The organism is Tunicatimonas pelagia (assembly GCF_030506325.1).
GTDB classification, from domain to species: domain Bacteria; phylum Bacteroidota; class Bacteroidia; order Cytophagales; family Cyclobacteriaceae; genus Tunicatimonas; species Tunicatimonas pelagia.
Window position 1 is genome coordinate 1,441,788 of sequence record NZ_CP120683.1, and the last position, 461,373, is coordinate 1,903,160.

General features: G+C 46.4%; 380 protein-coding genes, 3 tRNA genes and 3 pseudogenes (2 of these 386 running past the window's edge). 173 read left to right on the forward strand and 213 right to left on the reverse strand.

The annotated features are described in order from the left end of the window. Positions 1–241 carry the 3' portion of a large-conductance mechanosensitive channel protein MscL gene (mscL, locus tag P0M28_RS06015; protein ID WP_302208742.1) on the forward strand. It extends 194 nt beyond the left edge of the window, so only the last 241 of its 435 coding nucleotides appear in the window; its start codon lies beyond the left edge, outside the window; its stop codon occupies positions 239–241. Positions 242–261: 20 nt separating this feature from the next. On the opposite strand, the gene pgi is transcribed toward mscL, so the two are convergent. Continuing rightward, on the reverse strand, positions 262–1,911 hold the full coding sequence (gene pgi, locus P0M28_RS06020) for a glucose-6-phosphate isomerase (RefSeq protein ID WP_302208743.1): 1,650 nt from the start codon (positions 1,909–1,911) through the stop codon (positions 262–264). A 53-nt stretch (positions 1,912–1,964) separates the two neighbouring features. Between pgi and P0M28_RS06025 the strand changes: the two genes are divergently transcribed. Together P0M28_RS06025 and P0M28_RS06030 are read left to right on the forward strand one after the other, a co-directional pair. Next, positions 1,965–2,321 carry a YraN family protein gene (locus P0M28_RS06025; protein WP_302208744.1) on the forward strand — a complete coding sequence of 119 codons (357 nt, stop codon included), beginning with the start codon at positions 1,965–1,967 and terminating at the stop codon, positions 2,319–2,321. A 95-nt stretch (positions 2,322–2,416) separates the two neighbouring features. Continuing rightward, positions 2,417–2,824 carry a GxxExxY protein gene (locus P0M28_RS06030; RefSeq protein WP_302208745.1) on the forward strand — a complete coding sequence of 136 codons (408 nt, stop codon included), beginning with the start codon at positions 2,417–2,419 and terminating at the stop codon, positions 2,822–2,824. Between the two features lie 55 nt (positions 2,825–2,879). Here the strand turns inward: P0M28_RS06030 and P0M28_RS06035 are convergent, their stop codons facing one another. After that, on the reverse strand, positions 2,880–4,271 hold the full coding sequence (locus tag P0M28_RS06035; protein WP_302208746.1) for an NCS2 family permease: 1,392 nt from the start codon (positions 4,269–4,271) through the stop codon (positions 2,880–2,882). Between the two features lie 278 nt (positions 4,272–4,549). Here P0M28_RS06035 and P0M28_RS06040 point away from each other — a divergent pair, with 278 nt between their 5' ends. After that, a complete protein-coding gene (locus P0M28_RS06040; protein ID WP_302208747.1) occupies positions 4,550–6,199 on the forward strand; it encodes an OmpA family protein in 1,650 nt (549 codons plus the stop codon). A 45-nt stretch (positions 6,200–6,244) separates the two neighbouring features. Further along, positions 6,245–7,048, forward strand: a complete 804-nt coding sequence (locus P0M28_RS06045) for an FRG domain-containing protein (protein WP_302208748.1) — start codon at positions 6,245–6,247, stop codon at positions 7,046–7,048. 130 nt (positions 7,049–7,178) lie between these two features. Here the strand turns inward: P0M28_RS06045 and gap are convergent, their stop codons facing one another. Next, entirely contained in the window at positions 7,179–8,171 is a 993-nt protein-coding gene (gene gap, locus P0M28_RS06050) for a type I glyceraldehyde-3-phosphate dehydrogenase (RefSeq protein ID WP_302208749.1), read from the reverse strand. Between the two features lie 235 nt (positions 8,172–8,406). On the opposite strand from gap, the gene P0M28_RS06055 reads away from it, so the two are divergent. From P0M28_RS06055 to ypfJ, 4 genes are all read left to right on the forward strand, one after another. Continuing rightward, a tRNA-Glu gene (locus P0M28_RS06055) sits at positions 8,407–8,478 on the forward strand. 40 nt (positions 8,479–8,518) lie between these two features. After that, a tRNA-Glu gene (locus P0M28_RS06060) sits at positions 8,519–8,590 on the forward strand. Positions 8,591–8,813: 223 nt separating this feature from the next. Beyond that, positions 8,814–10,901, forward strand: a complete 2,088-nt coding sequence (locus tag P0M28_RS06065; RefSeq protein WP_302208750.1) for a sensor histidine kinase — start codon at positions 8,814–8,816, stop codon at positions 10,899–10,901. Between the two features lie 140 nt (positions 10,902–11,041). Then, positions 11,042–11,899 (forward strand): KPN_02809 family neutral zinc metallopeptidase, encoded by an 858-nt coding sequence (ypfJ, locus tag P0M28_RS06070; RefSeq protein ID WP_302208751.1) that lies wholly within the window; start codon positions 11,042–11,044, stop codon positions 11,897–11,899. A 15-nt stretch (positions 11,900–11,914) separates the two neighbouring features. On the opposite strand, the gene P0M28_RS06075 is transcribed toward ypfJ, so the two are convergent. Then, positions 11,915–12,301, reverse strand: coding sequence for a response regulator (locus P0M28_RS06075; protein WP_302208752.1), 387 nt, complete (start codon positions 12,299–12,301; stop codon positions 11,915–11,917). 330 nt (positions 12,302–12,631) lie between these two features. On the opposite strand from P0M28_RS06075, the gene P0M28_RS06080 reads away from it, so the two are divergent. The 4 genes from P0M28_RS06080 (at position 12,632) to P0M28_RS06095 (ending at position 15,510) form a co-directional block, all read left to right on the forward strand. Next, a complete protein-coding gene (locus tag P0M28_RS06080) occupies positions 12,632–13,999 on the forward strand; it encodes a TrpB-like pyridoxal phosphate-dependent enzyme (protein WP_302208753.1) in 1,368 nt (455 codons plus the stop codon). A 69-nt stretch (positions 14,000–14,068) separates the two neighbouring features. Continuing rightward, positions 14,069–14,509 (forward strand): MarR family winged helix-turn-helix transcriptional regulator, encoded by a 441-nt coding sequence (locus P0M28_RS06085; protein ID WP_302208754.1) that lies wholly within the window; start codon positions 14,069–14,071, stop codon positions 14,507–14,509. A gap of 54 nt (positions 14,510–14,563) precedes the next feature. Next, a complete protein-coding gene (locus P0M28_RS06090; RefSeq protein ID WP_302208755.1) occupies positions 14,564–14,995 on the forward strand; it encodes a nuclear transport factor 2 family protein in 432 nt (143 codons plus the stop codon). A gap of 8 nt (positions 14,996–15,003) precedes the next feature. After that, positions 15,004–15,510: a DOMON domain-containing protein gene (locus tag P0M28_RS06095; protein WP_302208756.1), complete on the forward strand. Its 507-nt coding sequence runs from the start codon at positions 15,004–15,006 to the stop codon at positions 15,508–15,510. Between the two features lie 5 nt (positions 15,511–15,515). On the opposite strand, the gene P0M28_RS06100 is transcribed toward P0M28_RS06095, so the two are convergent. The 6 genes from P0M28_RS06100 to P0M28_RS06125 form a co-directional block, all read right to left on the reverse strand. Beyond that, on the reverse strand, positions 15,516–16,106 hold the full coding sequence (locus P0M28_RS06100; protein ID WP_302208758.1) for a hypothetical protein: 591 nt from the start codon (positions 16,104–16,106) through the stop codon (positions 15,516–15,518). A 122-nt stretch (positions 16,107–16,228) separates the two neighbouring features. Then, a complete protein-coding gene (locus tag P0M28_RS06105; protein ID WP_302208759.1) occupies positions 16,229–17,083 on the reverse strand; it encodes a polysaccharide deacetylase family protein in 855 nt (284 codons plus the stop codon). A 234-nt stretch (positions 17,084–17,317) separates the two neighbouring features. Next, a complete protein-coding gene (locus P0M28_RS06110) occupies positions 17,318–18,910 on the reverse strand; it encodes a RagB/SusD family nutrient uptake outer membrane protein (protein WP_302208760.1) in 1,593 nt (530 codons plus the stop codon). An 11-nt stretch (positions 18,911–18,921) separates the two neighbouring features. Then, the gene (locus tag P0M28_RS06115; protein ID WP_302208762.1) at positions 18,922–22,497 is read right to left on the reverse strand and encodes a SusC/RagA family TonB-linked outer membrane protein; all 3,576 of its coding nucleotides are present in this window, start codon (positions 22,495–22,497) and stop codon (positions 18,922–18,924) included. 50 nt (positions 22,498–22,547) lie between these two features. Continuing rightward, positions 22,548–23,570: a FecR family protein gene (locus tag P0M28_RS06120; protein ID WP_302208763.1), complete on the reverse strand. Its 1,023-nt coding sequence runs from the start codon at positions 23,568–23,570 to the stop codon at positions 22,548–22,550. A 116-nt stretch (positions 23,571–23,686) separates the two neighbouring features. Then, positions 23,687–24,313 (reverse strand): RNA polymerase sigma factor, encoded by a 627-nt coding sequence (locus P0M28_RS06125; RefSeq protein ID WP_302208764.1) that lies wholly within the window; start codon positions 24,311–24,313, stop codon positions 23,687–23,689. A 207-nt stretch (positions 24,314–24,520) separates the two neighbouring features. Between P0M28_RS06125 and P0M28_RS06130 the strand changes: the two genes are divergently transcribed. Then, positions 24,521–26,716 carry a metallophosphoesterase family protein gene (locus P0M28_RS06130; RefSeq protein ID WP_302208766.1) on the forward strand — a complete coding sequence of 732 codons (2,196 nt, stop codon included), beginning with the start codon at positions 24,521–24,523 and terminating at the stop codon, positions 26,714–26,716. Positions 26,717–26,759: 43 nt separating this feature from the next. Here P0M28_RS06130 and P0M28_RS06135 read toward each other — a convergent pair whose 3' ends face one another. The 5 genes from P0M28_RS06135 to P0M28_RS06155 form a co-directional block, all read right to left on the reverse strand. After that, a complete protein-coding gene (locus tag P0M28_RS06135) occupies positions 26,760–27,524 on the reverse strand; it encodes a hypothetical protein (protein ID WP_302208767.1) in 765 nt (254 codons plus the stop codon). Between the two features lie 141 nt (positions 27,525–27,665). Beyond that, a complete protein-coding gene (locus P0M28_RS06140) occupies positions 27,666–28,691 on the reverse strand; it encodes a GntR family transcriptional regulator (protein ID WP_302208768.1) in 1,026 nt (341 codons plus the stop codon). Between the two features lie 87 nt (positions 28,692–28,778). Then, positions 28,779–30,338: an Rne/Rng family ribonuclease gene (locus P0M28_RS06145; protein WP_302208769.1), complete on the reverse strand. Its 1,560-nt coding sequence runs from the start codon at positions 30,336–30,338 to the stop codon at positions 28,779–28,781. A gap of 392 nt (positions 30,339–30,730) precedes the next feature. After that, entirely contained in the window at positions 30,731–31,543 is an 813-nt protein-coding gene (locus tag P0M28_RS06150) for a tetratricopeptide repeat protein (RefSeq protein WP_302208770.1), read from the reverse strand. A gap of 49 nt (positions 31,544–31,592) precedes the next feature. Beyond that, positions 31,593–31,910, reverse strand: coding sequence for an HU family DNA-binding protein (locus P0M28_RS06155; protein ID WP_302208771.1), 318 nt, complete (start codon positions 31,908–31,910; stop codon positions 31,593–31,595). Positions 31,911–32,072: 162 nt separating this feature from the next. Here P0M28_RS06155 and mutY point away from each other — a divergent pair, with 162 nt between their 5' ends. The 5 genes from mutY to P0M28_RS31040 all read left to right on the forward strand — a co-directional run bounded on the left by mutY (position 32,073) and on the right by P0M28_RS31040 (position 36,350). After that, positions 32,073–33,131: an A/G-specific adenine glycosylase gene (mutY, locus tag P0M28_RS06160; RefSeq protein ID WP_302208773.1), complete on the forward strand. Its 1,059-nt coding sequence runs from the start codon at positions 32,073–32,075 to the stop codon at positions 33,129–33,131. A gap of 129 nt (positions 33,132–33,260) precedes the next feature. Beyond that, positions 33,261–33,761, forward strand: a complete 501-nt coding sequence (locus P0M28_RS06165; RefSeq protein WP_302208774.1) for a single-stranded DNA-binding protein — start codon at positions 33,261–33,263, stop codon at positions 33,759–33,761. A gap of 118 nt (positions 33,762–33,879) precedes the next feature. Further along, positions 33,880–35,205 carry a gliding motility-associated protein GldE gene (gene gldE / locus P0M28_RS06170; RefSeq protein WP_302210858.1) on the forward strand — a complete coding sequence of 442 codons (1,326 nt, stop codon included), beginning with the start codon at positions 33,880–33,882 and terminating at the stop codon, positions 35,203–35,205. 1 nt (position 35,206) lies between these two features. Next, positions 35,207–35,968, forward strand: a complete 762-nt coding sequence (locus P0M28_RS06175; RefSeq protein WP_302208776.1) for an alpha/beta fold hydrolase — start codon at positions 35,207–35,209, stop codon at positions 35,966–35,968. A 28-nt stretch (positions 35,969–35,996) separates the two neighbouring features. Further along, complete coding sequence (locus P0M28_RS31040; RefSeq protein ID WP_367281898.1) at positions 35,997–36,350, forward strand: DUF6713 family protein; 354 nt, start codon at positions 35,997–35,999, stop codon at positions 36,348–36,350. Positions 36,351–36,373: 23 nt separating this feature from the next. Here P0M28_RS31040 and P0M28_RS06180 read toward each other — a convergent pair whose 3' ends face one another. After that, entirely contained in the window at positions 36,374–36,583 is a 210-nt protein-coding gene (locus P0M28_RS06180) for a DUF2905 domain-containing protein (RefSeq protein WP_302208778.1), read from the reverse strand. 26 nt (positions 36,584–36,609) lie between these two features. Here P0M28_RS06180 and P0M28_RS06185 point away from each other — a divergent pair, with 26 nt between their 5' ends. Continuing rightward, entirely contained in the window at positions 36,610–37,335 is a 726-nt protein-coding gene (locus tag P0M28_RS06185) for an SAM-dependent methyltransferase (RefSeq protein ID WP_302208780.1), read from the forward strand. A gap of 82 nt (positions 37,336–37,417) precedes the next feature. Here the strand turns inward: P0M28_RS06185 and P0M28_RS06190 are convergent, their stop codons facing one another. Next, positions 37,418–38,011: a Uma2 family endonuclease gene (locus P0M28_RS06190; protein ID WP_302208782.1), complete on the reverse strand. Its 594-nt coding sequence runs from the start codon at positions 38,009–38,011 to the stop codon at positions 37,418–37,420. Between the two features lie 206 nt (positions 38,012–38,217). Here P0M28_RS06190 and metK point away from each other — a divergent pair, with 206 nt between their 5' ends. Beyond that, positions 38,218–39,522, forward strand: a complete 1,305-nt coding sequence (gene metK / locus P0M28_RS06195; protein ID WP_302208783.1) for a methionine adenosyltransferase — start codon at positions 38,218–38,220, stop codon at positions 39,520–39,522. Positions 39,523–39,637: 115 nt separating this feature from the next. On the opposite strand, the gene hpf is transcribed toward metK, so the two are convergent. The 3 genes from hpf to rpsU all read right to left on the reverse strand — a co-directional run bounded on the left by hpf (position 39,638) and on the right by rpsU (position 41,159). Beyond that, positions 39,638–39,937: a ribosome hibernation-promoting factor, HPF/YfiA family gene (gene hpf / locus P0M28_RS06200; protein WP_302208784.1), complete on the reverse strand. Its 300-nt coding sequence runs from the start codon at positions 39,935–39,937 to the stop codon at positions 39,638–39,640. Between the two features lie 86 nt (positions 39,938–40,023). Then, positions 40,024–40,908, reverse strand: coding sequence for a tyrosine-type recombinase/integrase (locus tag P0M28_RS06205; RefSeq protein WP_302208786.1), 885 nt, complete (start codon positions 40,906–40,908; stop codon positions 40,024–40,026). Positions 40,909–40,964: 56 nt separating this feature from the next. Then, positions 40,965–41,159, reverse strand: coding sequence for a 30S ribosomal protein S21 (gene rpsU / locus P0M28_RS06210; RefSeq protein ID WP_302208788.1), 195 nt, complete (start codon positions 41,157–41,159; stop codon positions 40,965–40,967). Between the two features lie 263 nt (positions 41,160–41,422). Between rpsU and P0M28_RS06215 the strand changes: the two genes are divergently transcribed. Then, the gene (locus tag P0M28_RS06215) at positions 41,423–42,736 is read left to right on the forward strand and encodes a UDP-glucose dehydrogenase family protein (protein ID WP_302208790.1); all 1,314 of its coding nucleotides are present in this window, start codon (positions 41,423–41,425) and stop codon (positions 42,734–42,736) included. Next, positions 42,729–43,667, forward strand: coding sequence for a UDP-glucuronic acid decarboxylase family protein (locus P0M28_RS06220; RefSeq protein WP_302208791.1), 939 nt, complete (start codon positions 42,729–42,731; stop codon positions 43,665–43,667). Before P0M28_RS06215 ends, P0M28_RS06220 begins: the two co-directional genes overlap by 8 nt. A 20-nt stretch (positions 43,668–43,687) precedes the next feature. Here the strand turns inward: P0M28_RS06220 and P0M28_RS06225 are convergent, their stop codons facing one another. Beyond that, positions 43,688–44,401, reverse strand: a complete 714-nt coding sequence (locus tag P0M28_RS06225) for a pyridoxine 5'-phosphate synthase (RefSeq protein WP_302208793.1) — start codon at positions 44,399–44,401, stop codon at positions 43,688–43,690. Positions 44,402–44,572: 171 nt separating this feature from the next. Between P0M28_RS06225 and P0M28_RS06230 the strand changes: the two genes are divergently transcribed. The 7 genes from P0M28_RS06230 to porG all read left to right on the forward strand — a co-directional run bounded on the left by P0M28_RS06230 (position 44,573) and on the right by porG (position 49,947). Then, positions 44,573–45,022, forward strand: coding sequence for a GatB/YqeY domain-containing protein (locus P0M28_RS06230; RefSeq protein WP_302208795.1), 450 nt, complete (start codon positions 44,573–44,575; stop codon positions 45,020–45,022). Positions 45,023–45,027: 5 nt separating this feature from the next. Continuing rightward, complete coding sequence (locus tag P0M28_RS06235; RefSeq protein ID WP_302208796.1) at positions 45,028–45,567, forward strand: CvpA family protein; 540 nt, start codon at positions 45,028–45,030, stop codon at positions 45,565–45,567. A 73-nt stretch (positions 45,568–45,640) separates the two neighbouring features. Continuing rightward, a complete protein-coding gene (locus tag P0M28_RS06240; protein WP_302208797.1) occupies positions 45,641–46,405 on the forward strand; it encodes an alpha/beta fold hydrolase in 765 nt (254 codons plus the stop codon). Beyond that, positions 46,402–47,067, forward strand: coding sequence for a CBS domain-containing protein (locus tag P0M28_RS06245; protein WP_302208798.1), 666 nt, complete (start codon positions 46,402–46,404; stop codon positions 47,065–47,067). Before P0M28_RS06240 ends, P0M28_RS06245 begins: the two co-directional genes overlap by 4 nt. 10 nt (positions 47,068–47,077) lie before the next feature. Continuing rightward, complete coding sequence (locus P0M28_RS06250) at positions 47,078–47,953, forward strand: NAD kinase (protein WP_302208799.1); 876 nt, start codon at positions 47,078–47,080, stop codon at positions 47,951–47,953. 133 nt (positions 47,954–48,086) lie between these two features. Beyond that, the gene (locus tag P0M28_RS06255; RefSeq protein WP_302208800.1) at positions 48,087–49,148 is read left to right on the forward strand and encodes a DUF6089 family protein; all 1,062 of its coding nucleotides are present in this window, start codon (positions 48,087–48,089) and stop codon (positions 49,146–49,148) included. Continuing rightward, positions 49,120–49,947: a type IX secretion system protein PorG gene (porG, locus tag P0M28_RS06260; protein WP_302208802.1), complete on the forward strand. Its 828-nt coding sequence runs from the start codon at positions 49,120–49,122 to the stop codon at positions 49,945–49,947. Before P0M28_RS06255 ends, porG begins: the two co-directional genes overlap by 29 nt. Positions 49,948–50,063: 116 nt before the next feature. On the opposite strand, the gene P0M28_RS06265 is transcribed toward porG, so the two are convergent. Together P0M28_RS06265 and P0M28_RS06270 are read right to left on the reverse strand one after the other, a co-directional pair. Further along, the gene (locus tag P0M28_RS06265) at positions 50,064–50,312 is read right to left on the reverse strand and encodes a GlsB/YeaQ/YmgE family stress response membrane protein (RefSeq protein ID WP_302208804.1); all 249 of its coding nucleotides are present in this window, start codon (positions 50,310–50,312) and stop codon (positions 50,064–50,066) included. 115 nt (positions 50,313–50,427) lie between these two features. Beyond that, a complete protein-coding gene (locus P0M28_RS06270; protein WP_302208806.1) occupies positions 50,428–53,529 on the reverse strand; it encodes a PVC-type heme-binding CxxCH protein in 3,102 nt (1,033 codons plus the stop codon). A 293-nt stretch (positions 53,530–53,822) separates the two neighbouring features. Between P0M28_RS06270 and P0M28_RS06275 the strand changes: the two genes are divergently transcribed. Continuing rightward, positions 53,823–54,983 (forward strand): FG-GAP repeat domain-containing protein, encoded by a 1,161-nt coding sequence (locus P0M28_RS06275; RefSeq protein WP_302208807.1) that lies wholly within the window; start codon positions 53,823–53,825, stop codon positions 54,981–54,983. A 37-nt stretch (positions 54,984–55,020) separates the two neighbouring features. On the opposite strand, the gene P0M28_RS06280 is transcribed toward P0M28_RS06275, so the two are convergent. The 5 genes from P0M28_RS06280 to P0M28_RS06300 all read right to left on the reverse strand — a co-directional run bounded on the left by P0M28_RS06280 (position 55,021) and on the right by P0M28_RS06300 (position 62,674). Further along, positions 55,021–57,462: a TonB-dependent receptor gene (locus tag P0M28_RS06280; RefSeq protein WP_302208808.1), complete on the reverse strand. Its 2,442-nt coding sequence runs from the start codon at positions 57,460–57,462 to the stop codon at positions 55,021–55,023. Further along, positions 57,462–58,142 (reverse strand): porin family protein, encoded by a 681-nt coding sequence (locus P0M28_RS06285; protein ID WP_302208809.1) that lies wholly within the window; start codon positions 58,140–58,142, stop codon positions 57,462–57,464. The genes P0M28_RS06280 and P0M28_RS06285 overlap by 1 nt, the downstream gene beginning before the upstream one ends. A 31-nt stretch (positions 58,143–58,173) precedes the next feature. Further along, entirely contained in the window at positions 58,174–59,106 is a 933-nt protein-coding gene (locus P0M28_RS06290; RefSeq protein ID WP_302208811.1) for a DUF4249 family protein, read from the reverse strand. A 146-nt stretch (positions 59,107–59,252) separates the two neighbouring features. Beyond that, positions 59,253–60,383: a hypothetical protein gene (locus P0M28_RS06295; RefSeq protein WP_302208813.1), complete on the reverse strand. Its 1,131-nt coding sequence runs from the start codon at positions 60,381–60,383 to the stop codon at positions 59,253–59,255. A 518-nt stretch (positions 60,384–60,901) separates the two neighbouring features. Further along, positions 60,902–62,674: an esterase-like activity of phytase family protein gene (locus P0M28_RS06300; RefSeq protein WP_302208814.1), complete on the reverse strand. Its 1,773-nt coding sequence runs from the start codon at positions 62,672–62,674 to the stop codon at positions 60,902–60,904. Between the two features lie 30 nt (positions 62,675–62,704). On the opposite strand from P0M28_RS06300, the gene P0M28_RS06305 reads away from it, so the two are divergent. Then, complete coding sequence (locus P0M28_RS06305; protein ID WP_302205191.1) at positions 62,705–63,145, forward strand: helix-turn-helix domain-containing protein; 441 nt, start codon at positions 62,705–62,707, stop codon at positions 63,143–63,145. After that, positions 63,106–63,723, forward strand: a complete 618-nt coding sequence (locus P0M28_RS06310) for an IS630 family transposase (protein WP_302210860.1) — start codon at positions 63,106–63,108, stop codon at positions 63,721–63,723. The genes P0M28_RS06305 and P0M28_RS06310 overlap by 40 nt, the downstream gene beginning before the upstream one ends. Before the next feature lie 15 nt (positions 63,724–63,738). Here P0M28_RS06310 and P0M28_RS06315 read toward each other — a convergent pair whose 3' ends face one another. Continuing rightward, on the reverse strand, positions 63,739–65,775 hold the full coding sequence (locus tag P0M28_RS06315; protein ID WP_302208815.1) for a glycerophosphodiester phosphodiesterase family protein: 2,037 nt from the start codon (positions 65,773–65,775) through the stop codon (positions 63,739–63,741). Positions 65,776–66,080: 305 nt separating this feature from the next. On the opposite strand from P0M28_RS06315, the gene P0M28_RS06320 reads away from it, so the two are divergent. Next, positions 66,081–68,675: a T9SS type A sorting domain-containing protein gene (locus P0M28_RS06320; protein ID WP_302208816.1), complete on the forward strand. Its 2,595-nt coding sequence runs from the start codon at positions 66,081–66,083 to the stop codon at positions 68,673–68,675. A 48-nt stretch (positions 68,676–68,723) separates the two neighbouring features. Here P0M28_RS06320 and P0M28_RS06325 read toward each other — a convergent pair whose 3' ends face one another. From P0M28_RS06325 to P0M28_RS06365, 9 genes are all read right to left on the reverse strand, one after another. Beyond that, positions 68,724–69,536, reverse strand: coding sequence for a DNA/RNA non-specific endonuclease (locus P0M28_RS06325; RefSeq protein WP_302208817.1), 813 nt, complete (start codon positions 69,534–69,536; stop codon positions 68,724–68,726). 5 nt (positions 69,537–69,541) lie between these two features. Beyond that, on the reverse strand, positions 69,542–70,462 hold the full coding sequence (locus P0M28_RS06330; protein ID WP_302208818.1) for an alpha/beta hydrolase family protein: 921 nt from the start codon (positions 70,460–70,462) through the stop codon (positions 69,542–69,544). After that, on the reverse strand, positions 70,413–73,796 hold the full coding sequence (gene secA / locus P0M28_RS06335) for a preprotein translocase subunit SecA (RefSeq protein ID WP_302208819.1): 3,384 nt from the start codon (positions 73,794–73,796) through the stop codon (positions 70,413–70,415). Before secA ends, P0M28_RS06330 begins: the two co-directional genes overlap by 50 nt. A 111-nt stretch (positions 73,797–73,907) precedes the next feature. Continuing rightward, on the reverse strand, positions 73,908–74,693 hold the full coding sequence (gene dapF, locus P0M28_RS06340) for a diaminopimelate epimerase (protein ID WP_302208820.1): 786 nt from the start codon (positions 74,691–74,693) through the stop codon (positions 73,908–73,910). A 209-nt stretch (positions 74,694–74,902) separates the two neighbouring features. Further along, the gene (locus tag P0M28_RS06345) at positions 74,903–75,556 is read right to left on the reverse strand and encodes a response regulator transcription factor (protein ID WP_302208821.1); all 654 of its coding nucleotides are present in this window, start codon (positions 75,554–75,556) and stop codon (positions 74,903–74,905) included. Next, complete coding sequence (locus tag P0M28_RS06350) at positions 75,546–76,352, reverse strand: sensor histidine kinase (protein WP_302208822.1); 807 nt, start codon at positions 76,350–76,352, stop codon at positions 75,546–75,548. Before P0M28_RS06350 ends, P0M28_RS06345 begins: the two co-directional genes overlap by 11 nt. Continuing rightward, positions 76,313–76,684 carry a hypothetical protein gene (locus tag P0M28_RS06355; protein ID WP_302208823.1) on the reverse strand — a complete coding sequence of 124 codons (372 nt, stop codon included), beginning with the start codon at positions 76,682–76,684 and terminating at the stop codon, positions 76,313–76,315. The genes P0M28_RS06350 and P0M28_RS06355 overlap by 40 nt, the downstream gene beginning before the upstream one ends. A gap of 289 nt (positions 76,685–76,973) precedes the next feature. Beyond that, positions 76,974–77,738, reverse strand: coding sequence for a hypothetical protein (locus tag P0M28_RS06360; RefSeq protein WP_302208824.1), 765 nt, complete (start codon positions 77,736–77,738; stop codon positions 76,974–76,976). A 272-nt stretch (positions 77,739–78,010) separates the two neighbouring features. Then, positions 78,011–78,652, reverse strand: coding sequence for a response regulator transcription factor (locus P0M28_RS06365; RefSeq protein WP_302208825.1), 642 nt, complete (start codon positions 78,650–78,652; stop codon positions 78,011–78,013). An 825-nt stretch (positions 78,653–79,477) separates the two neighbouring features. On the opposite strand from P0M28_RS06365, the gene P0M28_RS06370 reads away from it, so the two are divergent. From P0M28_RS06370 to P0M28_RS06395, 6 genes are all read left to right on the forward strand, one after another. Then, entirely contained in the window at positions 79,478–80,179 is a 702-nt protein-coding gene (locus P0M28_RS06370) for a hypothetical protein (RefSeq protein ID WP_302208826.1), read from the forward strand. Between the two features lie 895 nt (positions 80,180–81,074). Beyond that, positions 81,075–82,214, forward strand: a complete 1,140-nt coding sequence (locus P0M28_RS06375) for a hybrid sensor histidine kinase/response regulator (RefSeq protein WP_302208827.1) — start codon at positions 81,075–81,077, stop codon at positions 82,212–82,214. A gap of 38 nt (positions 82,215–82,252) precedes the next feature. Further along, positions 82,253–85,003 carry a PAS domain-containing protein gene (locus tag P0M28_RS06380; protein ID WP_302208828.1) on the forward strand — a complete coding sequence of 917 codons (2,751 nt, stop codon included), beginning with the start codon at positions 82,253–82,255 and terminating at the stop codon, positions 85,001–85,003. Next, entirely contained in the window at positions 84,969–85,385 is a 417-nt protein-coding gene (locus tag P0M28_RS06385; protein WP_302208829.1) for a response regulator, read from the forward strand. Before P0M28_RS06380 ends, P0M28_RS06385 begins: the two co-directional genes overlap by 35 nt. A 68-nt stretch (positions 85,386–85,453) precedes the next feature. After that, entirely contained in the window at positions 85,454–86,578 is a 1,125-nt protein-coding gene (locus tag P0M28_RS06390; protein WP_302208830.1) for a hybrid sensor histidine kinase/response regulator, read from the forward strand. A gap of 380 nt (positions 86,579–86,958) precedes the next feature. After that, complete coding sequence (locus P0M28_RS06395) at positions 86,959–88,728, forward strand: PQQ-dependent sugar dehydrogenase (RefSeq protein ID WP_302208831.1); 1,770 nt, start codon at positions 86,959–86,961, stop codon at positions 88,726–88,728. A gap of 59 nt (positions 88,729–88,787) precedes the next feature. Here the strand turns inward: P0M28_RS06395 and P0M28_RS06400 are convergent, their stop codons facing one another. Together P0M28_RS06400 and kynU are read right to left on the reverse strand one after the other, a co-directional pair. Beyond that, on the reverse strand, positions 88,788–90,128 hold the full coding sequence (locus tag P0M28_RS06400) for an FAD-dependent oxidoreductase (RefSeq protein WP_302208832.1): 1,341 nt from the start codon (positions 90,126–90,128) through the stop codon (positions 88,788–88,790). A gap of 192 nt (positions 90,129–90,320) precedes the next feature. Continuing rightward, positions 90,321–91,580 (reverse strand): kynureninase, encoded by a 1,260-nt coding sequence (gene kynU, locus P0M28_RS06405; protein WP_302208833.1) that lies wholly within the window; start codon positions 91,578–91,580, stop codon positions 90,321–90,323. A 190-nt stretch (positions 91,581–91,770) separates the two neighbouring features. Here kynU and P0M28_RS06410 point away from each other — a divergent pair, with 190 nt between their 5' ends. Next, positions 91,771–92,559, forward strand: a complete 789-nt coding sequence (locus tag P0M28_RS06410) for an SDR family oxidoreductase (protein ID WP_302208834.1) — start codon at positions 91,771–91,773, stop codon at positions 92,557–92,559. 79 nt (positions 92,560–92,638) lie between these two features. Here the strand turns inward: P0M28_RS06410 and P0M28_RS06415 are convergent, their stop codons facing one another. Further along, complete coding sequence (locus P0M28_RS06415) at positions 92,639–93,379, reverse strand: hypothetical protein (protein WP_302208835.1); 741 nt, start codon at positions 93,377–93,379, stop codon at positions 92,639–92,641. Positions 93,380–93,735: 356 nt separating this feature from the next. On the opposite strand from P0M28_RS06415, the gene P0M28_RS06420 reads away from it, so the two are divergent. From P0M28_RS06420 to P0M28_RS06435, 4 genes are all read left to right on the forward strand, one after another. Further along, positions 93,736–94,128, forward strand: a complete 393-nt coding sequence (locus P0M28_RS06420) for a 6-pyruvoyl trahydropterin synthase family protein (RefSeq protein ID WP_302208836.1) — start codon at positions 93,736–93,738, stop codon at positions 94,126–94,128. 129 nt (positions 94,129–94,257) lie between these two features. Continuing rightward, on the forward strand, positions 94,258–94,776 hold the full coding sequence (locus P0M28_RS06425; protein ID WP_302208837.1) for a nuclear transport factor 2 family protein: 519 nt from the start codon (positions 94,258–94,260) through the stop codon (positions 94,774–94,776). A gap of 64 nt (positions 94,777–94,840) precedes the next feature. Further along, positions 94,841–95,854: a glycosyltransferase family 4 protein gene (locus P0M28_RS06430; protein ID WP_302208838.1), complete on the forward strand. Its 1,014-nt coding sequence runs from the start codon at positions 94,841–94,843 to the stop codon at positions 95,852–95,854. Between the two features lie 2 nt (positions 95,855–95,856). After that, entirely contained in the window at positions 95,857–96,735 is an 879-nt protein-coding gene (locus P0M28_RS06435; protein WP_302208839.1) for a class I SAM-dependent methyltransferase, read from the forward strand. On the opposite strand, the gene P0M28_RS06440 is transcribed toward P0M28_RS06435, so the two are convergent. Beyond that, the gene (locus tag P0M28_RS06440) at positions 96,725–97,420 is read right to left on the reverse strand and encodes a CDP-alcohol phosphatidyltransferase family protein (RefSeq protein WP_302208841.1); all 696 of its coding nucleotides are present in this window, start codon (positions 97,418–97,420) and stop codon (positions 96,725–96,727) included. The two genes, P0M28_RS06435 and P0M28_RS06440, sit on opposite strands and share 11 nt — an antisense overlap. Positions 97,421–97,634: 214 nt before the next feature. Between P0M28_RS06440 and P0M28_RS06445 the strand changes: the two genes are divergently transcribed. After that, positions 97,635–97,973, forward strand: a complete 339-nt coding sequence (locus tag P0M28_RS06445; RefSeq protein ID WP_302208842.1) for a hypothetical protein — start codon at positions 97,635–97,637, stop codon at positions 97,971–97,973. Positions 97,974–98,013: 40 nt separating this feature from the next. On the opposite strand, the gene P0M28_RS06450 is transcribed toward P0M28_RS06445, so the two are convergent. The 6 genes from P0M28_RS06450 to P0M28_RS06470 form a co-directional block, all read right to left on the reverse strand. Further along, on the reverse strand, positions 98,014–100,542 hold the full coding sequence (locus P0M28_RS06450; RefSeq protein WP_302208843.1) for an ABC transporter permease: 2,529 nt from the start codon (positions 100,540–100,542) through the stop codon (positions 98,014–98,016). Between the two features lie 101 nt (positions 100,543–100,643). Next, a complete protein-coding gene (locus tag P0M28_RS06455; protein WP_302208844.1) occupies positions 100,644–101,105 on the reverse strand; it encodes a type II toxin-antitoxin system VapC family toxin in 462 nt (153 codons plus the stop codon). Beyond that, positions 101,102–101,320 carry a hypothetical protein gene (locus P0M28_RS06460; RefSeq protein ID WP_302208845.1) on the reverse strand — a complete coding sequence of 73 codons (219 nt, stop codon included), beginning with the start codon at positions 101,318–101,320 and terminating at the stop codon, positions 101,102–101,104. The genes P0M28_RS06455 and P0M28_RS06460 overlap by 4 nt, the downstream gene beginning before the upstream one ends. Positions 101,321–101,338: 18 nt before the next feature. Continuing rightward, positions 101,339–102,046 carry an ABC transporter ATP-binding protein gene (locus P0M28_RS06465; protein ID WP_302208846.1) on the reverse strand — a complete coding sequence of 236 codons (708 nt, stop codon included), beginning with the start codon at positions 102,044–102,046 and terminating at the stop codon, positions 101,339–101,341. Beyond that, positions 102,046–102,306, reverse strand: a complete 261-nt coding sequence (locus P0M28_RS31045; RefSeq protein ID WP_367281899.1) for a type II toxin-antitoxin system RelE family toxin — start codon at positions 102,304–102,306, stop codon at positions 102,046–102,048. Before P0M28_RS31045 ends, P0M28_RS06465 begins: the two co-directional genes overlap by 1 nt. Next, positions 102,281–102,490 carry a hypothetical protein gene (locus P0M28_RS06470; protein WP_302208847.1) on the reverse strand — a complete coding sequence of 70 codons (210 nt, stop codon included), beginning with the start codon at positions 102,488–102,490 and terminating at the stop codon, positions 102,281–102,283. Before P0M28_RS06470 ends, P0M28_RS31045 begins: the two co-directional genes overlap by 26 nt. 81 nt (positions 102,491–102,571) lie before the next feature. On the opposite strand from P0M28_RS06470, the gene P0M28_RS06475 reads away from it, so the two are divergent. After that, positions 102,572–103,273, forward strand: coding sequence for an arylesterase (locus tag P0M28_RS06475; protein WP_302208849.1), 702 nt, complete (start codon positions 102,572–102,574; stop codon positions 103,271–103,273). A gap of 93 nt (positions 103,274–103,366) precedes the next feature. On the opposite strand, the gene P0M28_RS06480 is transcribed toward P0M28_RS06475, so the two are convergent. Continuing rightward, on the reverse strand, positions 103,367–104,158 hold the full coding sequence (locus P0M28_RS06480; protein ID WP_302208850.1) for a YwqG family protein: 792 nt from the start codon (positions 104,156–104,158) through the stop codon (positions 103,367–103,369). Between the two features lie 160 nt (positions 104,159–104,318). On the opposite strand from P0M28_RS06480, the gene P0M28_RS06485 reads away from it, so the two are divergent. Further along, a complete protein-coding gene (locus tag P0M28_RS06485; protein ID WP_302208851.1) occupies positions 104,319–105,395 on the forward strand; it encodes an aminotransferase class V-fold PLP-dependent enzyme in 1,077 nt (358 codons plus the stop codon). Between the two features lie 136 nt (positions 105,396–105,531). Beyond that, positions 105,532–106,524 (forward strand): universal stress protein, encoded by a 993-nt coding sequence (locus P0M28_RS06490; protein WP_302208852.1) that lies wholly within the window; start codon positions 105,532–105,534, stop codon positions 106,522–106,524. A gap of 41 nt (positions 106,525–106,565) precedes the next feature. Here the strand turns inward: P0M28_RS06490 and P0M28_RS06495 are convergent, their stop codons facing one another. Then, positions 106,566–107,693 carry a glycerate kinase family protein gene (locus P0M28_RS06495; protein ID WP_302208854.1) on the reverse strand — a complete coding sequence of 376 codons (1,128 nt, stop codon included), beginning with the start codon at positions 107,691–107,693 and terminating at the stop codon, positions 106,566–106,568. A 109-nt stretch (positions 107,694–107,802) separates the two neighbouring features. Here P0M28_RS06495 and P0M28_RS06500 point away from each other — a divergent pair, with 109 nt between their 5' ends. After that, positions 107,803–109,698 carry a TonB-dependent receptor plug domain-containing protein gene (locus P0M28_RS06500; protein WP_302208856.1) on the forward strand — a complete coding sequence of 632 codons (1,896 nt, stop codon included), beginning with the start codon at positions 107,803–107,805 and terminating at the stop codon, positions 109,696–109,698. Here P0M28_RS06500 and P0M28_RS06505 read toward each other — a convergent pair. After that, positions 109,682–110,170: a hypothetical protein gene (locus tag P0M28_RS06505; protein WP_302208858.1), complete on the reverse strand. Its 489-nt coding sequence runs from the start codon at positions 110,168–110,170 to the stop codon at positions 109,682–109,684. The two genes, P0M28_RS06500 and P0M28_RS06505, sit on opposite strands and share 17 nt — an antisense overlap. A gap of 109 nt (positions 110,171–110,279) precedes the next feature. Here P0M28_RS06505 and P0M28_RS06510 point away from each other — a divergent pair, with 109 nt between their 5' ends. Next, on the forward strand, positions 110,280–110,660 hold the full coding sequence (locus P0M28_RS06510; protein WP_302208859.1) for a hypothetical protein: 381 nt from the start codon (positions 110,280–110,282) through the stop codon (positions 110,658–110,660). A 64-nt stretch (positions 110,661–110,724) separates the two neighbouring features. Next, positions 110,725–111,468 (forward strand): sulfite exporter TauE/SafE family protein, encoded by a 744-nt coding sequence (locus P0M28_RS06515; protein ID WP_302208860.1) that lies wholly within the window; start codon positions 110,725–110,727, stop codon positions 111,466–111,468. A 21-nt stretch (positions 111,469–111,489) separates the two neighbouring features. On the opposite strand, the gene P0M28_RS06520 is transcribed toward P0M28_RS06515, so the two are convergent. From P0M28_RS06520 to P0M28_RS06550, 7 genes are all read right to left on the reverse strand, one after another. After that, entirely contained in the window at positions 111,490–111,708 is a 219-nt protein-coding gene (locus P0M28_RS06520; protein ID WP_302208861.1) for a hypothetical protein, read from the reverse strand. Between the two features lies 1 nt (position 111,709). Further along, the gene (locus tag P0M28_RS06525; protein ID WP_302208862.1) at positions 111,710–112,999 is read right to left on the reverse strand and encodes a S8 family serine peptidase; all 1,290 of its coding nucleotides are present in this window, start codon (positions 112,997–112,999) and stop codon (positions 111,710–111,712) included. A 12-nt stretch (positions 113,000–113,011) separates the two neighbouring features. Then, on the reverse strand, positions 113,012–113,587 hold the full coding sequence (locus P0M28_RS06530) for a hypothetical protein (protein WP_302208863.1): 576 nt from the start codon (positions 113,585–113,587) through the stop codon (positions 113,012–113,014). Next, the gene (locus tag P0M28_RS06535; protein WP_302208865.1) at positions 113,587–114,270 is read right to left on the reverse strand and encodes a hypothetical protein; all 684 of its coding nucleotides are present in this window, start codon (positions 114,268–114,270) and stop codon (positions 113,587–113,589) included. The genes P0M28_RS06530 and P0M28_RS06535 overlap by 1 nt, the downstream gene beginning before the upstream one ends. Further along, on the reverse strand, positions 114,270–115,091 hold the full coding sequence (locus P0M28_RS06540) for a DUF2589 domain-containing protein (protein WP_302208866.1): 822 nt from the start codon (positions 115,089–115,091) through the stop codon (positions 114,270–114,272). The genes P0M28_RS06535 and P0M28_RS06540 overlap by 1 nt, the downstream gene beginning before the upstream one ends. 140 nt (positions 115,092–115,231) lie before the next feature. Further along, the gene (locus tag P0M28_RS06545) at positions 115,232–115,951 is read right to left on the reverse strand and encodes a DUF6503 family protein (protein ID WP_302208868.1); all 720 of its coding nucleotides are present in this window, start codon (positions 115,949–115,951) and stop codon (positions 115,232–115,234) included. A 182-nt stretch (positions 115,952–116,133) separates the two neighbouring features. Then, positions 116,134–116,580, reverse strand: a complete 447-nt coding sequence (locus P0M28_RS06550; protein WP_302208870.1) for a DUF937 domain-containing protein — start codon at positions 116,578–116,580, stop codon at positions 116,134–116,136. A gap of 101 nt (positions 116,581–116,681) precedes the next feature. Between P0M28_RS06550 and lysM the strand changes: the two genes are divergently transcribed. Continuing rightward, positions 116,682–117,143 (forward strand): peptidoglycan-binding protein LysM, encoded by a 462-nt coding sequence (gene lysM / locus P0M28_RS06555; protein ID WP_302208871.1) that lies wholly within the window; start codon positions 116,682–116,684, stop codon positions 117,141–117,143. Positions 117,144–117,383: 240 nt separating this feature from the next. On the opposite strand, the gene P0M28_RS06560 is transcribed toward lysM, so the two are convergent. From P0M28_RS06560 to P0M28_RS06570, 3 genes are read right to left on the reverse strand one after another with little or no spacing between them, the layout of a single operon-like run. Next, on the reverse strand, positions 117,384–117,782 hold the full coding sequence (locus P0M28_RS06560) for a hypothetical protein (RefSeq protein WP_302208872.1): 399 nt from the start codon (positions 117,780–117,782) through the stop codon (positions 117,384–117,386). A gap of 3 nt (positions 117,783–117,785) precedes the next feature. After that, complete coding sequence (locus P0M28_RS06565) at positions 117,786–118,610, reverse strand: hypothetical protein (RefSeq protein ID WP_302208873.1); 825 nt, start codon at positions 118,608–118,610, stop codon at positions 117,786–117,788. A 3-nt stretch (positions 118,611–118,613) separates the two neighbouring features. Next, complete coding sequence (locus tag P0M28_RS06570; protein ID WP_302208874.1) at positions 118,614–119,333, reverse strand: head GIN domain-containing protein; 720 nt, start codon at positions 119,331–119,333, stop codon at positions 118,614–118,616. Between the two features lie 33 nt (positions 119,334–119,366). Between P0M28_RS06570 and P0M28_RS06575 the strand changes: the two genes are divergently transcribed. Continuing rightward, positions 119,367–120,152 carry a DUF1223 domain-containing protein gene (locus tag P0M28_RS06575; RefSeq protein ID WP_302208875.1) on the forward strand — a complete coding sequence of 262 codons (786 nt, stop codon included), beginning with the start codon at positions 119,367–119,369 and terminating at the stop codon, positions 120,150–120,152. Here the strand turns inward: P0M28_RS06575 and P0M28_RS06580 are convergent. Beyond that, complete coding sequence (locus P0M28_RS06580) at positions 120,124–120,432, reverse strand: hypothetical protein (RefSeq protein ID WP_302208877.1); 309 nt, start codon at positions 120,430–120,432, stop codon at positions 120,124–120,126. The two genes, P0M28_RS06575 and P0M28_RS06580, sit on opposite strands and share 29 nt — an antisense overlap. An 87-nt stretch (positions 120,433–120,519) precedes the next feature. Continuing rightward, entirely contained in the window at positions 120,520–120,714 is a 195-nt protein-coding gene (locus tag P0M28_RS06585; RefSeq protein WP_302208878.1) for a hypothetical protein, read from the reverse strand. A 134-nt stretch (positions 120,715–120,848) separates the two neighbouring features. Between P0M28_RS06585 and P0M28_RS06590 the strand changes: the two genes are divergently transcribed. Then, complete coding sequence (locus tag P0M28_RS06590; RefSeq protein WP_302208880.1) at positions 120,849–121,517, forward strand: XRE family transcriptional regulator; 669 nt, start codon at positions 120,849–120,851, stop codon at positions 121,515–121,517. Between the two features lie 30 nt (positions 121,518–121,547). Then, positions 121,548–123,443 (forward strand): hypothetical protein, encoded by a 1,896-nt coding sequence (locus P0M28_RS06595; RefSeq protein WP_302208882.1) that lies wholly within the window; start codon positions 121,548–121,550, stop codon positions 123,441–123,443. 31 nt (positions 123,444–123,474) lie between these two features. Here P0M28_RS06595 and P0M28_RS06600 read toward each other — a convergent pair whose 3' ends face one another. The 3 genes from P0M28_RS06600 to P0M28_RS06610 form a co-directional block, all read right to left on the reverse strand. Further along, positions 123,475–126,864 carry a VCBS repeat-containing protein gene (locus tag P0M28_RS06600; RefSeq protein ID WP_302208884.1) on the reverse strand — a complete coding sequence of 1,130 codons (3,390 nt, stop codon included), beginning with the start codon at positions 126,862–126,864 and terminating at the stop codon, positions 123,475–123,477. A gap of 93 nt (positions 126,865–126,957) precedes the next feature. Further along, positions 126,958–128,550: a RagB/SusD family nutrient uptake outer membrane protein gene (locus P0M28_RS06605; protein ID WP_302208885.1), complete on the reverse strand. Its 1,593-nt coding sequence runs from the start codon at positions 128,548–128,550 to the stop codon at positions 126,958–126,960. Positions 128,551–128,562: 12 nt separating this feature from the next. Further along, complete coding sequence (locus P0M28_RS06610) at positions 128,563–131,811, reverse strand: SusC/RagA family TonB-linked outer membrane protein (RefSeq protein ID WP_302208886.1); 3,249 nt, start codon at positions 131,809–131,811, stop codon at positions 128,563–128,565. A gap of 422 nt (positions 131,812–132,233) precedes the next feature. Between P0M28_RS06610 and P0M28_RS06615 the strand changes: the two genes are divergently transcribed. After that, positions 132,234–133,259 (forward strand): LacI family DNA-binding transcriptional regulator, encoded by a 1,026-nt coding sequence (locus P0M28_RS06615; protein WP_302208887.1) that lies wholly within the window; start codon positions 132,234–132,236, stop codon positions 133,257–133,259. A 276-nt stretch (positions 133,260–133,535) separates the two neighbouring features. Here P0M28_RS06615 and nspC read toward each other — a convergent pair whose 3' ends face one another. The 9 genes from nspC to P0M28_RS06660 all read right to left on the reverse strand — a co-directional run bounded on the left by nspC (position 133,536) and on the right by P0M28_RS06660 (position 143,335). Then, on the reverse strand, positions 133,536–134,675 hold the full coding sequence (nspC, locus tag P0M28_RS06620; protein WP_302208888.1) for a carboxynorspermidine decarboxylase: 1,140 nt from the start codon (positions 134,673–134,675) through the stop codon (positions 133,536–133,538). Positions 134,676–134,700: 25 nt separating this feature from the next. Next, positions 134,701–135,687 (reverse strand): glycosyltransferase family 2 protein, encoded by a 987-nt coding sequence (locus P0M28_RS06625; protein WP_302208889.1) that lies wholly within the window; start codon positions 135,685–135,687, stop codon positions 134,701–134,703. Between the two features lie 2 nt (positions 135,688–135,689). Continuing rightward, positions 135,690–137,141 (reverse strand): lipopolysaccharide biosynthesis protein, encoded by a 1,452-nt coding sequence (locus P0M28_RS06630; RefSeq protein ID WP_302208890.1) that lies wholly within the window; start codon positions 137,139–137,141, stop codon positions 135,690–135,692. A 188-nt stretch (positions 137,142–137,329) separates the two neighbouring features. Further along, complete coding sequence (locus P0M28_RS06635; protein ID WP_302208892.1) at positions 137,330–137,539, reverse strand: hypothetical protein; 210 nt, start codon at positions 137,537–137,539, stop codon at positions 137,330–137,332. A gap of 55 nt (positions 137,540–137,594) precedes the next feature. Continuing rightward, positions 137,595–139,982 carry a TonB-dependent receptor gene (locus tag P0M28_RS06640; RefSeq protein ID WP_302208893.1) on the reverse strand — a complete coding sequence of 796 codons (2,388 nt, stop codon included), beginning with the start codon at positions 139,980–139,982 and terminating at the stop codon, positions 137,595–137,597. Continuing rightward, the gene (gene rpe, locus P0M28_RS06645) at positions 139,979–140,635 is read right to left on the reverse strand and encodes a ribulose-phosphate 3-epimerase (RefSeq protein WP_302208894.1); all 657 of its coding nucleotides are present in this window, start codon (positions 140,633–140,635) and stop codon (positions 139,979–139,981) included. The genes P0M28_RS06640 and rpe overlap by 4 nt, the downstream gene beginning before the upstream one ends. A gap of 4 nt (positions 140,636–140,639) precedes the next feature. Continuing rightward, entirely contained in the window at positions 140,640–142,307 is a 1,668-nt protein-coding gene (locus tag P0M28_RS06650; protein WP_302208895.1) for a S8 family serine peptidase, read from the reverse strand. After that, positions 142,291–142,998, reverse strand: coding sequence for a hypothetical protein (locus tag P0M28_RS06655; RefSeq protein ID WP_302208896.1), 708 nt, complete (start codon positions 142,996–142,998; stop codon positions 142,291–142,293). Before P0M28_RS06655 ends, P0M28_RS06650 begins: the two co-directional genes overlap by 17 nt. A gap of 97 nt (positions 142,999–143,095) precedes the next feature. After that, positions 143,096–143,335, reverse strand: a complete 240-nt coding sequence (locus tag P0M28_RS06660) for a DUF6952 family protein (protein WP_302208898.1) — start codon at positions 143,333–143,335, stop codon at positions 143,096–143,098. Positions 143,336–143,532: 197 nt separating this feature from the next. Here P0M28_RS06660 and P0M28_RS06665 point away from each other — a divergent pair, with 197 nt between their 5' ends. Further along, entirely contained in the window at positions 143,533–144,162 is a 630-nt protein-coding gene (locus P0M28_RS06665) for a beta/alpha barrel domain-containing protein (RefSeq protein WP_302208900.1), read from the forward strand. On the opposite strand, the gene P0M28_RS06670 is transcribed toward P0M28_RS06665, so the two are convergent. Continuing rightward, positions 144,156–144,530, reverse strand: a complete 375-nt coding sequence (locus tag P0M28_RS06670) for a hypothetical protein (protein WP_302208901.1) — start codon at positions 144,528–144,530, stop codon at positions 144,156–144,158. The genes P0M28_RS06665 and P0M28_RS06670 overlap by 7 nt on opposite strands. A gap of 3 nt (positions 144,531–144,533) precedes the next feature. Further along, on the reverse strand, positions 144,534–146,234 hold the full coding sequence (locus P0M28_RS06675) for a sodium:solute symporter family transporter (RefSeq protein ID WP_302208902.1): 1,701 nt from the start codon (positions 146,232–146,234) through the stop codon (positions 144,534–144,536). A gap of 237 nt (positions 146,235–146,471) precedes the next feature. Here P0M28_RS06675 and bla point away from each other — a divergent pair, with 237 nt between their 5' ends. After that, a complete protein-coding gene (bla, locus tag P0M28_RS06680) occupies positions 146,472–147,374 on the forward strand; it encodes a class A beta-lactamase (RefSeq protein WP_302208903.1) in 903 nt (300 codons plus the stop codon). A 16-nt stretch (positions 147,375–147,390) separates the two neighbouring features. Here the strand turns inward: bla and P0M28_RS06685 are convergent, their stop codons facing one another. Continuing rightward, on the reverse strand, positions 147,391–147,771 hold the full coding sequence (locus P0M28_RS06685; protein ID WP_302208904.1) for a type II toxin-antitoxin system death-on-curing family toxin: 381 nt from the start codon (positions 147,769–147,771) through the stop codon (positions 147,391–147,393). 313 nt (positions 147,772–148,084) lie between these two features. Here P0M28_RS06685 and P0M28_RS06690 point away from each other — a divergent pair, with 313 nt between their 5' ends. Beyond that, a complete protein-coding gene (locus P0M28_RS06690) occupies positions 148,085–149,134 on the forward strand; it encodes a glycoside hydrolase family 43 protein (protein WP_302208905.1) in 1,050 nt (349 codons plus the stop codon). Positions 149,135–149,148: 14 nt separating this feature from the next. Here the strand turns inward: P0M28_RS06690 and P0M28_RS06695 are convergent, their stop codons facing one another. Continuing rightward, positions 149,149–150,429 (reverse strand): BamA/TamA family outer membrane protein, encoded by a 1,281-nt coding sequence (locus tag P0M28_RS06695; RefSeq protein WP_302208906.1) that lies wholly within the window; start codon positions 150,427–150,429, stop codon positions 149,149–149,151. A 213-nt stretch (positions 150,430–150,642) separates the two neighbouring features. Between P0M28_RS06695 and P0M28_RS06700 the strand changes: the two genes are divergently transcribed. The 4 genes from P0M28_RS06700 (at position 150,643) to P0M28_RS06715 (ending at position 156,697) form a co-directional block, all read left to right on the forward strand. Continuing rightward, positions 150,643–151,800, forward strand: coding sequence for an aldose epimerase family protein (locus P0M28_RS06700; protein ID WP_302208907.1), 1,158 nt, complete (start codon positions 150,643–150,645; stop codon positions 151,798–151,800). 98 nt (positions 151,801–151,898) lie between these two features. Beyond that, on the forward strand, positions 151,899–153,050 hold the full coding sequence (locus P0M28_RS06705) for a sensor histidine kinase (protein ID WP_302208909.1): 1,152 nt from the start codon (positions 151,899–151,901) through the stop codon (positions 153,048–153,050). A 72-nt stretch (positions 153,051–153,122) separates the two neighbouring features. After that, a complete protein-coding gene (locus tag P0M28_RS06710) occupies positions 153,123–154,217 on the forward strand; it encodes a PAS domain-containing sensor histidine kinase (RefSeq protein WP_302208911.1) in 1,095 nt (364 codons plus the stop codon). A 125-nt stretch (positions 154,218–154,342) separates the two neighbouring features. Then, on the forward strand, positions 154,343–156,697 hold the full coding sequence (locus P0M28_RS06715; RefSeq protein WP_302208912.1) for a GH92 family glycosyl hydrolase: 2,355 nt from the start codon (positions 154,343–154,345) through the stop codon (positions 156,695–156,697). Between the two features lie 369 nt (positions 156,698–157,066). Here the strand turns inward: P0M28_RS06715 and P0M28_RS06720 are convergent, their stop codons facing one another. The 5 genes from P0M28_RS06720 to P0M28_RS06740 all read right to left on the reverse strand — a co-directional run bounded on the left by P0M28_RS06720 (position 157,067) and on the right by P0M28_RS06740 (position 162,793). Next, positions 157,067–158,791: an alpha/beta hydrolase-fold protein gene (locus tag P0M28_RS06720; RefSeq protein WP_302208913.1), complete on the reverse strand. Its 1,725-nt coding sequence runs from the start codon at positions 158,789–158,791 to the stop codon at positions 157,067–157,069. A 134-nt stretch (positions 158,792–158,925) separates the two neighbouring features. Further along, positions 158,926–159,402, reverse strand: a complete 477-nt coding sequence (locus P0M28_RS06725) for an SRPBCC family protein (RefSeq protein ID WP_302208914.1) — start codon at positions 159,400–159,402, stop codon at positions 158,926–158,928. An 82-nt stretch (positions 159,403–159,484) separates the two neighbouring features. Further along, positions 159,485–160,078, reverse strand: a complete 594-nt coding sequence (locus P0M28_RS06730; protein ID WP_302208915.1) for a Uma2 family endonuclease — start codon at positions 160,076–160,078, stop codon at positions 159,485–159,487. A 112-nt stretch (positions 160,079–160,190) separates the two neighbouring features. Next, positions 160,191–161,711, reverse strand: coding sequence for a DUF7133 domain-containing protein (locus P0M28_RS06735; RefSeq protein ID WP_302208916.1), 1,521 nt, complete (start codon positions 161,709–161,711; stop codon positions 160,191–160,193). Then, entirely contained in the window at positions 161,708–162,793 is a 1,086-nt protein-coding gene (locus tag P0M28_RS06740) for a plastocyanin/azurin family copper-binding protein (protein WP_302208917.1), read from the reverse strand. Before P0M28_RS06740 ends, P0M28_RS06735 begins: the two co-directional genes overlap by 4 nt. A gap of 243 nt (positions 162,794–163,036) precedes the next feature. On the opposite strand from P0M28_RS06740, the gene P0M28_RS06745 reads away from it, so the two are divergent. From P0M28_RS06745 to P0M28_RS06775, 7 genes are all read left to right on the forward strand, one after another. After that, a complete protein-coding gene (locus tag P0M28_RS06745) occupies positions 163,037–166,330 on the forward strand; it encodes a DUF1553 domain-containing protein (protein ID WP_302208918.1) in 3,294 nt (1,097 codons plus the stop codon). Positions 166,331–166,356: 26 nt separating this feature from the next. Further along, positions 166,357–167,793, forward strand: coding sequence for a DUF1501 domain-containing protein (locus P0M28_RS06750; RefSeq protein WP_302208919.1), 1,437 nt, complete (start codon positions 166,357–166,359; stop codon positions 167,791–167,793). Between the two features lie 274 nt (positions 167,794–168,067). Beyond that, positions 168,068–168,718 (forward strand): RNA polymerase sigma factor, encoded by a 651-nt coding sequence (locus P0M28_RS06755; protein WP_302208920.1) that lies wholly within the window; start codon positions 168,068–168,070, stop codon positions 168,716–168,718. Between the two features lie 164 nt (positions 168,719–168,882). Next, entirely contained in the window at positions 168,883–169,884 is a 1,002-nt protein-coding gene (locus P0M28_RS06760; protein ID WP_302208921.1) for a FecR family protein, read from the forward strand. Between the two features lie 40 nt (positions 169,885–169,924). Then, a complete protein-coding gene (locus P0M28_RS06765; RefSeq protein WP_302208923.1) occupies positions 169,925–173,347 on the forward strand; it encodes a SusC/RagA family TonB-linked outer membrane protein in 3,423 nt (1,140 codons plus the stop codon). An 11-nt stretch (positions 173,348–173,358) separates the two neighbouring features. Further along, positions 173,359–174,894 (forward strand): RagB/SusD family nutrient uptake outer membrane protein, encoded by a 1,536-nt coding sequence (locus tag P0M28_RS06770; RefSeq protein WP_302208925.1) that lies wholly within the window; start codon positions 173,359–173,361, stop codon positions 174,892–174,894. Positions 174,895–174,972: 78 nt separating this feature from the next. Next, positions 174,973–176,397: a sulfatase gene (locus P0M28_RS06775; RefSeq protein WP_302208927.1), complete on the forward strand. Its 1,425-nt coding sequence runs from the start codon at positions 174,973–174,975 to the stop codon at positions 176,395–176,397. A gap of 4 nt (positions 176,398–176,401) precedes the next feature. Here the strand turns inward: P0M28_RS06775 and P0M28_RS06780 are convergent, their stop codons facing one another. The 8 genes from P0M28_RS06780 to P0M28_RS06815 form a co-directional block, all read right to left on the reverse strand. Then, complete coding sequence (locus tag P0M28_RS06780) at positions 176,402–177,883, reverse strand: arylsulfatase (protein ID WP_302208928.1); 1,482 nt, start codon at positions 177,881–177,883, stop codon at positions 176,402–176,404. A gap of 5 nt (positions 177,884–177,888) precedes the next feature. Next, positions 177,889–179,532, reverse strand: coding sequence for a sulfatase family protein (locus P0M28_RS06785; RefSeq protein WP_302208929.1), 1,644 nt, complete (start codon positions 179,530–179,532; stop codon positions 177,889–177,891). A 143-nt stretch (positions 179,533–179,675) separates the two neighbouring features. Then, a complete protein-coding gene (gene rplT / locus P0M28_RS06790; RefSeq protein WP_302208931.1) occupies positions 179,676–180,020 on the reverse strand; it encodes a 50S ribosomal protein L20 in 345 nt (114 codons plus the stop codon). 182 nt (positions 180,021–180,202) lie between these two features. After that, a complete protein-coding gene (rpmI, locus tag P0M28_RS06795; protein WP_302208932.1) occupies positions 180,203–180,397 on the reverse strand; it encodes a 50S ribosomal protein L35 in 195 nt (64 codons plus the stop codon). A gap of 100 nt (positions 180,398–180,497) precedes the next feature. Then, on the reverse strand, positions 180,498–181,049 hold the full coding sequence (gene infC, locus P0M28_RS06800; RefSeq protein WP_302210861.1) for a translation initiation factor IF-3: 552 nt from the start codon (positions 181,047–181,049) through the stop codon (positions 180,498–180,500). Positions 181,050–181,293: 244 nt separating this feature from the next. Further along, positions 181,294–183,222, reverse strand: a complete 1,929-nt coding sequence (gene thrS / locus P0M28_RS06805) for a threonine--tRNA ligase (RefSeq protein WP_302208933.1) — start codon at positions 183,220–183,222, stop codon at positions 181,294–181,296. A gap of 2 nt (positions 183,223–183,224) precedes the next feature. After that, the gene (locus P0M28_RS06810; RefSeq protein WP_302208935.1) at positions 183,225–184,379 is read right to left on the reverse strand and encodes a tetratricopeptide repeat protein; all 1,155 of its coding nucleotides are present in this window, start codon (positions 184,377–184,379) and stop codon (positions 183,225–183,227) included. A gap of 165 nt (positions 184,380–184,544) precedes the next feature. Beyond that, positions 184,545–185,513, reverse strand: a complete 969-nt coding sequence (locus P0M28_RS06815; protein ID WP_302208936.1) for an isoaspartyl peptidase/L-asparaginase family protein — start codon at positions 185,511–185,513, stop codon at positions 184,545–184,547. Positions 185,514–185,625: 112 nt separating this feature from the next. On the opposite strand from P0M28_RS06815, the gene P0M28_RS06820 reads away from it, so the two are divergent. Next, positions 185,626–187,620 carry an OmpA family protein gene (locus tag P0M28_RS06820; protein ID WP_302208937.1) on the forward strand — a complete coding sequence of 665 codons (1,995 nt, stop codon included), beginning with the start codon at positions 185,626–185,628 and terminating at the stop codon, positions 187,618–187,620. 81 nt (positions 187,621–187,701) lie between these two features. Then, complete coding sequence (locus P0M28_RS06825; protein WP_302208938.1) at positions 187,702–188,310, forward strand: CDP-alcohol phosphatidyltransferase family protein; 609 nt, start codon at positions 187,702–187,704, stop codon at positions 188,308–188,310. 119 nt (positions 188,311–188,429) lie between these two features. On the opposite strand, the gene P0M28_RS06830 is transcribed toward P0M28_RS06825, so the two are convergent. After that, positions 188,430–189,116 carry an SDR family oxidoreductase gene (locus P0M28_RS06830; protein WP_302208939.1) on the reverse strand — a complete coding sequence of 229 codons (687 nt, stop codon included), beginning with the start codon at positions 189,114–189,116 and terminating at the stop codon, positions 188,430–188,432. A 272-nt stretch (positions 189,117–189,388) separates the two neighbouring features. Between P0M28_RS06830 and P0M28_RS06835 the strand changes: the two genes are divergently transcribed. Next, a complete protein-coding gene (locus P0M28_RS06835) occupies positions 189,389–189,811 on the forward strand; it encodes a GNAT family N-acetyltransferase (protein WP_302208940.1) in 423 nt (140 codons plus the stop codon). 14 nt (positions 189,812–189,825) lie between these two features. Here P0M28_RS06835 and P0M28_RS06840 read toward each other — a convergent pair whose 3' ends face one another. Then, on the reverse strand, positions 189,826–191,202 hold the full coding sequence (locus P0M28_RS06840) for an HTTM domain-containing protein (protein ID WP_302208941.1): 1,377 nt from the start codon (positions 191,200–191,202) through the stop codon (positions 189,826–189,828). Between the two features lie 116 nt (positions 191,203–191,318). Between P0M28_RS06840 and P0M28_RS06845 the strand changes: the two genes are divergently transcribed. Further along, positions 191,319–191,561 (forward strand): hypothetical protein, encoded by a 243-nt coding sequence (locus P0M28_RS06845; RefSeq protein ID WP_302208942.1) that lies wholly within the window; start codon positions 191,319–191,321, stop codon positions 191,559–191,561. 5 nt (positions 191,562–191,566) lie between these two features. Here the strand turns inward: P0M28_RS06845 and P0M28_RS06850 are convergent, their stop codons facing one another. Beyond that, positions 191,567–192,118: a hypothetical protein gene (locus tag P0M28_RS06850; protein ID WP_302208943.1), complete on the reverse strand. Its 552-nt coding sequence runs from the start codon at positions 192,116–192,118 to the stop codon at positions 191,567–191,569. A 104-nt stretch (positions 192,119–192,222) separates the two neighbouring features. Between P0M28_RS06850 and mnmA the strand changes: the two genes are divergently transcribed. Next, complete coding sequence (gene mnmA, locus P0M28_RS06855; RefSeq protein WP_302208945.1) at positions 192,223–193,425, forward strand: tRNA 2-thiouridine(34) synthase MnmA; 1,203 nt, start codon at positions 192,223–192,225, stop codon at positions 193,423–193,425. Here the strand turns inward: mnmA and P0M28_RS06860 are convergent. From P0M28_RS06860 to P0M28_RS06880, 5 genes are all read right to left on the reverse strand, one after another. Beyond that, positions 193,408–193,596, reverse strand: a complete 189-nt coding sequence (locus tag P0M28_RS06860) for a hypothetical protein (RefSeq protein WP_302208946.1) — start codon at positions 193,594–193,596, stop codon at positions 193,408–193,410. The two genes, mnmA and P0M28_RS06860, sit on opposite strands and share 18 nt — an antisense overlap. Before the next feature lie 89 nt (positions 193,597–193,685). After that, on the reverse strand, positions 193,686–194,531 hold the full coding sequence (locus P0M28_RS06865) for an oxygenase MpaB family protein (protein WP_302208947.1): 846 nt from the start codon (positions 194,529–194,531) through the stop codon (positions 193,686–193,688). Next, positions 194,528–194,743: a hypothetical protein gene (locus tag P0M28_RS06870; protein WP_302208948.1), complete on the reverse strand. Its 216-nt coding sequence runs from the start codon at positions 194,741–194,743 to the stop codon at positions 194,528–194,530. The genes P0M28_RS06865 and P0M28_RS06870 overlap by 4 nt, the downstream gene beginning before the upstream one ends. Positions 194,744–194,858: 115 nt before the next feature. Further along, positions 194,859–196,565: a 2-succinyl-5-enolpyruvyl-6-hydroxy-3-cyclohexene-1-carboxylic-acid synthase gene (gene menD, locus P0M28_RS06875; protein ID WP_302208949.1), complete on the reverse strand. Its 1,707-nt coding sequence runs from the start codon at positions 196,563–196,565 to the stop codon at positions 194,859–194,861. A 64-nt stretch (positions 196,566–196,629) separates the two neighbouring features. After that, complete coding sequence (locus tag P0M28_RS06880; protein WP_302208950.1) at positions 196,630–198,585, reverse strand: AMP-binding protein; 1,956 nt, start codon at positions 198,583–198,585, stop codon at positions 196,630–196,632. 133 nt (positions 198,586–198,718) lie between these two features. Here P0M28_RS06880 and P0M28_RS06885 point away from each other — a divergent pair, with 133 nt between their 5' ends. Further along, positions 198,719–199,384 carry an SGNH/GDSL hydrolase family protein gene (locus P0M28_RS06885; protein WP_302208952.1) on the forward strand — a complete coding sequence of 222 codons (666 nt, stop codon included), beginning with the start codon at positions 198,719–198,721 and terminating at the stop codon, positions 199,382–199,384. A gap of 35 nt (positions 199,385–199,419) precedes the next feature. Here P0M28_RS06885 and P0M28_RS06890 read toward each other — a convergent pair whose 3' ends face one another. The 6 genes from P0M28_RS06890 to rfaD form a co-directional block, all read right to left on the reverse strand. Next, entirely contained in the window at positions 199,420–200,310 is an 891-nt protein-coding gene (locus tag P0M28_RS06890; protein WP_302208954.1) for a hypothetical protein, read from the reverse strand. 92 nt (positions 200,311–200,402) lie between these two features. Beyond that, on the reverse strand, positions 200,403–201,983 hold the full coding sequence (locus P0M28_RS06895; protein ID WP_302208955.1) for an arylsulfatase: 1,581 nt from the start codon (positions 201,981–201,983) through the stop codon (positions 200,403–200,405). Positions 201,984–202,005: 22 nt separating this feature from the next. Further along, the gene (locus tag P0M28_RS06900; protein ID WP_302208957.1) at positions 202,006–202,887 is read right to left on the reverse strand and encodes a hypothetical protein; all 882 of its coding nucleotides are present in this window, start codon (positions 202,885–202,887) and stop codon (positions 202,006–202,008) included. 45 nt (positions 202,888–202,932) lie between these two features. Next, a complete protein-coding gene (locus tag P0M28_RS06905; protein WP_302208959.1) occupies positions 202,933–203,709 on the reverse strand; it encodes a S1/P1 nuclease in 777 nt (258 codons plus the stop codon). Between the two features lie 211 nt (positions 203,710–203,920). Continuing rightward, positions 203,921–204,565, reverse strand: coding sequence for a hypothetical protein (locus P0M28_RS06910; protein ID WP_302208961.1), 645 nt, complete (start codon positions 204,563–204,565; stop codon positions 203,921–203,923). A 243-nt stretch (positions 204,566–204,808) separates the two neighbouring features. Beyond that, on the reverse strand, positions 204,809–205,783 hold the full coding sequence (gene rfaD, locus P0M28_RS06915; protein WP_302208962.1) for an ADP-glyceromanno-heptose 6-epimerase: 975 nt from the start codon (positions 205,781–205,783) through the stop codon (positions 204,809–204,811). Positions 205,784–205,989: 206 nt separating this feature from the next. Between rfaD and P0M28_RS06920 the strand changes: the two genes are divergently transcribed. The 4 genes from P0M28_RS06920 to P0M28_RS06935 are packed head-to-tail and all read left to right on the forward strand — an operon-like array spanning position 205,990 to position 210,947. Beyond that, positions 205,990–208,818, forward strand: coding sequence for a PSD1 and planctomycete cytochrome C domain-containing protein (locus P0M28_RS06920; RefSeq protein ID WP_302208964.1), 2,829 nt, complete (start codon positions 205,990–205,992; stop codon positions 208,816–208,818). A gap of 37 nt (positions 208,819–208,855) precedes the next feature. Next, positions 208,856–209,035 (forward strand): type II toxin-antitoxin system VapB family antitoxin, encoded by a 180-nt coding sequence (locus P0M28_RS06925; RefSeq protein WP_302208965.1) that lies wholly within the window; start codon positions 208,856–208,858, stop codon positions 209,033–209,035. A 3-nt stretch (positions 209,036–209,038) separates the two neighbouring features. Continuing rightward, positions 209,039–209,443, forward strand: a complete 405-nt coding sequence (vapC, locus tag P0M28_RS06930; RefSeq protein WP_302208966.1) for a type II toxin-antitoxin system VapC family toxin — start codon at positions 209,039–209,041, stop codon at positions 209,441–209,443. Positions 209,444–209,474: 31 nt separating this feature from the next. Further along, positions 209,475–210,947 (forward strand): DUF1501 domain-containing protein, encoded by a 1,473-nt coding sequence (locus P0M28_RS06935; protein WP_302208968.1) that lies wholly within the window; start codon positions 209,475–209,477, stop codon positions 210,945–210,947. Positions 210,948–211,119: 172 nt separating this feature from the next. Here the strand turns inward: P0M28_RS06935 and P0M28_RS06940 are convergent, their stop codons facing one another. From P0M28_RS06940 to P0M28_RS06960, 5 genes are all read right to left on the reverse strand, one after another. Further along, positions 211,120–213,069 (reverse strand): DUF3858 domain-containing protein, encoded by a 1,950-nt coding sequence (locus P0M28_RS06940; protein WP_302208969.1) that lies wholly within the window; start codon positions 213,067–213,069, stop codon positions 211,120–211,122. 153 nt (positions 213,070–213,222) lie between these two features. Continuing rightward, positions 213,223–214,668 carry a RagB/SusD family nutrient uptake outer membrane protein gene (locus P0M28_RS06945; protein WP_302208971.1) on the reverse strand — a complete coding sequence of 482 codons (1,446 nt, stop codon included), beginning with the start codon at positions 214,666–214,668 and terminating at the stop codon, positions 213,223–213,225. A gap of 13 nt (positions 214,669–214,681) precedes the next feature. Next, complete coding sequence (locus P0M28_RS06950) at positions 214,682–218,176, reverse strand: SusC/RagA family TonB-linked outer membrane protein (protein WP_302208972.1); 3,495 nt, start codon at positions 218,174–218,176, stop codon at positions 214,682–214,684. 30 nt (positions 218,177–218,206) lie between these two features. Next, positions 218,207–219,160, reverse strand: coding sequence for a FecR domain-containing protein (locus P0M28_RS06955; RefSeq protein WP_302208973.1), 954 nt, complete (start codon positions 219,158–219,160; stop codon positions 218,207–218,209). A gap of 104 nt (positions 219,161–219,264) precedes the next feature. Next, entirely contained in the window at positions 219,265–219,849 is a 585-nt protein-coding gene (locus P0M28_RS06960; RefSeq protein ID WP_302208975.1) for an RNA polymerase sigma factor, read from the reverse strand. Positions 219,850–220,092: 243 nt separating this feature from the next. On the opposite strand from P0M28_RS06960, the gene P0M28_RS06965 reads away from it, so the two are divergent. After that, positions 220,093–222,963, forward strand: a complete 2,871-nt coding sequence (locus tag P0M28_RS06965) for a WG repeat-containing protein (RefSeq protein WP_302208976.1) — start codon at positions 220,093–220,095, stop codon at positions 222,961–222,963. A 6-nt stretch (positions 222,964–222,969) separates the two neighbouring features. Here P0M28_RS06965 and P0M28_RS06970 read toward each other — a convergent pair whose 3' ends face one another. Next, complete coding sequence (locus tag P0M28_RS06970) at positions 222,970–224,487, reverse strand: alanine/glycine:cation symporter family protein (protein WP_302208977.1); 1,518 nt, start codon at positions 224,485–224,487, stop codon at positions 222,970–222,972. Between the two features lie 926 nt (positions 224,488–225,413). Between P0M28_RS06970 and P0M28_RS06975 the strand changes: the two genes are divergently transcribed. Further along, entirely contained in the window at positions 225,414–226,148 is a 735-nt protein-coding gene (locus tag P0M28_RS06975; RefSeq protein WP_302208979.1) for a glycosyltransferase, read from the forward strand. On the opposite strand, the gene P0M28_RS06980 is transcribed toward P0M28_RS06975, so the two are convergent. The 11 genes from P0M28_RS06980 to folD form a co-directional block, all read right to left on the reverse strand. Continuing rightward, on the reverse strand, positions 226,145–227,056 hold the full coding sequence (locus P0M28_RS06980; protein ID WP_302208981.1) for an SDR family oxidoreductase: 912 nt from the start codon (positions 227,054–227,056) through the stop codon (positions 226,145–226,147). The two genes, P0M28_RS06975 and P0M28_RS06980, sit on opposite strands and share 4 nt — an antisense overlap. Positions 227,057–227,106: 50 nt before the next feature. After that, entirely contained in the window at positions 227,107–227,877 is a 771-nt protein-coding gene (locus P0M28_RS06985; RefSeq protein ID WP_302208984.1) for a peptidylprolyl isomerase, read from the reverse strand. Between the two features lie 140 nt (positions 227,878–228,017). Next, entirely contained in the window at positions 228,018–228,935 is a 918-nt protein-coding gene (gene hemC / locus P0M28_RS06990) for a hydroxymethylbilane synthase (RefSeq protein ID WP_302208986.1), read from the reverse strand. Then, positions 228,932–230,119: a DNA polymerase III subunit gene (locus P0M28_RS06995; protein ID WP_302208987.1), complete on the reverse strand. Its 1,188-nt coding sequence runs from the start codon at positions 230,117–230,119 to the stop codon at positions 228,932–228,934. The genes hemC and P0M28_RS06995 overlap by 4 nt, the downstream gene beginning before the upstream one ends. 92 nt (positions 230,120–230,211) lie before the next feature. Then, positions 230,212–230,457: a type B 50S ribosomal protein L31 gene (locus P0M28_RS07000; RefSeq protein ID WP_302208989.1), complete on the reverse strand. Its 246-nt coding sequence runs from the start codon at positions 230,455–230,457 to the stop codon at positions 230,212–230,214. Between the two features lie 104 nt (positions 230,458–230,561). Continuing rightward, positions 230,562–231,470 carry a hypothetical protein gene (locus P0M28_RS07005; protein WP_302208991.1) on the reverse strand — a complete coding sequence of 303 codons (909 nt, stop codon included), beginning with the start codon at positions 231,468–231,470 and terminating at the stop codon, positions 230,562–230,564. Positions 231,471–231,559: 89 nt separating this feature from the next. Next, complete coding sequence (locus P0M28_RS07010; RefSeq protein ID WP_302210862.1) at positions 231,560–232,141, reverse strand: 7-carboxy-7-deazaguanine synthase QueE; 582 nt, start codon at positions 232,139–232,141, stop codon at positions 231,560–231,562. A gap of 79 nt (positions 232,142–232,220) precedes the next feature. Continuing rightward, entirely contained in the window at positions 232,221–232,610 is a 390-nt protein-coding gene (locus P0M28_RS07015; protein WP_302208992.1) for a four helix bundle protein, read from the reverse strand. Positions 232,611–232,690: 80 nt separating this feature from the next. Further along, complete coding sequence (locus P0M28_RS07020; protein ID WP_302208994.1) at positions 232,691–232,957, reverse strand: Txe/YoeB family addiction module toxin; 267 nt, start codon at positions 232,955–232,957, stop codon at positions 232,691–232,693. Further along, complete coding sequence (locus tag P0M28_RS07025) at positions 232,950–233,204, reverse strand: type II toxin-antitoxin system Phd/YefM family antitoxin (RefSeq protein ID WP_302208995.1); 255 nt, start codon at positions 233,202–233,204, stop codon at positions 232,950–232,952. The genes P0M28_RS07020 and P0M28_RS07025 overlap by 8 nt, the downstream gene beginning before the upstream one ends. A gap of 55 nt (positions 233,205–233,259) precedes the next feature. Then, the gene (gene folD, locus P0M28_RS07030; RefSeq protein ID WP_302208996.1) at positions 233,260–234,141 is read right to left on the reverse strand and encodes a bifunctional methylenetetrahydrofolate dehydrogenase/methenyltetrahydrofolate cyclohydrolase FolD; all 882 of its coding nucleotides are present in this window, start codon (positions 234,139–234,141) and stop codon (positions 233,260–233,262) included. A gap of 391 nt (positions 234,142–234,532) precedes the next feature. Here folD and P0M28_RS07035 point away from each other — a divergent pair, with 391 nt between their 5' ends. After that, positions 234,533–235,660, forward strand: a complete 1,128-nt coding sequence (locus P0M28_RS07035) for a Fic family protein (RefSeq protein WP_302208997.1) — start codon at positions 234,533–234,535, stop codon at positions 235,658–235,660. A gap of 33 nt (positions 235,661–235,693) precedes the next feature. On the opposite strand, the gene P0M28_RS07040 is transcribed toward P0M28_RS07035, so the two are convergent. Together P0M28_RS07040 and lepA are read right to left on the reverse strand one after the other, a co-directional pair. Next, a complete protein-coding gene (locus P0M28_RS07040; RefSeq protein ID WP_302208999.1) occupies positions 235,694–235,894 on the reverse strand; it encodes a hypothetical protein in 201 nt (66 codons plus the stop codon). Positions 235,895–235,906: 12 nt separating this feature from the next. Then, a complete protein-coding gene (gene lepA / locus P0M28_RS07045; protein ID WP_302209001.1) occupies positions 235,907–237,709 on the reverse strand; it encodes a translation elongation factor 4 in 1,803 nt (600 codons plus the stop codon). A gap of 206 nt (positions 237,710–237,915) precedes the next feature. On the opposite strand from lepA, the gene P0M28_RS07050 reads away from it, so the two are divergent. The 6 genes from P0M28_RS07050 to P0M28_RS07075 all read left to right on the forward strand — a co-directional run bounded on the left by P0M28_RS07050 (position 237,916) and on the right by P0M28_RS07075 (position 243,082). Next, complete coding sequence (locus P0M28_RS07050) at positions 237,916–238,107, forward strand: hypothetical protein (RefSeq protein ID WP_302203706.1); 192 nt, start codon at positions 237,916–237,918, stop codon at positions 238,105–238,107. A 68-nt stretch (positions 238,108–238,175) separates the two neighbouring features. Next, entirely contained in the window at positions 238,176–239,114 is a 939-nt protein-coding gene (locus P0M28_RS07055; protein WP_302203705.1) for a hypothetical protein, read from the forward strand. Between the two features lie 46 nt (positions 239,115–239,160). Then, complete coding sequence (locus tag P0M28_RS07060; RefSeq protein WP_302209003.1) at positions 239,161–239,541, forward strand: DUF2237 family protein; 381 nt, start codon at positions 239,161–239,163, stop codon at positions 239,539–239,541. A gap of 490 nt (positions 239,542–240,031) precedes the next feature. Beyond that, a complete protein-coding gene (locus P0M28_RS07065; protein ID WP_302209006.1) occupies positions 240,032–240,541 on the forward strand; it encodes an RNA polymerase sigma factor in 510 nt (169 codons plus the stop codon). Further along, complete coding sequence (locus tag P0M28_RS07070; protein WP_302209007.1) at positions 240,514–241,140, forward strand: hypothetical protein; 627 nt, start codon at positions 240,514–240,516, stop codon at positions 241,138–241,140. Before P0M28_RS07065 ends, P0M28_RS07070 begins: the two co-directional genes overlap by 28 nt. Before the next feature lie 223 nt (positions 241,141–241,363). Beyond that, positions 241,364–243,082 carry a glutamine--tRNA ligase/YqeY domain fusion protein gene (locus tag P0M28_RS07075; protein WP_302209009.1) on the forward strand — a complete coding sequence of 573 codons (1,719 nt, stop codon included), beginning with the start codon at positions 241,364–241,366 and terminating at the stop codon, positions 243,080–243,082. On the opposite strand, the gene P0M28_RS07080 is transcribed toward P0M28_RS07075, so the two are convergent. Further along, positions 243,083–243,400, reverse strand: a complete 318-nt coding sequence (locus P0M28_RS07080; protein ID WP_302209011.1) for a hypothetical protein — start codon at positions 243,398–243,400, stop codon at positions 243,083–243,085. A gap of 564 nt (positions 243,401–243,964) precedes the next feature. Continuing rightward, positions 243,965–244,282, reverse strand: coding sequence for a hypothetical protein (locus tag P0M28_RS07085; RefSeq protein WP_302209012.1), 318 nt, complete (start codon positions 244,280–244,282; stop codon positions 243,965–243,967). A gap of 1,277 nt (positions 244,283–245,559) precedes the next feature. Here P0M28_RS07085 and P0M28_RS07090 point away from each other — a divergent pair. From P0M28_RS07090 to P0M28_RS07130, 9 genes are all read left to right on the forward strand, one after another. Then, entirely contained in the window at positions 245,560–246,111 is a 552-nt protein-coding gene (locus P0M28_RS07090) for a hypothetical protein (RefSeq protein ID WP_302209013.1), read from the forward strand. Then, complete coding sequence (locus P0M28_RS07095; protein WP_302209014.1) at positions 246,080–246,685, forward strand: LytR/AlgR family response regulator transcription factor; 606 nt, start codon at positions 246,080–246,082, stop codon at positions 246,683–246,685. The genes P0M28_RS07090 and P0M28_RS07095 overlap by 32 nt, the downstream gene beginning before the upstream one ends. Next, on the forward strand, positions 246,682–247,425 hold the full coding sequence (locus P0M28_RS07100) for a LytR/AlgR family response regulator transcription factor (RefSeq protein ID WP_302209015.1): 744 nt from the start codon (positions 246,682–246,684) through the stop codon (positions 247,423–247,425). Before P0M28_RS07095 ends, P0M28_RS07100 begins: the two co-directional genes overlap by 4 nt. A gap of 121 nt (positions 247,426–247,546) precedes the next feature. Next, positions 247,547–247,969: a hypothetical protein gene (locus tag P0M28_RS07105; protein ID WP_302209016.1), complete on the forward strand. Its 423-nt coding sequence runs from the start codon at positions 247,547–247,549 to the stop codon at positions 247,967–247,969. A gap of 405 nt (positions 247,970–248,374) precedes the next feature. Continuing rightward, the gene (locus P0M28_RS07110) at positions 248,375–248,509 is read left to right on the forward strand and encodes a hypothetical protein (RefSeq protein ID WP_302209017.1); all 135 of its coding nucleotides are present in this window, start codon (positions 248,375–248,377) and stop codon (positions 248,507–248,509) included. 57 nt (positions 248,510–248,566) lie between these two features. Further along, positions 248,567–249,421: a hypothetical protein gene (locus P0M28_RS07115; protein WP_302209018.1), complete on the forward strand. Its 855-nt coding sequence runs from the start codon at positions 248,567–248,569 to the stop codon at positions 249,419–249,421. A gap of 82 nt (positions 249,422–249,503) precedes the next feature. Continuing rightward, complete coding sequence (locus P0M28_RS07120; RefSeq protein WP_302209019.1) at positions 249,504–250,508, forward strand: DUF4249 domain-containing protein; 1,005 nt, start codon at positions 249,504–249,506, stop codon at positions 250,506–250,508. A 30-nt stretch (positions 250,509–250,538) separates the two neighbouring features. Next, on the forward strand, positions 250,539–251,192 hold the full coding sequence (locus tag P0M28_RS07125) for a porin family protein (protein ID WP_302209020.1): 654 nt from the start codon (positions 250,539–250,541) through the stop codon (positions 251,190–251,192). Positions 251,193–251,203: 11 nt separating this feature from the next. Beyond that, on the forward strand, positions 251,204–253,627 hold the full coding sequence (locus tag P0M28_RS07130) for a TonB-dependent receptor (protein WP_302209021.1): 2,424 nt from the start codon (positions 251,204–251,206) through the stop codon (positions 253,625–253,627). 96 nt (positions 253,628–253,723) lie between these two features. Here the strand turns inward: P0M28_RS07130 and P0M28_RS07135 are convergent, their stop codons facing one another. Beyond that, entirely contained in the window at positions 253,724–253,921 is a 198-nt protein-coding gene (locus P0M28_RS07135) for a hypothetical protein (protein ID WP_302210863.1), read from the reverse strand. Between the two features lie 117 nt (positions 253,922–254,038). On the opposite strand from P0M28_RS07135, the gene P0M28_RS07140 reads away from it, so the two are divergent. Together P0M28_RS07140 and P0M28_RS07145 are read left to right on the forward strand one after the other, a co-directional pair. Next, positions 254,039–254,284 (forward strand): hypothetical protein, encoded by a 246-nt coding sequence (locus P0M28_RS07140; RefSeq protein WP_302209022.1) that lies wholly within the window; start codon positions 254,039–254,041, stop codon positions 254,282–254,284. Continuing rightward, positions 254,285–254,686: a type II toxin-antitoxin system VapC family toxin gene (locus P0M28_RS07145; RefSeq protein ID WP_302209023.1), complete on the forward strand. Its 402-nt coding sequence runs from the start codon at positions 254,285–254,287 to the stop codon at positions 254,684–254,686. 68 nt (positions 254,687–254,754) lie between these two features. Here P0M28_RS07145 and aroF read toward each other — a convergent pair whose 3' ends face one another. Next, complete coding sequence (gene aroF / locus P0M28_RS07150) at positions 254,755–255,789, reverse strand: 3-deoxy-7-phosphoheptulonate synthase (protein WP_302209024.1); 1,035 nt, start codon at positions 255,787–255,789, stop codon at positions 254,755–254,757. Between the two features lie 115 nt (positions 255,790–255,904). Here aroF and P0M28_RS07155 point away from each other — a divergent pair, with 115 nt between their 5' ends. After that, positions 255,905–257,041 carry a hydroxymethylglutaryl-CoA reductase gene (locus P0M28_RS07155; protein ID WP_302209025.1) on the forward strand — a complete coding sequence of 379 codons (1,137 nt, stop codon included), beginning with the start codon at positions 255,905–255,907 and terminating at the stop codon, positions 257,039–257,041. A 194-nt stretch (positions 257,042–257,235) separates the two neighbouring features. Here P0M28_RS07155 and P0M28_RS07160 read toward each other — a convergent pair whose 3' ends face one another. The 9 genes from P0M28_RS07160 to P0M28_RS07200 all read right to left on the reverse strand — a co-directional run bounded on the left by P0M28_RS07160 (position 257,236) and on the right by P0M28_RS07200 (position 265,804). After that, positions 257,236–257,847 (reverse strand): SRPBCC family protein, encoded by a 612-nt coding sequence (locus tag P0M28_RS07160; RefSeq protein WP_302209026.1) that lies wholly within the window; start codon positions 257,845–257,847, stop codon positions 257,236–257,238. Between the two features lie 60 nt (positions 257,848–257,907). Then, entirely contained in the window at positions 257,908–258,081 is a 174-nt protein-coding gene (locus P0M28_RS07165; RefSeq protein ID WP_302209027.1) for a hypothetical protein, read from the reverse strand. A 6-nt stretch (positions 258,082–258,087) separates the two neighbouring features. Continuing rightward, complete coding sequence (locus P0M28_RS07170; protein ID WP_302209028.1) at positions 258,088–258,591, reverse strand: SRPBCC family protein; 504 nt, start codon at positions 258,589–258,591, stop codon at positions 258,088–258,090. Positions 258,592–258,742: 151 nt separating this feature from the next. Continuing rightward, complete coding sequence (locus P0M28_RS07175; RefSeq protein WP_302209029.1) at positions 258,743–259,612, reverse strand: RNA polymerase sigma factor; 870 nt, start codon at positions 259,610–259,612, stop codon at positions 258,743–258,745. A gap of 76 nt (positions 259,613–259,688) precedes the next feature. Then, positions 259,689–260,345 carry an ATP-binding cassette domain-containing protein gene (locus P0M28_RS07180; protein WP_302209030.1) on the reverse strand — a complete coding sequence of 219 codons (657 nt, stop codon included), beginning with the start codon at positions 260,343–260,345 and terminating at the stop codon, positions 259,689–259,691. Further along, positions 260,342–260,644: a hypothetical protein gene (locus P0M28_RS07185; protein WP_302209031.1), complete on the reverse strand. Its 303-nt coding sequence runs from the start codon at positions 260,642–260,644 to the stop codon at positions 260,342–260,344. The genes P0M28_RS07180 and P0M28_RS07185 overlap by 4 nt, the downstream gene beginning before the upstream one ends. Beyond that, positions 260,637–261,986 (reverse strand): amidohydrolase family protein, encoded by a 1,350-nt coding sequence (locus tag P0M28_RS07190; protein ID WP_302209032.1) that lies wholly within the window; start codon positions 261,984–261,986, stop codon positions 260,637–260,639. The genes P0M28_RS07185 and P0M28_RS07190 overlap by 8 nt, the downstream gene beginning before the upstream one ends. 57 nt (positions 261,987–262,043) lie before the next feature. Continuing rightward, positions 262,044–262,772 (reverse strand): SIMPL domain-containing protein, encoded by a 729-nt coding sequence (locus P0M28_RS07195; protein ID WP_302209033.1) that lies wholly within the window; start codon positions 262,770–262,772, stop codon positions 262,044–262,046. Beyond that, positions 262,772–265,804 carry an amidohydrolase family protein gene (locus P0M28_RS07200; RefSeq protein WP_302209034.1) on the reverse strand — a complete coding sequence of 1,011 codons (3,033 nt, stop codon included), beginning with the start codon at positions 265,802–265,804 and terminating at the stop codon, positions 262,772–262,774. Before P0M28_RS07200 ends, P0M28_RS07195 begins: the two co-directional genes overlap by 1 nt. A gap of 338 nt (positions 265,805–266,142) precedes the next feature. Here P0M28_RS07200 and P0M28_RS07205 point away from each other — a divergent pair, with 338 nt between their 5' ends. Both P0M28_RS07205 and P0M28_RS07210 read left to right on the forward strand, forming a co-directional pair. Beyond that, positions 266,143–266,907: an RDD family protein gene (locus P0M28_RS07205; RefSeq protein ID WP_302209035.1), complete on the forward strand. Its 765-nt coding sequence runs from the start codon at positions 266,143–266,145 to the stop codon at positions 266,905–266,907. A gap of 487 nt (positions 266,908–267,394) precedes the next feature. Continuing rightward, positions 267,395–267,994 carry a response regulator transcription factor gene (locus P0M28_RS07210; RefSeq protein ID WP_302209036.1) on the forward strand — a complete coding sequence of 200 codons (600 nt, stop codon included), beginning with the start codon at positions 267,395–267,397 and terminating at the stop codon, positions 267,992–267,994. A gap of 64 nt (positions 267,995–268,058) precedes the next feature. Here the strand turns inward: P0M28_RS07210 and P0M28_RS07215 are convergent, their stop codons facing one another. The 10 genes from P0M28_RS07215 to P0M28_RS07260 all read right to left on the reverse strand — a co-directional run bounded on the left by P0M28_RS07215 (position 268,059) and on the right by P0M28_RS07260 (position 278,920). Next, positions 268,059–270,119, reverse strand: coding sequence for a hypothetical protein (locus P0M28_RS07215; protein ID WP_302209037.1), 2,061 nt, complete (start codon positions 270,117–270,119; stop codon positions 268,059–268,061). 43 nt (positions 270,120–270,162) lie between these two features. After that, positions 270,163–271,674 carry a BspA family leucine-rich repeat surface protein gene (locus P0M28_RS07220; protein WP_302209038.1) on the reverse strand — a complete coding sequence of 504 codons (1,512 nt, stop codon included), beginning with the start codon at positions 271,672–271,674 and terminating at the stop codon, positions 270,163–270,165. Positions 271,675–271,763: 89 nt separating this feature from the next. Next, a complete protein-coding gene (locus tag P0M28_RS07225) occupies positions 271,764–272,348 on the reverse strand; it encodes a hypothetical protein (protein ID WP_302209039.1) in 585 nt (194 codons plus the stop codon). Between the two features lie 325 nt (positions 272,349–272,673). Beyond that, entirely contained in the window at positions 272,674–273,624 is a 951-nt protein-coding gene (metF, locus tag P0M28_RS07230; RefSeq protein WP_302209040.1) for a methylenetetrahydrofolate reductase [NAD(P)H], read from the reverse strand. Positions 273,625–273,799: 175 nt separating this feature from the next. Next, on the reverse strand, positions 273,800–274,516 hold the full coding sequence (locus P0M28_RS07235; RefSeq protein ID WP_302209042.1) for a LytR/AlgR family response regulator transcription factor: 717 nt from the start codon (positions 274,514–274,516) through the stop codon (positions 273,800–273,802). A 54-nt stretch (positions 274,517–274,570) separates the two neighbouring features. Then, complete coding sequence (locus P0M28_RS07240) at positions 274,571–276,496, reverse strand: hybrid sensor histidine kinase/response regulator (protein ID WP_302209043.1); 1,926 nt, start codon at positions 276,494–276,496, stop codon at positions 274,571–274,573. Then, positions 276,493–276,978: a Rab family GTPase gene (locus tag P0M28_RS07245; RefSeq protein WP_302209044.1), complete on the reverse strand. Its 486-nt coding sequence runs from the start codon at positions 276,976–276,978 to the stop codon at positions 276,493–276,495. Before P0M28_RS07245 ends, P0M28_RS07240 begins: the two co-directional genes overlap by 4 nt. Continuing rightward, positions 276,975–277,820 carry a hypothetical protein gene (locus tag P0M28_RS07250; RefSeq protein ID WP_302209046.1) on the reverse strand — a complete coding sequence of 282 codons (846 nt, stop codon included), beginning with the start codon at positions 277,818–277,820 and terminating at the stop codon, positions 276,975–276,977. Before P0M28_RS07250 ends, P0M28_RS07245 begins: the two co-directional genes overlap by 4 nt. A gap of 85 nt (positions 277,821–277,905) precedes the next feature. Then, positions 277,906–278,250: a hypothetical protein gene (locus P0M28_RS07255; RefSeq protein ID WP_302209047.1), complete on the reverse strand. Its 345-nt coding sequence runs from the start codon at positions 278,248–278,250 to the stop codon at positions 277,906–277,908. 37 nt (positions 278,251–278,287) lie between these two features. Continuing rightward, the gene (locus P0M28_RS07260) at positions 278,288–278,920 is read right to left on the reverse strand and encodes a peptidoglycan-binding domain-containing protein (protein ID WP_302209048.1); all 633 of its coding nucleotides are present in this window, start codon (positions 278,918–278,920) and stop codon (positions 278,288–278,290) included. 219 nt (positions 278,921–279,139) lie between these two features. Here P0M28_RS07260 and P0M28_RS07265 point away from each other — a divergent pair, with 219 nt between their 5' ends. Then, a complete protein-coding gene (locus P0M28_RS07265; protein WP_302209049.1) occupies positions 279,140–280,165 on the forward strand; it encodes a sensor histidine kinase in 1,026 nt (341 codons plus the stop codon). Here the strand turns inward: P0M28_RS07265 and ppk1 are convergent. Next, positions 280,157–282,271 carry a polyphosphate kinase 1 gene (gene ppk1, locus P0M28_RS07270; RefSeq protein ID WP_302209051.1) on the reverse strand — a complete coding sequence of 705 codons (2,115 nt, stop codon included), beginning with the start codon at positions 282,269–282,271 and terminating at the stop codon, positions 280,157–280,159. The genes P0M28_RS07265 and ppk1 overlap by 9 nt on opposite strands. A 445-nt stretch (positions 282,272–282,716) precedes the next feature. Between ppk1 and P0M28_RS07275 the strand changes: the two genes are divergently transcribed. The 6 genes from P0M28_RS07275 (at position 282,717) to P0M28_RS07300 (ending at position 289,702) form a co-directional block, all read left to right on the forward strand. After that, positions 282,717–283,319, forward strand: coding sequence for a MiaE family protein (locus P0M28_RS07275; RefSeq protein ID WP_302209052.1), 603 nt, complete (start codon positions 282,717–282,719; stop codon positions 283,317–283,319). 116 nt (positions 283,320–283,435) lie between these two features. Beyond that, on the forward strand, positions 283,436–285,331 hold the full coding sequence (locus tag P0M28_RS07280; RefSeq protein WP_302209054.1) for a toxin-antitoxin system YwqK family antitoxin: 1,896 nt from the start codon (positions 283,436–283,438) through the stop codon (positions 285,329–285,331). A 290-nt stretch (positions 285,332–285,621) separates the two neighbouring features. Beyond that, on the forward strand, positions 285,622–285,996 hold the full coding sequence (locus tag P0M28_RS07285; protein WP_302209055.1) for a CoA-binding protein: 375 nt from the start codon (positions 285,622–285,624) through the stop codon (positions 285,994–285,996). Positions 285,997–286,141: 145 nt separating this feature from the next. Continuing rightward, positions 286,142–288,118 (forward strand): DNA topoisomerase (ATP-hydrolyzing) subunit B, encoded by a 1,977-nt coding sequence (gene gyrB / locus P0M28_RS07290; protein WP_302209056.1) that lies wholly within the window; start codon positions 286,142–286,144, stop codon positions 288,116–288,118. Positions 288,119–288,319: 201 nt separating this feature from the next. Beyond that, positions 288,320–288,943, forward strand: a complete 624-nt coding sequence (locus tag P0M28_RS07295) for an HD domain-containing protein (protein WP_302209057.1) — start codon at positions 288,320–288,322, stop codon at positions 288,941–288,943. A 75-nt stretch (positions 288,944–289,018) separates the two neighbouring features. Then, complete coding sequence (locus P0M28_RS07300; RefSeq protein WP_302209058.1) at positions 289,019–289,702, forward strand: NAD-dependent epimerase/dehydratase family protein; 684 nt, start codon at positions 289,019–289,021, stop codon at positions 289,700–289,702. A 21-nt stretch (positions 289,703–289,723) separates the two neighbouring features. Here the strand turns inward: P0M28_RS07300 and P0M28_RS07305 are convergent, their stop codons facing one another. From P0M28_RS07305 to P0M28_RS07320, 4 genes are read right to left on the reverse strand one after another with little or no spacing between them, the layout of a single operon-like run. Then, on the reverse strand, positions 289,724–290,659 hold the full coding sequence (locus tag P0M28_RS07305; RefSeq protein ID WP_302209059.1) for an endonuclease/exonuclease/phosphatase family protein: 936 nt from the start codon (positions 290,657–290,659) through the stop codon (positions 289,724–289,726). Between the two features lie 40 nt (positions 290,660–290,699). Next, entirely contained in the window at positions 290,700–292,127 is a 1,428-nt protein-coding gene (locus P0M28_RS07310; RefSeq protein WP_302209060.1) for a DUF4153 domain-containing protein, read from the reverse strand. 43 nt (positions 292,128–292,170) lie between these two features. After that, the gene (locus tag P0M28_RS07315; protein ID WP_302209061.1) at positions 292,171–292,479 is read right to left on the reverse strand and encodes a winged helix-turn-helix domain-containing protein; all 309 of its coding nucleotides are present in this window, start codon (positions 292,477–292,479) and stop codon (positions 292,171–292,173) included. Then, complete coding sequence (locus tag P0M28_RS07320) at positions 292,476–293,081, reverse strand: hypothetical protein (RefSeq protein ID WP_302209062.1); 606 nt, start codon at positions 293,079–293,081, stop codon at positions 292,476–292,478. Before P0M28_RS07320 ends, P0M28_RS07315 begins: the two co-directional genes overlap by 4 nt. 149 nt (positions 293,082–293,230) lie before the next feature. On the opposite strand from P0M28_RS07320, the gene P0M28_RS07325 reads away from it, so the two are divergent. Together P0M28_RS07325 and P0M28_RS07330 are read left to right on the forward strand one after the other, a co-directional pair. Further along, positions 293,231–293,572 (forward strand): DUF1801 domain-containing protein, encoded by a 342-nt coding sequence (locus P0M28_RS07325; RefSeq protein WP_302209063.1) that lies wholly within the window; start codon positions 293,231–293,233, stop codon positions 293,570–293,572. Positions 293,573–293,665: 93 nt separating this feature from the next. Continuing rightward, complete coding sequence (locus P0M28_RS07330; protein WP_302204760.1) at positions 293,666–295,126, forward strand: ISKra4 family transposase; 1,461 nt, start codon at positions 293,666–293,668, stop codon at positions 295,124–295,126. A 114-nt stretch (positions 295,127–295,240) separates the two neighbouring features. On the opposite strand, the gene P0M28_RS07335 is transcribed toward P0M28_RS07330, so the two are convergent. From P0M28_RS07335 to P0M28_RS07365, 7 genes are all read right to left on the reverse strand, one after another. Next, positions 295,241–296,785 carry a RagB/SusD family nutrient uptake outer membrane protein gene (locus tag P0M28_RS07335; RefSeq protein WP_302209064.1) on the reverse strand — a complete coding sequence of 515 codons (1,545 nt, stop codon included), beginning with the start codon at positions 296,783–296,785 and terminating at the stop codon, positions 295,241–295,243. 27 nt (positions 296,786–296,812) lie between these two features. Next, entirely contained in the window at positions 296,813–299,983 is a 3,171-nt protein-coding gene (locus P0M28_RS07340; protein ID WP_302209066.1) for a SusC/RagA family TonB-linked outer membrane protein, read from the reverse strand. Positions 299,984–300,670: 687 nt separating this feature from the next. Beyond that, the gene (gene nuoK / locus P0M28_RS07345; protein WP_302209067.1) at positions 300,671–300,976 is read right to left on the reverse strand and encodes an NADH-quinone oxidoreductase subunit NuoK; all 306 of its coding nucleotides are present in this window, start codon (positions 300,974–300,976) and stop codon (positions 300,671–300,673) included. A gap of 87 nt (positions 300,977–301,063) precedes the next feature. Beyond that, positions 301,064–301,672, reverse strand: coding sequence for an outer membrane beta-barrel protein (locus P0M28_RS07350; protein ID WP_302209069.1), 609 nt, complete (start codon positions 301,670–301,672; stop codon positions 301,064–301,066). Positions 301,673–301,824: 152 nt separating this feature from the next. Continuing rightward, positions 301,825–304,197, reverse strand: a complete 2,373-nt coding sequence (locus tag P0M28_RS07355; RefSeq protein ID WP_302209070.1) for a TonB-dependent receptor — start codon at positions 304,195–304,197, stop codon at positions 301,825–301,827. 27 nt (positions 304,198–304,224) lie between these two features. Then, positions 304,225–305,373, reverse strand: a complete 1,149-nt coding sequence (locus P0M28_RS07360; RefSeq protein ID WP_302209072.1) for an acyltransferase family protein — start codon at positions 305,371–305,373, stop codon at positions 304,225–304,227. Positions 305,374–305,450: 77 nt separating this feature from the next. Further along, positions 305,451–307,757, reverse strand: a complete 2,307-nt coding sequence (locus P0M28_RS07365) for a CehA/McbA family metallohydrolase domain-containing protein (RefSeq protein ID WP_302209073.1) — start codon at positions 307,755–307,757, stop codon at positions 305,451–305,453. 149 nt (positions 307,758–307,906) lie between these two features. On the opposite strand from P0M28_RS07365, the gene P0M28_RS07370 reads away from it, so the two are divergent. After that, a complete protein-coding gene (locus tag P0M28_RS07370) occupies positions 307,907–310,333 on the forward strand; it encodes an ABC transporter permease (protein ID WP_302209074.1) in 2,427 nt (808 codons plus the stop codon). An 18-nt stretch (positions 310,334–310,351) separates the two neighbouring features. Then, the gene (locus P0M28_RS07375) at positions 310,352–311,998 is read left to right on the forward strand and encodes an FAD-dependent oxidoreductase (RefSeq protein WP_302209076.1); all 1,647 of its coding nucleotides are present in this window, start codon (positions 310,352–310,354) and stop codon (positions 311,996–311,998) included. Positions 311,999–312,020: 22 nt separating this feature from the next. On the opposite strand, the gene P0M28_RS07380 is transcribed toward P0M28_RS07375, so the two are convergent. The 11 genes from P0M28_RS07380 to P0M28_RS07430 all read right to left on the reverse strand — a co-directional run bounded on the left by P0M28_RS07380 (position 312,021) and on the right by P0M28_RS07430 (position 330,387). Continuing rightward, a complete protein-coding gene (locus tag P0M28_RS07380) occupies positions 312,021–313,583 on the reverse strand; it encodes an FG-GAP repeat domain-containing protein (protein ID WP_302209077.1) in 1,563 nt (520 codons plus the stop codon). Between the two features lie 17 nt (positions 313,584–313,600). Further along, on the reverse strand, positions 313,601–317,164 hold the full coding sequence (locus P0M28_RS07385; RefSeq protein ID WP_302209079.1) for a VCBS repeat-containing protein: 3,564 nt from the start codon (positions 317,162–317,164) through the stop codon (positions 313,601–313,603). Between the two features lie 109 nt (positions 317,165–317,273). Then, the gene (locus P0M28_RS07390; protein ID WP_302209080.1) at positions 317,274–318,992 is read right to left on the reverse strand and encodes a RagB/SusD family nutrient uptake outer membrane protein; all 1,719 of its coding nucleotides are present in this window, start codon (positions 318,990–318,992) and stop codon (positions 317,274–317,276) included. Between the two features lie 23 nt (positions 318,993–319,015). Continuing rightward, positions 319,016–322,315 (reverse strand): SusC/RagA family TonB-linked outer membrane protein, encoded by a 3,300-nt coding sequence (locus tag P0M28_RS07395; protein ID WP_302209081.1) that lies wholly within the window; start codon positions 322,313–322,315, stop codon positions 319,016–319,018. 422 nt (positions 322,316–322,737) lie between these two features. Continuing rightward, the gene (locus tag P0M28_RS07400; protein ID WP_302209083.1) at positions 322,738–324,021 is read right to left on the reverse strand and encodes an MFS transporter; all 1,284 of its coding nucleotides are present in this window, start codon (positions 324,019–324,021) and stop codon (positions 322,738–322,740) included. A gap of 215 nt (positions 324,022–324,236) precedes the next feature. Further along, on the reverse strand, positions 324,237–324,791 hold the full coding sequence (locus P0M28_RS07405; RefSeq protein ID WP_302209085.1) for an OmpH/Skp family outer membrane protein: 555 nt from the start codon (positions 324,789–324,791) through the stop codon (positions 324,237–324,239). Positions 324,792–324,814: 23 nt separating this feature from the next. Further along, positions 324,815–325,378, reverse strand: a complete 564-nt coding sequence (locus P0M28_RS07410) for an OmpH/Skp family outer membrane protein (protein ID WP_302209086.1) — start codon at positions 325,376–325,378, stop codon at positions 324,815–324,817. A gap of 32 nt (positions 325,379–325,410) precedes the next feature. Next, positions 325,411–328,176: a BamA/OMP85 family outer membrane protein gene (locus P0M28_RS07415; protein WP_302209087.1), complete on the reverse strand. Its 2,766-nt coding sequence runs from the start codon at positions 328,174–328,176 to the stop codon at positions 325,411–325,413. After that, positions 328,176–328,913 carry an undecaprenyl pyrophosphate synthase gene (gene uppS / locus P0M28_RS07420; RefSeq protein WP_302209088.1) on the reverse strand — a complete coding sequence of 246 codons (738 nt, stop codon included), beginning with the start codon at positions 328,911–328,913 and terminating at the stop codon, positions 328,176–328,178. Before uppS ends, P0M28_RS07415 begins: the two co-directional genes overlap by 1 nt. A 173-nt stretch (positions 328,914–329,086) precedes the next feature. After that, positions 329,087–329,665 (reverse strand): ribonuclease HII, encoded by a 579-nt coding sequence (gene rnhB, locus P0M28_RS07425; RefSeq protein ID WP_302209090.1) that lies wholly within the window; start codon positions 329,663–329,665, stop codon positions 329,087–329,089. A 104-nt stretch (positions 329,666–329,769) separates the two neighbouring features. After that, positions 329,770–330,387: a DUF1684 domain-containing protein gene (locus tag P0M28_RS07430; protein WP_302209091.1), complete on the reverse strand. Its 618-nt coding sequence runs from the start codon at positions 330,385–330,387 to the stop codon at positions 329,770–329,772. 96 nt (positions 330,388–330,483) lie between these two features. Between P0M28_RS07430 and P0M28_RS07435 the strand changes: the two genes are divergently transcribed. The 9 genes from P0M28_RS07435 (at position 330,484) to P0M28_RS07475 (ending at position 340,585) form a co-directional block, all read left to right on the forward strand. Further along, a complete protein-coding gene (locus P0M28_RS07435) occupies positions 330,484–330,927 on the forward strand; it encodes a cold-shock protein (RefSeq protein ID WP_302209093.1) in 444 nt (147 codons plus the stop codon). A 223-nt stretch (positions 330,928–331,150) separates the two neighbouring features. Further along, positions 331,151–332,428 (forward strand): DEAD/DEAH box helicase, encoded by a 1,278-nt coding sequence (locus P0M28_RS07440; RefSeq protein ID WP_302209094.1) that lies wholly within the window; start codon positions 331,151–331,153, stop codon positions 332,426–332,428. Between the two features lie 74 nt (positions 332,429–332,502). After that, positions 332,503–333,117, forward strand: coding sequence for a Crp/Fnr family transcriptional regulator (locus tag P0M28_RS07445; RefSeq protein ID WP_302209095.1), 615 nt, complete (start codon positions 332,503–332,505; stop codon positions 333,115–333,117). Positions 333,118–333,217: 100 nt separating this feature from the next. After that, on the forward strand, positions 333,218–336,400 hold the full coding sequence (locus P0M28_RS07450) for a TonB-dependent receptor (RefSeq protein ID WP_302209096.1): 3,183 nt from the start codon (positions 333,218–333,220) through the stop codon (positions 336,398–336,400). A 224-nt stretch (positions 336,401–336,624) separates the two neighbouring features. Next, entirely contained in the window at positions 336,625–337,533 is a 909-nt protein-coding gene (locus P0M28_RS07455; RefSeq protein ID WP_302209097.1) for an SDR family oxidoreductase, read from the forward strand. A gap of 161 nt (positions 337,534–337,694) precedes the next feature. Then, positions 337,695–338,132 carry an HYC_CC_PP family protein gene (locus tag P0M28_RS07460; protein WP_302209099.1) on the forward strand — a complete coding sequence of 146 codons (438 nt, stop codon included), beginning with the start codon at positions 337,695–337,697 and terminating at the stop codon, positions 338,130–338,132. A 36-nt stretch (positions 338,133–338,168) separates the two neighbouring features. Further along, complete coding sequence (locus P0M28_RS07465) at positions 338,169–339,059, forward strand: hypothetical protein (protein WP_302209100.1); 891 nt, start codon at positions 338,169–338,171, stop codon at positions 339,057–339,059. 18 nt (positions 339,060–339,077) lie between these two features. Further along, positions 339,078–339,704, forward strand: coding sequence for a heavy-metal-associated domain-containing protein (locus tag P0M28_RS07470; RefSeq protein ID WP_302209101.1), 627 nt, complete (start codon positions 339,078–339,080; stop codon positions 339,702–339,704). 8 nt (positions 339,705–339,712) lie between these two features. Further along, the gene (locus tag P0M28_RS07475) at positions 339,713–340,585 is read left to right on the forward strand and encodes an NHL repeat-containing protein (RefSeq protein WP_302209103.1); all 873 of its coding nucleotides are present in this window, start codon (positions 339,713–339,715) and stop codon (positions 340,583–340,585) included. Between the two features lie 36 nt (positions 340,586–340,621). On the opposite strand, the gene P0M28_RS07480 is transcribed toward P0M28_RS07475, so the two are convergent. After that, entirely contained in the window at positions 340,622–341,944 is a 1,323-nt protein-coding gene (locus P0M28_RS07480; RefSeq protein WP_302209104.1) for a TrkH family potassium uptake protein, read from the reverse strand. A gap of 174 nt (positions 341,945–342,118) precedes the next feature. Between P0M28_RS07480 and P0M28_RS07485 the strand changes: the two genes are divergently transcribed. Both P0M28_RS07485 and P0M28_RS07490 read left to right on the forward strand, forming a co-directional pair. Then, positions 342,119–343,036 (forward strand): DUF697 domain-containing protein, encoded by a 918-nt coding sequence (locus P0M28_RS07485; RefSeq protein ID WP_302209105.1) that lies wholly within the window; start codon positions 342,119–342,121, stop codon positions 343,034–343,036. Between the two features lie 463 nt (positions 343,037–343,499). Continuing rightward, the gene (locus P0M28_RS07490; protein WP_302209106.1) at positions 343,500–344,216 is read left to right on the forward strand and encodes an endonuclease/exonuclease/phosphatase family protein; all 717 of its coding nucleotides are present in this window, start codon (positions 343,500–343,502) and stop codon (positions 344,214–344,216) included. Positions 344,217–344,327: 111 nt separating this feature from the next. Here P0M28_RS07490 and P0M28_RS07495 read toward each other — a convergent pair whose 3' ends face one another. The 4 genes from P0M28_RS07495 to P0M28_RS07510 all read right to left on the reverse strand — a co-directional run bounded on the left by P0M28_RS07495 (position 344,328) and on the right by P0M28_RS07510 (position 351,968). Continuing rightward, positions 344,328–347,240 carry a PAS domain S-box protein gene (locus tag P0M28_RS07495; protein ID WP_302209107.1) on the reverse strand — a complete coding sequence of 971 codons (2,913 nt, stop codon included), beginning with the start codon at positions 347,238–347,240 and terminating at the stop codon, positions 344,328–344,330. A 417-nt stretch (positions 347,241–347,657) separates the two neighbouring features. Then, the gene (locus tag P0M28_RS07500) at positions 347,658–349,085 is read right to left on the reverse strand and encodes an FGGY-family carbohydrate kinase (RefSeq protein ID WP_302209109.1); all 1,428 of its coding nucleotides are present in this window, start codon (positions 349,083–349,085) and stop codon (positions 347,658–347,660) included. Between the two features lie 30 nt (positions 349,086–349,115). Then, positions 349,116–350,384, reverse strand: a complete 1,269-nt coding sequence (locus P0M28_RS07505) for a sugar isomerase (RefSeq protein ID WP_302209110.1) — start codon at positions 350,382–350,384, stop codon at positions 349,116–349,118. Between the two features lie 249 nt (positions 350,385–350,633). Further along, complete coding sequence (locus P0M28_RS07510) at positions 350,634–351,968, reverse strand: serine hydrolase domain-containing protein (RefSeq protein ID WP_302209112.1); 1,335 nt, start codon at positions 351,966–351,968, stop codon at positions 350,634–350,636. 442 nt (positions 351,969–352,410) lie between these two features. Here P0M28_RS07510 and P0M28_RS07515 point away from each other — a divergent pair, with 442 nt between their 5' ends. Then, positions 352,411–353,382 carry an aldo/keto reductase gene (locus tag P0M28_RS07515; protein WP_302209114.1) on the forward strand — a complete coding sequence of 324 codons (972 nt, stop codon included), beginning with the start codon at positions 352,411–352,413 and terminating at the stop codon, positions 353,380–353,382. Positions 353,383–353,501: 119 nt separating this feature from the next. Here the strand turns inward: P0M28_RS07515 and P0M28_RS07520 are convergent, their stop codons facing one another. Next, positions 353,502–353,918 (reverse strand): response regulator, encoded by a 417-nt coding sequence (locus P0M28_RS07520; RefSeq protein WP_302209115.1) that lies wholly within the window; start codon positions 353,916–353,918, stop codon positions 353,502–353,504. A gap of 306 nt (positions 353,919–354,224) precedes the next feature. Then, complete coding sequence (locus P0M28_RS07525; RefSeq protein ID WP_302209116.1) at positions 354,225–355,718, reverse strand: Do family serine endopeptidase; 1,494 nt, start codon at positions 355,716–355,718, stop codon at positions 354,225–354,227. Positions 355,719–355,966: 248 nt separating this feature from the next. Here P0M28_RS07525 and P0M28_RS07530 point away from each other — a divergent pair. From P0M28_RS07530 to P0M28_RS31055, 3 genes are all read left to right on the forward strand, one after another. Then, positions 355,967–356,040: transfer RNA gene (locus P0M28_RS07530), tRNA-Asn, on the forward strand. Positions 356,041–356,172: 132 nt separating this feature from the next. After that, positions 356,173–356,487, forward strand: a complete 315-nt coding sequence (locus P0M28_RS31050; protein ID WP_367281900.1) for a site-specific integrase — start codon at positions 356,173–356,175, stop codon at positions 356,485–356,487. Further along, positions 356,466–356,708, forward strand: coding sequence for a tyrosine-type recombinase/integrase (locus P0M28_RS31055; protein ID WP_367281901.1), 243 nt, complete (start codon positions 356,466–356,468; stop codon positions 356,706–356,708). The genes P0M28_RS31050 and P0M28_RS31055 overlap by 22 nt, the downstream gene beginning before the upstream one ends. Before the next feature lie 24 nt (positions 356,709–356,732). Here P0M28_RS31055 and P0M28_RS07540 read toward each other — a convergent pair whose 3' ends face one another. After that, on the reverse strand, positions 356,733–360,986 hold the full coding sequence (locus P0M28_RS07540) for a sigma 54-interacting transcriptional regulator (RefSeq protein ID WP_302209118.1): 4,254 nt from the start codon (positions 360,984–360,986) through the stop codon (positions 356,733–356,735). Positions 360,987–361,210: 224 nt separating this feature from the next. Here P0M28_RS07540 and P0M28_RS07545 point away from each other — a divergent pair, with 224 nt between their 5' ends. The 15 genes from P0M28_RS07545 to P0M28_RS07615 all read left to right on the forward strand — a co-directional run bounded on the left by P0M28_RS07545 (position 361,211) and on the right by P0M28_RS07615 (position 373,748). Then, positions 361,211–362,395, forward strand: coding sequence for a c-type cytochrome (locus P0M28_RS07545; RefSeq protein ID WP_302209120.1), 1,185 nt, complete (start codon positions 361,211–361,213; stop codon positions 362,393–362,395). A gap of 13 nt (positions 362,396–362,408) precedes the next feature. Beyond that, positions 362,409–362,882, forward strand: a complete 474-nt coding sequence (locus P0M28_RS07550) for a Dps family protein (RefSeq protein ID WP_302209121.1) — start codon at positions 362,409–362,411, stop codon at positions 362,880–362,882. Positions 362,883–362,888: 6 nt separating this feature from the next. Next, on the forward strand, positions 362,889–363,470 hold the full coding sequence (locus tag P0M28_RS07555) for an NADPH-dependent FMN reductase (RefSeq protein WP_302209122.1): 582 nt from the start codon (positions 362,889–362,891) through the stop codon (positions 363,468–363,470). A 55-nt stretch (positions 363,471–363,525) separates the two neighbouring features. Then, complete coding sequence (locus P0M28_RS07560; RefSeq protein ID WP_302209123.1) at positions 363,526–364,755, forward strand: alcohol dehydrogenase catalytic domain-containing protein; 1,230 nt, start codon at positions 363,526–363,528, stop codon at positions 364,753–364,755. A gap of 76 nt (positions 364,756–364,831) precedes the next feature. Beyond that, positions 364,832–365,260, forward strand: coding sequence for a nuclear transport factor 2 family protein (locus tag P0M28_RS07565; protein WP_302209124.1), 429 nt, complete (start codon positions 364,832–364,834; stop codon positions 365,258–365,260). A 4-nt stretch (positions 365,261–365,264) separates the two neighbouring features. Continuing rightward, positions 365,265–366,242: an alpha/beta fold hydrolase gene (locus P0M28_RS07570; protein ID WP_302209125.1), complete on the forward strand. Its 978-nt coding sequence runs from the start codon at positions 365,265–365,267 to the stop codon at positions 366,240–366,242. 26 nt (positions 366,243–366,268) lie between these two features. Next, a complete protein-coding gene (locus P0M28_RS07575) occupies positions 366,269–367,210 on the forward strand; it encodes a sugar phosphate isomerase/epimerase family protein (protein ID WP_302209127.1) in 942 nt (313 codons plus the stop codon). Positions 367,211–367,310: 100 nt separating this feature from the next. After that, positions 367,311–367,526: a hypothetical protein gene (locus P0M28_RS07580; RefSeq protein ID WP_302209128.1), complete on the forward strand. Its 216-nt coding sequence runs from the start codon at positions 367,311–367,313 to the stop codon at positions 367,524–367,526. 61 nt (positions 367,527–367,587) lie between these two features. Further along, positions 367,588–368,307: a hypothetical protein gene (locus P0M28_RS07585; protein ID WP_302209130.1), complete on the forward strand. Its 720-nt coding sequence runs from the start codon at positions 367,588–367,590 to the stop codon at positions 368,305–368,307. Positions 368,308–368,374: 67 nt separating this feature from the next. Then, positions 368,375–369,193: an SDR family NAD(P)-dependent oxidoreductase gene (locus P0M28_RS07590; protein WP_302209132.1), complete on the forward strand. Its 819-nt coding sequence runs from the start codon at positions 368,375–368,377 to the stop codon at positions 369,191–369,193. A 108-nt stretch (positions 369,194–369,301) separates the two neighbouring features. Beyond that, positions 369,302–369,553, forward strand: coding sequence for a (4Fe-4S)-binding protein (locus P0M28_RS07595; RefSeq protein ID WP_302209133.1), 252 nt, complete (start codon positions 369,302–369,304; stop codon positions 369,551–369,553). Between the two features lie 144 nt (positions 369,554–369,697). After that, a complete protein-coding gene (locus tag P0M28_RS07600; RefSeq protein WP_302209134.1) occupies positions 369,698–370,675 on the forward strand; it encodes an EthD domain-containing protein in 978 nt (325 codons plus the stop codon). Between the two features lie 142 nt (positions 370,676–370,817). Beyond that, complete coding sequence (locus P0M28_RS07605) at positions 370,818–371,534, forward strand: pirin family protein (protein ID WP_302210864.1); 717 nt, start codon at positions 370,818–370,820, stop codon at positions 371,532–371,534. After that, positions 371,531–372,739 (forward strand): MFS transporter, encoded by a 1,209-nt coding sequence (locus tag P0M28_RS07610; RefSeq protein WP_302209135.1) that lies wholly within the window; start codon positions 371,531–371,533, stop codon positions 372,737–372,739. The genes P0M28_RS07605 and P0M28_RS07610 overlap by 4 nt, the downstream gene beginning before the upstream one ends. Before the next feature lie 52 nt (positions 372,740–372,791). Then, positions 372,792–373,748 (forward strand): bestrophin family protein, encoded by a 957-nt coding sequence (locus P0M28_RS07615; protein ID WP_302209136.1) that lies wholly within the window; start codon positions 372,792–372,794, stop codon positions 373,746–373,748. Between the two features lie 215 nt (positions 373,749–373,963). Here P0M28_RS07615 and P0M28_RS07620 read toward each other — a convergent pair whose 3' ends face one another. Continuing rightward, on the reverse strand, positions 373,964–378,775 hold the full coding sequence (locus P0M28_RS07620; RefSeq protein ID WP_302209138.1) for a sigma 54-interacting transcriptional regulator: 4,812 nt from the start codon (positions 378,773–378,775) through the stop codon (positions 373,964–373,966). 300 nt (positions 378,776–379,075) lie between these two features. Here P0M28_RS07620 and P0M28_RS07625 point away from each other — a divergent pair, with 300 nt between their 5' ends. The 14 genes from P0M28_RS07625 (at position 379,076) to P0M28_RS07690 (ending at position 393,017) form a co-directional block, all read left to right on the forward strand. Beyond that, on the forward strand, positions 379,076–379,843 hold the full coding sequence (locus P0M28_RS07625) for an SDR family NAD(P)-dependent oxidoreductase (protein ID WP_302209139.1): 768 nt from the start codon (positions 379,076–379,078) through the stop codon (positions 379,841–379,843). A gap of 33 nt (positions 379,844–379,876) precedes the next feature. Next, on the forward strand, positions 379,877–380,746 hold the full coding sequence (locus P0M28_RS07630; protein ID WP_302209140.1) for an SDR family oxidoreductase: 870 nt from the start codon (positions 379,877–379,879) through the stop codon (positions 380,744–380,746). Between the two features lie 480 nt (positions 380,747–381,226). Then, a complete protein-coding gene (locus tag P0M28_RS07635; RefSeq protein ID WP_302209141.1) occupies positions 381,227–382,063 on the forward strand; it encodes a universal stress protein in 837 nt (278 codons plus the stop codon). Between the two features lie 87 nt (positions 382,064–382,150). Continuing rightward, on the forward strand, positions 382,151–382,987 hold the full coding sequence (locus P0M28_RS07640; RefSeq protein WP_302209143.1) for a universal stress protein: 837 nt from the start codon (positions 382,151–382,153) through the stop codon (positions 382,985–382,987). A gap of 102 nt (positions 382,988–383,089) precedes the next feature. After that, entirely contained in the window at positions 383,090–384,001 is a 912-nt protein-coding gene (locus tag P0M28_RS07645) for an aldo/keto reductase (protein WP_302209144.1), read from the forward strand. 28 nt (positions 384,002–384,029) lie between these two features. Further along, positions 384,030–384,983, forward strand: coding sequence for an aldo/keto reductase (locus P0M28_RS07650; RefSeq protein ID WP_302209145.1), 954 nt, complete (start codon positions 384,030–384,032; stop codon positions 384,981–384,983). 24 nt (positions 384,984–385,007) lie between these two features. Beyond that, positions 385,008–385,970 carry an SDR family NAD(P)-dependent oxidoreductase gene (locus P0M28_RS07655; protein WP_302209146.1) on the forward strand — a complete coding sequence of 321 codons (963 nt, stop codon included), beginning with the start codon at positions 385,008–385,010 and terminating at the stop codon, positions 385,968–385,970. Positions 385,971–386,016: 46 nt separating this feature from the next. Beyond that, positions 386,017–387,192 (forward strand): PQQ-dependent sugar dehydrogenase, encoded by a 1,176-nt coding sequence (locus P0M28_RS07660; RefSeq protein ID WP_302209147.1) that lies wholly within the window; start codon positions 386,017–386,019, stop codon positions 387,190–387,192. Between the two features lie 57 nt (positions 387,193–387,249). Next, entirely contained in the window at positions 387,250–388,245 is a 996-nt protein-coding gene (locus P0M28_RS07665; protein ID WP_302209148.1) for an adenylate/guanylate cyclase domain-containing protein, read from the forward strand. Positions 388,246–388,386: 141 nt separating this feature from the next. Then, positions 388,387–390,033 carry an FAD-dependent oxidoreductase gene (locus tag P0M28_RS07670; protein ID WP_302209150.1) on the forward strand — a complete coding sequence of 549 codons (1,647 nt, stop codon included), beginning with the start codon at positions 388,387–388,389 and terminating at the stop codon, positions 390,031–390,033. Positions 390,034–390,355: 322 nt separating this feature from the next. Then, entirely contained in the window at positions 390,356–391,252 is an 897-nt protein-coding gene (locus P0M28_RS07675; RefSeq protein ID WP_302209152.1) for an AraC family transcriptional regulator, read from the forward strand. 103 nt (positions 391,253–391,355) lie between these two features. Then, a complete protein-coding gene (locus tag P0M28_RS07680; protein WP_302209153.1) occupies positions 391,356–391,928 on the forward strand; it encodes a hypothetical protein in 573 nt (190 codons plus the stop codon). 104 nt (positions 391,929–392,032) lie between these two features. Next, positions 392,033–392,632 carry an RNA polymerase sigma factor gene (locus P0M28_RS07685; RefSeq protein ID WP_302209154.1) on the forward strand — a complete coding sequence of 200 codons (600 nt, stop codon included), beginning with the start codon at positions 392,033–392,035 and terminating at the stop codon, positions 392,630–392,632. A gap of 130 nt (positions 392,633–392,762) precedes the next feature. Then, complete coding sequence (locus P0M28_RS07690; RefSeq protein ID WP_302209155.1) at positions 392,763–393,017, forward strand: hypothetical protein; 255 nt, start codon at positions 392,763–392,765, stop codon at positions 393,015–393,017. Positions 393,018–393,160: 143 nt separating this feature from the next. Here P0M28_RS07690 and P0M28_RS07695 read toward each other — a convergent pair. Beyond that, positions 393,161–393,409: pseudogene (locus P0M28_RS07695) on the reverse strand (Fic family protein); the annotation flags it as partial. Positions 393,410–393,456: 47 nt separating this feature from the next. Here P0M28_RS07695 and P0M28_RS07700 point away from each other — a divergent pair. After that, positions 393,457–394,395: pseudogene (locus tag P0M28_RS07700) on the forward strand (PepSY-associated TM helix domain-containing protein). Between the two features lie 201 nt (positions 394,396–394,596). Here the strand turns inward: P0M28_RS07700 and P0M28_RS07705 are convergent. After that, complete coding sequence (locus tag P0M28_RS07705; protein WP_302209156.1) at positions 394,597–398,325, reverse strand: sigma-54-dependent Fis family transcriptional regulator; 3,729 nt, start codon at positions 398,323–398,325, stop codon at positions 394,597–394,599. Between the two features lie 197 nt (positions 398,326–398,522). On the opposite strand from P0M28_RS07705, the gene P0M28_RS07710 reads away from it, so the two are divergent. The 12 genes and pseudogenes from P0M28_RS07710 (at position 398,523) to P0M28_RS07765 (ending at position 409,952) form a co-directional block, all read left to right on the forward strand. After that, positions 398,523–399,341 (forward strand): helix-turn-helix transcriptional regulator, encoded by an 819-nt coding sequence (locus tag P0M28_RS07710; RefSeq protein WP_302209157.1) that lies wholly within the window; start codon positions 398,523–398,525, stop codon positions 399,339–399,341. 92 nt (positions 399,342–399,433) lie between these two features. Then, a complete protein-coding gene (locus P0M28_RS07715) occupies positions 399,434–400,237 on the forward strand; it encodes a hydrolase (RefSeq protein ID WP_302209159.1) in 804 nt (267 codons plus the stop codon). Between the two features lie 67 nt (positions 400,238–400,304). Continuing rightward, entirely contained in the window at positions 400,305–402,140 is a 1,836-nt protein-coding gene (locus tag P0M28_RS07720) for an amidohydrolase (RefSeq protein WP_302209160.1), read from the forward strand. 80 nt (positions 402,141–402,220) lie between these two features. Beyond that, the gene (locus tag P0M28_RS07725; RefSeq protein WP_302209161.1) at positions 402,221–404,065 is read left to right on the forward strand and encodes an amidohydrolase; all 1,845 of its coding nucleotides are present in this window, start codon (positions 402,221–402,223) and stop codon (positions 404,063–404,065) included. 168 nt (positions 404,066–404,233) lie between these two features. Further along, on the forward strand, positions 404,234–404,779 hold the full coding sequence (locus P0M28_RS07730) for a YceI family protein (protein WP_302209162.1): 546 nt from the start codon (positions 404,234–404,236) through the stop codon (positions 404,777–404,779). After that, a complete protein-coding gene (locus P0M28_RS07735) occupies positions 404,776–405,249 on the forward strand; it encodes a DoxX family protein (protein WP_302209163.1) in 474 nt (157 codons plus the stop codon). Before P0M28_RS07730 ends, P0M28_RS07735 begins: the two co-directional genes overlap by 4 nt. Before the next feature lie 27 nt (positions 405,250–405,276). Then, positions 405,277–406,665, forward strand: a complete 1,389-nt coding sequence (locus tag P0M28_RS07740; RefSeq protein WP_302209164.1) for an alginate export family protein — start codon at positions 405,277–405,279, stop codon at positions 406,663–406,665. Positions 406,666–406,670: 5 nt separating this feature from the next. Next, a pseudogene (locus tag P0M28_RS31060) lies at positions 406,671–406,919 on the forward strand (2Fe-2S iron-sulfur cluster-binding protein); the annotation flags it as partial. Next, on the forward strand, positions 406,920–407,654 hold the full coding sequence (locus P0M28_RS07750) for an adenylate/guanylate cyclase domain-containing protein (protein ID WP_302209167.1): 735 nt from the start codon (positions 406,920–406,922) through the stop codon (positions 407,652–407,654). Between the two features lie 108 nt (positions 407,655–407,762). Then, a complete protein-coding gene (locus P0M28_RS07755; RefSeq protein WP_302209168.1) occupies positions 407,763–408,464 on the forward strand; it encodes a sensor histidine kinase in 702 nt (233 codons plus the stop codon). A 3-nt stretch (positions 408,465–408,467) separates the two neighbouring features. Beyond that, positions 408,468–409,007, forward strand: a complete 540-nt coding sequence (locus P0M28_RS07760; RefSeq protein ID WP_302209170.1) for a YceI family protein — start codon at positions 408,468–408,470, stop codon at positions 409,005–409,007. A 12-nt stretch (positions 409,008–409,019) separates the two neighbouring features. Next, a complete protein-coding gene (locus tag P0M28_RS07765; protein WP_302209172.1) occupies positions 409,020–409,952 on the forward strand; it encodes a SphA family protein in 933 nt (310 codons plus the stop codon). A gap of 18 nt (positions 409,953–409,970) precedes the next feature. On the opposite strand, the gene P0M28_RS07770 is transcribed toward P0M28_RS07765, so the two are convergent. The 12 genes from P0M28_RS07770 to P0M28_RS07820 all read right to left on the reverse strand — a co-directional run bounded on the left by P0M28_RS07770 (position 409,971) and on the right by P0M28_RS07820 (position 425,202). Further along, positions 409,971–411,329, reverse strand: a complete 1,359-nt coding sequence (locus P0M28_RS07770) for a TolB-like translocation protein (RefSeq protein WP_302209173.1) — start codon at positions 411,327–411,329, stop codon at positions 409,971–409,973. Positions 411,330–411,338: 9 nt separating this feature from the next. Next, positions 411,339–412,796, reverse strand: a complete 1,458-nt coding sequence (locus tag P0M28_RS07775; protein ID WP_302209174.1) for an AGE family epimerase/isomerase — start codon at positions 412,794–412,796, stop codon at positions 411,339–411,341. Between the two features lie 2 nt (positions 412,797–412,798). After that, entirely contained in the window at positions 412,799–413,827 is a 1,029-nt protein-coding gene (locus P0M28_RS07780) for a right-handed parallel beta-helix repeat-containing protein (protein ID WP_436841394.1), read from the reverse strand. Then, a complete protein-coding gene (locus tag P0M28_RS31230; protein WP_436841402.1) occupies positions 413,758–414,024 on the reverse strand; it encodes a hypothetical protein in 267 nt (88 codons plus the stop codon). The genes P0M28_RS07780 and P0M28_RS31230 overlap by 70 nt, the downstream gene beginning before the upstream one ends. Positions 414,025–414,164: 140 nt before the next feature. Further along, positions 414,165–415,043, reverse strand: coding sequence for a sugar phosphate isomerase/epimerase family protein (locus tag P0M28_RS07785; protein ID WP_302209175.1), 879 nt, complete (start codon positions 415,041–415,043; stop codon positions 414,165–414,167). Beyond that, a complete protein-coding gene (locus P0M28_RS07790) occupies positions 415,030–417,168 on the reverse strand; it encodes an outer membrane protein assembly factor BamB family protein (protein WP_302209177.1) in 2,139 nt (712 codons plus the stop codon). The genes P0M28_RS07785 and P0M28_RS07790 overlap by 14 nt, the downstream gene beginning before the upstream one ends. A 97-nt stretch (positions 417,169–417,265) precedes the next feature. Then, positions 417,266–418,009, reverse strand: coding sequence for an enoyl-CoA hydratase/isomerase family protein (locus P0M28_RS07795; protein ID WP_302209178.1), 744 nt, complete (start codon positions 418,007–418,009; stop codon positions 417,266–417,268). Between the two features lie 4 nt (positions 418,010–418,013). Then, positions 418,014–419,537: an acyl CoA:acetate/3-ketoacid CoA transferase gene (locus P0M28_RS07800; protein ID WP_302209180.1), complete on the reverse strand. Its 1,524-nt coding sequence runs from the start codon at positions 419,535–419,537 to the stop codon at positions 418,014–418,016. Between the two features lie 102 nt (positions 419,538–419,639). After that, on the reverse strand, positions 419,640–421,238 hold the full coding sequence (locus P0M28_RS07805) for a sodium:solute symporter family transporter (RefSeq protein WP_302209181.1): 1,599 nt from the start codon (positions 421,236–421,238) through the stop codon (positions 419,640–419,642). Positions 421,239–421,243: 5 nt separating this feature from the next. Beyond that, the gene (locus P0M28_RS07810) at positions 421,244–422,431 is read right to left on the reverse strand and encodes a mandelate racemase/muconate lactonizing enzyme family protein (protein WP_302209182.1); all 1,188 of its coding nucleotides are present in this window, start codon (positions 422,429–422,431) and stop codon (positions 421,244–421,246) included. Then, a complete protein-coding gene (locus P0M28_RS07815; RefSeq protein ID WP_302209184.1) occupies positions 422,428–423,357 on the reverse strand; it encodes an aldo/keto reductase in 930 nt (309 codons plus the stop codon). The genes P0M28_RS07810 and P0M28_RS07815 overlap by 4 nt, the downstream gene beginning before the upstream one ends. 12 nt (positions 423,358–423,369) lie before the next feature. Further along, a complete protein-coding gene (locus tag P0M28_RS07820) occupies positions 423,370–425,202 on the reverse strand; it encodes a right-handed parallel beta-helix repeat-containing protein (protein ID WP_302209185.1) in 1,833 nt (610 codons plus the stop codon). Between the two features lie 190 nt (positions 425,203–425,392). On the opposite strand from P0M28_RS07820, the gene P0M28_RS07825 reads away from it, so the two are divergent. Next, entirely contained in the window at positions 425,393–426,262 is an 870-nt protein-coding gene (locus P0M28_RS07825) for an AraC family transcriptional regulator (protein ID WP_302209186.1), read from the forward strand. Between the two features lie 79 nt (positions 426,263–426,341). Here P0M28_RS07825 and araA read toward each other — a convergent pair whose 3' ends face one another. From araA to P0M28_RS07920, 19 genes are all read right to left on the reverse strand, one after another. Then, positions 426,342–427,850 (reverse strand): L-arabinose isomerase, encoded by a 1,509-nt coding sequence (gene araA, locus P0M28_RS07830; RefSeq protein ID WP_302209187.1) that lies wholly within the window; start codon positions 427,848–427,850, stop codon positions 426,342–426,344. A 139-nt stretch (positions 427,851–427,989) separates the two neighbouring features. Continuing rightward, positions 427,990–428,691, reverse strand: coding sequence for an L-ribulose-5-phosphate 4-epimerase (locus tag P0M28_RS07835; protein WP_302209188.1), 702 nt, complete (start codon positions 428,689–428,691; stop codon positions 427,990–427,992). A gap of 70 nt (positions 428,692–428,761) precedes the next feature. Next, positions 428,762–430,459, reverse strand: a complete 1,698-nt coding sequence (locus P0M28_RS07840) for a ribulokinase (RefSeq protein ID WP_302209189.1) — start codon at positions 430,457–430,459, stop codon at positions 428,762–428,764. Positions 430,460–430,500: 41 nt separating this feature from the next. Next, positions 430,501–432,540 (reverse strand): glycoside hydrolase family 2 protein, encoded by a 2,040-nt coding sequence (locus P0M28_RS07845; protein WP_302209191.1) that lies wholly within the window; start codon positions 432,538–432,540, stop codon positions 430,501–430,503. Between the two features lie 19 nt (positions 432,541–432,559). Continuing rightward, complete coding sequence (locus P0M28_RS07850; RefSeq protein ID WP_302209192.1) at positions 432,560–433,597, reverse strand: nucleoside hydrolase; 1,038 nt, start codon at positions 433,595–433,597, stop codon at positions 432,560–432,562. Next, complete coding sequence (locus P0M28_RS07855; RefSeq protein WP_302209193.1) at positions 433,563–434,933, reverse strand: hypothetical protein; 1,371 nt, start codon at positions 434,931–434,933, stop codon at positions 433,563–433,565. The genes P0M28_RS07850 and P0M28_RS07855 overlap by 35 nt, the downstream gene beginning before the upstream one ends. Before the next feature lie 115 nt (positions 434,934–435,048). Further along, positions 435,049–436,506, reverse strand: a complete 1,458-nt coding sequence (locus P0M28_RS07860; protein WP_302209194.1) for a glycosyl hydrolase family 28 protein — start codon at positions 436,504–436,506, stop codon at positions 435,049–435,051. Between the two features lie 155 nt (positions 436,507–436,661). Further along, positions 436,662–438,317 (reverse strand): sulfatase family protein, encoded by a 1,656-nt coding sequence (locus P0M28_RS07865; protein ID WP_302209195.1) that lies wholly within the window; start codon positions 438,315–438,317, stop codon positions 436,662–436,664. Further along, positions 438,314–440,299, reverse strand: a complete 1,986-nt coding sequence (locus P0M28_RS07870; RefSeq protein WP_302209197.1) for an FAD-dependent oxidoreductase — start codon at positions 440,297–440,299, stop codon at positions 438,314–438,316. The genes P0M28_RS07865 and P0M28_RS07870 overlap by 4 nt, the downstream gene beginning before the upstream one ends. A gap of 137 nt (positions 440,300–440,436) precedes the next feature. Continuing rightward, entirely contained in the window at positions 440,437–443,556 is a 3,120-nt protein-coding gene (locus tag P0M28_RS07875) for a carbohydrate-binding protein (RefSeq protein ID WP_302209199.1), read from the reverse strand. A gap of 97 nt (positions 443,557–443,653) precedes the next feature. Continuing rightward, the gene (locus tag P0M28_RS07880) at positions 443,654–448,711 is read right to left on the reverse strand and encodes a carbohydrate-binding domain-containing protein (RefSeq protein ID WP_302209201.1); all 5,058 of its coding nucleotides are present in this window, start codon (positions 448,709–448,711) and stop codon (positions 443,654–443,656) included. A 73-nt stretch (positions 448,712–448,784) separates the two neighbouring features. Then, positions 448,785–450,332, reverse strand: a complete 1,548-nt coding sequence (locus tag P0M28_RS07885; RefSeq protein WP_302209203.1) for an arylsulfatase — start codon at positions 450,330–450,332, stop codon at positions 448,785–448,787. Continuing rightward, a complete protein-coding gene (locus tag P0M28_RS07890; protein WP_302209204.1) occupies positions 450,329–451,768 on the reverse strand; it encodes an arylsulfatase in 1,440 nt (479 codons plus the stop codon). The genes P0M28_RS07885 and P0M28_RS07890 overlap by 4 nt, the downstream gene beginning before the upstream one ends. A 158-nt stretch (positions 451,769–451,926) precedes the next feature. After that, entirely contained in the window at positions 451,927–453,453 is a 1,527-nt protein-coding gene (locus P0M28_RS07895; RefSeq protein ID WP_302209205.1) for a RagB/SusD family nutrient uptake outer membrane protein, read from the reverse strand. Positions 453,454–453,468: 15 nt separating this feature from the next. Further along, positions 453,469–457,080 (reverse strand): SusC/RagA family TonB-linked outer membrane protein, encoded by a 3,612-nt coding sequence (locus tag P0M28_RS07900; RefSeq protein ID WP_302209206.1) that lies wholly within the window; start codon positions 457,078–457,080, stop codon positions 453,469–453,471. A 17-nt stretch (positions 457,081–457,097) separates the two neighbouring features. Then, entirely contained in the window at positions 457,098–458,123 is a 1,026-nt protein-coding gene (locus P0M28_RS07905; protein ID WP_302209207.1) for a FecR family protein, read from the reverse strand. Between the two features lie 196 nt (positions 458,124–458,319). Next, a complete protein-coding gene (locus P0M28_RS07910; RefSeq protein ID WP_302209208.1) occupies positions 458,320–458,925 on the reverse strand; it encodes an RNA polymerase sigma factor in 606 nt (201 codons plus the stop codon). 178 nt (positions 458,926–459,103) lie between these two features. Further along, a complete protein-coding gene (locus P0M28_RS07915) occupies positions 459,104–460,981 on the reverse strand; it encodes a type IV secretory system conjugative DNA transfer family protein (RefSeq protein ID WP_302209209.1) in 1,878 nt (625 codons plus the stop codon). Between the two features lie 5 nt (positions 460,982–460,986). Further along, positions 460,987–461,373 carry the 3' portion of a DUF5712 family protein gene (locus P0M28_RS07920; RefSeq protein ID WP_302209210.1) on the reverse strand. Its footprint extends 609 nt past the window's final position, so the window shows 387 of its 996 coding nt (coding positions 610–996); the start codon falls outside the window, past its right edge — the gene reads right to left on this strand; it ends in the stop codon at positions 460,987–460,989.

Genomic DNA, 461,373 nt, shown 5'->3' on the forward strand with positions numbered 1-461,373 from the left:
TGAATTGAATCCGAACGGAGATGTAATTCAAGAACAGGTAGCTATTGGCTACGGAGCCTTAGTGCAGGTCACCTTCGATTTTCTGATTATAGCTTTATCTATTTTCGTCGTGATTCGTCTTATCAATTCTCTAAAGCGCAAAGCTGAAGATGAGAACGAAAAAAGCGTACCAACCCCCAAAGACATTCAACTATTAGCTGAGATCCGTGATTTAATGAAAAAACAAGCTGCCGTTGAGTAGAAGATTATTCTAACCCGATACTATCGCATACTTTTAAAGGCACTGATTAAGCCATTGGTAGAAGCATCGTGGGAAGTTACGGTACTGTCGCCCTCCAATTCGGGTAGAATCTTTTTAGCCAGTTGCTTACCAAGCTCTACGCCCCACTGGTCAAAGGAAAATATGTTCCAGATTACCCCCTGCACAAAGATTTTGTGTTCGTACATGGCAAGCAGTGCGCCCAGTGTACGGGGCGTGAGCTTCTCAAACAAGATAGAATTCGTCGGTCTATTGCCCTGAAAGGTTTTGAACGGAGCTAGCTTTCCAATTTCTTCCTCAGATTTCCCTTGGTCACGTAGTTCCTCCGCGGCTTCCTCTTCGGTTTTACCCATCATCAGTGCTTCAGTCTGAGCAAAGAAGTTTGCCAGCAGCTTCGCGTGGTGGTCACCGATGGGATTCTGACTCTTAGCCGGGGCCAGAAAATCACAGGGAATTAGTTTCGTGCCTTGGTGAATTAATTGATAGAATGCATGTTGGCCATTCGTACCCGGTTCGCCCCAAATAACCGGACCTGTCTGATAGCCTACCGGGTCACCGTCACGGTCAACGTACTTACCATTACTCTCCATATTGCCTTGCTGGAAGTAGGCGGCAAAGCGGTGCATGTATTGATCGTAGGGTAGAATTGCTTCGGTTTCCGCCCCGAAGAAGTTATTATACCAAATACCAATCAGAGCCAAAGTTACTGGAATATTCTTCTCAGGAACCGTGTTGCGAAAATGCTGATCCATTGCGTGACCTCCGGCTAATAACTCCTCAAAGTTTTCAAAGCCAATAGAGCAAGCAATCGTCAGACCAATAGCTGACCATAAGGAATACCGTCCGCCGACCCAATCCCAGAAGCCGAACATATTCTCGGGGTCAATCCCAAACCTCTCTACCTCTTCGCGATTAGTAGAAAGTGCTACAAAATGTTTCTTAACCGCTTCTTCATCATTCGCTTGCGCCAAAAACCAATCCTTCGCCGAGTTAGCGTTCGTCATGGTCTCCTGAGTAGTGAATGTCTTGGAAGCGATGACGAACAGCGTTGTTTCCGGGTTTAGCGGCTTGAGTACTTCGCTGATATGCGTACCATCTACGTTAGAAACATAATGTACGTCAATATGCTCTTTCTTGTAGGGTTTCAGCGCTTCGGTAACCATTACTGGCCCTAAGTCGGAGCCACCGATACCAATATTGACAATATCGCGAATGGGTTTACCTCTAAAGCCTTTCCACTCGCCACTAATAATCTTTTCCGAAAAACTTTTCATTCTATCTAGCACTTCATTCACATCGGGCATTACGTCTTCGCCATCAACGTGGATAGGATCGTTAGAATGGTTGCGTAAGGCAACGTGTAGTACTGCTCGGTCTTCAGTTTGATTAATAGCTTTTCCGCTAAACATCGCCTCAATAGCATCCGGTAGTTTACACTCTTCGGCCAAATCCAGCAGCAATTTATGCGTTTCTTCGGTAATCCGGTTTTTGGAAAAATCAACCAGCGTATCTTCAAACTTGAGCGAGAAACGGGAAAATCGTTGAGCATCTTCCTGAAAGAGCGTTCGCATATGTACGTCTTTCATTTGACGAAAATGCTCATTGAGAGCTGACCAAGCCCGGGTAGTGGTGGGATTTATGGTGGGTAGCATAGTGTTTTTATTTTGGGATTGAACCTACTAAAATTGCGAATATAAAAAAACGAATGACGAAAACTTCTCAACAGCAAACCGGACAACGGGGTGAAGACATCGCACTTAATTATCTAAACCAGCAAGGCTTTACTTTAGTTAAGCGAAATTTTCGCTACCGCCGAGCTGAGGTTGATTTGATCGTGCAAAAAGATAAATTACTGGTATTCGTAGAAGTAAAAACCCGCCACGATACCAGCTTTGGCTTTCCCGAAACATTTGTCAAACCCGAACAAACTGAGTTGATCGTCGCTGCGGCTGACCACTATGTTCAAGAGAATAATTGGGAAGGAATGATTCGCTTTGATATTGTAGCAATTACTTTACTGCCTGACTTAGAGATCGAGCACTTTGAGGATGCTTTTTACTAACATATAGATACAGTAGGGCCCATAGGATGTAATTATTAGGGTAAAAGAGATAACCATGTAGGCACACAGGGCATAGTAGTTGGGCTGATGATTGAATGACAAAAGCTGAACTTAAGGAGCATACGTATAACATTCTTAGTGTAGCGATTGAGGTGCATAAACAGTTAGGTCCTGGCTTATTGGAAAGTGTTTATCACCGTTGCATGGAACAGGAAATGATACTTCGCCGCTATCCGTTTCAGAGTGAATTAATTGTTCCGGTTACTTATAAGGGGTTGGATTTACATACCGGGTTACGCTGTGACTTTCTGTTTGCTGACTGTATTGTGATTGAACTGAAATCTGTACAAGCTATGGCTCCCGTTTTCGGTGCTCAGTTGATGACCTACATGAAACTCTTACAAGTACCCAAAGGCATTTTAATCAACTTCAATGTCACCAATATTTTCAAAGAAGGCCAAAAAACTTTCGTAAACGACCTATTTCGCGATTTGCCCAACTAACAGTCTATGTGTCCTACTGTGCCTATGTGGTTATCTCGCTAAGTCACATAGAACCTCACAATACAAATTTCAACACAAAAAGACCCGCTAGTAAATAAAGTACAATCGGTATCTCACTAAACTTTCCTTTCACCACTTTAATCAATACATAAAAGATAATTCCGGCGGCAATCCCGTTGGCAATACTGTAAGTAAAGGGCATCAGCACCATTGTTAAAAAAGCGGGAAGAGCTTCATCAAAATTGTTAAAGTTTATCTTTTGAATGGATTGCATCATGAGCATTCCGACAAGAATCAAGGCCGGAGCAGTAGCTGCTGCTGGAACCATGCCGGCTAAAGGAGCTAGAAAGATAGAAAGTAAAAACAGAATGGCTACTACTAGTGCGGTAAGCCCGGTTCTTCCTCCGGCCACTATTCCGGCATTGCTTTCAATGTAGGTCGTCACAGTAGAGGTACCCAACAACGCTCCGAACGTAGTAGCCAGGGCATCAGCCAGCAATGATCGTTTCATACGAGGTAAGTTGCCCTTTTCATCTAAAAAACCAGCTTTGTCAGCGGTACCAATCAGCGTCCCAATGGTATCGAACAGATCCACCATTGAAAAGGAAATTATTACTACCAGCAGCGTAGCAATTACTTGTCCTAAGCTACGATTCTCAGTACTGAATAATCCGGCAAAATCTAGTTGGAACCAAGTTTTAGAAAGACTGACATCCGCCATACTCATGCTCTCTGGAAGTTGAGTAATCCCAAATAGTAAGCCTACTACTGTAGTAAGAATAATACTAAATAAAATTCCTCCGGGAACTTTCAGTGCGTACAGTATACCAATAATAATCAAACCAATACAGGCGACCAGTACCGACGGCGAACCCAGATTGCCCATCTCCAGAATTTGGGGTGGGGCTTGCTGAATCTGCTCAATGAGTGCGCCCACTTCCAAGGTTTCAGCTCCTAAGATAATGTCAATAATGGGACCCTGATTCATCCGAACAATTCCCGCATTATTTAGCCCAATTAGCGTTATGAACAGGCCAATACCTGCCGGAATAGCGTAGCGCACTGCTGCTGGTAACGCTCGCACAATTGCCGAACGGGCTCCGGTAACTGTCAGAATGATAAAGAACACTCCCGAAATGAAAACAATGGCCAATCCCTGCTGCCAGGTAAAGCCATTTTGCAGCACTACGGTAAAGGCAAAGAAGGCATTCAATCCCATGCCGGGGGCTTGGGCAAATGGGTAGTTCGCAACCAACGCCATCATCAGCGTGCCTACTGCGGCGGCTACACAGGTAGCAATTAATACTCCATTAAAATCCATCCCAGCCTGCTGTAAAATGCTGGGATTCACGAAGATAATATAGGCCATCGTGAAGAAAGTCGTCAGTCCGGCGACTACTTCAGTACGTACGGTGGTTTGGTTTTCCCGTAGCTTAAATAAGTCCATAGTTAGGTAGTAGTAGGCTTGGTTAGGCTGCCAAAAATATCACTTCCTATCCTAATTGCTAGTAACCCGAAGTGAAATGATTTAAGTAAGACTTGGTTGTACGATTATTGTAAACGGTTAACAATGTACAGTTAGCAGTGTACAATGAACAACGAAGGAAACACAAAATGCAGTTGTCTACTGTATTCTATTCTTTGTTGTATTGCTAATTGCCCTCTGCACATTGTTAATTGCTAATTGTTCACTGTACATTGCACATTGTTAATTGCTTGCGACCTATGAGATACACTTTTTTTCTATTTTTGATCTGCTGTTATTTCAATGCCAATTCTCAAAGCGAACACGAAAAGCTAGAGGGTAATCTGAATTCATCGGCTAACGAAGCTGCTCCAGTACTTAGTCCCGATGGGAAAACGCTATATTTCGTTCGGCAGTACCATCCACAAAACGTAGGTGGTGTTACCGACCCCGGTGATATTTGGTACAGCGATTTACAAGCCAATGGTCAGTGGGGAGAAGCTACACACGGAGGAACATCCATTAATAATCGTTTCTACAACGGAATTATTGGTTTTGCTAATGAGCAAACGGCTTACATTCATGGGCACTATCTAGATGGAAATAAGAGGCCGACTACTCAGGGAATTTCTATGACCAGTGGTCAAAAGAATCAGTGGAATACTCCTGAAGCCGTGAAGATTCCGTATTACTACACCAAGTCTAAACACCAGAGTGGTTCGTTACACGCTAGTGGTCAAATTATGCTCTCGACTTTGCAGTCTTATGATTCACGGGGAGCCGAGGACTTATACGTTCTGTTTAGACAAAGTGATGGTTCTTGGTCGGAGCCGAAGAATTTAGGTAACGACGTGAATACGGCGTACCAGGAGATGACTCCCTTTTTAGCACCCGATGGGAAAACCCTATTTTTTGCTAGCAATGGTTACGAGGGCTTTGGCAGCAGGGATATTTTTATGTCAGTTCGGCTAGACGATTCCTGGCGCAGTTGGTCGAACCCTAAGAATCTAGGAGCATCCGTGAATACTCCCGGTACTGAACTGTACTATGGCATTCCCCAAAACAGCGATTATGCCTATTTATCGTCTACTCAAAATAGCGATGGTATGGCTGATGTTGTGAAAGTCAGAGTTAATCCTGAAGACGAAGAAATATTGGCCGAAGCCGATTCTGCACTGGATATTCCCGAAGAAAAACCACTACCTAATCCCCCACTTGTAGCTGAAAATACTGCTGATTCTGAACCAGAAGAAGTAGTTGAGGAAGTTCCAGAAGAGCCCGATGTACCAATGATTACTATTACGGGTAAAGTGATTAACACAAAAGCCCAACAGCCATTAAACGCTGAGCTAGTAGTCCAATCAGTTCGCAACGACACTACTTTAGTCGAGACTGTACAGACCGATGCCCAAGGTGTATTTAGCGTTTCGTTACCATTGGACGATAACTACGAATTATCCGTAGCAGCGGAAGGGTTCATTCGCCAGCGAGATAAAATTTTATTGGCTGCAACTTCAGAAGCAAACACACTGGAACGCAATTACCAGCTTACTCCCATTGAAGTAGGTTCCACGGTTAATTTAGAAAACGTACTATTCGACCGAGGTACCGCCGATATGCTGCCCGGTTCTAGCGAACGACTAGATGAAGTAGTTAACTTTCTAGACGAAAATCCCGAAGTAGCCATTGAAGTAGGTGGCCACACCGACAACCGAGGCCGAGCCGATCTAAATCTAGAGCTATCCAGCCAGCGAGCCGAAGCGGTTCGGGAGTACTTGATTCAACAAGGCGCCGATACTGATCGGGTGACCGCCAAAGGCTACGGAGGCACCCAACCCATCGCCAGCAACGCCATTGAAGAAGAACGCCGCAAAAACCGCCGCGTAGATTTTACGATTGTGAGGAAGTAGAATGCGGATACACATCATATCAGAATTAGAATAGAAAGAACACTTATGGCAACCTGGCCACATACCAAGATTGAGCGTTGGACTGATTTCACAAGATTTATTGATTCTATCAATACTGAGAGCAGCTACTTATCTCACTGGGCCTTTCGCGGCCAATCCAATTCTAGTTGGACCTTAAAACCCTCGATTTCGCGGCTACTCGAGAGTCATTGCATAGAACAAGAACTTGGCAATAAATTTGAACAAACAGTTTTTCGTGAGTTCATCTCAAAGGCACACCTCTACGAAGATTTTGGAGTTCGGCACTTTGAAAGTGGAAATACATTTGTCACCTTCACAATAATGCAACACTATGGTTGCCCAACCAGATTATTAGACTGGACAACTTCACCTTATATTGCATTGTACTTCGCAGTTAATAGCAGCTTTTCAAGTGACGGCGCTGTGTACCTATTTAACCAGACAGCTTTAAACGATGCGAATAAAAATGAAAGATTTGATAATGGAGATGAAATTTTCTCCAATGACGAAGAGAGTGATCATATTCAAACCTTCATGACAGCCTTTGCTACAAAAAGATTAAATTCTCAGCAAGGCATCTTTAGTATTGGTGCAAACATTGATAAAGACCACGAAGAGTTAATCTATAAGTCTCTAATCAACAAAAACACTATCGGACAATCATTTTTTGCTAAGCTAATAATTAACAAAAAGCTAAAAGTTGAATTTCTAGCAAAACTAAGAACTATGAATGTCCGAGCGGATCAATTGTATCCAGATATATACGGGTTCTCATCTTCTTTAAAAGACTTATTAGAAATCAGAGGTTGGGAAAAGAAACTGAGCTAATATTTTTTTTTGATTCTATTGAAGTCTCCAATTCTATCTTTTGCATAATAGCTCAAACCTTTCCACCAAGCAAAAAAATAGCAAGCCAGATTACTCCAGCCTGCTATTACAATTATTTACAAAATCGTTTTTACATCATTCCACCAACTTTGGCAATCAGGTCGGCTGAGCGAGCGGAGTAACCAGCTTCGTTGTCATACCAGCCCAAAATTTTCACCAAACTTCCGTTAGTATTAGTTGAGTCAGCATCAAAGATGCAAGAGTACGGGTTACCGATAATGTCCGAAGAAACTAGTGGGTCTTCAGTGTACTCCAAAATACCTTTCAGTGGGCCTTCCGCCGCTTCCTTCATAGCCGCGTTTACTTCTTCTTTGGTCGTTTCTTTACTTACTAAGCAAGTAAGGTCAGTTAATGAACCCGTAACAGTCGGTACGCGCACCGCGTTTCCATCCAGTTTACCTTTCAAATCAGGTAATACCAACCCTACCGCTTTCGCAGCTCCGGTAGTGGTCGGAACTATGTTGATGGCTGCGGCCCGAGCCCGACGTAAATCGCTGTGGGGCGCATCTTGCAAACGTTGGTCAGCGGTGTAAGCGTGAATAGTGGTAATAAAACCTTTCTCAATGGTAAACTTCTCATGAATGATCTTAGCCATTGGCGCTAAGCAGTTGGTAGTACAAGAAGCATTGGAAAGAATATCCGCTTCTCCTGTCAACGAATCATCATTTACGCCTAGTACTACGGTTTTAATGCCTCCTTTGGCAGGAGCGGAGATAATTACTTTCTTGGCTCCGGCAGTAAGGTGTTTACCTGCTCCGGCTTCGTCGCGGAATATTCCGGTAGACTCCAGTACAATGTCTACTTCATGCTTTGACCAAGGGAGTTTTTCCGGATCGCGCTCAGCGTACACTGAAATTCGCTTTCCATTTACCGTAAGTGATTCACCATCGGCAGTTACTTCACCGGGGAAGCGACCGTGGGCTGAATCGTACTTAAGTAGGTGAGCTAGGGTTTCGTTATCAGTTAGATCATTAATCGCTACCACTTCCACATCTTCGTTGTTCAGTAGGTTGCGGAAGGTTAGGCGTCCTATTCGTCCAAATCCGTTAATAGCAACTTTCATAGTTGATGGTTATTTAAATAAATGAATAATCGGGTAAATAAATTTTTGTGAAGTAACTTCGTTCAGAGCCTACAAAAAATTATACTAAGTTTGGGAAAACTTGTTGTCTCAATTGCGTGTTAGAGAAGCGAAATTAGGAAATAAAGCAGATATATGGCAGCGCATCGCAAATTTTGTCAGTTTTTTTGATAATCTAAGAAGCTCCTTCTATATTTGCACTCTCAAAAAATTAGCTGCTCCGTTCGTCTAGGGGTTAGGACGCCAGGTTTTCATCCTGGTAACAGGGGTTCGATTCCCCTACGGAGTACTATTTTATTGTTTAACTTTCCCACTGCTTGCACAGTGACGCTCCGTTCGTCTAGGGGTTAGGACGCCAGGTTTTCATCCTGGTAACAGGGGTTCGATTCCCCTACGGAGTACCTTTCTTTTTCCCTTCCACCTTCGGGTGGGAGGGTTTTTTATTTTAGAAAAAATCGGCATTTCTTACGTATGTAATAGCTCACCCTATTGCACACCCTCACCTTCTATCAAACCAAATAGTTATTCATAACTTTGTTTACCCCCAATCAGCAACTATGATTAGCTTTGAATAGTAAGGTGCCCTTTAACTGGAGTCTTCTATGGTGGCGAAAGCCAGCGATAATGCTTATTGTAGTATTATCAACAGTATACACTTCTTCAGCCGTTCCTACGCTAGATATTGCTTATTACCGTGATACTACCAATCAGCTAACCCTTCAAGAAATAACGGACACTTCCTTTGCTCCTCATTTTCAGACAGCCTCGTCACCCCAGCTTAATTTTGGCATGTCTCCCGACACTTATTGGATGAGAATTAAAATCAGGAGTAGTGATACAGAGGTAAGATCATGGTACATAACGATAGGTTACCCACTATTAGATACAATATATTTCTATCAATCTACCCCCCAAGGGGTTGAACTGCTATATTCAGCGGGTGATAAGTTAATATCTGACCAGATTATTGATTACCGTCAACCACTGTTTCCGATTACACTCAGTGATTCATTACCAAATACCTATTATCTTAAAGTACGAACCCAAGGCACTACCCAAATCCCTCTTAAAATACACGCTCAAGACGACATGCTCTCTACCATAGTTCGCTCGGAGCTACTTGAGGGCCTCTTCTATGGTGCTATGCTACTGATGGTAATGTACAATTTATTTTTGTTCGCATCTTTACGAGAAAAAAGTTATCTGTTCTATTGCCTATTCGTAGCTGGTAATACCTTCGTTCTAGCAAACCTTCAGGGACAACTAACTATCCACTTTTTTCAACCAAGTGAGTGGTACGATCATTTTTCTGTTTCCAGCTTTTTTTTCACTGTTTTCTGGGCCTTGGTGTTTGGTATATCTTTTTTACAGGTTCGCCGATATGCCCCCCAAATGTATATTGCTTTGCTTGTATCGGTAATTATTAGTGGTATAGGTTTCCTGGCATCCTATATCTTACCGTATTACCTAAGCGCTAGATTAATTGTAGGTTTAGTCGCATTTACCCCATTGGTTTTATGGTGGACGGGCGTAACCGCTTGGAGAAATGGTAATACTTCCGCTCGCTTCTTCGTATTTGCCTGGTCACTGTATCTGCTAGCAGTCATATTTATTAGCTTTAGAAATTTAGGGTTGATTGACGATCAAGTTCACTTAGAAAATATTATTCAAATAGGAGCTGTAACGGAGGCGCTTCTCCTTTCTATAGCTTTAGCCGATAAAATAAACCTATTCCGGGCTGAGAAAATTGATGCCCAGCAAAGAGCACTACAAGTATCGTTAGAAAATGAGCAAATTATACGGAATCAGAATCAGGTACTAGAAGACCGCATTCAGGAGCGTACCAGCGAAATACTAGAACAAAACGAAGAGCTGCACCAGCAACAAGAAGTGATTGAAGAACTAAACCGACAGCTCGTTCTATACAGCGAGAACCTGGAAAATGAAGTATCAGCCCGAACAGTAGAGCTTACCAAAGCGAATAAGCGGTTAGTGCAGCAAAATAGCCGACTTGATCGATTTGCCTATATCGTTTCTCACAACTTACGTGGCCCAATTGCCCGAATACAGGGAATGATAACTATTTTAGATAAAAATAACCTTACTGCTTACAATCTTAACTGCTTCAGCCATTTAGAAAAAACTGCCGATAGGCTCGATGCAGTTATCAAAGACTTGAACCAAATTCTTATTTATAAAAACAGCACTGATTATCAGTCAGCACGCGTTCCACTTAGGGCAACGATAAAGAAAGTGCTGAAAGAGATGCAAGCTACGCTCGTTGAGGAGAAAGTAACGGTTCATAACAACGTAGGCTCAACAATTGCGGTCTTGGCTATTGAGTCATACCTCAAGAAGGTAGTTGAACAACTGCTTAGCAATGCCATACAATACCGCTCAGAAGAAAGGCCGATTGAGATTGAGTTCGATGCTTACCCCCAAGGTAACCAAATTGTATTTTGTATCTCAGATAACGGTATGGGTATCGATTTGGAGAAACACCAAGACAAAGTTTTTGGTTTGTATCAGCAGTTTCACCTTCAGCAAGAAGGACGAGGTGTTGGATTATATCTAGCCAAAACCCAAATTGAAACGATGGGTGGACAAATTGGGGTGAGCAGCACCGTTGGGGAAGGAACTATTTTTAGAATACACCTAGATACATCTACCTCGAACCAGGAGGTAGCTCAGGAAGAACGTTCTGATTTCTGAATCGATAAGACTGCTTCCAGGTTATAACTTTATTGTGTTTACAGAGCTTTTATTGATAGTTTGGCTTAAAAAATAGTCTGTATTACGCTATCTTTAGTCAAACAATACACACTTTACTAACCTACTAAACTTTTTGAACTATGCGCTGGCAAGGCAGAAGACAAAGCACGAATGTTGAAGACCGACGAGGCAGTCGGGGAGCAGGAAAGAGAGTCGCCATCGGTGGTGGTCTGGGGACTGTTATTTTGTTAGTAATCGCTCTGCTCTTCGGCGGCGATTTTACTGATTTACTTCAGGTAGACGCGGGCGGAAGTATGCCCACCTCACAGACTACTACTTCTACCAGTCCGGAAGAAGATCAATTAGCTGAATTTGTAAAGGTGGTGCTAGCCGATACCGAAGATGTCTGGAACAAACTTTTTCAGCAGCAAGGACAGCATTATCAGGAACCTGTACTTGTGTTGTTTACCGGACAAGTGCAGTCTGCTTGCGGCTTTGCCCAAGCCGCAACTGGCCCATTTTATTGTCCAGCGGATAATAAAGTATACATCGATTTAAGTTTTCAGCAAACGCTAAGTCAGCGGCTAGGTGCCCACGGCGATTTTGCCATGGCTTACGTAATTGCTCACGAAGTGGGACATCACATTCAGAACCTGCTGGGTATTAGTCGTCAGGTACAATCGCAGCGAGGTCGGATTAGCCAAGCGGAGTATAATCGCTTGTCAGTGAAACTAGAGTTACAGGCTGATTTTCTGGCCGGAGTTTGGGCGCACCACGCCGACCGTATGTTTGATATTCTTGAGCAAGGCGATATTGAAGAAGCTCTCCGCGCAGCAAATGCGATTGGCGATGATCGCTTGCAAAAACAGTCCCAGGGCTACGTAGTACCCGATGCTTTCACCCACGGTACTTCCGAGCAACGGATGCGCTGGTTCCGCAGGGGCTACGAAACCGGTGACCTGTCGCAGGGCGATACTTTTGAGGCTGAGGTGTTGTGAAAATTTTTCTTTGAACTACGGCTCAGCCGATAGAAAGTCCATTAATTTCTTTCTTGACAGCGGTTTGCTGATAAATTCACTAACACTCGCCCGCTCCAAGGCTTCGCGTTGGTCTTTTTCTCGCACCGAACTGGTAAGTACAACAATTTTTGTGTTTAGTTGACGGTAGTTAATCTCTTTTTCAAAAATTCTCAGAAACTCAATGCCGTTCAGATCAGGCATGTTAAGATCCAGCAAAATGTACCGAGGAAATGAGTCAGGATGAGAAGCTTGCTCTTTTAACCACTGTAACGCTTTGTTTGGGTCATTTTCTGTAACAAACTGATCTACGTAAGGCGTTTTCTCGACCAATAACCGATAGATCTCCAGCGTATCATTATCATCATCGATCATCAGTACCATACTTTAGGTCAGATTAGAGAGCGAATTTAATCGTTAGGTATATAGTGGCATGTTAGCTTTTTTTTGACTATTGTCTCAATTTATTAGTATAATTTTTATCTGAAGAGCTTTCCAGATATTGGCTAACCACCGTGAATAATTATACCAATCGTTAACACAATTGTTCTACATTGCATGTAAAATATCCGCTAGGTAGCTATGTTAGTTACATTCGCTTGGTCTGGCAATGTTTTAGATCCCTCGGCATCCCTACCCTAAATTATAGTGTTTTGGGTTCCTGAAAACTTCGTATTTTAGGGATTCAAGTAATACTGTAAACCATTAATCTACATGACCAAGCAAAGAAAAATCTCTCTATCGGAAGCAGAAATGCCAGAAAGCTGGTACAATATTGTGGCCGATATGCCGAACAAACCGCTGCCTCCACTACATCCTCAGACCCAAGAACCCATTGGCCCGGATGCCTTAGCTCCCCTATTTCCGATGGGGTTAATGCAGCAAGAAGTTACTCCCGAAAAATGGGTAGCCATTCCCGATGAGGTGCGGCATCTGTATTCTTTGTGGCGACCTACTCCTCTTTACCGAGCTTACGGTTTAGAAAAAGTACTAGATACTCCCGCTAAAATTTACTACAAGTACGAAGGAACTAGCCCATCAGGTTCGCATAAGCCAAATACGGCTATTGCCCAAGCGTACTACAATAAGCAGGAAGGGGTAAAGCGTATTACCACTGAAACCGGAGCTGGCCAATGGGGCAGTGCACTTAGCTTTGCCTGTCAACACTTTGGTATTGAGTGCGAAGTGTATATGGTGAAAATAAGTTATCACCAAAAGCCCTATCGCAAGTTGATGATGAATACCTGGGGAGCTAGTGTCATTGCTTCGCCTAGCAATAAAACCCAGGCCGGGCAAAAAGTATTAGCCAATGATCCCGACTCACCAGGTAGCTTAGGTACTGCTATTTCGGAAGCGGTAGAACGCGCCGCTACCGATGAGCATACCAAGTATGCGCTGGGTAGTGTGCTGAACCACGTACTAATGCACCAAACCATTATTGGTCAGGAAGCCGTTCTTCAGATGGAGAAAGCGGGAGATTTGCCCGATGTGGTAGTGGCACCATTTGGCGGCGGTTCTAACTTTGCTGGTATTGCGTTTCCGTTTTTGCGCTATAACCTAGAAGAAGGCAAAAATATCCGCTGTATCGCCAGCGAACCTGCTTCTTGCCCTAAATTAACGAAAGGAATTTTCCGCTACGACTTCGGCGATACCATCGGGATGACTCCGCTCCTACCGATGTATACGCTGGGCCATAATTTTGTACCTGCTCCTATTCACGCGGGTGGTTTGCGCTACCACGGTGCGGGAGTGGTGGTTAGCCAACTACTGAAAGATCAGTTGATTGAAGCGCGATCGCATCAGCAGTTAGAGTGCTTTGAGGCAGGAATTCAGTTCGCTCGAGCCGAAGGCATTATTCCCGCCCCAGAAGCCAATCATGCTATTGCTACCGTTATTGCCGAAGCTGAGCAAGCAAAGAGGGAAGGTAAGTCTAAAATCATATTGTTCAACCTTTGCGGCCACGGTAATTTTGATATGTCTGCCTATGAAGCTTATTTATCGGGCAAATTAACGGAACACGAGCTTACCGATCAGGAAATTCAGCAGGCTATTTCAGGGATTGACACTCCCGAGATTGCTTAAATAATACTAAGCTAGTTACAAGCCACCGTGAGCGGTGGCTTTTTTCTTTAACCAATAACTAACCTAACAATGGAGGATGAATCTCTCGATGAAATCTACTATTTTCTAATGGAGCGATTAATGCGTAAAGCCCGCGAGGTCACTAAGCTTCGGTTTGCCGAATTTGGTAATCCAGTTACGGTGGATCAGTGGATCATTATCAAGAAAATTGCCGAAAAAGAAGGTATTAGTCAACGGGAAGTTTCTGATGAAACTTTTAAAGAACCAGCCGCAATCACTCGTTCATTAGATATTTTGGATAAGAAGGCACTGATTGAAAGAAGAGCGGTAAAAGGCGACCGCCGTAAATACCAGTTGTACCTTACTTCTGGAGGGAAAAAGCTTTACCAGCAACTTCTCCCTGCGGTTATTGACATCCGCCAGACTGGATTACGAGATCTGAGCGAAAATGATAGAACAATGCTAAAAGAATTTCTTCGAAAAATTTATCACAATCTAGAAACTTATTAAAATTTTTACGTATAATTGATATATCAATAGTATATATATCAAATTAAAATCACTATGAATTTACTAATTGCACTAGCACTTGGATTATTAAGCACAACAGAACGCCTCTCACTAATAACTTCCTCCGACCAGGAAGCAGTAGAAGAATGCGTAACCCGATTTGTAAAAGGGGCCGATCAGCAAGATTTGGAAAAGATAGACGCAGCCCTACACAATCACTTTCGGGTAATGCTCCACTCTGACGACAGTGAGGTCCAACTGATTGATAAAAACGCGTATCTAACCCTTATTAAAGAAGAGAAGATTGGTGGTACGCCACGTACATTTAGCATTGAACAAATAGATGTGTACGGCGCAAAGACGGCTAAGATTAAAGCGAAACTTAGCAGTGGAGAAATGAATTTTTACAGCTACTACTCGCTAATTAAAGTGAATGGTAACTGGAAAATAGTTCAAGATTTAGTCCATATAACCACCTCTAACTAGCTTCTATTATGCTCTCATTACTCTTCTTCCTTCAGGGTTTACTTGGTTGGTCAGTCAACCCAGAATTAGCAGCCACTAATAATCCGGTTACAGTAAGCAACATTACTTTTCAGTACCGTTTGCACGCCGACTCGCTGGAAATACAAGTAAGTGCCCCTACTCACGGTTGGGTAGCAGTAGGCTTTCACAATGATGCGAAACTAATTGGCAATGATTTATTGATGTTTTCAGTCATAGATGGAATGGTAGTCTACCAAGAATACATACGCAATTGGAACGATCACCCGGAAGACACAGCCCTCGGGGGAGAAAATAGCATTGATGTTATCGGTTATCTAGAAGATGAGACAAGCACCACGGTAAAATTTAAAATCCCGATTAATTCTGGCGATTCGTTTGATACAATTCACCAACCTAATCGGGATTTTTATCTATTACTAGCCTACTCCGTAGAAGATGACTTCAATCATCATTCTATGGTGCGAAAGCAGATTCCCTATCGATTTATTCCCTAAGAATCTTATTGAGTAGACCGTTTCGGCAGTGGGTTTTCTAATTGAACCGGTTCGGTAGATAAACCGTAGATTTTGGCTACTTCGTAGTAATCGTCGTAGTTAATATCAGTACGCGCATTCGGAGATGCTTCGGAAGGAATCACTACAATTCGCACTACCTCGCCATTGTATACATCCAATTCTGGATCTAAGGTAAATCCTGCCTCAGCGAAAAATAATACGTCGCCCCCCGTAAAATCGTAGCTAATCTGCAGTAAACCCGCATCAGTAAAAAAACTAACGGGCATTGGTCGCCAAACATCAATCAATCCACCATCGGTAGCTTCAGCTTGCTCCCACAGCAGAAACCCTAATACTACATCAGTAGGTAAAATCTCATCCTCAATTGGAAACTCAAAGCCTGCTTGCCAATCGTTCCCGGCATTGAGATCAATAACTCTATCGTAGGTTATCCCCAACAGGCCAGGCTCGCCCGGAGGCCCTTGGGGACCGTCAAATCCACGAGGGCCAACTGGTCCAGGAACATCACTTTCGATACTACAACCGGCTAATAATAGTAATCCTAAAACGTAAGTGAAAATATGATGAGATCGCATAGTATAATTATTTATTGTGATGAATAATTATAACTATGGCAAAAAGAGTGCCTTAATGACCACTCATTTAGGGATTAAAGCAAATATCATCCCTCTTTTGATGCTGTAATCAAAAGATAATACTACTTCTTGAGGTCAGCGTAATCAATAAGTTCAATGCCAAGACGATCAATCGTTTTCTTTACTTCGCTGTTAGTTAGCAGGTCAGTAACCCCCTGACGATCAGCAGCTACATTAGTGTAACCGGTGTGATATACAGCTTGTACTTCGGGGGTATTGTAGGCCGGATGATCTACAAACATATATGTGCCCGATGTTAAGCTTTCCAGCATTGCAATAAAGCTGCTAATTTTTTCTTCGGTCGTTTCTTTTGATCCCTGATAGCGAGCCGGTTTCACCTCCAAATCTTCGGGGAAGATAGCTAATCCGTACTCTTCCGTTAGTTTCCTAACTAATACCTCTACCTGTTCGTCCATGTTGGTGCAACCCATATGCCCGGTTACGTGGGTAAGCTGGGGAATTTCTCGTTTAGCTAGTTCAATTTGAGCTCGGAATTCCTGTTCAATTTCTTCCAGTTTCCAATCTTGGGCGTGAAGTGCCTGATCTTCCCCGTAATTATCATTCGGCCAAATCATCGGATAAAAGTAACCATAGTCATCCGTCAGGCTTGGTGCCAAAGTCAGAGGTTTCCACTTGATATTTTCCCACTCGCTGGTAAGGGTTAAATGAACTCCTACATCCAGGTCAGGGTATTCTTGGAGCATTTTTACCGCCTCGGAAAACCAGGGCGTAGGCACCATCACTTCTACTGAGGTAGTAATACCATTCTTGTAGGTTTTGATAATCGCCTCATTAGCCGCATGGGTAAAGCCCATATCGTCGCTACGAACGATAAGTTGGATTGACTGGGCAGAGCTAGAAAAAGCAAGCAATACAAAGCTCCCTACTATACAAATGGCTTGAGAGAAATAGGTCATACAAATAAGATTGTACCAATATTAACTGATTTGTGCGCTCTCTTAGTAAGACCCTCAGAAAAAATCCCCCTAACTCCCTTTAAAAAAGGGGAATGGATTCAATGCATGTCTATTAGAAGCGCAATACTGACTCGATATTGGTATTAGTCAATAGGTAATGTGTATAGTAAGGTAATTACAAAAAAAGCCACTGCAAAAAATCTACAGCGGCTCTCTATACATCAAATTTTACATCTAATAACCATCGTTTTGGCTTAGATTAGCGTTATTATCAAGTTCCCGTTGGGGAATGGGTTTGAGTAAGTTACGTTCGCCCCAATTCTGATTAGCTAACGCATTACCAAAATCTACGTCGGTAGGAATATTGATAATTCCGGCTCGGTGCCAGCGCACTAAATCATCGTAGCGGTGTACTTCCAGTGCCAATTCTACTCGGCGCTCATGGCGTAGCCACTCGTGCATTTGATCGGCACTGGCCGAAGCCGGACGGTCGGGAAGCAAATCGGCTGGGGCGGTTCCTTCGTAGACAATTTCGTAGTTGTTGCGGGCCCGCTCCCGTACTTGGTTAATCAGTTCAGCCGCCCGGGCTACGTTACCATTGCCCAACAATTCCGCTTCGGCAAGTAAAAGCAGTACATCAGAGTAGCGAATAACCCGCTCGTTATTGGTGGAAATATTAGGCGGAAACCCTTCAGCAGCAAACGGACGAACATATTTAGCGGGAGTAGATCCGGTTACTGACCAAGTAGCCCGGAATACTGTATCAGCATACTGATCACCTTCCTGATAAAAAGTATGAAAGATACGGGGATCATTCGGCTCGAACTCATTCCGTAACGAGCTAGTAATGTGTACTCTACCGTACCCAAACTGGTTACCCCCCGGTGCACACTCTCCTTGATTACAACCCGCCGCCGTAAAGATTTTCCGACCCGTTCCGGCAGCCCCTTCATTAGATACATGGTCGGCTGGTAGCCAAGGGTTAAAGTCGCCCCGGGTCATCTGTATTTCAAAAATGGATTCAGCGTTATTTTCAGCATCCTCACTAAAGTTGTCGCCGTAGTCATCCATTAAGCTATATTGTCCGCCATTTACTACGGCTTGTAAGTTCGTAGCCGCATCCTGATACTTACCGGTTTCACCTAGCCACTGGGCGCGGTAAATTTGGGCTTTTCCCAGCAAAGCCGAAGCAGCGTAGCGAGTGGCTCGCCCGGTGTTATCATCGTTCCAGCTTTCGGGCAGGTTCTCGGCGGCGAAAGCCAAGTCAGCCTCTATGAGATCCCACGCTTCCCTCACCTGGGAGTTTCCTACTCGGGTATCTTCTATGGTAGTAAGCACTTTATCAATTACCGGAACCTCACCAAAATTACGAGCTAGAATAAAATAGAAATAGGCTCGGATAAACCTAGCTTCTCCCTCGAAGCGTGCTTTGTTGGATTCATCAGAAAAGCCATTAGCATTTCCCAACTGATCGATTACCACATTAGCACGCATCACCCCTTTATAACTCTCATCCCACACATTACGGAAGTTGCCATTGGTGGAAAGCCAGTTAAACTCCTCTATATCATTGTTACCTAGCGCATTACGAACATCGTCGTCGGGGTACATAATCGGCTGGAACCATCCTCCCCCATTCTGGTCGTAGTACAGGTTTAAGATGGTAGAATAAGGAGCTAAGGATGCAGCCTCGAAATCTTCTTCGTTATTATAGAAATTTTCGGAGTTGAGTTCACCAATGGGTGATAGATCTAGCTGATCGTTACAGGTAGCGAAGGCTAACATACAAGCTAAGCCAATCGGAATAGACTTTATATACATTCTCATAATCTTATTAATTAAAATCTGGCTTGAACACCTAGTTGGAACATTCTGGTTTGGGGGATATTCCCTCGATCAGTACCCGCCTCAAGTTGACTTCCGGTATTATCCGCCCGGGCATTAAATACTTCAGGATCAGGTCCGGTGTAGGGGGTAATAGTTAATAAATTAGTGGCGGTAACGTAAAAGCGTAAGTTAATTTTATCAGTTACAGTCTCCGGTAAAGTATACCCTAACTGAATATTTCTTAGACGAAGGAAGTCACCATCCTCAATCCACCGATCTGAAAAGCGGTTATTATCATTAGGGTCAGTAGCAACAGCCCGGGGCATGTCGTTACTGGTGTTGGGACCAGTCCAACGGTTCTGGGTAGTGGCTTGCTCAGCGCGAATACCTCCGGTCATTGATTCGGCATCCCTTCTAAACTGGTTGTATAGTTGCACACCTTCTACGCCCTGAAACAGAATTGATAAATCGAAATTTCTGAACCCGGCATTAATATTTAGCCCGTAGAAGAAATCGGGGATTGTTTTACCCAGGTAGGCGCGGTCGTTAGGGTCAATTACACCATCAGATTCGCCCGAGAATAGCTGCCCTTCGGGGGCATCTTCGGAAGCCGGTCCATTAGTATCTACAAAGCGAATATCTCCCGGCTGGGCTCCCTGCGAATTTACATCTTCCAAAGCGTTGGCCGCCTCAGCATCATTTTGGTACAATCCATCCGTTTTGTATCCGTAGAAATAACCAATTGGGAAGCCTACTGCGGTGCGGTAGCCCTCACCTTGAGTGAACTCGCTAATACCGTCGGTTATGCTAACTAACTCATTATTAATAGTAGTTAAGTTACCGCTTACTCCAAGACTAAATCCATTATTAAATACTGTATTGTAGCCTAATTCCAGTTCAATTCCAGTATTTCGTACTTCACCCACGTTGGCTGGGGCATTATTAAACCCAGAAATACGGGGTAAAGGCAAATTAATTAGGAAATCTTTGGTAGTACGCTGATAGTAAGTAGCTAATAAGCTAAGCTTGTCATTGAAGAAGGATACATCAATCCCGGCATCCAAGGTCTCTACCGTTTCCCAAATAATACTTTCATTTACAAAGTTGATTGGTGCCGGGGCCTGAAGGGTATTGTTACCTCCTAAGCCGTAGTCAGGATTAGCCGAAATTCGGAAAATATGCGGGAATGATGTAGTGGCATCATTACCCAGTTGCCCCCAGCTTCCCCGGATTTTAAGGTCAGAAATAAAAGGCACGGTAAAAAAGTCTTCTTCACCTACCCGCCAAGCAGCCGAAAACGAAGGAAATGTACCCCACCGTCGGTTATCTTCCGGGGAGAAGCGGGAAGTACCATCGCGACGAACCGTAGCAGTGAACAAATACTTGTTGCGGAAATCGTAGCTCAATCGGCCAATGTAGCCAACAAACGAGTTTTCACTTGCCCCACCTCCTAAGTCGATAGCATCTTGTCCGTTAGCAACAATTTGGTAGAAGTCGGGGTCGGCACTCAAGAAGTTTTCGGCTCGTCCGCTTAACGATGTGCTGCTAATTTTCTGATACTCGATACCCGCTAAAACATTAATGCTGTGGTCACCGAACGTATTCTCGTAAGTAAGGGTGTTGGTAAAAATTTGACTTACGTTTTCGCTGCGACTATCCCTTCTTTCCTGAGCCCGCTCCAGTCCCATTTCCTGGGCGGTATGGCCTGGGTTCCACTGATCATCTCGTGCCAATATAAGGTCAACGGAAGCCTGGGATTTGAAGGTTAAGCCCGGTATCAGCATAACTTCAGCGAAGACACCGCCTAATAGTCGGGTGTCGCGTTTATAGTAATCCCTGATTTCGTTTAATCCATTCTGGTTACCAATGGTGCCCCCAGCTACATCCAGGTTACCCTCATAACCGTAGCGATTACCAGTTACCGAATTATCAGTATCAAATATTTCGTAAAAGGGAGGCATCTGAGCGGCATTTGCCAGTAGAAAACCATCGCCAGCACTATTCACCCCATGAAAAATATTCTGATGAGAAACGGTAAATGTCTGGCCGAACTTGACGCGGTCGTTTATCCGATAATCACCGTTGGCGCGGAATGAGAAGCGCTCTAAGTCCCACTTATTAACTACCGATTCTTGACCAAAGTAGCCCGCGGATACATAGTAGTTGAGGTTATCGTTCGCTCCGGATACCGATAGATTGTAGTTCTGGATGGGAGCGTTGTTGTTCGTGACATTATCAACCCAAGGGGAATTTATATCACGGTAGCGGCTACCTGGTAGCAAATCGGGGTGCAGCTCCAAAAAGTTTTCGCCTCCGGCCGCAAACCCATTTTGTACATTGTAATTATTCTGGGCGTCTTCTATCAGGGCTATTTGCGCGGCAGTGTTGTTCATGTTGTAGAGTTCGGGTAACTGCTGTACACCGTAGTAGCCATCAAAACTGATGGTAGGTTTACCAAGCTTGCCTCGCTTCGTGGTAATCAGTACAACTCCGTTAGCAGCTCTCACTCCGTATACTGCCGCTGCTGAAGCATCCTTCAGTACCGAAATGCTTTCAATATCATTGGGGTTAATGGTTGAGAGCGGGTTAGTAGTAGGATCACTAGAGTTGCTTCCTACAGGAACTCCGTCGATTACGAATAGCGGCTGGGTATTACCTACGGTACCTATACCACGAATTCGCACGGCAACCCCAGCACCGGGCGTACCGCTAGTGTTGGTAATTTGCACGCCCGATACCCGCCCCTGCAAAGCTTGATCGGCCGAGGCTACGGGCACTTTCTGAATTTCTTCTGCGTCTACCGTACCGATTGATTCAGTGAGTAATTTTCGGCTTTTTTCACCGTAACCAATCACCACAATCTCAGATAGCTGTTCTATACTAGGCGATAAGGCCAAATTGATGACGCTTTGGCCGCCAATGGTTACCTCCTTGGTTTCGTAGCCGATAGAAGAAAAAACTAATATTCGAGCATCGTCAGATATTGACAGGTTATAATTACCTTCGGCATCGGTGATTGTTCCAGTGCTGGTTCCTTTCACTACTATATTGACTCCCGGAATGGGGGAATTATCCGCGAGATCAGTAACACGCCCGGTTATTGGTCTATCCAGAGCGATTGGAGCTACCGCTTGGTTTATGCTTGTTTGGATTTGAAGCATGTTTTTAGTGGGGGAGGTAGAACCTTCCTGTTCGCTAACCTTCCTCCTGTCGAGTTTCTGAAGATCATAAGGCTTATCTTCAGTAATAAAGACCAGTTCTTTGCTGAGCTTTTCGTACTTTAAGCCTAGCGGAGCCAGCAGTTTAGTAAGTGACTCATCTAACGTAGCTGATTGATCCTTTTGATAACGCACATACTTATTACTAATAAGCTTGGCCGCGTAATTAAACCTAACTTGGTACCTCTCTTCGTGTTCTTTAAGCACTACTTTCAGTGCCTGCTGCTTTTCTCCTTGCGAGTAGTAGTTGGAGACGCTAAGAGAATTGTGGTTGAGTGCCACCTTTTGTGCTAACAAAGGGCTTTGTAACAATAGCCAAGTAGCTATCAGCATCAATGTTGGTCTCGGTTGGGATACAATTCTAATCATATTGTTGTTGTTATAGTAAGAATTTTCTACGAATTGATTTTTGACGGTATCTACTTCTTAGCAAAGCTCATTCTTTTGCCTTGCTGCTGTATTGCAAGATCAAACGACCTTTCTAGCATAGGAATTAGCATTTCTATTTCATCGGTCTTAATGTTTCCGGTAAAGCTGTAGTGCTTAATATCTTCCGTTTCAAAAGTGATGGTATAGCCATAGGCATCTTCCAAAATTTGGGCAATTTCCTCTATTGGCATCTCATCAAAAATCAGTTCATGATTTCGCCAAGCCGTGGGTATAGCCGGATTTACCTGCTGAATTTCCCACTCTTGTTTGCTAGCTGAGTAAGCCAGACGGTCACCAGGACTCATGGCAATAGGGGCGGTCTGCTGCTCCAATTGAGGAGTAACACTCACTTTACCAGTGTTCAGCACTACTTCTGAATACTCAGTCCGGTCTTTCACGTTAAATGTAGTGCCCAGCACTTCCACATCCATGTTTTGGCTATGCACTACAAAAGGGAGCCGAACATTACTACTGCTGTTGGCGAGCGGTATATGACGAACATCAAAAAACGCCTCTCCTTCTAACCAAACCTCCCGCACTTCGGTAGTATCCCAGTTTGAGGCAAAGTGAATCGATGAGTTTGCGTTTAAGGTCACCAACGACCCATCCGGTAACACAATCTCTTGGGTTTCTCCGTAAGCAGTACGGTAACTACTATTGGTACTGAAGTAATACCAAGAAAAAAGAACGCTGGCAGCTAGTAAAACTGCCACTGAGGCGGCTACTTTACTTCTAAGCTGATGGCTTAGTACCTTATGTTCTCGAGTGCTCTCTTCCAACACAGGCTTTACTTTTGCCCATACCTGCTGTTGTAATTCCGAAGGAGCAGTATCAGCTTTAAGATGTAAGTTTAGCAGTAGTTGCTTGGCCTGACTAACTGTATGCTTATGTTCCGGGTGGTTTCTAATCCATCGGCTCCAATGCTCATCGGCTTCGGGAGATGGATGCAATACCCAGCGTTGGAAGGATTCGTCGGCAGCTAGACTCTCTACCGATATTTTTTGGTTGGCCATAGTAGGTGCGTTCTACTATTACTAAGGCAGACTATTACATAATCTCGTCGGGTTCAGAAAACTTTTTTCTGTTTTTACAAAATGAGTAACAAAAAGAGGATTACATTACTATTTCTTTAAAAAAAGGAATGAGAATTAACGACAAAAAATAGTACAAGAGCCGAAGATGTTAACTCATTGTAATTGCCACTATCTTTAATATTTTTTCGCAAAGCTTTCAGTGCTTTGTACATATAATCGTACGCCTGAGCCGATGAGATACCCATCACTTCGCTGATTTCGGCGTAGGTTAACCCGTCGTAAAACTTTAGGTAGATCACTTCGCGTTGCTTCTCGGTTAATTGAGCCAAGGCTTGCTCCAGATGATTGAGCTGCTCAGCAGTATGCTGTTGCTGAATAAGGTGAGCTTCGTGCGATAAGCATACTAAGAAGGGAATTTGGATACTTGACTGCTCCGCCTTTTCTTTCTTTGCCAAGTTGCGTAGCAATGCCCGCCGAAAAGATTTATACAAGTAGTTTCTAATCTGATTAGTAGAACCCAACCGCTTTCGTCGCTGCCAAAGTTCGGTGAATAGCTGCTGAAGGGTATCGCCAATTATTGCATCATCACTGCTGAACTTGCGTCCGTAGTTGTAAAGGGGCTGAAAGTACGCTTGATAAATGTAGGCGAAAGCCGCCTGATTTCCACTTTTGAATGCATTCCAGGTTTTTGTATCATCAATATGGAGGAAGCGGCTTTGCAAAGAAAGTAGATTAAGGGTGCGACTTTAGATTAGGCGATCAAATCGAACCTAATAGTAACCATTATTAATAATATAGCAAAATATTCACTAAAAAGACGAATCCTATTTGAAGATATGTATCAGACTTACCCGTAAGTTGCACCAGTTACTAGTCAGAGCAGTACGGCATCTGATATAAACTCCGGTTATCATTTTTATATTCGCGCTATGGCTTTAGATGATTCATCTCGTCGCACCTTTTTACAACAAGTTAGTTTAGGCTCTTCTTTACTTCTTGGGAGTTGGCCTTCTGGTTCTAAACCGCTCTTCTCACCCAATGCTGAGTTGTATCCTACCCTCGCTTCTTTTCAGAACGAAGCCGGTGATTACCTAATTAACGTTAGCGTTCGGTGTAAGCAATTGCTGCCCAACGGTATCGCGGCCTCCCTAGAAGTTAGGAACGGCAGCATTCAGCAAGTCAAATCTTACTTTATGCCGATTCAGAATCAGCAATTTACGTCCAATAAGCTGTCTTGGCAAATACCCGGATTAACTGCTTACCCTTACGTAATGGTCTGCTGGATACGACCTGATGACCAGACTGAGCTACATATTCAAATCGATAGAAAAACGACTATTTCATTGCCCGAACTATTTGCTCAGCAAGGGCTAGAGTACGCTACTGATGCATTGGATGTATCAGTTGGTTTACTGGGGTCGCAGGAGATTGGTACTGTTGACCAGTCTTTTTTCAATGTTTCGCCTGCCAATAACCAGTTTCAATTTGCGGTAATGGCCGACCCGCAGGGAGGAGATGCCCAGGATATGACCAATGGTAGCATTACGCGGATGAAAATTCATAATGCGTTTATCGAGAACAGTGTCTCATTGGTTTCTTTGCTAAATGATCCGGCTTTTTGTCTGGTGCTGGGCGATATTGTAGATAGCCAGGGGCAGGAAACCAACTTTGAGCAGATGCTTACTTACTTTAAACAAGCAGATGTTCCTTGGCTATACAGTGTAGGTAATCACGAAACCAAGTATCGCCTCACCTTCGGAGCAGATTACGACTTATCAGGATTCAGTAGCTACTTAGCCGCCCAAAAGAAAATTAACGGGTTAAACAAATTGTTATACTCCTTTAATCTGGGCAAGTGGCACTTTGTTATTTGGCTCGACCCGCTACGAAAAAAATTTTGGGACACCCATCCTCACTACTTCGCTTGGTTAGAGCAAGATCTGGAGCAGCACCAAGATCGCCCTACTTTCTTTCTTCAGCACATTCCCGTCCATCCTATTGGCATCAATCCACTCATCAATTACGCTGAGTCGGTTGCGGTAAAACGTACTTTGCTAGCTATATTAGCTAAACATGGTAATGTAAAATATGTGCTAAGTGGCCACGTGCATATTCCGCTTAAAGCTTCGCTAAAAACAGCCGTTACTCACCGAGGTATGAATTTAATCAACCTGCCAGCCGCAGGATTTCGCCCTAGAGGGTTTGGTGAGGAAGATGTTACTGGCGGCCCGGTGCAGGGAATTGCTGTAGCAAATATTGATGGCGAAGAGGCTCAGGTAGCGTTCCATACCGTAACAGATGAAGTATACGACTACCCGAATATTTTCCGAAAATTCACCCCTGACAAGTACCCGCTCTGGCTGAACCATAAATGGGAATTAGAAGCAAGTGATAAAATTCAGAACGGTGATTTTTCGGAAGGATTAGAAAGCTGGCACCATCGGTTTGTGTACCAAGAAGATGAAAATCCGTCTAACATCTGTGAAGTCCGCCCCTGGCAAAACCAGTCGGCTTTATACCTGTTCTCCGCTAGTCGGGGCTACCGAGTACCGGGACAAGATCGTCTCCCGCAAACTGTTAACCGAATATGCCAGGCCATTTCATTAGGTATCGATCAGCGGCCAGCTCTATCGTTTCAGTACCAAGTAGATAATGAAAGTTCTAATCCCGAGGAGTGGACGGGGGCTTTTGTTTGGATAGAAGGCTTTGAAAAAGACCTGAAAAAGCTGAATCAGGTATACGCCGTAGGCAAAGCTTACGGTAATTTACGAGACAACCACCGGGAATTGAATCCACCACCTACTAACTATTTTAGTCTGCCGATAGCTTCTGAGACTAAGAGTGCCCAACTCAACATTGCCCAGAATTATGAAGAAAATCAGGAAGGTAGTTTTTCCTCGCTCAATCTGGATAGGCTGGTGATAAACTTAGGTATCTGGACTGCCAACGAAAAGCCCGATCAACGGATGGGTGTATACTTTACTAATTTTCATTTGAGTGAAAGTAGTAATGAGCGCTCTACCACTGCCTTAAACCCTGCGAATATTTGGCGAAAGGGAATTGACCACATTGCCGGAGAGCATATCAACGTAGAAGAACGCTACGTACCACCGGAACGAAGCTAAAGAAGCCGAGAAGGTACTTTGCTCAACGCAGTAGTAGAACAAACTAGTCATAATTATCATAACGGCGACCACAGCGCGCGAAAGAATAGACAAATCTAAGGGCTACGTTAAAACTTTCATTGTTTCTGATTGGGGATAATCCAAGAATGCCAACACCATGTTGATTTTCCCACGATTCTTCTCGTAAATGGTAGATGTAGCCTACTCTGAAACCAATATCAAACCGATTTTTTTTATTCACTACAGCATAGAGTAATTCCAGTGCTGGTTGTACTGTTCGATTACTGGAACGGGCTAAGATAGCTTGCGAGCTATCTAACAAAGGACTTACGTTCCGATCAAAAATTGTTGCTCTGGACATTCGTAAGTCATACCTTGCGGTATTTAGGTCAGCCGATGCCATCAAAGAAAGTCTATTCTTTAAAATGGAAAAAACTGTACCCCTTATCCCGAAACCAATATAGTTTCCGTTCAAAGTGGATGACAGAAAAAGACGGTCTGCCCCAATTATTCTACTAAAACTGTTGGTAGCTAACACTGTAAACGTGTTATAGAGCTCGAAGTGAGTTAATCCAAATCCGACTTGGAAAGTAAAATTGTTAGTATAAGGGTCTAATTGAAGCAAATCGAGCTGATCCAGTTCTTGATTGAGCGTCTCGATATCCAAAAAATTAGACCCAATCTCAAATCCTACGACTACATGGGAAAAAATACTATACCCTTCTGTTGTAGGCTCATCTGGTAGCGGCTGAGCGAGAACGATGTTTAGCGTACAAAGGTATACAAATAGACAGGCAACTTTTTTCATGTGATTTAAAGAACAGATTTTCTTTAAAACGCATGCGTAACTTTTCAATTGTCTACGTATCAAGTAGAAAATGTAGATCATTCCCCTGCTGCTGGTAGTGTTCCATGGGTACACTCGGTCAAGCTTGGAGTCAAGAAGCTGCTAAAGCGATGGGCGGCGAATGAGGTAAAAGGGATTATGCACTTTTTCGCTACGCTTTTCTAAAATGAGTCTAGCAGCAGTTTCACCCATTTTTTCAAAGTCGGTAGAGATTACCGCGATACCATCGTGCAATACCTCCTTCAGCGGAGTATCGTTAAATGAGACAATGCCTACGTCCTGCCCTACTTTCAGCGAGTGGTTTTTGCAGTATTTAATTATATCTACCAGATCATCATCTTCAATAACCAAATATAAATCTTGCGGACGCACCAGCGTAGGGTCAAACACATTGGTAATGCAGTACTCAAAATGATGCTCAGTACAAAACCGCTTGAAACTGGTAATCAATTCGTGCCGATACTGATTTCCATCCGGAAAAACAAAGTATAGCTTTTTGTACTTATTGATTGCATCTAGCGCGGATGTTAGTACCCGGTACGTATCTTCTTCGAAGTTCTCGCAAACGGCTTTGTACTTGTTGGGTAATCCATCTATGTCTTTATCAATTAATACTAGCTTATCACTAGGGATTTTCTCTATGATTTTCTGGGTCTTATCAGAAAAGTCTTTGAAACAAGGGATGATAGCGTAGTAATTAAACTTCCCCAGGTTTTCGCTGATAATTCGCTCTAGCTTATTGGTGCTGTAATGATGCACAAAGGTTTCTACAACAGCATCGTCGCCCAGAGTCTCTACAAAAGCACTAACAATTTTCTTCTTATGAGCACTAATTTTGTTAATAGCAATTAGCACCCGCAGCGGCCCGGTTGGCTGAGTCGTATTCACGTAGTAGCCTTTGCCCGGCACCGAAACCAACACTCCTTCTTCCCGAAGTTTGTTGTAGGCTTTCTCTACCGTATCCCGCGAGAGGTAAAAGTCTTCGCTGGTTTCGTTAATAGAGGGTATCCGTTCGCCCTGTTTGAAAATACCCAGCTCAATATCTGACTTGATTAAATTAATTACTTGCTGATACTTCGGAATACGGGAGTCGCCAAAGATGATGGATTCATCGCCAGAGGAGGTCATGCTAATGTTGCTTTAGTAGGATAGTATGGATCAAAATACGGATTATCGTTGTATTCTCTGCCTAAAAATAAAAAAAGCCTGAATAAATCAGGCTTTTGGTAGTTCAATTTGCTCTCCGACTTTGTTATAGAAATGATATTCCATCATCCCTAAAGAAGAGTCTTTTTCTAGCCGAACCCACTTTTTGTACTTAAAGAACCAATCTACCTGCCTAGAGAACAAGCCATTAGTGAAATAGGCGTGCAAATACGGATGCAACGAAATAGTCAGGCTCTTCTCATTTTGCTTACTCAGCAGGTAGTCCACATCGCGCTCTACCTGATCGGAAATCAATATGGAAGGAGTAACCTTACCGGTACCTCCGCAGGTAGGGCAAATTTCTTTAGTAACAATATTCAGCTCAGGACGCACCCGTTGCCGGGTAATTTGCATGAGGCCAAACTTAGTAAGGGGCAAAATGGTGTGCTTCGCCCGATCGGTTTTCATCACCTCCCGCATTTTCTGGTAAACGGCCTTCTTGTTTTCAGAACTTCGCATATCGATGAAGTCCACTACAATAATGCCTCCCATATCGCGCAGACGAAGTTGACGGGCAATTTCCCCCACGGCCTGCAAATTCACGCTCAGAGCCGTTGTTTCCTGATCTTTCTCAGAGTTAGATTTATTACCACTATTCACGTCAATTACGTGCAGGGCTTCGGTATGCTCAATAATCAGGTAACCACCACCCGGCACCGTCACCGACTGTCCGAATAACGACTTTAGTTGCTTCTCAATACCGTAGTTCTCAAATAACTTGGTTTTGCCGTGGTAGTGCTTAACAATTTTTTCCTTCTTCGGGGCAATTGTCTGAATGTAAGACTTCACCTCTGAAAATATATCATCATCGTCGGTAACAATGCTGTCGAAAGATTCATTAAGGACATCGCGCAGTAGAGAAGATGCTCGCCCTACTTCGCCGATAATCTTCTCCCGAGGCTTGGCGTTTTGCAACTTTTTCATGCCTTCTTGCCAAGTTTCCACCGAATTACGAAGGTCACGGTCTAGTTCGGCTACCTCTTTACCCGAGGCTACGGTTCGGATAATTACGCCAAACCCTTCGGGTTTAATGGAAGATACTAAGCGACTGAGCCGCTTTCGCTCATTCTTATCGGTAATTTTTTTCGATATATTTACTACGCTCGAGAAGGGAACTAAAATAAGATACCTTCCGGCGATAGACAACTCACAGGATAATCGTGGCCCTTTCGTTGAGATGGGTTCCTTTACAATTTGTACCAGTACCGATTGGTTGCGATTCAGCACCTGATTGATTTTTCCTAACTTATCAATATCAGGTTCGGCATCCATCTTACCAAGATGTTGCCCATTATGTTTCTTCGCAAGAACACCCCGAACATATTTATTCAGTGTTCGGATCTGGGGTCCCAAATCCAGGTAGTGCAGAAAAGCATCTTTCTCGTAGCCAACGTCAATAAACGCGGCATTCAATCCTGGCACTACCTTACGGACGGTTCCCAAGTAGATGTCACCAACGGTAAATTTGTTGGTATCAACCTCCTGATGAAATTCTACAAGGCTCTTATCTCGTAAAAGTGCTATACGACATCCTTCTTGAGTTGAATTTATAACCAATTCATTGCTCAAGGGATTATTATTTTAATGATGTGGTGCTACTACTGCTTCAAGGGTAGTTTAGTTAACCCCGTTGATAGTAGAGTTTGAAATAAAAATGAAGGGTAGGTTAGCGCAAGAAAATGTGCAGCTTCCTACCCAATGAAGAGTCTTGTGTTACTTCTTCTTATGACGATTCTTTCTTAAACGCTTCTTACGCTTATGCGTAGCAATTTTGTGTCGTTTTCGTTTTTTTCCACAAGGCATATTCTTAATGTTTTAGTGAAACAAATGATTTTATACTTTTTGGTGTTATGGTATTAAGGTATTCTGTGTTATGATTCCCTGCTTTGTTATAGCTTACGCTTAACCGTATTAAACTTTAACACTCTAACACCATAATACTCAAACACTATATTGCTCAATTAAATTCTCTCCAAATAATTATCTACGTTAGCGATTACCTCAGGGTCGTCGCTAATTGTTTTAACGTATTCAAGCTGCTCACGCGATTTTTCATTCTCCCCAGCCTCCAAATAACTTACTCCCAACAAAAATTGCGCTTGCAAATTGTCAGGATTAATTTCTTTCACTTTTTCAAACCGCTCTACTGCCTTCTGGTATTGCCCCGACTGCATTGACAACAACCCTAAATTATAGGTAGCTAGTTCGTGATTTTCGTTGGTATCTACTATTTCACGCAGCATCCGAATGCCCGCCATTGGATTTGATGAGCCAATGTAGGTCATCGCCGATTTAGCCTTAGCATCTAGGTCGTCGGGGTCTGCTTCTATCACCTTGTCGAAGTAGAAACGAACTTTCTCTCCTAACTGCTGGCGTTGTCCATTGCTAATGGCTCGCATAAAAGCCTCGTAGTACATTTCTCCTGCTTTCTGCTGATCCTCTAGGGCTCCGGTTTGATTTGCTACTACTTCAGCATAATAGGAGGCACTATCATAGCGGTCGGCCCGCGCAAATAGCTCAACCAAAGAATTGGCAAAGATAGCATTTTTTTCGGTACTCTCATTAGCCAGATATAATGTCCGAAGGCTATCGGCTTCTACTTGTACGGCGGGAGCGAGGGGAGGAAGGTGAACGTCTTCTTCAGTTTCGGCCACCGGCGACGATGGTTCGCTTACTGCTTGCTCATCGTTGTCTACCACAATGCGGGGCAAACTGAATAAAGCCACTATCACCAGCACGGCCACCACCACTACAATCAACTGTTTTTTAGCCATAATCTAATAAATCATTGTGCTAGGCAGTAATGCCTGGGAACGGGAGCTATCAGCTAGGCTCAGTGACCTTGAGTTTTCCACTTAGCTTTTCGCTATTCTTAATTTTTTCTACAAAAACCTTAGATGGTTTAAAACTAGGCACGAAGTGTTCTTCAATAACAATGGCCGTGTTTTTAGAGATGTTTCGCCCAATTTTCTGGGCTCGTTTTTTATTTACAAAGCTTCCAAATCCGCGTACGTATATATTCTCCCCTTCGGCCATTGAGTTTTTAACTACAGTAAAGAATGCTTCTACAGTGGTATAAACGTCTGCTTTGTCAATACCGGTCTTGTCAGCAATCTGTTGAACTACTTCTGCTTTGGTCACGTTTTATCTAGGTTTTAGTTAAGTACTGGATTTTTGGCTGCTACCCGAATCTGGGGAGCGTAAATTTAATGGTAAATCATAAATTAGAAAAAAAAAGAGTTAAAATCTCCCCCATCTCTCGTGCATTCTTTAAAGATTCTATCTCATTACTAGCCAATTAGTTTGGAACGAACGCCTTTTGCCCAAGAAATTATTCAGTGGTACCAAAAACATCATCGCGATTTACCCTGGCGCCATACGCTCAATCCCTATCAAATCTGGTTATCGGAAGTTATACTACAGCAAACCCGAGTAGCTCAAGGACTGCCTTACTACCAAAAATTTGTGGAGGCTTTCCCTACGGTGTACGACTTGGCAAGTGCTTCGGAGCAAGAAGTGTTGCGGCTTTGGCAGGGACTGGGCTACTACTCCCGAGCCCGCAATCTACACGCTTGTGCTAAAAGTATTGTAGCCGATTACGATGGCGAATTTCCTAAAACCTACCAAGAGCTACTGAAATTGAAAGGTGTGGGAGTGTATACTGCCGCGGCCATTGCTTCTTTTGCTTTCAATGAAACCGTGCCCGTAGTAGATGGCAATGTGTATCGGGTACTCTCCAGGGTGTTTGGTGTCGAAGATGATATTTTATCCACCACTGGTCAAAAGAATTTTCGGAAGTTAGCGGAGCAATTGGTTCCTGAAGGGAGAGCCAATGTGTACAATCAAGCTATTATGGAATTTGGTGCACTGCAATGCACTCCAGCCAACCCGGCTTGCTTGCTGTGTCCACTATCTACTATGTGCTACGCCTATCAGCATGGTAAGCAAAAAGACCTGCCGGTAAAGATCAAGAAGGGAAAAATTAAAGATCGCTATTTGCACTACTTAGTAATAAAACTGGATGATAAGCTACTAATGAAGCAGCGACCAGCGAAGGGTATTTGGGCCGGGCTGTACGATTTCTATCTGATCGAAACTAACCAGCCGCAAAAGTGGGATGAGTTGGATGATTCCGTGTTGGGCGAACTGATGCAGCAGCAACCCCGCGTAGAAAAATCAGAACTATATCAGCACCAATTGTCGCACCAGCGGTTGCACGTCACTTTTTACACTCTTTCCTTAAATAGCCATCTAGTGCAGGAACCTCGCTATTCAGACGGTAAGTTCTACTCTCGGGAGGAAATAGAAGCATTACCCAAGCCTATTCTGATTGATAACTTTTTGCGAAATAACTACTCCTGACATTAAATAATTTACTAACTTGTTGTAGAGCAAATGACGATTGTTTTCTCAATTTTTGTCAACTTTGCTAATTGTTGGAACATTCACTTCGTTTTTTGAGTACTAAAATATAGATCAACATTAATCATTATGGCCGGAGTCAATAAAGTGATATTAGTAGGTAATTTAGGGGCTGACCCGGAGGTTCGTCATCTGGAGAGTGGCTCGAAGGTGGCTAATATCAGCATTGCTACCTCAGAATCGTATACCAACCGTAACGGTGAGCGAGTAGAGCAAACCGAGTGGCACCGGGTAGAACTGTGGGATCGATTGGCCGACCTCTGCGAAAAATACCTCGCCAAAGGGCGCACGGTGTACATTGAAGGAAAAATTAGAACCAACGAGTATCAGGATAAGGAAGGTATTACCCGCTACGATAAGCGCATTCGAGCTACTAACATGACGTTTGTAGGGGGAAGAAACGAAGAAGGTGGCAATAGCAATTACCAGCCTTCATCTACTAACACCTCCTCACCAAACGCTTCAGAACCCAGCCCGGCACCACCTAGCACTGCACCAGTGGCGAACACTACCAGTACCAGTAGTGCCGGAACAGCAGCCAACAGTGAGATGGATGACCTGCCGTTCTAATTGATCATCTAATCCTAATCTATTGGAACCTCCCTCAGACGACGGGGCTACCTCCCGCCTCTTCTCGCAATCGCCACTTTTTTTATTTACCGAGCCAATTTTAGCTGATCTAATCGCGGTGCTTGATCCTTTTTACTTAGGCATTGGGATACTTGTACTAGTTCTACTATTCTGTTCAGCTATGATTTCTGGTTCGGAGGTAGCTTTCTTTTCGCTATCGCCCGACGAAGTAGATACCTGTAAGGACAGTCAACATCCGGCTGAGCGCCATATCACCGAGCTACTAGCGCGCCCTAAATTACTACTGGCAACCATTCTGATTCTCAACAATCTAATTAATGTTGCTATTGTGACTCTATCGACCTACGCTACCTGGCAGTACTTTGGAAAAGATGCCGACGGCAGTGTGATTGTAGTTCTTACCACATCCATTACGGTTGCTATTTTATTTTTTGGTGAGATTTTGCCCAAGCAGTACGCGGTACATTACTCGCTAATTTTTGCCAAACGCACTGCTGGTGCTTTACATGCTTCCGCCCGATTTTTTAAACCGCTCTCTCTGACACTAATGTCGTTCAGCAGCCTGGTAGAAAAGCGACTAGACAGAAAGGGCTACCAAGTTTCGGTAGATGAACTGAACCAAGCCCTGGAAATTACCACCCGCAATGATAAAACGGCGACCGAGGAAGAAAAAGGTATTCTGAAAGGGATCGTTAACTTCGGCACACTTTCCGTAAAGCAAGTGATGCGGTCTCGTATTGATATTACCGCTATTGATATTGAGATTGACTTTCATGAATTGATGGACATTGTTAATAAAACGGGCTACTCTCGCCTGCCCATCTACCGCGAAACTATCGATAGCATTGAGGGTATTTTGTACGTAAAAGACTTACTCCCCCACCTCGATCAGGAAGACACCTTCACTTGGCAAGATTTACTACACAAAGGTTTTTTTATCCCGGAAAGCAAAAAAATTGACTCTCTGTTAAAAGATTTTCAGGAGAAGCGGGTGCATATGGCCATTGTGGTGGATGAATACGGTGGTACTTCCGGCTTAATTACGCTAGAAGATATTATTGAAGAAATTGTGGGTGAAATCAACGATGAATTTGATGAAAACGACATCCACTACAACAAACTAGACGATAATACCTTTGTGTTTGAAGGGAAAACCTCGCTGAATGATTTCTGTAAGGTTCTGGACGAAGATATTTCCCTGTTCGATAGCGTGAAGGGAGAAAGCGAGTCGCTCGGTGGATTGTTATTGGAGATTCACGCCAAACTGCCCCGAGCCGGAGAGAAAATTCAGCACGATAAGTACGTATTTACGGTGGTAGCGGTAGATAACAAACGAATTAAACGCATTCGGGTGTTCCGGCAATATCCCAACCCAATGCCTTCTCAACCTTCACCAAATATCAAATCATCCGTCAACCGTTAGCATGAAACTGCACTACCGCACCCTGGGCGAAGGCCCACCTGTTATTATTTTACACGGTATTTTTGGCACCTCCGACAATTGGCAAACCTTCGGCAAGCAATTGGCTACCGACTACCAAGTGTTTCTGATCGACCAGCGTAACCACGGGCTTTCTCCGCACAGCAATACCTTTGATTATCCGGCAATGGCGGAAGATCTGCACGAATTCATTCAGCAGCACCAACTAGAGAGTCCTATTATTTTAGGACACTCTATGGGAGGCAAAGCCGCGATGTTTTACGCAACAACGCATCCGAATGAATTTGATAAATTGATTGTGGTAGACATTGCGCCTCGCTCCTACCCGGTTCATCATCAGCATATTTTATCGGCCATGAGCGGGGTTGATTTAGCCTCAGCCAGCAGCCGAAGAGACATAGAAGATCAGCTCAAGCCTCACTTACCTGATTTTGGGGTGCGGCAGTTCATTATGAAAAACTTGAAGCGGGAAGATAATAATTCTTTTTCGTGGAAGCTCAACCTATCGGCTATTCAAGACAATATAGAAAATGTGGGTGTCGCAGTAGATACGGCAGCACCTGTAGAGAAAACTGTTTTGTTTGTCCGAGGAGAAAAGTCAGACTACATTCGACCGGAAGATGAAGCGTTAATCCAGCAGATTTTTCCGCAGGCTTCGGTCATCACAATAGAAAACGCCGGACATTGGGTTCATGCCGAGCAACCAGAAGCACTTTACAAAGCACTGATGAAATTTTTGGGATAGTAGAACAATAAAATTGAGGATTACCCTTATGATCGCTTTTTACCTTAGTATGGCCTTCTTAACGGTTCATGAGTTAGATGCGGTTAGGTGTAAGAAGTGGAGAATATTGCCCGGGCTCTCCTCACTAAATGATGAGTACGGCATGTTAGTATTTAATTTTGCTCATATCCCTTTGTTTATTTGGATTTTCTATAACCTTTCTAGCCTTCAAATCGAGTCAACTAGTTCATTTAGAACAGGCTTTGATATATTTTCAATAATCCATGTAGGACTGCATACGTTGCTGTTACGAAACCCAAATAATGAATTTAAGGATTGGGCATCTTGGGTATTAATTATTGGAGCAGCAGCTTTCGGATTTATCGATTTGTTGTTCAGGTAAAGCTGATTCAAAAGATATGATTTTCAACTAAACCGCCGAATAAAATAAATCACTAACGAGATTACTACACTCAACAGAATACTGGTTGCTAATGGAAAATAGAAAGTAAAGTTCTCACGCTTAATACGAATATCTCCCGGCAATTTCCCGATCATCGGAATACCATCTGAAAAATAGAAGAACAGTCCGAAAAGCACAATCACCATTCCGACTACAATAAGTATTACCCCCATATTCTTGCGTTGACTTCTCATTAACTATGCATGACGCTTCATCAAAAGGTATTATCTACCTAATTCCCACCGTAATCGCAGCGGACACTCAGGCTCAGGTCTTAGCACCACAAATTCGGGAAATTGCTAACCGGCTCACCTATTTCCTGGTAGAAAATGTGCGAACGGCTCGTCGTTTTTTAAGTTCCTTATCCATTCAAACTCCCATTAGCGAACTTCAGTTTGAACTACTTAGCAAAAAAACGGCAGCTACAGATTTACCCGGTCTAATGAAACCCGCTTTATCTGGCCAAGACATTGGCATTATGTCGGAAGCAGGTTGTCCGGGGGTAGCTGATCCGGGAGCGCGAGCGGTGGCTTACGCTCATCAACAAAATTTACGAGTGGTTCCTCTAGTTGGTCCGTCTTCCATCCTACTGGCCTTGATGGCATCTGGCTTTAGCGGGCAATCGTTTACTTTTCAGGGCTATTTACCGATTGATAAAACCCAGCGTATTCAAGCAATTAAACGATTAGAAAAGCAATCGCAACACCATCGGCAAACCCAGATATTTATGGAAACGCCGTACCGAAATAATCAGCTATTAGCCGATGTAGTAAAGCACTGCCAACCCAAAACCTTGATCTGTGTCGCTAAAAACATCAATGGTTCCGACGAGTACATTAAAACACAACCCGTTCACACTTGGCAAAAGAACTTACCAGACTTACATAAAGTACCTACCGTATTTTTGCTGTATTCGGTTAGGTAAGGTGTTATTGTGTTATACGTTAACTCAGTCATGAACACAAGAACACTTCGCACTATAACACATCTTAAACATCACACTAAGTCTAAACTTCCGTACGTGGACCCAGTAAATCATCTACACTTACCGTAGCAGACACATCCGGTACTGGCAAAGATAGTTCGTCGCCAGATTGTAAGATACTAATACTTTTGTAGGTGCCCGGAACCGGATTGCGATGCACCTCTATTTCGTGCTTGTTGACATTAACTAGCCACAATTCGGGGACACCAGCGGTGGCATACAGTGGCCGCTTTATTTCATAGTCTCGATTCCAAGTAGTATCGGCAACTTCTATCATTAAGAACACATCCTCTGGCTGAGCGGGCTGAGTGGCGTAAAAGTCATCACTTGGCTTCAGCAGGGTGATGTCCGATTCGGGTTCGCTATGATCGGGAATTACAATTGGGCTTTGCACTCTCACAATGGCTTGCTCACCTATCAGCCTTGTAATTAGATTACTAATACGATCAACAATAGCAATATGTAATATTCCAATGGGGCTCATTTGAATAATTTCTCCGTGAATAAGTTCTACCCGCAGTGGCGACTGTCGGTCGCGCTCGGTCAAAATACCAGCTTCAATCATCCGGTGGTAGGTATCCACATCAAATGTATGCCGCTCTAATGTTACTTCCATACTGTAGAGTTTTCAATACTGCTTTAATATACAAATTATAGGCATAATATTAAGTTTGAGTTTATCCGCATTTCATTAACTTTGGCTTCTAAATTTTACCGCAAGGTTTGTATCATTTCATTCTTTAGATTGCGTACATATTTCTACTAAATATTGATTCACAACTGTTTATTCATTATCCACTTTTCATTTTCAATTAGCATTATATGCCATATTTATTCACGTCTGAGTCAGTCTCCGAAGGACATCCGGACAAAGTAGCTGACCAAATTTCTGATGCTATCTTGGATGCTATGCTCACCCAAGATCCGAACTCTCGCGTAGCTTGCGAAACATTTGTTACCACTGGTTTGGTGGTAGTAGGCGGTGAAGTAACCACCACTGCCTACGTAGAAATTCCTGATATTGTCCGAAAAACGATTCATAAGATTGGGTATGACTCGGGCAATTACATGTTTGATGCCGATTCTTGCGGAGTAGTCGTTACTTTACACAGCCAGTCGCCCGATATTGCTCGTGGAGTAGATGAAGGCGAAGACAAAGAGCAAGGAGCCGGCGACCAAGGAATGATGTTTGGCTATGCCAATCAGGAAACTCCCGAGTACATGCCAATGGCACTGGCCTTCTCGCATCGGTTGGTGCAGGAGTTGGCGCGTATTCGTCACGAACAGCCAGACTTAATTCCTTACCTACGCCCCGATGCGAAGGCGCAGGTTACCATAGAGTACGATGACAACAAGCAACCTACTCGGGTGCATACGGTAGTAGTTTCTACGCAGCACGATGATTTCATTCAGCCGGAAAACGATAGCACTCAGGCCAAAGACGATGCCGAGAAGCAAATGCTGGCTCGCATTCGCGAAGATGTTATCGCACAGGTGGTAAAAAAAGTAATTCCTGAGAACTTACTACAAGACACCATTTACCATATTAATCCGACCGGAAATTTCGTAATAGGCGGACCGCACGGCGATGCCGGACTGACAGGGCGTAAAATTATTGTGGATACCTACGGAGGACGAGGAGCACACGGAGGTGGAGCTTTTTCTGGTAAAGACTCTAGCAAAGTAGACCGAAGCGCAGCTTACGCAGCCCGACATATTGCCAAGAATTTAGTAGCGGCTGGAGTAGCCAACGAAGTGTTAGTGCAGGTAGCCTACGCTATTGGAGTGGCCGATCCGGTATCGCTGCTGGTAGATACCTACGGTACCGCCCAGATAGATAAATCAGATGCAGAAATTGCTGAGATTACGCGCGAGCTATTTGATATGCGCCCGAAGGCCATTGTAGAACGGTTTGGCTTGAAGCAGCCTATTTTCTCACCTACGGCGGCTTACGGGCACATGGGCCGGGAACCCTACGAGGGCGAAGTAGCCATTGAAGTGATAGAGGTACAGCAAGAAGGAAACGTTAACCGAACGGTTAACACTAAAATTAACAAGAGCGTAAGCTTTTTCGGCTGGGAAAAGCTAGACTATGTGGATAAAATCAAAGCAGCATTTGGTATTTAAGCACTACAGGTTGGTAGCCGCCAACCTTGTTAGGTAGCACCTTGCCTACGCTTCGTTTTTTTTCTCCGTATGAAATAAAAAAGGATTTGGCTTCACCCAAATCCTTTTTTCTGGTTTAATACGCGGATTGTTTCTCTTTATGTTTTTTCAGTTGTCGTTTTAAAACCTCCACTGCATTGTCAGCAGCGGCTTCAAAAGAATCGCTCTGCTCTTTCACAAAAAGCTGGTTGCCCGGAATATTAAGTTTGATTTCCACGATCTTATTATCAACCGCTTCACCATTCTCGAGTTTTAGAAATACCTCTCCGTCTACTATTCGTTCGTAAATAGCTTCTAGCTTATCAACTTTTCGCTGAACGAAATCAATCAATTTAGAGTCAGCGTCGAAATGGACGGCATGCACTTGTAGCTTCATATCAAATAGGGTTAAGTAAAAAATACTTTATCTATCCAACTACTTTTACGTAAGAAGGATTTAAGAAATCTAAATTTCGGAAAAAATTAGGCTTTTGGATGAGCTTGCTTGAATATTTTTTTCAGCTGCTCAGTAGAATTGTGGGTGTACACCTGAGTGGCGGCGAGCGTTGCGTGCCCCAGCAGATCCTTAATGGCGTGCAGGTCAGCACCATTGTCTAGTAAATGGGTAGCAAACGTGTGACGCATTACGTGCGGGCTTCGCTTATCAATGGTAGTATACTGATCCAAATATTTTCGCACCGTGCGGTAGACCATCATGGGGTACAATTGGTCGCCCTTGTTGGTGACCAGCAGAAAATGGCTATTGCTATCGCCAGCAAAAAATTCGCATTTTGCTTTTACGTAATGTTCTATTAACGTAGCTATACTTTTCGGAAAGGGAATAATACGCTCTTTAGCTCCTTTACCACGCACCTTCAAGGTAGCATCAGATAAATTTACCAGATCAGTTTCCAGATTAATCAATTCCGATAGGCGGATACCCGCTCCGTAAAAAAGCTCTAAAATCAGACGGTCGCGGTAACCTGGAAAATCTTTAGTGAATTTACACTGCTCGAGTAGTTCAAACAGATCATTATTCTGCACAAAATGCGGTAGCGGATAGTTTGCTTTTAACGCTCGCACTTTATGCGTGGGGTTCTGTTTAATATACTCCCGCTGCTGAAGAAATTTGTAGTAAGATCGCAGCGTGCTAATTTTTCGATTAATTGAGCGGGCCGTATTTTGCTTGTTAGCCAAATCCACAATCCAGGCTCGAATCTCTTGGTGATCGGCTTTTTCGGTAGGCAAACCAGGTGCGTGATGCTTCAAGAAAGCATGAAACTGTAATAAGTCGGTATGGTAAGACGTAATGGTATGCGGACTGGCTCGCTTCTCGTAGGTCAAAAACTTAACAAACGTATCAATCATAAAAAAAAGGGCTAATGCCCTGAATATAAGAAAAAAACCAGCAAGTACATTACTTCCTAGCCATTTTCCATAGACTGCATACGCTGACGATAAGCGGCTTTGATTCGCTCAGTGCGACGAGATACCGAAGGCTTCTCATAGTGAGTGCGCGAGCGTAGCTCACGAAGTGTACCAGTTTTCTCAAATTTTTTCTTAAATCGCTTGAGCGCGCGATCAATTGATTCGTTTTCTTTTACATTTACAGTAATCATAAAATATTTTTTATTTTCGCGATTCTTTAACAAGTTTGCAAACTTACTAAATGATTCTAAGTCAGACAATGCTTTTACATTAAACTAACTTAGAACCTGGTCTAAATAACACTGTATACCGTAATAAGGTTCTTCGCAGTGGTAGTCACTTGTCAATAAATCGCTTTTTGTTTAATTAAATTATTGAAATAATATAATTTTATTACATTTTTAATATATTTGCAGTATACCATCTTTGTTTATAAACTAAACTATAAAAACTTATGAAGTTAGCAGTAGTAGGAACAGGGTACGTTGGTCTAGTAACCGGAACATGTTTTGCCGAAACGGGCAATACCGTCACCTGTGTTGATATTGATGAGAGAAAAGTAACTAAGCTAAGAAATGGCGAAATTCCGATTTATGAGCCTGGTCTAGATGCCCTTTTTGATCGTAATATTAAGCAAGGCCGCCTTCATTTTACCACCAATCTGAAAGAAGGTATTGAAGGAGCCAAAGTTATTTTCTTAGCACTACCTACTCCTCCCGGTGAAGACGGCTCGGCCGATCTACAGTACGTGCTAAAAGTAGCTTCTGATTTAGGTCCTCTTTTAGAAGACTACACTGTGATTGTAGACAAAAGCACCGTTCCGGTAGGTACTGCCGAGAAAGTACGGGCTAAGATTGCCGAAAAAGCTAAGGTAGACTTCAACGTAGTATCCAATCCTGAATTTTTGCGAGAAGGGGTAGCAGTAGAAGACTTTATGAAGCCTGACCGCGTAGTTGTAGGAACGAATTCGCCTAAAGCGCAGGATGTTATGGATAAGCTCTACGCTCCAATGGTGCGACAAGGTAACCCGGTAATCTTTATGGATGAGGCTTCGGCAGAACTTACTAAGTACGCTGCTAACTCATTCTTGGCTACCAAAATTACGTTCATGAACGAGATTGCCAACCTATGCGAATTGCTAGGGGCTGATGTAGACATGGTACGCAAAGGTATTGGTACCGACACTCGAATTGGGAAGCGATTTTTATTTGCGGGTATTGGCTACGGCGGAAGTTGCTTTCCTAAAGATGTACAAGCACTAGCCAAATCAGCCAAAGATGCCGACTACAACTTCAAAATTTTAAACTCAGTAATGGATATCAACAAAGGCCAAAAGACTCGCCTTATTGATAAAGCTAAGCAGTACTACGGTGGTGATTTAAATGGTAAAACGATCGCTATTTGGGGATTAGCCTTCAAGCCTTACACTGACGATATCCGAGAGGCTCCTGCATTGTACAACATAGAGCAACTGCTAGAAGCCGGAGCAAAAGTAAAGGTATATGACCCCGAGGCTATGAAAAATGTGCGGGAGATTGTAGGCGATAAAATTGAGTACTGTGTAGATGAGTACCATGCGGCCGAGCAAGCCGATACTATCTTCATCATGACTGAGTGGCCCATTTTCCGTACACCAGATTTCGAGAAACTTTCGTCAATTCTGAAAGGAAAGGTTATCTTTGACGGCAGAAACCTTTATGAACCAGATGCTATGAAAGAACTCGGTTTTGTGTACTATAGCATCGGAAGAAAAGACATTCATGAGTAAAAAACGAATATTGATTACAGGGGGAGCCGGATTTCTCGGCTCCCACCTTTGTGAACGTTTCCTGAAAGAGGGCTACTACGTCATTGCGATGGACAACCTGATTACCGGAAACATCAAAAATATTGAACACCTTATGCATTGCTCTGATTTCGAGTACTATCACAGCGATGTTTCTAATTATGTGCATGTCTCGGGCGACCTAGACTATATTTTGCACTTTGCCTCCCCTGCCAGTCCTATCGACTACCTACAGATGCCGATCCAAACGCTGAAGGTAGGTTCGTTGGGAACGCATAACTGTCTGGGACTAGCCCGAGCCAAAAATGCCCGCATTCTGGTGGCTTCCACTTCAGAGGTATACGGCGATCCTAATGTTCATCCTCAGCCCGAAACCTACTGGGGCAACGTGAACCCAATTGGCCCTCGGGGGGTTTATGATGAGGCTAAGCGGTTTCAAGAAGCCATTACAATGGCCTATCATACGTACCATAAGTTGGAAACCCGGATTATCCGAATTTTCAATACCTACGGTCCGCGTATGCGCTTAAATGATGGTCGAGCACTGCCTGCTTTCTTAGGACAAGCTCTACGCGGACAAGATATCACCGTGTTTGGTGATGGTTCCCAGACTCGCTCCTTTTGCTACGTAGACGACTTGGTGGAAGGCATTTATCGTTTGCTTCTGAGCGACTATCCGCACCCTGTAAACATTGGTAATCCTGACGAAATCAGCATCAAAGATTTTGCGGAAGAAATTATCAAATTAACCGGTACCGATCAGAAAATTGTGTACAAACCGCTACCGAAAGATGACCCTATGCAACGTAAGCCGGATATTTCCCGTGCCAAAGAAATCTTAGGCTGGGAACCTAAAGTGTCCCGCGCCGAAGGGCTGAAGATTACCTACGAATATTATAAAGAGCGAGCGTAGCCGAAAGCGGCCGTTATTAGCTACGCTAATTGCTTCCGATACATCTGAATAGTATTCTCTAATCCGTAGTAGAGTGCGTCGCAGACCAATGCGTGACCAATAGAGACCTCATTCATAAAAGGAATTTTCTCTTTTAGATAGGCTAAGTTTTTTAGGTCTAGATCGTGCCCAGCGTTAATTCCTAAACCCAGCTCTTGGGCTCTATTGGCAGCACTTACGTAAGAGCCAACTGCTTTCTCTCGATCTTTGGAATAGTAACTAGCGTAAGGCTCGGTATATAATTCAATGCGGTCGGTGCCTACTGAAGATGCCCCTTCTACAATTTTTACGTCGGGGTCTACGAAAATAGACGTTCTCACCCCCCATTCTTTAATTTGAGCGATAATGTCTTTTAGAAAATCAACTCGCTCCACAGTATCCCAGCCTGCGTTTGATGTGAGCACGTGCGGAGGATCAGGAACTAACGTGGCCTGGGTGGGTCGTACTTTCTCAATAATCTCTAAATACCGCGCATCAGGATAGCCCTCAATATTAAATTCGGTAGTTACTACATCCTTTAGTTGCATCACGTCATCGTAACGGATATGCCGCTCATCAGGTCGGGGATGCACCGTAATTCCCTGAGCACCAAACCGCTCAGCATCTTTGGCTACTTGCGTCACGCTAGGGTTATTTCCTCCGCGGGCATTACGCAACGTAGCAATTTTATTGATGTTTACGCTTAACTTCGTCATTACTTCAAATTTACGTATACTTGAAATCAATAATGAGTAGTGATTGATGAATAATGAATAATGTTCAGTGCTTCGTGGTACAAGCATCTATATTAGTCATCAGTCATCAGTCATCAGTCATCAGTCATCAGTCATCAAAGATCCATAACTTTATCAACTTAGCAAAGAGATATGAGCCTTAAACAGCAAGTAGAAGCCGACCTAAAAGAAGCCATGCGGGCCAAAGACCAAGATACATTGCGAGCCCTGCGAGGCATTAAATCTATGATTCTTCTGGCCGAAACTGAAAAAGGGGCTGAAGGTGAGCTTACCGAAGCTACTGAAATGCAATTACTTACTAAAGCCGCCAAGCAACGGAAAGAATCGTTGGAAACTTTTCAGCAGCAGGGGCGGGATGATCTAGCGGAGAAAGAGCAAGCCGAGCTAGAGGTTATTAACCGTTATTTGCCTCAGCCTATGACCGAAGAAGAAATAAAACAGGCTCTCCAAAAAATTATTCAGGAAGAGGGAGCCTCGGGAATGAAAGACATGGGAAGGGTAATGGGACGCGCTTCTAAGGACCTAGCGGGGCGCGCCGATGGAAAAACAATGTCTACTATTGTCCGACAACTTCTAGCTTAGTAAGTGTGACTGGCTGGGATTGGGCACTGGTTGTTATTCTTTTTTTGGGGGCGTACCGAGGATACAAAAAAGGTATTCTGTTGGAGGTAATTGCCATTATTGGCTTTGTAGTGGCTATCATTGCTGCGTTGCACCTTCTGCCCCAATCTACTGCTTGGCTAACTGACCAGTTTGGTTCGGAAAGCAACGTGCTGCCCATACTAGCGTTTCTGCTAACGTTTATCGTAATTGTTGTGGTAGCTACTATGCTGGGGCGACTGCTTAAAAGCGTTATTCATCTCACTCCCTTTGGTTTTGCTGATGAAATACTTGGTGCCGCTTTGGGAGCTATAAAGTGGGCGTTTATCCTAAGTTTACTTTTAGCCGGTCTGGATTGGGCAGAAATAGAGATAGAATCACTCAACAGTGGTCAGCTTTACGGATTATTGCGCCCGTTCTCTTCAGTAGTAATCGATCAGATTATTCTGTGGTTTCCGGCGGTGGAGGAGATGGTGAAAACTATTGACAACTTTTTTAAAGAAAAACAGTCTTTATCATTACATTAAGCTCACGAAAATCAAGATTGGTAAACGTATTGCCCTACATTTTATGTTTACTTCAAGTAATGACCTTTAATTTATGAATTATCAGATACACGAGAAAAATGGCTATCGGTACGTAGATGAAGGGGAAGGTGAGATTATGTTGCTGCTGCACGGTTTATTTGGTGCGCTGAGCAATTGGGCGGGAGTGGTAGAACGCTTTAAGCATCAGTACCGCGTACTCATTCCGATGCTGCCGGTTTACGACATGCCCGTACGCAAGGCGGGCTTAGGTGGGCTGCATACTTACGTAGAAAAATTTGTTGCTGAGATGAATATTCGCGACCTAACGGTAATGGGAAATTCACTGGGTGGGCATATCGGACTTATTTTTACCATTTCAAACCAAGACTTGGTAAAACAATTAATTCTGACCGGTAGCTCCGGTTTGTTTGAGAATTCTATGGGTGGGTCATTCCCCAAACGAGGGAATTACGAATATATCAAAGAGCGGGTAGAGTATACTTTCTACGACCCAACTACCATCAGTAAAGAATACATTGACGAGATTTTTGAAACCGTAAGTAGCATTCCCAAGTGTATGTCTATTGTGCAAATCGCTAAGTCTGCCCAACGGCATAATATGGCCGACAAACTTCATCTGATTGAAGTACCAACACTGCTTATTTGGGGGTTGAATGACACAATCACTCCACCCATAGCCGCCCATGACTTTAACCGTCTACTCCCCAATTCTACCCTACGCTTTATTGACCACTGTTGCCACGCCCCCATGATGGAACAGCCAGAAAAATTTAATGCTGTGCTATCTGAATTTCTAGAAGAACCCTCCTACGTATGAATACTTTCAACTTTGTTAATCCGCTAATACCAATACTCAAGCCGGAAGATAATATTGCCAAAGCTACTGCTTTGCTAGACGATCAAGTGCTAAACCAACTACCCGTCGTACACGAGGGGCAATTTCAGGGGTTCATCACCAGCGATATGCTATTTGATGATCTATTTGATCACTCTACTGTTGGCGAATATCAACTTAACCCCAACCAATGTATTGTCTATTCCAATCAGCACTTTTATGAGGTAGTAAAAGCATTTTCTGATTGTGACTTTAATATGTTAGCCCTTGTAGACGAGAACCAAGAGTACCTAGGTGCATTTGATGCCCAAGATTTACTGAACGCCTTCTCTAAAACCACAGCCGTTCAATCACCAGGTAGTATTATTGAAATATCTATTAAGCAAATTGACTATTCCCTGGCGGAAATTACTCGTCTGATTGAATCTGATGGAGTTAAAATTATGGGCTGCTTTCTGCAAAGCGATGCTATTGATTCCAATCTTATTCGGCTAACGCTAAAACTAGATCGTAAAGACGCATCGCGCACCGTTGCTACGCTGGAGCGATTTAGTTACAATGTTGTTTCTTTATTTCAGGAAGCTTCGGTAGCTTCGTACGACAAAGAGCGACTTGATGCATTGCTTCGCTACCTAGATATCTAAATGACCATGAATGAGGTTTGCGATTCACGGAAGAAAGATTAATGAAAATAGCCTAAACTGTATTCAACATCTGCTGGAGGAACTCCGCAAGCATCAAGCTGACGTAAAGGTATCTGACACTTTATTTACTCACCTCCAAGATTCTTCAATCAACCATCCGGCGGAGCTAGTGTACTCCGCTCAAACCGGTGTGCCGGACGTAGACTTTGTTGTTAGCATCGGTGGAGATGGTACATTACTCGAGACCGTTACTCACATTCGCAAAAAAGAGATACCCGTGCTGGGTATTAACGTAGGTCGCTTAGGCTTTCTGGCTACTGTACCCCAAAATCAGATCACTACAGCTATTGATGCCTTGTTTCGGGGACAGTATTCGTACGATCATAGAACACTGATAGAAACCCACGGAACGGCCAGCATACCTACTGCGCTTAACTTTGCCCTAAATGAGCTAACCGTTATTAAAAAGGATACATCAACCATGATTGTAGCTCACGCCTATCTGGATGATCGTTATCTAAACTCCTACTGGGCAGACGGACTTATTATCTCCACCCCCACTGGGTCTACTGGCTACTCACTGAGTTGCGGCGGGCCAGTCGTTTCACCACAATCCAGCAACCTAATAATTACCCCTATTAGTCCACATAATCTCACTGTACGTCCCTTGGTAGTTTCTGATCAGAGTCAGATTACTATTCGGGTCGAGAGCCGCAGTGATAGCTACTTAATTGCCCTAGATTCTCGCTCGTACGGGGTCAATAGTGAAGAATCTTTCCAATTACGTAAAGCTCCTTTTCAGGTTAAATTGATAAAGTTTGAAGGAGATGATTTCTTAGAGACATTACGTCAGAAGCTAAATTGGGGACTTGATGTAAGAAATTAGCTTTTAATAAGTTGTTTCACGGTATAAATCCCAGTAAACTTGCCCTGGCTATCTATACCTTATCACCCTTTATATGTTGACTATTTGTTTTCATCCTCGATCAGTTGCTGCACTGGCTCTTCTCGTTATATTCATGGTTATTAATCCGTGGAATAGTGAAGCACAAAATCGTCGAAAAAAGCGACTCTACCGCAATCAGAGCAGTCGGGTAGCTCAGTTCTCGGGGAAGAGATTAGCTTTCGCTAACGCGAAGCAGTATATCACGCTAGAAGTTTCGGTTAATGCCTTAAATTACTTCGGAGATATTGCACCCAAATCAAGCTTTGCCAGTACCGATATTTCTTTTACTCGCCCCGGCATAGGTGTTTCCTCTAGTGTTCGGTTAGGCCAATCTTTATCGGCTCGTTTGGGATTTATGTGGGGACGGCTCAGTAGTAGTGATTTCAGAGTAGCTGACCCTGATGACCAGGATGACGTTTACCGCTACGCTCGGAATTTACAATTTCGCAACAATATCAAGGATTTATCGCTAATGTTGGTATACGATATTTTTTCTAATCCTTACACAGTAACTTTGCGTCAATCGTTCACCCCTTACGTTTTTGCGGGGGTTTCGGTATTTCACCATAGTCCGCAAGGTTTGGTACCATCTGAGGCAGTGCTTTATCCGGATAATACCCTTTCGGCTGAACAGATACCCCAGTCGGGAGAGTGGGTAGCCCTAAAACCTCTCCAGACGGAAGGACAAAACTATTCTAATTTTTCTTTCAGTATACCGGTGGGGGTTGGACTACGGTTTCGCCTTAATCAGCTAATGGATATTGAAGCTGAAGTAAACTATCGCTTCTTATTTACTGACTACCTAGACGATGTGAGTACCGACTACGTAGACAAAGGCACGCTAGACGGTGATTTAGCCAGGATCATGTCAGACCGATCGCTAGAACCAGTAGATGTGATTTCGGGCGATTCCCGAGAGTCCCTATTTACCGATGCTACTAGTGGAATAAATACCAACTTAGCTACTTATACCGGAGCAGATGGCGTGGAGTACGTTCACCTACCGGGCTACGGCCAAGCTGGTGCTCAGCGAGGGAACCCTGGTGATAATGATGTTTTCTTAACAACTACAATCCGATTAGTAATTATGCTAGGCCGTAGCCCATTTGCTAATTCTGGATACCGCCCCCGATAACTACGAGCATTTAGGATATTCTTTCCAGATTTCTTCTGACTGGTTATACCAAAATGGGCGTATTGCAGTTATATTTGCAATGCAAAAGACTTTTCTGCCCTTTTTACCCATGAAATACTTAGGAGCAATACCGCTCATTCTACTACTACTTTGCTTGTCGGAGAGCAAATTGCTCGCTCAGCAAAATGAAATCGGGATTGGTATTGGTGGAACTAATTACACCGGCGATGTAGTTCCGGCTTTCGGAATGAGACATACCCGCCCTGGCGGTTTTATATTGTATCGGCGAAATTTCACTGACTACCTAAGTGTTAGGGGTAATTTTATGTTCGGTGGCCTAGCTGGTTCAGACAACCCACCGTTTGATGCTTTGGCGCAGCAGCGCGATACGGCTTTCAGCACTACCGTAGCAGAATTAACCGCCGTAGTCGAGTATCACTTTCTTGATTATAAAAAGAACATTAATTTACTGCGGTGGTCGCCCTACTTCTTTATTGGTGCCGGAGTCTCATTTTTTGGACCACCTGCTCCCGAAACTCCATCGCATAGCCGCCTTCAACCGATAGTACCAGTAGGCATCGGGTTTAAATACATTCTTTCACCGGAGTTTACTCTATCAGCTGAGGCAGGTATCCGGAAAACGTTCTTCGATTATATTGATAATGTATCGGATAGCAATTCTGTGGTGAAAAATTATGAATACGGTAATCGGTACAATAACGACTGGTACTATTTTATTGGCGTATCACTGAGTTATACCTTCTGGACCATCCCTTGTCCTTATCTCTTCAGCAGCTAATCGTACATTTAGCGATCTGTTTTTTTCTTCCCGATGTTGCGATAATTCTTCCTTCAAATGGAAAAGGCTAATACTCGTTCAGTATTAGCCTCTTCTCGGTTGTATCGTCGGTAATATTATCGCTTAACTAGCCGATAGATAAACAGCAAGAGTACCGCTCCGCCAGTGGCTACCAAAATTGTTGTAACATTGAACCCGCCCGAAGAAATACTTAGCAACTCTCTAGCTAGAAAGCCTCCAACTAGCGCGCCAGCAATACCAATTAAAATAGTGACAATAAAGCCTCCGGGGTCTTTTCCCGGCATAAGAAATTTACCCAGGGCACCAGCAACAAGCCCCACGACGATCCATGCAAGAATACTCATAATTGTATAATTAAGTTTGGTTAAAAAATAATTGTGTAGTCAGTTGTGCTAAAAATATAGATTCAATACAAGCCTAAAACTATTCTCTCCGCTAATTGTTGGACATTATTACCAGTTAATTCATACTAATCGCCGATCCATCTTTCTTCAAAGTAATTAGGTACTCCACCAGTGATACTAAATCCTCCTGACTCATGCTACGTTCCAAATTATCAAACATCAGCGACTGATCCATCTCTTCCATAGTAGCAATTTGGTCGCGAGCGTAGGTTTCGGTGCGTCCACCGTACATACGAAGTTGAACTTCATCTTCCGTTTTGCTTAGCACGTAGCCGGTCACCTGACTTCCGTCGTTAAGTTTCAGATTGTACCCCTCGTAACCAAAACTAATACCTTTACTAGGTTCTAGAATCGCTACGTACATACCATCTTTCCCTAGCTTATCGCCTATTTCTGACAAGCCAGGCCCGTAGTCAACTCCTTGCCCATCCACTACATGGCAATTTTGGCAATACTGAGCAAACACCGTTTGACCATGAGCAATATCTCCCTGCATAGTCACTAGTTGTTTGATGGGTGGTAAATCAGAAGCCTCCTGATCAATACCCAACAGTAAAGCCCCTTCTTCGTAGATTGAGTTTCGCATAGCCATAGAAAACACTTTGGCCGCGGCTGAATCCAGATCAGCGTGCAGGTCGCCGCTGCGTACCATATCCAATAAGCGGTTCTCGCCACCCCAACTACCAGCAAAGGCCATGACTGCCTCGCGCCGCAAACTCAGTGGCCGTTGTTGATTTGCTATAACACCTTGCAGCACATCAATTGATTTCTCACTGTTTACTCGCTTCAAAGCTTGAATCAAATCCATTTGCTCTTCCGTGCTTCCCTCTTCCAGCATATTTGTTATCAGCGATTCACCCTCAAAATCAAGTAGCAGCTTGGCAGCTTCTACCCCCACAGCTTCTTGGGGCTTTTCTAAGGCAAGTGCTAGTAAGGCTGGTTGATACTCCTTCAATTCGTAGCGTTTCACTAATTCTACGTACGTATCGCTTCCGGCTACATTATCTAAAGAAGCTTGCAAAGCAGTTTTCAGTTGGGGTGATTGCTTTACCCGATCAGCATCAATATGGTTCAACGCCAGAATAGTGATTTCCTCCTGATTAGGGTGCTGCTGTACCGCGAGGTTCGCCAGTACTTCCTGCTTAGATTCATCTTGATGAAAATCAAATGCTCGGAAATAGCGCAGGCGATCAGGGTACGTATTTGCTTCTGACTCCTGAATAAGCTCAGCCAGCAGCGGAATGGTTTCTTTGCTACGCATTCGCCAGATGATATCACGGCCCACCGGCGTATCCCAGTCATCACCCACTTCGTTCATCCAAGCTTTAAAGCGGGACTCAGCGTATAAATCAGCTCCAATGCCCAGTGCTTCCAGGTACCAACGATCTTTGCTATCGTGTTGTGTAGCCAGGGTAGCCCATAGTTTATCTGACTCGGGCGAATCAAGGTAGCGTAAGGCCAAAGCCACTTCGCGGCGCACTTGCGGTGATTCATCTTTCACCATTTTTTGTAAGACTGGTGTTATATCGCGGTCTTGCTGGCGAGCCATGCGGATTCCGGCTATTCGTAAGTCAGCATTTTCGCTCTGAAGAGCCTGCTCAACGTACTCTACGCCTTTGCCATCTAGTTTCGATAGCAGCCATAAAGCTCGGGCCTGATTACGAGGGTTTTCAGAGTCGGCCAGTGCTACCAACGCCGTTTCGGCTTGGCTACCCATTTCGTGTAGTGTTTTCCAGGCTAGGTAGCGAACCGATAAGTTAGGGTTTTGTAGCCCCTCGACGGCTCCTTCAACGGAAGACAGATTAATATCGGGGGATTGGTACTTCTGCTCAGAAGAAGAGAAAAGTGATTTTTCCTGCTTCGGAGCTATGCGGTAGATACGTCCCTGCTGAAGGTCACCCACCTGATGTCCACCCACGCCCGGATCGTACCAATCGGCGATAAACAGTGAGCCGTCGGGGGCTACGGTAACGTCAGAGGGACGAAACCACTGGTCTTTTCCGGTGACAATATTCTCCATTTTAGCTGCGTAGCCTGCTCCGCTATTTTCTACTGGGTAAGCCCGCACCACATTCGGCCCGGCATCAGCATGAATCACCTGATTGCGAAAGCGTTTGGGGAGTAGATCACCTTCGTACACTAGAATTCCGGTAGGGGAACCCGCTCCGGTTTGCAGCAGGTTCGGAACCACGCCCGGATCGTTTAGGTGCCAGTGGCGTTTCGGAATTTCGTCGTGCATTCCAGTACGATAAGTGCGCCAGTTTTCACCACTCATTTCATCCCGATAACCGTAGTTACCGTACTCCATTACGTAGTTGATACGTACTCCTTTGTTTCCATCATCGTCATTGTCAGATTGCCACAGCGTACCGTAAGAGTCGACCGCTACTTCGTAGTTATTTCTAAAGTTGTGACCCAACACTTCAAAGTTGCTACCATCCGGATCACAGCGAAATACCATGCCTTCGCGGTAAGGATCACCCTGGGCTGATACCGGAATTCCTGCCTGTTCGGTAATTGGGTTTCCGTCTTTATCTAGAATTTTCTCCCCGGCATTACCAAAATTAAAGTACAGCTTACCATCGGGACCAAATACCACGGCATGAATAGCGTGGTCGTGCTGCTCTCCGCTTAACCCGGTAAACAAAATTTCTTTTTTATCGGCCATATCGTCACCATCCGTATCGGTCAAAATAAAAACATTGGGGCTACAGGAGACAATTGCCTGATTGTCCATCACCCAAATACCCAGCGCGGCATTTACATCGTTACCTTGGTAGAAAACCGTACTCTTATCGGCTCGCCCATCACTGTCCTCATCTTCCAGAATCAAAATACGATCCCCTTCTTTTTTAGTAGGGTTATCGGGGTTGAGCGTAGGCCGGTAGTTGTACCCCTCGCACACCCAAACCCGACCGCGATGGTCAATATCCATATTAGTAGGGTTAGCTACCATCGGTTCGGCAGCAAATAACGTAGCCTCCAAATCATCGGCAACTTCCAGACCGACTACTGCGTACTCTACCGATCGTTTTTCATCATCGGTAAGCGACCCGTAGTCTACTACTGCCTTTTCTTCCTGAGAGGAACACTGCCAAAAGGCCATTGAGATAATCACTACCAACCACACAAACTTTACACAATTGATTCCAGACATCTTTTAATTATTAGGTAGAATGAATAGAAAGCAGCCTAAAATAGTATATTTTTCCTTTTTTTTAAAGTACTAGAGTGATGTCAAAGTACAATAGTGGGCTGTTTTCGGTTTTTTTACTATGAAGAATACGGTTCATTTGGTAATAGAATCAGAAAAAGAGGTAACCTCATTGAAAAGTCTACTAACGGTATTAGTAACTTATCTGACCGCTTTAACTGACCCATTCCCGCAATTTTTCCGTAGATTGGCCTGCTACACATAGCCAAAAAAAATTAGATAAATCCGTTCATTTCATGTCCTCTATCACCTACTTCTTTCTTCAGCTCAGCTTAGTGGCATCTCTCCCCGTTTTCGCTCAAATTAATCAACCTGAATTTACCACCCAGATTTTAGATACTATTGACATCGGATACGGTTTGGCCATTGGCGATGTAAATGGCGATGGACATCCAGATATTTTGCTGGCTGATCAAAAAGAGTTTGTGTGGTATCATAATGGCGATTGGCAGCGATTTGTCATAGCGAAAAACCTAACCGAACGAGATAATGTGTGCCTAGCAGCGACTGATATTAATCAGGACGGAAAAATAGAATTGGCGGTAGGAGCCCAATGGAACCCTGGCGAAACCAGCGACACTACTGCTTCGGGTTCAGTACACTATTTAATCCGTCCGCATGACCCCACTCAGCTGTGGAAACCTATTCAGCTTCACCATGAGCCTACCGTACACCGAATGCAGTGGGTAGCCACAGAAGATGGTTATCGCTTGGTGGTGCTGCCGCTGCACGGCAGGGGAAATAAAAACGGTGAAGGAAAAGGAGTGCGAGTGTTAGCGTACCACCCGCCACAAAATCCCGATCAAGGGTGGAAAACCTCTCTGCTAGACTCTACTATGCACCTTACACACAATTTTGATGTAAGCGATGACTCAACTGTATTTATAGCCGGAAAAGAAGGCGTTAAACAGATTAGCTACCAGAATAATGGCTGGCAAACTAATCCATTACCGCAACTCGCCCAAGGTGCTGGTGAGGTTCGCCGAGGATTTCTAACGGAAGATCACCCGTTTTTAGTAACGGTAGAACCTATGCACGGCAATCAGTTGGTGCTATATCAGGGCGAAAACTATGGCGAACGTTCGGTATTATTTGATGATCTTAAGCAAGGTCATGCGCTGGTCTGTGCCGACCTGCTGGGCTTGGGTCGCGATCAGGTGGTAGTAGGCTGGCGAGAGCCTAATCAACAAGGGAAAGTAGGCATTAAGATTTTTATTCCAGTAGATGAAGAAGGCGACGGCTGGATGCATTTTTGGATTGACGAAGATGATATGGCCTGCGAAGACCTAAAAGTAGCCGACTTAGATCAGGATGGTGACCTAGACATTGTTGCTGCTGGACGAGCGACTAAGAACTTGAAAGTTTATTGGAATCAGAGAATAATGGATAGTGATTGATGATGAGTGAATAATAATGCTCATCAGCCATTACTCATCAAAACTCGAGTCGATAGGTAACGGAAGGAATAATGGGAAATAAGCTGTATTGCTTTAACTGCCCCTTGCTTTCATAAATAAAGTAAGGGTTGCGACGACTGTAGGCATTATAAAGCGAGAAAATCCACGAACGGCGGTTATCTCGTCTGGTATCCTTGTTTTTGCGATAACTGATGTCCAGTCGATGGTAGGAAGGCATACGAAAGTTGTTACGCTCATCGATTTGCGGTCGCTCAAATAGTAACACTCGCGTATCGGAATTATTCGCATAATAACCTACTGCATTCTCCCAACCGGGCGGTGGCACGCTCTGGTAACGAGCGGTAGGTAGCGTGATGGCATTCCCCGTGTTGAAGACGAAAGCTATAGAAAGAGTGCGGTCACGGGGAATCTCATAATTAATTAGTAGAGACAGATCATGGCGACGATCGTATCGGAAAGGAAAAGGTCGGCCACCATTAAGTTCCTCAAACCAGCGGTTGCTCCAGGCGAGAGTATAGCCCAGCCAACCATTGAGTTTGCCGACTTTTTTATGTATAAAAAGCTCCACACCGTAAGCCTCCCCATCACCACTAACTACCTTCTCTTCCCAACTGTCACCGTTCTGAAAAAGGTAATTAGCACCATCCTGATACGTAATGAGTTGCAACATCGCTTTGTAATAGCCTTCCAGGCTTATCTCAAGGCTGTTGTTGGCAAAGCTTCTCACAACGCCTAACGCATACTGCTGGGCGTACTGTGGGGCGATATTTTCGGTAGAAGACACCCACAAATCAGTAGGCACACTGAGGGAAGAGTTCGTCAGCAAATGCAAATACTGAGCCATGTAGGTATAAGAGTTTTTGAAAGACAGACGGTCACTTACTTGGTAAAGTACTGATAATCGAGGCTGTAGATTGCTGTAGGTCTTGTCGTTAACATGAAAGAGCGAACCCCTTAGTCCAGCGTTAATTTTCAATTTGCGACTTAGCAAGATTTCGTCTTCTATATAAGCTTCGGCATTCAGACTGTTGGCAATGGCCTGCTGATTGAGCGTAGTATCAGTCTGCGGATTGACTATCTGTACTACCTCCGGGCTAAAGCGCATTTGCGAGACAAAGCCACCGAAGCGTAAGTGGTGCGACAAGGCTGGCACATAATCGTAATCTATTTGCAGTTTCAGGTCACGAATGCGAGAAAGGTTACGAGAATAATAGTCAGCTTCTTCTTGCTCAACCATATACTCATTAAAGAAATCATACGTACTGTAACTGAAAGAAAGGTTACTGAATATTTGGGGGGTATAAATCTTATTCCAACGAAGTACCGAGGTAGTGTTACCCCACTTGAAGTTAAAGGTACTCTCATCAGTGTCGCTGTCAAACGTATCAAAAAAGCGATCTCGTCCGGTATAAAAACTTAGGTAAAGACGGTTATTCTTATTGATCTTATGATTATACTTAGCATTAATATCGTGAAAGCCAAAGCCGAAGGTGCGATTGTTGTTGAGCGAACCAACCGCCATTAGTGCATCTAGCCAAGTACGACGGGTTGAGATAATGAAAGAGGAAGTATCCTTCTTGATGGGCGATTCGTACGTAAAACGGGCGGCAATAGGACTGATGGCAAACACTCCACCTCGTTCTTTCAGATTTCCCTCTTTCATAGAGATATCTAGTACTGAGGAAAGCCGACCACCGTAACGAGCAGGGATACCTCCTTTGTACAGGTCTACATTATTAATAGCATCAGTATTAAAAACCGAGAGAAAACCAAAAACATGATTGACATTATAGACGGGTACTCCATCTAGTAGAATGAGATTCTGGTCAGGACTGCCTCCTCGAACGTACAAACCTGCCGAGCCTTCGGTACCTCCGCTTACCCCGGGTAGTAGTTGAAGGGTTTTTAAAATATCAGCCTCACCAGCCAGCACTGGCGTTTGGTTGACGGTCTGCATCTCCAGCTTGTGCATACTCATTTGCACCCGCTCTACTCGTGTCTCGTTTGGGCTAGCAATAATCTCTACCTCTTCTAATAAGGTGTTAGAAGAGAGTTCTACATCTAGCCAGGTATCTTTGATTAGGGCTACTGCCTCGGTACGGCGGGCGTAGCCAATGTAGGAGAAGCTGATAGTGGCTGAATCGCCCGACAGGGGTAAACTGTAGAAGCCGTAGAGGTTGGTAGTAGTACCTTTGCCCAACTGCGGTAGGTAGACCGAAGCTCCAATCAACTTCTCGCCGCTTTCAGCATCGGTTACATAACCACTCACCGTGTAGGTTTGGGCAACGGTAGATAGGTTGAAAAGTAATAAAAGAGAGACAACCACTAACCAACGGATCCCATCACTGCGACCTCGGGAAACTGGGGAAAGTAGCCTCCTACCTACGCGCGTAGATAGTCCTAGGCGGAAAGTCGCTTCGCGGAGCCTCGCGGTGATGTAGTGGTTGGTTCGTAGCATCAAAACAACCGATAACCGATGGATAGTTGCAGGCTGCGGTTGTATCTAGGAAAAGAGTATAGTGTAGACTCGACTTCACTGCCGGGTTCGTTTGTGCTTCTGAAAAAAACCTCGAAGTCATCGGTAATATCGCGTAGCCCCATATTGTAGCGTAGGTTGAGTGTCCACCGATCAGAAAAGGCATAACCTACTCCAATGTTAACTGCTATGTCCAAATCTCGGTACGAAGCTTCTAACTGCTCATGAAAGGAGGGGAATTCTGATGAAAATGAGCCAAAACCACTACTATTAATATTTGATCCAGTACCCAGCAGATAACCTAATTCTGGGCCTAACTCTACCGTTAGTCTGTTTACTACCTGATACTGAAGCATGATGGGTATGCTGATATAGTGAAGATGGTAGCGAGGTGTAAAGCTGCCTCTGGGAGTTACCTTACTTTGGTACCCCTTGTTGGCATATAGCACTTCTGACTGCACACTAAGATTACTGGCAAGCGGGACATTTACAAAAAGGCCACCCAAGTAAGTAGGCTTAATGAAATCGCCATCACCCATGCCAATGTCCTCACTAGTGTGACTACTTAAAGCTCCTCCTGCTTTTATCCCAATAGATACCTGAGCTAGTAAATTGGAGCAGACTAGTAAGCTGAGTAAAAAAATAAAAGTTAGCTTCTTCATGATTGGTTGACTAAAAGATTGTGTAAGAGATTTATTCACAAGGATGATCTTCTACCGCGAAGCTTGCAGAATTATAGGAAGCGAAAATACCCGTACCATTTTCCACATTAGAATAGGTTTGAATTACCTCGGAAAAAGGAGTAAAAGCACCATCTTCCTCAAAGCTATAGTTTTCTTGATTGATTGCGTATAGAATACCAGATTTTAAAAAGCGGTCGTAGTGTCGGCTGGCATTATGTACATCAAACTGATAGGTTCGGTCTGAGGGTAGATTATCTGTAACAAAAAAGCTTTCGACGGCAAGAGCTATTACATCACCTTCCAAGCCAGTATCTTCAATTCTTACAAAGAAACGATATTCGGTTATCCCTCCGGAAATCGCATCAATATACGCATTAAACCTATCGGGTAGGCTGGAAAACGATCGAAAATGGGGCTGGTTAACGTTGCAGGTAGTACCGTCTTCGCACACTCTATTTTGGCTGTTAAGCAATGTAGCCCCCAACCAGTAGCTGTTCACTACCGCAGTATCGTCAACAATATTGATGTTGATGGCTGTCCTTAGCACAGGATCGTCCTGATAGCAGAGGTCAGCTATAGGTCTTGCGGGTACTACATCCGAGGCTCGCAGAGTCGGAAAGCCGGATACTTCTACCTCAATGCTATATTTTTTATTGGATTGGGGGTAGTAGTTTAAAGTATACAAACTATCCTGAAAAGTAGGCTCTCCAATCAATATATCATTTTCGTACAAACGCATTTCAGCACTAGATACTACGGGAAAGTTCTGCGTAGTACTGCCTAGAGGTAGGGACTTTGTCAAAGATAACTTAATGAGGCTATCAGGATGTAGAATGCTGTTGAGTACCAACTCTTCTTGGAAAGTAGGAAAAGGCATATTGACTTCTTGCGTACAGGAAGTCGTCAGAAAAAAAATAAGTAGATTTATTAAATCCTTTCGCATAGAAACGAGATGTAATTATGCTTTCCAAGCAAAACATCGCTCTAACTTAAAATTGTAAGAAGATAGCTTATTATCTAAGCAAAACAAAAACAATAAAGCCCCCTTAAATGCGGGGGACTTTGAGGATTATACTTTTATGTATGCAACTAACGCCAAGTACTACTTGAGTTAGTAACATCCCCACAACTAGTGCCCCCTCTGCCATGAACAATTAAACTACCTCTAGCTCTTAGCGAAACGTTGGAGACGTCCTCTTCATGATCATAGGTTCTATCACTAGCCCATATCGTTACATTAAAACGAGTAGTTTGTCTACTCATAGTAGCGTAGACAAATCTATATATTTCTCCCGATTCAAAAGTATAATTTATATACACATTACCTTGCACACGCAATGCAGAAGTTTGCTTCCGGGTCCATCCGCCAAACAATCCATCTTTACCCCAATTGGTGGTATTTACAACGACTCTACCCCAAGTATACCCTGGATAAAAAGGTCCGGATTGATCTGCAAAATTATCGACTAGCAACTCAGCAGTTACCCTATCATCCCCTCGTTTATCTCCAGTCCTATCCTCACAAGTGTTTTTTCTTTGAGAACCGAGCCCAGTAGCTTGCAAAGAAAATGCTCCTTCATCATTGTTTACAACATTATTTAAAACTACTATACCCAACTTTTTATTACTTTTTGTAATCCCCTCAAGCAACTCGAGTTTGCTATCATCCCCGTCAGTAATAACTTTGACCACATTCCTTTTATGCATCTGTATTTCCCCGTTCACTTTAAAGACACCATCCTGATTCAGGATACTCAGCATATCGTAACCTGCGGCTGTAGTATTGAGCTTGTAAAGACCACTATCCTCTAATATAAACGAAGAAGCATGTTCCTTAATATAGTCTGAGTACCAAAAATCCGCATCTCCTTCCATAAGTAATTGTCTGTCTCCTTCAGCCATATTTCCGAGTTCTTCAAACCAGGCTGCTTGCGCTTCTACTGATTGTTCATCAATACTCCGCAAAGAGGTAAATCCTGGAAACTGGCTTTCCCAAGAATCCAGTGTTTTGGGGTCAGCATCTTTCAAAGATTCTTGGATTTCATTAAAAGTAGCTTGGTCTTTAAATTCCAGGTAACCGTTGGTTACCCGCACACTAAAGTCCTCTTCGGTTACGATTGAAGAAGCTTCGGTTAGGTCGTCCTGCGAGCAGGCGTAGCACAAGGCACTAAGGCCGAGGGCAACCACTGCCCAGAGTGAGTGTTTTAAAAAGTGTTGCATAACGTTGAAAAAGGTTATTGGTTAAACATACTGACAATGTAGTGGGGGGGGGGATAGGTTTCCTAGTTAAGTTTATGTTAACCCGGTAGCATTTTCTAGTAGACATTACATTGAGTATTATTGACTAACAGATATACTAAAGAGGGAAAATTGATAGACTTAACATAAGTAAAGAAGCCTACTTGGTAGGTAATATTTATAGTAATACTATCGTTACTATCTATCAAAAAGTACGAAACTGCAAAATAAAGTACATCAATAGTACATGCGCTGCTGCTGACTAGGGATTCTTTTAGGTGAGAATGAAGGAAAAACGGCTAATATTTGCCTTGGCTGTCCGCGATATTTTGCTATGATGTAAGGTTAAGCTAGATAGCATAAAGAAAAGCGACAGGAAACTGCTCCTGTCGCTTTTACTATCCTTCTTGTGGCAGAACTAAATATTAATGATTGATGAGTAATGAATGATGATTGTAGTCGCCACTATTCATTATCAATTTTTACCTTTCACCTTTTCATTATTCTTTGTATAGTCGGTAGATGGCTTTCTCAGCTTTGGGGGAAACCACTTGCATCAAGTATACTCCCTTTTTTACCGAAGATACGTCTAGTTGTACTGAACCGTTAGGTTGCAATACAGGGTGCTCGCCGCTAATCAATTGTCGGCCAAACACATCGACTACCTGAATAGCCACTTTTTCATAGGGGTACTGCTCAAATTCTACCGCTACTGAGTTCTTAGCCGGATTAGGATAATAGCGAAGGTTGGCTACGCTAGAAATACCACACTCTTGGCGGACTACGGCAATAAAGTTCTCCGACAACTCAGCACATCCATCCGATAAATCGCTACCGCTTATGTTGCTCCCAGCCGCAATGGTGAAAGTTCCGGTGTAAGAAACCCCGTATATCCGGCAGGTACCCGTTCCAGCGCCGTCAAAATCCACTTCGTTACTCATCGGTAGAGCTAATACCTCGCCTTTATCATCGGTAACAATATAACCATAAGTAGCTTCTGAATTCGAGTCGTGAGAAAACGTCACTAAGTCGGCTACACTGTCTCCGGCGCAGGTGAAGATGATGGTTTGAGCCTCATCGGTCGCGATGGTTCCACCGTCTACCTCACAGTCTAGAATCTCAAAGGTCACCGAAAGCACTTTACCTGCTGTACCTTCGCCATTCTCTTCAGAATAAGGTGTGGCTTTCACCGTATGCATTCCAATGGGTGGGGTAAAGCCGAAGTAGTCGCCGTTGTTGTCTCCAGCTAGGGCAAACGGGGCACTGTTCTCCGTGCGGAAGCCCATCTGGTCGTTGAAGTCAAATACTACACTACCAATCGTCTCTGAGTCTACATCTGCCCGAATGTTCAAGTTTAGGGTAGGTAAATCCGTTACCGATACTTGGATGCCATCGGTAATGGGGGCGATGTCTTCGTCGGTATCAGCATTCACCAGCGTGAAGCCCGTGACCATACCAGGTACTACTTCTATCACTGACATTACAGGCTTACCCGCTACTCCTTCACCGTTAGCTTGCGAAAATGGAATAGCGGTGATCTCGTAGGTACCCGCAGGTAACATCATTCCCTCATCATAGAGCGTATAAGGAGCGTGGTTGTCCACTTTTTCTTTTTCACCGTCCACGTAGAAGACTACGCTTTTCACTTCTTCGCCGTAAAACTCAGCCCGTACATCAACCAGTTCAGGCAGCATCGGCAACGAAAGCATCACACTATCCGGCAGCCGTTGAATATCTTTATTTTCTTCGGTATCTACCAGAAACAGGCTACCTGACTTATCAATACTGGCCACGCCTAACGGACGACCTAAAGAAAGAATGATAAACTCGGTGTCATCGGGTAAGCCCTGCCCCACGTGACGGCCAATGCTAAATGGATAGTTATTATCATTCAGTACCCCGATGGTTTCATCGTCTAGCACCACTACGCTTTCAATAGTCACGAAGGGAAAAGCAAAGTCTTCGCCAATGCCGATGTCCCCTTCCAGCCCCGGTTCCGAGATAAGATCAGGATCACTAATATCCAGTAAGTCTACGGCGAGACGTTTACCGAAGGGTTCATCTTCGCCGTTGATTTCTACTTCGTAGATAGCTTTGAACCCATTGAGGTTCCCCTGACTACCATCCCGCTCAATCACCAAACCTCGCTTCGGGCTGAACATGATAAAGTCACCAATAGCTCCCGCCCGTTGGTTCATCGGGTACGAATAGTTCACCCCAGTGTACGCCCCGGTTTTCAGATCAAACTCCGATACTAATAAGTAATATGACAAAATTAATTTAACAAGATATATCTTTACACTATGAAAGGTAAGAAAAGATATATTACTTTGGATGAGAAGCAACGCAAAGAATTACTGGCGGGCTTCAAAACTGGCAAAAAACCCGTCTTCAGAATGCGTTGCCATTTGATTCTGCTCAGTGATCAGGGGCATGGTGTCCAGCAGATTGCCGAGCTATATCAACTAAGTCGGCAAAGCGTGGCGAACTGGTTCACACGCTACGAGCAAGGAGGCATTACGGCTTTGCATACAATACAAGGTAGAGGTAGACGGCCTATTTTACGTATTGACAATGCGGTAGAAGTCCAGCAGGTTGAACAGTTGGTTGATCGGCATCCACAAACACTTCGGCCGGTCTTAGTTGCTTTGAGTCAACAAGGGAAGGTGCTATCTAAGCGAACGTTGCAGCGATTTTTAAAAAGATTGGACGGAAATGGAAGCGGTTCCGAAGAAGTCCGTTAGGCCAACCCGATCAGAAAATATATGAACAGAAGTGTCAACAACTCGTGATATTACACACGTTAGCTGCCTTGGGCTATATTGATTTGCGATTTGGCGATGAAACTGGCTTTTCCATGGCTCCCTCCGTTCCTTATGGTTGGCTGCCAGTAGGAAGCCAACGGGCGATCCGTTCCGACAGTGAGCGGGTCACCAATGTGTTTGGTCTGATGAACAGGCGCCAGCAATTGAGCAGCTATCCTACCCAAGGGCATATCAATGCAGAATTTATCATTCAGTGCCTAGACAATTTCTGCACCACAATCCCCCAACTGACAGTTGTGGTACTAGACAACGCTTCATGGCATACGGCCCGAGCTATTCAAGCTAGAAGAGAAGCATGGCAAGAGCAAGGGCTTTTTCTGTTTTATTTGCCTACGTATAGTCCGCACCTGAACCCCATTGAGATACTATGGCGAAAGATCAAGTATGAGTGGCTAAAGCCTGAAGCCTATAGCTCCAAAGAACAGCTACAGCAAGCGATCTTCAATATCCTGAGACAGTTTGGAACCGAGTTTCAAATCAACTTCTCACTCACCTAAATGTTGTTACACTAATTATGTTACACTACTTAGTGAGTTATCCGTATTACCTACCAACGGTCGCTCCAGCATAGGTAGTAATCGTTGGGCAAAGTGGTCGTAGGCCATTCCTTCAAAACCACCGCTACCACGTACTAAAAACGGAGTAGTTAGTGCAGTGCTGCGGTAAGGCCAGTACAAGCCCGCCATCCAAGGGGTATTCTCACCATCCTGATCTTGCATATTGGTACCGTCCCCAAACTCACCCACCTTCGGGAAGTCGCCAAACAAAGCTACGGTACGGATTTCGGGATACTGCTCGTGAACAACCAGCAAGGTACGCCAATCAAAGCTTTGGATATCGGCATCCTCTTGTAAATCGTTAGCCACGATAGCATTGGCTACCGCTTGGGCAAATGGCTCCGGAGCTACGGTACGCTTGGCAAACACATCGCCCCGGTCATCAGCATCAGTACGAGGGTTGATCTTGGTCTCAATATTGTAGCGGATTTGCTCGGCGTTTTTCCAGCGTAGTTCAGCCATCGGATCGCTGCTACCAGCCCCAGTTTTATAGTACTCAATGTAGTACGCTACAAAGTCAAATACCTGCTGAAGTGAAGGCATTACATAGGCATCTACCAAGCCCTCTTGTTGAGCAAAGGCTACTGCTACGGGGGAAAGGTCACGATCATTCTCCTGAGCCGGACGGCCATCCAGTATTTTATCGGCAATAAAGGTGGACTGAATTTCAGCTAGTGTTAAATCCTTTACCAGTACCTCATTCTCGTACTCGTAGGTAGCACCGTCAATACGGCGGGCTTTGGCTGCTTCGATGTGCGGATCGTGATCTAGCACCGGAATACCGTCTTTGGTAATTCCGCAGTCAAATTCTAATGTAGGCATTAGGAAGTCGAGCGCAGCTTCCATAGAAGGCAGGGTGTTTTCGGGGCGGAGGTTTCTTGCCCCCCGATGCCCCTGGGCATCGAACTGTTCAATATCAATCAAACCTTCTTCCGTCATAAAGTCAGGTTGACCGTCACCATCACCATCGTAATTTTGTACTACCTCCAGTAGAATATCCGGTCGGTCGGAGATGATACCGTCTACCCCGAGCTCCAGTAGGTTTGCCATATTCATTGAATCATTCACGGTGTAGACCACCACGGGGAAGCCCTGTCGCTGCAATGAGCGTACATTATGAACCTCGCTGGAAGCTGAGTCTAATCCCTCAGGTGGGTTTTGACGGCTTCCTACGAAGGTGTCCGGATTATCGTCGTCTAGCATCACAAACCAAGGCGACATGATCGGGGTACGGTTGTTACCGTTAATTTGCGCGTGCCGTCGCAGAGCATTCATCACTCGCTGGGCACTAAATTCTTCATTGAAGGGGTTCTGCGGGGCGCGTAATTCTTTATTAGGATTTTCTGGGTCAGGCAACGGAATAGGTGGCTCTAGTACTTTTCCGGTAGCATCGGTATGAATCAGGAAGGGGCCAAATTCTTCACCGAACCAAAACGTGCCATCATCTACTTGCTGGAAGGATTCCAGGTCAAAGTCAGCTCCGGTTAGAATACGCTCTTCGGTGAAGTGGTTGACGATAGCAAAGGGAATGTGCTGATCGGGATCCCGTAGCTCGAAGAAATCATCCACGATAATCTCACCATCGCCACCTTCGACGGTTTCGAAATCGGGGATGATAGTGTACACTCGCAGATTATAATCGGCGGAGTTTTCCAGTCCTCCGAAACCATTATCAGACATTACGTAGTAGGAACCATCTTCGTTAAGTAAGACAGCAGATACTCCTTGCACGGGTTGCTGATCTACAAAAGGAGTTTCCTGTCCATTAACAATGGGACCGCCAATGTACTGACCCGAAGTAGGCCCGGGCGAAAAAGTGGCAGCCGGTAGCACCGCTCGCTTCTGTAAGATATTGGGGTTCGGTCGCAAGCGAGCGTTCTTTTCTGATAAAGTGGATTGCTCTTGAGCGTAGCTAGGGTAAAATGTTACGCTAAAAGCCAATAAGGCGACCCACAAGATCGCCCAATGAAAGTAAACGTGTTTCTTTGGCATGATTAGATGGTTAATAATTGGTTGGAAAAAGGTTGATTAACGCATCCAAGTTGTCAATTCGCCCGGCTGAATTCAATTAGATCGGATTAACGAATTGTGAAGAAAATAACAGTGAGGTAACTATTATTTAATAAAACATAGCTGTTACCGATAGGTTGTTGTTAATTGATCTCGGAATTTGTCACGTAAAGGATTATCTACTAGAGTTATAGCAAAAAGTACGTAAGACAGGTTTTTCTAGTAAAGGTGTGGGCTGATAGTAAGAATTTGAAGTCTTTTGCTGAGTAGCATTAACGCTCCATATCATGGTCTTCAGAACAAACTTTCTTCTTGCTGCTTTAGTACTCCTTCTTACGAATACAGTCCTCATTGCTCAAAATGAGTGGGTAGAGTCTGATATGTTTCCGGGTTCAGGACGGTTCGGGGCTATTTCTTTTGTTATAGATGGAAAAGGGTACATAGGATTAGGTAGTGGCGAATCAGGGTTATTAGTGGACTTTTGGCGGTACGACCCAGCCTCTGGTACTTGGGAACAGGTAGCTGATTTTGCTGGGGCGGGCCGACGAGGTGCAGTAGCGTTTGTGCTGGATGGAAAAGCCTACGTAGGGTTAGGAACTAGCGGGACCTTTCCGAATACAAAGCGGGAGAAAGATTTCTGGGTATACGACCCTACCCTAAATACTTGGAGTGCGACTACCGACTTTGCTGGCACAGCCCGTAGCTATGCTGTTGCCTTCGTACAAGATAACCAAGGTTTTGTGCTGACGGGGCAAGATGACACAGGCTACCCTACTGATGTTTGGGCGTTTGATGCATCTACTCAACAGTGGAAAAGTAAGAACGCCTTTACGAGAGCAGCACGGTCGGGAGCTTTTGTCTTTTCGGTTAATGACACTGTATACATTGGTGGAGGTACTAGTCGATCGGGTTTTACTACCCAACTTCAAAATCACTACTTGTTCTACGAAGCAGCCAGTGATACCTGGAGTACAACTACTATATTACCTAGCGGGATGACCCAGGGTGGCAACCACTCCTACTTTGCCTATCAGAATAAAGGATACGTAGTAACTGGTAATGAAGTATGGCAATTTGACCCAGCTCAGGATGAATGGGATGAAGTTGATAATATTGGCTCTGATATTAGTGGGGAAGCTACTTTCGCTATTGGTGACACCGCTTATCTAGTGACAGGGGATGCTTCTGATTTTTTCTCTAGTGCTGAATACACTCAAAAGTTTTGGAAGTTTGCCAAAGCATTCGTACCTCCGGTGGCTCCTTCTGACCTTAGCGCTCACGTTACCTCAGATACTACAATTACCCTCACTTGGACTGATAACTCGGATTTTGAGGAGGGATTTATCATAACACATGAGGTGGATGACCCTAATATATCCACTGGATCAGGTATCATTAGGACAACGGTAGATACTTTAGAAGCTAACGTAACTGCATATAGTAATCAGGTACTGGAAAAAGGTTATGACCATATATATTCCATTACTGCTATTCATAGTAAAGGTAATTCCGAGGAAACTCTGTTAAGACTTTTAGACTTAACTTTCTTGAATGAAATAGACACCATTAACGCTACTGCAACTAGTGTTCAGTTTACTTTAACGAGCAAAAGTAACAACCCTGCCTTTGAGGTTGAAGTATCTAGCGACAGCCTAAACTTTGAAGCTAATACCCAAGGTGGACTTACCTTTAGTAATTTAGATGAAAGCAGTAGCTACTATTTTCGTGTGTATAAGGTGAGTGAGGGACGCAATCCTTCCTACCGCTCCCCATATTTCCATACCACTGCAAAGACGTTATTACATACCCCTCGAGAGCTATCCTGGAAGAATGTAGACGAAGATATCCAAGTTAGTTGGCAAGATATATCTAAGCAAGAAAGTAGCTATAGCGTAGAACGTTCCATAGGTAATGATACTAGTTTTACAGTTATCCATATAGGATCCGCTAACGATACCCTATTTATTGATTCAGGAACTGAGGAAGGCATGTCGTATTATTATCGGGCAAAAGCGGTCTCAGAAGATAATACATCTGAATACTCGGAAGTCATACACGCCTTCTATTATAAAGAGCCAACCAATCTAACTGCTACCAATATTACCTTTAATTCGGTAACATTAGCCTGGAAGAGTCAGTCAAACGAAGCCGATGTAACAATTGTAGAGCGTCAATCATACAATTATGATAATAGTGAGTACGGGGAATGGTGGCCTCAAAGCAGATATACTGGTGGTGAAACTCATACTGTGACTCTTTCACAGGGAGCAAACGTTCGCTTTCGGATAGTAGCCACTGATAGTGCTAAGAAGTATCAAGCTTATTCAAATACTGTTACAGTATATACTCCACTTATTGCCCTATCAGAATTATCTATAGATGAGATTACGGATAATAGCTTACAACTTATGTGGAAAGGTGACCCCTATATACCTGCTAAAAACTATAGAATAGGAATAGAACTGGCCGACGAATCGAAGGATTTTAGAGAAATAGCTACTATCCCCGGTCCTGCTTACGAATACTGGGTTAATGATATTGATATGGCAAATATCTACTATTTCCGTGTTAGAAAGATAAATGACTACGTAGCTTCTACTTATTCAAATACCGTAGATAACATAATTGCCAGTGTTAGTGATCCTCAACCTAGCAAAGCTACTATAAAAGTAGTGCCTAACCCAGCCGGACAGTGGCTCGAGGTCGAAACGAAAGAAACTATTCAGCAAATTGCCATTACCGATCTTAGCGGAGCGGAGGTGATGTCCCTTACGCCTTCCCCCGAGCATCGGTACGACATTAGTGGTCTGAGGGCTGGAACTTATTTATTGATTGTATCATCCAAGAGCGGCATTTATAAAACGAAGCTAGTGAAACAGTAGGGGGTAGCAGATACAACGCTCTCTACCCGGTGACTTATGCACCCTACATCAGAACCAACTTTCTGTATCAGTATTCCTTTCCAACGCTTCCTCCACTTCATCCGGCAGTTCAGGAAAGAAATCCACTCCAGTGTAGGCTTCTACGTTGTCGATAGATTCTACGAAAGCCTTGGGAGATTTTGATGTGCTTTCGTTGGGAATTAAAAATCCGATGGCTTTTACTTCTGGCTCTTGGTAATCTAGTAAAACTTTGTAATAATAATCCGGCACACTTACTCCGTTTTCACCAATCTTTTTGGGATCAGAACCAAATACTGGCCCAGTCACTATGTACAGACTACCGTAATCCACCGCCCAATCCCGAACATCCTCTTCTAACTCTCTCCACACCCCCCGATTAAGATCACGGTTTTGGGGACTCATGTTCGACATAAAGAAGCTTTCGCTCATAGCTTCGGCCGAGAAACCCATATCTCCGGCAGGTGCCATATGCCCCCGGTCGTAGCCCGAACGACGGTAGTCATTTAATGAGGCTGAACCAGTAATTACGTAAGGGTCTTCCCGAAAATCATCGGAGCGGTCAGCTACGTTAGATCGTACCTCAGCTTCGGTAAGTTTGTAAGCTACCCACTCGGCTTGTTCGTGCTCTTCTACGTACGAAAGCGTGTAGTGCTGGTGCTGCACCAAAAAACCGTTGTTTACAGAAGGTAGATAGCTAAACCCCACAATCTCGGGAGCTGAAGTCTGATTCTGGCGCTTCAGATACATCAGCAGTAAAATAAGTCCGAGTACAATGAGAGCCGTGATTAATAAGGCCCGAGTTGTACTTGGCGAGCGACGTTTTTTAGAGCGATTGGCCATTGGTTCTAGGAGGGAAGATGCTCTCGGGTATGCTTGAGAATAAACTGAATGATAGGTCGGGGGTTGGATAATCCGTGCACGTGCCCCTCCCCTTTTTTAATTATTACTTTAACTTTTCCACCCAGCTTTTCGTACTGCTCCACCATCATCTGAGCATTCTCCGAATAGGGAACTACCTGGTCATCGTCGCCCGAGACTACCAGTAGCGGAATATCGTTCTCAACCAGCGGCTCTACCTTATTAATCGGATTTTGATTGTACTCTCTAGCTTGTTCTTCGGTAAAATCATACGCAGCCAGACACTTTTGCCAATCTTCTTTACTACCCATACCCTCTTTTAATCCGCCCGGCCAGCTTTTTATGTCGCAGACCGGGGCATCCACATAAATGCAGGCCACTTTCCCAGCATTTTCAGCCGCCCAATTAAATACAGATAAACCACCTCGGCTCATTCCTTCCAGCGCTACTTTATCGGCAAATAAGTAGCGAGAATTAAGCAGTTCGTAAAATTCGTTCCAAAGCTGTACCGCTGCCGGACTACCGTAAAGATCGGCCACATCAACATACACTACGTAAAAACCTCGCTCCAGCAGAGCCAGATCTACCTCAGGGCGATGCCCGAAGAAGCGAGCCCGCCACAACCAAGGGTTGCCTTCGGCGGGTTTATTGGGAACAACCACCCGGCACTGCCGCTCCTGAAATAAAAAAGAATACATGGTGTACCCGTGGAACGATCCTAATTCTCCCGAGATAAGCCCATCGGGCACAAAGCGATCTGACTGCTGAATAGGAGTGCATTGTAGCAATGCGATTGACAGCAGCAAGATAATACTACGGTTGTTCTGCTTACGCAACAGTAATGTAGACAAATGGCGATTAATCATTCTCCACGATAACGCAGCGGTTGTTGCGAATATCGTCTTCAACGTTCTTGAATTTTACATCTTTTACGACTCTTCCATCATTATATTGTACGCTCACTCGCTGATTCCGCCCGGCAATTTTCTGGGTTTTAGCCGGTTTCACCGGTTCGGCCGGAGGACGATTGGCAGCGGGTTGACCCTGCCCACGGTTCCCTCCCCCCAATAAGGAGCCGGAATCTTCCTTGGAAGCTTTTACTCCCTGTTCCGACTGCCGACGAGCCGGTCGGCGAGCTTCTCGTACTTCATCTGGCTGCTGAACGGGCAGGTTTGCCTTCATCAGAAATGAAATTGTCTCCTCATTTACTTTTGCCAAAAATTGCTTGAATAGCTCGAAACCCTCGAACTTATAAATAATGAGTGGGTCTTTCTGCTCGTATACAGCATTCTGCACCGACTGCTTTAAGTCATCCATTTCTCGCAGGTGCTCCTTCCAGTTTTGATCGATCAGAGCCAGCACAATGGATTTTTCCATAGATTGAACCAAATCTTCGCACTCAGTCTCTATGCTCTTCTTTAAATCAGCCGATACTGTGAGCTGCATTTTTCCATCGGTGAACGGCACCAGAATATTTTCTACAGTTGCCCCCTTGGTTTCAAATACATTCTTAATGACCGGAAACGCCCTCTGGGCTAACTGCTTATTTTTTCGCTGGTAGTTCTCGTAAGCGAAGTTGTACAGTTCGTCCGTGAGACTTGCTTCACTAACGCTGGTAAAATGATCTTGATCGATGGTGTGGTCGACGCCCAGAGTGCCGAGCACGGTGAGCTTATAGCTTTCGTAATTACTTACACCCTTGGTGCTCATTACAATATCCTCGCAGGTATCGTAGAGCATGTTCATAATATCTAACTGAAGGCGATCTCCGAACAAAGCATGGCGACGGCGTTTGTAAATTACCTCGCGCTGCTGGTTCATCACATTATCATACTCCAACAATCGCTTACGGATAGCAAAGTTGTTTTGCTCTACCTTGCTTTGCGCCCGTTCAATAGAACTGGTTACCATAGAGTGCTGAATCACTTCGCCTTCTTCCAGTCCCATTCGGTCCATCAGCTTCGCAATACGGTCCGAACCGAACAAACGCATTAGATTATCTTCTAAGGAAACAAAGAATTGGGAAGAACCGGGATCCCCTTGCCGACCGGAACGTCCGCGCAACTGCCGATCTACTCGTCGCGACTCATGCCGTTCAGTACCCACAATTGCCAATCCGCCCGCTTCTTTGGATTCAGGCGTAAGTTTGATGTCAGTACCCCGACCGGCCATGTTAGTAGCAATAGTAACCGTCCCGGGTTTTCCGGCATTGGTAACCACTTCAGCTTCACGCTGGTGCTGCTTAGCGTTAAGCACCTGATGCTCAATACCTTTCATCTTCAGCATCCGGCTGAGGATTTCGGAAATATCTACCGAAGTGGTACCGACTAATACCGGACGCCCCTTATCGGTCATGTCTTTAATTTCATCGGCTACCGCGTTAAATTTCTCCCGCACGGTTTTAAAAACCTTATCCTGCCGATCATCCCGAACAATTGGTCTATTGGTTGGAATCACTACTACATCCAACTTATAAATATCCATAAACTCACCCGCCTCAGTTTCGGCGGTACCCGTCATACCAGCCAACTTATGGTACATACGGAAATAGTTCTGTAAAGTAATAGTTGCGTAGGTTTGCGTAGCTTCCTCTACTTTTACGTTCTCTTTGGCTTCAATTGCTTGGTGTAATCCGTCCGAGTAGCGACGACCATCCATTACCCGACCAGTTTGCTCATCCACAATTTTTACTTTCCCGTCGGCAATGATATACTCCTGATCCAACTCAAACATAGCGTACGCCTTCAGCAGTTGGTTAACGGTATGAATACGCTGCGATTTGACCGAATACTCTTTGATGAGTTCGTCCTTTTTTTCCACCTTCTCTTCATCGGGCATCGCTTCATCTTTCTCTAATTGATTAATCTCAGTACCAATGTCGGGCATGATAAAGAACTGCGGATCTTCCCCCTGCTTCGTAATCTGCTCCAGTCCTTTCTCCGTTAGGTTGATATTGTTGGTCTTTTCTTCGATTGTAAAGAATAGCGGTTCGTCTGCCTCCGGCATCGCCTTCTGATTATCCTGCAAGTAAAAGTTTTCAGTCTTTTGCAGAATTTGCCGTATTCCGGTTTCACTTAGGTAGCGGATGAGTGGTTTATGCTTAGGCAACCCTCGGTATGCCCGGAATAAAGATACTCCACCTTCTTTGGTATCACCTGCCTTTATTTTTTTCTTAGCGTCTTGCAGAAACTCGTTCACGGTTTTTTTCTGCATTTCGTAGAGTTTGCCAACCCGGGGTTTAAACTCATAAAACTCGTGCTCATCACCTTTCGGAATAGGTCCGGAGATAATCAACGGAGTTCGCGCTTCGTCAACGAGTACCGAGTCAACCTCATCTACCATCGCAAAGTGATGGCCAGGTTGCACCATATCTTCCGGGTCGCGCGCCATATTATCGCGGAGATAATCAAACCCAAACTCATTGTTAGTACCGTAGGTGATATCGCAGGCGTAAGCAGCTCGCCGCTCATCCGAATTGGGCTGGTAGCGATCAATGCAGTCTACTGACAAATTATGAAATCGGAACAGCGGAGCCATCCACTCGGCATCACGTTTCGCCAGATAATCGTTAACCGTAACAATGTGTACGCCCCGCTTCGCCAGCGCGTTCAGGAAGGCCGGTAAAGTAGCTACCAACGTTTTACCTTCCCCAGTTGCCATCTCGGCAATTTTACCTTGGTGTAGTACAATTCCACCAATGAGCTGCACATCGTAGTGCATCATATCCCAGATGATGGGGGTTCCGGCTGCATCCCATTCGTTATGCCACGTTGCTTGCTCGTCTTCAATAGTGATATTATCGTACTTGGCTGCTAACTGCTTATCGTGCAGTGTAGCGGTTACCACCAATTGCTTATTCTCTTTAAAGCGACGAGCCGTTTCTTTGACTACCGCAAATGCCAACGGCAACACGTCCATTAGTATCTCTTCCAGGTGCTCGTTACGCTTTTCCTCTAGTTGATCAACCTGGGCGAAGATGCTTTCCTTCTCCTGCATATCCAACCCTTCCTCATCCTTCACTCGGTTGTTGAGTGCTTCAATCTGCTGATCGATATCGGCTAAGCCTTGGTTGATCTCTTGCCGTAAGTGCTCAGACTTAGCCCGCAGTTCGTCATCGCTAATAGTGGCCAACTGAGCAAACTCTTGGTTAGCCTGCCCTACCAGTGGCATAATATTTTTGATATCCCGGTCTGACTTAGACCCGAATAGTTTAGCTAATCCTTTGGTAAGCGTATTAATCATGAACTCTAATTAATTTTTTGATGAATAATGAATGATGATTAATGAATGATGACTATAACTACATTATTCATTAATCATCAATCACTAATCATTATTGATAATAAACCTCATTTAGACAAAAACAGTGCCCTCGAACACCATAACGGCGGGGCCTGTCATAAAGACGTGGCTAAACCCTTGGTTCTCTTCTCGTTTAAACGCAATGGTTAGCTGCCCTCCTTTGGCCTGAACCCTGATGGGGCTCACTAAATTATTGGCATGTGCTAACGCTAGCGCAACCGCCGTAATGCCCGTACCGGATGATAGTGTTTCGTTTTCTACCCCTCGTTCGTAAATTCGCATCTGTACCTGACCATTAATCGTTTGCACAAAACTAGCATTAGTGCCCTCGGGCATAAAGCGATCATCGTAGCGTAATTTCCGGCCTTCAGTTATTACATCGTAGCCTGACAGCAATTGATTTTCGGGCAAGACTCTGACAAAATGACGGGTTCCAGTATTCAGAAAGAAGCCATCTTCGTAATCATCTACCTCAGAAACATCTGATAAGTTTACGGTAACTTGCTCCGCTTCAATGGTGGCAGTATGCGCTCCGTCGTGAGCCAGAAAGCTGGTTTCCGCGCCAATGACCCCTAAATAGTTAGCCAGATGTACAGCGCAGCGCGCCCCATTGCCACACATAGCTACTGAACCATCGGCATTGTGGTAAACCATCTCAAAATCGTAGGTAGAATGTTGGTTCAGTAAGATGATTCCATCGCCACCTACTCCAAACCTTCGGTCGCACAGCCAAGCAATAAAGTCCGTATTCTCACTAGGAAATATCGACTCACGATTGTCAAACATCACAAAATCATTTCCGGCTCCGTGGTACTTATAGAAATGAAGCGAATCCATGCAACGATAATTAGATCGGCCAAGATACAAAAATTACCTAGGGCTTATTAAGATGATGGGGAAATTTAGAGCAAAGCAATAGTGAGCAGTATGTGAATTCGCTCAATCTTTATCAGCTGCATACGAATGAGCGTAGTTGTACCAAGCACATCATAATCTGATATGCGCTCACAGCGGTTTTTTATCAGTGGATACTGTAGCGTGCCCGCCTACAATTCAAGTATCTTAGATTTTATAGCGAAGCGGATAAGCCCGATAGAATTTTTTGCCCCGGTTTTTTCCAGCAGGCTTCTTCGGTAGTTTTCTACCGTTCTTACTTTCATATCGATAATTCGGGCAATTTCGCGGGTGGTTTTTTCTTCGCAGAGTAGTTTAAGTACTTGAATCTCTTTCGGATTAAACCGCTCGTACAGCCGAAAGTCGTGCACCATCTGGTAGTCGCGCTGTAGCTTTTGGTGCATAATTTCAGAAATGCCTTGGTTGTAGTAATTGCCCCCTTCACGCACTTTAATAATTGCCTCAGCGATCTCTTTTCTTTCTGCGTCTTTGCTCAGAATACCATTTACGCCAATTTGAAGCAGCTCTTCTATAAACACTGTATCAGTAAAAAATGTAAGCACCAGAATTTTGATGGAGGGAGACGACCGGGTTAGCTGCTTGGCCACTTCTATCCCGTCCATTTCGGGCATGTACAAATCTAAGATAATAAGATCAGGGGTTTGCCTTTCTACCAACCTGAGTAGCTCTTTGCCATCAGCGGCCTCCCGACAGCGGTCATCCGGAAAATGCTGCCTAAAAAGATGCACCATGCCTTCTCGGAAAACCGAATGGTCGTCAGCAATAATTATTTCCTTACTCGCCATGCATCGGAATCTTTATAGAGACGATGTTCTTCTCATCTACGTTGGTTTGATGCAAGGTGCCATTCATGATCGATACTCTAGTCTCGATATTTAGTATTCCTAACCCATTTTGTTGAGATCGCTCTCTTGCTTCCGCCCAATTGTAAGGAGTGCCATTTTCTTCAATATTGATTGCTAACTCACAGACTTGGTCTAACAAATTAACCGAAATAGTTTGAGAATTCCCGTGTTTAATTGCGTTATTAATTATTTCCTGAATCACCCTAAATATCATTAGCGAGGTAGACTCAGGAATATACAATGTACTGGCGTTGGTAGCAAAGTGTATGTCTATTTTATGAGCAACCGCTAGCTTATGGCAGTAGTTGCGTAAGGTATTGATAAGCCCCAATCGTTGGAGGGGTTGGGGCATTAAATCTTGGGAGATAGCTCGCAAATCGCGAATAGAATCGGTGAGCAGCCCCATACTCTCCTGAATAATGTCTTCTGTAGCTGAGCTTAGAGGGTGGGTGCGGAGTTCCGCCAAGTATAATTTTACAGTAGAGAGTTGGGCGCCCAGGCTGTCGTGAATATCCCGACTCAGGCGGCCTCGCTCTTTTTCCTGGCCTTCTATTAGTGCCTGAAGCATTTTTTGCTTCATCTCTACCTGAAGCTCGTGCTCTTTTTGCTTATGTTGGAGCGATTTTCTTTGGTAGGCGTATACAATGGAAATTATGAAAAATAATAATAGTCCCACGAAACCACTGGCAGCAAAAATTAAGAAAGAGATATTGGTTGCGGACGCGGAAGAAGCCATAGACCAATGCTAAAAGCTAGGTATTTAAACAGGCTAAAAAAGTTATGTAGCAACCAGTGAGTAACAAAGTACTCGTAGCCCTGCTTAGCAATGTAGTTGATAAACATAAAAGTAATCAAATTACCTGCAAAATAGCACAGTATTCCCGAATTAATCCAGAACAAAGGGTACCGTTCAATAGCTTCTACCTCCATCCGCTGAAGAATTTGCCAATAAAATAATAGGGATGAACTAGTAAAGAAAAAGGAAGAAACTGTGATAGCTATAGTATCCATCTTGCTAATTCCGGTAATCCACAGTATATCAGCAATCTTAAACAATGTAAATACCATAACAGTGAATACTACACTTTTTTTAATTATTTCATTGTATAGAATGCTTCGATAAAAGAGGGCGAGTATAACATATTCAATCAATGTATAGGTATGCAATATAATTATATTAACCCTCAGTAGATTGTCAAGAAAATATAAGCATAGAACGTCAACACTAAATCCAGATACTATTAGTATGATGATAAAGTTGTATGGCGCAACTATGCTTCTCGACTTATGGATAGCAATGAAAATTGTTATCAGTGGTATGAAAGTAGTTACGTAAGAAGAATAATAGAAAATATTCTCATTCATTAGCTACCAGTAAAGAGTATTCATAACATACAGGCGGACATGGCCAAGACCTATCCGCTACTTTAGCCGGGCCAACTTCGGCAAAGCGCGCACTACTGACATCGAACTCTACGGTGGGGAGTAACTCTAGTTCTTCAATCTCATTAATTCCCATATAAAACCATAGCCCTGGCTCTTCTGCTTCGTCGAGTAGCTCGTGCAGTACCTCCTGCCCGAAGTAGAAAGCCTTCTGGCTTTTGGGGAATAGTTTTTGGTAAAAGTGAGTAAACATTTGCGCTTGATCAATGCTGATGTACGCACCATCTTTGGTGTTTACCGCAATCCCATCAGAACCTTGAGCGTCATCGTGCCACAAAGGTGAAGCTGCGTTGCAGTTAGATGAGCAAGAAGTAGTAGCGTGCACAATAGTTTGGTTAAGTAAATCAGTTCCAGTATCATCTACCCCGGCACCTACTAACTGGTACTGCTGCTCTCCATTAAGCCCTAAGTAAAAACGTACCCCCAAGGCCGACTCTTGGTTGAGCAATTGGTGCAATCGGTCAGCCCCAATAAAGAAAGCACGGGTTTGGTTAGGATACATTCGCTGGTACTTCAACGTCATGGCTTGCCCTTCGGTAAGAGTAATAATTTCTCCTTCTTCACCCGAGAAGTTGAGCAAGGTAGCTGGCGATGGATCTAAGTTAGTCAAATCTTGAGTAGGGTCAGTAGTCTCTTGGCATGCAGCTAAGAATAACAATAATACGGATAAAATTCTCAAATTTAAACATTCCATTTCGGTAAAAATTATTGGTTGTAAATTCTACAGCAACCAACATTTGGTTACTACGAGCAAAGTATTTCCAATAACCTTTAATGGAAAAGCATACTAAAGAATACAGAAAAACAGAATCGTACTAATACGTAAGAAGTGCGTACTATCCCTTACTAGCGAAGATAATACGCTTGGTTATGAGTTTAGCACACCAGGAGCAGGGTAACTCATTAGTTCAGTACCGAATAGTTAAAAGTATGGCTAAATAGAGATAAGACTTAGCGTTCTAGATGGTGGCGTATTGCAAACTTTACCAATCCTACCGTGTTTTTCACCTCGCATTTTTCTAGCAAGCTATTGCGGTGATTATCTACCGTGCGAGGGCTAAGATGTAATGTGGAAGCAATTTCTTTGTTAGTCATTTCTCGACAAATGAGTTTAAGCACTTCAATTTCCCGATCAGTTAACGTTCGTAGTTTAAAAAAATCTCGCTGAAACCTATTCCGTTGAATTAGCTCATCTTGCATTAGTTGTAAAGAAGACTCGCTAAAGAAGTGTTTTCCCTTCATAACCACCTTAATTGCATCACCAATGCACTCTTCATTCTCACCCTTCACCAAAACACCCTGTATTCCCAGCGCAATAACCTCTTGTAAGATTTCCGGATTATCGTGCATAGTAACTACCAATACTTTAGTATCAGTATTGTGGTTGCGTAAATAGCTGATGGTATCTATTCCATCCATTTTGGGCATTTCTAGGTCTATAATAGCAACATCAGGCTGAAAGTGCTTAATGATAGACATCATTTCGATACCATCAGAGGCTTCTTTAATATGTGAATCAGGAAAAAGGCTGGTTAGATACTTGACAACCCCTTGACGGTATAGTAGATGGTCTTCGGCAATTATTATGTTCATGGGTAAGCGTAATCGTTTGTGTAAGTGTGCGGATGCGTAAATTCCGAAAAAATATCTGTAATAGCCAAACTAATTACCGACAAGCTACGCACAAAGATTTGTCTAAGGTATTAGAACCTTTAAACTTATTCTCCACTTCTTTTATTAAAATAAAAATAATATGGCTAAATGGCTAGTTCTTTTTGAATAACCTATACCATAGTGGATAGTATCTTAGTAACTATCATCTGCTTTTTTTGTTTAAGTATTTATATTTATTCATAAACATTATGAGTATCATCGCTAAACTGCCGACTAGGTACATTGTAGCACAACTTATTCTTAGCTATATTCAAGAGTAAAGGCGTTAAAAGCAATACTAACTACCATTAATCATGGTGCTATAACTTACATCTTAGGTGTGTAAGAAATTCTCAGAATACTGCGTAATTACCTCATTCCTTCTGAGTTTTTTAGCTCAAAAGAACGATTAAACCACTCAAAAAATCACCTATTTTCTTCCCAACAAGGTTTTATTACTGCTGATTTAGTACAGCAGCATATATTTCAGCAGCACATTATTTTTTACCTCATGTACGTTTATGACCTCATTTACTGAATTTATATTCTTTGGCTCTGGCTATATTTGAATCGTAGGCAGTTAGCAGAACATTTAATCGTATTGCAGATATTACTCTACAAATATTTCAAGTAAAATTCATAATAGCAACTTGTTTGCTACCTATAAGACCAGTAAAGAAAATGGGCAATTGAGTAGTCACCAATCAGTGCCTCACCTTTAAAGATAAATTAGAATATTGTTTAGTGATGTAAAAGTTTTTCAACATGAAATTTAAAACTATTGTCCTTCTTCTGCTATTTTTGGGGATGTCTACTGCTCTTTCGGTAAGTACACTTCATCAAGTTCAGGCACAGCACATTCAGGCTGATGATATACTACTTAGCGAGAGCAAATTCTACTACCGGATACCGCCTACTTCGGTAAATCATTTTAACATAGGAGATATTGTAGCTGCTCCCTACCAACCAAAACTGAGCATTACTTCGGCTGAAGTAACAGAGGGCAGCCTGCCCAAAGGAATGGCTCTATTTCCTAACGGCTTCATTGTAGTAGAGCAAAGTGACGCAATAGAAGTAGGAAACCACTCACTGACAATTACCACAACTGACGTACAAGAAAACAAGACTACTACTTCTTTATCTATAGAGGTCATTAATTCCAATAATCACACTGATCGTGAAGCTGTTTATCAGATGGAATCGCATTCTATCATTAGCAAATTAGAGGAAGGTGATATACTGGCTCAGCCGATTGATCAAGATGGTAGTATTAAAGCCGCTAAGTGGGTAATGGGTGGCATTCCCCCCGGAACCCGACTTACTGCCAATGGTCAGATTGTAGTCACTGACCCTAAGCTACTGGTGCCTCGTATCTACAATGCGGGCATTGTGACTGTAGATCAATTGGGAGGCGTTACATTTTTTATGGTTACCGTGCCTATTGAAGCTGGCGATGACATACGGTAATAAGATCTGACTACCTTCTCTCGTACATTTGTTCACACAAAATATGTAGTAGAAATATCAATAAGATAAACAATAGAGCTGGTAGTTGAACTACTGCTATTGATGCCCTTCCCACCTATTCCCTGGCAGTTCCTTTCTGCTGATATACCCTTTTATCTCTATATTTCCCTTCTTTTTAGTAAAACACCTTCTAAGGGTGTTTAGCATCGGCAACACGCCCTAGTACTACACACCTGTGTTCCCAAGTTCTGTTCCGTTGTTTCCCACTAAAAATACTGAAGAACCCTGCAAATGTATTGGATACCAGTGGTACACAAGCTGGCATGTAGTTTTCTACCGGCGTGTTGCCTTGCCCACCATTGACCTGTTTTCTGATCTGAAAGTTTAATATGCAATAACCACTGCCAGCAGCTTTCCTAATTTATGTGCCTCTTGGTGCTATCCAGTGGCCAAATTATCATTTACTCAAGATAGCGAAACTCAGAACAGTAAGTATTTTACATTCATCTATCCGATATGATAATAGGAAATAAGTGCATCTCAGCAGTATTGCAAACAAAAACAGCATGTAAAATGTCTTATAATTTTATGCATGTTGTAAATACAAGCAAATATTTATTGTTTATACGATTGAGTAAAAAGACTTAATAATATTATAACATATTTTTGTTTTTTACTTATAGCAATATTCTATAAAGTCAATCTATGTATTTTGTGCCCGGCCTTAGTGCCAAATTATTCCTAATCCTACAGTGCAATTTGCGTATTTTTCCGTTAATTAAGTGAAAATATTACGCTAGTCTTACGCCTCGCATATTCGATTTATTATTAATAAAAATTAAATATGCATATCATTGAAGTGCTTATTTTATCAATGATTCAAACCGCAAGATGTATGCAAAATGTACTGCTCGTAGAGGACAACATGGCCGATGTGCGGCTTTTCCAGGAGTATTTACGAGACCTAAGGCCCTCTTATTCTATTTCTAGTACCGATAGTTTAGAAAAAGCCCGTTGCTTAGATCAAACCCTTTCTTCTAAAGTAGTGGTGGTAGATTTGTCGTTACCTGATACTGCTGGCGAAGAGACCGTAACGTTGGCTACCCAGTATTTTCACGATAAGCCTATCATTATCCTAACCGGATTAGATGATTTAAGTTTAGCGAAAAAGTCAGTGATGAATGGGGTACAAGACTACTTAGTAAAAGGGGAGATTAACCAAACTTCATTACGCCGATCATTACAACACGCCATTGAGCGTCATAAATTGTTGCTAGAAAGCCAACGGCAGCAACAGTCGCTCATGCAGCATAACGAGCATCTTCAGCAGACCAACGAGCGCTTACAGCAATTCACTCATATGCTTTCGCACGATATTCGGGGGCCTATTGCTAATATTTTAGGGTTGGTACAGCTAAGCGAGATGCAGCAAGCCAAAGCAGTTTCTTACACCCCAGAGGTAGAACTAATAGATAGGATTAAGACTACTGCCAGAACATTAGATCGTCATTTAAATGATATTCTATCGCTGTTGCATGAGCAAAATTCCTGGGTAATTCAGTCTTCGCTACAATCATGGGACAATATTGCTGAAGAAATCAGGATATTGTTGAACGAAAAGATTCAGACATCAAAAGCCAAAATCACCACTGATTTTGCCGCCCCTACCATTTTCTACCCCCCGTCGGTACTCAAGAGTATTATGATGAACTTGCTTAGCAATGCTATTAAGTACCGAGAGGTGAACCGACCACTTTCGGTGCATATAGCTACCCAGCAGCTAAGCGACGGAACGTATACTCTTACAGTTAGCGACAACGGAATGGGTATTGATTTAAAAAATCATCGCGAGAAGCTATTCATGCCTTTCCGGCGGTTTCATCCTCACATTGAGGGGAAGGGAGTTGGGTTGTACCTCATCCGTAAAATTGTAGAAGATTTAGGAGGCGAGGTTTCGGTAGAAAGTCAGATTGGTAAAGGCACAACATTTAATTTTCTCTTGCACGATGTACAACTAGATGAAGAAGCTGCGTAATAGCTTCACTAATACATTAAATCCTAATCACCCTGTTCATGGTAGAATCGCCTGATTTTCTCAATCAGATATTATCAAACACACCCAACCTTATTTACATTTTTGATATAGACGCCAACAAAAATATCTATGTAAATCAGGAAATTGGCAATCTTTTAGGGTATTCCCCCGACGAAATAGCAACGATGGGCGATCAGTTGCTCTCTACGCTGATGCATCCGGAAGATTTTCACCGCTATCAGCATAAAAACCTGCCCAACCTGATGGCACTGGAAGATGGACAAACAACGGAGTTCACTTACCGGATAAAAACTAAGCAAGAAAACTACCGGTGGCTTCTTTCCCAAGAAAAAGTGTTTAAACGAAACAAACAGGGTAAACCAATGTGGATATTGGGTAGCACCCAAGACATTTATCGGGATGTAGACATTGGCAGTAAGCTACCTACTTTTCAGCATCACGAAGAGCCCGAGAGTCACTACCTGAAGGAAGAGCTATACGAACTAGTGAAGACCAAACAGCGAATTTTTGATTTCATTCAGAAGTCTTCGCTTGACGGTTTGTGGTACTGGGATTTGGAAAACCCCGAACATCAGTGGATGAATGCTGAATTTTGGACCACTTTAGGATATGAACCGGCTGATATGTCCCATCGAGCCGATGCATGGCAAAATATTATCTTCCCCGAAGACCTGAAGACAGCAACTGAAAATCTTACCAAACATTTGGCCGACCCAGTGCATCCTTACGACCAATTGGTACGCTATCGTCATAAAAATAACGCTACAGTGTGGATTCGCTGTCGGGGAATGGCGATTCGCAATGAAAAAGGTACGCCTACTCGAATGCTAGGTGCCCACGTAGATGTTACCATCTTAAAAGAAAAAGAAGTAGAACTAAACCGAACGAAAGATCTACTAGAGCAAACCAATACCGTTTCTCAGGTGGGCGGATGGGAGGTAGATTTAGTTCAAGATATTGTATATTGGACTGAAACTACCCGGGGAATTCACGAAGTAGCGGCCGATTTTGTTCCGGATCTTACTACCGGAATTGGCTTTTATAAACCGGGCGATAGCCGAGGTACCATAAAACGCGTAATAAAGAAGGCAATAGAAAAAGGTGAGTCCTTCGATGTAGTACTACAGATTGTAACCGCCCGGAATAACGAGCGTTGGGTCAGGGCTATTGGTCGGGCTCACTTTGATGGTGATACTTGTACGCGGCTCTACGGTTCTTTTCAAGATGTTGATCAACAAGTAAAAGCACAGGAGGAATTCAAAGTCTTCAAACGGTTTTTTAAGCAGTCTGGCGATTTGATGGCTGTGTTGGATAGTAATGGTATCGTTCGTGACATCAATCCTGCTTTTGCGGAATCGCTCCGGGCGAAAAATCAAAAGCTGACCGGGCAACCGTTCTTATCATTTATTCATGCCAACGATCGATCAGGAGTAGAAAAGCACCTTCAGCTCGGCGATGACAATGAACAGTTTACTCGGTTTGAAGCTAGTCTAACCTCCAATCAAGTAGTAGACTGGCGCATTACTCCCGATACCTATCAGAAAATTTATTTTATAATAGGTCGGGATATTACCCAAGAGCAAAAGGCTGAGCGTGCCAAAATACAAGCTAGACTAGAGTTAGAAGAAAAAGAACGCTACTTAAAGTTGCTAGCCGATAATATGACTGACATGGTTTGTTTACATGAACCCAACGGTAATTATCTCTACGTGAGTCCGTCGGCATACACTTTAACGGGTTACACTCCCGACGAGCTACGGATGCACCCTCTTGAGTATTACCTTCACCCTGATGATGTGCCAACCACTCCGCCAAAAGAGTTATTCAGAACATTGCTTAGCAACCCTACTGACGCATCGGCGGTAGCTGAATCTGATTATAGGTTTCGTAAGAAGAATGGTGCGTACATCTGGCTAAACACCACCTCAACTGCTATAACAATTGATGGGGACGTTATGGCTCTTACTTCCTCTTCACGAGATATTACGGCCAAGAAAATCGCCGAAAGAACATCGGTTCGTTATCAAAAACAGCTACAGCGCTCTAATGACGAACTAAAAAATTTCGCCTACATTGCTTCGCACGATTTGCAAGAGCCTCTACGTATGATTAGCAGCTACTTACAGCTACTGGAGCATCGCTATAAAGATAAGCTCGATCAAGATGCGCGCGATTTTATTGGCTATTCGGTAGATGGTGCCGAACGAATGAAACGGCTTATTAATGCACTATTGGATTACTCCCGGGTAGAACGCCGCTTCGAGCAACGTTGTGAAATTGACCTGAACCAAGTGGTTCAAGTGGTTCGGCAGAATTTGTCAGTAAGTATGCAAGACAACAATGTACAGCTTCACTGCGAAAACTTACCGATCATTTATGGGAACGATACCCTCATGATTCAACTCTTTCAAAATTTAATTAGTAATAGTATTAAATTTAAATCAGATAACAGTGTAAATATTAGCATCGGTGTCCAAGAAAAAAGCGATTTCTGGCTATTTTCAGTAAAAGATGATGGAATTGGTATAGAAGAAAAGTATCAAACCAAAATTTTTACTATCTTTAAGAAACTTAACTCTCATATCAGTGGTACTGGTATTGGTTTGGCCGTTGTAAAGAAGGTGGTAGAGCTGCACCAAGGTGAAGTTTGGGTTCAGTCCACATTGAATCACGGCACAACAGTATTTTTTACCTTAACTAAAGCGGAGAGCTATGGGAACGATGAACCTAACAGTGAAAACGAAATCAGTCTTGCTGGTGGAGGATAACCCCGGCGATGCTCGATTAGTGCGCGAGGCTCTCAAGGATAGCCCAGATCCCTTGAAGCTTGTTGTAGCCAGCGATGGGCAGGAGGCTCTTGATATGTTAAAAACACTACGGCCTGATATTATCCTTCTAGATTTAAATCTACCCAAAGTAGACGGACGCGATGTACTAAAGTCTATCAAAAGTACACCCCACTTAAGAAGAATTCCGGTGGTGATCTTGTCTACTTCAGAAGCTGAGCTTGATATTAACAATGCTTACGATGCTCATGCTAATTCCTACATTACCAAACCTCTAGACTTTAACCAATTTACCAATATCATTCATGATATTCAGCACTACTGGTTAGGTTCCTGCGTAGTGGGGCCTACCCCTCTAAACTAAGCACACGCTAGCTGATAAAACCTTGACCATCAGCTTCGTGCATTTGTACCCTTACAAAAGCAATGTACATGAAAGGTGGTCCTTATAAACTGCTGGTGATAGAAACGAATGTTGCAGGAAGATCTGACTGGAACACCCAAGAGCTTTATTGGGAAAATCAATTTCAAATCGACTTGTTTGACGACCTCCAGCAAGCTGCTCTTTCTGCCGACCGTCATCCTTACGACGGAGTTATTATCAGTGTAGATTTGCTCGATCCTATTAATAATAAACTGCTGAGCCGAGCTTTATATTTGTTCGCCCGCTTGCCCATCATCATACTGTCTAGTGTAGAATCTCCCCTGATAGAGCAGCGCTTTGTAAAGTTAGGATTTCAAGATTTCTTAGTTAACGGGCAATACGAAATTTCTCAGTTGTGCCGTAGCATTGTGTGTGCTATTGAGCGAAAAAGATTGTTACAATCTTACCAAGCAAACCCGATACTAGAAGGTAAACCTAACACTCCACAGCAAACAGAAACATTAATTGCCGATTTAATGGCTACCCTTCAGCCTTCTGTCAATGAATTGGGGCTAGCGATTGATAAACTCAATGGCAACGAAGTAGTGTCTCCTACTGGCTCCAAAAGCTACTTCCCACTAATAAAGCAATCTAAGGAGAACCTAGAAAAGAGATACATTCGCTTCTTCCATATACAGCAAAGCTTAAAAGCTATTGACAAGGCCATTCAGCCTTTTATGCTAACTCCTACCGCCGACTTGGTGATGCGGAGTTTTTCCTCTACCCTAGATTTTTTGAAGGCTAAAACTCAGCTAAAGATTTCGTGTCATCAATGGTATGGTTCCTACGAGGCATTTTGCGAAATTCTGTATCAGCTTGTGTCTAATGCCATCAAATTTCGCTCTAATCGCCGCCAGCTTCAGTTGCAAATAGGTATGAGAAAGCTACCCAACGGCGACCTGAAACTTACGGTAGCCGATAATGGGTTGGGCATTGACTTGCGTTACGATAAAGGGAAAATTTTTCAACTTTTTTACCAAGAACATTACCGGGATGCTCGTTCGGGCGATGGAGCTGGATTATACATTGTTAAAACGCTGGTTGATTTTTATCGTGGTACCATCAATATTAACAGTCGGGTGAACCAAGGTAGCATAATATCTATCTACTTACCAGATCGCCTTTCCGATTAGAGTTTAAAGCAGCAGCGTACCCTAATGGTTACTGATTTGCTTTTACTTTAATGCGTCTCATCGCACAAATTACGTCTTTCTTACCCTACCAATTACTACTTGTGCTTAGCTTTTCTCGCAGGGAAATTAGTAAGCCGCGTATGTCTCTGGGCCTGAAAATGGGTCAGAATATCACGTGCTAGTCCAGAAAAGAAACGCTCTACAATACCCCTGCACTGTTTGTAAATATAAAAGGTATTCAATAAATAATTCTTTATTATTTGCTATTTCTAAATAATAAAGTACATTATTTTACTCTATTCATTGCCAGATAATTCATGGTGAAGTACCAATATTGCGTTCCCTTTTGTATCTTTATTGTCGCACTATTTAAATGAATTATGCCAAGATACGTCCTACCACTATTAGTTCTAATCACTCTCAGCCTATTCTTTCTAACATCTTGTGGTTCCTCTCAATCGCAAGAAGCCTCTGCTCAAGATTCACCCGAAGTAAGTTTTGTCCGCGATGAACTGTCAGTACAGCACGGTCAGGAATTGTTTAATCAGCACTGCGCGGCTTGCCATAACTTTCAGGAGACTAACATTGGTCCCAACTTAAGTGGAGTTACCTCTTCAGTGGATAAAGATTGGCTCGTCTCTTTTATCAGCAATGCCCCTGAAATGATAGATAGCGGCGATGAGCGGGCTCAGCAACTTTTTAAGAAATACAACCTATACATGCCCGCTTTCACCATGCTAGACAATCAGCAGATTGAGCATATTTTAGGGTTTATTCATAAATTTTCGCAAGGCCAGAAAAAAAGTCAGAATAACCGTCCGGGAGGCATATTGAATCCGGTAAAGGAAAAAATACCAGTAGCCAACCTTCGGTTAGTATTAGAAGAAGTGCTAACATTACCTGCTAGTGACACTGCTTCTCCACTAGCTAGAATCAATAAATTACTGGCAATAGAGAGCAGCCAAGGTGAACGCCTCTTCATTCATGACTTACGAGGTAAACTCTACGAGATCACCGATCGTAGTACCTCGCAAGCATACTTGGATATGAACAGTGAATATCCTGATTTTATTCACGTTCCCGGCTACGGCACCGGTCTCGGTAGTTTCGCCTTCCACCCTGACTTTGAGCAGAATGGCCTACTGTATACTACGCATACTGAACCTGCTAATGCTGCTCCAGCAGATTTTCCCCTGCCCGATAGTATTGATGCTAAGCTTCAGTGGGTACTGGTAGAATGGAAAGCCGATGATCCTAAAACTAAAGGCTTCTCCGGTGCTCAGCGAGAGTTATTACGGGTAGATATGGTATCTCATGTGCATGGTTTTCAGGAAATCACCTTCAACCCACTGGCACAACCCGGCGAGGCAGACTATGGCCTACTCTACCTCGGTATGGGTGATGGTGGAGCTGGTATGCGTTACCCGTTCTTATGCGATACCAAGGAGCAAATCTGGACGAGTGTGATCCGCATCGATCCGCTAGGCGAGAATAGTGCTAACGGCCAGTACGGTATTCCTGATGATAACCCATTTATAAATGAACCTACCGCAGTACACGAAGTTTGGGCTCGGGGTTTTCGCAATGCTCATCGTATCTCGTGGGATAGAACAGGTTCAGGAAAGATGTTTATTTCTAATATTGGCCAGCATAGCGTAGAAGAAGTGAACCTGGGAGTAGCAGGGGGTGACTACGGCTGGCCCAACCGCGAAGGTGTATTACTGTTTGATCCGATGGCCAATCCTGAACTAGTTTACCCGCTTCCAGCCAACGATTCGGGTTACGTATATCCGGTGGCGCAGTACGACCACGACGAAGGCAACGCTATTTCGGGTGGTTTTGCCTACGCTGGCACTGAAGTACCGCTGCTAAAAGGAAAATACATTTTTGGCGACATTCCCCGAGGTAAAATATTCTATTCCGAAGTAGATGCAATGGAACTTGGTCAGCAGGCTCAGGTTTACCAGCTAAGTATTGAGTTTGAAGGCCAGACGACTGATTTACCAACTCTTACCCAAAGCAGGCGGGTTGACCTTCGGTTTGGCCTAGATGGTGCCGGAGAGCTTTATCTCTTTACTAAGGCTAACGGGGCACTGTACAAGGTGATAGACTGCAAAGACACTTCAGCTTTAGCGATGATTGATGATTGATGATTGATGATTGATGATTGATGGAAGTTAATTTTTCAATACTTACTATCCAACAGTCATTAGTCATTAGTCATTAGTGATACGATTCGTTCATAGTCTTGGTCGGTAAGTTCTGAGGCATAGTCGTAGTGCTTCATGACTTTACGCATAATCTGATCTTGCTGCTGCCCGATACGCAGTGCTTCGGAGTAGCGGATATTAGTAAACGTAACCATTGTGTACAGCGGAACCCAACGATCAGGAAAACGACGGTGTAGTTCAGCTTCAATTTTCTTACGCTCTAGAAACTCTCGATCCGCTACCAAATCGCGCATCTCAATAAAATTTTGCAAAGCTAACGTAGCTACGGCATCAGCATCAGGTTTACGTAAACTCTGAAACTGCTGCACCATTTGAGCGTAATCATGGTTACACTCCGCCAGTAAATCCATAAAGATTCGGCAGTCTTCAAACCCGGCGTTCATGCCCTGTCCGTAAAAAGGAACAATGGCGTGAGCCGCATCTCCAATCAGCACGTTTTTACCGTAGCGTGACCACGGAAAGCATTTTATGGTAACCAGATCAGAGGTAGGATTCTGAAAAAAATCTTCGGTAAGCTCAGGCATCACGGCCAATGCATCGGGAAATTGGGTTTCAAAAAAGCGTGTTACATCGGCCGGACTATTTAGCTTGGCAAACGACTCTTTTCCTTCGTAGGCTAAAAATAGTGTACAGGTAAAACTTTTATCGGCATTGGGTAACGCAATTAGCATATAGCCGCCTCGGGGCCAAATGTGTAAAGCGTTGGGCTCAATGGCAAATTCGCCGTTCTTTGCCGGTATACTTAATTCTTTGTAACCATGTTCAATATACGATTGACTGTAGTTATAGCGAGGGGTTTTCTGCATAGCCGTACGTAGCGTGGAATAAGCACCATCGGCTCCAATGAGTAAATCAGGTTGCGTGAGAACATTCGTTTTGTTCTCTAAGCTGTGGATTAAGGCTTCACCTCGATCTAAGTAAATTTCTTCGCAGCGATATTGAAAAAGCAACTCCGCTCCAGCCTTTTCAGCTTCCTCTATCAGTAATTGATTAAGCCCCGAGCGCGATACCGAATAAATTGCCTGTTCTTCTGTGCCGTAAGGCTGAAAGGAAAGTTGGCCCGTCTTGCTATGCATCATCCGGCCTTGCATGGCAATTGCTTGGTCATGAACTTTTTCTCGCAACCCGGCCTGTTCTAGTGCGCTCCAGCCTCGGTGGCTCAACGCAAGGTTAATGGATCTACCCTCTTCCAAACCAGATTTTCGGGGGTCAGATCGCTTCTCGAAAAGTTGTACCTGATAACCTTTCTGAGCTAGTAGAGTACTAAGCAGTGCCCCCGACAGGCCTGCTCCCAAAACGGTCATATGCCCTTTACGCATTAGTTATTGAATTTATAGGCTAGAGTTGGGGATGATATTGAATGGCTCGGCTACTCAATGGTTCGATGGCTAAATTACTCATTCCTGTCGGAAAACGGAGAATGAAGGACAGAAGACGGAAAGTATTAGTACAGTAGTGCATACTGTAAATTTCCTCTCCGTTTTCCCTTCTCCGTTCTTCAACATTATATCTTACATTTCACTCAAAATTTTGCTAAAGTGGTATACTTCGGTAAATGTATTGTACAGAGGTGCGGGAGCTACCCGAATAACGCTGGGTTCCCGCCAGTCGACAATAATACCGGATTGCGTGAGCTTTTCAAAAAACTGCCTTCCTCCGCTAGCAAATACGAGCGATAATTGTGCACCTCGCTCGTCAGGATTACTAGGCGTGATGATGGTAACGTATTTACCTTCAGGATCGATAGAATGAATACACTCTTCCAGGAATCCGGTTAGCTTCAAACTTTTTTGGCGAACCCTGTCCACTCCGGCTTCAGCAACTATTTCTAAAGAAACACTTTGGGCCGCGAGGGGCAGAATGTTAGCGTTACTTAACTGCCAACCATCTACCCCGTACATCGGTTTAAACCCAGGCTTCATCTGAAAGCGATCTTCCTCTTGATGTCCCCACCATCCGGCTAAACGTGGTAGTTCAGCATTATCTGCGTAGCGCTCGTGAACAAAGGCACCTCCGGTATTACCCGGCCCTGAGTTCAAGTATTTATAGCTGCACCATACGGCAAAATCTACATTCCAGTGGTGGAGTTGCATTGGTACATTGCCCACAGCATGTGCCAGATCAAAACCAACGTTAGCTCCTGCTTCCTGCGCTACCTCAGTAATTCTCTTCAGATCAAAAAACTGCCCAGTATAATACTGAATTCCGGGCAAGAGCACCAGCGCTAACGAATCAGCGTGCTGCCCAATGGCTTGCAAAATATCTGCGGTTCGTAATATTTCTTCATTTGGCCGAGGCTGAAGCTCTACCAGTGCTTGCACTGGGTCAAAGCCATGCCAACGAAGTTGACTTTCCACCGCATAGTGATCTGAAGGAAAAGCTCCACCTTCTATCATAATTTTATACCGACTGCTGGTGGGCTGATAAAACGAAGCCATCAGCAAGTGAAGATTGGTCGTCAGATTATTCATCGCCACCACTTCGTGTTCTTTAGCCCCCACAATGTGCGCCAGGGTACTTTTAAGCTGCTTATGATACGTCCACCAGGGTTTAGGTTCAGCAAAGTGCCCTTCTACTCCTTTCGTTCGCCAGTTTTCCAACTCCTTTTCTACGGCGGCAGCCACTGCTTTGGGTTGAAGGCCCAATGAATTACCACAGAAATAAATTTTCTCCCTTCCCTGCTCATCAGCTGGTATATGGTACTTTTGACGGAAATGTTTCAGTTCGTCAGCTTGATCATATTTTGAAGCTTGTTGCTCGAGTTCTTCCATCCCACTTAGTAAATGACATGCTTTGTTTTCTTACTACATTCCTGGTAACTAAATGTTTTGCGTGCTTGTGCAATGGTTAGCTGAGAAGCTAGAACTACCTAATTTTTTCACGGATTAGTAATACGTCTTCCGCTAGGCCGAATCTGTACTTAGTTTTTATACTGCGCCGCTATTTCCTTACATTTGCCCTATGAACCTTGATTTGACTAATAAAAACGCCATAGTGTGCGGTAGTACCGATGGCATTGGTAAAGCTTGTGCGATAGAGCTGGCTACCTTAGGAGCTACCATCACGCTGGTGGCTCGTAATGAAGAGAAACTTAAGCAAACGCGAGACGAACTATCTACTTCTGCTGGACAGACTCATAGTTACTTAACTATAGATTTTCAGCAGCCAGATTATTTAAAAGCAGTATTGCAAGAGTATGCCACCAATCAATCCGAAATACATATTCTAATTAACAATACGGGAGGCCCACCCGCCGGACCTGCTCACGAAGCTAGTTTAGATGCGTTTCGGAAAGGGTTTGAGATGCACGTAATTGGTAATCAAATTTTGGTGCAAGCCCTACTGCCTAAGATGAAAAATACTGGCTACGGACGGATTATCAACATCGTCTCTACCTCGGTGAAGGAACCCATTCCGGGGTTGGGGGTTTCTAATACCATTCGGGGTGCGGTGGGCAATTGGGCTAAGACTTTATCTAAAGAATTGGGCCAATACGGAATTACCGTAAACAATATTTTACCGGGTTCTACTGAGACCGGACGCATCCATGATCTGATTAAAAACCGAGCGGCTAATCAAGGAACGACTCCCGAAGAAGTTGAGCGGAGTATGAAGGAACAGATTCCGGTAGGGCGGTTTGCTGAACCTGCTGAAATTGGTTACGCAGTGGCTTTTTTGGCTTCACCGGCTGCCGCCTACATCAGCGGAGTAAACCTAACCGTAGACGGAGGAAAGATGAGTTGCGCTTAAATAATGATTGATGGTTGATGAATAATGATTATGGCTGTATTTGTCATTAATCACTACTCATCAGCCATTACTCATTGGTTTAGACGGATACTAGGGTTTTTCCGGCTTCTTTGGGGTTTTTCTTTAGCTTGGCAATATTGAACACCTTCTGAGTTTTGTACTTGGTGTAGCTACACTCATAGTGCTTAATTAGCGTCCCTTCCTTGTCTTCGGTAGGGGACTCTATAATCTCTTCACGTACTACCCGCAGAGTGTAATATCCGCAAGTAGGTGATTTTTCGGCGTGCAGGTGCCCTTTGTATTTTTCAATTTGTGTCTCACCGCTGGCTTCATCAATCCATACATCATAGTCCACCGAAAATATATTCTCCTCAGCCTGCTGACCTTCATCTAGATATACATCTTCTTCAGATTCACTAAGTAGCTTCATTTCGTTACCCGCTTTGGAGCGACGAGGTGCGTACCGCAATTTATGTAACCGCCCTTCAATAAAAGTGGGGTAATAATATTCTAGGTAATTGAAGATAACCACACCGACAATCAGTCCAAACATAATGGAGACAAACAGGCCGACAAATACGAACATCCATTCGGTAGATAGAATGGAAGTAACGTAACAAGCTCCTCCCGCAATAAAAGAAATACTGCCGTACCACAACAGTTTCTTTTCACGCTGATTAATAAAATCGTATTTCGTTTTGTAGTTGGTGGTAGTTGCTAGTTTGAATAGCAAGTACAAAATAAATAATATACCTACTCCGATACATACGAAGGTTCCGTAAAACAGGATTTGCCTAAAAAGTGCTAGAAAATTTTCCATGACTTGGCCTTTAATTTAGTAAGCGATGTTTTGTATTGATAGTTGTTGATACCCTTTCCCTTATTTCACAAAAGTAGGTTAAATTTAAATGAAACCGACGTGCAGTACTCCGCTATCTTCAATGATTTCTTACATATTCGGCAATGGATAGTGTTCTAAATACTTAAGTTACTAATTAAACGGCAATAAGTAAACCCTTATTGCTAGTTCATTTGCTGTGAAACTATACATGCTTGGTTAGTGCAGAGCCAAAAGAAGAGTGGTGGTTAGCTTAGAACTGATGACAAGAAACTGTGGGCTATTATGAATAAATGACCTATTTTTAAGCCAGCAAATCACGTAAAAAAGTATACTACATGTACAGCGTTATTATCCGCGATCACATGATGATTGCCCATTCCCTAGATAGTGAAGCCTTCGGGCCTGCCCAGAAACTACACGGAGCCACTTATGTGGTAGATGCCGAATTTAAAAGTGAGCGTTTGGATGAAAACAGCATCGTGATTGATATTGACATTGCTACCAAAGAACTTCAAAAAGCGCTGGCACCGCTTAAATACCAAAACCTAGATGAACTGCAACAGTTTGAAGGAAAACTAACCACTACCGAATTTTTGGCTAAATATGTTCATGATACAATTAGTGGGGCCATGAAAGATCGGTTTAGTGGCAGCCTGAAAATCACGTTAGGTGAATCGCACGTAGCCTGGGCTACCTACGAAGCGCCTATTGAATGGCGCTCCTTCTGAAAAAAAGAAAGCCCTCTCTGATGTAGCAACCATAACTGCTGGGCAGCTTTCTAGAAAAGCCTCTATCACTAAAATACTCAGTATGTTGATACTCAAAAAAAATAAGCACTTTCCCTAACCAATACCACCATGAAAAGATACTGTCTTCTATTTTTTGTTAATCTAGCCTTTGTTTTCTCTGCTGCTGCTCAGTCTTCGATACCATTATCCACGCAAAACATCACGCCTATTGATGTAAAAACGGAAGATGGAAATAAACTGTCTCATCTGAATCAGCCGCCGCCACGACTGCTTTCGTCTGCTAATACACTTCCAACAGAAACCGTAGAAGAAATTGTGCAACGGCAACTCGATGCCTACAATGCCCGCGATATTGATGCTTTTATGGATACCTACGCTGACAGCATTGCGCTGTACTCTTTCCCTAATGAACTTAGAACAAAGGGAAAAGAAGCAATGCGTACTACTTACTCGCAACTATTTGAACGAACACCCAACCTGTACGCCGAAATAAAAAATAGAATTGTGATTGGCAACAAAGTAATCGATCAGGAATACGTTCGGGCTGGCGAACGCTTTATCGATGCGGTGGCTATCTACGAAGTAGCTGATGGAAAGATTGTACGGGTAACCTTTATTCGGGGATAAGATCGGCTAAACACTCGTTCCAAAAGTCACTTGGGTATCATCTCAGCCAAATTTTCATACTCTAATGCAGCCACCCTGGTATTTCGTACTGCCGAAAGAAAGAGATCAGCCTTCGGGCGGGAATATTTATAATGAACGTATTATCCTAGCACTTCAGGAAACTGGGCAGTCAGTAGAGATTATTTTAGCGGATGATTATCGACAGGCAATTTTCCAGAATAAGCCCGGCACCTACTGGGTAGATACGTTGATATTAGAGTCTATTCAGGAAGTATTATCCCAGCACCCGTCTCAGTCTCGTTCGCTGCTGATTGTACATCATCTGGCGAGCTTAGCTCCTCCGGTCGGTCAATCGGCTGAAGAACTGCGGGCAAAAGAAAAGCCTTGGCTTGACTGGTTTCAAGGTTTTTTGGCAACCAGTCACTTTACCAAAGATTACCTTCGACAGCAGCATGTTTCTCAACCCGTTGTGGTAGCCGAACCTGGTATCGATGTTTCGGTTACGAACGTTCCCAAACGTACTACCAAAACAGTGCAAGCACTCATGGTGGCCAACCTGGTAGAGCGAAAGGGCATTTTGCCTTGGTTGCAATGGTTAGCCGAGCATGTGGCAGAGCACGACCAATTCTCTCTGACGATTGTTGGCAGACTCGATATTGAGCGGCATGTTGCCCAAAAATGTATCTCTATGGTTGAAAGCCATACTTCACTGCGTGAGCGTATCACCATAGTGGGAAGTCAGCTCTTTAACCAGATGACAAATTTTTATCAAACGTCCAATCTGTTCATTTCGGTGGCTACTATGGAAACCTTCGGTATGGCTTTGCAAGAAGCCCGAACGCACCAACTACCAATTCTAACACTTGATGGTGGGTACAGTGCCTATCACCTGTTATCCGGGCAAAGCGGATACGTATTTTCCAATCTTACTCAGTTGGGTAGTTTTTTTCTGAATTTGATCCGAAAGCCCGCAGAATTTACTACTTTATATCAACGAACGCAGCAGCACCCGGCTTCCTACGTAAGTTGGGGACAAACTGCTCGTTCGCTCGTTCAGCAATTTGACCCCATTTTTTAACTATGCACCTTGACTATAACGACCCCATCACTTGGTTAGAGCATCGCTACAATTGCGATGTACAGGCTAGAAATGCCAGTGTAGAGCAAAAACTTTTATCTTTTTTCAAACCACACGAATCAGTTCTACACATTACTGATGTAGGAGCAGGTACGGGCACCAATGTGTGTTATTATTTCGATAAGCTGAAACATCAGCAGGAATGGACGCTCATTGAGCGGCATGACTCGCTTTTACAAGCAGCTCGTAAGCGACTCCGAAAATTTGCTAATAAGCAGGGTTACTTGTGGGATGAACAATCTGATCAGGCTCAATTAATTGATAATGAAAAAAGGGCGACAATCCGCTTTGTAACTGGCGATATAAATTACTTAGAAACACTCACAAATTTGGAAAAAGCAGATGTGCTGGTGGCCAATGCTTTTTTTGATCTTATCTCCTTTGATCAATTCGACGCGCTGATTAAGAAACTGGCTCAGCATAACGTTGCTTTTCTATCCACCCTCAATTACTACGAAACTTCGTTTTACCCTTTCTTAGAAGAAGATCACCAGATTACGCGCTGGTACCATATGCACATGAAACGCCCTCAACCTTTCGGCATTGCTATGGGTGCCGACTGCTGCGAAGAAATGCTCGATCTGCTTACCCAGCACCATCTAATGATTGAGCAAGAAAGTAGCCAATGGCACCTAAAGCGGGGCAACACTACGATGCAACACTATATTTTACACTTTATAGAAAATGCCTTAGGCGAGCTGAATTTGACTTCAGAAGAGCAAAAGCTTCTCAGTCAGTGGCTACGTACGCGCCAAGAACAACTGCACGACCGCACACTAGAAATTATCGTTGACCATAATGATATTTTCGCTACTGAATAGAGGTTCTTATCCACGAGCCACGAAGATCTACCGCAAAAGAATACAGAATCATAACAATGGCAGCAACAAGACAGGGAACATACGCCCAAGCGGGAAAGACAAAGGGTGCTAGTAGCGTTCCCATCATCCACATGCCTACCAAGCGACGACGAAATGAATAGCCTACGGGTGCAGGGGGTTTATCAACATAAGCCAGAATGATTACATAACCGTAGCGCAGTAAACCGGGTAGCAAAACCCAACTGCTAGCTAGATTCAGGGCAACAATTATCACCCCGAAAGCCAGAACAAAAAAAGCATCAGCTTCTTTGTCAAACACATCTCCAAACTCGGAAGCAGTCTGATACTTCCGGGCGTAGTACCCGTCCAAACCATCTAACACTAGAACCAAGATGCCCAGCACTAAAACAACGTAAGGATGCAATTGCTGACAGAACCCAACCAACACCGCAATGCCCAGCCAGCGCATTCCTGTCAGCACATTGGCAACTCCGCCCATCAATCCAAATATCTGCCACTGCTCCCGATGCCAAAGTACCCAGCTAATCGCGCTGATTACCGCAACCCCTAGAAACCAGTGTAGAGAATTTGTGAGAACAAATAAAAAAGCAGCGAACATCATTGCCAGCGATAAAAATTTCACGCTCACATCCAGCAAACGCGGGGCAATAGTAGGTTGACTCATCGGGCGTATAGGTGTAAGTTGTGAAGTGTAAAGTACATCAGTTGCGCCTGAAATGCAAAATTTCAGATGCTATGGTGTTATTGTACGATGATGCTTTAGTTATAGGGATTCGCTTTGTCGTGGAATAGTATCCGATCAACCAAGTAACATCTGCTATTCACAGTTTTCAAAACTGTATGAACTTGGCTGGATAATTTGTAGTTTTGTTAAGAAGATGATCGATACATTGACCATAGCCCGCCAGCTTCAAGAATCAGGTTTGCCTCAGCAACAAGCCGAGGCCATTGCTATTCAAATGGGAGAAATTGTAAAAGGCGAACTTGCTACTCAAGAGAACCTCAAGAAAACCGAGTTAGCACTACAAAAAGAGATTGAAGAAGTACGGCTTTCCCTACAAAAAGAGATTGAAGAAGTACGGCTTTCCCTACAAAAAGAGATTAGAGAAGTAGAGCTACGGTTAAGTGATAAGATGAATGTGCAGTTACGGTGGATTCTCGGATTTATCGTTGGGCAAGCAGCCATTACTGTTACTATTCTCCGGTTTCTTACGTAAATGCTGTTTGGGTTTATCTCTTTCCGAGCTCAATATACACTCAGACTTCCCTTCTCAAAATTTCCAGCGGTGGGTTGTTGACAATACTACGACTATTGGCTAGTCCGATAAGTACGGTTAGCCCAGTGATAGCTAAGTATACTAACAGCACCACTAGCAACGACGGGGTGAATGGAGTGTCAAAACTATATTGAGCCAGTAGCCACCCACCAAGAAGAGCGATACCAATTCCAGCCAATGAGGCTAGGCTGCCCAAAAAGAAATATTCCAGCACATTGATGCCAAAAATTTGCTTACGGGTTGCTCCAATCGTTCGTAGCAATACACTTTCCTGAATCCGCTGATACTTACTGATAATAACCGAGCCGATCAGCACAATTATTCCGGTAATGATGCTGAAGAACGCCATAAAGCGAATGACGAAAGCGATTTTATTCAGAATATCGTCTACCGTAGCCAGAATTAGTTTAAGATCAATGACCGAAACATTTGGATACTGCTTTACTACGGCTTGTTGAAAATCGGCGGCGGTTTGATCAGATTCTACTCGGGTAATGATGACGTGGAACTTGGGTGCCCGCTCCAGCACTCCGGTAGGGAAAAGTACCAGAAAATTGGTCTGCACCCGCTGCCAGTCCACCTTCCGAATGCTCCCTACATACGTATCAATCAGTGCTCCCTGCACGTTGAACGTTACTTTGTCGCCAACATCTACCTGCATGGATTCAGCTAAGCCATCTTCCAAAGAAACAAAAACTGAGTCGCCAGTATTATCAGTCACACCATTCCATTCGCCCAGCACAATTTCCTCAGAATCAATCAGACTATCGCGGTACGTAACCCGGTACTCGCGGTTGAGTGTCCATTCACGAATCTGATCGGTAGTATCTTCTTTGATCTCAGCAATGGTTCGCCCTTCCAGTCCTCCCAACCGCATGGTAACCACCGGCACCTGCTGAATGAGTGGTAAATCAAATGACTGGGTTAACTGAGCTAACTCTTCTTCCTGATCGGATTGAATATCGAACAAAACCATATTCGGCTGATGCTCACTTCCGGTCAATGCGACTTTATCAATCAGCACTTGCTGCACGAAAAAGAGCACGCCAATCAGGGCAGTGCCCAGACCAATTGTCACAATCAATACTAAGGTTTGATTATTAGGACGATACAAATTAGCCAAGCTCTGTCGCCACAAATAGCTCCAGCCGGTTGGGAAGAATTTTCTAACCGCCAGCATCAGCAAGCGAGCCATACCACCCAAAATCAGGAAAGCGATGAATGTGCCCCCGGTGAATAGCAGCGCATCCAGCCAGTTATTGAGTTGCAGGTAAGAGAATAAAAAGACAAACACAGCAATCAAGCCGAAAACCAGGAAGCGAAGCGGATCAGGCGACTGATTACTCTCAAACGAAGCTCGCAAAGTTCTTAGTGGTGATACTTTTCGCATCGAAAGTAGTGGTAACAGGGCAAATAATATCGCAATCAGTAGCCCGGTAACAACTCCCTGAAAAATGGCTGACCACGAAAGGGCAATATCTACTTCAACCGGAATAAAGTCAGCAAACAACTCCGGCAGCACAAACTGGATAGCTGTTCCCAGTACCGCTCCCACAATCGCCCCAAGTAGCCCCATTACCGCAATCTGAACTAGAAAAATCCAGACTCCATAAGCCCCTTTTCCACCCAGACAGCGCAGTACTGCCACTGAAAGCACTTTTTCCCGTAGGTAAATATGCACCGCACTAGCTACGCCTAAGCAACCCAGCAGTAAAGCAATGAAGGCTACCAAGTTTAGGAACCCGGTTAGGTTCTGGTAGCTCTCGCCAATTTCCTCTTTGCGCTCGTCTACCGTATCAAAGCGAAGTTCTTCTTTGTCCAGGAATGGCTCAATGGATTCATCCATCAACTGAGCTACGTCGGCTCTCTCAGGAAACTTGAGGTACAGCTTGTAGTTTACCCGACTGCCTTTCTGCATGAGTCTGGTTTCTTCCAAATACGAGAGGGGAATATACACCGGCGGGGCTACCGTGGCGGCAATACCCGGTTGCCCCGGCACTTTATGAATGCTTCCGTCTAGCGTAAAAGTCAGCTCGCCAACTTTAATCGGATCACCCGCCTGAGCATCAAATTGCAACATCAGCGTATTATCGGCTAAGGCTTCTTGCCCGGAGCGAAATGCTCGGCTAGCTTCCACTGGCTGGGTTTCAATGGCACCGTAGTAGGGAAACTCTCCTTCTAACGCCCGAACCTGCACCAAACGGGTTCCACCGCTTTCGGGAAACAGCACCATTGAAGCAAAGCTCACTTCTTCGGATATTTCGGCTTCCAGTGAGTCAAAAAACATTCGCACCGTATCCGTTATCGGAAAGCGGCTTTCCACAACTAAATCAGCGCCCAAAAGCTTTTTTGCCTCACCATCAATCTCCCGTCGCATGTTGTCTCCGAAAGAGTTAATGGCGACTAATGCAGCAATGCCTAACACCATACTACTCATAAATAGTAGCAAGCGCGAGCGATTCTTGCGGCTGTCACGCCACGCCATCGTTAAAAACCAAGAGAAGTTCATTTTATGCTAATTGAAAGGGGATAATTAAAAATTGATAGTGAGTATCCTGCTGGATTGTACCTTTAGTCTTCGTGGCACTTGAGTGCATAATTATTTCATTATCAGTCAGCTAGAAGTTGCTTTGCTTCATCCACACTGCTAATCAATGTAATACCTTCAGCAGTGCAGACGTCGCGAAAGTCGTTTTCGTCGTACGAAGCAAGATACGGCAGCGAATGGTGTAGGCAAGTAGCCAGAATCAAGGCGTCGTTGGGTAGCAGATTGTGCCTTTGCATAAGCTCAGGAGCCCTAGTGACTACACTTGCTAAGTCTTCTAAGAATCCAAATTGTTGCAAAAAGCCGGTATATTCTCCTTGCTTTAAGCAGCTTGCGATCTGCCGGTTTACTTTCAAAGTTAATGGCGACTTTCCACCTCGAATAGCCAGATAGTGAAAGAAAAATTCACTTACTACGGTGCTACTAATATATAAGTCACTTTCGCTTGCTACCAAATACTCTAACAATTCTGTTTTTGTATTCTTAACGTACTCAACTAGCAGTGAAGAATCGATAAATAGTTTCATTGGTAGTACCATTCATCTTCAGTAGGTTCATAGAAGGGAGGTTTCACAATTCCCTTAAATTTTCGTAGCGCTGCCAGTTTTTTTTTCTTTGTTTCGGGCGTAGCTTTATTTCTTTTTGCCACGATTATCTCCACTTCAGCATTCGTAAATTCTTTGGGAAGTTTGACCGTCAAAGTGCGGTCAACTACTTTCTGTTTTGTTTTATAAGCTTCCATATCTTCTTAGATTTTTTATCATACTGCTTTCCGGTTCACCGCATTTTCTACCAACCGATCTTCAATTAACCGCCCACCTTTAATGCGGAGGATGCGCTGGGTTTTCTCAGCTAGTGCCAAATCGTGGGTAACGATGACTAGTGTAGTTCCGGCTTCGCGGTTTAGCTCAAAGATTATAGACTCAATGTGCTGCCCGGTTTCTTCGTCTAGGTTGCCGGTAGGTTCATCCGCAAATAGAATTTTCGGTTGATTAGAAAATGCCCGGGCAATGGATATTCGCTGCTGCTCACCTCCCGAAAGTTGACTAGGATAATGATGCTGCCGATCCGCCAGTCCAACTTTATCCAGTAATTCCAGAGCGTAACGACTTACATTGGTTTTACCCTGTAACTCTAACGGAACCATTACATTCTCCAGAGCGGTAAGTGTGGGCATCAGGTTAAAACTTTGAAAGATAAAACCTACGTGTTTCCCTCGGACCTCCGCCCGTTCGTCTTCACTAAGATTATCCAACGTTACTCCGTTCAAAATTACTGAGCCAGAGGTTGAACGATCCAAGCCCGCACACAGACCTAGCAAAGTAGTTTTTCCACTACCCGATGGCCCCACAATAGAGCAGGTTGCGCCTGCTTCCAGAGAAAATGAAACATCGTGCAGCACGGTAAGCTGCCGACTACCACTTTGGTAGGTTTTACTAAGATTTTGTATTTCTAAGATGCTTGACATTAGCAATATACGTCTTTTCGGTGGCTGATTCTAATTACTATGATAACAAGTATGTCGTCTTGTATTGCATACACAACTCGATAGTTGCCCGAACGAACTCGGTAGAGATTATCTGATTTTACTAACTTTTTGCAACCGTCGGGGCGAGGGTTATCAGCTAACATCCTTACTTTATCTCGAATTGCCTCTACGTCCCTTAAAGGTATTTGGCGGAGAGTCTTTTTCACTTTCTTTTTAACCTTGATTTGATACTTCGCCACTCTTCTTCTTTTCTTGAATAATTTCGCTTATTGTCTCTTCAAAGTCGTATTCCTCTTCATCTTTGCTTTCCTCATAGGCAATTACATCGAGTAAATCCTCTAAGTATTCTCCGTATTTTTCCAGATCAATCACGATGGCTTTTTTGTTTCCATCGTCATCAGTTAAATAATTAATACCTTCCATTATTTTATCGTTTATATAGAAACACTTTGAACAGCGTTATTAGTTAAGTTACGGTAAGTATCAACAAAAGATTTTGCACCTATGCGATTTGCTGCCTTCGTTTTTATTTGGTTAACTGCTTCTATAGGCTTTTCCTGCCAAACTTCTACCGAACAGACTTCAACAGAAACTGATGCACCAACGGTTGAAACCAAAACTGCTACTGAAGAGGAGACGGATAAACCTGTCATTTTATTTTTCGGCAATAGTTTGACAGCCGGTTACGGACTTGACCCTTCCGAAGCATTCTCAGCCGTGATTGAAAGAAAATTAGATTCGTTGGGGTTAACCTACCAAGTAGTCAATGCTGGGTTGAGCGGAGAGACTACTGCCAGTGGCAACACCCGCCTGGACTGGGTACTGGAGCGTCAGCCAGTGGATATTTTTGTATTGGAGCTGGGCGCGAACGATGGTTTACGAGGAATCAGCCCCGAAGAAACTCATAAGAACCTGAACGCCATGATTGATAAGGTGCAGGAAACGTATCCCGAAGCTCAAATTATTCTGTCGGGAATGATGGTTCCGCCTAACATGGGATCGGAGTATGCCGCTGAGTTCCAGAAAATATTTCCTAAAGTAGCCGAAAACCAAGAAGTAGCACTGATACCCTTTCTGCTAGAAGGGGTAGCAGGAGAACCGGAGCTTAATTTGCCCGATGGAATTCATCCTACCGCAGAGGGTCACCAAATTGTTGCCAATATTGTTTGGGAGGTGCTGCATCCTTTGCTTGAAAAAGATAGTTAGAAGTTTCAGGTTAAAAAGTTGCAAGAGATAAATCTACCGGACGAACCTCTTCAATTTTTCCTTGTTAATTGTTCATTGTAAACTGCTAATTGATTAAAGGCTGTCCCAATTGAACATTACATTATCGAAGTTCCGATTACGTAAATCTTCGGGAAGAATAAAAAAGTTAGCAATTCCGGTGTCGCCCCACTCAATATCATTCTTAGAATCTATTTGGAGCAGAAGAATTGCCTCGGCAAAGTCATCAATTTCAAAGCGAGGGTCTTCTTGGGTAAAGTGAGCGTAGCCTCCTATCTTATGACCAGCCCCCTGAGCAAACCGACGATACTCTCGCCGAACCGGATCGGCATCAGCCCCGAACTGATCGAAAAAAGTATGTGGAGCTTCTCCGAAGGCTTCATCGAAGTGGATATCTTCGGGGGAAACTGAGCCAACTTTTTTTTCAAAGGTCAACGAATATTTGTCCTCAAAAGGCATATCCTCAAACACCGGCAAAAAGGCAAAATCCCGCTGGCGATTTTCTTCATCAACTTCTTCAAAATACAGGACCCGGAAGTTTCGCTGATCAGTTGGCTCGTCCAGATCTAGACCGTACATATCATCGTCGGCAATGTAAAACTGCAAAATGCCTTTTTGCGGAAAATCATCTAGTTCAGGTAAATCTTCACAATTTATTTGCGCCAGCAAGAACAGAGGCTCCCCATTTTCAGCAATTGGGTAGTCTACTCCCACTGGCAAATACGGTAATCCACCGAATTTACTTTGAATAATGGCTACATCTTCGTCAATTTGCGCTTGAATTCGGATGTACGGGCGAAGAGATTGTTCAACAACAGAGCGATAGACTGCCAATGAATGGGGCAGCGATGATAGTGGGGAGTTCATAGCCTACAAGTAGACAAAAGATAGTAAGTGGGTAATTGATTTAAAGCAAAGGTAGAAAATCTGTACCGAAAGTTCTATGTTCCAATTAAGTATAAGAAAATTGGTTAACCCAATAGCCGCTTATACGTTAACTACACGTTTAAAGATACATTTTTAACTGATGAAAAACATCTTTTTTACTCCTGGTCCTGCCGAACTATATTTTACCGTAGAGAGCCACATAAAAAAGGCATTGAATGAGCAGGTTCCTTCTATCTCACATCGGAGTGCTCAATTTCAGACAATCTTCCAAGAAGCAGAAGAAAACCTGAGAAATCTACTGGCCTTACCTGATAATTATTATGTATTTTTCACCGGATCGGCTACAGAAATCTGGGAGCGGATCATTCAGAACCTGGTAGCTGAGCGTAGCTATCATTTTGTAAACGGTGCTTTTTCTAACCGCTTCTACAAGATTGCTCAAGAATTGGGTCGCTCACCACTAGCCCAAACCGCGCCCGAAGGTGAATGTGCTCTAGTTGATACGGGCAAAATTCCTACTGATGTTGAACTGATTGCCTTCACTCAGAATGAAACCAGTACCGGTGCTGCCCATCCACTAGAAGATATTTATCAAGTTCGGAACAGTCATCCTGATGCCATCATTGCTGTGGACGCTGTTTCTACTTTACCTTATGTTGATCTGGATTATACTCAGATTGATACTGCGTATTTTTCGGTTCAGAAAGGATTCGGACTACCGGCTGGACTGGGGGTGTGGCTGGTGAATGACCGATGCTTGGCTAAAGCTGAGCAGCTCGTTCAGCAGCAGAGTATCGGCTCCTACCATTCTTTGCCATCTTTATTCGCAAAAGCGCAAAAGCACCAAACTCCCGAGACTCCAAACGTATTAGGCATCTACCTGCTGGCCAAAGTAGCGGGTGATATGCTCACCAAAGGCATGGAGATTATACGCAATGAGACCAAGTTTAAGGCGGGTATGATGTACCAAATGCTATCGGAGCACCCGAATTTCACCCCGTTTGTCAGGAATGAAGCACATCGATCTAAGACTGTCATTGTGGCAGAAACTCAAAGCCCCTCCGCAGAAATTATTGGAACGCTGGAACAGAATCGCTTGCTTATCGGAGATGGTTACGGCACATTTAAAGGCAAACACGTTAGAATCGCTAATTTCCCAACACATTCCAAGGAACACATAATATTGCTAGTCGATAAAATGAGTGCAATTTTGTAACAAAATCGGTATAAAATTTGTACTTATATAGAGGAATAAAAATCACTAAGTAAACAGAACGCGAAACTTTATTACACGTATACCAAAGAGGTGTTTATTAGTTTTTCGCTCTTGAGAAACGTCACGTACTTTACTCATGTTAACCACACAAACCAACCGGTTTGTTAACTTTAAAGGAGGATTGAATTATATGCATCCTGTAAGAAAAATTATGGTAGGGCTAGACACCACCGAAATGGATACTTCGTTGATCCAGTTCGCTTCATTTTTAGCCCGAACCGGGTCGGCCGAATACGTTCACTTTGTGAATGTTATTAAGCGTACCCCACTGCCCTCTCCACTTCGCCAGGAGTTTCCCGATTTACTAGAAAAAGCGCAGGTTGATCGTCGGCGTGAACTAGAAAAGAAAGTAATTGAACATTTTGACCTAACGCTACCGGCCAAAGTAAAAATTTCTATTGAAGAAGGGGCTATGCCTTCTAAGCAAATTCTAAAATTAGCCAATAAGCATAGCGTCGATGCTATTGTTGTAGGCCGGAAAAAAGATTTCAAGAACAATAGCGTAGTTACGCAGCGTTTAGCCCGACGGGCTACTTGCTCGCTACTGATTGTACCGGAGCGCGAGTACACCAGGGTTAGTAAACTACTGGTAGCAGTTGACTTTACCAAAGAGTCAGTGGCTGCTTTGGAAGAAGCTTTGTCCGTAGTGCGTCGGGAGCAGGCAACGGGTAACGAAGTAGAAATTATTTGTCATCATGCTTACCAGGTACCGGTAGGCTACCACTACTCAGGAAAAACTTTTGAAGAGTGTGGCGATGTAATGGGTGATCATGCCCGCAAAAAATACAAGAAGTTCATCAAAAAAGTAGATACTACTGGGGTGAAAATCACTCCGAGCTTTTCGTTAGTGAAAAATGACGATGTAGTAGGTAACATTTACAAAACTGCCCAAAAATGGGACGCTAGTTGTATCGTGATTGGTGGTAAAGGAAAGTCGGCTTCAACAGCCTTGTTTCCTATTGGCACTACTACTGAAAAGCTAGTAGAGAGAGATTCGGAAATTCCGTTGCTCATTGTGCGTCACAAGCACAAAAATGCCGGATTGATTGATATGCTTCAGCGTATTTAGAAAATTTTAGTAACCAATTACCCAACCGTAGGCTGTTTAGTCTACGGTTTTTTTATGGCCAAAAGGTTTCCAATTTGATAGGCGGTTCGTTCCAGATTCTCCGCAGTATGCTTTAGGGCTTTTTCTAATAATTGCGGCCGGGGGCCAATGGGGAAAATGGCATCGTAGTCAGGGTAATTTTGGGGTGCGTAGTCTTTCGGAACGCTACCTACTAGTATGATTACAGGCTTGTGCTGGGTTTGTGCTCGCTGGGCTACGTAAAAGGGTCCTTTTCCGCCCTGCGTTTGCTGATCCAACGCCCCTTCGGTAGTAATCAGTAAATCGGCTTGGTCTAATGCTGCTTGAAACCCAGTTTTTGCCAGCAGAAACGCTGTACCGTTTACCAAATCAGCGTCAAAGAAAGCGTACAGAGCCGCCGCTACGCCTCCGGCAGCCCCTCCTCGGGGCAAATGAGCAATATCTTTTCTTAAGTGTTTCTTAACTAAGTCACTATAGCGCAGAAAATACTGCTCAATTTCTACCACCAGCTCCGGCGAAGCCCCCTTCTGGGGCCCAAATACTTCTGCTGCTCCCACTAGCGTATTGGTCACATCGCAGGGAACCGTAATTCGGCAGTGTTTTAGTCGGTCGTCTAATCCGCTTACATCAATACTCCCCAGAACTGCTAACCCGTCCGAACCCCGAGGAACTTCGTTTCCGCTATCATCCGTCAGCTTCGCTCCCAGTGCCTGAACAATTCCCAATCCACCGTCTACGGTAGCACTTCCGCCTACTCCCAGCACAATTTCACGCACCCCCTGGTTTAGTGCTTCCTGAATGAGTTGTCCGGTGCCGAAGGTGGACGTTTTACACGGGTCGCGTTCGTCGGCAGAAAGCAAACGTAGCCCGGAAGCTTCGGCCATTTCAATTACAGCAGTTTTCCCGCTTTGAATGAGTCCGTAAGCGGCTTTCACCGGGCGACCCAGCGGATCTTCTACCGTAGCGTATTTTTTTGCACCATTCGCCTGTGATAGCATCACTTCCAGCATACCGTCGCCTCCATCAGCAATAGGCTGCAATGTACACATCGGCTGTAAATGGCTTCGTTCTAACCCACGTTGAATCGCTTGAGCAGCCTGCACCGCATCCAAGCTATCTTTAAAAGCATTGGGGGCAATTAAGATTTGCAAGAGTGTTTTATTTTCATTGCTTTCTCATTGCAATCTAGGATTTATCTGTTGAGTGGCAATCCTTTCTCAGACTTTTCCTAATATTGCCCCCACATTAGGTAACTACACGATGAAGAAACATTTACTAGCCGTAACCTTGGTGTTGGTCTACGGTACGCTTACTGCTCAAGAAGATTCTATCCGCACTATCGAAATGGCCAATGTGGTTATTTCCGAAAACCGAATGCAAACCCCATTCTCTGAGTCGGCTCGGAGCATCCATTTGGTAACGCGAGAAATGATTGAAACCACTCCCGCTCAAAGCATCAACGAATTACTGAGCTATGTGCCAGGAGTAGATATTCGGCAGCGAGGTCCCGCCGGAGTTCAGGCCGATTTACGTATTCGGGGTGGAACCTTTGAACAAGTGCTGGTGCTAATCAACGGAGTGAAAGTAAGTGATCCGCAAACCGGACACCACTTGCTCAATCTACCGTTAGACCGAAACAATATTGAGCGCATTGAAGTGCTAAAAGGTCCCGGAGCCCGGGTTTACGGACAAAATGCGTTTGCCGGAGCCATCAACATTGTCACCAAAGTACCCGAACAACGCTCGGTGAATGCGGGAGTGTACGGAGGCGATTTTGCGGGAGGGTATGGCCAGGATGTGGGCTCTTGGGGTGCTAACGCCGGAATTTCACTGCCCGGAGAAAATTATGGTCAATACGTATCAGTGGCGCATGATCGGTCTGATGGCTATCGACCTAATTCAGACTCCCGAATGACTAACCTCTTTTACCAGTCTTACGCTAAAACGCAGTTGGGCACGCTTAACTTTTTGGGTGGTCATACTTTGCGCGACTTTGGAGCCAGTGGATTTTACGTAGAAAACTCAGAAGAGTACGAAGAAACCCGAACTTCTTTAGTTAGCGTTGATCTTGACGCTGAAATTAGTGAGTGGAACGTTCGCCCTCGGCTGTACTGGCGACGCAATCACGACAACTATCTATTTGTCCGTAGCAATCCCGCCGCATTCAATAACATACACACTACGCACGTAGGTGGAGCCGAAGTGAATGCTACTCGGATAAACCAATGGGGGTTGACCGGATTAGGGATAGAATTTCGCAACGAGTACATTAATAGTAACAATATACGGCAAGTACGGGACGATACCGGGGCGGTAGTTGATACAGTTACCGGACCGGCTCTGGGAGAATGGAACCGCAGTATCTTGGGTCTGTTTGCCGAACACCGCTTCTACCTTTTCGATCGGCTGGATGTAACTCCGGGTTTGTACGTAAATTGGTTTTCTGATTTTGGCTGGAACTACTTTCCCGGCTTAGATGCCAGCTACGATATAACCCGGGAGTGGAAACTCTACGGCAACGTAGGTCGCTCCTTCCGCATTCCGACCTACACTGATTTATACTACAATGGTCCCAGCAATGTGGGCAACGACCAACTGGAGCCGGAGAAAGCCTGGACGTACGAGGGAGGTGTAAAATATTTTGGCGAATACGTTTGGGGGCAAGTCAGTTACTTTTACCGCGATGGTTCTCAATTGATAGATTGGGTTCGAACCAGTTCTGAGCAACCTTGGCAACCGCAAAACTTCTACAATGTAGCTACCGATGGTCTGGAAGTGGAAGTAAACGGAAGGTTCGATAACGAGCATTTTGTGCAGGCTGCTTCCTTAAGTTATACCTACCTCAATGCCAACTTAGGTCAAACCGAGGGAGTAGAATCCCGCTACTTGCTCGATCATTTAAACCACCAATTTATTGCTTCACTAACCCACCGCATTTGGAACAATGTGCAGCACAGCGCACGCTTACGCTACTTAGATCGTATGACCCAAGCGGATTATTGGGTGCTGGACAGCCGGGTCTATTATCAGACTGGCACATGGGATGCGTTTGTGGAGGCTACTAACATTACCAATACCGAATACACTGAGGCCGGATTTGTGCAAATGCCCGGACGCTGGCTGCGACTGGGAGTAAACGTTAGGCTTCAGTATTAATTGGCTTGGGGCTGACCAAAATTATAACCAACCAAACCAATACGCCCACAAACAACAGTGGCCCTACCCACATTACCCAGTTGAACTGCCCAATCTGATAATCGCCCTGATTGTTGAAGAGAGAAATGTAACTCACTGTACAAATCAGAAAGATATTAATGACAGTAGTAAAAGCCGCAAACCAGTTTTGGATACGATCTTTGAATAGTTCGGAGCGGTAAAAAACGGAGGAAGAGGCGGGTAAGGCATTTAGCATTCGGAATGAAACCAGACAAATAATATTCACGAACACAAAAGCCCCCAGTGCTAAATAGAAGAACATCTCCCGATCAATCAGCTGATCGGGATTACCATCAGCATCGGCTTGTATTCCTACCTGAACGGGCAAAAATGCATAGCTAAACGAAAGAGCCACCAAAAAGCCCAAAAAGGTAAGTACCCAAGCAAGCTTAACAAATTTATCAGTATACATAGGTGTGCGAAGATACGTCGGATACCTAACCCAAAAAAGCCCAAAAGATGTTTATTCTCCTTAGCTTTTACCCGAACAAAATGAAGTAGCGAATAGTTAGTGAGTTGCTATGTTCAAACTATCCCGCAGTCTGCTGCTTTTATCCTTTATCTTGCTGGCCAGTTACTGTAAACCTACCCCCAAAGATATTCCTGGCTTTGATGAGACCCTCTTTCGGGCCGACCAAATGGGTTGTCAGGGGGAACGCGCCCAGATGAGGGAAATAATCACCCAGATCGATACTGCTTTGAAAGGAATGTCGCAGAAGCAGATACAGGCTACCCTGGGCAAACCCGATCGCCACGAACTAGCTCCCCGCAGTCAGAAGTATTTTGTGTACTACATTGATCCCGCTCCCGAATGCCCCAACGGCGCTGAAAATCCTTTTACTATGCTCATTCGCTTCTCAGCCCTAGATCGCTCTACCGAAGTGAGCTTTCAGAATTACTGATATCAGTGGATAGTGGATACGTGATAATTGAAAATGATTAATTTTCAATTTGTAATTTGCGCCAATGGACTTTACTTCACTCTCGCTGCTCGAATGGGGCTTAGTTATTCTTTGTGCCATGCTGGTGGGTATGTCTAAAACCGGAGTGATGGGAGCTGGACTCATGGTTATTCCAGTGTTGGCGAGCATTTTTGGGGGAAGATCGTCGACCGGCTTTTTACTACCTATGCTTTCAGTGGCCGATATTTTGGCGGTACGCTACTATAATCGGCACGCCCAATGGTCGTATCTGGTTCGACTTTTTCCCTGGACGATGGCTGGAATTGCGCTGGGAGTATGGTTTGGCGACGTGATTTCGGATGAGCAGTTTAAAGCCTCCATTGGAGTTATTATTTTTATCTGCTTGGGACTGCTGCTGGCGCGAGACTTCCGCCAGGAATCGCTGAATGTACCCAACTACTGGTGGATTTCAGCCTTAACAGGCACATTGGGCGGATTTGCTACCATGATTGGCAACGCAGCAGCCCCCATTATGGCGATCTACCTACTCTCTATGCGATTACCCAAGAACGACTACATTGGCACTGCCGCTTGGTTCTTCTTAATTATCAATTTACTAAAAATCCCCCTCCACGTTTTTATTTGGCATACTATCACGCTAGACACAGTAAAGGTGAACGCTATGATGGTTCCGGCTATTGCTCTCGGAGCTATCCTAGGCTTTCGAGTTGTACGAATACTTCCCGAGCGGGCTTATCGTATCTTCCTTATTATTTCTACCGCAGTATCTGCCTTCTTCCTTTTTTAGAGGCAAAAGAACTACTTTTTGCTAATCGTCCGACTGCGCGGTGAAATTGCTGTCGGGCTCAACGTGCGTAACGTACTTTAAGTCTTTGGTATCTAGTGGGTAAGAACATGCTAACTTGATAATACTGAAGTTTGGAATAAACCCTACGATCTCAATATCATGCTCTGCAAAGTGCGCTTTTACCTCATCGTTAAGTTCAAACCCTGGGTCTACAATACCTAAATATACATTCTTCTTCATATCAAATAGCTTGAACCAGCCCCTGCCCCACGTCTCTTATAAGCTGATCCGGCAGTGATTTTACGTTCTTTTCTAACTTCAGCCAAATCTCCGCTGCCGATAGCGAAGGAAACGCCTCGCAGTACAAAGCAGCTATACCGGCAACATGTGGGGTAGCCATACTGGTTCCGCTCAGTCGGACGTAAAGTGCCCCATCCGATGCATTCTCCGAATAAGTGCTAAACACATCTACTCCAGGGGCAGCGATATCTACCTTACCACCATCGCCCGCGTTAATGCCACCGTTGGAGAAACTAGCTACATTGAGTTGACGATCAACCGCCGCTACCGCCATAATAGACTCTGCATTGGCCGGACTACTCACCGGACGGGGCATATTGGGACGACGACTATCGTTACCCGCCGCCGCAATTAGCAAGCAATTATTCTCCAGGGCTTTTCTACCTACCTGTTCAAAAATAGGCGATGGAGCTTGACCCACCCTTACGGGCGAACCTAACGACAAAGATACGATACGGCACTTCTTCTCCAGGGCCCAATCAATGGCATCAACAATACCACTGGTGCTACCACTTCCTCTGTCTGATAGTACTTTACCGATAACCATCGTTGCCTCGTGCGCCATGCCGTAGCGCTTGCCGTCTTGTTGAGTTACCGAACCCAAAGCGGTGCCTACGCAATGAGTACCGTGTCCATTACCATCGGCATCCCAGGCTTCGTTCGGAATGAATGACTTTCCCTCTACCACACGACCCGCAAAATCAGGATGAGCAGCATAAAGACCGGTATCCAGAACAGCCACGTTTACTCCTTTTCCGGTGAATCCATCTTTTTTTAGCGCTACAGCATTCACTCCCCAGGTAGCCGTTTCCCACTGGGTACCGTTTTCGTTTTCACGGACTTTAATCATTTCCTCCAGTTGCTCAATCTGTTGCTGTAGCAACTGCTGAGTTTGCTTAATCTCCCGTAATTGCTCCAGTTCATTTGCTGTGCGAAACTCTCGCTCTTCTTCCCAGTAAAGCACGGCACTGCTTGAAGTTGCCGCTCGCTGAAGTTTGGCTTCTTCTATATTGTCAACTACAGCAATGTTCAAGTGATTAAACAGTAGCCCAGTGTTGCTGTCTAGCACCTGATGGGCTCGTAAGGTATCACTTAACTCTTCGGAAGAGGTAAGTTGTACACCTAGTTCTTTCTGAACCTTCTTAATGGCCTGATTGGAGTGGCTTTTTAGCAAGACCACATAACGGCCGGGTTTGGCTTGATTTTTTATAGCGGTGGGTTGTGCTGGCATAGGATAGTTGGTTTATTGAATTCGGGTAAATATCTTATCTACTAAAATATAAATATCGTGCTCGGTAATCCGAAGCTTTATATTTCTTTCTACTAATTTTAGCGAAGCTTGTTGCATTAACATTTGCCACACTGATTCGATGCGACCAATATCGCCGGCCAACTGTAAGTCTGCCTCGGTAAGCAACTTTGACTGCAAGGCAGATAAAACAACCTGCCCCAAGGTTTCATTCGTTTCTTCTAGTATCTGTTCAACCTTCGTAAGGGCTTGCTGTAAGCTTCCCGTTACGTTAGAAAGGGTATGAAAGGCGGCTATCCAAGTGTTTTCCCGTTTGCCTACGCGTAGCTTCTCTAGCGTTTGCGGATTAACGCCTTTTAGTGCGGTTTCGTAATAAACCCGCTGTCGGCTCATCTCAACCTCGTTACTAGCATCTCCTATCTGCTGAAAAAATTCCTGGCACTCCTCTAGCAAGCTTAGATAGAGAGATTCAAATTCAAACGAGCGAGCAATGTACTGTTCATTTAGCGCGCTGATCCGGTTCAGAAAACCTTCTAGTTGCTGCTTTTTGTAATGAACAAATACTTTCATCACTCAAATATAATCTCCTCAAATTCTCTTCCGTCGGCGTTTCTACCCTTAACAATACGTAACCCTTCTTCTACCATTTCTACGTTCAGCTTTACGAGTATCTTATTCTCATCCGCTTCGTTAGTGTCGGGGTCAATATAGATATTGTTGAGTTTAGCTGAGACCACCTGATAGCGGTTCTGCATAGTGGTTTTTAGCAGCGAAGCCAACTCTTGCTTCTCCTCTTCATTGTTATTGGAAGCTAATGAGTCCGTTTCTTTTACGAAAGAGCCAAAGTCTACCCGGGTCATCAATTCGGTTGGCTTACGAATGAACCGATAATCGCGTTTTTCCAAATCTTTAACAATACCGGTGAATTTATGATCCTTGAGTTGTGCTTTAGCAATCGGACTAATATTTAATTTTTTAGCTTTATTGATTTCGGTAATCTTGGTGTTTAGCTCATCTACGAAGGAGTCTTCGTCCATTTTAAAGTTAAACTTAGTCTCGGCATCTAATTCAGATATTTTAACGGGTATCTCCAGTTTAACGGAGGGCATGGTAAAGCGCGGCACCCTAAAGTAGCGAAGGTATTCGTGTTCGGCGTAAGCTTTCGCCACTTCTACCGACTGCTCATCGGCCAGCTTACGAGCCTGAATTATCTCACTGTGAAGATAATTCAGGTAGTCTGAAAGTTTAATCATTATCCTCCAGCCAGCAGATTAAGCACATTTTCCAAGCCAGCGGGCATTTCGTCGTTCGTGGCTTTCACCTTCACACCCATTGTGTACTGTTTTTCCACTTTTACTCCGGTACTGGCTGAACGCCGGTACGATGCCGAAACCTTAAATTTCACTGGCCCCCAGCCACCTTGACCACTGGCATTGAGACCAAAAGAGTTACTTACATCTTTAGAAAATACTGAATTAAGCTTCACATTAAAGTCAATATCTACGGTTTCGATGCGTAGGCTGGGAATATTCAGTATGGAAATAAAGGGTACATTAATTTTAATATCTTCCGGAGTGCCGTCTTCGCCAGTCTTCTTATAGCTAAAGTCTACCATTCGAATTTGCTCCTGATCGTCAAAGCCAACCTCTTTAATAAAGTTGACGGTTGACATAGATGCATTGGCTTGGGCGTTTACTGCTGCCGTTAGTGGCCCGCTGATAAGTTTTTCAAAATCAATGCTACCTAGTTCGGCGGCAAAATTGGCGTCAGCAGCATTCATCGTTCCAAATGAGCCATCGTCGCCTTCCATCAGATTGAAGACACCACGTAGTACTTCTTGAGGCAAATTTTGCATGCCATTCTCCCACTGAGAATCGTATTTAGCCAGATAATCCTCCAGCACACTAAGCTGCTCGCTCTTTTTTAGGTCACTAAATTCCGAAGGTTCTACACCACTGATGTTGGCCCGCTGATCGGCCGGAATAATGGAGGTAAGATGCGTAAAGATTTGTTCCAGCTCAGACTTGGTCTTCTTGCTAAGATCTTGTTCTAATACTTGCTTCAGGGAGTTCATAAAGTTTGGCTTATCGAGGTGATACAATTGTTTGATAGTAGTGTATGCTGTCTACTCAATTGTCACCTATGATGCACCATCTTTTTGATATCAACCCATGAAACACACTTTTCTTAATGGTTGGCAACCAGTGGTTACTATCAATCAACTAATGTGTCGGTAGCTAAGTATTGATTGTCTTTATTATAATACCAGGCTCGTACTTTAGGCATTTTTATACCGCTGACCGTCGCTTCCTCAGAAAGCAAGATATACTCGCCACTGTCGGGGAGCATTTCACCAGATTCATTAGTTTTATAGAACTGATATACTTGCAGGGCGTAGGTTTCGGGGTGGAAATAGAAGTACCAAACATCGCTGCCCACATCGGCATTGTAGGTGGCTTTTAGTACCAAGTACTGCTTTCCCTGAAACTCCTTTTGCTCTACCGGATGGTTAATGTTGGTTCCAGGGTCTCGCAACTTCATGGGTAGGCCGTACAAGTAGGTGTAGTAGTTTTTGTACATGGCTCCCCGTTCACAACTCATATCTGTTGACTGAGCCACCGTACCATCAATGAGTTCACCCTGATAAAGCATCTGACAATCAGATTGATCGATAATGTATTGAGTGGTGATAGTATCTCGTTCAGCTTCAAGACTAAAGTAATCTTCAGGTAAATTAATGGCAACCCGACTTTCTCGCTTGGGGCTATTTGGCCTCGTCATTACCACCGTAAAAGCATCATTAAAAGTTACCCACTGGCCATCAGGATCGTGATACGCAATTGCTCTTTCTAACAATTCTGAAGCGGTGAGGTCTTGGCTCAGAGCAGCAGCATTAAGTACAAAAGACAGAACAAGGGTGAGGGTATATTTCATAGCACAAGGTAGCCTCAGATTGTAGCAATCGCTATTTTTTCGCGTATTACTGCACCTTCATCTCCTGAAAAAAGGATAAAGACCCCACTCAGCTTCTTGAACTGAGTAATCAATGTGACTTTGCATAGGGACGTACGCAACAATACTACAAGTAGCTACAAAGATGTCGCCAGCCCTATCTACTACTTTCCGAACATTCCGCCTAAACCGCCGAGTAGTCCTCCAATGCCGGAGTCGCCACCGAAGCCTAGCTGCTCAATTAAATCGTTCTTGTCGCTTGCTTGCCCGGTTTCTTTAGCACTGAGTTTATTCATAATAAACGGAATAGCGATGTTTGCAATTTGCTTAGCAATTCCTTCGCCAATGCCCAGCTTACTGGCTAAATTCGTGACCAAACTGCTGGTGATGCTACTCACAATTGGGTTGCTGGTAGTGGTGGGAGCATTTCCGTTGAAAAGATCCATTACACCATCAAAATTTCCCTTCATTAATTCACCTTTCAAACCGTCAACTACAGTATCTTTGGTTACCCCTACGGCTTCGTCAGTTTTTGAAGTGTCTAGCTGCGTTTGTTCCTGAATGAGCTTAGCCATATGCTCTTTGCCCATGTTGATAATGTTGTCTAGCATACTATAAGATTTTAAAGATTTTGGTTGATTACATTCTGTAAACTGACTACCTTCAAACTTAGTTAATCGATTCTTTACGACCAAACCTAAATTTTTTATCTATGGGACTTATTGATTTCTTCAAAAACGCAGGAGAAAAAATCTTCGGTGGCGAGAGCGAAGAGGAAAAAAAAGAGAAACTGGTGAAGCACGTCACTTCTCTAGGGCTACCCGTGGAGGGGCTTTCTATCAGCGTAGACGACGAAACTGTTACAGTGAAGGGAAAAGTTGATAGTGTGGGACATTCGGAAAAAATTGCTTTGGCTGTCGGAAATGTAGAAGGCGTAAGTAAGGTTGATAATCAGCTGACTGTAGAAACTCCTGAACAAGTAGAACCCGAACCACAGGCTACCTACCACACGGTAGAGAAAGGCGATTCGCTTTCTAAAATCTCCAAAGAAGTATACGGTGACCCTATGAAGTACAACGCTATTTTTGAGGCGAACAAACCAATGCTAAAGCATCCGGATAAGATATATCCCGGACAAGTACTGCGGATTCCACCGAAAGAAAGCCTTGCTTAGTTAATGACTGATGAATAATGATTAATGAATAGTGGTTATCACGAATAATTTTGTAAGACGATTTTGCTGTTAGACTTCTTGCTTTCTCCCCCTTGGCGAAGCCGACGCGGCGCGGGAGGGAGGGGATTACTACCATACTGAGCACAAGCCTGGAGAATCCTGACTATTTGTTCATGATAATGTCTAATAGTCCGTATGCATTCATCATCAATCATTATTCATTAGTCATTATTTATCACTTCAGGTTTCAGGATTAACTTCCTGCGTCAGCTCCGATAGGGAAGAAATAATAGCTAATGGGCTTTGGCTGACTACGGCTCCGCCCAACATAACTACTTTGGCGGCAATGCCAATGACCTTTTCTACCCTTTGCGTGTTTTGTAAAGCCTGATGCACTTCATCCGTCACCTGATTCATTTCGGTTAACTCACTATCTACCTCCTTTAGTTTGAGTACCGATGATAAGGCTAGTAAATCATCTGAGTAACTGTAGATAGAGCGTTGCAAGTGGCTCAATTTCTGATGCTGAGACTTGGTTAGGGTTTCCCAATTATCTTCCCGAAACTGCCCCAGCGAGGTAACGATACGGAAAAATTGCTTAGAAAGCTCCTTTACTTGCTCGGCGGTAAGGGCAGGCATACGCTAAAAGTTGAATTTAGACAATAACTGCATTCGTTGCAGTTGGCTAGTGTAGTGCACTACGGCCTCTATTGCCGTCTGCTGTTGTAAGTCACTTCGTTGCTGGTAAACCGCCTCATGTCCTTCACCTACCGTTTGTAAAGCTTCGGCGTACTGCTGCAACCGATACTGCTGAGTTTCGTATTCCAGTACTTGATCCATGTAGGTGGAAATTACCTGCTGCTTTTCTAAGAATGACTGCGCTGAATCTAGCAGCTCACGGGAATAAAAGAAGTGCATTTTCTGCTGCCGATTAATTGATTCTACCAGTAAATCATTCAGCACAAATTGGTACGCTTCTAGCAGCGTTTGTACTGAGCCGTTCGCCCGAGCAATCAGCTCTCGGGCTTTCTTCCGACGACTACGCTCAGTAAACCCGGTTAAACTAAGCTGGGCTAGTTCTTGATATGCCGCAACCAAGTCGCCCTGTTCGGCTAGCCACGGATGCGACTGCAACGCATCACCCAGCGGAGCTAAGGAGGCCGATGATCTTTCTGACGCCACTAGTTGGTGCAGTGCCAGCAAATAGTGCGTAAGTGCCTCACGAATCTGTATCAGAGTAGTATCGGCTTGCTGTTGTAGCTCACAACCTTCCTGAAAATTGCGCGTAAGTTTTCCTTCTTGGAGCAATAGCATTCGCTGCCGTTGTTGGCAAGTTTGGTAGAAGGTTGGCTCCAGTTGCGCCCCTTGAGCCAAAGTTTCGGTAGCTTCAGCGGTAAATTGCTGAACGTGGGTAAGTGAATAGCATCCCGATACTGCTAGGCCAACTACTACTACAAGCAATCGCATTAGCTAGTAGTCGGCTTTAATAGAGGCAAATCCCGATTTATCAAAGTACGTTCTTCGGGGTTCGCCCCGGTACTTTACCGCAGCCCCAAAACCATTAGCTTCAGCGCGTAGGCGTTCGCTAGCATGGACTCGTACCACTCCGGTACCGTTTACTTCCACATCGGCATCCTGGCAAGCCAATTCAAAAGCATCAATCGTACCCGTACCATCGTTGACGATATTAATTTCTTGGGCATTACCCGAGAGGTTCATATTGGCCGTTCCCGCTGACTCAATGTCTAACGAGGCCACATCCAGTGCTAGCTCCACCTTTCCCATTCCTTCTACTTGCAAACGAAACCGATCGGAGTGAATAACGTCTTCGGAAGACACCTGAACTAACCCTACAATTTCCAGGCTACGCAGGGCAGGGTAACCAACGTATGCTTTGATCTTGGGCGCAATGTCTATCCAATCGTTACGATCTTGCTCATAGGTAATACGTAGAGTACGTCCGTGGATCTCCGTTTTAATCTGCCGTAAATCATCTCGCTCCGAGGCCTCTAACTGTAGATGGGGATTATTATCTTGATACAGCACTACTTCGCCCCGACCTACAAATTCAATCTTATCAAAATCAGCTAAATCTTCGTAGGTTTCGTGCTGGGCAGATACCGTAGCCGGATAAAGTAAGCCGACCGACAAAAGTAAAGATAGCAGGAAGAATAATGGACGAGTATACATAAGGTTGCGTTTTTTCTGTTAAAATACGAAAATATGAAATATTCGTTTTCTTTTACTGTGGTGCTCTTGCTGGTGCTAGGATTCACCTTCTTGCTAGTTGCCTGGATTTCTCCTTCCCGTAATCTTACCCCAGCTTACGAATCGCCCGGGTTTGCGGTGGTGGAGCTATTTACTTCTCAGGGTTGCTCTAGTTGCCCTCCCGCAGATGCACTGCTCAGCGATATTGCCCAAAAGGCCGAACAGCAAAATTTACCGATACACGTGCTATCCTTTCACGTGGACTACTGGAACCGCCTGGGGTGGAAAGACCCGTATAGTCAGCCCGACTTTAGCGCACGCCAACGGCAATACACTCAAACTTGGCAAAATACCCAAATGTACACTCCCCAAATGACCATAAACGGTAATTCAGGATTTGTGGGCTCTCGTCAACAACAAGCTTGGCGAGACATCAATAGTACGTTAAAACAACCTGCCCATGCTTCTGTAGTGCTGCAAGCAACTACCACCAAAGAACAAGCTACTGTAGCGTATCAGGTACTCGGTGATTATCAGGGAAAAGATTTACAGATTGCCTTAGTAGAAAAGCATATTCAGACATCGGTGAGGCGAGGAGAAAACGGCGGTAAGATGTTGCATCACACCCACGTAGTTCGGGAGTTTAGCCGTCAGTCATTAAGCAGTTCTGCCCAAGGAAAAGCCAGGCTGCGCTTGCCACCTGACCTTCAACCAGCCAACGCACTAATTATTGCCTACGTACAAGACCGTGCCAACCTAAAGATTAGCGGAGCTACATCGGTGGCCCTGACCAATATTTGAGTTTGTCCTGCAAATTCACGCTTCTTTTATCAGTGCTAAGAAACTTCAACTGCTCTAGCTGCTCACGATCATGCTTAGCCTGTAGTTGTATTAACCGGATATGCTCCTGATACAACTGTTGGTGAGTACTTGCTTCCCGTTGCAGCGTATTTACCTTGTCTTGTAATTTCTTATGATCGCGATACACATCTTTAAGAAAAAAACTAAGGATGCTCACTCCAATGCCTAGTAAGCTTACTAGCAGGGCGTTTACAGTAAGTAATAGTTCTGAATTTTCCATAGGTACAATATATACCGTTCTTCCGTAGTTCTTTCCAATTTTTGTATTATTAAGACAAATTTTGCCTAATAATGCATATATTTAATTTTACTCATCACTATCCACTGGCTCACCTAATATTTCGTAGATAATTTGTACTTGTTTAGGAGTGTACGTATGGCCCTGACGCTTACCAATCCGCTCTTGGTGGGGCGTTAGCCAATTGGTTAGTGTTCGGGAAGTTACTCCATAGGAGTGAGCTAATTCTTGCTTGGTTTGTGGTTTGACTGATTTACGGCTCATGACTGAAAGGATAATAATTGAAACTAAGTAGTGTATAGAAAACGTATTTTAGACATATATTGTTATTAATACGACAATTTAGTATTTTTGATCGTATTTTTTAGTCTTTTTAAGAAAATTTGATTTGTGTACTAATGAATGATGCTCCTCTACTTCCTCTACGCCGTATCCGTAAAGAGCGCAACCTGAGCCAAGAAACGGTGGCTACTTTCTTAAATATCAAAACCACTACATACAGTAAAATTGAGCGGGGTATCATTCAAATTACCTTATCTCGGTTGTACGAACTGGCCGAAGTATTTCGCTTATCGCCCTACGAATTACTTAGCTACGAGGATGCCGATACGCTTTCAACTGCCGTCGATATTTCCAATATCACCTATGTGCCCGTTCACGCTCAAGCTGGTTTTCTGGATCACTTCGTAGATCAGCGTACCCCACCCGAAGGTATCTCGTTCAGCATTCCTACTTTTTCCGAAAAAGATTTGTATATGATTAGTGTGGAGGGCGATAGTATGTACCCTACCCTAATTCCGGGGGCGTACATTATTATCAAAGAGGTGAAAGATCACTATCTGTTGCAGTGGGGCGAGCCTCACCTGATTGTTACCACCGATGGACGGGTAGTAAAACGCGTACTCAAACACTCCGATGCTTCGCTACTCACGCTCTATTCGGATAATGACCTGTATCAGCCCTACGAGATTCAGCGGGAGAGTATTCTTTCGCTGTGGAAAGTAATTGGTATGGTATCCAAATCATTTACCCCCCAACGTAGCTCTCCTTCTCGCTACCCCAATTGATTTTTCAGCAGAATATTGCCAACTTCTGCCATGATTTACCTTCTACCCTTCTGGCAGTATTTTCTAGCAAATCTCCCTGTTAAGCAGCTTATTTTAGGGTTTACCTTGCTTATTAGCTGCCCTCTTTCGGCATTAGCCCAATTTGAACATCCGCGCAGCATTGTTACGCAAAGTCAGATGAAAATTATTCGGGAAAGGCTTAGCAACGAGCCTTACCAAACAATGATAGCAAATGTAATCCGCACCGGTGAGCAACATTTATCAGAAAGTAAAGAAAAGCAGAGCTACGACCCTTACCAAGAAAGTGACCGCCTGGGAGTTTGGGCGTACTTATACCTATTTACTGAAGAGCTACGCTGGGCTGATTTAGCTTGGCAGGCTACTGAAAAAATATTGGCCGATACAGTTTATCTAAAAAACCCGCTGGCTAAAGGCTTAACTCGGGCCCGACTGCTTCAAAAGCTGGCCTATGCCTACGACTTTTGTTACTCCGCTTGGTCAGAACCGCAGCGGCAGTTAGTAAATGATGCCTTATTCGAGGTGCTGTATTCGGTACACACAACAATGGGCTACGCGGCCAACTATAATATTGAAAGTAACTGGATGGGGGTTCGCTACGGTAGTGTTATTCTCGCCTCGCGCGTGTGGGACTGGACTGATACGATCAATTATACACGATCACCGGTGCTGCCACTTCAATGGGATGCCACCAAACGGCTGCAAGATCATATTCAGGCTAATGTTTACCCGAGCGGTTGGAATGTAGAAAGCATGTCGTACCATATTTATAACTGGACATTTGTTGGCCCTGCCCTCATCACGCTGCAAAATCAACTCCGTAGTTTTTCGGTGCTGGACTACGTACCTAATACTGAGCATTCCCTCCAAGCTCTAATGAGCTCCGTAGTTTCCATAAAAAATCGGTACAACCGAGGCTACACGGCTGATTTATCGGATGATGATATGATGTTCAGCACAGGTGGCGTGTTAGCGATGGGATTTTCGCTCTTCCCCGATGAGCAGCAGTCAGCTCTAAAGTGGATGCACGACTATTTGATCGAGCCAGAAAATTATCAGGCAAGCGATGGGCAACTGATGTACAGTCTTTTGTTTTATCCTAGCGATATTACGGCTCAAAACCCTGCTTCTTTACATTGGAACACTTTTGTGGGGGAAGAAACCGGAGTGGCGATCTTTCGCAATCGCTTCCAAGATGAAAATGATATTGTAGCAACTTACCACGCCAAAGCCAACCGTATTCGTGGCCATCAGGGGCCAGATACCAACACCATCCGATTGCTTGGTTTAGGGGTTCCCTGGATTATTGGAGGTGGGCGAACAGGGCTAACTGCCGGGCAGTCAAACCTGTTTCCGAGCGAAACTGAAACGGCAAAAAAAGACGACAAGGGTTTAGGGGAGTTACGCGACTACTCTTTTTTCAATGAAGGTTCGGGGGGATACGTATTCGGATCGGGCAGTGCTATAGGGACTCGTGACCACCGCCGACGCTTTTACGTAAATTTTGACCACCCTTCGGCGGAAGCTGTTTTCGTCGTTCAAGACTCTTCCGCTAACGGTCGCCGCTGGCGCATCAATACTCCGGAGTTCAATCAGTTTTCGGCAGCCGAAGATGGCTACACACTTACCGCGCCTAACGGTTCCAGTCTTAAATTCACAGTACTCAACGCCAACAAGCCGATTAAGCTAGATACTGGCAAGGTGCCCTACGGTGGCAAAACTAAGCAACATAACTTCGGAATTATCTACCAAGGAAAGAGCTATCCATTCAGTCGCTACATTGATGTACTGTGCGACCAAAATATTACGGTAGTAATGACTTTACAGCCAAAAGGTAAAACTCACCCTAAGGTTATATCTAAAGACGAGGAAATCTGGGTTGGAGAAAAAGCAGTAAGTGATGACTGATGACTGATGACTGAAAGTTATTTATTAATCGCTAATCATCAATCATTGCTCGGAATAGCTGCAACGACCCGTTGTTGTTGGCCACCACTAGAATATAGCCCGAAGAAGAACGCAACCATGCCAGTTTGCGAACATCACCCGGAACATAGAAACCACTTTCAGCCGGTGAGAGCGGATCAAAACTACCCTGACCATCGCCCAGCATCACTAGACCAGTACCCGCGTCCAAGCGGGGCGTTCGGGTTTCTACGCTATGAAGGTTACCAGCCAAAATAATATCCAAATGTTTATCCTGATTTACATCAGCGAGTAAAATATCGCGCACCGCAGAAAATTGAGCTTCGCTCGCTAGAGGCTTTATGGTCGTAATCTTACCATCCTGAATAGTTGCCCACGATGAGCTAAACGTTTGTGCCGAGTAATGTTCTGCTTGCTCTAGTTCAGCTTCGCCGATGAGTTGAGATAAAGTGGCTTGGGCGTAAGAATCGTAATTGGTAAACTTCTTTTTTACTTCCGGTAGTTGCTGATACATTCGGTCTCGTTCTTCAGTAGTGTAAAGTTTACCGTTCTGATAATAACCAAACAGCAAATCGGTAGAACCATTGGCATCAAAATCATCAGCATACATCTCGAAAGGTGATTGAGTAGAGGCTGAGTAGCGATAGTTTAAGCCCACATTACCCATCACCAGTTCGTCGGTACCATCCTGATTCCAATCGGAAGCAGCTAAACTAAACCACCAACCAGTAGATGCCAAACTATCAGAACTGAGTAATTTTAGTTGACTATCTTCGTTCGTGAATATTGTGGGTGATATCCACGTTCCTACCACTGCCAAAGCAGGTAATTCGTAGTTATCTAGCTCGATCCACTGAGCGTCTGTAATTAACTCAGCTTGCTTGAGATCGGGTAACCAAGTATCGGTTACACCCCGGAATGTACCTTGATTATTTTCCAGTAAATAGCTGCGAGCAGGTGCCGGATATTTTCCCGGAATTGTGTACCCACCCACAAATAAATCCTGATCGCCATCACTGTCAAAATCACTTGCAGCTACGCAGGTTCCAAAGGAAAGCATATCAGGCAGCGCTTTGTTAGCCCACCGGAAATTTCCTTTGCCATCATTTAGGTACAAATGATCCTGTAAACCTTCATCGTCCACCGCGTATTCGTTGCTTCCATTAACTACGTATAAGTCAGTGTCCTGATCGCCGTCGGCATCGAAGAATAGAGCATCAGTTGCCTCACTAGCAGCGTGTTGCTGCCAGGGTTGGCTACGCGCAGAAGTAAATCCTCCAGAAGCAGTCTGAATAAATAACGAACCAGATTGCCCGCTGGCTCCGCCTACAAAAAAGTCGTCTAGCCCATCGCCATTTACATCCGCCGTTGCTAGTGCTGGCCCAAAATCAGATAGCTTGTGAGGCAACAGAAACTCCCGATCAAAGTCGTCGAATTCTGATTCCTGGTGACGAAATGATAGATTCATTTGCTCAGTAATTTCTTCAAAAAGCGGGGTGCTAGTTACTTTAGAAGTAACCGAAACTGATGTAGCATTTTGGTATGAAAGCGTGAGAGTTTGATTCACTTTAACTTCATTCAAGGTTTGGCTCAAACCATCGGGCCAGATGATTTGTAAGCTATCAACTGGTTCATTGCCTAAACCGAAATGAAGGATAGGTTCTACTGAAGATTGGTAGCCCCGCGTAGGCTGCAACTGTCGCAGTTGAGATTTTTTTGCTTGATATACCATTACCTTCGCTCCAATCCCAAAGGGATTAGCAGCATTACCCCTAAGTTTTATTTTCAAATAAGAGTTACGCTCCGCCGGAGGACGGTTACGATAAATCGTAGCAAAATTGTCTAAATTGTTGATGACCAAATCCAGGTAACCATCATTATTCAGATCGGCGTAGGCTGCCCCGTTAGAGAAAGTTGCTTCTCCTAACCCCCAGGAATTACCGACACTCTCAAATGTTAAATCACCTTGGTTATGATAAAGATAATTCGCGATTTTCTGAGAGGGCATCTGGTTGAGTAGTGATTGAGCGGCTGGTTCGTTTAAATCCACAAAGCGGGCATTCATGGCTTCTAGTTCCTGATCAATACCCGCTACAAAATCGTTGTTAAGCACATCTTTACGCAAGCCGTTGGTGATGAATAAATCCTGCCAACCGTCGTTATCCATGTCGGCAAATAGCGGTGCCCAGCTCCAATCGGTTTGATCTACCCCGGCCAAACGGGCAATATTGCTAAATGCTGCTGATTTTGCGTTAGCATTGGGTGGAAGCGGAGTATTCAGTTGCAAGCTATTGTACATATACTGAAAGTGGTAGCCCTTTTCTACAAAATCCCAAAATTTAGCATCGCTAATACCCGCTAGGTTAGCTTTCTGCCGATACTGATCGGGAGCGGCCATATCTACCACCGCAATATCGAGCCAGAGATCGTTGTTGAAATCTGCCATATCTACGCCCATCCCGAAAAAGGAAATTTGCTGAGTAGCTTGGTGAATTGATTCGGTAAACGTCCCATCTTGGTTATTTAAATAGAGATAATCATGTTCGTAAAAATCGTTAGCTACGTAAATGTCATCCCAACCATCCTGATTAACATCGCCTACGGTGAGCCCCAGCCCGTAGCTATGTTGGGTTCCGATAATTCCGGCCTGTTCGCTAACATCCGTAAATTTTCCACCATCATTTCGGTATAGCTTATCGCCTACGTAGGGATCACGTTGGTTCGATTTAGCAAGCACTCGCCCGGTATAGGTCTCCATGCCGTGGTTAACCAGAAACATATCCAGATCACCGTCGCGGTCGTAATCAAAAAAAGCAGCTTGGATGGAGTAGCCCGGATCGTTAAGACCGTATTCTTCGGCTTGTTCTAAGAAAGCACCGTTTTTCTGATTGATATAGAGCAAGTTCTCTCGGTTTTCCGGCTTAAAGTTACCCGAACGACTTACGTAAATATCCAGCCAACCATCGGCATTTACGTCAGCCATCACTACTCCGGTACACCAGCTATTGCTACCCGATGGCAAAATATTAGCAGCAATGGAAATGTCCTCAAACTGGAACGAAGCCGACCCTCGGTTACCCTGATTACGATAAAGTTTGTTGGAAACCATATTACCCGTGAAGAACAGGTCAGTTTTGCCATCGTTATCAATATCTCCGGCAGCTACACCCCCACCGTTGTAGAAGTATTGGTAGAGTAAAATGTTACGAAAACGGTTTTCAGCCACTTCGTTAATGAAATAGATACCGGTTTGTTCCGACGTCAGCTTTTCAAACGTAGGATTCACGGGAAGAGAAGGCTCTACTTCAGCCTGCTCAGCCAAAGGCGTATTCGTAGATTCGGTGCTGCACGCAGATAGAATAATAGCGGATAAAAAAGTGTAAAGAATAGACTTCAGGCGCATAGGTTAGAGATTCACCACTTAAGCTACGAAAGATAAAACAAAAAAAGGGAAAGAGCCGTCTGCCCCTCCCCTTCTGACAAATCAAAATAGATTCTATTCAAAAGCCTGATTGATATCGGTTTCGTAATCCGGAATTTCGGAATAGAACGGACTGTCCCAAGGAACTGCCGAACCACCTCGGTCACCAGCGGGAATATCCATTCGTAACCCTTGTAGGTAATACAAGCGATCACCTTCAAAAGCCATTTCTTTAAATCGCTCCAGATGAATAGCATTCTCCAGATCGCTACCCGCATAATCGCCGATACCCGCGCGGTTGCGTACAGCGTTTAAATCAGCCGTAGCTCCCGCCACATCGCCACTTTGTGCCCGAATAATAGCTCGGAGCAAATGCATATCTGCTAACCGAAGAATAGGCAAGTTGGTAACTCGATCTCCCGCTCGGTAGTAGCGATTATTCCACACGTAAGCTTCGGTAGTGGCAAAGTTACCGTTGGGTTCAGGGTAAATATTGTCCGCAATGGTATCGGTCTGAGCTGATGAGAGCAACCGTAGGAACAACTGATTGAATCGCTTATCGGTAATTGCCTCGGGAGTTAAATTACCAGCTGCGTCTTCCCACCCAACTTGCTGAAGGAAGCTAGTACTCGCAATTATATGTCGATTTTGGTTAGTTTCCGGTCCACTCGCCTGACGGTTACTAGCATTATAATTCTGGAAGCGATTAGGGTGTTTCCAGTTACTAGAGCCTCCCAAACCGTCTCCGGTCCAAAGAGCGTAGTACCAGATTACTTCACTCCCCCGCTCAATACCCGTTTTGTTAAAGGCTTCAATGGGGTCTTCATCTAACGTATAGTCACCACCGTTTTGGTCAATTACAAAGTTTAGCTCGGCGAGTGCTTCATCACGCATTTCGGGTCCCATATGAAAGAGCACCTTCGCTAGTAAGGCAGCAGCAGCAAACTTATTGGCCCGTCCGTCGGCGTAAGATGGGTTATGTACTCCTTCTTCGTAGCGCTCGGGAAGTAAGTCTTTAGCCGCTCGCAAATCTTCAACGATTAGCCCATACAGGTCATTGGTAGAAGCTAGCTCGGAAGTAATTGCTTCATCAAAATTATCAGCCTGCTCAATACGAAACGGGATTCGTTTTTCATCGCTCGGGTACGGGGGCATATAAATGCGAGTTATCCAGTAGTAAGCGTAGGCACGAACAAAGTGTAGTTCACCGGCAATCCGGTCTACTTCATCTTGCCTTCCTTCACTAGCCAAAGGCCTCCCGTTATTCTCTTCTACAAAGTCGAGGCCGCCGTTGGCTAAACCTACCGCGAAGTAACCGCTGTTAAATACGCCATTGTCAAAGATGCCTATCGGAACATCGGTAACTCGGGCGTACATATCTTCCGAATCTCCGTTGGGTTCAAATCCGGCCGAAGGTGGGGCAATATTTACTCCGTCGGCAAATAACTCGCCCGCCATCCGGCCGTGAGCAAATATAGTTCGATTGCCACCGTTGCCTGATAGTGCGTAATAAGCACCGATAGGCGCTTTTTCAAAGTCAGCCAAGGTCAACCAAGGGTCTTCTACCGGACGCTCTAATTCAAAGAACTCTTCGTTATCGCAAGCTGATGAGAAGATCAGCAGTACGAAAACTGTAAATGATAAACTTATATATTTTGTGTAATTCATAATGACAGATAATTAGAATGAAAATGTTGCTCCAACGTTCCAGCTACGCACCTGGGGTAAGGTAGTACCAACCCAACCCTGTCCTAAGTTCCGGTTCCCCCCAATATTTACTACTTCGGGATCGTAACCGTCAAACTCGGTAATCGTAAACAGATTATTAGCTGATACATACACTCGGATACCGCTCATATTCAATCGCTCCATCAGGCTAGCCGGAAGATTATAAGCCAATTGTAAGGTTCGCATCCGAACAAAATCGCCACGTTTCAAAAATTTATCGTGTACTTGTCCAGATCGCTGATTATCAAAGCGTTGTTCAGCAACTATTTCATTTCCTGCCTCATCAGTTTCTCCAGTTGGCACATCATAGCGATGGTTCCAGGTTAGTTGGGGCCACTCAGCATTGGGGTTACCCTCTGTCCAAGTATTTCCTACAATATCTTGTCTCAGAATACTTCTTCCGTTTCCGATGTAGGATCGGGCTCGCTCGGCATTATCGTAGATATAGTTTCCTCCGGAGAACACCAGTACTGCCGACAGCTCTAGCCCTTTGTAGCGAAAGTTGTTCGTCAGACCACCGAAGAAAGTAGGTAGCCCGGTTTTATCTGTTTGGTCGAAGAGATGATCGCGCAGATTAGCCCGGGTGGCTGGAAGTACATTTCCGGTACGAACCCTTTCGCCCGTTTCCCGGAACTGCTCTAGATCCATTTCGTAGATCAGTTCATATCCACCTGTCGGATCAATTCCGGCATATTCAGCCAACCTGAAGTAACCTAAAGATTCACCTACGGTGGTTACTAAACCATTACTGCGGACATTATAGAGCTCTTCATCTTCACCTCCAGTAAGTTTCAGCACCTCGTTTTGGTTAGTAGTTAAGTTGAAACTACTAGACCACTGAAAACCGCCTCGATCAATGTTAATGGTATTTAGCGTAATTTCTAGTCCCTGATTACGCAGATCACCAATATTATCGAAGACAGTTGGATTGTTGCTCCAAATACCGGAAGACTGAGGTACTTGCACCGCTAACAATAGATCAAAGGCATCTTGTAGATAATAGCCTACCGAACCGCTAATCCGATTCCCATATAACTCGAAATCAAGACCAACATCATAAGCATTAGTTGTTTCCCACAGTAGATCGGGATTTCCAATCCTATTTAGTAGATCACCAGCCCCTACGTCGCCATAACGACCCCAACCAGTGTAACCAGTTTCGGTTGCTAGTTGGTCAATTGCCGAATTTCCGGTTTGCCCGAAGCTAGCTCGCAGTTTCAGAAACTCTACCGGAGTTATATTTTGCATAAAACTTTCGTCAGAAATAATCCATCCGGCTGAAGCAGCTAAGAAGTTGTTCCAGCGATTTTCGGGAGTAAAGAGGGAAGGCGCATCCCGCCGGAAGCTAAAGCCCAGCAGGTAACGATCCATCAGCTTATAATTAAAGCGGCCAAAGAAGCCTCTAAAATATTGCTCGCCACCTAATCCATTAGAAACCCGCTGCACATCACCAGGTGAACCTAAATCTTGGGCTTCGCCAAATAGCTCCTGCGCTTCGGTATTACGACGGCGGGCTTGCTGCTCGGTTGATTCAGCTCCAGCTACCAAGTTGATATTATGGATACTGCCAAAGTCGCGGTTCCAGGTACCGTACAGGTTATAGTTTAACCGTCGAAAAGTATTCGACGCATCAAAAGCGTATTTACTATTTTCTCGGATTACCGTATTTCCCCACTCGATGGTGCTGGTCTGCCGATAGTCAAAGGATAGCTCAGAGCGTAATGATAATCCCTTCACAAATGGAATCTTGTAATCTAGATTCAACCCACCGATAGCTCGGTAGACTTCCGTATCGTTAATATAGTTGTCCCGATTGATGGTAGCTCGCAAGTTCCTACCAGAAAGAGGGTCAAATAAAATAGGATTACCTTCGGGATCACGAATGGTGGGGTGAAATACCGGGAAAATAGGCAGAGCGTTTGAGTTAGCCATATTATAGCCACCTCGAGCGAGGTTAGCGTTGCCTCCGGGTCCACCAGAATTCGGGGCTGTCTGGTTGTTGCTGTAGCTTAGAGCAATACGAGAACCTACTGAAAAACTCTGAGCAGGATAAAAATCTACGTTAGCCCGCGTAGAATATCTTCGCAAACGATGCCCTTCCAAAATACTGTTATCTTCTCGGTAATTACCCGATAGATAATAGTTTGTTTTTTCAGTAGCATTAGAGGTAGATAAGTTTACATCTATAAAGCTACCTTGCCGCAGAGCTTCATCAAACCAGTTGGTATTCGCAATCTGACTACGGTCCAGTATCGCCGTTGGGTCGCGGGCATCATTGAGTAGCGCATTGGGGTCAAATTCTGGCAAACCTCGATTGGCTCGAGCCTCATCTACCAAACTTAACCAAGTCGGTCCATCTACAAAACCAATCTCTTCGGGGCCGCGCACCGGATTAGTAATACCGTAATTTACGCTCAAGTCGGTAGTACCTTTTCCGCCTTTACCAGATTTGGTAGTGACAATGATTACTCCATTGGCACCTCGCGAACCATAAATTGCGGTAGCCGAAGCATCCTTCAGCACCTCAATCGACTCAATATCATTAGGGTTAATAGTAGCGAGTGGGTTCAGATTACCACCATTACCTGCCCCACGACCAAGACCACCAAGACCTTCGCCACCTTGACTGGTTAAAATCATTCCGTCGATAATCCATAGCGGCTCAGTACCAGATGAAATGGAATTTGTCCCCCGAATCAATACCCGAGTTGGAGCACCCGGCACTCCTGAGGTTGAAGATACTTGCACCCCGGCAGCTTGCCCTTGTAACGCTTGGTCTAGCGAAGGTGCAGCTTTAAAGTTACTAAGCTCTTCGGCCTTTACCGTAGAAATAGCCCCGGTCACGTCCCGTTTCATTTGGGTTCCGTAGCCGACTACTACGACTTCAGATAGACTTTTAATATCTGGAGCCAAGCTGATATCAATCGTAGACTGATTGCCTACAGTCACTTCCTCGGTTTCATAGCCCACTGAGCTAAATACCAATACTGCTTCCGGGCCAGGAACCGCAATACTGTAGTTTCCATCAACATCAGTAACTGTACCTTGGTTGGTTCCCTTTACCAGTACGTTCACCCCAGGTAATTGGGTGTCATCACTTAAATCAGTAATCGTACCCGATACGGTTCGGCTCTGCGCCAGTACCATTTGCTGAGGTAGTAGGAAGATACCCAGCAATAGTAAGTAAAAAGTTAATCTCATAGGTTTACATTTTTGTTAATATGAAGTATAGATAGTTAGGTAAAAACTATGTTGAGACGTACCACAGAAAAAGGCATAAACAACCAAGTAGGTAGTTTCTGAAGCCCTGCATGAAAGTATAGGTGCATAGTTTTTAAGTTTGGCTAATGTAGTACTGTCTACTGATTTACCCCCTCGTAATATAAATATGCAGCAAAAAAACCAACCGGAAGGAGCCTTAAATTGTTATAATCAAATCTAATATTCTTAAAAAAAATGGAAAAGGCAATGATAATCTTTTACTATAGATATAAATTTTTACCGGAAACGTATCCGGTATTGCTAATTTTATAATTATCTAAATAATCGCGTTAGTTCATTGCGAACTCATTACTTATCCCTAACTTTAATAAGCACCGTACTTTATCTTTATCTGGGTAATTGTGAAAAGTGAATCTACTACCATCAGGGATATTGCCCATTTTCTAAACATCTCCGCATCTACTGTTTCTCGGGCACTTAATAACCACCACGAGGTTAGTCAAAAAACCAGACAAGCCGTGCTTAAGGCTGCCAAAGAACTAAATTACCAACCCAATGCATTAGCAATTGGACTAGTAAAAAACCGCACCAATACCTTAGGTGTGCTTATGCCCGATATTACTCAACCTTTTTATAGTTCGGCAATTAGCGGTATTGAGTATGTAGCCGTTGAACGAGGTTACTATGTGCTTATTTGTCAATCTGACGAGTCGTACCAAAAAGAGATGAGCCTAATGAGTATGCTAAATAAGCATCGGATTGATGGCCTTATTATTTGCCCTGCCACTACTACTGCCCGTTACCAGCACCTTCGAGCGGTTAGCCAAAATACTCCTTTGGTACAGTTCGACCGGATAGTGGAAAAAATTGAATCACACAAAGTAGTATCTGATGATTATCAAGGTGCCTATGAAGTTGTCAATCACCTAGTTCAGTGTGGTTACCGAAGAATAGCGCATATTGCTGGGCCTAAGCAACTTTCTATTAGCAAAAACCGAATGAGAGGTTATATAGACGCTCTCAGAAATGCCCAGCACCCAGTGCAAGAACAGTATATCCGAACGTGCACTTTAGCCAAAGACCATATGCGCGAGTGTACCGAAAGGTTATTAAACTTGCCTGAACCACCTGATGCTATCTTTGCCGTAAATGACCCTACTGCCTTAGAAGTGATGTACGTAGCTAAACGACGTAAACTCGCCATTCCTGAAGATATTGCCATTGCTGGTTTCGATGACCAGTCTCTAACGGCTTACCTTGATCCATCACTCACCACAGTTGCTCAGCCTTCATTTGCTATGGGCAAGACCGCTGCCGAACTGCTTATTGCCCAGATTGAATCTAATAATAATACTGAGATTCTATTTGAGAAAAAAATATTTAATACCAGCTTGGTTATTCGGGATTCTTCCAAAAAGCAGTGTTAATAAAAAATCTTCCTTGCCCCCTTTTTCTAAGGGGGAGGTAACGAATAGTTATAATTACGCTCAATATGCGAGCCAAATATATTAAAGCATATATTCCCCTTTCGTAAAAGGGATTATGGGGATTTAATGTTCGCTAGCAAGAACGCAATATTGATCTAATGTTAGTAGAGGATATTCCGATAAACTTCTAAGGTTCGTGACGTCATGAACCTCGGGGCAAATAATTATCAGAATAAGGTTTAGTATTAACAGCTAACACTTAATAATTCATGCCACCTAAGACAGCTTGTCTTTGAAGGCTTGATAATCAGGTTGGGCTACTAGCTCAAAAGTATTATCCTCGCGCCAAATGCCGATAGCGGGGTGACGCACTCCATTAAAGAACGTAGTTTTAACCATGGTGTAGTGCATCATATCGTTGAACACAATCCGGTCACCGATTTTTAGCGGTTGGTCAAAGTGGTAGTCGCCCACAAAATCTCCGGCTAGGCAGCTTAATCCGCCCAACCGATAGGCTGGTTGACCAGGTACAGCATCGGTTGCGCCTAACACTGTAGGCGTGTACGGCATTTCAATACAGTCGGGCAAATGCGCCGATATGCTAATATCCAGTACGGCCGCCTTAATACCTTGACTATCAAAAATATCTTCTACCGTAGCAGTTAGGTAACCGGCTTCCCAAGCCACCGCCGAACCAGGTTCCATGATAATTTCCACCTGATACTTCGCTTTAAATTCCTGAATCAGCTCAACCAAATGACTAAGATTGTATCCTTCGCGAGTCATTGAGTGACCACCGCCCCAGTTCAGCCACTTAGCCTGATGCAGTAAGGGTGCAAACCGATTTTCTATCACCCGCAGGGTACGTTCTAAGGCATACGAATCGCTTTCGCACAGCGTATGAAAGTGAATACCTTCTATTCCTTCGGGTAATGCATCGCCCAACTGTTCTGTGCTAATTCCCAAGCGGGTTCCTAAGGCACAAGGGTTATACAATTCAGTTTCTATCTCCGCATACTCAGGGTTGATCCTAAGTCCACACGAGATTTTTTTAGCATGTTTCTGTACTCGTCCCTTAAATTTATGCCACTGGTTAAGCGAGTTAAACGTAAGGTGCGTGCAGTACTTCATCATTTCATCAAACTCATCGCTAAAATAGGCCGGACAGTAGGCGTGTACTTCATCGCCAAACTCTTCGAAACCTAAGCGAGCCTCATTCAACGAAGAAGCCGTGGTGCCGTGCAGATACTGACGTACCAGCGGGAATACCGAAAACATGGAAAATCCCTTAAGTGCTAATATAATTTTTACCCCGGAAGCTTGCTGCACCCGCTGCATAATCGCCAGATTGTGCCGAAGTTTGGTTTCTTCTAATACAAAGCAAGCGGAAGGCACTTGCGTAAAATCAATAGACATGAATAGCTAGAAAGATTACAAACTACTACCGGGCATCAGGCGGAAGCACCTTACTCGTTAGGGTAGATAACATGAGCAGATCGCGAAAATCAGTGAAGTGCTGGCGCGGAACGCCTTCGGCTCGTAGCCGTCCATAAAAGGAAGAAACTACTCCTAGCAACAAAGCCATAAGACTTCCGGCGAAGTAACCTATCCGTAAGTATAACCAGCCCCTAATACCAAAATGCTTATAAAAATAATAATAGTCACTTTGCACGTGAATAATATTCATCAGACTAGCATTCTTCTTGGTACTTGCCCCTTCTTCGTGAGAGACTTTGGCATCTGGCACTAAGTGCCGCTCCCAGCCTCTTTTACGAGCTCGCCAAGCGTAGTCAACCTCATCGGCGTAAATAAATATGTTCGGATCCATAAGCCCAACATCCTCAATACACTTGCTCCGAATCATAAAGCAAACCCCTCGGGGCCACTGAATTACTTGAGGTTCATTGGGCACTATCGCCGGTTTTCGGTTAAAATGATACTCATAATCAGTGTTTCCTTGCAGAAGGGCTTTTAGTTTATTGATCCGAGGAATTACTTCCCAGGTGGCCCGGCCTCTCGGAAAGCGAAAACGATAGTGAGACTTCTGAGGGGCTCCGTCGGGGTAGTACAACTGTGGGCCACATATTCCAGCCTTCGGGTGCTGATCCATGTAGTTGATCATTACCTCAAACGCATTATTAAGCGGTTTTGCATCTGAATTGAACAGCAGAAAGTAACGGGAATCAGCAATAATCATTGCTTGGTTAACCGCCGATGGAAAGCCTACATTTTTTTCGTTCTGAATAACGTTAACTTGCGGAAAATGCTCGTTTAACATAGCGACCGAATCATCTCGCGAAGCATTATCAACAACGATGATCTGAAAACTGACTCCTTTTGTTTGAGAGAAGATAGTAGCTAGGCAGGATTCTAGTAGATCTCTGGTATTGTAGTTAACAATGGCAATAGTCAGGTCATACTTCTCCATAATTATTTCTTGCGCTTAACCATCGCGGTTAGCTTGTTAATTAATTGTTTTTCAAATATCTTCAGATAGATGCCGTACAGCGCTACAATGAAAAACCCTCCGGCAATAAGTACAACCAGGCCATCTAGATCGGTGGAAACACTCCACAAGTAGGCAATTGTTCCCGCCAACGCGCTAGCCAATGCTGGCTTAAAAACCTTTCCTAACAGTTCTATAAATGGCACGCCAATAATTTTTTGAATATAGTGCTGATACACCAGCAGGCCGATTGTTTTATAAATTACTACTCCCCAGGCAGCTCCTACAATACCAAACCAGATAGACCCCAGCGTGATAGCGGGAACTGTTACCAGTAACGTGAGTAACGCATTAATCTTTACAATCAAGTCAGCCCGACCCGTACTTTTAATTACCGTAGATACGGTGCCACTAATTGCGTGGATGATTACCGACAGTGATAATATTCTTAAAGGATTTACTGCTCCCAACCATTCTTCACCAAAACCTACTAAAATAATTGGCTTGGCGAGGGCAATGAATATCACCATAATCGGAATAAGGATATTAGCATTCAGATGCACTACTCCTAAGTAATACTTCTTCAGTTCCTTCCCATCGCTTTGCATGCTAGAGTACGCCGGAAAGAGCACCTTATTAAAGATATTCATTACCTTGGTCCGAAACGTATCGGTGAGAATAAAACTTAGCGTATACACGCCCAAGGCTTTGCTGCCAATGAGTTTTCCAATCAGTAAGTAGTCAATATTATTAGTCAGAAAGTAGAAGATGCGCTCAATAAGTACGTACCCCCCAAAGCTGAACAACCCCATGAAAGCAGGTTTATTAAACGATATAGGCGGAACCCAGCGCACTTGCAGAAAATACAGTATGCCCGAAATAACGGATACGATAATGCTATTAAACGCCAATGCCCATACTCCCCAGCCAACAAAGGCCAGATAGATTGAGACTCCACCCGCAATAACAACCGCTACAATATTGATAATAGCCTGAGAACGAAACTCTAGCTGGCGCGACAGCTTCACCTTAGGGATAAGGTACAGAGCATCAAGCACAATAGAAATGGCAATAACTGGCAGCAAACTGCTCAATACTGGTTCATCGTAAAACCAAACGGCAACGGGTGATAGAACTAGTGCCGTGATTGCGTAACCCACCAATGCCACCCCAATGTTAGTCCAAAAAGCAGTTATGTAATGATCTTCGGTGAGCTCTTCTTCTTTCCGCTGAATAAGGGCCGCCCCCATACCGAACTCACTAATCATCTTAATGAAATTCGTGAAAACAACGGCCATGCCAATAAGCCCGTAGTGTTCAGGCAGCAATAAACGGGCTAGTACCAGCTTTACAACCAAGCGTAGCCCCTGGTTACCCAAGGAAGATACCGCTACCCAACCGACACCACTGGCAATTTTTTTACTGCTTACCTTCAAATGAACAGCTATTTGTATTAAAGTACAAAGCTACAATTTGCTATTGTATTTATTCTGAAAATCCCCTGAATATCTTACTAAAATGTTTTTTTTGCTAAAAAAAACATGTAAAAGTGAATACTACCGTTGTACTATTTTTTGAATATTCTTTTGAATAAAGTGGTTGGTTGTGCGTAGGGTTATCGATTTTAACTACGAACCAATTGGCCAGCCTCGTACTCAATAGCTCGCAAACTGCTGGGTTCTGGGGGCAACCGTTGCTTACACCCTAGTCTAACTGCCTGACCAATCAGGGACTGTACCCAAAGGCGAAATGAAAGTGTAAGAAGAATGGCTGCTGTACCGGCAATTCCTAACACAAGCAGTATTTTTTTAACCCAGGCCGGATGTGCAGCCATTTTAGTAAGAACTTCTGTAGTAATAATACAACCGGTGATTTAACTAAAACGTACGCTAGCGAAGAATGACATTGGCATTAATAAACCGAGCCGAAAGACGGTTGGGTACTCCAAACTGCTGGTCGCGTACATCTTCTACCCACGTAAAAGAAATAACGTTATTGGCCCTTAGCGCATTTAGCACTTCCAACCCAATCCACAACGACCGGAATAGCTTAGTCTCTTTGTCTCGGTTTAACGGAATTTCTTTAGAGAAACCCAAATCTACCCGTCGGTAGTCAGGCCCGTTGAGGGCATTGCGGTTACGATCGTTATTGGGTGGGCCAAACGGTAGACCAGTTCCGTAGAGTAGGCTTAGATACACCCGCATGGTGGGGTCGTTAGGCAAATGATCCTGAAAAAATACGCCCAGATTTACCAGCTGGTCCGACGGGCGACGGATATAGCCCCGGCCATCATCCGCTACATCTTCCCGCGTTCGCAGTATCCCCAAACTGAACCACGACTCGGCTCCCGGGATAAAGTCTCCGTTCAACCGCATGTCTATCCCCGTAGCGTAGGCTCGGGCAGTATTCTCAGCAAAGTACCGAATTCGTACATTATCAATATCGTAGGGGTTTACGTTGTAGAGGTGCTTATAGTAGAGTTCAGTAAGTAGAGTAAACTCTCGCCCCAGCATCGTGAAACGATAGTCGGCTCCCAAAATACCGTGAACCGACGATTGAGCTTTCACATCGGTTTGAAGGTTTCCGACCCGATCGCGTAGCTCCCGATAAAACGGTGGTTGCTGGTACAGTCCGGCCGAGGCTCTTATTACCAAATTTTTGTTAGCCGGAGGCTGAAAAGCGTACTGCACCCGAGGACTAATTAACAACTGCTGATTTACGTTCCAATAATTAAATCGCACCCCGTAGTTGATTGTATGTATTTTACCAATCTCTGTGGTGTTCTGTATGTATCCGAATAACCGTCGCGAGTCTAACGCCAGCTCGTTGCTTACGGCACGTTCTACCGTGGTGAAACCCGCCGAATCGCTGATTAAATACTCAGACAGTTGGTCCTGAAAATCTTCCAGGCTCACCCCTACCCCAAACTCCAGCGTATTGCTTTCGTTGAGAATATAGGCCACTCGGTTTTCCAGATTATAGATATTCGCTTGGAGCTTATTACGGGCATGATCTAAGTTGACCCCCAACCCAATAATTGTCGCGCATTCGTCTATTTGAAAATCTCCCCCAATCTCTACATCACACAGTCGGTATCCGGCAATCAGATCAAAATACTCCCGCTCCTGCGTAGTTACCCACGAGCCGATTAAGCGAGAACTCCACCGATCATTGATACGATAAGTCCACTGTAAGCCAGTTTGGAACGTTTGGTAGGTCAGATTTTCTTGCCCTTCGTAACCAACAAATAGGTTGAAGCTCTCTTGTAACGTTCCAAAGGTAGTGGTGCGGCTCTCGGGTTGCACCCGGTAGTTGTTGTTGGCGTACGCTACCAGTAAGCCCAACTCACTTTTCACCTTATTCTCATCGCCATCTAAATCGTACGTTATGTACGACTGAAGATCGGTAAACTGAGGACGATACTGCCCATCAATTTCCAGGGTGCCTAACAAGTACTGCGCCCGCTTATGACGTACACCTGCAATGTACGAACCTTTCTTGTAGCTACCCTCCACGTGAGCCGCTCCCCCTAGCAACCCCGCCCGCAACGAAGCATCAGTTGTGGTTGGCTTTTTATAGCGCACATTTAGGGTAGACGATAGCTTATCGCCGTACTTGGCTTGCCAGCCACCGGAAGAGAAAGCCACATCGGCCACCAAATCCGGATTGATAAAGCTCAGCCCTTCTTGCTGCCCCGCTCGAATTAAGAAAGGGCGGTACACCGGAATATTATTTACGTACACCAGATTCTCGTCGTAGTTCCCACCGCGTACCGAGTAGTTAGAACTCAATTCGTTATTACTAACTACGCCGGGTAGCGTAACTAAAATCCGGTTAAAATCTTGGAAGGCCGAAGGAATATTCTGGGCGGTTTGCGGATCAAGCCGTACTAAACCTGGTACAAAGCGACTGTCATCATCAGTATTCGCCACTACTTCTACCTGCTCCAGCAAGCGGACATCAGGCCGTAACGTAACAGATAATGTTAGCGTATCGTAGGCACTCAGAGTAACCTGACGCAGAATGTTGGTGTACTCCAAATGCGAGAAAGCCAGATCGTAGGTTCCAGGAGCCAAAGAAAGCTGAAAAAAACCCCGCTCGGTAGTTACGGTTCCCTGGTCACTACCTTGCACCGATATGGCTACGTCGGGAAGCACAGATTGGGTACTATCTCGTACGGTACCATTGACTACCGCCAGTTGAGAAAAGCACGAAAGGCTCAAGCCCAACCAGCACCCCAGGGTGATTATCCCGCACCGCAGTACTAGATGCTTCATACTTGCACGGCCTGCTTCAAATTGGCGATGGTAGTCATTGGATCGGCAGATTTGAACACAAAGCTACCGGCTACAAAGGCATTCACTCCGGCCTGAGAAAGCTGAGTCGCGTTCTGATCGCTTACGCCGCCATCTACTTCTATCAGCACCGAAGTATCGGCTTTTTGCATTAACTGGCGCAGGTCAGTTAGTTTTTGATAGGTCTGCTCAATAAAGCTTTGCCCACCAAACCCTGGGTTCACCGACATAATTAGTACCAGATCAATATCAGTCAGAATATTTTCCAGCAGTTGTACCGAAGTGTGGGGATTGATGGCTACCCCCGCTTTGCAACCCAACTCTTTAATCTGCTGAACCGTGCGGTGCAAATGCGGGCAAGCTTCGTAGTGTACCGTAATTCGATCGGCACCCAGTTTTTGGAATTCAGTCAGATATTGATCGGGGTTAGTAATCATTAAATGCACATCCAGTGGCTTCTGAGTGTGTTGCTGAATAGCTTGCAACACTGGCATTCCGAAGGAGATGTTGGGCACAAACACTCCGTCCATCACATCTACGTGAATCCAATCGGCCTCACTTTGGTTGAGCATCTCTACGGCTGATTGCAGGTTGCCAAAATCGGCCGCTAGTACCGATGGGGCGATGTATTTCATGTATCTAGAATTTTATCACTTTTACGGTGTCAGAAGCAGTAGCACTTAGTACGTGCAACACGTATACTCCTCGCTGCCAAGATGAAGTATCTACGGTAAACGAGTCATCATTGGAAACGGGAACATGCTGGGTGAGTAGCAGTTGCCCGGTACTGTTGTACACGTACACATCGAGAGGTTCACCAACAAAATCAGCCGACTCTACGAATAAGTTACCACTTTCAATCGGATTAGGAAATACTTTATAGCGAGAAACAGCCGTAGGCTTTCGTGTTGACAGCGGGATTTGATCAGCTAGTACTTCAAAATTAGGAATACCGTAACCCAATTCGTTATCCGGGGTCATGGCTTGGCTACCAGCCGACCGAATTCTATCCATAATTTCTAGGTTAGTAGCCTGGGGAAATGCCTGCCAGACCCCCGCAGCAAAACCCGAAATTAGCGGAGCCGAAAAAGAGGTGCCATTGGAACGAGTTATGTTACTTTGGGCATTGACTACCACGGTTTGCAAACCTAGCGCAGAAACATCGGGCTTCACCCGCCCATCGGCGGTAGGTCCAAAAGAGCTAAAGGAAGCCCGGAAGCCACCCGCACCAACTGCTCCTACGGCCAGAATATCCGGTGCATCGGCCGGTGGCGATACGTAACGCCAGCGTCCGCCACCTTCGTTACCCGCACTCACTACGCAAAGTATTCCTTTGGCCGTAGCCATCCGAGCTGCCCGGGTAATAGCTGCCGTTTGTCCGTCCAGGTCACTGTAAGTATAGCTCATCTCAGCGTCATCGAAGGTAGTATACCCTAATGATGTGCTGATAATATCCACCCCGGCACTATCCGCTTTTTCAGCCGCAAACAGCCAGTTGTATTCTTCTATCCGGTACTCTGAACCCGACTCTTCCGTGATGCAGAGCATAACATCGGCTGCGTAGGCTCCCGCCTCCAAAACACCCGGTTGGTAAGCTGCAATGCAAGACAACGCCTCCGTACCATGCTGCCCATACCGATAAACGTTGGGGCTATTGCCGACAAAATCGTAGGTTAGCTTCAGTTGATCATTGCTATACAGGTGCTCAAAGAAAGCAGACTCGTCCACTCCACGAAAACCACCGTCAAATACGGCGACAAAAACTCCTTCACCATTGTAGCCCCGGAGGTGCATCTCGTCAATACCCAGCATTTGGTTTTGTTCCTGATTAAGCAACTGCTCGGCTCGCTCGTACTTTTTCCCTTTTTTCGACTTACCGTAAGAAGCCCCGCCCGAGGAGCTACCTCCCTGCCGGTTGTTACGCCCTTTAGGTTTCACTATTTCGGCACTCAGCACGTATTCTGAAGAAACCAGTTGTTCAATAATATCAACAGAAGCTTCAACCAAGGCAGCGTTAAACCACTTAGAGGTATAAATCACTTCACCTCCCTGAGCGGCCGCTTCCTGAAGATAGTTGGGGTTTACGGGAAAGTCAGAAATATCTACCGAGATATTCTGCTGCTGACGTCGCTCAATAGCGCGTTGGGAAAGATACTCTTCGGGCTGACTCACCAAAAACTGAGCGGTATCTTTATCAGCGAAATAAAGCAGGTACTGCTGTACTTGGGCATAACCGGAGGTAGTAAATAACCATAAACAACCAAGCAGTAAGAAACGTAATGTAGTGGAGTTAATCGATTTTTCCATAGGCGGTTAGGGTCTGCCGATAATCGCGACCAAAGTCAATAATAAATTGTCCCAAACAATCCTCTTCAGCACAGTACGCTATATTTACTGATTTTTTGTAGAAAAGCCCTACGTTATCAACGTAAGTTTCCGAAAAGATGCTATCGCTCACCAGGGAAGACACGTTGCTTTGCACAACTGTAATACTTTGGGTTAATAACGTATCGATTGTGCTTTCTATTTCCTCCAGTAACGCTTCTGGTGTTGTTTGTAGTTCGTAACGATCCGCCGACTTAGCATTTAGTGCATTTCCATCCCACACCAGCTTATTTGTGAAGGGAAAAACCAGTTTAATAAACGGAGTATTATTCTCTACTACCACTGCCCGCTGGGTATTCACTCGAGCCGTCCAAACTGAATCTAGCACCCATGCCTGATCGGGGAAAAATCGGGAAAATCGTTCTAACCGATAAATTAACTCATTGCCTTGCCCTGGGAAAGAATCAGCGACAACTTCTCTCAGAAAGTAACGCTGGGTGTCCGGCTCATTCAGTAGGCTGTACGAAATATCCTGAACCGCATATTCTCGAAAGTTGCCTACTTCGATGGGAAAATAACTGAAGCCCAGCCGAGCGGATGAAGGTTCAATAGTTTCGGATTCGCAGGCGAGCAGCCAGCCAACTAGTGAGATCCACAGAAGTGAACGTAGCATTATCGAGGTAATTTGCGATGTAAGGTAGCAAATACCCTATGAAACTAATCTGACATGTGAGAAAAAACCGAAAAATGATGAGAACTTAGTGCGGTATTCAGATAGATTCCCGAACCTGAAGGGTGTACTGCTGAAAAGCATCATGAAACTCAATGCCTTCTTGCTTTACTCGTTCCAAAACATAAACCGCCGCCAGCAGGTAGGTCAGCTTTTCACCGGCATCCTGCCCTTCTACCTCAAAACTAAGTTCTTCACCTTCTACCAGGGCCTGCTCGGCTTCAACTAGTTGATCTATTGTATAATTCTCAACTAGTTTCCTTACTTTGTTTCTTTTCATCTGACCTTTAACGCTACTTCTGCCAATTAATAACTTATTGTATTCAATTTTTGAACCAATTTGCTTTTCTAGCTAAAAAGTTCTCATTTTTGTTAGGAAGCATACAAATGATGGCATGTATGAATATGGACAACAAAACGCTTTTTTGTTTTGTTTACTATTAATTCTTTAAAAATAAACATAATTTTTATCAGCTTATGGCGCTTAAAACTACGGTAAAAGTAGGAAGCATTAACAATTTAAGCGACGCCCGCTACTGTGCTGGGATAGGAGTGGATATTCTGGGATTTTGTTTTGAATCTACCCACGAAAAATTCATTGAACCTACTGCATTCTTAGCCATTAGCGAGTGGTTATCGGGCGTACAGTACATGGCTGAGTTTCCTACGTATTCTTTCCAGCAGATAGAAGAGTCTCTGGCGTTGTACGAAAAAGTGCAGCATATCCAGACAGATAATTCACCAGAGCTACCCTTCTTGCAGTCAAGAAAAGAATCGGCCTCCCTTAGCCTAGATGCCGGTAAATATAAATCGCTGGGAGAAATTGCTGATACGCTACAGGATTGTCACCAAGAAGTAACGTACTTCGTGCTGGAGAATCCGCATAACTCTGCCAATCTAACCTTGGATGATGCATTGCACCTTGCCGAGCAATATCCCATCTTATTAGGTTTTGGAATCACTCCCGAAAATATTCTCTCGTTGGTAGATAATAGTGCCATTGCGGGCATTGCCCTGAAGGGTAGCGAAGAAATTAAACCGGGCTACAAAGACTTTGATGACCTAGCTGAAATACTGGAAGTGCTGGAAGTAGACGAAGCTTATTGAGCGGCTTCTACCTGCGTTGTCAATTCAGCTGAGCCGAATACTTGTAATTTCAAGTAAGCTGTATCCACTGATACGTTGGATATTACTGCCGCAGAACCCGACAGAAACGACGATTTACGCTTATTTTCGCCGGACAAAAATCCCAGATCAATTTCTTCACCGTGGCTTAGCCGTTCCCAAATCCGCACCGTAGCCCTTCCCTGATTAGCAACTTTTATTTTAAAGCTCTCTTGCTCATTTTCACTAACAACCAACTTTTGTTGAGGTGGAATGACTACTCGCTGCACGCTACCACAACCAACGATTAATAGTCCGAAAGAAATATATAAAAAACCTTGGCTAAGCGACGTGTATTTTGACAAATGCATAAATCAAGAACTGGTAGCGCGGGGCAATATTGCCTGAAAGAGCAGTCCGGTAATCACCATTAGCGCGCAGCCAATAAAGTTATACCAAAGATACCCAATTTGGTCGCGGAAGAAGAGAAACAACAGCAGTACCATACCTTCGGCAACCAGAGCTGCCCAGAAGGTGGCTCGGGACCGAATGTGCCGGATGTAAAATGCGGTGAGAAAAATGCCCAGAATAGTACCATAAAAGAGTGAACCCACCAGATTGACAAACTCAATCAAATTATCGGCCAGCGGAGCCAGCGAAGCAAAAATCATCGCAATGATACCCCAACCTAATATAAACCAACGCGACATTCGCAAATAATGCTCATCGGAAGCATTGGGTCGGATGGTACGGCGATAGAAATCGATAGTGGTGGTAGTACCCAGCGCATTTAGTTCGGAAGCGGTAGAGGACATGGCGGCAGAGAAAATTACGGCGAGTAGTAAGCCCACCATTCCCTGCGGGAAGTAGCGCATGACGAAGGTGAGAAAGACGTAGTCGGCATCTTCGGTTTCGTTATCCGGGTTAGCCTGAGCAACCATCTCCCGAGCCTGAGCTTTCAAAGTTTGTGTTTCTTCTTCTAGCGCTAATATTCGCTGGCGAGTTCCGGCTACGGCTGCTTCATCATCTTGTTCAATCTGGCTAAGTAACGCCTGAATGTTCTCTCGTTTTTCTTCAAAAACCTGCTGATACTGCTGGTCAAGCTGCTCCCACTGCCCAGCGTACTCCGACTGGGTGACACTCTCCTTCCCTTTCTCAATGAAAAATAGCGGGGGTTGATAGAATTGATAGAAGACGAATACTAATATTCCTACCATCAAAATCAGAAATTGCATAGGCACTTTTAGCAAGCCGTTCATTACCAATGCTAAACGACTTTGGGTGATAGATTTTCCAGTTAGATACCGCTGTACCTGCGATTGATCGGTACCAAAGTACGCCAGTTGTAAGAAGAACCCTCCGGCAATGCCCGACCAGATATTGTAGCGATCACTAAGGCTAAATTCCAGATTAATTACATTCAGCTTACCCATGTAACCCGCTATATCAACCGCACGGCCAAAGGAAACTTCTTGGGGCAGCAGATTTAAAACGACAAAAACAGCAGCGATCATTCCGCCCAGCATCACCACCATTTGTTGCTTCTGGGTTTGGCTCACAGCTTTAGTTCCGCCACTCACTGTATAGATGGTCACTACCACACCAATAAGAAGGGTGGTGGCTGATAGGCTCCAACCTAGAATAGCCGAAAGTATGATGGAGGGCGCAAAAATAGTGAGTCCAGCCGCCAAACCTCGCTGCACCAGAAATAGAAAAGCCGCTAGAATACGAGTTTTCAGATCGAAGCGACTCTCGAGAAACTCGTAAGCCGTATAAACCTTTAGCCGGTAGTAAATCGGAATAAAGGTAACCGATAGTACAATCATCGCTATCGGTAGCCCCAAGTAAAACTGAACAAAGCCCATCCCCGACTCAAACGCCTCTCCCGGAACGGACAGAAAAGTAATGGCACTCGCCTGCGTAGCCATGACCGACAGCCCGACCGTCCACCACTTAAAGCTGTAGCCCCCCTTTAGGTAGCTGTCTATATCTTGCTGGCCCCGGGTACGGTAAATACCGTAGGCTACTATGAACAATAACGTACCAATTAAAACAACCCAGTCGAGTAGGCTCATGCGTAAGATTGGGTTAACCAGTAAAAGAAAATAAGCAGTGCAACGAGTACGCCAGCAACTAGGGCGTACCAGCCGTTCCAAGAAGAGAAGAGTGGAGGACGGTTGTCAGTATCCATTAGGGTTGTAGTTTATCGGTTAAATCTACACAATGCTAACCGAAAGCCGGAATATTTAGTATAAAATCCCGTTTTTTAGAATAGTTCATTACTATTTCTTCAGAAAACTTACTGCAATCCAATGAAACTAAGCAACAATACCTTACGCGAAGCCATCGCTATGCTGCTCTTTATTTTGCCGTATTTTTACTCTTTCGGTCAGACAAGTCCTGAGCAAGAAATTGAGCAGTACGCTCAAAACATCAGTGGAAACGTAGGTGTCTATGCTTTACTTATAGAAACTGGTGAAACCGTTTCGTATCAGGCCGACCAAAGATTCCCCATGCAAAGCGTGTACAAGTTTCCGATTGCAATGGCCGTACTCGATCAGGTGGATAAAGGAAAATTAAGTTTAGATCAAGTAATTCAGGTTTTGCCATCAGACTATATTCCTGAGCAAGGTTATAGTCCGATTCGGGAGAAATTTCCCAAGGGGGTTGAGCTTACTATTAGAGAGCTACTTGACTATACCATCCGCAGTGACGGTTCGGCCTCTGACGTATTGCTGAAAACGGTTGGCGGAGCAGAAGCAGCCGATCAGTACGTTAGTAACTTGGGCATAGGGGATGAAGACATGGCGATTGCTTTACCTGAAAAAATTCAAGTGGCGAACGATACTATTCAATACCAAAATTACTCCACTCCCCGAGCCATGACTGAACTGCTAAAAACTTTCTGTGTAGATAGTGTGCTTTCGGAAGCGAGCCAAGCTTTACTTTTTCAAGATATGATAGACTCGAAGACTGGTTTAGGCCGAATAAAAGGTTTATTACCCAAGGGAACGATCGTAGCGCACAAAACCGGAACCTCTGCTACGTATAACGGGCTAACTCGAGCTACCAACGATGCCGGGATTATTGTACTGCCCAACGGAAACCATCTGGCAATCAGCGTATTTGTTTCTGACTCCTATGCTTCGGATAAAGAACGTGACCGGATAATTGCCAACGTTGCTAAAGCTGTGTTTGATTACTGGCGAAATTAATCATTTCGGCTGCTACCTAAGTTTGTTGCTTCGTATTCTTTTCTAGCCATTCCTTGATTTGATCGAAGCTGCGTTCTCCAATAGAAATCGAGATCACAAATTGGTATTTCTCTTCTTGGGTTGCCTGAATTTTAATCCGTTCATTCATTAATAAAAGTCTGGCGAGAACATACCCAGTTCGTTTGTTCCCATCAATAAAAGGATGATTGCTAACGATGCTTTCAATAATTGCAGCCGCCTTGTCGATTGGATTCGGATACAGCTCCTGCCCACCAAAAGTTTGAAAAGGGCGATTTATAGCTGAATTTAAAAGCTCTTTATCCCTAACTCCACTCGAACCACCAAACTGCTCTATCAGAATGGCATGTATCTCGAGAACTTCACGTTCAGAGATCATTGAGCCAATCGTTCAAGGAGCTCTCTATCTTCGGTCAGAATAGTCCTAAGATTGTGAGAAAGCGTTACTGATTTCTCGGATTTGGTATCAACTGACTTTAAATAGATATAAACTTCTTGAAGCACTTGTTCAGACGAACTATTTAATAGTTCGTTAATTGCCGATTTTACTTGTTCTCTACTCATGCTTAAAAGTACGAATTTAGTAGAGAATCTGTTTCTATTTACAAAGTAGGTCGCTAAACACTGAGCTACGGTCATAATAGGACTTTCATAAACTTACCTACTTTTGCTTCAGTAATTTTGACTATCTTTTGATTTTTCAAGATACTGCAATGACCCGCCTCAAGAAAGCGACCTTTATTCACCTTCTAATCAGTTGGTTTAGTTTGCTACCTATTTTACTTCCGGGGCAAACACCAACGCACTATACCAATCCGGTGAGCGATTCTATCTTTTTAGCTGATCCGTTTGTGCTCCAACACGAGCAAACCTACTATCTCTACGGAACCAGTGCCAATGATGGGTTTAAAGCTTGGAAATCATCCAACTTGGTGGATTGGGAGCCAATAGGATACGTTTATCAGCGTCCTGAAAATTCCTGGGCTACCAAGAGCTTTTGGGCCCCGGAGGTTGTCCGTTACCGAGACAAATTTCATCTAATCTTTAGTGCTAAAGGCAATGATCCGGATGGGCTGCGAATCTGTATGGCCATTGGCGATTCTCCCGAAGAGCCGTTTGAAGATTGGCGGGTGCCACTGTTTGATAATGGCTACTCCTGCATTGACGGTCACTTATTTATCTATCAAGATAAGCCTTATCTGTTTTACGAAATGGTAGGCGTAGTGGGCGAACCCTGGGATAATAAAGGCTACTTCAAAGGCACTATACTGGGCTGTGAGTTATCAGATGATCTCACCCAGATTATTAGCGATGACCCTACCGTATGCGTCACTCCCACCCAACCTTGGGAAATCCCAAAAGACGGAAAAGCCATATCGGTAGAAGGAATGACGGTGTTTGAGATTGACAGCACATTGTACATGACCTACTCCGCCAATCACTACGCCGATCCTCGCTACGGTGTAGGTTACGCCACGGCTACTCATCCGCTTGGTCCGTGGACGAAAAGTGAAAGTAATCCTATTTTGGCGCAAGATCCATCCATTGGCGTTTCAGGACCGGGTCACAATAGCATCATCCGCTCACCCGACAGCAAAGAACTGTTTATTGTATATCACAGCCACGCTGACCCCAATAATCCATCGCCCAAAAGGATTCTAAATATTGACCGCCTAATGGTAGAACCTGATGGAAAGTTACGAGTGATTGGCCCCACCCGAACGCCAAAGCCGATACCTTGAGGCGCTGAATATCACTAAAAATACTGCCCTACTCCAATAACAGCTCCTCGCTCTCCGGTATCAAAAACATCAACGCCATAATCAAAGCGGAGAACCGCGCCAAATACTTTTTGATTGATTAACCGCACCCCTAGACCAACAAACTGCCGAATATTTTTACGGCTGACTATATCTTCTAATTCCCCACCCGGTTTTCGCCAGGTTCCCGTATCGGCAAAGCCCACCACCTGCCCGGCAAAGTGAGAAATTTGAAACACCGTTTGCCGAAACTCAGCGTTGACCACTGCCTGAGCGGTGCCCCGATCTACCCGGTTGCCCGATCCTCGAATATTGACCTGACTATCCAGCACAAAAGGTGCAAAGGGAGAATCGTTGTTGGTAGCAATACCGGCTTTTACACGAACCGCAATATTGGCCGTCTGGTAAGGTCGCCAGTACTGAATACGCTCCAGAAAGAGACTAAAGAATTGAGAATTGTCATCGAAGGTATAGACTGATTGCCCAATCGCCCGCCAGTACGAGCCATTTCGGTAAAAATAATCGTACTGCAAGTGATTGGTCTCAAAACTCAGTCTGGTAAGCAATTTATCTTGGCGCACTTGATCTGGGCCGGGCAGTGGCGGAAACTCTTCCTCCTCATCTTTCTCATATTCTTCTATAAAAAAGTTAACCCCTAGTTCTATTTTTCGGTTAAATCCGATATGACGAATACCAGTGATGCCCGTACTGGTGTTGGTATATTCATAGTTAACTGTAGCCTCAGGAAAAAATAGTGGCTCGGGTGTGCCTATTCGCCGAATATCAATGGCGTAGCCCCAAGGCTGTCCCCTGACCCGCTCATTACGAAAGAAAATTTGCCCGTTTGGGATTCCATTATTACTTAGAAAATAGCCCAACAGTGTCTGCCCTTTACCCAAAAAGTTATATTCGGCCAAACCTAGCTGAAACCAGAAATTATCAGTAACACCGCCCAGGCCAGCAATGGGCAAAAGTGTACGCTGCTCCTCAACCGCAAACTCAATTCTCACCTGTTTATCTTCCACCGTATCGACTAACACCGTTACATTACCTATGCCAGGAACACGAATCAGTTGTTGTCGATCTTCTTCAGCTTGCAACTGACGATACGATTGCCCCACAGTAGTCTTGATGAAATTACGCAGATAATCTTCATTGCTCTTCTTAAGCCCCGAAAGCTGAATATTGGTAACAACAAGACCCTGTTCTTGCCCCAGAACCGGATACCAGAAAAGTAAGAAATCAAAGAGGAGGAAAAACCAATAATACCGCCTCATGCGTTTTGGGGTGAGGTAACTAACTGCTGAATTATACTAAAAGTTGCCATTAATAGCGAATCGCTTCTAAAAAGAATTTTCAAGACGGGAGGGCTGAAACCCGAAGTCCGTACAATCTTCAGTCTTCGGTCTTCCGACTTCCCTCTACTATTTGTTGCAATTGTGCTCAGGTCTCTTGTATTTTACAACCTAACTTAATACAACCTTTCGTTTATGAGAGCACTATTTTTAATCTGGCTCTTGGGTTTAGCTGCTTGCCAAAGCAACCCTACTCAACAACAAAAAACTACTGAAACTATGCCTACCTCTTCTATCTCGAAAAAGTCGTTTGGTACTACCGAGAGTGGTGCCACAGTTGATCTTTACACTTTAACCAATGGAGACACTGAAGTAGACATTACCAACTACGGCGGAATTATCACCGCCTGGCGAGTGCCCGATGCCCAAGGTACCGTAGCGGATGTAGTACTTGGCTACAGCGATATGGAGGGCTACCGAACTGAACCTTCTTACTTCGGAGCACTGATAGGCCGCTACGGTAATCGTATTGCCAACGGTAAGTTTACGCTAGACGGCGAAACGTACTCTCTGGCTACCAACAATGGCCCCAACCATTTACACGGAGGTATTAAAGGCTTCGATAAAGTAGTGTGGCAAGCCGATACCGCTACTTCCGACGAGAGCCCTCAACTTATTTTGCGTTACACTAGCCCTGATGGAGAAGAAGGCTACCCCGGCACCCTAGATACCCAAGTAACTTACACCCTGCAAACCGATAACACCCTGCGGATTGATTACGAAGCCACAACTGATAAACCCACCGTCGTCAATCTGACAAATCACTCCTACTTCAATCTGTCGGGCGATCCAGCCACTACCATTTTAGATCACGAGCTGATGATTAGTGCCGACCGCTACGTACCGATTAGTGAGGCTCTAATTCCTACTGGCGAGCTAGAGCCGGTGGATGGGACACCCTTTGACTTTACTCAGCCCACCGTCATTGGGAACCGTATTGATGCCGATCATCCGCAAATAAAAAATGGACTAGGGTACGATCACTGCTGGGTACTGAATAACGCGAACGATGGCCCCACTCGGGCCGCCACTGTATTTGACCCCAAGTCCAAACGCTTTCTGGAAGTATTTACCACAGAACCCGGTATCCAGTTTTATTCCGGCAATTTCCTGGATGGTGCTGCCGTCGGAAAAGGTGGTGTTAGCTACGAAAAACGATCTGCTCTTTGCCTGGAAACCGAGCACTTTCCCGACTCGCCCAATCAACCTGATTTCCCCTCGGTAGTACTGCGCCCGGGCGAAACTTACCGTACTACTACTGCCTACAAGTTTTCGGTGAAAGAAGGAGTTTAGGTGGATCGCTGTTTATCAAAATCAGGTATTATCTTTCAAACAATTAGTGTTATAGACCGTACAATAACGCAAACAGCCAACCATTCACCACCTACGGTATGAGCACCAACAGCGCCGCTGAGATTATTCGAGTTAGAAAACAAGAAATTCTTGATCGATGGATTGGCCGGGTACTAAATCAAATACCCGATGCGCGAAAAAGAACCCTTCCTATTATCAGAAACAGTGTCCCTGATTTGTTAGATGCGTTGGCTGATGCCTTAGCTTCGGACGATAATCGTGATATTGTTTACGAAAGCGACCGCCACGGCCAAGAGCGAGCCAATTATACCGAATACACCGTTGACCAGATTATACGAGAATATCGTTTGCTGAAGGAAACCATTTTTGCCGTTACTGACGAAGAGGAAGGGCGATTAGAAGCTCGGGAGCGCGATGGTATTATGTACGCCATTGATCAAGCGGTGGAGCAGGCTTCATCCGTGTTCTCCCGTATTCATATTGAAAAGAATCAGCAGGCTATTGAAAAAGCGGAAGAACTCATTAACGAACTGGAAGAGCGAGATGATTTACGCGACCAGTTTATTGCTACCCTCTCACACGATATTCGCACTCCTTTGGGTAATACTAAACAACTGGTAGAGCTTCTGGAAAAAAGATTGGCCTCCCCGGCAGACTCATTCATTTCAAAGGCTTTGCAAGGAATAAAACTGAGTGCCGAGCAAGGAAACAATCTGATTAACACGTTAATGGATGTCAATCTTATTCAATCCGGTAATCCGATACCACTCCAAAAAGTTGAAAGCGATTTACTCCAGGAGGTGAAAAATTCTCTTCAAGGACTAAAGCCCGCTACGCGTAATCTGATTAAGATCGAAAGCTCTCAAGAACAGATAGTAGGTTACTGGGATGCCCCCACGCTAAGTCGGGCAATTAATAACTTAATTTCTAACGCAGTTAAATATGGTTCTCAGGGCGGGGTGGTCACTTTATCGTTTAATCAAACCGAACAAAAAACCGTAGTTCAGGTTCACAACCTAGGAAATCCAATACCCCTCGAAAAACTAGACAAACTGTTCGATCTTTACTACCGCACCGAAGACATAAACGCCCAAGGATGGGGGTTGGGCCTTACCTTAGTAAAAGGTATTATAGAGATGCATAACGGTAGTGTAGAGGTTGATAGTGATGCCAATCGGGGTACTACTTTTTCGCTATATATTCCGAGCACCAGCAATTCGGCTACGTGATAGACTCTTGGCAGCGTGGCGCGCTCAGGTAGGCTACATCATGCTGATTTACTTTCTATTTGATCCCTTTTTATGGAAAACCTGTACGAAAAGATCGTTAACACCATTCCGGTCTTTTTCTTTCTTTGGAGTCGCGACCAGAAGGAAACTATTTTTATTAGTGAGCAATTTTATGACGAGAAGTCTAACGACTATTACGCTCCCGAAGAAGCTCGGGAAGACCTTCGCCAGTATATTCACCCCGAAAGTCAGCAAGATTACGACCAGTTTTTTGCCAACCTCTCTCAAGAAAACGATTACAATGATGAAATTGAGGTGCGGGCTGGTGATAGTTTGCCGAATATTACCTGGGTAAAAATCAGCACTTTTCCGGTTATTGAGCAGGAGAACGAGATAAAGTATATTGCCGGACACATTAGCGATGTATCAAATTCTATAGAGAGCAGCCGATTGTTGCAAGAACAGGTAGAAAGCTTAGATACAGTCACCTTTATGCTGGCTCACGAACTTTCGGCACCTATTACTAATATTATGGGGCTATCCGAACTGCTGAAGTCAAAAGCTGCCGGAGCGGGGCTAGATCAGCACCTTCATCTTTACGACACAATCTACAACTTTGGGGGCGAAATACTAACGTTAGCTCACGGATTGGTTAATCTACTGCACCTTCAATCCAGCAAAGTGCAGTTTACATTGGAGGAAACCCAGCTAAAGCCTTTCGTTGAAAAACGACTACATAACTTCTACCTGAAGCCCAATACCCGAAAAACTGAGCTATCGTACTCAGATATTGATGAAAGCATAATCGTTCAGGTTGAGCCTGTCAATTTTGCTAAGGCTATCGAAGAATCACTGGTATATCTTATCAAGCATATTGAACTAAACAGCCAAATATCTATTACAACCCCTCCTTCCTACAATCCAAACCAAGTTACAATTTGTATTACTTCTACTGGGGTTAAGTTGTCCAAAGAATCGGTAGAACGGGTACTCGACCGCTCGTCCCGCTTAGGAATGCTCGATGTAACTGGGCTAAAAATACGGGGGATGCTCGAACTGGTGATTGCCAAAGAGGTTTGTGAGTTGCATCAGGGAAGGCTAGAGATGATAGATAGAGACGGAGAACAGGGTCTGATGATTACGCTACCTCGCAACCCTACTCTCTAACCTTAATTCTCTCTTGTAAGGATAAAAGCGTAGTTTCAAAATTAGCAACCAGTTTCACTCGCTAAACTTTTTTCCAGAATGATGGCAACGTAGATAAGATAGCCTCGTTAGGCCTCTCTCTTAAAATGTTATACCTTCGTGCCCTACCTTACCTATTTGCTGACCTAATGGCTAATTCTAATACACGTAGCTACTGGCTACTTTGGCTAGTATCACTCACCCTTGTTACCCACTCTTTTGCCCAACCAACTCCATTAACCAACTACGTGAATCCGCTGATGGGCACTGATTCGGAATTCTCGCTGTCCAACGGAAATACCTATCCGGCTATTGCCCGTCCTTGGGGTATGAATTTCTGGTCACCCCAAACCGCTCCGAATGGTGATGGCTGGATGTACGCCTACGATGCCAACAAAATCCGAGGGATCAAGCAAACGCATCAACCCAGCCCCTGGCTAAACGATTACGCCGCTTTTTCCCTCTTTGCCATGACGGGTACTCCGGTGTTCGACGAAGAAAAGCGGGCTTCCTGGTTTTCGCACAAAGCCGAAACCGCTAAGCCCCATTACTATCAGGTATATCTGGCCGATTATAACGTAAATACCGAAGTAACGCCTACCGAACGAGCTGCCTTTTTTCGCTTTACTTTTCCTAAAACCGATTCAGCATTTATTTTACTAGATGCTTACAACAAAGGCTCACAGGTGCAAATTCTTCCTGAAGAACGTAAGATTGTAGGCTACTGCCGTAACAACCATGGTGGGGTACCTGATAACTTTCATAACTACTTTGTATTGGAGTTTGACCACGATTTTACCGTGACCTACACCTGGCAAGACTCGGTGATGCGGGAAGGTACGGAAGCTACGGGTAACCATACGGGAGCACTGATTGGTTTCTCAACTGCTAAGGGTGAAGTAGTACAGGTAAAGGTTGCCTCCTCTTTCATTAGCTCCGAACAAGCCCAGCTTAACCTAAATCGGGAGATTGGTGACCGCACCTTCGATGAAGTGCGTAGCGAGAGCCAGCAAGTTTGGGAGAATGAATTAGGCAAAGTACAGATAGAAGGTGGTACCGACGACCAGCGTAAAACTTTTTACTCTTGTCTCTACCGCACCTTGCTGTTTCCTCGCCCACTGCACGAAATTACTGCCGAGCAGGATACGGTACACTACAGTCCCTACAATGGTGAAGTGCTACCGGGCTATTTGTATACTGACAATGGTTTCTGGGATACCTTCCGAGCGGTATTTCCCTTCTTTTCCTTGATGTACCCGGAGCTAGATGCTAAGGTTATGCAGGGTTTGGTGAACACCTACAAAGAAAGTGGCTGGCTACCCGAGTGGGCGAGTCCGGGGCACCGCAGCGTAATGATCGGTTCTAATTCGGCCTCACTGATTGCTGATGCTTACCTCAAAGGAATTCGCGGTTACGATATCGAAACGCTGTACGAAGCGATTATTAAAAACACTACCGGAGTTGGCCCGGTAAAATCGGTAGGACGCTACGGTTACGAATATTACAATGAGTTAGGCTATGTGCCTTACGATGTGGACATTAACGAAAATGCGGCTCGCTCACTAGAGTACGCCTACGCTGACTACTGCATTGCCGAATTAGCCGAAGTCCTCGGCAAGCCAGAAAGTGAAGTAAATCTGTATCGCCAACGAGCGCAGAACTACCGTGAATTGTTTGACGATGAAACCAAGCTAATGCGAGGCAAACTGGAAAACGGAGAGTTTCAGTCACCCTTCAACCCCTTTAAGTGGGGCGATGCTTTTACCGAAGGCAATAGCTGGCACTACACCTGGTCAGTCTTTCAGGATATACACGGCTTAGCCGAGCTGATGGGTGGCCAAGAATCTTTCGCAGCCATGCTAGATTCGGTTTTCGTGATGCCCCCGGTCTACGATGATTCCTACTACGGCTTCACTATTCACGAGATTCGGGAGATGCAGATTGTGAACACCGGGCAGTACGCCCACGGCAACCAACCCATCCAGCACATGCCTTATCTCTACGCTTACGCAGCTCAGCCCTGGAAAACCCAGCAACACGTCCGCATGATTATGGACAAGCTCTACACTCCGCAAGCCGATGGCTATTGCGGCGACGAAGATAACGGACAAACCTCCGCTTGGTACGTATTTTCCGCATTGGGAATCTACCCGGTTTGCCCCGGAAGTAATCAATATGTGCTCGGCAGCCCGCTGTTTGAAAAGGTTACGTTACAATTGCCCAACGGTAACACTTGGATTATTTCCGCTGAAGATAATCAAGCCAATACTCCCTACATTCAGGAAGCCGAGCTAAACGGACAAACCTACATCAAAAACTATCTCACGCACGAAGCTATTCTGCAAGGTGGAACCCTAGAGCTAACCATGAGCGATACGCCTAACCGATCCCGAGGCACTCAACCCGAAGATGCTCCTTACTCTATGTCTACTGACTCTGAATTATCTACAGGTAAAAATTAGCATCTTTTCCCTGTCTAATTTCGCATCACCGGACAAGTGATAGCACATTCCGGTGTTTCTTGCTTAGTAGCCCAGTATTATTCTCCTTTAAGGTTACCCTGTATGAGGTGGTTCAATAAATCCAGACAAATTTTTAAGAACGAACGCACACTACATCCGGGTTTATTAACACATCTCAGTATGCTAGCGGAGTTGGCTAAGCTGGAGGAAGCACTGTCTACGGTGACTGACACTTTATCGGAGTAGTTACATTAGTGCCGGATGAGGCTCTGCGCCCGGCGAATTCCGGCATCTCCCCTTTAAAATGAAGGAGCCCCCGGCATTTGCTATCGCTCAGCTGGGAAGAACGTATTGGATTATTTCTTCTTATCAATAACGCCAGCTAGTCAAATCAGCACCGGAAGGGGCGCTCTCTTTGATTCGGTCGAGGATTTTGGGGACATACATGGTGTTGTATCGGAGGCGGGAGATGGCGTTAGGCTGTTCGGGGTCGCCATTCCAGCAGTGTTCGGCACCGTCGCCGTAGGCTACTTCACCATCGTAGTGGGGGTTTTCGGTGTTTACCAGAAACTCTTCCATCAGCATCACGGCATTGTTGAGATAATAATTATCCATATCTCCGCAGTAGATGTGAATCTTTCCTTGCAATTCGGGGCCGAGTTTGCTCCAGTCTCGTTCCAGAATGTGGCGCAGATCGTAATTCTCCCGCCAGTAAGCCGCTACGGTGGGGTCAATGGTGCCGGTCTTTTTATTCCAAATGGGCTTAGGATAACCATTCTCACTCGCCGGGGAATACACCGCCTGCCAAATGTCCCACTGCTGTCCTGAACGACTGTTGGTTCCCAACGCCAGTTCGCGGTGGTTCATATCTTCCAGTGTAGAGCTTACGTGTCCCAAGTAATCTCGCTTACCAGGGCGAGGGGTCTTTTTGTATTTGCTGGGTAGATAGTAGGCGTTGGTATCCTGATAAATATCCACTACCGTATATGCTCTAAAGTCAATCGGATCAGGACAGGCCGCAAAACAGCCGTTATATTCTTCAGGATACAGTACTTGAGCGGCTAAGGCTTCCCACCCGCCGGTAGAACCGCCGTACAGAAAACGCGCCCAGCCCTCGCCAATTCCGCGGAACTGCTCCTCGATGTAGGGAATCAGCTCGTGCGTAATCGCATCACCGTAAGGACCGAGGTTGGCCGAGTTTACCGCATAGGAATCATCGTAGTACGGGTTCTGGTGCTGAATCTCAATAATAATCATCCGAGGGAAATCTGGCTCCGTCCAGGTCTGATAAAAATTATGAGCTTCCTGCTGCTGAATGCGGTTGTAACCTTCCATCTGAAAACGCTCGCTATAGTCCGGCACCAAATCCGGGTCAGGTGGGTCTTCCCGAAAACCCCGAAAGGTATAGGGGAAATGTCCGTGGAAAATACATATCGGGTACTTGGCTTCAGGATGCTCGTCAAAGCCTTCGGGCAACAGTACATTAGCTCCCAAATACATGGGTCGCCCCCAAAACTCCGTGAGCAAATCGCTCTGCATGGTCACATGCTTGATATACTTCGTATCTTCCGGCTTCTCAATTGGTGGTATTTCCTGGTCTAGCGTGATATAGAAAGTTTCATCATTTTCAGGATCAAAGGTAATCTTCTGTGGGGTGCTATATAGGTTGCCGGGCGATCGGTTCCAGACCTGCCCTTCGCCCTGATCCATCGGTAGCTTAACGGTGTGGCCACTTGCCAGATTGAAAGTTTCATACTTATGTAACAGAGCTTGCACGTAGTATTCCCCCGCCGGAATATTCGCCATACTTTCTAGCGGATAGCCAAAGACTGTATCACTAAAATAGGTCTCTTTACCCGGTTTTAATTCGTTGACATCAATTCCGTATGCCAACTGAGTATTCGGTCCATCATTCACCTGAAAGCGGGGCTCATCTTCGGTGTTATCTGATATTAAAAGTAGTAACCGTCCGTCGAGTGGTTCTTCGCTGAGAGATTCAGAGAATGAGACGGCAAATCGCCCTTCATCGCCACAAGAAGAAAGAAAGAAAAGCAAAGCGATGCATACACTGAGGTGGGTTAAGGAATACTTCATAAAATAGGTAGTGATTGTAGATAGTGCGACATTGCATACTTAAAGACGCCAGAATTAATGAGCTATGTTACGCTATTTTTCTCACAAACTCGAGGGTTAGTAAGCAAAAACCATCTTTTTAAACCAGTTGTAGACTAACTGGGCAGGACTTCTTGCCAGCGATTGGTTTCGGCAAAGGTTTTAATCGCCTCGTTGCGGGTAAACAATAGCTCAGTTAGGTGTTTTTTCAGTACAGTAGCGTTTGCCAAACGACCGAGTACTCCTAGCGGAGAAACAAAGCGAAACTTATCGATCATCAGCGTACCTTCGTTTAGCTCTTCAAAGTAATGCTGATGCGCCATTGATTGAAATGGTCCCGACACCATTTCATCACAAAAATAGTAAGGCCGCTCATAATCAGTCATCCGAACAGTCATGACAAACCATACCCCCAAGTGCTTCGCCCGCCAGGTTACTTCTTCATTGAGTTGCATCAGTCCATTGGTTCGACCACTAACCACTTCCTCTTGCGTATGTTCTACGGATTTCTTATGTAGATCAATACTAGTCGACAGATCAAAGCAGCGTTCTACCGGAGCCTGTATTTTAGTTTTGAGGGTGATTAAGGGCATGAATTAATGAATAATGACGAATGAATAGTGAGTAATGACTGACGAGCAGTGAAAAACAAAATTAATCATTACTCATCATTCATTATTCATCAGTAAGTAAGGAAAGGTCTAAAGAGAAACTGGGCAATGTATCTTCTCCAGAAAGAGTTTGATCAAAACCTTCTACTGATTCAACTGCCCGATCCGGCCTGTATACATAGGCTTTCTCTTCATCTGGATCAATCAGCCAAGCTAATCGACAACCGTTAGTTAGCCACATCTGCATTTTCTTCTTCAAATCTTCTACATCATCCGTGTCTGATTTTAGTTCAATAACAAATTCGGGGCACAGCGGGGCAAATTTGCGCTTTTCGGCTTCACTTAATCGGTTCCAGGCTTCGTTAGATACCCAGGCAGCGTCCGGCGAGCGGTTAGAGCCATCGGGCAATTTGAATCCGGTGGATGAATCAAAGGTTTTACCTAGCTTCGTAGCTTGATTCCAATTGGCTAATTGCCGTAAGATTTCGGTATTTAGGTACCCTAACAGTGATCCAGTAGGTGACATAATAATGATTTCTTGGTATTCATTACGTTCAATGCGTAAGTCGCGGTTATCCTGACAGAAGCGGTAGAACTCTTCGTCAGTCATCTGATGCATTTGGCGACCTCGCAGTACGAGATAATGTTCCATTTCCATAGAATTCGATGGTTGAATTGTTAAATCATCATTAGTCCTTTGCCATCATTCATTTTCCCTTGTCCATTATCACTTTTCAATTAATAAAGTATACGAGATTACGAGTATTAGTTTACCGACTACTAAGTGCAGTCTGATTAGTAGGCACCTCGTTCAACGTATAGAACAATCGTCTGTTTTTTAGAGCAACTCCCTTCATACTGTTTAGCTGATCTATTTGCAGGTCGTATACGTAACCAGGATTCATTTCAGCTAGGGTTAGTAGCACTTCTTTACCATCTTCTGAAACCTGAACTTCCTTTACCGCTACTGACTGTTCATCCATTCGGGGTGAACCGTATTTTTGATGGTAGGCGTAGTAGTAGCGGCTGAATTGATAATTATCTGGCTTTTCAGCCATTTTTCGGTCTACTGGACGAGTAAATGTTAACTTAAAACCCTGGGGAGTTACGTTCATCTGAAGCACATCCATCGGCATTCCGCCATTGTAGCGAATACGCTGAATACCCTGGTCGCCCACCCAAACATAAGCCGATTTACCTACCCACAGATTACCTTCCGGGTCAAAAACCATTCGGTGATTACCAATGGATAGTCCGGCAGAATCTATAAACGAGGTGCAAGCTCCCTGAAACTTTCCGTTTACCTTCTCCAGCATTACCCGCATAATCCGAGGAAAATCCATTTCCCCTACCAGCAGTTGCCCGGCGAACGGCTCAAAGTTACTATTCTCGGGGATAACCAATGGCTGGGTAGGAGAATTTGACATGATATTGTGGGGAAACAGTACGGCGGCTCTCGTTCGCATACTATCCAAGGTAGATACTGGAGTTGCTTCGGGGTCGCCATTCCAGTCTTCGCGCCAGACTAAGCTGGAAATCTGGCCGTAAAAATTTCCCTCCTCAATATGGTACAACTTACTAGTCCCTAGCCAATCTCCCTGATTATCCGTCACAAACAAATTTCCTTCCAAGTCAAAGCCGATACCGTCGGGCGAACGAAAGCCGCTGGCGACTGGCTCGAGCACTCCGTCCTCCCGTAGTTTCATCACCCAGCCCCGGTACTCTACCGCTGAATACATCCCAGCAACTTCTCCCAGCATATTGGTCTCACCCCGCACCTCATCCCAGATTCCTGCGTTTTTGGAAGCACAATTCAGGGCGATATAAAGGTCTTTACCGTTGTAAGCAGGTCCGTAGGCAAACTCATGGTAGTTACCCGATATACCAAAATCATCGGTGGCTACGAGATATTCCTCAGCTTCCCCATCGTTATCATTATCAACTAATCGGGTGAGTTCAGGGCGTTGCATCACCAGTACTTCCCAATTGTTCAGAGCTAGTATTCCTAGCGGGTCGTGCAACCCTTCAGCAAATAGTTCCCAGGTTTTTTCCCGGGGATCGTAAGTCATCACTTCACCCCGATGGAAGCAGACGATCATCCGTCCATCCGGCATAAAATCCATACCACCTATCTCGGCGGTTAATCCTTCCGGCAATGGCACATCTTCCACTGAATAGAAATTATCGATACGCTGATCGTCAATAACACCTACTTCCTGTTCTACTGGCTGAAGGGTACATCCAGCTACGATCCAGATCGTAACAATAATTACCAAACTGTATCTTCTCATATCTCGCTCATATTTTCGGTGATCGTTATTATAAACTCCTGGGCTTCCTCTGGGCTGAGACGCAGGGTTTTCTCATCTTCCCACTCACCCTGATTGCTATAGTACAACACATCATCCTGGCCTTTTATAAACCACAGGGGCTGGTCTAGCCCCGAGAAGGTAAGCATTCGCTTGATGCCCGGAGTTTCAAAAGCAGGCACAATACGTTCGGTAACTTCCACATCATTCAGGCGGTACTTAAATGTAGGATAACGATTCTTCATCTCGTAACCCAAAAACTCTACGGTAGGAATTTCTTGATCTTCTCCTACTCGAAACGGGAATTCAGTGCTGTCGCGATAAAAGACCATTCCTACAATTTCTGCTAGCTCCTTTCCTTTACCCGACCAATGCTGTTCTAAATCAATGAAGCCTCCCTTCCAGACGTAGCGAAGTCGGCACTGCCCAGCATCCCAACAGTAGCTGATATCACCCAGCAAGCCTACCGCAATACCCGCTGGGCCACAATTGGGCATAAAGGTGCGGTACATGGCCGGAAGAATATCGGGATAAGGATGCTTAGGTGGTTTTTCCTCAGCCACGTTTTCGTCATCTCGGCGACTAGCGGGCACATTCTCATCAGTCGCTAAAGGAGGTAACTGATTATTAGTCACGTACATGGCACCGTACATCACGGCTCCGTGTCCCGGATAAGTGCATACGTAAGGATAAATTCCTTCCTGCTGAGGTGCCTGGAATGAAATGGTATATTTCTCCTCCGGTAATATCAACGGAATCGCTTGTAGTACCTTATCAGATTCCGGAACATAATCGGTGCTGCCTTGCTTGGCAAGTTCCAGTGACATACCCACTACATCTTCCCGCGTACCGGGCTGAGTCATGATCCAGTTGTGAGGCATCTCGTCCGTATTCATCAGGGTAAGCTCTACCCAGACGGCGGGAGGCACACTCAGCCGCACCTGATCGTACTGTAATCCTGATATTGCCTTTAGAGTAATCCGAACCGTATCAGTTTGAGCAAAAGCGGTTAGAAGAGTACTGAAGAAGATTACCAGAAAGGACAGGATAGCTCGTAGCAACATAATGTGTAGATTTACTATCGCTCAATATAATAAGTTCTGGTCGCAATGAACAATGTACAATGAGCAGTGAACAATTGATAAGTGATATTGTAAAACGGGTGAATTGCTAATTTTCAATATTCCATAGTCCGCTACTTACCATTCTCTACACATTGTTCATTGCACACTGTTCACTGCTAATTGTTTACCTGTTTCCATTCTGCGCTAATTTTAATATCTTTCCCATTAGCGATTCTCATGACTATGATTTACCCCCGATATATTCGAACGCTTATCTACTGTTGTATTATCGGCAGCTTATGGTGCTGCCAGCAAAAGCTTCCTGAAGAAGTGGCTCAGGCTTATGAGACCCTACCCGAGACGGTTGATTATAATTACCACGTAAAGCCCATTCTGTCAGATCGCTGCTTTGCCTGCCACGGTCAAGACAACAATACTCGAGAAGCCGACCTTCGACTCGATACGGAAGAAGGGGCTTACACTGCTTTAGAAAGCGGTAAAAAAGCGTTTGTGCCGGGTAGTTGGAACAAAAGTCACGCTTTACAGCGTATGTTATCCGATGATCCCGAATTGGTTATGCCCCCGCCTGAGTCCAACTTAAGTTTAACCGACGAAGAAATAGCTACGATTGCCAAGTGGGTTGAGCAAGGAGCCGAGTACAAACCCCACTGGGCGTTTATTCCCCCCTCAACGCCCGAAGTACCGGAAAGCAAGCAATTTGCCGAGTTTATAAAAAATCCTATTGACAACTTTGTAGCGGCTACTCTCGAGAGCCGAGGGCTTTCTCCTTCCAAACCTGCTAACAAGCAACGCCTGTTACGCCGGGTAACCCTTGACTTAACTGGACTCCCGCCCACTATTGAGGAAATGGATGCCTTTCTCGCTGATGATTCGGAGGGGGCTTACGAGAAAGTAGTTGATCGACTGCTGGCATCATCCGCCTACGGCGAACGGATGGCGATGGAGTGGATGGATGTTTCCCGCTACGCCGACTCTCACGGAATGCACGCTGATGGAGCACGAACCATGTGGCCCTGGCGTGACTGGGTTATTAAAGCCTTCAATGAAAATTTGCCCTACGATCAGTTTGCTACTTGGCAGCTAGCGGGCGACTTATTGCCGGATGCTAATAGAGAGCAAAAACTGGCAACGGCTTTTCACCGCAACCACCCCATGACCGGAGAAGGCGGAGTGGTTGATGAAGAGTTCCGGCTGAAGTACGTGTTTGACCGATCTAGTACCACAGCTACTGTATTCTTAGGATTAACGCTGGAATGTGCTCAGTGTCACGATCATAAATTTGATCCGCTTTCTCAGAAGGATTACTACAGCATGGCGGCTTTTTTCAATAATGTGCGAGAATTGGGTATGACCGGGGATGATGGTGACTACGGGCCAATGCTACTTTTGCCTTCTGACCCACAAAAGCAAACTATAGATTCGCTCGACGACCTGACCGAACAGTTGAAGGGTGATCTAGCTGAGATTGCTCAACATAAAGAATCGCTCGTTCAGTATCTCGATCAATTGTCAGGCAAAAATACCGTAGCTGTACCCCAACCTGTCGGTTATTTTCCGGTAGAGCAAATGTCTTCCACCAAAGATGCTAAAGGGAATTCCTACCGAACGATTGACCACAACCCCAAAACCCGAATATCTAGTGAGCCACAGTTAGTAAATGGCACTAAAGGGCAGGCACTTCATTTTGATGATGGCTACGAAACGCTTGCGTTGAAGGAAATTGGACAGTTTGAAATAAACGAGCCGTTTACGGCATCCGTTTGGGTAAAGCCCGATGTAGATCAAAAGATTCAGACCATCATGGCCACTGCTGGAGATAAAAATAATTTCTGGCGGGGCTGGGAATTTTATCTCGATAGCACCAATCACCCGGCGGTAAAGCTCATCCATTCCCTGCCCCATAATATGGTTCATACTAAAAGTCTGGCAAATATTCCGGTAGGTGAATGGTCGCATCTGGCGTTTACCTACGACGGTGGAGGAAAAGCAGCTAACGTAAACATCTACGTGAATGGTCGATCCGTAGCCACCAATGCGCTTTACGACCGATTGTACAAATCAATCAGAACGATTAGTAGTGGCAATCACCAGCCAACGAATCAGCCTATTCAATTGGGTAAATCGTATCGGGCATTTACGGGTGAGTTTGGCATTTACAAAGGCGCGGTAGACGAAATCCACGTCTTCCATCAGGATTTAACTCCATTAGAGATTGCTCAACTATACAACCGAGTGTCTGACAAGAAAATAGCCCAAGACGAACTCCCGGAAGAAGCTAAAATTACGCACGTACTAAAACGAAAGCACCAACCGTATCAGAAGAAGCAACAGCAGTTACGTGACTTAGTTCAGCAACGAATGGAGGTAGTAGATGACGTTACTGAAATCATGGTAATGGAAGAAGAGCCGGAGCCCCGCCCCATGTTTGTGCTGGACAGGGGAGCTTACGACGCGCCTACCGAACAAGTACCACCAGCTACTCCCGGAAGCGTACTACAGTTTCCCGAGGATCTCTCCCGCGACCGTCTAGGGTTAGCAAAATGGTTATTCAGTGAAGAAAATCCGCTGACGGCCCGAGTGACCGTCAACCGCTACTGGCAGCTTATCTTCGGACGGGGAATTGTGGATACGCCCCACGATTTTGGCTTTCAGGGTAGCCTTCCCTCCCATCCGGAATTGTTAGACTGGCTGGCAGTTACCTTCCGCGAATCGGGTGACCGGCAATCCGGTGGCCGACAATCCGGTGGCCGGCAATCCGGCTGGGATGTGAAGGGACTGATAAAAACGATGGTAATGTCCGGCACGTACCGACAGGCTTCGGTACAGGACGAAAATCAGGTGAAGGATGATCCAGACAATATTTGGCTAGCTCGGGGGCCTTCCCAGCGGCTTCCGGCAGAAATAATTCGGGATAATGCCTTAGCTGCTAGTGGGCTGCTAGTTGAGAAAATAGGCGGGGCTAGTGTGAAACCTTATCAACCCGAAGGTCTCTGGATTGAGAAAGGCAGCTTTTCCCACGAACTACTTCATTACAAAGAGGATGAGGGAGATAGTCTTTATCGACGTAGCCTGTATACGTTTATCCGACGAACCAGCCCCCACCCCGCTATGGTTGCCTTCGATGCACCTAACCGGGATGTTTGCACAGTGAAACGAGAAAGTACCAATACTCCGCTACAGGCATTAGTACTACTGAACGACCCTCAGTTTGTAGAAGCCGCCCGGGTGATGGGTCAGCGAGTACTGGCTAAGGGTGGTGAAACGACCGATGAGAAAATCAACTATGGCTTCCGTTTAGCCACCGGACGCAAGCCCACTACGCAGGAGGTAGATATTCTGGAGGGATTATTCACCGAGGCTAAGGAGAAGTTTTCCTCATCGCCCGCTCAGGCTGATTCGTTATTGGCGATCGGCGAATACCCCGTTGATCAACAGTTGGATAGAACCGAAAGTGCGGCTTGGGCTATGATCGCCAGTACTTTATTGAACCACGATGAATTTTATACGAAAAGGTAATTACCCTCTTGAAAAGTACGCTGAATATGGATCACTGCAATAATTACGAACAACAATATTCTCGTCGGGATTTTCTCACCAAAACCTCGCTAGGGTTAGGGGCGGTTAGTCTGGCTTCCTTGATTAATCCGCTCAAGTCGCTGGCAAAGGAACAAGGTGGCGTGGGATCGCCTTATTTTACCCCCAAAGTAAAACGGGTAATTTACCTATTTCAAAGTGGTGGCCCTTCTCAGCTAGAACTGTTTGATCCTAAACCACTACTGCGAGAAATGAATGGTAAAGATTTACCTGCATCCGTTCGGGGCGAACAACGCCTTACCGGTATGAGTGCGGGTCAGTCGTCCTTCCCTCTGGCGGGTTCCCAGTTCGACTTTGCCCACTACGGAAGCTCAAACGCCCCAGTCAGTGAGCTGATGCCACATACTGCTAAAGTTGTGGATGAGTTGTGCTTCGTAAAATCTATGTACACCGAAGCGATTAATCACGATCCGGCCATTACCTTCATTCAAACAGGTTCTCAGTTTTCCGGTAGGCCGAGTATTGGTTCGTGGTTGAGTTACGGGTTAGGTAGCGAGAATGAGAACTTACCAGGCTTTGTGGTGCTGGTCACCAAAAATAAACGCGGTCAGCCGCTGTACGCTCGCTTGTGGGGCAATGGATTTTTACCTTCCCAGCACCAGGGTGTACAGTTTCGGGCGGGAAAAGATGCGGTACTGTACTTAAATAATCCTGCGGGGGTTGATCCTAATGACCGCCGGATGCAACTTGATTATCTGAATCAACTTCAGGAAGCCCAGCACCAGAGCTTGGGTGACCCGGAGATCAATGCCCGAGTAGCCCAGTACGAGATGGCCTATCGGATGCAAGCCTCCGTACCGGAAATCATGGATACCTCAAGTGAACCCGATTACATCTACGATATGTACGGTGAAGATGCCCGCGAACCAGGAACCTTTGCCGCCAACTGCTTACTGGCTCGTCGCCTCGCCGAACGTGATGTTCGCTTTATTCAGCTCTACCACCAGGGCTGGGATCAGCACGGTAATTTACCGAACGCCATTCAAGCCCAAGCGAAAGAAACCGATCAGGCCTCAGCCGCTTTGGTGATGGACTTGAAACAACGGGGACTGCTGGAAGACACACTAGTGATCTGGGGTGGGGAATTCGGACGAACGAATTATTCGCAAGGCAAACTAACAAAAACCAACTACGGGCGTGACCATCACCCCCGCTGCTTTACCATCTGGATGGCCGGGGGCGGAGTGAAAAAAGGCTTCACCTACGGAGCTACCGATGAGTTTGGATACAATATTACTGATAAGCCCGTACACGTACACGATTTCCAGGCGACTTTGCTTCATCTGCTGGGCATTGACCATGAGAAACTCACCTTCAAATTTCAGGGACGTCGCTTCCGCCTAACTGATGTTCATGGACACGTAGTGAAGGATATTCTTACTTAAGTACCCCAGCAAACAAAGTTCTGTTAGTTATAGTGAATGGCCCGAATTTAAAAGCCAACAGATGCTCGCCATCAAGCTCACTAAAACTTTAAGCAAGTGGGGTGAATAAAGTATCTGTAGAAGGGCAGTGTAATTCTTACCACTCTTAACGGGTATTACAAATTCGTTAGAATTAAAACCTTTTATCATCTAGCAATATGCAAATGAATAATTTCATACTATCTTTTTCAAAAAAGTAATTATTAAGTATAATAGCTTCACGACAGACTGAAAGATGAAGCAACAGCCTAAGAATGTAGTTCAGCATACGGAAGATTTTGTGCTCTGGCAAGCGTTTAAACAAGGTGATCGTGAGGCGTACGCAACTATTTACCACCAGCATGTCCAGCCTCTCTTTCAGTACGGTTGTCGCTTATGTTCAGATCGCGAACTGGTGAAAGATACGATCCAGGACGTATTCTACTATCTCTGGGAACACCGCTCAGGGTTAAGTGACGTACGCCACATACAATACTATCTTGCTACTGCCCTCCGGCGAAAGATTATAGAGCAAAGAGAGACATTCCCTTTCAGCGAAATAGATAATGATACTATTACCATACCTTCCTTTGAAAGCGAACAAATAGTTGAGCAAAGTAAGTTTGACAATCAACGCTACCTGAACCGAGGGTTGGAACAACTGACTGAACGTCAGCGGGAAGCAATTTTTTTACGGTACTATCAGAATGTACCAATTCAGGAAATCGCTCAGATTATGAATATTCAGCGGCGAGCTGTGTACCAGTTATTGAAGAACGCTATCGATGCACTGGCAAATCACTGGCCGGAGAAAATGCAACGACTGGTCAGCATAGTAGGAGTGGGAATACTATTTAAATTTTTCAAAATAATCGTCATGTTTTTAGAAGAAATCTTGTATTTCTAACGTTCCTTTGTGAAAAGTATAAATAAGTAAAAACAGTTTCGTTGGTACGTGCACAAAAACACGCTTCACCCCTCTTATTAATGAAGGCTCTGCAAAAGAAGTGCCTGCCACTAGACACTAAAAGAATGAATGCGACTTTTTGTCGAGTTGCCACTGGATAATCTATGTACGAACGCGACCAAATGCGGGAGAAGCTCCTGCTAAACGATAAGTTTATCACTTGGGTGCTTCATCCAACCCCAGCTCTTGATCAGTACTGGCTTGAGTGGCAGAATGAAAGCCCCGAACGGGAAGCAATCTTGTCCGAAGCCCGGCAATTGGTACAACAAATGAAAGCAGTAGAGCCACAGGAAGTCTTACCCGAACGAGAAGTTCAGCAAATGTGGCAGGTTCTGCAAGCACGACATGGAGCAAACCAGAAAGCTAAAAGTACTCATCGGATAATAGATTGGTACTGGGTAGCAGCCAGTGTAGTGGTGCTGCTTACTTCTAGCGTATTTCTGTACTTAAGAATAAACGAACCTGCTTTAATAACTCATCAGACTACCTACGGCGAGACACGTTACGTTACTCTGCCCGACAGCTCTTCAGTATACCTCAACTCCAACTCATCCATAACCTACCAAGAAGCCTGGCTGGAATCTTCGGAAAGAAAATTGACTCTTAGCGGTGAAGCTTTTTTCAAAGTGCATCACACGAAAGATCATCGACCGTTCTTAGTGCATGCCAATGCCGTAACTGTTAAGGTATTAGGAACATCCTTTAATGTTTTAAATCGGCGAGATCGCACCCAAATTGTTTTACAGGAGGGCGAGGTTGCATTGCAAACAAAGGAAGCAGAAGTATTACCAAATGATATTATCATGCAGCCGGGAGAACTAGTAGAGATAGAGGCGGGCGATTATATTCAGCATCCGGTAAACGTTCAAAAATACACAGCCTGGATACAAAATGAACATATTTTTGATGGAACCACCATTGCCGAAATCGCCCAATTACTGGAAGATACCTACGGATTGAACGTCAGTATTGAGAATAATTCTACAGCCGACAAAAAGTTTACCGGTAGAATAAATAGAGGTAATCTAACCAGTCTGTTCGGCCAGATGGAAAAAGTATTTCAGATTAAGATAGAACAGCATCAAGATCGGGTAACCATACGATAATCATCAGTCTTCAATCTAATTTTCATTTAATACAATAGTTATGCACAAATTACTACTATGGCTCGGGCTAATCTTTTTAGCCTCTCCTAGCGTAGGGCAAGCTCGGCTAGCCGAAGCTTATCAGCACGCGTTAGCTTCCCAGCAGAAGGTGCAACATGCCCTTATTCCGACACTAAACGAACTGGAACAGCAGTACGACACCCGTTTCAGTTACGACCAGGACTTGCTCCAGAACAAGAAAGTAGACAATGCCATTGCCGGTCAGGCAAAACAAGGACAAAAAACACTGGAAGAAATTCTGCGTCAACTGCTTACCCCGTTGGAGCTAACCTTTGAGCAGTTTGATGAAAAAACCTACGTGATTTATCCGGACAATGATCGGGTCTCATTTGAAAAAGTAAAACAGGAAAATCCGAGCGAAACAAGCCTGGTTATGCCATCAGCCCCAAAAATCATTAGCCCTACCGTCCCGATTGAGTTGCCTGCTGAACAGACCGTATCGGGAAAAGTGACTGACCTGTCTACCGACGAACCGCTACCCGGAGTAAATATTTTAGCCAAAGGCACCTCTACTGGTACGGTGACGGATGTGGAGGGTAATTATCGCCTAACCGTTGCCGACGATGTAACCACATTAGTATTTTCGTCAATCGGCTTTGAGACTTTAGAAGAAGAAATTAACGGTCGTTCGATGATCAATATTGCATTATCTCCTGACATCCAGTCTCTCTCCGAAGTAGTCGTCGTGGGATACGGTGCGGTAGAAAAGCGGGATTTGACGGGCGCCGTTTCCAAGATTGAAGGCGATGAGCTAACTAACCTACCTGCTCCTCGGGTAGACCAGCTCCTTCAGGGTCGGGCACCCGGTGTGAATGTTACTTCAGTGAATGGGGCTCCCGGAGCGCGAGCCTCCATTCGCATCCGGGGCGGTAACTCGGTACAAGGCGACAACGAGCCACTCTACGTGATTGATGGATTTATTGCGGGAACAGACTTCAACCTCAATAATTTGAATGTTAACGATATTGAATCGATTGATATTCTTAAAGATGCTTCGGCCATCTCTATTTACGGTACGCGGGGAGCGAACGGGGTGATTTTGATTACGACCAAAGACGGCTCCGGGGCAACAGGAGGTAAGCCCAATATTTCTTTCAACGCCTATACCGGCACGCAGTCGTTGCTGCGGGAGGTCGATTTTCTGAACGGTATAGAACGAGCCGCTTACGGTAGCGAATACGCCGAGTTTAGCGGGGAGTCTAACCCCTTTGTCGACGAAAGCCTCATTGCCGATACCGACTGGCAAGATCTCATCACTCGCACCGCTCCCATCAACAACATTGACCTTTCGGTGAGTGGAAACACCGAGAATGTGAACTACTATATTTCGGGCAACTACCTCAACCAGCGTGGTATCATCGAAAATTCTGGGTTCAGTCGCTACAATGTTCGTACTAACCTAGATTTCAAATTAGCCAAGTGGGCGAAGTTAGGGGCTCGGGTAAACGCTACCTACACTGATACCGACAATAGTTTGGTCAATCTTTGGAATGCTCGCCTGGCCCTAACCTCTTTTCCTGCTTTTCAGGAAGATGGTAGCTTTTGGGACGAGAACTATGTACAAGGTGGCCCCTTCGACAACCCCTTGGCTAGTCTGGCACTGAATGCCGACCAAGAGATCGGGACTAACTTATTAGGTAATTTCTACTTGGAGATAGAACCCATTGAGGGGCTAACGATTCGCTCTACCATTGGTCCCCAGCTTAACTGGGAAAAGCGGAATGTTTTTGAGTCTAGCCGACTACCCTCTCGAGCGGCTTCCCAAATTGGTGGACGGGCGGAGCTCCGCAACCTCTTCAATGTGGAAATTCTGCAAGAAAATACGATTACTTATAATAAGGAGATCAACGAGAACCATCGCTTCAACGTTTTGGGTGGTTTCACCTGGCAAACGTCAAAAACTGAGTTCTTCTCAGCATTTACCGATGGCTTGCCCAACGACGGGGTATCCTTTGACGTACTGGAGGTCGGTAATCCGGAAACTTTTCGGGTAAACTCTGATTTTAGAAACCCGTTTCAAATTGTCTCCTGGCTGGGCCGGGTGAATTATACGCTGAAGGACAAATATCTATTTACCGTAGCAGGACGGGTGGATGGCTCTTCCCGTTTCTCGGGGGCCAACAACCAGTATGCATTCTTCCCATCCGCAGCCTTTGCTTGGCGGTTAGGCGACGAACAATTTATCCAAAACCTGGGGGTATTTGATGATCTGAAGTTCCGGGCGAGCTACGGAGTATCGGGTAGCCAAGCGATTAATGCCTTCAGTACCCGAGCCATTCTCGACCCTAGCGTGGTGATATTTAATAATACCCAGAATATTAACGTGCGAAGAGACCGCCCCGATAACCCCGAACTACGGTGGGAAACCACCCGGCAGTTTGATATTGGGCTGGAGGCAGGCTTCTTCAACAACCGCCTCACCTTTGAGCTGGACTATTACCGAAAAACCACTGTAGACCTACTTCTCAACCGAGAGATTCCTCGCCAAACCGGATTCGATCGGCGATTGGAGAATATTGGCTCACTGCGAAACCAGGGCATGGAACTAATGGTCAACTCAGTAAACGTGGATAACGACTTCTTTAAGTGGTCAACCACGCTGACGTTAGCTGGCAACCGGAGTGAAGTGCTGGACTTGGGCGGGGTAGACGAAATTATCATTTACAACTTAGAGCAGGGTGGCCCCGGAGCTCAACTAATTGTAGGCGAACCTGTGGGCGTATTCACCGGATTAAATTACCTGGGTACTTGGCGGTCGCAAGCGGAGATTGACGAATTTGGGTACGATGGACTGCGAACCGTTGTAGGTGGTCCTCGGTTCCGGGATACCAGCGACGATGGTACCATCAGCTTTCTTGATGATTTCTCTATTATTGGTGATCCCGAACCTACTGTGTTTGGCGGAATTAATAACTCCTTCCAGTACAAAAACTTCACGCTGGATGTCTTCTTTCAGGGAACCTTCGGCAATAATGTGTACAATGAATTTGCCCAGCGAGGCTTCTTCGGTAGAAGTGATCAGAATATTTATCGATTCGCTCTGAACCGCTGGACGGAAGAAAATCCCAACTCGGACATCCCCCGAGCGGGTAGTGTCATCAGTATTGCCGATGTGCCTTCTAATGATGAACTGGTAGAAGATGGAACTCATCTGCGACTGAGAAACGTCCGGCTAGCCTACCAAGTCCCTACCGAAAATGTGAGCTGGTTGCGAAACCTCAGCGTATACGTCACGGGAAATAACTTGCTCCTTTTCTCTAATTTCCGAGGCTACGACCCGGAAGCTACCCGAATTGGGCCTGACAATACTAATAATCAATTTCGGAATGTGGTACGGGGAGTGATTCGAGCGGAATATCCTACAGCTCGTTCATTTACCATCGGTCTTAATGCAAACTTTTAATGTCAACTGCCATGAAGAATATTATCATTACTTTACTATCACTTTCCCTACTAGGCACCTTCGGTTGTCAGGATTTTCTGGAAGAAGATACCCGTGGTATTATTAGCCCTGATAATTTTTATACCTCCGACGAAGAAGCTATACTGGCGGTGAACGGCCTTTATAAGGGATTTTCTGGGCAAGGAGGTTTTAGCGGCCGCAGTCTGTACGCTAACTGGGGAAATATCCAGTCTTTCACACTTTACGGAGCCGATGAGGTAGGGCCTAACCGACAGTTTGGTGGTGTGGAACCCATACAAAACTACACGCTCTCCCCAAGTAACTACGGTAACGCCCGTAATATTTGGCAAAACCTCTACCGCATTATTGGTGATGCTAACTCGGTGATTAATAATGTGACCGATAACCCGAGTTTATCTCCGACCATTATCGGACGGGTAACCGGAGAAGCCTTATTTCTGCGGTCGTTTGCTTACTACCATCTTACTAATATTTGGGGAGCAGTGCCCTACTACGATGAGGATTTGCCGCTCAGCGAAGTAGCTCAGTTGGGCCGTACCGACGTCAGTACCGTTCGTCAAAATGTAATCAATGATTTAAACCGGGTGGAAGCCGAAGAATTACTACCCTCATCGTTTAACGGTAGTGATGTAGGTAGAGCCACGGTTTGGGCTACCAAGATGCTGAAAGCCAAGATGATGATGTGGGAAGAAGACTGGTCGGGAGCGCTGACCGAAACAACGGACATCATTAACAACTCACCCCATCGGCTACTCGCTAACTACGCCGATGTATTCAATCTAAACGCCCCTAATCCGTTTCACGATGAGGTGATTTGGGGATTAGATTATTCCAAAGATGTAGACCAGAATATTACGAGCCGCACCGATGCGTTTAATCCCCGTATCCGGGATGAACCGGCTAATTCGGAAGAGCGAGGAGCACTTTCGGAAGCCCTGAATGTCCGCAATGAGGAATTTAACGGGTTCGGACTCACCGTAGCCTTACCTAGCTTTGCCGAAGCATTTCCGATGGATGACCTTAGACGACCACTCAATGTACTTAACGAGTACCTCGGGTTTGAACTACAGTTTACATACCTACCCAAGCACTGGAATTTAGACTTTATCAATTCCCCGCGGGCCAACCACGGTGAGTTGTACATTATCTTCCGACTGGCGGATACCTACCTGATGGCAGCTGAGGCCGCTAACGAACTGGGCGACCCGACTGCATTTCAGTACATCAACCAGGTACGCGAACGCGCCTACGAACCTGACCAACCCTACGCTGGTTTAGGCCAAGAAGCCTTTCGGCAAGTATTACAAGATGAAAGAAAATGGGAGCTAGCTGCCGAAGGCTTCCGCCGTTATGACCTCATCCGCTGGGGCATTCTGGTAGAAATCGTACAAAACGCTACCTACTTGTCATTCAACGGGCCAGATAATATTTTACCGATACATGTAAGAGCTCCCATCCCAGAAGAAGAGATTATATTAAACCCGAATCTGCTCGAGTTTGATCCGACGAATAATGGCTATCAATAGCGATCCTTTCTAAATAAATGGTAGCTGGGTGAGTTTTCGCATCTGGCTACTTTTTTCTATTTTCCTGCCTAAAAACGGATGATGTTTCGATTATTACTTCTGGTGCTGTGGAGTTGGGTAGTTTCTGAAACGGCTGCTCAATCGCCCAATGTAGTTTTTATCAACGTGGATGATCTAGGCTACCGTGATTTGGGATACATGGGTAGTAGCTACTACGAAACTCCCAATATTGACCGATTAGCCCAGGAAGGTATGGTATTTACTCAGGCTTACGCCGGAGCAGCTAACTGTGCCCCCAGCCGAGCCTGCCTGCTCTCGGGAATGAATACTCCGCGACACGGAATTTACACAGTGGGTAACTCCGATCGAGGCGATACTCGGACTAGAAAAGTTATTCCCGCGAGTAACCAGACCGTTTTAGCCGACTCTATTTACACCCTAGCGGAACTATTTCGTGGCCAAGGATACGTTACGGGTACCTTCGGAAAGTGGCACCTGGGTGATAATCCCACTACGCAGGGCTTTGATGTGAATGCAGGTGGCAGCCACCGGGGAAACCCTGGTAAGAATGGATACTTTAGTCCCTACAATGTTGATCATCTGCCCGACGGTCCAGAAGGCGAATATCTAACTGATCGGCTCACTTCCGAAGCAATCGGTTTTTTGCAGGCAAACCAAGAAAAACCTTTTTTCCTGTATCTGCCCTATTACACGGTTCATACTCCTATCATTGGAAAGAAAGAGTTGGTCGAGCGGTTTGACAAGAAAGAAACTACTCATGGCCAAGACAATCCGATTTATGCGGCAATGACTGCTTCGCTAGACGAAAATGTAGGTCGACTGCTTACAGAAATTGATCGTTTGCAATTACGGAGTAATACTATTGTTGTGTTTACTTCCGACAACGGAGGAATTCGGGACATATCGTACCAAGATCCGCTACGAGCGGGTAAGGGTTCGTACTACGAAGGTGGTATCCGGGTGCCACTAATCATTCACTGGCCTGAAAAAATTACTCCTCAAACCATATGCACCACTCCTGTCAGTAATCTGGATTTTTACCCAACTTTTCAAAGTATTCTCAATGTTCAGTCTGAAGAGGAGCAGCCACTGGATGGAGTTGATATTACACCGCTGCTGTTAGGAAAAGAGATAACCGAACGGCCACTTTTCTGGCATTTCCCTATTTATTTACAGGCTTATCATCCGACGGAAGACGGGGGTCGTGATCCGCTATTCCGCACCCGTCCCGGTTCAGTAGTCCGGCTCGGTGAATGGAAATTACACCACTACTACGAAGATGATTCGCTAGAACTTTACAATTTGAACAAAGACTTAGGTGAAACTACCAACGTAGCTAATGACTATCCAGATGTCAGGAATAAACTGTACCAGCTATTAACCAACTGGTTCAAAAGCCACCAACTTGATCTATCATTCCCTAAAAACCCAGACTACGACTCTGAGTTTGAGCAACAGCAAAAAACCAAGGTATTACGATAATTACCTACTGAGCACCGAGGTACGTCCCCTGATCGAAGGTGAAAACTGGGGAGGGAGTACGAGCATTCTTTAGTACTTCTTCCATTTCGGCTACTACCTCAGGATGTTCGGAAGCCACATTGTTCTCTTCGCCAATATCCTGGGAAAGATCGTACAGCTCTAGCGGGCTATCTGGATTCTCTAGCACATTGTAGCGAACCGCTTTCCAGTCGCCTTGCCGCACCGCTAGTCGCCCGCCTTTTTCATGGAATTCCCAGTAGAGATAATCATGCTGAGGCTGACTACCTGAGTCTAACAGAGTAGGAACAAAAGAAACACCATCCCCTTCAGGAGATTCCGTGTTGGCTAACTCAGCTAGGGTCGGGTAGACGTCCCAAAATGCCGAAACGTGGTCACTCTCGCTACCCGCTGCAATTTTACCCAGCCAACGGGCAATCATTGGCACTCGGATACCACCTTCGTAAAGATCACGCTTGTAGCCTTTCAGCGGGCCGTTGCTATCAAAATAGTCCGGGTCAGCCCCACCCTCTTGATGGGGGCCATTGTCGGAAGTAAAGATAATCAGTGTATTATCGGCCAAGCCTAATGAATCTACTTTCGCCACAATCTCGCCTACTTGCTGATCAAGCAGTGAAATCATAGCCACAAAAGTCGCGTGGGGTTCTTCCTGAGATTCGTAGGGCCCGGTTCGATAGTTCTCACCTTCATCTACTCCCTCGTAGGGGGTTTCCGGTGGATATTTTCCTTGATATTGCGCCATTATTTCCGGTGGGGCGACTAATTCGGCATGAGGAATTACGCTAGGTACGTAAAGGAAAAAAGGTTCCTCCTGATGGTCTTCAATAAAGCCCAGCACCTCCCGATGAATCAAAGAAGGTGCGTAACTGCCTTTCTGCTTTCCAGCATTTTCTTCCAGCACAATCGAATCCTGATTATGCCAGAGGTGCCTCGGATAGTAATGGTGCCCGTACCGCTGACAATTGTAGCCAAAGAATTCATCGAAGCCCTGCTGATTAGGATCACCTTCTGAACCAGGATAGCCCAGCCCCCACTTGCCAAAGGCTCCGGTAGCGTAACCTGCTTCCCGCAATGATTCCGCTAAAGTCTGTACACTATCGGGCAAGGGGTGCTGCCCTTCGGGCCGAACCTCTTTATTGCCCCGAATGGGAGTATGCCCCGTGTGAAGTCCCGTCATTAACGCTGAACGGGATGGAGCACATACGGTGTTGCCTGAATAGTGCTGAGTGAACCGCATACCTTCCTGGGCTAGTTTATCAATGTTGGGAGTAGAAAACTTAGTTTGTCCGTAGCAGCTCAAATCGCCGTAGCCCAAATCATCGGCTAGAATATAGATGATATTGGGTGGATTAGAAGATTCACTTTCCAGTTCGGTTGCTGTTTCGGGCTGAGGCGAGCAGTTGACAATAAGCAGTGAAAGAAAAAACCAGGTAAACTGATTTTTGACGTATTGATAAGGTAAAATCATTGCTATCACTTATTATTTCGCGCTTCCACTACTTCCAGATATTCTTCTAAAAACCGCTGGTTATTTTCGTCGCTATCTCCGTATTGGTCGCGTAGTTCAGTTAAGCGGGTGTGGAGTTGCTCCTGCACTTCAGCGTACTCAGGATCGTCGTATACATTCTGCATTTCGTTGGGGTCTTTCTCCAGATCGTACATTTCCCACTCATCGATATCGTAGTAAAAGTGCATGAGTTTATAGCGATCGGTAGCCACGCCGTAGTGTCGCTTCACCATGTGTACTGAGGGATATTCGTAGTAGGTATAGTAGACCGCATCGCGCCACTCGTCAGTTTCACCACCTACTAACTTGCGGAAGGATTCACCCTGCATTGGCTCAGGAATATCGATTCCGGCGTAGTCTAAGAACGTAGGGGCAATATCCAGATTCTGTACCAAAGCATCACTTTCCATTCCAGCTTCAATCTCCTTGGGATAACGCACCAGCAGCGGAGTGCGGAACGATTGCTCGTACATAAACCGCTTATCAAACCAACCGTGCTCGCCCAAATAAAAACCTTGATCTGAAGTATAAACCACAATCGTATTATCGGCCAACCCATTTTCATCTAAATAATCTAACACTTCGCCTACTCCATCGTCTACCGATTTAATAGTTCGCAGATAATCCTTAATGTAGCGGTTAAACTTCCAGAGGGCAATCTCTTTCTCTCGATCTTCATCAAATTCTAGTTCCTCTTCGGCGTAGTACGTTTTTAAAAATTCCTGATTTTTAGGTTCGTAGGCAGCGTGCCACTGCTTTCGTTGTTCTTCGCTAAACCGCTCTAGTGTACGAGCAAGTCCAGTACTATCACCACTCGGATCAACTATCAGTTTAAAGTCATGGCCCCAGCGAGCGTGCCCATCTACCTCCATCTCCTGTTCTTTGGCTGCCTTACCTCTTCCTTCATAATCATCAAAGTAGTTCGATGGTGGATCAAAAGTTTTATCATCGTAAAGAGTAAGGTACTTGGGTGCTGGCTTCCAATTACGATGTGGTGCTTTTTGATGGTACATCAGCAGAAAGGGTTTATCCGGATCGCGCTGTTCTTTCAGCCACTTCAGAGTATGCTCCGTTGTGATCTCAGTAACGTAGCCTTCAAATCGCTGGCGTTCACCATTCACTAGAAAGTCGGGATTGTAATAATGCCCCTGTCCCGGTAGCACCATTGAGTGGTCAAACCCCTGCGGTAACCCATCCAGGTGGATTTTACCAATCAGAGCGGTTTGGTAGCCGTTAGCCTGTAGCAGCTTAGGAAAATTATCCTGATCCCAATCGAAAGGCTGAATATTATCTACTTTACCGTTCTTGAAACTATGCTTCCCAGTAAGCACCACCGCCCGGCTGGGCGCACAAATAGAGTTGGTGACCGTAGCCCGGGTAAAAATAGCTCCCTCGTTAGCAATCCGATCAATGTTGGGCGTTTCGTTCAAACCATGTCCGTAGGCACTCACTGCCTGGTAGGCATGATCATCGCTCATAATGAAGATAATATTGGGTGAGCGATCTTCTGACACTTTCTCCGCTGGCTGGTTACAGGCTGAAAAAAGTGAAGCTGTAACGATGAGCAGAATGTAGTAAGGAGATAGATTCATTGTAAAAGGTCGTGACATTTATAGTAAAGCTGGTTGAAGATAGGAGCTTTACTATGAGCTTACAAATTCACCGTGCAAAAACTCTTCCTCTAGTATTTCTTCCATAAAAAAAGCCCTCCGAATGAAGGGCTTTATAACTAATCTGTCGAGGCAGATAATGTCTACTTAACTTTTTCTACGATGGCCTTAAATGCTGTCGGGTGGTTCATGGCTAAATCGGCCAGCACCTTTCGGTTCAGGTCAATTCCAGTAGTTTTTATTGCTCCCATAAATTTAGAGTAGGATATTCCATGCTCGCGGGTTCCGGCATTGATTCGCTGAATCCAGAGGCGGCGAATTTCGCGTTTCTTTTGTCGGCGGTCGCGGTAGGAATAGACCATTCCTTTTTCAACCGCATTCTTAGCAACCGTCCATACATTGCTTCTTCGTCCCCAGTAGCCTTTGGCTTGCTTGAGAACTCTTTTTCGGCGGGCGCGTGACGCCACATTGTTTACTGATCTTGGCATGTTTGTTTTGTTTTTTTGATGTTTGGCGACTTTTCGTACTTACTAGCCAAACCTCGGGTGAAATTAATAAACCAAAAATAAATGTAGCGTTATAGTGTTTTAGTGCTAGAGATTTAAGACTACAAAGAGGCTAATAAACCATAACACATTAACACCAGGCGGCGGTCGCTTTAACACTAAACTTAGATATTGAGCATTTTCTTTACTCGGTCTTTGTCTGACGGATGAACCAGGGTCATCTTGGTAAGATTGCGCTTCTGCTTGGTTTCCTTTTTGGTAAGGATGTGGCTTTTGAAGGCATGCTTACGCTTGATCTTACCCGTCCCGGTCAGCTTAAAACGCTTTTTTGCGCCTGACTTGGTCTTTGCTTTCGGCATCGTTACTGAATTTTAAGTTATGTTAGACATAAGAAATCCTGCTAGTGGGAAAGATAGTTCCCTCACTGGCAGGATCCCTGAAAATTTATGGAATCAAATTTTATTTCTTTACAGCCTTAGGGGCCAACATGAGAAACATTCGCTTACCCATGAGTTTGGGCATCTCTTCTACCTTGGCTTCTTCTTCCAAAGCCTGGGCAAATCGAAGCAACAGCATTTCTCCTCGTTCTTTAAATACAATTGATCTTCCCACGAAGTGTACGTAGGCTTTCACTTTCGCTCCATCTTGCAAGAACCCTTGGGCGTGTTTCAGCTTGAAATTGAAATCGTGGTCATCAGTATTGGGACCAAAACGAATTTCCTTCACCACGGTCTTCTGCGACTTCGCCTTAATCTCTTTCTGCTTCTTCTTCTGTTCGTACTTGAACTTAGAATAATCTATAATCTTACAAACGGGTGGATCAGCCGACGGTGAAATTTCCACCAGATCTAACCCCTGATCCTGCGCCATTTGTAGTGCTTCTTTTACATCGTGGATTTCATTATCGGCGTTTTCGCCAACTACCCGTACATAAGGGGCGCGAATACGCTGATTGACCTTATAAGGTTCTTCCCGCTTAATAGGCCCTCTTCTTCTTTTAAATTTGCTAATAGTTACCTCCCGGTTTAGTGAATATTTTGAACCTGCAAATATCGGTAATTAATCATTCTATCCAATAATTGCCTACTATTTATACCGAAGTATTCAGGAAAAAGTTTTGGTAATTCTGACATATCGTTCTTTCACAAGTAAACACATAGCTTGGGCTGTAGTTGTAAACTTTGACTACGCCAACTCATAATCAGCGATGCTGATGGAACTTACCATCGTATTGCTGATAAACATCAATTACAACCTACAATTGCTCTGAAAAGTAGCTGATAAAATCAGGTAAACTATACGTTCCTACATCACCCTGCCCGTGGCGACGCACGGAAACCGATTGGCTCTCGGCTTCTTTTTCGCCTACAATCAGCATAAACGGGATTTTAGTAACTTCCGCATCCCGTATTTTTCTGCCAATTTTCTCATCCCGATGATCTATCATACCACGAATGTCCTGTTCTTCTAGCATTGCCAATACTTCATCGGCGTAGTCAGCATATTTTTCGGAAATGGGAAGAATGGCAAACTGCTCGGGGGCGAGCCACAATGGTAAGTTTCCACCGGTGTGTTCCAGTAAAATAGCCACAAAGCGTTCCATGGAACCAAACGGAGCCCGATGGATCATGACCGGACGATGTTTCTGGTTATCAGCACCGATGTAGGTCAGTTCAAATCGCTCGGGCAAATTATAATCTACCTGAATGGTTCCTAACTGCCACTGTCGCCCGAGCGCATCGTTTACCATAAAGTCTAGCTTGGGTCCGTAAAAAGCCGCTTCGCCGTATTCAGTAACCGTTTTTAGACCTTTTTCTTCAGCAGCTTCCACAATTGCCTGTTCGGATATTTCCCAGTTTTCGTCAGTACCGATGTATTTTGATCGGTCTTCCTGATCGCGCAGCGAAATTTGAGTAGTAAAGTCCTCAAAACCCATGGAGCCAAAAACGTAAAGCACCAAGTCAATTACTTTCTTAAACTCATCCTTTACCTGATCAGGGCGGCAGAAAATATGAGCATCATCCTGGGTAAAGCCTCGCACCCGGGTGAGTCCGTGCAATTCCCCGCTTTGCTCGTAGCGATAAACGGTCCCGAACTCGGCGTAGCGAATGGGTAATTCTTTATACGAATGCGGTCGGCTCTGATAAATCTCGCAGTGGTGCGGGCAGTTCATCGGTTTCAGTAGAAACTCTTCTCCCTCGTGCGGAGTGCTGATGGGTTGGAACGAATCTTTACCGTACTTCTCATAGTGACCGGAAGTAACATATAAATCTTTGTGCCCAATGTGGGGAGAGATTACGGGCTGGTACCCGGCTTTCTGTTGGGCTTTCTTCAGGAAGTTCTCCAGTCGCTCCCGCATAAGTACGCCCTTGGGCAACCACAGTGGTAATCCTTGACCTACTCTTTCCGAAAAAGTGAAGAGTTCCAGTTCTTTCCCCAGCTTGCGGTGGTCGCGCTTCTTGGCTTCTTCCAGTAACTCTAAGTATTCCTTTAGTTCTTTTTGCTTCGGAAAGGTGATTCCATAGATACGGGTAAGCTGCTTATTCTTCTCGTCGCCCCGCCAGTAGGCTCCCGCCACGTTCATCAGCTTAATCGCCTTAATAAATCCGGTATTAGGAATGTGTGGCCCGCGGCATAAATCCACAAAATTGCCTTGCTGATAAAAAGTGATTTGTCCGTCTTCTAAGCCATCGATCAACTCCAACTTGTATTCGTCACCCTTTTTAGTAAAGTAGTCAATTGCATCGGCTTTGCTGACATCGCTGCGCTCATACGTATTTTTCTGCCGAGCCAGTTCCTGCATTTTAGCCTCAACCTTAGGCAAATCATCTTCACCTAGCGAACGGTCGCCCAAGTCTACATCGTAGTAAAAACCATTGGCAATGGGGGGACCAATACCAAACTTTACATTGGGGTACAATTCTTCTAAAGCTTCTGCTAACAAATGAGCCGAAGAGTGCCAGAAGGCTGACTTTCCTTCCAGATCGTTCCAGGTGAGCAACTGCAAATCAGAATCTTGTGTAATACTTCGGGTAGCATCCCAAACTTCGCCGTCTACTTTAGCGGCTAGCACATTACGGGCTAAACCTTCGCTAATGCTTTGGGCAACTTCTAATCCAGTTACTCCGGCGGGGTAGGCTCGCTGGCTTCCGTCAGGTAGAGTAATTTGTATTTCTTCGGTCATTATTACGGGTTAGGTTCGTCAGGGGTGATCGATTGAATTGACGGCACCCCCTGTTTCATTCGCTGAAATTCTTCTTCCTGCTTTTTACGGTACAAATATGCAACTTTTCCTCGTAGATCATCAAGCTCTTGAGTGGCTATCTGATGAATACTGTACTGCTGCATAGAATCCAGTTCCAGAATGGCTTCGTACTGCTCAATGGCTCGCGAATAGTTATAGCGCTTATTCTGCACCCGGGCCAACGTTAGCATCGCCTGCTTGTCATCTGACTGAATAGCCAATAGCTGACGAGAATAATGAGCGGCAGAATCGTAACGACGGTCTTTATAGTATAGATTCTGCAACTCGCGTAATACTAATACTACTGGAGTGCGAGTCTGTGTTTTGATTTGATACAAAATTACTCGGGCACTATCTTCGTAACCGGTTTTTCGTAAAATTCGGGCTTGTTGCAGTAGCAATCGGCTATCAGTAGCATTTTTAGGCTGCTCAAGAATCTTTTCCATATACGATTTAGCCCGCTTATAGTCGCCGGTGTTCATGTAAAAATCCACCAATACTCCGTACACGGCTACGGCCTCAGCTCCTAGCTCCAGGCTTTTAAGCAAGTTTTGCTCCGCAGCCAGCGTATCTCCTAGCATGACTAATGCTTTTCCTTTCCGAAAATAGTTTTGCGGGTTTTTAGGGGCGTACCTCAGGGCACTATCGCTGTAGTGCAGTGCCTCTTCAAAATAGTTACTGTTGATATTAGCTTCAGCGAGAATATCGTAGATATCGATCCGTTCGCCTCCTTTGCTACGCGCTAATTGAGCTGCTCGCACCGCTTCCCGGTTTTGCCCTTTCAGCAGCAACGCCCGCGCACTAGCAAGATGATAAGCTGGTTCATCGCCATTTATCTCCAGAGCTTTTCGGATACTGGCCAGAGCATTATTAGCTTTGTTCTGCTGGAGCAGTAGTTCGGCTCGATGATAGTAGGCATCGGCATTCTCCGGTTCATCCTGAATAATTTCGTCTACCGAAGCCAAAGCATACGAATAGTATTCTTCGTCGAAGGTGGGTACTTCCGGAATGTCATAAGCCTCCTGCGAAGTACAAGCTACCGAAATAATTTGAATAGCGGCTAAATACGCAATTGTGGCTCTCAATGAAGTTCTCATTTGTGGTCGACTATGGTGCTATAGTGCGAAGTGTTATAGTGTTATCGTTTTAGGTTCAGAATGAACTCGGTACCAAAAAACTTCACGCTCATTACCATAGCACACTAACACCATAATACTTTAACACTACTTTAGAACGCAATTTTCTGAAAAATTATTGACAAATTAAGAGTAAAAACTCTCTACATCTTTCATCTGATTGGTTCCTTGAGCATATTGAGCAAAATTGAAGCCAGGCTGCAAACTATATGCCCCTACTTCTCCTTGTTTGCTGACGGCCAAAAACCCAATCTGAATGTCTTTGGCATTTTTTTGTTTGGCAATTCGGCGCACCGCTTTTTCGCAGGCTTGCTGAGGTGAGTTACCTTGCCGCATCAGTTCTACGATCAGATGCGCTCCACATACTTTTATAACGGCTTCGCCCATACCGGTGGCGGTAGCAGCTCCTACTTCATTATCGACGAATAAGCCCGCCCCAATAATGGGTGAATCTCCTACCCGACCGTGCATCTTGTAGGCTAAGCCACTGGTCGTACAGGCTCCCGATAGGTTTCCGTCGGCATCTAGGGCAACCATACCGATAGTATCGTGGTTCTCTACGTTGATAATGGGTTTGTATTCGGCTTCCTTTAGCCATTCTTGCCAGGCTTTCTCGGCCCGTTCGGTGAGCAAGTTCTCCTGTTCAAATCCTTGATCCATCGCAAATTGTAAGGCTCCTTCGCCTACCAGCATCACGTGAGGGGTTTCTTCCATTACCTGCCGAGCCACCGAAATTGGGTGCTTAATTCCTTCTAAACACGCTACGGCACCGCACTCGCCGTTTTCATCCATAATGCAGGCATCTAGGGTCACTCGACCGTCCCGATCGGGTAAACCGCCGTAGCCTACACTTAAATTATCTTCGGCCTCAGTGATCCGCACCCCGGCTTCCACTGCATCTAGGGCGGTTCCTCCTTGATTCAGAATTTTCCAGGCCGCCGCATTGGCATTAATACCGTGCTCCCAGGTAGAAACTACCACTGGTTTGGCAGTTGGTTTTGCCAATGCCTGAGAGGGACTAGCGGTAGCCGTTGCTGCGGCAGTGGCTGCTACTCCCGCACTTACTTTTTTAAGGAAATTTCTTCGTCGGATCATGATGTGTAGTTACTTATTATGGCAATAAAGTAACGAACTTGCTCGATAACCTACAAGGGGGCACTGTTTTTACTAAAAAGGTGTTGCCGACTCAAAGCCTGATACCAATTGCATGAAATCTCGTTTTTTCGCCATTCTTATCTTCCTTTTTTCCAGCATTTTATGCACCAATGAGGTAACTGCCCAGCGGGGTGCTAGCCAAAGAAAAAAACAGCAAGAGCCACCCCGCCGGAATACCACTTCCTATACATCTAAGTCTAAAAAAGCTATTGAGTACTACGAGGATGCTTTTTCTTTCTTCTTACGACGGCAATACGGTCAGGCTCTAGAATTATTAGACTATTGCCTGAAAAAAGACCCCGCTTTTTCTGAAGCTCATTTACAAGCTGCCAAAATCTACGAAGTACTACTGGATGCCGCTCGAGCCGAATATCACTATAAAAAAGTAGCGAAACAGCAGCCAGGAAACGCGAAATTCGTGGAAGCCCCCTACCAATTAGCCAAAATGTATTTTCAGCAAGGAAAATATGCCGATGCCCGCTCACTCGCTACCTCCGCAATAGAAACTCCCAAAGTAGCGCAAGTAATTAGGGATGAAGCGCAGATGCTGCTAGCAAACATTAATTTTACCGAAGAAGCTATTCAGCAACCGGTAGATTTTCAGCCCCGACGAGTGGAAGGACAACTTCATCAGTTTCCGCTCCAGTATTTTCCGGTACTTACGGTAGATCAGCAAACGATGATCTTCACCGGAAGGCGCGGAGTTAGCCCGCGTTACGATGAAGATATCTACGTAAGTCATAAAAACGCCCAGGGTGAGTGGCAAGCTCCTGAACTCCTTTCCGAGAATATTACCACCATGCATAATGAAGGCACCTGTGCTATTTCAGCCGACGGACGCACGCTGATCTTCACGGCTTGCGAAGGCCGAAAGGGCTACGGTAGCTGCGATTTGTTTGTGAGCTACCGAACAGGCGATACCTGGTCGGTTCCGAAGAACTTAGGGGCGGAAGTAAACTCATCGTCCTGGGAGTCACAGCCCACATTATCAGCCGACGGCAACACGCTATACTTTGTTTCCGACCGATCGGGCGGACTAGGAAAACGGGATATTTATCTGACCCGGCGCAATTCGCAGGGCGAGTGGAGCAATGCCCAGAATGCTGGAAAAACAATTAATACTCCTCGGGATGAAGTATCACCCTTCATCCATGTGAACGGGCAAACTCTGTATTTTGCTTCCAATGGCCGGCCGGGCTTTGGTGGGTTTGATTTGTACGTAACCGAGCAAACCGAAAAACAGTGGAGTGAGCCTAAAAACTTGGGTTATCCAATCAATACCTACGAAGATCAGGCTTCCCTATTTATCACTGCCGACGGACAAGATGCTTACTACTCCAACGAAGAGCAGCGACAAGGACAGTACATCCGCAGCGAAATCTACACCTTTGCTATTCCCGCCCAGATTCAGGTGCAAAATCGCAGCAATTACGTATTCGGAAAGGTCTACCACGCATTGACAAAGGAACCGCTGGAAGCTACCATTGAGTTAGTGGATTTACGCCAGCAACAACCCATCTCTGCCGTAACTTCTGACCCAGCAAACGGGGAGTATTTAATGGTACTTACCGAAGGCTCAGAATATGCTTTGTACGTCAACAAAGACAATTTCCTTTTCAGAAGCCTTACCTTTAACTACTTAGCACCATCTGAGGCTTATATTCAGCAACCCATTGAAATCGATGTTTACTTAGACCCGGTAGAAAAAGGACGGGAAACAGTGCTGAATAACGTTTTTTTTGATACCGATAAATACGTTATCCAAGAGAAGTCTAAGCCCGAGCTCGATAAAATCGCGTCCTTTCTGCAAGAGAACCCAACTATTTCCGTTTCTATTAATGGGCACACTGATAACGTAGGCTCCGATTCGTATAACAAAACGCTCTCTACACAACGAGCCAAAGCTGTTTATGATTATTTACTTCAGGCTGGAGTGCCTGCCGAACGACTAGCGTACCAAGGCTACGGTGCCGAAAAACCTATCGCTGATAACAATACCGCCGAAGGCCGTCAAAAAAATCGGCGGATCGCGTTTGAAATCTTATAGGAATCCTGTACCTTTTCCGGTAGAATGCATAGGTTGTGGCATAGTATTTTGTCGCTAATTTTTAACTGATACTATTACATTGTGAAGCCATTGTTTAAGGTGCAAGACTATAATCTTGCGGAGTGGATACCCTTCTTACGCTTAGTGTCAGTGCCTTTCGTCTTGGTGTTAATTGGCCTGGAAATCAGGCTTTTGGTCGCTTTCATCTACTTTGTTAGTTTTTGTACTGATGCATTGGATGGTTTTGTAGCGCGCACCTTCCGTATGGAAACCGATCGGCGAGGCCGACTAGATTCTATTGCTGATGAGTTCTTGTTAGCAGCGGGGGTTATCGGACTTTACATTTTTGAACCAGTCTTTTTCGCCGAGAATTCTTCCTGGATTTTTACAGTCATTGGGCTGTATATTTTTCAATTGCTATTTGCCCTTATTCGCTACGGCACTTATTCCAGCTTTCATACCATCTCCGCCCGAGCAGCTACGGTAGTGCAGGCCGTTTTTTTCATGAGTATGTTTTTCTTTGGACCCCAACCTTGGCTATTTACCGCGATGATTGGTCTATCATTACTAGATTCTCTGGAAGAAGTGGCATTAATTGCACGTTTACCCCAGTGGCAAGCGCACGTAAACGGTATTTTCTGGCTCAGGAAAGCCCAACGAGCCGGCAATCAAGAGGAGATTCATCACTGAAGGAGATGTGAGATGTGAGATGTGAGATGTGAGATGTGAGATGTGAAAAATAACACGGTAACACCTGAACACTCTAGCAACACCCAACGACTGTCAACCGTGGGCTATGGACTAAAAAACTACCACTCAATCCGCTTACCGTCGCGGAAGAAACCACCAGTTGGCCCGTCCTTAGGAAGGGTTGCGGCCCAGACAATGCCCTCCGCTCCCTCGGCCACACTACGCGGTGCTTCTTTTCCACCCATATCGGTACGAACCCAACCTGGACCTACTGAATTCACCAAAATACCAGTTCCTTTTAGGTCGGCAGCAAGTTTGATGGTGAGCACATTTAGCGATGCTTTAGAAATGCTGTAAGCCGGAGTGCCTCCGCTCATACCATTTAGTGCTCCCGCTCCGCTAGAAACATTGACAATTCGTCCGTAGCTATGCTCGCGCATCATCGGAATAAAGGCTTGGCTCACTCGCCAAGGCCCCAGCAGATTAGCATCAAAAGCTTCTTGAGCAATTTTCAAATCTGCTTGCTCGGCGTTCTGCCAAGAGTCGTAGTGAATACCCGCATTATTAATCAGCATATCCAGTCGTCCGTACTGCTCTTCCACGTAGCTTCGTATCTTGGCTATACTAGCGTCGTTGGTCACATCTAGCGGATGATAGGATATTTGGTCACTACCTAGCTCTGCCACTGCCTTCTTTCCTTTTTCTTCATTCCGGCTAGTTAAAATTACTTGGTGTCCTGCCTCGGCTAACTGCCGACAAACTTCTTGGCCAATTCCTCGGTTGGCTCCGGTTACTAGTGCAATCATCAATTATAGGTGTTCAGGTGTTCAGGTGTTCAGGTGTTCAGGTGTTCAGGTGTTCAGGTGTTCAAAGTTATCCACGAACACCTAAATACACAAGAACACATCGCTATACTACTGCATTTTTGATTTTTTCTACGGCAGTTACTACTGTTTCTGAAAACTATCCACTGTAGACCCCTTTCTGTTTTTAGTTAAATAGATAAGTGATTCAGGAGGCGGATAACTTTGAGAAAAATTGTAGTATTGAACCAGTCTACCAGCTCAATACTTAAGCAATGGAAGAGACCTTCTTGGTATCTACTGACCGTAATAAACTGGATATAGATATGATTCATGCCTACCTGAGCAGTCAGGCGTATTGGTCTAAAGGCAGAAGCCGTTCGGTAGTAGAAAAATCCATTGCAAATTCATTGTGCTTTGGAGTGTACCACCCGAGCGGTAAACAGGTAGGGTTTGCCCGCGTAGTGACTGACTACGCGGTGTTTGCTTGGCTCATGGATGTTTTTATTGTAGAGGATTACCGAGGCCGAGGGTTGAGTAAACAAATGCTTAGGAGTATCATGAACCATGCTGATTTACAGAATCTACAGCGCTGGGGGCTACTCACTGCCGATGCTCACGCACTTTATCAGCAGTACGGATTTTCATCAGTTGATTCACCCGAATGGTTTATGGAGTTAGTGAAGTCTCCTTCGTAACGAATTGCGAAACACTATTCTGGCAGATTTCTATCGGGATAAATCCAGGTAGCATGGCGGAAGGGCTGCCAAGATACATCGGCCAAATCTACCGAACTGTCTACTAAAGGAGCCCGTTTGTGGCCGTTGAGACTTACTTTACCGTGAGCGTAGATCGCCACATCGGCGTAGCCCTTTTCTTGGTACGTTTTCTCCAAATACTGGCTAAACTGCCAGATCATATCCGGGTGGGTCGCCAACTTGCGGGATTGTTTGGAAGTAAGATGATCGCGAGGTTCCTCCCACCAAATTTCCCCAGTTGCTTTATCCTCTACCATAAACCGAACTGAACCAGCCTTAGTACGCAGCATCATGCGCCACGATAACCGGTGCCCTTCTTCCGTCCAGAATACATTTCCTTCGTACAAATAATGCCGTAGTGGTAGATACACCTGCCAAGCAAAGTATATAATTCCCAGAGCCATTATCCAAGTTGGTAAGCTATAATTAGTTTGAGTCACTACTTCAGAAGTAACCGATGGTTTACGCTTAAAAAACACTTGGCGAACCTGTGTGGGCGGGAAGAAAAATACGCAAAGCGCGATAGCGAGATAAGGAAAAATACCAATATGAAAAACGGCTGAGTTAAATCCGTGAAAGAACACGCCTATTGCAAATGCCCACGGACGAGTCTTGCGCCACAACAAGGCTGGAATGATTAAGCCATCAAACGCAATACCACCGTACACCACCATTGTTTGTAACCACTCTTGCTGTAGCAACGGCCCAATGAGCCAGAAGTCAGCCTTGCCGCCAAACCATAAGCCAACAGGAATACCCGCCAGCCAATCTGGATATATTTTAGCTAGCGAAGCAAATGTGTACACAATAAACAGTTGCACCACAAAAACCACCGTACACCAACGTGGGCATGTAAGCGACTTTGCTACCCTGTTTTGCTGCACATCGAGTGAGTAGTAGCGATGAGCCGGCATCAACGCCATAACCCAGCATAGTAGCATCAGTAAGTAATAGTGATTATTATAGCTGGTTTTCTGCAAAAGATAGCTCGCCGACCATAGTACCGCATAGGTTAGCATCGCCAACCGATAGCGATAGCCCAACATCACCATTACTCCGGCTACTCCCATTAGTCCGTAGACTGCGTACATCGTTTCACCCAATAGTATTTGCAGAAAATCGAGGCCAATGAAGTTAAAGGTGAAAGCTGGCTCAACGTATGTTCGACCCACCCAGCCGGTTAGAATGGCTCCAAAGCCCTCGGCAGCAATCAGAAAGCCGAAGGCTACTCGAAATAAAATTAACGAACTATTATCTATGGGGGTGGTCAGCCAGTTAGATAAGTTTACCACTCGATCACTGGAGGGTGGAGTATGGGTTAGGGTATCCATAGCAGTGAAGTTACTAGAACTTTTGGGCAAATCTGTCGCAAGTAAGCTATCGTTGAGTTTGGCAAAGAAAAAGTACTACTTATCATATTTATTTGTTGCTGTAACCCTCGCTTATTATGACGCATCAGGATTTCAAGAAGTATTCAGTTAGACAGCAAATTTATACAATTCATCAGTACGCTCATTTTTTAACGCTTACTACTATCGGAGATTGTATTACTCGCTTATACGCACTAGATGATTTCTATGTGGAGTACAGGTACAATATCACTACGCTGCAAGTAAGCGTAGATGCCTTTAAGGACACTGACCGGCTTTCTTCATTTCTGAGCGAAGTAGATCTGTCTGTTTTTTCCTGAACTGGTTACAGGGCAGCTGGTAAGTAGCCTTTTTGCATCAACAGTGGCCTTAACTTCCGCCGGAAGTTCAACTGTTGGCCAGAGTTAGGAAACTCAATCATTTCGTTGTGAATTACCCGGAACCCGCTCTTTCTTAGCGGTTCGGCTACTCCCCGAAAAATCACGGCTGAGATTAAGACGATAGGTACATTGGGACTAGCTACCAATAGAATTTTCTGAATAAGTTCAGGCACATTCTCGCGATACACATTGGTGCGAGCGGTAGCAGTAGTATTAGGCAATGGCGAATCGTGACCATGCATGAGGAAAAAACCTTCTTCCTGAAAGCGTTCCAGAAAATAGCTTTTCTCGGCTCGTAGTTGCCTTACGGTTTCAAAGGCTGCTACCTCTTCGGCAAATAGCACCTTCATCATTTCCAAAAATAAGCTATCGCCCCGGCGTACCTTTTCGAAATAAAAGTAACGATTTCGCTCTTCCGGTGGCGGTGCCTCGGTAACGAACAGTAATTTAACCTTGCTAGGACGATATTTCTCTCGAGCTTCAATAAACTTAGTCATTTGTCGCTAACTTCTATTCATTGCACATTGTTAACTGTTCATTGCTAATTGTTTAAGCTGAACCATTTTTCCCAGATTGCAGTATACTTAGCAAATCTTATGTTATGAAGAAGAGAGTGGTAGTCGGCATGTCGGGGGGAGTAGACTCCAGTGTAGCAGCACATTTACTAGTAGAACAAGGCTACGAGGTGATTGGTCTGTTCATGAAAAACTGGCACGACGACAGCGTAGTCATCAGTCGGGAATGCCCTTGGGTGGAAGACAGTCAGGATGCCTTGATCGTTGCCCAGAAGTTAGGCGTACCGTTCCAGACGATTGACCTAAGCGCAGCATATAAAGAGCGGATTGTAGACTATATGTTCCACGAATACGAGCAGGGTAGAACCCCCAACCCCGATGTGCTATGTAACCGCGAGATTAAGTTTGATATTTTTCTTAAAACGGCTCTACGATTGGGAGCAGACTTCGTGGCGACGGGTCACTATTGCCGTAAAGCCGAAAGTACTAACGCAGAAGGCAGCGAAACTTACCACCTACTAGCGGGAAAAGACCATAACAAAGATCAAAGCTACTTTCTCTGTCAGCTCAATCAGGAGCAGTTAAGTAAAGCATTGTTTCCGATCGGGGAAATGGAAAAATCGGAAGTGCGCCAACTGGCTCGTGAGCTGGATCTAGTAACAGCAGAAAAGAAAGACTCTCAGGGATTATGTTTTATAGGTAAAGTGCGCCTACCGGAGTTTTTACAGCAAAAACTGCTTCCCAAGAAGGGAAGAATTATAGAAATACCGAAAGATGCTTCGGTCTTCGAACGCCAACTAGTCACCACTTCCGGCGAAGAAACTGCTGCCAATAGTTTAACTGAATTGGCTGCGCCTTATGCATACCAACCTGATTTGGGCAAAGTGGTGGGCGAACACCAGGGTGCTCATTATTTTACTATTGGTCAGCGAAAAGGGTTAAACGTAGGCGGTAGTCCCGAGCCCCTGTTTGTATTAGCCACCGACACTACCGAAAACATAGTATACGTCGGACAAAGTGACCAACACTCCGGCTTATACCGCCCGGCGTTATTTGTAACCAAAGAGGAAACTCATTGGCTGCGAGAAGATTTACGGCTGGAAGATGGCGAAGAAGCTCGTTATCAGGCACGTATTCGCTACCGCCAAAACCTGGAAGAAGCTACGCTGTACCAAACCGCCGAGGGGCTCTACATCGTCTTTGATCGTCCCCAGAAAAGCATTGCTGCCGGACAGTTCGTTGCTTGGTACAGCGGAGAAGAACTTATTGGTTCAGGGGTCATTAACTAGGGCGTGTTGACTCAACTCCTCAACCGCCTGATCTATCCATAATTTTCTTTGCCATTGGGTGTAATCGAACGGTTCTCGCATAATTAAGCTGATAAAGCGCTCAGCCCGAACTTCCCCTAAGCTCGCTACTAAAACTTCTAGCCCTTGCAATTTTATCTCGGTATCAGTCATTTCCTATCTAAGGTTTTAATTACGTCTATCGGATTAATTGCCTCACAATATTCTCATTTCTAGATTAGTAAAACTAAAACAGCTATGAATTAAAACGTACCCAATTCTTCAATTTTGTATCCATCAGGATAAGTAGGTCGATTTCGCTCACTTCCCAAAACTGGCTTGCTACGCTCAGGCCAGTAGCGCATAAGTTTGGCGCGTAGCTTCAATCCACCTGTGGTAACTTTTCTCATCAATACTGAAGGGTGCGGAAAACCGAATGCATTGAGCAAATTTTCGTCCATCATGGCGTAAAGCAATGGGCGACCGAGAGGCCACAGTTGCTTAGGTAGGTAGAAACTTAGAAATAAATCGCAGGTGGCCTCTCCTACCGCACGGTTCGATGGTGCGTACTTGAAATATTTGCGCTCGTAGTCAATATTGAACTGTTCCAATTCGTGATAGTTATCAGGAATATCCTTAATGTTCATTCGCTTTCCCACTTCCCGATAAAAATAGAAAGTAGCTAACTCTTCTTTTTGGGTCGGTTTACGCCAGCCGTAGCGTTTTAACCAACGATTAGGTTCGTAAATGAACGTAGTTAGCACGTATAGCATATCTTCGTTGGTAATTGAAAAGCGTCCGTGCATCTGGTTCATGCGGCGCAACGCTTTTCTCCCTCGCTCGCTATCGTAGCCGTGCTCGGCCAGCGTATACATAATGATTTCGGTATCGTCGTAGCGTTTTTGGGGTCGCTTGGTTAGCTCTCCAGTTTGGGCGAGTAGCTTGGAGATAGAGGGAACGGCGTAAGTACGAAACAGCGCAAATTCTAACGCCCGCTCAAGATCCCACGGGAATACGTGGCAAGTCAGCAGATACGCAATTTCCTGATGATCGCGCCAAGCATCTAACTGGCTAATCCGCTGAGTAATATGTTTTCGGGATCTTCTCAAAGGCTGGATTCTCTTATTTCCTCAATCTCAAAATCATCTGAAGTACCGTATTTGATTAGATCGCTTAGCTCGTAAGTATCTAGCGAAAGTAAATCTTTCACCCGGTAATTTTTGTCCTCCAACCTTTCCAACACCTCAAAGCGAGATTCTTCCCCGTAGTTATAGAGGTAATACTTCTTCCCTATCCGAAGATTATCTAGCGACATGGTCATAGTTGCTAATTGTTTAATTATTGTTAATGGTGTTTGGAATTGGGTGTTAGGTTTTGGAAACGCCTATAATTACCTCTACCTATGTTTATGCTTTCCAATTCCTAAAACCTGTCACCTAATCCCCAGATTTAAATTGACGAAAAATATCGGTATTGGTTTGACTATCCGAAACAATTTCTAGCAACTTGGCGTGCTGGCGGTGATCGGTAAAAAAACCAGGTAGTAATTGTTCTAGTTCGAGATGCGCTTCATTCTGATTTATATCCAATCGATGGTATTCTAAACCAAAATCACTTGCCGTATTTTTTGCTTCCAATTTTTGTTGAGTTACAAAATACTCTTCCAGTTCAGGCTGACGGCTTGGCCCATCAATCATCCGGAAGATTCCACCACCGTGATTGTTTAAAACAATTATTCTAAGGTTAGGAACTAGATAGTTATGCCAGAAAGCATTGCGGTCGTAGAAAAATGCCAGATCGCCCGTAATCAGAATATGCAGTCGATTGGGAGAAGCTAAGGCAGCACCTACGGCAGTGCTGCTGCTTCCATCAATGCCACTGGTACCCCGATTGGCGATTACTTCTACATCAGTATAGTCATTCGGTAAACTAATCAGATTAGCATAACGAACTGCCATGCTATTCGCCAAATGTAAGCTACTTGGCTGAGGAAGGTTCTTTAGCACCGTCACCACGGCATAAAACTCACTCGCCTTCGTCTCATCAGATTCAAAAAACGTAGTAACCTTCTGAGTAGCCTGTTCTTCCTGCTCTTGCCAGGCTTGATAGTAATCGCTCGGGGATTTTCCCAACCAATCTTTCGCTATCTGAAAAAAAGTAGTCGAGCGGGTATAAATGACTTTGGTTAGAGACTGAAAAGTATCAGCCGTTACCCCGCTCGGCTGAATGTGCCAATGAGCTTGTGGGCGATGTTTCCGTAAGAAGAGTTTTAAATTTTTGGAAATAACCGAAAGCCCAAAAGTAAGTAGCAAGTCGGGTTGTAGCGACCCTGATGCGTTTTTCCCGAGAAAAACATCAGGATGCCTAACAGTAGAGTCCGCCAAATGAAAATTTGAGATTATATCCGCTACCACCGGAACCTGCTGATATTCACTATACTCCGCTATTTGCCGACACACATTCTGATCTAGATTGCCCTGCCCAACCACGATTAGCTTACGCTCATACTGCTGCCACTCGGCTTGCAACTGCTGTTGTAATGCTAAGGACAACTGCATGTCTCCTTCATGATACTGAATTACTTTTACCGAATCATCAAAAGAAATTTCTTTGCCTTCTTCTGGGTAGAACGGCTCACGAATGGGAATATTTACGTGAACTGGTCCTGGCGGATATCTTTGGGTTTGATTTATCGCTTCTGAAACCTGACGATGGGCGTACCACTGGTCGGCTTCGGCCTGACCGACAGGTAATTCATAACTTGCCTTTACGTGCTTACCATAAATGTTGCGCTGCCGAATAGTTTGCCCATCCAGTTGGTCGATCCACTCGGGTGGACGGTCAGCTGTCAGGATGAGTAAAGGAATTTGCTGGAAGTAGGCTTCGGCTACGGCGGGAGCGTAATTATACGCGGCACTCCCCGAAGTACAAATCAAGGCTACCGGATTATGAGTTTGCCGAGCCATGCCTAACCCAATAAACGCTGCCGACCGTTCATCACTCACGGTGTAGGTTTCAATAGTTGGATGACGGACAAAAGCAATTGTCAGCGGAGCATTACGGGATCCAGGAGAAATAATCGCTTGGCGAACTCCAAGTTCGGCGCAGATTTGCGCGGTAGCGATGACAGAAGATAGAATCAAGCTTTTTCAAACAAACTTATTCTCTTTGGGAAAGTTTTCCAACCCTGCTTTTAGCTTAACTTCTTTATGAAGAATACCCATCGCGCAATGTTCGGCGCATCAACTTATTAGAGGCTGTTCTCGGCAAGCTGTCTTTCTGAACTACGTCAGCAATGCGGAACAACGGATTCAACTGCTGGGAAAGCAGTTTTTGAAGTTCTTTTTTCAGGGGTTCTTTCTCTACCGTTCGATCCGTCAGATAAAAAACCACCAATTGTTCTGGACCACCCTCGGGTGGAGAAATGGCTACTGCCGCCGATTCTGTAATTACCCCGTGTTGGTTAAGTACTTTCTCAATTTCTACAGCACTCACTTTTATTCCTCCCAGATTCATCACATCATCGGCTCGACCTTGACTGCGGTAAAATACGGTCTGATTGAGTTCACCTAAAACCTGGTAATTGTCGCCGTGCTTGCGGAGCGGACGACCATCTTCCAACGTAGGGCTACCCGCGTAGTAAGCTTCATGATGATCGCGGTTTAGCAACTTTTGTGATAATCCGATAGCGGGAGGCACGATGAATACTTCCCCAGCTTGAGATGGATCAAGTTCCCCTGTTTCATGATTTCTGAACCGAATTTCTAACCCTAAAGCGGGAGTGGTGAAGGTAGCCGGAATAGCGGGTTGCACCACCGTTCCGGTGAGGTAACCACCGCCAATCTCGGTTCCACCACAGTACTCGATGATCGGGGCTTTAAAGTTATTCAGCCACATCAGGTACAGATAATCCTCGGCATTAGAGGGCTCTCCGGTAGAGCTGAACACCCGTACTGACCACCGATAATCTTCCATAGCTTTACTAGCCCGCCAAACCTTCACCAGTGAAGGAATCGTGCCCAGAATACTGATCTTAGTTTCTTCTACAAATTTTCCAAATGCTGCCGAAGCCGCTGAACCTGTAAATAGCGCGATGGTTGCCTGATTCATTAGCGTAGCGTAAATCAGCCAGGGCCCCATCATCCAGCCCATGCTCGTTGTCCAAGTCACTACATCATTCGGGTGAATATCGTGGTGAAAGTGTCCGTCCATCGCACACTTAATCGGAGTCAGTTGGTTCCAGGGAATGGCTTTAGGTTCGGAAGTAGTGCCTGATGAGAATAGTATACTGATTGTATCATCCGGCTGACCGATATGGGTTTCAGCCGTGGTTTCCCCTAAAAAATCATCCCAGATAATATCGTCTGATCTTAATTGCGTATCCGGTTGGTTTTGTACAACGACAGCTAACGGAGTATTAGCTTCTTTTACTCGTGAATAGACATTGAGCAATTTTTGATTATAAGCGTAAGCATCTACCGTGATAACCGCTTTTGCCTTGGCGATCTTCAGTCGGCTACTTAACTCTTGGGACGAAAAGCTATCGGCAATCAGTACTGCTGCCATTCCCGCTTTTATAATTCCTAAGTAAGCGGCTACGGCTTCTTTTCCGAGTGGCATATACAAGGCTACTGCATCGCCGGGCTTAAAATTTAAATTCTTTAAACCGGAAGCTACCCGGTTTACGAGTTCTTCTAACTGCCCGTAGGATAGTGTTTCAGTCTGCCCGGACTCATCCGCTAGGGTTAACGCGGGTTTATCAGCCGGAGCCTGGAAGCAGCTTTCCGCAATATTCAGTTGCGCTCCCCTGAGCCAATTCACCTGTTCGTTTCCCTGGCTATCGTCCAGTATCTGCTGATAAGGTTTATCCAGTTGAATATTCAACCGTCTAACTACCGCCTCCCAAAACACAGCTCGATTTTGTATTGACCATTGGTATAAATCGGCGTATGATTCTACCTCGACTTGCGCCATTAGCTCAGAGATGTTAGCACTTTGAACGGTAGATTCATCCGGGTGCCAGGCTACTTTGAGTGGTTCGTTCTCGTAGATATTCTGATAAGTCTTCCAGGTCTGCTCAAAGCTAAGTTTACCTCGAGCATTACTAGCTACGGACTGCCATTGCTGGATCTTTTGGGCTAAATTGTTAGTTTCTGCTTCCATACTTTTAGGAAAATACGATCTTTTCGCTTACTTAGAACGAACTTATTACCAGGATGATTGGGATAACGATAGATGACCAGTATAATAATCGATTGCTACCCGAACAATACACACGTAAAACTAATAAATACTTATGCCGGTATCTCAGTTACTATCGCTTTGTTTTCTGATTTTATTAATAGGTATTGTTGCTTGCCAGCCGGAGAAGAAACGGATTGTGTTCTTTGGCGATTCTATTACTCAAGCGGGTAACGAACCCGGTGGCTACATTGACCTGCTGCGCCAACAGATGGACACGTCTCGCTACGAACTTATTGGGGCGGGTATCAGTGGTAATAAAGTTCCTGACCTTCAAGGGCGCGTGCAGGAGGATGTGCTGAGTCATAAGCCGGATGTAGTCTTGATCTACATCGGTATTAATGATGTGTGGCACTTCTACAAGTTTGAGGGGACTACTGGAACGGAAAAATCGGTGTACGAAGCCGGGCTGAAAGATTTGATTCAAACCATTACTGCTACGGGTAGCGAAGTAATTTTAGCCACTCCTACCGTGATTGGCGAAGACCCCGATAGCCAAGATGAAACCAACCAGCGATTGGTAGAGTATGCCGAAGTAGTACGGCAGGTGGCTAATGAAACAAATACTCCGCTGTGCGATCTTCGAACGAATATTAGCGAGTACCTCCGGGCAAATAATCTATCCAAGCAATACGAGGGAATACTGACAGGCGATGGCGTACACATGAACCGGAAAGGCAACCAGTTTCTGGCTGACCAGTTTAAATCTTGTATTCTATAGACAGGCTTTATTAGGTCGGTAAGGGTGCTACTTTTTTATATTTCTTCCTCTTCCTGAAATACAACCGAGCCCCGATTGTAAATAGCTTGCATAATCAGCCCAAACAGCACTCCAAACACAATAATGATAATATTGATTAAACCTTCGGCGCTGAACGACATCCGGATAAGTACAGTAGATAAGATAAATCCGGTATTTCTGATGAGTTGGTTATAATCTTTAATATGCTTAAAGGAAACAATTAATACTAGTACGTCGATCAGGATGAGCAGTATGAAAAACTCATGATAAAATATCCAATTGACATCAGTTACTTCACTAATCTGCTCAGTTAGGTACCAGTACGTTTCTAGCAACCACTTTACAAAGCTAAATATTGTAAGTCCGACAAAGGCAGCGAACAACAACACACTAACTCGCCGTTTAAACCTTAGGAATGGCACGATGCGCTCAGAGAAACCTATTTTGGGGCTTGATTTTGCCTGCCGATTAAATTGCTGGATAATTAGAAATAATGCAATTAGACCGACAAAATCTGCTAACAACTGAATGTTATAATCGTATGCAAACCAGTCAAGCGATAAGGTAGCATTAGAGACATCCTTAAAAATACGTCGCACTACAATTAGTGAAATAATCTCGTACTGCTTACTCACAAAGGTGGTGAACGAGGAAGGCAGGTAGTAGATTAGTAAGTAGACCTCAAATACTAAAATAAAGGTAAAGGGAGTATATAGTGTGGCAATAGGGTTGGTCAGCAAGCTTCCCTTTAACAACTCGACAGGCAGTACGTGCAGCCAATGTAAAAAGACTAAAAAAACATGAATAAGAAAACCAACAATACTTAAATTGATTATTAACTGATCAAAGCGTTCCTTAAAGTGATCACTCAGGATTTTATTGGCAATGGAATCTAGCCCTTTCATACAAGTGAGGTCTACAACTGTGAGTGGACTCGAGATGATACCCGCTGACGCCAGAAGATAATACGGTTATAACCTAGCTATCTCAGTTTAGTTTACTCACCCCGTTTTTGCACTCCAACCTCCTCACTCCACTGCTCGTAGGTTAGGCTCATTTGTTCTAGTACTTTGGGGAATTCGGTGCTAACATCATTGAGTTCGGTGGGATCTTGCTGCATATCGTAAAGAGACCATTGGTACGCCGGGGCTTGACTTACAATTTTCCACTTTCCCTGTCGCATGGCCTGATGACCGATATGCTCCCAAAAGAGCGGTCGCTCCGAAGGTGCTGAGTCATTTTCGATGATAGATAACAGATTTTTTCCCCTTAACGCCCGAACACTATCTGGGTACGTAGCTTGAGCTAAGTTGGCAATAGTTGGGTAAACATCTACTACGTGGGCGTAGCTATCTACCCGTTCCGTTGGTTCTATTCCATTGGGCCAGTGGATAATGAGCGGAGAAGCAATTCCACCTTCTTCTACGTGGCGTTTGTAGCGACGAAATGGAGTGTTAGATGCGATAGACCAGGGCTTGCGATAGGCCGCGTAAGAACCGGGCAGGCCAATTTCTACGGCAGGATCATTCAGCTTTCGCCCAGTGATATCTTCCGGCGAGCCACCATTATCTGATAAAAAGATCACTAACGTATTTTCCCAAGCATTATTGGTTTGTAATGTCTCAAACACCTGGCCTAAACCCTGATCCATGCGGTCAATCATGGCAGCGTACACTTCCATTCGTCGCTCCCAATGAAGTGAGGTATCGCGCTGACTCCACTCGGGTATATCTTCCTCCCAGAGTGGCAATTGAAAGCTAGTATCGATCACTCCCTCTTTTTGCATTCGTAAGTAGCGTTCCTGGCGCAAAGCTTCCCAACCACTATCGTAGCGACCTTTATAGCGAGCAATATCTTCAGGTAGGGCGTGTAGCGGCCAGTGGGGAGCAGTATATGCCAAATACAAAAAGAAAGGCTGACTATTTTCTTGAGAAAAGTGCTGCGTTAAGAAAGAAGCTGCCGAATCTGACAGAGCATCCGTCATATAAAACTCCTCTTTGGGTGGAGTCCAGGGCTGACCATTGTAGGCCATTTGCCGTACCCGAGGTTGGTCGGTAATCACTTCATAGTAGCTACTTGCTCCGCTAATTAGGCCAAAGTACTTATCAAAACCTCGTTTGGTAGGCCAGTATTCCGGTTTTTCACCCACATGCCATTTGCCCGACATGTAGGTAGCGTACCCGGTAGGTTTTAAAAGTTCGGCCAGTGTGAGGCATTGATCGTTCAAATAACCTTGATATGGTCCCGGTTCAGGATTGCTATCTGCCCCACTAACCATTGCTCCCATTCCGGCTTCATGCGGATACAACCCCGTGAGCAGAGAAGCCCGAGTCGGGCAACAACGCGCCGTATTGTAAAAATGACGAAACGCCACTCCTGATTTCGCTAGCTTATCTAAGTTTGGAGTACGAATTTCACTACCGTAGCAACCCAAATCCGAATAGCCCATATCATCGGCCATAATTAGTAGAATATTCGGACGTTCATCCTGTACCTGGGCATCGGGGGAAGATACTGGTTGGCACGACCATAAGCACCAACTGATGCATACTACAGATAGAGTGGGGAGTAGTTTCATAGAATGATAGCTGCTAATAGGTTTAGTTGGTAACTGGCTTGGATTTTTTCTTCCAAACCCACTGCCAGTAAAAGTAAGGAAATATAGGTACTACTGAGGCTAATTCTTCCTGAGCATCGGGAAAATACATGTAAAAGCCAATCAGCTCGGTGCGAAAGTACCTCAAAAAAGCGTATCGGGAAGCATAGAACGGTGCCAGACGAAACCCGTAGGATAGCTGATACTTACGGGGAATATTATCCAGATAGGTGAAGGTGGTACCGTAAGAACTAGTGCCGTGTACCGAGAGCCAGGGCTTAGGTCGCCAATCCACACTAAGTGATACATCGGGATTGATAGTTCTATCAAAAAATCTACCTACGTACCGAGCAGTATCTCGATTCTCAATTAATAGGTTTTCAGTATAGGTTACTCCTACCGAAAAGTGAAGGTACGTATTTTCACCAGTCTGCCAACTGGCATTCAGATGATTATACCAGCTATTTCCGCCCTGCCGTTCAATAGTTAAGTTATCCTGATCAGCCTGATTTTGCGTTCTCCACAAGTGCTGATACATCGTTTCGAACGCTAGAGCTGGCCAGATTCCTTGCTGATCGGCTAACCTGAACCGAAAGTTAAAGCTGGGAACGGGCAGGTAGGGCTCCTGAAAAAGACCGCCGATCAATGGTAGCAAATCAATTTCTGCGGTAATATTATCAGTAATGCCCCACCAAGCCCAGCTTGGGATGGGCAGTGTAAACGGTGACTGATTATAAATAACCTCTCGCTTTTTAAGAGTATAAGCGGTGAATCCATCGGCTGGATGCAGGAAGATATCGGCTTGTAACCCCTGCCGTTGCTTATCCTGACCTAGTAGGGAAGTGAAAGACGACAGAACAACGATTAATAGCAGTGTTACTTTCATCTCAGACAATTACCTGATACCCTATTAAACACTATCCGTAGTAGACTAGCCATAAATATCATTTAGAATACTCGCCAGCCTCAGTCCGGCGAGTAGTAACCGTTGCTCCACAATCGGCCAGTTGTGGTACATATATTCGTAACCGAGACGTTTATCATCCGGCACATCGTATACCGCACCGCGCAGTTCCACTGCTTCATCTAGCCATTGTTCCATGTAAACGGATTGGGTTTCACTCACTAGTTCAGGCGTAACGTAGCGGTTGAGGTGGGTTGCTAACTCGGTGTAACTTAGTTGCTTGGCATTAAGCATATCGCTATCCCAAACCCGGTGCAGGTTCGATGAATCAGGTTCATACATCCAGCGTACTCGCACATCGTTACCACCCCGGTCATCTCCTTTACCTATGTGCAACGGCTGGTGTAAATCCCCAACTAGATGAACTAATATTTTTAGATACTCTTGTTCTTGCTGTAATGGTAGGGTGTCACTCTTCAGAGCAGCAATTATACGCTGGGTAGCTTCGTAAGCATCACCCGTCGGCTCCTGAATTTCAGGGTTATAGCTGGTTCCGGTGGGTACGGTAACCCAGTGCCAAGTGTTGGTGTAATCGTAAGCCGAGTCGGAACGGATTTCGTCCATCCAAGTACTGGCCATTGCCAAGTCTACTGGCCCCAGAATCTGGGTTATACGCGCTTCGGCAGCTCGGCTCAGATGCCATTGGGCCAATTGCCCAATAGCCCGATGTCCAGTTTGCCCCCAGCCCCAGCTAAGCTGGTTAGTCACCGCAATCAGAAGTAAGGTAGTCAGCAGTCTTTTCATGGTATAGGTTTTTGCGGTGAAGATAAGGTATTCTAAAAAAGAACGAAGTGGGGTAAGCATTAAATCCTACTTTCCTCCTTCACAAACTACTTGCAAAAACTTGTCTAACTACACCCTCCTAGGCTCAACAGGTCAGAGCAGGGTTCTTTCCTACCAATAATAAACGACAGTAGCCTTACAAAATGCTCCTATCGGCGACGGCGAATAGAATTTATCGCCTAGCAATAGATCTACGGCTTATGTAGTGGTCAATAAGCCGAATAATGTCAGACTGCCTACTGAAGTCAATATTGTTCTTGGTAACAAAGCGGTCTACCTGTTTAGCTTCACTTTCCTTTAGCGAGAACAATTTGGCCAGATTACTACGACCAGCTTTAAATCTTTGGAAGTTGCCATCCGGTAAAAACACAAAGTAGTCTTGAGCAAAGGCTTGCCCCTCCTTATGCGGATGAAGGCGAGTTGGATAGCGGTGAGTGGCCGTAGCACTCGCCGGAACCTTCCTTTCTCTCACAAACAAAGAAAATGCCCCATTAAATACTAACTGGAAAAACATAAGACGAGGACGCTTTTCAGCATCAGAATACGGTAATGTAAAAAAGGTTTGTATGAAGCCAGTAGTAGTATCTATGGCAATAAAAGATTCTACCGAGTAAGCACTAAACGCTAGCATTTTAGAGCCCGATTGTAATACAACGATATTGTTTTTCAAATCATACTTTAAATGACCTTCAAACTGTTGGCCACTATTTAGCACAATGCTACCGTGTTTCCATTCCTCATCAGATTTTAACTGTTCTGCTAATACTGTTTCAATAAGGCATACTACTCCCAGTAGCATTCCAATGAAATACCTCATAGTGATCATTCTTTACAGGTTTAACAATGTGGTTTTAAACGAACTTACTTTTTGCTGAGGTTGCTATATTAGCATATGGTCTTTTACTTCTTCGCAGTAAATATATTTCAAAGAAAAGCAATTTATACAACTTCTGTTGCAATGAAATACCCAATAACTTGTAACGTATTTAATGTAAATACCAAATTTTTGAAAACTCAATAAGCGAAAGGTAAGCTATATTTTACCAACTACTAGGTGTATTTACTCGGAAGCTACCCCCAATTGAAAAGAAGTTGTGAAAAATCCCTGATGGGATTGTAGTCTTTGGTAGTACCGTTTTACGCCTTCTTCTAAAGAGACAAAAGGCTTGGTGTAGCCAGAATTTCTGAGCGCTTGTAAGTTTGCCTGCGTAAACGTTTGATATTTTCCTTTTAGGTAGTCAGGAAAAGGAATGAATTCAATCTCAGTTTTTTCGGTTTCTAATTGCTGAATGATGTGGGCAATATCCAGAAAACTTCGGGCTTCGCCAGTACCACAATTGTATATTCCTGACTGGGCTTGCTGAAAAAAGTGAAGATTAACCCGTACTACATCTTCCACAAAAATAAAATCCCGCCGGAAGTCTTGGCTACCTTCAAACAGGCGCATTTTTCCTCCTTCCCGTAGCTGATTGAAGAAATGAAAAGCTACGGAAGCCATGCTACCTTTATGACTTTCTTGATAGCCGTACACATTAAAGTAGCGTAGCCCTACCACCGGGGAGCTTACCGCATTTGCTTTCAAATAGCGAAGTACGTACTGATCGAACATAAACTTAGAGAAGGCATATACATTAAGCGGATACTCGCACGCTCGCTCTTCAGTAAAGCCATTATCACCGTTACCGTATACTGAGGCACTGGAAGCGTAGTAGAATGGTATTTTACGGTCGATACAATGGTGAAACAGCACTTTGGAAAACTGATAATTGTTCCGCATCATGTATTCGCCGTCGGTCTCGGTAGTAGAAGAACAGGCTCCCTGATGAAAAATCGCAGTAATATTCTGAAGTGAGGGTAAAACATCGAGGAACTTCTGCTTATCTAAAAAATCAGCCATGAATAACCCGTTTAGGTTGAGGTGTTTCTGAGCGTTAGCCAGATTGTCAACCACCAAAATATCTTCGTGCCCCAATTCATTTAATCCTTTAATAAGATTACTGCCGATAAATCCGGCTCCGCCCGTTACAATTATCATAGCTCTGCTAGTTTTAATAAACCCAAAAATAGCTTCTGTTCCCTAACAATGCTAACATCAATTAAGAATTGATAGTGGAGAACAAGAATCGGTTAAGCATCTAAACACTTGGTAACATGCTAACCCTGAATTTGAACGAGCGCACCTATTTTGCTTACGTGGTCTACCAATAGGCTATTTGAATTGGCTGGTGTTTTTAGTAACTTTTGCTTTCACCGCTAACCGAAGAATACGTAGCAGTAATGACAACCCCACAACGCTTCGCCTACTTTCTGTTCAGCACTGCTGTCATCTCATTGTTAAGTTGCCAACCCAAGGGTAAACTAACTGAGGAAGAAGCCGAACTACTGTTTGCCCACGAGGTTTATCCGATTTTACAAGAAAAGTGCTTTGCCTGCCACGGCGATAAACCCAGCAAAATTGAAGGTGACTTTAATATTCATACCCTGGAAGGAGCTCTGGCCGGAGGCGAGTCCGGGCGCATAACTCTTACCCCCGGTAATGCCGAAAAAAGCTTGATCTACGAAGCCGTCACCTGGCAGAACAGCGATTTTGAAATGCCTCCCAAAGAAAATGACCGGCTAACAGACGCTCAGGTAAGCTTAGTGAAAAATTGGATCAACGCCGGTGCCCCCTGGCCCAATGACGAACGCCGCGCTTACTTGGTAGAAAATACCGAGTGGCATTACTCCGATGGCATAAAAGTTAAAACGAGTGAAGCTTTATCCGCTACCTGGCAGAACCGTCGCTACCGGCCCGAAGACCTTTGGGGATTTCAGCCAGTGCAAGACTACGCCGTGCCGAAAGATTATTTGACCGAATCAGGACATCCGGTTGATGCTTTTATTCAGCGCAAGCTAGGGGAATATGCTATCGAACCCGCCCCACCGGCCGATAAGCCGACACTAATTCGCCGGGCTACCTTCGATCTGACCGGGCTACCTCCTACTCCCGAAGAAGTGAATGCTTTCGTAAACGATTCCTCTCCCGATGCTTACGAGAAGCTAATTGATCGTCTGCTGGCTTCTCCGCACTACGGCGAACGCTGGGGTCGCCACTGGTTAGACGTGGTTCGCTACGCGGATACCGATGGCTACTCCAATGATTTCGAACGTCCCAATGCTTGGCGCTACCGCGACTACGTGATCCGCTCGTTCAACGATGATAAACCTTACAATCAATTTATTCGGGAGCAGATTGCGGGAGATGAGATTGATCCTACTAATCCGGAAATGCTCGTTGCCGTCGGCTACCTAAGAATGGGACCTTGGGAACACACAGCGATGAGCGTAGCCGCCGAAACCCGGCAGTTATTTTTAGATGATGTAACCAACAGTGTGGGTGAAACCTTTATGGCGATTCCACTACGTTGCGCCAGTTGCCACGATCATAAGTTTGATCCCATTCCTACCCGCGACTACTACCGTATTCAGGCCAGCTTTGCCCCGGTGCAGTTTGCCGAGCGGGAAGCCGATTATCTACCTTCGGAAAATCAGACCGGATTTGAAGCGGGTAAAGTCCGGCTAGAACGGTTGATTGCTGAAGCGGAACAAGCCCAATGGGCTATTTACGAGAAAGAAGAAAACGCGGCTCGTCGTTGGATGACTCAGCAGGGATTGAAGTATCTTCCTCCCAAACAGAGAAAGGCGTTACCGGAAAATCAGCAACCGCCTCGCTTCTACGGATTGACCGACCACGATCTGGGTTACCGCAAAGTACTACAAAAACGCCTACAAGTGCTTCGCCACCAATTAAAACGCTACGATCCTTTGGCGTACTCGGTCTATAACGGTGCAGTGGTTGACAATCCGCATAGCGGTCGCCCAATGAAGGTACCCGATAGTGTCAGCTCGAATATTCAATCCACTTTTATCCTCAGTGGTGGGTCAGTACACGCTCCTGACCAGGAAGTTACGCCGGGCGTGCTGAGTGCCATTCGCACGTTTACCGAATCAGTAGAATCGCCTATCCAGGATTCTGTTCCCGATTCCCGCGACGGTCGCCGGATTGCGCTGGCCAAGTGGTTAGCCAGTGCGGATAATCCGTTGACTACCCGATCTATCGTAAACCGTATTTGGCAGTACCATTTTGGGCAAGGTTTGGCGGGTAACGCCAATAACTTCGGAGTGATGGGTAAGAAACCGACTCACCCGGAGCTGCTCGACTGGCTTACCACCTATTTTATTGAACACGGCTGGTCATTCAAAGAAATGCACCGTTTGATTATGACTTCCGAAACCTACCAACGATCCAGCACTCATCCTGACACCAAGCAGGTAAACGAAGTCGATCCTAACAATCACTGGTTAGCCTACTATTCTCCTCGTCGCCTCACTGCCGAAGAGCTACGCGATGCCATGCTGGTGGTTTCCGGCGAATTAAATACTGAGATGGGCGGCTTACCGATCAAACCAGAAATCAATCGGGAGGTAGCCATGCAACCTCGGCATATTATGGGTTCTATTGCTCCGGCTTACCAACCGTCTCGCACTCCGCAAGAACGTAATCGCCGTACGATCTACACCTATCACTACCGAGGAATGCCCAACCCAATGCTAGAGGTTTTCAATCAGCCTAACTCCGATTTGTCTTGCGAAGCAAGAATCGCTTCTACAGTTACCCCGCAGGTATTTACGCTGTTCAATGGTCAGAATAGTTATAACCGAGCGTTGGCGATGGCTCATCAACTAGAACAGAGAGACCAGTCGTTAGAAAGTCAAATTAAGCGCGCTATTAATCTGGCTTGGAATCGCTCGGCAGAACCGCAGGAAGTGCAAACCTCGGCTGATTTCGTAGAGAAAATGGTAGCGTACCATCAAGAAAATGAACCTATTGATCCGGAATATCCGGTAGAAGTGGAGCGAACGATGTTTGAAGAAATGACGGGGGAAGAATTTTCCTATACTGAACGACTGGATATGTATGAGGACTACGTAGCCGATATTGCCCCTTCTGAAGTTCCTTCCGAAACCCGGGCGTTAGCCGATCTGTGCCGGGTACTATTCAATGCCAACGAATTTGTTTACGTGTACTAATTACCAACTATGTGTATAAATTTTCGTATTATTGTGTATGCGAACAAACATTGAGATAAACGACGAATTGATGGCCTCCGCTATGAAAGCGATGAAGGCTCGAACAAAACGTGAGGTTGTCGAGGAGGGATTACGGCTAGTAGCCGAACGAGCCGCTCGTCAGCGGATTATGCGTAAAAAGGGCGAGGTTGAGTTATGGGAGGGTTATACAGGTTAAGGTATGCTGATCGATACCTCCGCTTGGTTAGATTATCTGTTTTTCAGAAAAGATGATCGGCTCGAGACCTTCATGGATAACTATTTGGCCAATCCTGCTAACATCATCTCTATAGTGCCAATTATTTATCAGGAGGTATTACAAGGAATGCGATACGAAAAAGATTATCGCCAGTTTCAAGAGGATTTTCAATTCTTTCAGTTTCATTATTACTCCAACCAAGAAGAAGCTGCCAAGAGAGCTGCTACCTTGTATCGGAAATGCCGAAGAAAAGGAGTAACAGTTCGGAAGCCTAATGATTGTATGATTGCGCTGTTTGCGATAGATTTAAACATACCACTCTTAGCCATTGATCGGGATTTTAAAGAAATAGCGAAAGTGCATCCTTTACAACTAGTTGCCTATTAGATATTAAACAGATGTATTACGATGGTAAATAATGGCACGAAAACCTACTAAAACAAGTTCTCCAAGCCATATCCAGCGACTACTCAATCAGCAAGCAGCTACCACGCTTAACCGCCGCGATTTTCTTTACGGCTTGGGCTCCAGTGTAGGTGCCGTAGCCCTGAGTAGTTTGCTAGGCACTCCAGCGTTGGCGAAGAGAAAACCGGGTGGACCGCTGGCTCCTCAGCAACCGATGCTTCCGGCGAAGGCTAAAGCCTGTATTTTTCTGATGATGGAAGGTGGCCCCAGTCATATCGATACGTTTGACCCCAAACCTAAACTGCATGATTTACACATGCAGAAGTTCACTCGGCAGGGCGAGAACCTTTCGGCGATGTCGTCGGGTAACCGTTACTACGTAGAAAGTCCGTTCAAAACCCGGAAGGTAGGGCAGGCGGGAGCGGATATGAGTGAGCATTTTGTGCATTTGGCCGATGTGGCCGATGATATTTGCTTCTACCGGGGTGCTCAGGCCGAATCAGTGAACCACCCTACGGCCATGTACCATATTAATACCGGAAACAAATTTGGGGGCGAGCCAGGTATTGGAGCTTGGGTCACTTACGGCTTAGGTACCGAAAATGAGAATCTGCCCGCCTTCATTGTGCTTCCCGAAGTGGCCTATCCGCAGGGCGGAGCTTCCAACTGGTCGAACGGATTTCTTCCGGCCTACTATCAGGGCACCCCGCTGCGCTCGGTAGGTTCACCCATTCTGGACATTAAACCCCCGCCCGGGGTGAGTCGCTACCACCAACGGGAAAGTCTAGATTTACTGAACACTTTTAACGAAAGTCACGGGGAACGCCACCCGGCACACGATGACCTGGCCGCTCGGATGGAAAGCTACGAACTGGCTTTTCGGATGCAGATGGAAGTACCCGATATTATTGAAATTGAACAGGAAGACGAAAAAACCAAAGAACTCTACGGCGTGGGTGAAGAGACGACTGATGCCTTCGGACGAAAATGCCTGCTAGCCCGGCGGTTGATTGAGCAGGGAGTACGCTTCGTCCAAGTTTACTCCGGCGGTTGGGATTCGCACGATTATCTGGCTCGAGCTCACGGCAGCCTGATTAGAAGCATTGATAAACCAGTAGCCGGACTGATTAAAGACCTGAAGCGGCGCGGTATGCTGGATGAAACCCTCATCGTCTGGTGCGGCGAGTTTGGACGTAGCCCCGATAACGGTGTTCGCGGAGGCGGAATGGCCTACGGACGCGACCATAACCCGAATGCGATGGCCATGTGGTTTGCCGGGGGAGGCGTAAAAGCCGGACATACTATCGGGGCTACCGATGAAACCGGTGAGAGTGCCGTGGATGTAGTTCATCCATTGCAAGATGTACACGTTACGCTACTCCGTTTGCTCGGCTTAGACGATAACAAGCTAACGTATTTTCACGGTGGTCGCTACAAACAACTTTCTCAAACCGGAGGAAAGGTAATTAAGGAGCTATTGGCTTAGCCAGGAGACCGGAATTTAAAATCACCTTTTTCCAAAATCAATAAGATGCACCTTTTAATGATCAATTTTTCTTGCTCAATGCCTAATGCCCGTAGACTATGGACTATTGACCGTGGACTAATAACCAACTAGCCATTTAGCAATCAGCAATTGAACACAAATCAAATATTACCTATTCTGATTTTATTTTTCGCAGTACGATCTTTTCTTGATGCTTGGTTAGCATTTCCTGATATAGCGTACGTAGCTCCTGATACTGCTCGGAGGCAATCAGTGAGCGATCAATGCGAAGCAAACTTAGCACTTGTACTGCTACTGTGGTCTGCTGAACCTGAAAAATAAACTGCACCGTATTCCCTTCTAATGAAACAGATTGGGAGCTGGGAAGCTCCTCAGCTTCGTACCCCGGCGGCAACTGTAAACTGAGCGTTTGCTTGTATACCTGCCGATAGCTATAGTCAATTGGGTGCTGACGGTCAGTAACTTTAAACGGATTTTCGGCAACGGGCGATTGAGGAAAAGTTTCCAGATAAATATAGTCCCCTAGCTGCTCAATACCAGATTGGCGGGTATAGCTCATCCGAAGGTCTTTACTCAATTTATCTTCATTGATTACTTTAAAATCTTCGTACTGGTATCCAGTAATTTCTTCCGGCTTATCACGTAATTGCTGTCGCATGGTTAATGCTCCGTAGCCTCGGTATATCTGACTAACAATATTGTAAAATTGATCTTCCGATGCTTCGTATTTCACATTGTAATAATTTTCTACTTGGTAAATCTGCCCTCGCTCTAATGGAATCCATTTCTCTTCTTTTGCATCTACCAGTAGTCCCTGATTATTCAAACAGTAAATGGGAATCATCCCGAAGGGCTGCGCCGGATCAGTAATATCCAGTAAATATTCTTTACCCTCAATCTGCGTATGCACTATTGCATTGTTAAACTGGCTAACTTTAGGATACTTAGTTTGAATTCTTCCGTGCGCCCGAGTGCTAAGCAATACCGGTTTTGCCTCTACTCCGGCCAAGTTAAGCCAGTTATTTAATAGAATATTCAGATCAGTGCTATTACCGATTTGGGTTATGAGTAGGTTCTTGGGCGACGTATCCGGGTAAAGGCTAATTTCTCCGTTCCAGCGTAGTTGCTGTTTCAGATAATTGTAGACCGCTTGTGCTTTTTCCAAATTAGTAGATAGGCCAGTGGTCAGTTGCTTTACGGTTTCTTTACCATCTTTCCGTTTGAGGTAGCGGCCAAAATCGGTTAACTTCAGCAGATCATCGGTTAGTTGAGGCCAAGTTTCCATATAATCCCGAACAGCTCTTCCCGGAAAATTTTCTTTGGTAAGTTGAAAAGTAAGCTTGGCCAAGTAATCATCTTTGTTGCTGATAAACGATTCGTCGGTGAAGGCGGGGACATTCTCTACGGCCCAAACATACTTAGCATTGTTATAAGTATACTGCCCTAACCGCTGTTCCAGTTTATTTAATTTGGCTTCATTCTTAACCATCGGCACGTAGCCCTGATATAGAATCTGATACTCGTAAAAAGCAGGAATTTCAGCCGTAAACTCGCTCCATTTCACCGGAATTTCGTACTGAAACTCCCAATCACGTAGTTGAAAAATGTAGGGGGAAGTTAACGTGTACTTATACTCAATAATAGAGCCCTCTCGTACGTTGGGAAAAGCAAACTTTTTGAGAGAATAAGCATCAGTGGCTTTCTCGGTGAAAACATCTTTCTTATCCAACCCAGTCTTCTGAATAAGGTCGCCACTGAGGGTATAGCTGAACCCTTCAACGCCGCGAATTATTTCAGCTTTATATTTATCCTTTACGTAGTAGGGCAGCACCACATCAGCCCACTGAAAACCAGCAGAGCGATAAATCTTGATTTTCACCTCTTGTGTGTAGTGCGCCCGAAAGCCTATATTTTCTTCGTAGCTGAAATGTACTTCCCCATTGTTACGCAACATTACTGCATTGGCTGTAGAATCTAGTGGATAGTAAGTACTGGCTAACTCAGCTCTAGTAACCTGCCCAAAGGGCGAGGTAGTATCTTCAGCGTATGCTACAGTAACTAACAAGCACAGCACTAACCACCCAAATTTTAGTTTACCCATAATTTTTTCCATCACCCATTTAAAACTGATGAAGAATTAACCACTAAGCAAGGTAATATAAGAAGATCAGTACCGGTGTATTATTTGTAGTAAAATAAAAAAGACTTCCTTACTTAGGAAGCCTTTCTCAGTACACTACTAAGTACAGGGCTTTTAATACCCTGTGTTCTGGGTCAGGTTCGGATTGGTATCAATCTCCCGCTGCGGAATTGGCATCAGTACGTTATAGGCTTGTACACTGGTACCCCCATTTTCGTCGTGGTTCTGCATTACTTCTACAAAACGTCCGGTACGTACCAAGTCAAACCATCGGTGAGTTTCCATCACTAATTCTAGGCGACGCTCTAAATAAACCGCATCTCTAAAGTCTGCTTGGCTCAAACCAGTCAGATTGTGGTCAGTATCATTATGCGCCCGGCGACGCACTCGGTTAATTGCTTCGTAGGCTTCCGGCGTAGGCCCACCCTGTTCATTGAGTGCCTCCGCATACATAAGTAGTACATCAGCGTAGCGCAAAATATGAATATTAGCATTCGATTGATTGGTGGCATTTGCCTGGGAAGGGTCAAAGTACTTGTAGAATAGAGGCCAGGGAAATTCGTACATCTCACCGTCTTGCTCGTAGGAGGTATAGAAAGTAACCGCTCGTCGCTCATCTTCTTCTTCAAATAAGTCATAAACTTCTTGCGTAGGAATATCGGCTTCCCAGCCTACTAATCCGGGAACCCGGCTACGAGGCACGGTAGAGCGCATCAGTATATTTCCGTTACCCGGATCTTGCATAAACTGCGCGGAAAAGATTGCTTCCATACCATTTTCAGTAATTGGGTTCCAGTTATCCGCAAAGTTTTCGTGCAATCCGTAACCATAAGCGGCTTCATTGTTGACTATTTCTCCCAACGTTTGCCCTGCGTTAGCCCAATCTTGTTGGGTTAAGTATACTTTTCCAAGCAGTGCTTTAGCCGCTCCCTGGGTAGCCCGCCCGGTTTGATTATCCAAGTAGCTAATGGGCAGGTTATCCGTCGCAAACATCAAATCAGAAATAAGCTGTTGGTAGACCTGATCGGCGGGGTCTCTGGTAACGTTCAAATTATCTAAAGACTGGGTATCTTCCAGTATTATGGGAACATCGCCGTAAAAGCGAACTAAATTAAAGTAGAACAGCCCCCGTAGGAAACGCGCCTCAGCAATTAGCCGATTTTTCAATTCTTCATCCATATCAATATCCGGGGCGCGATTAATTAACGTATTAGCCCGATTGATTCCGTCGTAGTGGTCTTGCCAGATTTGCGCCACAAACTGGTTTTCAGTTGTAATTCGTAAAAACTCCAGATCAATCAGAAAGGGATTGTTCATGCCCTGACCATTTTTATAGTCATCGGTAGGCAGATCTACCATCAGTTGCATACTGCGCTCGTACATGCGAGTATACATGCGGTTATAAATGGTGTTTACCGCAGCTACGGCATCTCCTTCAGATTGATAAAAGTTATCAGTAACCAGCAGGTGCTCCGGGTCTTCTTCCAGAATATTGCAGGCATTAACCCCAAGTAATAGGATTAATATCAGCGTTAGTGTATGAATATAGTGTGTCTTCATTGTTCTCATTTTTTTAGTTCAGTGTGAGGCTTAATCCCAGCATGTACGTTTTGGCGACCGGATAAACTCCGTAGTCTTCCCCCAAATTTAAGTTGGTGGCTCCGTAGCGGCTCACTTCCGGATCGAAGCCAGTGTATTCGGTAAAAGTGAGGAGATTCTGAGCAGTGAAGTACAACCGCAGACCACCAATTCGCTCCGACTGCAAACCGGGGAAATTATAGGCAAAGGTGAGTGTTTTAATTCGTAAGAAGGAGCCATCTTCTAACTGGCGGTCAGAAAACAGAATCGCTCGCTGCCGGGTAGCCCGGGGAAACTCAGTGCTAGGATTCTGTGGCGTCCATCGGTTTACCATATCAGCCGATATGTTTTGCCCTCCGGTGGGAAGCTCCAGTTCAAACCGATTATAGTTCAGAATATCGTTGCCGTAGTTCCACTGGGTAAATACGTTGAGTTCAAAGCCATTCCATTGGAAATTATTAGTCCAGCCACCGAAGAAATCTGGCTGGGCTAATCCAATTATCGTGCGGTCGCCTTCGGCAGTAATCTGACCGTCGTTGTTCAGATCGCGGTAGCGTCGGTCGCCCGGTTGAGCGTTGGGCTGAGCACTGCTGGCTACCTCGCCCTCATTCTGGAAGATACCGTCCGATAGGTAGCCAAAGAAGGAGCCAATCGGTTCGCCCACGGCTACTTTAGAAACGTTGTTCACTTTTAAGTGACCACTGCTGCCTCCCGCAAAGAAAAAGTCCACTTCGCCCAAATCCAGCACTTTGTTTCGGTTAAAAGCGATGTTGAAGCTAGATGTCCAGATGAGAGGACCGGTTAAAATATCCGCCCCTAAAGTAAGTTCAACCCCTTGGTTCTGCACGCTACCAATGTTTTGCAGGGCATCGTTGAAACCACTCGTCCAAGGGATATTGGCACTAAACAGCAGATTAGTCGTTTTCTTGTGGTAGTAGTCAGCCGTAACCCGAAATCGGTTCTGCACAAACCCCATGTCCAAACCAACGTCAAACTGAGCGGTTCTCTCCCACTGCAATGCGGGATTGGGTACCCGATTAGGCCGGAAGCCCGTCACTAGATTTCCGCCGAATACATAATTGTTGGAAGCAAGCGTTGCTAGTGAATTATAAAGACCAATCTCCTGGTTACCCGTAATACCGTAACTCGCCCGTAGCTTCAAATCGTCAAACACTCCCAAGTCCTGAATGAAGTTTTCTTCAGCCGCTCGCCAGGCTATCGCTCCCGATGGGAAGAACCCGTATTTATTTCCTTCACCAAAGCGCGATGAACCATCCAGCCGTCCGGTGAAAGTGAATAGATATTTTCCCATGAGGTTGTAGTTAACCCGACCCAGATACGATAGCAGTCCCCACTCGGGAGTGCGCGTATTCGGTTGATTGTAAATTGCTCCACTCTGTAAGTTGCTCTGCTCCAATGCATCAGTAACAAAGCCCTGCGAACTGGCACTCACAAACTCCGTTCGGTTGCCCTGAAAGGTGATTCCCGCCAGTAAGTTAATGGAATGGTCTTCGTTTAGCTGCTTGTTGTACGATAGCGTATTTTCATTAAGCCAGGTGGTGCTCTGGAGGTAACTCACACGTCCGCGTCCGCCATTTCCACTTCCCTGATAAATGAACGACGGTTCGTAGTAGTCGCCCTTGTTCGCCAGAATATCCGCTCCCAACGAAACTTTAGCCGTGAGACCTTCAATAATTTCGTATTCGCCGTAAATGTCTCCCAAAAAGCGGGTAGTGGTAGAAATATTATCAATCTCCCGAGCCGTAGCCACCGGATTGGGTAATAGAATGCCGCTATTCGTTTGGGTGTAGCGAGTTTGCGCTTCATCTTCGTAGATGCCCAGCGTGGGCGACATCATAATGGCTCCTAACACTACGCCGGTATTTCCACCGCCGTCGGTAGAGGTTTGCAGTACATTAGACTTTCCCCGATTTACGGTGAGGTGGGTTCCCATCGTTAGCTTTTCGTTAATTTTTCGGCTAAGATTGGCTCGGGCTGATAAACGGGTAAAGTAAGAGTTCGTAATGATTCCGTCTTGGGAAAAATATCCTCCCGAAACTGAGTACGTCGTTTTTTCGTCACCCCCGGAGAACGTAAGCTGGTAATTTTGAATAGGAGCGGTACGGAAAATTTCGTCCTGCCAATTAGTACCTTCACCCAATGAGGCAATCTCTTCTTGAGAAAAAATAGGATCGAGCCCATCGTTGGTATATGCCTCATTCGCCATTTCCGCAAACTGAGTAGCGTTCATCACATCAATCGTTTTTCGTACTTCTTGTACTCCGTAGTATGTTTCAAAGCTAATCTGGTCTTTACCGCGCTTACCACTTTTGGTGGTGATCAGCACTACTCCGTTGGCACCCCGCGAGCCGTAGATTGCGGTAGCCGAGGCATCCTTCAATATTTCCATCGACTCAATGTCACTAGGATTAAGCATCGCTAGCGGGTTAACTTCGGGTCCATTATTGGCATTATTTCCTTGATTTTGACCTCGGGCATTAGCGATACCATTTCCGTTGTAGATTGGAAATCCATCGATAACGTACAGCGGTTCGTTTCCCCCTTGTAAGGAGTTCCCCCCTCGTATCCGTACCGTGGCTACGGCTCCGGGCTGACCAGATGCTTGTACTACTTGTACCCCAGCCGCTTGCCCTTGTAACCCTTGATCGAGAGAAGTAAGGGGCATCTCCCGAATGGCCTCGCCATCTACCGACGCTACCGAACCTGTGAGGTCGCTCTTTCTTACCGTACCGTAGCCAACTACAACCACCTCCGATAAACTTTGTACATCAGCCGATAGGGTGACATTCAGTTCGCTACGTCCGTTAATTGCCACTTCTTGCGTGGTGTAGCCAATAGAAGAAAAAACCAAGGTACTTACCTCATCAGGAGCCGTGAGTCGATACGCTCCGTCAATATCAGTGACGGTACCTACGGTCGTTCCTTTGGCTAAAATATTAACTCCGGGTAAGGGTTCATTATTTTCACTATCGTACACCTTACCACTAATGGTCTGCTCCACCAATCGGCCCTGAACAATTGATTGGCGAGCTAATCTTGAGAGACTATTATCCCGCTTTTTTCCTTCACTGTCGGAATGGATTTCTTCTTTTTCTATTCGGGGAATTATATCTTTTTGGGGCTGGTATATCACGTAGTAGCCCGGCTTTAGTTTCTCATACTTTAAGTCTAGTGGAGCGAGAAGCTGCTCCAGCCGTCTCTCCAAGTTTTGATGAGCCCCATTGCTGGTGAGGTACTTAGCACTGACCTTTCGGTTAGCAACTACTTCTATCTCGTAATTGAGAAAAATGTCATACTGCTGCTGTAGGCGATCAAATACTTGCTTGAGAGCTATTTGGGTCTCATTTTGAACCAACGCCCGCTCGGATAATGGCGGACTCCAGACGGCCACCGCCTCCTGAGCCAATGTGGCAGAACCAAGCAAAAAGCTCAGCCACACGATACTAATTAGTAAGGTAAAGTGCTTCATAAGTTGTTATATTGTAGTTTTAGTAAATAATTAATGCTTGGTTGAGAGGTATAAAGTTTTTTCTTCGTAGCGAACGTTGACCGATTTCTCCAGTGTTTTTAGCAGGATACTAATATCATTTACCGGGAAAGTTCCCTGGAAGGCTTTCTCGGCGACGGCATCATCTTCGAAAATAATTTGGTAATCGTAGTTGTCTTCCAGAAGTTGAGCAATTGCTCGGAGAGAAGTCTGTTCAAAAATCAGTAAGTTATTCCGCCAGCTAGTGTAGGGAGCTAGCTCAATTGACTGCTTGGTAAGCTGCGTTTCGCCCTTCTTCAGCTCTATTCTTTCCCCGGGATCGAGCATCAGCTCTTGAGACTCGTTAGAAACCTTTACCTTACCTTCTTCTAAAACGACCTCCGTACCTCCGTGGCGATGCAGCACATTAAACGCCGTTCCTAATACTTCTACTTCTAAGTTATTGGTATGCACCGCAAACGCTACCGCGACTCCACTAGCCGTTAGAGGTTTAACTTGGAAAAAAGCCTCGCCCTGAAGAGATACTTCCCGAGCACCCTGCTCTTTTTGGTAAGAATAGGCTAACACCGAATTGGCATTCAACGTCACCAAGCTGCTATCGGGCAACATAATCGTTTTAGTTTCTCCGTAGGTGGTTCGGTACACAAACTGAGGACGGGATAGCCACCAAGTGACTAACCCAGCCATGATAAGAAGTGAGATAGTAGCAGCGTAGCGCAGCCAGCGTCGTTTGGTTTGAGGTACTGGACTACGCTCAGCCCGTATTTGCTGTACTACTCGTTCGGCAAGGTCGTATCGGTTGGCAAAAGGCGGTGGAGTATCTTGCTGTAATTTCTTCCAGGCGCGAAGCATGGTTTCATCAAAGTGCGAAGCGGGAAGGGATTTGAAATAACTAAGTAACTGTTGAGCTTCTGCCGGGGTGCAGTCGCCATCTAAATACTTTTGCAGCAGGTTATTATAGTCCATAAGTAGACAGTTTCTTCTACTACAGACTCACCAATTCTATTAGAGGACTAGTCGGAAAGAAAAAAATTAGAAAAAAATAGATAATCTACTTCGGCCCGAAGCGCTTATTGAAATAATCGCCAGAGTACCAATAGAAACCCCAAGTTACCGTATACCTTCAGGTACCGACGAATGGCTTTTTTGGCTTGTACAATATGCTCCTTCACCGTGTTGGGAGAAATATTTAGCTCTGCTGCTATTTCAGCGTGGGTTAGTCCGTCTAAACGACTCATCATAAAGGCACGACGACGGCGCTGGGGTAATGCCTGAATGGCTCGCTGAATTTGAGATAACCAATGGTGATTACTAGGCTCATCTGAGGTTACCTGAGAAGAAAAATGCTGAAACACCTCTTGCCTTAGCTGTTGTTCCTTCGCCACTCGTTGCATAAAACGTAAGGCCGCATTTTTAGACACCTGGTACAAGTAACTATCCCAAGACTCGACCTGGGTAAGTTGGTGACGATATGTCCACAAGCGAATAAAAACTTCTTGGGTGAGTTCTTCAGCATAATATGCCTGCTTGGTAAACGTAAGACAGTAAGCGTATACTTGGTCGGAGTACTGGGCAACCAGAGAGCCATAAGCCCGCTCATCTCCTTGAGCTACCCGATTAAATAGTAGGTCTGTATCTAGCTCTCTTCTTACCATTATAACAATAGTAGCTATAATTTAAATAATAAATTTGAAGATGACCAATGTAGTTGCCGTATGTTTTAAGAAAATGGTGATTTTTGGTAGATTTATGCTCAGAAGGTTGCTACAAATACCCGAGCTATACTGTGAGCAATTTTCTTTTTCAGAGGTATTTAGAGATTAATTCTTGCTAAGAACAGTTAGCTTTCCTGGCGATTCATTTTTAGCACTATCTTTGTCCGTTATCGCTTATTTGTTATGAAGCTGAATTGCGTCACTACTTTCTTTTCTCCCTTTCTAACGATATGCTTACGAGCCTCTCTTAGCTTTTTACTATTAGGAAATATCGGGTGTCAGAGTACCCGAAGCGCACTGAAGGCCATGCAAGAGCAGCAGTGGGAGAAAGCTCAAACTACGTTAGAAAAACAGCTGGCTAACCCGAAGGATAGTTTACACGCCGATGTCTACTATGCCTACTCTCTACTCTACACCGATTCGTTGTTCACTGGCTACTCCGTTGATTCAGCGTATCAGTATATCTTGCTATCCAGTCAAGACTATCGAAATACTCCTCCTAAGGAACAAACCAAGCTGGCTCAGGCCATTCCCCTAACCGATTCGCTGCTACTGCAACAGAAGCGCCGAATAGATAGTCTGGCGTTTGCAGAAGCAAAAGAAGAATTAACGGTGCAAGCGTACCAGTCATTTTTAGATCAGCACACTGATGCCCCGCAGCGAATTGAAGCCGTTCGTTTGAGAAATCAGTTAGCTTTTGAGGCAACCCAGCAACTAGATACGTACCAAGCCTACCGGGAATTTATGAATACCTATCCAGAGGCCGAACAGTATAGTCAGGCGGAAGAGCGGTTTAATACCTTGGCATTTCAGGCTCAAACCAAAACCGGGAACCTAGCGAGCTACTACCAATTTTTAGAAGCTTTTCCTCAGTCGCCGTATCGCTTACAGGCCGAGCAGTCGATCTTTTCTATCACTACTGCTAACAATAGTTTGGTAAGTTACGCTAGTTTTACTCGCGATTTTCCGCAAAGCAAGCTCGCCCGGAAGGCGGTTAATTGGTTGTACCATCTGTATCAAGAATCTCACCCGGCTGATTCCTTTTTTATCACGCTAGCTGATTTACCTTTTCTCGACTCGCTGCAACAGGCTGAGAAGTCTGAATCAAGATTCTTGCTTCCTTATTTGGATGATGAATTTGGATTTATTGATGCGTCGGGGCAGACGGCAATCGCTCCGCGTTTCACTTCGGTATTACCCGCGTACTTGTGTAGTGGCGTGCAGACTTCGCTGGTTTTCGGAGTTAATAATGAAGAACTGCACCTGCTTACTAAAGACGGAAAAATAGTTCGCTCACTGCCAATTGAGAGTAACGAATTGGAATCAGTTCAAGAATTGGGTGGTGGCCTGCTTTGGGTATCAATGGGTGGTTCGGGCGTATTGCTTCATGCCTCAGGGGAAGTCGTAATTCCGCTTTCAGAAAATGTAACTGAAGTAGAATTACTACCCGGTACCGACTTACCCTATCAGTTTATCAAGTACCAAGCTTCCGGTCAGTGGGGACTGAAAACATTTACGGGCACCACCTTGCTATCGCCGACTTACGATGATATTACTGAGTACGGAGAGTTTATAGCGGTGGAAAAAGAAGGAAAGTTAGCGGTTACTAATCGGGTAACCTTGATTGAACAAGCGGAAAACCCCACCTTCCGGGCAGAATTTCGGTACGAAGATGTAGCTCTTCTTGACCAAAACTACTTGCTGGCCTTCACTAGTGAATTTGAAACTGTGTTGGATACTGCCCTGACTGAAGTAGTGCCGCTGAAAAAGCATACGGTGTTGCATAGAGCGTCACTCAACAATAAAGATATTTTTCTACTCCGCACCAGCGAAGAAAAAACGAGGGTAGAGAACGACAGCCTAATTACGGAGCAGACTTTACGTTATTCACTTTATCCTCCAGAAAATGCCGGATTGCCCAGCACTTTTTCCCAAGCTTACTACAACGACCAGTGGTTGGCTCTAAAGCACGATCAGCAGTATTGGCTTCTTAGTAGTGACTCAACCCAGTTTTCATCAACAACCTACGATTCAGTTAAAATATTAAGCGAGCATTTCGCATTCACTGTTCCCAAAGACAGCAAGCCCACCGATAGTGTTACCTTACTCATTGCTGATGAGCAACCAATCCTGATTCCGCTCCCCAAAAGAAATAACGAAAATATTACGTTTCGTTTATTACGCACGCAGGGTGTTGCACCTACCGGTTTAGTAGAAGAATCTTTATTAGTCAGTCAGCCTGAGCAGCCAGCACTGTTGCTTACGCAAGCGGGAGATACCGTACTATCCGCCAATGTCGATAGAGCATTATCATACCCCGACGGGATATACGTAATTGAGCAGAAAGGCAAACGGGGAGTTATTGACCGCCTGGGCAATGAATTGGTGCCAGTTCGCTACCAACGTATTGGTAATTATCAACCCGAAGGGCTGCTTAGCCTATTCAATCGGAAGAAGTTTGGGGTATACCATCCGCGCACCGGAGTCATTATTGAGCCAGCTTACGAAAGTGTTCTGAAGTATTATTCGGTGGTAATTCAAGATTCGGTTCCTACTCCGCTCTACATCGCGCAAAAAGACGGGAAATTCGGAGTGATTGATGCTAAACAAAAGCTACTGCTTCCCTTTGCGTTCCAGGCAGTTCATTATTGGAACGAGCAAACAGCACTGGTTCAGTACGAAGACCAGTGGCACCTTTATGCGTTAGCCGAGTCTCCTCAACGCCGACTGTCTTTTGATGAGCAAAATCTACAGTACAACGGCATTATTGAGTTTTCAGAACTATCAACTACTGCTTCTGAAAAGTTGCTGAAAATCTATCAACAGCAAGGCTACGGAGTACTGAACAACCGGCAAGGAGAAGTGCTACGCGCCAGCTTTGATGATATTCGGCTGCTGCCTCACCCCCAAACGCAAGAACCCGTTTACCTAACGGAGAAATACGTATCGGAAGCGAAACTGCATATTGTTATTTACATGGATACTCAGGGAGAGATAATCTTCCGCCAAGCCTACGAGCCTGATGCTTACGATCAACTTTACTGTGACCAGTAACAAGCCTTAATCGTAAACTTCTATTTTTCCGCTTTTGATTCTAGTTAAAAACGATTGCATATCTTTCTTCACCAGTGGGGCTAGAATATAGCAACCTAGAATATTAGGAAGCGACATGGCAAATAGCATTCCATCGCTAAAACCAATTACTGGGGTTAAGTTTACTGAAGCTCCAATCACAATAAACCCACAGAATATCACTTTATAGGCGATAACCGAAATAGGAGAGTCACCAAAAATATATGTCCAGGCTTTTACTCCGTAGTACGACCAGGAAATCATAGTAGAGAATGCGAAGAGAAGTACGGCTATAGCTAATACGTAGGGAAACCAGCTAATTACGGTAGCAAAAGCATTGGATGTTAAAGAGATACCATCAGTTTCTCCTTCGTACAATCCAGATATTACAATGACCAGTGCGGTCATGGTACATACCACTACCGTATCAACAAAAGGCTCTAATGAAGCTACAAACCCCTCGGTAACCGGCTCACTGGTTTTTACGGCTGAGTGGGCGATGGCCGCCGAGCCTACCCCGGCTTCGTTTGAGAAAGTGGCTCGTTGCATTCCAACAATCAATGTACCGATTAGTCCTCCGGCCATTGCATTCCCGCCTATTGCCCCTTCTACGATTTTAGCAAAAGCCTCGGGTATCTGTTCAATATTTACTAAAATAACGGCAATGGCAGCAATAATATAGACGCCACACATAAACGGAACGATCTTTTCCGTAACTCGGGCAATACTTTGGATACCACCGATTATCACAATTCCGACCAGTACGGCAATGATTAAACCAAACGCCCAGGTTTGCTGCCCAATAAAAGTGTCTTGTCCGCCCGTAATACCAATGACCTGTTCAGCCGCTTGATTGACCTGGAACATGTTACCACCAGCAAAAGATGCCCCAATTGCCATAACAGCGAAGAAACCCGCTAAGAAAACTCCCAACCGACCCATTCCTTTCTGGGCTAAACCTTTGCGTAGGTAGTACATTGCCCCACCGGAAACCGTACCGTCGGCATGTTCATCCCGAAACTTAACCCCCAAAGCGCATTCTACAAACTTAGATGACATACTGAACAGACCAAAGATGATCATCCAAAAGGTAGCTCCCGGACCACCCATAGAAATTGCCACGGCCACTCCGGCAATATTCCCCAAACCTACAGTGCCCGAAAGAGCCGTTGCCAGTGCCTGAAAGTGCGTTACCTCGCCCGGATCATCGGCGTTGGTATACTTACCTTTTACAATATCGATGGCTGTTTTGAACCCCCGAATATTGATGAAATTGAGGTAAAATGTGAAGAATACTGCTCCAATAATTAGCCAGAGCAGTATAAAAGGAATCTCTACACCACGGATAGTCAGCAGCGGATAAAAGATAATGGATGTAGCAAAATTTGATATGGGCGTAAATAAGGAGTCAATCGTCTCATCAATACTTTTCTCTTCGGTGGCTTGTCCGAAAGAATATAGTTGAATGAATAATAGGCTAATGGTTAGTAGTAGGGGTTTCCTCATGGGACTCTTTAATTTCAGTAAAAACGAAACGGGAATATACGCAATCTCCCCTGTTTTCCGATAAAACCGATGTATTAATCGGAGTAGCTTCTCCCTTTCCCATTTTTTTATCGATCTATTGATTACTTTTTCGCGCCCATGAATACTAATATACGATGATAAAATAAAATAAAATTAATGTAGAAAATTACTTGGATATTACATCGCTGTTATTTACTTTAGATACGTATATTTAATTATTTTAATAAATAATATAATTATATATAAATTTTCAGTGAAAATGATTTTAAATAATATTTATAAACTCAATTATCAGCTTCACCTACCTACTAACAGGTAGAAAATTTGTCATTTGGAAACATTAGGTTCATCATACTTTCAGGTGGTTGAGGGGTTCGCCAGTTAGGGGTAAAACCATGTAAAGCTAGTCTACAAGCTACCTAAGATGATGAAGTGATTTGAAGTATTAATTTATATCCATTTATAGATAACTAACTGCTATTGATAAGTATGAAGAGATTTAGCTGGCTAGTCATCTAACCTACACTGAGAAAACATATTTTTTAACTATTTAAAATTTAAAACCAGCAATGAAAAGCTATGTTATTCGCTTAGACCAAGGAATGTACCCCCCTCACGTAAACTTTCTTAAAGAAGAGTTAGGCTTCCATGAGTTAGTTAAGTTCCAGAAAAAAAGTAAAAGGTTGGTAAGTAAGAGACTCACTATACTTGAATGCTTTTCTTTTATACTCTTTCTACTTCAGAATCTTCGGCAAATCAGAAACACCCAAACCATTGTTAGTATAGGTTGGGCATCTCTTTTTCTCAAACTACTGATAAAGCTAAGAATTATACGCTGCCAGCAGTTTTTCTGGTTAGGTTTTTTTATTCACGATTGCCGCTTCTTTCCTTTATTACGACAAATTATGGCCTGGACGGCTATCAGCAGAGAGTACTATGTCATTAATTCTGAGGCCGACCGCTCTATCTATCACCAGCATTTAGGTATTCCTAATCATAAGTTGGTATCCTTGCCCTACGGTGATTTTTCTTCAGCAGATATTGAAGATGAAGAAGTTAGAGCGCAGGTAGGCTCTTACTATTTTGCCGGAGGGTTTACCAACCGCGATTATGCTTCTCTGATTGATGCCTTCCGAGAACTAAATCAGAAATTAGTGATTGTTGGCTCTCATTTAAATAGAGATTTACAGGTAGAATTACCGTCAAATGTGCAAGTACTTCGCGATATACCTAAAAAGCAATTTAATACGTTGATAAAAAATGCGAAAGCCTGCATTTTACCGCTAAAAGAAGAAACTGGTGCTTCGGGCCAAATGGTACTTTTAAGCTACATGAAGCAAGCCAAAGCAGTTATTGTACCCCATATGCAAATTACCCACGAATATTTGGACGAAGGCACTTCCGCACTCTTCTACAGTAATGCCCAAAAAGAAATACCCAGTATTATACGCTATCTAGATCAAGATGAAAGAAAGATCGTAGACTTGGGAATTGCCGCCAATAAGCAATACAACCGCGATTTGGGCGGGGATACCATCAAAGAAAAGTTGTACAAAATAGTAACGGATAACCTACCCCAATCTGCCATTGAAATCAAGACAGAAGAGAAAGCTTTGGGGAAGGAAGATTATGTGTACTAAGAAGCGGTAGAAAACTGCTTTGCTAGGGTAACAACCCCTTCCTCAAATGTGTGAGGGGTAAACCCTAGTTCGGCTCTCGCCTTTTCAACAATTAGTCCCGTTTCGGGCGGTCGGTTAGCAGTTTGCTTAAATTTAGAAGAATCAGTTTTGGTTATCAGAGAAGCATCTAACCCAAATGCTTTAGCTACCTCTAAAGCCATTTGGTAGGGAGTAAGCACTTCTCCACCAGAAATATTGTAAACTCCTTCAGCGCGCTGCTTAGTAACTAAATAGCATCCCATTGCCAGGTCCTCAACCAACGTAGGGGTGCGGTACTGATCGTCAACCACACTGATAGGTTTTCGTGTTTCTAGACTATTTTTCACCCAAAGCACAATATTAGAACGGCTCATGTTAGGAACTAATCCATAAACTAGAGCAGTACGCAAAATTGCGCTCTTCACCCGGCTCTGCTTGATGAGTGCTTCAGCCTGAAGCTTCGCCTGTCCGTAAAAGTTTATTGGCTGAGGAGTATCTTCCTCGGTCAAATGACGTTTATCGCCTGCGAATATGAAGTCAGTAGAAAGATGTACAAAAAAGCTGTTATGCACTTCAGCGGCTCGCAGCAGGTGGGCAACTCCTTGTACGTTGATCTCCCAGCACTCGTTCTGGTGTTGCTCACAATAGTCAACATCTGTCATGGCTGCAGTGTGGATCACCACATCGGGCTGCACTAGATGAAAAACATTAAAAACCTGATCACGATCAGTAATATCCAGATCAAAATATTGATAATTCTGATAGGGCTCAGCAAATCGGGCTTTTCCCCGAGAAGTTATGATCGTATGAATCTCATCATCAGATAGTAATAGCGGAATTAGTTTCTGACCCAGTAAACCATTCCCACCAGTTAGCAGTACTTTCACCATATTCTTTCTATTTCTCTCTCTACAAAAATTCACGTATATAATTAACAGTGTTATTGAACTGGAAATTCGTATCCGAATTGTTGGGTGATCTTCTTTTTAGAAACCTCTTCTACATCAACCACCATATAAATATCCTGGTTAGGCTTTTCTATTGCCCTTGCACCAGTAGGTTGAGCAGCAATAGAATCTATTACGTCAAACCCGTCAATCACTTCTCCGAACACCGTGTAGGTGTCGTCTAAATGCGGTGCTCCTCCTTTAGTAGTGTAAGCTTCCAACCGTTCAGGGGCGTAGCTTTTCTCAACTTTTATTCCCAACTTTTCCTCTAATTCGGGCTTCAACGACATGAGCTTTTGCGTGTATGCGTCGAACTGCTGACTGTTATATAAGCTCAGTAGTTCTTCTCTTACACTATCGTAATTATCCCGTTGTAGTAATTGCCCAACACCGTCGTTCAGCTTTCGCATATCAATAGTTAATTCTTCTCGCGACAGCACGGTTCCCTGCACAATATAAAACTGACTACCACTGGATGCTCGCTTCGGATTGATTTGGTCGCCCTGTCGAGCTGCCGCTAGTGCTCCTTTCTTATGAAACAGCGTATCCACAAATTCAGCCTCAATTGTATAATCTACAGCATCTTCTTGGGTTGATCCGGGTCGAGTTGCTAAATCACCGGTCTGAATCATAAAATCCTCGATCACTCGGTGAAAAGTTACGCTATCGTACTTTCCACTTTGCGCTAGCTCAATAAAATTCTTTTTGTGCTTGGGAGTGGTATCGTATAAAATAGCGCGCATGTCACCGTATTCCGTACTCATCGTTACCAAGAACTCTTTCTCAGAAGAACAACTACTGATTATAAGTACCAGAAAAAGGCACCAGATATTGCTTAAATATTTTATTTTATACATATCGCAACTTCAAATATACTATTTTTAAATAATAAATTAATAAGGTTCTACTTTCTGGCTAGCTCGAGTATCTGATTACCACCCTGAGAAATTATTTTTTCGGCTAGTATTTCCCCTACTTCTTCCGGAAGTTCCTTACTGCCTGTCGCCTGATCTTTCAGTAAGGTTCTGCCGTCTAAGCTCACTACTCCACCCCGAAGCAACAACCTATTATCAGTGATAGTTGCCAGGGCAAATACTGGCACACTACACCCACCCCGTAAGGCCTTTAGGTACGCCCGCTCCGCCCGAAGCTGCTGCTCAGTTATTTCGTGATTGATAAGCTCCCGGATTACTTTCTTTTTCTCGCTAGACAAACTCGCCAGTACCTCAACCGCCACACTCCCTTGCCCCACGGCGGGGATCATTTGCTCAGTAGAGAACTGATGCACTATTGAGCGATCGTACTCCATGCGGTGTACTCCGGCGTAGGCCAACATCAGTGCATCGCACTGCCCTGCTTCCATTTTAGCCATGCGGGTTTGTAGATTGCCTCGCATTTCTACTGTATTCAGATGAGGATTATAGTGCTTAAGCAATGCCTTACGCCGTACCGATGAAGTACCAATAGTTAGTGGCTGATTGCTGTGCAGGGAAAAATTGGGTTGATGACTAACGAGCACATCGGCTGTTTGCTCTCGCTCGGTGAAAGCCGCAATTTCAAATGCCTCAGGTAAGCTAGATTGCAGGTCTTTAGCACTATGTACAGCTAGGTCAATTGTTTTACGTTGGAGTTGCTCCTCTATTTCTTCAGTAAAGACGCCCCGCGTGCCAATTTCAGTAATGGCAACATCTTGCCGTTTATCGCCTCGGGTGTTGATAACAACCACTTCGCTTTCTACCCCACCAGCACGCAGTTTCTCGGCTACGTATTGTGTCTGCCACAGGGCTAGCTTACTACCTCGGGTTCCTATCTTAAGTTTCATATCCGCTTAATTAATCGTCCTACGTTCAGCGAAATATCGAGTAGCAGAATCTTCGGATTAGCATTTCTCTCTAGCTGAACATAGGCTTCATTAAACCAATAGAGCATTTTCTCCAGTACAGCAGCATTTGCTATTTTACTAAAATTCACTACAAATTCTAGATCTTTACCCTGCACCCGCATTAACTTTCTTTCTTTTTGTAAAGTATCTTCTTCGCCGTAATCTGCCAACTGATCAACCGAGTGATGCACCAACATCTCACGAATCATAGCCAGCCCGTAGGAAAAAAGAGCTTTTTGGTTCTCTTTTCCCAGTTTTTGAAATTTATCTACGAACGAAAGTAGTTTTTTATAATCTTGCAGATAGCACAAGCGCATCCAATCCCGAAAAAGCTGGTGGCTATCATCTTCTACCTCCTGATACAACTGAAGGGCTTTCTGAAAATTACCCTCAGCCAACGTGGCAATACGCCGCAACCGTTGCCGATCAACTTCTTCTTTCGTAGCCGGATGATTTACGAGCATTTGTATGATTTCTTCATCTGAGAAAGCTCGGATTTGAACGATTTGTGTGCGAGATAAAATAGTGGGCAACAGTTGCTCGGTGCTGTGAGCTACTAATATAAATAGCGTCCGATCTGGGGGTTCTTCCAATATCTTAAGAATACCATTGGCAGCGGCGGGGTGCATTCGCTCCGGATGCCAGATGATAACAATTTTATAGCGATCACCAAACGCAGTAAGGCTCAGTTTTCTGATGATGTTCCGGCTCTCTTCTTTAGAGATATTGAGTGACTTATTTTCAGCTCCCAGATATTCGCTCCAATCGGCTAACGAGCCGTAGGGACGCTCGGTGAGGAAGGTACGCCACTCGGTAATAAAGCTATCGCTTACTACATCTTTCCCAGTTATTTTCTTCGTGGAACCTACCGGAAATACAAAGTGTACGTCGGGCTGAGCGTACTCCACTTTTGATTGCTGATGACTAGCCGATCGATCACCACAGTGCCCATCTTCCCCTCGGTTCTCACAGTTTAAATATTGAGCGTAGGCTAGTGCCAACGCCAAATTTGGCCCACCTTCCGGCCCCAGAAACAATTGGGCATGGGCTACTTGCTCGGTATTGGCCGATTGTATTAAGTGCTGTTTTACTTCAGGTAGACCGTGTATTGCTGAAAACTGCAAAATCCAATAGTTACTGTTGGATAAAGGCACAAAAATAAAAAAGTCTCCGATAAGTTTACCGAAGACTCTAAAAGACTCTTTATTTTCAGAGGTTATTTCTTTTTATAGCGACGGTTAAATTTCTCAACTCGCCCGGCAGCATCTACGTACAGCTTCTTACCCGTGTAGAATGGATGAGAAGCTGAGCTTACCTCTATTTTTACTAATGGATAGGTGTTTCCATCTTCCCACTCGGTAGTTTCTTCCGACTGAATAGTAGAACGGGTGACAAATTTGTAGTCACTGGAAGTATCGTGAAAAACTACTTTTCGGTAATCGGGATGAATATCTTTTTTCATAGTTCGCTATTTTTCTAAAGCCCAACAGAGGACGGTAAATTTCGGTTCCTTTTTTAGAGAATCGCAAAAATATGAAATTTATTAAGTTCTGAAAAGCAGATAATCTAAAAAATTAAATGTGAGCGAATCCTGGCTCCTACAAACAAAACGTTTGACGGAAGGGGGTACGGTCGGGAAGCATCGTCGAAGTACTGCTCATAGGCCGCAAACGCTTCTAGCACTCCTTGCTTTCCTCGGAAACCCAGCCCAGTTTCTACCCGATAATTCATCTTCCAGGCATCTCCCCTATCAAAGAAGATTGGGTTTACCCAAGCGCGAGCGTAGGTGTTTACCACTTTAGACAATTCAGCAGTCCATCGCCCGCCAATGAGTAAAGAAGCCCGCAAATTTTCCCAACTTTGATCGCTCTCGAAGTGTTCGGGTCGACGACCATCTACTCGGTAGGTATACGCATTGAGCCGACCGTACAACCGATATTGCATCCGCTCACCAATCAAATAGTTCGGCGTGCTGAAAGTGGAGTAAAGTGCGGTCATTACTAGCAAACGGCGGGTAGGGCTATATTCTTCATCAGGCACCGATTCATCAGAAGGTACAGTATTATCAATTTCGTGCCGACAGTGGTGAATAACCCCAAACTCTAGCGTACCAAATTTCACTTTACGAAAAAAAGCGATGGATTCATTCCAGATAGCGCCCCGCATATGGAAGCTGATCTCATTATGCGGATTCGCCGTAAGCTCGTGCGAAAGTGTTCCGGCGATAGTTGCTTTGTCGCTAAAACGATAAAGTTCAATCAATCCGAAATACTTGGCATTCCAGGCTTGCTCATCTAGTGCCGAGCCAAAACCTCGCATTCCTTCGGCACTAAAAACGACATTCGGTAAGAAGCCACGTTCGCTGGTAGTATCGTCTAACGGGGCTGGAAAAAAGTTGCGCGCCACAAAGATTTGCGCTGAAGCTGAACTGGAAATTAAGAGCAATAAAAAGATTCTTATCCCGAGAGAAGTCATAGTAGTTTTGTTTGATTACTCGGACAAGATACCAACTTAGACTTTAGCGGATAGCAAAGAATATGTACTATTTATTAGATAAACTTACCTCACGGAATATGTAAGAATTTATGCGTTTGCAAAGAGACACGCCACTGCGGATTTTGCTTAACGTACTCAATGATCTGCGGTAGCACTTTTTCAGCTACACTCCACTCGGGTTGAAGAAATAGCTGACATTGAGGATTCATTTTTTCGGCAAACTGCTCGGCCCAACGGAAGTCACTTTTATTATAGATAATAATTTTTAGTTCGTGAGCCTGTTGGTAGATTTCGGGTAGAGGGGCTTTAAATTTTTTGGGCGAAAAACAAATCCAATCCAATTCCCCACTCAGTGGATACGCTCCCGAAGTCTCAATATTAACTGTAAATCCAGATTGCTTAAGGTTGTGAGTAAGTTCCGTTAAATCGTACATCAGCGGTTCGCCTCCGGTAATCACGATCAACCTAGCCGGATGCTGAGAAGCTTCTTCCACAATTTCACTGACTGATTTCTGCGGGTGTTGACTAGCATCCCACGATTCTTTTACATCGCACCAGTGGCAACCCACGTCGCAACCTCCCAGCCGAATAAAATAAGCTGCTTTCCCCTGATGTGCTCCTTCCCCTTGTAAAGTATAGAAGGCTTCCATGATGGGGAGTTTTTTGAGTTCTGGGTTTTGAGTTTTGGGTTCGGAGTTCTGGGTTTTGAGTTCGGAGTTCATGAACCTATCATTTATACTTTATGCCTTTTAGTTCTGATTTTTTTAAGTAGTGAACTAGGCTCTGAATCATCCCAGATATTTCATTAGCAAATTGATATAGCTCACTAAATTCTTGCTCAGTGATATAAGTACGGTCTTTAGCCCGATACAATTGAGACATCACTTCCAAACATGAGCCCTTAGCGTAGAACAAGAATTGAACAAACTCTTTGTTTCCACCACGGCCAAAACCCTCCGCAATATTATCCATCACTGACCCGCTCGATCTAAGAATCTGATCCTTTAGGCTAAAATCACGAGCGAAAAGTTCTTTTCTGGTTGTTTCGTAGATGAGCATACTCAGTTGTCGCGACTTTTGCCAGCATTGCAAATCCTCAAACTTTCTTATTGCTGCCATGAGTTACCAATGACTAATTTTGAATTTGAAAACTCTGAACTCAAAACTCAGAACCCTTCACGTTTCACTACATCGCTCAACTAATAGTGTTTCCGGCACTGAAGAATATATAAGTTTCCGCCCTCATGGCGATATACTAATCGGTGTTCGTGATCAACACGGCGAGACCACCATCCGGATAGGCTAACTCGTAATGGCTCAGGTTTTCCAATTCCTTCAAATGGAGTACGCTGGTACTGTTTGATAAGTTCGTTGATACGTTTGAGTATTTTCTTGTCAGTCTTTTGCCAGTATAAATAGTCTTCCCAGCCAACCGATAAAAAAATTAGTTTACTCTCTTCACTCATTCAACAAACTTCTTTCTACCCCTTTTCCTTCTTCATGCTCTTTTATACCTCGCGCCAGACGTTCTGCATTTTTGGGGCTGCTTAAAAGATGCAGCGTTTCTTGCATTCCTTCGTAGTCCGATTTTGACAAAACTACCATATCTTGACCGTTGGAGCGGGTAACATACAAAGGAGCGCGAGACTCAAAAACTTTGTCTAGGAAAGACTTCAGGTTTTGCCGAAAGTTTGAATACGTAGTAATTTCCATATAATTAAAAGTAGTACAACTAATTGTACAAACGAAAATCGCATTGCTTAGTTCGCTATCGATATATCTCTTTCTTCGCCGCCAACATTGCATTGTAGAGCAACGCCGCTCGGGTCATCGGACCAACCCCACCGGGAACCGGAGTGATGTAGCTACATTTTTCAGTAACCTCCTCAAAGTGGACATCACCCACCAGCTTGTAGCCGCGCGGACGTTCGGGGGCATTCACTCGGTTAATACCTACGTCAATAACGACCGCCCCTTCTTTCACCATATCGGCGGTAACGAAGTGCGCTTTTCCAATCGCTGCGATCAGAATATCGGCCTCGCGAGTAATTTCGGCCATGTTTTTCGTTCGACTGTGGCAAATAGTTACGGTTGAGTTGCCCGGATTGGATTTGCGAGACATCAGTAAGCTCATAGGTGTGCCCACAATATCGCTTCGGCCAATAACGACACAATGCTTACTTTCAGTTTCAATCTGGTAGCGTTCTAGTAGTTGCATGATGCCCAGCGGAGTAGCCGCTACGTAAGATGGCAAACCTTTCGCCATTCGTCCTACATTGATTGGGTGAAAGCCGTCCACATCCTTTTCAGCTTTGATCGCGAAAGTGATTTTCTCGTCGTTGATATGGTTGGGTAAAGGCAGTTGTACAATAAAACCATCAACATCGGGATTATCATTGAGCTTGTGAACTTCCTGAAGCAATTCTTCCTCAGAAATAGATTCATCGAGGCGAACAAGGGTAGAATTAAAGCCTACTTGCTCGCAGTCTTTCACTTTGTTGCGGACGTAGGTTTCACTGGCGGTATCGTTACCCACTAACACCGCTGCCAAGTGAGGGACTTTTTTTCCTTCAGCTTTTAATTGATTCACTTGCTCGGTGAGTTCTTGCCGAATTTGCTGCGCTGTTTGTTTGCCGTCAATAATTGTCATAGTTGTGAAGTAATCTGAGTGTCGATAGAATTTCTGAAAGAAGTGCAAAAGTAAATATAACCCTACTGGCATCATAAAAAAGCTCTTGAAACAATCGTACTCCTGGTCTAGACATTACAAGAAGTCTAAAGAAAGTAAGTATTGATTTTCACGCAAACATTATTTCATAAATTATTTAATGTTTATTTGATTATTGACATTAAACTTGAGTCTACCAATACTATGAACATTAAATTTTCGTTCATTTAATGTTTGTTATAAAAGTAAACCTCAATTTAAGGTCGCAATAGCTTATAAGCATTAAATAGTTAATATTTTAATGCTTATTGGGAAAGTGAGCCTTAAATTAAGGTTCTATTAGACACTAAACATTAAAAAAGCATCAATAATAATGTCTGACCAAGCTTGGATTAATCCTGATCGTAACCAACCCTGGAATACTTTACCACCTCTACCTATCCCAAAAGAGCACTATCGGAATGTGAAAGTTCTCGAGCAGCTAGGAGAGGCCAAGGCATCTCTGGCTCGGCTACACGGTCGCAGTGCCGCCATTCCAGATCAAAAGCTACTGATTAACACCATCAGTTTGCAGGAAGCGAAAGCCTCTAGTCAGATTGAGAATATTTTTACTACGGACGATGAACTATACCAAGCGTTCAGTCAAAATGATTTACAGGAAACCTACGGAGCACCCAAGGAAGTATTGCGCTATCGCGAAGCTCTATGGAAAGGGTTTCACAGTTTAGAACAAAAGGAAGTTTTTGACCTGGACTATTTCATTCAAATGTACCGGGAAGTAAAAGAGGCGAAAGATGGGTTTCGTCCAGCCTTCACTCGTATCGTTATCCGGCAGGGAGGCAGTGGCATGAATGCCGGACAGGTGATTTACACTCCCCCCCGAGGCGAGGGTATTCTGGAAGAAAAGCTTAGTAATCTGCTGGATTTTATGAACGACGATCAGCAGTACGCTCTCGATCCTTTGTTGAAAATGGCAATCGGTCACTACCAATTTGAGGCGATTCATCCTTTTCGGGATGGAAACGGGCGAACGGGACGGCTATTTAATATTCACTACCTTACTAAAAAAGGCTTGCTTGATCTACCCATTCTATTTCTCAGTCGCTACATTATTGACCATAAAGATGAATACTACTATCTTTTGGCCGGAGTTTCTCAGCGGAGCAACTGGCAAGACTGGATTTTATATATGCTACAAGCAGTGCAGTCAACGGCGAACCTAACCTATCGTAAGATCAATGATATTTTACAGGCGAAGGAAGGCATCTTGCAGGCAGTTCGTCAGCAAACCCCAATTCAGCGACCGGAACAGATGATTGAAATGCTATTTACCCAACCCTACTCTACTGTGAAGCATTTTACTAGCGAGAACATTTACGCCGAAAATACCGCCCGCAGTTACCTCAACCAACTCACCGAACTAGGCGTGCTGGACAAACGAACTATTCAAGGCCACCATTACTACCTCAATATTGACCTGTATAATATTTTGAGTGAGTAGAAGGTAGGATTTAAAACTACTTGAGAGTACACTCTACTTATCTAACCGCTTTTCTATTGCATCCAAACGCTGACTTACCTTTTTCATATCCAATGTATATACGTCAATAAAAGCGTCTAAATCGTCGCCCACCTGCTGAACGGTTTCATCCAGTTTTATTACATGATCCCGCAGATAACTCATCTGAGCTTTCATTAAATTGACTGACCTTCTTAGCTTGTTTAGCTCTTCCATAATCGAGTAATTTTAATCCAACTTCAACACCGCCATAAAGGCTTCTTGGGGGATTTCTACGTTACCGACCTGACGCATTCGCTTTTTACCCTTTTTCTGTTTTTCCAGCAGTTTGCGCTTTCGGGAAATATCACCACCATAGCATTTGGCGATCACGTTTTTTCGCATAGCCTTTACTGTTTCGCGGGCAATGACTTTTTGACCGATAGCCGCCTGAATGGCAATTTCAAACATTTGGCGGGGCAGTAGTTCGCGTAGTTTCTCACAGAGTCGTTTACCCCACTCGTAGGCCTTATCGCGGTGAACAATAGCCGAGAGGGCATCCACTTTGTCACCGTTTAGCATGATATCCAACTTCACCATATTAGAGGTACGGTAGCCAATCGGGTGATAATCCAGTGAAGCGTAGCCCCGAGATATGGTTTTGAGCTTATCAAAGAAATCGAAGACAATTTCGGCTAATGGTAACTCAAAAGTTAGCTCTACTCGATCCTGCGTCAGGAACACTTGGTTTTTAATCACTCCGCGCTTATCCATGCACAGTTCAATAATCCCTCCGATAAATTGCGACTTAGTAATAATCTGCGCCCGAATGAAGGGTTCCTCAATACGGTCGAGAAAATTAGGTTCAGGCATTTCAGATGGAGCACTTACCGGCTGCATGGTTACTTCCGCATCGGACAGATAGGCATGAAAGCCTACCGAAGGGACGGTAGTAATGACGGTCATATTAAACTCTCGCTCCAGCCGTTCCTGCACAATCTCCATGTGCAACATTCCCAAAAAGCCGCAGCGAAAACCGAAGCCTAGTGCCGCCGAGGTTTCGGGTTCCCAAATCAGAGCGGCATCATTCAATTGCAATTTTTCCATGGATGCCCGCAGTTCCTCAAAATCGGAAGTTTCTACCGGATAGATTCCGGCAAATACCATCGGTTTTACATCTTCAAACCCACTCAAAGAAGTAGCCGGATTTTTCACGTGGGTGATTGTATCCCCAACCTTTACCTCGCTGGCAGTTTTAATACCCGAGATAATGTAACCTACGTTGCCCGCTTCGATCATTTGAGTTGGCTGCTGCTTAAGTTTCAGCACTCCAATTTCATCAGCTCCGTAGGTACGCTTGGTGTTGACAAACTTTACCTCATCGCCTTTATTGAGCTTACCGTTAAACACCCGAAAATACACTTCTACTCCCCGAAAAGAATTATAAACTGAATCGAAGATCATGGCTTGCAGAGGAGCATCTACATCGCCTTTAGGCGATTGAATTCGTTCCACCACCGCCTCGAGAATTTCGGGTACTCCCAAACCTTCTTTAGCACTTGCTAATAGAATATCTTCCCGGTCGCAGCCAATCAAATCAATAACCTGGTCGCTAACCTCTTCTACCATCGCTCCCGGCAGGTCAATCTTATTCAGTATCGGAATAATTTCCAGATCGTGCTCAATTGCCAAATACAGATTAGAAATGGTTTGGGCTTCCACGCCTTGGGCAGCGTCTACCACCAACAAGGCTCCTTCGCAGGCCGCAATGGAGCGCGATACTTCGTACGAAAAGTCGACATGCCCCGGGGTATCAATCAGGTTGAGAATGTATTCTTCTTCTTTTCCCCCCTTACTATAAGTATAGTTCATCTGAATGGCGTGGCTTTTAATGGTAATCCCCCGCTCTCGCTCCAGATCCATATTATCCAGCAGTTGGTCTTGCATATCCCGCTCATCTACCGAACCGGTTGCCTGAAGCAGACGATCAGCCAGCGTACTTTTCCCGTGGTCGATATGGGCAATGATGCAAAAATTACGGATGTTCTTCATAAGCTTCGTTCTACTGCAAATAATCGGCACCAATTGCCAATAATCGAATGTTCAAAAATAGCAATAATAGTTGGTGTAGTAACAAGGGTTAGGACGTATTTAGTTTAGCTAAAAAATGAAACTTTCAGCTTTCGACTTAAACTATTACTCTGGGGGTGTAGGACACGATTGTAAAGATGTTTAAATTTGGAAAAAAGCTACCCGTTATGGAGAAAAAAGATCAAGTATTACAAGCAAGACTGATGGAACGCATAAAAGTTTGGCAGCAGAGCCAAGAAGGGCAAACTAGTGGATACGAGTATGAGCACAGTTTTTCGGAGATGATGCGCCATCTAGGGCAGGACATTCTGCAAGCTAGTACGGGGGAGGAGGCAAATGCCAGAAAAAAAAAGAAGTAGCCACCAGTTTTGGAAAAATATCCGTTCCCAAACACCATGTGTTAGCTCAACATACCCCCCACTTTAAAATGAGTGCGTATTTGCAGGAAGTAAGTTGCTGGATAGGCCAGCAGCAGGTCTTTGATAAAAGTAGTGAAGCGATAGGTAAGTTACTACATATCTCAGTGAGTGACAAACAAGTAGAACGGCTCTGCCACCACTACGGACAAATGCTGGAGGAGCAACAAATCCAGGCCCTGGAGCAGGGGGAAACACACCGTGTTGATGCAAAACAGCAGACAGCCATGCACTATGTCATGGTGGACGGAGCGCAATTCTTGTTTCGGGAACAGGGCTGGAAAGAAGCCAAACTAGGCCGGGTATTTCCAGCATGCTCTTTATTGGAAGAGAGCCCTCAACGAAACTGGATCAAAGAATCACTTTATGTGGCCCACTACGGGGGGCATCGGGGGTTTGAAGAGAAAATGCAGTACTATATGGATGAGTTGAGCGATGTGGTGATTGTCGCTGATGGTGCCTCTTGGATATGGAACTGGGCCGAGGCTATGTATCCTGGGCAGCGACAGATACTAGATTTCTACCATGCGATGGAACATTTAGGCCACTTTGCCACCGACTACTTTAAAAAACCGCCTCAAGCCAAAGCCTGGATTGAGCAGCAGAAAACCTGCTTGTTGTCCGATCAGGTAGAGCAGGTCATAAAAGTCATCGAGGGGTTGCCCCCTAGTCGGACCATTCCCACAGAGCAAGCCAGAGTAGCCTTGATAAAGTACTATCAGAAAAACCAGAAACGCATGATGTACGGCACTTTCCAAGAAGAAGGATTACTAATTGGTTCCGGCCCTATTGAAGCAGCACACCGACATGTGCTACAGCAACGTTTAAAACTATCTGGGCAGCGGTGGACCGTTACCGGTTTCCAAGCAGTCGCTAACTTGCGAGCTACCGAGAAAAGTCAGCGATGGCAAAAAGTCATCGACTTAGTGCAACAAAAGATAGCCGCTTAACATCCGTGTCCTACACCCTACTCTGGTGTTGGGTTGAAAACAGCGTATGAGTGATAATAATGCAAAAAATGTGCTAGGTGACCCACTTCAGCTATGTAGTGAATCGCCTAAGACTGGTTTTTATCGTACCGGTTGCTGTGAGACTGGTCCGGAAGATAGTGGTCGCCACCTAGTTTGCGCCATTATGACTGATGAGTTCCTCCGATTTACCAAGCAACGGGGCAATGATTTGAGTACTCCGATGCCTGCTTATGATTTTCCAGGACTGAAAGCTGGTGACCGTTGGTGCCTCTGCGCTCTGCGGTGGAAAGAAGCTTTTGACTCGGGAGTGGCTCCCTTAGTAGTATTAGCCGCTACCCATGAAGCGGTTCTTCGCTATGTCTCCTTTGAAAGCTTACTAGCTCACGCTCATTTACCTGTAAACTAAGCATCTCACCTTCTTTTCATTTAATCTAATTTTTTCGCAAAAAATTAAAATTTATCACGTACTGAAAGACAGAAGTAGATTTTAGTAGGATAACTTTCTCAGGCTTTCATAACTTATCTTAAGTGGCGAAATAACCAGCAGCAGTATTAATAACTTTTCTTTTCGGCAACTAAATCGGTGATTTTCCCAATCTCCTAGGTTTTAAAGCAGTCATTCTTCATGTACCTTTTTACCCAAAAATGCTAAAAAACATTACAATAAACTTCATTTATGCTCTAAATATTACATGCTTTTTATCTTCAAAAACCTGCATTTATTTTAAGTAATCCTATTTTATTTCTGCCAAAGTAAGCCCTTTATCCCCATCAGAAATTACCATGTTAACCGTAGTCTTAGCCGAAGATTCTATTGGTAATCTTAATTTTTTTGCTGTACTCTGTCACTTTTATTCGCCATCGTTCACTAAGGTAGATAAAAGCTAACGCTCCGAATGTCGGAAAAGAAAGAAAGCCAGTTTGTGCAACTGCTAGAAGACAATAAGTATCGAATTCTTCGGATATGCCAGGTGTACGCTCAGTGTGCCGAGGACCAACAGGATTTGTACCAAGAAATAGTATTGGAACTATGGAAATCGTTTGATACCATCCACGACTTGGCCTATACCAACACTTGGTTTTTTCGGGTAGCCCTAAATGTGAGTATGCAATTTCGGCGAAAGTCAAGATTGCGGAAAAAAAGATCGATAGATAGCATTCAGTTTATTGCTCAGTCGGCAACTGCTCAGGAGAGTATAGAAAAACAGGAACTGAAAAATCAACTGTACGCTTGCATCGCCCTACTAGAGGAAAGCAACCGCGCCATTGTACTACTTCACTTAGAAGGTGTTGCTAATCAGCAGATTGCTGAGATTATGGGGTTAAGTGATAACCATACCGCCATAAAGCTCAAACGCATCCGAGAGAAGTTGAAAGTATGCCTAAAACAACAGGAAGTATGCTAGATCAGGAATTACAAAAGCTGTGGCAACAAGCTCCGTCCGAGATGCAAATTAAATTTAACCAATCAAAGCTGATGATTGACCTGGATCGTGATATACGAAAATTTGAACGCACTCTGTTCTGGCGGGATATTCGGGAAATTGTTCCGGCAGTGCTGATGACTGGATACTTTGGCAGAATAGTGTATTACGAACCTGACATGATTGCTAAAATAGGCTTTGGATTTCTTATCTTAGGATCGCTGCTCGTAATAGTTAAGCTGTTGGTAGTAAAACGGTTCAAAAGCAGTACACCATCAGATGCCCCCTTTCAAGATTACCTGAAGCAGAGATACCAGTATTTATCAAAGGAGAAACGGCTACTAGAAACCGTTTTATATTGGTATATCTCACCGTTTCTTATCGGCTACGCAATTCTAGGTTTAGGGCTGCCTCTCAATATTCCACATTGGGGTGCGTGGATCTTTTACATATTTTACTTAGCATTCGGATTTGGGGTCAGTTGGTTCATACGATGGTTGAACGACAGAGCGGTAGTCAATCAATTCAATCCAATACTTGAGCGAATAGAAAACACACTAGAAAACTTAGAGTCACCTTAGAAGATTATTTATCGTCTAAGTCTACCAATACTTGATTTAGTTCAGAACTGGTTCTCTTTCCAATTACTCCATCCTGGCTATCCTTCATTATCTTGGCAATCCTGGTACAAAAAGTAGATAAATCCCCAAGCTTTCTCTAATTTTGCCAAAATATTTTCAACCGGGATATGGATATACAGAACTGGTTACTGTCAATTATCCATTTTCAATTTTTACTTTATTGATGAGTCAGTTAGAAGAAAATACCTCGCTAAATTTTATAGAGCAAATCGTAGAGGACGACCTGGGCGATGGCAAAAACGGTAGTGTGATTCATACCCGCTTCCCACCCGAACCCAACGGTTTTCTTCATTTGGGCCATGCCAAATCGATCTGTCTTAATTTTGGATTAGCCCAAAAATACGGCGGAAAAACCAATTTACGTTTTGATGATACCAATCCGGTAACTGAAGATACTTCTTACGTAGAGGCTATCAAAGAAGATGTTCGCTGGCTAGGTTTTGAGTGGGAGGGCGAAGAACACTACGCGTCCGATTACTTTGATAAGCTATACGAACTGGCTGTAGAGCTGATTAAACGAGGTAAAGCCTACGTGGATGAAACTTCGGTAGATGAAATTCGGCGGATGCGGGGTACTCCTACCCAACCGGGTGAAGAGAGCGCGTACCGCAATCGCCCAACGGAAGAAAGCCTGACCTTATTTGAAAAAATGAAGTCCGGTGAACTTGCTGAGGGATCGCATGTGCTGCGGGCGAAGATTGATATGGCATCGCCCAACATGCACCTACGCGACCCTATTATGTACCGCATTCTGCACCACCACCACCACCGTACAGGCGATAATTGGCACATCTACCCCACCTACGACTGGGCGCATGGCCAGAGCGATGCTATTGAAAATATCACCCACTCCGTCTGTACGCTAGAGTTCGAGGTACACCGCCCACTGTACGACTGGTTCGTAGAGCAGATTGGCGAATTTGATCAAGAAATGGTTAATCCTCGCCCCCAGCAAATTGAATTTGCCCGTCTCAATGTGAACTACACCGTGATGAGCAAGCGTAAGCTGTTAGAGCTAGTGAATGAAGGCTACGTAAACGGCTGGGACGATCCGCGAATGCCTACCATTAGCGGCTTACGTCGGCGAGGGTATACGCCCGCTAGTTTGCGTAATTTTGCCGAGCGGGTGGGAGTAGCCAAGCGAGATAATATGATTGACCTGAGCCTACTAGAGTTCTGTATTCGGGAAGATTTGAATAAAACCGCTCCTCGGGTAATGGCAGTGCTTAACCCGATAAAGCTGGTGATTACTAATTACCCTGAAGGAAAAGCCGAAGATTTATCGGTAGAAAATAACCCGGAAGATGAGAACGGTGGCAGTCGAATCGTACCCTTTAGCCGGGAGTTGTATATTGAACGAGACGATTTTATGGAAGATCCCCCCAAGAAGTTCTTCCGCCTCGGCCCCGGTCGTGAAGTCCGCCTGAAAGGAGCATACATCATTCACTGCGACTCATTTGAGAAAGAGGAAGCAACTGGAGAGATTACAACCATTTATGCCACATATTTTCCTGACACTAAAAGCGGGGAAGATACCAGTGGTAAAAAGGTGAAAGGAACCATTCATTGGGTATCGGCACCTCACGCTGTAACCGCCGAGGTTCGTTTGTACGACCGTCTTTTCTCCGACCCCGAACCTACTAATCATGAAGACGATCAGGGTGAACCCATTGATTACAAGCAGTTTATCAATCCTGATTCGTTAGTAACGCTTGATAATGTACAAGTAGAACCAGGTTTAAAGAATGCCCAACCGTTTGACCGATTTCAGTTCATGCGAAAGGGCTATTTCTGCGTTGATTCGGACAGTAGTGAAGGGAAACTGGTTTTCAACCAGACGGTAACCCTGCGGGATAGCTGGGCGAAGAAAAGCAAAAAATAATCAGTAAAGGCTTTCATATTTCTCAGTGATGTAAGCGAAAGTTTCCTTTAGTTCGGCTGCCTCGCGTAAACAGTGCTGACGGTCTTCTTCGGTTAGATTAGGTTGCTGTAGCATACCCTCAATGCGACAGATTGCTCCCATAAATCGATGGTGGTTCAAATCATGTAGTAAACCTACGTGCATAGAGCGATAGCTTGGTCGCTTCTCTAAGTATCTCTTTTTGATTAAATGGATACTACTGTAGAATAAAGCGTAAGTACCTACCGTAGCCAGAACATCAACATACAAAGGAGTTACTTCCGAAATTGGAAACGACATATACACTATGTATATATTGTATATTAGTAATGCCGCTAGAATAAATCTCATTATATAATCCTTACTAGGCACAGTCATGGACCAAGCAATCAGTACTAGCAACGGAATAAGCAGAAGAGAAAAATTCCACCAGAAAGCAGAAAACTCTCCGTAATAATCAATCTTCAAGCTAGAAGGAAAAAAGCGCCAACTATTGTACAGTAGAGGGATTAGGAAAACTAAACTTAGGCATAACCACCTACGCTTATCTATACGAAGGAAATGGATACTTTGTTGTAGAGAGTTAGCCGTGGGGCGGTTGAGTACTTGCATAAGTCTGATGATGTGGTGTGAGGTAGAATAGTGTGGTAATGATAAGTAGCCCACCTATTAGATGCAAGTTTAAAGCAGAAGCATTACAGCAGTATTACACAGCTTTCAAAGATCAGATGCTTTGACAAAAGTAGCGCAGACCTCATCACCACACGGTGGACGAGGAAGTATGATAAGTGGGGTCGCCCGTAGTGTGAGATCGTCGGGCGCCGAGCGCTTCCTTCGTCGCGATGATGGTAGGGACGTCTATGTCTAGTCGATATTTTCGTATTTCTCTACGATGTAGGCGAAGGTTTCTTTAAGTTCATCGATCTCCTTCTTACAGACGTCGCGGTACGTATCATTCATATCCGACATATCAATCATACCCTCAATTCTACATACTGCCCCCATAAACCGATGATGATTCAAATCGTGCAGTAAGCCTACGTGCATAGAGCGATAGCTTGGTCGCTTCTCTAAGTATCTCTTTTTGATTAAATGGATACTACTGTAGAATAAAGCGTAAGTACCTACCGTAGCCAGAACATCAACATACAAAGGAGTTACTTCCGAAATTGGAAATGACATATACACTATGTATATATTGTATATTAGTAATGCCGCTAGAATAAATCTCATTATATAATCCTTACTAGGCACAGTCATCGACCAAGCAATCAGTACCAGCAGCGGAATGAGATGAAGGGAAAAATTCCACCAAAACATATAAAATTCGCCGTAATAGTCAATCTCTAAACTAGATGGAAAAAAGCGCCAACTGTTATAGAGTAAGGGAATTAAAAACACAAGTCCCAATGATGCCCATTTCCGTCTATCAGTCCGGAAGAAGGAAATGCTTTTGTTAAGGGGGCTTACAGCAGGTTTGTTAATTACTTCCATAGACTTATTGAAGTACAGTTGCGACATAGCTTTAGTTTTAGCATCTTGGTAATTATAGAATGTATTTACGCGAAAAGCAAATTTACACTTTGGTTACATTTAATTTAGCTTTTCGATAAAATCTGCCTGTTTTTACTGGGCAACAGCAAAGTAAAGTACTGCCCTTATACTTTAATAGTAGCCCTGTTCTTACACACGTAAGGTTTCAAATATTTGAACTGTTATTTTTCTGAAAATTAATATCAAATTTGTTACGTATTCTTACGCGTGTACTATTTTTTACAAAACTTAACAAAAATCTTTGACTATGAAAGCTATTGCTAGAAATCTCGGACGATTAATTATAGTCGCTGCTATTCCCGTTATGCTGATGGCCAGCTGTGAAAGTGATTTGGTAGAACCAGAAGCAGGCCCTCCTAAGAGTAAGATGAAGATAGATCCTGGTAGTAGATAAAATGTCTGCTTCATGCTGTCTAAATTTATCTTTAGCTAATCTGGCGTGCCATTTTGAGATAGTAAATGAGTCCCTAGTAGGTAGACCATCTAGTTAGCAATACTGGACTAATCTTAGAACCAGCCTACGAAATACCGTAAGATGGTCTACTTTCTATGGTTTACGACTTCAACTACATTGGCCACACTTTTGGTGCGAAAAGCAAACTGTTAGCCAATCTCTTTCCCAATTTTTCGTATCTATTGGGCGAGAAAAATAGCAAACCCTACTGTATTGTCTTTAGTGTAGGTTAAAGCGGGCTTGTTCATAAAAGTTGCTATTTGCTAATCAAAGACGCTCTAAGCTGTTCCCCCGTAGGGATTTTGTCGTATCTCCATAACAAGATCCCTGTGAGGTGGTATTAGTTGAGTGGTTCTTCTTTTTATAGAAAGGCTACAGCTCAAATATTGCGTAGCTCAGAAAAACTTACCACATTGTAGGTACTATTTACCTCAACCGACCCCTGCTACGTATGTTAGCTACCAAGCCTCTTCCTTGGAAAGTAAGTGCCCACACTACGCTTTCCGGTTCACCCAAAGTACCCGACTCAAAGTCATCATTTATTGTTGACCACTTCCAACCATCGAGTCTACTTCAGCTACGTCATACTAGCAGACTCACTAATGCTGTTGTTACTATTGGTACCGCTATTATATTACTATATCTTACCCCGGTATCCTTTTCTTCGCTTCACGGGGCTTTTCCGTTAAATGTTGTAGTACTAGCCCCGCTGTACGTAGTAGGCCTCTTGGTGATCACGGCGGTGCTGAGGCTTGGCTACAAGACTATTGTACTGTGGGCATCGGTATTGTTGCTTATGGCGTATATGGGGTACATCCCATTTATCTTCGATCTAAAAAACGTTACTATCACAAATCACTGGCAGCTAGGGAGTTATCAAGTAGCTACGCTTATGTATCTGCTTACATTTGCCGCCGCCTGGTCTCTGACGACCAACGGTATAGCTGCCTACTTCGCCTCCAAGCTTAACTATGGTACTCAATTGCGTAATTGTCGAGGATAATCGGTATATCTTAGAAGAGCTAGCGGAGTACTGCCAGGAGAGCGGTGTAGCAGAGGTGAAACTGGCTACTATTAATCCGGTGGAAGCGTTGGAGTACATACAGGATAAAACGCTTACCGTAGATTTGCTACTGACTGACATTAATATGCCCCTGATGAGTGGGTTTCAGTTGATTAAGTCGGTTGCTCGGTCTTATGATGCCCTTTCACCCAAATTTGGGATTATCACTGCCTACACGCACTACACCGCATCGGATACTCCCACTACCATCGCCGCATTCATTTACAAACCCTTTACGCAAGCCGATATTATTACTGCCCTGGAAAATATCCGGGAGCAACTGCTGGCAACTGGCAGGTTGCGATACGCGGCGTTAGGAACCAGTGCCTACGATTGCTTAATGAGTATTATCCAGCGGCAAGATGTTGTTGAGTATTTGTATGAGACCGAACGGTTTGTCTTCAGCCATGAGGACTTCGCTATTCTTTGTGATAAGTTTACCCACTTTACCCTAGTCTATCCGAATTTATTAATTAACCCAACCTACTCAAATAGAGTAAAAGGTAAACTATGAATCAATATTCCTGCGTACTGGTTGAAGATAATCGCGACCAACTGGAAGAGTTAACCGAAATTGTAAGTTCGGTCTGCCAAGTAAAGGGGGCATTCTCTGACCCAACGCAAGCTTTGTCTTACATTTTGCGGTCTGCCCCTGATGTTATTATTCTCGATCACCATATGCCTACGCTAAGCGGATTGGATATATCGCTACAAATTACCCAAGCTCGCTTGGATTCACTAATCATATTCCTGACTGGCGACCGGGGGATAGCAGTCTCCGCAATAGGCGAAGCCAATGTGATTGACTTTGTTGAGAAACCGTATACGCCCCCTCGGGTACTTAAAGCAATAAGAAAAGCTGAGTACTTTTTATCATACCCCACCGCTAATTCTTCGTTATTTTCAGACGATCACCTTATCCACTACGAAAAAAGAAAAGGACTTACCAAAATACAATACATTAATCATAGAGATATACTGTACATTGTCTCGGATCATAACTACTGCAATATTGTAACCGACCGAGGGCAACACCTTGAACGAGCCAGTATCAGTTCGTATAATTTTCTAACAAAGAAATACCCATTTTTTATTCGCTATCGTAAAGGGGGTATTGTTAATCTGCTGGAGGTTACTGCCTACAACAGCTCGGAGCTGATGATGAGCAACGGCGATAAATTAGCAATTAGTGGCTCAATGTACGGTAAATCTTTTCTATCGCAACTAAAAGAGTTCCTCAAAAGCTCCCACTGAGTTTTTACCACCAAACCGCCATTTTTTCCCTAGTTGGCTTAGCGTTTTTACCATTTCTGCTTTTGGTTTTGCCCCGCCAACTCTTTCGCTGCATCTTGTGGGGCTATTGCTCCAACTACTTATGAATTCAGATTTCATCCCGGCTCTGCTACAACTAATGAACACCTACTTCAACCTTCATATTTCCCAGTCTTATCAATTAAGACGTACTCTTTCCAAGCGTGAAGTTGACCCAAATGCCGTCACTGCCCCGCCCTATTTCGTAGCAGTTCAGCAGTGGCTCCACCGCGAGCACGGCTACCAATTCAACCCTGGTGACGCAACTTTTATTCAATTTAATCCGAACAAGGCATCCGTAGGAGAATCTACTCAAGCCATTGCAAGTGCTTTGTGTCAACTTAGCGAAAAATTCTGGCAACGGTTCCAACAGCAGCAGGGAAAGGAATCAGAGCCACCCGATTACTTTGTTACCGTACTAGATTATCTAGAAACTCAGTATCACGTATGGTTTTCCTACGAAAGAGGCCTCTTTGTAGAGATATAGCCCCCCGAAAAAACTTCTCAAAAACCTCCGCTAGGTTTTTACCACCAATCCGCTACTTTATCCCCAATCAGTACAGTGTTTTTACCATTTGTATTTTTTGTCTTGCCTAAGCGGCTACTTCACTGCACCTTAGAGATGATAATTATCACTTAACCCCTTATTAAAAAGTACAGAAAGTAGTCACCACAAAAGAGGCCGGTCTGCCTAGGGCGAACCGACCTCCAGCCTTCCCCGCTAAAGTGGGAGAAAACTTATACTCAATGCATTAACGAAAACTGTAATGAAAAATTTCTAAAAACCTCAATCTGGGCAGTATTTGCCCTCAGCCTTGGTGCCCTGTTTTACGCCTGTTCGCAGGACGACCTCACCGAAGCTTCCTCAACCGCCATTGAGGATGACTTTACGGTGCGGGTAAAAAACGGCTACCTAGAATTTAAAGACCAAGCTACTTTTGATGAAATCAAAAAATCACTGGAAAATGCCGACCGCGAAACAATGGACGCTTGGGAAAGCCAATTTTCCGGATTCACCTCGCTATGAAGCATAGAGGACAAGGCAGAAGATGCTCAGGAAGCCTGGTTTCAGGAGCTAGGTAATATGAGCGAAGAAGATCGTAATCTGCTAGCACAAGGGGATAGTGACTTCTGGTACTCCGATTATCTGAAGGAAAATACGGATCTTTTTATCTTGCAAGATAGTGGTATGTATACGCTTAATACTTATAGTTCTCAAGCCGATTTGCTTACTTTCTTAAATAGGGACTTTGTGTATAAAGTAGGGGATGAAATAAGAGTCTATCAGGAGGGTGCATTCAAGACTATTTTAGACGGTGATGATGAAAAGATAAAATTACTAGGTGGTATTGATGAGAACAATGAAGAGCTAAGAATTAGCGTAGCCAAACATGCTGTACTACCGTTCAAAGATATTGCAGCAAATGGTCGTCAAGAAGTAGAGATTTTCGCTGACAAATACGGATCGACGGTAAATACATGTGGGCATTCGGTTGGTAGTAGACGTAAGCAAGACCGTGTACATGCTGAGATATACGTTAACAGATGGACGGTCACTAATCAATTTACCAAAGAGAAATACTACAAATACGTGCTAGAGGTAGAGCTTATCAACTGGCGCAAAGATGGGCTTTTTGGTGGCTGGACTAGAAAAAGAACCCATTCTCTTAAACTACTAGGTAATTTAGATGTACTTGTAGAAACTGGGAATTTTTGGGGTGATTCATATTCAGGTAGTTATGATGTTGATATTAATACAGGTGGCAGGCTTATGGCTAGAATAAGAACTTCTATGGATTTAATAGATGATGTTACTGGTACTCTTGAACCCGAGTTCTACGCCGGCGGAATTCTAAATGCATACGGTCGCGGTGGTACCCGATGTGGTGACATTGGGACTGACAACGATTGTAGAGATGGATGTGATATTTGGAATTAAGCATTAGCTTTATGTAGATTTTACCGTAGACGTTCATTCTTTTGCCAGAGTGAGCGTCTACATTTTTCTTATCGACTTAAAAATGAGGATTTCTACCACTATCATTCTGGTATTATTCATAAGCTGTACCCAAGAACTAGATATAGCCTTACCGACTGCCCCACCGCAATTAGCACTCAACAGCTTACTACACCCCGATAGTATCATACGAGTATCGTTAACCACTACACTTTCTTCATCCGTTAATTCTACAGACTTCCCGATAGTGGACGATGCATTAGTACAACTGTATGAAAACGACGAGTTACTTAGTGACCTTACTTTTCAAGATAGTGTATACGTATTGGATTACTATCCAAAAGCAGCACAAAAGTATAGTGTTGTAGCGACTGCCCCCGGTTATCCAGTAGTGCGAGCCTCAGACATAATGCCCCCTCCTCCTAATGTTACAATATGTACTCAGGAGGATACTGCTGACCGCTATCCATATCGCAACGGAATTATGAATGTAACTATTCATGACTCTCCTTTGGGGAATGACTTCTACTGGTTCCACAATGTTAGCTACAGTTATGTAGTAGATTCGTGTTTTTGGAACCTGAATAAACGAGAGAGGGATTGTGTCTTTGAGGAACCTCTTCGGTTAGCAGGTTCCAGTACGGGCTACTATTACTCTTATTCCCCTGTTCCTGATCGGTTTAATGCTTACGTAGATAATACGATAGGTGGAGTAACTACTTTTGAGTTCTATATTCGGGTAGATGATATAACACAGAACGGTGAGGATATTACATTTGAGCTCGCTTCAGGACATGGTTTCCCTAGTAAGGAAGAGTTCTTTCGTGAAGATTTTCACGAAAGCTCCTATAGCACATTATATACAACCAACGCTAGCCAGCATTACGATCGTTACTTAAAATCTAGTATTACCTATTCACTAAACCGCAGCTATAACGAAGATGAAGATTTAGGGTTCAAGCCCTTTGTGCAATTTAGTCAGGTATACTCTAATGTAGAAAATGGAATAGGTATCTTTGCGGCATACAACACCACTGACCTAGACATTGGTAGTTACCCTTGCGAATAAATTTTTATACAACCCTTTAATCAATCAATTATGAAGAAGTTAACTTTACTTTTATTATTCAGCTTGCTAGCCAGCTCTAGCTTACTTGCTCAGGTGTCCATTGGGGTAAAGGCAGGTGGGGCGCTTGCGGGGCAGACAAATGAGGGGGTTGGCCTAGGCGAAGGTGAGTTTGCTAAGCTCACCTATCTAGGTGGATTCTTTGCGTCGGTTCCCATTACTGAAAATGTTAGCCTTCAGCCGGAAGTGTTGTACAGCAATAAAGGAAGTCAAAGCAGTGGTGGTAGCATCAATCTACGCTATAACCTTCACTATCTCAGCATCCCCATTATGCTCCAGTACAGGGTGCTGGACAGGGTATTTGTAGAATTAGGTCCCGAATTTGGCTATCTGCTGGGCACGGGCACGAATCTTAATAATGATGGCTTCGGCGGGTCGTTTTCAGACAATCCTTCCTTCGACGAGCAACTACTAGCTTCATACCGAGACTTGGATGTAGCCTTCAACGTAGGAGTAGGCTACGCCCTTTCAGACAGATGGTTAGTGAATTTACGCTACAACCTAGGATTACGTGATATTTCCGATGATTTCACTTATGACCTCGTTGGGCAAGATGGATCAATCGTGATTGCCAACTCCACCTACAACCGTAGCGTACAGCTTTCAGTAGGTTATCGGATTTTTTAATACCAACCACCATGAACGTCATCGCGAACGAACGTGAAGCGATCTTCCCTTTAGTAACCTCGCTATTTGTATACGGGAGACTGCCGCCGGGCGGCCCCGTTCGTCGCTCATACTCCGCTTCTCGCAGTGACGGTAATTGTTGGTTAATGGCTGTATTCCTTCTGATACTTAGTAATCAACCTACTCTTGCCCAAACCCATACCATCAGTGGCTACGTAACCGATGCCGAGAGTGGGGAGAAGCTCATCGGGGCTTCGGTCTACTTACCTACACTAGGCAAAGGTACCACTACCAACCTCTACGGCTTCTACAGCCTACCCCTGTCGGGGGATTCGGCTACCGTCACTTTTTCCTACATCGGCTACGCCCGCCGTACCGAAACCCTAGCATTGAGGCAAGATACCCGGCTGGATGTAGAACTCTCTTCTAACACCCTGCTAGAAGAAGTAGAAGTGGTGGCTACCCCCGAAGAGAATGTGGTAGATCAAGTGCAGATGAGTGTCCACAAAATCCCCATGCAAACCATTGAGCAAGCCCCAGTACTGGGTGGGGAAACCGATATTCTCAAGACGCTGCAACTGCTACCCGGGGTCAGTTTTGGCAGCGAAGGTTCGGCCGGACTGTACGTGCGGGGTGGTAGTCCTGACCAGAACCTCATCCTATTGGATGGCGTGCCCGTCTACAATGTCAACCACCTGTTCGGATTCCTCTCCGTCTTCAATACCGATGCTATTAATAACGTAGAATTGATCAAAGGCGGTATTCCGGCTCGCTACGGCGGTCGGCTTTCATCGGTGCTGGATATTTCCATGAAGGAAGGCAACCTCAAAGAAAGCGGTGGCGTGTTTGCTATTAGCCCCATTGCGGCTCGCTTCACTTATGAGTCCCCCATTAAGCGCGATACCTCTTCGTTTATCATCTCCGCCCGGCGTACCTGGCTGGACGTAGCCTCGGCGGTGGCTTCGCTGCTCGATGACCGTACCTTTGGCTACAACTTCTACGATGTGAATGCCAAGTACAACCACAAGCTCAACCGCAACAACCGGGTGTACCTCAGTTTCTACACCGGGCGCGACCGCTTCTTTGATACCTTCAATGACGGCACGGACCGCTACACCTTCAACTTCCGTTGGGGCAATCTTACTTCAGTACTACGCTGGAATCATATTTTTAATCCTAAACTGTTTAGCAATATCTCAGCCAGTTACAGCACTTACAACTTCTTTCAGGAATACCGGGTAAGGCAAGAAGGTACAGATTTCTTCAACCTGTCCCGTTCCCGCATCCGTGACCTGAAGCTGCAAGCCGACTTTGATTATGCCCCTGCCCTGTCGCACAGCATTAAGTTCGGGGGGATGCTCTCGCGCCAACGCTTTGAGCCCGATGTAGTGCAGGTAGTCAATGCCAGTACCGATACTACCTTCAACAACCAGACCTTCATTAATTCAACCAATATTGAGGTGTACGCGGAAGATGAGATCAGTATTACCCGCCAGTTGACCACCAATGTAGGGCTACGTGCTTCGGGCTTCTGGGTGAATAGCGAAGCCTACACCAATCTACAGCCTCGGCTAGCCATGCGCTACTTAGTCAGTCCCAGTTTATCAGTGAAAGTATCCTACACCTACATGGTGCAGTATTTGCACCTGCTGACGAATTCTTCACTGGGCTTGCCCACTGACCTTTGGGTTTCTACGACTGAAAACGTTGCCCCCCAACGTTCGGAACAAGTGGCTGCGGGTATTGCTAAGTCGTTAGTACGCAACCGCTACGATGTGAGCCTGGAAGGCTACTACAAACGGATGGATAACCTGATTGCCTACCGTGATGGGGCCAGTTTCTTGTTTCAAAATGGGGAAACTTGGGAGAACAAAGTAGTGGCGGGCAATGGCGAGTCCTACGGGGCCGAACTGTTCATTAACAAAAAACAAGGCAAGATTACGGGGTGGCTGGGTTACACCCTCTCGTGGACGTACCACTGGTTTGATGCCATTGATGATGGTAGGCGGTTTCCCTTCCGCTACGACCGTCGGCACGACCTTTCGCTACTGGTCAATTATCATCTGCCGAAAGACCGTACCCTATCGACTACGTTTGTCTATAATACGGGCAATGCGGTGAGTATTCCTACGGCACGTTATCAAGGCATTGCCCCACCGGGTTGGGAGTATGAGCGGTTTTACCAACAAGCGTTTGATGATCGGTTGCTGTTAGACCAGCGTAACAACTTTCGGGCACCTGCCTACCATCGGTTGGATATTAGCTATCAGCGTACCAAGTTAAAAAAGAAAGATCGGCAGCGCACCTGGATATTCTCGCTCTACAACGCCTACAACCGCTTGAACCCGTACTTTCTCTATGAACAAGATGGAAGACTCAAGCAATACAGCCTCTTCCCCATCATCCCATCCATTACCTACCGACTCGAGTTTTGATTGGCGCGTACTAAAATTAATCCCTTATCACATTATAGTTTACACTCATCAATTCCGTTAACCGGTACAAGCCCGAGCAAAGTAAACCTACTTATACTAGACCACCCGCCGCCTCACCGCCCCAGCTACTGACTGTACGCTGCGATACAAGCTCCGAAACTCATCTAGGTTCAGTTGTTGAGCGGCATCGGATTTGGCTACTTTAGGGTTGGGGTGTGACTCAATGAGTAGTCCATCTACTCCCATTGCTACGCAGGCGCGGGTGAGGTCGGGTACTCCGTAGGCGTAGCTAATATCTAGTCACAGGAAAGGTAATAATTCGAGTATCAGTAGTCTACGCCTCATTTAGTTTTTAGTGGCTATTGCAGTATACGCATGGTTTATATCTGACAATATTACTATCTTTAATCTATGGAAAACATCACTGTTGATAAGTTAATGCGCCTGATTGTTTCATTAGACACTGCTAAAAAACTGGAGATTATGGCGCAACTCTCGGAAAATCTTAAGGCAAGCTTTCGGATGAAAGATAAAGATACGGAAAAGCAGACTTTACTGAACAAACTAGCGGGAGCCTGGAACGATACGGATGAACAGTTGGCAGATAGTATTGTCAATAGCAGAACAGTCTCTGATAAGAACCTTAAATTTAACTAGGTGAGATACCTATTGGATACTGATATTTGTGTTCATTTACTGCGAGGCAAACAGGGTATAAAAGAGAAAATTGAGCAAGTTGGTATAAAAAATTGCTTTATCTCCGAGATCACTGTAGCTGAACTAAAGTATGGGGCTGAAAAAAGTGATAATCGTGAAAAACACTCCCAAGAAGTAGAGGAGGTGGAAGAACTATTTACGGTGTTACCGATCTACCCTAGTTTTGACAGGTTCGCCTTAGAGAAGGTCACATTACAAAAACAGGGTATACTAATCCCAGATTTTGATCTTCTCATTGGAGCTACCGCAGTGGCTAATCAGCTTACTATGGTAACCAACAATGAAAAGCATTTAAATAGAATACAAGGCATTAGGATAGAGAATTGGGTTACGCCCAGTTAATTCGCAATAAGTCAATACCTATGGCTATTCGCTTGTCATCACTTAAGATATCCAATATAGGAAGGTGATTAGACCACCTTCCTACCCACCGCCTCAGCTACTGACTGTACGCTGCGATACAAGCTCCGAAACTCATCTAGGTTCAGTTGTTGAGCGGCATCGGATTTGGCTACTTTAGGGTTGGGGTGTGACTCAATGAGTAGTCCATCTACTCCCATTGCTACGCAGGCGCGGGTGAGGTCGGGTACTCCGTAGGCGTAGCCCATGGCGTGGCTGGTATCTAGAATTATGGGAAGATTGATGTGCTCTTTCAGGTAAGATACTCCGCACAAATCCAGGGTGAATCTGGTTTTAGTCTCAAAGGTACGAATACCGCGTTCGCAGAGCATTACTTGTTCGTTGCCACCGGATAGCACGAACTCCGCCGCTTGCACCAACTCCTGAAGCGTTGCTCCAAAGTGACGCTTCAAGAGCACCGGTTTGCGAGCTTCTCCACAAGTGCGAAGAATTCCGTGGTCGTACATAGCTTTGGCTCCGATTTGTACAATGTCGGCGTGCTCAATTACTGCCTCTACATGGGTAGCATCCCGCACTTCGGTAATGATATTAAAGCCGTACTCTTCCCGAATCTGCGCTAGCATCTTCAGCCCTTCCATACCTAAACCTTGAAAGGAATAGGGAGAGGTACGGGGCTTGAAGCAGCCCGCTCGTAGGGTAGTAATGCCCAACTCTTTCAGCATATCAGCACAGGTAACAATCTGCTCCCACGATTCTATCGAGCAGGGTCCAGTAATCATCAAGGTATTATTCGTACTACCGCCAATCTTCACTGCCTGTTCCACAGTGGCGACTGCCGGACTGGTTCCGGGATTGATAGTAACTTCGCGGGTAGCGGGCTGATACGTTCGGCTCGCCAATTGAATATCCGAAGCCATCGCAAAATGTTCAGCAGTATATTCTCGCAAAAAGTCAGGGAGTTCTTTATTGCTGGATGAAGTAATCAGTATCGTTTGCCCTTCTCGGATAAAATATTGAGCTTGCGCCTGTTTAGCTAGTTGAGCTGCTAATTCAGTGTTAACCGTTTCTTTTAAGTGGATAATCATAGTGCAGTAGAAATAAAGGCTACAGTAAACAAAGCTGCAAGATAGGGATATCAATAAACAATCAGTACCGTAGCCGAGTATTTACTAGGATTGACCTTCCCCTGAATAAAATACCATGAACCAAGGAATAGAGCCTTCGCTTACCTCACTGCCAGATTCATCCACTGATAACGAGAAGATATCGTACCTCACCATACTAAACAACCAGCTAAATCAGAAGACTTTTCAGGGGCATATTGAGAATTTTGCCGGACTGTGTATGCTTCCTATCGGCCTGGCGGGCCCATTATGCATTCGGGGTGATTATGCCAACGGTAACTTCCGTATTCCGATGGCAACTACCGAAGGGGCATTGGTGGCATCCTACAACCGGGGCTTGCGGGCGGGACGAAAAAGCGGTGGTTTTTGGGCTAAAGTTATTGAAGAAACCGTGCAGCGTTGTCCCCTACTTAAATTCACGACCGCCCAGGAGGCTTTTTCGTTCATTCAATGGCTGGATAGTCAGCGAGATACTATTAAACTAGTGGCGGAAAGTAGTAGCCGTTACGCCGTTCTGAAGAACATCCGAACTATTTTAGAAGGCAACGAAGTAATTGTATGCTTAGAATACCAAACGGGTGATGCTAGTGGCCAAAACATGGTAACACTGTGTAGTCAAAAAGTGTGCGACTTCATTCGCGACTATGCGCCCACTTCACCGCAAGCTATTTATATCGAAGGGAATGCTTCGGGCGATAAGAAAGTCGGAATCCGGTCACTGGGTCGAACCAGGGGTAAGCGGGTAATTGCCGAAATTACCATTCCTAAGCAAATAATAAGCACAGTACTAAAAACTACGCCCCAACGGTTAGTGAACTTCTGGCAAAGCTCTACTATGTCGCAAATAAAAACGGGCAGTGCCGGAAATCAAGCCCACGTAGCGAACGGTTTAGCTGCCATGTTTCTCGCTACCGGACAAGATGTTGCCTGCATCTCCGAAGCAGCTACCGGATTTAACCGCGCTGAAGTTACTGCCAAAGGCGAATTGTATGCTTCGCTCACCTTGCCTAACCTGATTATCGGTAGCGTGGGTGGTGGGACCGGATTACCTACTCAACGAGAGTGCTTGGAAATGATGGACTGTTACGGAACTGGAAAAGCCAATAAATTAGCCGAAATCATGACGGCAGTTGCTCTAGCAGGCGAACTTTCTATCGGAGCCGCTATTGCCGAAGGGCATTTTACCCGCGCCCACCAGAAGCTAGGACGTTAGCCTGAACTTGGGTTTGGTGATATTAGACATTATCACAAATGAATTTTTATGAAACTTTAACTTGGCTGCAATCTCTCTTTATCCTCCGCGCCACGTCGGCTTCACCAGGGGGAAGAGGAGATAGACGGGTGAGGCTTAGCTATACAATGCCATTCGTGATAATCTCTATTAGTGTATCTTGAATTGTTAAGTGACTATTTTGTGATGGTAGGCTCAGGGTAATCGCTTTTTATCTCCGTATACTTACCGTTCATCGGAGTGACTTTCTCACCGGTCTCAACGTAGTGTTTCAGGCCAACGAGCGTACCAGCTAGCTGCTTCTCGAAGCCACCGCGGGCAATACCTCCCATAAAGGCTGGTTTAGTACGAAACTGGAATTCATAGGATGCGGTACTAGTACCATCGCCGTTGTCTTGGACTCCGTAGAACGCCCGCGAATTATCGAAGTTAAGTGGCACTTTTTTCCCACTTACGACTTGGTTTGTCATAATCATATTCTCCTGGTCAATGTCTACAATACGCTCGTGTACCCACTGAGAGCCTTTTTCATTAAAGTCGCACTTACGTTCAGCCCCTTCTTTGCCCTTCAACGAACCGTTTTCATAATTAGAAGAATATATATAGGAAGAGAAGTTAGATATTTCTCCGTAGTCGAGTACCATTGCTTCCCAGACCCGTTCGACCGGGGCGTTAATTTTCAATTCAGCTCGTACGGTTCTGAATTTCTTATCCATATCCTGCGCCGAGGCAAACGTTTCACTCAGTAGTAGAACCACAGCAGTAAGGGTTATTTTTAAAGTATTCATAGTATATTCGTCGTTTATAGTTCAATGATTGGATGCACAAGGCACCCGTGTGTTACAAAATTATTGGTAGCCCATCGCTTCTTTTCCTGAAAACTTCCAGAGATCTATCCTACCGACCGCGTAGACCAAGTAACGCATCTGAAAACCGAGAAGTCCTTGAGGTAATTGTTCCGAAAAGAATATAGTAAAGGGCAGATTAGCCGATAGCTGTCCTTCTGGTAAAGGTGAATGCATAGTTCATCAAGCAGCTTTCTTTGCCAGTTTCCGGTTAGCCTTCACCTTACGAGGATGTGGTTCGCCGTCGTGCTCTACGTAGTACTTAAAGTCCTCGACTGCCTCATCGAACAGGGTGTTCATCTGCATCTTCATCATCGGATTCATAATGGCTCCCACAAAGCCTTTTGTTGTAATGTCAGCGTTCATACTCAGGTGCGTTTTGTCGCCCTGCGCGGTGAGTTGCCAGGTATTAACCCCGGTGTCGATAAAGAAGGGAAACCCTTCGAGCACCTCGTACTGTAGCGTATGTTGCCTAGCATCAAATACTCTGACGACCTCTATGATTTTACCCTGGGTAGTGTTACAGGCGCGGTTGCTACAGCTAGCTCCTTCCATTGTCGGTTTACCAAAACTTTCGGAATGCCTTAGGCTGCTAGCCCATTTGTAGGCTTCGCCAAACTGGTTCCCTAACACTTCCCATACTTCGGCCACGGGCCGGTTGATGACTGTTTCTCGTTTGAAGTTCATTGCTTTTTCTTTTGGTGAATAAATTGCTTTCAACCATTAGATACCGGATACCGGGAGGTGTTACAAAACAAAAGGCTCTTTTTGCAGTAGATTCGCAAAAAGAGCCTAAAAAAGCATTTAAACCGTTCATTAGGGGCTGTAGGACAGGCCGTTATTCCAGATACTTCATGATATCTTCGTCCTCAAGTATCTCTCTGATTACTGTTTTTTCACCGAAGTCTTCGCGCGTCGGATGCTGGCGAAAAAGGGCTACGTACTTGTCTTCAATAGAATCCATCAAGTTCATATGCTCCTCCTCTACGTAATCTTCAATGCGGTTCTTTTCCGAAATATTGAACTGCATATTATTGGCATCCAGCAGCCCCATCGGGATAAGAGCTTTGGTTTTTTTAGGGCAACGACAAGGATTGCTCTTGTTGACCAGCCCGCACTTATTGTTCATGAAGTTATAGAGGTCTTTGCGTGCCCGATGCAGCTTAATCCGAAAGTTTTGCGGTGAGACGTTAAATATCTCAGCACCAATTTTATGATCGACGCCAAAGGTATCGCCCAGAATATAGATCAGTCGCTGCTCCCGATTAAGGCACATCAGCATACCCGACATGCACCGAATTTGCATCTCTTTGGATAGCTCTTGGTAGGTAATTTCTTCCTCTCGTGTCAGGTCAGGATTAGGAATAGAATCCAACCTTGCGCCGTATTCGTCCAGCGAACTAAACTGTTGCTCACCCTGGCGTCGCTTGGTTTGTAAAAACTCATTCGTCACAATCCGGTACAGCCAGGTACGAAACGAGCTGTTGAAGTTAAACTGCGACAGTTTGGTAATGACCTTAATGAGCACCTCTTGAGTGAGATCGAGCGCATCGTTGGGATCATGAGCCATTTTCCAGGCTACATTGTAGATGAACGGTTGGTGTAAGCGAATTAGTTGATCCAACGCACTTTGATCACCCTCCAGGGCTTGTTTCACCAGTCTTTGATTTTCCTCTTCGGAGTATTTTGACGATAAGGGGTTTTTCATAGTCATACTTTTGGATTAGATGCGAGAAGCTGACTGGTGTTACAAAAATTTTTTCTTCGCTCCCGATTATAAGATACTACTTGGGTAAGTATCCCCATTCTGCTAGTTCATTCGTATCTTTCATAACTCTAGTACCACCATCATGAATCAGAATAACCTTAGTTGCAATATCCAATACGTTTCGGTAATCGTGATCCGTAATGATGAACCCTTTTTCCTTACTTTGCTCTTGTATTATGTCTTTTATCTCATCCTTGTATATCGGAGCTATTCCGTTAAATGGTTCATCTAGCAGGGAAAATTTGCTGTAACTATAGACAATGAGTAAAATCTCTAAAACTCTGCGCTCACCTCCTGAAAGTTGTTTGCTTGTCTTGTTGAGAAGAGGCACGACCAATCGGTGGCTTTTGACTATTTCTGCCTGAGTTGGTTCACAAACTATGTTAATGATGTTAGCAATTTTCAGATGACTGGGTAGGTAACCATCCTGAGGCAGATAATTAATATACCGATGGCTATCTGATACTTTACGGATAATTTTATGATCTACTTTCACCATTTTACTGTCTGCCGAGAGAGAGCCAAAAATTATCTTTAGCAAAGTAGACTTGCCCGAGCCATTACGCCCCAGTAAACCAACTATTTCTCCTGTTTTACAAGAGACAAATACGTCAGTCAGAACTTGTTTGATGCCAAAGCTTTTGATAATGCTGTCAGCGCGTAGCTCGCTCACAGTAATGAGGTGACTAGGTTGAAGACAAGTGCCTGGGCAATGCAAGCGACCCACAACGCTAGTTTACTAATGCCCAGATTGTAGTAAAAATAATATTCGTGAGCGTACCTAAGCTCGTAGACAAAAAACTGGAACAGCGGAAGGATAAACAAATAAGCAAGCCCGGTATTAGTACTAATCGGCTTTCCATTCATACTATGCCCAATAAACCCCAGCAACACTGAAATAATGATAGCCGGTAGCAGAATTTTTTTCTGGAAGATAAAGATATAATAAGCCTTTTTAACCAAGCTACTCATTCCCTACATCGCGCTTTTCTCCTTCTTGAACTAAGGGTTCATCTTCGTACTTAGTGCGGTACTTTTCGTATAGCCGTTGTTGCAGAGCGGGAAGAGTGACTTCCCTTCCGTCGATAAACGCTTGCGTAATCTGGTTAGTCCGCATATCTAAGGCATCCCCTTCGGAGACGAATAAAGTAGCACTTTTCCCTTCCTCCAGCGTGCCGTAGCGGTCGCCGATGCCCAGAATTTGGGCATTGTTTTGGGTAATAAGTTGCAGTGCTTCTTCTTTGCTGGCTCCGTGGGCTACCGCACTTCCGGCCAAGAACGGAAGATTCCGGGCACTGGCGTTCATACCTCGTTCGTACCCCAAGCCTACGGTGAGTCCGGCTTCCAGCAAGCGCGAAGGTAGCTCGTAGGGTACGTTCACGGCATCATCCGGGCGGTTGGGTAGCACGTGAACATTTTTCACGATCACCGGAATATCCCGGGCTTTCAGGAAATCAGCTACTAGCAGGGCATCGCCACTACTTACCAGTACAATGCGCTGTACGCCCCGGTCTTCGGCAAAGCGGATTGCTTCAATAATCTGCTTTGCCTCATCAGCGTGAATGTGCAAGGCTTTGGAACCATCAAACAAGCCCATTAGTGCTTCTAGCTTGAGATTAGGCTCGGATGGCTGATTTAACTCGAGGTAGGTCGAAGCATCGGCGAATAATTCTTCCAGCATCCGGCGTTGCTCACTATACTTTTCATTCTTTACCCGCTTTACCGTGAACGTGGCAAAATCAAATTCCTGCCGGAACCGACCGGGCCAGTTGAAGTGCAGAGCATCGTCGGGCTGTACTACAGCATCTTCCCAGTTCCAAGCATCCAGTTGCATCACGGATGAAGTACCGGGAATGATACCACTCTGCGGAGTAGTTTGGGCTAGTAAGATTCCATTAAAACGCAGGGTAGGAATAATTTCCGAATCAGTGTTGTAGGAGATTACAGCCCGGACATTAGGATTTAGCGTGCCTTGTTCGGCTTCATCTATCGTGGCCCTCACCGCACCGATTTCCTTTAAACCTACCGTAGTATTGGGAAGAATAAAGCCGGGATAAATATGTTGCCCTTCGGCTGAAACTACCTGATATTCAGACAAATCCATATCGTCCATAGTGCTTGCTTCTGCTACGGTCTCAATTTTTCCATCACGAAAAGCCACAGCTCCGTTTTCAATTACCTCACCGTTTCCTACGTGAATAGTAGCCCCCGCTAATATGATAGGTTGCGACTGTGGCTCACCCGGGGATGGTACCTGCGCCTGAATGGTTAGGCTAACGAGCGAAAGAGAAAGAGTTGCTATAAAGTATTTCATAATTTCTTGTATGTGTTAGGGCGTTTACGTGTTAATGTACCAGCACTGCCAATCGTATTAAGATTTTTTTTCTTCTAATTCATAAATGATTAAAACCCGGTCGGTAACTACTACATCTTGCACTGAGAATCCTTGGGAGGATATAGACGGCTGCTCAGTAGCCGGAATCTCCATCAATTCTTCATAAACATAATCCGAGGATGATGATGTAGTAGGGACATTTCCGTATGTAATCTTTCGTATGGAGCCTATATTTACATTGTTCTGCTGAGCAATGATTTTAGCTTTAGAGTGAGCATCATTAATAGCATCGGCAATTGCCTTTTCTCTAAGCGTCTGCCTTAGAGTGCTTGAAAGCTGAAAACTGAAGCTCACCTGCGCCTCGACTTGATTTCTAGAAAAAGCATTAATGAACTTAGCAATCTCTTTCCGATCGTTAGTAAATTCCACGGATAATGTTTGAAACGCTACAAAGCCACTATCGTACTGCTCACCTCGTCGCCACGATGTATTAGTACCAGCATTAAATTCTAGGGTTTTTATTTTATCGGGTGAGTAATCTAGTGATTGAAATACATCAACGATTGCCTGTTCTTTGGCTATCAGAGAATCGATCGCTTGACCATAGCCAAGTTCTATTTCCTTTATAGAAACGCGAACAACACCTATATCGGGTGAAGTAAGTACTCGTCCGTAGCCTACTACTTCAAGCAGGCCATCCGGGCGACTCTGCCCTAGTAGCGAACCCGCCGAGATTATGCAGAAGAATAGCAATATCTGCCTCATTAGTGAATATGTTCAGTATGGCCGAAGCCGATGTCTTCGCAGTGGAAGAGTTGATTAAGGGTACGGCTGGCAGCTTGAGTAGAAGCTCCGTTCTTCTTGGCGTCTTGCATCTTCTGCACTAGCCGGGTCCGTTGTTCTGCTACCCACGTGATTTTCTCTTCATTGATTTCTACATCGTAGTAAATCTTTCCATCTACCATTGTCTTCTCCGCTCGAGCGTAGATAGAAAGTGGGTTATCGGTCCAGAGTACTAAGTCGGCATCTTTACCTACTTTGATGCTACCCATGCGATCGTCTAAGTGAAGCAGTTTAGCCGGATTGAGAGTCACCATTTTCCAGGCATCTTCTTCGGACATGCCACCGTACTTTACCGATTTGGCGGCTTCCTGATTCAACCGACGAGCCATTTCGGCATCATCGGAGTTAATGGCTACCGTTACTCCGGCCATATCCATCAGCGTAGGATTGTACGGAATGGCGTAGCGTACTTCAAATTTATAGGCCCACCAATCGGCAAAGGTAGAACCACCCGCACCGTGCTCGGCCATTTTATCGGCTACTTTGTACCCTTCCAGAATATGAGTGAAGGTGTTTACATCAAAGTCAAACTGATCGGCTACGTGCATCAGCATATTGATTTCAGACTGGACGTAGGAGTGGCAGGTAATAAAGCGTTCGCTATTCAGAATTTCAGCTAAGGCTTCCAGGGCTAAGTCGCGACGGGGAGCGGGGGTATTGGCTTTTTCTTTGGATGATAGAATTTCATATTCCTGCCAAGCTTGGTCATACTCTCTCGCCCGGGTAAAAGCATCTAGGTACACTTGCTCTACGCCCATGCGGGTTTGGGGGTAGCGGATAGAACTATTGTTGCTCGAGCGTTTTACGTTCTCGCCCAAGGCAAATTTGATATGCTCGTCAGCTCCTTCAATCAGCATTTCCTGCGGCGAAGAACCCCAGCGCATTTTCACTAAAGCCGACTGTCCACCAATAGGGTTAGCCGAGCCGTGCAGCAGTTGCGATGCCGTCACCCCACCGGCCAACTGACGGTAGATATTAATATCATCGGATTCAACTACATCTTTCATGCGTACCATGGCGGAGTTAGTTGCTACATCGTTCACGCTAGACAGGGCAATGTGGGAGTGCTCATCAATAATGCCACTGGTCAGGTGCTTGCCACTACCGTCAATCACCGTAGCCCCGTTCGCCGAAAGATTTTGACCGACTTCTACAATCTTCCCATCGCGCACCAGCACATCCGAGCTCTCTAAAATTCCTTGATCTTCGTTGGTCCAGACGGTAGCATTTTGGATTAGGTACGTTTCGGCCTCGGGAACGCGCTGCTGGTTGCCGTAGGGCAAAAACGGATAGACAATTTCGGATAGGTCATCAAGGGAAATGGTTTTGTTACCGGCAGCTTCTTCGCCGGTTTCTTCCAAGGCAGCTTGGTAGGTAGCTTCCCAGGATACCCATTCTCCGTCGGGTAGCTTGCCCCGTCCTTGCAGTTTTTGTCCTTCAATCCAACCCGATAGGCGAATGCGCTCGCTTTGGGTAGCGTTGGGGGCGAACGCCAAGGTAATGGTTTCTTGGGTTACGTCGGAGGTAACGTCAATCTTGGTAGTATCATCGGGTACAATCTGGAATTTGAGCTTGCCCGGCTGGCCACTTACTTGGAGCGGATAGCTTTCATCGCCTACCGCCAAAATGTACTCGCCCCGCAAATCATTCGCATCCATTTCGTTGATGATAAATGCTTTTCCCTGAACCCAATTTTCGTAAATCAGCGCACCCTCGTTAAAGATATTATCCGAAGTGATAATAAAATTCGCGATCGCTCCTGCCTGCAAGCTTCCCAGTTGACCGTCGGCTCGGACTAGCTCAGACGGGGTGGCAGTAAGTGCTCGCAGGGCTGCATCTTCCGGTAGTCCGTACTGAACGGCTTTTCGTAGGTTCTTGAGAAATGTCTTGCCGTCTTTAGTCCCTTCACTCGTGATGGCAAACAAAATGCCTTCCTGGGCCAACATGCCTAAGTTAGCAGGAGCCAGTTCCCAGTGCATCATATCAGCCAAGTCCACATTTTCGGCATCGTAGGGATCATCTACATCGTAAGCATCAGGGAAGTTCACCGGAACAATGAGCGGAGCATTCGTAGCTTTTACTTCTGCTAACCGCTGGTACTCGTCACCATTACCGCGAATAATGTATTGCTGACCAAACTCATCGCCGAGCTTATCGGCCCGAAGAATTTGCACCCAGCCGGGAGCATCAAATATTTGCGGTAGGTTTTGCAAGTCAATCCAAGCTTCTAGCGATTGGTCTACGTAATCTTCGTTATTCTCAGATTGATACCAATCGGCATTTAGGTAAGTCTGCCGTAGTAGGGCAATGAAACCCATTTTGGAGATAGGGTAGTACTGCGTAGAGCTTCCTTTCGCAAAGGAATAGTGAGATGCTGCCTCAGGCATGATAAGGGCTTCGTTGGCAGTTACATTGGTTAGGGTTACTAGAGCGGAAGAACCCCGGGCAATTCCATCTTGCTTATTGGTTAGTACTGTACCAAAGCCTAGTTCGCGGTAAACCTGGGCTTGCTCTTCATTCAGTGTAAAGTCATCGGCAGCACTGTACTGAGATTTAATGGCATCGTTCTGGCTAAAGGGGCCTTTGGTTTGAGGGCCTAACTTTTCAGCAACTCCCCATCTAAAACCTGATGATTTCTGAACCTCAGATAAGCCGTAGTGGCTGTACAGATCAACAAAGCTGGGGTAGATGTATTTTTCCTGTAAATTAATGGTGCGAGTGCCAGCCGGAGCAGTTATGTTGTTACCTACTGCTTCAATAAAGCCATCTTCAATCAACAGAGAGGCGTTTTGTAAAGTAGTTTGATAATCAACCACTACGGTAGCGTTGGTAAACAGGTAGCGTTCAGGACGGTCGTCACGCACGTCATTAACGGAGTAGATTTCATCTTGGGCAAAGGCTGAGTAGCAAAATAATAGCCCAAGCAAGCTTAGTAGCCAACGTAAATTTCTCATAAATCAGGTAGAATAAACGAACTATCGGCAAATGTAAGACTGCCTATACATTATAAACCTGGAAGTTACGTAATTTGTGATAGAAAATAAGCGGTGATTCTACTAAATTGCTGTAGTTTAATAAAATAGCTCGGTGCTGAACGCGAAGATTCTTTGGTAGGTATATCTATCCTGACTAACAGAAAATAAGAAAGCACCTTGACTGAGAGCCCGGTGCTTAATCAACTGCTTATAGGAATTTTTACACAGCTTTCAAGAAGGCGAGAATCCAGCTATTGGGTGTCATCTTCCGGTAAAGAGATGTAAAAAAATGTCATCGGTTGTATATTTGCTGTACTATGCCTATTGAATCTAGCCTCAAACCTAAAAAAATAGAAATTCATTCGCTTCAAGTGGATGACGAACTTCAATCGACTCGACTGGCTTCCTTTTCCCGCCGAACGATAGCCTTTGCCCTCGATTGGGTTATTATTATTTTGTGTACTGAGATGATGGCACTTATGCTGCCTTTGGCACTGATCTTCTGGCTTATTCGCGGAAGGGTGAAAAAATCGTTACGGAAGGGGCAACGGCTCATGAAACGAAGTATGTTACTGGCCGATCGGCAAATCGCTTCCTACGAAATAGATGTGAAAGTCCGGCGTCGCTTCACTCGCTACATGGTTATTTATCTCTACATTCTAATGTATTTGCCAATTGTGCTGGCCTTAGGATGGTCGGTTAGCTGGCTCGTGGAGTTGATTAATCCCGAGCAATACGGGGCAGTAGCCGAACGAGCCAATCAAATTTTTTCGTCGGTTTTTCAGCCTATCAGTAGTTTGAATACTGCCTTTGACCTGCTAATACGGTTTCTAGGCGCGTTTCTGTACTTTGGGCTATTCACCTGGCAGTGGGACGGACAAACGCCTGGTAAACGGTTGCTACATATTAAAGCTGCCAAAATCAGTGGTAAGCCATTTTCGTTCTGGTCAAGCCTAGAGCGGGCCACGGGCTACACCTCCTCGGCAGCCTTTCTACTCTACGGTTTCTTCCAGTGCTTCTGGGATCGGAACCGCCAAACCACCCACGATAAGATTGCGGAAACTGTGGTGGTTGAAGCGTAGATATTATCTGCTTTTTTTGTTACAAATCACCTAGTCTAAACCAGCTCCGGTATAATTCTCCATTGCACACCTCCAGAAAAATATGTTTATAGGCAACTTTTTTGTTTACCTTTAGAGAAAGCACCGTATTAATTCTAATAATGAAGACTAGTGTGCGGCGAATATTTTCGCGTAGACAATAAGTTGTAACTTTAAAGGATAATCAGTGCTTGTCCCCTTAGCATTAAATTTTGCCGCCCTTTTTCTATTGATCGTAGTTAGTGCTGCTGTTATAGCTGGTAATTACCATAAGCGGCCGAATGGATTCCATATAATGGTCGTATTACTACTTATTCCGGTGTTTGCGGAAATTAGACAACTGCTGGTATTGTATGACTTACTCCGTTACGTACCCCTATACTTGTTATTAGTGTACATTTTGCTGAGATTAATCGGCCCCTTGATTAACTATCTGGTTCACCTACAATTAAATAGACCATTCAATTTTTTGAGTTGGGTTAATCTATTTACCTACCTGGTTTTTCTGTACATTGTAGCTATTGGTATCAGATTTTATCTAAGCGATAGCTTTGGGGTGAACGAGCTATTGTTGACTTTCAAACGTGATAATATTTTATCAATTACCTATCCCGTAATACAGCTATTGCACGTAGGACAAGCTCTCTATCTGCTCCAAAACGATACTGCAAATACCAAAAAAGGCATTAAATATTTCATTAGGATGTCGGTTATCGTGGTAGTGACCGTATTGGTTGTATTACAGGTAGGTTATTTTCTATTAGACCGAACAAGCGTTGAACTTATTTTAGCCCCGATAATTTTCATCATCGTATATTCTGCAATACTTTTCATGTCAATCAGATATTCAGCCATTTTTGAGTCCTCATCAACTACAAAAACGCTAAGTACACTTAGCCAACGAGAGAACGAAGTAATTCAAAAACTCATAGCGGGCAAAACTGATAAAGAAATAGCGGACGAACTTCATCTGTCAGCCAGTACCATCGCTACTTATTGCCGCAGAATTTACACGAAACTGGAAGTAAAAAACCGCACGGAAGCCACTAAAAAGTATTTTGAGCTTTAAGTGAGCTACGTAACTAGCGCTCAGATTTATTACCACTTTAGAACACTCGTGTAGATACTTATATCTACGGTATAGGTAATTCTTTAGCTCGGTCTACTTCCCCAATTTCATATAAAAGCTTTACTGTTTCAGCATACATTTGTTGATATTGGAAACTAGCTGCGTTGTTAGATGTATAGGTTAAAAGATTCGTTAGTTGCTTGCCCTTTTGTCTCGAATCTTGCTTAAAGTGGATTTCTGTATGCGCGTAGCGCAATGAGAAGCCTAACCATAACTTGGTTTCTGACCCAAATATTTCTTCCTCTGATTCTTTGATACGTTGGCTTTGTGCTTCCAAAATCTCGAAAGCTCGATCAAAATTTTTCATGCCTGCGTACGCGTGTGCTTTCTTGATTTCTGCCTCAATATGCTTCTCCGGATAATTTCCCGAGTTTGGGTTAAGTTCCGCCTGGTACGTATTAATTGACTCCAGCGCATTCTGGTATTGGCCTGCGCTTACTTGTAAGTAAATTAGGCTTTCGTATGCTTCAAGCTTTCCGTAGGCCATACTGTTCCGCTCAATGTACCCTAGTATCTGTTGGGTATATCGTATAGCTTCTTCGTACTGACCATTGGCTTTAAGTGCCAGTAACAATAAACCCAGCCCAGAGGCGTCAAGTGCTTCTGCTGAGCTAATCTCGTTTTCTTCTAGGTGATCGTTGACTAGGGCTTCTAAAACCGCTACCCGCGCTGAATGTACCGGAGGCTGCACCGTAGCAACCCGACCTATCAATTGTAATCCCAGCATCGGATTATAGTCAAGCTGCTCGCGCTTTACTAAATCAATAAGATGTTCTTTACTAGATGCTACCACATCGTTGGTAACCAGCGAAGTGTCCAATCTTATTATTCGGGAGGTAACCAAAGCTTTCTTCACTTTCGCCTCAGATGCTTGGGCACGGTATTTTTCGTCAAATTGTAAAAGCATATTATTAATTTCTGCTTTCATATCGTTAGAAAGTGGCCGGGGTAGTTGAGCTAGCCTTTTCAAATTCATTGTAAGCTCTTCCTCAGGTGAAAGGTTTTTCATTCTTTCTTGCTCTAGCAATTCCTCAATCTCCGACCATTCCAAATTGAATGAGACGTCCTCGTTACTTATTTCTAGGGGCTTTGCAACGAGCTGTTCGTTATCAAGAGTAGCATACATCCATTCTTTCTGATCACGCGCATAATAAATCTTATCGAAATCAGAAGCTATCTGATCTTTTCGAGCCACCGAGGTTTTCGAGATTTCCAGTTTTTGAAATTTATTGAGTCCAAAACTGTAGGCTAGGGGCACATTATCGTAAATGAATAATACCTGATCTCTGGTGGGGTGGCTCTTCATACTAGAATACCCTCGCTTCCCCAGCATAAACGGGGCTTTTTTTATCTCACCCGTATTTTTATTCATTTGAAACAACTCATACGAGCCCCTCGAGATAGCTAGAAAGTAAACGTAATCCGTTGTTTCTACAGGCATTAGAATAGACCCACCGTAGTCATTAATCTTAGAAAGATCTATTTCGGAGAATGACGCTTTTGCGAAGTTATAGCTTCTTATTTTTAGCCTACTGTATACCGGATAATGCAACTGCTCACTGTCGGGCGAGAAGGTTATATTAGTGACATTGAATCTCTCAGCCATTTCCAGCAGTTTGCTTCTGAAATCACTATCATCGAAGTATTCCTCCTGAAATTGTAAATCAATGAAAGTACCGTCTACCACTACTTCTACGCCATACTGAGAAATGCCTACTAACTTTCCGTCAGCATAGCAAAGCACGTCATCAATCCCTTCGATAGTTGGCAGTTGCTCAGTTTTACCCGTACTACTGAGCCGCAATAAACTTACGCTTGAAGATGAAACTTCACTAAATGCTTCAGCTTCTTCCATGACTTCGGATACTTCCTCAACTGCTTCTGCGTTTTCCATCATCTCCGCTTCTCCGCCATTGCCTTTCTTCAGTATGAAAACCGGATATTGATTCTGATATCCAACAAACCGTAATTCGGTTACTTCCTTCTGACACCACGCATCAGTAGTATTGAATAAAAATATAACCAGAAATATCGAGCAGAGCATCTTATAGAAATGATTGTTCATTCTTCTAAAGTTTTTGGGGAAATGTCAACATGCCCTAGTATTTCTAAAATGTGCAGTTCGTAAAATTTGGTAGATTATTTGCTGTCAGCCCAGAATCAAATCCAAATCGGGAACAGCTTTCAACAGCATTAATATCCCAACCGCTGAGGTCTTGATTAAAAGCGGTCGCTTCGTTAAACATCTCTGTCATATCTTTAACGTTGCTTACTTTCCAACTTTCGAGAGTTCTGTTAAAAGTAGGTGTCTGTACGAACATTCTGTTCATATTTTCCACGTTGCCTACATTCCACCCATCCAGGGGTTGGTTAAACGCTTTAGCGTTAGAAAACATCTCGCGCATATCAGTAACATTACTGACATTCCACCGATCCATGGGTTGGTTGAAAACTTCGGTATCTCTAAACATACCGGTAGCCAAAACCAAACTACTTACATCCCAATCATTCAGAGATTGATTAAAAAAATCGTTAGCTGCAAACATGGCTACCATATTAGTTACATTGCTAACATCCCAATCTGTTACGGACTGATTAAAAGCACTTCCTAAAAACATACTCTCCATGGTGGTGACTTGGCTCACATCCCACTGATCTAGCGACTGATCAAACGCATCGGCAGAAAAGAAAAGAAACGCCATATTCGTCACATTGCTCACATCCCAGTCATTCAGTGGCTGGTTGAAAGAATCAGCATTAGAAAACATTGCTTCCATGGTGGTTATGTTGCTCACATCCCAGTTTCCAATAGCACCATTGAAGCGCTTAGCATTATTGAACATATCCGAAAGATCAGTTACCAACGTTAAGTCCGGTGTGTCTGATGCATTATAGCTTATGTTTTCACAGCCAAAAAACGCCCCGTTCATGGTTTGCCACTCGATAGTACCCCACTGCTCTATCGATTCTATCTGAAGCTGTTCAGGAATACCGACAAAAGGGTCAAAACCAAAGGCCTTAAAGAAAATAGCTGGAAAATCACCGGTGATCGTTACGGTATACACCCCAGGTGTGTCGTATGTATGGGTGGAATTTCCGGCCTGGTTGGTGCTTACATTACTGTCGCCCCAATCAACCCTATAATTATAGCTGAACGTAGTATCTACCGGAATCTCTATACTCTCATTAGCCGTGGTAGTACGCCAGACCGTTACGAATCCACTCTCAATATCAGCTTCTTCTACATCAGTTAACATTACTTCTATGCTACCTTCAGCAGAGATGGTATCACTAGTGGCAGTGTATGTAGCGGTAATCATCGTATTGATTTCATAATCATAAGCCTCGGTATTCCCTACACTAATTTCTCCTGTACTTGGTTCAATCAGTATTGCGTCTGCTACACTCTGAGAGGATATACTGTAAATAAGTTGTGAGCTATCACTAGCAAAAGCATTCACAGTACCTAAGCTTAGCCCATCGGTTGGGTTTTCGGCAATGGTTGTTGTAAAGTTATTTGCGGTAACTACTACTGGATCTATGATGGGCACTGGTTCTCCTTCCTCAGGTTCACAGGCTCCCAGCATTACAAGAAAGATAGAGAAAGAAACTTTTTGCATAAATTTCATGGTTGAATATTTAGTAAAAAGCTGCCGAGACTCTGGTGCCAGCATACCCCGATGGCTTTGTCTATAATTATTATGATCCTCTAAAGTCCCCATTTAAAAGCCCCTTGAGCATCAACTACCAAATCGTCAAATGACTTTAAATTCTCAACATCAAACTCTACATCAAAACGATAAGGGAACGTCTCTTCCTCCGCAGAATTAGATACAGTAACGGTACCCGTAGTGTTGGAGAAAGAGTTGTAAGCATCATCTTTACCTGTCACGAAAATTTCTACGTAGGTTTCTTCTAATGCAGCCCCCTCGGTAGTAGCCGTAAAAGTTCCGTTAGGTGGGCTAAACCGTCCTTCAGAAACCGGAATATAAAAGCTAAGAGAAACGGAGCGCTGATCATTGGGGTCATCAAAAGTAGAAGTAACTGATAAGCGATATACTTCGTACGAATTGCCATTGATTGTTGCGCTTAGATTGGAACTTACTGCGAAAGCATCAACGACAAACGTTTCATGTCCCGATATGGCTACTTTACCTTCCCCTCTAGATATGTCTGATAATAAAACAGTTTCTGATTGCTCATTGGGATTTACCCCTTCTTCGTCCTCACCAGCGCACGAGGCGAAAATAAGAGCGGTAACAACAGTGCAAATAAGATTAGAAAATTTGATCATTACTTTGACTTTTGAGTTTATAACTAATGTATGCGTCAAAGTTAAGGTCAATATAGATATACAGTTGTCATCAATGTTGATGAAATGCTATGTCATCAATAATAGCTACACTGAAAATCAAGCACTTACGAAATTTACTTTAGATATTAAGCTGCCAGATAGTACCTGATAGCCAGCGAGTAGATGGAAGAGTTACTACCAAATTAAAGGAAAGGAGGAAGATTACGTTAACACAGCAATGAAATTGCTAACTAGAAAATTATACCAAACAAAGAGAAAAATAGTAAGAATAATTGACTAAATCACCGGAAAATAGAGTATCTTTTTAAAATACCTGCTCGGCTACCCGGCGTACCATCTCCGACTTGCTCATGGTATAAAAATGCAAACAGGGCACTCCAGCGGCTTTCAATTCCTGGCACTGCTGTACGCACCATTCAATACCTACTTCGCGAGCTTGCTTGTTGTCTTTACATTTTGCCACTTCTTTCCGTAAAGCTTCAGGAATATCCAGGAAGAAGTACTTAGGTAGTGCAGTAAGGTGCTTGATAGTTACTAGCGGTTTTAATCCGGGGATAATGGGCACATCAATACCATTGGCACGACACAATTCAACAAAATTGAAATACACTTGGTTGTCGAAAAACATTTGAGTGACGATGAATTCTGCCCCGGCCTCTACCTTATTTTTCAAATACTGTAAATCGGTACCCAAGTTGGGCGACTCGAAGTGCTTTTCGGGATAACCGGCAGCACCAATACAAAAGTTAGTAGGTGTAGCCGAACCCTCATCGTACAAGTACTTACCCTGATTCATTCCGGCAATCTGCTCAATCAATTCATTAGCGTAGCAGTGGCCTTCCGGATGGGGAACAAAGCCTGACTCACTTTTTACTGGGTCGCCCCGCAGCACCAACACATTCTGAATACCTAAAAAGTCCAGATCAATTAGCATATTTTCGGTATCTTCTTGAGAGAACCCTCCGCAAATTACGTGGGGCACAGTATCTACGTTATAGCGATTTTGAATGGCCGCACAAATGCCTACGGTACCCGGACGTTTACGGGTCACGTACTTTTTCAACATGCCATCGCCCATTTCTTTGTATACGTGTTCTTCGCGGTGGTACGTCACGTCAATGAAGGCCGGCTTAAACTCCATCAGCGAGTCAATATGGCTAAACAGGGTTTGAATGTCTTCTCCCTTTTTAGGTGGTAAAATCTCAATGGTAAATAGCGTATCGGTAGCCTTCGCAATGTGTTCAATCACTTTCATGCGGTAAATATAGCAGGAATAGTATTATGGTGCTGAGGTGTTTTAGTGCTAAGTGCTCAAGTTTACTAGACTGAGTATTCTAAGCTGGGCAACGAGATGTCACTCGGTCGCTCAAAACAAGAATGCCGTAGCACGCTAACACCACGAACAATAACACTACAGCACTAACATTATGCTAAAGTGTAGTGATCGATTCCATTAGTTTTTTTCGGTACGACTGACTGATGGGAATAATCTTATCAGCGATCTGCAAATTACCCTGGTCGATATTCATAATCTTATCAACCCGAATAATGAACGAACGGTGCACCCGAAGGAACTGGGTTTTGGGCAGAGTATCTTCTACTGATTTGAGTGTAGCGTATACAGTATACAGCTTCTGAGGAGTTTTTATCCGCACATAATCGCCGTAGGCTTCAACCCAGTGAATATCTTTCAGGTCAAATTTTACCAGTAGAGAATCAATTTTAAGGTAGATATGCTCAGAGGAAGCCAGAGAGAGTGGAGCTGTGGTTTGTGGTTTATGTTTGGCCTTGGCTCGTTGCACGGCTTGCAGAAAGCGCGCGTAGTTCGCCACAGGTTTGAGCAAATAGTCAGTTACCTCGTGCTCAAAAGCATCTAGTGCGTATTCTTTTTTACTACTGATTACAATAATCTGAGGCTTAAATGAAAGGGTTTTAATAAGTTCTAAGCCTGACATATCGGGCATCTCTACATCTACAAACAGTAGGTCGATGGGCTGTTGCTGAAGATAATTGGCTGCCTCTACCGGATCTTGGAAGGAGCCTTTCCACGCTAAACTCTTAGTCTTTTTCACCAATGACTCAATAATTTTCAGCGTCATTGCATCATCATCTACTACTACGCAGCTTAGTTTCTTCTCCACGCTCATAATTCTAATTAGGTTGATCGGCGTATACTAGTAATGTACGTAATTTTAGAGGAATTAGCTATTTTTTTGTTCTTCTTGCCACTGATGAACCTCTTGCTGTAGCTGCAAAATAGCTTGCGCTGTTTTCTCTTCCAACTGTTGCACCATACGTTCGTATTCTTCTCGGTTGGGTAACTCACTTTCTGCTTCTAATTGATCCAACAATCGCTCAATGGTAGCTGCCCCTACATACTGAAAGCCCGGTTTTGCTTTATGGATTGCCCGATGAAGTTGCGAGCGGTTATTGTTGTGCCAAGCGCGCTTTATTTTGTTAACGGCTAAGGGTGCTTGCTGGGCAAACGTATTTACCAGATCAATCATCAACGCAAGTTGGTTATCACTAATCTGTCGAAGATAATTCAAGTTTACTAACGGACGGCCTACTTGCCCATCTAAGAAGGTTATTTTCTCCTGAAGCAGATGCGGGAGCACCGGTTTGGTTAGGAGATGAAATAGGTCATCGGCACAAAAGGGTAGCATATGGGAGCTAGCATTTCCCGATAACACAATGGTTGGTGTTGCCAACTGCTCGTTCTGCATAGCCGTCAAGACCTCCGCACCGTCCATTTTCGGCATCTGATAATCTAAAATGAGCAGGTCATAACCGCCTCTCCGAAGATGCTCAAGTGCCTGTTTCCCATCATCTACTACGGTAGGGTGCAACCCCCACTGCAACAGTAGCCGACGCACCACTTTCTGATTGATTAGGTCGTCTTCGGCTACTAATACCTTATGGATATGGTGAAACGATGGAGAGCTCGGCTCCGGCTTGACATCGGGCATTTTTCCCACAGAAAGCGGTAGTTCTATGGTAACAGTGGTTCCCTGTTGGGGGCGACTGCTAATATTCCAGGTGCCGTCTACGCGCTCAATGATCTTCTTTACAATACTCAGCCCCAGCCCGGTGCCACCGTATTCCTGGTGAATTTTAGCATTGGCTTGCACGTAGGGGTTGGCAATTCGTTGTTGTTCTTGCCTGGTCATGCCAATGCCGGTATCAGCTACTGAGAACCGAAGGTGTACCAATTCTCCTTTGGGCTTGCCTTCGGCGAGATTTATGGAAACTGTAATTGCCCCCTGGTGAGTGAATTTGGTAGCGTTGCCCAGTAAGTTATACAGTATTTGGCTTAGTCGGGTAGCGTCACCTATCAAACATTCGGGAACTTCACTCGCTATGGTGAGGGTTAAGTTTACCCCTTTCTCCTGACAGGTAGGGCGGAAAGCTTCTACTACATTACGCACCGTTGGCTCTACCAGAAACGGAGCAGTATCTATTTCAATGGTGTTGTTTTCCAGTTTAGACCAGTCCAGTACATCATTAATGATATTAGCCAAATGATGAGCGGTAGCTTCCAGAGCCTGAGATGGTGCTTGCATAGCAGGAGTTGCCTGTTGGCTTAGCAGATGCGCTAAACCAACAATACTGTTCAAAGGGGTTCGCATCTCGTGGCTAACCTGAGAAAAGAAAGCCGTTTTCATTTGCTCTATGCGGTGGAGTTCTTCGTTTCGGTACTGAAGTAACTCTTTCTCCAGTGCTGCTGCCTTTTGCTGAATGCGTAAGTACTCTCCGGCAATAGCTTGGTCGTTTCGCTCCTGCTGCCAAGGTTGGAGATAAGAATAAAACTCAGTAAGATCGTAAATAAACCACATCCAGCGGTCGTCGGTTCGCCGTTTGATGTGTAGGTTGAAATAACCTTCCCGCCCTATTAGGTTGGTTCTGATGCACAGAAAGCTAATATCTTCCCCTACCGGAAGCTGATGAAAAGTTTCTTGCATAGCCTCCAGGAATGGAACTCGATCGTACAGCGACCCAGAAAGAGGGATTTCGAATAAAGTATGACACGAGTCTTGTACTTGTCCTTGTCGGTTAAAGACTACATACTGGGAGCGTTGGTGGAAATAAGCCAGCTTTTCCTGTACAATAGAATCATTGTCATTCATACCATTCTCTTGGCTAGTTCAGTAAAAATCGCATTCACGTTTTCGCCGGTTTTAGCACTAGATAGCGCGAATGGAGGTAAAGGTAGCTGATTTACTATATCGCTTCGCTCCTTTTCGGTGAACAAGTCCTTTTTGTTGCCAATTACCAGCGTTGGCACGTTGGATACGTACTTTTGCAGGTTGGCTATTTCGGTATCTAGCTTTTCATAGGTATTGGGACGAGTGAGGTCTACTACGTAGATGATTCCGTGGGCTCCCAGTTTATACGATTGGGGTACTTTCTGGTGAGAAGACTCCCCAGCAATGTCCCAAATAATCATAGACACTTCGCAAGTAGGTAGGGCTACTACCTTTTTCTCAATATTTACGCCAATGGTGGTATTGTACTGATCGGAGAACTTTTGATGGACAAACCGGCGGGTGAGCGAGCTTTTGCCCACTCCATAATGCCCCAGCAATATCACTTTCTTGCTAACCGTCATGAGCCAGTCTGGGAAAAATACAGCCGAAGGGGTTCCGACAGGTAATCATTATTATTCTTAGCATCGGGAGTAGCATTGACTACTTTATGGACAAAATCCAGAATCAAATCATCAGCGTGCTGTTTAAATGCTTCATTAATAACCCCCGATACGGTAACGGCCACGTAGAACGTCTGGAAGTTTTTTAGCAGAATTTTGTAGGTTTCGTACTCAACAGTTTGTAAGTCTTGGTGCTCCTTGGCAAATGCCTCTTTAGCAAAGCCACGCAGGGCAGTCATCATACCGGCAATCATATCCCGATCCATAATGTTTTGGTGAGAGTAGCTACCTAGTAGCACACTGGAGTGCTGCTCAATAATAAATACCTCTTGAATGGTGGGCTGCATTGTCTGGGCAATAATTTCCTTTCCTAAGGACTGTCCGGTAACCCAGGCTCTCAGCCGGCGTTTCCACATATCCCACGAAAAAGCTTGGTCGAGCTGTTGGTCAATCTTCTCCGACAGCACATTCAACTCTACCACAATGTATTTTTTTATCAGTTTACCCATGATGGGGTAGAGTGCATCAATCACCTCACCACGCGATTCTTGAATTTGGCGTTTAATAGCCCGAGTGAGCACTGAGCCAAATAACTCGGGGAAATGCTCGCGGAGGTAAGTCAGTTTGTCATCAATAATGGGGTCTACCTTTTGCTGAAGCCGCTGGCGGGTGTTGATGTCTTCTCGCAGTTCTACTACTTGCTGCGTCAACTGTTTGTGTTCTCGCTGCTCATCTTCCAACAATAGCTTTCGCAGGTGTTCAAACGTTTTTTCAGATTCTATAGCTTCTTCGGAAGAATTCATGAGGAGCAGACATTAGTCAGAATGAGCTTAGCAATAAAATACAAATTTTAGGATGCAATTCCCGAATTGGCAGACTGTTTTTTTGCTACGCTTGTAGCTTCTTGCCAATTTCTTCCAGCATCTTTCCTAGCGAAGAGCGATCAGCCGAACTGTTTTGAAGTTGGCTAAACTTCTGGGTCATTTCTTCTTTCAGCGAGTTGGCGTGTTCATCCAATTCGTGGCGTAATTCTTTGGCCAGCTCATCCATCGTGGTTCTCATTTGAGTCATTTGCTGGTCGGCCGTAGCTTTATGCTTCTCAATAAGCGCCATAAGGTCGCTAAATTCTTGCTCTATTTCCTGGATGGTATCGCCGAAGATAATATCCTTGATTGCCTCAATTTTTGGGTCGGCAGCTTTAGGTGGAGCAGTTGGCTTTTTATTATCACTCATAGTTTTGGTAGTTAATAACTTACAGGTAATACCTATTTTATTGGTCTAATAGTTTCCTCAGCGAATATTCGTCTACTTGACCGGAGGGGTACAAATCCTGACTCTGCTGAAAATCTTGTAGGGCTTGTTCGGTGATCTTATTAAAGATGCCATCGAGCGGAATATCGTGATCATGCTTACGAAGTAGCTTCTGAAGTTGCCAAACCGAAGCATTTTTTTCACCTCGGGCTAGCCCAATGAGCGATTGATGCTTGGTAAGATAGAACGATAACGGACTTAGCCCTTCTGCTTCCATCACTTTAATGTTTTGATTGGTAAATCCAGCCTGCTTAAGTTGCTGAGAGCGGATCAATCGCCCCTCCAGATAAGCCGTAGTTTGTAACAGTTGCTGGTAGTAGCGGGCAGCGGGCATAGCTTCGGTATCATTCTCATCGGGAAAGCGCACATCAATTTGCTTATTGTACCACATTTGGCGAGCAAAAGCACCTATTTCGTATACATTTTTATAGTAATGTTGGAGCACTGCTGGGTCGTAATAGTACACATCAATACTATCGTTAGTAGTATAGCTATACTCAACAGGAGGGTGGAAGCGACGATATTTCTGATACTGATAGTAGGTTATTACCGGTAATGTAATAATCACTATCAGAATTGCTAGGCGTTTCATAGGTGCTGTTGTGTTCCGGTAACTTACCGAGCGTTTTTGCCAATATATCCGGCATGATGATCGGCTTACCGAATAAATGGCCGATACCTACTGTAATTTATCAAGTTTGTACTGATGCTATCTTAAGATTAACTGTGTAGCAGTGTTAAATAAAAAAAATAATTTCTTAAACACACCATGAGGACAAGTATTTTTATCAGTTTTTTCACAAACAAAAATATGTGGCTCTCATTTTTTTCTCCCTTTAGTGGAGGAGTGATCGCTATTTTTGGCATTGCTATCTACTCTATGTTAAATTCTTACTGGATAGTATCTTTAGTAATTTTAGGGGGCGCAATAGCGGTGCTTTGGCTGCGCTACTGTTATTTGAAAGAAGGGAGCATTTATTGGGTACGCTCGCCTGAGCGGAATGATAAAAATGACGGAAAGAAGCTGGAAGATTTATTGCCCTCTTCTGCCGAAGAAGTATTGACGATCGACGAGGCTAATCAGGCAGCATCTATGATTAAACTCTACCAAGAATTGAAACTGGCGAATCAGGATATTGAGATTTTCCTCTACAAAGCCTATCATAACTTTCTGGGCCCTATTGCTACTATACGAGGCGTATGCAATGTAGCCATGCTGGAAGGGCAACAACAGAATGCTCCGGCATATTTTAACCAAGTTAAGCAAGTGGCTGAGTCAATGCAGGCTATGCTAGAAAAGCTACTGCAAATATCCATAATTCATAACCATGAAATTGATATACAAGCGGTTACGTTAAGTTCCTTCTTTAAAGAGTATCAAATAAAACAGCCGCATACCCCAGAAAGCATTCAGGCACACTTGCGCGCTTCTACGCTAAATGGCACTACCGTGCAAGTTGATACTTTTTTGCTAACCACCATTATCGAAAGAATCATCACTAATGCCCATCGTTTTCGTCAGTCTAGCCCTCATACGTTAGCAGAGATTTTTGTGGAGTATCAAGAAACAGCTAGTCATTATGTAATCTGCCTGAAAGAATTTGGTTTGGGGCTGCCTGATGATATGATAGACCATTTATTTAAAATGTTTCATCGCAGCAGTATTAAACCGGACGATCACGGACTAGGTTTTTATGCTGCTCGCTACGCGGCCCGCCGCATGGGCGGAGATATTACAATTGAACCGGGGGGTGGACACATTACTTTTTGTATTCGCTTGCCGCGGGAGAACTGCCCTAAGCCGAAGGCTGGGGTAACGAATAAAAAACTAAAATAGCTTTACGCTCTCAAGCTCGTCGAGCGTTACCCTAAAGAATTCTTTGTGAATATCGAAAGGCGCACTCTTCCCTCGCTTTATTAACTGATAGCTACCATCCTCCTGCATCAGATAGGTGTTCATATTATCGCGCAAATTGTACGAGATAATATTCATCGCTTGCTTTTTCACGGTTGGATCAGCCGCCAAAAATAGCGATTCTAATCGGCGGTCAAAGCTACGAACCATTACATCGGCACTGCCACTGTATACCTTTGGTTCATCATTATTGTGGAAATAGTAAATCCGGGAGTGTTCCAGAAAATCCCCCACAATAGACCGAACCGTAATATTTTCACTCAAACCCGGCCGGCCTGGCCGAATACAGCAAATGCCCCGTACAATTAGCTGAATCGGCACTCCCATTTGAGAGGCACTGTATAATTCGCTGATGATTTCACGATCTTCCAGCGAATTAATTTTAATGGCAATTCCTGAAGGCAATTCTTTTTTGGCGTTCTCAGCCTCTTGGCGAATCAGTGAAATTAGCTGTTCCCGCATATCGCGAGGGGCCGTAATTAAGTACTGATAATCAGTAGGAGAAGAATGCCCGGTAATTACATTAAAAAACTCGGATACATCGTGGGCGTACACTTCGTTGGTGCTGAGTAGCCCTAAGTCAGTATACAGTTTAGCGGTTTGCTCATTATAATTTCCACTCGACATATGCACATAGCGCGTCACTTGTTTACCGTCTTTCCGCACAATGAGTAGCAGCTTGGTATGCGTTTTAATGCTACTTACCCCATAAATGACAAAACACCCCGCTTTATGTAGCCGTTGGGCTTCTCGCATATTATTCTCTTCATCGAACCGAGCTTTTAGCTCAAACAGCACAGATACGTGTTTTCCATTCTCAGCCGCCTTCAACAAAGCAGCAGTAATTCTTGACTCGGAGGCTAGGCGATAGATCGTCAGTTTAATTGCTAATACATTTGGGTCTTCGGCTGATTTTTCAATCAAATCCAGCAACGGCTCAATATCGTTGTAGGGGTGGTGCAGCAGAATATCGCGATGCTTCAGTACTTCAAAAATGTCTTCATTCCCCATTTCAGGGTAGGTTACCGGAGGAACCGGCGCCGGAGTTTTTGGCACTCGGTTACGAAAATCGTGATGCTTCACAATCTGCCAAAGCGAAGTGAAGTCCAGTAGGCCGCCGGGTTCTACTTCAAATAAATTATCTTTATCAATATTCCAGCGGTTAATAAGCTGTCGCATCATCCAGCTACTGTACCCGCTCTCGGTTTCAATCCGCACCACTCGCCCCGTTTTACGGGTCTTTAGCTTCCGCCTAACTTCCTCCACAAACGAAGATTCTAAGTCATCGCTTTCATCTAGGGTAAAGTCACCGTTACGGGTAATCCGAAACAGGTTAACCGACTGAATGGTAATATTACGAAACAGGCGATGAATGTAGGTGCGAACCACCTCTTCAATCGGTACGAAAGTGACGTAATCATCATCATCAAATTCGTAAAAGCGGGGCAGGTTTTGAGGAATTTGTACGAAAGATAGTTTTTTATTATCCTTTTTAGTGTCAGGTTCGCGCGTTACTACTCCAAACACCAGTAGCTTATTCATTAGCGTTGGGAACGCATGATAACTATCATAAGTCATCGGAGTAAGCATTGGGTAGATGGTGAGATTGAAATACTCTTCTAACTGTTTTCGCTGTTTATCTGATAGCCTAGCCAGGTCTTTTACAATGCTGAAATGATTTTGCTCAAACTGAGGCACTAAGTTCTCCGTATAGTAGCGGTTTTGTTCTTGAAAAAACTGCTGAGCTTCCTGGAGCAGTTTTTTACGAAACGGTTTTTCGCGCAGCCCAGAGTAGTCGACGCGCTCTTTGCCGTAGTCAATATAATTGTAGAGGCTACCTACCCGGATCATAAAAAATTCATCGAGGTTAGAAGAGGTAATAGCTAGAAACTTTAGCTTCTCAAAAATTTTTCGGGAGGGCTTTTTTACCTGGTCTAGTACGCGGTAGTTAAACTTCATCCAGCTTAAGTCGCGACTAATAAAATCACTGGTAGCAATAGAGGAAGAAACACGGTCTTTGGCTAACATAGTATTAGTTGAAAGTTGATAGTGGATAATGGATAGTTTGCCAATGTAGGTATCTAATAGTTACAATAGTCGGCTAAAAAAACGATCACAAATTCGCTAGTAATCTGTAACACTAACTTACCTACTTGGTCGTGGGTTTACAAAAATACGGTGTTCAAAAAGAAAAGAAGCTATTTGCCGAACGACAAATAGCTTCTTTTTCAATTTCAGGGATGATAATATTGTTTTTCTGGACTTCACTCAGTAGCGAACCCAGCGGTAGACTCAATATTACTTTAGCGAAAAATAGTGCAGGTCAGGTATCTGTAAATATATCACAGTCGGTTCCTTAGAATGTTCTTTAAATATAGGCTATCTTCGTCGGCACTACCAATTATTGTTCGGTCGCTGATGGCCGACTTGTTTTTTCGTAAATTTGCTTATCCAATCTGTTGTTATTTGAACCATGATCGCCGAGAAAGATACCATTCTGAAACTAAAACTGCCGACTGATCCGCGCTGGGTAGCAATGGCAGATGATAACTTGGAAGAAATTTTGGTAGATCACGCCTACTGCGAGCAAAAAGCAGCTTCTTCTTGTATTTCGCTCATCGTACAATTTTCTGACCGACCGAAATTGGTAGATGTGTTGTCGCCAATTGTGGCGGAAGAATGGGAACATTTTCAGCGCGTACTGGAGCAAATCCGCAAGCGAGGCTTCACGCTGGGTAGAACGCGTACCGACGAATATGTAGTAAAGCTCGCCAAGCACGAGCGCAAGGGTGGACCCACTGAACGACAACTGATGGATAAGCTACTCATCAACGCCATGATTGAAGCTCGTAGCTGCGAACGCTTTAAAATCCTCTGGAAAAACCTAGCTGATGAAGAGCTGAAAGCTTTTTACTACGACCTGATGGCTTCCGAAGCGGGGCATTACGTTACGTTTATCAAACTAGCGAAAGAATATATGCCCGAAGAGGTGGTGAAAGCCCGATGGACTGAATTTCTGGAAATTGAGGCCAATATCATCCAAAACCTGGAAATTCGCTCCGACCGAATGCATTGATGTAGGTTCCCAACGGCTTTTCCTGAGTGTTTCACCAATTTTTTTGCCATTTTTGGCGTTTCAATAATAGCACGGTAGCTTTCTGCTAGTATTTTCTGTACAATTTACCTGGTACTTTGAGAAAGAAATGGTCAACTATTCTTGCGGGGATCTTACTAATTGTACTGAACCTGATACTCTCCTCACTAAGCTCAGCACAAGACACCGTAACGCTGTATTACGACCAAGCTGAGCAAATTCCTAAAGAAACATTTCAAGTAGATAAAGACAACACTTCGGTTCTGAATGGTAACTATACGGAGTACTTCTACGATGGTTCAGTAAAAACCAAAGGAACCTATGAGCAGAACCAGCCCAATGGCTACTGGAAATACTTCTACGAAAACGGCCAGCCTAAAATGCGGGGTACACTGAAAGAAGGCCGGAACCAAGGTAAGTGGGAATATTTTTACGAAAATGGAAGGTTGGAGATGCAAGGTGTCGTAAACGGAACGCAACGGGAAGGTGTCTGGAAATTCTACTACGAGAATGGCTCACTCAGGCGAGAAGGGACGTTTGCCGAAGGAAAAAAAGTAGGGCTGTGGAAAGATTACTACGAGGGTGGCGCGGTGAAAGTAGTGGCTACCTACCAAGGTGATACCACGCAGTATCAGGAGTTCTACACATCGGGCGAACCCAAATTGGAAGGCGTAGAAGTGGATAATCAGCGGCAAGGCCAGTGGAAACATTATTACGAAAATGGAGAAGTTCAGGCGGAGGGCCACTATCAGCGTGGAAAACGGCAAGGCTCCTGGAAATTTTACTACCCAAATAGTCAGCTCTCGTCGGTGGGCGATTTTATTGAAGGCTCTTCCGTAGGCAAGTGGACGTACTACTACAAAAACGGCAACATCAGTGCCGAAGGTGCCGAGCGTGACGGAGTGCGCGAAGGCTACTGGAAGCTTTACCACAGCAACGGCGACTTTAAGGGTGAGGCCATATTTAACCGGGGCGAAGGAGTATACCGCGAGTTTTATCCCGACGGTTCCCGTAAGGTAGAAGGAAAACTCAGCAACGGAATGCGTCAGGGAAAGTGGAAATATTTTTATGAAGATAATAGCTTAGAAGGGGAAGCAGTCTTCACCAATGGCAAAGGCACGTACGTAGGCTATTACCGCGATGGCACTAAAAAAATGAAAGGTTCAGTAGAAGACGGAGAACGAGTAGGTATCTGGGAGCTCTACCAACCAGATGGGCAATTGGCCGGTTACTACCAAAGTGTATACGAAAACAATGAACCTGCATTTCAAGCACTAAGCCCTTCCGATAAAACCGATAAGGAAGATTCTACCAAAGTAGCCGTTCGCAATCCCGATTACCTGTTCCGAAAGAGAAAAAACCTGCGCTACTTTACCCCTAAGATCAATGAAATGCGTTATTTCATTCTGGGCATCAATCCGGTAGCGTTGCTAGTGCATCGGCTTCCGATCAACCTGGAGTACCATTTGCAAGAGCGATTAGGTTACGAACTGGAAGTTGGATTGTTCCGCGACCCGTTCTTCTCTTTAGATGAAAATATCGATCACAACACACCCTACCGACGCGGTTTTTTCGTCAATGTAAAGCAAAAATTCTATCATAATGATACGCGCTCTGGCATGTTTTACTTTGGTCATCAGCTTGGCCTAGATTATTTGTACCATTATGCCAACGTAGCCGAACTAGACGTAGAAGGACAGCCAATTAATAGCCCTCAAACAACACTGCTTGCTAAAGAACAATCTTTTTCTTACTCATTGTTGCTAGGAACCCGACTAATGAAAGACCCGGATTTAATTCAGCCCCGAACTCCTAAAGATAAATCTGGGCGAGGTTTGACCTTCGATTTATACGTAGGGGTAGGATTGGCTTACCGATTAATGAACGCTCAATATTCGCCTCAGCCACTGTACGACGGTATTATGGATCAGATCAATCAGTCGCGCTTTTATGTTCCATTTTATGTAGGAACCACCATTGGATATGTTTTTTAAAATGTGATATGGAAAGGAGACCGAAATTTAATGAATAACGACTGATGAATAATGATTAATTGGCATGGGACACTGTGCAGTAGACAATGAGCAAAGCTAAACCTCGTACATCAAACTACGCTAACACTTTAACACCTGAACACTTCAACTTTCTAATTCGCACGACGGCCGCCTGTAACTCAGTGTCCGTGGACTATCGACGATGGACTGTTGACTATTAACCAATGACCACTGTGGACTATCGTCGGTAGACTAAAAAAACAATAAGCAATCGTACAATTAAACTATCCATGTCTGAAAAAAAGAAAACAGCTATTATAGGTGCCAGCCCCAACCCAGCGCGCTACGCTTACTTAGCCGCCCATATGCTCACCGAATACGGACATCCTATTGTTCCACTTAGTATTAAGCAGGGCTCTGTAGCTGATGTAGAATTTATTGACTTACGAACGAAACCTTCGCTAAAAAGTATAGACACCGTAACTCTATACCTTGGCCCCGCCCATCAACCGGAGTGGTACGACTACCTGCTAAGCTTACAGCCTCAACGAATAATTTTCAACCCGGGCACCGAAAATCCCGAGTTGTACCAATTGTGCCAAAACCATAATATTGAGCCCATTAATGCTTGTACCCTAGTGATGCTACGCGCTGGAACTTACTAGCTACCTCAATTCGTTTTTATACTGATAATCAACCCTTTATGTAAAATTCACCCCCTTAGCTGGGCATTATGAATTTTAAGGAAATACAGTCAATAGAAAAACCATAAAATTATCGTAATTTTGACTGTTTACAACCATTCATTTTATGAGCGAAACTACAGATACTAATTCTTTGGCAAATGTCAAACCCGGCGATTATTCAGCCAATAATATTCAGGTTTTAGAGGGGCTGGAAGCAGTACGCAAGCGTCCGGCCATGTACATTGGCGACGTAAATACTAAAGGGTTGCATCACATGGTGTACGAGGTGGTGGATAACTCCATTGACGAGGCACTGGCTGGCTACTGCAACAATATTGACGTTGTTATTCACCCCGATAATTCTATTACCGTAACTGATGATGGCCGAGGGATTCCTACTGGGATTCATACCAAAGAAAAGCGATCTGCTCTGGAAGTGGTAATGACCGTACTGCACGCCGGGGGAAAGTTCGATAAAAATACCTACAAAGTATCGGGTGGACTACACGGAGTAGGGGTTTCCTGCGTAAATGCACTTTCCGAAGAGTTGACAGCTACCGTACACCGAGAAGGAAAAATTCATGAGCAAAAGTACTCCCGAGGTGTACCTCTTTTTGACGTGAAAGTTATTGGTGAAACTGACCGCACCGGAACTACCGTTCACTTTGTGCCCGACAGCGAAATTTTCAATGTTCACGAGTATAAGTACGAAACCATTGCCTCCCGCCTACGCGAGCTAGCCTTCCTGAACGCCGGCATTCGCATCAGCTTAACCGATTTGCGGGATAAAGATGAGGACGGTGAACCGGAAAAAGAAAATTTTTACTACGAAGGGGGGCTGTTAGAGTTTGTCGCTTACCTAGATAACAACCGCGATAACCTTATTCCGGAACCCATTTATCTGGATAGTGAGCGCAACGGAGTACCCGTACAGGTAGCCCTCACCTATAATACTTCTTTCACCGAAAATGTAGTTTCCTACGTCAATAACATCAATACTATTGAAGGCGGCACCCACGTTTCTGGCTTCCGCCGGGCATTAACCCGCACGCTGAAAAGCTACGCCGACAAGTCGGGATTATTAGATAAAGTGAAAGTAGATATCAGTGGCGATGACTTTCGGGAAGGTCTTACTGCCGTAATTTCGGTGAAGGTGGCTGAACCCCAATTTGAAGGGCAAACCAAGACCAAGCTAGGCAACTCTGATGTGATGGGCGCAGTAGAATCTTGTGTGGGTGATGCACTGGCTACATTCCTAGAAGAACACCCAAAGGAGTCTAAAGTAATTATTAATAAAGTAGTACTGGCAGCTCAGGCCCGCCACGCCGCTCGCAAAGCCCGGGAGATGGTGCAGCGCAAAAATGTGCTTACTGGCACCGGCCTACCTGGCAAACTAGCCGATTGCTCAGACAGCGACCCCGAAAACTGCGAGTTGTACTTAGTGGAAGGGGACAGTGCCGGGGGAAGTGCCAAACAGGGAAGAGAAAGAACCTTTCAAGCAATTCTGCCATTGCGCGGAAAAATATTGAATGTGGAAAAGGCGCAGGAGCACAAAATCTACGATAACGAAGAGATCAAAAACATGATTACCGCCATGGGCGTTTCCTTCGGCACCGAAGACGACGACAAGGCATTAAACATGGAAAAGCTTCGTTACCACAAGATTATCATTATGACGGATGCCGACGTAGACGGAAGCCACATTCGTACGCTGATTCTCACCTTCTTCTTCCGCTACATGCGTGCCCTGATTGAAAGTGGCTATTTGTACATTGCCCTTCCCCCACTCTACCTAGTAAAGAAAGGAAAGGAAGAGCGTTACATCTGGACGGAAGAAGAGCGGGAAACTGCGGTAAAAGAATTAGCAGGCGACGGAAAGATAGAATCTGTATCAGTGCAACGCTACAAAGGGCTAGGTGAAATGAATCCCGAGCAACTGTGGGAAACCACCATGAACCCCGAAACCCGCAGCCTGAAGCTGGTAACCATCGAATCTGCTGCCGAAGCCGATCACCTGTTCTCCATGCTCATGGGCGATGAGGTAGCTCCCCGCCGGGAGTTTATCGAGAAAAATGCCAAGTACGCTAACTTGGATATTTAAGAAGCTGTTTTAAACCAGTTTCTTAAATATCTGGAAATGCAGGTCTTGGGCGAAACAAACGGCTTTGGTACATGGTATGGCGCGAATAAAAGGGCTTTACCGGAGAACAGAGTGCGCCTTAGATCTGTATTACGCTAGTGTTTTCCTCAAAAATAATACAGTTTTGGTGGAGTAATCGCTGACGATAATTCTTAAGAGAACATGAAGAACCTATCAATCGTCTGGCAGGAACTCACCGCAAAATATAGCAACGACCGTCAGTTGGTGGATAGGCTATGGGATGAAATCGAAAAAAGCCATACTACCAAAAAGCGAAACTACCATAACTTAACTCATCTGAAATATATGGTAGACCACGCTACAAGATATCACGACAATCTATCTGATCCAGATACAATTTTATTTAGTGTTTTCTACCACGACATTGTGTACGATGCGACGCGCCAAGATAATGAGCACAAAAGTGCTGATATGGCTCGTAAGCGATTATCTAAGTTGGGAGTACCCACTGATAAAATCACCAAATGCCACGCCCAGATAATAGCTACCCAAAGCCACTCGTTCAACAGCGATTCTGATACCAACTACCTACTAGACTTTGACCTAGCGATATTGGGTGAAAGCCCGAGTATCTATCAGGAATACACAAATAAGATTAGAAAGGAATATGCAATCTACCCTGACTTTCTTTACAAAAGAGGGCGCAGGAAAGTACTTCAGCACTTCCTAGCCATAGAAAGAATTTTCAAAACGGATATTTTTTATGAAGATTATGAGCAGCCAGCCAGAGCCAATCTGGAAGCTGAATTAGAATCTCTAAAATAAGATGATAGCATCTTTACGTTCTCATCATCCGTAAGTACCTGTGATGAATATCTTCAATCCAATTACTACATTGCTATGAAAGTCATTATTACGGGAGCTACAGGCATGATTGGCAAAGGAGTTTTACTGGAGTGCTTAGATCATGAAGCCATTAGCAAAGTGTTGGTAATTGGTCGGAACTCAGTAGGGATGACTCACCCTAAGCTCAACGAAATTCTTCACCAGGATTTTTCTGATTTTACCCCGCTGGCAACAAGCCTGATTGGCTACGATGCCTGCTACTACAGTCTGGGTATTAGTGCTGCCGGACTAAGCGAAGAACAGTACCGCACAATTACCTACGAGTATACAATAGCGTTGGCCGAAGTACTCCACAAGAAGAATCCGGAAATGACCTTCATTTTTGTTTCCGGGCAGGGCACTGACTCTTCAGGAACGAGTAGTTTAATGTGGGCACGAGTGAAAGGACAGGCGGAAAACGACTTACTTGAAATGGGCTTTAAGCAAGCATTCATGTTTCGTCCGGGGGTTCTTATGCCCCTTCGGGGGATAAAGTCCCGTACCAAAAGCTACCAATTTCTGTACGACTATTTTATGTGGCTAGTGAAAGCCATTAGAGCCTTAGTCCCCAATTACGTAGTAAGTACTACCCAAATTGGCCTAGCTATGATTCAGGCTACGGTAGGTGGCTACGAAAAAACGATCATCGCCCCCAAGGATATGATTATTTTAGCCAACCGTCAGCTTGCCGAAAGCTAAGTCGGTATACAGCTTGCTGAATTATCCCTCAGTATTTAACAAATACTCCCCTACAATACCCCGATGATCGGAACCGGCAGCGGGTAGCGCTTTAAACTTACGGCAGTGAAATTCCGGGGAATGAAAAATATAGTCAATGGGTACTCCCATTCCCTGGAAACGAGCGGGGAACGTAGGTTGCCAACCAGTATGGCTATGTTGCAGATCAGTAGCCTGCGTGAGTTCCCGAATGACGGGGTTCCAAGGGACAACGTTATAATCGCCAATGGCTAGTACGGGACGATCAATGGTTTTGATGTAGCGGGCAATACGGCGGATGTGCCGGTTCCGCTGCTGGTAGCGTCCGCGATTTCGGGGCGATAACGTATGAGATGCAATAAAATGAATAGCTTCTCCCTGAAGTAGTACATTCCCGGTAATATTCGGCATATCGTCCCAGTAAATAGTTTGTACATCTTCTACCGGATGCTTAGAAAATACCGCGAGTCCGCGACTGGCATTTTCCGCATCCGTCACTATATGAAAGTAGGGATACTCATCGGATAACAGTTGCTTCAGTTGCTTCCCCCAATCCTCACTTACCTCTTGAAACGACAGTAAATCAGCTTGGGTGGCCCGCGCCGAATCGGCCGTCTCTTGAAACCGTTGGTTACTACAGAGCACATTAAAGTGAGCCACCCGAACTAGCGTATCTTCTGCGTAGGAGTTAGCCATCGTAACATTTACCGATTCCCCTTGCATCAGGTAAAGACTTCCGGCAATTAGCAGAGCGGCCCCCAAGGAAGCGGCGGTCATGAGCATTCTTCGGAAAAAGCTAGCGAGTAAACCTAATAATCCGTAGCCAATGATAGCCTGTACGGCAAACGAGTGCAATATATCGTGCAGATAACTCTGCGGAGGCAACACAAATATTAGTGATATGGCTGCGTATGTGGCAATTCCTATTCTTCGTTTCATTCTTCTTTCTTTTTAAGTAGGGACATCATTAATAACATCCCTACTGGTAATCTAAATTAATCATCACCTGCTCGTCAGCGTAGTTCCACGACCGCCAGTCTTGCCAAGATTCAGTGTAGCGAAAGTGGCTGATCTCATTCATGATATTTTCTCGGGTACTCGCCGCTATGTGATAGTTAGGATTTACCAGCGCATCTTGTAATAGATCCAGATTATGATCCGATATATAGCTCAAATACTGAAAATCAATTTGCTCAGCGGGCAGATTCGTCAAGTTGTATTTCGTGATAAAGCGGGGCCAGTTGAATAGCGTCAGCCCCGCCAAAATAGCGTAGAACGCCCAACTGGTGTATCGTAGCAAAAAGGCGTTCGTCCTTATTTCCCGCACCTTTACATAGGTGAAGAATAATCCTACCAGCGTCATTAGTAGATACACGTATACGCCTATGCGTTTTTGAGTTAACCCGTAAGCATCGATGTACAGACTATTTTTGTAGGCAGTGGCTAGAACCAAAAACACATTCTGAGCAACCCAGGCGTAAGCGACTAGCTTCAGTCGTCGGCTACGATGGTAGAAGTTCAGATTTCCCCGGAAGAAATACATTACAATGCTGATGGCTAGTATAATAGAAATAATCAGGGCGTTTACCCCCTGATGCACGTATTCGGAGTAGGTTACGCCTTGAGGTAGTTTCCCCGTCCACAGATGGTAAGTGTCTACCCCATTGAATAAAAGCAGTAAGCCATTCAGCAAGATAAACAGCAACCAGCCACTGCGGTACTCGTATTTCAATCCAATCGTATTGAAAGCTCGTTGCTTCTGTGCTTGCCGATGGCGCAACAGTAGGTTAGGAATGCGCTGGTCGAGCTGGATTAGCGATTGGATACCCGTTGGATAGAAAATACCCAGTAGCAGGTAGGCACTAACCAAGGTGAAAACGATACGGCCGAAAGAGATAACTTCAATCTCAGTTTGGGTGAACAAAGCGGCAAAAGCCGGACTGCCTCCGATGTAGAGCATCAGAAATAACGTGGTGATAAATACGGGAACGAGCCAAGACATAACCCGAGCAGGAGTTAAACTACCCTGCTGTTTCGCTTTTCTATTTAACCACTCTCTACGCCAGAAACTTAGTCCGGCAGCATAAAAACCATTCGGTAGGGCAATGCCTAAAGAAGTACGAGGGTACGCACAAAATCCAGCTAAAGCGATGAACGAAAATAGGTACAGCAGTATGGCCAGCCAGCTATGGTGCCACACCACTCCTACCGCAGTTAACAAGTAACCTGCCGTAATAAACCAACCCGATGCAGACTGTCGTAATTCAGGGTACAATACGAAGCTGATTGCTACGAACACAAGACTGTATAAAAGGAAATTCAGTCCAGCGCCTTGCCCGTAGAATAGAAAACTACTTAGCAGCGAGGTACCAATCCAGAGATAAGTTTTAAGTGTTTGATTTTTCATATTTGAAAGTACTTTGTATTTCAAAGTTAATAAGTAAAATTTTTTACTGAGTTTGTTTTTGGGCTTTTAGTAACGCTTCCAGCGCGTCCAGATGGGCACTGAAGGCTTTCTTACCAGTTTTTGTAGCCGCGTATTGCGTATTAGGTTTCCGACCGACGAATTGTTTCTGCACGTCAATATATTCTACTTTTTCCAAGGCTTTCAGATGGCTAGCTAGGTTTCCGTCGGTTACTCCCAGTAGTTCTTTCAGGGCACTAAAGTCCAGCGAATCGTTTACCACTAAGGCTGACATGATGCCCAATCGTACTTTATTTTCAAACGCTTTATCAAACTGGTGTAAAAGATGCTTCACCGCTCGTATTTATAATACATAGATGCTCCGTATACTATGTGCAATCCGCCAAATCCTATTGCCCAAAATAATAAACCGTAGCCAATCACAATGGTAGCGAGTAAACCTAGGGCTACTTCGGCCAATCCCAGATACATAATATCAGTAAGAGTATATTTACTGGCGTTAATCAGAGCCAGGCCGTAAAAGATGAGCATACTAGGTGCAACAATACCCGTGTAACCTTGACCTACGAGAATTAGGGCAAAGATACCACCTACCGCTAGTGGAATTATCAGATGAATAACCAATCGGCGAGCTGTAGCATCCCAGATTTTTTGTCCCTGCTCTCGAGCCCGTCGCGTGGTGAGCCAAATACCTGTTCCAATTGCTAACAGCAATACTACTCCGGCAATCAGAAAGAGATAACCAACCACTGTTCGGTACGAATCTATCTCGCCGGCCCGGTACAGCGAAATGCACCAGTGCGCCAAGCCAGCTCCTACCAAAGCGTATATCCCCGCCATCACTCCGGAAAGTCCGCTTAGGGAGATGAAGCGGGAAGAACGCTCCATCATGGAGCGGATCTCGCTAATATCTTGCAAATAATCAGTTTCTTGCATACTAAAAGTACTTTGAATTACAAAGTAATATATTTTAGACTGATTTTACAAGTTTCATATAACTATTTTAATAATATTTTTCTCTCTTCTCACTTTTGACTAATCCGCAGAATGCGCGATTACTGAAGTTTTCCTTTATTTTGGGCCAAATGAAAATGCTAGACGAATACTACGAAAACCAGTTGGAGCCCAACCGAAGCTGCCTACTCACTCTGCGAGAAATAATTCTAAATTATGATTCACAGATTAGCGAAGTTTGGAAGTATCAGACGCCTTTTTTCTTCCTTAGTGGTAAGATGCTGTGCTACCTTTCAGTTGACCGCCGGAGCCGACAGCCCTACGTAGGTATGGTAGAAGGACGCTACCTGGATCATCCGGCACTAGAGAGCGGCGGACGAAAACGAATCAAGGTGCTAACCGTCAATCCCCGTAAAGACATTCCGATTAGCACCCTGAGAGAAATTCTGGGACAAGCAACCTTAATCAATTGAGTGTATAACGAATTGGGTGCAGAGGAAAAGCGAGTGGGAATGCAGAGATTCCCTTAATTTTGAGGTCTTCAACCACCATCAAAAAAACTCGCTATGGAAGTAAAGGAAGCAAAAATCAACCAGATAAGACAACACTTAGATCAGATAATAGCCCAAATGGATGCCCGAAGTAAAGAAGGAATGAGAATTCATCAGGTAGAGCGGTCTTTGTTTACCAGTTTATTGCAGTTAGGTTTTCAACTGTTAGAATACTACATTTTGAGTATACAACAGGTAGTCGCTGTTCAGGGGGTTCCCGTTGATCGTGCAGGGGAAAAGATGAAGAACACCGGGCTGCGTAGTCGGCCTTACCGAAGCATTTTTGGCCCGTTATCCATTGCCCGCCCCAAGTATTACTCAACCACTGGTAAGAGCTATTACCGGCTGGACGAAGCGTTGGGCTTACCCAAGAGCAACTATTCTTACGTATTGGATGATTGGTTAGGGTATGGGGCCACCGAGATGGACTTTGCCCAAAGTGCTGAGCAGTTGGAGCGCATCTTAGGTCATCCCCTAAGGGGTATGCAAAGCCAACGGTGTAGTTACAGGCTTTGCGAGCAAGTAAAAGACTTTTATGAGCAACAAGCCTGGGAAAACATAGAAGATGGTACTCATTTGAGCGTAGGCTTTGACGGTAAGGGGGTGCCCATTCGTCGCAGCGAAACTCAGCGAGCTGAGGAAAGTACGGCGGTTCGTCTGAGCAAAGGACAGAAGAAGGGGGTCAAAAAAGAAGCCACAGTAAGCCTGAGCAGTTCGTTTACCCCGCGGCCCCGGCAGGCTCAAGAACTCTTAGAGAGCTTGTTTTGCCCTACCCATGAGCCGCAGAAGCCCGATGGAGGGCATACCTGGCACGAGCACAAGCATCTACGAGCCTTTCTCTCAGACAAGGTAGGGGCCATCCGCTACGGGGTGGAAAACCTACTTCGGCGCGATGCTAGTGCAAAAAAGCCGATCATCGTTTTGATAGACGGTGACCGAGCCTTAGAAAAAGCAGTTCGGCAAGTGGTAGAAGAAAAGAAAGTTACCCATCGGGTAGAGGCCTACGTACTGGATTTTATTCACTTGCTAGAGTACGTTTGGAAGGTGGCTAACGCTCATTGGGGGGAGAAGCATCCCAATCGTTTTGCTTGGGTGAGAAGCCAAGCCGCCTTGTTACTAGACAGCCAGCATGATGAGGTACGACAGCAATGGCAAGTTATCTTGCAACAGGCTACCTTGTCTCAATACAAGCGTGACACTGTCCAACGAGCCATCACCTACCTGACCAACCATCAGCATATGGTAGATTACAAAACCTATCTACAGCTAGGATTTCCTATCACCACCGGAGCGGTGGAAAGTGCCTGTGGACATTTTGTAAAGAGCCGTATGGAGAGAAACGGCATGCATTGGGGAAAACAAGGTGCGCAGAATATGCTCAACCTACGAGCCGTCAGAAAGAACGGCGATTGGGACAACTACCTACAAACAGTAGTCAAACACGAACAACAAGCTCTTTACCAAAAAGCTGCCTGAGTTACACCCTTTTTGTTATACACTCTAATCAATTAACAATGAGCGGTGTGCAATGAACAAATAAAAATAGCGATCATTACTAATTGTTAATTGCTCATTGTTAATTGAAAAAAGTTATTCATAGCCGGGGTTTTGGACTTCTAGGTTGGGGTTGTTCAGCATTTCCTGTACTGGTAATGGAAACAGTAGGTGTCGCTCTTGTAAGGCTTCATTAGAGCTCAGGTTGACGTGCCCGACAAAATCATCAAATTCTCCGGTTTGCTCGTTAAAGACTTGCCGTAGGCGAATCATATCGAGCCAGGTTTTACCCTCGTAGGCCAGTTCGTGCCAGCGCTCCTGCCATACCGCCTCGCGGAAGCTATTCTGATCAAACCCACCCACCGAAGGGGTTTCCAAACCAGCCCGGTCGCGAATTTGCGTTAAGGCATCTATGGTTTCCTGGGTGGGGCCACTTATTTCGTTCTGCGCCTCGGCATAAATTAGTAGCACTTCGGCATAACGAATCATGGGTACGTTCAGATTATCCTGCGCCGTGCCGGGCATACCTTGCGTGCCGTTAGCTGTCACATTAAAGTGCTTGAAAATATAAGGTGCCCCCAAGTCGAAGGGTTCACCACTACCGTTGGCAAAGTAGGTGTTATAGAAAAAGCCTTCTTGGTTAACCGTTCGGCGGTCGCCTTCTTCGTAAGAATTATAGAACGAAAGTGTAGGCACCGTGCTTCCGGTACCCGACGGCCCTCGGTATGTCACCGGCTTAAAGTTCGGGAACATATTGCCCATCGGATTACCCGCAACCACATTGTTGTACTGCAAGCTAAAAATATGCTCCTTGGTATTCCCTAAACTCTCATCGTGCAGGTCTCCGTATTCATCAAACAGTTCAATCGGCCCAGCATTATCAATCACTTCTTTTGACTTATCTGCTGCTAACTGGTAATACTCTTGACCTAAATTCAGCGGAAAACCTGCCATCGTCAAATAAACTTTGGCCAGTAAAGATTTGGCCGCTGAAGTAGAAATCCGCCCACTGGGATCCGTCCAAGGCAGTCCGGCACTTTCGGCTACCTGTAAGTCTTCCACAATCTGGTCGTACACCTCCCGCTGGGGAGTACGGGATGGAGAAAAGTCTTCGGAAGAGGTAGATTGAGGCATGAGCACCAACGGCACATCACCCCAGAGTCGCACTGCGTAAAAGTATGCCCAAGCTCGCCAAAACCGGGCTTCTCCCAATATTCTGGATTTCTGGTCTTCCTCCATCGGTGAGATAGCAGGTACGCGATCAATTGTCAAATTAGCGTTAGCAATTACCTCGTACAGTCCTCGCCACCAGTTACGAATGTGAATAGTATTACCATCCCATGTCAGTGAGTACAAGTTATTTAAATCCGAATTTTGCGCTGTTTCGGTGGTAGACGTTCCGGTGGGTGCTTCGAGCAATTGCCAGTTGGACGAGAAAATACCCGCCCCATCGCCGTAAAAGCGAGCGGCATCATAAACCGCAGCTACTGAAGCCTCGGCGTGATCCGGAATGGTGAAGAAACTTTCGGGGGTTAGGTTAGAGGGATCTTCCTCTTCCAGAAAATCTGAACAAGCTGCCCCAGCCAGTAAGAAGAGCGGAAGGAGCAGTTTAGTACCAAAATTATTTATATACGATTTCATACTTATAGCTTTAATGATTTCAAGGAATTATAGACCGATCTGAACACCTAGTAAATAAGTGGTAGGCTTCGGATAATCGTGCCACTTCATGCCTTGGGAGAAGGCATTGTTGTTATCGCCACCCCGGATAGGAGTGACTTCCGGGTCACCGATCAATTGATCATCTACCACGAGGAAGAAGTTCTGAACGGAACTATAGATACGTACTCGATCCAGGCGAATTCGCTCTACCAAGCTGGTCGGTAGTGTATAGCCTAGCACTACGTTTCGTCCCCGGATGAAGGAAGCGTCTACAATCCAGCGGGTATCCACATTGGTCACGTAACCCGCTCGGGTATCCCGGATTTGGGCAATCGGACTATCTTGGTTTTCGGGAGTCCAGGCATCCAGCACCGTCGTGTAACTATTTGCTAACGCCTGTCGGTCTTCACTAGGGTGTAGGTTCATATCCATCACATCGTTACCGTAGGAATACTGAATGTCTAAGGTTAAATCCCAGTTGCCGTAGCGCACAGTGTTGAACAAAGCCCCCCAGGCTATCGGGTAACCATTACCGATAATCATACGGTCAGCATCAGTGATGGCCCGGTCGCCGTTCACATCCTCGTATTTAATATCACCGGGCAAGATGGTCAGGCCGTTACGGTAGCTAACAAACTCCGCCGCTTCGGCTGCTTCATCGGTACCCCAAACGCCTAGGCGATTTAAGCCCCAGAAAGAACCGACGGGCTCACCTACCCGAATGATGTTGGTAGGATTGGTAAAGTTAGGCCCTCCCACTCCGAATATGTCTGCCGGAGTAGCCAGTGACAACACCTCGTTCCGGTTCATCGAGATATTAAAGTTGGTCGACCAAGTGAACTTCTCGGTTTCAATGTTGATGGTATTTAACATCAACTCCAGCCCCCGGTTTTCCATAGACCCAATATTCCGACGGATAGTTTCGTAACCGCTGGTTTGCGGTACCGGAGCATCGAGCAACATATCAGTCGTTTTGCGGTAGTAAACGTCCGCTTCCAACGAAACCCGTCCTCGGAATAAGCCAATTTCAACGCCAATGTCACTTTGGGCGGTTCGTTCCCAGCGTAAATCTGGATTGGCTAAGCGGTTAATACCGGTTCCCCCGAAGCGGGATTCGTTCCAGATGGCAGCGTAGTCGGAGCCCAGCAAAGCCAACGATGAGTAAGGGGGAATTTCGGAGTTACCCGTCAGACCGTGACTAGCGCGTAGCTTTAAGTTAGAAATGAGATTACTGTTGCTCAGAAAACCTTCTTCAGAAACCCGCCAAGCTACTGCGGCCGAGGGAAAGAAGGCGAACTTATTATTTTCCCCAAACTTAGATGAGCCGTCTACCCGCCCGGTGAAAGTCACTAAGTATTTGTTGAGCAAGCTGTAGTTGAAGCGTCCGAAGTAAGAGTTCAGCGCATGGCGGGTAGCATTAGAACCTACTTCCAGGTTATTACTTCCCGCTCCAATATTCCTAAAAGAAAAGTAATCAGTAGCAAAACCCCGGATTTCCGACGACATGCTGAAGAAGTCAGTCTCTTGCCAAGAGATACCCAGTAAGCCCGTAAAGGAGTGAATATCACCAAGGTCTTTATTGTAGGTTAGGTAGTTTTCAAACGACCAAAAGGTTTCCCGGTCATTGTCTAACCAGGCCCGTCCCTGATCGCCAATACGAATTGTTCGCCCCTCGTAACGGTTGGTTTCTTGAGTGAGAATATTGGTTCCGAACACTGTTCTGAACTCTAAGCCTTCGGCTAGTTTTATATTGGCAAACAGGCTTCCAATTACCGTTTGAGTGTTCAGAATGAACTTACGCTCGTGCAGGTTGTGCATGGAGCTCATGGTTCCTTCGGCAAAAGGGTAATCGCGGTTATCGGCCCAGGTTCCGTCTTCGTACTTCACGGGAAGAAACGGAAAATCCTCTACCATCCGTCGGGCTACCTGATCGTTGTAATCCACAATATTTTCCGTCTGAAAATTATAGTTCAGTGTAGTCCCTACCGTTAGCCAGTCCTTAATCTTGGTGTCCAGGGCTAACCGACCGGAGTAGCGTTGGAGGTACGACTGCTTGTACAATCCCTGATCGTCGCGGTAGCCTAATGAGATGGAGTACGTGGTCTTGTCGTTACCTCCGCTAAAGCCAAGTTGATGGTTTTGGGAGAGTCTATTCTGGGTAGTTTCTTGAATCCAATCGGTATCGTAAATTGGATTGCCTTCACTGTCGAACAAACGAGGGTCTGTTCGCTTTAACTCAGGATTTAGATACGCCCAACGACCCGCAGCCCAGCCTTCGGGATCAAACTTCTCCATATTGCGCCACGCCAGTTCTTCTACTGCCAGATACTGCTCAGCGTTCAGTACCTCAGGCATATTCGGACCCAGCGCATTCACACTGAGATCCAAATTGTAGGTAATCTGCCCTTCGCCAGACTGCCCTTTCCTGGTGGTAATTAAGATTACCCCGTTGGCACCCCGGGCACCGTAAATGGCGGTTGAGGAAGCATCTTTTAATACTTCTACCGATACAATATCGTTAGGGTTAATATAGTCAATCGCTTGGCTGAACTGCGCCTGATTATTCATCGGCAGTTGCACTCCATCTACCACATAGAGCGGATTATTGGTAGAGTTGATTGAGCTAAAGCCCCGGACACGAATATTGGTTCGTCCACCCGGCCGACCGGAGTTCACGTTTACTTGCACTCCCGGTATTCTTCCGGCCAATTGCTGGTTAAGTGAAGTGGCGGGGCGTTCCTGGAGTTCTTCCACATCTACCGAACCCACTGATCCGGTCAAGTCCGATTTTTTCTGGGTGCCGTAGCCGATCACCACAATTTCTTCCAGTGCCTGAACATCTTCCGACATAGTAAGATCAATGGTAGTGCGACCGTTTACCGGTACTTCCTGAGAGACAAACCCGATAGATGAAAAGACCAGTATATCGTCGTCATTGGGTACGTTGATGCTGTATTTACCTTCTACATCGGTCACGGTACCCTGGGTGGTACCTTTCACCAGTACGTTTACTCCCGGCAAGCCAAGATTGTCTTCCGACGAGGTTACTATACCTGATACTACAATAAATGGTTGGTCATTAGCGAAAAGAGAGAGATTGAAGCAGAGAAAAGAAAAGGCAATAAAGAGCATGTACCCGCGTAATCCGGGCGATTGCGGTATTAATTCCGGTTTCATAGAGTTAGCTTTAAGGTTGATAATTAGTTGTTTTGGCACAAAAGGCGAGGCCACTATCAGAGCGTTTGTACCAGAGTGATAGTCAGCTATTTTCCTAGAAAGTGCTGGAAGTAGATTGTTGGTTGGATGTTACAATAGGCAGGCTGGGTTAAGTAGAATAATAGGTGTTGTTGGAATTGAGTATTTAGAGAGGATTTCTATTCAGAGATGAGCGTATAAAGAATATGAGGTGATTAGTCTGTATTATAAAAAACTTGTGAGTATTTTTTTATTTGTGACTGATGAGACGAAAATAATGCGCGTATGTTAACTCAGTATTAATTTACAAAAAAATTATGGTTAATTGAACCTGTATTTTTAGAATTTATTTTCTAAAAACATCCCTTAGTACAACTGTCTGAAAGTAGTCAAAACAAAAATATCATTAATCGTATTATCATTTTTCGGATAATTTTGTTGACAGACTAAAAGTAGAACGACATCTATCTATAAAACAAATGACGCAGAGTGGTTTATGAGGTGATAAGTCTTCGCAAAGCTATATAGACTTACGAAGTTTTTCTTCCATTGTGGTAGCAAGAAGCGTTGGTATCAAAAACTTCGCAAGCCTGCCTATTACCACATAACTCATCTGGAACCAAATAAATAGTAATACTACTGCATTTAGCTGAAGAATTGCTGACTAGATCAGCCTTGCATTTCGCGAATATCGTCTACGTTAGCTGTTTTATAGAAGCTATACACCTTTAGTATAATCGCCATAGCTACGGCAGCTTCGGCTGCTGCTACCACAATAACAAACAAAGCAAACATCTGCCCTTGCAACAACACCGGATCATGGCGACTAAATGCCACCAGATTGATGTTGGCGGCGTTTAGCATTAGCTCAATACCAATCAGTATCACAATCGCATTGCGCTTAGTAACCACAACCACTAATCCTACACACAGTAGAAAAGCACTTAGTAATAAGTAATGTTCTAATGGTATCATAATTTTTCAATGCAGGGGGCTTAGGGCAGGGAGCAAGGAATAAATATGTGTTAATATTACTCCCAGACGCCCCCAGTTCCCTGCCCTTTAGTTGAAAGAACCAAATTTAAGATTAAGGAAAAAAGCCATACTACTCAAATCACCGTCCGTGATACCAGCGGTATTAGATCCGCTCACTAGCCGATAGGTAAACCCACCGTTCACCCGGAAGAAATCAGTAATATTGAGTTCTACCCCCACTCCCGGTTCCAGCACAAAGAAGTTACTTTCGGTATCTTCTAAATCATCCCCTTCAATATCGTGGGAGATGCCACCCCCACCAATCAGCATTTGCGCGGTTAGGTGCAGCATCCGGTCTGAGTTCAGAATATATTCAGTAAGAAAGCCACCGTAACCCATATCGTAGTGTCGCCCTCTATTTCCGTTCGCTGCCGCAGGAGGCACATCTAGCTGAGTGACCATACCGTAGCCCGCCCCGCCAAACATCCACTTTTTATTAATGAATACTCCGCCGTAGCCACCGAAGAGCAAGGCAAAGTCACCTCCAATAGAACTAGTGCGAAAGGAGGGGCCACCGTAGCCTCCGACACTGGTTACCTGGAATCCATTAACTAATGTTTCCTGTTGGGATTCTTCTTGGGCAAGGGCAAAAGTTACTGAGAAGGCAAGTACTGATAGAATAAGTAATTTTTTCATAAGAGGTCAGGTTAAAAAGTTCGCTGCAAATAACGGAAAAGATTGCTAATAGTCGATAGTCCACAGACAATAGTCGACAGTCAATAGTCAACAGTCCACAACAGGTGATTCTGATTACTGTGGACTATCAACCGTAGACAGTGGACTAGAATTCAAAACTCTACCCGGTACGTTAAAATTGGAATTAGACCGAGTTGGTATTTGGTCACAACCGCCCCTTCTACGGTGTCAAAGTACTGGAAGGCTACATTTTGCTGATTGAGGGCGTTCTGTAAATCGAGTGACCATACACTGGTGTAGCGATCCGTATTTTTTCGCAGACTAAGGCGTAAATCTAGCTTAAAGTAGTCGGGTAGCTTATTGGAGAACGCCTGATCGTCAATGAATACGGTAGTTTGTTGCGCTCGGGAAGTAGCCTCATCAATCGGTGTGGTTCGTAGTCCTCCCAGATAATTCGCCCGCAGGTTAATTCCAATTACGCGTTGCTTATTGTTTCTATTCCAAGGAATTTCTTTCCCTCCGGTTAGGCTGAATGCGTAATTACCGTTGAAGCGGGTATCCCGTTTCACTCCATCGGCTCCGGTATACTTTGATTCGTAGAACGAGCTACTCAACAAAAAGTAGTAACTATCCACTAGACTTTTCTCCAACGATACTTCTAATCCGTAATTTTCACCTGTGCCCTCATTGACTAGTCTTTCATTAACAAATCCCTCGAATAAATTTAAAGCCGAAAATGAGCTAGTAGGATCGGCAGTAATGGGTACGTCAAATAAATCTTGATAATACGCTTCCGCTCGCAGCCGAACGGTTTCTCCCAGCAGGCTCTGGTAACCCAATGTATAATGAAATGCTTTGGTCAGATCAAGGTTCTGGTTAGATTGGAGCGGGGGCTGACCCAAAATATCGTTAGGCACGGTTGAGAAATATACTCCCGGCTGCTGAATTTGGCTATGCAGTCCGTAAGCCAATGTAAGCGAATGCCGGTCACTCGGATTCCACCGCAGTTGCACCCGAGGCTCTACTGCGTGGGATTCGCTCAGTGAAAAGTAGGTGTAATGTAAGCCAAGCTGCCCGGTCAATTGACTACCCAATTGCCATTCGCCCTGCACGTAGGGTTGAAGCAACCAACCGCTACCCTCACCAGAAACCAGTACTTGCGGATCGGCAATAGCGGTGCCTTCGCTACTTGATAATTGATAGTTAAGATAGTTTAGAAATAGTCCTCCGCTCAGCACCTGTCGGGCGGAGGTTCGGTGCGTGATTGAGGAAGTAGCGGAAAGACGATATTCTTGGTACGTGTCCTCTTCCAGCGGTAGCGTTTCGTAGGTATCGGTGACCAGATCACCCTGCCGAGTGCTACTCAAAGCCGACATGGCTACTACTGACTTAATTAAAGTACGCTCATTGAGTGGCAGGGTGTGGGTGGCTCCCGCCGCTCCCATATCGTTGGTAAAAGTAACGTCGAAGCGGTCTTCCTGCGCCTCCCACTCTAACGAGTCGCGCGGAGCCTCAAACACGTTTCGTCCGGTTCCCCCTACGCCGAAGAAGGTAAATGTGCCCGCATTTTGAGTAGGAAATGTCAGGTTGAAGGATAAATCCTGAAAGGAAATCGCTTCACCGCCGAAGTCTAAGCCGATTACGTTAGTAAGCAGCCCAACGGTAGAGTAGCGGTAATTGGCCAGATACGAGCTTTCTCCGCCTTCGGTAAATGGCCCTTCGGCAGCAAACTCCAGTCCGATCAATCCGGCTTGCACGGTATACTCACGCTGTTGATTATTTCCAGTGCGTAGCTGCATATCGAAGGCTCCGCCAATAGTGTTGCCGTAGTTCGCCGGAAACGCCCCGGTCAAAAACTGGGAGTTATCCAGCACCTGGGTGCTCAGTACGCTTTGACTACCACCACTGGCTGCCCGACGATCGCTAAAGGTTCCGGCATTGGATAGGTGGTTAGGGTTTACAATGTCAATCCCTTCTACCCGCCACAGCATACTGTTGGGCGAGTTACCCCGTACCGAAATATGATTCGCCTGATCGTTCACTCCCACTACCCCGGGAAAAGATGTAGCCAATCGGCCCGGATCAAAAAAGGTAGCCGCAAACCGACGGGTTTCTTCCACAGTGAAGCTTCGGCTACTTAGTGGGGAAATCATCTGAGGCGGAAATATTCGCTCTTCCTGCACCACTACTTCATCCAGACTTTGAGCGGTGGGGGAAAGCGTAATTTCCAGTAAAGTTTCCTTCCCGGATTGTACCAGCAAACCCGGAATCTGAAAGGTTTCGTACCCAACAAAACTAACTTCTAGCACATAACGACCGATGGGCACTTCCTCAATCATGAAGTTTCCCTGTTTATCAGTACTGCTGCCCAAATCTGTGTCTTTCAGGTATACTGTTGCCCCCACTAACGGCTGAAGGGTTGCCTCTTCAACGACCGTTCCCCGCACCGTTTGGGTGATGGATTGAGCGGTCGCCGATAACATCAATAGCCAGGATATTGTTAATAGAATTCCCCACTTAGTCATTGTTCTCACGTTTTTTGAAAGATAGGTTTAAATCTTTACAATAATGTTCCGACGGTACATAATCCAGATAGGTATGAAGCACAATAATAGGTAAAGCAGTGCCCAAACGAAGGAGGCTAGTTCAGGCTGTAAGCCTAACTGTACTAGTCCCTGAAAACTGCTTCCTCTCAGTGTTTCTCCGGTTTCATTAATTGGAATGTGGAAAGCGTCAATTAGTGTACCGTGCAATACGTAAGCCGTAATGGCGTTCATACCGAAAGCGACGAAGAAGGGTGTCCAGCCTCGGTAGTGCTTCACATCGATGAACCAGTACAGCGTACCCAGCAGCAGTAAAGCCATACCGGAAGAAACCAGTACGTAAGAGCTGCTCCACAGATTCTTATTCACCGGAAAACCTTGATGCCACAAATAACCGATGAGACAGGTCAGCACTCCCGCTACCATCATCCCAATAATTTTATGCTCTACTGATTTAGAAGAGCGAAGCCAGTAACCCGTCAGCACCCCGGTGAATCCGGTTACAATAGCCGGGAAAGTACTTAGAAAGCCTTCGGGGTCCCAGGTAACACGGTACATCCGTCCGGGTACTAGCAGTTCGTCCAGCCAAGCCGCTAAGTTGGTTCCAGGTTCCAGATTAGCTTTCCCTACTCCCGGTACTGGAATGAGCACCATCATGAGCCAATAAATGACTAGTGTGATTCCGCTTAGCCAGGCAACCCCTCGCCAGGATAGTTTTAAGAACAACAAGCTGCATACCAGATAAACCACGGCAATGCGGGGCAGCACCCCTACGTAGCGCAAGTTCTCAAAGTCAAAAGCCGGGAACAGTGCCAAGAACAAGCCAAGGGCGTAAATTATAAAGAAGCGTTTTACAATCTTAAAAACTACTCCGCCCAATGGTACGCCACTCGCTACCCTTCGCCCCAAAGCCAGCGTAATGGAAATGCCCACCATAAATAAGAAAAAGGGAAATACCAGATCAGTGGGAGTAAGCCCGTGCCACTCGGCATGTTGTAAGGGCGGATACATATAACTCCAAGAACCCGGAGTGTTCACCACAATCATTCCAATAATGGTGATACCCCGCAGTACGTCCAGCGAGAGCAGCCGTTGCTTAGTAGGTTTAGAATTTTTAAGATGTGGGGGAGAGGAAGCAGTAGTAGTGGTTTCGGTCATAATATGTCGATTAGAAGCGATTAGGGAAATATACAGCTATTTAATGATTGATGATTGATGCTATCGGTCATTATTCATCAATCATTATTCATTAACTGAACCGGTTGTACCATCGCTCCGTTGGTGGCTACATCCCAGGCAGCGAAGCGCACCCATTTTTTACCTCTGGCGTCCAAGTGAACCTCAAATCGTTTCTTTCCGAAGGGAGGCAAGTCGGTAGTGGAGATAATATGCCGATTGGTAGTTTCGCTGTCGCCCCATACGAGTTCTACCATTTCTAGTGGGAAAGTCCACTCCACCTCGGCTACAATGGTTCGTTCGTTTCCTTCGCCTTGCACTTCGTAGTGCGGAATTAGCACCTCACCGGAGGTAACGAAGTAATCGCCCTGCTTGAGCGTATTGATGATCGAACTCATATCGTCTACCGATGGTACCGAATCCAGCTTCAGATAATTGACCGGTGACATACCATAGCTATCGTCGTAGGGCGGTTTGCCCCGGTGGCCTAAATCCGAGCGGGATTCGGAAATAGCGAGGGCAAACTTGGGCGGTAAATCGCGGGCAGCCATCCAGTTATTGGCTTCGTCCCAGAGGGTTTGAAAGCGGTATTCACCCAGCCGGGTTTCCGAAGCATCAATCCCCATACCCCAACGGTAGCCCAAGCCAAAGTAATGCGGGTGCAGAAACTGAGGTTCGTCTTTGATGGCTTCTAAAAAACCCGTAGAGCGCTTCGCTCGAGGGTGAGGCATTGAGATGAGCACGTTTTCCCGCTCAGCCATTTGCATCATATCCATCGGCTCGCCCAGATTGTACACCGTTCCGTACTTAGGATGGGGTTCGGATAATGGTTGACCTTCCAGCCGCTGAGGTCGCCAGTAGATAGGCTTAGACGGAATAATATCGTAGTGCCCGCCCAGGAAGGGTCGCCGCCCGCCGGTACTATTCTCATCGCTAGGCATTACCAGAAAGTTTTTATCCGATTGGCGACGAGCCGCTTCGTAGTAATTATCTAAGCCCGCCAAAAACTCTTCCCCTTTATCGTGACGACCGGGTCCGCGTTCCCCGTCAATTACTCCGTAAATGTCTACTCCAATGCCCTTCATAGTGGTAATATCGTTCAACCGCTGGTCAAACCCACCTTTTTCCTGAAGCCGGGGTACAAGCCCTACGTGGTAGTGATGCCCCATCACTTTATAGCCCGGTAGCGAACGAAAGCGGTCGCCATTGGTAAACCTCAGTGCTTGGTTAATGGCATCTTGCCCATCTTCAGGACTAACGTACAGAAACAGCGGCATTCGCTGCCAAGTACCGGGGCGAGCGTTATAGAGCGCAAAATTGTGGTAAAACTCCGGGTCTTCTTCCCCTTCCGCCTGTCGAATACCGAATGAAAACGAATCCGCACTATCCTTGCGGTACCATCCGTAGCCCAGATTTTGTTCGGTTTCCCGTGCCCAGTAAAAGCTGTGGGGCGGTGGAAAAGCCGCTATAGCTCCGTCAGCCAGTTCAGCCACTATCAGCCGATTATTGCTTCGCACAATAGTTGCTTGGTCAGTTGTTGGCCCACCCAATTGATACTCTTGCCAACGATGCACCAAATCACGCCACACCACCTTCGAGGACGACTGAACCGGTAAGCCCTTAAGACCAGCACCATATTTAAAAGCGGCCGAAGGATGATCGGTCTGGGCAACCAGCATCTGCCGAACCAGATTGCTGCCCTTGAATACGTCGTACTGCAAGTAGCCGGAAAAGATGCCTGCTTCGGCTCCCGGAAACATAATTTCAATGCGGGCACCGTTGGTACGCACTTTACAGCCAGTGGCTTGGTAGCGCGCCGTAGCCCGAACGATTTCCTCCGGCTGGCGGGGCATACCGGGATGATTGGCAAAAGCCTCCGCTGCCGGAATAGACGACTGGTGCGAACGAGGTGGTTCATCCGAAACATAGAGTGGCGCATCCCAAAAAGCATCCCACATAATCTCTTTGAGCTTCCTTACTGTTAGCGGTACCCCGAGTCGCTCCAGTGGTTCAGTTTGCTGCTGGGTAACCCGCCGCACCCCTGACACTACACGGAACTCCGGCACTACATCCGTAGCTAATACTCTCCAAGATTCTCCTTCGGAGTGAGTAGCCAGTTCACGAATAATGGGTACTCTCTGATTGATGGTAAACCGCAGTCTTAGTTCAGTATTGCGGTCACCTTGCCAAATGACAGTTAACTCTTCGTTTTCCACCTCAGCGGTGAGTCCGGGTTGGGATTGGTAAGCGGATAAATCGTAGTCTATTGTATCAGCGTAAGTGGTCGCAACAGAAAGAATGCCAAGCACTATCGAAAACAATAGATGCCGAAGTGCTAGCTTAGCAATTAAAAATATTGTAGTCATGAGGATGATCATCAGTAGGCTAATATACCAGAATTCTGAAAAGGGTAAAGTATAGCATGGCTGCCCTAAGTATAGTAACAAAATTGGATGCTTCGTTCATTAGAGCTAACTTAAGTGAGCTATTAGAAGTAGAAACCCAATTTTCTTAAATGCACCATAGATTCCTCATCCTAGCAATTCGCCATGCCCAGCGACACCTAACTTCCTCGCTGGTAAATATTCTGGGTCTTACAACTGGAATCACAATTGGCATACTGGTCTATAGCTACGTTTCTTGGGAGCAGAGCTTCGATACGTTTTATCCTAATCATGATCGTATCTATCGAGTAAGCTTTCAAAAGTTTATTCAGGGAGCCAACTCAGAATCATTAGCCAAATCGCCTTCTGCCTTAGCCAATACCATTCGAGAGGATTTGTCCGAAGCACGCCACACCACCAAAGTCTACCCGGCTACGGGTGTAACGATTGCGATGGGTGAGAAACGGTTTAACGAAAAGCAGGTTTACGGGGTAGACGCTCACTTCGTGGATGTCTTCTCACCCACTATGCTACACGGTACCTCCGAAGGACTGGGAGTTTTGATTGCCGAGTCGGTAGCAAAAAGGTACTTTTCCAGTCCAGCTTGGTCTCTTGGTCAATCTATCGAGATTTTAGGCGAAGACCATACGCTCTCCCAGGTCATCGGGGTGTTTGAGGATCTTCCGGCCAATACGCACTTTCCCTATGAGATTCTCTTTGTGCAAGCCGAAGAAGCAGAAAGTGAGTTATCCTGGCGATTTACCGGGGCGTATACCTACACATTGCTTTCCGAAGGCGTAAATGCTGATCAGTTTGAAGAACAGCTCAATAAGATCGTCACTGAAAAAAGTAAAGGCACGTTTGATGCCCAGGTCACTACTCAGGTGAATCTTCAGCCCCTTACCAGTATTCATCTATATTCCAATCTTCAGGAAGAAATAACACCCAATGGAAGTTATCAGCTACTGTTGCTACTTATTATTATCGGACTTATCGTACCCACAGTAGCCATTATCAATTCAGTAAATATCTACACCGCTCAGGCTCTGAACCGCACCAAGGAAGTAGGCATTCGGAAAATACTAGGCACCACCCGAAGCCGCTTAGTTCAGCAGTTTATCACCGAAGGGAGCTTGTACAGCTTTATCGGGGTTAGCTTAGCACTTGGATCAAGCACCCTGCTCCTTCCGTCCTTAGCCAAGCTTTCCGGTAAACCATTGTCCTGGACACAACTCTACAGCGATAGCATATTCTGGGCAGCCATAGTTGGTGTGTTTCTAATTACGGCGTTCGCATTAGCCCTCTATCCTTCCCTGCTGCTGTCTTCGGTAAATCCTAGTCGAGCTATCAAAGGGCTGAGCCAGATTTCAGGACCTCTTTTCTTACGAAAGGGCCTTATCACCTTTCAATTTGTGGCTACTACTTTTGTAATGATTACAGTGTTGCTGATTCACCAGCAGTTGAAGTTTATGCGGGGGCAGGACTTAGGCATTGATGTTGACCAACTGGTAGCGATTAAAGCACCCAGTATGGAAAAAGAGGAATGGTCAGAAGAGCGTAAAAGCTATGTTATTGATTCGGAATACAGCAGACTGACGCATCTCTTGGAAGAAAAGTTAGCATCATTTTCCTCGATGCAAGTAGCCTCAGTATCCCACGTACCAGGGAGCGAACTGGTCTGGGGAACCGAAGGGTTTCGGCGGGAAGGAAGCTCCCCGGATGAAGTTCACTTCTTGCATATGCAAGGTGTTGACGATCAGTTTGTGGAAGTATTTGATGCAACCGTGCTGGCCGGACGAAACTTCTCCGAGCGTTATACTACCGATCAGTTTAATACGGTGCTGCTGAACGAGTCAGCAATACGTACCTTGGGTTTCTCCAGTGCTGAAGAAGCGGTAGGCAAACATTTGATCTTTTATGATGATAGTCAAAAACTCATCGTGGGAGTACTACAAGACTTTCACCAAGAATCTTTACAGCAGGCGATCAAGCCTACCTTTTACGAGCTACTGCCCCGAGCATTGGACTATCTAGTGGTCAAGATTCCAGAAAAAGATATTAAGCAGTCTATGGCCGTTGTTCAGGCGCAATGGAATAAAGTATTTCCGAATAGCCCCTTTGACTATTTTTTCCTAGATGATTTCTATCATCGACATTACCACGATGAACAGCAGTTTTTCCGAATCTCATCCCTATTTATGCTGTTATGCTTAGTGATTGCTCTAATGGGCTTGTTCGGGTTATCCATCTTCGTAATCTCTCGAAGAACCAAAGAGATTAGTATTCGCAAAGTGCTCGGAGCACCACTGGCTCATTTAGCTTTTTTGCTGATGAAAGGATTACTATCTTTAGCTTGCCTAGGATTTCTGTTTGCTGCTCCTATTGCGTACTGGCTACTTAATAAGTGGTTACAAGAATATGCTTATCGTACCGAATGGCAGTGGTGGATATTTGCCTTTCCTTTACTACTTTTGGTGGGGCTGTCCGTTCTTACTACCGGTGGGCAGTCGGTAAAGCAAGCCCTTCGAAATCCCGCCGATATACTCCGAAATGATTAACTACTACACTAAACACGAATGAGTAAGATTGACGAAGGCATTGCCTATCCTACCTTGTCCCAGCCTCAGATTGAACAATTGCAACACTACGGTGAAGTGCAGACTACCAAAGTAGGCGATATTCTCTTCCAGGTAGGTGATAAAGACTATGATTGGTTTGTGATCATTGAAGGTGCACTGGAAATTCTTAGTAATGCAGACACAAACCCTGATATACTAGCGGTTCGTACTGATGGGCAGTTTCTGGGAGAAATCAGTCTGTTAACCGGACAGACTGCGTTTCTTACCGCCCGGGTACAGCAAGCCGGAAGTGTACTGAAAATTTCTTCGGAAAAACTACGCGAAATCATCGCTACCAACCCTCAAATCAGTGAGTTAGTGCTCAATGCCTTTCTCATGCGTCGCGAGATTTTACGAGGCAATGCCGCTACCTCAGCACTGAAGATTGTCGGTTCGCGCTTTTCTAGCGATACGCAACGACTACGAGCGTTTGCTGCCCGCAATCAGTTACCTCATCAGTGGATTGATGTGGAACAAGATACACAAGCCGAAGTGCTGTTAACAGCATTTCACGTTGCTCCTCAGGATACGCCCATTGTTATTTGGCAAGGAAAAGAGGTGCTTAGAAATCCTACCGACAGTGATCTTACCCGCCGATTAGGCTTGAACCGAACGGTTGCCTCGGGAGAGATGGTGGATTTAATCGTTATTGGGGCTGGCCCCGGAGGGTTGGCCGCTTCGGTCTACGGTGCTTCGGAGGGACTTTCTACCCTAACATTAGAAGCAGTATCTACCGGAGGGCAAGCGGGTACTTCGTCTAAGATTGAAAATTACCTAGGTTTTCCAGCGGGACTATCAGGAGCTGAGCTGGCTAACCGAGCGGTTGCCCAGGCTCAAAAGTTCGGAGCCCGTATTGTAGTTTCGCAGGCAGCCACCCAATTGCGGGAAGAAGCTGGACATTATGTTGTTCAATTAGCGGATGGTGAAGAAGTGGCAGCTCAAAACGTTATTATCGCTACCGGAGCTCGCTACCGCAAGTTACCAATAGCGAATCTACCTAAGTACGAAGGTCAGGGTGTCTACTACGCCGCTACCCAGACCGAAGCTCAATTATGTTATAATGAACCAATAATGGTGGTTGGAGGCGGTAATTCAGCTGGGCAAGCGGCTATCTTCTTAGCGGGCCACGCCCAAAAAGTATATATCGTCATCCGCCGAGAAAGCTTAGTCAGTAGTATGTCGCGCTACCTTATTGACCGTATTGAACGTACCGACAATATTACGGTATTATCTCATACCGAAGTAGTTGGGTTAGGTGGAGAAAGGTTTTTGGAACAAGTAGTTATTCAGAATAATCAGACCCAAGAGCAACAAGAACTCCCCATTAAAGCATTATTTACATTTATCGGGGCTGATCCGCACACCCAGTGGTTACAGGATGTAGTCGCACTGGATGACCAAGGGTTTATCTTAACCGGAAACGCCCTGGAGCAAGCTAAGGGTTGGAACATTACTACCCGCGCTCCTTTTCTATTGGAAACTAGTTTGCCAGGAGTGTTTGCCGTAGGAGATGTACGCAGCGGTTCGGTTAAAAGAGTAGCTTCTGCGGTAGGCGAAGGTTCCATTGCGGTGAAATTTATTTTTGAGTATCTGGCTGCTCAGTAGCATCTAAGGTCTTTGACTATTTTTACTGATTTGTATTATTCTCCAACACCATATAGTGTGGTCCGTTCTTCATCCAAAGTTTGCTTAGTGAATCTGGAACGGGAGAGGGTGGTAAGGTGAAAGAACCTAACACAATATCCAGGTCGCCATCCTGATCAGTATCTCCAGCATCCATTGTTAGCCAGTGACCGCAAGCCGCTTCAGGAAAGGTTTGAGCGGTGAAGCTTAGTGATTTACCTGAGGATTGGTTTTCCAGGTACAGAAATCCTCGCTTGGGAGTCTGCTCAAAATCTGGGAAGAAAGAGATTGCGGCAATATCCAGGTCGCCATCCTGGTCGAAGTCGCGAGCCATTGCTTTAGAAGCCCCGGGCATAGCTAGAAAGTAGTCCTCTTCAAACTTCCCTTCGCCTGATTGTAAAAAGATACGAATGCCGTGGTACGGTTTAAGCACCGTAGAATAGTCGGCATTATCTCCGTTGGTGTAAAGTATGTCTAAGCGTCCGTCCTGATTGAAGTCAGCTAATTCAAAATAACTAGAGCCATACACTGGGGGAAAGCGCAGTAGCACTTGCGGTTTATACTGCCCATTGCCTTGATTGTACCAAGTGATGATACGCTCGTCACCTTGAGCTACTAATACGGTCACATCGGGTAGTCCATCTTGGTTTAGGTCAGCAATTTCCACTTTTCTCGTACCCGGGCTATCTGTCAAGACTTGCTTTTGGACTGTTTTTTCTGGTGAGGTTTCGTAGTAAGCTAACTGACCTAAGTAATTACCAAACTCAGCGACTAGCCAACCTGATATATTTTCCTCACCAACGTTAATAGGCGTGAAGTGTACTGGTCGTCGTAAATCAATAGGAAGCAGTTCCGATAAACTATCTTGGCTGCTGCCTTGCCATAGCTTACCTTTTGCCTGGTCGGAGGGATTCATAATTCCCATTGTTAGCACCTGATACGATACATCGGGTTGAATGTATATGTCTGCCGGGGGGCTATCCAGCCTAATTGAGTTGATAATGGTCTGCTGACGATCAATTTCGTACAATATACCCTGGGCATCACCTAGCCAGAGGTGTCCGGTAGTGGTATCAATGTGGGTTAGGGTAGTAGTGGGTATCGTTTGCGTAGAGAGTCGGGCGGGGTGGGCTTGAAATTGGCTTAGTACTGTATCTACAGCAAGATCAGTCATTGAGAGACTATCGGGGGCTTGTTGCTGGTAGTAACCTACCAGCTTTTGCCAATTGTCTTCTGATAACTGAGGTTCGTCGGGAAAGATGCTAGCCTGCCTTACAATGTAGTCATCGTACATTGACATACCTCGGTAAGGCTGCTGCGGAGATTCCCAGATACCCAGGTAGTGTCCCATGCGGGGCAAAACGCTCTCCGTCCAAATGGTTTTGGGCAATAAGCCTGGTTCTGGAAAAGCATGACAAGTCTGACAATAGCGATACGCGAGTTGCTCCCCAGTAAGATGTGTTATACTATCAGGATGAGGAAAAATAGGAGTAGGTGTTGTCACCGCCTCAAACTGCACTGACTGTTCAGTTTTACTACACCCTACTAATAAAATGATCAGCCCCATCCAAATCCGCAAAACGATCATCCCGCTGGTTCTAGATTAATAGTTCGGCTATTTCCTTTAAAGTCATAGACAGTGGCACTTACAGCGGTACTCGGCAATGTAATACGACGGGTAACTTGGGAGAGATAGGTTGAGCCGTAGTAAAACTCATACTTCACGGTAGTGCCATCAGCTAGTTCCACTTCTGCCCAACTATCTATTGGTTGTAGCTGAAGGATTGGATTTAGTTTTCTAACGGATGAGTTCGCAAAAACTAACAAACTATCCTGGTTCTGGGTCACTAAAAACACGCTCTCGCCACTACCACTGCGTAGCTCCGCTAAACCTTTGGCATCACCAGGAACGTACCAGCCACTTTCATTCATAGATCGTGATACAAATTCACCTTTTCCATTTCCCTCCAAGTACAGTCCGTTAAGAGCATCGTAGCGCCCAGTAGCGATTTCAGTAGCGTAACTATTTCCGACTGCCAAAATATCCAAGTACCCATCCTGATTAATGTCTCGCGCTAACATCCCAAAAAGCGGGGCAAACTGCGCTTCAGTAGGCAGAGCCGTTACAGTAAACTTACCATCCCCTTGGTTCTCAATATAGCTGCTTGCCAGATGAGTAGCGTGGTAGGCGATTCCGCTGCTTAGTTCTTCTTCCGAAAAAACAGTATTGATTGTAGCTAAGCCATACTTTTCGTAGCTAGGAAACCGCTGACGGATCGGCAGAAACTGCGAAGTAAAATCATCTTTAGAATGCACTGGAAAGGGAGACAGTTGCCCGACTTCATCTTTCTTATAAGTAACCAATACTGGATCAATACTACCGTTGTTATCAAAATCGTTAGCGTATATACTCAGCGGATGCTCTTCGGTGCCTCGGTAGCTGGTGTTTAGCCCCAGATTACCCGCTACGTAGTCAATGTCACCATCGTAGTCAAAATCGCCTGCGGTAAGGCTATTCCACCAGCCAACTTTATTCGCTATGCCAGTGGAAGGAGTAGCGTTCTCAAACCCATTGCCAGTATTTTTAAATAAGGTAATCGGCATCCATTCCCCTACAATCAGTAAATCTACCAGTCCGTCATTATCAACATCAGTCCATAAAGCATCCGTAATCATTCCCAGACTATCCAACTCAGGAATAAGATCAGCCGTCACATTACTAAATGTACCCCCTTCGTTGCGAAGCAGGTAACTGGCTGGAGGTGTCGGATAGCTACCGGGAATTACCCGCCCGCCCACAAATAAATCCAGATCACCATCTTGATCGTAATCAGCTGCTTTTACACACGAACCACTGGTACGCATTTCCGGTAGTGCAGCTTGGTCTAACGTGAACTTCCCTTTGCCATCGTTACGATAAAACTTGTCTTGTAATTCTGGGCTATTGGGCTGAAACTCATAGCTGCCACTGACTGCGTACAAATCAAGGTCACCATCGTTATCTGCATCAAATAATAGTACTCCCAGTTCTTCGCTCACCGAATCAATTTTCGGTACTGTCCGGTTAAATGCCCCGTCCGCTGTTTGCAAAAACAACGTCCCTGTTTGATTAGCTGAACCCGCTACATAGAAGTCGTCTAAGCCGTCGCCATTCACATCACCTACAGCAATACCCGGTCCGTTTTGAGTCAGTTTATGAGGAAGAGTACGTTGCCAATTAAAGTCGATCATATCCTGCTCCTGATGTTTCAAGCGAATACCATAACTTTCGTTGGCTTTTCTAAAAGATGGGGTTGATATGGAAGAAATAATCTCCTGGTTAATATCCTGATTGCTCACCTCTTGAGCCTCAGAATACACCAGGGTTAAGGCTTGGTTAGCCGGAATATCTAGTAACAACTGACGTTTGCCATCCGGCCAAATTACCAGTAGAGAATCTACTAGACTATACTCGCCTAGCCCAAAGTGCTGCTGCTCTTCCATCGTAGAAAGATAACCTCGGTAACGCGCATTTTCTACGTACTGAACTTTTCCCTCTCCGTAATGGATCAACACTTTAGCTCCAATTCCCTGAGGGTTTATGTTATTCCCTTTTAAATCTACTCTTAGAAAATAGGCTTTTGCATCTTGATTATCATACAACTGGTTGCGGTAGACAAAAGCACTATCGTTGATGTTATTCACGACAATATCCAAATCGCCATCATTGTCCAGATCGGCGTAAGCGGCACCGTTGGAGAACGATGGAAGAAACATGCCCCAATCTTCGGTTTGGTCAGTGAATATCAGACCCCGATCAGAATCGGCACCATTGTTTCGGTACGCATAATTAGAAATTTTTACGACGGGGATAGAATCCATCATTTGAGCCGGAGTAGCCACTCCCCCACCTGGCCCTGCCCGGAAATTAGCGAAATCCCGATCAGTCACATCACGAGGGAAACCGTTGGTGATAATCAGATCTTTATAACCATCATTATCAAAGTCAGCCATCAGCGGAGTCCAGCTCCAGTCAGTTTGGTACACCCCTGCTAATTGTCCAATATCACTAAACACCGGATGCCCCTCGGGAGTAAATCCTTGATTAAGTTGTAGCGTATTGCGAACGTATTGGTACTCGAAGCCGTAACGCTCATTATTGATATAGGTAATGTAATTACTAACACCCAGCATTTGCTTCTGGCGCAGATTATTCTCCGGCAGCATATCCAGTGCAACTATATCTACTAAACCATCATTATTAAAGTCTACTACATCCGAACCCATCGCGGAAAAACTCTGATGCTTCAGGTATTTTCCTACCTGATTGGTAAATGTTCCGTCTTGATTATTGACGTAAAGTAGGTCGTTAGACAAGTAATCGTTGGTGATGTAAATATCCGGCCAACCATCCAGATTAATATCTGATACGGTAATTCCCAAGCCAAAGCCCTCAATCATGATTCCTGCCTCATTAGATACATTGACAAAGCGCCCGCCATCGTTCCGGTAGAGGCGGTCGTTGTTAGGAGCCGAACCATCGGTCATTTTTTCCCGATAACTGGTTGGCAAGCGGTTTTTGATGGTATTGGTTAGCAGATACAGGTCTAGATCACCATCCAAATCATAGTCAAAAAAAGTAGCTTGGGTAGTATGCCCTGTATCGGCAATTCCGTATTTCTCAGCCTCTTCAGTAAATTCAGGTACGCCTGCTTCGTCGGCCCCCTGATTAACAAAAAGCAGATTCTTGCGCTTTATGCTATCCTTGAGTAGCGTTGCCGAAGCATAAATATCTAAGTACCCATCTTGGTTAATATCTACCAGTGCCACACCAGAACACCACCGATCTTCTCCTGCTACCTTAGCTACTTGGGTAATATCTTCAAACTGCATATCCCCTTTATTGAGATACAGTGCATTATCTACTGAATTTCCGGTAAAATAAATATCAGCTAATCCATCATTATTTAAATCACCAATACCGACCCCACCCCCGTTGTAGATATATTCTTCATTAAGAATGTTGAAGGTATCATTTTCAGCAATACGATTGGAAAAATGAATATTAGATTGGTTAGGTGAAACCAGTTCAAATAGCGTTGCCGGCTGACTGTTACAACTGGAAAATATCCAACCTACGGCAACTACGATATAACTCAGGGACTTCATAAGATGCTTATGATGTATATCGGGGAGAATAATAACTATTTCTATAAAAAAACAAGTCAGACCTGAAGCCTGACTTGTTTTTTTATGTTTTAAGGAAATAAACTTAGGTTTAGTAACCAGGATTCTGGCTTAATATATCCTCTCCTATGAGATCAATCTCATTCTGAGGAATTGGTAGATACTCATCTTGTTCAGAGGTAAAGTCAGCTCCAGCAAAGGCATTGCTAAGGAATTGCCGCTCATTCGCTATGTAAGCATCCAAAGTAGATTCGGCAATGCCCCAACGAACTAGATCATAAAAACGATGCCCCTCACCAGAAAGTTCTAACTTACGTTCAAAGCGGACAGCCTCAATTGCTTGCTCTTGACTACCGAACGATGGATATAATTCGATTACATAATTAGCAGCAGGTGAACCATCCTCGTTAGACACCAAATCGTTTTGTGCCCGGGCACGAACTTGGTTTACAAGGTTTAAGGCGGCACCTAAGTTTCCTAATTCAGCTTCGACTTCAGCTGCCATGAGTAACACATCGGCGTAACGGATAATGTAATAATTGACAGCAGTATAACCAGGGGTCCACGAAGATACATCATTCTCGATACCGTCTCCCTCTTTGTAGTACATAAACTTTTTAGGGGAATATGGACCTCCGTTGGGCTGGTTACGAATCCAATCGCGACCGGGATGTGGCCCCCAATCTAAGAACGGAATTCCTCGTCGACCAATAGCATGATCTAGGCGTGGATCAACTGGCCCAGCATCGGGAGTAAATGCATCGACACTAGATAACCCAAAATCGTTTTCTAGCGCATTCGCACCGTTATTGTACGAGCCGTCTAGTAACGGAAGTCCTGCTGTTGTAGTTCGATAAGAATTAGCTAACTCAAAACTAGGCTGATTGAAGCCACAGCACCCACCGGGGCGCTCAGGCCCACTAGATCCGTGAGGAAAGTTGAGTACCATTGCTGGGTTCGCATTGTTTACCGTACCTGTATTCGCCGAAGCCTGCACTGAGAACACCGTCTCACTATTGTTATCGTTAGTAGAACGGAAAAGATCAGAATAGTTGTCTAATAGTGCGTAAGATTCACCCGTGGCTGTCACACCATTAGCGATTACCTCATCGAAAATTGGCTTAGCTTCCTCATGCTTACCTTGAAATAAAAGTACTTTCCCTAAGTAAGCACCTGCAGCCCATTTATTGGCTCTTCCCGCCGCAGTTTGTACTTCCGGTAGATTATCAAAGGCAAACTGAAGATCCATTTCAATCATCGGCCACAAATCCTGATCGTTAGGGATTAGAGTAATCTCATCCCAGGTCTCGTCTACGTAGGGAACATCGTCAAAATTCCGCTTTAGATCAAAGTAGTAATGACCTCGTAGAAACCGAGCCTCAGCCGCTATTCTAGTCTCAGCTTCTTCCGCTGCACCCTCAGAGAGTTCAATTAACGCCAACGTAGCATTTGCCCGGGCTACCCCTTCAAAGGTAGACTCGTACTTGTCTTCTACTGAGGCATTGTTGGTCTGAGCCGCATAAAGCTGTATCTCATTTACTTGCGACTGGTCGCCGGGATCACTGCCTTTGTTGGCATCGCCACCCAAAACCCCTCCCCAAAACCAATTACTGGCATCGGTGTAGAATCCACCCCGCCCAAGCAGCATGGCGTAGGTGGCGATTAACGACCCCTCCAATCCCTGTTGGGACGAAAGTTCAGTCTGACTTAACGAACCCGCTGGTGCCACATCTAAGAAAGAATCCTGACAGGCTACAGTAACCGAGATTACGGCTACCAAGCTCAACGCAATTATTCTAGTAATTTTCATATGTAGGTTAACTTATATATTGATTAAAACGATACGTTTAGTCCTAATACCCACTGGCGGGTCACTGGAATGTTACCCCGGTCAATACCAAAGTTAGTGTCAGCACCACCGCCTACTTGAGGATCTAGCCCACTGTAATTAGTGATCGTAAATAAGTTGTTAGCCGAAGCAAATACTCTGAACTTTTCTAATCCCCAACTATCCAGTAGTGTAGCGGGTAAATTATAACCTAATGTTATATTCTGCATTCTCACGTATGAACCATCCTCTACATAAAAAGAGTTCGATTGACCGGTAGTACTGAAGTTGGCAGCATCTTCAAAGATCGGAATTTCCGCTCCCGGATTATCGGGTGTCCAAGTATCCTTTACTCGGGTACTGATAGCAGCACCGGGAAATAGCGGATAGAAATCGGTAAAAAGTTTAGAGACATTAAAGATTTCATTACCAAACTGACCGTAAACGTACGTTTGTAGATCAAACGCCTTATACGTTAGCTTGATAGTAAGCCCGCCCGTAAAATCAGGAATTGGATTTCCTAAATCGGTACGGTCATCTATGGTAATTTCTCCGTCAGGCTCCCCATCAGGTCCGCTTATGTCAGCAAAACGAAATCGCCCTACGCCACCAGCTGGAGTTTCCTCCGTGGCATCCTCCGTTTTGGTAACACCTGGTTGAGTAGGAGCCGCGTCAATTTCGGTCTGGCTTTGAAACAAACCTTCTACTTGGTAGCCGTAGAAGTTAGATAGTGGCTGACCTAAACGGTTAAGTACCGGAATAATACCTCGGTACTCCGAACTCCGATTAGGCAGATCTTCAATACCGGGAGCCAGCGCAACAATTTCGTTTTGTAAGAACCCTCCGTTCAAGGTTACTTCGTAGCCAATACCATTGCCGATAGTACCTTTGTTCACAATGCGCAGATCAATTCCTCGGTTCAGCATCTCTCCTACATTTACCGAAGGATCGTCAGCGCGGAAACCAGCTTGTACAGTTATCGGTACTTGGAATAATAAGTCCTCCGTTCGCTTTTCCCATACGTCGAAGATTACATCTAGCTTTCCATCAAACAGTAAGGCATCAAAACCAATGTTAGTAGTAATTGCCCGCTCCCAACGAGCGAAGGGGTTGCCGATACGATTTCGGTAAAAACCAAGTTGGGCAGATGAGTTGGTACCATTAATGTCATAACTTCCCTGGCCTAGATTGGTAGTATACAAACTAAACTGATTGTTAGGATTTACATTGTTAGAGTTACCGATAATTCCATACCCCCCTCTAATCTTCATGTCTTCAATAAAGGTAAGCCCGTCCATAAAGCCCTCGGATGAGATTCGCCAAGCTCCTGATACGGCGGGAAACACTCCAAAACGTTCTTCAGCACCAAAGCGGGATGAACCATCGTAACGCACTACTCCCGTAAGTAAGTACTTATCGCGGAAATCATACTTTACACTTCCGAAGTAGGAAGCAAAGTTCACTCCATTAGATTTGAATCCGCTACCAGGCAGGGCTTCTACTGTATTAAGGGTAACGAAGTCAGGGCTTTCGGAGAACGGGTTGATTCCCGTACCTTCGTAGAAGTTGAATGCATCTTGGTTTAGCGCTTCCTGCCCCAATAGGATATCAAAGCCGTGGTCACCAAAATCTTTCTTATAATTTACCGTGTTGGTAAACACCCAAGACGTTTCGTAGAACGATCTTCTGGTGTAGCCAAAAGCGGAATTGTTTTCGCTGTTTTCATACTGACGCCGGGTATAAAGTTCAGCATTGAAAGCATCAAAACTGCCCCCAAAGCTAGAGCGAAATATCAAGTCTTCAATAGGCTCAAACTCCAGATAGACGTTTCCAAAACCACCCACAGAAAAGTTACTATTATTGCGCTGTCCGTCTAAGTTAGCTACTGGGTTACGAGGGTTATTAAAGCCGGGAGCGGCGGTACCAGCGTAGCCACCAAACTCATCGAAAACTGGAATAATAGGCGACATACGCGAAGCATCCAAAATAACGTTCTCGTCATCAGCCGAACCAGTTCCACCTTGCCCTCTATTGTTCGCTCCCAACAGGATGTTTACACTTCGGTAAGTTCCTTGTATGTTCTCACCCACGCGTAATTTGTTAGGAATTATGTCAAACTCAGAATTGGCCCGGAAGGTATAGCGCTTAAATATCTGATGCTTCAAAACCCCTTCTTGCTCCTGCATGTTTAACCCGATGTAGTAACGGTTATTTTCTCCGCCCCCCGATAGACCCAGATTATGCCGATGAAGCATGCCCGGTCGGGTAATAGCATCGTACCAATCGGTTCCCTCTTTATTAGCCCTTACCACTTGATAAGCAGAGGTAGGATCAATACTATACAGAGCAGCTTGCTCTTCTAAATTTATTGAGCCTACAATACCAGCATTAGGCCCTACTAGTAGATAATCAGGGATGATAGGCTGAACTCCAGTTCCGTACTGCGGATGTTCAAAGTTGGGAGTCTCGCCTCGGTTGTTAGCCCCATTTCGGATAGCATTCCACGTCCATATAGCTTGCTCCTGAGGATTCAGTACCTCAAGACCTTGGCCAGGATCAGTTACTCCAATTTCCCCATTGTAGGTTACCTTCAGTGGTTGATTTCTTCCTCCTTTCTTGGTGGTAAAAACAACAACCCCACCGGCAGCCCGAGCTCCGTAAATAGAAGCACTGGTTGCATCTTTCAGTACCGTAGTAGCCTCAATATCACCGGGGGCCAAGAAATCAGTATTTAGCGTTGGAACCCCATCTACCACATAAAGTGGCTCATTACCACCTAAGGCACCGAAGCCTCGCACCCGAACAATACTACTGGTACCGGGCTGTCCGTTAGTAATTACCGTTACTCCCGATACCCGGCCTTGCAATTGCTGCTCTACGTTACCCGAAGGGACTACCTGCAAATCTTCGGCATCTACTGTAGCAACCGAACCAGTAGTTTCTCTTCGGTTATCTACCGAGTACCCAGTTACCACAATTTCGGATAGGGACTGAACATCAGGTAGCATTGTCAGGTCAACTGTACTCTGGTTGCCTACCGTTACCTCTTCGGCAGTATAGCCGATCGAAGTAAACACCAGCACCGCATCGTTACTTGGTACGGTTAAGCGGTACTCACCGTTCATATCGGTTACCGTTCCTTGCGTAGTGCCTTTAATAAGCACATTAACCCCCGGGAGGGTTTCACTAGTTTCACCGTCGGTCACCGTACCCGAAACGGTCTTGTCTTGCGCGTATCCGCCCACACTCAGCATCAAGCTGAACAGGAAAAGATACACACATTTGAGATGCGTAGAAATTCTCATACTCATTAGGTTTACGTTAAAGTTTGATTAAAAAGGTTTTGAGCTTTATATATGCTGTGAGCATAATCGTTTATAGCTTTTTTATAGGTAGCGAAAGTATCTGATGGTATCGCTATCTTAATTGTATCAACTTCCAAAGTAGGCAATATTTTGCCACTTTTTCAATACTTACTCTTGAACTAACAGTATTTTTATATTATTTCAAAAATTTATATAAAAAAATATAAGAAACATATAGTTTACGTTGGGAGCCTGACAAACATATGATAGTGTACTATTCTAGTTTATAAGTACTTCACTTGTTGAAAAAGACAACTCTATGACAAAGAAAAAGGCAACCTTCCAGAGAAAGTTACCTTTTAATATTTACCCAAATACTAATTATGATTCGGGTATTATATTCCTTCTTTTTTCAGAAGCATCTAATACTCAGCCGCTACCTTTTCTGATTCAGGTACCGCTTTCTTAGTGTTCTTCTGCCAGAAAAAGAAAATAGCAAATAACACAATCAGTATTGCGGGGAATGCTATCATTTTCTCCAGAGTATCTTGCCCAGTAGATAACTCTAATGCGGTTCCACTTAGTCCTTCGGCTATATTTTCAGCCCGAGAACCATCAATCCACCCTCCAATGATGGGTTGAAAGATAGAAGTAGAAAACATACCTACCGCTCCGATAATAGACATACCTAACGCACTACTTAACGGCACCCGCTGCGCTACTGCCCCTACCATCACGGGCCAGAAGTAGCAATACCCAAAAGCAAATATTACAGCGGCCACGTACACTAAAGCTCCGGTTACAGTACTAAACATGTAAATTCCGATGGTAGAAAGTATAGCTCCACCTAATAGTACTCCGGTCTGGCCCAAGGAAGCTACAACCGGGCCGGCGAAGAACCTACCGACAGTTACTAGTCCGGCTGTCAACGCTAAAATAATCATAGGATCTGCCCCACTACTTCCTAAAATAAGACCTACCCATTGGCCAGGACCAAACTCGGTGATAGCCGTTAGTGCCATACACGCGATTAAAAACAGATAAACCGGACTTAGCATAGCCTTAAAGTTCTCGCTTAGCGAGGTGGCCCCTTCTACTTTTGCTTTTGGAAATGTTTTTCCAAAGAATAGTACAGCATACGTAATAGTTGGGATCATAATTACCCACATTTGCGCTTCCCAACTTAGAGAAGGTAAGAACACCCATTCGAAATTACCAATTACTATACCCCCATCGGTCATGAACTTAGAGATTAACGAACCCAGCAAAATACCCCCAGGAAACCACATATGGAAGCGGTTGAGCATCTTGTTCATTTTGACCCCGGAATACATATCGGCAATCATTGGGTTACAGGCGGCTTCCGTACAACCAGTTCCTAAGCCGATGAGTAGGGTAGAAATCAGAAGGGTAACGTATCCTCCAGCATAGATAGTAAGAATAATCCCCAATGTATGCGCTAGGAAGGCTACGTTCATAATAATTTTTGGGCCTACCGTATGATAAACCAATCCACCGATAACCATTGAGATTGGGAACCCTAAGAACCACATTAGATTAATAAATCCCAGTTGTTCAGCCGATAGGGCGAACGTTTCTCCTAGCTGGGGGAGTATTCCAGCTCGGATAGAATACGTAAAACCGGTAGTAATGAGGGCAAAACAGCTTCCGTAGAATAAGGCAGTTTTGTTGACATTTTCGTTCATAGGTTTAGAAGATTAGTTAAGTAATATGATGGTTTTTCAAAAAGCCAAGGTGTCAAGTTAGTCAATAAAAATATAGAAAATAACGATACAAATGATGATAACTCCCTAAAAATACGGGCAGATCACCGACATTCATTACAGAAACGACACTGTTGAGCAAAAAAAAGCCAGACAATTTTGCCTGGCTTAGTGGATAGTAGATGCTGTTTTTTCGGCTAGTTAGACCCGGTATTGTTGGCTTCAGTAGGAGTGATGCCCATGTTTTTGAGTACCAAATCAGAAATATCGGCTTCGTCCTGATTCTCTACGTAGAGTAGAATTGGGTTTCCGGCCACATCTAAACTAAACACGTGGGTGTAGCTTTGTTCTTTGGCCACTGCGTCAATCGCTTTCTGGATTTTATCCAGAGCAGGTTGCAGTAGCTCCGCTTCCTTTCGTTGCAGATTGGTTTGCGCCTCTTGCTGGTCTTGCTGAATTTGGGTTTGCAAATCTTGCAGCTCCTTTTCTTTAGCAGCCCGGGCGTCTTCCGTCATGGTGGCTGCCCCTTTTTGGTAGGCATCTAGTTGCGTTTGAAACCCTTGCATTGTTGCCTGAATTTTATTGGTAAGCTGCCGTTGGTAAGCTTGCAGTTCAGATTGAATAGATTTAGCCTCGGGCATTTGGCTCAGTACGTACTCAGTACTCACAAACCCAAATTTTTGCTGGGCATTTGCCTCAGCAGTAAAGAATAGCGCAAATACACTTATCGCTATTAAAATATTTCGCTTCATACTAATATTAGGTTACATTAAATTTATCGAATAGTATCTTCTCGTTCTCCTAACCCTAGTTCATCCAGCACATAATCGGTATAGTCGTGGATAGGGTTAGTGTATAGCATCACTAAGTCTGCCGACTTATCAAACATTATCTGTAGTTTATTTTCTTCCGACACCTTTTCTATTGCCTCAAAAACTTGATCTAAAATCGGTTTAACTAGCTCCTGTTTTTTCAGTTGGTGCAACCCCTCAAACCCAAATACTTTCTGCTGATATTCTTTCAGCATTTGTTCCTTCTCTTGAATAGCTTCGTTGCGTTCCCGACGCATTTCAGCCGTTAGCAATACCTCCTCAGCCTTCAATTCACTACGCATAGCGTCTACCTCCTGCTGCATTCCCTGTATTTCGCTCTGCCATTGGGTTGCCAGTTGCTGAACTTCAGCTTGAGCCTCCTGATACTCCGGCATCTTGCTTAGGATATATTCCGTAGTAACATATCCAAATTTCTGGCCAAACACTTCAGGGGTCGCCAATAAAGCGCACAAAGTTATAAAAACTATTGGAAAAATGCGGGTACCGGGAAAAACAATCTTAGCCATAGCCGAAAACTTATATGACCGACAAAGTATTATTAGCGAATTTGCTGACCGATGCGGAAGTGAAACTCGGGCCCGGGAGGACGAGGCTGTAAACCGGGCATATTGGGAATTGTATCAAACCCGTAGCCCCAGTCAATTCCTAGTAAGCCGAAGGCTGGCATAAAGATACGGGCACCAACTCCAGCCGATTTGTACAGATCAAAAGGATTGTACTGGTTAAAGTCAGCAAAGTTGTTTCCTCCTTCTACAAAACCCAGCACAAAGATAGTAGCCGCCGGATTAGGAGAAACCAAGTACCGCAATTCAGCCGAAAATTTATTGTAGGCGATGCCTCCTCGAGCATTCGTTTCATCCTGCGGTCTAAACGCTCGCTCTGGATAGCCTCGCAAGCCAATTTGCTCTTCTGCCACAAAGAAATTCTGACCAGCCATGCCCGCACCTCCTAAAGTAAATCGTTCAAAAGGTGAGTTGATTGTGTTGTCTTTGTACGAACCAAAGAAACCGAAGTGAATATTAGTATTAAGCACTAAATTTTTACCCAATTGGGTATAGTGTTTAGCATCAAACATCCAACGATGGTACTCCAGCCAGTTATAACGATCAGCGTATAACTCCTCCCGCTCAACCGGATCATCCGTAACGATAGGCTCCGTATAATCAAGAGCCTCATCAAAGACGGAGAAGGGAGGGGTAAGTGCTACTTCTAATGATATGGATGAACCAGTACGAGGGAACATCGGGTTGTCTATACTATTCCGAGCAATCGTTGTATTTACCGATAAATTGTTGGAAATACCTCTGGTGAATCCGATTCCAATATCTTGATAATCGTCAAGCGAGTAACGTCGGTATACCAATGAGTTACTCATGGTGAAGTAATCATCAGGCCAACGAAGCCGTCGTCCTAAACCTACGCTAATATTCGTGATTCGCATGGAACCTCCAATTTGGGGCGGGCCACCAAAGCCACCACCGAATTGGCCGCCAAATTGATTAAGTCCACCAAGTCCACCAAGTCCACCAAGTCCGTTAGTACTACGAAGAACTTGATGAGAAAGACCAATCGTTAAACTATTCGGCTTTTTGCCCCCCAGCCAAGGTTCAGAAAAGGTAGCAGAGTAATTCTGGAAGAACCGTCCGTTGGCCTGTACCCGCAGCGATAGTTTCTGACCATCGCCGATAGGCAGCGGTCGCCATCGATCAAAGTGCGGAATATTTTTTACCGAGAAGTTGTTGAAGACTAACCCTAGTGTCCCCACAAAACCCATAAAGCCTCCCCAACCACCAGAAAGCTCAATTTGGTCGCTAGGTTTTTCTACCAGTGCGTACTCAATGTCTACGGTTCCGTCAACCGGGTTCGGAATTGGGTTAATGCCAATTTGCTCGGGGTCAAAGTAGCCTAGCTGAGATAGCTCTCGCTGGGTACGGATTAAGTCGCTTCGGCTAAACTTCTGGCCGGGCAGGGTACGAATTTCCCGCCGAATTACGTGATCGTTGGTACGATCATTCCCGGTAATGATAATTTTACTGATGGTAGCCTGCTCACCTTCGTAGAGTCGCATTTCCACGTCAATAGAATCTTCTTCAATCTGCACTTCCACTGGGTCTACCCGAAAGAACAGGTAACCGTTATCCATGTAGAGGGCACTCACATCGTTACCCGTAGGGTTAAAGTTAAGCCGCTTATTGAGGTTCTCTAGGTCGTAAACATCTCCCTTTTCTATACCTAAAACCTGCTCTAAAATTTTATCTTCGTACACGTAGTTACCCGTCCAGATAATATCCCGGAAGTAGTATTTATCCCCTTCCTCTACCTTAATATCAATGCTGATCGCGTCATTCCCCGACTTGTAAACACTATCCCACTCTACGGTAGCATCGCGGTAGCCCTTGGAGTTGTAGAAGTCGACAATTGCTCGCTTGTCGGTTTTAAAATCGTCGCGAATAAATTTAGACCCATTGAAGAAATTTAACTTTACGTGTTCATTAACGTACCCTTTTACCTCATCGAAGGGGGTATCTTTTTGCTTTGTTACAAAGTTAGCGGCCTTCTTGGGAGTGATATTGAACAAGCGGCTCACCCAATCTTTAATTAAGGTAAAGCGAACCCGCTCATTAGTGTTCTTCATCTTTCCTTTCAACTTCTTACCACTAAAGGTCTCGTTTCCGATAAAGTTGATTCGGTTAATCTTTACTTTCTCTCCTTTATCTACGTTGATATTGAGCGCAATAGCGTTATTGAGCAAGGTGTCTTGCTTCTGCTGAATATCTACCGCTACGTTGAGGAAACCTTTGTCTATAAAGAAGTTTCTAACGGTAAGGCGTGCTCGGTTAATTAGGGCATCATCTACAATTTGCCCCTTAATTAAGGTCAGATCATCGGTAATTTCGGTCTCTTGGCTACTGTTCACTCCGTCTAGCACAATGCGGCTGAGGCGGGGCTTTTCAGCCAGATTAATGACCAAATAAATTTTACCGCCTTCAATCTTAGTAGCTGATACCGAAACATCGCCCAGAATTCGGCTTTTCCACAGCTTTTTAATAGCGGAACTAACAGCTGGCCCCGGCACCCGAATTTTATCTCCTACCGAAAGTCCCGATAGCGAGATAATGGCGTTGGCGTCCAATCCCTTGTTACCACTCACGGTAATTTCCGCAACCTCATACTCCTGAGGGTTATTATAGTCTACTGATTCTTGGGGGGCAGGTTGCGTGCGACGGCGCCCAATCCCTATTTGGGCAAATGCTCCCTCAGTAAGAAGGGCTAAGAGAAGCAGTACGGTAGCTGAATACTTCATTACGATTTTACTTGCTCACTAATTTTTCCAAATCTCCTTTCACGTTGTTGGTAGGCAATGATGGCCTCATATAGATGCTCTCGCCGGAAATCAGGCCAGAGAAGTTGTGTTATATACAATTCAGTGTAAGCTATTTGCCACAGCAGAAAATTACTGATCCGCATCTCACCACTGGTGCGAATTAATAATTCAGGGTCGGGTATATTCCGGGTAGTTAGTTGCCCGGCTATTAGTTGTTGGTCAATATCTTCGGGACTTATCTGCCCGGCTTGAACCATTTTAGCGATACTGTTTACCGCCTCGGTAATTTCCCAGCGCCCACTGTAGTTGAGCGCTAGCACTAACGTTAAACCGCTATTGTTCTGGGTAAGTTCGATGGCTTCCTGAAGTTTATTATAACAACGGTTCGGCAGCTTATCGGTATTACCTATTGATTGCAACCGAACGTTGTTTTTCATTAACGTTTCAACCTCATTGCTAATTGTGGTTACTAGTAATTGCATCAGAGCTTCTACCTCGAAGCGAGGACGGTTCCAGTTTTCGGTAGAAAAAGCATAAAGAGTGAGATAACCAACTCCCAGTTCAGCACAACCTTCGGTTACTTCCCGCACTGCCTCAATCGCATTACGATGACCAAACACCCGCTCGGCTCCTTTCCGCTTGGCCCACCGACCGTTCCCGTCCATAATAACGGCAATGTGTTGGGGCAAATTGCTACGGTCTATTTTTTCTTTCATGCTAGCTATTCCGAAATTACCGGCAAGGTACAAAAATTTTTACGACAGTTTCATAGTGCTATGTGTTAAGGTATTATAGTGTTACGGTTCTGAGTTTGTTTGTAAAACCCTAAACTCAGAACACAAAATCTAAATACTATAACACTTCGCACCATAACACTCTAACACCATCGCTATTTACATCCCGCGAAGCTTCTACGGTGCCAAGGAGTAATACTGTACTGCTGAATAGCCTTTCGGTGAGCGGGGGTTGGATAGCCAACGTTGCGCTCCCAGCCGTACTGAGGATATTCTTGAGCCAAATGCTGCATCAAAGTATCCCGGTAGGTTTTTGCTAAAACCGAGGCAGCGGCAATGGAAAAATACTGCTGATCGCCCTTTACAATACACTGGTGAGGAATTGAAGAATATGGCTGGAAGCGATTGCCGTCAACTAAAACGAGCTGGGGCGGTAATGTTAGGGCGTCTAGGGCGCGGTGCATTGCTAGAAAAGAAGCATTCAAGATATTAATTTCATCAATCTGCTGATTGCTTACTTCGGCTACCGCGTAAGCCAGGGCTTGCTGCTTGATTTCCACCGCTAGTTGGCTCCGTTGTTCAGCCGACAGTCGTTTAGAGTCTGTCAGAATTGGGTGGGTAAATGCCTTGGGTAAGATGACAGCAGCAGCCACTACCGGCCCGGCCAAACATCCTCGTCCTACCTCATCACAACCCGCTTCTACCAAGTCAGCGGTAAATGCACTTTTTAACATTTTTTAACAGTTTAAGAGTCGATAGTCCACAGTCTACGGTCGACAGCACATGACCCATAGACATTATTTCTGCGTACAGCAAGTCACTGTGGACTGAATACTTACTATTCATCAAAATTCTTCTCTCCTACCGGAATAGGAATATCCAGTACGTTTTCTCGGGGCGGAAGCGGACAACTAAACGTAGGGTTGTAAGCGCAGTAAGGATTGTAGGCCAGGTTAAAATCCAGACTCAAAGTTTTTTGTCCGGTACGGCTGGGCATTTCTACGTTGAGGTAGCGTCCGCCCCCGTAGGTTTCTTCTCCGCTGGTAGCATCAGCAAAGGCCACAAATAGCATGGGCGGTTGCTGCTGCTCAAAAGGTTGTAGTACTAGCAGTCGCTGAGGTCGTTCCTCAATTTCAAAATCGGCGTAGCCGTAGCGAATGTATTTCTCATCCTTCCCATCGGAAGTAGGTAAGGTGAGTAGCTTATGATCTTCAACGCGCTTTAGTCGAGCAGCCACTTGGTAAGCCGGATTAGGCTCGTAGTAACTTAGTTCCTTAAATTGCACACTATCCGGCGCAAAGGGCGACTCGTCGGAGCCCCGCAGAAAGTTGCGAATATTTTCCCGCTCCTTTAGAATACGTTCGGTATAGTCTTCTTCACTCTCCCCGCCTTGCAGCGCATAAACCAGTATTGCTACACTAACCAAACCAACCACCGCTAGTACTACCTTATTCATAAATTCAGTAATATTTAATATTGCTCACTAAAAGGATTTTTCCACAAAGAAACGTTTCTTGCAAAGAGTTCGTTGCAAAGTAAATAACAATAAAATATGGCGAAATCGCGAGACACATTTAATAAGAAAGAAAAAGAGAAAAAACGGCAGAAGAAGAAGCAAGAGAAGCAACAGCGGAAAGAAGAGCGGCAAGAGAATTCTTCCGGCAGTAGCCTGGATAATATGATTGCCTACGTAGACGAAAATGGCAATCTTACTGATACTCCGCCTGACCCTGACAAAAAGAAAAAAGTAAAAGCCGAAGACATTGTGATTGGTATTCCTCCTAAAGAGAAAGAAGATGAATCACCGGTTCGCACTGGGCGAGTAGAGTTCTTCAACGATGAAAAAGGGTACGGCTTCATAAAAGATACCGACAAACAGGAGAAATTCTTCGTACACGTTACCGGACTGGTAGACGAAATACAAGAAGGCGACATTGTTACCTTTGAACTAGAGCAAGGCCCCAGAGGGATGAATGCGGTTCAGGTAAAGAAGTAGATATTCCTTCGTCTAATTTTTTCCTATCAAGTCAGTTAGCTTACTAATTACACTCCTATCATCAGGTGTACCCAATCTTTGGTACACCTATTTATTTTCTATCTATTCACTTTACCGCAAGCTTTTGAGCAAAAAATGATTACACACTCAGAAGTTTGATACTACTCACTCTTAAAAATTGAGAATACAGCCAATTACTGCGGTATTCTATGAATTCAAGTATATGACGTTTCAAGACTTAGAAATTACTGAACCCATACTAAAGGCGTTACAAGCTCAGGGGTACACCCATCCTACTCCTATTCAACAAAAAGCGATTCCGGTGCTGCTTCGTAAGCGAGATTTGCTCGGTTGTGCTCAAACGGGCACGGGTAAAACGGCTGCTTTTTCCGTTCCCATTCTTCACCACCTTCACCTTGATCGGCAACGGTCAACGAAGCGACGCAAGATTAAAGCCCTAATCGTAACCCCCACCCGGGAACTGGCTATTCAGATAGGGGACAACTTTACGGCTTACAGCAAATTCACTACTATTAAAAACACAGTCATTTTTGGTGGAGTGAAGCAAGGCGCGCAAGTGCAGGCACTTCAGCAGGGCGTGGATGTACTGATTGCTACCCCGGGTCGCCTGATCGACTTGCTCGGGCAGGGCATCATCACCTTTAGGGATATTGAATACTTTGTGCTCGATGAGGCCGACCGAATGCTAGACATGGGCTTTATTCATGACATTCGAAAGATTATTGCCCGGCTGCCCGAAGAACGGCAATCGCTATTCTTCTCGGCCACCATGCCCCCTGACATTGTGGATTTATCGCGTAAAATTCTGGGTAACCCTGAAAAAGTGGTGGTAAAACCTGAGCAAACCACGGCGGAGAAGGTGCGGCAGTCTATTTATTTTGTTGAGAAAAAAGGGAAGATTAAGCTGCTGACTCACTTACTGCAAACCGAACCTATTAAGTCGGTACTGGTGTTTTCCCGAACCAAGCACGGAGCCAACAAAATTGTAAAGCTGCTCGATCGGGCGAATATTCGGGCCAGTGCTATCCACGGCAATAAATCGCAAACGGCACGACAAAAAGCACTGAATAGCTTTAAAAGTGGCGAATTAAAGGTACTGGTCGCCACCGATATTGCCGCTCGAGGCATTGATGTAGAAGAACTGTCGCACGTAGTGAATTATGATCTGCCTAATGTTCCTGAAACCTACGTCCATCGCATTGGACGCACCGGGCGGGCGGGTGCCAGTGGAAAAGCACTGTCGTTCTGCGATACGGAGGAGCGGGCGTACCTGCGCGATATTCAGAAGACGATCAATCAGAAAATTCCGGTAGTTGCTGACCATCCTTTCACAGGCGAAGGTTTTGAGCCTACGGCTGACCAGCGTACTACCCAGCAGAAGCCATCATCAAGACCACGAACCGCGGTAGCTGAAAACGATAATGCTACGAAACCGAAGTCTCGCCGCCCGTATTGGAAAAAGCGTCGGCCACAGAAATAAGCAATAGTTTAAAATTAACAAAAGCATAACACCGCAGATCAAAAAGATACTCCACATTAGTAGTATACTACGGCATGAGAGAGTTACTACTGAGTGGATCGATGCTGCGTGAGTGCTTAAGTGAAAAAGAGTACCGTAAGTACGGAAGAAAAATCAGCTACTGCCGGGGTGATTTTGTCTATCTGCCAACCGATCGTCTGGACACACTTTTTATTATTGAACGAGGAGTTATTAAACTGGGCAATTATTCTCCCAAAGGCACTGAAGTAACCTACGATATTGTTTACCCGGGCGAGTTCATCGGAAACCTTCAGTATCTTCCCAACACGATCTTCAGCGAATTTGCCAAAGCGTTGTCTCCCGTTGAAGTATATTCTTATCCCACCCCACTTTTCAAGGAAGTAATTCGGCAGGACGCCGACATTGCCGAGCGTTTTCATGCGGTAATGGCCCGCCGTTGGTGCCGGGCTGAAACCAAATTATTTGTTAATGCATCCCTCAGCCCCGGCGAACGGGTTGAACAATTATTGCAGCAGTACAGCCAAAAGGTTGCTGCCGAAGGAGGAAAATTCATCACCGTCAGCACATTACTTACCCAAAAAGATATTGCCGATTTAACCGGACTTACCCGACAAACGGTTGCTCAAATAATGAGAAACACTAAGAGCAGTTGTATTAAGGTAGCATGAAATCTGTGTTAAGCTTTCTTAACTGTTAATTTTTAACATTTAGGCCCAAGCCCTACCTGATAGCTTTGCGCTTTTAATTAATCACCTAAACTTTTTGGCGATGACAAAAGCGTATACGATGTATGTAAAAAGGGCAATTTTTATCTTGTTAACTGCTGCTGCACCACTGAACTCACTATGGGCGCAGTCTACCAATGCTTCAATTGTGGGGAATATTAATGACGAGAACGGTGATCCGCTACCGGGAGCTACCATTGTGGTTCAAAACGCATCAACCGGCTTTAAGACCGGTACTGTATCCAATGTGAAGGGCGAGTATCAAATGCAGCAGCTTCCGCTGGGTGGCCCGTACACTGTGACAACTTCTTTCGTGGGCTACGGCGATACTCGCAAAACGGGCTATCAGTTAAACCAAGGCGATCAGCTTATAATTGATTTTTTCTTACGGGAGGCGGCTGAAGAACTAGAAGAAATCGTCATTACTGATGAATCATTACGGTCTAGAATGCAACGGGAGGGTAATGCTACCAGTATTCGGGCCGCTCAAATTAAGAAGTTGCCTAACGAAGGACGTAATTTCACCAACCTCACTAGTCTATCGCCCTTGCAAGGAGGTGGTTCTATTAACTTAGGCGGGCAACGGCGCACATCAACCAATATTACGGTAGACGGGGTAAACGCCCGAAACCAGCTCACCGCCGGAGAGATTGGCCGTGGGCCGTATACCATTTCATTGGAAGCTATTCGGGAGTTTGAGGTAGCTACCAACGTCTATGATGTTACCCAAGGTCGTCAGGCTGGTGGCGCATTAAATGCAGTTACTAAGTCAGGTACTAATGAGTTGGAAGGAACTGCTTTCGTGTACCATCGTAACGATGCGCTGGCGAGTGATCTTGATATTCAGGGGCGAGCCCGCAGCGAAGATTTTTATAATTATCAGTGGGGCTTTAGCTTAGGTGGGCCGATTATCCGGGATAAAATGCACTTTTTCGTAGCCTACGACCGCCAGGATGCGGGAGAGCCCGTATTCATTGCTGATATCAGAAGCGAAGCTGATGAAGAGCTTCTGGATATTCGTCGAGATACTCTACAAAAATTTATTGATGTAGCCCGAAGTGTGTACGGAGTAAGCGATGAGCAGCAGGTCGGCGAGTTCAGTCGAGAAACCGTCGCTAATACCTTATTCACCCGTATAGACTGGCAGCTAAATGATCGTCATCGCTTAACTCTACGTAACAACTACTCGGACTGGAATCGTCCGCTAAGCGTTTTTGATAATTCCGATATTGAGTTAGCCGAATCAGTAGGAAGCTTTTCATCCGAAGAAAATAGCCTCCTACTATCGTTGCGGTCTAATTTTTCGCCCAGTTTTACCAATGAGTTTAAAGTGCAGTACCAACGGGCTGAGCGAGCTTTTGTACCTAACTCGCAATTACCTTCTTCTAACATACCGCGGGCGATTGTGGCGGTAACATCGCCTTTCCCAACAGCAGATAACCCCAACGCTACCAGCACGGTTGATGTACAGATTGGAGGACAGCGATTTACTCCCGAAACCAATCTCGAGCAACAGATTCATTTAGTGAATACGGCTTACGTGCAAACCGGTAAGTTGAACTTCACCTTCGGAACGGACAATATGATTACCTACCTGGAAACGCTGCTATCGAACGAACAGAACGGACGGTTCTTTTTTAGCAGCTTGGAAGATTTTGAGAACCAGAACCCCTCGCGCTACGCCCGCGAAGTTCCGCTACGGGGCTTACCTATTGTAGAACAAACAGTACTGGATTTATCACTCTTTGCTCAGATGGACTTTAACCCTACGCCCAATATCAGTACCATGATTGGGCTGCGCTACGATGCCACCGCTTTTTTGGAAGGAGCCGATTATAACTCCGCCCTCGATGAGGATTTGGGCATTCGTACCGACCGTCGCCCCGCCGATTGGAATAATATTCAGCCCCGCTTTCAGGTCGCTTGGAACGTGGGGGGCAATGAGCGCGATTTTATCAAATTCGGGGGCGGTATTTTCTCCTCCCAACCACATTACTACGCGCAAGTAAATAATATTCAGAATAGTGGAGTGTTGCTAGGCGCAGTGGATGTTAGCGAGAATGTACCGTTTCCTGACTTTATTTCGTACCGTAACGACCCGAGTACTGTACCCGGTGTACTAGAAGGGGAAGAACCATTTTCTACCATTAATGCGGTAGGTGAAGATTTTGAAGTTCCTTCTACTTTTAAAGCGAACTTCAGCTACACTCGTTTAATTTCCGATCGGCTTAGCGTAACCGTTAACGGATTAATCAGCCGCACTTGGAACAATTACGTGTACCAAGAACGCAACTTAGTAGACGAACCTTTTTTCCGCATTGAACGAGAGGCCAACCGAGGGGTATTTGTTCCGGCTGAAACTATCGACGAAAATGGACGCAATAACTGGCTAAATTCGCGCAAAACCGAGCGGGCTGGTCGGGCGTTAGAACTAACCTCCGAAGGCGAGCTCGACCAAATGGCCGTGATTGTGGAAGCCAACTACCGCATTGGTAAAGACGGCTACTTAAGTGCCAGCTATACGGCTAACCGGGCGAAAGATAATTCATCGTACAACTGCTGCGTAGCCAACACTTCTACCTTCCTTCCGGTGAAGGACGACCCGCGTGATCTGAACTACGGCTTTTCCGATAACCACTTTAACTCTAAGTTAGTAGTTAACTTTTCTAGTCCGAGTGTGGCAGGCTTTACGTTGGGAGCCACTTTCATTGGCTCGGGCGGAACCCGCTACTCACTACACGCGGCCGGAGGGGGCAGTAGCCTTAATGGTGACTTTAACCTTCGTAACGACTTGGCCTATATTTTTGACCCGAATGACCCCAGCACCCCAGAAAATATCCGCGAAGATTTGCTCACCGTGCTGGATGATGCCGAAACTCCCGATGGATTTAAAGAGTACATACGCGATAATTTCGGACGTATTGTTGAGCGAAACGGTGGAGTGAACCCTTTTGCCGCTACGCTAGACTTACGACTTATCAAACGTATCACTTTGTTCGACGATCACGGATTAGAACTTTCCGCAGATATGTTCAATTTTACTAACTTCCTGGATAAAGATTGGGGAGTAAATCACAATTACCGGCGAAGACAAGACTTTATGCGTATACAAGGATTTGATCAGGCGGCTCAACAGTACGGTTATTCGGTGAATACAACCCGCGGCCGAGAACCGATTGGCGGAACACCCTGGCGTTTACAGCTCGGACTGCGGTACAGTTTCTAGGCACCTACTTTAGCTACCTAATTCTTAAGCACTCTGGCAAAAGCTGGGGTGCTTTTTTGTTAGCACTATTACCCCAATTCGCCGTGAAGAAATACTCAATTGCCATTCCTTCTCCGAAGAATCTCGGCATATCGATGAACATTTATCCTAAGAAGCTCTTCGACAATAGATAGGCCAATTGCCTATTTCAGAAAACTTTTTAACCTTTTTATCTATAATTTTTTATGAGCGAGCTAAGAACAAAAAATCAGTACGAAAAGCAGAATCCGCTAGATCAATATCCACGTCCTCCTTTTCCTCGGCAGCCTCAGGAACGCCCAGGTGTTATTGGTAAGATGGAACCTTTACCCGATCACGGTGAAAAAAGCTATCAGGGCTTCGGGCGATTAAAAGGACGTAAAGCATTGATTACTGGCGGTGATTCCGGTATTGGCCGGGCTACGGCTATTGCTTTTGCCCGCGAAGGGGCTGATGTAGCCATTAACTATTTGCCTGAGGAAGAAGAGAATGCCCGGCAGGTAGTTGAATTAATAGAGGCTGAAGGGCGCCAAGCTGTTTCTATTCCGGGAGATATTGTCCAAGAAGACTTTTGCCAAACGCTAGTAGAAGAAGCCGTAAGCAAATTAGGTGGATTAGATATTGTAGTAAACAACGCTGGTCGCCAAACCGCTCAGCAATCGATTGAAGAGCTGACCACCGAGCAATACGACAACACTTTCAAGGTAAATGTGTACGCCCCCTTCTGGATTTGTAAGGCGGCTGTACCCCATCTAGAAGCCGGAGCTTCCATCATTAACACTGCTTCAGTGCAAAGCTTCGATCCATCAGAGAGTCTGCTCGACTACGCCCAAACGAAGGCCTGCAATGTGGCTTTCACTAAAGCCCTTTCGCAGCAAATGGCTGAAAAAGGTATACGGGTAAACGCCGTAGCTCCCGGCCCATTCTGGACTCCGCTCCAATCAAGTGGAGGACAGCCCCAGGATAAAATCGAAGAATTTGGCTCTACTACCCCGATGGGTCGCCCCGGCCAACCAGCGGAAATAGCTCCTATCTACGTGTTGTTGGCATCGCAAGAATCAAGCTATATGACGGGCGAAGTGGTAAGCGTAACCGGAGGAATGATGCCGTACTAAAGTGATTGACCACTAAAGGGATGAAAGAATCCGGGGCTACGTAGCTTCGGTTTTTTTGTGAGTGATACGAAAATGTTCTACCAAGAAAGTAGTAGTCTGCTAAACCCATTTGATATTTTATCGTACCTTTATTCTAACAAGGATTTGGTTCCAAAGTCTGAATGAATAAACTAGCACGTTCATACCGATTCATCGCCACTGTTTTAGCACTGCTGATATTAATTTCATCGGTGGGGTTTAGTGTGAACATGCACTTCTGCATGGGTGAGCTAGTGAGCGTAAGCCTCTTTGGTGAGGCAGAACCTTGTGCTATGGCTGCCAGTGAGCCGTCCTGTCACGCATCTGATACAGCTAAAATAAGCAAAATGGACTGTTGTCAAGACAGTTCGTTCTCGGTAAAATCGGAGGCTGAGGCTGCTACTTCCTACACAGTAGAGATTCCCCGGTCAGCACTAACCTCGCTAGTTTTACTGCCTTTCTTACCATTAGATTTCCTGCTTCCTACGACCAGCATTCTTACTGATTATCCCTATCTGGCGTATAAACCGCCTCTGCTGAGCCAAGATGTTCCTGTATTGGTTCAGTCACTCCTTATTTAAATCATCTTTTCTTCTGACGCAGAATATTCACTAGCAATGCTAGCGGGTATTCGCTATGTGTTGGTTGCTATTCTGAAGTACGTGGCCTTCAAAAAGAATAGCATGAATTATAATTATCTGATTACTAGATTATTAAAAGAAGAAAAGATGCAAAGAATATTCGTATTCATCAGTTTAGGCATGTTCTTGCTGAATGCAAAAGTTTATGCTCAAGGCCCACCTATTACAACCGATAAACCCATTATGCTGGGGGCTAAAACTGTTATTCTGAAAACCCTAACCGAAGTTAGAAGTACCGAAGAAGGAACATTCGTTAATGCTCCACTAATGGTACACTACTTAGTTACTTCCAATAGTTTGGTAGCCGTTCATGTTCCCTATACCAGATACAACTTTTCTAGCTCCGAGCGAGAAGATGGCAGCAGTTTGGGAGATATTCAACTACTGGCTAAGTATCAATTTTACAAGAAAGACGGAACGGGTAAAACCTTCCGAACGGTAGCTAAAGCACTGCACACCCTCCCCACCGGAGAAGATATAAATATTATGGGAATGGGCTTAGGTGCCCACCAAACATACTTAGGCGTAGTGGCTGGTTACGAAAGCTTACAGCTAGGAGTTTCTAATGAGTTGGGCTATAATCAGGTTTTTGGTAAAGACTTTGATGAGTTACGGTACAAACTAGGGTTTGGCCTACCGCTGCTCAAGCCTACCTATCCGGTTAAAAAGATAAACCTATACTTTGAGTACCAGAACAGTTGGCTAGTCAACCGAGACGAGGTATTGCTGCTGTACGCCCAAGGTTTGCAGTACGCTCGAGGTCGACTAACCATAGAGGCATCGGTGCAATTTCCGCTGTATCAAAATTTACCGGACAACCAACGCTGGAACCAAAGCCTGTTTTTGGGAACCCGTTACATATTTTAAATCATAAATAAAAATACCATGAAAAATTCAATCATATTCGTTTTAGCGCTATTAGTATTTACTCCGCTGGCAAACGCCCAGTCCAATCAAAGAGATAAATATACTATACAAGTAGACGGTTTAGGCTGTCCGTTTTGTGCCTACGGTTTAGAGAAGAAATTCAAAGAGTTCAAAGGAATCGACGATGTGAAAATCGCGATGGAAACCGGTATCTTCACGTTCTCCTACCCAGCCGATAATCCGCTAACGGTAGAGCAAGTAGAACAGCAAGTAGAACTAGCCGGATACACCCCCATGAGTACCGAAATTGCCCGAGCCGATGGAAGCATTGAGACTGGAAAAGAAGGGCAGGTTGCTGATAGCCGTACTGAAGCATCAGATTTGCTTCGCTCAGAAATGTTCGTAGCCGGAAATTGCGAAATGTGTCAGGCCAGAATTGAAAAAGCCGCCCTGAAAGTTAACGGAGCAACCCAAGTAAACTGGAATGTACAAACCAAAATGCTAACCGTTACCTACGATGCTGCATCTACTTCGGAAACTGCCATCTCAGAGGCTATTGCCGCAGTGGGGCATGATACCGAATTTACCCAGGCTCAAGATAGTAAATACGAGAAACTGCCGGCTTGCTGCCTGTACCGGAAGTAACGTATCTCGTGCCTAAAAATCGACCAACGGTTCCGTATCACGACACTGCCGAAAATATGAATATCACGACGAATTATAGCCGAACCAGATTACTTTTGATAAGCTTACTGGCTACTATCTGGTTTGCCTCCTGTGGGCGAACCGACTGGCAAGAGACCGCTACAATTGACGTACAAGAGCACACCCCAATTGGGTTGGTATTGTTAGAGGAAGCCCTCTGGATTTCTGACGGAGATAATAATCAATTAGTGAAACTAACACAGCAAGGCGATGTAGAAGCCATAGTTGCTGATTTGGACAGACCAATGCACCTGGATACCGATGGTGAAAGCTTGATAGTGCCGGAGTACGGCTCCGACCGAATAGTAAAGATTACGGGCAACAGCACTCAAGAACTTACCATTCCTGATAGCTTAGATGCGCCAGCGGGCGTTTCGGTGCTGGGAAACGAAATGGTCATTGCCGACTTCTATAATCATCGGGTGCTGTACTCGGACGGAAAAAGCTGGCAATCTTTTGGCAAGAAAGGAAGCAACGAGGGTGAATTTAACTATCCAACCGATGTGCAGGTTACTCCAGACAAAATTTATGTAGCCGATGCCTACAACCACCGCGTTCAGGTTTTTGATAAGTCAGGGGCGCACTTGCAGACGATTGGGCAACGCCAGCAGATGAATGCTGCTACGGGCATCTTTGTGTCAGACAACGAGTTGTTCGTAACTGATTTTGAAAATAATCGAGTGCTGATTTTCGATTTAGCTGGAAACCTACTCCAGACTATTTCGGATAAACTTGATAAGCCCACCGATATTGTAGCGAGTGGCAACCGGATGTGGATTACCAACTACGGCGGAAGAAACGTAACAGTATACAAACGGTAGTAATTTGCAATTTATGGCGTTAAAACCAATAAACCCTTAAATCACAATATCACCCATTTCTTCTCTTACAGTAGAAGTTTGCTCCGTTTTCATTAGGGCTAATCCAAAAGTAATTGGTCCTACTCTGCCCAAAAACATGAGCATAATAATGAAGATTTTACCCAGAGGTGTAAGTGCTCCGGTAATTCCGGTACTCAAGCCCACCGTTCCTAAAGCTGAGGTAGCTTCAAAAATCACTTCGAAGATAGGATGTTCTTCTACTTGGCTTAGAAGAAAGATACCAACCCCTAGCACAATAATGTAAAAAAAGAAGTTAGTAGCAGCCAGTCTTACCTTATCGGGTGGTATGGTTCGTTGGGAAAAAGTAATGTATTCTTTGCCCCGTAGCGTACACATCATTACTGCGTACAATGCCGTAATGGTGGTAGATTTAATACCCCCTCCGGTACCCGAAGGAGAAGCTCCCGAAAGCATCATTACGACAATTAGAAATAGCACGCCACTGGATAAATCGCCAATAGCGTACGTATTAAAACCAACCGTGGTGGAAGCCGTCATCACCTGAAATATTGCAACCAGAAGACTATTTTCCGAACTATAAGAATCAAACTGACTTTCCGCTAGAAAAACGATAAATGACCCTACTGAAATAAATACTAACGTAAACCTGAGAATAATCCGACTGGTGTAGGTGAGTTGTTTCTTTCTGCCGGTTACCCGTAGGTAAACATCTGAAAAAACAATGAACCCAATTGAGCCACCCAATGCCAGCAACGTGATAATAAGATTGATCCAAAAGTTAAACTTAAAGTCTTCTAAACTATTGTTGAACAGGCTGAAGCCTGCGGTACAAAATGCGGAAATACTATGAAAAATAGCCTGCCAAAATGCATCGGGAGTATCAGCTTGCCGAAATAGGAAAAAGAGCGCCAGTGCTCCTACCGCTTCAATACTAAAAGCAAAAATAACCACGCTGCGAATAAACTCAACAATTGAAAATCCTTCAGGAAGGCTAAAGTCCGTTTTAATGAGACTCTCACTTAACGTAGATATTTTTTTACGATTAGCTAATACAACAAACGAAGCCAGCGACATGTAGCCAATACCCCCGATCTGTATCAGGAGAATAATAATAATCTCGCCGGCTAAGTTGTAGCTATCGGGTGTGCTTACCGTAATGAGTCCGGTAGTAGATACAGCAGAGATTGCCGTAAACAGAGCGTCTAAAAACGAAACTGGTTCCTCGTGAACAAAAGGTAGGGAAAGAAGAATAGCGCCCACAATCATGAGGGTAATGTACCCCAACATTAGCAATGTATAGGGATTGATACTGCTAATAAAACGGGAGAGTGCTGACATAAATATTTTAGTTGAAAAAGATGTTCGTAATCTACAAGATAATTGATTAGCATTTGTTTGTTTCAACCACAAATCATTACATCGATGCAACTTATTTGGATAGTAAAATGTCTTATTAATGGTGTTTTGGCAAATTTTATACGCCTTTAATCACTGATAACCAACCTTTTAACTATGAGAAACAGAAATATATTATTCTGGGGATTGCTGGGTAGCGGCATTCTCTTTGTACTCTTTTTGATTATTGTTGGCAACATTTTAACTATTGGCGATAACATTGCTGAGATTCATCCCTACCTGAGCTATGCTTTCTACCTAGTAACGGTTTTATTGCTCTTTTTTCTGATTATTCGCCCGCTACTTAGTGTATTCACTCTTCCTGAAATTAAGGCCGGACAGTTTTTGGACGAAGATATGAGCGACCCTGGCTCGAAGGAAGCTCGTAAAGTAGCCAAACAGCTTATTGGGCAGGGCCAACTGGAACCAACAGAAAAGAATGAACTGAGTCGCCTGCTTAAAAGTGGACAAGATCCTTCCGAAGCATTAGGGAGAATTTTTGACGGTCGGCTCGACCGGATGGATAATATTGTGCATCGGCACGCTAAGCAGGTCTTCATTTCCACAGCTTTATCTCAGAACGGACGACTAGATGCCATTTTGGTACTTATGATTAACTTCCGTATGATGAAGGAGCTAGTGCGTAACTACGGTTATCGGCCTACCTACGGGCAGTTGGTTAAAACCTACACAAAGGTATTGGCGGCAGCTCTCATTGCCGATGGTATCGAAGATACCCAATTGGCTGAAATTTTCCCGCAGATTAGTCGGGGCTTTTTAGGAGTTATACCTGGGCTGGGCACTCTCTCTTCTTCTATTTTGCAAGGTACCGGAAATGCTTTTCTAACCCTTCGGGTTGGCTACATCACCAAAGGGTACTACGCTATGGCGGGGCAGGGTTTATCCCGCCGCGAGCTTCGGGTTTCAGCTAACAAAACTGCCATCAAGAAGCTTTCGCTAATTGTACGTGAATCACTACTGGTATTTCCTCGCGAGGCTCAGCGCAAAGCTAAAGAAGTGCTAAAGTTTGTGTAATCTTCCCTAAAGATCGTTGAACACAGTGGTTGATATACATATCTATTCGTACTAGTACACTGTGTAAAAAGTGATTATACATTTTAAATGTCATTGCGAGCGTTCCACACTGGATAGGAACAAGCATCGCAATCTTGCGCTACGGCGAGCGGTACGTGAGATTGCGGCATCGGCCGTCCGACACGCTGCTCATTCTTCACAGCTCGCAATGACGGCACTAACACAACATACAGAAACTTAGTCTACAGTGTACTAGCTGTTGATATTTGCCTCACTTTGTGGAGATAAAAACAGATATACTACTGCTTTATCTTATTTAATCTCTGTAGTATTTGTGATCGTGCCTAAAAAAATAGTATTGCTTTAATAAATTTAAGTAATACCTGCTTATATTCGTCTGTGGTATTTTTTTTGAACGTAGTTATAGTAAGATATCACTACATCTAGCAACCTATCTAAGTCCGTGGCGAGATTTCTGAAAAATATTATCCCAGTACTTGTACTACTTTCTGCCCTGATATTTGTCATCCCCACCCGTACCTACTTGGTCGATACCATTCAGTCTTTTGCTCTTCAAACAATGCTAGTGTATGGGTTTGTTGCTATCGTATTAATGGTAGGCCGACAAAAAAAACTAGCAGCCTCTTTTTTTATGGCATTCTCGGTAATTTTAGCATACGTAGTCTCATCTCTGAACACTTCCAATACTCAAGATTATCAGTTTGAAGAGCACGCATTTCGTGTAGCGAATTTTAATGTGCTGGAGAGTGATACCCAATACGACGAAATAGCCGGAGAAGCCCACAGCACTCAGGCTGATTTATTATCTTTTCAAGAGATAGACAGTTTGCTAATGGCTGAACTGACGGTTCGGCTAGAGGAAAAGTATCCTTATTACCACGAAGCTTACAGTACTGAGCAAGAAGTTACCGGAGTAGCGGTGTTTTCTAAGTACCCCGTTGAAGGCTTTACGGCTTACTACTGGGGAGGCCAGCCTAACCTAACGGGCAATGTACTACTACCGGATACTAGCGTTCATTTTGTAGCCACTCACACATTATCTCCCTACAGCCCGAATCGGTATACTAAGCGCAATCAGCACCTACAGCAGTTGGCTCGTTACTTAGAAGACATAGAAGGAGCAGTATTAGCAATTGGCGGTTTTAACGCAATTCCTTAAAACTATTTTAATCGTATGGTTTAGTGCTTCTCAAGGAATAGATAGGAAAAAGGCAGATTGTGAAGGCGTATGACATTGGGTAAGTACCGAAGCAGTAATAGCTGTACCCCGTTACTCATCGCTGTTTAAGCCTTCTTTGTTCACTGACGGTAAGTATAACGTGAAGGTAGCTCCTACTCCTTTCTTAGAAGCGAGAGAAATACTTCCACCCAGCAGATGGGTTGCCTCACGCACAATGTACAACCCTAGCCCTGAGCCATTTGTACTCGTAGTTGCCCGGAAAAACATATCAAATACTTTGCTCTGAATTTCCGTTGGTATACCAATTCCATTATCTTCTACAATCAGTTCTACTCCCTGAAGGTGCGACTGCACCGATATAGTTACACTAGGCTGCTCGGCGTACGGATTGAAGTACTTGATGGCATTAGAGAGCAGGTTATTAAGAATCATCCGTACTCGTGAAATATCAGAGAAGAAGACTAAATTATCTGCGATATTTAAGTTGATCTCAATATTAATGGAGCTTCGCAAGAAATAAAGACCGTCTAGCACATCGGCAATAATATGCTGAAAATGAATTGGTTCGGTACTAATCTCGATACGGGAATTACGGGAGTAGTCAATAATTTCCTGGATAGTTTCGTCTAATCGGTGGATGCTATTTTCAATCAGTTGTAAGTACTGCTCGCGCTCGTTGAGATTACTATTTCCTTCCAGTAAAGAGACCAAGCCTAGCACCGAAGCAAGGGGTGCTCGCAAATTATGGGATGTGCTATAAACAAATTGATCTAGTTCAGCATTTGATTTCTCTAAGGCAGTTACATTTTTGCGAAGTTGCTCTTCCGCATTTTTTAAAGTAGTGATATCAAGATTTACTCCGGTCATACGCACCGGTTCTTCCTCAAGAAAGGTAACTTTAGCGTATGACTTAATGTGCCGTATTTGGTGCGTATCCTGCCGAATAATTCTGAACTCTACATCGTAGTTTCGTCGCTTTTGCAGAGCAGCGGATTTTTCATCTTGAACACGCTTACTGTCGTCTGGATGCACAACATCCTTCCACGCTATCCGGTCATCTGCTTTGTCCTTAGGGTTTACCCCGAACATCTGACAGGTACGTTCATCCCAAACCATGTGGTTTTGCGGGATTATCCAGTCCCAGATACCAATATTGGCCGACTCGGTAGCAATAGCTAGCCGCTTTGAGTATTCTTTAATGGCCTGTTCACTCTTTTGCTGCTCGGTAACATCCCGAAAATTAGATACCAACCCCTGAATGCTTTCGTCCATCAGTAGATTCGTCATAACTGATTCTACCCAAATAACTTCTCCATCTTTACGCACTATGCGGGAAAGACTACTAAATCGCTCTCGAGGGTTAGCAATAGCATTGTGCATTATTCCCCCAACCAGCGGAAGGTCTTCCGGAAATATGTAGTCACGGGCGTAGTTACCCACTAATTCTTCAGCAGTATACCCAGTTACACTCGCCACCGAAGGGCTAGCGTAGGTAATTACTCCTTGGGTATCGTACATCATAATAGCATCGAAGCTCTTCTCGGTGAGGCTCCGAAACTTCTTTTCGCTTTTTAGTAATAGCTCGTTAAGTTCTTGAGTACGAGCCAAAGTCAGTTTCAGTTTCTGCTGACTTTCTTGCAGTTTTTCATTTAGCCTCTGGCTTTTCGCCAGCAACTCCGCGTTGGCTTGCTCAGTAAGTTTTTGCTGATGAACGCTGCGAATAGAAGTCACAACCTCTTGCTTCTTTCCCTCCTGCACCAACTGGGCGGTTACTTCTACCCAATAGTACTGACCATCTTTTCGGCGTTTACGGTATTGGTAACGAACACATTCTCCCGCTAATACCTGCTCTAAGTGTTCCGATGCTTTGGCATGATCATCGGGATGAATCCAGTTGAACGGCGAAGTGCCTAACAATTCTGATGGTTTAAACCCGGTTAGACTCTCACATGAGGGTGATACATAATTGTACGTTCCGTCTAAGTCGTGCTTACTCACCATGTCTGCTACGTTTTCCGTCAGTAGTTTATGCTGGCTACGACTATCCAATAGTGGCTGATTCAGCTGGATATGATGCAACGCTTTGCCTAAGATAACCCCCAGCGATTTGAGTGACTCCAATAGTTCATCTGTTTTCGGTTCAACTTGCGTAGAACTGACAAACAACACATAACCAGTAAGCTCTTGTTGATACACTACGGGAATAGCTACAACTGACTCCAAGTTTAGCATATTGAGAAACCACCTTTCACGATGAGCCTCTCTGGGCAAGTTCTTGATACCTGAAATCTCAAAAGATTCACAGCGCGAAGCTCGCTCAGTCCACCAAGGAAAGTTTTTTATGGATAGCTGACTAACGTCACTGCTTAAAGGAAATACCTCCGGAGAAGAATACTCGTAAGTAAGCCGCCCTTCCAACTGGTCCTTTTTCTGTTCTCGCACGTATACCAGCCCTCGCTGAAAACCTAAAAATTGCGCGATAACTTTTAGTGCTTCGCTAACCGTAGGGTGTACGGTCTCAGAAGTAACCTCCATGAGTTGCATAGAAGTAGTTAGCAGCTTTTGATTTAATTGACTAAGCTGCTCGAGCCGTAAAGTTTCTTCTTTTTCGTTGCCAACATCATGCCCTACTCCCTGCACTCCAATTGTTTTTCCTTGTTCATCAACTAGTCCCACAAACTCCCAATAAGTAGTAGAGTAAGCACCGTTACTTTGCGCTTTTCGAAGCTCGATGGGCAGGGGTTCACGCGGACTTTGAATACACCGAAGCGTAATCTGTTCGCATTTATCTTCGTCATCAGGATGTAGATTTTCAGAGAAAGGCTGACCAATGTACTCCTCTTTGTCGCCAAATTTATATTCATACGCAGTATTTACAAACATGATATTCCCATGCAAATCAATCTGAAACAGATAGTTTACCTGAGAGCTGAGGATGAAATTTGACGAGTCTCCGTAAACTTGTGTAACAGCAAACTTCCGAAGATGAGGTACTCTCGACATAAGCGACAAATATTAGAGAGTCAATATTCTAAACCAGTTTACCTACTAATACTAGAGAACCATTACTTAATCAAATACTTGGCGAGTAGCTAGAAACTATTAAAACCGGATGTTCTAACTTTATCTGTCTACTACTTATATTTTCAAAAATATAGTCATTAGATGAAATATAATAATAATTAAAAAGAAAAAATCAATAATTTTCACAATAAATATGTACAATTATTTTGTTTTTTTCTCTTAAACATGTTAATGTTAACGACAGTGTAGCCCTCGATGGTAATAGCTTACTGATAACATTTACAGCTCCAATAATACCTCCTTTCAGGGTATACACTTATAATGATCTTTCACTGTTTTTAGGGGAATAGCCGTTCGCTTTACCAATTTGCTTACTTAAGATGCGAAGACTTTAATTCACTTTTTCACAAACGAGTAGGCTGATACATTGGGAATAGCCACCGGCTGAACCTCCTGAAACTGGAACAAATGGTCAATAGATTGATCACGGTTCCAGTGGCGGTGCATCACTAGTGCTGCTCCTAAAGCCGAAGCATTATCTAGCTCAGTAGTATAAAACCGAATAGTTGGAAAATGAGCAGCCAGCAGTCGCATAAATAGCTGATTGGCGCAGAAACCACCGGAGATAAAGACTTTCTGTGGGGGTGTTTGCCCGGTGACTAGCTGCATTGAGATAGCCTGCATTTCCACCAGATTGAGAATAAGCTGGTGGTAAGCTTCTTCGTAGTTAGTAAATTGACTTAAATCAGTAGAAGGTTCTGTAAAATTGGGAAGAGGACCGGTTTGTTGCATCGTCTGAGGATAGAAATGCTGCCCTGTACCAGTGTTTGACAGTAGCTTCTTAAGCAGTTCTTCATCGGGAACAATGGAGCGATGATAGTCTGATGATTTACCGAAATGTTCGGCTAGTCGTGCCTCTTGGTAATCGTGCTCGCGCCCCATAAGAATACGAGATGCTTTTACCGACATGCCTCGGTAATTGATATACTGTAAACAATCTTTTCGTAGCTCATCATCAGTCAGTGGCTCTTCGTTAAACGGATTCAGGGTAATATTCCAGGTGCCGGAAGATAAAAGCATAAACGATTCTTCAAACGCTAGTAGATAGGGAACCAGCGAAGCCGAGCTATCATGAATGCCCACTCCACAAAGTATATTGCTATTATTGTTAGAAACCACCTCATACGAGTGAGTAGCTACTACCGGAGGGAGCGTAGCATCAATCTTTTCAGCGTACACCCAGTCGTGACTTCGGTCGTGAGAAAAATCCCAAAGAGCCGTATGACAACCTAGGCTGGTAATCTCGTTAAAGCATTTTCCATGAATGAGGTAAGCAAAGTACTGCGGAAGGTGTAGTGACCGCCAGATGTTGCGGTACATCTCAGGCTTGCGGTGTTTGAGCCAATACAACTGCAAGCCCGAATTAAGCATTCCCAACCGAGGAGAAGCGGTCTGGCGAGTAAAGGTTTCTTCGCCACCGTACTGATTGTACAACTGTTCGGCTAAGCCTTCAGGGTATGGTTTCAGATAATTGTACAGCGGAGTAGCCGGATGCCCCCGCTCATCGAGGTGAACAAAAGATGCTCCGTAGGCTGATACATTGAGGGCCTGTATTGCAAATTTCTTGTTTCTCTTAACGGCTTTGAAACTCTTCTTAACCCATTGACTGGTTTTTTCTACATCCTCGCAGGGGTAACCGTCGTCATCAATGGTCTCGGGCAAGTTTGTTTGATCTTGGTATACTATCCGATAACTTCGGTCATAAAGCAGCAGCTTTTTGTTTGTTTTTCCAATGTCGTAGATTGCAATAACAGGCTCGTTCATCTTCTCGTGTTAGGTAGTTATTCTTAGTGCTTATAAACCAGTAGCGAGGGTTTTGGCTCCTCGCTCATCAACTAACGCTTGTCGTATTTGCAGTTTCCGATACAGGGAGAGAGGTTGCAACGCTGCCCCGGCTCGGTGACGTACTTCAGCCAACAGCGGGCGTACATCCGTGCGAAAAGCTCCCTGAATAATTTCCTGACACATGACCACATCATTGTCTGCTTGGGCTTGGTGGAGAGCCTCACGATCTACAAGTAGTGCTTGAGCGTAAGCAATCAATATTGCCTCCACCGATTGCAATAAGTCCTCTAAAGGATCTTTTACGTTGTGGCTGGCATCAATCATCCAGGCAAACGATTGGCTTTCTATTCCTTCCAGCAGTTCCAGAAAAATCAAGAATAGCTGATACGGTTTAATGCTGCCCACCGTAAGATCATCATCACCGTACTTAGAATCATTGAAATGAAACCCGCCGAGCTTGCCTTCCATCATCAGACGACTGACAATCTGCTCGATATTAGTGTTAGGCAGATGGTGCCCCAAATCGACTAAGCTGAAAGCTTTTGATCCTAGCTTACTGGCTAGTAGTAATGAGCTACCCCAGTCTTGAATGACTGTACTGTAGAAGTTCGGCTCGTAAGGTTTGTATTCCACCAGCATCCGCCAGTCATTGGGTAAGTACCCATAGATTTCTTGTAAACTCGCTAACGTACGCTCAAAGGCTCGCCGAAAGTTGTGCTGTCCGGGAAAGTTTGCCCCGTCAGAAAGCCACACCGTAATTGCCTCTGACCCCAAAGCTTTTCCGTAGTCGATTACTTGCTGGTTGTGTTCTACTGCCTGTCGGCGCACCGCGGCATCGGCATGGCAAAGCGAGCCAAATTTATACGAATACTCCTGATCAGTTTGATCCTGAAACGTATTGGAGTTGACGGCGTCAAAAGTAATTCCCAATTCTTGAGCTGTTTGACGAATATGGTCGGCATTATCCGGAATATCCCAGGGGATATGCAGCGAGGTTGCCCCGCAGTGACCGTTAAGCGCGTGCAACACTCCCACATCTGCCAATTTCTCTTCCAAATTACGAGGTTCTCCCCCACCCGGAAATCGCCCGAAGCGAGTGCCACCGGTACCCAAAGCCCAGCTAGGAATGGCAATCTGCATGGCCGAGAGCTGTTGAATACATTTTTCCCAGAAAGCATCAGGGTGCGGTTGTAATGAACAAAAGCTGTCCCAGCGAGCCTGATGAGCTGAAAGTGCCGATTCATTTTCTTCGGCAATACGTTGAAGGTTAAGGTTCATACTGTAGTAAAATTTGCTAGATGTAAACCTATTTTCCAGGGAATGCCATCCTGCACTATCCGGTTATTTTGCTGATTTTGGGTTAGAATACTAAGGGCACTGGCTAGTAAGCATCTATAAAAATACTTTCTTCTTGAAACTATAAAAATCTTTTATGCGCTTTGCCCGATCCAAATCAGATCAAGGGGTATAAAACGAAAAAGTCCATCGCGAGCGGATGGACTTACAGGTTATAACGGAATTTATTTCTTACTGATAGTAGCTGACACTGAATAAATCGTGCTCCGGCCACTCATCAAGCTGACTTAGTTCTTGCTGCATAATATAGCTAATGCGCCCCGTGAAATACCGACTACGGTGGTTACTGGTGTTTGCCAAAATTACCCAAGAGGTACCGTCTTGGTGCCGTTTAATGAGGGCTGATGTTCCGGCCAATGTTCCGGTACGCCACCAAGTACCACCAACCTTTGCGCTTCGCCAACCGTAAGGCCGTCCCCACTTAGTTTCTATCATACTGAGCAGCGATTCGTTACTCAAAATATCAGGACTATTTTTAAACCCATCTACCGCTACTAAAAACTTCATCAGATCGGCCGACGTGGCTACCCAACCGCCCGCCGCTCCTAATGCCTCAATGTTGAAGCTATACGCATTAGATACCAACTCGCCCGAACCGTACATGTCAGGACGCATATTGTTAGATGATAAGTCGTAGTAGCTCACTTCATTTTCGAAGCGATCTTCAGCGCGGTTTTTAGCCAAATGCATATTAGTGATACCCAGCGGAGCTAGAATTTCTGTCTTCACAAAATCTTCGTAAGATTTACCGGATCTCGCTTCAATCACCCGGCCCAATAAACAGTAACCGAAGTTAGAATAATCGTAGCGGGTACCCGGACGATAAGGCAAGTTCTTGGATAAAATAAACTTAATAATTGTATCCAAATCCGGAGTGCCTTCAATTTCCATAGCATCAGCAATGCGGAGTGGAATAAACAGCGGATCGCCAAACGAACGCTTACTCCAGCCTCCGGTATGATTCAGTAAATGTTCTACGGTAATCTTATAATGTTTCTTATCCTTAATTCCTCGGTAGATATCAGTATTAAGAACACCATTTTCGCCAAATACAGGTTCATCCATTTGTAAACGGCCGTCTTCCCGCAGTTTCATAATGGCTACCGCCGTAATTAGCTTAGACACACTGCCGATACGGAATAGATGATGCGGCTGAACAGCCTCTTCGGTTTCTTGGCCAGTAAAGCCAAACCCTTTGGCGTATATCAGTTTACCATCTTTTACAATACCTAACGAGGCACCCACAATACCTTGCCGCTGAATGAACTTATCCATCGCTTGGTCAATGGGAGCAAAATCAGCCAGAGCCGAATGTTTATTCATAAGCAATTCAACTGAGTGAACATAGTCTTTGTAACTATTTCCCAAAGCAGCCTGCCCTGATTCAGCAATTGAAAACGGAACACCTAAGTACAGTAAGGTGAATACTCCTATTGAGATAAAAGAGTGGATGCGGGGAAGAAAAGAAAGCCGTGGGGGTGCACATTTTCTCAGTATCCTTTGCATGGTTTGTTCGACGATGAAGTTGATTGCTTTGTGGTTTTTCGCTTCCGATTTACTACCAGATTTAACGCTGTTTAGTTCGTTATTGTATTGGAATACACGATTGTAACTACTAAGTAGCATAAATAATCTTACGTAAGCAACATCTTTATGACAATATGTCAATAACTTATTTATATAATTCTATTATTATTTTTTAGCTTTGAACCGGAGATCGGCCGCTGTGGAACAGCCCCTGTGGGACAGCCCCTGTGGAACAGAAACCGGAATTTAAAATCGCTCGTTGATAGAACCAACGAACTAGTGAATAATGACTAATGAATGATGAATAATACCCAATACCTGAATACTTTAAGCTTCTAAACCTGTGGACGGTCGACTATCGACTGTGGACTAACAGTCATTCAGCAATCGAACCATTGAACAATCAAGCAACCAACTAATTATGAACTATCGAAAATTTGGCCGCTTGGGCTGGCAAGTAAGTGATATTGGGTACGGAATGTGGGGCATGGCCGGGTGGACCGGTTCAGACGATGACCAAAGCAAAAACTCCTTAGACTTGGCTGTAGAGCTAGGTTGCAACTTTTTTGATACGGCTTGGGGCTACGGAGAAGGAAAAAGCGAAGAGCTGCTAGGTGCGCTGGTAAAGCGGCATCCAAGCCAAAAATTGTACACGGCTACCAAAGTACCTCCCAATAACTTTACTTGGCCCTCAGAAAGCCACTTTAAACTAGCGGATGTCTTTCCTTACGATCATATTATTGAGTACGCTGAAAAAAGCTTGAAAAATCTGGCGATGGAAACGGTAGACTTGCTACAGTTCCATGTGTGGGAAGATACTTGGGCCGAGCAAGACGAATGGAAGCGGGCGGTAGAGCAACTAAAGCAAGATGGCAAGATTCAGGGTATCGGGTTAAGCCTAAATCGGTGGGAGCCAAATAACGGCTTACAAACTATTCGTACTGGCTTAATTGATGCTGTGCAGGTGATCTACAATGTCTTTGATCAGGCTCCCGAAGATCAGCTTTTTCCGCTCTGCGACGAAATGGATGTTGGAGTAATTGCTCGGGTACCCTTTGATGAAGGAACGCTAACCGGAACATTTACTCACGACACCATTTTTCCTGAAGACGACTGGCGATCAACATACTTTGTACCGGAGAATCTTCATTCCAGTGTTGACCACGCTGATGCAGTTAAAGCGGTTCTTCCCGAAGATCTTAGTATGCCGGAAGCTGCCCTGAAATTTATTCTCGCAAACCCTACGGTAAGCACCATTATTCCCGGAATGCGAAAAGCTCGCCACGTGCGGGCAAACGTTGGTTGTAGCGATAGCGAACCATTATCGGAAGAATTGCTACAAGAGCTCCAGAAGCACCGCTGGGATCGTGAGCCTACCGAATGGTCGCAATAAGAAAGTTAGAAGCAGTGGCAGTACTGGCATTTTGTCTTCTGCCTTACGTCTTTTACAAATAGAAAGCCACACCTCATTATTGAGACATGGCTTTAGCAGTTACGAAAAGTAGAAATACGTTAAATAGCTAACTTCTCCAGATTTCGCTGAGTAAGCGGTTTGTTAATATACTGCTTCACGCTCGCGTATTTATGTGATTTGTTTACGTCCTGCGGATTAATGGATGAAGTAAGCATCACAATTTTGCAGAACTCTTTAGTATCGTCAGAAAGCTTTTCAAACTCATCCAGAAACTGAAAACCGTCCATCAGTGGCATGTCAATATCCAGAAATATAATTTCCGGAAGTACCTGCACCCCGGTATCGCCCAGCTTTTCAATATTTTTTAAGAATTCTATAGCACTTTTAGCCCCCGAGTGAGTATATATATGATCACAGATGTTAGCGGCCTCTATCATCTTCTGATTGATTAAATTATCAATCTCATTGTCATCAATCAGCATGACCGAACGATGTTTGTTCTCTTGTTCTGACATATTATTTCTGCGCTTGTTGAGTTAAAGTTAGAAGTAAAGCTCTATTCTAATATTCTAGGAATAATATAAATTTGCTACTTATGTGCTATAGTATCAAATATGGTGCAAAATACAAACTTGTAGGGATAAAAAACCAAATAAATTACGATTATACTTACCTTATAAAAATTATATGTTCTTTATAATTCGTAGTAAGGAATCAATAATACTGTAGAATATCAGAGTAAATTAATTGCAATCAGGTGGAAAAAGTACCTTAAAGTTAAAAAATCATTACTATTACTCTGATAAGATTATTGCTGCTTATTACCAGCCAAACCCATGAAAAGAGCGTTCACCCTCGGTAGATAGCCCCTCAATAAGTATTCCTCCCGCTTTGTTTTGCATCACTTCTTCTAGCTCTTTCGCATTTTGAATAGGTGTTTTATCAATAGAAGTAATAATGAACCCTTCTTCTAATCCTGCTTTTTTCCACTTTCCTTCACTAAGCTCTATTAGTTGAGCACCTCCTTCCAGTTCAAAGCGATCCAGTATCTCGGATGGAATGTCACCAAATGTCCCTCCTTCAAACTCAACGGGCTGCACTTTTTGCACCATCTCGGTATTACCCATTGTATTCTTCAGGGTAGCGTAAACCGTTTCTTGTGAACCATCTCGCCAAAAAGTAACTTCAACTTCGTCGCCCGGTCGGTTGCGGGCTACCAGCTCCTGAAGCTCCGAAACATTATTGACCGATCGGTCATCAATTTCAATAATAACATCTCCTGCTTCCATCCCTGCCTCCGCAGCCGCGCTCTCCTGCGTTACTCCGTCTACAAACACTCCGGTAACGGTTTTCAATCCTTCCTCTTCGGCTAATTGGGCATTTACATCTCGAATTCGCACCCCTAGTAGTGCTCTTTGTACCGAACCATACTCTAGCAGATCGTTCATTACTTTTTGCACTAACGATACCGGTACAGCAAAGGAGTAACCCGCGTACGAGCCAGTAGGAGTGGCGATAGCCGTATTAATTCCTACTAATTCGCCCTTCAGATTTACTAAAGCCCCACCACTGTTTCCCTGATTCACCGCCGCATCGGTCTGAATAAATGACTCAATTTGCCGACCGTTTCGATCGTGTAAAATATTGATATTTCGAGCCTTGGCACTCACAATACCCGCCGTTACCGTAGAGGTCAACGTGCCGAACGGATTACCGATAGCGAGCACCCATTCGCCGACTCTTACATCATCCGAATCGCCAAAAGAAACGAAAGGAAACAAAATACTTCTATCTTCAATTTTCAGTAATGCTAGATCAGTAGTAGGATCGATCCCTATCACTTCGGCCTCGTAAAAGCGATTATCATCTAGCGTTACCTCAATCTTATCAGCTTCCTCGATTACGTGATTATTAGTAACAATGTATCCATCGTCAGATATTAAAACCCCCGAACCAGACGAGCGAGAAGGTCGCTCGCCCCCCGGCTCACCGGGGCGACGGTCGCCAAAATAGTCGTAAAAATCTTCCAGCAAACTGTTTCGCGATTGGCGGGAGCCACTGTAAGTAGAGCGAATGAACACTACCCCCGGCTTTACCCGATCTGCCGCATAAACGAAGTTAATTCCATCGGGTACTGAGAAATTAGAGTCGGCCAAAAAGTTTACATTAGGATACTGTACTCCTTGCTGTTTATCATCAAAACTAGCGTAGGGCGATGTTGGCTGCACTCCTAGGTAGTTCGTTATTCCAACTGATACTAGGCCACCCAAGATGGCGGCTAGTATAATTCCGAAGGCAAATTTTTTCTGGCTCATCAGCACGAATAATATAGGGGATACTGTTTATTTCACTATGGTAACGCTACTCTTACAGCAGTGTTATGAAATCAAAAATAATATACCTGATCTTTTTCAACAATACAACTCAGATACGTAGTTAGCGTAGCGTATACGATTAAAAAGATTAAGATAAGCTATCTTACTGTATCGCTAAATTTTATCAATAAAAAGATTGGAATTTTCGGGATAACCCGCTAGTATTGCAGTCCCAAAATCAATAATACTCCTCCTTAGCTCAGTTGGTTAGAGCGGCTGACTGTTAATCAGTAGGTCCTTGGTTCGAGCCCAAGAGGAGGAGCAACCACAAGGCCCTGTAAGTCAAAGATTTACAGGGCTTTTGATTTCTATTATTTGTATTGATTTTTGATAAGAACTAGAATTTGCCCGTTTTTTGCCCGTTTTACTTTTATATCTTTTTGTGAGCATAAAGATGCAATTCCGTCAAAGAAAGGGAAACAGCACGTACATAAGGTCAGAACCACATCAGGATTATGTAAACGTATCTTCAGTGCTCTGGCTGGATACGTCGAATAAGTTGAACCGTTGGATTCGCGCTCAGCGCAAGAAGTCGGGCGAATGGTTTAAAGTGCCGTTGCTACCAAAGGCTCTCGCTATCATTGAGAAATACCAAGATAACCCGTTAGCTCAAGCCAACGGCAAAGTCCTTCTGGTCTACACCAACCAGAAAACTAATTCTTACCTGAAAGAAATTGCCGCTTCACAGTGGCTGATCTCAGCGAAGTAGAGAAACGGCTAACGTATCACCTCGCTCGGCATACCTTCGCTACCACCGTCACGCTGGCCAACGGGATACCCATTGAGTCCGTCAGCAAAATGCTCGGCCATACCAATCTACGGACGACACAGATTTATGCGAAGGTGGTTGAGCAAAAGCTCAGTGAGGATATGAGTTTATTACAGAAAAAGCTAAGTGAGTCAGGAAACAAGAAGGTACTCGGTCGGTAGCTATCTTACTGGTGAAGCAAATACCTAATGATCATTCTTCCCGATCACCATTGCTTTGGTAATGCCCGCTCGCTTCATGCGGTATTGCAGAGTGGAAGCAGGTAGACCCAAAATTTCTGCTGCCCCGTTTCTGCCGCGTACTTTTCCGCTGGTTCGTTTGAGGGTTTCGTAAATCAGGTCTGCTTCGACCTGTTGCATAGTTTTAAATTCAAAAGTGGCCTCACTTTTCTTTCTTTGTTGAGTAGGCCGCTCCATAGCCAGGTGTAATTTCAGATCCGTACTCATCAACACCGAGCGCTCCATTATATGCTCCAGTTCCCGGATATTGCCGGGCCATTCGTAGACTGTCATTCTTTCCAGGTCGCTGGCACTGAGTTTTTTGATTTTCTTGTCTGTTTTACGGCAAAACTTCTCTAGAAAATAGTAGGCCAGTTCCTCAATGTCTTCTTTTCGGTTCCTCAATGGGGGTAAATGGATGGGAAATACACTGAGCCGGAAATACAGATCTGAACGGAAACGGCCTTCGGCTACCTCGTGTTCCAGGTCGCGGTTGGTCGCTGCGATGATCCGGGCATCCGTTTTTATTAGCTTATTGCCTCCCAGACGTTCGAATTCCTTTTCCTGGATTACCCTAAGTAGTTTAGCCTGTAACTCCAGGGGCAGCTCCCCAATCTCATCCAGGAAGATAGTGCCACCATGGGCCAGCTCAAACTTTCCGATGCGCTGCTTGAGTGCCCCCGTAAATGCCCCTTTCTCGTGTCCGAAAAGCTCAGATTCCACCAATTCTCTGGGTAGTGTAGCACAGTTAACCTTCACCAGGGTCTTATCCTTTCGGTTAGAGGCGTCATGCAATGCCCTGGCCACCAACTCTTTGCCGGTGCCGGTTTCCCCGGTGATGAGTACGGTGGTATCGGTATTTTTAACAATATCAATTTTGGCAAAAACCTGCCGGATTGCGTCACTAGACCCCACAATCTGATGTAAATTATAGTTAGTCTTTAGTTCTTCTTCCAGGTAATCCTTTTCCAACTTCAGCCGCTCGCTCAGCATTTGAATGTCGCGAAACGCTAAAATACGGTCCATCGCGAGCCGTATGGATGGGGCGATTTTGTCCACTAGGTCTCTGTGAAAATAACGGTAGCTGTCCGTTTTGAGGCTAAAGAAAGTGATCAACAAGGTTTTTTCCTGGTTTAGCTCAACCGGACTGATCAGACTGGATTGAAACCCAATCTTCTTATGTAGTATCTTCTTAATCGCGTCTTTTTCAAGGCTTTTTAGGAATGCTTCGGCATTGAAAAACTGAGTTTTGTTGTAATCCAGTTTTTTCCAGCTTTTAATGAATGTACCCTGATCGAGATCGAGGATATTTAGAAAACTTTTCTCATCGATGTATTGGTATTCAGATTTTCCTGTCTTTCGGTATCCGTGCCCCTCTACCGTTTTGCTCTGAGCATCATAAATGGAAAAGGCCAGCATATCAAAGGGAATAGTCTCCTGAAAGAGCCGGGTAACAGCCGCAAAATTCTCCTTGGGCTTAAAGGAAGTCTCAAAAGCGCTCAGGATTCCCGCTTGTAATGATTTAAATTGTTCACGCTCTGCAATGTTCTCATTGGCCAATATATTACTAAGTGCTACGGAAAACTGGTCGCAGATGGATTTAAAGAGGGATAGTTTGTCGTCAAAGGCATTCTTTGTTTTGCTCCAAAAAAAGAGAAGGCCTATGGTTTGATCACCCTGTTTCAGTGGGCCTAGGATAACTTGCTGAAAATCCACCTGATGGGATGTTACGTTTTGAGGATGGTCAAATTGGTTGTAAATTTCCTCTGGCTTCATAATTGACGGGGCTTTTTTAGCTAGTTGCCGACTTAGCTCATTTAATGGTATCCAACCAATAAGCCCCTCCTCTCGGTGGGCAGTGTTCACTCCGCTAATATCATAATTATAGTCGATGGTCAGGTCGCGTTCTCGTTCATTTTCAAAGTCCAAATGGAATAATCCCGCTTCATCAAAGGGAAACACTTTTTGCAGTTTGTCAAAAATGGCGCGTACCAATTCCGAGCCGGTGGTTATGTTAGCAATCGCTTCGGTAATTGACAAAAGGTCTTCGGTTTTATTCTTTTCAGCGATAAGGTCCTCATTTGCGATGATGTTGTTCAAGGCAACGCTTATCTGGTCGGTGATGGACTTGAAGAGTGAAACTTTTTTTTCAAAACCCTCACCCTTAGACCAGAAATAGAGCAGGCCTATGACACGCTCGCCTTGTTTTAAAGGCCCAACAATAATATTGGTAAATGGAACTCTTTTAGTAAACTCAAAATGTGGGTGGTCGTACTGTTCGTAAAATTCGTTGATGGGAAGAACCAGTGTTTCCTGACTTACTTTTTTAGACAACTCGGTCATGGGCAGCCAACCGGTGATACCCGCCGTTTGAATGGCGCTATTCGCAATTGTCGACTCATAACTGTAGTCTACAATAAGGTCCCTTTCTTTGTTGTTTTCAAAATCCAGGTGAAATAGTCCTGCTTCGTGAAAAGGAAACACCTTTTGTAGTTTATCAAAAATAGCCCTAACCAGCTCGGGGCCAGTGGTGATATTGGCTATTGCTTTGGTGATGGATAAAAGGTCTTCGGTTTTTTGCTTTTCTTCCAGCAGTTGCTCATTAGCCAAGACATTGCTTACCGCCACCGACATTTGGTCCGCGATTCCTTTTAGCAGTTCTTCCTGAATATTCTGGAAAGCATCTGCGTTTTTTGAATGGAATTCAAGAACACCGATTTTCTGATTTCCCGAAATAAGAGGTATTACTAAATGGGCAACATATTGCATTTCTCTCATCAGCTTTACTCCAGGAAATTCAGGGTATCGCTTCTCGTAATATGCTAGCGGACTGACCCTTGGGGTGTCATAATCGAATATTTCACTAAAAGGCGAGTCTTCAATAGGAATGTTTTTTTGAAGGAAATGTTGATAATGGGGATTTTCAGGTGTAATGGACGTCTGGTCAGAATGAATCATAAAAAAAGAAAGTCCGTCCTCATTTTTAAGATGAATCACGGCATCATCGAAGTGAAATAATGGCTTTAGCCTATCAAAAATGGTCTGGAACAAAGCTGCCCGGTCGGTAATCTTGGCTATATCCTCACTGATACCGAGCAGTTTTTCGGTCAGTTGTTTTTCTTTTATGAGCCGCTCATTGGCGAGGATGTTATTGATGGTGACCGACATCTGGTAGGCGATGTTTTCATAAAGGCGGTAATTAATGGGTTCTTTAAACTGGTTATCAGTAAAATGGAACAGCATCGCCCCGATTACTTTGCCGGCATCCCTGAGCGTAACTTTTATCGTGTGGGCAAGTCCTTCATCCTGATGTATCTGGATACCCGGGTGGTCAGGGTATTTTTCTTGCCAATCTGTCAAATGGAAAACGGCCACATCATCAGACTCCAAAATTTCTTTAAATTGACGGGTAATGGGGTTGGGACGATTGACCACCTCGTCATATTTGGGGTGATTCTGGCGATGGGGCGGGGAAACGGTTAGTACGCCGTGGTACGTCTGATAGTCCTCGGCGTAAATAATGACGACCGCATCGTCAAAGGGGATATGCTTCCGCAACTTATCCACTACGATGGGATAAAGGCTTTTCCGGTCGTTGACCGTCGCAAGGCTTTCGCTTATTTCCAGCAAGGTTTCTTTAAACGATTTTTCTTCCTGTAGCTGTTCGGTCGCCTGAATATTAGTGATGGCAATGATAAGCTGGTCGACCAAGGCTTCGAGCAAGGGCAGCTTTTTTTCTGGGATAGACTGGTCTTCAAGGTAATTGAGAAATAATAAGCCTTTAAGTCCACTTTCGCTTTTCAGGTCAAATGCTAAAAACCGGTCGTACCCTTCAGCCAATAAATGGCTATGCACCTCTTTGCCTAACGTTTTTACCAGGTATTCTTTAAGAAAGCATTCTCGGTAAGAAGCAACGATCGGACGCTTTTTTTCAGTAATCTGGCTCGCAATTTTCTGAAATCCAGATCCCTCATATCTGTAATCTTGCTGTTCCCGCTGATAGAAAAAAGTGTTTCCCTCAGAAGGACTGATCGATGGGGCTTTAGCTGCCCAGTCACAAAAGGTTTTACCATCTTCCGACAGAACAAACAGCCCAATATCGTGAAATGAGAAGATGGGTTGCAATCGATCCGCGATTAATCTAACGAGTGATTTGCGCTCCCGGACAGAAGCAATGGCCTTATTTATTTCCAGTTGTAGTTTGTATGCTTCGCTATTCATAGTCGTAAGATACGGATAAACCAATATTGGTTTAATTTTTTTGCACAAAAACCAATATTAGGCTAATTTTTTTGTTAATATTTTTTTCTGTCATACCTCTCTTTATATGCAATCAATTGAATGTCAGCGTTTTATATTTTTACAGCTGACTAATTGCTATTCGGGCACTCCGATTGATCTAGTAGCCAACAAATGATCTAAAGAACCTTTTTAAGCTAATTTTTATGACACCGGTGTTTATCTTTATTTTAGTTATTTTAGGGCTACTGATCTTTACCCTGGTGCTGGTCATCTATCCACTTGATCAGTTGTACCGATGGCAGACCCACGATGCCCGACACCCCGCCGGAAAGCACTTTCCGTTTATTCGGATCCTTTCCCGGTACCGCGCAAAACTCACCCCGACACTGAGGCGTCAGATAGCCGTAGGATGTATACTGATCGCTGTCGGTACGTTGCTGGGCACCTACCTTTATTTGAAGTGGGACTTACCACGGTATGCAGACGAGCCCGTTACCCTTTCGGTCACCTACACGCCCGAACGACTGGCGCGGGGTGAGTATCTGGCCGAGCACGTCGCCCATTGTTTTGTGTGCCACTCGCCCCGGCAGGAAGACGTTTTCTCGCTGCCGGTGGTGGCCGGACAGGAAGGCGCGGGCAGTTCGCTGCCTAAAGAGGCTGATTACTTTCCCAATCACCTCTATACGCCCAACTTAACGCCGTATCATCTGAGCGATTGGACGGACAGAGAAATCTACCGGGCAATCACGCAAGGGGTGAGCAAAGACGGACGTGCCCTGCACCCGGTGATGCCTTACGCCGGATTTTCGCGGATGCAACAATCCGACGTAGAGGCCATCATCGCGTATCTACGCCGTCTGCCGTCGGTAGAGAATGACATTCCAACTAACCAACTTTCTCCTAAAGAGTGGATACGGGCGCAGATCGCTACCCGAGAAGCTGACCCATTTCCGGCGTTTAGCCAACAAGAAACTGTACTGCGGGGCGAGTATCTGGTCACCATCGCGGGTTGTGCGCTGTGCCACACCCCCACCGATGCGTACGGACGAACCGGCAACGACCGCTTCCTGGCCGGGGGCAATGTGTTTACCACTCCGTCGGGGATGCGCCTACGGACCCCGAACCTGACCCCGCACGCCAGTGGCCTGGGCAACTGGAGCGAGCAGGCTTTTCTCAACCGCTTTGCCACCTACCACGATCAGGAAGACCTCACCCCAGTAGAGCCTGGTGGTTTCTCCACGGTGATGCCCTGGCACGCCTTCGCCAACATGGAGCCGGAGGACTTATCGGCCATCTACGATTACCTACAGACCATTCCACCAGTAGACCATGCCTTCGAGCGCATCGTAGAGGAGCCAGACCAGCGTATGACCACCAACTCACTTTAATGATACCCAAATTATGGAAAAGATTGACATTGGCATCCCCGACACCCACCGCGAAAGCGTGGCTTTCGCCCTCAACCAGTTGCTGGCCGACGAGCACGTGCTTTACGTGAAGACCCGCAACTACCACTGGAACGTCACGGGACAGCATTTTCAATCGCTGCACAGCTTCTTCGAGGAGCAGTACGAAGCCCTCTCCGATATCATTGATGAGCTGGCCGAACGGATTCGGGCCATCGGTCACTACGCCGTAGCAGCCCTGAAAGACTATGTGCAACTGGCCCGGCTACTGGAAACCGGACACGAAGATGGCACAGCCGAAAAGATGCTACAAAACCTACTCAACGATCACGAAACGATCATTCGCATCCTGCGCCAGGACCTGGAAAATGCCGAACGACACCACGACCTGGGTACGGCCGGTTTTTTGGCCAGGCTGCTGGAAAAGCACGAAAAAATGGCCTGGATGCTCCGGGCTTACTTAAGCTAAAATAGTATGAAGAATATTACCATTGTAGGACTGGGCGGCTCGTTGCGCCCGAAATCAACCAGCCTGAGTGCGTTAACCACCGCCCTGGAGGGAGCCGCTCAGGCCGGGGCGGATACGCACCTGCTCGATATCCGGGCACTGGACTTACCTCCGTATCGTCCGGATAACCCGACGAGCTACCCCTCGGTGGATCGGCTGACTGAAACCGTAGCCCAAGCCGATGCCATGATCTGGTTCAGCCCCCTGTACCACGGCTCGGTAAGCGGGGCCTTTAAAAATGCGATCGATTGGCTAGAACGGCTCAATAATCGCGAAAAAAGCTACCTGAGCGGTCAGGTGGTGGGGCTAATCAGCACGGCGGGAGGAACACAAGGCTTACAGGCCATTAATACGATGGAGTTCATCGTTCGGGCCCTGCGAGGCTGGGCCGTCCCCTTGGTGATGCCTATCGGCCAATCCTGGAAAGTATTTGACCAAGAGGGCAACCTACGCGATGAGACGACCCGGGAAAGCCTGAAAAATCTGGGTAAAGAAGTAGACCGGGCCGCGCGGCAATTTCCTCACAGCGGAACCTGCGACTATGCATAAAGCTACCATGACAATGCACTATTTTTCAAAAGTTTAACCTTAAATTATTTTTAGTATGACCAGCAACAAAGGAGTCGTTTACCAATCCGCCTGGAACCTGGCGGTGAAAGAGATACCCTATCCTACCTTTCAGGATCCACGGGGAAAAGACATTCACCACGCGGTGATCATCAAAGTAGTATCTACCGACATCTGCGGTAGTGATCAGCACATTTTCCGAGGCCGTTTCATCGTGCCCGAAGGTCACGTGCTTGGCCATGAGATTACCGGCGAGGTGGTGGAGAAGGGCAAGGACGTAGAATTTCTGGAGATTGGGGATATCGTATCCGTACCTTTCAATGTATCCTGTGGCCGCTGCCGCAACTGCAAAAAAGGAAATACAGACGTTTGTGAAACGGTCAACCCGGAAGCTCCCGTCGGGGCGTATGGCTTCGATCTGGGCGGCTGGCTGGGTGGCCAAGCGGAGTACTGCCTGATCCCGTATGCGGATTTCCAACTGCTGAAATTTCCCGACCGTGATCAGGCCCTGGAAAAGATACTGGACCTCACCCTGGTGTCGGATATTCTGCCGACAGGCTATCATGGAGCGTATGCCGCGGGGGTCACTACGGGTTCTACCGTCTACATTGCCGGGGCCGGTCCGGTCGGTCGCTGCGCCGCCGCTTCAGCCCAACTGCTGGGTGCAGCCTGCGTGATTGTGGGGGATATGAACCAGGAACGGTTGGCCTTGGTGAAGAAAGCCGGTATGGAAACCGTATATCTAAGCCAGGACGCTTCGGTCGCCGAGCAGATCGAGCAAATACTGGGTGTGCCGGAAGTAGATGCGGGCGTGGATGCTGTCGGCTATGAAGCCCACGGCCACGGTGATGAAGACTATACGCAGGAGAATCCCAACGCCGTGCTCAACGACCTATTTGAGGTGGTCAGAGCCAGCGGTGGCATCGGCATTCCGGGCATTTACGTCGCCAGCGACCCCGGCGGGCGGGATGAAACCGCTCAACAAGGCAAACTAACCCTCGATTGGGGCAAAGGCTGGTTGAAATCACTGCACATCCAAACCGGTATGGCCCCTATTGGTAAGTACAACTACCAAATCATGCAGGCCATCCTCTGGGATCGTATCTCAATGGAGCAGATTATGAACCCCGAAGTCATCGACCTGGACGAAGCCCCACGGGCGTACCAACGCTTTTCGGACGGGTCGTCCCAGAAGTTTGTCATCGATCCGCACGGGATGTTCAAAGACAAAGTAAAAGCGCGGGAAAAAACTGCCGTTACGGCCTGAGTAGATCACTGACCACTGAACCTTCGGTCGGCAAAGGTCAAACCATCATGGATTCAACACTTTAAAACGGACTAAAATGACCCTATCCGAAAAAGAAAAAATCGTACAACTTACTGCCCGCTACTTCTGGGCGGTAGATGAAGGAGATATAGAGACGTATCTTGACTGCTGGACGGCCGACGGTGAATCGCAGGCGAGCTACGGATCGGCACAGGGAGCAGCGGAATTAAAAATACGATTCCTGAGCATGCAGGAAGGTCTTTCTAAAAACAAGCGTCACATAGTGAGCAATTTCGTCATTGAGTTTGAACAAGAAGTAGCGCTTCAGAAGTGCTACCTGCTGATTATAGACCGGAAAAAGCCGGCCTTAGTGGCTACTGCTACCTATCAGGACACCTTGGTTCGTACCGCTGATGGTTGGAAATTTTCCCTTCGCAAAATTACCGTTGATCCTAACTGGCAACATCATGAACTTACTAAGAAATCATTCATTCAAAATAAATAAAACGATGAACAAATATATAAGACACGCCCGATGGGCCCTCATCGTGTGGGTATTCTTTGCTTGTAGCGAGGATGAAGAGGTAGCCGAGGTACCCCAGGCCGCAATAGATGCCGCCCTTCCGGCAGCAGTACCCCCCACCGGCTTTACGAGTCAGGTGGCCCAGGTAAACGGCATTGACCTGCATTATGTCACTGGTGGGCAGGGCGACCCCTTATTGCTCATTCATGGCTGGCCTCAAAGCTGGTACGAATGGCACCGCGTGATGCCGACCTTAGGCCAACAATATACGCTCATTGTACCGGACTTAAGAGGCATCGGAGGATCGGATAATGCCCTTCTGCCGGATGGATACAGTAAAAAACTACTGGCCGAAGACTTACACGCGCTGGTTCAGCAGTTAGGCTATACCAGCGTCAAAATCATTGGTCATGACATCGGCCTGATGGTGGGTTATGCCTATGCTTCGGAATACCCGGAAGAGGTAGAAAAGATGGTGCTGATGGATGCACCGCTTCCGGGCATAGAACCATTCTGGACCGGATTGCTGCAAGACCCCCGATCCTGGCACTTTGGATTCTATGCTGACGGAGATGCTGCCGTGGACATTATCGGTAGCGACATCCGGAGTTATCTGATCGAATTCTACCAAAAATTTGCCTTTCAGCAGGATGCCTTTTCAGAAGAAGAAATTGACGAGTTTGCCCGCGTTTATTCTCAGCCGGGGGCGCTTCGTAGCAGCCTGGATTGGTACAAGGGAGCCTACCGCTTTGACATTGAGGATAACCAATTATACAGCCAAACCAAACTTCAAATGCCTATTCTGGCGCTGGGGGGCGAGTATTCCGGAAGCTATGTACTGCCTATGATTCAGAGCGTGGCGGACAATGTAAGTGGAGGCATCATCGCCAATAGCGGGCATTGGATCGTAGAAGAGCAGCCCCAGGCCTTCTTGGACCAGGTAATTCCATTTTTGGCTGAGTAGCCGATGAAATCAATTAACCTTAAGAAATGAGAAAGTACCGTATGGAGATCTTGGCCACCTTTTTTGCGATCATCAGCCCCCTTTTTATGAATAGTGCTATGAGTCAGAATTTGAAAAAGACAGCAAATGACGAAGGCTATTTGCTTTGGGCAGCCAACGTCAGAAGTAAATCTTTTGAGGAAAGGCTGGAAGCAGCCCGAGCGGGTGGGTACACTCAGATGAGTGTGTTTCCGATTGATATTCAGCACTGGGAGGCCCAGGGGAAAACCATTGACGAACTTAAAAGAATGTGCGAAGCAGCCGGGGTAAAAATTACGGTGCTCGATCCGTTCACCCGGTGGCTGCCCCGTTGGCAAGTGCCCCCGGAAATGAGCCGGTCCGACGCTGATTTTGTTCGTTTTGATGAAGACGAGTTCTTCCGGATAGCCCGGGAGCTGGAAGTGGAAAGCATGACAATCATTGAGACCTTTGGCACGAAATACTCCCTTCACGAGCTGGTAGCTCACGCCAGTGTGGTGGCAGATAAGGCCCGGGATGCAGGAATAAAAGTGCACATAGAATTTATGCCGTTTTCCGGTATTCCCGATCTGGAAACTGCCTGGCAAATAGTACAGCAGGCCAATCGTGACAATCTGGGAATTGTCTTGGATACCTGGCACTACTACCGGGGTAACGTGAACGATAGTCTGCTAGCCGCTATTCCGGGTGATAAAATTTTCCGGGTGCAAGTGGCTGATGCTACCCAGGAGCTTCAGGGAGGAGACTTGTTCACCGATCTCATGCACTATCGTATGTTACCTGGAAAGGGTGATTTTCCGCTCATTGAAAGCTTAAGCATCCTGAAAAAGACCGGGGGCTTGACTTCCGTAGGTCCCGAGCTTTTCTCGGATAAAATGGATATGCTACCCGCAAAGGAAGTCGGTAAACGAACCGCTCGTGAGTTGCGACAACTAATGGATTCGTTGTAATATACGCTATTTCCTTTCCAAGTTTTGCCGTGGATTGAGCAAAATGTGAGTCATCAACCCATACCGTTTATTCAGAAAACTATCAATAAAGTTCAACCCCATGACCTATTCTATTCACATCAAAACTTCGCTACCGTTTACCAGCCACGAAGAGAAGCAAGCTTGGCTGGCCCGTATGGAAGCCATTGGTGACAAGTACCATGGCATCGTGGCCATCACCACGAGCGTACCGCCGGATAAGAACGCTACATCTTTGGGTGATGAAAGTACTCGTGGCAGTATGAAAAACGATCATGACCGCAGAAACAACGAATAGCAAGCTTACCGATGCACGTTTTTCACCCAATAGATCTATCACCATCTAACCTTTAATTCCTATGTCAAACAAACTATTCACGATCACCCTGATCGGCATCAGTCTCGGGGGCTACGCCTGCACCGAGCCATCCCGTTCTGTCGAAACCCTATCCAATCAACCAGAAGCTGTTTCTTCTCAAGCAATGGTAGATACCACGCTAGGTCAATCGTACACCATAGAAGTTTGGTATACCGACCCGGCGGAGATCGACACGGTTCTGGCCGGTCTTCGCCCCCTTGCGAACCGCGATCTGGAAAGCCAGTTAGTACTGCGCGCCCGTGGCGATGAGCAGGTGGTACAGATCACCGACTGGGCCAGCGAATCGGCCGCCCGGACGTATACGGCGGACAAAGCTACCAACGAGCAGTACAAAATCCTTCGGTCCGAACTCATGAGCCACGCCGCCCGCGATTTTGAGCAGTTGGCCATTGATACCGGCAGTTCGGTGCAGTACTCCGAGTTTTTGATGAAACGTGCTTCCGCCCTGGATACGCTCTCCAACATTGCCCGGGCGATGACGACCGGTATGGCGCGGAGTGAACCCACCCTGGACTTTATCATGACGCTCAACAGCACCGATAGCTCCACTATTTCGCTCTTTGGCCTGTGGAATACCGAAGCGGGCTTTGAGATATTCAGTGAGAACAACACCTTCGGCGACCAACCTTACTGGGGGCCTTACGCCGAAAACGACCACCACATGTTTGATGTGGTGCGGGCCGAGTTTAACGGCCAGTAGCGGTGCCCCTACGCCGACTACCCTATGCTCTTTTACATAATTTAGTAACTTTTAAAACCCCATAACTATGGAAACCAGCACACTAGAAAAACCAACAAAAACCCTGGCCGAACTCACCTCGTTGCGGGGCAAAGTAGCCGTCATCACCGGCGGGGCCCAGGGAATCGGCTACGCCATTGCCCAACGCTTCGGAGAGGCGGGAGCGGAGATCGTGATCGGCGATATCAACCCGGAGGTGGGCGAACAGGCTGTTACCCGGCTGGCTGAGAAAGGCGTATCGGCTACGTTCACCCGGCTGGATGCCACCCAGTACGAGTCGCAGCGCGAACTGGCCGAACACGCCACAGCCACCTACGGGCAAATCGATATCTGGGTGAACAACGCTGGCATCTACCGCTTCCAAACCCTCTCGGATACGACTCCCGAAAGCTGGCAGGAAATGCTTGATCTTGATCTGTCGGGTACTTTTTACGGAGCTAAAGTAGCAGCGGAATTCTTGCAGAAAAACGGCGGCGGGGTCATCATTAACCTATCGTCTACCGCTGGTTTCTCGGGAAATGCAGCCACAGCCCACTATACCGCCGTCAAATTTGGGGTGCGGGGATTGACGGCAGCTCTGGGCAAAGAGCTATCCCGAAGCGGGATTCGGGTGATGGCCCTGGCCCCCGGTATGGTCAATACCCCGGGTACCCGGACTGAATCTTGGCAAAGTGCCTTTGAAAAATTCGCAGGCATGTCCATGGATGGCTTGGCCCAGGCGATGGTGCCGCTAGGAAGAAAAGCCGAGCCGGATGATATTGCCAAAGTCGCCCTCTTTTGTGCCACCGACCTGTCAGGTTACCTGACCGGACAAACGCTGCTGGTCGACGGCGGCATGTTAGCCTAATCATCAGACCTGTTTAGAAAAATTTTCCGACCGCATGCGCGCACGTGCGTGATACACAAAAATTTCTAATGAGGTCTATCCTATTCGATTTCTAAAAACACTCGTAACATGGCACTCCAAAGGAAACCCAACTCAGGTACCCGCAAGTTACCGGGCGTAGATAAAAAGTACACGCACGGGGCGGTAACGGTACGCTGGCAATCGGCTCGCTGCATCCACGCGGGAGTTTGTGTCCGACGATTACCCGGCGTATTCAGACCGAAAGAGAAACCCTGGGTGCGGCTGGAAAATGCCAGCGCGCAGGAAGTAATTGACACGGTAGCCTTATGCCCTTCCCAAGCTTTGAGTACGGTCGTGTAGTACTTCATCAAGTTTGATCTTAGAGGAGAACGGGTTGCGGTGAAACGGGTTGTAAGCTACGTACAACTCGTAACCCGCAACTCATTCACCTGCAACCCGTAACCCGCTACCTATCAATTAACAACCCCTTAAATCAATGATACCATGAATTCAATCACCACGATCAATCCGGTTAACGTACCCGGTCTTAGCGTCCCTGACTTCTCGGCGCGGGATGCTGAGGCTCAATTTACCTTTTACGTACTGCTCAAAATCCGTCCGGGAATATCCCAACGGCAGTTTGACGACTACTGGCGCGACGTGCACGGGCCGGTATGCGCCCGCCTGCCCGGTCAGTTTCAGTACTGGCAGTTCCACGTAACCCAAGATCAGGGAGGACTATGGCCCCACCATCCGGGAGTCAAGATGCACACCAGCCCCGAAGAACAGTACGATGGTATTGCCGAACTCACCTTCTTAACTGAACAGGCCCGCCATGACTGGTTCGAGGCGGCGGCAATTCTTATGTCGGATGAGCATAACATTTTCTCCAAGACCACCGGCTACGTGACTACCCAAGGCAATTCGCGTACCTGGATAGACCGCATTCCCGACGGAAGTCCTAACGGAGCGTCACCCGTTACCAAGCTGCACGTGTTGCTGCGAAAGGCCGATCGCATCAGCATTAAAGGACTTCATACCTTCCTGACCGAACAGTGGGCACCTCAAATAGCTCGAAGTCCATCGGTTAGCAAGCTGCGGTTGCATTTGCTGGAAGAACATGATAACTCCGAGAACTTACCCCCGGCCCCAGGAGTATCCCATCGGGAGTTCATCGTGGATCAGTACCAGGCAGCGATAGAAATTGCCTGGCCCGACCGCCTGGCGATGGAACGCTTCTTTGCGTCCGCCGAGTATCAAGAGGTTTCCGCCGAGCTGGAGCACTTTGTCGGAAAACTAGTCGCGTTCCGGGAACGAACTGCTAACACTTTCGTCTACCGTGGACAAATGACCCTGGCTGGAAAGCGTGGGTCTTCCGTAGCCCAATTAATCACTGAGCTAGGGGCGGTCAACCAACTGGAAGAACCCCTGGAAAAGCTGGTATTGTACCATCAATTGCCCGCTGCACTACAGCAAGCCTAACTGTTAACGTAAGTACCCTATGAAAAGCATAAAACGCATCGTACCCCATCAGTTTACCCAGAATGCACCAGGCTTCCGGACGATCAACATCTTCCACGGCGAGTACGCCATTGAACCGTTTTTGGTGTTTACCGATTACCACATGAGCCGACCGATCTTCGGTCCGCACCCCCACGCCGGGGTCTCGGTGATGACCTACATGCACCCGGACAGCGAGGGTTCGTTTCGCAATCGGGACAGCCACGGAGATGGCAGCATCATTGAACCAGGGGGCGTACACGTGACGCAGGCGGGCATCGGCATTCAGCACGATGAAGTACCGGAGCATACCGGCACCGACTGCCACGGCTTTCAGATCTGGATCAACCACGCCGACCAAGACCGGCTGGTGCCACCCCGGGCCTTTCATGCCAAGGCGCATGAAATACCGGAAGTGATCAAAGGATCGGTCCGGGTTCGGGTCATTCAGGGTAGCTATCAGGGGCATACCGCGCCCTTCACCCTGGTAACCCCGATTACCTTGCTGGATACTACTTTAGCCCCCAGAACGTCGCTAACCCTGCCCGGCGAAGAGATGACGTTTCTCTACGTCACCTCCGGAAAAGGATGGGTTGCCGGGCGTGAGATTAATGCACATGACATAGTCTTGTTTGAAAAAGAAGGAGATGCCGTGGAGGTGCAGGCCACGCAGGATAACGGTATTAGTTTCATGTTTGCTTCCGGCGTGCCCCACCGGGAGCCCATCGTGTACGGCGGGCCCTACGTGATGACGACCGCCCGACAGTTGGAAGATACCCAAAAGCGTTTTGCCCGAGGTGAGATGGGCACGTTAGCTCCCCTAAAAGCCGAAACAGTATGAGCACCTCCGTAGCCACTTCCACCCGGGCTTGGTCCACCAAACTGACCTTGTTGCTCGCCAGCACCCTGACGGTTATGTCGGGGGCTACCATCTCGCCCTCGCTGCCGCAGATCCGCGACGTGTTTGCCGCCACGCCCAATGCTGAGATGCTCAGTCGGTTGGTATTGACCATTCCGGCTTTGTTTATTGCCGGGTGCGCCCCCGTAGCGGGGTACATCGTAGATCGTTTCGGACGGAAATCCTTGCTACTGGGTAGCTTAGCGTTATATGCGGTTGCTGGTTCGTCCGGCCTATACCTGGACAGTCTGACGGCTATTCTGGTGGGACGCGCGTTGCTGGGAGTCGCCGTAGCGGGAGTGATGACCACGGTTGTCACGCTCATTGGCGACTATTTTGAGGGCGAAGGGCGGACGAGCTTTATGGGCTTACAAGCCGCCTTTATGGGGCTGGGCGGGGTATTGTTTATCAGTGGGGGTGGCTACCTGGCCGATATCGGCTGGCGCTGGCCCTTTGCCATCTACTTTTTTTCATTGCTCGTAGTCCCGCTCACCATCGCCTACCTGCCCGAACCGGCACCAACCGAAAAACCCAACCCGACGACAGGTTCGGCACCGACCGACCGTTTTTCACCAACGACTATTGCTTTGTTGTTCGTGGTAGTGATCGTGAATATGATTATGTTCTACATGGTGCCCGTGCAGATGCCCTTCTTTCTGAGCGAAACCATTCAAGTGAACAATACCCGGGCGGGAGTGGCCATTTCGCTGATGACTTTTTCCAGCGCGGTGACATCATTGTTTTACCGACGTATCAAGGCTCGGTTCGGGTTTTATACGATCTACGCCCTCGTATTTTCTTTCATGGCCCTCGGTTACGGACTCATTGCCCAGAGTACTACCTACACGCTGGTGGTGGTAGCCTTACTGCTGGCCGGAGTAGGCTCGGGCTTGTTCTTGCCCAACGTAAATTTGCAGGTCATGGCCCTGGCCCCGCCCCGCCTTCGGGGTAGGCTGGTCAGTGGGGTAACCAGTGCGATGTTTCTAGGGCAGTTTCTCTCACCGCTAGCTGTGGCACCACTGGTGCAAAATTTCACTCTGGGGGATACGTTTGGTCTGGCTGCCGGGGGGCTATTGGCGATGGCACTCGGCTTTCTGGTAGTGGTATTGTTCGAAAGAAATTCGTCCAAAGTACCATCCACTGATTAAAGCATCGCTTCCGAGCATACCGGACACTTTTACCAAAAAATTATTCAACCCTATGATCGTAAGACGAAACCTTGACCCTAAAGTCATTCTGTTCTACTCCTGGAAAGACCTGCTCTACTACCTACTGCTGGCCGTAGCGGTGTACACTATTGACCGCTACGTAGCTGCAATTGATTTCCATTTGCCCTTTACAATCGTGACCATCATCAGTACGGCACTGGCCATCTTTCTGGGCTTCAACAACAACCAGGCCTACGACCGCTGGTGGGAAGCCCGCAAGATTTGGGGACTGATGGTGAATTATAGCCGCGCCTGGGCCCGCCAAGCCTCTACTTTCCTGATTACTGAAAGTGACGCAGAACAAGAAGAGCTCAGGGTGCTCAAGCAACGCATGATCTACCGGCATGCGGCTTTTGTCCACGCCCTGCGGGTGTTCTTGCGAAAACGGCACGACTACGACGCTACCCGGCCCGAGTACATGCAGCCCGAAAACGAGTACGCCGATTGTAAACACCTGATGGAAGAGAAAGAATTTAAAATCTTTTGCGCCAAAGACAATCCGCCCAACTTTTTGAATCAGTTGCAGGGCGAAGACTTGCAGCGGGCCTTTCGCCGGGGCTGGATCAGCGACTTTCGCTACGTGCAGATGGACCAGACGCTGGTGGAGTTTAACAATATTCAGGGCCGTAGTGAACGGATTAAGAATACACCTATGCCTCGGCCCTACACGTACTTTTCTCGAGTGTTTGTGTCTGTCCACGCCACCTTACTGCCCTTTGCCTTTGTGCAAGAACTGGGCTGGATGATGATTCCGGTATCATTTATCGTCTCGTTTGTATTTCGAACCCTGGATATGATTGGAGAGCGCACCCAAGACCCGTTTGATAACAAAATTGACGATACGCCGATGACTTCGCTCAGTGTAACGATTGAGCGAAATGTGAAGGAGCAGTGGGGCGAGCAGCACTTACCCGAAAAGCCTCTGGTACAAGAAGGGATTGTTTTTTAAATCTTGTACACGTTTGCTATTGTGAATTGGCTTTGCTGTAGTGCACCAATAAACACTCATTTTACAGTACAGTTGAGCAGTAGCATAGTAAGCACAAGTTAAGGTGCCTATTGATAGCACTGTCAAACAAAACTGGTGTAAGCATTTTACATAGACAACACGAACAAAAGCTTTCTTTTCGCAAAGTGGGATCGTAGCCTCGCTGGTTTTACCCCTCACCGCTCGATGCCCAGCTTCTTCATCCGCGATTCCAGCGTAGAAGGGTTGAGTCCGATCATTTGAGCAGCCCCTTTTTTTCCACGAACACGCCAATGGGTAGCTTCCAGCACCTTGAGCAGTGCCTGCCGTTCCAGCGCATCCTTCTGCTCACTGATGTAAGCTTCCGTGATCTGGTCAGAAGGGGGTAGCGGAGATGCTCCGGATAGCACCGGCTTCGCGCTGGGTATCATCTTAGAAAGCACCCCATCGATTTTGCGACCGCTGGCGACAATCACCGCGTGCTCGACTATGTTGCGCAGTTCACGGACATTGCCCGGAAAGTCACCATGCTTCAGCGTGCGCATTGCCCCCTTGGTGAAGCCCCGGTATGGCTGCCCGATATGGCGACTGTACTGCCGGGCAAAGTGCTCAGCCAGCAACGGAATATCTTCCGGCCGCTCGCGCAAGGGCGTCAAACCAATCGGAAAGGTACTGAGGCGATAGTAAAGGTCAGCCCGAAACTTACCGGTTGCGACTGACTCGAGCAGGGTTCGGTTAGTCGCCGCGACTACCCGAAAATCCGATTTGATAGGGATGTTGCCCCCCACCCGTTCAAACTCCTGCTCTTGCAGCACCCGCAGCAGCTTGGCTTGCATGCTGAGCGGCAGCTCTCCAATTTCGTCCAGAAAAACCGTGCCCCGGTGCGCCAACTCAAACTTTCCAATCCGCTGCTGCATCGCCCCGGTAAAGGCTCCCTTCTCGTGGCCAAACAACTCACTTTCAAAGAGAGACTCAGGGATGGCCGCGCAGTTGATCTTCACCAGCAGGTGCTGGCTACGGGGCGAGGCTTGGTGGATGGCCCGAGCGACCAACTCCTTGCCCGTGCCGGTCTCGCCCTGCACCAGCACCGTGGCATCCGTAGAAGCGACCTGCTCAATCTGGCGGAACATGCGTTGTAAGCTATCGCTCTGACCGATAATCTCACTGAAGTGGTACTTACGGGTGACCTCTTCCAACAAGTACTCATTTTCCTGACGCAATTGGTCATTTAGCCGGGCTATCTCTATTTGGGCGAGCTGCCGATCCAGGGCCAGGGCCAACGTGTCCACAAGCCTTTCCATTAAGGTAAGCTGCTCTGTGCTATAGGCCTGTTTCTTTTGGGCGAAAAGATCAATGTATGCATTGGTATGCTGGGATAGGGGAACTGAGAGGGAGAGTATACTCCCCATCTGCCATTTATTAGCAATATGGGTAGCCAGTAGTTCAGTTGTGCCTCCTTCGGGAAAGTCAGTAAGTGTATGATACCTTTTGCGCTGCTGCTGTAGCTTGTAAAAATCTTGGTTGGAAAGAGCGAGTAAATCAATCAGCTTGCCCTTATCCAATACCTGATATTCTCCCTTTCCAGTAGCCATCAGGTAATGGCAAAACGGCTGAGCAGTATCAGCGGTAGTACAGCCGATCATCCGGAAGGATAAATGATTTTGCAAAATGTCGGCAATGGCCTCAAACTTCTCAGGCAAACCGTCATGCAGCTCCAGTGCTTTAATGAGCTCTACCTCTAGGGCCTTTTCATCAGCTTTTTGCCGTATTTGCTCGTTCGCCAGTACGTTACTCACCGCAACGGCCAGTTGATCGGCAATGGCCTGGAAAAGAGGAAAGTAAGCTTCGTTGTACGCGTTCTTCCGGAACGAGTTGAGAATCAGACTTCCGAATACTTTGTTCGCCGTTTTTAGCGGCGTATACATAAAGTGCTGAACCGGTGACCGCTCTATAAAGTCGGACAACGGAAAGTCCTGGTACGCAAGCAATTCTTCTTTGGTGATGATGCCTGTCTGTTGGGTAGTCTTGCGCGTCATGGAATCTACGGGATGAAACCCAGCCAGCCCGACGGCCATCAAACTACGCGGGTCCTGGGGATCAAAGTGATGCTTAGAAGAGACCAGGTCTTGCCAGGACGTGTCCTGATTATCCAACACGATAACAGCCAGGTAGTCCATAGGAATGTAGGGGGACACCTTGTTGTAGATCACCTTGAACATCTGCTGGCGATCCTGGATACTGGCTACGGCCTCGCTGATACCCAGCAGGGTTTCTTTGAACTGTTTTTCTTCTAACAGTTGTTCGGTGGCCATGATGTTGCCTACGGCTACTGAAAGCTGCTCGGTTACATTTTTGAACAGGGTGTGCTGCTCAGGGGGAAAAAAATTGATCGCTTTTGCATTGATACAGAACATACCCAATGTACGATCGCCCACTCTTAGGTTGGCTGCCAGACAATCGCGATAACCATCATCTGGAAAATCATAGAGTTGGAACTGGTAATAGTCAGGAAACTTTTTGTTTAGTTCCTTAAAGTCAAACAATTTCACCCTATCACTGGCATCTATTTCCGCCATCATCCACTCGATGAGCGAATCTGGATGGTGGACCTTCTTGGTTCCCTGCTCGACAATCTTGAAGCTTAAGGCTGATTCTGAAATATTAGGGTATATTCCGGCAACATCACTATGAAATTGGCCTTCCTCTGATAGTAAAAACACACCAACATCCTCAAACCGGAAGATGGGCTGAAGTATCTCCATCACATATTGTAAAAACTCGGGCAAGCTGCGCAGACGGGTCACCCCTTCGGTAATCTTGAGCAACTGGGTTTTTTCTTGTTCACGTTTAAGCACTTTTTCGCTAGACATCACATTGTTGACGGCTACCGCTAGCTGGTCGGCAATGGCTTGAAAAAGTGGAAACTGAGATGCTGAGAAGAAATCAGCCTCCAATGAGTTGAATGCGAGCATCCCAATGTGTTTTCCCCCAATATTGAGTAAAGCCATTAAGGATTCTTGATAGCCAACTGCTTGAATCGCCTGAAACTGGTAATAATCGGGAAAACGGTCAAATGCTATTTTTTCATAAGGCAGTATCATTAGCCCACGGGCTTCGTGCAACTGATTAAAAACCCATTCCAGGGCAGAGTCCTTAAAGGGTATTTTCTCTACACCGGATTGATTGACCGCTTCATTTACCACAGATTCAGATATTTCAGGCATTACCGTTGCCCAATCCGAAACATTTCCTTCTTCATCGAGAACAAAGAGCCCTACATCATAAAAGCCAAAGATGGGTTTGACTTGCTCGAATATCGTCTTGAGTAGTTGTTTTCGATCGTGTATACTGGCCACCGCCTCGCTGATACCCAGTAGGGTTTCTTTGAACTGCTTTTCTTCCACTAACCGTTCATTGGCCAGCACGTTGGCCACCGCCACACTCATTTGCTCGGCAATGGCGGTGAACAGTGGCAGATACGTTTCGGTGTAGAAATCTTCCTGCTTACTATTAAAGCAGATCATTCCAATCGCCTCTCCTCCGTAAGTCAGCGGTCCGCCAATCATTTGTCGTAGTCCAGCATCGTGCATCATCGGTAGTTGCGGATGATCATTTAAGAAGTCTTCTATCAAAAACAATCCGGATCCCTGTTGCATCATCGTGTCTACTACTGAACCCGGATGATGATAGCGGTAATGCCTTCCGTGCTGTTGCTCAATAGCATCTTGGACCCAAAAATTTACTATTTCGGCATCCACCAGTTCGTAGTGGTGCTGCTTATCTTCGGTGAGCACAAACAAGCCGTAGCTGTCGTAGGGGAAGATGGGCTGGATGCGCTCGTAGATCGTCTTGAGTAGCTGCTTTCGGTCTTGCACTTCGGTGATGGCCTGGCTGATGGTAAGCAACTGCTCTATCCGTTGCTTTTGGGCTAGTACCCGTTCATTAGCCAGCACATTGGCCGCAGCTACGCTCACCTGTTCACTGATTGCTTCAAACATCGGTAGATGCTGTTCGGTGTAGAAGTCTTCCTGTTCACTCGCGAAGCACAACATCCCGATGGCTTCCCCGCCGTAGGTCAAAGGCCCCGCGATAAGTCGGCGCCAGCCTAGCTGGTAGGCGATGGAAGCCTGCGGATGATTCATATGATCAGCCAAACGAAACAATCCTGGCCCTGCCTGCATCCAGTGTTCCACATTGGACCCAGCGTGCTCATAACGATGATGAGCTCCGTACTGCTGCTCAATAGCCATCATCGTAGGATCATCATCCATCACCTCAGCGTCAACCAACTCGTAGTGATACTGCTTATCTTCGGTGAGTACGAACAAGCCGTAGCTGTCGTAGGGGAAGATGGGCCTGATGCGCTCGTAGATGGTCTTAAGCAATTGCTTCCGGTCTTTTACCTCGGTAATAGCCTGGCTGATGGTGAGCAGTTGCTCTATCCGTTGCTTCTGGGCGAGCACTTCTTCATTAGCCAGCACATGACTCAGAGCTACGGCCACCTGGTCGGCCACCGCCTGAAACAAAGCAAACTGCTCGGGGCGGAAGTGATCTTTCTCTAGGCTATTTAAGCAAAACATCCCGATCAGTTCGCTGCGTGCCTGTAGGGTGGTAATTAGGCAGTCACGAAACTTAAGATGCGCTAAGACGTCGGCGGCCGGATAGTCGGCAAACTGTTTCGTCAATTCAGCAAAGTCGAGCAGCACCGGCCCTTCTGCGGTGATACTTTGTTGTACCATAAACTCGATGGGTGAGCCATGATAGTACAGCCGCTTCGCATAATCCGTGTAAGATTGCGACAAGTTAGCCGCTGATGGACTAATAGAAGGATCTAACACCGCTAGATCGTAGCAGTAGTCTTCTGCTTCGTTCACCACAAACAAACCTATGTCGTAGAACCCAAATACCGACTGTAGTTCGGTGACGATAGTGCGGAGCAGCTCGGTCGTGTCGCGGGTGCTGGCAATGGCGGTGCTCAGGCGGGTCAACAGACGGAAATCGTTTATCATAATATTAGGGCCCCTTAGCTGTTTGGAAAGTATTGACAGATTACGAAGTTCGCTCGCAAACTACACCGTAGCAGTGACGATTGCCAGAAAAAGCACGAAGTTATCGGGGATTCCTTGACTTATTTACCGGATAATTTCCGGGTATTCTTTACTTCCACCCACCAAAAAAATTCTTATTATATACTAATGTATTGATAGTCAGCCCTTTATTTGTTTTCTGTAGATTATTGATGTTTTTGGTATCATATAGGGTAGGCTGCTATTAAACAATTTTATTTTTTACCTAACCTTATCCCTATCATGTTTAACCTAGATAGAAAAGTTGCCTTGGTCACCGGCGGAAGCCGGGGCTTAGGTGCCCAGTACGCCCTTCAGCTAGCCGAAGCGGGCAGCGATATTATTTTGACCTACCGAAGCAACCGCGACGAGGCAGAGGCTTCCGTAGAGCGCATCAAGCAAGTGGGACGTCAGGCGGTGGGCTTGCCGCTGGATGTGGCCGACCACGCCTCATTTGATAATTTTGCCGAACGGGTCACGAGCGTGCTTCAGGAACGTTGGGAACGACAACAATTTGATTTTTTGATCAACAACGCCGGTATTGACAGCCATTCTTTGATTGCTCAAACCAGCGAAGAGACCTTCGATCAGGTGTTTAACGTCCACTTCAAAGGTGTATACTTCCTGACCCAACGCGCCCTTCCCCTGCTGGCCGACGGCGGACGAATTATCAATATTTCTACCGGGCTGGCGCGGTTCTCATTCCCCGGTTACGGTGCTTATGCTTCGGCCAAAGGAGCCGTAGAAGTGTTCACCCGCTACCTGGCGAAGGAGCTGGGCGATCGGAAGATCACCGCCAACGTGGTGGCCCCCGGGGTCATTGAGACCGACTTTACAGCACCGGCTTTTGAGCACAACCCCCAAATGAAGGATATGCTGGCGCAGCAAACGGCCCTCGGCCGGGTGGGGCAACCCGAAGATGTGAGCGGCGTCATCGCTTTTTTATGTTCCGACGAAGCCCGCTGGATCACTGGTCAGCGCTTGGAAGCTTCGGGCGGTATGTTTTTGTAAGTCCAATCTATCCATTCTTACATCACTAAACCAATGAGTAGTATTCATAATAATCGTCGTGAAGCCCTCAAGGGAATGGCCCTGGGCACAGTAGGATTAGTTGCCACCGGCACCAACCTATCCGCCAAAACTGCAGCGGGCTGGTCCCTGGCCAAAAACGAACTGAAGGGAAAAGTAGCCATCGTCACCGGTGCCCGTGCTAACCTGGGAAAGGGCTTCGCCATCGCCCTGGCGGAGGCGGGGGCCGATGTAGTGGTGCACCATCACCTACCCCCCACCCAAGACCAGGCCGAAGAGACAGCCAAGCTATGCCAAAAACACGGTGCTAAGACGGCCATTGCGGTTGGCGACCTGGGGCAAGCTGACAACGTAAAAAAGCTCTTTGATATCGCCGAAAATCAACTGGGCGGAGTCGATATCGTCGTACACAGTGCCGGAGCTATCGAAAAGGCACCCATCGCTGAAATCACCGACGAGCAGTTTGAACGGGTGATGAACATCAACTTTCGGGGCACCTTCCTGGTACTGCGGGAGGCCGCCAAACGTATTCGCGATGAGGGACGTATCATCAACATCAGCTCCTCTATCACCGCTGGGCAAACTCCTAACTACGGGGTATACGCCGGCTCTAAGGCCGGGCTGGAGCAGATGGCCATGGCCCTGTCCAATGAGCTGGGCCCTCGCCGTATTACGGTAAATAACGTAGCTCCCGGGCCGCTCGATAACTCTTTCTTCCATGGAGAAGAAAACCCTCAGTCGGTAGAATACGCTACGAATATGGCACCACTTAAGCGGCTGGGGAAGGAAGACGATATAGTGCCAGTAGTAGCCATGCTAGCCACCTCGCAAGCACTGTGGCTCAACGGTCAGACCATCTACGTGAACAACGGCTACGCTAGCTAGTGCCGAGGACACCAGTACGAATGAAAGGCTATTTCTTTGGGGGTAGCCCTTTCTGGCAACTACTTTCACGGCTGTTTCTGGAAGAGAATAAGCACATCTGCGTAGTATTCAGCTAGCTTGCTTACGAAACTAATTTTTTTATGAGCTACACGACCATTTTTTTAGTGACCGTATTCACCGTAGAAGGTTGCCGGGCGGTGTACGACATTCCACCCCAGCAGTAGCACCCTGGGGCAGGTAAAAACTGTAAGCGGGACTGTACTACGCGGACGGCTGCACTACAGCGAGGCGCACGACCGGGTGTTGCTCAAGGCGGGCGATTCAGCGACGATCCGGGTGTTTTCGACTCAGGATGCCGAAGCATTCACTTACCATGATTGCTGCGAGCACCGATCCTTCGTTAAGTTGAGGGGGTACACCGTCGTTTGATATTCTTTCAGCTAATACAATAATACTTGACTATACCTTACAATTTTTACCATGAGTACTGTACTAATTCCGCTGGACCTTACTTACTTGAGTAAATGCGCTTTAGAGTTTGGTTCTCAACTGGCCAACCTGATGCAAGCGCGCTTACACCTGATTTCTGTAGTAGAGCCCCCTCGTCAGGGGCGGTTTCGGGTAAGCTCCGGAGAGTACGAGCCGGACTCGATGGGCCATTTCTACCAACAGCAACTACTTCGTATCAAAGCTAGCCAAGTAGAAGAGCACCAGGACGAATTGCAACAGTGGTTTCCCGCGTTGGATATCGCCCCCACGGTGCGGGTCGGCGACCCACTGCCCACCGTGCTTGACGAGATTGAACAGCAAGCCATTGATCTGGTGATCATCGGCGGTGACTGCTTTCATGCTTCTGATCATGCTTTGGAGCAGCTTATCCGGGAATCAACCTGTCCGGTGCTGGTGGTGAAGTGCCGTTTAGACAAGATTACCTCCTACCGGGATGTGGTTTTGCTAGTAGACCCTCAGCGGGACGATAGTCAGGTGCTAAGTCACCTGATCGTACTGCAACGCTGGCTCAACGCCCGGCTTCATCTGCTTTGGGTAAATACGCCGAACCGGTTTACGGCCACCAAAGCGGCGACACAAACACTGGATCGCTACCGGATCAAGTACGGTTTGGATCATGCCCACCCGGTGCTGTGGGACGATGAAAGCGAGACCGAGGGGCTGCTGCGCTACAGCCAGTCGTTGGATCACGCTTTTTTAGCACTGGCGGTGCATTCCCGCAGCTTCGTTCAGCGGTTGCTGCGTAGCGACCCCGCGAGCCAGCTCATTACTTCGTCCGCTCATCCGGTCTGGACCTTCGGCCACTAAACGCATACGCTTTTGGTGGCTGAAGCTTGGTAAGTACGGATTTTAAAGGCGACCATTCAATTTCATTCACTATTTCCCTAATCAATCATGAACCCGATATTAATTCCCTTAGATTTAACCTATCTGAGCCAGTGCGCGCTCACCTTTGGCACCCAACTGGCCGAGCACCTTCGCGTGTCGGTGCATCTGTTCTCGACCGTGCCTTCGGTGCCTTCGGGTGGCCCCATGGTCGGCCCCGGCGAGTATGTAACCAACTCCAAAAGTAGTTTTTATGAACGGCAGGAAGTAGCCGAAAAGACCATTGAGGTCACAGAGCATATTGCTACGCTTCGGCAGTGGCACCCCTCGCTTGACATGGCTCCTACGGTTCGGGTCGGCGATCCTGTGCCTACTTTACTGGACGAGATGCAGCAGCATATGCCCCAGCTAATGGTCTTTGGCAGCGACTGCTATAATACTTCTGATGCCCAGCTGGATCGTCTCATCCGACAGACCGCTTGCCCGGTGCTCACGGTAAAGTGCCACCTGGCACCCCCGGAAGCGTACCGCGATATTGTCTTTCTGGTAGACCCCGAGCGGGATCATCAGCGAATTATCTATCATTTGGCGACCTTGCAACGGTGGCTGGATGCCCGGCTACACCTGCTGCGGGTAAACACTCCCGATAACTATACGACAACCCTACCGGCCACTGATATGCTTAAAAAGTTTGTCGTGCAGCACCAGCTCGAGAACGTCTCCTCGCTGGTGGTGAGCGCGCCCACGGAGTACGAGGGCCTGATGCAGTACGGCGAGTCATTGGAACAGGCAGTCATCGCACTGGGTACGCACTCCCGAAGCTTCTTGCAGCGGCTTTTGCGTCCCAACTCGGAAGGTGAGCTGATTGCCGCCTCGGCCCACCCGGTCTGGACCTTTGGGGGATGAGCCAGAAAGCAGATGGCTTCCTGGCTACCGGGTCGCTATGATGGTTTCTTAGCGTCAGATTTTTTGTAAAAGAAATTATTTAACACCTTAAACGAAGCAAAAATGAAAGCACTGACCAAAGATTCGCGCAATGAAATCAATATGCCGCTGGTGGGATTTGGCACCTATCAGTTATCAACTAAGGAAGCTGAAACAAGCGTCACCGAAGCCTTGAAAGCGGGATACCGACACATAGATTCGGCCGAAGGCTACCAAAACGAAGAAGGCACCGGTAGAGCCCTCAAGGCGTCTGGCCTATCACGAGACGACTTCTTTATCACGACCAAGCTCTTCCCCGGAAACAAACAGTGGGATGCCCCTGAAAAAACCTATGAGCAAACCGTTGAAACCCTTAAAAAGCAACTTGCTGATCTACAACTGGATCACGTAGACCTGTATCTGATTCATGCCCCCCTGGCTGAGCTAAGACTAGAGCAATGGAAGGCTTTGGTGGAGCTTAAAAAGTTAGGGCTAACCAAGCACATTGGGGTATCCAATTACGATGAAACCAGAATCCATGAGCTATTGAGTGCCGGTTTGCCCAAACCCGAGGCCAATCAAATTGAATTTCATCCCATCAACACGCAGCCAGGGTTATCCAAATTTATGAGTGAACATTCGATGGCGCCCATTGCCTACAGCTCACTAGCCCCGCTGGCCAATTGGAGAATGGCCGAAGGGCAGGGAGGGGAAGTACTGGCTGAGAAAAAACAGGAGGCTCAAGGGGTGATTACCGAAGTGGCCCATGAGCTAAACGTGACGGAAGCAAAATTGCTACTACGATGGGGACTACAGCACGGCTACGCCATCCTGACCAGAAGTACCAAGCCGGAACGCATCCAGGAAAACATTGATCTGTTTGATTTTGAGATTCCTCAGAGCCATATGGATCGTCTGGATCAATTGAACCAAGATCAACCCTTTGCTTGGGCCGCCCACGGCCTCAACCCTATGGAAGCCGCTCCAGCACTTTAATTCATCAACCCATAAAAAAGATAACATCATGAAAAAGGTCAGTTTAGGAACGGCAGGGCTACAGGTACCCGCCATTGGGCTGGGATGTATGGGGATGTCTGAATTTTATGGAACCACCTCAGAAGCACAAAACGTAAAGGTACTGGATCGGGCCGTGGATATCGGCTGCACGTTCTGGGATACCTCCGATATGTACGGCCCCTTCACCAATGAGCAATTGCTGGCCAAGGCCCTGAAAGGCCGCCGTGACCAGATTACCTTAGCCACCAAGTTTGGCATTGTTCGCCGTGAGGACGGTAGTTGGAACGGGACAAAAGGAAGTCCTGAATACGTGAAAGCCAGTTGTGAAGCTTCTTTGAAGCGACTAAAAACCGATCATATTGATCTCTATTATCAGCACCGCATGGACCTTAACACTCCCATCGAGGAGACGGTGGGTGCCATGGCTGAACTGGTGAAAGAAGGGAAAGTCAAGTATCTGGGTCTTTGTGAGGTAGATGCTGATACCCTGGAAAGGGCGAATAGTGTTCATCCCATCAGTGTACTTCAAACCGAATACTCATTATGGACCCGAGAGGTAGAGGCAGAGATTCTACCCGCCGTAAAACGGCTCAACATAGGCTTTGTGGCCTATAGTCCATTAGGGCGCGGGTTTTTATCGGGGGCGATCCGTTCAAGGAGTGACTTGGAACCCGGAGATTGGCGATTAGAGAATCCCAGGTTCACCGAGGAAGCCATCGCCAAAAATAGTGAATTGGTAGACCAGGTACATGCAATTACCAACGACCTGGGAGTCACACCGGCGCAGGTGGCACTGGCTTGGTTACTGTCGAGAGACGTGAACTTGGCCACCATCCCGGGAACCAGAAAAATACACCGCCTAGAGGAGAATTGGGCATCGCAGGAGGTTGCTCTATCAGAAGAACATCTTGCTCAATTGGATGATCTTATCCACCAAGAGATAGCGGGAGATCGATATTGATCGAATACTAAAACACTACACAGAATGGAAAAGCACCATAAAGCGACGCGCCGGGACATGATCAAAAAAGGGGCGCTGGGAGCAGCGGCGGTAGCCGCATCCACTGTATTAGGTACTGGAGTAGCACAAGCTGCTAAAAATCCTGTTACGTATCAGCTATCCGGCAAGACCGCTTTCATCACCGGGGGAGCCCGAGGCATCGGCTTAGCGATTGCCGAAGAGATGGCCAAAGCCGGAGCTAATATCGTCCTTTTTGATATTGCCTCCGGGCAAATCCCTCATGTGGGTTATGCGGTGGCCAATGAGGGTGATTTACAATCGGCCCAAGCAACAATAGAAGCGCTAAACGTGAAATGTTTGGCTATCAAAGGAGATGTTCGAAGCCGCGGTGACCTGGAAAACGCCATGAAACAAGCAGTCGCCAGCTTTGGGAGTCTGGATATCGTGGTGGCCAATGCGGGTGTTACGCAGGTGGGAGCCATGGAAGAATTTTCTCCGGAAGAGATCAGCGTGGTGTATGACATCAATGTAGAAGGAGTAGTAAAAACTACCCAAGCGGCGGCCCCCATCATGAAACAGCAAAAGTCCGGAAAAATGATCTTCATCGCTTCTGCCTTAGGCCGCATGGGCAATGAACTCTTTCCCATCTACGCTTCTTCCAAGTGGGCGGTGATCGGTATTGCCAAAAGTGCGGCGCTGAGTTACGGAAGAGACAACATACTGTGCAATGTGGTAAGTCCGGGTTTGGTGAAGACCAAGTTTGCCGACAATCCTTATGTCCTAAGTAAGATGATGCCTAATGATCCGGCACCCACCTTCGATAAAGTCTCAGAAATGCTCAGACCGGGTAATCCCATCGATGTGGGACATCTTGAACCCGAAGACGTTGCGAAGGCGGCCATGATTTTTGCCACGGATGCTACCGCCAGGGTGACGGGGGAAGTATTTGACGTGAGTTATGGGTCATTAGCCAGGAGTATAGCATAAGGGCTATTTATGGAAAAAATGGGCAAATGCCCATGGAATTGTACGGTTGAAGAAAGAAATGCCCGAAGAGGATTTTTACAACATGAAAAAGAATTCATTAAAAACAAGTTTTTGGCTCCTGTCCATTTTGCTCATTCTTGGATGCTCCAATGATGAGGAAACGATCGAGCCAGTCGATGATCAGGACCAGACAGCCGCAAACAGAACAGTGGTCTCAAATCTCAGTGTTCCCTGGGAAATGCTATGGGGACCAGATGACTTTCTATGGGTCACCGAGCGCGGTGGACGTGTCAACCGTATCGATCCTGAAACAGGCGAGAGAGTGGTGATAGCCGACCTGACCGGTACTGTGGAACAAAGTGGCGAAAGTGGTCTTTTGGGTATGGCACTCCATCCCGATTTTTCCAGCAGTCCCTTTGTATATTTGGTTTACACGTACAGAAATGGTAGCAGCTTTAATGAGCGCCTGGCACGGTTTACCTATACGGATGGCAGCCTTGGGAGTGAGACTATCCTCTTGGACAATATTCCTGCTGGAAGCAGACACAATGGGTCTCGGATCGTTATTACACCGGAAAGCTTTATCCTGATGACCACTGGGGACATTGGGAATTCAAGCTTATCACAGGACGTCAATTCACTGGTGGGCAAGCTGTTACGTTTGAACCTTGATGGGGGCATCCCTTCGGACAATCCCGACCCGAATAGCTATGTCTATTCCATAGGTCATCGCAATGCACAAGGACTTATGGTTCATCCCAATGGAATGATATATAGCTCGGAACATGGTCCAAGCTCCGATGATGAAATCAACATCACTGAGGCCGGGGGCAATTACGGTTGGCCTAATGTGCTGGGTACCATTGACACCCCTGATGAGAACGCATTTGCACTAAACACTCCCGTTGTGGAGTCGATAATCGATTGGACACCGACTATTGCACCATCGGATATTATGTGGTATCCCAGCGACCAGATACCAGAATGGACCGATAGATTACTTTTAGCAAGCCTTAGAGAACAGACGCTATTTGCGATTACACTTAGCGAAGATGGCAGACAAGTTGTGGGCGAACAGCGCTACTTTGAAAGGGAGTTTGGTAGGATTCGTGATATAGTCATGGCACCAGACGGGCGCTTATTTATTGCCACTAATGGTAGCTCGTTCTCGGATAACAGCAACACGCATAGCATCATTGAGATAAACCGCTTGTCAGACTAAACAAGCTAAAGCATTAGCATTGTTGCAGTGCTGGGTAAGAGATAAATGGGTAGCCGGATGAATAACCAAGAGCAAGTAAAACCAGTAATGGGAAACCCGAGAAAATCCGTAGTTCGCTTTCAGCCAGACGGTATTGAGCTGGAAATAAAGAGGGGTGAGACCATCCTGGACTGTGCTCAGCGGACGGGAATAGACCTCTATCACCGGTGCAAAGGTCAAGGGCTGTGTACCACGTGTAGAGTATTTGTGAGAAGTGGGTTGAAGAATTGTACAGAAAGTACCGAAAGAGAGCGATATGTTGCGAAAACGCTGGGATTTCCCCATCATTTAAGATTAGCCTGCCAAACGAAGGTCACGCAGGGGGAGATAGAACTGACTCGGGCGGTAGTAGACGACTTGGATGAGCGGATCGTAGTAGCGGACAGCGACGGGGTATACCATACCAGGCCACTGGGTCAGGTCAGAAACGTGGCAGTCATGTTTACTGATATCGCCGGTTACACAAATTTCATTGCCGGTATGCCCTGCTATGATATCATTCATTTTATGAACCGGTACTTTCAGCAAATGGGGGAGGTGGTTCATCAGTATGAAGGTAAGATCATTGATTACTACGGGGATGGGTTGCTGTGTGTGTTTGGCCTGAATGATGAGGTAAATCCGAGTCTCAATGCCCTTTGTGCGGCATTTGATATGCGAGAGAGGCTCTTTGAGATCAACAAGTATGCTGCCCTCATGTTTGACAAAATCATTGATATACGCACGGGTATCGCGTATGGAGGCACGGTGATGGGGAATGTTGGATTGGACAATGCTGCAAAATACACGGTGGTTGGAGATATCGTCAATTTGGCAGCCCGGATAGAGGCCTACAACAAAGAAGTAGGAACCAGTGTACTGGTGTCACATGCGGTATGCGAGCAGGCTGCCGAATACTTGGTTGGAGGTAAAACTTTCAAGGCAAACCTCAGAGGCTTTGAAAATGAACAGGACGTATACGAAGTGCTGGCTCTAAAGTCCAATCACGTTAGGGAACTTCAATCCTGGCATTAAAGCTCCTCTGACGCGTACAAAGTAGCGATGGTCTGCCCCAAGAGATGTGCGTGCCTTACGGGCTTATTGAGGAAGTGAAAAATGATTGGTACACGCTTCTAAAAACAGTAATAGTTAAATCTTAAAAGACCATAGTAGACGATGAGTGAATCTATCCGACGTATGTCTGAGCATGGAAGTCCGCTAGAGCGTGAAGCCTGGCCCAAGCTGAGTGACACATTCAAAGCACTGATGGAAGAACACGGCAGGGAACGCCACCTGGAAAAGGATGAAGTGTTATTCGAGGCAGGAGAAGAGCTAACCTTTTTTCCTTACTTAAAAAAAGGCAACCTGGATATCGTTGATCGAGCCCTTGATAACAAAACATTAGTACGGATAGAGGAAGGTAACTTTATCGGAGAACTCGGCATGCTCATGGGGCAAAAAGCCATCCTGGCGGGAGTAGCTTGCGAGTCTTGTTCCGTTATCGAGATTCCACTTACGGAGTTACGTCTGTTATTGGCCACTGTACCGGAAATTGGGGATGTGATCGTGAGTGCTTTTACGGCCCGGAGACGTATACTTGCGGAGCGGGGAGAACGGGGAGAAGGTGGTTTGGTGATCATCGGCAGCAGCGATAATAAACGATCACTTGCTATACTGGAGTTTATTAGCCGAAGTCTACTACCATATAGGTGGATAGAGAAATCGGATATTGAGGCAATATCCAAAATTTCTGAAACCAGCGAAATCCCTGGTGCAGCCGCTGCGTTGGTGGTAGGAAAGTCCTTAGTACCTTGCGAAACTCCCCGAGAACTGGCCGAGGCACTCGGATTTGACCTGGCAGTGCGTACCGATCAAATAGTTGACCTGCTCGTGATCGGCGCCGGCCCGGGGGGACTGGCTGCTTCCATCTATGCCGCCTCAGAGGGGCTGAGCGTGTTGGCAATAGAAGATACGGCAATCGGGGGGCAGGCCGGCACTTCATCTCGCATCGAAAACTACCTGGGCTTCCCCCAAGGCATCAGCGGCAAAGACCTTGCCCACAAAGCAGAAATACAGGCCATCAAGTTTGGAGCGAAGATTACGGTGCCTCGTAGAGCTACCCGGCTTCAAAAGAAAGGCGATCATTATGAAATTACGCTTGATAATGAGCAAGCCGTCAAGGGTAGAGCCGTAGTACTTGCCAACGGCGTGCAGTACCGGAGGTTACCGCTGGATAGGCTGGAGGAGTTGGAAGGGAACGGTATTTACTACGCAGCAACCGATTTAGAAGCACGCTACTGTGCTGATAGAACCGTAGCGATCATTGGTGGAGGAAACTCTGCCGGACAGGCCGCTATGTTTTTATCACGTTACGCCAAAAAGACGTACGTGATCATACGGGGGCAGAGCCTGGCCGAGAGTATGTCCTCGTATCTTTCCAATCGTATACACCAGGATGCTAACATTGAACTGATGACCAACTCAGAAGTATCCGATCTTCATGGGGATACGAAACTAGCAGGTGTTACCATTACCGATCAGAAAACCGGCATAGCCAAGCAGTTGGCTACTCAGGCATTATTCATCATGATCGGAGCCCGGCCTAATACCAAATGGCTGGACGAACAGTTGGCCCTGGATCAGCACGGATTTATACTTACCGGGAAAGATGTAAATGCAGAAACCTCAGACTTTGAGACTTCCCTGTCCGGCATTTTTGCGGTGGGTGATATACGTTCCGGTTCGGTGAAGCGGGTAGCTTCAGCGGTAGGTGAAGGCTCGGTGGTGGTTTCTGCAGTGCATCAGTATCTATCAGGAACTTGACAAGGATTAATAGTCTGTAGAGTTTTGACGAAGACTCCAATTAAAAAAGCGGAAGCCTGGTTCTGAGGTCACCGCGGCGCGGTATAGACACTCGCAAAATTAATATTGGGCAAAATGCCGGTCATGGGCAGTGGGATCGCCCGGCGATGGCAACGAGACTTTATAATCCAAAAGAAGTACGTTCCACCACAGGTCCTCGCTTCAAGTTTACCCGTACCCTGTTGATGGATGTCCTCTACTGGCTTAACAACGGCCGTATCCAGCCAACCGAGTATACCTTATAGTTTAGTTTTAGATTGAGTATCCTTAGCAAAGCATCACAATGACGCCGTACTTTACTTCAATTGCTACCTACAACGAAGCGATTCAGATTCCCCCGCCCGCCCGGAAGGATTTCGATGTTCGTCGGTTTGAGGATAATATGCCGTTGGTCAATACTTTTATGCCTCCCTTCCGCCATAACTTCTATCAGGTAGCTCTATTAGAAGAGGGGACCGGCACGTTCAAAAGCAACGGACAGCGAAATATGTTAGGGCAACCAGCATTATTTTTTGTCATTCCCGGTCAGGTAATTCAATGGAATATTCCCCGCGATTGGAAAGGCTTCTACGTTTCCTTCGGGGAGGACTTTACGATTCCGTCTACCACCGCGCTTGCGCTCCCGCAGGAGTATCGTTTCTTTGCGTCGGATACGATCAAGTTCTGTTCTCTTGGCGATGAGCCGCTGGCCCAACTCACCTCGCTTTTTGAACAGATGCGACAGGAATACCGGGGAAGTCAATCACCGGATGTCCTACGGGCTTTTCTGCGCCTGCTATTGCTCTATTCCCATCGGCACTACTGCGAACAGGAATTCTCCCGGGAGCAAATCATCTCTCAAGCTCCGTTAACCCGGAAATTTGAGATGGTGCTAGGAGAAGATTTCAAGGGCATTCAATTGGGGTTAGTGCTATCGCCCAAGTCGGTGGCCGACTACGCCGACCAACTACACGTGTCGCCGAAGTATCTGAGTGAAATGCTCAAAAGAGAAACCGGCCTGACCACGCTGGAGCACATCCACCAAAAAATAGTGTTCCTCGCTAAAGTGATGCTAGCTACTACGGACATGCCGGTGGTTGAGGTAAGTAGACTATTAGGTTTTCAGAATCAATCGTACTTCAACCGCCTGTTCCGAAAGTATACTCATCAGACACCTTCCGCTTTCCGGGTTCGTCAGTGAATTTCTTTCAGAAACCGAGTTTCGTACTACATCTTCCGACTTCTGTGTTAGATAAACCCACTACCCGGCGCGTTGTATCAGTATAGTTTAACCTTGCTGAACGATGAAACAAAAGAAGTATCTGACACTGAGTATGGTATGTCTGAGGGTGATGGTAGGTTGGATAGGATGGGTATCCTGGGTAGCGTGTACGAATGAGGAAGAGGATATCCGTCCTTCTTTACCCGAAGAAGTAATTGTAGAAGAACCAGTAGGCTATCCGGGAGTGGATACCGCCCTGTGGGTTTACTTTGAACGCTTTGAAGCTGAAGCCGCCCGGCGCAACGTGGCCGTGGACCTACGGGCAGCGCGGGTGACCGGTGATATCGAGGAGATTGACGAAGAGAACACGGCCGGACAGTGTGGCTTTAACCGGGCGCAACCCAACGAGCTTACCGTAGACGCTGGCTTCTGGCGTATCGCTAACGAACGCTTCCGCGAGTTTATCGTGTTTCACGAACTAGGTCACTGCGTCTTATACCGTACTCATCGCGAAGCCGCCGACGAAAATAACCGCTGCCTCAGCATCATGCGAAGCGGTACAGAAGACTGCCGGGACAACTACAGCCGCTTTACCCGAGATCGCTACCTGGACGAACTGTTTGATCCGGACTTCCGAAGGGATATTTTCCAGTAGCGATATTGTCCACGCGCGTGCGCGAGGTCGTGTCTGGTCAGCGATGTAAAACCTAAAAAAGAACAAGTATGAGATAAAGCGCTACGTTACCAAAACGATAGATCATGAAGAAGTATCCAGTGAGTGACAGCCAACTCGTCTGCTTGTTTAAGGAAGGTAGTGAAAGCGCTTTTGAGCAATTGGTTCACCGCCACAAATCTCGTCTCTATACCACGATTTATCTGGTGACCAAGGATGCGTATATCGCCGAAGACATTCTGCAAAACACCTTTATCAAGGTCGTCAATACGATCAAGTCAGAACGGTATAACGAAGAAGGTAAGTTTCTTCCCTGGGTTATGCGTATTGCTCACAACCTGGCCATTGACAACTTCCGCAAAGGCAAGCGCTATCCCACCATTATTATGAAAGATGGCCATCACGTCTTCAACACCCTTAATTTCTCCGAAGACTCGGCGGAGTCAGTCCAGATAAAAAAGGATACGCATGCGCTGCTCCGACAACTGATCAAGGAGTTGCCCGATGAACAACGGCAGGTGCTCACCACGCGCCACTACATGAACATGAGCTTCAAAGAAATTGCCGAGGCTACCGGGGTTAGTATCAACACCTCGCTAGGCTGCATGCGCTACGCTCTCATGAATCTGAGGAAAAAAATGGAAAAGCATAACATTATGTATAATCCAAATCGCTACCCACTGTGAAGAAAACGGGCAAGTCTAAAAAACAAGTAGACATCAACATCATCATCCGCCTGTATGATCCGCTCAAGAGTAACTGCCCTCAGCCGACATCACCGTAGACGAAGGCGGAAGAATTGTAATTTTCTTTTCTGTGGCTCAGCTCGCCTATATCTTCCGCATATCTATCAAGACCAAAACCTTAGAGACCAACAACCCAAGCAACTTGTTCCGCTTCGTGGTTAAGCACGTCGGCATCACCCGTCAGGGTAAAATTCCGTTCGATATGCTGACGAAACATGTGAAAGAATTTCTGGAAAAGGGACTACGCAAGAAAGGCATCTTCACTTTCTCAACTATCCCATCGGCCTGTTACAGAACTAGAGATGTTCAGACGAAGCTACTGTAAGCTGTGCTCAGTAGAGGCAACAGATAGCTTCACGGTCAGTCAACGTTTGAAGGTTTATCAACTACGCTCTACTCTCAGCTTTCCTTGGGTATGCTCCAGAAAGGCGTTACTTTCTTCCAGTTGCCGTTGCATCATATCCATATCTAAACCGACAATGGTAGCACTGAATTCCTGAGCGCGCGCGCAAGCATTCGTACGTACGCTTGTGGATCACGGCGGCGGGTTAGTCGTCGTAGCGCGCCCATATAATCGTCGCGGTACACCGTAGGAATAATGATACGAGTCTGTACTGCCTTCACCAGTTCAGCGTTCATTATCACCCGCGCCACCCGTCCGTTGCCATCCAAGAACGGGTGGACTTCGCTCACTGCAAACATCATATAGGCCGCCCGAGCAAACGGATGTTATAGTGTCTGGTAGAAGTCAAAGCTCTTGATCAGTGTACCTCGAACCAATCAGTGGCATTCCTGCCGGAGATGGACCAGAAGACATCCAACTAAAGCTTACGTTTATCAATCCCTACACTGCAGAAGTTATTGGCGAGGACTTTACCTCGGCCAACTTTGCCTTTGTGGTGGCCCATTTTCACAGCCAGCTGATGCTGGGCGAGGTTGGGCTGTGGATTATTCGCGTGGCCTCGCTGATCTTTTTGGTAGAACTTATTTTGGGGTTGATTCTCTGGTGGCCTCGCTCTAAAAACGAAGCCTGATCTGCCTTCCAACCTAAGTATCCGGCCTAAGGCAAGCAAATGAACCACGACTTTCACCGGGTGTACGGCTTTTACGCCGCCTGGCTGTTGCTGATTAGCGTGACGACTGGTCTGGTCATGTCGTTCGATTGGATAGAAAAACCTATCGTAGCCGCTTTTGGGGGTTCGCCCGAACTAGTAGGGCAGCCAGTACCGCAAGCGGACCGGCAAGAGGGGCAATCTTTCGTCAGTTTACAAACCATGTACGAAGAATTCGAGCGATCGTATCCTCCCAAGCATAAATTCACCTTGCACGCGCTTCGCGCAGATACAGCTACTTCACAGTTTGTGCTTATTGACCGAGATGACCGTTTTTTACACCTCTACGGCGACAATAAGGTGCTGAACCGCTATACGGGTAAGCAGCTAGAAAAACCATTAGTCGCTGAATTTGAGAAGAATCAGGATATTATGGAAAGCAACCTGAATATCCACATGGGCACTATCGGAGGGTGGCCTACCCAGATACTTGCGCTATTAGTAGGACTGTTTGGGGCGAGTCTTCCTATCACTGGTTTTTTCATTTGGTGGAACCGTACTGGCAGTCGCCCCACTGGGTGGCGGAGTAAACCAACGCATTCTCTAAAGCAAAAAAAACGACTCAACCGCAATAAGCAGCCTATCAGCTAAGTAGTAGTGCTTCATCAAGTTTGATTTTAAAGGTTTATCGGTTACAAGTTGAAAGGTTACAAGTTGAAAGGTTACAAGTTACGGTAACTTGTAACCTTTCAACCGCGAGGCGGCCGCCTGTAACTCAATAGCTGCTTGCTTGAGAAACAGTATCAGAATAGCTTCACCTTCAATTTCAAACTTGACAGAGCAGTAGTGGAGCTATTTTTCTTTTGGTCGGTGCGCTACTACGTGCGCTCGCTTGATCCCAAACTTACGCATCTTAGACTCTAGCGTGGCTCGGTTTATATCCAGGATTTCCGCCGCTCCACCTACCCCGCTTACTTTGCCGTCGGTGTAGCGCAGGGTATTCATAATCAGATCAATCTCGCCCTGCCGGTAGGTCTTCAAAGCGGGAACCGCCGATTCGGACGAGGAGACGGATACGGGGGCTTTTTCCAGCACTACGGGCAAGGTGGTATCCTTAGCGATAATCATCGCCCGCTCGATGACGTGCTCCAGCTCCCGGATGTTGCCCAGCCAGGGGTAGCTAAGCAATGCTTGCAACGAGGGCGGACTCAGCTTTCTCACCTTTTTCCCCAATCGTTTGTTGTGTTTCTGGATAAAATGTTGAGCCAGGTCGGGGATGTCTTCCTTTCGTTCGCGCAAGGGGGGCAAATGAATAGGAAATACGTTGAGCCGGTAGAAAAGATCGCTTCTAAAATTATGCTGAGCAACCTCCTGGGTAAGCTTGCGGTTGGTGGCCACCACCACACGTACGTCCGGTCGGATGATCTCATTGCCTCCTAATCTTTCAAACTCCCTCTCTTGCAACACCCGCAGCAGTTTCGCCTGTAGAGCCAGGGGCAGCTCACCAATCTCATCCAGAAAGATCGTTCCCTGGTGGGCTAGTTCAAATTTACCAATCCGTCGCTTGTCAGCCCCGGTAAACGCTCCTTTTTCGTGGCCGAAAAGCTCAGACTCCAGCAGTTCGGCGGGTAGCGTAGCGCAGTTGAGCTTCACAAAGCCGTAGGCCTTTCGGTGACTGGCCTGGTGCAGGGCACGGGCGACGAGTTCTTTCCCGGTACCGGTCTCGCCGGTAATCAGCACGTTGCTATTGGTATGGGCTACTTGCTGTATCTTCTCGAATACTTCCTGGATCGCCGTGCTATTACCGACCATTTCCCCAAAGTTGTAGCGCACCTGGATTTCTTGCTGTAGATACTGATTTTCTTGCGCGATCAGATCGTTGAGACGCAGCACTTCCTGGTAGTGCAGTTGCTTCTCCAGAGCGAGGATCAACGAAGGGGCGATGCGTTGGAGAAGAGCTAGGTGGTCGGTATGGTACGTTCCTTTCTCGCGCGCATAAAACGCTAGGTCAATGGTTTTGTGGCTTCCCAAACGGAGCGGGATCGTCATCTGGCTGCGGATGCCGAACCGATTATACAGGGCTTGCTCCACCGGGTTTTGTTGAGTCAGTCGGATGTAATCATCCTCGTTATGAATTGTAGGTCGATGAGGATGGTATTTTTGCTTCGTTTCACGAAAGCGATCCGGGCTAAGCGACAACATCTTCAGCAGTGCAGGTAGCTCTAGGATGCGGTACTCATCCGCCCCAATCTGGTGAAACCCCAGGCTGGGCACTCCCAGGGTTTGATCTGCGGTCGTCAACGTGAGCAGGTGAAACGGAAAGGCATTTTGCAGTAAGCGGGCTACATTCAAAAGCTTTTCCGGCCAGTCGAGACGCTGGTTGAGGGCATTGACCAGCGATAGTTTAAACGCTTCTTCCCGCTCTCTGCGCTGGATGTCTTCGTGGGCCAGGATGTTGCTCAGCGCCACACTCATCTGATCAGCGATGGCCTGGAAGAGCGGCCGTTGGTGATCGAAGGCCCCCGCGGTTTTGCTCCAGAAGTAGAGCAAGCCAATCGTTTTTTGACTTTGATAGAGAGGACCACCGATTACCTGTTGCAGAGGCACTTTTTTGCTGTATTCAAAATGAGGATGATCGTATTGCTCGTATAGTGTTTCAGTAGGTAGCACTACGGTTTTTTCGGCTATTTTTTGTGATGCCTGGCTAAGGGGCAACCACCCGCTAAGACCCGAACTTCTGATTTCTTTATTGGGTACCGTCTTATCGTAACTGTAATCTACGATCAAATCCCGCTCTCGTTTATTTTCAAAATCCAGATGGAAAAGCCCGGCCTCATCAAAGGGAAATACCTTTTGCAAGCGATCAAAAATAGATCGCACCAATTCCGAACCCTTAGTGATGTTGGCGATACTTTCGGTAATAGACAGTAAGTCTTCCGTTTTTTTCTTTTCTTCCTTCAGTCGCTCATTAGCAATGATATTGCTCAAAGCGATGCTCATCTGGTCGGTGATACTCTTGAATAGCAGCTGTTGTCCATTAAAGGCATTTTCCTGTTTGCTCCAAAAACAAAGTAAGCCAATTGTTTGGTCACCCTGTTTAAGCGAACCTGCGATACAATGACGGAACCCTGCTTTTTCAATAAAACGTTTTTGCGGGTGGTCAAAGCGTCCGAAAAGCTCGTCTGGTAAATGGATATCTAGTTTTTCTGATAGAAACAGGGCTAACCCACTCATCGGCAACCATCCATCAACCCCCGCGTCTTTTATTTCAGGACTGACCCCTGTGTCGTAGCTATAATCAACCACAAGGTCACGTTCTTTGTCGTTTTCAAAATCCAAATGGAACAGCCCTGCATCATCAAATGGAAAAACCTTTTTTATCTTATCGAAAATCGCTCTGACCAGCTCTGGGCCAGTATTAATGTTGGCAATACTTTCGGTGACGGCCAGCAGGTCTTCGGTCTTTTTCTTTTCTTCCAAAAGCTGCTCATTCGCTAGTACGTTGCTAACAGCTACGGCTAATTGATTAACAAGTGCTTCAAATAGGGGGAAGTCGTCTTCCTTATAGAAGCTCTGCTCTTTAGAAGTAAAACAAAGCATGCCTGCTACTTCACCGCTTAATCGTAAAGGGCCACCGATGATCTGTTTCACTTCGGCTTCCATTATTATTTGATGCTGGGGATGTGGAGCCACCTCATCTAATTCTTCAAAGCTAAGCGTAACCGGCCCCTGTTGCATAAGCCATTCCACCGAAGTGCCCCGATGATTGTAAAGAGCGTCTACCCCAAAATTTTCTTCAACTCTTGACTGGACAGTGGAGTCTTCATGCATTTCAGCACGGGTTAATTCATAATGCCGCTCACCATCTTCGGTCAGTAGAAAAAGTCCAAACTCATCAAACGGAAAGACCTTCTTCACCTTCCCAAAAATCATTTTGAAGAGTGCATTACGATCTTGCACCCGCGCCACTGGTTCAGTGATGCTCAGCAAGGTTTCTTCAAACTGCTTTTCTTCCCGTAGCTGTTCGGTCGCCTGAATATTAGTAATGGCGATAGTGAGCTGGTCGGCCAGCGCCGGTAACAGAGAAAGAGGCTGATCGGGGATGGATTGGTTTTCCCGATAATTGAGAAACAGAAACCCCTTCAACCCATGATTATTCTTCAGCACCACCGCCAGAAATTGGTCGTACCCTTCCCTCAGCAGATGCTCATACCCCTCCTTGCCAAACATTTGGATCAGGTGCTTTACAAAAAATCCTTTTCGATAGGAAACTACCAATGGACTCCCTTCCGCTGAAATCCGGTGCGCGAGCTCTTCAAGACCCGACCCTTCGTAAGCATAGGTATGCCGCTGCAACTGACCGTGGAAATCGTTTCCGGACGAGGGATCGAGAGCCGGGTCCTGCACCGCCCAGTCGGTCAGCGTTTGCCGATCCTCGGAGAGCACGAACAGTCCTATATCGTGAAAGGAAAAAATCGGTTGCAGCCGGTCAACGATTGACTTCTTGAGGGTATGCCGATTCCGAGCAGAGGCAATTGTGGTGTTAATAGCTACTGCTAGCTGATACGCTTCCTTATTCATAATCATTATTTTTACAGTGACGAAATATAAGCAAATAAAAATTTACAAATGATGATATATAATCAAATTTATCTTTACCACGTAGTAACCATAAGGCCTCATTTTTTTACTTAATACGTTAGTAATCAATTAGTTACTATAAAATACTACAGGCAGGCACGTGGGTTGAGTATGGCTAGTCAAATAACATGCATACCATGAACCCGCGTAACTCATCGCCCCTCTACCGCACGGTGCCTGCCAATCAGCATGGTCAGCTTCTGTTCGAGCTAGCCCATCGCCGGAGACGATCCGAAGACGTGCCCGGTACTTGCTATCTGATTTATCTGGATCATAACCCGGAAGCTGGGGCGGAGAAGATCGGTATTGCGGTATTGCTTCGGAACCAGCCGTCTGTAGATAGTTACGCTACTCACGCGAAAGAACCCGCTTTTTTTTGCTGGAAAAACGGTGAGTTTGGGCAATTACAACCCTGTCCTCAGCTAGGCTATCGCTTTCAAGTAGAAAACCACCTCAACGATCCGGTCAGCCGTTCGCTAGGAGCGCAGTTACGGCAGACACTCGATCACACCGCTTCTGTTTTCAGTCAAGTCAGTTACATAGATTCCTTACTGGGAGCACTCATCCATCATTTACGCGGCTTGCAGGACTGGTTTCTTACCCATACTCCGGATCCCGAGCACAAGATGACTCCCCGGCAGGTGTCCAACGTGAAGCAGTACATTCGGGAGCACCTTGACCAATCCATCCCTATCATCACGCTGGCCGAACTGGTAGGGCTGAGCGAAGGCTATTTCTACCATGCCTTCAAGCATACCACCGGGCTTACTCCGGGGCGGTACCTCACCTTGACCCGGATCGAGAAAGCCAAAGAACTGCTGCTGAAAACAGCGCAGCCGGTGATACAGGTAGGCATGGCGGTTGGCTACGACAATCCCTCGCACTTCAGCCGGATTTTTAAAAAGGAAGTAGGCGTTTCACCCAGTAAGTTTTGCCAACAATACACCAAAACATGAGGAAAGTACTACTCCCTCAGCATTAGACAAGTGATCCGATAACATCACCATTACTTTTACGATCAATTCATTTTTCACTTAATAACATAACAATGAGAAAGCAAATTTTAACCATCACCCTGGCCACTCTCAGTACGGTGGCTTTTGCCCAGTGGGATCAATACAATCCCAACCCGAACAATGACCCTAAGTTAGCCTCTGAGAGTCTGCTCAACCCCGCTAATCACACCTTATTGCTGATTGATCACCAAAGCCAGATGGCTTTTGCCGTAGAGTCGCAGCCTATTGAGGAACTCCGGGGTAACTTAGGCTTAGTAAGCGAGTCGGCCAAGCTCTACGAGGTGCCCACTGTGATTACAACCGTGGCCGCCCGCTCGTTCAGTGGACCGGTGTTCCCCGAAATCCGGGAGATTTTTCCTAACGAAGAGGAGTACATCGACCGCTCCACAATGAACACCTGGGAAGATACCCGTGTGGTGAAGAAGATAGAGGGGCTGGGTAATAAACGTCTGGTGATCGCCGGACTGTGGACCGAGGTCTGTGTACTATCCCCGGCCTTATCGGCTATGGAAGATGGCTACGAGGTGTACGTGATCACCGATGCCAGCGGTGGCGTTTCGCAGGAAGCCCACGATATGTCCATCCAGCGCATGGTGCAGGCAGGAGCCAAACCGATCACCTCGTTGCAATACATGCTGGAGATTCACCGCGACTGGGCCCGGACGGACACTTATAACGAGATCGTTCGCATCTCTAAGAAGTACGGGGGCGCCTACGGCTTGGGCATCGACTACGCCAAAACCTGGAGTAAATGGATGACCGGCGAAGAGGCCAGCGAAGCGGGCTCCAAAGCCGAAAATCCCCGTCGTAAAAATCGCAAAAGTTCTGGTCGGTAGTTTTTTCACCATCCGCCCCAGTCAATCTAAAACTGATTGGTTGAGGTATTCTTAACCTCAATTTTTTATGAAGAATCAATATTCTTTTGATCCAACCCGGAGAAACTTCTTAAAGGAATCACTTGCCGCAGGCGTTACTGGAGCAGCCATGTTATCTCCGCTAAGTAACCTACTAGCTCAATCAGCGGACGATGCCGATATGGTCGTTCGCAATGCCAAAGTGACCACTATTGATCCGCAGCAACCATCGGCGGAGGCGTTTGCGATCAAAGATGGTTTGTTTTTGAGAGTCGGCTCCAATAGTGCAGTCGCCGATTTGGTGGGTCCCAATACGCAAGTGATCGATGCCCAAGGCCATCGGGTGATCCCTGGGTTGCACGATTCGCACACGCACGGTATTCGCGAAGGTCTTCATTATGCCTTAGAGCTTCGGTGGGACTGGGTAGACTCTCTTGAAGAAGCTCTGGCGATGCTGGCCGAAGAAGTCAAATATACCCCTAAGGGGCAGTGGATTCGCGTGGTGGGCGGTTTTTCCTGGGAGCAATTCCGCGAAAAACGCATGCCCACGTTGGAAGAGATCAACCAAGTGGCCCCCAATCACCCGGTGTACATTTTCTATCTCTACGCCTACGGGATGCTTAACAAAAAGGCGGTTGAAACGCTCAATTATGATAACGAACCCATCGGTCTTTATCACAAGGGACGCATAGAAAAAGACAAGCGAGGAAGGGCGACAGGGATCATTACCGCCGCTCCCTCCGGGCTGATCATGTACAAAACACTGACCAAGCTACCCACCAAAACCAAAAAGCAAGAGGTGCTGGGCACCCGTCATTTTATGAACGAGCTGAACGCGCTCGGGCTTACTTCCCTATCGGATGCCGGGGGAGGCGGAATGCAATACCCCGATGCCTACGATGTCATCTACGATGTTCATCAACAGGGGCTGTCGACCGTGAGAGTGGGTATCCACACTTTTCCCCAAGTAGGTGGTCAAGAACTAGCCGACTACCAACGCTGGGCCAAGATGGTAAAACCCGGGGATGGGGACGATATGCTCCGGTTCATTGGCGGGGGCGAGAACATCTGTTGGGCTGCTTATGATTATGAGATTTTTGCTCAAGAGCGTCCCCTGTTAGACTCCAACGTGCGGGAAGTGGCTCTGCCGATCTATAAGTTATTGGCCGAGAACAATTGGCCCTGGCGACAACACATCACCTACAACGAGTCGGCGGAGATTCTACTAGATATGTATGAAGAAGTAGCCAAAGCAGGAGACGGAAAGTTACCGCAGGGTACCATAATTGACCACGGAGAAACATTCTCGGACAAAACCCTGGAACGCATTGCTGAACTGGGGCTGGGCATTGCTATCCAAAACCGGATCTGCTACCAGGCCGAAGACTTTGTGAAGCAGTATGGCGCCAAGAAACTGGCCCAGACCCCTCCGATCAAAAAAATGCTGAGCATGGGCATTCCGGTAGGCGGAGGAACCGATGCCACCCGCGTCACTTCCTACAACCCTTGGTATTCTATCTACTGGTTAGCTACCGGAAAGTCACGGGGCGGACGGCAGATGTACGGCGATGATAATATTCTTACCCGAGATGAAGCACTGCAACTTTGGACAGTAGGCTCCTCTTGGTTTACGGGTGATCTGGGAAAGAAAGGAGCGATTCAGCCAGGACAACTGGCTGATTTTGCGATCCTGAACCAGGATGTGATGACCGTCCAGGACTCCCTCATTCCGCGGACCCATGCCAAACTCACCGCCGTAGACGGAAAGATAGTACACGCCTACGATACGTTCCAAAAATTCGCCCCGAAAGCCTTACCCGAGGTTTCCCCCGATTGGTCGCCGTTGTATCGCACCGGTGATTTTAGAAGATTGTATTTAACCTAGGCCGTAGTGAATTTTTGAGAAGATCACCCGAACGGATTGATGCTTAATTCAACCCTAATCTATCAAAAGAAGAAAATACCATGAAGACAATTAGCAAAATACTAATCATTGCGATGACAGGTTACGCTAGCGTAGCCTGCCAGCCCTCAGTAGGCAATACGGAACAAGAGGCTACTCATAGGTCGTCGGTGGCTGAAGTGGCCGATATGATTGTGACTAATGCCAAAGTAAGCACTATGGACGAAGCGAATTCTACTGCCGACGCACTGGCAGTGAAAGACGGTCAGGTACTGGCCACGGGCAGTGCGGAGGAGATGGATGCCTATCGCGGCGAAAATACCCAGGTGATTGATGCCAACGGACGGCGCGTAGTACCCGGCCTGAACGACTCTCACCTGCACGCCACCCGCGGGGGACGCTTCTACAACACCGAACTGCGCTGGGACGGGGTGAACTCTTTGGAACGCGGGCTGCAAATGATCGGCGAGCAAGCCGGGCGAACCCCCGACGGGGAGTGGGTGCGGGTCATCGGCGGCTGGTCGCCCTACCAGTTTGCCGAACGCCGGATGCCCACCGTACCCGAACTGAACGAAGCCGCCCCCGAAACGCCGGTCTTTGTGCTGTTCCTGTACTCCCAAGGCTTTCTGAACGCGGCGGGAGTGAAGGCCCTCGGCATCACCGAGAATACTGAAGCCCCGCCCGGCAGCCGCTACGAGTTTATTGAGGGCGGGGCCATCCTGCACGCCGAACCTAACCCGACGATTTTGTACAAAACCATCGGGCAACTGCCCGGCCTGTCGGATGAAGACCAGGTAAACAGCACCCTTCACTTTTATCGCGACCTGAACCGCTTCGGCCTGACCAGCGCCATTGATGCGGGCGGCGGAGGCCACCTGTTTCCCGACAACTACGGCGGTAGTCAGGTGCTGGCTGAAGACGGGGAGCTACCCATCCGGATTAGCTACTACCTCTTTCCTCAACGGCCGGGTCAGGAGCACGAAGACTTTGCCGACTGGACGAAAAACTACGAAGCCGGACACAACGACGACCCCAGCCATGACCACGGCTTTGAACTGGAAGGCGGCGGTGAGTTTCTGGTCTGGAGTGCGGGTGATTTTGAAAACTTCATGGCCGCTCGCCCCGAACTAGCCGACCGGGGTAACTGGGCCGAGCAGTTGCACCAAGTGGCTTCGCTGCTGGTAGAAAACGACTGGCCGCTGCGCATTCACGCTACCTACGGCGAGTCGCTGGGGCAGATTATGGATGTCTTTGAGCAAATTAATGAAGAGCAGGGCAAGTTTGCCCCTCGCTGGGCCATCGACCACGCCGAAACCGCGCGAGAAGAAGACCTCCAGCGTATCAAAGCAATGGGCGGCGGGGTCGCGATTCAGAACCGGATGGCTTTTGCCGGAGAGTACTTTGTAGACCGCTACGGAGCGGAAGCGGCCCGCAACGCTCCGCCCGTGCGGCGCATGTTAGAACTGGACATTCCGATCGGTGTGGGTACCGATGCTACGCGGGTGAGCAGCTACAATCCCTGGGTGTCGCTCTACTGGCTGGTGACCGGCAAAACGGTGGGCGGCACTTCCCTGTTTGGCCCCGAAAACCAACTCTCGCGTGAAGAAGCCCTGTGGCTTTACACCGTCGGCAGTGCCTGGTTTAGCCAGGAGGAAGGCCAGAAGGGAAGCTTGGAAGCCGGACAAATGGCCGACTTTGCCCTGCTCTCGGACGACTACTTCGACGTAGACGAAGAAGCGATCAAGGGGCTGGAGTCAGTACTCACTGTTGTGGGGGGCAATGTGGTGTACGGGGCCGAAGAGTTTGCTAAGCTCTCACCGGAGCTTCCTTCCATCAGTCCCGACTGGTCGCCCGTGAAGTACTACGGAGGTTACCAGACCAGCGAGGAGCTTACTACCCGACGCTAGTGTCAAATTTGATTTTAAAGGGGAAATGAGTTACGGGTTGCGGGTTACGAGTTAGCCTACTACTCGTAATCCGCTTCACTCGCTCACCCGTAACCCATTCACTTGCAACCCGCTCACCCGCAGGTAACTTACTTTTTATTTTTCTCATCATTTTTAAGCACAATAATTATGGAAATGACCGAAGCAGTAAAAACCACGTGGGCCATTGATCCTGCCCACACCGAAATCCAGTTTAAAGTACGGCATATGATGCTCTCAACCGTGACTGGGTCCTTTGCCGCATTCAATGGCACTCTGGAAACCGAACGGGATGACTTTGCTAACGCTGATATTCAATTTACGGCTTACGTTGACAGCATCAGCACCGGCGAAGCCCAGCGCGATACTCATCTGAAGTCTGATGATTTTTTCGCTGCCGATCGCTATCCGGAGTTACGCTTTCACTCAATGACCTTTATGCCCCAGTCTGACAACGCCTACCAGATGAGGGGCGAACTCACCATCCGGGATCAAACCCGACCAATAACGCTGGCGGTTATCTACCACGGCACCGCCGTAGACCCCTACGGACAGACCAAAGCCGGATTTGAAATGACCGGTACGATTAGCCGGAAAGATTTCGGCTTGCAATGGAACGCCATGACCGAGGCCGGAGGGGTTGTGGTCGGAGATGAAGTACGCCTGGTGATGAACGTCCAACTAATCCGGCAATGAAGCGCGGATGGGATTTTTTCTTGCGTCCTTCGGTGCCAGAGCCGGTGTTTCAGGGAGCTTGGCTGGTCTATCGGGTCGCCATTGGCCTGGCGATGTTTGGTATCCACGGCCTGGAAAAGCTCACGGACTTTTTGGGCACCGTAGCGCACATTCCCGACCCGTTCGGGCTGGGGGGCACCATCAGCACCCTGATCGCGTTGCAGGCCAATGTGACGGGGGCGTTCGGAGTAATGCTGGGCTTGTTTACCCGCCTCAGTGCCCTGCTGGTGGTGGGAGTCACCCTGGTGGGTCTGGTAGTAGTACATGCTCACGACCCTTGGTCAGTAAAGGACGTGCCATTGATGTATTCGCTAGCCTTTGGCCTGGTGACAGTACGGGGCGGAGGTCGGTACGCTATTGACCACCGACTCTACCGCTGGGTACGATCTGCGGTCCGCAGTCGGAACGTTCGGCAAGTCCAAGAAGCCTGATTGATAGTGGTAATACCCAGAAAAATAGTGTTCGTTGGACTTCTGTGGGTTACTAGCCTTTCGGCAACGGCCCAGGAGACCGCCTTGCCTCCCCTACAGATGTTGCGGGCCGAAGAAGACTACCTCCTGCTGGGCGATGACCACTTTCAACCGAAAAACTTCTGGGAGCGCCTCAAGTACATTCCGCTATCTTCCCGTAAGGATCACTTTCTTAGCATAGGAGGCGAGGTGCGGCACCAGTACGAATTTTTTGAGAACAATAACTGGGGGGCCGGTATTCAGGACCATTCAGGCTGGTGGTTGCAACGATATATGGCCCATGCTGATCTCCACTTGGGTAATTTCAGACTATTCGGACAGCTTCAATCCGGGGCGCTTCTTTTTGCCTCCCCCGAACCACGGGGCATTGATCGGGATGATTTAGGATTGTTCCAGGCCTTTGGGGAATACCGGGCACCCATGAGTACGAACACTTCGCTCACACTGCGGGTAGGTCGCCAGGAACTATGGTACGGAGCCAGAAGGCTTATTTCGGTGAGAGAAGGGCCTAACCTAAGGCAGAGTTTTGATGTAGCTAAAGTCGTTTGGGAGCACCAAAACCTTCAACTCGATGCATTCTATGGCTATTACATCGACAATGAGTTCGGGTTCTTTGATAACCAACGCCTAACGGACGAACAGATTTGGGGAGGCTATTTGGTCTGGAAGCAGCTAAATAGAGGTAAAACGAATGCCGACCTGTATTACATTGGGTTTGAAAGTCCGTTTCGAACCTTCGAGGAAAATCTCAATCTGGATAACTTTTTGGAAACACGTCATTCCGTAGGCATACGATGGTGGAAGGATGCCGGAAACTTTCAGTTTAACAATGAAGCAGTGTATCAGTTTGGCAATGCTACGGTCGGAGATATTCGAGCGTATACGCTTTCGTTTGATGTCAATTATCAATGGAAAGACGGGTTGTTCTCTCCAAAACTCGATCTCCAGACTGAGATCATCAGTGGAGACCGTGAGCTTGGTGACGGTCGTCTGGAAACATTCAACGCGCTTTACCCCCGAGGGGCTTACTTCGGGCTGATTGCCCTTATTGGCCCCGCCAATCTCATTGATGTACACCCTGCCGTTTATCTGAGCGTTAGTAAATCCATTTCCTTAATGGCCGATTGGGACGTCTTTTGGCGCCATCAAATAGCGGATGGTGTCTACGGCCCAAATGCCCTGCTTGAGCGGGCCGGATCGACCTCTAGTGAAAGGTACTTGGGGCATCAACCGGGGTTTGAGCTGGCCTACGAACCTCACCGCTACTGGCAATTTGCTTTGGAGGGTTCGTGGTTCGTCGCGGGTGACTTCTTCCGGCAGACTGGTTCAGGGGAGAACGTACTTCACTTTATCGTTACCAGTAGATTTAAAATATAAAGGGTATGGCATTAACTGATTTACATGCATCTTCGCAAGCCAGCCCACAACCGCCGGTAGTGGGAAAGATTACCTTCGCACCCGATAATGAGGAAGCGGACATCTTCAAAAATGAAAGCATCTTGGCGTGTAGTCTCAGGCTGGGTATCCCTCATTATCACGTATGTGGCAGAAAAGGGCAATGCTCTACCTGTAGGGTTTTCGTCGCGCATGGGTTGGCTAACTGCTCCCCGAGAAATACGCTGGAGCGCGCCATGGCGCAACGTTTAGGATTTCCTCCCCACCTTCGGTTGGCCTGTCAGACGAAAGCGACCCGCGGCGAGGTGGTGCTAAAGCGTCCCGTTTTGGATCACATTGATCTAAAGATCATCCTGTCTGCCAACTCGCGAGATATTTCCAAGTCTATCGGACAGGAGCAACGTGTTGCCGTGGTTTTTACCGACATGGTGGGCTTTACTAGTTTCTCCGCCGGAATACCGTATTACGATGTTGCTCATTTGCTCAATAGGTATTTTCATCAAATGGGTGAAGTAGTGGGAGAGCATCACGGACAAATTATTGACTACTATGGCGATGGATTTTTGTGTGTATTCGGTGGCTACAACAAAGGAACTTGTCCGGCACTCATGGCGACAAAGGCTGCCCTAGCTATGCAGGAAGCGATGTTTCAGCTAAATAAATACTTCATGCTGCTCTACGGCAAAATAGTACAAATACGATGCGGTATAGCTTATGGCCAAGCGATATTGGGTTGGCTGGGAGCCCGTGAAGCAGAGAAGTATTCGGTAGTAGGAGAAGTGGTGAATGCGGCCAGCAGAATCGAGCAGTACAACAAAAAGCTAGGCACGCATCTGCTGGTATCGGATACTGTTTTTGAGAAAATCGAAGACCGTGCAATCACGGGTAAAGTAGAAAAAGGTGCCACGCTGAGAGGCTTGGACAAAGACTATACACTCTATGAAGTACTCAAATTAAAAGACTTGACATGAAAAAATTATCCAAAATACCTCTTAACAATAACAAAACCGGAGCCGGAAAGAATATTCTACACTTCGTAACCACTGTCCTCTTTAAACCCTAATTGAAATCTTACTGATATGTCTACGTTTGTTTCCCATCATCAAGATCAGTGGTTCACGCTTATTCACGACCTTTGCAATCCGGTGAGCAACATCCAGGCGATTCACGGTCTATTGCAAAAGGAATTGGTTTCCGACCACGGTTCCCGTAGCCAAGAACTGCTCGATATGTTGCAAGTGTGCTGTGCGGAGGCTGAGCAATTGCTTACCGGTTTGATGCGGCGAACCGTAGGAGAAGCCTCTGATCCGCTATCTTTGCAAAAAACAAGCCTTTGTGCCTGCCTGGAAGACTTTATCCCTCGCTACGAAGCGATGGCTACCCAGCGCGGCCATACGTTTCAAGCTTCTCTGGAGGAAAAGCAAAGCTGCGTTCTTATTGACGAGAATAGCTTTCCTCGTATCCTCAACAACCTATTTAGTAATGCGCTTAAGTTCACCCCGGCTCCCGGTACTATCCGGTTAAGCACCCGACAATTTGGTAATACCGTACAGATCAGTCTGGAAGATACAGGTGTGGGTATACCTTCGTCGTTAATCACGAGTCTGTTTACGTTGGGAAAATCTGCTTCTCGCCCCGGCGTACGACAGGAGGCATCGTACGGGATGGGTTTACGGATTGTTTGCCGATTGACGCATCAGCACCACGGCACCGTTACGGTAGACAGTACCGTAGGACAAGGAAGTCGGTTTACTATTCATCTGCCTCTACTCGACCGTTAACCTATGAGCACTCATTCACAGAAAGTCACCTGGCATATTGATCCTGAATATTCGAGTATTCACTTCAAAATCAGGCACTCGGGGCTGGCTACTTTAAGCGGAAGCTTTGACCAGTTTGAGGGTACTGTAGAAACAGAAAACGATCAGTTCGCTAAAGCGGATATCCGGGCAAATGTAGAGGTAGCCAGCATCAACACTGGCTCGGCGGATCGTGATGCCCAGTTACGGTCCGCCGATCTTTTACAAGCCGACCGCTATCCTTATATCACCTTTATCAGCAAGGGCTTAGTCGCCGACGGTAGCCGGACATTGCTGAAAGGTCAACTAACCATCGGTGACCAGACCCGGCCGGTGACCTTCCGAGCGTACGTTGGTGGTACTCGAATTGACCCTTCCGGATGTAGAAAGGCTCATATTGAGCTATCCGGCACCGTGCATCGGGAAGCGTTTGACCTGGAGTGGCGGGGTGCGTTCGAGAAAGCCCCGCGGGTAATGAGCGATACGATAGAGGTTCTGATGAGAATACAGTTGGTTTTGGTATAAAATTCTAAGACAATGATCACACTACGCTACTTCTTTTTATTGCTCCTCAGCGGCACCTCCATATCGGTGGGCTGGACCCAAGATCCGGTGCAACCTGCGCTAAATCTGGGGCTAACCGGAATGTTGGATGGTGCTCCACCCGCTACCGGTCTGTTTTATTTTAGCTACCTGGAGCATTACGCCGCTGACGAATTGGTCACTCCGGGCGGACGGATACCTATCGACCTGGATGCAACAGTGTGGCTGCATCAGCTCTCCTACATTTCGGAAAAGAAGGTGCTGGGCGGTCACCTGGGGAGTACGGCACTTTTTCCGATAGTGCGATTGCAGGGAAGCGGACAGGTAGGCACCGATGGGGACGGACAGCCGGTGATGCTCACGGAAAACCCCGGTATCGCGGGCGACCTGGTGATTACGCCACTGATTCAGTGGTTTGATAAACGGCTGTTCGGTAAACCCTTTTTTCATCGGTTTGAACCCTCCTGGATTATTCCGGTAGGCAGCTACAACCCGTCGTATTTGCTCAACCCCGGTAGCAACCACGTTTCCTTTCAGCCCTTCTACGCCTTCACGCTGTTTCTGAGCGACCGCTGGGCCCTGTCGCAGCGGCACCACTACGTCTACCATTTCGAGAATCCCGGAAATAATTGGCAAACCGGACAGGCTTACTACGGAGTGTATTCGGTAGAGTACCGACTTGATCCGGCCTTTTGGGTAGCCCTTCAGGGATACGCGCTGCACCAGCTTACCGAAGATCGTGTTCACGGTGAGATTTCCTCTGCCGCTATCCGCGAGCGAATAGCCGCGGTAGGCCCATCCATCAACTATTTTATCAAGGGGTGGGTGATTGGCATCAAAACCCAAGTAGAGTTTGCCGCCCAGGGACGCCCCGAAGGAATACGGAGCCGGATTCGTGTGGCAAAATCACTGACGAGCCGACAATAACCATAGCATGTTTGAATGTCACACGATCTTCGACAGATCGGCCACCAGTACCTGCCGCTGACCCTGAGGGGCACCGTTAAAGCACACCTGCCGATAGTCGCGGCTCCACACGGGGTGGGCGTCCAGTTTACTCGGTCCCCACGACCGAGGAATATCGTAAGCTAGTTGGGTAAAGACGGTACAGATCGTGTGCTCCTGCGGTGTCTTCAAATCTAATAATCGGATGGGTACCTCTCCGTCAGCAGTAGCAAAGTCTTTTTCCATGGGGTAGGCATCGGCCAGCAGGTAGCGACCATCGGGGGTGATGCTAGGATGACCGCTTCCCTGGTGCTCAGTACTCAATATCTTAAAATCGCTACCATCGTAGCGAAACTGACAAAAGCGCAGGGTATCCTCTCCTAGCCAGGTTGGGGTGAGGTTCATGATAATATGGTTACTATCAGGATGCCAGGTGGGATGATGCCCCCCTTGCGTCCACTGCTGACGGGTGATTACTTCTTGCAACTCCTCACCTTGCCGATCACAGGTAAGTAGGGTTGGGTGACGGCCTTTCCTGTTGGTTTCCGGCAGGAAGGGGTAACGAAGCACCAACATGATGCGTTCGCCATCCGGACTGTACTTGGTGTGGAAGAAATAGAAGGTGCCTCTCTGATAAAAGTCCGGGTCAGAGAGGCGGGCGGCGGCTTGTTGTAAGCTCACCAGCAGCCGTTTCTTACCTGTAGTTATCTCTATTTCCCACAGTCCCTCGTCGGGGGCTGCTCCCGGGGGCAAACGTTCAAAACTATTCTCGCTGGCCGCAACCGCCGGGGGGCCGTAGGCATACTGGGTAACATTGAGGTACTCCAGGGTAGGACCGATCACCGTTTGTCGCCAGGGGTCTACATCGTACTGTGGTCCCGTCAGCATTAAGGTTTCTTCGGTTTCCAGATCAATCCGAACGCCGACCGCGTGTTGGTTATCAATCACATCATTAGTGAACAGATAGCGGTCGTTGTTACCCCAGTGCAGGTTACCTCCTAGCTGGTAGCCCCAGCTTCGCGTGGTATAAACGGTACGAATGTGCTGTTCCTCCAGATCAATGATACAAATATCAGCCCGGTCGCCCAGTACGGTGATACGATCCTGATACGGTAGCCGGGTCACGGCCAGGTAGCGGCCCGAGGGGCTCCACGGACACACGTCGTAGTAGGTGTTGGTGTAGAATCCATCGGAGGGGGTCACCTGCCAAATGTCGCCGATGGTGTTGCCGGGCCGGTACCGACGAAACTTGTAGCTCCGGGGTTCAGAGAACGGATTAGCACAGTCCCAAACTCCCGGGTTGATTGTTACGACGGCTAGTCCGGCCGAGGTAGTAGAAAGAAAGGTTCTCCGGTTCATCGTGAGGCGTTAAAAGCTCCAGTCGGCGGTAGCTTCCGAAAGCTGATTGTTCAGGGCTAGGTGAAGGCGTAATAGGCCCGACAGCAGGTCACCTACTCCTAGCTTGGCTTCGTAGTACAGGTCGTTGTTTTGGCGCACAAAGAGGCCGTTGCTCCACAGCTGCTCGACGGCCGCATCGGCGTAGCGGCGGGCATGGTCCAGATACTGGCGGTCGTTGGTAAGCTCGTACAAATCGAGGTTAGCGCCAATAGCCTCCCCCAAATTCTGAGCACTGTACGTATCGGGTAAAGACTGACGGTTGGCGATCATGAGCGCCTTTTCAGCCATACGATACACCGTATCCGATGACTCTCGTTGAGCGATGTAGGCAGCTACCCGACCCAGCGACAGCAAACTAGATGAGCCGTAGCCCTGCTTCCAAGGAGTAGCCCAGCGAGTGTTTTCCGGTGGAGTACCGTCTAGGTTGAGCGCACTGTAGTATTTTTGCTCCGCTTCATTCCAGCCGTAGCGATCGTAGGCGCTCAGTAGGGTCATAGCCTGCTGCTTCATGGCCTCGAAACCACTCATCTCGCCCGCTTTGTAGAGCCAATAGGCGTACAGGGCCGTATTGCTCAGCTCGGCATCTTTGCCTCCGCCTTTCGGAGATTTGTGATACAGTGTGCCGAATACCAAGTCGGTGCGGTGGTCGCGCAGGTTCCAATAGAGCGTTCCGATCTGCCAGCTCTTTTCTTTCCACCCCTCGTCACCAGTTTGCCGATGCAGAAAGGCAAAGGAGTACGCGTAGAGGGCAGCGTGCTTGATCCAAGGCATCACTTCTTGCTGGTAGGTCACCTTGTTCCAAATGGCATGACGGTTAAACAAATGCGTTTGTACGTCGGGACCGTTGAAGTGGTACTTAAGCCCCTCGATAGCACGTTGCGTACGGGCCGAATCGATACTCCACAGCCGTTCCCAAGGCGGTGTCCAAGCAATGAGTTCGTGAGGCATCTTGAAGTAATTGCGCTGATCGATGAAAAGTTCTTCCGCCACTGATACCGTGTCGGTGTAAAAGTTATAGTACAAATGTTCACCCCAACCAAGTAAGCCGGTTTCGGGATGCTGGGTACGCTTCAGGAATGCCTGGGAATAATCGTGCGCGGCTTGTCGGTAGCGAGGGTCAGCCGTAAGCTTACTCAGTTGATCAAAAACCTGTAGGGTGAGCACATCGTGGTAGTAGTTACTTCCCCCCACCGCCCGGTCCGAAGGACGCACGCCAGGCGTAGGCGGGACACTCCGGATGGGCACCGAACGATCGCGCGTGTCGATCACCCCCGCCCAGAAGGGAGTGTGGTGAGGGCCGTAAGTATCCAGGCCTACCGACAGCAGCGTATCAGCAAAGGTTTGCACGTACTGTAGATAGTTTTGAGCATCGGCTGGTTGGCTAACACTAACGAGCAGCAGCAATACCAGGTGTTTATAGCGCATCATGTCTAGAATTTTTTCAGTTCTTCAATAAACTGATCCAGTAGCCGGGTATCAAAGGACTGGTACTTTTTGCTCGCCTTGCTGTAGTGAGGTTCTGCTACGTAACTCACGTTACCGATCACCTGCGTGCTGTCGCCCCGGGAGAGAATATCGCCCTCTTGGCAGAAATTGATGTTGTTGGCCGTAATCAGGTTGCTGAAGCAGGTGCTGTCTTCGTAGATGCCGTACTGCATGGCTGGCACTACCGGCCAGTTAAAGATTGCATTACTGCTGATCGTAAGCCCTTTGGATTCATTCTCAATCAGTATACCATGGTAATGGCTGATTTCTTGGCCTTCCTTGGGGGCTTTGATAAACGGCCGATCCCCCGTCACGATCAGGCTATCTTCCTGCGGATTGGCCAGATTGATGCTGCCGTTATCAATAATGTTATTACCCGTGATGGTGCCCCACAGCGCATTACGGAGCACCAGGCCGTGCCCGGTATGCCAGCAGAAAATATTGCTGCTGATGTTGATCTCGTGCGAGGACTCCACCACCACGGCATCGTTAGAAATCTGGTAGGTGCGGCAGCCTGACAGCAACACGCTATTACTACCGTTGTGCAGGTGAAAACCGTAGCCTTCGGTTTGGTATACCTGACACCCTACGATGTTAGCCACCAGGGCCTTATCACACTCAATCCCTTTCTGTCCGCCGTAGACTATGCAGTTAGTCACAAGGTTGGGCACGTAGTCACCGCCGCGGCCACCCCGATCCAATTCCTTCAGCAAGATACCGCTGACGCCGGAATCAGCGACTTTGGCTCCGCGGATTTCGCACAAAAAGGAGTCGTCGCTCAACACGATGCCATGTTGCTGCATGCCTACCACCAGTACATCTTCCACTTGGCAGTCGCCACAGTGGTCGAGTTGAATGCCGACTTTGGCCCGGGCATGGTCCCCCCGAATGCTGAGATCAGAAATTATTGTGCGGTTGGCATCTCGACCCAAAAGAACAGTTCCGGTATCGTGGTCTTCGCTGGGTTGCAGCACGCTTCCCGAGCCGCTGCCGCGCAGCGTAACGTAGGAAGGCAGCGTGATTTGTCGGCGTAGCAGGTAGGTACCCGAATGCAGGTAAAGCTCTCCGCCGCTACTAATCGTGTCCAAGGCATACTGGATCGCCCGGTCGGCTTCCGGCGAGGCAAAGTGCTCCTGTAAATCAACCCGTCCCCGTACGCGGTACTGATCATCGCGTTGGTAGATTTCGTAGGATTGGAGGGTGGTGATCGCAAAGACCGCCTCGGACATCCACAAAAGGTGGACAATAAGTAGAAAGGATTTAAGGAACATATTTGTTTTGGTTTAAAGGGTTTATCTTCTTCTGACTCTTTTATTCGGTAAGCACTTTCCATGCACGGCTACTTTCTCTCAAAAGTTGTTCGGGAGGCAGTTCAATACCGTAACACTGCTGTCCGATGGCACCGCGATACCCCAGTTTTTTGAGCATACGCACAAATTCCAGAACGGAAAAACTCCCCTTCCCCAGGGGTTGAATCAATTGGTCCCAACCCATCCGCCGCGTCGCGCCTGCTTCGGCTCCCGACACGGAGACGACAAAGAGTTTGGGCAAAATTTGGCGCAAGCTGTTTTCAATATTTTGTGCGTCATCCGTTTTCAAAAAATGGCATAGGTTAAAAGTAACGCCAACGTTCGGTCGGTCTATCTTTTCAGCAATGCGGTAGGCATCGGAAGGAGTTTCTACCAAAAATCCATAGTGGGGATACAAGGCAATCCGTATACCATGAGCTTGAGCGGTAGCAGCGAGTTCGCTCAGAATTGCCACTACCCGTTCGTCGGCAGCCGGATCGGAAGGATCAAACCGCTGGGAGCGAACGTTGACCCAGATGATCCAATCCTGGTTAGCAAAATGAGGAATGATGTCGTGCCAGCGCGCATCGTAAAAGGGGGCATCGTCGATAGTGACAGAAACATAGCTCGTAAAAATTTTCACACCTTCTTCGGCGAAAATCTTTTTGCCCGCCAGTATGGTAGCCGGATCGTTGTATTCAATACCCGCGTAGCCGTAGTGCCTGAGCCATTCGGCTTGTTTCGCCAAAGAGACTGCTTGTTCTCCCGGTTGCTGAAAAGCGTTGCTAAAAATAAACAAGGGGTACTTTCCTTCCAGTGTTTGCCCTTTGGATTCGTTCAACAGGGCCAAACTCAGGAAAGCAAGGATGCCGACGACAATGAATTGACTACTCCGTTTCATGCTGGGGTGGTAAATTATCAAGCAAACCGTACGTGACGTATCCTCCCCGAAATCCGGTGGCAGGATCAGGGCTCAGTCCGATAGTAAGGTACTGTTGCCCATGAATCGCGTAAGTGCTGGGAATGGAGACCCCACGCCCTGGAAGGTCGGTTTCCCAAAGAATTTTCCCGGTCGCTTGGTCGAAAGCCCGTAGTTTTTTGTCGCCCCCCACTGCGGCGATAAAGATCAGTCCTCCCCCCGTAGCGATCCCCCCACCCCGGTTGTAGGCACCCGTATTATAGATTCCTTCTTTGGCGAGAGTTTGATTCTCACCCAGGGGAACCTGCCAAACAATTTCACCCTGATTAAGGTCGATTGCCGTTAGGGTTCCCCAAGGGGGCTGTAGGGCAGGATAGCCGTTTTGGTCTTTAAAGAAATCATAGCCCGAAAAAAGGTACGGACGAGCGTCGTCTTCCGGCGCGGGTGAAAAGTTATCTACTTCGTTAACTCCTTCGTCTAAGTTTTTGAGATAGGCAATCAAAGAGCTTTTTTCTCGTGAAGAAAGATAGTTAAAAGCAGGCATGGTGCCCATCCCGTTCTTCAATAAGCTCCGCAACCCACTAGCACTGTATTGCTGCAACTTAACCGTAATATTCGGGGCAAAGTCGCTTCCTTGCTTGTCCGCCCCGTGGCAGGAACTACAATTCTTTTGGTACAACGACGCACCACTGACGGCCCCCTCAACCGTTTTGCGGGGGGCACGATTATCAATCATTTGCAAGAACCACGGCACGTCGGTGGCGTTGACGAACAACATCCCGGTGTTGGGGTTAGCAGAGGCCCCCCCCCAATTCGCACCACCATGAGCAGCCGGTACAATGACTGATCCTTTCAGATTGGGCAATGCGTAAACGTCCGTCTGATACCCGTTTTCTTGAATTTCCGCTTCAATGTATGCCCTGGTATCGAAAAACAGCCGACTAATGTATTCGGGGCGAAACCCCTGACGGGCAAACGGAGAAGGTTGTGTCGGAAACGGTTGCGTGGGCCACGGCTTTTCGCCGGGCAATCCGCCCGTAGTAGGTACCGGCCGCTCCTCAATGGGAAAGAGCGGTTCGCCCGTTTCGCGGTCGAAGGTGAAGACGTATCCTAATTTAGTTACCAACGCCACGGCATCCACCCGATGCCCGTCGTGGTTCAAGGTCAGCAAATTAGGGGGAGAGCCATTGTCCCGATCCCACAAGTCGTGGTGGGTTGTCTGAAAATGCCAGATTCTTTTGCCTGTCTTAGCATCCAACGCGAGTAAGCAATTCGCGAAAAGGTTTTGTCCCTCACGATCGCCGCCGTAAAAATCAAAGGAGGGTGATGCGGTGGGTACGTACACGATCCCTCTTTCGGTATCCAAGGACATACCTCCCCAGCAGTTGGCTCCACCGTTATTGCGACGCGCCCCCTTTGGCCAAGTATCCGAACCAAATTCTTCCGCTTTCGGAATGGTGTGAAAAGTCCAAACCAGCATCCCGGTGTGAACGTTGAAGGCACGGACGTCTCCCGGTAACGAGGGAAGTTCGTCGGGCACCTTGCAGCCAACGATGAACAAGTCGTCGTAGATAACGCCGGGAGCGTTGCTGGTTACAGCGAGTTCTGACTTTAAGGACGGATCGTACGCTAACCCGGTAAAAAAATCGAGCTTACCCCCGTGGCCAAAGTTCGAGACCAGCTGACCCGTACGGGCATTTAGCGCGTACAGGGTGGTCCCGTGTACGAATAGAATCCGGTCTTCTGTTTTCCCCTGGCCATCGTAGAAAGTGACCGCTTTCATGTTGGTACGGACGGCACTACTGTCCGGCCGAAATGACCATTGTTTTCTACCGCTCAATGGATTTAATGCTACTATTCGTTGCCCCGGAGTGTAAACATACATTACGCCTTTGGCAACCAGCGGATTGAAGGCAACCATTCCACCGTTCGCGCTGTCCTCTTCGTACCGCCAGACCTCGCGCAGATGCTCAACATTTGTGCGGTTGACCTGATCTAGCGGAGAGTATTTATTATCGCTGGCGTACGTTCGCCACTCCCTTTCATTTAGGGATTGATTGTCGGTAGTCGTCTGCTCCTGACAGCTCCCCATTAAAGTAAGCAACAAAACAGCCCCAGTCACTACTAAGAGTTCAAGCTTTGTAGTTTTCGTGGATATAGAACTTTCAAAACTATTTGGTGGAGTGTTAAGGTGTGTATTCATATTATCTGTTTGGTCTCTCACGGTCTTTTTCTCGTAATAACTGTTGTAGGGCCAATCCATCAAAGGCAATTACTTCTTGACTGACCACTGAGGCTGAATGTAACCCACTCTTTGCCAGGCGAACCGCCGAAGGGGAAAGTGCACTTAGGGCTTCGGTCAGCTGCTCAGTGGCAGTTTCTAACTCTGCTGCGGAACAGACCCGGTTGATTAACCCCCACCTGTGCGCCTGGGCGGCCGTAAGCCGTTCACCGAGCAGGATCATTTCTTTGGCCCGGGCTTCGCCCACCAGACGAGGCAAACGGAGCAGCCCGCCCCAACCGGGCAACCAGCCGTGCTGTAGTTCGGGTAGTGCCAGCAAGGCGTCCTCCGTCGCGATCCGAAGGTCGCAGGCGAGGGCCAACTCCAGCCCTCCACCCATTGCGTAGCCGCGAATAACGGCTACCGTAGGCTTCGGGTAGGTCGCTACCTGGTTAAACACCCGGTGCCCTAGCGCAATCCACTGCGGTAGTTCATCTTCTGACAACGCCCCGAAGGCTTTCAGATCAGCTCCTGAGGAAAAAGCCCGCTCTCCAGCTCCCTGCAACACTACCGCTCGCACCGCATCATCCGACTCGGCTTCAGCCAGACGCGCTTCCAGGGCAAGCAGCATTTCCTGATCCAGGCAGTTAAGTTTCTTGGGGCGGTTTAGGGTAAGGTAGAGTACCGAGGACGCATAATGCGTCAGTAGGGGGGCGGATGGGTTCATGGGGTCAGGCTTTCGTAAAATGGTGTTCGTTCATGGTCTTTAGGTCGCTGCTCACCGCGGGGGTGAAATCCATCATCGCCAGCACGTCCTGTTCCAGGTCTACGCCCGGAGCGATCTCGGTCAGCTCGAGTCCTTCGGCGGTAAGGCGAAACACCGCTCGTTCGGTGATGTACTGCACTCGCTGGCCCTGCTGCCGGGCGTAGTGCCCGTTGAAGGTTACTTGCTCTACCTCATCGACAAACTTCTTGATTTTTCCGGGGTGCTGCACGGTGAGCTTCCCGTCGGAAGCTGCTACCTCCGCTTTGGCCGCCAGAGAGCCGCAGAAGACTACCCGGGGCGTAGGCTGCGAGATGTCAATGAAGCCGCCGCAGCCGGTCATCGTTTTACCAAACCGACTGGAATTGACGTTGCCCGCCCGGTCTACCTGGGCGAACCCCAGGTAACAAATATCCAGACCACCTCCGTGAAAAAAGTCAAACTGGTAGCCATCGTCCACAATGGCCGAAGGATTGTACATGGCTCCGAAGTTGAGACCCGTACTAATCACTCCATCAATCTGTCCCTGCTCAATAAGAAACGTAAGCTCATCGAGCCGACCTTGCTCCCGAGCCACAATGGGCACCCCGTCAGGAATGCCGTAACCCAGGTTGACAAAGCTGCCTTTTTCCAGTTCCTGGGCCGCTCGTCGGGCCACAATCCGCTTGATGCCGACGAGTGACAGATCATCGCCCTCGTACGGGGCTTGCCGATCGACCATCGCCGGTTCGTAGTCGGTGATAAAGGTCATGGTTTGTTCGGGCACTTCTACCACATAGTCGATCAGCACGCCAGGCACCTTCACCTGTACGGGTTTGGCGTGTTGGTCTTCTCGCACTTGTTTCACCTGAGCGATCACTACTCCACCGTTCGCTCGGGCCGCTTGCGCCAGCGAGAGCATCGAAAAGGTGCCCACCTCTTCTTCCATCGTCAGGTTGCCCCGGGCATCCACCGAGCTACCCCGAATAAAGGCTACGTCAATGCGCGGGGCGCGGTAAAACAGATGCTCTTTACCACCTATAGCAACGGCTTCTACCAGTTCCTCGGTAGTAAGCTTATTTACTCGTCCGCCTTCGTAGCGCGGATCCACGAACGTATGTAAACCGATCTTAGTGAGTAGACCCTCTTCTCCACCCGCTGCCGACCGTAGCAGGTGACTGAGTACCCCTTGCGGAAAATTGTAGCCCTCGATTTTTTCCTCCCGGGCCAGCGTAATCATCCGGGGGGCGTTTCCCCAGAAGCCACCGATGTTGCGCCGCACCAGTCCTTCGTGAGCGATGTGGTTGAGACCTCGCCGGTCGTTGTCACCGATACCGCAGGCGTGGTAGGTGGTGAGGCTCCGGGGCTGCCCGGTGTTCCGGAATCGCTCGCCAACCGCCTCGAGCAGACGATCGGGTACGTTGTGGCCGGCTCCAGCACCACCAATCGCTAGGGTAGCCTGGTCGGGAATCAAAGCCGCAGCGTCGGCGGCAGTTATGGGTTTAGGCATCATTGTGATTTAATTTTTTCTGCACTGCTACGAGCTGAATCACACTCAGCCAACAGCTTAATCCCCACCAACGATTCAATAATTGCTTTTTCATTGTTCAATTGTTTAGTTAAAAATCAGATATAATGCGATCATGACGATGGATAAACCTCCCCACAGTCCTAGTACCCACTGCGAGGGGGTGTACTGCAAATTGGCGTACGACTGACGAAGTGTAGGAAAATCCGCTTTTTCTTGCACCTCTTTCTGATCTGACCAAGGGGTCCATGACACTCCGATCATCAACACCAGAATAAAAGCGAACAGAAAAAAGGATACCAGCAGAAAGTGCGGCCAGAAATTTGGTTCGGGCACCTCCGACAACTGGAGAAACCCCACCGTCAGGCTCAGTGCCGAGCCTACGATCAGTCCGATATTCGCGGCCCGCGTAGTCATCCGGGGCCATAGTACTCCCAGCAGAAATACCGCTGCCATGGGCGGAGCCAGGTAACCTAAAATGGCTTGAAACAGGCTGAATAAATCCATCCCCTTGATCTGGTCCAGACCCAGGGCAATGAAGATCGCTAATACTGTCCCAACCAGCACGACCATCCGCCCGATCCTCACCTGCTGGGCGGACGAAGCATCGGGGTGGTAGCGCCGTCGGTAAATGTCTACCGTAAAGACCGTACTCAACGAATTTAGCGCCGAGTCTATGGTGCTTACCAGCGCGGCGATCAGCACCGCCATGATCAAACCGACCATTCCCGTCGGCAACAGACCCGTCACCATTGTCATATAAGCTTCGTTCTCGTCGGGCAGGTTGGGGTACAATAGGTAGCAAATGATGCCGGGCAGAATAAATAAGGGTACATCCAGTATTTTGAGCCAACCGGTCAGGTTGGTGCCCAATTGTCCCTGCTCCAGGCTGCGGGCCCCCAGCACCGACTGCACCATACTCTGATCAGTACACCAGAACCAGATACCCAGCACCGGGTAGCCTAATACAATCGCTATCCAGGGATAGTCCGGATTATCCGCGGCCAGGAACAATTGTCCGTAGTCGGCCGGCAGTTCGGTGAGTAGTCGATCTATGCCGCCCAACTCGTGCAGCCCCACCCCCACCAGCACCGCGGAAGCGACAATCAGCAAAATCATCTGAAACACATTAGTGATCGCAATGGCTTCCAACCCACCTGCTACAGCAAAGAAAGCTGCTAACCCCATCAGCGCACTTACCGATGCCCCAAGGGGCCAGGCCATGATCTGACTGACCAGCAACCCGCCAGCGTACAGGGTCAGCCCCAGCCAGGAAATCAGGATGGTCACTAGTGAGTACCAAGCCAGCAATTCGCGCGTAGTGTTGTTAAAGCGTTTACCCATAAACTCGGGCAGGGTACTGATGCCAGTATTTTTGTAGTGGGGCGCAAACACCAATGCCAGCAGGCCGATAAAGATGAAGGCGTACCACGAAAAGTTTCCGGCTACCACTCCGGTGGTATAGCCCACCGCGCAGGAAGCGATTAGCATGGATGGCCCCACGTTAGTACCCCACATGGTGAGCCCAATACTATACCAGCGTAGCGAACCTCCCGCCAAAAAATAGTCGCGCTCGCTGCTTTTTTTCTTTCGGAAGCTGACATACGCTCCAATGCCTATCAGCAGCAGTAGGTAAACCGCTACCACGCCGAAGTCCAGGGCTTGTAAGTGCTGGTGAATATTCATGTTAGTCATTGATCATCATTCTTCCAGACAGCCCGGTCAACAATCTGTTTTTTCTTCTCTAGGCGTTCCCAGTCTACTTCCGCCCCAATGCCCGGCACTTCGGGCACCGTAAAATACCCGTCTTGTACCGTGGGGCCTACTCGCAGTAGCGAAGCCATCACTCCTACTACTGGCTCCAGGTACTCCAGCAGTGCCTCACCGCCTACCACCGCTAGGGCTGACGCATTGATGTGCGACGTACCGCCTCCGCTGAACGTCAGTTCGTGCCGACGAGCCAGATTGGCTACCGATAGCCATTCGTGCAGGCTGCTGATATGCCCAGCGATGGGTTGCATATGCTTTACCCCGGCCCGTACCAGTGAAGGAAACACCAAGGCTGAGCGCTCCGACTCGCCGTAGGAAATAGGTATTGGTGAATGCGCGCATAGTGCCTCAATCTCATGCAGGGCTGCTGAGTGGATTGGCTCTTCCAGCCAGGCAATGTCCAGGCTACCCAGTGCCTGGCTCAATTTCTGCGCTTTCGGCAGACTCATAGACTGATTAGCATCAATGGCCAGTTGGGTTTCAGAGCGCAGGGCTTCCCGCACCGAAGTGATGCGGACCAGGTCTTCCTTCACGGTGGTGGTCAGGCTGCCGAATTTTATCTTGATGGTTGTGTAGCCTTGGGCTTCCCAGGCGAGGCATTCGTCAACTAGTTCGCTGCCCGTAAGATGAATACCGCCCCCACTGGCGTAGGCTCGCACCCGAGGGCTACGGCCACCCAGGTAACGAAACAAGGGCACTCCCTTTCGGCGGGCGGCCAGATCATGAAAGATTCGGTCCAGATGACCCAGAGCCAGAGCGGCTCCGCCCCGGAAGCCTTCGTTGCGAATGCCCCAGTAGAGCTTACGGTAGAGTTCTTCGTAGGTATTCTTTGGGGTCTCGAGCAGTAGTGAAACAAAAACGTGCCGGAGCAGATCAGTCGCCGTCGCTGGAAACTCACATTCTCCCCACGCGCCACTGCGGTCAGTAAGTCGCACAAAGCAGGCTCGGTAGGAGGTAAACGGCCCCATAGTAGCGTCATAGAAGGGACGCGCAAACTCAATCGGGGCTACGCAGCGCATCTCGACCAATTGAATGTCAAATTGCTCGCGATGGATGGGAGTTTCCAAAGTAGGTAGTGTTACTGTAGCTGATGGCTCAATGTTCTTCATTGGATCAAGTTGGTCAATTCTTCGAAAAGAGTTTCCTCCAGCATACCGGCTTCACAATCGGCCAGAGTATCGGTAAGTTGCGTCATATTTTTCGCCCCCAGCACCAAGTAATCTACTTCTTGCATGGAAAGCAGATAGCGGTGCGCCAAGGCGGACAGTTTGATTCCCAGTCGCCGGGCCAGTTGTTCAGCTTGTTTTGCCCGAACCAGGTCAGCGGATGAAATCCAGCTCGGTGGATGTTGCTGGTATCGCTCAAAGCGGTTTCCTAACAGTCCCATCAACAGGGCACTGCCCTGGTAGGTGGTCAGGCCGTGGGCACGGAAGAAGGGAATATCGAACTGTAAACCATCCAGACAGGCTGCGTTGAGGTTGTTATAGCTCATCACTACGTCAAAAACTCCCCGTCGAATAAACTCGTGAAATGCCGAAGGCACGATGCCTCCCAGGCCCAGTGCTTTCGCATGTCCGGCTTGTTTTACTTGCTGCATAAAGTTAACAACTTCCGAAGTGCGGTCGGCAGGCACCTTGTTGGGTTCGTGCAGGAAGAGCAAATCCAGGCAGTCGGTACCGAGTACTTTCCGGCTCTCCTCCACGCTGCGCTGCATACTGGCCAGCGTATAATCGTTCGTTTCCTGGTCGGCCGCATCAGCCCGGAGCTTACCCACTTTGGTGCTAACGAACGGACGTTGACCTCGCCACTGCCGCAGGGCTTCGCCGACGATGATTTCGGCCTGACCGTAGGCCGGGGCCGTATCCAGCTGTTCAATACCATTTTCCAAAGCGTACAGTATCGTCTTCACCGATTCATGACGGTTGACGGTGCCCCATACCCCGCCGAGCCCGGCCGTACCTAATACCAGTCCGGGCAAGGGACCATCGGAACGATAGGCAGGACGAATAGTGGCAGTTATTTTTGTGGTGTTCATAGCGTAGTTACGTTACTCTTCGGCTCGTCCTATTGATGCCGGAGGGCTTAGGATATCCTGGTACCCTGGTTCTATCCCGGCCTGCTTCACAACCTGCGGCCCCACGTGCTGGGAGGTGCGGTGCAGGGCGTGTTTAAGCAGTATGATACCGGTCTGGTGAAGATTGAGTTGGTCGGCAATATTGTCTATAGCGTTCTCTTCAATGACGAAGGGATGCTCGGCGGATCCCCCGGTCTTTTCATCACAGTAAATGGCGTACTTGATGCTTTGCCAGGGTTTCTGGGGGGGCGACAGGTCGTGCAGATAGTTGCGGTAAATCCGGGTGCCCGGCTGATAAGACAAGGTGTAGATCGCCGCCCCGTCGTTGAGTAACTTCACCACATTACTGATATCATTGTAGGCAATCAGATTATTTGCCATCGCGTTCGGTTGATCGGTCCAGCCGTAGCCTACACTAATGCCCGAGTAGGGTAAGTCGCGAATGGTATTGTGGGTGATTTGCGCCCCCTGCGGATACCCGGCGGCAATACCCACACAGCCAACATAGTCGCGAGCTACCCGTTCGATCAGGTTGTTGGTAATGGTGTCACCGTAGCAGATTTCGGTAGTGTCAGCCGGTTGGTAGGGCATGTGATATTCTACCGAGGGGGCTTCGGTGAATTTAGCCAGAGCCACCGCACTGCCCGCGATGTCACTAAAGCGGTTACCTACCACCGTGCAGTGGCGCGTACCGTAGTGCAGGTCAATGCCGGTAGCACCCAGGTTCCGAAATTCGTTGCGCGCAAACGCCACCCGTTCAGCATAAGCTACATACACGGCCGCCGGGGGGCGGTAAACATATTGGTCATTATTGGGCTCCGCCCGGTAATTGTGCTGTCCGGCTTGGGCGTTCAGGTAGCCGTGCTCGCTGGCGTACGTCCAGTTGGAGTACTGAAACGATAGATTCTCAAACCGTAAATTCATCACCGGATTTTCCCGCGTCCCCTGCACAATCAGTAAAGTGTCGAGCGTAGGGCACATCACCGAAGCTTGGTTCATGCTTCCTTCTTCGCCCGGTTGGTAGTAAAGGGCACCGTTCGCCGGGTCATGGTACCACTCCCTTTCGGTATCCAGTAACGAGCGGGCATTCTCAAAGTAGAGCCGGTGGATAGGTTCGTGCATTGGGTAAGGGCGATTGAACAAAATCTTGGATTCGTTCTCCGCGAAACTGACGCGGGAATACTTTTGAAAACTCAGGCCGTAGGAATGAACTTCTCGCACTCGCAGGTAGCTTTCGGCCCAACTCTGCAGCAGTAGCATCTCGAGGTCTGGCCCGGCTTCGTTCAACACAGGGTGTTGTCCCTGGATCAGTAGCTCCTGGTCTTCGTAGTCCCAAGCGGTACTTTCCAGAAACTCACCCTCGTTGGGATATCGGGCGCGTACTGCCCGCCGTCCGTTGACGTAGAGTTGCCGAAAGGCCGCATCAACTACTTTCGCCTGATAAACGTCCACCTCATCCGACTCCTGCCACCCGCTTACTTTTCGGCCACTGTGGATGACTACCTTCCCTTTATCTGAACCCCGGTAGGTGACCTGATGATTAGCAGACCCGCCGTCCTCGGGGCCGAAGCGGAGCGGTTCTTCCAAAAGATAGCTGCCTGCATCAATCTGCACGACGATATTCTGCCGGGCATTCTGAACAGTTTGAACGGCCTGCTGCGCCCGGCGGACGGTACGAAAGGGGGCCACCTCGGTGCCCTCGTTTCCATCATTCCCTTCCGGTGACACGTAAAAAGCTAACTGTCCGAAGACCGTTGTGGGTGTAAGTGCAAGAAGGGTGAATAGTAGGGTTGCTGCGTAAGTCATAAAAATGGTGAAGCTGATTCAAAGTAATAAAATTCCACCCGGACATACGCACACGATCTTGTAGCTTTATAGCACTATTTTAACCCTCGTTTTTAATCAGGTAATTAACACTCTTTTCTTTACGCTCGTTTTGTCAGAAAAACAGTGAAACTCGTATTTTTTACCAGAATAGTGTTAGCTTAAGGACAAAATGAAGACACTGATAGAAAAATGGACTCCTCCGAACCAAAGCTCATTTATCAGCAAACAGTACAAGGTAAAGACCGGCTTCGCCCGCTCCGCAGAGATCGCCATGCGTACTCACGAGGAATATGAGATTTCCGTGCTGATGGGGTGTAGCGGAAAGCGGATAGTCGGTAATACGATTGAAAATTTCTCTGAAAACGACCTGTTCCTGATCGGCCCGAACGTGCCTCATGCGGTGCAGCCCGACAACTACAAGCTGGGTAAGGTCATCACGCTACATTTTCTAAGAAATAGTTTCGGTGGCGACTTTTTTGACCTACCTGAAAACGGAAAAATTGCCGATCTGCTGAAAGAAGCGCAACGCGGAGTAGCATTCGCAGAGACTGACATTCCTTTTTTTTACCGGAAGATGCAAAAGATTGACCGGTTGCGCGGGTTTGAGCGGGTGATGGCTTTCTTTCGATTGCTTCACACCATGGCGCTCAACGAACAACGCCGGGTACTATCGAGCCGGGGCTTCGCCCCAGTCGCCAATCAGCAAACCTATCAGGTGGTAAACAAAATCTACGAGTACATTATCAACCGCTTCGCGGATCAGCACATTTCACTGGATGAGATTTCTGCTCAGGCGAATATGTCATCGGCAGGCTTCTGTCGTTTCTTCAAAAAGCACTTCAGCAAAACCTTCACCAGCTTTCTGAATGAAGTACGGGTCGGACACGCCTGTAAACTGATCCAGCAGACCGATCATACCATCGCCGAAATTGCGTTTGCGTCGGGCTATAATCAACTTACTCACTTCAACCGGCAGTTTAAACGCGTCGTCGGTTACAGTCCCCGTGCGTACCGAAACGAGCTTCATCAGCAGTCTTAGGTATGTCCACTATCTTAACCGGTTGATAAGTTTGTGTCCTTTCCGACTATCATGTTCACCAATATCCCGCCTAAGGCTACTAGCGGAACCCCGACATAAGATGATAATAGGCTTCGTTATGACGTAGCTCATTGCGGAACTCAAACAAGCGGGTGTCCCGCTTGATCCGCACGCACTCTATTCCGGCAATCGTCGCGAAGTCTTCCCAGTGTTCACTCGTCAGGTTTTGACTGTACACGGTGTGGTGGGCCCCTCCGGCGTGAATCCAGGCCGCGGCAGCCGTCTTCAGGTCAGGAAGTGGTTTCCAAAGAACTCGCGCCACCGGCAGCTGGGGCAGGTCAGCCTCGGGTGTAATCGCTTCTACCTCGTTGACCAGCAACCGAAAGCGGTTGCCCATATCGATGATTGAAGCGTTTAATGCCGGACCCGGAGCGACATCAAATACCAACCGGACGGGGTCCTCTTTGCCCCCGATACCCAGCGGATGCACCTGACAGCTCGGCTTATGCTGCGCAATGGAGGGGCAGATTTCCAGCATGTGCGAACCGAGTACGCTCATATTATCAGGGCGGAAATGATAGGTATAATCTTCCATAAAGGAGTTGCCGCCGTCCAGTCCGCTCGCCATCACCTTCGCCGCTCGTACCAGAGCCGCGGTTTTCCAGTCTCCTTCGGCTCCGAAGCCGTAGCCCGCCGCCATCAGCCGCTGCACCGCGATCCCCGGCAGCTGCTTCAGGCCGTGCAAGTTCTCAAAGGTATCGGTAAAGCCCACAAAATTTCCGTCTTCCAAGAAAGCTGTGAGGCCCAGCTCGATCCGAGCAGCCTCCCGCAGCGAAGCGCGCTGCGCCCCTTCTCGCCCTAACGCGGTAGCCAGCTCGTACTGGTCTTCGTACTCGCCCGTCAACCGCTCAACGTCCGCCTCGTTTACCTGATCGACGAAAGCAACGACGTCGCCGATCCCGTAACCGTTTACGGCGTAGCCAAGCTGCATCTGCGCCGCTACCTTATCACCTTCGGTGACGGCCACCTCGCGCATGTTATCACCGATGCGCGCAATGTTTGCCCCTTGCGCGTCGTGCCAGGCCGCAGCGACTCGCAGCCAGACCGCCAAGCGCTCTTGCACCTCGGTATCCTCCCAGTAGCCGACCACCACTTTGCGTTCGATGCGCATCCGGCTCATCATAAACCCAAACTCTCGCCCCCCGTGGGCCGATTGATTCAGGTTCATAAAGTCCATATTGATGCCGGACCACGGGATGTCGCGGTTGAACTGTGTGTGGAGGTGCACCAACGGTTTGCTAAGCGCACTGAGTCCGCGAATCCACATTTTAGCCGGTGAGAAGGTGTGCATCCAAGCGATGAGCCCGATGCAATCGGTAGCCGCGTTAGCCTCCTGGCACAGTTGATAGATCGCCTCGGGCGTAGTCAGTACCGGCCGGTAAACAACCCGCAGCGGTACGGTAGCGGAAGCATCCAGAGCCTGGGCAATCTGTTGCGAATGCTCAGCTACTTGCTGTAAGGTCTCCTCACCGTACAGATGCTGGCTACCGGTGATAAACCAGACTTCGTAGTGTGTTAGATTGATCATGGTTGGTTTGATTGTTGATTGCAGGTGAATAGGTTACGGGTGAAACGAGTTGCGGGTAAAGTAATCCTAACTCGCAACTCGTTCACTCGCAACCCGTAACCCGTTCTCCATACTCCCTTTTCATATTTTATATTTTAGTTCATTGTCCGTAGTAGGCATCCTTACCGTGTTTGCGTTCGTAGTGCTTACGGATCAGGGTCTCCTTCAGGCGAGGGGTATCCGGACGTACTTGCCGGGTTAGCATTGCCATCCGAGCGACTTCCTCGAGCACCGCGCTATTGTACACCGCTTGCCGGGCGGTAGCGCCCCAGGTAAAGGGCGCGTGGTTAGCCACCAACACCATTTCTACCTCCTGATGAGAAAGGCCTTTGTCTTTAAAGTAGTTGATAATTTGAAAACCGGTTTCATACTCATAGTCTCCCTGAATCATCGCATCATCCATTACCGGAGCGCAGGGTACATCTACTGTCAAATGGTCGGCATGGGTAGTACCGAAGATGGGAATATCAATTTGAGCTTGCGCCCAGGCCGTAGCGTAGGTGGCGTGCGTGTGGGCGATGCCGCCGATATTTTCCCACTGCCGGTACAGCACCGCGTGCGTCTTGGTATCAGAGGAAGGACGTAGCTCTCCTTCCACAATCTGATTGTCAAAGTCCACAACGACCATCTTATCGGGACTTAACTCTTCGTAGGGTACTCCGCTGGGTTTGATCGCAAACACCCCCCGAGCGCGATCCGCGGCACTGACGTTGCCGAAGGTGAAGAGCACCAAGCCGAGGGCAGGTAGCTGCAAGTTGGCTTCGTAAGCTTGGTCTTTAATAGCCTGATATTTTTTGCTCATGCGTGTCTTCTGTTTTCTTGGTCACTTGTTGAATACTGAGACGATCAACGATCGCACCATTATCGAAGAGTTATCTATTCAGCTCTGACTCAATGAACTTTCCAAACCGTTGATACTGCTCGTAGCGACGTTGGTACTGGCTTACCACTTCGGGATTGGGTCGATATTCCGCATCGAAGCCCGCGCCCATTCTATCCATTGCCTCACGCACGGTAGCAAATTCCCCGGCCGCCGTGGCGGCAAACATCGAAGCGCCCAGCGCGCAGGTTTGCTCCGCCCGGGCAATCTTTATGGGCATGTTCATCACATTGGCCATAGTTTGCATAATGAAGGGGGACTTCTTGGCCACTCCGCCCAGTCCAATCAATCCCTTCACCGGTACTCCTTCATCCTGAAAACGCTCAACGATGCGCCTAGCCCCGAAGCAGGTCGCTTCCACCAACGCCCGAAAGACGGTCGGAGCGTCAGTGCCGAGGCTCAGATTAAATAACGCGCCTTTGAGCCGTTGGTTGGCATCCGGAGTGCGTCGGCCATTCAGCCAGTCGATAGCCAGAGCACTAGATTCGTCCATTGGAATTTTTTCGGCCGCTTCGCTCAGTGCCGGAATCATCTGATCCAGCACTTCCTGCTGCAACCGCTGCTTTGTGCTTTCATCCATCAGGGTTGATTTCATGACGACCTGTCGTAGTGGCCATATGAGAACTTCTTTAAACCACGCGTACACATCGCCGAAGGCGGATTGTCCGGCTTCTAAGCCTTCCATACCCGGGATTACCGACCCATCGACCTGCCCACAAATACCGCTTACCGGTTTGTCGTGCAGGTCCTCTCGTGGAGCGACCAAGATGTCGCAGGTAGAAGTCCCCATCACTTTGCTGAGGTAGTAGGATTCAATCTGTCCGCCCACGGCTCCCATGTGCGCGTCAAACGCTCCGACACTCACGACCACCTCGGGGCTCAGTCCGAGCCGCTCGGCCCATTCGCCTGACAATGTTCCGGTTGGCTGATCCGATGTATGCGTCTGCTCGTACAAGCGGCTACGCAGCCCACTGAGCAACGGGTCCAGACTGGTCAGAAAATCTTCGCTGGGTAGGCCGTCCCAGCGGGGGTGCCACATCGCTTTGTGTCCGGCCGCACAGCGGCTGCGCTTCATCTGGTGAACGTCAGTACCTCCGGTCAGCAGAAAGGGAATCCAGTCGCAGTGCTCGGCCCAGGAATAGGCTGCTGCGCGCACTGCCTCATCGGTACGCAGCACGTATAAAATTTTTGCCCAGAACCATTCGGAAGAGTAGATACTTCCCTCGTAGCGGGTGTAATCGGTCTCCCAGCAGTGCGCCAGTTCGTTAATCTCCTGGGCTTCCTTCACCGCGGTATGGTCTTTCCACAGCACAAACATCGCGTTGGGGTTCTGAGTGAAGTCGTCGTTCAGGGCCAACGGAGTGCCACTTTGGTCCAGCGCGCAGGGCGTAGATCCGGTAGTATCAACCGCGATACCCGTGACCCGCGCCGCACTTCCAGCCGGGGCCTGTGCCAGAGCTTCGCGAATGCAGTGCGTGAGTCCTTCTACATAGTCGAGTGGGTGCTGACGAAACTGGTTGCGCGTGACATCGCTAAATTGCCCTTGTTGCCAGCGCGGGTAGGCAAATACAGCGGTACTCAGGATCGTACCGTCGGCGGTATCGATAACTACTGATCGAACCGAATCGGTGCCGTAGTCAATGCCGATAACGCAAGGGGAAGAAGATGTGGTTGTCAATTCAGATGGCATGTTGAATAGATATTGTTTGTGTATCATTAAACCCGTCGGGGTCAAGGTTCATAACTCCAAACGACAGTATCGGTAAGAGACGCTTCGCCGAAGGTAGTTTTCACCGAGATTTCATTGTCGCCCGACTGTAGCATGAGCGGCCAGCGGAATACTCCCGGTTGGCTCTCTTCCGTTGGCTTAACCCGCTTACCGTTGTGGTACAGCGTGAGGGAAGATTGGTTGCTGTATACCTTCACTTCGGTGTCGGCCTGGCTTCGGGAGGTAAACCGGCGATCGGCGATGTAGACCATCGGCTCCTCACTCCACTGCGATTGGTAATAGTAGTACGCATCTTTTTTAGTCTGACGGTCAAAGGTCACTAAACCCTTATCGTTGATACCCATCCGGTCTCCTTCCCGGCGGTGAGCGGCCCCGTTGTCAAACATCAGCCAGATAAACTTCCCCCAGAGAAAGGGACGCTTCGCAAGCTCAGGCCAGTACTGTTCGTGGAAGTACGCCTGCCAGCCTTCGGGATGCCAGCGACCGGCGGGCTTCGGGGCTTTCAGCGTATCGCTGTGGTGCTTCATGCTGGCCCCCGCTCCGTATTCACTCAAGCATAAGCGACGATCCAGATGGCGGGTATGTTGCTCGTCGGCCCAAGTGCCAATTTGCTTCGGCTCACCGCCGTACCAGCCAAAGTATTTATTCCACCCGATGGCATCCGTCACCCCGTTGTTACGATTTTCCTGAAAAGCGGCCGCCACGGTCATACGGTCCGGGTCTAATGCGTAAGCCAAGCTATCCAAGGTAGTCAGGTAGGGATAAGGATCATCCCAGTCGGCTTTTACTTCGTTGTACAGCCCCCAGAATACGATGCTGGGGTGGTTGTAGCGTTGGCGGATCATTTCCCGGAGCTGCTGCTTGCCTGTCTGGTGAAAGGCTTCCGAAGCAATGTAGCTCTGGCCTCGGTACCCGCCCGGCCCTGTCCAGGGCAGTTCGGTCCAAACGATCAGCCCGGCTGAATCACAAAGCTGATAGAAGTAGTCCGCATGGGGATAGTGGGCCAGACGAACCGCATTTACCCCCATCTCTAGCATGATTTGCACATCTTCGCGCATGTGGGCTTCGGTGATGGCGGAACCTACGTTGGCCCGGTCTTGATGTCGGTTCACTCCTCGCAAATCCAGGTATTCACCGTTAAAAAAGAAGCCCTGCTCAGCGTCCAGCCGAAAGTAGCGCAGGCCCAGCGGTTGTACCTTTTCTTCTATAATTTCGCCACGCTGATCTTGCAAAGTAACCTGCACCTGATAGAGATACGGGTCTGGTCGCCCTTGCCAAAGATGAGGATTGTCAATCGTAAGTCTACTGGTAAACGTAGTGGTCGTATCGGGCAGCACGCTCTTTTCTTTTACTTGCTGGGTCACCGTTTGCCCCGCTGCATCTTTCACCGTTACTTTCACCTGATGGGCCGCCGCCGAAGACGTACTGTTTACTAGCGTCGTGACGGTGAGCTGGGCTTGCGTTGAACTGACCGTGTCCTGACGGATATATATCCCGGAAGAAGCGTCGTCTAATGGGCTAATGCACACCGGCGGTTTTACCAGTAAGTGTACCGGGCGGTACAGCCCTCCGTAGTGATTGAAGTCTCCGGTGAGTGGCATCAGCGAAGCGTCGTAGGCATTATTGACCTTTACGGATAGGGTGTTGATCGTGTCCAGCTTCACCAGATCGGTAATTTCCAGACAGAAAGCGGTATACCCTCCTTGGTGACGCCCGGCTAGTTGGTGATTGACAAATACATCGGTAACGGCATTACTGCCTTCAAACAGTAAGAACAATCGTTGATTTCGGTAAGCACCTGCTAAGTACAGCTCCTTTTCGTACCAGCCTGGGCCCCGGTAGTAATCTAACTGACCCGCCAGCGCGTCTTCGGCGTTCCAGGTATGGGGCAGATTAACCGATTGCCAGGGTGGGTTCTTCTGCATATTGTACTGGTGGCCCTTGACAAACCGCCAGTCCTGATTGATTACACTATCAGTGTTTTGGGCGGGTAAACATAAGGGTAGTCCCAGTAGGGCAAACAACGTAAATATCTTCGTCATTGTATAAGAGCTTCTATTCTTAAGGGGTGTGCATCATTAGGGTCTCGATGATCCGCGCTACTTTCTGAGGCGGCACCCGAGCTAGTAGGCGCTGGTGTGGTCCATTAGGATCAGCCTGCCACTCATTGCTACCATCAGGACGCACCGTTAGCGTGCCTCGTTCGGTGTCGTAGTAGGGGGAAGCTCCTCGTACGGCTACCAGTACGGCGGTTTGATCCCAGCTCATACGCCCGCGCTGGTCTTGAGTGCTCTGCGGTATACTGATGACGTAGGCGTGCCGAACGGGACTCTGCGGCGACCCGTTTGCCACCAAACGCAACCCGGTCAGCACCTCTTTACCAATCTCAAAGCCACTGAACAAAACTGGCGTAGGCCAGGCTTCTATGACCACCTGCGCCGCTAAAGAATCCTTGCGAATGTTAAACTCCTTCCCTTCGGGAAACTTCCCAGCCATGGCTACCCACTGTTTTACTTTCTGCTTCACCAACGCGGTGCCATCCAGCGGCGAGTGGGCATCAGGCGGTGAGGTCAGCAAGCGATGCAGATTGGTTAGAAAACCAACCGTGATGATGGTCACACTATTGTCCGGCTGGTTGGCCAGCACCCGGCGATAAACCGTCACAGCATCCGGGGCCTCGGCCGTATTGGGGCTATCGTGCGGATAGTGCGCGACCAACGTATCGGCCCAGCGTTGCCGACCGGCCATTACTACTCCGGTGTCGGCGGGGGCACCGATGGGTAGATCAGGGCGCCAAAAGTAGGTATTTAACACGTCGATGCAGGGTACAGTTAGCGTATCACGATTAGAAGAGAGCGTAGCCAGAATTTTCGCCTCGCCCCGGTTAGCCAGAGCGTGAAGCACCGCCATGGCTCCTACGTCGTCGTAATCCGGTCCGATGTCAGTATCCAAGATCACCGACACCACTGAATCAGCCGAGACTGTAAGTGAATTAGTGACCGGAGCTTGACAAGCGAGTAGCCATAGGGCACCGACATAAATTAGGGAGCGAGTGGACATTCTTTCAAGCACGGATGATTTCTTCAATATTGATTTCATACATCTGACGTTTACTGCCTTCGTGAGTAGAGTCAAAATAGACTTTGGTTCCTTGCTGGTTGCAGCGGGGATGTAGATCGCACCGCCACTCTCCTTTGAACTTAGCGGGTTCGTGAAAACGACCCAATACTACTTTTCGCTGGCTGGGCACATGGTAAAGATACAGCTCTTGCATCCGTTCGTCTCCTTGCGGATAGGTATCGTTCAGAATCCACTCGTTGTTGGTATGAGGCACGTAGGTGTTGTGGCCGTTGACCGTCATGGCTTCCTCGCATACGATCTCGTACTGCTTGCTACGATCTTGAAAAACGTAGAACGCCGCCTGATCCGAACCTTCTGGTGAGCCTGCCTCCAGTGGGGCCAATCCTGGCCGGGCCACCTCTGGCTTCGCCCAGGCGCACAAGGCATCGTCCCCGTTCCAGATAAAATGAGAAAACATCCCTGAGTCGTTCAGGGCATACAAGTCACTACCATCTGTGTTTACCGTGATGGCCCGGGTAACATAGAGGTCATCACCCCGCAGACTTTTACCCGTCTCTTTTCGGTATTCTTCCGGCGTGGGGTAGGGACGTGAACGGTTGAGGAAGATCAGGCGATTACCCGCCGGATTGACGAGCAAATGATTCACCCAGTGGTAATTATCAGCCACCGAACCCAACGGTCGGTCAATCTGAGCTACCTGGGCGTAGGATAGAACCAGTTGTTTTTCGCCGGTTTGCAAGTCCAGGCGGTAGATACCCGTATCGGCGGGAGCTTTTCTGGGTACGCTTTTATCGGAAGTAGCGTAGCCGTAGCCGGGGCGGAAGAACTGCAAGCGGGCAAAGTCAATGCCGAACCCCGTCTTTCCATCGGGACTCAGGGTATAGACCGGGTGCGGCAGTATGCGCCGCTGACCAGTGTTGATGTTGCAGATGATACTGACAAAGGTGTTTTCCGATCGGGCGTCGCCACGCCGGGCGTTCCAGATCACCTCTTCGGAGCTGCCTGGAACCCACTGCAACATACAGCCCTGTTGCCAGCCCCAGGCACTGCTCTGTCCGATCTCGGTCCAGGTATTATTATTCTCTAGGTCAATCAGACCCATCTTGAGCGTATCCTCCGGGGTGGGCGAACGGAAGAAGAGGTCGACTTGGTTACCTAGTGCGTAGCGACCGCTGGGGTCAACCTGCCATTTGTCATAGTAGCCAAACCAGTGCTGTTGCTCGCCCGAGGTGATCGCCTGTGCGGGAACCTTATTGGGTAAGAAATTGGCCCGACGAGCGAGACTCACTACCGACGACGAGGCTAGTCCCAGACCTGCTAGGGCCGTTCGTCGAACAAAATTTCTTCGTTTCATACAAACTATCATTATGCTTAGAAAAGAGTAAACGGGGGATTTGCGATAATGCCCAGATCTCGCTGACGAAACCACTACCAACTATCAGTGAAATTTGATGATCGTCAGGAGTCACTCATGGTTGTGAATTTTTTACCCGACCGCATTCGTTGAACGAAATATTTTCCACGTGATTTTTTATCCGGATGTGTCCCCCGGTCGTGTCTTCCACGCATATGCCGCCGATCACCAGGTTATTAAACGTGATGTTACTGATGCTACTGGAAGGGCTTCGGCCCCGCAGGTAGGAATCCGACGGGCCGGCGTAATCGAACGTGATGTCCTCTACCAGAATATCATGAATAGGACCCGTACCCGAACCATCTTTGTCGCAGATGGTGAATCGGAAGGGGCAGTCGATGTACCCGCAGGCCAGGGGTTCGCCGGAAGTTCCTTTCACTGCTTCTACCCTGAAATTTCTGACGATCACGTTCCCTCCCCAGTCGCCCGTTCCGTACCAGTGGTCGAAGTTGAATCCTCTTTCGCACGAAAGCACCTCGAAGTCCGCTACGATGATATCGTGCATGTCATCGTAGGCCTGCATACCGAACTTGAAGCCGGAGGCCACGTCGGATTTCACCACCAGGTCTTGGTATCGGACGTTGTACACCGGGTACCCTTTGTACACCTTGATGCAGGCCGCGTCGTCGGTGGCATTCACAAAACAGTGGCGCACGTCGGCATCATGGGCCCCGCACATATTGATACCGTCGTTCCAGTGCCAGTCGGTGTAGTTCACGATTTTTACGTTCGTCACGGCAATGTCGTGTGATCCGCTCCAGAACGTGAGCGTCCAGTTGGCACTCTCACTCAGGATCACCCCTTTCACCGTGATGTCAGAAGAACCTTCGGTAAACCGAACCGCCGAGGTTTTCACTCCCCCCGACACATCGGTAGGCTGATTGCCGTTAGCCGCCGCGGCGTTGCACCAGATCGTGCCCCGACCGTATACTTTGCAGTGAGCGACATTACGTCCATCGATCATCCGAGTACCCGATCCGGTGGCTCCTTCAGCCGTCGTGAGTCCCCGCAGCACCGCGCCCCCCTTTAGGTAAATACCCACGTTGCTTCTCATCTCCAGTGCTTTGACGCTAAAAACTCCGGTTGGTACGTAGACCGTACCCCCTCCGGCCGCATGCACATCGTCAATCGCTCGCTGGATAATGTCGGTCACCTCGGTGTTCCCGGTGCTGTCCGCACGATAGGGCGGCTGGGTGATGCTGTAAACATTGGCGTCCGACAGTATGGGCATGTCGTCTTCCGGCGGGTCGGCCAGGATAAACAGTGAGCGGCTATCGTTGATCTTCACCTCTAGGTAGCGGGACTGAGAAAGCGTGAAGGTGAGGGTATTACCGTTGCTTGAGGCGGAGATGTTGTAGCGGGAAGGCTTCACGCTGAAGCTATCGATGGGGCTACTGTGGGTGACTTCCAGGGTGACCGTTCCGGAAAACGAAAAGTGGGCGTAGTCGTAGAAGGTAGTGCCGTGCGAATCAAACTTTCTGACCCCTACCGCTTCAGCCACCTCCCCCTGCATTACCCGAACGGTATACCGCTCGCTCTGCTGAAAAACCGGAGACAGGGGGTAGACATGGATGGCCGCCCCGGCTTTAACAGAAACGAGAGCGATGACAAGAAGTGTCCATCGTGCGCTTGCGTAGCATGTCCTTAGCAGCTTTGTACTTATCACGTTTAGTTTGTGTTGCGGGGTTGCGTATCATCGTTAAAATGAGACTCGACCAATACTTCAACCTCCTGTTGTATCGCCACGTAGGCACTGTCGCTGAGCAGCGGATCTTCGGTTCGCTCCTGCCATTGATGCAGTTGTTCTACGAGTTCTTTCCTTATCGTCTGGTATTCCGGAAACTCAGCCAGGTTCTCAAATTCGTGAGGGTCGGTCGGTAGAAAGTAGAGTTCTACTTCAGCTTGATTGGCGTAGCGCCGGTATCGACGTTGTGCATTGCCCCGGTCGTCTCCGGGTATGTATCCCCGCTGATCGTCAAAATTTCGGGGTACCAGCGCTCGGTAGAGCGGTGCAAATGGACTGATGATCAGTTTATACTGCTCGGTCGTGATAGACCGCTGGGGAAAGAGGTGGGTGGGTACGTGCTGCGTAAACTCGCCCTGGATACTGGTTCGCCAGTCTGCCGTGCTATCTGCTTGAAGCACTTGCAGCGGTCGGCCGGGCAAGTGGGATGGTATCTCGATGCCTACTTCCTGTAGGATGGTTGGCAAAAGATCAATAGTGCTGACGAAGTGCGTGTCTTCCTGAGCGTGTTGCTGCCCGGGATACTTGATCAGCATAGGAATGCGCAAGCCGGCCTCGTACACGGTGGTCTTGGCCCGGGGAAGCGGGGCACCGTGATCACCGATAAAGATGATCAGGGTGTTATCATACCGCCCGGCGGCTTTCAGTTGCCGGATGAGTATATCGAAGCCAGCATCCATCCGGGCGCAGCCGTTGTAATAACCCGCCAGGCTCGTCTTTCGAACCGGCGTACCGAAGTAAGGCAGTTGCTGAACTTCGGTTGTGTCGAACGGCTCTCCGGGGTACTCGCCCACCTGATTAAACCACGGGGTGTGCGGATCCAGAAAGTTAGCCATCAGAAAAAACGGCTGATCGCCCGATCGTTCCATGAAGGCGGCCGCAGAATCCGCCATCAGGTCTACCCGCTGAGAAAACGTTACGCGTTGCTCAAGCACTTCCTGCTCAGTAGTAAGCACTTCTACTTCTCGGTCGGAAACGCCGTATCCACTGAGCCCCGAACTGGTATAATCAAACCCACCCATTTTGTAGTCAAAGGGAAAGGCCGACTGGGGGGCGACGTGAAGCTTACCGAGGATACCGGTGCGGTAACCACGCTCTTTGAGATAAGACGCTACGTTGGGAAACGCACGATCCATACTGATCCCCCGGTGCGATAGGCCGGTTTGTCCGTTCTGGTGAGGATACAAGCCGGTCAGTATACTACTCCGCGAGGGGCTACAGGAGGCTTGGGTGACGTAGGCATTGACGAAACGCAGGTTGTCCCACGCAAACTGATCCAGATGGGGCGTGCGGGCTATGGTGTCGCCGTAGCATCCGATTTCTTGCCCCATATCGTCCGCTACGATCAGTACGATGTCGGGTAGACGGGTGCTCGTATCCTGAGAAAAGAGGCGACACGATACGAGCGACAGCAACAGACAGGGTACGAAGAAGGCCCACCCAAACAAACGTTGTACGCTATACCTCGGTAGTGGGCGGTCGCCGGAAGCCGGTGATACTTGAGCAGGCCAAAAGGGGGGCGTTCTCAAAGTAACTTCCCCCTCCATCGCTCGTGATGATGTGATGTATTGTTCATTCATAGGCTACGCTGCAACAGAGCATACACGTGTAATAAAAACTCTCCTCGGGTGGGGGCGTTGTTCTGCCAATAAGCCCTGGCTTCGGAAGCCACGTCGGCGCTGAGTTTGCCGATCCACTGCTGAGCTAAGTCTTCCTCCAACGGCTCATCGGGTTCTAGCGTATGAAAGGGATACGCGTAGGCGTACTGGGTGCCCCGGATACTCCGGTACGTTTTGGTGCCAGGCATTGCTGCTTCCCGACTCAGATACAGATCGTGCAAAAAACCGCGCATCCCCAGAAACTGGGCAGCCTCGAAGTAGCGGGAATCCGTAGCCACATCCGAAATATAGATCGTCTTAGCCCGGTGCTGATGTAATAGATGCTGAACGTCCCGGGCGTTAACCTCCGTTGCCACTTTGCTTTGGGATAGCATCAGGTGCGCAGTGAGACCCGCCGCTTGCCCCAGGGCCGTCCAGACCGGCTCCAGCCGAAGGCCACTGAAGCCTACGTGACTGGCCGACACAGCGACCGACACCAGTAGATTGGCAAATCCCTGTGGCACGATCACCCCCAGCGGAATTTGGAAAGGAGGGGGAATAAAGTTGTAGTCGCCCTCCGCGATGGAAGGGTACAGCGACGCGGGCGATACGCCGTGACAGTTGAGGGCGTAGTCGCCGATGGCAATGGCCTCTTCCTTCGGTGCTACGATGAACGTATTACCCACGGTGTTCACGTCATTCTGCGTGAAGACATATTCGCCCATGATGCGGCGGGCCTCCCGGATATAGAGGCGGGGTGGGAAGTTGTCGGCATCGATAAATTCATCCTTAGCCAAGCCCCATCGCTGAGCTTCCTGGCGATACTTCTCGGGAATAGCCGGGTCATTCTGAATAAAGTATACCATCCCCAGGATATGTTCTCGGTGCCGGTTGATGATCTTCTGCCGGGTCTCCCAGTCGCCGTCCGGGTAGGCGTAGTTCTCGCCCAGCATCGTCATCCGAACCGGAGCGTTCTTAATGTCGTTGACGTCAGCTTTGCGGTTGGGTAGCATCTGCGAGCGGAAGATACCGTCGCGGCTCTTCTCCACAAACATCTGCGACACTTTTCCTTCTTGTAACACTTGGGCGATGGGTAGGTAGTCTTCCCGTCGGTAGTTAGCGGGCTTTTCGACCTTTCGTTGGTTTTCGGCACTGTCGGTCATGATCATCCGAAAGTTGTAGGCTTGTACCCGGTGATCCCCTTCGCCGGTGCTGCCCACCAGCACCTTACCCTGATTATAAAAAATCTTCCCGGCCAGTGGTTCGCCGTACTCCTGTCGCGACTCCCGGCCGATGCGATACTCCGCCCCGGCGTAGGCGGCCAGATCGCCTTCGTAGGTAGCATCCACGAATACGTTGCCGAAGAGGTGCAGCTTATCTCCGGTTTCTTTGTTTGTGAATAATGCTCCCTGAATGACCTTCATCCCTTGTTCGGGTTTGTCCAGCATCACCTGGGTAAGCCGATGGTTGGTCAGTACTTGGATATTGGGATGCTCGCCCAACATCTCGTTGAATAGTTTAAGCGTTACGTGGGGTTCGGCGTGGATGCCGCCGTGGCAATCGGCAAACTGCGGCGATTGCCGACCGTACTTTTCAGCGTAGTAGCTTTCTACGCGCTGGGTATACTGCTCGAAGATACCGCTTAGGGCTTCGTAGGAGATGAAGTCGGTGAAGGAAAGCCCCCCGGTCATCAATCCCCCGATCATGGCGTATTCTTCTACGATTACCACCGAATGGCCGTACTGGGCGGCATTGATGGCCGCGGCAATGCCCGAAAAGGTGCTCCCTACCACCACTAGATCATAGCGGGACTGATCAGTAGCAGCACAGAAAGCCAGGGTAGTGGTACAAAGACACAGTACGATGATCCATACTCTGACTATTGTTTGTCTGAAGTCTGAGACAACCTCCAATTGTAGAATTACTGGAAAGTTTGACCAATAGATGCTTAAGGGTACACTCATTCTTAATGAAAACGTAAGCTAAAAGATTAATAAAATTACAAGACAACTAAAAAGTGAAGGGAGTGGTCTAATTACCGCTCCCTTCACTCAGTACCCTCGGCATCAACAGATCATCCCGTGGGACCAAGCAATGTACACTACTCAACCAGCAGCTTTTCTGATATCACAACCGCTCCCTGCCGCACCCGAACGGTGTATAATCCTTTTGGCAGGGTTTGGATGTCTAGCACTTCGCTTCCTCGCAACGGCGCTTCCAGCACTACCCGCCCCGTCAGGTCCAGCACCCGTAACTGAGCCGCCGACTGATCATCGGGCAACTGCACCCGCACTTCCCTCTGGGCTGGGTTAGGGTACAGCACCACCTCCGAGTATACTTCAGTGGGTAGCGAAGCTTCCTTCTTATCAGCCTCCGTAGCTTGGCGGGCACTCAGGCTTCCCGCCTCTACCAACTGCCACCGCTTGTCATCCCCGCTGCCATTGGAGCTCGGGTCTACCGCCTGGCAGTCGTCGGCATCTAAGCGCGTACCGCAGGCTTTGTTACTCACAAAGTAGCTGCTACCATCGTCCGATAAGGTGAGCAGCCACCGCTTGTCGTCCCCACTGCCGTTGGAGCTCGGGTCTACCGTAGCGCAGTCATCGGCATCCAAGCGCGTGCCGCAGGCCCGGTTGATGATAAAGTAGCTGCTGCCGTCGTCGCTCAACTCAAAGCGCCACTGCTTGTCCTCAGCACCACCCGCACTCAGGTCTACGGTCGCACAGTCGTCGGCATCTAAACGATGCTGGGCGGACTGGGACGCGCAGGCTTTATTCTCTACATAGTACCACTTGTTCGGATCAGGGAAGAAACGCAAGGACGTAAAGGACAGCCGGTTCAGGTTCATCTGGCTACCGACCATCTCCAAACGCAATACCTGCACCCCGCCCGATAGTGCGATGTCTTCCAGCACCACATCCTGCCAGTTTTGCCAACCCCCACTGTTCTCTACGGCAAAGGTACCTAGGGTAGTGCTACCGAGCTTCACCCGTACATCGCCTACGGCTTCATTGGAACCGGAGGCGGCCCGAAGGACTAGATCATAGGTGCCGGCTGCTACGTTGACTGTGTATTCCAGCCACTCGCCGTCTTGGGTCCAACCGACATTGAAGCCGCCGCCCGCATCACTGGTAGCTTGTAGGTCTACTCCGTTGCTACGATAGCTACTGCCTTGGTTCTCAGCGTCCGTATCGCTGTAGGCTACGCCCTGCCCTCCTTGGTCGTAGTTCTCCAGCTCCAGCACCGACCCGTTGTTGACTGACCAAGGAGCGCCCCCGTTACCGTAGGAGGTTTGTTGGTCAATCGGACCGGGGGGCACTCCAGAGGGTACCGTCTTATCATAGCCAACCCAGTCCCAAAACGCTTGACATTCTTGCAGCAGTTCGGGCGAGATAGCCTGCGCTAAGTACTTGTTCTCTTGCGCCTTGAGTGGACTAGATGATTTGAAGCGGAAGTCTAGGTTAGCGGGGTCTTCGAAGCCGGGATCGGCAAAGCTTGAGTTGACCTCCGACGCTCCAGCCCAAGTCAGGTAGCTTTCGTAGTCACGAACCGGGGCATCGTCCCAAGGCCCCGCCCGGAAGTGACCAGTACTGCTACCACTAGCGTGCCAGAAGTAGTTATCTTCTCCCCGGTAGTCGTTCTTCAGAAATCCATCCCGAGGATTTTCACTAAAGTACCAGGTGTAGAGTTCATCTTCCCCCCCCATGACCAAGTTGCCTTTCAGGGTCATCTTTGCCGTAGCAATTTCTCCTTTCTCTAGCCCTTTGCCGGTATTGCCGTGCTGGCGAGGGTACATAGTAGTTCGGAAGTTTCCCCTGTTGTTCCGTTCGGGAATAGTCCCGTAGATAATGTTGTTCTGGAAAGTGGTTTGAGCCCCGCCAATGTTTTGCAAGTTGGCTTCGCGACTTAGCGCGTTCATCGCTATCAAGCTCTTACTAAGCGACATAGGCCCTTCCGATATCTCATAGAAGAACCCTGCACCATGGTTAAGAACCGAAACGATTTCCGAAAGCTCCTGATGACGGTTAATGATGTCCCACCAGCAACCGGTAGCTAGGTTGCCCACCGAAAGTTGACCCCGCATAATCTGTTCAGTATTTTCGAAGTGCTTCATCCCTCCCAAAAACCAATCGGTTGCCCCGCCCCAGTAGTTGCGCCAGTTGTTGAAGTTGGTCACGTTGTTCTCCCATAAACTGTTTTTTACGTTGCCAGCGCTATTTCCACTTCCCCCGTTGTAGCTAAAGATGCAGTTGCGAACGGTGACACGGCTAAGATATCGAAAGGTAGCTCCGAACTGGTTATTCCACCGAAAGGTACACCCTTCTACCAGTATGTCTTTGGATCCCCAGGCAAACTCAATGGGGTACTGATATAGCCAGTTGGTACGTAGGGTGTTGGCAAAATGCTGAACGGTAAGGTTACGCAGCACTAAGCCTTCCTTCTCAGTGAAGTTGGCGAACTGCTTACGGACAGCGACCTCTACCTTAGCCGAACTCATATTCACCCCAGCCGGGGGCTTCACAAACAGCTTATCACCGTTCTCACTACGTTCGGCTACCCCGAAGCTACTCGTCTCTAACACTCCCTGGGGAGCAGTGTAGCCTACGTAGGTATCGTATACGTTGCCCGTCTTTGAGTAGTCTTCCAAAATCTTCTGTCGCAAAGCCTGCCCATTGACAAACACCATCTCGGAACGGTAGGCTAGCAGACTGGCCCCTCCCCGCGGAGCCCATACGTTGCCCCAATCTCTGGTCCAGGAATGCTCGAAAACTCCACTTCCTGAGGAAGCCCAGTCAGTATACACCTTAGAGCCGGACAGGATAACATCTTCACCCGCCTTGCCCTCGATGACCAGTAGGCTGGTCTTGCCCACTCCACTGCCAAAGTCTACCGTACCCAGGCTCTCGCGGTAGGTTCCTTCGTAGATCAAAATCTTGGTCGGAGTACCGCCCTTCAGGTCAGCCATGGCCTTATCCATAGCTGCCCCTACGGTCTTGAGGGCATCGCCCAGCGACTTGCCGCCGTGGCTGTCGTTGCCGCCGTCCTGGCGCACGTGGTACACATTGCCGATGCTGCTCTCGTCGACCACCGCCCCGGTCACGTCGCTTACGTCGGGCAGTTCGGCTACCTGCGCCCAAACGGTGGTGGACACTAATAAAAAACTGACTACCAGACTGAAAGTACGTCGGCAGCGAAACAAACTGTGTTTGAAAACCAATTTCATAACAAAAGGGTTAAAGGTTGATAAGAAAAAAAAGGTTACTATTCGCGTTAGCCCCAAGCCTCTTCCGGTTCGGGAGAGACTTGGGCCATCGCTTCGTTTATTCTACCAGTAGTTTTTCTGACATTACCACCGATCCTTGTTGCGCGTGGATCGTATAGAGTCCTTTGGGTAGATTTTGGATATTGATCGTCTGACTTCGCTGCACGTACTTTTCCAGCACTACCCGCCCGGTCAAGTCTAGTACCCGCAGCACGGCGGGTTGCTCCTGGGGTAGACGAAGCTGTACTTCCCCCTGGGCCGGGTTGGGGTAGAGTCCAAAGCCCTCGCTTCGGTTCTCCACTTCCTTACCGAGTCCCTTGCTCACCTCGTTGCCCCAACGGGCATTCGTATTACATCCCGGGTCGCCGTAGTGGTTGTTCCCATTGGTGAACAAGGCTTGTTTATCGCCGTTGGTCCAAGTGCTGGTCTGTACCACTTCGGTACTTTCACTCTGAATGCGAGTGCCACATACATCTACGTAGTCCACGAACAGGTTGCGATCACAACTACCGCCTCCATCGTTCACAAACGCTACGCTTACTTCGCCCCCGCTGTATCCTTCGTAGGTATAGTCGGTATAAGTGGTACCAACGTTAGTCCATCGCTCTACTTCGGTGCCGTCTACCCGCAACACCATCTCTTCGCTACCACAGTTGCCCCGAGCCCGCACCACAATGGCTCCCTGATTCGCGCCACCGGCTGTCGCAAAGGAAAGCCGATTGAGGTTCATCTGCCGACCCACCATCTCCAAGCGTAGCACCTGTTCACCGCCCGGCAGTGCTACGTCTCCCAGTACCACATCTTCCCAGTTCTGCCAGCCTCCGGTGTTCTCTACCGCAAAGGTGCCCAGGGTTGTTTCGCCCAACTTGATGCGGACGTCGCCTACTGCTTCGTTGGAGCCGGAGGCTGTCCGGAGGAATAGATCGTAGGTACCGGCGTTTACGTCCACCGTGTACTCCAGCCACTCGCCGTCTTCAGTCCAACCCACGTTGAAGCCCCCGTCCAGATCGCTGGCTGTGCGGATGTCTACTGCATCGGTACGGTAGCTTTCTCCGATGTTCTCCGGGTCGGTATCGAGATAAGCCACTCCTGGCCCGCCGGTGTCGTAGTTCTCCAGCTCCAGCACCGCCCCGTCGCTGACCGGCCATGGTGCTCCTCCGTTGCCAAAGGTGGCTTGCCCCTCGGTAGGGTTACATCCCGGATCACCGTAGTGATTGTTGCCATTGGTAAACAAGGCTTGTTTATCGCCGTTGGTCCAAGTGCTGGTCTGTACCACTTCGGTACTTTCACTCTGAATGCGAGTGCCACATACATCTACGTAGTCCACGAACAGGTTGCGATCACAACTACCGCCTCCATCGTTCACAAACGCTACGCTTACTTCCCCCCCACTGTAGCCTTCGTAGGTATAGTCGGTGTAGGTAGTGCCTACGCTAGTCCATCGCTCTACTTCTTGGCCGTCTATATGCAGTACCATCTCTTCGCTACCACAGTTGCCCCGGGCCCGCACCACAATGGCTCCCTCATCGATGATATCATCGTTCGGGATAGACTCTACTGCCACAAACTGCCACTGCTGTTTGCCGAAGAAGATGTTGGTTTCGGACGATACGGGGGAACGATTGGCCGAAGGGTTATCTACGGTCAGTACGTTGCCTTCTTCGTCCACTACGTAGTAGTTGTTGTCGGATGGATCACTAGTGACTTTGTTAATCCTCCATCGTTGAACGCCGGTGCCATCGGCATCGTAGAGCGATACGGCGGGCGAACTGCTCGAGTTCCGAACCGTCAGTAGTTTATCGCTTGCTTTGCTTCTGATGTGGTAGAAGCCGCCCCCCACTGCTTCAAAGACCCAGCGTTGTTTATCAAAGAAGCTTTGGTTTTCTATGAATACGGTGGTTCCGTTGGCAAAGGGGTTGTCCGCCGAGAGTCGTTTGCTGGCCGGGGCACTGACGATCTCGTAGAAGGCGTTGGCCGTGGTGCTGAAACCCGAGACGTAGGGCGAGTGGCCCAATGTGTGGTTGAAGGCCCGGATACGGTAGCGGAATGTCTGGCCGACCGCGAGTCCTTGATCAGTATACGAGGTAGCTCCTGAATCCAGGGTAGCAATACGCTCGTAGGTGCCGTCAGCTCCTCGCCGCTCTACCTCGTAGACATCCTCGTTGGTGGCCACATCGGTCCAGCTTAGCCGTAGGTCGGCGGTGGTGGGGTTGCTGTTGAGTACATCGGCTACGGTCAACTCTTCCGGTGCTGCCGGTACCGGCAGGTCACACTGCTCATCGGTGGAAGCACGGGTGTCGCTTAAATCATTACCAAACTCGTCGGTCCAGGTAATGATCACGGTATTGTCATTGTCAACGGTTTCGGTCACAAAGAACGATTCGCCCGGAGTGGCATCGTAGCTATCTGTTTGTGAACTACCCGCTACGGTCCAGGTGATATCGACCGCGAAGGGGTTGGGGTTGTTGACTTTCCATCTTCGGTCTACTGCCGGGAACTGCGCGCAGGTGGCCGACAGGGTCAAGCTGGTCAGGGAAGGCAAGGTGGTATCCTGACGTTCTTCCGAGCGGGCTGACCCGCCGTCGTTCCAGGCAACTACCCGGTAGCGATACGTCGTTTCCGGCAACAGGCCCTGGTCTACGTACACTGTATCGTCATATCCGGCTAAGCCAACCCGGGTGAAGTCTGACTCACCCTCGGCTTGTCGGTAGATGCGGTACTTCAGTTCGTTGTCAGCGTTATCTTGCCAGGTAACTTGTACCGAAGAACTGGTAAGGACCGTCACTTCGCCGATGGTCGGTGCATCCGGAGAAACGTCGGCCACCGGGGGTGTCGTCAGCTCTCCGTAGCGCACTCCGGTGGTCACGTGCCCGGCGTATACCCGACCGTACACCTGGCGGTCGGCAGCCAGCGCCCGGGGATAACCGCCCGGCAAGTTCGACGGGGTAATGAGTTGCCAGCTATCGCCCATATCGTCGGAGCGATAGATACCCCACTGATCGCCCTGGCGACCGTACACATAGGCAGTGGGATTCGACTGCCCCGGTTTGTTCTTACCCCAGGCAACCTGATTAGCCTGGGCAATACCAGACACCTTCGAGAAGCTTTCTCCGAAATCTGACGATCGGTACAGTCCGTTATCGTCCAAGGCGATCCACACTTCACCCGCTTTGTAGGGGGCGGCGGCCATCCGGTAGGGATCGTACTCGCTGTTGCCCCGCCAGGCGGGCAAATCGCTACTGGCTTGCGCTACTTTGATCCAGCTCACTCCGTGATTCTCACTCTTCCAGAACGTATGATCCAGGTCGTAGAAAGCATAGAAAGTGTTTCCGGCAATCCGATCAGCGGCGATTGGCATAGGAAAGTCATACTCACTGCAACCATTACACTGCCGCCGCACGAACCCCCCGGTAGGTAGTCCTTCACAATCAGCCCAGGTGACACCCCCGTCTAGGGTATACTTTGTTCCTTTGGCGTCCGCCCCGGAGAAGTAGACGGCGTTCATAGGGTCGGTGGCTGATACGGCGATCTTAGCACCTCCTACGTCCAGGCCGATGCCTTCGTTGACGCCCGGCGTGCTGAAGTCATCGTGCGGAAATGAGATGCTGTAGAACTCTTCAGGAATAAAGGTCTCCCTTACTTCTGAAGAGCGATTAGCTGGATCAATACCGTCGCCGGAGCGAAAAACGCGTCCTTGATGCTCAGGATTGAACTTGTTGGTTTTACAGAAATACATCACCTCGGGCGACTCCTCGCAGAAATCAATACTGGTAGCGTCAGGCCCCAGTCCTGTATACTTCACACTCCAGGGTTCGTTCACATCGTCAAAGCGAAAGCCCTCTACGTCGGGATGTCCCGTATAGAGGATCCCATTGTTCACCACTTCGGAAGCCGGGGGAGTGGATAAGTCAATGGTGATGGTGTTGGTGATGTTTTTGTACTGCGGAGCCCACTCGGTGACGGGAGCCCAGATATTGGTACTTTTCCATACCATAAAAACATCGGTAAACCATACATCATCAGAAAAAGGATCAAACTTGATATCGGAAATGTTTCCTGCCCCTACGTCGCGTACATTTTTGAATCCGTTGATGATTTCCTCCTGCATGGTACCATCGGCTACGCTGACCAGCTCCCAGTCGCTATTCCCGCGCTTGCGCCATATTCTTTGACTACCCTGCCCTACCAAAAACTCGAGTCCGTTGGCGGTTTGACGCACGTCGAACGAAGTAAAGGCGGTCGTGCTGGTAGGCCCATTGGGTGAAATATTGTCCCATGTACCGTTTTCGTAAGGAGTGCCTGGGATATATCGCCAGAAGCCACTTAGGGTAGCCACGTAGAGGTTCCCGTCCGGTCCTAGGCGCATCCGCGAGGCCGTTCCCGTAGGTGAGCCACTCATGAGCGTGTAGTTTTCACCCCCATCGGCGCTCAGGTAAATACCTTCGCTGAAGTTACTAACGTAGATGTACTGAGAGCGAGCCGGACTACCAGTGGTAAAGGCCGGATCGATGGCTACGCAGCGGATGCCTACCCCATTGAAGGTAGGAATGTTGCCGATGCTAGTCCAGGTATCGGCCCCACCGCCGGTGGTAGAACGAAACAAGCCGTCGCGCTGAGTACCAGCGTAGAGGTAGTCAGGGTTATTGGGGTCAATCGCTAGCGGTTCGCCCTGAGCACGGGTTGTGGGATTGGCTGAGGGTTTATTATTGCCGTGGGTATACACCTCCAACACTTGCTCCCAGTCTTCTCCCTGATTGGCGGATCGGTACAATCCTCGCTCGGGAGAATTGCCGTCACCATTGCCAATGAAGGCAAACACTACGTTCGGGTCAGTAGGATGCAGCGCGATGCCGTCGCTCCCCCCCATGCGGCGGAAGTCGGGGGAGAACTTATCGCCGGTGTACACCCAGGAGTCGGAGCCGGGATCCATCCGGAAGGGAGCGGCCACGTCGGTACGCACGTACTTGAGGCCGGGCACCTGCGGGTGGAACTGGATGCCGGTCATATAGCCCCCGCCCCCAGTGCTCATCCGGTTCCAGCGGTATTCCTGTGCCTGCGCCACGGGGCCGAGCAACAGCAAGAGGACGATACAAATTAGTAACTTTGTGGTGTTCATAATCATGAGGTTTAAGGTAAATAATTGTGGTTGTTTGGATAGGCTTAGATAGTACTAGATATAGAATGACTCATTATTTTTTGGCTTGCGCTCGTTCTTCTTTCGTTAGCGGAAACCGCTCGGATGGCTCATGAGCGATCTGCATAATCTGCCGCAGTTCAGCCACTACGGTTGGATGCTGCTTGGCTACGTTGTTGTCCTCTCCGCGATCCCGACTCAAGTCGTACAGCTCAAAAGCATCCTGCTCGATGTAATAGATCCCTTTCCAAAGCCCCTTTCGGACGGCTTGCTTGTATTGGTTTTTTTGAAAATCAACCGTTTCGTTGAACTCCCAGTAGAGGTAGTCGTGCTGCGGTTGCTCTTGGCCGAGCAGGGTTGGTAAAAACGATATTCCGTCAGTGCCCTCCGGCACCGGGGCACCGGCTACGTCACACAGCGTAGGCAGCACATCCCAGAAAGCCGACACATGATCGGTGGTGCTGCCGGGCGGTACCTTTCCCGGCCAGCGAACGATCATAGGAGCGTGTAACCCTCCTTCGTGAAACGAGCGTTTGTACTCGCGGAAAGGACCATTGGAATTGAAGTAGCGATAGTCGTGCCCGCCTTCGTTGTGGGCACCATTGTCGCTCGTAAAAATCACCACCGTATTATCCGACAACCCCAGGGTATCAAGCTGATGAAGCAGTTGCCCCAGGTAGTTGTCCAAGGCCAACACCATGGACACAAAGGCTCGCTCGGTAGCGGGCAGCGTATCGCTGGCTACCGGATGGCGTTCGTGGTACTCCATGGGAGCGTGAGGCAGGCTGTAAGCCACGTACAGAAAGAAGGGCTGATCGCGGTGATCGGCTATAAATTGCTTCGCCTTATGAGTAACCATATCGTCCGTGTTGATAGGGCACCGGGCCAGATTCGCGTCGGTCAGGTGGTACAGTGCGCCGTTCTCGTACATAGGCTCCGTGTTAATCGCCGCGTAGCCTGCGTAGGGCCGGTGTTTCCCCGAGCCGTCCCAAAGGTTGTCAATCATCACTCCCACGTGGTTCGGAAAGTCAGAGCTGAGCTTGCCCCAGTGATAGTCGAAGCCCCGGTCGTGGGGTGTTTGGTCGGACAGCTCGCCGCCCAGGTGCCACCGTCCGGTCATACCAGTGACGTAATCAGTACCAGTTTTGATTGCCTCAGGCAGAGTCACCTGTTCGGCCGACAGCGGGGCTACGCCGATGTTAGGCAGGTGCTCATTGCCCCGTACAGCGGTATGCCCGGTGTGCAGACCGGTCATCAGCGAGGCGCGCGAGGGGGCACACACCGCCGACCCGGAGTAGTGCTGGGTGAAGCGCATTCCCTGGCTTGCTAGACGATCGATGTGGGGAGTGGCAAAGCTCGTTTGCCCCAGCAGCGATAGGTCACCGTAGCCTAAGTCATCGGCTAATATGTAAATGATGTTTGGGGGAGCTGGCGAAGACTGGTAAAAGGAAGACGGCACAGGTTCTGGTGTCAAGTCAGCGGGCTGAGCTGCCAATGTTTGGCAGCTAATCCACCATACTACCGTGCAAATGATACCATAGGTACAGCTAGCTCGATGCGTCGCTTCTGGGCTGGGTCTTATGAGGTAGGGGAGGATTTTCATTTGTTGGGGTTCAACTCACCTTCAAAGGGATATCGAGACGAATACTTGTGCTCCTGCTCCATAATAGACGCAATCTGACCCACAATGTCAGGGTGTTGATCAGCTACGTTGATGCGTTCGGAAATATCTTCCGATATATTATACAGTTGTATCACTGAGGGCGATGCCTTTGCCGGGTACGTGCGGATTCCTTTCCACGGCCCCATACGTACGGCTTGCAGGTTCTGGTACTCCCAGTACAAATGCTCGTGTTTAGGTTGCTGCTTGCCCATCAGCTCAGGAAGAAATGAGATACCATCGACACCGGCCGGATACTCTTGCCCGACAAGGTCAGCTACAGTAGGTAGAAAGTCCCAAAAAGCAGATGGATGACTGCTTACACTGCCAGCGCTGACCCTTTCTGGCCAGCGTACAATAAGCGGTACCCGTATTCCTCCTTCTAGCAAATCCATTTTATAGCCACTAAACTGGGCATTGCTGCTAAAGAACGCTGTGAACTGATGGTGATAAGGCATCGGCCCATTATCGCTAGAAAAGATCACGATGGTATTGTTGTCCATCTTGCGATCCTTTAGTCTCTTCATAATCTGACCTACGTCTTTATCCAGGCGGGTGATCATCGCCGCGTAGCCTTTGGTTTCTTGCCGGATCGGTGCAGGCGCTTCAGTCAGGTAGGGGCGATCAGTATACAGGCCCAGATCAGGTACTTCCTGCCGCTCTCCTTTAGGTGCTTCTCCGTTGTTGTGCGGAATCGTCAGGGGTAGATACAGAAAGAAGGGGGCGTTCTGCTGATTATCGATGTATTGAAGCGCTTCTTTAATGAATAAATCGTGCGAATAGTCTACTTTTTTGACCGCATAACTCCCTTTTCCCTTAGACCAGTGGGAAGAGTCCACGTATGTCACCTCGTTATTTAGATATTCTTTCTGACCGTTTCTCAGCAGGAATTCAGGGTAGTAGTTGTGAGCCAGGATTTGGTCTAGATAGCCGTAGTAGAAGTCGAAGCCTTGCTGGTTGGGATTGCCAGGGGTATTTTCTAGTCCGATGCCCCATTTGCCAATCATAGCCGTATGGTACCCCGCTTTCTTCAGGATTTCCGCAACGGTAACGGTCTGGCTATAGATACCTGCGTCATTATCGTTATTTCCCCGGATATCGGCATGCCCAGTATGCTGGCCAGTCATTAAGGTGCAGCGAGAGGGGGCGCATACGGTAGAACCGGCATAGTGATGCAAGAAACGCATACCTTCCTGCGCTAACCGATCAATATTCGGTGTTTGAATACGCCCCTGCCCGTAACAGCCCAAATCACCATAGCCTAAGTCATCCGCCAGTATGTAAACGATGTTCGGAAAGGTTGGCGATGAGGGGGGTGTTTGGCCGAAGGAGGATAGTAACCCTAAGGTTAATACTCCGGATAAAAAGAGTCTCATCATAGCTGTAATCATTTTTGACGATAGTTTAAGATGCGTTTTACTCGTCAAGTAGGCAAGGCAGTCGGATACAATCTGAAAGCATGGAAAGGGTGGACATTCCAAAAAGACAGCTTTTTCTTTAATATCCACCCGTTCCTGACGCTATGTCTGTACAGAGGCTACTCGCCCCCCGCTAGGGCCGGATTACGGGTTAGCTCGACGCGGGGCAGCATGCGCACCAGCGACGGATCATCATACGGAATCTCCGTGGCTCCAGCCCGATCGCCGGGGGGCACGGCTAATTGCTGCGCTTGCAGATAAAACAGCCGCCGTCCCTCAAAACCCATCTCTTTGATCCACTCGGCATCAATATTGGCCGCCGTGGCTGTGGTCAGGGCTGGTAGGCCAGCCCGCTCCCGGGTCACGTTCAAATCCGCTGCTGCCCCGGCACCGTCACCCGCAGCTAGCCGAATTGCGGCTCGCATCAGGTACAACTCGGGCGAACGAAAGATTACAAAGTTGGCTGTATTATCTGCAAACTTACCGCACCATACATTGTAAGCATCAGTGTACTCACCCGCGAAAGCCGGATCAATACCGGCCGAATCCGCCGGATTTTGCTCGAAGCGGCGGTACCAATCGTTATAGCGCTCATCCTGCTGAGCCATGGCTGGGTCATCCCAACCGATAGCCTCCAAAGTAGCCTTACTCACGGCAAAGCCGCGTTGGCGATTACCCGTAAAGTTGCTGTATATTGGCTCTAGGCGCGGTGTGCGCCAGCCGTTCCTAAAGTAATAGCTGGCATACCACACCGTCTCGGATGCCTGGTCACCTAAGCCTTTCTTCAGAAAAATCTGCTGCAAACTATCGCTCTGTAACAGTGGAAAACGATTGGAGGTGATGACCGCATCGATCTGTTCCAGTGCGCCTCCGTCCCCGTCTTGCCCGGCAGTCCAGAACTCGTTGCCCATCAAAAAGTATACTTTAGCGAGTAGGAAGCGAGCCGCGTCTCGCTTGGCCCGGTCTTGGTAGTCTTCTGGGTGCACACTCACGTCGTAGGTCTCGGGTAGCAACTCGATCGCATTCTTCAGGTCAGAAATGATCTGGTCGTAGACCTGCTGGTTGGTCGCCAGCCCTTTAAAGTCAGTAGGCGAGCTGGCCGGGGCAGTCTGTAGAATGATGCCTTCGGCCTGTGGGTCGGAGCTATAGGGTGGAGCGTAGGTCGTAGCCAGCAGGTAGTGGGCAAAGGCACGTAGAAAGTAGGCCTCTCCCCGAATGCGGGGTACCCAGTCCTCCAAGCCATCAGTCGGCACTTCGTTTTGCTCATAGAACTGCAAAACAGTGTTCACGTTGAACAGTAGCGTCTGCGCTCCCGCCCACGGCCACTCTACTATTCGAATATCGTTAATCTCATCTTGCCGCAGGTAGAGGGGTTGCAGGTTACGGCTACCACTCAAAATGTCAGAATACTCTTTGAGTTCTACGATATCGGTCGCTACGGTTTGATAGATCAGCAGGTCTATCGGACCCAGGTCACCGGGGGACTTTAGATTGAAATAGGCTCCCCGCACCAGATCATCTAATGTAGTATTGCTCTCGATTTCATCTCTGGCCTGGTTGATATCCGGTTTGGCTTCTTCCAGAAAGTCTTCGCCGCTACAGGCCCAAAGCAAACTTAACGTCAGTATATAAAGTATATTTTTCATATTGTATGATGTTGGTTAAAGTTGGATGTTCACTCCCCCTGAGGCGGTAAATACCTGCCAGTAGGGTACGCCCCCGACTACACCTTGCCCCAGGTTACGTTGGGTCGCTTCACCATTGGTGTTCACTACTTCCGGATCTACCATGTCAAACTCTGAGAAGGTCGCTACGTTCTGGAGGTTCACGAACACATTGACGCCTTTGAGGAAATTCTTCTCGAAGAGCCTCTGGGGGAGCGTGTAACTCAGGTTGATGGTTCTTAAACGGGCAAAATCCCCTCTTTTCAGCCACTTAGTGCTACGGGTTGACAAATTTTGAGCCTGCTGGTCGGGGTCTGGTGGATTGTTTTCCAGGTTGTTCCAAGTGAGTACCGCATACTCGGCGTCAGGGTTCTCCGGTGTCCAGGTGTTGTTCACCATGTCTTTTCGCAGATTCCCGCGTCCGTTGCCCACTCGGTTCAGTCCTATATTGTCGTAGAGATAGTGTCCCCCCTGAAAGGTAAACAATATATTGAGTGATAACCCCTTGTAACTGAATGTATTGTTAAATCCTCCGTAGAAAGTTGGCAGGCCAGTCTTTCCGTACTGAATCACGCTATTGGCATTACGATTGTTCGCAGTATTTCGGACCGTATTACCGGTAAATACGTACTGCTGCTCCGCTGCCAGCTCCTGGTCTATTTCCCGAATTAGCACATTGCCACTTTCATCATAACCGGCAAACTCAGGCAGGAAAAACATACCCAGCGATTCACCCTCCTGTACAGTGGTGAACCCGTTGAAAGAGAGCTGTAACGGATCGCCGTCGAAGCCCGGATAAAGCTCCAGCACTTTATTCCGGTTGGTAGTAATATTAAAATTGGTGGCCCATCGAAAACCTTTAATGTCCACATTCACCGAATTAATCTCTAGTTCTATACCCTGGTTTTCCATCGATCCTACGTTATCCAGCGCGGTAGGATTGATGCTATTGGTGGCGTAAATTCCTATAGACGGAGCCACCGGGAAGCTCAGCAGCAAGTCGGAGGTGCGGGTGTAATAGTAACCAAACGATCCGCTGATGCGATCATCGAATAGTCCGAACTCCAGGGCAGCGTCGAAGGTGTTAGATCGCTCCCACTGAATGTTGCGTGAACCTAACCGACGAAGCGTCCTGGCCCCCGAACGGTTGGGATAGTTAGGCCATGGCCAGAAGTCATTGGTATATAAGAAGGGATCTATGTTGGCATTGCCGGTTACGCCCCACCCGGCCCGTACTTTCAGGAAACTAAGTGGGTCGATGTCAAAGAAGCCTTCGTCGGAGATCACCCACCCGCCCGACACGGAAGGGAACCAACTGAAGCGGTCTTCGGGGGTGAACTTAGAGCTACCGTCGCGTCGCAGGGAAGCTTGTAGCAGGTAGCGATCTTTGAAGGTATAGTTTACCCGACCGAACTGAGAGAAGAAGCGCACCTGCGGATGCATAAAGTGGGTGAGCTCCAGAAGCTGTTCCGGGTCGCGAATGAAAGCACCCACTTGATCCGGCTCTTGGATAGATGCAGCGTCTTCCCATTGGTTATTCCATGCCTCAGCATCGCTATGAATAACTTCTATTCCCAGTAACGCATCTAAACGGTGATCGGCACCAAACTCGGTGTTGTAGGCGGCCGTACCTACGAAGTTGAACGTCCATCGGCGGGTATCATACCAATCAAAGCGGGGCACCCCGTCTTCGTAAGGGTAGTCCAGCAGAAAGCGGTCATCCAAGCCGTTATCTTCGTCCCGGAACTCTTCTGGCCGGAGGTTACCACTTATCCAATTCTGATCGTTTTCTACGCTGTAGTTCACGCCCCCCTCACCCCGTAGTACCAGCCCCGCTACCGGGGTAACTTCGGCAAACAGACTGGCCAGCTGGGTGGTAGTATGCACATTGCGCTGGCTGTTGGCCCGGTCAGCCGCGTACGGGATGTTGATGCGCGATAGCGGATCGAAGGCATCCCCGTTGTCAGGCCACCGTTCCGGGAAGATCGGCAGCGAGCGGTCGTAGAGTGCTGAGAAGTTAGGCCAGGCACCCAGGTTTATGTTGCGGTCGTTTCGGCTGATGGCACTGGACTGCCGGGCGCGGGGCTCTTCGTCCTCAAAGCTGTAGGTGTAGCGCACCCCCAGGGTTAGAAAGTCCGTGGCATTGAAGTCCAGGTTCACCCGACCGGTATAGCGCTGAAAGCGAGTATTGATGAAGTTACCTGTCTGATCGCGGTACTGCCCTGAAATAAAGTAGCTGGCCTTTTCAGTGGCATTAGAAGCCGAAAAGCCGTACTGGCTGAATTGTCCATCTTCTTGTACTAAGTCTACCCAGTCGGTGTTGGTGCTGTTGTAGATATCCAGGTTGACAAAGCGATCTACCTGCCGCTGGTCAAATAAGTCTTGTTCTTTGCGGAAAGGTTCCGTCAGGCCACTGTTGTTACGGGCCAAATCGATCATCGAGCGCCACTCATCGGCATTAGCCAACTCCAGCTCGTTGATGGGGGTCGTATAGCCTACGTTGTAGCTCAGATTGAACTGGGCTTGCCCTTTCTTGCCGGTTTTAGTGGTAATCAGCACCACCCCGTTGGCTCCCCGTGAACCGTAGATGGCCGTGGCCGAAGCGTCTTTGAGCACCGAGATGCTCTCGATGTCGTTGGGGTTCAGATAGGTCAACGGGCTGGTGCCCCCGCTCTGCACGGGGATGCCGTCGACGATAAACAATGGTTCGGTGTCGGTGGTGATGGAACCGACTCCCCGAATGAGAATACGGGCCGGAGCGTTAGGCTCACCACTGGGCGACACCATCTGTAGGCCAGTGGACGTTCCTTGCAATGCTTGGGTAAAACTGGGGGTAGGTACTTTCTCAATCTGCTCGGCATCGATGGTTGAGATCGCACTCACCACGTCGCGTTTCTGCTGGGTGCCGTAGCCGACGACCACCACTTCGGATAGCGATTGAATATCTGGGGATAGCGAAATGTTGATCACGGTTTGGTTTCCGATCAGTACTTCTTCAGCTATGTAGCCCACCGAGGAGAAGACCAGCATTTCGGCATCGTCGGGAGCGGTAAGGCGGTAGTTGCCCTCTACATCGGTAACCGTACCGATGGTGGTACCCTTCACCAGTACGTTGACCCCAGGTAGCGTTTCGTCAGAGGCTAAATCCGTAACCTTTCCCGTAATTGTCTTTTCGATAGATAGCATCGGTTGTCCCGAGTTTATTACTACCTGCTTTAGCGGTAGTCGCGTAGGTGCGTAGGCAGAGGAGGCCCTCATAGCAGGCTTCTTTTCCAACTTCTTAAGCTGAGTCCGGCGAAAGATAAAGAATACATTATCCTTTACTTTCTCGTACGATAAGTCAAGCGGGTTCAGTAGCTTTTGTAAACTTTGTTCTAAGTTATCCGCACCCGCAGTCGTACGAACTCGCGTGTTTGCGACTATTTCGTTGGCGTAGTTAAAGCGAACTTGATAGTGATTTTCTAGATCGCGAAGCGCATCACTCAGCGATCTTTCAGCCTGATCAGGCTGGCTTTTCATAGCCAATAGGGCTACTGATTGAGCGTGAATCAGCGAAGTACTGAATAAGCTCAGACTGACCAATAGCATTCGTAGTTTTGCTTTCATCATATGATTATTAGTTAGGGTTATTGACGTGAGTAAATAATTTGACGGTCTGCTCTTTTGAGGTGAAGTGAGAAAGAACGCGCTAACATAGGGAACAGCAGTTCTACGTCTTCGGTAGGTATGCTTACCGTAAATTTCTTTTGGCCAATAGTTTGATCGTTAAAGATAATCTGGTACCCATAGGTATCTTCTAGTCGATCCGCAATTTCCCGCAGTGTTTGATCATGGAAAATAAGCTCACCTTCCTTCCAAGAAGTAAATACTGGTGTATCGGTCGTTTTACGTAACACTGACTGAACCTCCGGGTAGTACTCTACTAATTCACCCGGGTGCATGAACAGAGCTTTGGCGGTATCCGCTTCGGGAATAATTTTTACTTTACCATGCTCTAGCACCACTTGGGTTGCTCGGCGGCGCGTATTGACATTGAAAGCCGTTCCTAATACTTCTATCGCTAAGTCGTCTGTATGTACAATAAACTTAGTAAACGACGAAGTGTCACTTACATTTTTTTGCTTGGTTACCGTAAAATAGGCTTCTCCCTCTAACGACACTTGCCGATGAGTACGTTCATCCCAATCGGTGGGATATCGTAGCGTCGAATTAGCATTGAGGGCTACTTGGGAGCCGTCGGGTAATGCAATCTCCCGCGTTTCTCCGTAGCCGGTAGTGTAAACTTCGTAGTCGAGAGTGCGAAGAATCCAGAATGATAAGGTAGCTGCCAGAAGAAGGGAGACCGCCGCCGCGATCTTCCAAGGGAGGTAACGAGGAACTAATTGACGGACCGGGGCAGACTCCTGAGCAACTTGCTTATTTTCTGCCTGAATACGCTGCCATACTTCAAGCTTACTTCCAGCCCGGGGGGTGTCCTTAGAAAAATGCAGGGCAAGTACTAGTTGCCGGGCTTCTTCAACGATCGACTTTTGGTCGGGATGCCTGACAAGCCAGTGCTCCCACTTTTGATGAGCTTCCGAATCATTGGTAAGTACCCAGCGCTGAAAAGAAGCATCGCTGGCAAAGTCTTCGGGATTAATAGATGATTGCATACAGTAGAAGTAATAGTCGGTTTACTACTATTAGCCTTCTACTCGCTGTTTTACGCCATAAAATTTAATAATTTTTTTATTTTTACATATTACGCAAACTACAGGATCTATATTTGAATTATATTCAAGTGTACAGCACTATAGTTAACAAAATCATAATTACATAAGCCGACTGATCCGATGGGTACACTCGTGATCAAACACTTAATACTGCGATAAGAAGTAGCATCCACGAAATCAGTGGCAGTGGTTCAAGAGTATGACGTTTTCTCAAACGAGCTAAGCCTTTATGTACTAAATCGTAGGCCGACCGCATCTCAATCTGCATCACTTCACTGATCTCCTGATACGATAGCTGATCGTAAAACTTCAGAAAAATCGCTTCTCGTTGATGAGCAGACAAGTCTTTGATCGCTTTTTGAAGCCACGCGTGAAGCTCCGCTTGTTGTTCGGATTGAATACGTTGGGTCTCGGCCGAGAGGCTTACTGTAAAAGGGAGGGCTTCATATTGATTATGTACACTACGGTTAGTTTGCCTAAGCTGCTTAAATAGCGTAGTGCGAAATGACTTGTATAGGTAGTTCTTTACGGAAGGGGGGGTAGTTAACCTGTTTTTATTTTTCCACAAATTGACAAACAATTGCTGAATACAGTCTTCTACTAAGCAGCAATCCGCCGTAAATTTACGACCGTAGTTGTATAGTTGATCATAGTAACATTGATAGATCGCTTCGTAGGCTCCCGAATCACCTTGCTTAAACTGTTTCCATACACTCGTCTCATCCGGTAGCGTTACTCCCATTGCTTCGTAGGTTGTCTGGATTGCATTATACTAATTCATTATGAATTTCGAAAATACAACCTTTTATTTGAAGCATTTACTACTAAATATATATTTCTTATGTAGAATAAGGTTTATGTTAAATAACAAAGTTATTCCAGCCTAGCAGTGTCAACCTAGCAAAGTCGCTACTCTTATGCTAGGAACGATAGATATTGGGATAGTTAGCAATTATCTGACTGACTTCACGCCGTACTCTTTTGAAATTTAGAGACAATATTTGATTTTGATCTTTCTGACCCCTAAAGTTTACAAAGGGGGCCAAATCATAGCACTGAGGAGAAGTTGTTTCTATCGTCTGCGTCCAGAAATAAGGGATGGTAGTTTCTACGGTTTGCCCGACAAACTCTCCTGTTTGTAAGCGTATCACGTCTTCAGGCCGGACAATGAAGCGTTCTTGCAAGCTAGTATTCGTGTTGTAGGAGATATTTCGGTTGCCCCGACTTCCCCGACTATTGCCCTGCGAGTAACCCGTAATGGGTCGCTCTTCTTTGCCAATCATCTCACTGACCGCCTTGGCGGTGGGTACTGAACTCACCTTGCCGTAAAACTGATTAGAAAGATTAGCGATAATGACCTCAGCCTTCTCACGCCCGAACATATCATGCATCTGAGCAAAATCCTGAGCCATGTATACCGAAGCAACGTGGTTGCTACGAGCTGTAGCCGGAATGACTTCAAACTTAGGAATATACAGTGTCGGGGCTTCATCGAGTAGCACAAAGCTCTTTTGCTTCCCCTGTCGGTTCATCTGTTTGAGCGCCACAGTGACCACCAATGAGATCACCGGACTAAAGGTATCGGCCAAGCTAGGGTCAGAACCTAAGCACAGGAGCTTAGGATGAGTCCGACTATTAATATCCATGTCAAAATCATTACCCGTTAGTACCCACACAATTTCTGGGCTGTTAATCTTGGTGACCATGATTTGCAAAGAGGCGATGACTCCGGCCGTCTGCTTGTCGGCTTTGTTACGGATAGCCGTAGCGATGCTACGAACCATATCCGCACTCTGAGGATTTGCTTCCAGCATACTAATCACATGGGTATAATCCTGGTACAGGGCGGTATTAATCACATGCGGCAATGTGCATCGCTGGGGATGCTCAGAGCGAAAGAACCAAATCAGAGCGGCCAGCCAAGCGGTGGCTGAGGTGGAGAAAAATTCCTTATGCCGGATGGTATTGGTGTCCAGGTTATTGACAATCGCACGAGCGTATTCTTCAGCGTGCGCCAGGGTTGCAATATTTTCCGGGACTAAAGGATTAAAGCGATGCGAAAGGTGCGAGTCCTGAAAATTAACAATGTAGTACGCTCGTTTCGTTGATTGTCCATACCGGTACAAGGCAGTATTGACCTGATTAGCTAGCGTCGGAAACTTGAAATCGTAGAATACCCCGCAGTATCCCTTGCGAACGAACTGATGCAAATAAGCATTGCCGATGCTCGCCGACTTGCCCGAACCGCTGGATCCTACGATCAATGTACCACGAAAGGGGTTAGGCACATTAATCCAGCCCCTGGTGGTGCGAATATGCAAACTATCTTCGTTCTCAGCTTTCCTTCGTTCGCACTGTTCCTTTCTGGCTACCTTCGACAAAAAGAATATCCTGAGCCAAACTGGGATGACAATCAGATTACTTCCCAGAAGTACCGGGTAAGTGTACATCATTACGATCGCCCTGTAGTGTTGCACGGTCAAAAAACCTAATACAATGGCTGATAGCAGTGCCGACCACACCACTTTAGCTAGTCCGGTAGTTGGCTGCCGGTTATGGTTGACTTGCTGATTATTTTGAATCCATATTCCGACCATCAGGGCGTACAGCAGAATAAATAAACACCGCAAGCTTACTCCGAATCGGACGAATAGCTTTTCAACTATCTCAACAACAGATTCTGCATGGCTTACGAACGGAATGGTGCCAAAACTTAGCCAGTAGTATTCTACCCCTAGTGCTACGATCAATAGTAACAATCCGAACCCGAGCCATTCTGAGAAAGAGTTGGTGGGCATGGTGCTTATCGCTCTAGGCCGGAAGGTCGTCTTATCTTTCCGGGTTTTCGTTTCTCATACTCTTCGCTTCCCCCTTCTATATCTTCCCCAATGCCGTAGCTAAACGATTGAAGCTGTTTATGGAATGACGACAGGCTTTTTTCTCGCTTACCCGCTACCGAATCTCGCTCTTTAGGATCTAGTTGCTGATAGGGATCGCTGATGATCTTACCCTGCTGATACTGCTCAGTCAGGTGATGTAGGTTGTAAAAGAATCCCTTACCGTAGCCTTGCTTCTCACCAATAGCCAGTACCTGCTCAGAATCCAGTTTATGGCTACCCAAAAAGCACCCGTTTAGGTAAGCCACCTTTTCTTCAATCCGGATACGGTGCCGCTTAACGTGCTCTGAAGA

Excerpts from the sequence above, each read along its gene's own strand:
- P0M28_RS07600 (WP_302209134.1), top strand. The coding sequence starts at position 369,698 with ATGAATTCAATCACCACGATCAATCCGGTTAACGTACCCGGTCTTAGC.
- P0M28_RS07845 (WP_302209191.1), bottom strand. The coding sequence starts at position 432,540 with ATGACGAAGATATTTACGTTGTTTGCCCTACTGGGACTACCCTTATGT.
- lepA (WP_302209001.1), bottom strand. The coding sequence starts at position 237,709 with ATGAAGAACATCCGTAATTTTTGCATCATTGCCCATATCGACCACGGG.
- P0M28_RS06870 (WP_302208948.1), bottom strand. The coding sequence starts at position 194,743 with ATGACCATGTCGCTAGATAATCTTCGGATAGGGAAGAAGTATTACCTC.
- P0M28_RS06520 (WP_302208861.1), bottom strand. The coding sequence starts at position 111,708 with ATGAAGAAGAATGTATATTTAGGTATTGTAGACCCAGGGTTTGAACTT.
- metK (WP_302208783.1), top strand. The coding sequence starts at position 38,218 with ATGCCATATTTATTCACGTCTGAGTCAGTCTCCGAAGGACATCCGGAC.
- P0M28_RS06395 (WP_302208831.1), top strand. The coding sequence starts at position 86,959 with ATGCCAAGATACGTCCTACCACTATTAGTTCTAATCACTCTCAGCCTA.
- P0M28_RS07865 (WP_302209195.1), bottom strand. The coding sequence starts at position 438,317 with ATGAATGAACAATACATCACATCATCACGAGCGATGGAGGGGGAAGTT.
- P0M28_RS06750 (WP_302208919.1), top strand. The coding sequence starts at position 166,357 with ATGGATCACTGCAATAATTACGAACAACAATATTCTCGTCGGGATTTT.
- P0M28_RS07620 (WP_302209138.1), bottom strand. The coding sequence starts at position 378,775 with ATGATAAACGATTTCCGTCTGTTGACCCGCCTGAGCACCGCCATTGCC.
- P0M28_RS06150 (WP_302208770.1), bottom strand. The coding sequence starts at position 31,543 with ATGGCTAAAAAACAGTTGATTGTAGTGGTGGTGGCCGTGCTGGTGATA.
- P0M28_RS06765 (WP_302208923.1), top strand. The coding sequence starts at position 169,925 with ATGCACAAATTACTACTATGGCTCGGGCTAATCTTTTTAGCCTCTCCT.
- P0M28_RS07245 (WP_302209044.1), bottom strand. The coding sequence starts at position 276,978 with ATGACGGTTAGCAAGAAAGTGATATTGCTGGGGCATTATGGAGTGGGC.
- P0M28_RS06115 (WP_302208762.1), bottom strand. The coding sequence starts at position 22,497 with ATGATTAGAATTGTATCCCAACCGAGACCAACATTGATGCTGATAGCT.
- P0M28_RS07525 (WP_302209116.1), bottom strand. The coding sequence starts at position 355,718 with ATGAGCCAGAAAAAATTTGCCTTCGGAATTATACTAGCCGCCATCTTG.
- P0M28_RS07470 (WP_302209101.1), top strand. The coding sequence starts at position 339,078 with ATGAAAAATTCAATCATATTCGTTTTAGCGCTATTAGTATTTACTCCG.
- P0M28_RS06415 (WP_302208835.1), bottom strand. The coding sequence starts at position 93,379 with ATGGAAAATTTTCTAGCACTTTTTAGGCAAATCCTGTTTTACGGAACC.
- P0M28_RS07890 (WP_302209204.1), bottom strand. The coding sequence starts at position 451,768 with ATGATGAGACTCTTTTTATCCGGAGTATTAACCTTAGGGTTACTATCC.
- P0M28_RS06590 (WP_302208880.1), top strand. The coding sequence starts at position 120,849 with ATGAATGATGCTCCTCTACTTCCTCTACGCCGTATCCGTAAAGAGCGC.
- P0M28_RS07140 (WP_302209022.1), top strand. The coding sequence starts at position 254,039 with ATGGAAAACATCACTGTTGATAAGTTAATGCGCCTGATTGTTTCATTA.
- P0M28_RS07370 (WP_302209074.1), top strand. The coding sequence starts at position 307,907 with ATGCACCATAGATTCCTCATCCTAGCAATTCGCCATGCCCAGCGACAC.
- P0M28_RS07705 (WP_302209156.1), bottom strand. The coding sequence starts at position 398,325 with ATGAATAAGGAAGCGTATCAGCTAGCAGTAGCTATTAACACCACAATT.
- P0M28_RS07160 (WP_302209026.1), bottom strand. The coding sequence starts at position 257,847 with ATGAATACTTTAAAAATAACCCTTACTGCTGTGGTTCTACTACTGAGT.
- rpe (WP_302208894.1), bottom strand. The coding sequence starts at position 140,635 with ATGAAATACATCGCCCCATCGGTACTAGCGGCCGATTTTGGCAACCTG.
- P0M28_RS07015 (WP_302208992.1), bottom strand. The coding sequence starts at position 232,610 with ATGGCAGCAATAAGAAAGTTTGAGGATTTGCAATGCTGGCAAAAGTCG.
- rpmI (WP_302208932.1), bottom strand. The coding sequence starts at position 180,397 with ATGCCGAAAGCAAAGACCAAGTCAGGCGCAAAAAAGCGTTTTAAGCTG.
- P0M28_RS06500 (WP_302208856.1), top strand. The coding sequence starts at position 107,803 with ATGAAGAAACATTTACTAGCCGTAACCTTGGTGTTGGTCTACGGTACG.
- P0M28_RS07000 (WP_302208989.1), bottom strand. The coding sequence starts at position 230,457 with ATGAAAAAAGATATTCATCCCGATTACCGAAAAGTAGTTTTTCACGAT.
- P0M28_RS06925 (WP_302208965.1), top strand. The coding sequence starts at position 208,856 with ATGCGAACAAACATTGAGATAAACGACGAATTGATGGCCTCCGCTATG.
- araA (WP_302209187.1), bottom strand. The coding sequence starts at position 427,850 with ATGATCAATCTAACACACTACGAAGTCTGGTTTATCACCGGTAGCCAG.
- P0M28_RS06485 (WP_302208851.1), top strand. The coding sequence starts at position 104,319 with ATGAAAAACATCTTTTTTACTCCTGGTCCTGCCGAACTATATTTTACC.
- P0M28_RS07125 (WP_302209020.1), top strand. The coding sequence starts at position 250,539 with ATGAAGAAGTTAACTTTACTTTTATTATTCAGCTTGCTAGCCAGCTCT.
- vapC (WP_302208966.1), top strand. The coding sequence starts at position 209,039 with ATGCTGATCGATACCTCCGCTTGGTTAGATTATCTGTTTTTCAGAAAA.
- P0M28_RS07615 (WP_302209136.1), top strand. The coding sequence starts at position 372,792 with ATGATCGTAAGACGAAACCTTGACCCTAAAGTCATTCTGTTCTACTCC.
- P0M28_RS07885 (WP_302209203.1), bottom strand. The coding sequence starts at position 450,332 with ATGAAAATCCTCCCCTACCTCATAAGACCCAGCCCAGAAGCGACGCAT.
- P0M28_RS07585 (WP_302209130.1), top strand. The coding sequence starts at position 367,588 with ATGTCAAACAAACTATTCACGATCACCCTGATCGGCATCAGTCTCGGG.
- dapF (WP_302208820.1), bottom strand. The coding sequence starts at position 74,693 with ATGGATTCGCTTCATTTCTATAAGTACCACGGAGCCGGAAATGATTTT.
- P0M28_RS07685 (WP_302209154.1), top strand. The coding sequence starts at position 392,033 with ATGAAGAAGTATCCAGTGAGTGACAGCCAACTCGTCTGCTTGTTTAAG.
- P0M28_RS07080 (WP_302209011.1), bottom strand. The coding sequence starts at position 243,400 with ATGTCGTTTCCAATTTCGGAAGTAACTCCTTTGTATGTTGATGTTCTG.
- P0M28_RS07715 (WP_302209159.1), top strand. The coding sequence starts at position 399,434 with ATGAGAAAGCAAATTTTAACCATCACCCTGGCCACTCTCAGTACGGTG.
- P0M28_RS06345 (WP_302208821.1), bottom strand. The coding sequence starts at position 75,556 with ATGGCGAGTAAGGAAATAATTATTGCTGACGACCATTCGGTTTTCCGA.
- P0M28_RS07605 (WP_302210864.1), top strand. The coding sequence starts at position 370,818 with ATGAGCCGACCGATCTTCGGTCCGCACCCCCACGCCGGGGTCTCGGTG.
- nspC (WP_302208888.1), bottom strand. The coding sequence starts at position 134,675 with ATGTCTATTGATTTTACGCAAGTGCCTTCCGCTTGCTTTGTATTAGAA.
- P0M28_RS07260 (WP_302209048.1), bottom strand. The coding sequence starts at position 278,920 with ATGAAACGCCTAGCAATTCTGATAGTGATTATTACATTACCGGTAATA.
- P0M28_RS06945 (WP_302208971.1), bottom strand. The coding sequence starts at position 214,668 with ATGAAGACACACTATATTCATACACTAACGCTGATATTAATCCTATTA.
- P0M28_RS07650 (WP_302209145.1), top strand. The coding sequence starts at position 384,030 with ATGAAAAAGGTCAGTTTAGGAACGGCAGGGCTACAGGTACCCGCCATT.
- P0M28_RS06275 (WP_302208807.1), top strand. The coding sequence starts at position 53,823 with ATGTCCTCTATCACCTACTTCTTTCTTCAGCTCAGCTTAGTGGCATCT.
- P0M28_RS06365 (WP_302208825.1), bottom strand. The coding sequence starts at position 78,652 with ATGAACATAATAATTGCCGAAGACCATCTACTATACCGTCAAGGGGTT.
- P0M28_RS06970 (WP_302208977.1), bottom strand. The coding sequence starts at position 224,487 with ATGAGGAAACCCCTACTACTAACCATTAGCCTATTATTCATTCAACTA.
- P0M28_RS06450 (WP_302208843.1), bottom strand. The coding sequence starts at position 100,542 with ATGAACTTCTCTTGGTTTTTAACGATGGCGTGGCGTGACAGCCGCAAG.
- P0M28_RS07200 (WP_302209034.1), bottom strand. The coding sequence starts at position 265,804 with ATGAGAAATTTACGTTGGCTACTAAGCTTGCTTGGGCTATTATTTTGC.
- P0M28_RS06715 (WP_302208912.1), top strand. The coding sequence starts at position 154,343 with ATGTTATACCTTCGTGCCCTACCTTACCTATTTGCTGACCTAATGGCT.
- P0M28_RS06325 (WP_302208817.1), bottom strand. The coding sequence starts at position 69,536 with ATGGCCAATCGCTCTAAAAAACGTCGCTCGCCAAGTACAACTCGGGCC.
- P0M28_RS07385 (WP_302209079.1), bottom strand. The coding sequence starts at position 317,164 with ATGAAGTCCCTGAGTTATATCGTAGTTGCCGTAGGTTGGATATTTTCC.
- P0M28_RS06390 (WP_302208830.1), top strand. The coding sequence starts at position 85,454 with ATGAAAGGTGGTCCTTATAAACTGCTGGTGATAGAAACGAATGTTGCA.
- P0M28_RS07840 (WP_302209189.1), bottom strand. The coding sequence starts at position 430,459 with ATGCCATCTGAATTGACAACCACATCTTCTTCCCCTTGCGTTATCGGC.
- P0M28_RS07640 (WP_302209143.1), top strand. The coding sequence starts at position 382,151 with ATGAACCCGATATTAATTCCCTTAGATTTAACCTATCTGAGCCAGTGC.
- P0M28_RS06955 (WP_302208973.1), bottom strand. The coding sequence starts at position 219,160 with ATGGACTATAATAACCTGCTGCAAAAGTATTTAGATGGCGACTGCACC.
- ypfJ (WP_302208751.1), top strand. The coding sequence starts at position 11,042 with ATGCGCTGGCAAGGCAGAAGACAAAGCACGAATGTTGAAGACCGACGA.
- P0M28_RS07390 (WP_302209080.1), bottom strand. The coding sequence starts at position 318,992 with ATGAAAATTACTAGAATAATTGCGTTGAGCTTGGTAGCCGTAATCTCG.
- P0M28_RS06610 (WP_302208886.1), bottom strand. The coding sequence starts at position 131,811 with ATGAGATTAACTTTTTACTTACTATTGCTGGGTATCTTCCTACTACCT.
- P0M28_RS07580 (WP_302209128.1), top strand. The coding sequence starts at position 367,311 with ATGACCTATTCTATTCACATCAAAACTTCGCTACCGTTTACCAGCCAC.
- P0M28_RS07730 (WP_302209162.1), top strand. The coding sequence starts at position 404,234 with ATGGAAATGACCGAAGCAGTAAAAACCACGTGGGCCATTGATCCTGCC.
- P0M28_RS07760 (WP_302209170.1), top strand. The coding sequence starts at position 408,468 with ATGAGCACTCATTCACAGAAAGTCACCTGGCATATTGATCCTGAATAT.
- P0M28_RS07120 (WP_302209019.1), top strand. The coding sequence starts at position 249,504 with ATGAGGATTTCTACCACTATCATTCTGGTATTATTCATAAGCTGTACC.
- gap (WP_302208749.1), bottom strand. The coding sequence starts at position 8,171 with ATGAAAGTTGCTATTAACGGATTTGGACGAATAGGACGCCTAACCTTC.
- P0M28_RS31230 (WP_436841402.1), bottom strand. The coding sequence starts at position 414,024 with ATGATCAGTACCGCGTACGGGGACGGGTTGATTTACAGGAGCACTTTG.
- P0M28_RS06045 (WP_302208748.1), top strand. The coding sequence starts at position 6,245 with ATGGCAACCTGGCCACATACCAAGATTGAGCGTTGGACTGATTTCACA.
- P0M28_RS07215 (WP_302209037.1), bottom strand. The coding sequence starts at position 270,119 with ATGAACAATCATTTCTATAAGATGCTCTGCTCGATATTTCTGGTTATA.
- P0M28_RS06905 (WP_302208959.1), bottom strand. The coding sequence starts at position 203,709 with ATGAAAAGACTGCTGACTACCTTACTTCTGATTGCGGTGACTAACCAG.
- P0M28_RS06600 (WP_302208884.1), bottom strand. The coding sequence starts at position 126,864 with ATGCGCCTGAAGTCTATTCTTTACACTTTTTTATCCGCTATTATTCTA.
- P0M28_RS07185 (WP_302209031.1), bottom strand. The coding sequence starts at position 260,644 with ATGAGTAGCTTGGTTAAAAAGGCTTATTATATCTTTATCTTCCAGAAA.
- P0M28_RS06650 (WP_302208895.1), bottom strand. The coding sequence starts at position 142,307 with ATGGAAAAATCGATTAACTCCACTACATTACGTTTCTTACTGCTTGGT.
- P0M28_RS07070 (WP_302209007.1), top strand. The coding sequence starts at position 240,514 with ATGCCTAAAACAACAGGAAGTATGCTAGATCAGGAATTACAAAAGCTG.
- P0M28_RS07570 (WP_302209125.1), top strand. The coding sequence starts at position 365,265 with ATGAACAAATATATAAGACACGCCCGATGGGCCCTCATCGTGTGGGTA.
- P0M28_RS07050 (WP_302203706.1), top strand. The coding sequence starts at position 237,916 with ATGGAGAAAAAAGATCAAGTATTACAAGCAAGACTGATGGAACGCATA.
- P0M28_RS07115 (WP_302209018.1), top strand. The coding sequence starts at position 248,567 with ATGAGCGAAGAAGATCGTAATCTGCTAGCACAAGGGGATAGTGACTTC.
- P0M28_RS07310 (WP_302209060.1), bottom strand. The coding sequence starts at position 292,127 with ATGAAAAATCAAACACTTAAAACTTATCTCTGGATTGGTACCTCGCTG.
- P0M28_RS06745 (WP_302208918.1), top strand. The coding sequence starts at position 163,037 with ATGATTTACCCCCGATATATTCGAACGCTTATCTACTGTTGTATTATC.
- P0M28_RS06455 (WP_302208844.1), bottom strand. The coding sequence starts at position 101,105 with ATGAAACTATTTATCGATTCTTCACTGCTAGTTGAGTACGTTAAGAAT.
- P0M28_RS07355 (WP_302209070.1), bottom strand. The coding sequence starts at position 304,197 with ATGACTAAGTGGGGAATTCTATTAACAATATCCTGGCTATTGATGTTA.
- P0M28_RS06595 (WP_302208882.1), top strand. The coding sequence starts at position 121,548 with ATGATTTACCTTCTACCCTTCTGGCAGTATTTTCTAGCAAATCTCCCT.
- P0M28_RS06850 (WP_302208943.1), bottom strand. The coding sequence starts at position 192,118 with ATGACTAAGTTTATTGAAGCTCGAGAGAAATATCGTCCTAGCAAGGTT.
- P0M28_RS07225 (WP_302209039.1), bottom strand. The coding sequence starts at position 272,348 with ATGATCAAATTTTCTAATCTTATTTGCACTGTTGTTACCGCTCTTATT.
- P0M28_RS06090 (WP_302208755.1), top strand. The coding sequence starts at position 14,564 with ATGAATTTACTAATTGCACTAGCACTTGGATTATTAAGCACAACAGAA.
- P0M28_RS06900 (WP_302208957.1), bottom strand. The coding sequence starts at position 202,887 with ATGAAAGTAACACTGCTATTAATCGTTGTTCTGTCGTCTTTCACTTCC.
- P0M28_RS07860 (WP_302209194.1), bottom strand. The coding sequence starts at position 436,506 with ATGCAGGGGGAGGTGGCTGAAGCGGTAGGGGTCAGAAAGTTTGATTCG.
- P0M28_RS07720 (WP_302209160.1), top strand. The coding sequence starts at position 400,305 with ATGAAGAATCAATATTCTTTTGATCCAACCCGGAGAAACTTCTTAAAG.
- P0M28_RS06550 (WP_302208870.1), bottom strand. The coding sequence starts at position 116,580 with ATGCTAGACAACATTATCAACATGGGCAAAGAGCATATGGCTAAGCTC.
- P0M28_RS06250 (WP_302208799.1), top strand. The coding sequence starts at position 47,078 with ATGAGGTTTGCGATTCACGGAAGAAAGATTAATGAAAATAGCCTAAAC.
- P0M28_RS07060 (WP_302209003.1), top strand. The coding sequence starts at position 239,161 with ATGAGTGATAATAATGCAAAAAATGTGCTAGGTGACCCACTTCAGCTA.
- P0M28_RS07055 (WP_302203705.1), top strand. The coding sequence starts at position 238,176 with ATGAGTGCGTATTTGCAGGAAGTAAGTTGCTGGATAGGCCAGCAGCAG.
- P0M28_RS07610 (WP_302209135.1), top strand. The coding sequence starts at position 371,531 with ATGAGCACCTCCGTAGCCACTTCCACCCGGGCTTGGTCCACCAAACTG.
- P0M28_RS06845 (WP_302208942.1), top strand. The coding sequence starts at position 191,319 with ATGACGCATCAGGATTTCAAGAAGTATTCAGTTAGACAGCAAATTTAT.
- P0M28_RS07565 (WP_302209124.1), top strand. The coding sequence starts at position 364,832 with ATGACCCTATCCGAAAAAGAAAAAATCGTACAACTTACTGCCCGCTAC.
- P0M28_RS07810 (WP_302209182.1), bottom strand. The coding sequence starts at position 422,431 with ATGAAGAACATTGAGCCATCAGCTACAGTAACACTACCTACTTTGGAA.
- P0M28_RS06560 (WP_302208872.1), bottom strand. The coding sequence starts at position 117,782 with ATGCCTGCCCTTACCGCCGAGCAAGTAAAGGAGCTTTCTAAGCAATTT.
- P0M28_RS06435 (WP_302208839.1), top strand. The coding sequence starts at position 95,857 with ATGCACCTTGACTATAACGACCCCATCACTTGGTTAGAGCATCGCTAC.
- P0M28_RS06025 (WP_302208744.1), top strand. The coding sequence starts at position 1,965 with ATGACGAAAACTTCTCAACAGCAAACCGGACAACGGGGTGAAGACATC.
- P0M28_RS06175 (WP_302208776.1), top strand. The coding sequence starts at position 35,207 with ATGAAACTGCACTACCGCACCCTGGGCGAAGGCCCACCTGTTATTATT.
- P0M28_RS06665 (WP_302208900.1), top strand. The coding sequence starts at position 143,533 with ATGGCGCTTAAAACTACGGTAAAAGTAGGAAGCATTAACAATTTAAGC.
- P0M28_RS07675 (WP_302209152.1), top strand. The coding sequence starts at position 390,356 with ATGACGCCGTACTTTACTTCAATTGCTACCTACAACGAAGCGATTCAG.
- P0M28_RS07630 (WP_302209140.1), top strand. The coding sequence starts at position 379,877 with ATGAGTAGTATTCATAATAATCGTCGTGAAGCCCTCAAGGGAATGGCC.
- thrS (WP_302208933.1), bottom strand. The coding sequence starts at position 183,222 with ATGACCGAAGAAATACAAATTACTCTACCTGACGGAAGCCAGCGAGCC.
- P0M28_RS07255 (WP_302209047.1), bottom strand. The coding sequence starts at position 278,250 with ATGAGTGATAATAAAAAGCCAACTGCTCCACCTAAAGCTGCCGACCCA.
- P0M28_RS07595 (WP_302209133.1), top strand. The coding sequence starts at position 369,302 with ATGGCACTCCAAAGGAAACCCAACTCAGGTACCCGCAAGTTACCGGGC.
- P0M28_RS06440 (WP_302208841.1), bottom strand. The coding sequence starts at position 97,420 with ATGAGTCAACCTACTATTGCCCCGCGTTTGCTGGATGTGAGCGTGAAA.
- P0M28_RS06740 (WP_302208917.1), bottom strand. The coding sequence starts at position 162,793 with ATGTTGCTACGAGCTATCCTGTCCTTTCTGGTAATCTTCTTCAGTACT.
- P0M28_RS06040 (WP_302208747.1), top strand. The coding sequence starts at position 4,550 with ATGAGATACACTTTTTTTCTATTTTTGATCTGCTGTTATTTCAATGCC.
- P0M28_RS06465 (WP_302208846.1), bottom strand. The coding sequence starts at position 102,046 with ATGTCAAGCATCTTAGAAATACAAAATCTTAGTAAAACCTACCAAAGT.
- P0M28_RS06815 (WP_302208936.1), bottom strand. The coding sequence starts at position 185,513 with ATGATCCGACGAAGAAATTTCCTTAAAAAAGTAAGTGCGGGAGTAGCA.
- uppS (WP_302209088.1), bottom strand. The coding sequence starts at position 328,913 with ATGAAAGAAAAAATAGACCGTAGCAATTTGCCCCAACACATTGCCGTT.
- P0M28_RS06505 (WP_302208858.1), bottom strand. The coding sequence starts at position 110,170 with ATGTATACTGATAAATTTGTTAAGCTTGCTTGGGTACTTACCTTTTTG.
- P0M28_RS07555 (WP_302209122.1), top strand. The coding sequence starts at position 362,889 with ATGAAGAATATTACCATTGTAGGACTGGGCGGCTCGTTGCGCCCGAAA.
- P0M28_RS07655 (WP_302209146.1), top strand. The coding sequence starts at position 385,008 with ATGGAAAAGCACCATAAAGCGACGCGCCGGGACATGATCAAAAAAGGG.
- P0M28_RS06710 (WP_302208911.1), top strand. The coding sequence starts at position 153,123 with ATGGAAAACCTGTACGAAAAGATCGTTAACACCATTCCGGTCTTTTTC.
- P0M28_RS07300 (WP_302209058.1), top strand. The coding sequence starts at position 289,019 with ATGAAAGTCATTATTACGGGAGCTACAGGCATGATTGGCAAAGGAGTT.
- P0M28_RS07085 (WP_302209012.1), bottom strand. The coding sequence starts at position 244,282 with ATGTCATTTCCAATTTCGGAAGTAACTCCTTTGTATGTTGATGTTCTG.
- P0M28_RS06935 (WP_302208968.1), top strand. The coding sequence starts at position 209,475 with ATGGCACGAAAACCTACTAAAACAAGTTCTCCAAGCCATATCCAGCGA.
- P0M28_RS06640 (WP_302208893.1), bottom strand. The coding sequence starts at position 139,982 with ATGAAGCATCTAGTACTGCGGTGCGGGATAATCACCCTGGGGTGCTGG.
- P0M28_RS07855 (WP_302209193.1), bottom strand. The coding sequence starts at position 434,933 with ATGAAACGAAGAAATTTTGTTCGACGAACGGCCCTAGCAGGTCTGGGA.
- P0M28_RS07220 (WP_302209038.1), bottom strand. The coding sequence starts at position 271,674 with ATGCAAAAAGTTTCTTTCTCTATCTTTCTTGTAATGCTGGGAGCCTGT.
- P0M28_RS06675 (WP_302208902.1), bottom strand. The coding sequence starts at position 146,234 with ATGAGCCTACTCGACTGGGTTGTTTTAATTGGTACGTTATTGTTCATA.
- P0M28_RS06535 (WP_302208865.1), bottom strand. The coding sequence starts at position 114,270 with ATGATTAAACTTTCAGACTACCTGAATTATCTTCACAGTGAGATAATT.
- P0M28_RS07905 (WP_302209207.1), bottom strand. The coding sequence starts at position 458,123 with ATGCAATCATCTATTAATCCCGAAGACTTTGCCAGCGATGCTTCTTTT.
- P0M28_RS07635 (WP_302209141.1), top strand. The coding sequence starts at position 381,227 with ATGAGTACTGTACTAATTCCGCTGGACCTTACTTACTTGAGTAAATGC.
- pgi (WP_302208743.1), bottom strand. The coding sequence starts at position 1,911 with ATGCTACCCACCATAAATCCCACCACTACCCGGGCTTGGTCAGCTCTC.
- P0M28_RS07275 (WP_302209052.1), top strand. The coding sequence starts at position 282,717 with ATGATCGCCGAGAAAGATACCATTCTGAAACTAAAACTGCCGACTGAT.
- P0M28_RS07835 (WP_302209188.1), bottom strand. The coding sequence starts at position 428,691 with ATGAGCAAAAAATATCAGGCTATTAAAGACCAAGCTTACGAAGCCAAC.
- P0M28_RS07710 (WP_302209157.1), top strand. The coding sequence starts at position 398,523 with ATGAACCCGCGTAACTCATCGCCCCTCTACCGCACGGTGCCTGCCAAT.
- P0M28_RS06460 (WP_302208845.1), bottom strand. The coding sequence starts at position 101,320 with ATGGAAGCTTATAAAACAAAACAGAAAGTAGTTGACCGCACTTTGACG.
- P0M28_RS07455 (WP_302209097.1), top strand. The coding sequence starts at position 336,625 with ATGAGCGAGCTAAGAACAAAAAATCAGTACGAAAAGCAGAATCCGCTA.
- P0M28_RS06350 (WP_302208822.1), bottom strand. The coding sequence starts at position 76,352 with ATGGCTTCTTCCGCGTCCGCAACCAATATCTCTTTCTTAATTTTTGCT.
- P0M28_RS06075 (WP_302208752.1), bottom strand. The coding sequence starts at position 12,301 with ATGGTACTGATGATCGATGATGATAATGATACGCTGGAGATCTATCGG.
- P0M28_RS07400 (WP_302209083.1), bottom strand. The coding sequence starts at position 324,021 with ATGAACGAAAATGTCAACAAAACTGCCTTATTCTACGGAAGCTGTTTT.
- P0M28_RS07190 (WP_302209032.1), bottom strand. The coding sequence starts at position 261,986 with ATGAAATACTTTATAGCAACTCTTTCTCTTTCGCTCGTTAGCCTAACC.
- P0M28_RS07775 (WP_302209174.1), bottom strand. The coding sequence starts at position 412,796 with ATGATGCGCTATAAACACCTGGTATTGCTGCTGCTCGTTAGTGTTAGC.
- P0M28_RS07445 (WP_302209095.1), top strand. The coding sequence starts at position 332,503 with ATGAGAGAGTTACTACTGAGTGGATCGATGCTGCGTGAGTGCTTAAGT.
- P0M28_RS07480 (WP_302209104.1), bottom strand. The coding sequence starts at position 341,944 with ATGTCAGCACTCTCCCGTTTTATTAGCAGTATCAATCCCTATACATTG.
- P0M28_RS06185 (WP_302208780.1), top strand. The coding sequence starts at position 36,610 with ATGCATGACGCTTCATCAAAAGGTATTATCTACCTAATTCCCACCGTA.
- P0M28_RS07295 (WP_302209057.1), top strand. The coding sequence starts at position 288,320 with ATGAAGAACCTATCAATCGTCTGGCAGGAACTCACCGCAAAATATAGC.
- P0M28_RS06525 (WP_302208862.1), bottom strand. The coding sequence starts at position 112,999 with ATGCCAGCACAACCCACCGCTATAAAAAATCAAGCCAAACCCGGCCGT.
- P0M28_RS07095 (WP_302209014.1), top strand. The coding sequence starts at position 246,080 with ATGGTACTCAATTGCGTAATTGTCGAGGATAATCGGTATATCTTAGAA.
- P0M28_RS07010 (WP_302210862.1), bottom strand. The coding sequence starts at position 232,141 with ATGGAAGCCTTCTATACTTTACAAGGGGAAGGAGCACATCAGGGGAAA.
- P0M28_RS07325 (WP_302209063.1), top strand. The coding sequence starts at position 293,231 with ATGAAAATGCTAGACGAATACTACGAAAACCAGTTGGAGCCCAACCGA.
- P0M28_RS07375 (WP_302209076.1), top strand. The coding sequence starts at position 310,352 with ATGAGTAAGATTGACGAAGGCATTGCCTATCCTACCTTGTCCCAGCCT.
- P0M28_RS06940 (WP_302208969.1), bottom strand. The coding sequence starts at position 213,069 with ATGGGTAAACTAAAATTTGGGTGGTTAGTGCTGTGCTTGTTAGTTACT.
- P0M28_RS07450 (WP_302209096.1), top strand. The coding sequence starts at position 333,218 with ATGACAAAAGCGTATACGATGTATGTAAAAAGGGCAATTTTTATCTTG.
- P0M28_RS06190 (WP_302208782.1), bottom strand. The coding sequence starts at position 38,011 with ATGGAAGTAACATTAGAGCGGCATACATTTGATGTGGATACCTACCAC.
- P0M28_RS07765 (WP_302209172.1), top strand. The coding sequence starts at position 409,020 with ATGATCACACTACGCTACTTCTTTTTATTGCTCCTCAGCGGCACCTCC.
- nuoK (WP_302209067.1), bottom strand. The coding sequence starts at position 300,976 with ATGATACCATTAGAACATTACTTATTACTAAGTGCTTTTCTACTGTGT.
- P0M28_RS07170 (WP_302209028.1), bottom strand. The coding sequence starts at position 258,591 with ATGAACTTCAAACGAGAAACAGTCATCAACCGGCCCGTGGCCGAAGTA.
- P0M28_RS06705 (WP_302208909.1), top strand. The coding sequence starts at position 151,899 with ATGAGCACCAACAGCGCCGCTGAGATTATTCGAGTTAGAAAACAAGAA.
- P0M28_RS07645 (WP_302209144.1), top strand. The coding sequence starts at position 383,090 with ATGAAAGCACTGACCAAAGATTCGCGCAATGAAATCAATATGCCGCTG.
- P0M28_RS06420 (WP_302208836.1), top strand. The coding sequence starts at position 93,736 with ATGTACAGCGTTATTATCCGCGATCACATGATGATTGCCCATTCCCTA.
- P0M28_RS07195 (WP_302209033.1), bottom strand. The coding sequence starts at position 262,772 with ATGAGGCAGATATTGCTATTCTTCTGCATAATCTCGGCGGGTTCGCTA.
- P0M28_RS06470 (WP_302208847.1), bottom strand. The coding sequence starts at position 102,490 with ATGGAAGGTATTAATTATTTAACTGATGACGATGGAAACAAAAAAGCC.
- rpsU (WP_302208788.1), bottom strand. The coding sequence starts at position 41,159 with ATGATTACTGTAAATGTAAAAGAAAACGAATCAATTGATCGCGCGCTC.
- P0M28_RS06230 (WP_302208795.1), top strand. The coding sequence starts at position 44,573 with ATGAGCCTTAAACAGCAAGTAGAAGCCGACCTAAAAGAAGCCATGCGG.
- P0M28_RS07415 (WP_302209087.1), bottom strand. The coding sequence starts at position 328,176 with ATGAAGTATTCAGCTACCGTACTGCTTCTCTTAGCCCTTCTTACTGAG.
- P0M28_RS06755 (WP_302208920.1), top strand. The coding sequence starts at position 168,068 with ATGAAGCAACAGCCTAAGAATGTAGTTCAGCATACGGAAGATTTTGTG.
- P0M28_RS06585 (WP_302208878.1), bottom strand. The coding sequence starts at position 120,714 with ATGAGCCGTAAATCAGTCAAACCACAAACCAAGCAAGAATTAGCTCAC.
- P0M28_RS07305 (WP_302209059.1), bottom strand. The coding sequence starts at position 290,659 with ATGAAACGAAGAATAGGAATTGCCACATACGCAGCCATATCACTAATA.
- P0M28_RS07515 (WP_302209114.1), top strand. The coding sequence starts at position 352,411 with ATGAACTATCGAAAATTTGGCCGCTTGGGCTGGCAAGTAAGTGATATT.
- P0M28_RS06290 (WP_302208811.1), bottom strand. The coding sequence starts at position 59,106 with ATGCGAAAGGATTTAATAAATCTACTTATTTTTTTTCTGACGACTTCC.
- P0M28_RS06960 (WP_302208975.1), bottom strand. The coding sequence starts at position 219,849 with ATGGTAAGAAGAGAGCTAGATACAGACCTACTATTTAATCGGGTAGCT.
- P0M28_RS06180 (WP_302208778.1), bottom strand. The coding sequence starts at position 36,583 with ATGGGGGTAATACTTATTGTAGTCGGAATGGTGATTGTGCTTTTCGGA.
- hpf (WP_302208784.1), bottom strand. The coding sequence starts at position 39,937 with ATGAAGCTACAAGTGCATGCCGTCCATTTCGACGCTGACTCTAAATTG.
- P0M28_RS07910 (WP_302209208.1), bottom strand. The coding sequence starts at position 458,925 with ATGGGAGTAACGCTACCGGATGAGACGAGTGTATGGAAACAGTTTAAG.
- P0M28_RS06240 (WP_302208797.1), top strand. The coding sequence starts at position 45,641 with ATGAATTATCAGATACACGAGAAAAATGGCTATCGGTACGTAGATGAA.
- P0M28_RS06540 (WP_302208866.1), bottom strand. The coding sequence starts at position 115,091 with ATGAACTCCCTGAAGCAAGTATTAGAACAAGATCTTAGCAAGAAGACC.
- P0M28_RS07090 (WP_302209013.1), top strand. The coding sequence starts at position 245,560 with ATGTTAGCTACCAAGCCTCTTCCTTGGAAAGTAAGTGCCCACACTACG.
- P0M28_RS07750 (WP_302209167.1), top strand. The coding sequence starts at position 406,920 with ATGGCGCAACGTTTAGGATTTCCTCCCCACCTTCGGTTGGCCTGTCAG.
- P0M28_RS07350 (WP_302209069.1), bottom strand. The coding sequence starts at position 301,672 with ATGAAAAAATTACTTATTCTATCAGTACTTGCCTTCTCAGTAACTTTT.
- P0M28_RS06065 (WP_302208750.1), top strand. The coding sequence starts at position 8,814 with ATGCTTATTGTAGTATTATCAACAGTATACACTTCTTCAGCCGTTCCT.
- rnhB (WP_302209090.1), bottom strand. The coding sequence starts at position 329,665 with ATGTTAAAAAGTGCATTTACCGCTGACTTGGTAGAAGCGGGTTGTGAT.
- metF (WP_302209040.1), bottom strand. The coding sequence starts at position 273,624 with ATGAAAGTGATTGAACACATTGCGAAGGCTACCGATACGCTATTTACC.
- P0M28_RS06430 (WP_302208838.1), top strand. The coding sequence starts at position 94,841 with ATGCAGCCACCCTGGTATTTCGTACTGCCGAAAGAAAGAGATCAGCCT.
- P0M28_RS06655 (WP_302208896.1), bottom strand. The coding sequence starts at position 142,998 with ATGCTACGTTCACTTCTGTGGATCTCACTAGTTGGCTGGCTGCTCGCC.
- P0M28_RS07800 (WP_302209180.1), bottom strand. The coding sequence starts at position 419,537 with ATGATGCCTAAACCCATAACTGCCGCCGACGCTGCGGCTTTGATTCCC.
- gyrB (WP_302209056.1), top strand. The coding sequence starts at position 286,142 with ATGAGCGAAACTACAGATACTAATTCTTTGGCAAATGTCAAACCCGGC.
- P0M28_RS06410 (WP_302208834.1), top strand. The coding sequence starts at position 91,771 with ATGAACCTTGATTTGACTAATAAAAACGCCATAGTGTGCGGTAGTACC.
- P0M28_RS06355 (WP_302208823.1), bottom strand. The coding sequence starts at position 76,684 with ATGGTATTTACATTGTTTAAGATTGCTGATATACTGTGGATTACCGGA.
- P0M28_RS07025 (WP_302208995.1), bottom strand. The coding sequence starts at position 233,204 with ATGGAAATTACTACGTATTCAAACTTTCGGCAAAACCTGAAGTCTTTC.
- P0M28_RS07755 (WP_302209168.1), top strand. The coding sequence starts at position 407,763 with ATGTCTACGTTTGTTTCCCATCATCAAGATCAGTGGTTCACGCTTATT.
- P0M28_RS06725 (WP_302208914.1), bottom strand. The coding sequence starts at position 159,402 with ATGCCCTTAATCACCCTCAAAACTAAAATACAGGCTCCGGTAGAACGC.
- P0M28_RS06035 (WP_302208746.1), bottom strand. The coding sequence starts at position 4,271 with ATGGACTTATTTAAGCTACGGGAAAACCAAACCACCGTACGTACTGAA.
- P0M28_RS06980 (WP_302208981.1), bottom strand. The coding sequence starts at position 227,056 with ATGGTGAAAGTACTGCTAACTGGTGGGAATGGTTTACTGGGTCAGAAA.
- P0M28_RS06760 (WP_302208921.1), top strand. The coding sequence starts at position 168,883 with ATGTACGAACGCGACCAAATGCGGGAGAAGCTCCTGCTAAACGATAAG.
- P0M28_RS06220 (WP_302208791.1), top strand. The coding sequence starts at position 42,729 with ATGAGTAAAAAACGAATATTGATTACAGGGGGAGCCGGATTTCTCGGC.
- P0M28_RS06140 (WP_302208768.1), bottom strand. The coding sequence starts at position 28,691 with ATGACCTCCTCTGGCGATGAATCCATCATCTTTGGCGACTCCCGTATT.
- P0M28_RS06205 (WP_302208786.1), bottom strand. The coding sequence starts at position 40,908 with ATGATTGATACGTTTGTTAAGTTTTTGACCTACGAGAAGCGAGCCAGT.
- P0M28_RS06880 (WP_302208950.1), bottom strand. The coding sequence starts at position 198,585 with ATGGAAGCAGAAACTAACAATTTAGCCCAAAAGATCCAGCAATGGCAG.
- P0M28_RS06130 (WP_302208766.1), top strand. The coding sequence starts at position 24,521 with ATGGCTTTAGATGATTCATCTCGTCGCACCTTTTTACAACAAGTTAGT.
- P0M28_RS07205 (WP_302209035.1), top strand. The coding sequence starts at position 266,143 with ATGCCTATTGAATCTAGCCTCAAACCTAAAAAAATAGAAATTCATTCG.
- P0M28_RS06095 (WP_302208756.1), top strand. The coding sequence starts at position 15,004 with ATGCTCTCATTACTCTTCTTCCTTCAGGGTTTACTTGGTTGGTCAGTC.
- P0M28_RS07335 (WP_302209064.1), bottom strand. The coding sequence starts at position 296,785 with ATGAAATCGTATATAAATAATTTTGGTACTAAACTGCTCCTTCCGCTC.
- P0M28_RS07815 (WP_302209184.1), bottom strand. The coding sequence starts at position 423,357 with ATGAACACCACAAAAATAACTGCCACTATTCGTCCTGCCTATCGTTCC.
- P0M28_RS07825 (WP_302209186.1), top strand. The coding sequence starts at position 425,393 with ATGAAGACACTGATAGAAAAATGGACTCCTCCGAACCAAAGCTCATTT.
- P0M28_RS06780 (WP_302208928.1), bottom strand. The coding sequence starts at position 177,883 with ATGATTTTACCTTATCAATACGTCAAAAATCAGTTTACCTGGTTTTTT.
- P0M28_RS06085 (WP_302208754.1), top strand. The coding sequence starts at position 14,069 with ATGGAGGATGAATCTCTCGATGAAATCTACTATTTTCTAATGGAGCGA.
- P0M28_RS07430 (WP_302209091.1), bottom strand. The coding sequence starts at position 330,387 with ATGAATAAGGTAGTACTAGCGGTGGTTGGTTTGGTTAGTGTAGCAATA.
- P0M28_RS07770 (WP_302209173.1), bottom strand. The coding sequence starts at position 411,329 with ATGAACCGGAGAACCTTTCTTTCTACTACCTCGGCCGGACTAGCCGTC.
- lysM (WP_302208871.1), top strand. The coding sequence starts at position 116,682 with ATGGGACTTATTGATTTCTTCAAAAACGCAGGAGAAAAAATCTTCGGT.
- P0M28_RS07340 (WP_302209066.1), bottom strand. The coding sequence starts at position 299,983 with ATGAAACCGGAATTAATACCGCAATCGCCCGGATTACGCGGGTACATG.
- P0M28_RS06580 (WP_302208877.1), bottom strand. The coding sequence starts at position 120,432 with ATGGAAAATTCAGAACTATTACTTACTGTAAACGCCCTGCTAGTAAGC.
- P0M28_RS06030 (WP_302208745.1), top strand. The coding sequence starts at position 2,417 with ATGACAAAAGCTGAACTTAAGGAGCATACGTATAACATTCTTAGTGTA.
- P0M28_RS06770 (WP_302208925.1), top strand. The coding sequence starts at position 173,359 with ATGAAGAATATTATCATTACTTTACTATCACTTTCCCTACTAGGCACC.
- P0M28_RS06315 (WP_302208815.1), bottom strand. The coding sequence starts at position 65,775 with ATGCCAAAGAAACACGTTTACTTTCATTGGGCGATCTTGTGGGTCGCC.
- P0M28_RS06380 (WP_302208828.1), top strand. The coding sequence starts at position 82,253 with ATGGTAGAATCGCCTGATTTTCTCAATCAGATATTATCAAACACACCC.
- P0M28_RS06400 (WP_302208832.1), bottom strand. The coding sequence starts at position 90,128 with ATGCGTAAAGGGCATATGACCGTTTTGGGAGCAGGCCTGTCGGGGGCA.
- P0M28_RS06830 (WP_302208939.1), bottom strand. The coding sequence starts at position 189,116 with ATGATTGCACTAGTAACCGGAGCCAACCGAGGAATTGGCCAAGAAGTT.
- P0M28_RS07545 (WP_302209120.1), top strand. The coding sequence starts at position 361,211 with ATGACACCGGTGTTTATCTTTATTTTAGTTATTTTAGGGCTACTGATC.
- P0M28_RS06120 (WP_302208763.1), bottom strand. The coding sequence starts at position 23,570 with ATGGCCAACCAAAAAATATCGGTAGAGAGTCTAGCTGCCGACGAATCC.
- P0M28_RS07465 (WP_302209100.1), top strand. The coding sequence starts at position 338,169 with ATGCTAGCGGGTATTCGCTATGTGTTGGTTGCTATTCTGAAGTACGTG.
- P0M28_RS07365 (WP_302209073.1), bottom strand. The coding sequence starts at position 307,757 with ATGACTACAATATTTTTAATTGCTAAGCTAGCACTTCGGCATCTATTG.
- P0M28_RS06445 (WP_302208842.1), top strand. The coding sequence starts at position 97,635 with ATGATCGATACATTGACCATAGCCCGCCAGCTTCAAGAATCAGGTTTG.
- P0M28_RS06080 (WP_302208753.1), top strand. The coding sequence starts at position 12,632 with ATGACCAAGCAAAGAAAAATCTCTCTATCGGAAGCAGAAATGCCAGAA.
- P0M28_RS07820 (WP_302209185.1), bottom strand. The coding sequence starts at position 425,202 with ATGACTTACGCAGCAACCCTACTATTCACCCTTCTTGCACTTACACCC.
- P0M28_RS07235 (WP_302209042.1), bottom strand. The coding sequence starts at position 274,516 with ATGAGCGTGGAGAAGAAACTAAGCTGCGTAGTAGTAGATGATGATGCA.
- P0M28_RS07440 (WP_302209094.1), top strand. The coding sequence starts at position 331,151 with ATGACGTTTCAAGACTTAGAAATTACTGAACCCATACTAAAGGCGTTA.
- P0M28_RS07590 (WP_302209132.1), top strand. The coding sequence starts at position 368,375 with ATGGAAACCAGCACACTAGAAAAACCAACAAAAACCCTGGCCGAACTC.
- P0M28_RS06700 (WP_302208907.1), top strand. The coding sequence starts at position 150,643 with ATGAGAGCACTATTTTTAATCTGGCTCTTGGGTTTAGCTGCTTGCCAA.
- P0M28_RS07410 (WP_302209086.1), bottom strand. The coding sequence starts at position 325,378 with ATGGCTAAGATTGTTTTTCCCGGTACCCGCATTTTTCCAATAGTTTTT.
- P0M28_RS06215 (WP_302208790.1), top strand. The coding sequence starts at position 41,423 with ATGAAGTTAGCAGTAGTAGGAACAGGGTACGTTGGTCTAGTAACCGGA.
- P0M28_RS07505 (WP_302209110.1), bottom strand. The coding sequence starts at position 350,384 with ATGAACCTTAACCTTCAACGTATTGCCGAAGAAAATGAATCGGCACTT.
- P0M28_RS07875 (WP_302209199.1), bottom strand. The coding sequence starts at position 443,556 with ATGAAATTGGTTTTCAAACACAGTTTGTTTCGCTGCCGACGTACTTTC.
- rfaD (WP_302208962.1), bottom strand. The coding sequence starts at position 205,783 with ATGATAATTGTAACGGGCGGAGCCGGATTTATCGGCAGTAATCTTATT.
- P0M28_RS06255 (WP_302208800.1), top strand. The coding sequence starts at position 48,087 with ATGGTTATTAATCCGTGGAATAGTGAAGCACAAAATCGTCGAAAAAAG.
- P0M28_RS07250 (WP_302209046.1), bottom strand. The coding sequence starts at position 277,820 with ATGAATTCTTCCGAAGAAGCTATAGAATCTGAAAAAACGTTTGAACAC.
- P0M28_RS07065 (WP_302209006.1), top strand. The coding sequence starts at position 240,032 with ATGTCGGAAAAGAAAGAAAGCCAGTTTGTGCAACTGCTAGAAGACAAT.
- mnmA (WP_302208945.1), top strand. The coding sequence starts at position 192,223 with ATGAAGAAGAGAGTGGTAGTCGGCATGTCGGGGGGAGTAGACTCCAGT.
- P0M28_RS06135 (WP_302208767.1), bottom strand. The coding sequence starts at position 27,524 with ATGAAAAAAGTTGCCTGTCTATTTGTATACCTTTGTACGCTAAACATC.
- P0M28_RS07485 (WP_302209105.1), top strand. The coding sequence starts at position 342,119 with ATGAGAAACAGAAATATATTATTCTGGGGATTGCTGGGTAGCGGCATT.
- P0M28_RS07240 (WP_302209043.1), bottom strand. The coding sequence starts at position 276,496 with ATGAATGACAATGATTCTATTGTACAGGAAAAGCTGGCTTATTTCCAC.
- P0M28_RS06840 (WP_302208941.1), bottom strand. The coding sequence starts at position 191,202 with ATGGATACCCTAACCCATACTCCACCCTCCAGTGATCGAGTGGTAAAC.
- P0M28_RS07435 (WP_302209093.1), top strand. The coding sequence starts at position 330,484 with ATGGCGAAATCGCGAGACACATTTAATAAGAAAGAAAAAGAGAAAAAA.
- P0M28_RS06695 (WP_302208906.1), bottom strand. The coding sequence starts at position 150,429 with ATGAGGCGGTATTATTGGTTTTTCCTCCTCTTTGATTTCTTACTTTTC.
- P0M28_RS06425 (WP_302208837.1), top strand. The coding sequence starts at position 94,258 with ATGAAAAGATACTGTCTTCTATTTTTTGTTAATCTAGCCTTTGTTTTC.
- P0M28_RS07020 (WP_302208994.1), bottom strand. The coding sequence starts at position 232,957 with ATGAGTGAAGAGAGTAAACTAATTTTTTTATCGGTTGGCTGGGAAGAC.
- P0M28_RS06910 (WP_302208961.1), bottom strand. The coding sequence starts at position 204,565 with ATGAGGTATTTCATTGGAATGCTACTGGGAGTAGTATGCCTTATTGAA.
- P0M28_RS06565 (WP_302208873.1), bottom strand. The coding sequence starts at position 118,610 with ATGCGATTGCTTGTAGTAGTAGTTGGCCTAGCAGTATCGGGATGCTAT.
- P0M28_RS06885 (WP_302208952.1), top strand. The coding sequence starts at position 198,719 with ATGCCGGTATCTCAGTTACTATCGCTTTGTTTTCTGATTTTATTAATA.
- folD (WP_302208996.1), bottom strand. The coding sequence starts at position 234,141 with ATGACAATTATTGACGGCAAACAAACAGCGCAGCAAATTCGGCAAGAA.
- P0M28_RS07035 (WP_302208997.1), top strand. The coding sequence starts at position 234,533 with ATGTCTGACCAAGCTTGGATTAATCCTGATCGTAACCAACCCTGGAAT.
- P0M28_RS07395 (WP_302209081.1), bottom strand. The coding sequence starts at position 322,315 with ATGAGAATTTCTACGCATCTCAAATGTGTGTATCTTTTCCTGTTCAGC.
- P0M28_RS07540 (WP_302209118.1), bottom strand. The coding sequence starts at position 360,986 with ATGAATAGCGAAGCATACAAACTACAACTGGAAATAAATAAGGCCATT.
- P0M28_RS06890 (WP_302208954.1), bottom strand. The coding sequence starts at position 200,310 with ATGAAAGGGCTAGATTCCATTGCCAATAAAATCCTGAGTGATCACTTT.
- P0M28_RS06660 (WP_302208898.1), bottom strand. The coding sequence starts at position 143,335 with ATGAAAAGAAACAAAGTAAGGAAACTAGTTGAGAATTATACAATAGAT.
- P0M28_RS06490 (WP_302208852.1), top strand. The coding sequence starts at position 105,532 with ATGTTAACCACACAAACCAACCGGTTTGTTAACTTTAAAGGAGGATTG.
- P0M28_RS06515 (WP_302208860.1), top strand. The coding sequence starts at position 110,725 with ATGGACTTTACTTCACTCTCGCTGCTCGAATGGGGCTTAGTTATTCTT.
- P0M28_RS06165 (WP_302208774.1), top strand. The coding sequence starts at position 33,261 with ATGGCCGGAGTCAATAAAGTGATATTAGTAGGTAATTTAGGGGCTGAC.
- P0M28_RS07625 (WP_302209139.1), top strand. The coding sequence starts at position 379,076 with ATGTTTAACCTAGATAGAAAAGTTGCCTTGGTCACCGGCGGAAGCCGG.
- secA (WP_302208819.1), bottom strand. The coding sequence starts at position 73,796 with ATGATTAATACGCTTACCAAAGGATTAGCTAAACTATTCGGGTCTAAG.
- P0M28_RS06975 (WP_302208979.1), top strand. The coding sequence starts at position 225,414 with ATGGCCTGGACGGCTATCAGCAGAGAGTACTATGTCATTAATTCTGAG.
- P0M28_RS07500 (WP_302209109.1), bottom strand. The coding sequence starts at position 349,085 with ATGAACGAGCCTGTTATTGCAATCTACGACATTGGAAAAACAAACAAA.
- P0M28_RS07735 (WP_302209163.1), top strand. The coding sequence starts at position 404,776 with ATGAAGCGCGGATGGGATTTTTTCTTGCGTCCTTCGGTGCCAGAGCCG.
- P0M28_RS06785 (WP_302208929.1), bottom strand. The coding sequence starts at position 179,532 with ATGTCACGACCTTTTACAATGAATCTATCTCCTTACTACATTCTGCTC.
- P0M28_RS07040 (WP_302208999.1), bottom strand. The coding sequence starts at position 235,894 with ATGGAAGAGCTAAACAAGCTAAGAAGGTCAGTCAATTTAATGAAAGCT.
- P0M28_RS06285 (WP_302208809.1), bottom strand. The coding sequence starts at position 58,142 with ATGAAGAAGCTAACTTTTATTTTTTTACTCAGCTTACTAGTCTGCTCC.
- P0M28_RS07785 (WP_302209175.1), bottom strand. The coding sequence starts at position 415,043 with ATGAAACGGAGTAGTCAATTCATTGTCGTCGGCATCCTTGCTTTCCTG.
- P0M28_RS07520 (WP_302209115.1), bottom strand. The coding sequence starts at position 353,918 with ATGTCAGAACAAGAGAACAAACATCGTTCGGTCATGCTGATTGATGAC.
- P0M28_RS07105 (WP_302209016.1), top strand. The coding sequence starts at position 247,547 with ATGAATTCAGATTTCATCCCGGCTCTGCTACAACTAATGAACACCTAC.
- P0M28_RS06480 (WP_302208850.1), bottom strand. The coding sequence starts at position 104,158 with ATGAACTCCCCACTATCATCGCTGCCCCATTCATTGGCAGTCTATCGC.
- P0M28_RS06105 (WP_302208759.1), bottom strand. The coding sequence starts at position 17,083 with ATGACCTATTTCTCTCAAGCCATTTGTATAGTAGGGAGCTTTGTATTG.
- P0M28_RS06305 (WP_302205191.1), top strand. The coding sequence starts at position 62,705 with ATGAAAGGTAAGAAAAGATATATTACTTTGGATGAGAAGCAACGCAAA.
- P0M28_RS07665 (WP_302209148.1), top strand. The coding sequence starts at position 387,250 with ATGAATAACCAAGAGCAAGTAAAACCAGTAATGGGAAACCCGAGAAAA.
- P0M28_RS06320 (WP_302208816.1), top strand. The coding sequence starts at position 66,081 with ATGGTCTTCAGAACAAACTTTCTTCTTGCTGCTTTAGTACTCCTTCTT.
- P0M28_RS07550 (WP_302209121.1), top strand. The coding sequence starts at position 362,409 with ATGGAAAAGATTGACATTGGCATCCCCGACACCCACCGCGAAAGCGTG.
- rplT (WP_302208931.1), bottom strand. The coding sequence starts at position 180,020 with ATGCCAAGATCAGTAAACAATGTGGCGTCACGCGCCCGCCGAAAAAGA.
- P0M28_RS07670 (WP_302209150.1), top strand. The coding sequence starts at position 388,387 with ATGAGTGAATCTATCCGACGTATGTCTGAGCATGGAAGTCCGCTAGAG.
- P0M28_RS06835 (WP_302208940.1), top strand. The coding sequence starts at position 189,389 with ATGGAAGAGACCTTCTTGGTATCTACTGACCGTAATAAACTGGATATA.
- P0M28_RS07850 (WP_302209192.1), bottom strand. The coding sequence starts at position 433,597 with ATGAAATCAATATTGAAGAAATCATCCGTGCTTGAAAGAATGTCCACT.
- P0M28_RS31040 (WP_367281898.1), top strand. The coding sequence starts at position 35,997 with ATGATCGCTTTTTACCTTAGTATGGCCTTCTTAACGGTTCATGAGTTA.
- P0M28_RS07265 (WP_302209049.1), top strand. The coding sequence starts at position 279,140 with ATGTGGCTCTCATTTTTTTCTCCCTTTAGTGGAGGAGTGATCGCTATT.
- P0M28_RS06280 (WP_302208808.1), bottom strand. The coding sequence starts at position 57,462 with ATGCTACGAACCAACCACTACATCACCGCGAGGCTCCGCGAAGCGACT.
- P0M28_RS06965 (WP_302208976.1), top strand. The coding sequence starts at position 220,093 with ATGAAGCTGAATTGCGTCACTACTTTCTTTTCTCCCTTTCTAACGATA.
- P0M28_RS06735 (WP_302208916.1), bottom strand. The coding sequence starts at position 161,711 with ATGAGAAGATACAGTTTGGTAATTATTGTTACGATCTGGATCGTAGCT.
- P0M28_RS07405 (WP_302209085.1), bottom strand. The coding sequence starts at position 324,791 with ATGAAGCGAAATATTTTAATAGCGATAAGTGTATTTGCGCTATTCTTT.
- P0M28_RS07075 (WP_302209009.1), top strand. The coding sequence starts at position 241,364 with ATGAGTCAGTTAGAAGAAAATACCTCGCTAAATTTTATAGAGCAAATC.
- P0M28_RS07725 (WP_302209161.1), top strand. The coding sequence starts at position 402,221 with ATGAAGACAATTAGCAAAATACTAATCATTGCGATGACAGGTTACGCT.
- P0M28_RS06730 (WP_302208915.1), bottom strand. The coding sequence starts at position 160,078 with ATGGAAATGGAACATTATCTCGTACTGCGAGGTCGCCAAATGCATCAG.
- P0M28_RS06895 (WP_302208955.1), bottom strand. The coding sequence starts at position 201,983 with ATGAAACTACTCCCCACTCTATCTGTAGTATGCATCAGTTGGTGCTTA.
- P0M28_RS07495 (WP_302209107.1), bottom strand. The coding sequence starts at position 347,240 with ATGTCGAGAGTACCTCATCTTCGGAAGTTTGCTGTTACACAAGTTTAC.
- P0M28_RS07510 (WP_302209112.1), bottom strand. The coding sequence starts at position 351,968 with ATGCAAAGGATACTGAGAAAATGTGCACCCCCACGGCTTTCTTTTCTT.
- P0M28_RS06720 (WP_302208913.1), bottom strand. The coding sequence starts at position 158,791 with ATGAAGTATTCCTTAACCCACCTCAGTGTATGCATCGCTTTGCTTTTC.
- P0M28_RS07100 (WP_302209015.1), top strand. The coding sequence starts at position 246,682 with ATGAATCAATATTCCTGCGTACTGGTTGAAGATAATCGCGACCAACTG.
- P0M28_RS07130 (WP_302209021.1), top strand. The coding sequence starts at position 251,204 with ATGAACGTCATCGCGAACGAACGTGAAGCGATCTTCCCTTTAGTAACC.
- P0M28_RS07005 (WP_302208991.1), bottom strand. The coding sequence starts at position 231,470 with ATGACTTCTCTCGGGATAAGAATCTTTTTATTGCTCTTAATTTCCAGT.
- P0M28_RS06625 (WP_302208889.1), bottom strand. The coding sequence starts at position 135,687 with ATGGAGAAGTATGACCTGACTATTGCCATTGTTAACTACAATACCAGA.
- P0M28_RS07360 (WP_302209072.1), bottom strand. The coding sequence starts at position 305,373 with ATGACCGAAACCACTACTACTGCTTCCTCTCCCCCACATCTTAAAAAT.
- P0M28_RS06245 (WP_302208798.1), top strand. The coding sequence starts at position 46,402 with ATGAATACTTTCAACTTTGTTAATCCGCTAATACCAATACTCAAGCCG.
- P0M28_RS06605 (WP_302208885.1), bottom strand. The coding sequence starts at position 128,550 with ATGAATTACACAAAATATATAAGTTTATCATTTACAGTTTTCGTACTG.
- P0M28_RS06570 (WP_302208874.1), bottom strand. The coding sequence starts at position 119,333 with ATGTATACTCGTCCATTATTCTTCCTGCTATCTTTACTTTTGTCGGTC.
- P0M28_RS07880 (WP_302209201.1), bottom strand. The coding sequence starts at position 448,711 with ATGAACACCACAAAGTTACTAATTTGTATCGTCCTCTTGCTGTTGCTC.
- P0M28_RS07175 (WP_302209029.1), bottom strand. The coding sequence starts at position 259,612 with ATGAAAAACCCCTTATCGTCAAAATACTCCGAAGAGGAAAATCAAAGA.
- aroF (WP_302209024.1), bottom strand. The coding sequence starts at position 255,789 with ATGATTATCCACTTAAAAGAAACGGTTAACACTGAATTAGCAGCTCAA.
- P0M28_RS07795 (WP_302209178.1), bottom strand. The coding sequence starts at position 418,009 with ATGAACCCATCCGCCCCCCTACTGACGCATTATGCGTCCTCGGTACTC.
- bla (WP_302208903.1), top strand. The coding sequence starts at position 146,472 with ATGAAACTAAGCAACAATACCTTACGCGAAGCCATCGCTATGCTGCTC.
- P0M28_RS07895 (WP_302209205.1), bottom strand. The coding sequence starts at position 453,453 with ATGAAAAATATACTTTATATACTGACGTTAAGTTTGCTTTGGGCCTGT.
- P0M28_RS07460 (WP_302209099.1), top strand. The coding sequence starts at position 337,695 with ATGAATAAACTAGCACGTTCATACCGATTCATCGCCACTGTTTTAGCA.
- P0M28_RS06950 (WP_302208972.1), bottom strand. The coding sequence starts at position 218,176 with ATGAAGCACTTTACCTTACTAATTAGTATCGTGTGGCTGAGCTTTTTG.
- P0M28_RS06985 (WP_302208984.1), bottom strand. The coding sequence starts at position 227,877 with ATGAGTACGGAATACGGTGACATGCGCGCTATTTTATACGATACCACT.
- P0M28_RS07870 (WP_302209197.1), bottom strand. The coding sequence starts at position 440,299 with ATGAGTGTACCCTTAAGCATCTATTGGTCAAACTTTCCAGTAATTCTA.
- P0M28_RS07680 (WP_302209153.1), top strand. The coding sequence starts at position 391,356 with ATGAAACAAAAGAAGTATCTGACACTGAGTATGGTATGTCTGAGGGTG.
- P0M28_RS06530 (WP_302208863.1), bottom strand. The coding sequence starts at position 113,587 with ATGAAAGTATTTGTTCATTACAAAAAGCAGCAACTAGAAGGTTTTCTG.
- P0M28_RS06375 (WP_302208827.1), top strand. The coding sequence starts at position 81,075 with ATGCAAAATGTACTGCTCGTAGAGGACAACATGGCCGATGTGCGGCTT.
- hemC (WP_302208986.1), bottom strand. The coding sequence starts at position 228,935 with ATGAAACTTAAGATAGGAACCCGAGGTAGTAAGCTAGCCCTGTGGCAG.
- P0M28_RS06670 (WP_302208901.1), bottom strand. The coding sequence starts at position 144,530 with ATGCATTTGTCAAAATACACGTCGCTTAGCCAAGGTTTTTTATATATT.
- P0M28_RS07380 (WP_302209077.1), bottom strand. The coding sequence starts at position 313,583 with ATGGGGCTGATCATTTTATTAGTAGGGTGTAGTAAAACTGAACAGTCA.
- P0M28_RS07900 (WP_302209206.1), bottom strand. The coding sequence starts at position 457,080 with ATGATGAAAGCAAAACTACGAATGCTATTGGTCAGTCTGAGCTTATTC.
- P0M28_RS06820 (WP_302208937.1), top strand. The coding sequence starts at position 185,626 with ATGAAATCTCGTTTTTTCGCCATTCTTATCTTCCTTTTTTCCAGCATT.
- P0M28_RS07560 (WP_302209123.1), top strand. The coding sequence starts at position 363,526 with ATGACCAGCAACAAAGGAGTCGTTTACCAATCCGCCTGGAACCTGGCG.
- P0M28_RS07805 (WP_302209181.1), bottom strand. The coding sequence starts at position 421,238 with ATGAATATTCACCAGCACTTACAAGCCCTGGACTTCGGCGTGGTAGCG.
- P0M28_RS06110 (WP_302208760.1), bottom strand. The coding sequence starts at position 18,910 with ATGAGAATGTATATAAAGTCTATTCCGATTGGCTTAGCTTGTATGTTA.
- kynU (WP_302208833.1), bottom strand. The coding sequence starts at position 91,580 with ATGGAAGAACTCGAGCAACAAGCTTCAAAATATGATCAAGCTGACGAA.
- ppk1 (WP_302209051.1), bottom strand. The coding sequence starts at position 282,271 with ATGTTAGCCAAAGACCGTGTTTCTTCCTCTATTGCTACCAGTGATTTT.
- P0M28_RS06575 (WP_302208875.1), top strand. The coding sequence starts at position 119,367 with ATGAAATATTCGTTTTCTTTTACTGTGGTGCTCTTGCTGGTGCTAGGA.
- P0M28_RS07155 (WP_302209025.1), top strand. The coding sequence starts at position 255,905 with ATGAACCAAGGAATAGAGCCTTCGCTTACCTCACTGCCAGATTCATCC.
- P0M28_RS06635 (WP_302208892.1), bottom strand. The coding sequence starts at position 137,539 with ATGGCTGCACATCCGGCCTGGGTTAAAAAAATACTGCTTGTGTTAGGA.
- P0M28_RS06775 (WP_302208927.1), top strand. The coding sequence starts at position 174,973 with ATGATGTTTCGATTATTACTTCTGGTGCTGTGGAGTTGGGTAGTTTCT.
- P0M28_RS06225 (WP_302208793.1), bottom strand. The coding sequence starts at position 44,401 with ATGACGAAGTTAAGCGTAAACATCAATAAAATTGCTACGTTGCGTAAT.
- P0M28_RS07165 (WP_302209027.1), bottom strand. The coding sequence starts at position 258,081 with ATGCATTCACCTTTACCAGAAGGACAGCTATCGGCTAATCTGCCCTTT.
- P0M28_RS06295 (WP_302208813.1), bottom strand. The coding sequence starts at position 60,383 with ATGCAACACTTTTTAAAACACTCACTCTGGGCAGTGGTTGCCCTCGGC.
- P0M28_RS06370 (WP_302208826.1), top strand. The coding sequence starts at position 79,478 with ATGAAATTTAAAACTATTGTCCTTCTTCTGCTATTTTTGGGGATGTCT.
- P0M28_RS06545 (WP_302208868.1), bottom strand. The coding sequence starts at position 115,951 with ATGAAATATACCCTCACCCTTGTTCTGTCTTTTGTACTTAATGCTGCT.
- P0M28_RS31050 (WP_367281900.1), top strand. The coding sequence starts at position 356,173 with ATGCAATTCCGTCAAAGAAAGGGAAACAGCACGTACATAAGGTCAGAA.
- P0M28_RS07320 (WP_302209062.1), bottom strand. The coding sequence starts at position 293,081 with ATGCAAGAAACTGATTATTTGCAAGATATTAGCGAGATCCGCTCCATG.
- P0M28_RS07575 (WP_302209127.1), top strand. The coding sequence starts at position 366,269 with ATGAGAAAGTACCGTATGGAGATCTTGGCCACCTTTTTTGCGATCATC.
- P0M28_RS06475 (WP_302208849.1), top strand. The coding sequence starts at position 102,572 with ATGCGATTTGCTGCCTTCGTTTTTATTTGGTTAACTGCTTCTATAGGC.
- P0M28_RS06810 (WP_302208935.1), bottom strand. The coding sequence starts at position 184,379 with ATGAGAACTTCATTGAGAGCCACAATTGCGTATTTAGCCGCTATTCAA.
- P0M28_RS06265 (WP_302208804.1), bottom strand. The coding sequence starts at position 50,312 with ATGAGTATTCTTGCATGGATCGTCGTGGGGCTTGTTGCTGGTGCCCTG.
- P0M28_RS06860 (WP_302208946.1), bottom strand. The coding sequence starts at position 193,596 with ATGACTGATACCGAGATAAAATTGCAAGGGCTAGAAGTTTTAGTAGCG.
- P0M28_RS07330 (WP_302204760.1), top strand. The coding sequence starts at position 293,666 with ATGGAAGTAAAGGAAGCAAAAATCAACCAGATAAGACAACACTTAGAT.
- P0M28_RS06510 (WP_302208859.1), top strand. The coding sequence starts at position 110,280 with ATGTTCAAACTATCCCGCAGTCTGCTGCTTTTATCCTTTATCTTGCTG.
- P0M28_RS07285 (WP_302209055.1), top strand. The coding sequence starts at position 285,622 with ATGTCTGAAAAAAAGAAAACAGCTATTATAGGTGCCAGCCCCAACCCA.
- P0M28_RS07915 (WP_302209209.1), bottom strand. The coding sequence starts at position 460,981 with ATGCCCACCAACTCTTTCTCAGAATGGCTCGGGTTCGGATTGTTACTA.
- P0M28_RS06685 (WP_302208904.1), bottom strand. The coding sequence starts at position 147,771 with ATGATCTCTGAACGTGAAGTTCTCGAGATACATGCCATTCTGATAGAG.
- P0M28_RS06100 (WP_302208758.1), bottom strand. The coding sequence starts at position 16,106 with ATGCGATCTCATCATATTTTCACTTACGTTTTAGGATTACTATTATTA.
- P0M28_RS06270 (WP_302208806.1), bottom strand. The coding sequence starts at position 53,529 with ATGTCTGGAATCAATTGTGTAAAGTTTGTGTGGTTGGTAGTGATTATC.